The sequence below is a fragment of the Brevundimonas sp. FG128 genome, assembly GCF_057809775.1.
Map to the genome: position 1 here is coordinate 449780 of NZ_JBMDKP010000002.1, position 364756 is coordinate 814535.

The following is a 364756-nucleotide window of genomic DNA, read 5'->3' on the forward strand; positions in this document are numbered from 1 at the left end:
TCAGGATCGCCTCTTCCCTGGCGCGCACCAGCCGCGCGGCGAACCGTTCCGCCTCCATCCCGACCGAGGGCCGGGGATCGGGAATGGACAGGACGACGGCGCCGGCCGCCAGGCCGATGATCGTCATCACGACCATCAGCTCGACCAGGGTGAATCCGGCCCGGACGGCGGGCCTAGCCCTGCCAGTTTCCAAGGTCGGCGTCATTGTCCTCCCCTCCCTCCTTGCCGTCCGCCCCCAGCGAGAAGACGTCGAACTGCCCGCCATGGGCGCTCTGGCGCCGATACTGGTAGGCGTTGCCCCAGGGATCTTCCGGCAGACGGCGCACATAGCCGCCCTCGCGGTAGCGTTCGGGCTGGGTCAGGCCTGCGGGCGGCGCGACCAGGGCCTGCAGCCCCTGCTGGTCGGTGGGGAAGTTCAGATTGTCCAGGCGATAGGTCTCGATCGCCTGTTCCAGCACGGAGATGTCGGCCTTGGCCTTGCCGACCATGGCGCGGTCCTGGCTGGGCAAGACGTTGATGGCCACGACCGTCGCCAGCAGGCCGATGATCACGATGACCACCATCAGCTCCACCAGGGTGAAGCCTTCGCGCTTGCGGCGGGTCCGGTGTTTGGTCTTGGTCATGAGAAGTCCTTTCATCCCATCGCCAGGGTGTTGATCTGAAGGATCGGCAGCAGGATCGACAGCACGATCAGGGCGACCACGCCGCCCATGACGACGATGATGGCCGGCTCCAACAGGCTCAGCATCACGGCCGTGAAGGTCGAGAACTCGCGTTCCAGATAGTCGGCGGCGCGCTCCAGCATCGGCTCCAGCCGTCCGCTGCTCTCGCCCGAGGCGGTCATGTAAACCAGGATCGGCGGAAAGACGTCGGCGCGGCGCATGGCGGCCGACAGCCCGCCGCCCTCGCGCACGGCGTCGGCCATCGCCTCGGTCGCCTGGCGAAGCGCCCGGTTGGACACCGTGCGCGCCGTGATCGTCAGACCCTCCAGCACCGGCAGGCCTGCGGCGATCATTGTCGACAGCGTCCGCGCCATCTTCGCCCCGTGCAGGTCGCGCGTCAGCCGTCCGACCAGCGGCAGGCGCAGCACCGCGCGGTCCATCGTCATTCGGATGTCCGGTCTGCGACGCGCCACGACGCCCGCCGCCGCCATGACGGCCAGAACGACCAGCACCAGCCAACCCCAGTTCCGCATCAGGTCCGATACGCCGATCACCAGCCGCGTCAGCAGCGGCAGCGTCTGGTTCATGCTGTCGAACTGATCCACCACCTTGGGCACGACGAAGGTCATCAGGGCGCCGATGACGCCCAGCGCCACGACCGCCAACACGCAGGGATAGACCAGCGCCGTGATCACCTTGCCGCGCACCTGCTGGTCGCGCTCCAGCCCGTCGGCCAGCCGCTCCAGGATCGGTTGCAGTGCCCCCGACTGTTCGCCGGCCGAGACCATGGCCCGATAGAGCGGCGGAAAGGCCTGGCCCTGGCGGCTCATGGCGTCGGACAGGCGACGCCCCTCCATCACCCCGGCGTGGACGCCTTCCAGCACCCGGCGAACGGCGACGCGGTCGGCCTGAAGCGCCAGGGTCCGCAGGGCCTCCTCGATCGGGGCCACGGAAATCAGGGTCGCCAGTTGCCGCGTGGTCAGGGCCAGGGTCTTGGCGTTCAGCTTGCCGCCCGGCCGCGCGGCGGTCTCGGCCCGGCCGACGACGCGTGCAGGCGTGATCTCCAGCAAGGCCAGCCGACGACGCGACAACAGGCTTCGCGCCGCAACCTCGTCCGCTGCGGTCAGGGCGCCGGACACCGTGCGTCCGGCCGCGTCGACGGCGACATAGTCGAACGCCGCCATCAGCCCGCCTCGCCCGAGCTGTCGCCGTCCAGATCGACGGCGGTTTCCTGACGCGAGACCCGCACCGCCTCCTCGATGGAGGTCACGCCTTGCAGGACCATGTCGCGCGCGCGGTCCGCCAATGTCCCGCCCTGTGCGAACGCTGCGGCGCTCAGCGCGTCGCCATCGGCCTCGGCGGCGATCACGCGACGGACGCGGTCGTCGATCTTCAGCACCTCATACAGCCCGACCCGGCCGACATAGCCGGTGTTGGCGCAGTGAGCGCAGCCGTGCGGACGCCAGACGCGCACCCCGGCCTTGGCGCCGATCAGACGGGCGGTCGTCTTGTCGGCGATCTCGGGCGTCCGGCACTCGCCGCACAGCCGTCGCACCAGCCGCTGGGCCACGACGAGACGCAGGGTCGAGGCCAGCAGGAAGGGCTCCACCCCCATGTCGCGCAACCGCGTCACCGCCCCGACCGCATCGTTGGTATGGACGGTCGACAGCACCAGATGCCCGGTCAGCGAGGCCTGAACGGCGATGCCCGCCGTCTCCACGTCGCGGATCTCGCCCACCATCACCACGTCCGGATCCTGGCGCAGGATGGCGCGCAGCCCGGCGGCGAAGGTCATGCCGACCTTGGTGTTGACCTGGGTCTGGCCCACGCCGTCGATGGCGTATTCGACCGGGTCCTCGACCGTCAGGATGTTGCGCGTCTGGTCGTTCAGAAGCGACAGCCCGGCGTACAGGCTGGTGGTCTTGCCCGAACCCGTCGGCCCCGTGACCAGGATGATCCCGTTCGGCTCGGCCAGCGCGCCCTTGAAGGCGGCGAAGGCGTCGGTATCCATGCCCAGCCGGTCCAGCGTCATGCCCGCCTGATCCTTGTCCAGGATCCGCAGCACCACCCGTTCGCCGCCCCGCGACGGCAGGGTGGAGACCCGCACGTCCAGCGTCTTGCCGCCAAGCGCCAGCGGAATCCGCCCGTCCTGCGGCACGCGTTTCTCCGCGATGTCCAGCCGCGCCATGACCTTGATGCGCGACACCAGCAGGGGCGCGATGCGCGGGTTCAGGCTCAGGACTTCGCGCAGGACTCCGTCGATCCGCATACGGACCAACAGCGCCGTCTCGTAGGTTTCCAGGTGAATGTCCGAGGCGCCGGCCCGCACGGCCTCGGCGATCACCCCGTTGATCAGCCGGATGACCGGGGCGTCGTCGGCGGTGTCCAGCAGGTCCGCCGCCGCCGGAATGTCGTCGATCAGGCTTTCCAGCCCCGCCGGCATGTCCAGATCGTCGCCGTCACCGCCCGTCAGATGGTCGCCCGCGTAGATTTCCGACAGCTGCCGGTCGAACGCCGCCTGGGTCAGGGGCTCGACCGCCAGCGGCCGACCCAGCGCACGCCGCGTCTCGATCAGGGCCATCGGGTCCGCGCCCTGCCGCAGCCCCACCCGCGCCACGTCATCGATGTCCAGCAACAGCACGCCGTGCCGCTTGGCGAACCCATAGGGCAGGCTGGGGCTGACCAGCGTGATCACGGATCAGCTCCCCGCAGGCGGCAGGGGCGCGACGTCGACCGGCGCGATGGGGGCGGTCGGCGCAATCACCATCGGCTCGCCCACGGCGGGCGCCGCCGGCGGCTGGGTGCGCATATAGTCCCGCACCAGGGCGTCCAGGCTGGGCTCGCGATCCGGCTGAACCGCCTGCTGCTGGGCGCGCATATAGCCCCAGCGGTCGGCCGCCAGGCCTTGCGCCTCGGCCGGGGTGCGGATGATGGTGGGGCGCAGGAAGACCATCAGATTGGTCCGCCCCCGCTGTCGGCTGGTCGAGCGGAACAGCACGCCGACGCCGGGAATGTCGCCCAGCCCCGGCACCTTGTCGGTGGCCAGCCGGTCGTTCTGGTCCAGCAGACCGCCCGCGACGGCGATGTCGCCGTCATCCACCACCAGCGTTGTCTCCAGCTCGCGCTTGTCCAGCACCAGGTCCGACGCGCCGTTGGTCAGCACGCCGTTGATGGCCGACACCTCCTGGCGCAGGGTCAGGGTGATGGAGCCGCCCGCGTTGATCTGCGGCTTGACCGTCAACCGCACGCCGATGTCCTTGCGGTCGGTCGTGGTGAAGGGGTTGGAGTTTCCGTCCAGCAGGGTCTGGCCCGTCGTGATCGGCACCTCCTGCCCGACCAGGAAGGTCGCCTCCTCATTGTCCAGCGTCATGATCGACGGCGTCTGGAGCAGGTTGGAGCCTTCGTCGGTCTTGGCCGCATTGATAATGAAGCCGAACAGGCCGTTGCCGATCTTGCCGCCGCCCCCGCCGACGAAACCGTTGGCGCCCAGCAGGCTGTTCAGCGCCAGGCTCTGAAGCTGTTCACGCAACGGATCGTCTGGATCGAGCTGGCCCGCCGCAGCGCCGCCGGCCAGCGGGACCAGGGGCGAGGCGCGGTTGGAATAGTTGGTCAGGCCCACGCCGTTCTCGCCGCCGTACAGCCACTGGACGCCCAGCTCGCGCACCGCATTGTCGCTCAGCTCGACCACGATGGCCTCGATCAGCACCTGCTGGCGGCGCACGTCCAGGCGACGGATCACATCGGCCAGTGTCCGCTGCATGTCCGCCGGCCCCGAGATCACCAGGGCGTTGGCGCCGGGGAAACGGGCGATGGTGGCGCGCTGGCCCGTCGCCGTGACCGTCGAAGAGCCGATGGCCCCGGTGTCGGCGTCCGCGCCCCCCAGGCTGGACGCCGTGCGCGACAGACCGCCGGAGCCTCCGTTCGTCGTGCCCGTCGGCGGGGTCCGCAGCCGTTGCGTCCCCTCCGTCGATGCGCTGACGGGCTGCCCGACCACCTGTTGCAGCACCGGCAACAGCTGCTCGGCGCTGGCGTGTTCCAGGAAGATGACATTGACGTCCTGGCTGGCGCGTGACCGGCCGTCCAGATCGTGGATCAGCCCCCGCACGCGGGTCAGCGCCTGGCCGTCGCCGCGCAGGACGATGGAGTTGGAGCTCTCGACCGGGGTGACCGTGACCATCCCCTGCCCGCCTGCGCCCGGCGCCGACATCACCTGTTGCAGCACGCCTGCGATCTCGCGCGCCGATGCGTTCTCCAGCGACACGACCTCATAGCTGGATCGATCCACGTCGATCCGCGAGATCAGCGACCGGACCCGCGCCAGGTTGTCGGCGAAATCCGCCACCACCACGCTGTTGGCGCCGGGATTGGCCAGTACCTGCCCCTGGCCCCCGACCAGGGGCCGGATGGTTTCGGCCGCCGAGGCCGCGTCGATGTTGCGAAGCTGGAACACCTCGGTCGAGAACCGCTCCACTCCCACGGTGGACGGCCCTTGCGCCGCGCCCTGGGCCGGGCTGATGCGATAGGCGCCCGATTGGGTCGGCGTGACGACCAGGCCGTTGGCCCGCAGGGTCGACAGGAAGACCTCGAACAGCTGCGTGCGGCCCAGCGGGCGGTCGCTGGTCACCGTCACCGTGCCGGTCACGGCCGGATCGACGATGAAGGTGCGCCCTGTCGTGCGGGCCACGTCCTGGATGAAGGCGCGAATGTCGGCGCCCTGGACGTTCAGCGTCTGGCGCGCCTCCTGGGCGGCGACCGGCACGGCCGACAGCGGGCCTTGCAGAACCAGCACGGCGGCGAGCGCGCCGACGCCGGATCGCATCAGGCGGTTGCGCAGAGAGGCGGTCATGGACGCGTCCTTATGGTGGTGGTGCGCGTCTCTCCGGCGCGCTCGTACTGGATTTCGGCGGCGGGCGCGCTGGCCAGCTGGCCGCGCAGGGCGCCGATGGCCTGCGGGCTGTTCAGCGCTACCCCGTTGACCGACAGGATGACGTCGCCGGACTGGAGCCCCGCGCTGCGCAGCTCGGACGCATTGCCGGCCGAGGATACGGTGAAGCCGTTGACGCCCAGACCCTGGATGCGGGGACGCAGCGACGCCTGGGCCATCAACCGCTGGGGATCGACGATCGCGCCCTGGGCCGAGGCCGGCGCAGGGCTGGGCGGCGCCACGACCTGGGGCGTCGAGGGCGGCGGCGGCGGCGCTGCGGCGCCGACGGGTGTTTCGGTGAATTCGAGGCGGCTGAGCGACTGGCCGCGCGCCAGGGTGACGAAGTCGGGGCCGACCGCCTGGAGCACCAGCCCCGGCTCCACCTCCTCGCCGACGCCGACGGAGACCTGGCGTCCATCCGCCAGACCGATGATGGCCGACCCGCCGCCCACGCCGCCTGACCGCACCCCGAACAGCCGCATCTGGCTGGCGTCCGTCCCCGACGCCCCGGCCAGCGCGCCCTGTCCGCCCGTGCGGAAGAAGGCGTCGAAACGCGACAGAATGGTCATGTCCACGGGCCGATCGGGCGCCGCAGCGGCCGTCGGCTCGGTCTTGGGATGCGGCGCGACGAACACCCAGACCAGACGCCCCGCCTGGATCAGCAGCAGCAGGATCAGGACCGCCTCGACGATGCGACGCAGCGGCAGGCGACGGGCCGTCTCGGCCGCCGACGTCAGGCTGAAGTTGCGGAAAGCAGCGATCACGACGCCATGCTCGTCACGGCCCCCGACGGCCGTGTCGCGACTTAGACTAATCGTCCGTATGCGGGCCGCACCGGAGTGTGAAGACACCAAGAACATCTCGTGACAGTCACGGTCCATACGGATGATCCTGAAACGAAAACGACCGGGAAGCCGAAGCCTCCCGGTCGCAAGGTCGCAGCCTGTTTCTGGATCAGAAGCGGGCGGTCAGGCTGACCGAGGCGCTCTGACCCAGGTCGTAGTTGTTGACCCGGATCTTGTTCCCAAGCTCCTGATATTCGTCGAACTCGGTCCCCAGCAGGTTCCGCAGTTCCAGGGCGAAGCCCATGTCGCGGGCCATGACGGTGAAGTCCTTGCGATAGACGAAGTCCAGGAAGACGCCGGGCTCCTGGATGAAGTCCGGTTCACGGCCGCTGCCGACGCCTGCGCCACGCGCGGTGATGCGATCGCTGACGTAGTTGACGATGATCGTCGCCTGCGACCGGGCGGTGTCGTCTTCCCAGCCCAGTTGCAGGTTGGCGACGTGTTCCGACTGGCCCTGGAGACGGCTGCCGTCCTGGATGAAGAAGGACGCCTGCTCCGGCGTGCCGGCCCCGCCCAGCGTCAGGACGGTGTCGTCCTCGCCGACCTTAACCTCGGAGTCCGAATAGGTGTAGTTGGCCTGCACCAGCCAGCGCTTGTTGGCGATGAAGGACATGCCCTGGTCGGGGAACTCGAAATACTTCTTCACCTCGACCTCGGCGCCCATGATGGTGGCCTTGGGCGCGTTGAGGAAGGATTGCTGACGCTGGTTGCCGACATCGACGATGACGGATTCAACCGGCTTATCCAGGTCCTTGTAGAAGACGCCGGCCGTGATGAACTGCTGGCGGGCGAAATACCATTCGTACCGCGCATCCAGGTTCAGCAGTTCGGTGTCCACCAGATAGGGGTTGCCGATGAAGATGCGGTCGCTTTCCGGGTCGGTATAGGCCTGGGGCGCCAGTTCGCGGAACTGCGGACGACCGATCGTCTTGGAGGCGCCGAAACGCAGTTGCTGATCCTCGGCGAAGTTCCAGGTCGCCGTGAACGACGGCAGCCAATACTGCTCGTCGATCTCGGTGGCCTCGAAGGTCGAGGCGCCGCCGAACAGATCGCGCGGCGTCACGCTCTGCTGACCGTCCTCGAAGCGAACGCCGACCGTGGTGCGGACCAGCGGAATGATTTCCGCATCGACCATGGCGTAGGCGGCGTTGACCTGCAGCTCGGCGTCATAGGCGCTGGCGCCGTTGCTGCCGGCGATCTCACGCAGCTGCAGGGTGTTCGGGTTGATGTTGTAGTCCGAGAAGAGATAGTCGATCCGCGAGTGACGCTGATCGTCCGTCAAACCGTTGACCGCCTCGAACTGAAGGTCGTGACGCGAGGCTTCGCGGTTGTTGTCCAGTGAGGCGACGCCGGCGCTGATAATGGCTTCACGCGCCGACGACAGCGGCAGGGTGTAGGCCACATCGACGCCGCCGGAGACGATGTCGTCGTCCAGTTCGCTGAACGAGATCAGATTGCCCTGGACGTTATGGATGAAAGCGCCGTCCGCATCGACGCCGTACTGGAAGCGCGATTCATAGGGAGCGTCGCGCGACGTCTTGGCGTAGGCCGCGCGCCAATCGACTTCCAGGGAGCCGTCCATGAAGTGGTGCTCGCCGGCCAGTTGGCTGCTGAACAGCTGGCGAACGAACCATTCGGTATAGTCGTTGCGGATCACGCCGCCGCCGGCGTCGAAGTCCGGTCCGGCGACCGTGCGAGCTTCCTTGGACGTGTTGCGGACGTAGAAGTTGGTCCACTTCACCTCATGGTCTTCGTTCGACAGCGACAGGCCGCCGAGGAAGTTCAGGCGGATGTCGTTCTGGTAGGATTCAACGGCATAGGTGGAGACCGGCACCAGCACGTCGCCCTGGAACTGGCCTTCTTCCTGGACGCCATTGCGGGCGCGCCAGCTGTTGTCATATCCCGCGACAGCCACGACGCCCAGGGTGCCCAGGCCGGTTTGCTGCGAGAAGCCGCCGGCCAGTTCCACGCCGCCGTCGATCGGCGTCTTTTCACGCTGCAACAGACGCAGGGGCGCGTTCACCAGCGACTGCCCCATGGTCTGGAGCTGGTCGGCCGAGAAGTTGGCGGTGTTGATCTGCTTGCCCTGGTCGAAAGCGATGCTGATCGCGCCGGGCACTTCGCGGGTGTCGTCGTCAAAGCCCGTGAAGTCGCTGCGCGAGCCGAAGTAGATCAGGTTTTCCTTGCCGGTCGACTCGGTGTTGCCGGCCAGCGAAAGCTTCATGTTGAAGAAGGGCTCGGTGGGCGCGTCGATGGTGTGCAGGTCGATGACGCCGCCGCCGAACTCGCCGGGGAAGTTGGGCGAATAGGTCTTCTGGACCGTCACGCCCGCCAGGATGCTGGAGGGGAACAGGTCCAGCGGCACGACGCGTTGCAGTGGTTCGGGGCTGGGCAGCGGCGAACCGTTCAGCAGGGCGGAGGAGTAACGCTCGCCCAGGCCGCGCACATAGATGAAGCGCCCTTCGACGATCGACAGGCCCGTGACGCGGGTCAGGGCGGCGGCGGCGTTGCTGTCGCCGGTCCGTTCCAGATCCTCGGACGTCAGAAAGGCCGCGACCTCGGAGCTTTCGCGGTTGAGTTCGGGAATGTAGCGTCCCAGGACGACGATCTCGCCGACGTCGGTCGCCTGTTCCTGGACCTGTTGGGCCGGGGTCTGCGCGGTCGGGGTCGTCGCGGGGGCGGTTTGGGCGAACGCCAGGCCAGGCGCGATCAGCGCACTGCTGGCGAGAAGGACCCCGCTCAGGGTCAGAGTAAGTCTATTCATGGTCTGCGCCTTGAAGGGGTCGGGAAACGCGAAGAACCGGCGGCGACCCCATGGTCGCCGCCGGCGCTGTCATCGTCAGCAGGTGGAGCCGGCAGTCAGGCCGCAGGTCCAGCCCTGCCACCAGGTGTCGGACGCGTTCTGGACGGCGCCGATGTAGGTGGTGGTGTCGAAGAAGGCGTAAACCGTCTTCGCGTCGACCGGCGTGACGCCGTTCTCGTTGGCCCCGTTGATGAAGGCCAGGTTCTGGTTCGAGATGGTCGTGCCCGAGGTCGGGGCGGTCAGGGTCGACGTGCCAGCAGCGGTCACATTGGTGTTGCGGGCGTTGGTGAACACGGCCGTCGAGCGCGCCACGTTCGCCGGACGGTAGGAGACCGCGCAGGACATGTAGATCGAACGCAGCGACGGCGTCGTACCGCCGTCGAAGCTGGTCTGCGTGTCGGCGTCTGCAATGTCGAAGCAGCCGGCGACCGAACCCGCCGTCGAGGTGGCGACGATGTTGATCAGGTTCGGGTTGGTGCCGGTGTCGAAGTGCATGACCGTGTGGGCGTCGATCGGCGCGTTGCGGCCGACCAGGGTCCAGTTGGCGATCTTCGGCTGCGACAGGTAACGCGAGGCGTAGGCCGTCGAAGCCGGGGCGGACGAGAACTCGAAGCCGGCCGAACGGCTGGTCGAGTTCGGCGCACGCTGGGTCACGATGCCGAACTGGGCGCCGCCGCGCCAGCCGGTGTCGGTGTCCAGGCCGTCGTCGTCGGCGCCGTTGATGACGATGTGCTTCAGGTTGGCGAAGCCGCCGAAGATTTCGATGCCGTCGTCAGAGCTGTTGTACGACTGGATGTATTCCAGGGTCGTGCCCGAGCCGACGCCGGCCAGGGTCAGAGCCTGAAGTTCATTGCCGGTCGAGATTTCGAAGCCCGAATATTTGATCTGGACGTAACGCAGGCGGCCCGAGTTGTCGGCGGGCGTGTTGCCGCCGTAGAAGGCGTTGGTGCCCTCGACCTGGCCGGTGCAGGTGACGGGCGCCGTCAGTTGGCAGTTGGCCTGCGGCGCACGACCGGCGAGGACGATGCCGCCCCACTGACCTTGCGACGTCGCGGTGGTCGAACCCTCGATGTTCTGACGGCTGGTGAAGACGATGGGGTTGGTCGCGGTGCCTTCGGCGAAGATCTGCGAGCCGCGGTTGACGAGCAGATAGTCGCCGCCGCCCGACGCGAAGACCTTGACGCCCGGCTCGATCGTCAGGACGCCCTGCGTGCCGGTCGGCGCCGCCGGGTCAAGTCCGCGATCGGTGCCGACTTCGGTGCGGCCGGTGATCGAATAGATGGTGCCGGCGCGCACGGCGAGGGTCAGATTGCCCAGAACCTGTTGCGGCAGTTGGCAAACGCGCAGGCTGTTGTTGGCGATGGTGCCGACGTTCGACAGGCCCGTCGGGCAATCCGCCGCAGGCGTGCCCGGCGCGGGCGTTCCGCCACCACCACCACCGCCGCCACCGCCGCCGCCGTTTCCGTAATCGCCTTCTCCAGGCGAGGCCACTTCGGCGGAACCGCAGGCGGCGAGCGCGAGGGCGCTGCACGCCGTCACAAGCAGGGTTTTCATCTGAAGGCCGGTCATCGTCAGTCCACCGTGTGTCTGGTCAAAGAGCTACGGCAGGGGACGTCCGAGCTTATGCCCGGCCGCAACGACGTGATCGCCCCTCCTGCCCGGCTACAGTCATTAGGGTCTGGTTGTGACGGCGCATGCGCTGGATCATGAAGGTTCGACGGAGGTTTTGAGGATGATCGACGGCGCTTTTACGAAAACCGATCCGGTCGCCGACGATAAAGACGATCGCCTCCTAGCAGGCGCCTCTCCGGCTCAGGACGGCCGGGATCGTCCGGGCCAGGATCATAAGATAGACGCGGAGGGACGCGTTCCTGACCAGCCAGACATCCATGGCCACGCGACGGGCATAGGCCACGTCGTTACGGCCGGAAATCTGCCACAGGCCGGTCAGACCGGGCCGCACCGCGCAATAGGCTTGCAGACGTCGTCCATAAAGTTTCGCCTCGTCCAGCACGATCGGGCGCGGCCCGACCAGGGACATCTCCCCCCTCAGGACGTTGATCAGTTGGGGCAGCTCATCCAGGCTGGACAGCCGCAGCACGCGCCCCAGCCGGGTCACGCGGGCGTCGCGCCTGAACTTGCGCGCCGCCGCCCATTCTTCATTCATCATATCGGGCAAGCGGGCCTCGGCGTCGACGGCCATCGACCTGAACTTCAGGCAGTCGAACAGTTCCCCGCCCCGCCCCAGCCGCGCCTGTCGAAACAAGGCCGACCCGCCGTCCTGCCCCCGGATCGCCAGGGCCGTCAGAGCCATCAGCGGAAGAAAGAACAGGAGCGCGGCCAGCGAAACGACGACGTCGAGCGCGCGGATCCACCGCGCCTGATCGCCCCCGCGTCGAGACGTGTTCGGACGCACCCGCGCCTGCCGCCGCCCAGCGGCCTCCGCCATCGCCATCTGTCCACCCTCCCCGGCGGACTATTTCTCAAGGTTGCAATCTTGGCAACTCGTCATGCGTTTACGTCCTGAACACGCAAGACCACACTTCTTGACCGGCGACGTTTTCGCCATCATAGGTTGCATCGTGTCCGCCAAACCCTCCCGCCCGTCGCGCCGTCTCGCCTCTCCGGCGGACGTGCGCCTGAAGCGATCCTCCACAGAGCCCCGCTGGTCGGGAAAACGCTCCGTCGGCCTGCTGGTGGGGCTCAGCCTTCTGCTGTGGGCCGCGATCGCCGGCGGGGTCTATCTGCTGGTCCGCCTGGCGCTCTGATCAGTCGCCGCCCCATCGGCTCAGGCTGACGGCCATGCGTCGTCCCTCCACCGTCACCGTCCCGGTCAGGACGGGCGTCTGGTCCCCCAGGTTTCGCCGCGCCGTGGCCAGCGCGCCCTGGTCGAGACGCGCCTGAAACTGGACCACTCCGCCGTCAGGCGTCGCGCCCCTCATCTGCACCGCATCGTCGGTGACGACATAGGCCTCGGGCGTGATCCGCGCCTCCCCGTCCGGCCCGGTCAGCGTCAGCAGCAGCGGCGGCGCCGTGCGATCTCCCGCCTCCCACCTGACGAAGGCCGCCGCCTGCCCGATGAACAGCGACGTCGTTCCGCCCTCCGCATCGGGCGCCGAGCGATATTCTCCGGAGACGTCCCCGCTCAGCCGATGACTGAACGCCGCGGCCGCAGGGGGCGGGCTTGCCGGTACGGGCGCCCTCGCCTCCCGCCTTTCACACGCCCCCAGCGCCAGCACGCAGAGCGACAGCGCCGCCGCCAGCCGACGCATCACCGGTCCATCGCCCTGTCCAGCGCCTCGTCCAGTGCCCGGAACCCGGCGATGGCGATCTCGGTCGCGCTGGTGAAGACGGCCGGGGTGATCCGCTCGAAGTCGTCGCTCGGGCGGTGATAGTCGGGGTGATAGTCCACGCCCATATAGAGGAACGGCACGCCCGCCTCGTGGAAGGCGCCGTGGTCGGACGCATCGACCCAGTTGTTCTCGCCCGTATCCTGCGGCGTGTCCTTGCCGAAGGCGAACGAGACCGGCCCCTGCGGCGCGACGGCCTCCAGAATGGGGCGCAGTTGCGGCTGCTGATAGGTCCCTGTGACCCACAGATGACCGTCCGTCTCGGCCCGCGCCGTCATGTCGAAGTTCAGGTTCAGGCTGATGGACGACAGCGGCACCGGCGGCGCCCGCACGAACTCGCGCGCCCCCAGCAGCCCCCGCTCCTCGCCGTCCAGGGCGACGATCAGCACGCTGTGTTCGGGCGGGTTCGCCTTCAGCCGCGTCGCCATCTCCAGCATCGTCGACACGCCCGAGGCGTTGTCGTCCGCGCCGTTGTAGATCTGGCCGCCGCTGACGCCGACGTGATCATAGTGCGCCGTCACGACGATATAGCGATCCGGAACCCGCGTACCCGGTATCAGCCCGACGATATTGACCCCGCTGAAGGCCTTCACCCCCTCGGCCGTGCGACCCGAGGCCTGGAACGGCTGCAGCCGTCCGAACGGTGGCGCCTGCACCCCGATCGCCTCCAGCCGAGACACGATATAGGCCCGCGCCCGCTCGCCGCCCGGCGATCCGGTGTCGCGCCCCTCCATGTCGTTCGCCGACAGGATGCGAACGTCCTCCAGCAACTGGCTCGGGCCCGTCTCCACCGCTGCGGCGGGCGTCGGCGCGACCGGAGCGGCGGGCGCGGCGACACACCCGCTCAGCACCAGGGCGGCGGTCAGGAAGATAGGAAAAGGCGATCGATTCATGCAGGCTCCGAGGCTGGGTCGTCAGCCTAGCGTCCCTTCCCCCGGCCGTCAGCATACGGTTCTGTCATGCAGGCGCCGCCGCAGATGATAAGACGATCCTCATGGCCCCGACGATTCCCTCACCCGTTTCCATCGACGCCCTGACGCCGGACGCGGCGGCCGAGGAGCTTGCCTGGCTGGCCGACGAAATGGCCCGCCACGACGCCCTCTACGCCGAGGCGGCGCCCGAGATTTCCGACGCCAACTACGACGCCCTGCGCGCCCGCAACCTGGCGATCGAGACCGCCTTCCCCGACCTGATCCGCCCGGATTCCCCGTCCAACAAGGTCGGCGCCGCCGTCTCCACCCAGTTCGCCGAGGTCCGCCACGGCTTGCCCATGCTGTCGCTGGACAACGCCTTCGACGAGGGCGAGGTGCGCGACTTCGTCGCCCGCATCGCCCGTTTCCTGAAACTGCCCGCCGACGAGCCCATCGCCTTCGTCGCTGAGCCCAAGATCGACGGCCTGTCCGCCAACCTCCTCTACGTGGACGGCCGACTGACCATCGGCGCCACACGAGGGGACGGCCGCACCGGCGAGGACGTCACCGCCAATCTGAACACCATCGCCGATGTGAAACAGACGTTAGCCGGCGACGACTGGCCCGACCGGATCGAAATCCGGGGCGAGGTCTACGCCCCCACCGACGCCTTCGCCGCCTTCAACGCCGCAGCCGAGGCCGAGGGCCGCCGCACCTACGCCAACCCGCGCAACTTCGCCGCCGGCTCCCTGCGCCAGAAGGACGCCCGGATCACCGGCAAACGTCCGCTGAACTTCTTCGCCTACGCCTGGGGCGAACACTCCAGCGACTTCGCCGAGACCCAGTGGGAGGCCCTGCAAAAGCTCAAGGCCTGGGGCTTCCCCGTCAACGCCCGCTCGCGCCGGGTCGAGGGCGCCCAGGGCCTGATCGCGGTCTATCGCGAACTGGAACGCGACCGCGCGACCCTGGGCTATGATATCGATGGCGTGGTCTACAAGGTGGACCGCCTGGACTGGCAGCGCCGTCTCGGCTTCGTCGCCCGAAGCCCCAGATGGGCCATCGCCCACAAATTCCCCGCGCAACAGGCGACCACGGTGCTGGAAGGCATCGACATCCAGGTCGGCCGCACCGGCTCCCTGACCCCAGTCGCTCGCCTGCATCCGGTCACCGTCGGCGGCGTCGTGGTCAGGAACGCCACCCTGCACAATGAAGACGAGATCGAACGTCTGGACGTCCGCATCGGCGACACCGTCCGCCTGCAACGCGCCGGGGATGTCATTCCCCAGATTCTGGGCGTCGTCCCGGACCTGCGTCCCGCCGAAGCCGTCCCCTATGTCTTCCCCGACAAATGCCCGGTCTGCGGCTCCGAGGCGGTGCGTGAGGGCGACGAGGTCAAGCGCCGCTGCACCGGCGGCCTGATCTGCGACGCCCAGATCGTCGAACGGCTCAAACATTTCGTCGGCCGCCGCGCCTTCGACATCGAAGGCCTCGGCGAGAAACAGCTGGTCGCCTTCAATGCGCGCGGCTGGATCAAGGAGCCCGCCGACATCTTCCGCCTGGCCCGCGACGAAGCGCGGCTGAAGGAGCTGGAACGCGAAGACGGCTATGGCGAGACCAGCATCCGCAACCTGGTCGCCGGAATCGACGCCCGCCGCGTCATCTCGCTGGACCGGTTCCTGTTCGGCCTGGGCATACGCGACATCGGCGAACAGACCTCCATCGTCCTGGCCCGCGCCTTCGAGAGCTGGCCCGCGCTGAAGGCCGCCTGCCTCCAAGCCGCCTCGGGCGTGCCCTCTGACGCCTGGACCACACTTGCCGCCGCCCACGCCATATCGCCGCGCGTCCTGACCCTGATGGCCGAGGCGACGCCCCCCGCCGCCGATCCCTGGCCCGACGCCACGATGGATATGAAGATCAGCCAGGCCTTCCCCGGCATGGCCGCCCCCGCCCGGCGCTCGCTGGCCACGATGGTCGACGACTGGTCCGGCCTGGTCGAACTGGCCCGTGTGGCGCGCGAGGAAGGCCCGTCCGAAATCCTGAACCAGATCGCCGGCGTCACCGGCGTCGGCCCCGTCGCCGCCCTGGCCCTGGCCCACTTCTTCCACGAGCCGCACAATCTTCAGGTCGTCGCCGCGCTCGAGGCCGAACTGACCGAAATCCTCGACGCCGAACGGCCCAAGTCCGACACCCCGGTTGCAGGCAAGACCGTCGTCTTCACCGGCGCCCTGGAACGCTTCACCCGCGACGAGGCCAAGGCCCGCGCGGAAAGCCTGGGCGCCAAGGTCTCGGGCTCCGTCTCGAAAAAGACCGACTACCTCGTCGCCGGCCCCGGCGCCGGCTCCAAGCTGAAGGACGCCGAAAAACACGGCGTCCAGGTCCTGACCGAAGACGAATGGCTGGCCCTGATCGGCTGAAACGGCGGGGAAAGCGCCAGCCATCCTATTTCGGCTTAAAAACCGTCGCGGGATCAGCGGCTTGAAGATTTATCACGCCGCAAACCCAGCAGGCCCTCGAACGGGCTTATAATCTCGTCCAGGTCTTTGACATCGCCGCCGGACATCCCTGACGCACCGGCCTCGGACGCCGAAAAGTGCACGAAAGTGCACTGCTTTTTTATTGTGGCGGCATCGTGCACATTTCATCATGACGCCCGCTCCAAACCTTCCCTAAGGTCCGGTTTTCATTGCGATAAGGTGATCGGTTCAGCCTTGTTTTGAACCGAAACCCGGACCACCCTGCATCTCAACGGGTCGGCGAACCGATCCGAGCAAAGGGAACGACCATGAAGACCAAGATCCTGCTGGCCGCCGCCGCCCTGGCGACCGCCCTCGCCTCTCCCGCCCTGGCCGGCGACCCGACCGGACTGTGGCAGACCCCCACCAACGGCGGCCAGGTCCGCATCGCCCGCTGCGGCCAGGCGCTGTGCGGCACGCTGGTGACCTCGGACCACATCCGGGCCGACGCCAACGCCCGCGACCAGCACAACCGCAACGCCGACCTGCGCGGCCGCACCCTGCGCAACCTGCCCATGCTGACCGGCTTCACCGGCGGCCCCACGGAATGGCGCAACGGCTCGGTCTACAACCCCGCCGACGGCGGCACCTATCGCGGCACCATCACCATGACCAACGACAACAGCCTGCGTCTGCGCGGCTGTATCATCGCTCCCCTGTGCAAGACCCAGACCTGGACCCGCATCCAGTAGGCCACGCGCCCTAACGGACAGAGGCCCGGTCGGATCGCTCCGGCCGGGCCTCTTCATGGACGCCGTCGTCGTCTCAGCGGTTCAGGGCCGCCCGCGCCGCCTCGGCGTAGCGGTGGCCGACCGCCGCCCCCTTGGGGAAGACCGCCTCGATGCGCGACAGGTCTTCCGGGCTCAGGGCGATGTCTGCGGCGGCGACATTCTGCTCCAGCGTGGCGACCCTTCGGGTGCCGGGGATGGGAACCAGATCCTCGCCCTGCGCCAGCACCCAGGCCAGCGCCAACTGGGCGGCGGTGACGCCCTTGTCTGCGGCGATCGCCTTCACCGCCTCGACCAGATCCAGGTTCTTCTGGAAGTTCTCGCCCATGAAGCGGGGATTGCTGCGGCGGAAGTCGTCAGGCGCCAGATCGTCGATGGACCTGATGTCCCCCGACAGGAAGCCGCGGCCCAGCGGGCTATAGGGCACGAAGCCGACGCCCAGCTCGCGCACGACCGAGAACAGCTCTTCCTCCGGCTCGCGGCTCCAAAGCGAGTATTCGGTCTGGAGCGCCGTGATCGGATGGGTCGCATGGGCCTTGCGCAGGGTCTCGGGCGCAGCCTCCGACAGGCCCAGGAACCTCACCTTGCCCTCGGTCACCAGCTCGGCCATGGCCCCGACCGTCTCCTCGATCGGCGTGTCCGGATCGACCCGGTGCAGGTAGTAGAGATCGACGTGATCGACGCCCAGGCGCTGCAGGCTGCCTTCGATGGCGCGGCGGACGTTCGCGGGGCTGCCGTCGATCATCAGCTTGGAGCGGTCGGCGTTGTAGTTGATGCCGAACTTGGTGGCGATGAAGGCTTCGTCGCGCCGATCCTTCAGCGCCTTGCCGACCAGCACCTCATTGGTGTGCGGGCCATACATCTCGGCCGTGTCGAACAGGGTGACGCCCAGATCCAGCGCGCGGTGGATGACCGAGATCGACTGGGCCTCGTCGCCGCCGCCGTAGAAGGCGCTCATGCCCATACAGCCCAGCCCGATGGCCGAAACCTCGGGTCCGTTCGGACCCAGTGTGCGCGTCTTCATGTGGCGCTCTCCTGTCGATGTAGGGGATCGGCGAACCTGCCGACTATCAGGAGATGGTCGCGGCGGCGGCGGGCTTCAAGCCCGTCCGCCCTTTGCGATGGTACCGCCTCTCAGGCTTGAACTGAGGACCTCCGGTTCCACAAACCGGCGCTCTAACCAACTGAGCTAAGGCGGCCCGCGCATCGCGAGGGGCGTTCTCTACCGGTCCTGAGACGGGCGATCAAGCAGCTTGATGACATTTCGTCATGAGATATCGACCGACCCCACCGCAAACGAAAAACGCCCCGGAGATTGCTCTCCGGGGCGTCTGTTCTGATCGCCTTTCGGCTCACCCGAGGGTGAAGGGCACCCGGACGCGGAAGGTCGCGTCCTGGGCGGCGCCGTCGACGGTCCGCGGGGACAGTTGTCCACGCTGAACCACCCGAATGGCGGCGCGGCCGAAGCCCATACCCGCAGGCTCTTCCGACACCACGCGGCAGTTCGCCGGGGAACCGTTGGAGCGCGCGGTGCACTCGACAGTAGCCGATCCGCTGATCTCGCGTTCCAGGGCTCGCGACGGGAAGTCGTTTGCGGTCGGACGCGGCTGGCGCGCCCACTGGACGTTCGTGATCGTGGACGGACGCGGCGGAGCCGGAGGCGCGGGCGGCGGCGGCGGTCCCGGGATGTTCACGGGCGGACCCGTGTATTCAACCCGATCTTCCTTCTTCGTCGGCGTAATGTTCACCGGCGGGGGCGGAGTCACGTTCGGAACCGGAGCCGGCACACGCACCTGAAGCTTCGGCGGCGGCGGCGTATCGGTCGGCGGAGGCGGGGGCGGCGGAGGCGGCGGAGGCGGCGGAACCGGCTCGACCAACTCAACCTCGACCGACTCGTCGACGTAGTTGAATTCCTTCAGCTTGAACTTCGACTGTTGCAGGAAGAACAGCAGAAGCGCGAACAGGATGGTGACGACCAGAAGGCAGACCAGCAGCACAGGGGTCGGAACCCCCATGAAGCCCTTCTTCTTCGGCGCGTCATAACGACTGCGGTGATAAGTGACGTCTGTCATTGCACCTCGCCCTACTGCGTAGACTGGTCTTCGCCGACCAAGGCGACGCTGTAGAAACCGTTGTCCTGGAGGGCGTTCATGACCTGCATGAAGTCGCCGTACCGGGTGTTCTGGTCGCCACGAATGAAGATGCGCTCATCGGCCGGATTACGGCTTCCGATCTGCTCCTTCAGGTCTTCGCCCAACGTGGAGGTGCTGGAGCGGAAGTCCCCGACGAAGACGTCGCCATCGTTCTGGATCGAAATATAAACCGGCTTGGGCGGATTGGGCGCCGGCTTGGCGACTGCAGAAGGAAGTTCCACCGGCACCGACACGGAGGCCAGAGGCGCGGCCACCATGAAGATGATCAGGAGAACCAACATGATATCAACGAAAGGCGTAACGTTGATATCGCTGTTGGCCTCGATCTGGTACTTCCCACCGCCGCCTGATGAAAGCTTGGCGGCCATCCGTCTTATGCTCCCTTGTCGAGTTGACGCGAGATGCCGTTGATCAGTTCAGCGTTGAAGCCGTCCGCACGCGTGCCGTAGGCCGAGATGCGGGTGTTGAAGTAGTTGTAGAAGATAACCGCGGGGATAGCGGCGAACAGGCCGATACCGGTGGCGAGCAGGGCTTCAGCGATACCCGGAGCAACGACGGCAAGGTTGGTCGTGTTGGATTCCGCGATGCCGATGAAGGAGTTCATGATGCCGTACACGGTGCCGAACAGACCGACGAACGGACCGGTCGAACCGACGGAGGCAAGGAACTGCTGGCCGCCCGACAGGCGCTTGGCCAGACCGGCTTGAACGGCCGAGACGGCGGCTTGAGCGCGGCCCAAGGCCGACTCTTGGTGATCACCGACAACCGAGAGGCCCGATTGACGCGACAGTTCGATTTCCTCGGTGGCCGCAGCGGCCATATCGGCCAGCGGGTTGCCGTCGAACTCTTCCGAGGTTGAAACGGCGCGCATGTCCGCGATGGTGCGGGCGCCGCGGAAGTTTTCGAGGAAGGCGTCCGTCTTGCGGTTCAGAGCGCCGAACTCGAACAGCTTGATGAGCAGCAGGGTCCACGAGAAGATCGAGGCCAGCAGCAGGCCGGCCATGACGACCTTAACGACGACCGTGGCTTCCATGAACATGGAGATCGGGGTGATGCCGCCGCTGTGACCGCCGCCGACGGCTTCACCGACGGATGCGGGATCGGCTTCCGGGGTCGCCGGAGCGGCAGGGGCCATAGCCGCAGATGCGGCGGCCGGAGTTGGCTCGGTCGGCTCTTGAGCCAGAACCGGCGAGCTCGCCATCAGCGCGGCGGCGCCGGCCATAGCGAGAAGGATGTTCGTCTTTTTGCTGTTCAGCATAATTCGCCAGTTCCTGCTTGGTCTGACTCGTGGAACCAAAGGTGCGGCCATAGTCAGCGACCGCCCCCCAACCTGAAATGTTTCCTTCACCAGGCCCCGCCTTCTTCAAAGAACGCAGCCCGCTGAATACGTGTGGCGTGCGATCCGGTTGCCCGGTCGATCACCGTGGTGAACAGATCGTCGGAGTTATTGTCCTCGGACCCGATCAGAACGCCCTCTGGGAGGGCGTCCCAACCCTTTGACGAACCCTTACCGGAGCGTCAAGGGCGAAGCGGCTGATTTCGCCCCATCAGCGAAGATGGGGGCGAACTCTTGCTCTGACAGTCATCAAAACGGCCAAACGCGACATTTTAGTGATGGTGGGGTGCGGGGCGACGCAATCTTGTTTCGAAGATGGTGCCTGGAGGCGGGTTCGAACCACCGACACGCGGATTTTCAATCCGCTGCTCTACCAGCTGAGCTATCCAGGCGCCGACGCGGCGTCGCGAGAGCGGGGTCTATAGGCGAGCCGGTTTTATGTGTCCAGCGTCGTTTCAGTCGTTTTCGACATCATCTTCCGCGCCCTCGTCGAGGGCGGCCGGTATGGCGTAGGCGCCGGTGAACCAGCGCTGCAGATCGACCTCCGAACAGCGGCGCGAGCAGAACGGCTTGTACTTGGGATCGGCGTCGGCCTTGCGACAAATCGGGCATGTGGCCATGGGGGCTCTCTCTTATTGTTCAGGTCGGACGCCGTCCGCCTGAAGCACGGCGCGGGGTCCGAGGCGGGCGGCCAGCGGCGCGGCGACCGCCGCTTCATCGGGACTGCAACGCACGACGACGCGAGGCGACGCGGTGTCGGCCAGCATGTCCCGGCGCAGCCGCCGGACCAAGGCCAGGGCGCGCGTCTCCAGCGTCGGGCGGCCGGCGGCGTTCAGCAGCACCTCGTCGATCGGCTTGTAGCGCCAGGGCAGCGCAATCTGAAGCAGGCCGAACCGGCTGACCGGCGCGAACACCGCCTGGCGTTCGTGGGCGAAGGCGGCGCGCGCAGCCTTCATCTGCGCGTCGGCCTCCTGTCCGTCGCCCACGAGATCGACGACCACCAGTCCCGCCCAGTTCTTCAAGCCCACCAGACGGGCGGCCTCGCGCAGCCCTTCTCGATTCGCCGCCGCCCTGCCCTGTTTGGCGTCGCGCCCCGCGGTCGGAGCGTAGTCCATATCTATGGCGATCAGGGCGCGCGTACGCTCGATCGAAAGATCGACGCCTTGGGGCGCGAAGACATGATTCCGGGCCAGAGCCTCTTCTTCAGCCTCCAGCACGACGTCGATGGCCGTGGTTCCGGTCTGTGATTCCACGCCAGGCGCGAGGCTGCGCAACTGGTCCGCGACATCGAGACCCGGCTGCAGCAGACGCGGCGCGCCCTCCCCCGGCCCGAGGCGACGAACGGCCGCACCCTTTCCGGCGCGCGGTTCGGCGGTGACCACCACCTCCAACCGCTCGCCCTGCGTCAGACGGTCGCTGCGATTGAACGACAGGAAGGCCGGGGTGGCGCTTCCCATATCGACGAAGGCCCCGCGCAAGCCGGGATTGACCTCGACCACCCGACCGATCGACCGGGCGCCCAGCCGATCTTGCGGCGTATCGCTTTCGCGCTGGATCAGCAGGTGGGTGTAACGGCCGTCTCGCAGGACCGCGCCGCGCGTCTCGCCCGGCGTCTCGTCGAGGAAGACCTCGACCTCGCCGGTCATGGACGCCAGCCGACGCCGTTCAGCAACTGGACGGCCTCGTAGACCGGCAGGCCCATAACCGATGGATGGCTGCCGACGATTCGCTGGACGAAGGCCCCCGCCGGGCCCTGGATGCCGTAGCCGCCAGCCTTGCCGCGCCAGTCGCCGGTGGCGACATAGGTCGCGATCTCATGATCCGACAGCGGCTTGAAGGTGACGCGCGTCTCGTTGACACGCGACGAGAGCTTGCCGCCGCGCACGACGGCCACGCCGGTGAAGACCCGGTGATTGCGGCCGGACAGCAGTTTCAGAAATCGTGTCGCCTCGGCCTCATCCGCCGCCTTCTCGAGAAAGCGCCGCCCCACCGCCACGACCGTATCGGCGGCGATGACAACCGCCTCGGGACAACGGGCCGCCACGACCTGGGCCTTGGACGTCGCCAAACGTTCGGCGAGACGCGGCGGCGTCTCGCCCTTCAGCGGCGTCTCGTCGATGTCGGCGGGGTCGATATGGTCGGGCGTGATCCCGACCTGCGCCAGCAGCTCGATGCGGCGCGGACTGGACGAGGCCAGCACCAGCTCAGGCCGGCTCATGCGAGCCGCCCCTTACTTGAAGCGATAGGTGATGCGACCCTTGGTCAGGTCGTAGGGCGTCATTTCCACCAGAACCTTGTCGCCGGCCAGCACGCGGATGCGGTTCTTGCGCATCTTGCCCGCCGTGTGGGCGATGATTTCGTGGTCGTTCTCGAGCGTCACGCGGAAGGTGGCGTTCGGCAGCAGTTCGCTGACGGTGCCGGGAAACTCGAGCAGTTCTTCCTTAGCCATGCGGCCTCTCACGCCCGTTGAATATGCGTTCGACCCCACGCCGGGCGGGCGCGAGGGGCGGAATGGACGGGCCTAATGCCCCAAAACACAGAGATAGTCGAGGTCAGCCGCGACGGTAGAGGGCGCAGAGCAGCGTAAACAGCCGCCGCGCGGTCTCATGATCGACCACGATCTTGCCGTCCAGCCGCGTCTTGAGCTGATCGGCGCCCTCGTTGTGCAGGCCGCGCCGACCCATATCGACCGATTCGATCTGGCTGGCCGACGACCCGCGCAGCGCCTCGTAATAGCTGTCGCAGATCAGCAGATAGTCTTTGATCACCCCCTTCAGCGGCGTCAGGCTGATGGCGTAGGTCCGATTGAACTCAGTCCCCGTGATGTCGAACACCAGACGGTTGTCCTGCAACGACAGTTTCAGCTGATACGGCCCGCCTTCGGCACCCACCGGCTCGAAGCTGTTCTTTTCAACGAGGTCGAAGATGGCGACCCGGCGTTCGTGTTCGATCTCTGCTGTCGCGGCCGGCAGGGTCGCGGCGTCCAGTTCGACCGAAGCGAGTTTGTGCGCCCCGCTCATTCCGGCCGCCCGTCGTCCAGGGGCACGGCGTCCAGATGGGTCGGCGCGACGCGGGCCGGCCAGCGCTCGGAGATGTCCGTGACCACGGCGTCGAGGCATTCGACATCGACCCGCAGATCCCCGCCGCCCGCGAACATCAGTATGACCTTGCCGCCCGGCGCGTCCGTTGGCACGAAGTCGAGCGCCAGCAGCTCCAGCGAGGCGTCAGGATTGCGCGGCAGGCGACGGCTCTTGACCGCCTCCACGTCGCCGAACTGCATGGCGCACATGACACGCGTCCCCCCGCACTCCCAGCAGAACCGGCTGAAGGCGATGGTAAGGGTGCGGGCCTGCTTTTCCCAGACGATGTCGACGGGCCGCAGGATCGCGTCCTGCAGGGCGGCGGAGATGATCTGAAGATCGTCGGCGTCCTCGGCCAGCAGACGCAGCGGCTCGACCGGCGCGTTGGGCACAGGCGGAACGCCGTCGATGTCAGTGCTCATCACCCGTTCCTTTAATCCGCCGAATATCCGCGCCGCAGGCGCCGAGCTTCTCTTCCAGCCGCTCGAAACCGCGATCCAGATGATAGACGCGGCCGACCGTGGTCTCACCTTCTGCGACAAGACCCGCGATGACCAGACACATCGACGCGCGAAGATCGGTCGCCATCACCTGGGCGCCATGCAAAGCCTCGACCCCATGCACCTGAGCCTCGCCCGCTTGGACCGAAATCTCGGCCCCCAGCCGCGCCAGTTCCGGCACGTGCATGAACCGGTTCTCGAAAATGGTCTCGCGCACCGTGCTGACGCCGTCAGCCGTGGTCATCAGCGCCATGAACTGGGCCTGCAGATCGGTGGCGAAGCCCGGATAGATGGCGGTCTCGACGTCGACGGCCTTCAGCCGCTGTTTCGGGTCGCGCTTGATCAGCACGCCTTCGATGGTGGGCGACACCTCGACGCCGGCCGCGATCATCTTGTCGGTCAACGCGCCGATCAGCTCGGGCCGCGCCTTGGTCAGACGGACCTCGCCGCCCGCCATCGCGGCGGCGACGGCGTAGGAGCCCATCTCGATTCGGTCGGGAATCACCGACCAGGTCGTGCCGCTCAACGAAGAGACGCCGGTGATGGTCAGCACATCGGTGTCGACGCCCTCGATCCTGGCGCCCATTGCGATCAGGCAGCGCGCCAGATCACCGATCTCGGGCTCGCGCGCCGCACGGCGCAGCACGGTCGTGCCCTGCGCCAGAACGGCGGCCAGCAGGGCGTGTTCGGTCGCGCCGACGGAAACGAACGGGAACTCGATCTCCGCGCCCTTCAGCCCCTTGGGCGCCTTGGCGGTGACGTAGCCTTCGTCCAGCTCGATCTCGGCGCCCAAGGCGGTCAGGGCCTGCAGGTGCAGATCCACCGGCCGCGCACCGATGGTGCAGCCGCCCGGCAGCGAGACCTTGGCCTCGCCGGTCCGCGCCAGCAGCGGCCCCAGCACGTTGAACGAGGCCCGCATCTGGCGAACCAGATCATAGGGGGCGAAGGTCGAGGTCAGCGCCTTGGCGTGGAACAGGCTCTCCTGCCCGTCCGCCCCGTCGCGCTCGATGACGTCCACGCCGAACTGGCGCAGCAGCTGGCCCAGGAACCGGGTGTCCGCCAGACGCGGCATATTGGTCAGCAGCAGAGGCTGATCAGTCAGGATCGAGGCGGCCATCAGCTTGATGGCGGAGTTCTTGGCGCCGCTGACGGGGATGTCCCCGTGAAGCTGTGCGCCGCCCTGAATGGCTATGCTGTCCATGACGTCCTTAAGCGCGCCCGAAGGGAACGCCTCGGGGGGATCGTTCTCTAGCAAGTCGTCCGTCGCTTGCCAAAGGGCTGTGAGGCCCGAAACCGATGACTTTCAGTTGCTGTCTCTCGGCGCGGCCGGCGTGCGCTGCGGCGCCTTGCGCCGACGCAGGTTGGCGCGAAGGGCGGAGGCCAGCCGAATCGCCTTGTCCGCCTTGGCGCGCGCGATCTCGAACTCGGGACCCGATTCGACGGGCGGCGTCTGCGCGGCGGCTGCGGCAGGAGTATCGGCGTCGTGTGGGGGGCGTGTCATGCTGGAGATGATGCCGTGATCGCTGGCCATGTCCAAACTTTCTTTCAGATGACCAAAAAGCCGCTTCCCTCTCCGGATGGGTTTGGCTATACGGCCGCTTCCTCAGTCGGGGCCGCCGTAGCTCAGTGGTAGAGCGCATCCTTGGTAAGGCTGAGGTCGTGGGTTCGATTCCCCCCGGCGGCACCATCTGAGAACTGAAAAGGCCCGGCTATCGCCGGGCCTTTTTGCATCTCCAATCCAACCCAGAACCGCTCAGTCGTAGGCGGACAGGCCTCGACGGTAGGGATCGCGATCGTCGGTGTCGCCATCCTTGTTCCAGCTGAAGCCCATCGACAGCGACTTGGTCGTGGTGTCGCCGCCATAGCCTCGGCCGCGCCACCCGCCGCCATAGGGCGGGTAGAAGCCAGGACCGCGCAGACCGTATCCCCCGCCATAGCCATACCCCCAGGGTTCGTTGCGACCCTCGCGGTAGGCCAGGTCCAGGCGGCCGTTCTCGCCCACGGGCAGAGACACCGCCGCGCCATAGCTGCGATAGCCGCCGGTGCCGATTCCGGCCTCGACCATGCCGTGCATCTGGCGGTCGTCCTTGAGTCCGGCATCGACGGTTTCATCGAAGCTGGCGCCCGGCGTACGGGATTCGATCCACTGCTGGATCTGCTGCTCGGTCGTCATGCCGTGCGGCGCGGCGTCCTGGGCCGTCGGGGCCGCAGACGGAGCCTCAGGCACCGCAGCCATGGCCTGGGCCAAGGTGGGAGCGTTCGAGGGTGCGGTCGTGACCACGCCGTCGGGATCGCCGTCCGACGCGGTCAGAGCCATGGCGGCCAACAATCCTGCGATCAGCATGCGGCGTCTCCGTTCAACATCATCCTAGCACGGCGAATAAGGCCAAGGTCAGGCGTTTCCATCGCCCCGATGGAGCGGGTCCGGAAGGGCCTCGCCCTCGGCCACGAAGGTCAGGGCGACGGAGTTGATGCAATAGCGATTGCCTGTGGGCGGCGGACCGTCGGGGAAGACGTGTCCCTGGTGGCTGCCGCAGCGGGCGCACTGGGTTTCGATCCGCACCATGCCGTAGCTGGTGTCGCGAATCTCGTGGACGTGGCTGTCGTCCACCGGTTGGGTGAAGCTGGGCCATCCCGTGCCGCTCTCGAACTTGGTTCCGCTCTTGAACAGCGGCAGGCCGCATTCACGGCAGCAAAAGACGCCTGCCCGTTTCTCGCCCAGCAGGGTGCCGCAGAAGGGCGCCTCGGTGCCGTGGGACAGCAGAACGCGCTTTTCCTCGGCGTTCAGGTCCGCTTCCAGACGGGCGCGCTTTGCGTCGTCGGGGGGCGTCAGATCATAGCCGGAGGGCGAACGCAGGGTTTCGGAGGTTTGGGCGAGTTCGGTCATGGTCTGCAAATGGGAAGGGCCGGGCCGAGGTTCCACCCCCTGCCCGGCCCTTGATCCGTTCGCGCTGCGTTTTTACTGGAACAGCGTGCCGACCCAGGTGCGGACGGCCGCCTCGTCGGTCGCCGAGCCCGTGTAGGCCAGACCCTGCGCCGGGGTGAAGGGCGCGTCGTTGCCGCGCTGGCGCGTCGTCCAGGCCTTGTGGCCATAGCTCAGCTCGGCATAGTTCGACGGCAGGCGCAGCACGGTCGGCTCGATGAAGATCGAATCCTCGGCCGTGACCGATCCGGCCAGCCGCACGTTCGGCAGGCGCGTCAGCAGGTCCAGCGTGTCCAGGCAACCGCTGGTGCAGCCGCCGTCGACCAGAACAACCACCTGGCCGGCAACGGGGTTGGCCGCACCGGTGTCCGCCACGGACGCGCGGCCCGGCATGCTGAAGGTCGGCTGGTTCGCGGCGAGCGCCGCGTCGAAGGCGGCAACGATGGCCTGGGTCTGTTCGATCACCGGACCGGACTCGGCGACGAAGCGGGGATCGGCCTGCATCCGGCCCAGGGTGTCAGCGAACCACTGGCGGTTTGCCTGGGTGGCGCGATAGGTGATCGAACCGGCTTCCGGCTGGCGGCTGACAGTAAACTCCGGCGTCCAGATGCGGTTGGCTAGGCCATAGCCCTTGCCGGTCGCGTTCAGCGATGCGCCGTTGGCGCCCCGCAGATCGATGACCAGGCCTTGGGCGCCGCGAATGGCGGGCAGCTGGCCCTCGACGGCGGCGAAGAAGGAGTCCCATCCGGCGTCGTCCGCCAGGGTGTGGACGTGAATCCAGGGCCGGCCGTCGACCATTTCGACCGCCAGCGGATTGGCGCCCGGCATATAGACGGTGGCGCGATAGGCGGCTTCCAGGCTGGCGGCGTCGGCCGGCTGGGGCTGCATCTGGAAATCACGGTCGCGGCGACCGACCTTGAAGGTGCACAGCGAGGGCACGCCGCCGGTGAAGGGGTTGTTGCGGTTCCACAGCAGATAGGGCGCCGTGCGGACGCGACCGGCCTCGGTCGTCAGATCGCCTTCCCAGCGGTCCAGACGCTCGTCGGCCAGCTGAGCGGCGGTCTTGTCGCCGCACTTGACCAGGGTCGCGCCGACCGGCGGCACGTTGCGGACGCCCGGCTTCACATAGGAGACGACATACTGGTCGTTGCGCCAGGCCGTGGTCACACCCGGCCAGCTGGTTGCGAAGAACGGGCCGAGGCCTTCGTAGGTGGGGCGGATCGCGATGTTCGAATCGCGGAAACCGTTGGCGTAGTAGCGCATCAGATAGGCGTGGCTGTCGCCGCTGTTGACGCGCCCCACCTTGCCCATGGCGTCGGCCAGGCCTGCATCGACCCAGGTGCGAAAGGGCTCGCTGGGCGCGCCGGGGACGACGGCGGCGGGGTGGTTGGCGGCCAGGGCGTCGTGGGCGGTCTGAAGGTCTTGTTGCGCCAGGGCGCGGAAGTCCTGAGCGACCGCTGCGCCTGCGGCGACGGTCAAGGACAGGACGGCGGCCGAAGCGGCGGCGATCATGCGATTCATGGGGTCTCCTGCGGCCTGCTATTCAAGCTCGTGGCGGTCGTTAAACCTCATGCGTCCCACGCTTGCCAAGCCCGCCGGACAGGATTTCGCCCGATTGTCATACCAACTGCGGCGATGCGGCGCGCCTCATAGCGGGCCCGGAACCTCGACCGCCGCGCCGAAGATCGCGTCGAAGCTGGTCCGCAAGGCGCCGTCCGCCTCGTCCATCGTCGCCAGAACGCCCAGATCGACCAGACTGGTCACCCCATGCTCCTGAATGCCGCACGGCACGATGCCGCTGAAATGGTCCAGGTCGGGCTCCACGTTCAGACTGATCCCGTGAAAGCTGACCCATTTGCGCACCTTGACGCCGATGGCGGCGATCTTGTCCTCGCGCGACCAGCCCGCGCCCTTGCGCTCCACCCACACGCCGACGCGGCCGGGCCTGACGTCGGCGGCGACGCCGAAGTCGGCCAGGGCGCCAATCAACCAAAGCTCCAGCCCGCGCACGAAACAGCGCACGTCCTTTCCGCGCCGGTTCAGATCCAGCATCACATAGGCCACGCGCTGGCCCGGCCCATGATAGGTGAACTGCCCGCCCCGCCCCGTGCGGTGCACCGGGAATCGGCCAGCATCCAGCAGGTCCTCGTCCCTGGCCGAGACCCCTGCGGTGTAGAGCGGCGAATGCTCCAGCAGCCACACCATCTCCGCCGCCTCGCCCGCCGCAATGGCTGCGACCCGCGCCTCCATGAAAGCCTCAGCGGCGGCGTAGTCGACATAGCCTTTCGAAACCGCCCACTCGACCGGCCGGCCGTCGTCGAGACGCAGTTTCTGAAGGGACGGGCTTAACGGCTCAGCAAGCATGAAGCTTCAATGTGGACCCCAAGGCGTTTTCGCAAGAGGACGGCCTTAGAGTGATCGAGAGTTTCCGTGACCCAAATCAACGCCGTCGATGTCGAAATCTCCGTGGTTCTGGGTCGATCGGTGCTGCCGATGTCCCAGCTGCTGCGCATGGGCCGTGGCGCGGTGATTCCCCTGGACGCGGCCGAAGGCGACGAAGTCTGGATTCTGGCCAACAACTATCCGGTCGCGCGTGGCGAGATCGAGATTCGCGACGACCGCATCGCCATCACCGTCACCCGCCCGGCCGACGTCTACGACTTCATGGCCGGGTCCGCCTGACCCGGAAACGTCGCGACCCTTCACGCGTCGCCCGCCGTCGAATTCCCGCTTTCCTTTTCCGGCGGCTTCGTCTATTCGCCGCCGCTCCGATGCGAGCGGTCGTGGCGGAATTGGTAGACGCGCAGCGTTGAGGTCGCTGTGGGGCAACCCGTGGAAGTTCGAGTCTTCTCGACCGCACCATCTGGCTAAACAGGGCGATTCATCGGCTTACTACGGCTGGACATACCAAGGGAGGCGACCACGTGAACACCACGGACTCCGCCTTCGCTCCAGCCGAAGCGCCTGATAACGAAGACCACGCCGCCCTGGACGAGGACTACGTCCTCACCCCTCAATTCGTCGAGAAAGTCGTGGACGCCGCCGACGACGGCGACGGGATGCGACTGCGCTCGCTGCTGGAAGACCTGCACCCGGCCGACGTCGCCGACCTGATGGGCTTCCTGACGGCCGAACACCGCGCCGTCGTGGTGCTGTGGCTGCCGCCGGAACTGCTGGCCGAGACCCTGCCCGAGCTGGACGACGGCATCCGAGAAGAGGTGCTGGAGCGGGTGCCGCACGGCACCCTGGCGGAGGCCCTTCAGGAACTGGATTCCGACGACGCCGCCGCCGTGGTCGAGGACCTGGAGGACGACCAGCGCGAACGCGTCCTAGCCGCCATGCCCGACGTCGACCGCGCCGCGATCGAAAACAGCCTGGGCTACGACGAGGAGTCCGCCGGCCGCCTTATGCAGCGCGAGGTGATGGCCGCGCCCCAGTTCTGGAGCGTGGGCGACACCATCGACCACATCCGCAAACAGGGCGACGACCTGCCCGAGCTGTTCTTCGACATCTATGTGGTCGATCCGGTCAACCGGCCCGTCGGCGGCGTGCCCATCAGCGGCCTGCTGCGCGCGCCGCGCACCGCCGCCCTGTCTGATCTGATGGAACCGATCAATGTGATCGACGTCGGCCAGGATCAGGAAGAGGTCGCCTACATCTTCGAGAAATACCACCTGATCTCGGCGCCCGTCGTGGACGCGGCCGGCCGGCTGGTGGGCCAGATCACCGTCGATGACATCGTCAACATCATTCAGGAAGAGAACCGCGAGGATATCCTGCGTCTGGCCGGTGTTTCCGACGAGGACCGCGGCTCGTCCGTGTCCGAGATCGTGCGCGGTCGCGTGCCCTGGCTGGCCATCAACCTGGCGACGGCGGCCCTGGGCGCCAGCGTCATCGGCCTGTTCGAAGGCACGATCCAGCAGATCGTCGCCCTGGCCGTCCTGATGCCTATCGTTTCCGCCATCGGCGGCAATGCGGGCACCCAGGCGCTGACCGTGACCGTGCGCGCGCTGGCGACCCGCGAACTGAACAGCTCGAACGCCCCTCGCACCTTCTGGCGCGAGATGATGGTCGGCCTGGCCAACGGAATGATCCTGGCGCCCCTGATCGGCATCGCCGCCGGTTTCTGGTTCCGCGACGAAGACTGGAAGATCGGTCTGGTGATCGGCGCCGCCATGATCCTGAACCTGCTGATCGCCGCGAGCATCGGCGTTCTGACGCCCCTGACCCTGTCCAAGCTGAAGTTCGACCCGGCCGTGTCGTCCGCCGTGTTCGTCACGGCGACCACCGACTTCTTCGGCTTCCTGATCTTCCTTGGTCTGGCCACACTGGTGCTGCTCTAGACATCATCCACGCCGATCCGGCGCGGCCCTTGCTGATGACCGTGCGAGCGCCGCGCGCCTGTTTCCAATTGGGTCAACTGTGTCTGACGTCCTCCCCAAACCGACCAGAGTCTCCCGCGAGGGCGTCCTGCTGATCAAGAGCTTCGAAGGCTTCCGCCCTCGGGCCAGACAGCGCAGCGACGGCCAGTGGGTCATCGGCTACGGCCACACCCTGTCCGCGCGCGAGGGCCTGACGGTGTCTGAGGCGGACGCCGAATTGCTGATGCAATACGACCTGATCCCCGTCGTGAAGGCCGTGACCGAACAGGTCCGCGCCCCGCTGAACCAGCACCAGTTCGACGCCCTGGCCAGTTTCGCCTTCTCAATCGGCGCGGACCGGTTCGCAGCCTCTGACGTGGTCGAACAGCTCAACGCCGGCGCCGCGCACCACGCCGCAGCCTCCCTCAGCGAATGGGCCGACGAAGGCGCAGCCGAACGGCCCACACGCCGACGTTCGGCCGAACACGCCCTGTTCAATGCGGCGCCCGGCGCGCCCGTCACCCTGGCCGACCTGCTGGCTGCGCCGCTGCCGTCTCCTTTCGAGACGCCGCAACCGACCCTTGCCGCCGTGGACGGCGCGCTGGACGAAACGGTCGCCCCCTTCCCCGCTCAGGACGACGCCACGCCGGAGCCGGTCGCCGAACCCGTCGCGGTTCCGCCTGCCGCGGTCCAGGCCTCGGCCCGTCTCTATTCGCCCTACGCTGTAACGACCCTCGGCGTCGTTCCCGACCTGACGCCGCTCATCGACCAGACCAAAGAGACGGCCGTTTCGACCAGCGCGCCCCTCGTCGCCGCCAATGATCTTCAAGCTCCTGTCGAAGCGCAGCCCGCCGTCGCCGCGACGCCGGGTTTCGCGCCCGCCGAAAAGACCAGCGTCGTCCTGACGGCGCCCGGCCTGTCGGAACCCGAACCCGCCGCCGTCGAGGCGCAATCGCAACCGACCTTCGAGCCCGATCCGGCTACGGGCGATCAGACGCTGAACGTGCGCGAGGTCGTCTTGCGGGCGAAGCGCGCCCGCCGGGGCGAGACGATCACCTTCTGGGTCATGGGCGCCTTGGGGATGCTGTCTCTGGGCGTGGCCATGGCGGCCTTCCGTCGGGCCTCGGTGTCGAACAGCGACGATACGGCGACCGTCGCCTGGGTGCTGCTGCTGATCGCCGCAGCCTGCATCGGGGTGTCGGGCTACAACCTCTACCGTCGCTGGGGACGGGCTGACCGCGTCTGAGATCGCTTGGCGAATGGCCGTGCGCGATGCTAGGCCCTAGGGCATGAGCATTCCCTTCGCGCCCCAATCCATGGAATTCGGTCTCGGCGAAAACGCCGACGCCATCCGCGACACGACCGCCCGCTGGGCCGCCGACCGCCTGGCCCCCCTTGCGGCCGAGATCGACGAGCAGAACGCCTTCCGGCGCGAGCTGTGGCCTGAAATGGGCGAACTGGGTCTTCACGGAATCACCGTCGAGGAAGAGTTCGGCGGCCTGGGCCTGGGCTATCTCGAACACGTCGTTGCGATGGAAGAAGTGTCGCGCGCCTCGGCCTCGATCGGTTTGGCCTACGGGGCCCACTCCAATCTTTGCGTCAACCAGATCCGTCGCTGGGGCACGCCCGAGCAGAAGCAGAAGTATCTGCCCAAACTGATCAGCGGCGAACACGTCGGCGCCCTGGCGATGTCGGAGGCCGGCTCGGGTTCGGACGTCATGTCCATGCGCACCCGCGCCGACAAGAAGGGCGACCGCTATGTCCTGAACGGGACCAAGTTCTGGATCACCAACGCGCCCCACGCCGACACCCTGGTGGTCTACGCCAAGACCGATCCCGACGCCGGATCAAAGGGATGCACAGCCTTCCTGATTGAAAAGGGCATGAAAGGCTTCAGCGTCTCCAAGAAGCTGGACAAGATGGGCATGCGCGGTTCGGACACCGCCGAACTGGTGTTCGAGGACTGCGAAGTTCCCGAAGACAACATCATGGGTCCGCTGGGCGGCGGCGCGGGCGTGCTGATGAGCGGTCTGGATTATGAGCGCGCCGTCCTGTCGGCCGGTCCCCTCGGCATCATGCAGGCCGCGCTGGACGTCGTTCTGCCCTACATCCGCGACCGCAAGCAGTTCGGCAAACCCATCGGCTCGTTCCAACTGATGCAGGGCAAGGTGGCGGACATGTACGTCGCCCTGAACAGCGCCCGCGCCTATGTATACGCCGTCGCGCGCGCCTGCGACGCCGGCCTGACCACACGTTACGATGCGGCGGGCGCCATCCTGCTGGCCAGCGAGAACGCCGTGAAGGTCACCCTGGAGGCTGTCCAGGCCCTGGGCGGCGCCGGCTACACCAAGGAATGGCCCGTCGAGCGGCTGGTCCGCGACGCCAAACTTTACGACATCGGCGCGGGCACCAACGAGATTCGGCGCTTCCTGATCGGCCGGGAACTGCTGGGAAGCTGACGACTTCTTCAGGGCGGAAGGAGACATCCCATGCCCGCCAAATCCGCAGCCCAGCAAAAGGCCGCCGGCGCCGCCCTGTCGGCCAAGCGCGGCGACACGCCCAAATCCAAGCTGAAGGGCGCATCCAAGTCTATGGCCGAGTCCATGACTGAGAAGCAGTTGGAAGACTTCGCCGAAACCAAGCGCAAGGAAAAGCCCGAACACGTCGCGAAGAAATAGTGGCTTTTCGTGCGATTATTCCGGTCTGTTGCCGTTCTGTAAGTGGCGGGGAAACCGTTGCGCGCCTACATGGCTCGAACCCCCAGCCGAGCCCCTCACCCGATGCCCGCACCCGACAGTCAGAAAGACCTGAGACTGTTCTCTGACGTCATCGAGTCGCTTGGCGAAAGCGATGATCCCAAGCTGAAGCTTGAGGAGTTGGTTGCCGCCGTTGGTGAACGCGGCTTCGGCGCAATGATCCTGATCCTGTCGATGCTGGCCCTGCTGCCCTGGCCGCCCGGCGGCAAGGCTGTCTTCGCCGTACCGATCATATTGATGTCGCTTGAGCTGGCGTTCCAGCGCGACTCCATCTGGCTGCCCCGCTGGGCCCTGCGCGCCTCGATCAGTCGCCCCGCCTATCGGGCCGGCGTATCGCGGATCATGAAGGCGGTCCGCTACGTCGAGAACCTGACCCGCCCGCGGCTCCCGTTCCTGACCGGCGAAGTCGCCGACACCGTCACGGGGCTGATCTGCGTGGTCCTGGCTCTGGTCATGGCCTTGCCTATTCCGTTCGGAGACGCCCTGCCCGGCATCGCCCTGGTCTTCTTCGCCTTGGGCATGATGCAGAGGGACGGCGTCGCTATCCTGCTGGGCGCGCTCGCGACTGGCGGCTGCGGCCTGTATCTCTTCCTGATCTGGCGCACCGTGATCGAGGTGGCCCATCACGCCGCCAGTTGGCTGGCCCAGGCCTTCCACTGACGGCGAGCCGACCTTTCCATACAAAAAGGGCCGCCGCGTTTCCGCAGCGACCCTTCATTGCCTGACCGCAAACGGTCCAGCCGCAACTCAGCCTGAAAGGATCAGGCCCGGACCTCTCCGAGGACCAGGGTCGCGGCCGCCGCTCGCGATTGATGACAATGAGACACTGGATCACCTCCTTTCGACTGTTGAACAGGGAAGTGAAAGATAAGACCCCTCAACGCCTTGCGCCAAGAGGCTTCTCGTTTTTGTGAAGTCTGCGTCAGGCGGCCTGCTGTTGGCTCGCCAGGCCCTGCATCATCATGCGGTTGATATCGATCAGATCCTGGAAGGTTTCCTCGCCGCGCATCACCGCCGACGAATGGCGGTTGACGAACAGGCTCAGGGAAATGATCTGCGCGCGAACGGGGCTGGCCAGCGCATTGCCGGAGTCGCTGCAGTCGGTGGCCAAGGTCGACCAAAGCCGCCGGTTCCAGTCCAACGCATCGATGCGAGTGGCCAGATCGGAGGCGTCTACCGTCGATGCGTGAACCAATGCGCGCGTGACCTGACCGAACAGTCGGTATTCCAGGTCGCGCGGGGTTTCAGCTCTCGCCGTCGCCGCTGTGTACGCCTGAAGCGACATTCAGCACTCTCTCTTCGTATTCGACAATCTTACGCGCCGACATCAGGGCTTTGTAGTATTCGCGCGCCAGCACGTGACGCGAGGCCGATACGCATTCGGCCAAAATATCCGGATTCTGCGTCGCCCCCATGAACTCGGTGATCCGCAGCGCCAGTTCGTCATAGAACTTCGATGCCGACGTCTCGTCCAGATACATCATCATGATCGGGAAATAGATGCGCCGGCCGGGCGTGGTGACGTCCTCGGCCTGCATGATGTCCTTCTCGCGAAGCACGCTGGCGCGGTTCTGAAGGATCAGCACGCCGCGTCGGTCGCCGTTCTGGACCACGGCGCCGTTCAGGACGAACTTCTCGCCGGGTTTGAGCGACAGCTTCAGGGCCATGGAGGACCGAACTCCCAATAGGGTCGAGCCGATCGTCTCTGGACCGGCCCTGTTAAGGCGGACCTTACCGGGCGATGGGTTAACCATCCCTTGTCCGCACCGTCCGCTGGAACGCGTATCGTCGCCGCCGCGTTTGCTCCCTGCAGAGGAGAGCGCCATGCCGGACAACGATTATCAGGACGATCAGGAACAGTCGGAAACCTTCGACGAAACCCATCTGGACGACGAAGGCGACGGCGATCTGCTTCTGGACGAGGCGGACCAGGTTCTCGATGTGACCCAGGCCGACGGCGACGCCGACGAAGAGGACTTCGATCCCGACGCAGAAGTCGATCTGGACGACCAGCTGGCCTTGGACGGCATCGAACGCGAGGCGGACGCCCTGCTTGGCGTCGATGGCGAAACCCGCAACCAGTCCGATTCAGACGGCGACACGGCTTCGGGTCCCGATGAGGTCGAACTGGTCTACGCCGGCCTGATGGAAAATGAGCGCGGCGCCCAGGCCAGCGCAGCGCATTGGGAAGCCAAACGGCTTTCCGACGATGACATCGACGATCTCGGCTACGGCCCGGACGGCGATCAGGATCACCCGGCTCGATAAGGAGAAATCGATATGGAAGACGCCAAGACACGCAATCACGAATCCGCCGATACGCCTTACGCCAAGCGCGTGACGGGCGACGCTGAGGCCAACAAGCCGGATCAGTTGGACGAGGTCGACAAGAACGAGAGCCGCCAGGAAGCCCTTGTCGATGAAGGGCTGGAAGAGACCTTCCCCGCTAGCGATCCGGTCTCGGCCAAACACATCACCTGATCGCTGTTCAGGAAGATTGCGATCCGCTACCCACTCCCTGGAAACACGGAGTGGGTTTTTCTATGAGCCGTTTCGAAGGCACCGATCGCTACATCGCCACCAGCGACCTGAAGGTGGCGGTCAACGCCGCCGTCGCGCTGGAACGTCCGCTGCTGATCAAGGGCGAGCCCGGAACCGGCAAGACCGTCCTGGCCTATGAGATCGCCAAGGCCTTCGACGCCCCGTTGATCACCTGGCACGTCAAATCCACCACCAAGGCTCATAGCGGCCTTTACGAATATGACGCCGTCAGCCGCCTGCGCGACAGCCAACTGGGCGAGGAACGAGTCCACGACGTCCGCAACTATCTGAAGAAGGGCAAGCTGTGGGAGGCCTTCACCGCCCCTGCCCGCCCCGTCCTGCTGATCGACGAGATCGACAAGGCCGACATCGAGTTCCCGAACGACCTCCTGCAGGAGCTCGACCGGATGGAGTTTTATGTCCAGGAAACCGACGAAACGATCCGGGCCGAGGTCCGCCCCATCGTCATCATCACCTCCAACAACGAGAAGGAACTTCCTGACGCCTTCCTGCGTCGCTGCTTCTTCCACTTCATCCGCTTCCCGGACGCCGAGACCCTGTCGGCCATCGTCGATGTCCACTTCCCCGGCATAAAGCCGCGTCTCGTCGCCGAGGCCCTGAAGACCTTCTACGAGATCCGCGACACGCCAGGCTTGAAGAAGAAGCCGTCGACGTCGGAACTGCTGGACTGGCTGAAGCTGTTGCTGGTCGAGGACATCGACGCCGAGACCCTGCGCGAAAAGACGCCGAACAAGCTGATCCCGCCCCTGCACGGCGCCTTGCTGAAGAACGAGCAGGACGTGCATCTGTTCGAACGCCTGGCCTTTCTGAACCGCCGCGAAGGCTCGCGTCCGGGCGGGTGAGTCGGCGGTGATTACCGCGATTTCACTGGCGCCGCCGCCGCCGACGCGCAGAATGGAGCCCTTGAGAGGTTCGCCCATGCGTCACATTCTGCTTGCCTTGGCCCTTGCCGCCGGCGTCTCCGCCTGTGACGGCGAAAACTCGGTGCGGATCACCACCACGACGTCCAGCGACAGTCAGGGCCAGGGCGTCCTGAAGGTGGTCGACGCCCTGCAATGTCCCGACAGCGTCGGCGTCCTGACCCGCAAGGGCGTGGCCGCCACCGGCGGAACCAACTGCGTCTACGGCGGGCCGAAAGGCGCCGAAGCGGTGCTCTACCTGGTCCAGCTTGACGGGCGCTCCGCCGACGAGGTTCTGCGCGAGTTCGAACAGCGAGTCAGCACGGACCTGCCCCAAACGAGCGCCCGGCTGGCCCCCGGCCCTGACGCCCCTCCGGTCGTGCCCTTGGAGAGCGGGACCGACACCGCCTCGATCGAGGCGCTAGGCGTCAACATCCAGGCCCGGGGCGACGACGCCTCGGTACACCTGCCCGGCCTGCGGATCGAAACGCGGGGCGACAACGCCAGCGTTCGCATCGGCGGCATCAACATCCAGTCCAAGGACGGCGAGAACGTCCGCACGGAAACCACCAACGTCAGCGTCGATTCCAACGGCGACTCGGCGCGGGTCCGGACCCGGGCGCCCGGCGCGGCGACCCGCATGACCTACATCCTCGTCGACGATCAACCGTCCCTGGCGGGCTGGCGACAGGTTGGGTTCGAGGCGCGCGGCCCCGACGGAGGGCCGATCGTCATCGCCGTCGTCCGTTCCAAGGACCGTCAGGACAAGGACGTCTTCAACGACGCCAAGGAACTGGTGACGCTGAACGTCGGCAAATGACGCCGCACAGGTCTCCGGCTTGCCTCTCCCAGGGTTGGTTTTCCCGCACGCATTGACGCCACATGTCCCCTGCGGCTTGATCCCGGCGTCTCTTTGCGTCACCTGACCAACCCGTAAGCGATCAGGACACGCCCCTTGGCCGAGCGCACACCCAAGAAGAACGCCCCTCGTGCATGGCAGCGGATGCTGTCGGGCCGCCGCCTGGACCTGCTCGATCCCTCGCCCTTCGACATCGAGATCGAGGACATCGCCCACGGCCTGGCGCGCGTGGCGCGCTGGAACGGACAGACCATCGGCGAACACGCCTTCTCGGTCGCTCAGCACTCGTGCGTCGTCGAAGAGATCGCCGCCCACATCAAGCCGGGCCTGGACCCCAAATGGCGCCTGGCCGCCCTGCTGCACGACGCCTCCGAATATGTCATCGGCGACATGATCTCGCCGTTCAAGGCTGCCCTAGGTTCGGGGTACAAGGATTTCGAGGCCCGGCTGGAGGCCGCCATCCACCTACGCTACGGCCTGCCGCCCAAGACGCCCCAGACTATAAAGACCCTGATCAAGAAGGCCGACAAGGCCTGCGCCTTCTTCGAGGCGACGCAGTTGGCCGGCTTCACCGAAAAGGAATCGCTCGGCTTCTTCGGCAGCCCGCCCGAGGGTTACAGCCTGATCATCGAGCCCCAGCCCGCCCCGGTCGCCCAGGCCCGCTATCTGGAGCGCTATCGCGTGCTGGCCGGTGCGGTCGGCCTGATCCCCGCCGACGACGCCTGGCACACGGAATAACGCCATGACCCAGGGGGCGGAGGACGGCGTTCGCATCGGCCTTTCGGCGGTCGTCATGACCCTGAAGGCGCGCCAGGCCGTCGTCCTGACCACCCCGGCCGAGGATGGGGCCCGCGCCCTGCCCTTTGGCCCATTCGATCCCTTGCGCGACCGCACGTTCGAGCGCGCCCTGCGCGACTTCGTGACGGCCCAGACCGGCTTCCACCTGGGGTTCGTCGAACAGCTCTACACCTTCGGCGACGCAGGCCGCGCCTCGCCCCGCGCCACGCCGGGCCCCGGCCGCCACCGCGAGGTTTCCGTCGGCTATCTTGCCCTGACCCCCGACGCTGCGGAGGGCCAGACCCACGACGCCCGCTGGGACGCCGTCTTCGACTTCTTCCCCTGGGAGGACCGTCGCGGGCCCCACGTCGCCGCCCTGACCGACGGCCTGATCGCCTGGGCGGCCGACGACGAGCACCGCCTAGCCCGCGCCCGCGCCCTGTTCGCCCTGACCCCCGAACACCGCTGGAACGAGGAGCGGGTGCTGGAACGCTACGAACTTCTGTATGAGGCCCGTCTGGTCGCCGAGGCCTGGCGCGACGCCGCTCAGCCCCCGCCCCAGCCGATGCCCGGCCGCATCATGACCTCGGATCACCGACGCATCCTGGCGACCGCATTGGGCCGCCTGCGCAGCAAGCTGAAATACCGCCCCGTCCTGTTCGACCTGACGCCCGGCGTCTTCACCCTGTCCGAGCTCCAGGCCGGCGCCGAGGCCGTCTCGGGCCTCAGCCTGCACAAGCAGAACTTCCGTCGCGGGGTGGAGCGCACGGGCCTGGTCGAACCCACCGGACAGCTGTCCTCGACCACCGGTGGCCGCCCCGCCGAACTGTTTCGATTCAAGGGCGTGGACGCCCAAACCGGCTCCGCCCCGGGCCTGTCCCTGCCCGCCCAAAGATAGCGTCTGATTTCTTTCACAGACGGCTTGCAGAGCGCTGCCGCTCCGATTAGAGAAGCCCCTCGCTCGACCAAGCGATATCGGCGCCGCGGAGAGGTGGCAGAGTGGTCGAATGTACCGCACTCGAAATGCGGCGTGCCTGGAAGGGTACCGTGGGTTCGAATCCCACCCTCTCCGCCATCGTCCTGTTCGTTCCTGATGGTTCGAACTTTAGAAGATCAATAAAAAATCTTGCCAGCGCCGTACCGATGGCGCTGAACCACGCAGCTGGCGCCGACGGCGTTCCAGACGCGGAAACGGGCGGCCTTTCGACCGCCCATCCTGTTTTTCTGATCTGAAGATAATGGGCCGCCGCCGCGGCCCATCCGTGCGCCTCAGAACCGGTAGCGCGCCCCGACGAACACCTGCCGACCGGTGTGGTGATAGACGTAGGTGCTGTCGCGCGGCCCGTCGAGATCGCCGTGGTTCTGGCGATTCTCTTCGTCCGTGAGGTTCAGCCCCTCCAGCGTCACACTGAGGTTTTCGGTGAGGTTGTACGAGGCCGAGGCGTCGATCGTCGTCGTCTCGGTCTTGCCCTGATAAGGGATGCCGTTCGAGCCGCCGTTCGAGCCAGGCACGGACTGGTAGTAGGCGTCGCGATAGGCCGCCGACACCCGCGCATTGAACTTGCCGTCGTCATAGTAAAGCGTGGCGTTCCACGCGTTTGGCGACAGGTTGACCAGATCCTCGGTGACGAACACGGCGCAGGACGAGTTCGTGCAGTAGTCGATTTCCGATTCGACGTGGGTGTAGTTCAGCTGCGTCCCGAGGTTCGCGAACAGGCCCGGCAGGAAGGTGAAGGTCTGCTGATAGCTGATCTCGAAGCCCTTCAGGGGCCCGCCTGGCGTGTTGGTGGGGGTGCTGAACAGATATTCGTCTCCCACCGGACGGTTCGCCGCTGCGGGGAAGGCGATGGGGTTGAGGGCCGTCAGCTCGCCGTAGGTGAGCGTCTGCTGCGTCGTTTGCACATAGGTCGAGATGTCCTTGTAGAAGTAGGCGAAGGACAGCAGGGCCTCAGGCGCGAAATAGTATTCGACCGAAAGGTCGTAGGTCTTGGCGCGATACGGATCCAAATCCACATTGCCGAGGGACGCCGTGCGGTTGGCAGCGTCGAAGGCGCTGAGACCGAACACAGGGATCAGGCTGCCGACCGGCGGGCGAGCCATGACCTTGGCTGCGCCAAACCGGACGATCAGGTCCTCGAACGGCTCCAGCGACACGTTCAGCGAAGGCAGGGTGTCTTCGTATTCGTTCTCGCCTGTCGTCGGCGTCGCTACGCCGCCCACGTTGGAATACCCTAGGGCATTGACCTCCGTCTTGACCTGACGGACGCCGACGTTGCCGCGGAAGGGCATGGAGCCGATCGTCGTGTTCCAGTCGGCCTGGACATAGGCGCCGGTGTCTTCCTCGGACACATTACGCCAACCGCCGAACGTCGACGTATTCTCGTTGAGGCCCAACAGGCGGAAGTCGCCGCCGGGGACGCCAGTGTCGCAGTTGCAGCTGTAGTTCCAGACACCGTCGAGCGCGCCGAGATCCGGACGGACCCAGGACGTCGCCGAGCCTTCTGGCAGGTCCAGGTTGTTGCCGAAGTCCTCCAGCATATTGGTGACGTCGGCCAGGCTGACGCCGGCCGGCAGGTCCGGCGCGCCGTTGTTGAGACGCGCGAAGCTTCGGCTGCTGGATTCGAACTTCTTCCAGCTGGCGCCGGCCTTCAGGGTCAGCCAATCGTTCAGATCGTAGACGAAGTTCGCCTCGGCGGTCGAATAGACATTGTCCTGGAAGTTGGAGCTGGAACGGAGTTCAGAACGCGGCTGGGCGCCGGCCGGACCGACGATGGACCATTGCGCCGGATCGGTGACGTCGAAGCCGTAGCCGATCAGCGGCAGGTTCCGGTTGTTGCGGAAATCAATGGTGTAGCCATCGACATTCTGGCGATCGATGATGGCGCTGACCTGCGTCGGATTGCCGAACTGGGAGTCTGCGCGGCCGACCAGGCCGTTGAAGCGGAACTTGTCCGAGAACTCGTGCTCGACGCCGAACGTCAGCTGGGTGAACTCCGTCTCCAGGATATCGAAGCGTTGTTCGCTGCGGATGTCCATGTTGTTGAGCTCGGCGTAGATCATCTCGCCAGTGTTGGGGTCGATCTCATAATCGACGATTTCCACCTCGGGCTTGCCGCCTTGCGTCGCATTGCGGCTAAGCGACCAGGCCTGCAGGAAGTTCTCGCTGCGGGTCGAGTCCAGCTTCGAGTAGAGGGCGTCGAAGGTGAACAGGGTCGGTCCGTTGTCCGGACGCGCCTGGAAGGACAGGGTGGCGCCGAGGCGCTTTTGCCCGTGCTCCAACCGACCATAGCGCGGGATGCGGGGGTGATAGGTGCCCGTCGGATTGGGCAGAACACCCGTATTCAGGAAGCCGCTGTCGCCGCTGGCCGGACCCCACCGCACCGAGCTGAAGCCTTCTTCCAAGCTCTCCTTTTCGCTGTAGGCGATGGAGAACAGGGCGCCGAGTTGGCCGTCGGCCCAGGTGTTGGAGATCAGGCCGGCGAAGCGCGGGTCCCAGTTTTCGGACAAGTCGTTGTAGCCGTACTGACCCGAGATCGCGCCCTGGAAGCCCGGCTTGTCGAAGGGACGGCTGGTCTTCAGATCGACGGTTGCGCCCAGCGAGCCTTCCTCGACTTCGGCCGAGGCGGTCTTGCGGACCGTGATGTTGTTGAACAACTCGGAAGCGAAGACGTTGAAGTCGAAGCCACGGCCGCGGTTCACGCCGCCCGAGGAGTCGGTGGCGCTGGTGGTCGCCTGGGCCTCGATGCCGTTGATACGGGTGCGGGTGAACTCCGAGCTCAGGCCGCGCACCGTGATGGAACGCCCCTCGCCCGCATCCCGGTCGATGGAGACGCCGGGAATGCGCTGGATGGATTCCGCAAGATTGGTGTCGGGGAAGTCGGCGATGTCCTCGGCCGAAATGGCGTCGACGACGCCGGCTTCATTACGCTTGATGTTCAGGGCGTTGGCCAGGCTGGCGCGAAACCCTGTGACGACGATCTCGCCGACTTCGGTGGCGTTGTCGTCCTGCGGCGCGGCGGCAGCGTCGGCCGTCTGTGCGGCGGCGTCATGCGCCATCATGGCCAGGGCGAGAGCGCCCAGCGAAGCGGTGGCGACCAGCGTGTGGCGCGCGAATTTGTGGCGTTGAGTCATTTTTTGTCTCCTCCCAGGTCTGGCGTTTCGAGGATCGAAATGTCCTCGTTCAAGCCGCCCGCTGCTGGCGGGCGACACCGGTGTCAACGCTTGTTTGCCAAGTCGCTGCTACCGGTGTCATATGTGTTTTAGGCACAGTTGCTCGCGTGTGGCAACAACGTGACCGGCCCGATCTCAAATTTGTAATCTCCGGATACGGCAAGGATTGAGACGGGCTGAAAGATGATCAGGCGTGTCAGACGCCGGCGAGGGAGAACGAAATGCCGCAGGACAACAACGAGATGGGCGCCACGAAGTTGGGCAGGGAAGATTCGACGCGTCATTCGTTCTGCGGAGCTCCGCGATGATCACGCGACGCGCAGCGCTCGCCGCCGGCATGGCCGCCATCACCCTGCCCGTTTCGGCACGCGCCGATTCGCGGCCCCCTGCAGTCCACACGGCGGCTGGACCTGTCGTCGGGGCTAAACACGATGGAATCAGCGTGTTCAAAGGCCTGCGCTACGGCGCGCCGACCCGCAGGTTCCAGCCGCCCCAAAAGCCAGCCCCGTGGCGAGACCCCGTCCGCGCCGTGGCCTATGGCGCCGCCAGTCCGCAGCGGGGAGATGAGGCGAACCAGAGCGAGGACTGTCTGTTCCTGAACGTCTGGACGCCGGGAGCCGACGCGGGGCGGCGGCCGGTCATGGTCTATATTCACGGGGGCGCCTATTCGAGTGGATCCGGGTCGGATCCGCTGTATGACGGGACGCGGCTGGCGACCCGCGGCGACGTGGTGGTGGTGACGCTGAACCATCGGCTGAACGTCTTCGGCTACGCCTATCTGGCGCGGCTGGCGCCGGGGTTCGAGGATTCGGGCAACGTCGGTCAGCTGGACCTGATCCTGGCCCTGCAGTGGGTGAGGGACAATATCGCGGCCTTCGGCGGTGATCCGGATCGGGTCATGCTGTTCGGCCAGTCGGGCGGGGGCGCCAAGATCGCCACCCTGATGGCGACCCCGGCGGCGCAGGGCCTGTTCCATCGGGCCGCGACCATGAGCGGCCAGCAGGTGACGGCGTCCGGCCCGATCAACGCCACGACACGAGCCTCAGCATGGCTGGCCGCGCTGGGTCTGAAGCCGGATGGAGCGGCCGAGGCGGCGACCCTGCCGGTGGAGCGGCTGCTGGAGGCCCAGAGGACCGAAGATCCGATCCTGGGGTTCGGGGGCCTGTATTTCGGGCCGGTGCTGGATTTCCGCACCCTGCCCCGCCACCCCTTCTATCCTGACGCCGCGCCGCTGGGCCGGTTGATTCCGATGATCATCGGCAACACCCGCGAAGAGACGCTGGGCTTCATGGGCAATGATCCCAAGAATACCGGCCTGACGTGGGACACCCTGCCGGCCCGATTGACGCCCGGCGTCATGCGGATCGACATCACGCCCGAGGCGATCATCGCCGGCTATCGGGCGATGCATCCCGACTGGTCGCCCGACCAGGTGCTGATCGCCGCCACGACGGCGGGACGATCCTGGCGCGGCGCGGTGATCGAGGCGGAGGAACGGGCCAAGGCCGGGGCGCCGGCCTGGGTCTATCAGCTCGACTTCCCCGGCGAGATCGCGTCGGGCCGCAAGGGGGCGTTCCACACCGCCGACATCCCCCTGGTGTTCGACAATGTCGAGGCGGAGGGGTCGAGGACGCGGGGGCCGGGAGCGCAAGAGATGGCGGACCGGATGAGCGACGCCTTCATCGCCCTGGCGCGCGACGGCGACCCGAACCATGCGGGGCTGCCGCGCTGGGATCGCTACGAACTGCCGCGCCGCCAGACCATGCTGATGGACGTGCAGCCGCGCATGGCAGACGATCCACGCGGCGACGAGCGGGCCTTCTTCTCGGCCATCCCCTACATTCAGCCGGGGACATAGGCGGACTTGCACTGCACGTCGAAAAACGAGTCTAACGCGTGCAACTTCCTGATCCCCCGCCTCTGACGACCAAGGATTATAACCCTGCTGGGAGGCGTGTTAGGTCGATTGTCGATCGGGGCCGAAAACGCCTTACCTTTCAAAGGCCGTGGCGGCGGAAATAGGATGGCTGGCGCGAGACGATGCGTTGTGACGTCGCTTGATCGCCGGCTTGCGGCACGGGGTGCGCCGTTGCACTCCGTGCTGCGAAGTTAGACTCGCCGCTACAGGGCGAAGTCCAGACGCGCGGCCCAGGCGCGCACCAGATCCGGCCAGACCTGGGCGGGTCGTCCCTGGATCAGGCGAATGCCGAACCCATGACCACCTTCCTGGAACAGGTGGGCCTCGGTCGGAACGGCGGCGGCCTTCAACGCGCCGAGGAGTTGCAGGCTGTTCTCGACCGGCACGGAGGCATCGTCGATGGCGTGCAGCAGAAAGACAGGCGCGGCGCCGCGCCAATTCATCTGCTCCAGCGAATAGGCCTTGAGGCGTTCCGGCGACGGTGTTTCGCCCAGCAGATAGGTGCGCGATCCGGCGTGGACGTGGGGGTCCGCCATGGTCGCGACGGGATACATCAACACCGTCAGATCCGGGCGAAGGGACGCGGCGTCGGCGGCGTCGACGGCAGGGTAGGTCGCATCCGTGCGCGCGCTGGCCAGGCCCGCCAGATGTCCGCCGGCCGAGGCGCCCAGGACCGCGATCCTTTGCGGGTTCACGCCATAGTCGGCGGCGCGGCTGCGGATCAGGCGGATGGCGCGCTGGGCGTCCTGCAACGGGGCGTCGGCCCCTGCGGCCCAGCCGTCGGCCGGCAGGCGATAGCGCAGGACGAAACAGGTCGTGCCGCTGGCGGCGAAGACGCGGGCGACGTCATAGCCTTCCTTGTCCAGCACCGCCCAGCGATAGCCGCCGCCGGGGATCAGCAGCATGGCCGAACCGTTCGGACGCGCGGGCCGGAAGACGGTCAGGATGGGATCGGTCGTATATTGGGCGTAGCGGTCGTGGAAGGCGGGATCGGTCGAGCGTTCGGGCACGATCGGAGTCACCGTCACCCCCTCCCCGCCCGGCGCGCCGTCAGGCCACAGATGGATGATCTCGGTCGGGTCGGACGGCCCCGCGCGGCCCGCGTCCGCCAGCGTCTGCGCACGCGCACCGTGAGCGCCCATCGCCATGCCGGCCCCCGCCGCCAAGCCCAGAAGCGTCCTGCGTTCCATATCCATCGTCAGATCTCGCATGGTGAAAAAGACAACGGCCGGGCGATCGCTCGCCCGGCCGCAATCCTGGAGGACGTCAGGGGTGCAGCCCCCGCGTCGTCAGACCTTGGCCTGGGCGTATCTCGGCGACAGCAGGTGGATGACCAGCAGCGCGATCAGATAGGCGGAGGCGGCGACGACGAAGATGGGCGTATAGGTGCCGATCTGGTCCAGGACGTAGCCGGCGTATTTGGCCATGGCCATGCCGCCGATGGCGCCCAGCATGCCGCCGATGCCGACGACCGAACCCACGGCCGAGCGCGGGAAGACGTCGCCCGGCAGAGCATACAGATTGGCCGAGAAGCCCTGGTGAGCCGCCGTCGCCAGACCGATGATGCCCACCGCCACCCAAAGGTTTGAGGCCATGGCGGCGAAGGCCACGGGCACGGCGCACAGGGCGCAGATCAGCATGGTGATCTTGCGCGCCTTGTTGACGCTCATGCCCCGGTGCATCAGGCGCGACGACATCCAGCCGCCGCCGACCGAACCCACGTCGCTCAGCAGATAGATGGCCACCAGCGGCGGGCCGAAGGTCTTGAGGTCCAGGCCATAGGTCTTGCCCAGGAAATCGGGCAGCCAGAACAGGAACATCCACCAGATCGGGTCGATCAGGAACTTGCCCAGAGCGTAGGCCCAGGTTTCCTTGACCGTCAGCAGCTTGGTCCACTTGACCTTCTCGACCACGTCGGCCGGGTCCTGTTCGATATAGGCCAGTTCGGTCGCGGACAGGTTCTTCTGCTCGCGCGGACGGCGATAGACCAACAGCCAGATCGGCAGCCAGATCAGGCCCAGGGCGCCGGTGATGACGAAGGCCATCTGCCAGCCGAAGGCCAGGACCAGGCCCGGCACGATCAGGGGCGTGACGATGGCGCCGATGTTGGTGCCGGCGTTGAACAAGCCGGTGGCCAGGGCGCGTTCCTTCTTGGGGAACCACTCGGCGACCGCCTTGATGCCGCCGGGGAAGCCGCCGGCCTCGCCGACGCCCAGCACCATCCGCGCCATCATGAAGTGCGACAGATCACGCGCCGCGCCGTGCAGGATATGGCCGATCTGCCAGATGCCGAAGGCGACGCCCAGGCCCCAGCGGGCGCCGACCTTGTCCATGATCCGGCCCCACAACAGGTAGGCCACGGCGTAGGACGCCTGGAACCAGAAGACGATGTCGGCATAGTCGGTCTCGGACCAGCCGAACTCGGCCGACAGCGTCGGCTTGAGGAAGCCGATCATCTGACGATCGACGTAGTTGATGACCATGGCTGCGAACAGCAACCACATGATGACCCAGCGGTATTTGCCGGGGGACGGCGCCTTGATCTCGATCGGCGGCGCGACGGAAGCGTCTGACATGGTCGTAAAGCCCGTTCCTGTATTTTCCTGGCCGCGTCCCGTCTCTGACCGCCCTGACGGCGGACGGGTTGGCGTCCGGTTTGCGTTTTACTTGGGCTCGGCCCTCACGACCGAGCAATGAAGTTCTGCGATACCCTTGAAGATGCACACGGCCTCGTCGCCGGCGTGGACGCGATGAACGCCGGTGACGGCGCCGGTCGAGACCAGCGTGCCCGCCTTCAGCGGACGGCCCCAGCGCGCGCAATGCTCCAGCAGGAAGCGCACCGATTCCATCGCGCCGCCGGCCAGCGACAGCGAACCGCCCGTGCCGACGCTGGCGCCGTTGATCACGGTCTCGACCTCGATGCCGTCCAGACGCTCGCGCCAGTTCTCGACCTCGGGACCGATCATCAGGCCGCCGTTGTTGCCGAAGTCAGAGGCGACGACGGCGGAGCCGAGGTCGTTGATCGCGGACAGAGGGCTGCCGGCCAGTTCCACGCCGATGAAGACCTTGTCGACGGCGGCCGCGGCCTCTTCGACGGTCCAATCGGTCTTGGCGGGATCGGCGTCGGCGCCGATGCGGGCGATGAACTCCGATTCGACGGCGGCGAACCCGCCCTCGATCTCGGGCAGAGGCACGACGGTGTCGCCGGGCGCCGGCCAGACGTTGCCCGCGAAGATGGCGCCGGCCAGGCGGTGGACGCCCAGTTTCGGCTGCTGCTCTGGCGGCACGCCGCCCACCTTCCAGCCCACGACCTGATCGGGGAACAGGCCGATGGCGATGTCCTGGATGGCGTAGGATTCGGCCATCGTCTCGGGAATCGCACCGGGATAGTCGGGCGTGCAGCGCGCAGCCAGACGCGCCTGGACAAACTGCTCGGCGATCGCCGCAGCCGCCGTCCCGGGCGTGGAATCGTTAAGGGGCGTCGCGCTCATCGGGCGCCGCTCGCGGGGGGAAGGATCGAAATCAACAGGATCGCCTCGTGAATAAGCTTCGATAAGAGCGACGATGGAAACCGGTGTCAATGCGCTTTGCGACGCCCCATGGCGTCGGAGGCGACTCGCGGCTATGGCTTAGGTCAAGACACAGGGAAGGAGCCGGCCTTGGCTCAGGACGATCCGCGCTCCGGCAAACCGGGCAAGCGGGCCACGATCAACGATGTCGCACGCGAAGCCCAGGTCTCGAAGAAGACCGTCTCGCGGGTCATCAACCAGTCGCCGTTCGTGAAGGAAGACACGCGCGAGCGGGTCAACGCTGTCATCAAGGCGCTGGGCTTCACCCCCGACCCCCAGGCGCGGGGGCTGGCGTTCCGACGCTCGTTCCTAGTCGGCCTGATCTACGACAACCCCAGTCCGACCTATGTCGTGAACATGCAGCAGGGCGTTCTGGACGCGCTGAAGGGGTCCGGGCTGGAGTTGGTCGTCCACCCGTGCAACCGCAACTCCCCCACCCTGCTGGAAGATATTCGAGGCTTCGTCGAGCGCCAGCGTCTGTACGGCGTCATCATGCCGCCGTCGGTGTCGGAGGACGAACAGGTCATCGACCTGCTGCGTGAACTGGACTGCCCCTATGTCCGCATCGCCTCGGTGGCGCTGGACGAGCCGCAGGCCATGGTGGTCACCAACGACTGGATCGGCGCGGCCGAGGCGGCGGCGCATCTGGCCGACCTGGGGCACCGGCGAATCGGGATGGTGCGCGGCCCGGACTCGTTCAGGTCATCGGCGGTGCGGGGCAAGGGCTTCCTGGACGCCCTGGCCGAGCGTGGGATTCCGCTGGACCCTGTTTATGATTTCACGGGCGCCTATACGTTCGAATCGGGCGTCGAGGCCGGGCACGCCCTCTTGGCGCTGGATACACCGCCAACCGCCATCTTCACCCTGAACGACGACATGGCCATCGGCGTGATGCAGGCGGCGCGTGATCGCGGGCTGGAACTGCCGCGCGACCTGTCGGTCGTGGGCTTCGACGACCTGCCCATGGCGGCGCGGGTCTGGCCCAATCTGACGTCGGTGCGCCTGCCGATCCGCGACATGGGGCGGATGGCGGCCGAGAAGCTGCTGGCGCCGATGCGCGGCGTCGATCCAGCCAAGATGCAGCAGCCGGAAGTCCGCCCGGCCCTGGTGGTGCGCAAGTCCGCGATTCCTGCGGCTTGAAAAAGGTCGGTCGGCGCGCGGGATCGCGCGCCGACCTCTATGCCTTAAGCCGTTTCGAGAACGGGCTTGGCGGCGAGAACACCCTTCAGATAGTCGCGGATGCCTTCGTCGGTGGCGTTGGCGAAGAAGTAGTCCTGGAACCGCTCACCGGCGATGGCGGCCTTCAGCAGGTCTTGGTCCATCGTCTTCAGCACCGTCAGCATGTCGTGGCAGGTCACGGCCTTCAGATCGCTGAGCACGCCGCGGTTCTTGCGCATGATCTCGGCCCGCTCCTTGGGATAGCCCAGGCCACGCTCACCTTCGAACAGCTTGCGATAGACGTCCTGCAGGTTCAGTTCCGCCGCCCAGCCGAAGCCCTTGGCGTAGGGCATGGCGATGGCGTTGCCGTCATTGATCTGGCCGAACAGGAAGGCGTCGGTGGGGTCGATGATCAGACCGCAGAAGACGCCCGGCATGGCGTTGGCGGCCAGCATCGAGCCCGTGCCCGTGCCGCAGCCGGTGACGACGAAATCGGCTGCGCCCGAGTTCAGCAGGATGCCGGTCAGGACGCCGTTCATCACATAGGTCAGCGACGCCTTGTCCTCGGCCGCATACATTCCATAGTGGAAGACTTCGTGGCCCAAGGGCTCGGCGACGGCCGTCAGCGCGGCATGCACCGTCTCGCTTTTGGCGGCCTGGCTGTTTTCGATGATGAGAGCGATCTTCATGGGGGAATCCTCAAGACGGTGGCGAAGCGATGCCGAACGGATGTCGGCGATTATGGTCTAATCCATTGCATCATAATATGACACCGGTTACCTAGTCCACAGAAGGACGGACGCAAGATCCGTCACCGTGGCTCGCGCTGCGAGCTCCTAGGGAGACCCGCATGTACGACCCCATGTATGACAAAGTCTATCAGGCCACCCATCCCGACATGATGGACGGCGCCTCGAATCAGCAGCTGCGGGATCGCTACCTGATCGAGAACCTGTTCGTTCCGGGCAAGATCAGCCTGAACTATTCCCACCACGAGCGCATGATCATCGGCGGCGCGACCCCGGCCGGGACCGCCCTGAGCCTGCCCACCCATTCGGAGCCGCCGTCCCTGGCCGGCGCGCCGTTCCTTCAGGCCCGTGAACTGGGCGTGGTCAACATCGGCGGCGCCGGTTCGATCACTGTCGATGGCGAGACCATCGAACTGCGCTTCCGTGACGGCCTGTATGTACCGATGGGGTCGAGCGACGTCAGCTTCACCTCGAACAACCCCGCCGAGCCCGCAAAATTCTATCTGGTCGCCACCCCGGCCCACGCCCGCTACGACCTGACCAAGATCTCGATCGACGAGGCCGTGCCGCTGGAAATGGGCGCGCTGGAGACGTCGAACGAACGGACCATCTACCAGTATGTCGTGCCGGCGAAGGTGAAGTCCTGCCAGCTGCTGCTGGGCGTGACCGTGCTCAAGCCCGGCTCGGTGTGGAACACCATGCCGCCGCATATTCACGACCGCCGCTCGGAAGCCTACCTCTATTTCGGCCTCGGCGAGGACGACCGCGTCTTCCACTTCATGGGCGAACCGGACAAGTCGCGTCACATCGTCATCGCCGACGGCGAGGCCGTGATCTGCCCGCCGTGGTCGATCCATACGGGCGCAGGCACGTCGAACTACACCTTCATCTGGGGCATGGGCGGCGAGAATCTCGACTACACCGACATGTACAAACTCGACATCTGCCAGTTGAAGTAATCAGGACAAGAGGAAGAAAAGCATGAGCAATCCGTTCGACCTGACCGGCAAGGTCGCCCTGGTCACCGGCGGCAACGTGGGTCTGGGCCAAGGCATCGCCCTAGCCCTGGCCGAAGCCGGCGCCGACATCGTCTCGGTCGCCCTGTCGGATTCCGACGACACGGTCGCCAAGGTGCAGGCCCTGGGCCGTCGCGCCCACGCCATCAGCGCCGACCTGACCTCGATCGAGCCGGTCGAGCGCGTGGTGCAGGAAGCGCTCGCCGCCATGGGCCGCATCGACATCCTGGTGAACAACGCCGGCCTGATCCGTCGCGCCGACGCGGTCGATTTCACCGAGGCCGACTGGGACCTGGTGATGAACATCAATCTTAAGACGGTCTTCTTCATGAGCCAGGCGGTCGCCCGTCTGTTCATCAAGCAAGGCGACGGCGGCAAGATCATCAACATCGCCTCCATGCTGTCCTTCCAGGGCGGCATCCGCGTGCCCTCCTACACGGCCTCCAAGTCGGGCGTCGCCGGCCTGACCAAGCTGATGGCCAACGAATGGGCGCCGCACCGCATCACCGCCAACGCCATCGCCCCCGGCTATTTCGCCACGGCAAACACCCAGGCCCTGCGCGAGGATCCGGTGCGTTCGGCCGAGATCCTGGGGCGTATCCCCGCCGGTCGCTGGGGCGAGCCGTCTGATCTGGGCGGCGCAGCCGTCTTCCTGGCCAGCAAAGCCTCGGACTATGTCCAGGGGGCCATCCTGCCCGTCGATGGCGGCTGGCAGGCGCGCTAACGCCCATACCCTCCGTGATCCTCGGGCCTGTCCCGAGGATCCAGACTCCCGGTCTCAAGGCCGGCACACTCTGCGGACGCACCGGGAGTCTTGATCCTCGCCACAAGGGCGAGGATGACGGCGAAATATTGAAGGCGTTCGCCATCGCATCGCTTTCAGGCACAGTGCCGATCCGATTCCGCTGCGGTTAGTCTCATGTCCCAGAACGCCTCATCCAGACGCATCCTCTGCTTCGGCGAGATGCTGCTGCGGTTCTCGCCCAATCAGAACGAACTGCTGATGCAGTCCCCCGCCCTGACGATCCGTCCGGCGGGGGCCGAGGCGAACGTCGCCGTGTCCCTGGCCCGCTTCGGCGCGCCGACCGGCATGGCGACAGTCCTGGCCGACAATGCGCTTGGCCGGGGCGTTCGCGATGAGGTGCGCAAGCACGGCGTCGACACCTCACAGGTCGTGTTCAAGCCGGGCCGGATGGGCCTGTACTTTCTGACGCCCGGCGCCGTGCGTCGTCCATCGGAAGTTCTGTACGACCGCGCCGGTTCGGCCTTCGTAAAACATGTCGATACCGCCTTCGACTGGGATCAGCTGCTGGACGGGGTCGAATGGCTGCACGCTTCGGGCGTGACGCCGGCGACAGGGCCAAAGGGCTCGGCGGCCGCCGTGGCCATCATCGAGGCCGCCGTCCGCAAGGGCGTTAAGGTCAGCTACGACGGCAATTTCCGCGGCAAGCTGTGGGATCAGTGGGACGGCGATCCGCCCACCACCTTGGGCAAGATGCTGGCCGGGGCCACGGTCGCCTTCGCCGACGACCGCGACTTCGCCCTGGTGCTGAAGACCAAGTTTGATAACGCCGATCCGGCCGTTCGCCGCCGCGACGCCGCCAAGGCCGCCTTCGCCGCCTTCCCCCGCCTGCAACGCATCGCCTGCACCTTGCGCGTCCAGGAAAGCGTCGCCGACCAGGCCCTGTCCGCCGTCATGCTGACCCGTGACGGCGACGGCGTGATCGAAACAAACGCCGAGGCCATTCACATGACCGGCGTCGTGGACCGCGTCGGCGGCGGCGACGCCTTCGCTTCCGGCGTGCTGTTCGGTCTGTGGAGCGGGTGGTCGGACCAGGAGGCGCTGGACTTCGGCCTGGCCGCCGCCGGCCTGAAACATTCCGTGCCGGGCGACTTCAACCTGTTCACGGCCGACGAGGTTCGCGCGGCCATGGGCGACGGCGGGTTCGACATTCGGCGCTAACAAGGGCAGCCGTCGATCCCTGTCAAAACGGCCCGACTCCCCTAGGAAACCGGTGTCATCCATGCTTCAATACTGCGTCAAGCGGTCGCAGAACCGCATGTTCGAGGCACACCCCAGGAGTTTTCATGCCCATCTCGTCGATGAATCGCCGCGCCCTGCTGGCCGCCGGCGCCGCCGCTACGTTCGTTGCGGCCTCCGCCCCTGCCCTGGCTCAGTCGTCTACGGCCCGCGCTCCTGACGCCAACGCCGTAAAGGCCGCCATGAAGAAGGCCAGCCGGTTCATGGTCGACGACGTCGCAGTCGGCGGCGGCTATGTCTGGAACGTCCTTCCGGATCGGTCGCGGCGTTGGGGCGAACTGGAGGCCAATCCCACGATGATCTGGGTCCAGCCGCCCGGAACGGCGACGATGGGCCACCTTTTCCTGGACGCCTATGAGGCGACGGGCGACGAGTTCTACTACGACGCGGCAGCGGCTGCCGCGCAGGCCCTGGCGCGGGGTCAGCATTCGACCGGCGGCTGGAACTATGTGATCGACACGGCCGGCGAGGAGTCGCTGAAGCGCTGGTACGAGACGGTTGGAAAGAACGCCTGGCGGCTGGAGGAATTCCAGCACTACTACGGCAATGCGACCTTCGACGACGCGGGAACAGCCGAAGCCAGCCAGTTGATGCTGCGCATCTTCATGAAGAAGCGCGACGCGCGCTTCCGGGCCCCGCTGGACAAGGCGATCGCCTTCGTCCTGGACAGCCAATACGCGAACGGCGGCTGGCCCCAGCGGTATCCGCACATCCCGAACGGCGGACTGCACGGACACCAGGATTATACGCCCTACATCACCTTCAACGACGACGTGGCGGGCGAGAACCTGGAGTTCCTGATCTACAGCTATCAGGCGCTGGGCGAAGAGCGGCTGCTGGATCCGATTCGTCGCGGCATGGACATCTTCGTGGCCACGCAACAGCCGGCGCCGCAGGCGGGATGGGGCCTGCAGCACTTCCCCGACACGCTGAAACCGGCCGGAGCGCGCACGTATGAGCCCGAGGCCTTCGCCACCCACACCACCGGCGGGAACGTTCGCGCGCTGATGAACTTCTATCGCCTGACCGGCGACCGGAAATATCTGGCCCGCATTCCCGAAGCGCTGGACTGGCTCGACTCGGTCGCCTCGCCCCCCGCTCTGCGCAGCGCCGGTCGAACCCATCCGACCTTCGTGCTGGTCGGCGCCAATACGCCGATCTACATCCATCGCCGGGGATCGAACATCGTCAACGGCGAATACTACGCCAACGACAATCCCGACCGGGTGATCGGCCACTATGGGTCGTTCCGCAACGTCGACACCGCCGCGCTGCGGGCCGAATATCAGGAACTGGCGGCCATGACGCCGGAACAGGCCAGCGCCGGGTCGCCGCTGAAGGCCAAGCCGGGAGCCCTGTCGTTGCCCCGCTTCTATACGCTGAAGGACGTCAACGCTTGGGACCTGGGCAAGGATGGGCGGAAGGAGACGCCGACGGCGCCCGGCGGCGCGGCGCAGATCGTCGCCACGCTGAACGCCGAGGGCTATTGGCCCACGCCGCTGACCACGACCAGCAACCCCTTCATCGGCGACGGCCCCGCGACGCCTACGCCGGGCGAGTATCAGAGCACCAATGTCGGGGACATCTACGACACCTCGCCGTGGCACACCGACTATCCGGTCGAGGGCATATCGACGGCCGCCTTCATCCGGAACATGGGCGTGCTGATCGAAACCCTGGCCGGTTGAACCAACGGGATCAGCCCGCGATCATCGCGCGGCTGATCCCCGCCACCGACCTGGCCCCCGTCAGGGTCATGGCAACGCGCATCTCCTTCTCGAACAGGTCGATCAGGTTGGCGACACCGGCCTGCCTCCCTGCCGCCAGGGCATAGACGAAGGCGCGGCCCAGCATCACCGCATCGGCGCCCAGGGCGATGGCGCGGACCACGTCCAGACCGTTGCGAATGCCGGAATCGACCAGAATCTTCAGATCGCCCTTCACCGCCTCGGCGATGGCAGGCAGGGCGCGCGCCGACGACAGCACGCCGTCCAGCTGACGCCCGCCGTGGTTCGACACCACGATGCCGTCGGCGCCGAAGCTGACGGCGTCACGAGCGTCCTGAGCGTCCAGAATGCCCTTGATGATCATCGGCCCGTCCCAGAAGTCGCGGATCCATTGCAGATCCTTCCACGAGATCGACGGATCAAAATTGTTTGCCAGCCAGCCGATATAGTCGGCCAGGCCCGTCGGCTTGCCCAGATAGGCCGACACATTGCCCAGGTCGTGGGGCCGGCCGTTCAGCCCCACGTCCCAAGCCCAGGCCGGATGGGTAATGGCCTGGACCATGCGTCGGATTTCGGCATTGGGGCCGCTCATGCCCGAATGGGCGTCGCGGTAACGGGCGCCGGGGGTCGGCATGTCGACGGTGAAGACCAGGGTCTTTACGCCCGCCGCCTTGGCCCGCTCCAGCGCATTTCTCATGAAGCCCCGGTCACGCAGCACATAGAGCTGGAACCACATGGGCCGGTCGATGGCCGGCGCCACCTCCTCGATCGGACAGACAGAGACGGTGGACAGGGTGAAGGGCACGCCGCGCGACGCCGCCGCCTTGGCCGCCTGGACCTCGCCGCGCCGGGCATACATGCCGGTCAGACCGACGGGCGCCAGGATGATCGGCAGGCTCAGGGTCTCGTCGAACAGTCGGGTTTCCAGGCTGAGGCTGGTCATGTCCTGCAGCACGCGCTGGCGCAGGGCGATGGCCTGCCAGTCCTCGACGTTGCGGCGCAGGGTCTGTTCGGCGTAGGCGCCGCCGTCGATATAGTGGAACAGGAAGGGCGGCAGCTTGCGCCGCGCCGCCTCTCGGTAATCGCCCGGCGACGAGATGATCACGGCCCCGTCCTACTGGAAGTTGGCGAAGGCGCCGCCGTCGACCAGCAGGGCCGCGCCGGACATGTAGCCGGCCATGTCCGAGGCCAGGAAGGCGACGACCGAGGCGATGTCCTCGGGCTTGCCCAGGCGGCCCAGCGGGATGCGGCCTTCCATATATTCGCGCTTGGCCGGGTCCGCGAGATCGTCCTTGTTGATGTCGGTGGCGATGGTGCCCGGCAGGACGGAGTTGCAGCGGATGCCGTGACGCCCAAGGGCAACGGCGCAGGACTGCATCAGGCTGTGCACCCCCGCCTTGGTCGGGGTGTAGTGGGTCTGCATCCCGCCGCCGACCAGGGCCGAGATCGAGCTGATGGCGACAATGGAACCACCCTGCCCTTGCTTGACCATCTGGTTCGCTGCGGCCTGGGTCATGAAATAGGCCCCGTGGAGATTGACCTCCATCGTGCGGCGCAAGGTCTCGACCGGCATGTCGAGGAAGGCGTGGAAGGGGCAGATGCCGGCGTTGGAGACGAAGACGTCCACGCGCCCGAACGCCTCGACCGCTGCATTCACGAAGGTCGTCGCGCTGTCCGGCAGGGCCACATCGGCGTCGACGACTATGGCCTTGCGACCCAGAGCCTCGATCTCGGCGACGACCTCGGCGGCGACGGCCTCGTCCTTGTAGGTGTTGATGGCGACATTGGCGCCCTGGCGTGCGGCTTCTATCGCCGTCGCCCGTCCGATACCCCGCGATGCGCCCGTGATCAGGACGACCTTGTTCTCAAGCAGCATGCGGGCTCCGGCGTTTCACTGTGTTCAGGGTTTCGGCAGCCAACCGAGGTCGGCGCTGATGGCGTTGGCGGCGTCGGTGACGGTCTTGGTCAGTTCCGTCATCCGGGCGTCGGACATGTATTGGGCGGCGGAGGAGACGCTGAGCGCGGCGACGATATGGCCGTCCACCGAACGGATTGGCGCGGCGACGCAGCGAATCTGGTCCTCGTTCTCTTCCAGATCGAAGGCGTAGCCCTTCTGGGCATAGCCGTGCATCCGCTCCAACCAGACGGCGCGGGCCGACGAATCATAAGGCGCACCCTCCGGCGCATAGAAGTCGATCCAGTCCGGCTCGGACTTGTCGAGAATCAGGGCCTTGCCCAGGCCGGTCGAAGCGATGGGATGCCGTTCGCCCAGGCGCGAGCCGATGTTGATGCGGCGGCGACCGGCGACCTTGTCGAGATAGAGGGCGTGGCGGCCGTCGAGGACACCCAGGTGAACCGTATCATCGGTCTGGGCCGACAGTTGCTCCAGCCAGGGCCGGGCGACGCGCGGCAGATGCATCTGCTGGCTGGCGGCATGGCCCAGCTCCAGCAGTTTCGGGCCGAGAGAATAGCCCTCGCGCGGGCGGAACGACAGCAGGCGACGATCAACCAGAGCCGAGGCCAGGCGGTGGGTCGTGCTGCGGGTCAGGTCCAGCTTCTCTGACAACTCGGCCAGAGGCAGAGAGCCGTCCATCAGGGCGTCGATCACGTCCAGGCCGCGCAGCAGGGTCTGACTGCCGGACGCCTTGGCGCCGACCTCTTCTTCCCCATCGACCTGTGCGGTCTTGATTGACGCCACTCGTCCCATTTCGTAATCCTCATTCTCAGAATGTAGCAAAACGCGCAAGCCGCTCCACTCACGGGTGGCGACTTTGACGCGGCGCACGGAGGAATGCCAGTGAAATCCCGTATGATGGGAGCAAATCACCAAATACTGGTGATCGCTTGATGAGCCGCCTGCCGAAGATCAAACATGTCCGCGCCTTCGTCGTGAAGAACGACGGAACAGGTGGCGGCGCCGACTATCACGACCAGGGCGAAGGTCACTGGATCGACGACCATATCGCCACGCCGATGGCCAAATATCCCGAGTATCGCCAGAGCCGCCGCAGCTTCGGCATCAATGTGCTGGGCACCCTGGTGGTCGAGATCGAAGCCGAGAACGGCGTGGTCGGGTTCGCGGTAACGACCGGCGGCGAACCCGCCGCCTATATCGTCGAGAAACACCTGGCCCGCTTCCTGGAGGGGCGCGATCCGTCCGAGGTCGAGAAGATCTGGGACCAGATGTATTTCTCGACCCAGTATTATGGCCGCAAGGGCCTGGTGGTGAACGCCATCTCCGGCGTCGATCTGGCCCTGTGGGATCTGCTGGGTCGTCTGCGCCAGGAGCCGGTCTTCGCCATGCTGGGCGGCCCTGTCCGCGACGAGCTTACCTTCTACGCCACCGGCGCGCGTCCCGATAAGGCGAAGGAGCTAGGCTTCATCGGCGGCAAGATGCCCCTGCACCACGGCCCCGCAGAGGGCGAGGAGGGTCTGCACAAGAACCTCGCCGAGCTCGAAGCCATGCGGAACGCCTGTGGCGACGACTTCTGGCTGATGTTCGACTGCTGGATGGCGCTGGATCTCAACTACGCCACCCGTCTGGCGCATGAGGCGCACAAGCTGGGCCTGAAGTGGATCGAGGAGGCCCTCAGCCCCGACGACTACTGGGGCTATCAGGCGCTAAAGAAGGCCGCGCCCAAGGGGATGCTGGTCACCACCGGCGAGCATGAGGCCACCCGCTGGGGCTTCCGCATGCTGCTGGAAATGGAGTGCTGCGACATCATCCAGCCGGACGTGGGCTGGTGCGGCGGCGTGACCGAGCTGATCAAGATTTCCGCGATGGCCGACGCCAAGGGCGTGCTGATGATCCCGCACGGATCGTCAGTTTATTCCTACCACTTCGTCGTGACCCGCCATAACAGCCCGTTCGCGGAGTTCCTGATGATGGCCCCCGGCGCCGACGAGGTCGTGCCCATGTTCCATCCGCAACTGATCGGCGAGCCGGTTCCGGTGAACGGCAAACTGAAGGTGCCAGACACTCCCGGCTTCGGCGTCGAGTTGAACCGCGACATCGCCCTGCACCGCCCCTACGCGCGCTAAGACGAAAGACACTCCCCGATATGAAACTGCTGCGTTACGGCCCCAAGGGCCAGGAAAAGCCGGGCACGCTGGATGCCGAAGGGCGAATCCGCGACCTGTCGGGCGTGGTCGCCGACATCACGCCCAACGAATTGCACGGCGACGGACTTTCGGCGCTGAAGGCGATCGATCCGACGAGCCTGCCGCTGGTCGAGGGCGAGCAACGCTATGGCGTGCCGGTTAACGGCGCTCGCAAGTTCATCGCCATCGGCCTGAACTTCGCCGATCACGCCGCGGAGTCCAACCTGCCGGAGCCGTCCGAGCCGGTGGTCTTCATGAAGGCCATCTCTTGTCTGACGGGCCCGAACGACACCGTTGTCATTCCCCGTGGTTCCGAAAAGACCGATTGGGAAGTCGAGCTGGGCATCGTCATCGGCAAGCCCGCGTCCTACGTCGAACAGGCGGACGCCCTGGATCACGTCGCGGGCTATGTGCTGATCAACGACGTCTCCGAGCGCGCTTTCCAGACGGAGCGCGGCGGCACCTGGGACAAGGGCAAGGGTTGCGACACGTTCGGTCCCGTCGGCCCCTGGATCGTCACGACCGACGAGGTCGGCGATGTCCAGGGCCTGGACATGTGGCTGGACCTGAACGGCAAGCGGATGCAGACCGGCAATACGAAGACGATGATCTTCGGCGTGGCCGAGATCGTGTCTTACGTCAGCCAGTTCATGACGCTGGAACCGGGCGACCTGATCACCACCGGCACCCCGCCCGGCGTCGGCCTGGGCCAGAAGCCGGAGCCCTTCTACCTGAAGGCCGGCGACGTGATGGAGCTGGGCATCGACAAACTGGGCAGCCAGCGCCAAGCGGTCGTCGCCTGGTCCAGGGAAGCCGTCGCATGAGCGCCTATCAGGGACGGTTCACCGGCCGCACCGCCGTCGTGACCGGCGGCGCCTCGGGCCTGGGCAAGGCCTCGGCCGCGCGCATCATAGCCGAGGGCGGCCAGGTCTCGCTGTGGGACCTGAACGCAGACGCCTTGGCCGCCGCAGCCGTCGAGATCGGCGCGCAACATTTCGTGGCGCTGGACGTGTCGGACGCCGATGCGGTCGCCGCCGCCGCCGCCGAGGCGAACCAGACGCTGGGCGGGATCGACATCCTGATCGCTTCGGCCGGCATCACCGGAGCCACCGTGCCCGTGCATGAATTTCCGATCGACAGTTGGAAACGGGTCGTGGACATCAACCTGAACGGCGTCTTCTATTGCTCGCGCGCGATCGTGCCCTTGATGCTGGAGAACGGCTATGGCCGGATCGTCAACGTCGCCTCGGTGGCCGGCAAGGAAGGCAATCCCAACGCCAGCGCCTATTCGGCGTCAAAGGCCGGCGTCATCGGCTTCACCAAGTCGCTGGGCAAGGAACTGGCCGGCAAGGGCGTCATCGCCAACAGCCTTACCCCCGCCACCTTCGAAAGCCCGATCCTGGCGCAACTGCCCCAGAGCCAGGTCGACTACATGCGCTCCAAGATCCCGATGGGCCGCCTGGGCGAGGTCGAGGAAAGCGCCGCCATGGTCTGTTTCATGGCGTCCGAGGAATGCAGCTTCACCACCGCCTCGACGTTCGATACGTCGGGCGGCCGCACCACCTACTAGGCGCGCAGGGGTGGCGTCTGACCTTCGCATCGTTGATAGCCACGTCCACCTGTGGGACCTGTCGCGTGCGCGCTATGGCTGGCTTCAGGACGATCCCCTGCCGAACAATCCGGCGGGGGGGATGTCGCCCATCGCGCACAAGAACTATCTTCTGAAGGACTACCTCGCCGACACCGCCGGCTGGCGCGTGGACAAGATCGTCCACGTCGAGGCCGGCCAGCCCATCGGCCGGCAACTGGCCGAAACCGACTGGCTCCAGTCGCTGGCGGATGACTACGGCTATCCGCACGCCATCGTCGCCGGCGTCGATCTGCTCGACCCCGACCTCGACGCCCTGCTGGAGGCCCACGCGGCCGGGCCGAACGTGCGCGGCGTGCGCCAGATCGTCTGCTGGCACGAGGATCCGCTGAAGACCTATACTGATCGCGACCTGTTGCGCGATCCGCAGTGGGTCGCGGGGCTGGCCAAGCTGGCGCGGCATGGCCTGTCGTTCGACCTGCAGCTGTATCCGTCGCAGATGGCCACCGCCTCAATCATCGCCGCGCGCCATCCCGACATCCCCATGATCGTCAACCACGCCGGCCTGCCCACCGACCGGAACGAAATCGGCATGGAACGCTGGCGGATGGGATTGCGCCTGCTGGCCGCCCAGCCCCAGGTCTCGATCAAAATCTCCGGCCTGGGCATCACCGACCGGGCCTGGACGCCTGAAACCATCCGCCCGATCATCCTGGAATGCATCGACGCCTTCGGGACCGAGCGCGCCATGTTCGCCTCCGACTTCCCTGTCGAAAGCGTCCACGGGACGTTCGACGCCTTCTACTCCGCCTTCGACGCGATCACCGCCGACTTCTCGGCTGATGAGCGCGACCGCCTGTTCGCCGCCAACGCCGAGGCGATCTACCGCATCTAACCCCTTTCGCCGAAGCCGCATCAAGACGGCCAGGCCCCAGAGAAACCCCAGGAGACTGATCATGGTCATCGAGACCGATGCGGCCCACACCCCCGGAGGGCTGGCCAAGCCCGCCGGTTCGCTGAGGGGCCCGCTGGCCTTCGCCATCGCCTGTTTCCTGATCTGGGGCCTGGCCTACGGTCTGCTGGACGTGCTGAACAAGCATTTCCAGGAGACGCTGAGCATCAGCCAGGCCGACAGCGCCTGGCTGCAGATCGCCTATTTCGGGGCCTATCTGCTGCTGTCGATTCCGGCAGGCATGCTGCTGAATGCGCGGGGCTACAAGTTCGGCATCGTATCTGGGCTGGCGGTGACCGCCATCGGCGCCCTGTTGTTCATTCCAGCGGCGGGCGCGGGCGCCTTCCTGCCCTTCGTCGGTTCCATGTTCGTGCTCGCCGCAGGCCTGTGCATCCTGGAGACCAGCGCCGACACCTACGTCAACGTCCTGGGCGATCCGGCCAAGGCCTCGCAGCGGCTGAACCTGGCCCAGTCGTTCAACGCCCTGGGCGTCTTCTTCGGCCCGCTGATCGGCGGCGCCGTCTTCTTCAGCCCGACGACGACCGAAGCCCTGGGCGGCGCGACCCGCTCGATCCAGATCGTCTATGGCCTGATCGCCGTCGGCGTGGTCCTGTTCGCCCTCGCCGTATGGCGCGCCCGCCTGCCGGAAACCGGCCTGTCGGACCACGGTAACGCCGTGGAGGGCGACGCCCCGGCCCTGCCTCTGTCCAAACAGCCGCACTTCATCGCCGGCGTCATCACCCAGGCGCTCTACATCGGCGCCCAGGTGGGCATCGGCGCCTATTTCATCAATCTGGTGACCCACAACTGGCAGGGCCTGACGTCGCAGCAAGGCGCCTTCATGCTGTCGCTGGCGGCCATCGGCTATCTGGTCGGCCGCTTCTTCGCCACCGCCCTGCTGCTGAAGGTCAAGCCCCGCGTGCTGCTGACCACCTACGGCGTGATCAATGTGGTCCTGACCCTGGTCGTGGCCGCAGGGATCAACATCGTCTCGCCGATCGCCCTGATCGCCGTCTTCTTCTTCATGTCCACCATGTTCGCCACCATCTTCGCCCTGGGCACCACCGGCCTTGGCGCCGGCACCAAGAAGGCGTCCTCGCTGATGGTCATGGCCATCGGCGGGGGCGTGCTGCTGCCCTGGCCCATGGGCAAGATCGCCGACCTGTACGGCGCCAATGTCGCCTTCCTGCTGCCCGCCGTCTGCTTCGCCGTCGTCGCCTGGTACGGATGGAAGGGCGCTGGCCTTGGACTGAAGAAGGATGCCGCCTGATGCGTCTTCGCACCGCCCTGCTCGCCTTCACCCTGCTGGCCGGTCCTACGGCCTGCGCCCAGACTGTCGCGCCCGCCTCTCAAGTGGTCGCCCCCGCCGCGCCGATCGACCGCCACGCCCTGGTCACGCGCCACAACGTCAACCTGACGGCCATCGACCGCCATGCCCCGATCATGCTGGGCAACGGCGACCTGGGCTTCACCGCCGACATCACCGGCTTGCAGACCTTCCCGGAACAGTATTCGGAACTAGCGCCCCTGCTGACCATGGCCCAGTGGGCCTGGCACAGCTTTCCCAACCCGAACGGCTATACCGAACAGGACGGCCTGATCGACGTGCCTGTGCCGGGTCGGGGCGAGCAGCCCTATGCCTGGATGAAATCATGGGACGTGGCGGAAACCCAGCCCGCCTACACCTGGCTGCGGGCCAATCCGCATCGGTTCTCGCTCAGCCGCATCGGCCTGACCTTCGCCGACGACCAGCCGCTGGACTTCGCCAAGGTCGCCGACACGCGCCAGACGCTGGACCTGTGGTCCGGCGCCCTGACCAGCCGCTTCACCTATGACGGCCAGCCGGTCGAGGTCGTGACCCGCGTCCACCCGACGCTGGACATGGTCATGGTCGAGATCGCATCGCCCCTGGTCGCCGCCCAGGGGCTGGGCGTTCAGGTCCGCTATCCCGGCGTGAACCCCGCCATCAATCCCAATCCGACGACGTTCGAAGATTCGGGCGCGCAAGGCCTGAGCGTCGTCGCCCACGACACGGGCGATGTCCGCATTCGCCGCACCCTGGACGACACCACCTATTATTCCGGCATCACCGCTTCCGGTAAGATCGAACAGAGCGGCGCCGACGCGTTCCGCGTGGCCGCCGCTGGTCGCGACCGGCTGACCGTCATGGTCCGCTTCGATCAACAGGCGCAGGGGCCGGCGGCCCCCGCCTACAGCGCCGGCGTCCAGGCGACGACCGCCCACTGGAACGGCTTCTGGACCCAGGGCGGCGCCGTCGATTTCACGGGGTCCACCGACCCGCGCGCGGCCGAGCTGGAACGTCGCGTTGTCCTGTCACAGTATCTGTCGGTCGTGAACGGCGCCGGCGAGCTGCCGCCGCAGGAAGAGGGCCTGTTCTCCAACAGCTGGTACGGCAAGTTCCACCTGGAAATGCACCCCTGGCACGCCGGCTGGCAGGCCATGTGGGGCCATCCCGACATGCTGGAGCGCAGCCTGCCCTGGTATGTCGGCAATCTGGACAACGCCCGCGCCGAGGCCGCCCGTCACCACGTCAAGGGCGCCTGGTGGCCCAAGATGGTCGGGCCCGAGGGCCGCAACAGCCCCAGCCTGGTCTCGCCCTTCATCATGTGGCAGCAGCCGCATCCGATCCTGCTGGCCGAACTTGTCTGGCGCGCCGAGAAGGATCCGGCGGTGCTGGATCGATACGGCGAAGTCGTCGAGGCGACAGCCGATCTGTTGGCATCCTGGCCAATCGAACACGACGGCCGGCTAAATCTGGGCGCGCCGATGATCCCGGCGCAGGAGAACTACGATCCCCTGACCACGATGAACCCGACCTTCGAGGTCGAGTATTTCCGCTGGGCGCTGGAAACTGCGCAGCATTGGCGCGAACGCAAGGGCCAGGCCCGTCGCGCAGATTGGGATCAGGCCTTGGCCAGGATCGCCCCACCCCCGATGAAGGACGGCTTGTACCTGCCGATCGAGAACCTCCCGGATTTCTGGGAGACGGCCATGTCCGACGCCTGCCGCAAGCACGCGGCGGCGGCCCAGTGCAAGAACCGCGACCATCCCTCCTTCCTGATGGCCTATGGCTTCATCCCTGGCGCGCGGATCGACCCGGAGGCCATGCGGCGGACGTTTGCTGCGGTCGAGGCGAACTGGGACGTACGGCAGACCTGGGGGTGGGACTTTCCCATGATGGCCATGACCGCCGCCCGGCTGGGCGAGCCGGACAAGGCCGTCGACTGGCTGTTTGCCGACCTGAAAAACAATCAGTGGGGCGTCACCGGCATGACCCCGCGTGTTCACCTGGACGAGCACGCGGACGAACTCGTCCCCGTCTCGGCCGGAGCCGGCGGCGTCGAGATGGCGGTCAATCCCGACGGTCCCGGCTATCGCCGCGCCGCCGAGACCTATTTCCCGTCCAATGGCTCGCTGCTGATGGCCGTCGGCCTGATGGCGGCGGGCTGGGACGGATCGAGCGGCCACGCCCCCGGCTTTCCCAAGGACGGCTGGACCGTCCGGGTCGAAGGCCTGACCCCCGCGCCGTAATCCAGAAAAAAACCGAGAGGAACGCCCATGACGACCTCCAGACGCACCGCCCTGAAGGCCCTGTTCGCGGCCCCCGCCGTCGGCGCCTTGGCCACCACGACCGTCCAGGCCCAGCAGGCCACCGTAACCCCGCCTGCGCCGGGCCAGACCCCCGTCTGGCCCGCACCCAACACCGCCCCGCCCTCGATCCAGGAAACGCCGGTCGAGCGGCCGCAGTGGGACGGCCCCGTGCCGACCGAGTGGGTCGATCCAAAGACCGGCCACCGCATCCGCCGCGTCTCGCCAGACGGCGGCGGCGGAAAGCCCTATTTCTACAAGAACATGTTCCTGCCGCCCAAGGCCGGCGCGCCCGACCTGATGGTCATCTCGACGCCCCAGGGCATCTCGACCGTCGATCTGGCGACCTGGGCTGTCAGCGTCCTGGTTCCCGACCACGACGCCGACCTGATGTTCACAGGCCGCAAGGGCCGCAACGTCTATTATTCGATGACCGCGCCCGGCGACGAGCAGTTGATGGACCGCGCCAAAACCCTGTTCGTCATCGATGCCGACACGAAACAGAATCGCGAGATCGGCCGGATTCCGAACGGTCAGATCAACTCGGTCAACGCCGACGAGACCCTGCTGCTGGGCTTCGTCGCCTATGACAGCCAGCCGCTTCAGCCGACCGTGCCCGATCCCCGCAATCGCCGCTTCGACCAGGCCGAATACGAAGCCAATGGACCGGACGGAAAGCCGCTGAACTTCGCTCGCGCCAAGGGCGTGCGGATGCTCCAGCGCTGGGCCGCCGGCTATCCGATGGAGATCTTCGTCATAGACCTGGCGACGGGCGAACGGCGCGTGATCCACAAGACCAACGAATGGATCGGCCACACCCAGTTCTCGCCCACCGATCCGCAGCAGATCATCTTCTGCCACGAAGGCCCCTGGCACCGGGTGGACCGGATGTGGGCCATGCGCGCCGACGGCACGGGCCTGAGGAAAACCCACCAGCGGACGATGAACTTCGAGATCTTCGGCCACGAATGGTTCAGCCCGGACGGCAAACAGGTGCTGTATGACCTCCAGACCCCGCGCGGTCAGGTCTTCTGGGTCGCCTCGGTCGATCTGGAAACGGGCCGCCGCGTCTATCGCCGGGTCGAGCAGAACGACTGGTCGGTCCACTACAACGTCTCGCCGGACGGAACCCTGTTCGCCGGCGACGGCGGCGACGGCGACATGGTCGCCCATGCGCCCGACGGCAAATGGCTCGTCCTGCTGCGCCCCGAACCGATCGTCGACGCCGATCCGTCCAGCGACAAGGACGACCAGATTTTCGTCGAGTATATGCGCTCTGAACGGCTGGTGGACCTGTCGAACCACGACTACCGGCTGGAGCCGAATCTGACCTTCACGCCGGACGCCAAATGGATCGTCTTCGTGTCGAACATGCACGGCGCCAATCACGTCTACGCCGTCGAAGTCGCGCGTCGCGCCTAGAGACATCGACAATTTGTCGATGCCGAAAGGCTGAATTGTCGATGTTTTGTCGAGAATTTTCGACGGATCGTCGCGGTCGAAACATCGGCATGTTGCAAAATGCGGGAAGCTGTTGCAATAAACGGCACGTCGCCAATCCGAACTATGCGCGACAGCATACCAAAAAATGACACCGGTGCCAGATGGCCGCCGGGATGGGGAGAGAACGAATGCGACGGACCAACACCCGGACTCTGTGCGCCGTTGGCGTGTCCCTGGCGGCCTTGATGGGTGCCGTGCCGGCGATGGCGCAGACCGCCCCCGCCGCCGAACCCGTGACTGAAGAAGCCCCCCAGGACGACGCGACCGTGGTCGACGAGATCGTCGTCACCGGCTTCCGCTCCAGCCTGCAGCAGGCGCTGAACATCAAGCGCAGCGAAGCCGGCGCCGTGGACGCCATCCTGGCCGAAGACATCGCCGACTTCCCCGATCAGAACCTGGCCGAGGCCATCCAGCGCCTGCCCGGCGTCACCATCGACCGGGTCAACGGACAGGGCACCACCATTTCCGTCCGCGGCCTGGGTTCCGACTTCACCCGCACGCGGATCAACGGGCTTGAGGCCCAGGCGGCGTCCGGCGGCAACCGCAATCGCAGCTTCGACTTCTCGATGTTCGCTTCGGAACTGTTCAACAGCATCAAGGTCCGCAAGACCCAGTCGGCCGAGATCGAGGAGGGTTCGCTGGGCTCGACCGTCGATCTTCAGACCGGCCGTCCGCTGGACTTCGGCGGCAGCGGCGTGAACGCCGCGCTCTCGGTCCAGGCGTCCTACAATGACCTTTCCGAAAAGACCGTCCCCCGCACGGCCGCCCTGCTGAGCTGGTCCAACGAGAACAGGACCTTCGGCGCCCTGGTGTCGGTCGCCTATTCCGAGCGCTCGCCGATCCTCGAGAGCTTCAACACCACGCGCTGGCAGGCGGGCAATCCGAACCCCACGCTGCCCGCAGGCATGGAGCCGGCGGACTATCCGAACTATCCTTACGGGATCGGCCAGAACTTCGGCGGCTGCATCCCCTGCACCACCACAGCCGAGCGTGACGCGCTGTTGAGCGCCTACTATCCTCGCATCCCCCGCTACACCTTCGGCAACACCCAGGAAGATCGCCTGGGCATGACCGGGTCGCTGCAATGGCGTCCGAGTGACCGGACCGAGGTTGTGCTGGACCTGCTGTGGTCGCGGTTCAACTCCGAGCTGGAAAGCCCGAACCTGGAGGCCTGGTCCTTCAGCCGCGCGGCCGTCAACAACGTCGTCGTGCGCGATTACGAGATCGACGCCGACAAGAACGCCCTGTCCTACGGCGTGTTCGACAACGTCCTGGTCCGGTCGGAAAACGGCTTCACGCGCAATGAAAGCGACTTCTACCAGGCGTCGATGAACGTCCGGCACGACTTCACCGATCGCCTCCACGGCAATCTGAAGGTCGGCGCCAACCGATCGGAGGCCCGCACGCCCCTGAACGTCGCCTACGCTTTTGAGGCGAGCGGAGTGAACGGCTACACCATCGATTTCCGCGAGAACGACCGCCTGCCGTTGATCAACTACGGCTTCGACGTCACCTCGGGCGATCGCTTCACCCTGGTGCAGGCGACACGCAGCAGCGCGGGCGGCAATTTCGAGAACAACGTCGGGGCGGGCTCTCTGGCGTATGACTGGACGCCTTCGTTGACATTCAAGGTCGGCGGCGAATACCGCACCTACGGCTTCGAAACCTTTGGCCTGGCGCGGGCGCAGACCAGCCCGTCCGGCGCAGACCGTCTGACCGGCGTCGATTCCATCGGCAAGATCGTCAGCATCGACGGCGGGATCGGCGTGCCCGATGGCTCCAGCCTGAACTACATCGTCCCCGACATCGGCAAGATCGCCGACTTCCTCAGCATCTACGACGACCCGCTCGTCGCCAACCGCAGCGAGCGCGAGGTGGACGAGACGGACAAGGGCGTCTTCTTCCAGACCGACTTCAACACCGACGTGGCGGGCATGACGCTGCGGGGGAACGTCGGCATCCGCTACGCCCAGACCGAGGTGGAATCCAAGGGCTGGCAAACTGTGACGGGCGAGGATGGCCCCAGCTACAGCTATGTCACGGCCAACAACGACTATGATGACGTGTTGCCGTCATTCAACCTGGCGTTCGAGCCGCGCGAGGACCTGGTCATCCGCCTGGGCGCCGCCAAGGTCATGTCGCGTCCGTCGCTGGGCGATCTGACTCCCGGCGGCGGCGTGTCGCCGACGACGCGCACGGTCTCCTACGGCAATCCGCTGCTCGATCCGTTCCGCGCCACCAACTACGACTTCTCGGTGGAATGGTATTTCCAGAACGAAGGTCTTCTGGCCGCCGCAGTCTTCTACAAGGACATCGACAGCTTCATCACCTCGGTCACGGAATCCATCGTGTGGAGCGACCTGGGACTGCCGGACGAGTTGTTGCAGGACGCCGCACGGCCGACCGACGTCTTCCAGGTCACGCGCAAGCTCAATGGCCAGGGCGGCTCGCTGCACGGGCTGGAGATCCAGTACCAGCAGCCGTTCACCTTCCTGCCGGGCTTCTGGTCGAACTTCGGCTTCATCGGCAACGTCACCTACGTCGATTCCGAGGTCGACTATGGCGCATCCGGCAAGAACCGCCTGACGGGCCAGTCGAAGAACACCGCCAATGCGACGCTGTACTATGAGACCGGCCCCTTCCAGGCCCGCGTCTCGGCCGCCTATCGCAGCCAGTATCTGATGTCCTTCCCGGCCGGCAACGGCAACTCGGAAGAAGGCATGAACGCCACGACCTATGTAGACGCCTCCATGTCCTACGACATCAGGGACAACCTGACCTTCTCGCTGGAAGGCATCAACCTGACCGACGAGTACAACGACCGCTACGTCGACGAGACGAACCGCATCTCGGACTACCGTCACACCGGCCGCGAGATCGCCATCGGATTGCGCTGGAAGTACTGACCTTCCCTCCCTGAAAACTTTCAGTGCGATAAACTGGCCCGGAGCATGGCTCCGGGCCTTCTTTTATGGGCGATGCGCGGCGACGAGCGAACCGCGCCACGATGGGCGCGGCCCCTCGCCGCCTAACAACTGTGCAGTGAAGTGGTCAGGCGCGGTCGCGCAGACCCGTCACGCCTCTGGACTCCGTCACGCGCGGCGCCTTGCCGTCCAAGGTGTCGATGTTGCAGTCGTTGAAACGCCAGTTTTCAGCGTTGGCGATGGTTCCGGCGTCCTGGACGTCCCAGTCCAGGCGCTCGAACACGAAGTTCTTCAGCGGCGCCTCGGGATAGGCGGCGGCTTCGAAGCCGACCTTGCCGCCCACGGCCTTGATGTCGGATAGGCGAACGTCGTGGATGCGAGGAATGCCCTGTTCGCGCGGCACCGGCGTCGCCAGGGCGCGCCAGTAGTCGGGGATGTCTGTGATCCCCGCCGGGATCTGGGCGTAGCTGTAGTTCGGATACCAGTTCAGATTGACGCGGAACAGCGTACGCACGTCCTGAAGGTGGATGTCGTGCAGACGGATGTTCGAGATCACGCCGCCGCGCGTGTGACCCGACTTGAAGAAGATGCCTAGCGGCACCGGATAGTCGATCCGCAAACCCGAGACCTCAATATCCTCGAACCCGCCGGACGTCTCGCTGCCAAACGTCATGCCGGCCAGGGCGTCGCGCACGACGCAGTCCCTGATCCGAACCGACCGGCATGGACGCGCCACCCGCAGGCCGTCCGAATCCCGACCGGCCTTGATGCACAGCGCGTCGTCATTGACCGCAATGTCGCAACGCTCGACCAGAACCCGCTCGCAGGAATCGATATCAACCCCGTCGGTGGACGGCCCCCGCCCGCCGATGTTGTTGCGGATGATCAGGTCCGAAACCTTCACGTCGCGCGAATAGCAGACATGCACGCTCCAGAACCCCGAGCGCGCCAGGTTCAGGCCCGAGACCTCGGCCTGGTCGGAATCATAGACATGGATCAGGCGCGGACGGCGGCAGTCATAGTCGGCCGCCCAACGCAGGTCGCGCGGATCATAGTCGCGCCGCATGGCCCAGTAGCTGTCCCAGAAGACCTTGCCGTCGCCGTCGACCACACCCTCGCCGGTGATCTTGGCGTTCTGCTGCTGATAGATGTTCAGCAGACCGGCGGGCCAGTCCATCTCGATGCCTGCGACGCGGGTGCGGACCATCGGATAGGCGGCGATGTCCTGGAGACCTCGGATGGTCGCCCCGCGCCCGATCATCAGGGTCACGCCCGACTTCACGAACAGGGAGCCAGACAGATAGAGACCGGGTTTGAGCACCACGGTTCCCCCGCCCTGTCCCGCCGCCGCGTCGATGGCGGCCTGGATCTGGCGCGTGTTGACCGTTTCGCCGTCGCCCACGGCGCCGAAATCGGCTGCGTCGAAAATCTTGCCTGACGACTGCGCCAAGACAGGCGTGGATGAGGCCAGAACGCCGGTCAGGCCGAGTTGCAGAAGGGATCGTCGATGCATGAGCGCGCTTCCTGGCAGCGGAGACATTGCGTCTCACATTTTGCGTTATCGTCCCACGATAGCGAACGGCGGCGGAGGCGCAAGCGTGCGGGTGTCGCAGCGCCTAGAGATAGGCCCCCACCTGCCAAGGCACGAACTCGTTGTCGCCGACGCCCAGGACCTCGGACTTGGACGGTTCGCCCGAGGCGACGTCCAGCATCTTCTGGAAGATGACGGCCCCGACCTCGGCTAAACTGGTCCCGGTCAGGACGGGCGAGGCGTCGATATCCATGTCCTCGTCCATCCAGTTGGCCAGTTTGGCGTTGGAGGCGACCTTGATCGATGGGGCTGGTTTGGCGCCGAAGACCGAGCCCCGGCCCGTGGTGAAGACGATCAGATTGGCGCCCGAGGCGATCTGGCCCGTGGCCGAGCACGGATCGTAGCCAGGGCTGTCCATGAAGCTGAGGCCCTTGGCCTGAAGCGGTTCGGCATAGCCGATTACGTCGTTCAGCGGCGTGGAGCCCGACTTGGCCACCGCGCCCAGAGACTTCTCCAGGATGGTGGTCAAGCCGCCCTTTAGATTGCCCGGCGACGGATTGTTGTTCAGTTCCATCTGGTGCCGCTCGGCATAGTCGCGCCACCAGGCCAGGCGCGCGTTCAGCTTGTTCGCCACATCCTGCGACGCCGCACGCCGCAGCAGCAGGTGTTCGGCGCCCCAGATCTCGGGCGTTTCCGACAGCATGGCCGAGCCGCCGTGGGCGACCAGCAGGTCCACCGCCGCGCCCAACGCCGGATTGGCGGTGACTCCGGACCAGCCGTCCGAACCGCCGCACTGAAGGCCGACCGTCAGGTGGGATGCGGAGACAGGCTGGCGTTCGACCTTCGCCGCCTCGGCGACCAGGTCGCGGACGACCGCGATCCCGGCCTCAATGGCGCGGGCGGTGCCGCCAGCTTCCTGGATGGTCAGGGCCCGAAGGTGCGGACCGGATTTCAGGCCTTCGTTGGCCAGCCAGGCGGGGATTTGGTTGGCTTCACAGCCCAGGCCGACGATCAGGATGGAGTGGAAGTTCGGATGTCGGGCATAGCCGGCCAAAGTCCGCTGCAGCAGGGTCACGTCGCTGCTGAGCGAAGAGCCGCCGCACCCGCCCTGGTGGGTGAAGGCGACGACGCCGTCCATACCCTTGGGCAGGCTGGAGTCCGGAAAGGCGTCGGCGATGCGGCGCGCGACGGTGGCCGAACAGTTCACGCTGGTCAGGACGCCGATATAGTTGCGCGTGCCGATGCGACCGTCTGCACGGACGATGCCGTTGAAGGTCGCGCCCGACAGTGGCGCGGGCGGGCGAAGGTCGGCGCCGACCTCGGCCTCGCGCCCGTCCTCGGCCATGGCCAGGTTGTGGACGTGGACGTGGTCCCCGGCGGCGATGGCCGCCTTTGCGCGGCCGATGACCTGGCCATAGCGGCGAACCAGTCCGCCCTCTTCCACCGCATGACGCGCGATCTTGTGCCCGGTGGCGATGTCGGCGCGCGCCGGCGCGTCCAGACCGTCGGGCGTGTCGCCGGTCGCGATGTCGTCCAGGGCGATGGCGACGTCGTCGGCGGGGTTCAGAATCAGGACGCGGGACATGGTCTAACCTCGTGTGTTCCTTCTCCCCTCGGGGGAGAAGGTGGCTCGCGGAGCGAGACGGATGAGGGGGCTGCCAGATGCAGGCCCGCTCTTGCCGCCAGAGGGGCGGAGAGAGCCCCCTCATCCGAGCGCTTCGGGCCCACCTTCTCCCCCGAGGGGAGAAGGAAGAAAATGGCGCGCTCATCCATCATTCTAGCCCACGACCAGACGCGCGGCCTCGACCGCGCCGTTCCGGCTGAGCGACAGATAGGCGCCCGTGACCGCGACCGCGAACCGATCGTCGACGGCGAGCGCGGGTGGGAAGACGGCGGACAGGCTCAGCAGAGCCGAAACCCGCGCCTGGTCGTCAGCAGCGCCGGCTAGCAGTTCTGCGGTCTTGGCCGCCAGAGGGTCGTCGACGACGACGGTCTCGCCGCCTTCGGTCACGCCCGACTGCCATTTCATCCAGGCGGCGACGCCCAGGGCCATGGCGTCGATACCCTGCCCGGCCGCCAGACGTTCGGCGGCGCCGGCCAGCAGGCGCTGGGGCAGTTTCTGCGAGCCGTCCATGGCGATCTGGCGGGTGCGGTGCATAAGGGCTGCGTTGGAAAAGCGAGCCATCAGCGCGTCGCGATAGGCGGGGATATCCAGACCCGGCGGCGGGTTCAGCGTGGTCTGCGCCTCGTCCCACAGGGTCTCGACATAGGCGCGGAAGGCGGGGACGGCGACGGCCTCGTGGACATGCTCATGCCCCGACAGGGCGCCCAGATAGGCTATGGCCGAGTGGGCGCCGTTCAGCAGACGCAGCTTGGCGTCCTCCCACGGCTCGACCGCGTCGGTCAGTTGCACGCCCAGAGATGCGAAGTCCGGGCGCTCGCCGGCGAACCGGTCCTCGATCACCCATTGGGTGAAGGGTTCGGCCTTGACCATGCCCTGGTCCTCGACGCCGAGACGGGCGGCCAGGCGAGCGATGTCGTCGGGGATGGTCGCCGGGACGATCCGGTCGATCATGGTCTGGGGAAAGGCGCCCTCGGCCTCGATCCAGTCGGCCAGAGCCGGTTCGATCCGGCGGGCCATGGCGATGACCCCGGCGCGGATGCGTCTGCCGTTGTGCGGAAGGTTATCGCAACTGATGACGGTGAAAGGCTTGAGGCCCGCAGCCTTCCTCGCCCGCAGCGCCGCAACGATGAAGCCGGGCGCCGTGCGAGGCGAAGCGATATCGGCCAGATCGGCCGCCACGTCCGCGTCGTCCAGCAGCAGGTCGCCCGTCGCCGGGTCGAGGCGATAGCCCTTCTCGGTTACGGTCAGGGTGACGATGTGGACATCGGCGTCGGCCATGGCCGCGACCAGGGCGGCGGGGTCTTCCGGCCCGACCAGCACACCGCGACCGGCGCCGATAATGCGCAGATGCTCGTCGGCTCCGTCACGCACGACCAGGGTGTAGAGGCCATCCTGCGGGTTCAACTGGTCACGCACGCCGGGCGACCGCAGCGAGGCGCCCAGCACGCCCCAGCGCAGGTCGCCGCTCGCCAGCGCGTCGTCGAACACGACCGCCTGGTGGGCGCGGTGAAAGGCGCCGATGCCCAAATGGACCACGCCGGTCTTCACCTGGACGCGGTCGTAATCGGGAACGAAGACCTCGGCGGGCAGGCCGGCAAGGGCCGCATCATTCAGACGGGTCACAGCTTGTAGGCCGCCTTGACCAGACCATAGGTCAGGGCGTGGGCCAGTTCGTGGGCCTCGTCCTCCTCCATCCGGTGTTCGACCACTAGCTTGGCCAGGAAGCCGCAGTCCATCCGCCGCGCCACGTCGTGACGGGCCGGAATCGACAGGAAGGCGCGGGTGTCGTCGTTGAAGCCGACGGTGTTGTAGAAGCCGGCCGTCTCGGTGACCTGTTCGCGGAAGCGACGCATGCCCTCGGGGCTGTCGTGGAACCACCAGCTGGGGCCCAACTTCAGCGCCGGATAGTGACCGGCCAGGGGCGCCAGTTCGCGGCTGTAGCTGGTCTCGTCCAGGGTGAAGAGGATCAGCGACAGGCGGGTGTCCGAACCGAACCGGTCCAGCAGCGGCTTCAGCGCCCGGACGTAATCCGTCTGGGTCGGGATGTCGCAACCCTTGTCGCGGCCGAAGCGATTGAAGACGGTGGCGGAGTGGTTGCGGAACGATCCGGGGTGCAACTGCATCACCAGACCATCCTCGACCGACATGGCCGCCATTTCGGTCAGCATCTGGCCCCGGAACAGTTCGGCGTCTTCCGCCGACGCCGGGGCGGTCGAAACGCGGCGGAACAGGGCCTCCGCGTCAGACTTCGACAGGTCGGCGGTGAAGGCGGTCGGGTGGCCGTGATCAGTCGAGGTGGCGCCCATCTCGATGAAGACCGCGCGACGGTCGCGCAGGGCTTGCAGATAGCCTTCCCAGCTCAGCGTATCGCGGCCCGTCTGGTCCGCCAGGATCTTCAGATTGTCACGGAAGCCCTCGTAGTCGGGATCCAACACCGGGTCGGGGCGATAGGCGGTCAGCACCCTGCCCTTCCAGCCCGAGGCCGTAATGGCCTTATGGTGCTCAAGTGTGTCGAGCGGGCTCTCGGTCGTGGTCAGGACCTCGATATTATAGCGGTCGAACAGGGCGCGGGGCCTGAAGGCGTCGGTCTTCAACGCGGCGTCGATGACGTCGTAGTAGTGGTCCGCCGTGTCGGCCGACAGGCGCACGTCGATGCCGAAGGCCTCGGCATAGACCCAGTCGTGCCACATGCGCGACGGCGTGCCGCGGAACAGGTGATAGTTCTCGGCGAACCGACGCCAGATCACACGCGGATCGGTTTCGACCGGGCCGCCGTCGGCGCGAGGGACGCCCAGGTCCTCCATCGCCATCCCCTGCGAGTGCAGCATGCGGAAGACATAGTGGTCAGGCGTGATCAGCAGTTCGGCCGGATTGGCGAAGTTCTCATTGCCGGCGAACCAGCTGGGGTCCGTATGGCCGTGCGGGCTGATGATCGGCAGGCCCTTGATCTCTGCGTACAGACGGCGGGCCACGGCGCGGGTATCCGCGTCGGCCGGAAACAGGCGGTCGGGATGAAGGTTGAGCGGGTGGGCCATTTCACGTTTCCTCGGCATGGAGGCGTTGATCGCCTCCCCGGCTTTCAGACAGTTGTCGACCATGACGGATACATTGTCGCGGCAAAAAAGACACCGGTTACCTTGGCGACCGGTCAAGTCCATTTTATGGTATCCGTCAGCAAATAATGGAAGACGCGAACCTGTCGCGTCTCGGAGGACGTTCATGACCCCGCGCCGTTCCAGCCGCTTCGGCCTGATTTTGACCGCCGCCTTGATGGCGGGCACGGCTTTGTCATCGCCTGTTTTCGCACAGAGCGCCGCCCTTTCGCCTGGCGTGGAAGCCGAGTGGCTGACCGCTCGGCCGCGCCCGGCGCTGAATGTCGATCCTGACACGTTGCCGTCGCGCGAAGCTGCCATGGCCGCCGTGGAATACGTCGCTTCCTCCCAGATCGCGGCGATGGCGAACGAACCGCTGGCCCTCTCGACCGGCAGCAACCTGAGCCAGATGTCGTCGAACTGGGTCGCCGCCACCTTTTATGTCGGGGCAGCGCGTCTGGCTCGCGTTTCGGACGATCCGGAAACCCTGCGCTTCCTGACCGCCGTGGCCGAACACTATAACTACAGCGTGCGCGGCGGCCGCTCGGGCCCCACCATGCTGAACGCCGACGACATCGCCATCGGCGACCTGTACGAGGAACTGTACGCTCGCCGAGGTCAGGACGGCGTCCTGATGCCGCTGCGCCAGCGGCTCGACTGGCAGGTCCCGCACCTGAACCGGGCAGAGGACACGCCCGCCCTGGTCTGGTGGTGGGCCGACGCCCTCTATATGGCGCCGCCCGTGCTGGCGCGGATGTCGGCCATCACCGGGGACCCCAAGTATCTGGCCGCCGCCGACCGGGAGTGGCGCCGCACGGCCGCACGGCTGTGGGTTCCGCAAGATGGGCTGTTCCTGCGCGACGAACGCTTCAAGGATCGCGTCAGCGAGAACGGCAAGCCCATCTATTGGTCGCGGGCCAACGGCTGGGTCATGGGCGGACTGGCCCGTTGGCTTGAATCGGCGCCCGCCGATTTGCAGGATCGCGCCTTCTACGTCGACATCTTCCAGAAGATGGCCCGTCGCATCGCGCAGCTTCAGCAGGACGACGGCCTGTGGCGCGCCAGCCTGCTGGACCCCGAGGCCTATCCACAGGCGGAGACCTCGGGCTCTGTCTTCTACGTCTATGCCCTGGCGTGGGGAATCAATCATGGACTGCTGGACCGGGCCGACTATCTGCCGGCCGTTCAGAAAGGCTGGGCTGCGCTGAACCGCCATGTCCTGCCCAACGGCCTGATCGGCGCGACGCAGAAGACCGGCGACATGCCGGTGGCGACCGATCCCGGCGAGGTGGGCCTGTACACGACCGGAACCTATATCCTGGCCGGGCTGGAGATCGCCGACCTGAATGGTCCGGCCCAGTCCCTGCCCGAGGCCGAGCCCGCGCGCGACAGCGCCGAGGTCATCGCCGCCACCACGCCTGCGCCGCCCGCGCCCGTCACCGTGGTCGGCCCCGAAGAGACACGCCGACGTCAGGAGGAGATGGCCGCGACCCGCGCCCTGGCCTACGATCCCGCAGCCACGGGGCGCCCATCGACTATCGCCCCGCTGACGCCGCCGACGGCGGCCGAGCAGCGGCCGCGCGCCGTGGCCCGTTTCGCGCCGGATCGCCTTGACGACCTGCTGTGGGAAAACGATCGCGTCGCCCACCGAATCTACGGCCCGGCGCTGGAGGCGCGCGAAGCGCCGTCCGGTTCGGGCATCGACGTCTGGGCCAAGCGGGTCCGCTATCCCTTCATGGACCGTCAGCTGAAGTTCCCGAACTACCACACCGATCGCGGCGAGGGGCTGGACTACTATGACGTGGGTCGCGGTCGCGGGGCCGGCGGCCTGGGCGTCTGGTACGACAACAAACTGTGGACCAGCCGCAACTTCTCGACCTATCGAATCGAGGAGACGGGCGGCGACGAGGCGCGTTTCAGCGTCGACTATCGTCCCTGGCCGGTCGATGTGGCGCGTCGCGTATGGGAAACCCGGGAGTTCTCCCTGCCGATGGGGTCCAACTTCACCCGCATGACCTCAACGCTGAATTCGGACACGACCGAGCCGCTGATCGTCGGCATCGGGATTTCCAAGCGTGCGAACGACAACGGGTCGGGCTTCGTCACCCGTGACGCCGAACACGGCCGGCTGACGTTCTGGGAGCCGGAAAATCCGGAACACGGCAGCATCGGCATCGCCATTCTGGTCGATCCAGCCATGGTCGAAGGCTTCATTCAGGACGCGGACAACTATCTGATCCTGGTGCGCGTCACTCCCGGACAGCCCTTCACCTACTATATGGGCTCCGCGTGGGACGGCGGGCTGGATTTCAAGACGCGACAAGCCTGGGAAAGCTTCGTCGCCGCCTACTCGCCGCCCGAGCCCTGGCGCTGACGGCGGCGATTTGTCCCCTGCTGGAGCCAAGGGCGGCTTGCGTCGCGGCTCCGGCCTAGACATAAGGTCCGAATTCCGCACGCGCGGAGCCGGTTTAGCTCAGTTGGTAGAGCGCCAGTTTTGTAAACTGGATGTCGCGGGTTCGATTCCTGCAACCGGCACCATTCACTCTCGACCATTGGGGACATGGCCGACACAACCAACAAGCTGGGTCACAAGATCGGCGCACGCGGGGGTCGCACCCGCCAGGCGATCCTTGACGCGACCCGACGTCTGTTGAACGGGCGGCACTACGGCGAAATTCGCGTCGCCGACCTGGCCTCGGCGGCCGGCGTGTCGCCCTCGAATTTCTATACATATTTCAAGACGGTCGAAGAGCCGGTTCTGGCGCTCTGCGACGTCGCGGCGAACGACTTCCAGGGCTTGGCCACACATTTTCAGGCCGACTGGCCCGGCGACAAGGCCTTCACCATCGCCCGCGCCTTCATCCTGGATGTTATGGCCATCTGGCGCAGCCACGGACAGGTGCTGCGGGTCGAACACATGCTGGCTGATAACGGCGAGGTCGCCTTCGTGGAAAGCCGCGTGCGTCGTCTGCGTCGCCTTCACCTGGCCATCGAACGCCGCGTCGCCCAGGCCCACGCCAGCGGCCTGCATCCCAAGGACTACAATCCGCGCCTGGCTTCATACCAGATCGCCTCGATCGCCGAATCGACGGCGGCCAGTTTCGATCTGTTGCGTCGCGCCGACACGCCAGAGGCCATTCTGGACACTGCGGCCATCATCATCGTCAAGCTGACGACGGGGCGTTAGAGCCCCAGCGGACCGTAGAGCCAGGTCAACCAGATGCCGACGGCCAGGAAGACACCGAACGGCAACCGCTCGGCCCCGCTGATCGAACGGCGCACCACCAGCATGCCAAACACCAGGCTGAGCCCCGCCGCCGACGCCCATAGAAGGACGCTCGGCAGCCCGATCCATCCGACCCAGGCTCCGGCGCCGGCGAACAGGAATGGATCCCCACCGCCCAGCCCGTCTCGCCGCCGCACGACGCGGTAAAGCCAGCCGACCAGCCAGAGTCCGACGAACCCCGCGCCCATGCCGATCAGATGCGAAAGGCCGTTGGCCCAACCACCGAACAGCGGGAGACAGGCAAACGCCAGGCCGCTGATCGCCAACGGCCAGGTCAAAATGTCCGGAAGCCAGAAATGCTCGCCGTCGATGATGGCGATCAGCAGCAGTTGCCATCCAAGCACGGCGGTCGCCGTGACCATCAACCACGACGCGCCGTAAAGGCCCGCCCACACGCCTATGACGGCGGCGCCCAGTTCAATCAGCGGATAGCGGCGCGAGATCGGCGTCTCACAACGCGCGCACCGTCCCTTCAGCGCCAGCCAACTGAAGACAGGAACCAGTTCCCAAGGCCGCAGCGGGCGTTTGCACGCCATGCAGTGCGACCTTGCGACCACGATGTCCTCATCGCGCGGCAGGCGTATGCTGACCGCGGCCAGGAAGCTGCCGACCAGCAGGCCCAGCAGCCCGGTCACGACGGCGGCGATCACAGGGGTCATGAAGGGGATCCAGAGGGCGTGTGCCGCCCCGCCTGAGCCGCCCCCGAGCGCCACCGCCACATGATAGGTGGCGAACGACGCCAGATAAGCCAGACCGAACATGTAGCCGATCATCACCCAGGTCCATTTCCACGAGTTGGTCTCGCGCTTCACCACGCCCAGGGTCGCCACGCACTGGGGCGCGAAGATGTACCAGGCCAGGAAGGACAAGGCCGTCGCCAACGACCATTGGGCCGACAGGGTGGAGGCCAGAAGGCCCGTTGCATTCTCGGCGTCGGCGATGGCGTAGGTGGTGCCCAGCGCCGCGACCGCAACCTCGCGCGCCGCCATGCCCGGGATCAGGGCGATGACCATCTGCCAGTTGAAGCCGATGGGGGCGAAGATCGGCTCCAGCGCCCGGCCGATCATGCCGGCGAACGAATAGTCGATGTCCGGCAGGGTCGCGTTCGCGGGCGGATAGGGGAAGGTCGCCAGCACCCAGAGCAGGATGACCAGCGGCAGAATGATCCGGCCCGCCCGGTTCAGGAAGATCTTGGCCCGGAGCCACAGGTTGAACAGGACGCTGCGCAGATCCGGCGTCTTGTAGGCCGGCAACTCCATCATGAAGGGCTCGACCGCACCGCGCCAGAATACCTTGCGGATCAGCCAGGAGACGACCAGGGCGCTGACGATGCCGGCGGCGTAGAGGCCGAACATCACCAGCCCCTGCAGATTGGCGAAGCCCCAGACGGTCTCGTTCGGGATGAAGGCGGCGATGATCAGCGTATAGACCGGGATCCGCGCCGAGCAGGTCATCAGCGGCGCGACCAGGATGGTGGTCAGACGGTCGCGCTTGGAATCGATCACCCGCGCCGCCATCACGCCGGGAATGGCGCAGGCGAAACTGGACAGCAGCGGAATGAAGGCGCGGCCGTGCAGCCCCGCCCCGCCCATAATCTTGTCCATCAGGAAGGCCGCGCGGGCCATATAGCCGAAGTCTTCCAAGGCGATGATGAACAGGAACAGGATCAGGATCTGCGGCAGGAAGACCAGCACGCTGCCGACGCCCGAGATGATCCCGTCCACGATCAGGCTCCGGAGCAGGCCTTCCGGCAGAACGGCGGCGACCAGACCGCCCAGCCAGCCGATCCCACCCTCGATGCCGTCCATCAGGGGCGCCGCCCAGCTGAACACGGCCTGGAACATGACGAACAGGATCGCCGTCAGGATGATCATCCCGCCGACCGGATGCAGCAGCACGGAATCGATCCGGCCGGTCAGGGTGTCCGGCCGCTCGGGCGGGCGCACGCAGATCTTCATGATCCGCTCGGCTTCGCGCGCGGCGGTGCGCAGCTCGGCGGCGTCGGGGCTATGCCAGCTGTTCTCGCCCTGGGCGGCCGCCTCGACCTGCGTCTCGACGGCGGCGATCAGATCGTCGATGCCGCGCTTGCGCGTCGCGACCGTGGTGATGATCGGCACGCCCAGTTCGGCGCGCAATTGCTCCAGATCGATCCTCAAGCCCTGGCGCTGAGCGATGTCGTACATGTTCAGCGCCAGAACCATCGGCCGCCCGACCGCCTTCAGCTCCAGGATCAGCCGCAGAACGAGACGCAGATTGGTGGCGTCGGCGACGCAGACCACGACGTCCGGCTGCGCTTCACCCGCCAACCGCCCCAGAACGGCGTCGCGGGTCACTTCCTCGTCCGGACTGCGGGCGCGTAGGGAATAGGTGCCGGGCAGGTCCAGCACCGACATCGTCCGGCCGGAAGAGGCGCGGATCAGCCCCTCCTTCCGCTCCACCGTGACGCCGGCGTAGTTGGCGACCTTCTGATGGGCGCCGGTCAGGGCGTTGAACAGGGCCGTCTTGCCGCTGTTCGGATTGCCGACCAGGGCGACGCGGGCGGTCTTCAGGGCCATGTCCATCAGGCGGCGCCCGACTTGCCAGAGTCCAGCCTGCCAGACTCCAGTCTGATGGTCAGGCTGGCGGCCTCGTGGCGGCGGAGGGCCACGCGCATGTCGTCAACCTTCATGGCAATGGGATCGCGGCCGAACAGGCCCTCGTGCAGCAGTTCGATCTGCGCGCCCTCGACGAAGCCCAGTTCCAGCAGCCGGCGTTCCAGCTCGACCTCCGGGTTCTGGTGATGGCAATGGGCGCCCACCTGCACGATGACGCCGCGATCGCCGCGTCGGGCCTGGCTCAGCTTGATGGTGTCGGTCAAAATTTACGCTCGCACGGGCGGGTCGCCCCCCTCGGCGGCTCCGCGTTTCCTTGACAGTGATTATCAGGTGCGAACCCCCCGCGTCTAGTTGGACAGCTTGACCAATTGCCGTGCGACCGCATTGGGGTATCAGGGGATCAGACAGGAACCGCCATGACCCGTTTCGCCGCCCTCGCGCTCGCCCCCTTCATCCTCGTTTCAGCCTGCAGCCAGGGCGGCGGCGAGACGGCGTCCGCGCCGCCGAAGCCGGCGCGCGTCCTGACGGAAGCGGAAAAGGCGACGCTGCTGGCCTCATTGCCCGCCCCCTATAATCAGGGTGATCTCGAGAACGGGCGACGGGCCTTCGCGCGCTGCCGGTCCTGCCACACCATCGGCGAGGGCGGGCCGGACATGACGGGGCCGAACCTGTACGGCGTGTTCGGCCGCAAGGTCGGCGAACGGCCGCGCTACAGCTATTCCAACGCCCTGCGCCAAGCCGACTTCACCTGGGACGCCGAGAAGCTGGACCACTGGCTCGAAAACCCCCGCACCTTCCTGCCCGGCAACAAGATGACCTTCCCCGGCCTGCCCGACGCCACGGACCGGCGCGACGTCATCGCCTTCCTGAAGACCGAAACAGGCTACCAGCCGCCGGCGACGCCGGCGGCCTGATCAGCCTTCCGGCAGTTCCTTGGGTCCGCCCTCACGCATTTCCTGGGCTTCCCATTCCTCGATCTTGCGAGCGGTCCACTCGGGCGACTTGGTGAAGCGGGCGAGGACGCCGTAGATCACCGGCACCACGAACAGGGTCAGGACGGTGGCGAAGATGGCGCCGGTGAAGATCACCACGCCGATCGTCTGGCGGCTGCCCGCGCCCGCGCCTTGCCACAGCACCAGCGGCAGGGCGCCGAATGCGGTGGCGATCGAGGTCATGATGATGGGCCGCAGGCGCAGGCTGGACGATTCGATGATCGCCTCGCGGATGGACCGCCCCTGATCACGCAGCTGATTGGCGAACTCGACGATCAGAATACCGTTCTTGGCCGCCACCCCGATCAGGATGATCAGGCCGATCTGACTGTAGATATTCAGGCTGGACCCCGCCATCAGCAGGCCGAACAGACCGCCCGCCGCCGCCAAGGGCACCGTCAGCATGATGACCGCCGGAGTGATCCAGCTTTCGAACTGGGCCGCCAGAACCAGGAAGACCAGCAGAAGCGCCAGGCCGAAGGCCGCCAGCACTGCGCCGCCCGCCTCCTGCTGATCGCGGGCCGCGCCGCCCCACTGGACGACCACCCCGCCCTGGGGCTGTTTCGCCGCCTCGTCACGCAGGAACTGAACGGCGTCGTCGATGGTCATGCCGGGGTTCAGGTCGGCCTGGAGCGAGATCGCCCGCTGGCGGTCCAGGCGGCGCCGGTCGGGCGTGTCGCCGGAGGTCTTGGTCGTCACGACCGCCGAAAGCGGCACCAACTGCCCGCCGCCGGTGGCGACGTACAGCGCCTCGAGGTCGGCGACCTCGCGTCGATTGTCGCGCTCGGTCTGCAGGATGACGTCATATTCCTGGCCGCCCTTGATGTAGGTCGTGGCCCGGCGCGATCCGAACATGGTCTCCAACGTGCGGCCGATCGACTGCGACGAGACGCCCAGCGCGGCCGCCTTCTGCGGATCGACATCCACCAGCAGGCGCGGCGAGTTCGGCTCATAGTTCAGGCGGGGGCGTGAGAAGCCCGGATTGGCCTGGGCCGCCGCCAGCATGGGCTGCAGCCAGTTGTAGATCTCCTGGTAGTCGGTGCCGGTGGCGATCAGTTCGATCGAGTTGGAATTGCCGCCCCCACGCTGGAAGGCGCCGGGCGTGGACGCGTTCACCTGGGCGTCCGTCTGGCCGCGCAGCTTGCCGTTCAGCTCCTGGGCGATCTCGGCCGCCGAGCGATCGCGTTTGGACCAGTCCGAGAGCACCAGCACGCCGTTGCCGGAATTGAAGCTGCCGCCGCCGAAGCCCGGTGCGGAAATCAGGAAGCTGTCAGCCTCGCCGCTGGTCTTGTATTCGGCCAGCAGCGGTTCAAGGCCCATCATGATCTTGCGCGTATAGTCGAAGCCTGCGCCTTCCGGGCCGGCGACACGGACGGAAACCCGTCCCCGATCCTCGTCCGGCACCAGTTCGTTGGGCAGGACCAGGAAGATGCCCCCTGCCCCGGCCGCGATCAGGGCGATCAGGGCGCCGACGCCGATCACGGCGATGCGCCGCCCCAGCAGCAGGTCCAGCGACCGTCCATAGGAGGTCTTCAACCGGTCCATGCCCCAGTCGACACGGCGCGCGACCCAGCCGCCGCCATGGGCGGGGCGAAGGATCTTGGACGCCAGCATGGGCGACAGGCTCAGCGCCAGGAAGGCCGAGAAGGCCACCGACGCGGCGATGGCCGCAGCCAGCTCGACGAACAGACGACCGACATAGCCCGGCAGGAACAGAAGGGGCGCAAACACCGACAACAGCACGATCGTGGTCGCCACAACGGCGAAGAAGACCTGACGCGCGCCGCGTTCGGCCGCCACCAGCGGCGGCTCGCCGTGATCCAGGCGACGCTGGATGTTCTCCACCACCACAATGGCGTCATCGACGACCAGGCCGATGGCCAGCACCAGCGCCAGCAGCGTCAGCAGGTTCAGCGAGAAGCCCAGCGGCGCCAAGACGATGAAAGTGGCCAGCAGGCAGATCGGCGCCACGATGGAGGGAATCAGGGCGGCGCGCAGGCTGCCCAGGAAAATGAAGTTGACCAGGGCGACCAGGGCCATCGAGATGCCGATGGTGATCCAGACCTCGTCGATGGCGTGCGAGGTAAAGACCGAGTTGTCGGACCCGACCTCCAGCGTCACGCCCGGCGGCAGGCTGGGCCTGATCTCGTCGATCATCTTCTGCACGCCTTCGGAGATGGCGAGGTCGTTCGACTGGGCCTGACGGGTCACGGCCAGACCGATCTGGTCCATGCCGTTGCCGCGGAACAGGCGACGGTCCTCTTCCGGCGCCTCCTCGACGCGCGCGACATCGCCCAGGCGGGTGACATAGGTCGGCTGGCCCTGGATGATGGCGGCCGAGCCGCTGCCCGAGCCGGTCGCCACCGCTGCGGACGCCGAGGCCGAGCCGCGGGTGCCGATGGGAAGTTGGCGGAAATCCTCGGGCCGCGAATAGGTGCGCGCCACCCGGACGGTGTAGTCCTTGTCTGTCGATTCCAGCGAACCCGCCGGCAGTTCGACATTCTGGTTGGTCAGCGCCGTCTCGACGTCGGTGACCGTCAGACCGCGCGCGGCGAGCGCGGCGGAATCCAGCCATATCCGCATCGAATAGCGCTGCTCGCCATAGATGTTGACCTGGGCCACGCCCGGTACGGTCGCCATCCGGTCCACCAGATAGCGGTCGGCGTAGTCGGTCAGTTGTAGCCGATCCATGCTGGTCGAGCGCAGGAACACGATGATGATCGGCTGACTGTCGGAATCGGCCTTGGCCACCTCAGGCGGATCGGCCTGGTCGGGCAGGTTTCCGACCACTCGGCTGACGCGGTCGCGCACATCGTTGGCGGCGTCGTCGATGTTGCGGTCCAGCGAGAACTCGATGTTCACGTTCGAGCGGCCGTCGCGGCTGGTCGAGTTGATCCGCTCGACGCCCTGAATGCCGGCGATCTGCTGTTCGACCGGCTCGGTGATCCGGCTCTCGATCACCTCGGCCGAAGCCCCGGCGTAGGAGGTGTTCACAGACACGATGGGCGGATCGACGTCCGGCAGTTCGCGCACCGGCAGGAAGAAGAAGGCGGCGGCGCCGATCACGCACAGCACGATCGCGGCGACGGCCGCGAAGACGGGCCGCCGGACCGAAACATCGGAAAGCATCATTTGGCGGCGCCCTGCTTGCGCTGCGCGCCTGCGACGCTGATCGGCGCTCCCGGCTGGATGCGGTTCAGGCCCGACCCCACGATGTGATCGCCCGTCTGGACCCCCGACAGGATTTCGACGAAGCCGTTTTCGACCGCGCCGGTCTCGACCTCCACCCGCTGGGCGGTCGATCCGTTCTGGCCAGGCGCGATGCGATAGACGAAGGCGCCCGCGCCCTCATATTGCACGGCGGACTCCGGCGCAGCCGCCCCCTGCCGCTGGCCCTGCTGCACGACGACGCGCAACAGCATGCCGGGACGGATGCGACCACCGGGATTGGGGAACTCCGCGCGCGCTGTGGCGGCCCGTGTCGCCTCGTTAACGCGCGTGTCGATCAGGGCGATCCGCCCCTGGAAGGGCTCATCGCCATAGGCGTCCGCCGTCGCGGTCAAGGCGGCGCCCGGACGCAGCACATTCAGGTAGCGCTCAGGCAGGGGGAAATCGACGCGGATGGTCGAGGTGTCGTCCAGCGTCGCGATCACCGCGCCCGGATTGATCAGCGTGCCCGCCGTCACCGTCGTCAGGCCCAGCGTGCCGGCGAAGGGTGCGCGGATGACGCGATCCCCGCGACGCGCCTGGGCGGCGTCCAGCGAGGCCCGCGCCGTCTCCAGCCCGGTCTCGGCCTGTTCCAGCATCACCTGGGGCGCGACGCCCCGATCGGCCAAAGCCTTGTAACGATCATACTCGCGCTGGGCTTGATTGACGTTGGCGCGCGCCTCGATGATGGCGGCGTCTTCCTCACGCGCCTGAAGCTCGACCAACGGCGCGCCCGCCGAAACCCGCTGACCGTCGGCGAACAGGACGCGGGTGATCAGTTCCGTGGTCGAAGAGGTGATGTTGACCGATCGCTGGCCGCGCGCGACGCCCAAGACACGGATTTGATCGGAAAAGGGACGCTCGCCAACGATCGCCTGGGAGACCTGCTGTCCGCCGCGTCGCGCGCCGCTCGGCGCGCCGGGCGCCCCGGCGGCTTCGTCGCCGCCGACAACGATCTTCAGCACGGCGGCGAGAACCATCAGCCCCAGCAGAACGGCTGCTGCGGCAAGGAAGAAGTGACGTTTGATCACGCGGGAGTCTCTCGATCGGGGGGACGCCGCATGCATTACCGTCTAACGGGCTGCGCGCAACGTTACGTATCAGTAACGCGCCATATCACGATTTCCGTCGCGGCAATCCGCGTCAAAAACGACGCCAGATTCCGATCACCGGCCCATGCGCGATCGCCGCCTCGCGCCCCGCGACGGTTTGCCTCCAGCCAGCCTGGACGCTCCAGTCGCCGAAATCGCGCACCACCGAGGCTTCGAGCGACAGCCAGCGCGCACCGCCGTCCGCCGCACCGCCGAACGCCTGGCCCAGCACCATCCAGTCGGGTCCGATCCGCCCGCCGACGGTGGCGTCCAGCCGCGTCTCGTCCGGCAAACCGTCTCGCAGGCGACGCGCCGCCTGAACCTCCACGAACGAATGCTCCATCCCCCAACGCGCACCGACATCGCCCAGCGAACGACCGACAGACAGACGCGCCTCCCAATCATGCTCGCCGACGCCCGGCGCCGCATAGCCGGCGTTGCGACCCTCTCCGGCCCAGGTGTACCCGCCATACAGGCTGACGGCGTTGTGATCGTTGCGCCAGACCTGCCAGGTCGCGCCGATCTCGATCGGTCCCCGGCCTTCGTAATCCACGAAGGCGTCCTCGCCATCCTGCCAGTCGGCCTTCAACTGCAGGGTCAGCCGATCCGACACGCCGTATTCGGCGAACAGGCCCAGCGCCGCGTCACGCCTCTCGGCCGTCAGGTCCGTTTCATCTCCCTCGGGGTCGAAGGCCGTATCCGCGCTCAGGGTCTCGTATTTGACGATGACCTGACCCTGCCCCTTTGGCTGGGTCCAGGCGCCGGCGAAGGCCTGGGCGGGCGCCAGCGCAGCCAGCGCAAGCGCCGCAGCGCCTGCAAGACCTAGGCGTCGTAGCCCGGCGACTTGCGATCCAGCTGACGCAGGGCGCCCGGCCAGGCCAGGGCCGAAATGAAGCCGATGCCCCGCCCCTGCTCCTTTGTTTCCGCCTGCGCCTCGTCGGGGGCCAGCAGTATGTGCTGACGCCCGCCCGACAGGGCCGCAACCTGCTGCGCGCAGGCCCTCTCCAGAAAGAAGATGCCGATCCATGCCTGAGCCGCCGTTTCCCCGACCGCCAGAGTGCCGTGGTTTCGCAGCAACATCAGCGGTTTGTCCCCCAGGTCGGCCACCAGACGGTCGCGTTCGTCATGGTTCAAGGCCAACCCCTCGTACCCATGATACGCAACCTGATGCTGTAGTAAACACGCGTTCTGGCTGATCGGCAGCAAACCTTCGGCCTGAGCCGCCACGCCGACGCCGTTCACCGTATGCAGATGGATGACGAACTTGGCGTCGTCGCGTGCGGCGTGGACGGCGGAATGGATGGTGAAGCCCGCCGGATTGATGAAGTTGTTCGTGTCCTGGACGATGTTTCCCTCCAGATCGACCCTCACCAGCGACGAGGCGGTGATCTCGTCGAAATAGAAGCCGTAGGGATTGATCAGGAAATGATGCTCCGGCCCCGGCACGCGCGCCGAAATATGGGTGAAGATCATGTCGTCCCAGCCGTGCAGGGCGACGAGACGATACAGCGCCGCCAGTTCGACGCGGACCTGCCATTCGGCCTCGGACACGCGAGATTTGATCGAAGGGCTCGTTCCGTCAGCCATGGTTTCCTCCTGCCTCCGGATGGGCTTTGGCCGACCGTCTCCCCGCACGCGGCCTCCGTCAAGCCGACAGTGCTCAAGCTGACGCAACGTTATCCCCGCTGCTTCAGATTTCATTAACCCTGTCTTCACGACCCGCAGACCATGATGTCGCATCCGTCGTCGGTTCGGGGAGCCGCTGTGTCAGTCGTCGTTCAACTGGAGACGCCCGGCGAAACCTGGGACGATCGCACGGTCACGAATCTTCTGGATCTGGCCCGCAGTCGATCCCCTGACGATCGTCACCGGCTGCTGCTAAAGGTCACCTCGCTCTGTGAATCGAAGCCGCCCCCCGCAGGCGTCGCGCCCGTACTCAGCGACATCTTCCTGACCTTGGCCGCACAGGCCGAGCGGGACATACGCGTGGCCTTGTCCGAGCGGATCGCGGGCTTCGACTGGGCGCCCGCCGCCCTGATCAACATGCTGGCGCTGGACGAGATCGAGATCGCCCGGCCGGTCATCACCGCCAGCCCTCTGCTCAAGGACGCCGACCTGATCCGCCTGCTGGTGGAGGCGACGCTGGAGCATCAGATCGCCGTCGCGCGACGGCCCCATCTGTCGCGGCCTGTTGTGGACACGATCATCGACCGGGGCGAGGCCGTAACCATGACGGCCCTGGCGTCCAATCGCACGGCGGACGTGAGTGAAGAGGCGATGCGTCGTCTGGTGGCTCAGTCGCAACGCATCGCCGGCCTGCGCGCGCCCCTCACCCGTCACCCGAGGCTTAACGAGCAACTGGCCCAGCAGCTCTATCAATGGGTCGGTCAGGCGCTGCGCCAGTCCATCGGCGAACGGTTCAAGATCGACGACGCCCAGTTGAACGCTGCAGTCCAGCAGGCCGCGACCTTGGCTTCCGGCGGCCAGCAGTGGCGCGAAGTCACCGCCAGCCACAGGCTGGTCGAGAGCCGCAAACGCTCCGAGATGGAACGGCGGCTGGTGGACAAGCTGCAAGCCGCCGGCCAACTGCGCCCCGGCCTTCTGGTCCGCGCCCTGCGCGAGCAGCGGTTCGAACTGTTCGAACAGGCCCTCGCCGCCCTGGGCCAGTTCAGCATTCGCGAAATCCACAGCGCCATGCGCGCGCCGACCGCCGAGCCGCTTTATCTGGCCTGTATCGCCGTTGGGGTGGACAAGGCGGTCTTCGCCTCCCTGCTGGCCGAGGTCCGCAAGCTGAACGGCGGCCTGCCGGCCGATGGCGGCTGGTCTGCAACGCCGATGAACGCACATTCCGCCGCGCGCGCCTTTCGCCAGATGATGGAAAAGCCCGCGATCATTTGACTTCGCAATCAAGCTCGGTTCACGTCCCGCCGTGACCCAGTCCAGCCCCTCCCTCTCCCTCGCCTTCGTCGCCAGCGACCGCCCGGAAGCCCAGGCGGCGCGGGCGGCGCTGATCGCCCGCTATGGCGCGGTGCCGGAAGGCGAAGCCGACGTCATCGTCGCCCTGGGCGGTGACGGCCAGATGCTGGAGACGCTGCACGGCAATTTGCGCGAACGCACGCCTGTCTATGGAATGAACCGGGGCTCGGTCGGCTTCCTGATGAACGACTATGAGGAAGAGGGCCTGCTGGAGCGGATCGCCGCCGCCGAACGCACCGTCATCCATCCGCTGCAGATGGACGCCTGGACGGAGAGTGGAGAGGTCCACACCGGCCTTGCCATCAACGAGGTGTCCCTGCTGCGTCAGACGCGTCAGAGCGCAAAGCTGCGGATCACGGTCGACGACCGCGTGCGGCTGGACGAACTGTCCTGCGATGGGTGCATGGTGGCAACGCCGGCGGGGTCGACCGCCTACAATCTGTCGGCGCATGGCCCGATCATCCCGCTGGACGCCCGTATCCTGGCCCTGACGCCGATCAGCGCCTTTCGCCCCCGTCGCTGGCGCGGCGCCCTGCTGTCGCACGAGGCCAAGGTGCGGTTCGAGGTGCTGGAGCCCGACAAGCGCCCCGTCTCGGCAACGGCCGACAATTTCGAAGTCCGGCGCGTCGCCCGGGTGGAGGTGCGTGAGCGTCGGGACGTCACCCTGACCATGCTGTTCGACGCCGGACGCTCGTTCGACGAACGAGTCATGGCCGAGCAGTTCACCAACTGATCCGGTCACGGCTTCTTAAGCCAACCCGCCTAGTCTCCGCCCCAAGTTCAATGGAGCCCGCCATGAGCAATCCGGCGCAAGTCATCAGTCCCCCCAACACCCTGCGCCTGAAGGTCGGCGGCGGCTTCGGCATCAATGCAGACGCCATCGCCAAGGCCGAAGAGGCCCTGAAGGCCATGTCGGCCCAGTTCAGCCAGTGGCTGGACGACGAGATCGTCAAGCTGGACAAGGCACAGGCCGACATTCGCGAACAGGGTTACAACCCGGCCACCGCCGAGGCCCTGTATTTCCGGGCCCATGACCTGAAGGGACTGGGCACGACTTACGAATATCCGCTGGTGACACGTATCGCCGGTTCGCTGTGCAAGATGCTGGACGACGCCGACAAGCGCATGACGGCGCCCGTCGCCCTGCTGGACGCCCACATCGACGCCATCCGCGCCGTGGTCCGCGATCAGATCAAGACCGACGAACACCCCACCGGCCGCGACCTTGCCGAAGCCCTGGAAGCCCGCGTCACGGAGCATCTGGCGCGCTGACACCCGCAGACAGCCCCTGCGATGAAAGGCCCGCGCCAGCGGGCCTTTTTCTTGTCAGGCGGCGACCGACGACAACTGGTGCGACGGCGCCTGGTCCAGCCGTTCCATCAGATAGGCCAGGTCGTCACGCAGGACATTCGGACGCTGGGTCAGGAACCGCTCCAGCATCTGCTCGCGGAAGAACTCGCTTGAGGTGTCCGTCCCCTCGGCCGCCAGGGCGCGCCAGGTATCGACGCCTGCTCGGAAGGCCTGGAACAGACGCGGCGGCAGCCCCGCGCGATCATAGATAGCCTTCAGTCCCAGCGGCCCGGCGTCGTGGACCATCAGCCAGGCTCGCTGATGAGGCGTATTCGCCAGTTCGGCCAGCCCGTATTCGAACATCGCCATCTGACCGCGCGCCAGGCCGCGCAGCAGGAGAGAGGCGTTCAAGGCGCGGCGGCTGTTCAACTGGGCCATGAAGGCGGCTAAGTCGGCACTGGCGGCGGCCTGGTCCACCAGATCGATGGTCGCCCGCTCGCGCGTGTATTGGGCAAGTCGGATCGCCGTCTCGGGCGCGACGGCGTGGCGGCTGATCAGGTGTTCGCGCACGGTCTCGCTGGCCAGAGCGATCAGGCGTTCGGTGACGTGCAGCGGCAGAACCTGACGATAGGCCACCGCCGTCAGCACTTCTGGCGCATCGGGGAAGCGATCGACCACGGCCGACAGCGACGTTTCCGAAAGGTCAGCGTTGTCGTTGGCCGCCAGGACGCGCACGGCCTGCTCACAGCCCTCTTCGGCCAGAACCGTGGCGACGTCGCGCGACACACGCGGGCGGCCCGCCACTGCGACCTGACGCACGACCGACCCGGCGCGCACGATCTCGATCAGATCCTCGTCGCTGAAGGCCGGCGACGCGGCGATGATCGGCAGGGCGATGCTGTCCAGATCGCCCGCCAGCTTGCGCGCCACATCGTGGGGGATCAGGTCCGACGCCTTCAGCGTCACGGCCATGGCGCGGCGCACCAGTTCCGCTGTGTCATTGGCCAGCAGCCGCAGGATCTTCTGCGCCGCCGCCCGGTCGTCCTCGCCCAGGTCGGCGCGTTCCATGTTGCGGCACAGTTTGTGGGCGGCCTCCGCCCGCTCGTCGTCGTCCGTCGCCTTGATGAGGCGATGAATGTCCACTTCTGTCAGGCGTGCGCGATAGGCGGTCATGGACGGCTCGTGAGGGAATCGGACGTTGATCCCACGATGAACCTGCCATGCTTAACGGGCGGTTTACCATCGGTCGCCGCGCGACGACTCAGGTCGATTGTTTCCCGGTCGGAGAAAAGGCCCCGCCGAAACCGTTGCTGGACGATCCTTCCTGGCCCAACAGCAGGGCCAGCAGCCCCTGATCCTGCTTCAGCCGGTCCAGACGCGCCGCCAGCATCTGATCCTTGTCGCTGAGGTTCGGGGTCGCATATTTCGTCTCGCCCGCCCCCGCCGCCGGAGCGCCCTGGCCTGCGGTCCGTTGCAGATTGGCGTGGACCTCGGCGATCGTCGCGGGGCGGCCGTCACGGTAAAAGATGGTGCGATTGGCCCTGGCGGCCTGGGGGAACATGGCCGCCGCACTGGCGCCGGGGTTGCGGTCCATCGCCTCCATCAGGCCCGCCGCGCCTGCCGGACCCAGGAAATGGGCCGCGTAGAGATCGCCGGCTCCCGGCTCCTTGCCCGTCCGTCCCCTCAGATAGGCGGCGTTTGACGCGGTCAGCTCCGCCGCCATGGTCGAGGCCGCGTGAGGGTCGAACCTCAGGTCCAGCACCACATTGCGCGCCGAGCCCTCCACCCGCCAGCGGCCGTCGTTGCCTCGGTGAATCAGGTCGGCGTACTGGCCATAGCCGTGCTGGGCGCCGTGCTGTTTGACCGTGCCCAGCCAGGTCTGTTCGATGAACTGGAACAGTCCCGCCGCCGAGGATGTCGGCGCCTTGGCCGACGGGTTCATTGCGCTTTCGCGCCGCGCCGTCTTGACCAGGAAGTCGTAGTCGACGCCCACGGCGTTGGAGGCGCGCCGAATGGCCGCCTCTACGCCGCCCGAAGATGGAATCGCTCCGATGCCCATAGCGGGATGCTCGGCGAACGTAGTTAACCAATCCCTAATTCTTAATGCGGTCATTAACACATCGACGTTAGTCCAAGACGCAACCTCTGCCGCAAAGCCGCCACAACCCGCGCGCCCACTTCGTCTCACGGGCGCTGCGGGGGCGGTGAACGAGGGAGTGACGTCATGATGATCCGCGCCGCCGGAGGACCCGGCTTGATCAGCCCCATCGACTTCGGGGAACGCAAGAAACCCATCCCACGCTGGATGTGGGGGGCCATAGGCCTGTCGGTCGCCCTGCATGTCGGTGCGGGCGTGGTCCTTTATAACCAGCGCTTCAGTCTGGCCGAGCCAGAACCCGCGCCGGCCACGCCGACCACGATCGTCACCCTCAGCCAACCCCGGCCGCCCAAGCCGATCGATCCACAGGTTCAGCCCAGAACGCCGCCTGCGCCGCCCACGCCGATCCACAAGCCTGACGCCATCTTCCCGACCGAAGTTCTGTCGCCCTTCACAGCGCCTGAAACCCCGGTCACGGGCGATCCCGGCGCGACGGTCGTCGTCAGCACCGCGCCCAAGGGCGTCGAAGGCGGAACTGGGACAACGCCCAGCGAGCCCGTCCGCGCTTCGGTCATCAACAATCCGACATGGGCAAGCCGCCCATCGGCGGCGCAGATGGCCCGCGCCTATCCTCAGCGGGCGATCGAGCGAGGCCTATCCGGCGCGGCCAGCCTGAGCTGCGTGGTTCGGTTGGACGGCGGGCTGACCGCGTGCCGCGTGGCCGACGAAACCCCGAACGGCCTGGGCTTCGGACGGGCGGCCATGGGCCTGGCGCGCGACTTTCGCATGAACCCACGCACCGTCGACGGCCAGGCCGTGGGCGGGGCGACGGTCAACTTCACGGTCCGGTTCGCCGTGGACTAGAAGCGGCCGGGATCGAGGGCGCGGGCTTGCGGCGACGGAGCCCGTCCCTCGATCGCATCTGCGACGACAGCGGCCGCCAGCGGGCCCAAAAGCCAGCCGTTGCGACGCGGCGCCAGGGCCACGAACACCCCCTCCCCGCCAGGGGCGGCGCCGGCCAGCGGCAGGCCGTCGGTCGTCGCGCCGCGCACGCCGACGCGCCATTCGATGTCCAGCGGCTCAGGTTTTTCGCCCAGGACGCGCCACGCCGCCTCGGTCAGCCGCCGGGCCGTGGCGGCATCCGGCGCGACGTCGCGCCGCCCCGTCTCCATCGTGGCGCCGATCACCGCGCCGGTCCCCATCGGAGCGACATAGGCCCCCGGTCCACGAACGACGTGATCGGCCAAGCCGCGCTTTGCGACGCCGATCTGGCCCCGGATCGGCTGGATCGCCCCGATCGCTTCACGCACGGCGGCGGGCAGGCCGGCGATCGCTCCCTCCGCGCCGGTCGCCAGCACCAGGGCCTGCGCCTCCAGCGCCCCGGTCTCCGTTTCCAGACGCCAACCCGTCGCGACCCGCTGAACGGCCATGACCCGTCCGGTCACGACGGCGGCCCCCAGCGCGCGTCTCAGCGCGGCCAGCGCCCGCTGGGGTTCGACCTGATAGTCGTCGTCGGTCGCGACGCCGAGCGTCGTTCGCCGGGTTTCGAAACCCTTGGCCTGCAGCCGCGCCTCCATCGCCTCTACGTCCCCGTCTCGCCATTCGGCAGGTCGGCGAGCCAACTCAATCCCAGACGCGCGCGCGAATTCCGGCCAGATGTCGCGCCCGGCCCGAAACAGCACGGCTTGCTCCAGCGGCGCATCGTCGATCGCCGCCTCCATGGCCGGCGCGATCATGCCGGCGGCCACCTGCGAGGCGTTCGTCTTGCCGGGATCGATCACCACGACCGCCTGGCCGCGTCGATGCAGTTCGAACGCCGTGCATAGCCCCAGAACGCCGGCGCCGATGATCGCAATGGGAGGAGAGGACGTCACAGGCCGTGTGATCGGCCCGCAGCGCCCTTATTGCAAGACGTCCTCGCCGCCCTATTCCGCCGCCAGGGATGCGGCGTCGGTCTGCTGCAGCCGCGCGACAAGGGCCCTGTGCTGCGCCCACAGCGCCTCGGGCAGGTGATTGCCGAACTGCCGGTAGAAGTCGGGAATCAAAGCGGCCTCCTCCGTCCAGACTGCGGCGTCCACCTCCAGCAGGGTCGAGAGCTGCGCCTCGGTCAGGCCCAGTCCCGCCACGTCCAGCGAGGCGGCCGACGGCACCCGACCGACCGCCGTGTCCACCGCCTCGGCCTCGCCGTCGATGCGTTCGCTAATCCACTTCAGCACGCGCGCATTGTCACCGAATCCGGGCCAAACGAACCGCCCGTCCTGATCCTTCCTGAACCAGTTGACGAAGAAGATGCGCGGCAGTTTCGACGCGTCGCGCCCCTGCCCCATCTTCAGCCAGTGGGCGAAATAGTCACCCATGTTGTAGCCGCAGAAGGGCAGCATGGCGAAGGGATCGCGGCGCAGTTCCCCGACCTTGTTCTCGGCCGCCGCCGTGCCTTCGGACGCCACGGTCGAGCCCATGAAGACGCCGTGTTCCCAATCGAACGCCTCGGTCACCAAAGGCACGGCGCTGGCCCGACGACCGCCGAACAGGATGGCGTCGATCGGCACGCCCCTGGGGTCTTCCCATTCCGGCGCGATGGCGGGGCATTGGCTGGCGGGCGCGGCGAAGCGGGCGTTTGGGTGCGCCGCCGGTTCGCCGGACGCCGGATCGTGCGGACGCCCCTTCCAGTTCGTCAGGCCCTGCGGAGCCTCCTTGGTCAGCCCCTCCCACCACACGTCACCGTCCGCCGTCAGGGCCGTGTTGGTGAAGATGGTATTGGTCGCCAGGGTCTCCAGCGCATTGTGGTTGGTGTTGCGGCTGGTGCCGGGCGCGACGCCGAAGAAGCCGGCTTCGGGGTTCACGGCATACAGCCGTCCGTCCTCGCCAAACCGCATCCATGCGATGTCGTCGCCGATGGTCTCGGCCTTCCAGCCCGGCAGGCTGGGTTGCAGCATGGCCAGGTTCGTCTTGCCGCACGCGCTCGGGAAGGCGGCGGCGACATATTTCGCGCGTCCCTTCGGATCGGTCAACTTCAGGATCAGCATATGCTCGGCCAGCCACCCCTCGTCGCGGGCCATGATCGAGGCGATGCGCAGGGCGTAGCATTTCTTGCCCAGCAGAGCGTTGCCGCCATAGCCCGAGCCATAGGACCAGATCTCCCGCGTCTCCGGGAAATGCACGATCCACTTGTCGTCGTTGCACGGCCACGGCGCGTCGGCCTGCCCTGCGGCCAGCGGCGCGCCCAGCGTATGAACGGCCGGCACGAACACACCCTTGTCGCCTAGCTGATCCAGGGCCGGTTTGCCCATGCGGGTCATTACGCCCATCGACAGGGCGACATAGCCGCTGTCGGTGATCTCGACGCCCGGGGCGCTGATGGCCGATCCCAGCGGCCCCATGCAGAAAGGCACGACATACATCGTCCGCCCCGCCATGCAGCCCTCAAACAGCCCGTCCAGACGATCGCGCATCTCGATCGGATCGGCCCAGTTGTTGGTAGGGCCGGCATCGGCCTCGTCGTCCGAACAGATGAAGGTCCGGCTCTCGACCCGCGCCACGTCGCGGGGATCGGACGCGGCGTAATAGCAGCCCGGCCGCTTGTCCTGATCCAGCGCCCTCAGCGTGCCCTTGGTCAGCAGGTCGGCGGTGATGGCCTGTTTCTCGGCCTCGGACCCGTCGCACCAGTGGACGCGCGCGGGCCTGGTCAGGGCGGCAATCTGCTCGACCCAGGCGACGAGGCCGGCATGGGTGGTCGGCGCCGGATGGAGTCCGGGCGTGGCGGAAATGGGCAAGGGCGTCTCCTGAGCGAACAGGCCCGACGATCTGACGCCGTCGTGACCTTCAGCACGCGACGATCACGCACTGTTACAGGCGAGATGCGCCGGTCTTTCCACCTCGTCAAACTGTGCAAGAAAGCGGCGATGTCTACCGGTGTCTTGGGCAAAAGATCGCAGGTGCCAGCGGCGGTCGCTGGCGCTAGAAGGGCGTGTGCAAACACTGGATTCCCTCTCCGCCCTGCCTGACGGCGCCCTCAGCTCGCCCGCTGCGCGTCGCAATGCGGAGGCGATTCTAAAGGCCCTGCGCGCCCATCTGCCGGCGCGCGGATCGGTGCTGGAGATCGCCTCGGGATCGGGCGAACACGCCGCCGCCTTCGCCGCTGCACTACCCGGCCTGCACTGGACGCCCAGCGACCCCAGCGAACAGGCGCGCGACAGCATCGCCGCCTGGACGCGCCAGTTGGCGCTGGCGAACCTGAACCCGCCGCTGTCGCTCGATGCGGCTGACCAATCCACCTGGCCCAATGGCCCGTTCGACGCCCTGTATTGCGCGAACATGACGCACATCAGCCCCTGGTCGGCGACCGAGGGGCTGATGGACCTGGCCGGTCGCGTCCTGCGACGCCCCGGCGGTCTGCTGGCGCTCTACGGCCCCTATCGTGAGGCCGGCGTTGCGCTGGCGGCGTCGAACGCCGCCTTCGACGACAGTCTGAAGGCGCGAAACGTTGAATGGGGTCTGCGGGACCGTGAACCGGTCGAGGCCCTGGCCCGCTCGCATGGCCTTGCGGCCACGCTGCGAGTTCAGATGCCGGCGAACAACCTCATCCTGCTGTTCCGCGCCGTCTGATCAGCCGATCGCGCCGACGACCTTGGACAGTTCGGCCCGGTCGTTCAGCAGGGTTACGGCGCCGTCCTTGAACACCGCGCCGTCGGCCTCGGCCGACACGCCAAAGCTTTCCGCCGCCAAAGCCACGCCGTCGGCGAAGGCGATCACGGTCAGGGCGTTGGCGCGCGCCAGGTCGAGTAGCGACCGCACGGCCGCCAGCGACGCCTCGTCCGTCGAACCGCCCGGAACGACCAGACCCTTCAGCCGACCTTCGACGATGTCCTTGGCCGTGGCGGTGGCCAGAACGGTCACGCCGCCGGTGATCAGGCTGGCGTCGCCTGTCGACATCGGGGCCAAGCCCACGCCTTCGGCCCGCAACGCACCCTCCACGTCGCCCAGCGCGCCGAACTCCATGTCACGCCGCATCACCAGCCCCATGCGCAGACGGGTCGGGACTGGACGGTTGTAACCGGTGCGACGGGGGCCTGCGGAAGATTTGTTTTGAGCGTACAAGACGTCTCCTTCGAGTGTTTTCAATAATGATAGAGGATCGGCGACCGCAGCCGTCGATCCGGCGACACGAATGACCAGAAAGATAAAAATCAACGGGTCCGACGGTCGTCGTCCCGCACTCTGGCTCATTTGTGGAATGTGGGCAGATATAGTGTGAATCTCGTCAGGATCAACCGTCGCGATCCCCGCTCACGGCCCTTGTGATCCTGAACCGGTGGTCCGGCTTGCTCGCGGCGCCGGCTGGCCCTAGAGAGCGACATCGACTGGACGGAACCCGATGGCCTTCACCCGCACCTATGATGGCGACGAACCCGTTCGCGTGAACAAGTGGCTGGGCCAGACCGGCGTCTGTTCCCGGCGCGAGGCCGACACCCTGATCGCCAACGGCCTGGTCTCCATCGATGGCGAGACCATCAGCGATGCAGGTCGCAAGATTCAGCCGGGCGAGACCCTGACCTTGAACGACACCGCCCAGGCGGCCCTGGCGTCGGGCATGACCCTAGTGCTGCACAAGCCGGTCGGTTACGTCTCGGGCCAGCCCGATCCCGGCAAGATACCCGCCGTGCGCCTGCTGACGAAGCCCAACCGTATCGGCGAGGGCGAGATTCCCGCTCGCGACGCCTCCCTGCCCCCCATCGGCCGGCTGGACGAGGATTCGCGCGGCCTGCTGCTGCTGTCGTCCGACGGCGTGGTCGCCAAGGCGGTGATCGGCCCGGCGTCGGAACTGGACAAGGAGTATCTGGTCGTCGTCGAAGGCTTGATCACCGAGGGCAAACTCAGCCGCCTGCGGCACGGCATGGAACTGAACGACAAGCCGCTCAAGCCCGCTCGCGTGACCCAGATTGGGCCGCAGCGAATGCGGTTCATCCTGGACGAGGGCAAATACCGTCAAATCCGCCGCATGTGCGAACTGGTCGGGCTGGAGGTCGTGGACCTGTACCGTACACGCATCGGCCCGCTGGAACTCGGCGACCTGCCCGAGGGCCGCTGGCGTCACCTGACGAACGAAGAGCGCGCGATGCTCATCGCCCACTCAGCATCCTGAGTTCTGCGCCTAATCCAGGGCCCTGAACCACTGATCCAGCAGCTGCGCCTCGGCGCGGCGCGCTTCGGTGCGTCCGGCGGCTTCGGCGTCAACACCCCACTGGTCTTCCTGAAACAGCTCGTCGATCCGCGACAGATCGAACGCCGCGCCGCCGTCCAGCGCGCCCCGCTCCACCGCCAAAGCCAGCACCGCCGACCCCAGCAACGGCACGGCCGTCGCCAGCCCCGTCAGGCGGAATTCATCCAGCGACAGGGCATGCGCCTTGACCCGCGCGATGGCGCCCGGCGACTGGGGCTGGTGGACGATGCCGGCCACCGGCGTCAGAACCACGCCCATCTCGCGCGCGGCCCAGTCTCGCCAAGGCCCCCATTCCCGCGCCTGGCGCTCGACCAGCGGCGTCGGATGTTCGGCCAGGTAACAGACCACGTCCGACCCGGCGTAGGCGGCGATCTCGTCCGCCACCGGCTCGCGCGCCTGACCGATCCGGTCGATGGCGGTCGAGGCCAGCCGCGTCGCCGGCATGGTCGAGGGATCCAGAAACTTGCCCTGCGCCGCCCATTCGTCGGCGACCAGCTGGGCTGCGGCCTGCGTCGGCAGGACCAGCGCCGCCTTGTCCGGCGTCTTGGGCGTGCGCCCGTCCAGCAGCACGGCCCAGCCGCCGTCTGCATGCGGACCGACGACCGCCTCCTTCCAGAAACGTGAGATCCGATCCGGCGACTGTTCGACGAAACGCGGGCGATGCGGTGCGGGCTTGTCGGTCATGGAAGGGTCCGTAAAATCAGATGTTGAGCGTCCGCCGTCACCGGATTCGTTTCACGCCCAGGAAGGGATCGTCCTCCGCCTCGTCCTCGGAGAAGCCGAAGTGGGCGAAGCCGGCCTTCATCTCGGGGCTGAGCGGCGCCGTGACCTTCAGCGTTCCGCCGCGCGGGTGGTCCAGCTCGATGCTGCGGGCATGCAGTTGCAGCTTCAGCGGCCCGGACAACTCCCTGGATTTCTCATCGCCGTATTTCGGATCGCCCAGGATCGGGTGACCGATCCCCGCCATATGCGCGCGCAACTGGTGCGTCCGCCCGGTGAAGGGCCGCAGGGCCATCCACGACGCCCGGTGCGAAGCGCGGCTGACGGTGCTGAACGCGGTCTCGGCCGGTTCGGCCTTGGGGTCCTTGCGTTCGGCCGGGCGCATCATCTCGAAGTCGTTGATGCCGGTCTTCTTCAACGGCATGTCGATCTGGCCCGAATAGGGTTTCGGGTTGCCGATGACGATCGCCCAATAGGTCTTCTTGGCTTGGCGCCGCGCAAAGGCGCCGGCCAACCGCTTGGCCGCCTCCGGCCCCTTGCCCAGCAGCAGGACGCCCGATGTGTCGCGGTCCAGACGGTGGACCAGGCGCGGCCGGTTGACCCCCTCGCCCCAGGCCGACAACAGACGGTCGACGTGGCGGCTGGTCTTGGTTCCACCCTGAACCGCCAGGCCGTGCGGCTTGTTGATCGCAATGACCATGTCGTCCTCATAGAGGACCAGCGACTTGACGAAACGAATGTCTTGTTCGGACAGGGTGTGCATGTCCCCGGCCTGGCGTGAGGTGTCATCCGGGATCGGGGGCACGCGTACGGCGGCCCCGGCGGTCAGACGGCCTTCGGGCTTGATGCGGGCGCCGTCCACGCGGATCTGGCCGCTGCGGGCCATCTTCTGCACCTGGATGTTCGACAGGTGCGGCCATCGTCGGCGGAACCAGCGGTCCAGGCGAATGCCGTCCTCATCCTCGGCGACGTAGATGGTCAGGACTTCGCGCTTGGGCGCGTCCTGCGCAGGTTCAGGGGCGGGCGAGTGATCGGTCAAACAGCGGCTCCGAAGGCGCGGCGCGCAACCACCAGCCCGATGAACAGGGCGACGACGGCTGCGATCACCGAGCCGACGACATAGGCCGCCCCCAGGGCGTAGTCACGCCGCTCGATCATCAGCACCGCCTCAAGCGAATAGGAGGAAAAGGTGGTGAAACCGCCCAGCACGCCCACGGCGGCGAACAGGCGAATGGTTTCCTGATGCGCCCCGCCCTTGAAGGCCAACCAGCCGACCAGAAAACCCATGGCCAGACCGCCCAGCACATTGGCCGCGAAGGTGCCCAGTGGCCATCCGGAGCCAGGCGCCAGGCGCATGGCGGCCAGCCCCAGCCCGTACCGCGCCATGGCTCCCAGGCCGCCGCCAGCCGCGACAAGAAAGAAACGTGTAATCATCGGCGGCTTATACGACACTCCGGCCGCGCCGCCAGCCGGTCAGTGATCAGCGCGGAATGGAGGCCAGCACTTCGCTTGCGCTATAGGCGTTCGGGCGGTCGGGCTTCTGCCCCCGGCCCAGGACGATCTCCAGCGAGGTCGAGGTCGGCTGAGGGCCGGTGAAGTTCAGGCCAACGCCAACGCCGACGCCCGAGGCGGAATAGCCGCCGTAACGGCTGGTCCCCCCGCCGATGGAGACGCTGGGGCGAACGCCGCCAGCCCCGCCCGGACGGCCGTCGGTCCAGCTCTGCGTCACCTCGAACCAGTCAGCGCCCTGATCCGCCGTCAGTTCGGCGGCCCGCAGCAGGGCGAAATCGGCCACACGCCGGGCGTCGCCGACGCCGTTATAAGTGACGCGGTAGCGGTTGGACTCGATCCGCTGTTCCGAGAACCCCTGCCCGCCGGGCGCGCCCTGGGCCCCATAGGGAGCCAGGCTGGCGCAGGCCGTCAGAGCCAGGGCGGAGAGGCCGGTCAGGGCCATGACGAGAGGCTTCATTTCAGCAATCCTTTCGACGACATAGCGCCGCAAACCGCGCCGCGTTCCCTGATACGGCTAAAGCCCAAGCGCGGACCTCAGTGTGGCGAAGTCGGGCGGCGGCGGCGCCTCCACCGTGGTCATTCCGCCCTCGGGATGAGGAAAGCTGAGCTTGGCGGCATGCAGCATCAGGCGCGGCGCCGGCCCGACCGGCGTGGTCAGGGCGCCGCCGTATCGCACGTCGCCGATCAGCGGCCGACCGATATGCGCCATATGCACCCGCAACTGGTGCATCCGCCCGGTCAGCGGCTCCAGTTCGACCACCGCCCCCTCCGGCCCCGAGGCTAGAGTGCGGTATTTACTCTGCGAGCCCTGCGCGCCCGGCGCATCAAAGGCGACGACCCGCATATAGCTCTCTCGCCCGATTTCCTCGCGCCGCAGCGGGACGTCGATGGTCGCGGACGCCGGTTCCGGCGCAGCCGACAGCAGGGCCAGATACTGTTTGCGAAACCGCCGCATCTGCAGCGCCTTACCCAGAAAGCTCGCCGCCGGCTTGGTCTTGGCCGCCAGGATCACGCCCGAAGTGTCGCGGTCCAGCCGATGCACCAGCTCCGGCCGCTTGCCGTTCGACCGGGCGAAGGCCCACAGCAGGTCGTCCAGCGTATGGGCCTTTATCCGTCCGCCCTGGCTGGACAAGCCCGGCGGCTTGGAGAAGGCGATGACATGGGCGTCCTCATGGATCACCCACGAGCGGACGGCGGCGATCTCATCCTCGGACAGGGCGACGGGTTGGCGGTCGGTCATTCGGGGCTTCTAGCGGCGCCCGCCGTCGCGGTCAGCGGAAATCAGCGCAGCACGCCGCGTCTGGTCATCCACCAGGCGTATCCGATCAGCAGGATGCAGATCGCGGTGATGACCGCGCTCATCGCCTCGTTGCCGCTCATCACCTCGGCGCCGTCGGGCGAGACGACATAGGTGTAGAAGAGGCTGGCCAGCATGCCGATGAACGAGGCCACGAAGGCCCACAGCGCCCAGGGTCGTTTCAGCACCAGAAGGATCGCGCCGACCAGGCCGCCCCAGGTCCCGAGGATCCACGCCCCATACATCCAAGCGGGAAAGCCGTGGAAATAGGCCAGTTGCGCCTCGGTCATGCCCATGGACCGCAGATACGGATCGCCGACCGTCAGGCTCATGATGGAATCGAAGCCCCCGAACCCGTTCCACAGCAGGGCCAGGGCCGCCACCAGCCAGAAATGCCAAGGCGTCTTTACGGTCTCGATCATCGTCCCCTCCCCAGGTTGCGATGGGGACAAAATACGCCGCTAAAGCCGGCACGACAATGAACGCCGTTCAGTCAGACACGCCGTCGTCTCGCTGAGCCTTCGCCCGCATCTCGGCCCAGCGCTCCAGCCGCGCCTTGACCTTCTCCTCGTGGCCTTCGCCCTTGGGTTTGTAGAAGGTGCGGCGCTCCATCTCGTCGGGGAAGAAGTCGGCGCCCGAGAAGCCCTCGGGCGTGTCCGGGTCGTATTGGTAGCCCTTGCCGTAGCCCAGCGACTTCATCAGCTTGGTCGGGGCGTTACGGATATGGGCCGGCGGCATCAGCGAGCCCGTCTCATAGGCCGCCTTCTTGGCCGCCTTGAAGGCTTCGTACACGCCCACCGACTTGGGCGCGGTCGCCAAATGGACCACGGCCTGGGCCAGAGCCAGTTCACCCTCGGGGCTGCCCAGAAAGTCGTAGGTGTCCTTGGCCGCATTGGCGACCAGGATCGAAAGCGGGTCTGCCTCGCCGATGTCCTCGACCGCCATCCGCACGATCCGCCGCGCCAGATACAGCGGATCCTCGCCCCCGTTCAGCATCCGCGCCAGCCAGTACAGCGCCGCGTCCGGGTCCGACCCCCGCACCGATTTATGCAGGGCGGATATGAGGTTGTAATGTTCTTCTCTCGACTTGTCATAGGCTGGCGCCCGGCGTTGCAGCACGCTGGCCAGCCCCTGCACGTCCAGCATCTCGCCCTCCGGCAAGTCGAACAGGACCTCGGACATTGTCAGCAGGTAGCGGCCGTCGCCGTCCGCGAGAGCCAACATCGCCTGCCGCGCCTCAGGCGACAGCGGCAGGGTCCGCTCCATATGCGCCTCGGCCCGGCTCAGCAGTTGATCCAGCGCCACATCGTCCAGCCGCTTCAGCACATAGACCTGGCTGCGCGACAGCAACGCCCCGTTCAACTCGAAGCTGGGGTTCTCGGTCGTGGCCCCCACTAGCGTCACCACGCCCGCTTCGACGAAGGGCAGGAAACCGTCCTGCTGGGCGCGATTGAAACGGTGGATTTCATCGACGAAGAGCAAGGTGCTCTGTCCCACCGCCCGCCGCATTCGCGCCGCCTCGAACGCCTTCTTCAGATCGGCGACGCCTGAGAAGACCGCGCTGATCGCCTGATATTCATAGCCCGCCGCCTGGGCCAGCAGCCGGGCGATGGTGGTCTTGCCGGTGCCGGGCGGCCCCCACAGGATCATCGAGCCCAGGCGCCCGGCCTCGATCATGCGCCGGATCGGCCCGCCCGGTCCCAGCAGATGATCCTGGCCCACCACCTCGTCCAGCGTGCGCGGGCGCAGGCGGTCGGCCAGGGGGGCGTCGGGGGGCAGGATGCCGGAGGCTTCGAACAGGTCGCTCATGAGTGCGACCTATGTAGTCGTTCGCCAAAGGCTTTTCACGCGTTAGTATGGCGACCTGCCACGGAGACCGCCTTCATGACCGACGCCAATCCGAACCAGGGTCCGACCTCGGGCCTGACGCCCCATCTGACGATCCCGTCGCGCGGCGCCTCGGCGGCGGTCGATTTCTACATCATCGCCTTCGGGGCCGAGGTTCTGGACCGCCGGCTGGCGGAAGACGGCGAGCGACTGATGCACGCCCACCTGAAGATCAACGGCGGCAGCGTCATGCTGAACGACGAGTTCCCGGAACACAGCGGCGTCCAGGACGTGCGCCCCGCCGGCGTCACCCTTCACCTCCAGGTCGCCGATCCCGACGCCTGGTGGACCCGCGCCCTGGTCGTCGGCGGCGCCGAACCCGTCATGGACATGGCTGACCAGTTCTGGGGCGACCGCTACGGCGTCCTGCGCGACCCCTTCGGCCACACCTGGTCCATCGGCGGGCCGACGAAGGGTTGAGGCCTTCACGCTCGGCGGACTTGGGTCAAGGCCCAGCTGACAGGCAGACCGATGACGGCCATGACCGCGACCAAGCCGAATTGACCGCCCCACTCGGCCGGAAAATGATCGCGCCTCAAAACGAAGATGGCAGCCATGCACAGGCCCAAAGCAAAGGCTTGGGAGCGAGGCACGACCAAAGTCTCGCCGCAGCCGGCGCAGGCGAACGTCCGACCATAGCCGAACTGGGTCTTGAGGAAGGGAACGCGCATCTGGCACTCGGGACAGGTCGGCCCGAGCTTCATCAGTTGCACACCACGGTGTTCGACCGCGCGATGTGTTGGCGCCGGAGCGCGCGGCGGCGTCCCTCGCTCAGCCATTCGCCGCGCCGGTCGGTCAGGTATTCGACGACGGTATCCGGCAAGCAGGATTTCGCCATGGTTTCCTCGACGAGCCAGGCCTTGGTGTCGGCGTCGAAATCCGCCCAGGCGCCGTCCAGCCTCTCGACCGCCGTCGACCCGGCTTCTCGATAAAGCAGCCAGCCGGGATTGACCTTGTTGCGCGCCATGAACGCGGCTTGCCGTGCGGCGATCTCGTCCAGATCAACCTGTCCATCGACCATGGCGTTGGCGGACGCCTGGGTTCGCGAAATCAGGCTGGGATCGACGCCGCCGTGGACCACGATCACCGCACCCGGCTCGACGATCAGGCGTCCCCCCAGCGGCAGGAAATAGTTGGCGCAGGACGAGTTGCACTCGCCCTTGACCCGCATGGTGAGACGCCGGCCCTCGAACCGTTCGGCGATCCGCATCGCCTGGTCCGCCGAACCGCCGCGACTGGTCAGCACCAGCTCGACGGTGGTCGGAGCGAAGCTGTGCTCGACACAGGCCGTCATGGCGGCTTCGATGGAACCCGACAGGATGAAGGTTTCAGGCGTGGCCTGACGGCACAGGTCGTCGCGCGCAGCCGCCTTGGCCGACCCCACGCCCGACAACGACAAAACCAGCCCCGCGCAGGCCAACCAGACCGCCTGTTTCATGCCGCTCAACCCCACCTAGCCTCACGACGATCTACGCGAGTAGACCGTCAATCGAAGGTAGTGGCTCAACGGTAGAGGGCAAGACTGTTTAGCGTAGCACGCCGCGAATTTGTCGGCCGCCCCGGTTTATGACGACCTCCCATGGGCCGCGACCTGCGCCGGCGGCCTCAATGTCGCGCGCCGAGGCGATGGCGCGACCGTTGATGCTGACGATCAGGTCGTTCTGGCGGAAGCCGGCGCGGGCGGCGTAGCCTCGACCCGAGACGCCGGTGACGATAACGCCGGTGGCGAAGGGATCGCCGCCCAGACGGTCGGCCAGGGCGGGGTTCAGGGCCACGACCTCGGCGCCGGCGAAGGGGCCGGACTGGATGGTGACGCCCTGATCCGGATCGGCGTCTCCCGGCAGGGTCTGGACGCGGACGGTCAGGGTCTGGGGCCGGCCGTCGCGCAGGATGGCGATCTGGACCTGATCGTTCGGATTGCGCGAGCCGACGCGGTAGTTCAGCCCGCCCTGATCGTTGATCTCCTGCCCGTCCACGGCCGTGATGACGTCGCCCTGGCGCACGCCGGCGCGGGCGGCGGGGCCGTTGGCGTAGACGTCGGTGACGACCAGGCCCTGCGGCCGGGTCAGGCCCAGGCTGCCGGCGATGTCGGCGGTGACGGTGTCGCCCTTCACGCCCAGCCAGGGCCGGACCACCGTCTTGGCGCCGCCCAGGGCGCTGTCGACGACCCGCTTGACCATGGCCGCAGGCACGGCGAACCCGACCCCGGCCGAGGAGCCCGAGCGCGAGAAGATGGCGGTGTTGATGCCGATCAGATCGCCGTCCATATCCACCAGAGCCCCACCCGAGTTGCCGGGATTGATGGCCGCGTCGGTCTGGATGAAGGAGCCGCTGTCGGAAATGCCGGTTTCAGTCCGGTTCAGGGCCGAGATGATGCCGTTGGTCACCGTCTGGCCCACGCCGAACGGATTGCCGATGGCCAGGACCAGATCGCCGACCTGCTGTTCTTCCTGATCGTCGATGGCCAGGACCGGCAGGCGGTCGCTGACGTTTTCCAGCCTCAGCACGGCGATGTCGCTGCGTTCGTCGGCCAGGATGACGGTGGCGGGAAACTCGCGCCGGTCGTTCAGCACGACCTTGATCTGCTGGGCGCCGTCGATGACATGGTTGTTGGTGACGACGATGCCGTCCGAGCGGACGATGACGCCCGAACCGACCGATTCCGCCACGCGCGCCTGGGGAATGCCGCCGCCGAAGAACTGGAAGAAGGGATCGGCCTGAACCCTTTGCACGCTACGCGCCGAAATATTGACCACGGCAGGCGCGGCCGAGCGGACCACGGGCGCAAAGCTGGACTTCATACCCGCCGCGTCGGACGGGGCGGTGCGCGTCGGCTGGGCGAACTCGCCCTCCTGCGCCTTCGAAGTTTCGGGATTGCCGCAGGCGGATAGGGCCAGGGCGGCGGCGAGCACGATCGATCGGGTCTGCATAATCATCCGAGGAGAACAGGCTTCAAGCCAAACCATACCGCACCGCGTTTCTGGCCGGATCAAGGCGTCGGCGTGATATGAACGGACAAGCTTGAGGGCTGTTCCGCAAAGACAAGCGGAAGCGCTCCCTGCCTTTCCGGGCGGAGGTATGGAGGGCTGGGCGGAGCGCCGGGCCTTCGCCCGGAGTTCTGTTGTGGTGTTACCGTTTCGACGAAGGATATGACGCTCCGCGCGAAGGGTTGGCCGCAGGCAGGGGGCTTTTAAGCGGCGGTTCTTACGCCTCCCCCCCAATGCCGACGACGGGCAGGTCGGGGCTGCGCGCCCCGATCCCTGGTCCGGCCGTGGTTCCCACCCCGACCCTCGTTACGACGCTTCAGACACCGGGCGGACCCGACCGATAAGACGCCGAACTCGCACAGGCCGTCTCAGACCCGCTCCCGTTCTCTCCGCTCTCGCCGCCGCAAGGTCGCAGGCCAGGCGAGCCCTCCATGCGACGAGACGGGATCAGAATACGCGCGTTTGGAAGGGGGATGGGAGATGGGGGACATAATTCGCCAAGCGGCTGGAATCGTTGGGAAGGGACCAGCGTCATTGTGCGGGTTGGAGCCTCGTCTCCTCCCTATCGCGCAGCGATGGGGAGGTGGATCGACGGCGAAGCCGGCGAGACGGAGGGGCTCCTTTGGATCATCACAGGCGTCGGTGGGACGTCAAGAGCCCCTCCACCACGCTACGCGCGGTCCCCCTCCCCGCGAAGCGGGGAGGAGACGATGGGGTAGGCGCCCTAGCCTGCCCAGTTGGGTTTGCGCTTTTCGAGGAAGGCGAGGACGCCTTCGCGGCCTTCGGGGGAGACGCGGGCGCGGGCAATGCGTTTGGCGGTCTCGTCCAGAAGACCCGAGTCGATCTTGTGGTGGGCGATGTCGTTGACGAGGCGCTTGGCCTCGCCCATCGCGCCCGGCGCATTGCCGATCAGGCTGTCGGTCAGCATGGAGATGAACTCGTCCACCGAACCTTCAGGCAGGACCAGATCGATCAGGCCGGCGTGGGCGGCGTAGTCGGCGTCGAAGCTGTTTCCGGTCAGGAACAGCTGGCGGGCGCGGCGGGCGCCGATGGCCTCGACGACATAGGGGGCGATGGTCGCTGGGATCAGGCCCAGCTTGACCTCGGAGAAGGCGAAACGCGCCCCCTCGACCGCCACGGCCATGTCGCAGGCGGCGACGATGCCCGCGCCCCCTCCCATGGCGTTCCCCTCGACCAGGGCGATGGTCAGGGCGGGCACGTCGTGCAGGGCCTTGAGCATCTTCGCCAGGCCCATGGCGTCGTCGCGATTGTCGCTTTCGGACCAGCCGGCGGCGTCGCGCATCCAGTTCAGGTCGGCGCCGGCGCTGAAGGTGCCGCCCGCGCCGCGAATGAAGACGGCGCGCACGCGGTCGGCGCCGTGCAGGGTCTCGAACGCCTCGTGCAGGGCGGCGATGGTGGCGGCGTCGAAGGCGTTCTTCTTGTGCGGCCGGTTGATGGTGACGAAGACGACGCCGTCGGCCGTGGAATCGATCTGGACCAGATCATCGTTCGCGTCCGGCGCCGGGTCCGGGACCAGGGGCTGGGCGATGCTGTTGATCTCGGCTTCTTCGGCGTCGGTGACGTCCAGGGCGTTGAGGTCGGCTTCGGTGGGTTTGTCGGCCATGGTCGTCTCCAAACTGAGGGTCCGCTTCCAACGAGGGGCGGAGGTATAGGTTACATCCGGAACAGGCCGAACGTCGTCTCCGGGATCGGGGCGTTCAGGCTGGCGCTGATCGCCAGGCCCAGGACGTCGCGCGTCTGGGCCGGGTCGATGACGCCGTCGTCCCACAGGCGGGCGGTGGCGTAGTAGGGGTTGCCCTCGTCTTCGTACTTCTGACGGATCGGGGCCTTGAAGGCCTCGGCGTCGTCCGCGCTCCAGGTCTCGGCGTCGCGGTGGACGGTGGCCAGGACCGAAGCCGCCTGTTCACCGCCCATGACGCCGATCCGGCTGTTGGGCCAGGTGAAGAGGAAGCGCGGGGAATAGGCGCGGCCGCACATGCCGTAGTTTCCGGCCCCGAAACTGCCGCCGATCAGGACGGTGAACTTGGGCACCTCGGCGCTGGCGACGGCGGTGACCAGCTTGGCGCCGTCCTTGGCGATGCCGCCCGCCTCGTATTTGCCGCCGACCATGAAGCCCGAGATGTTCTGCAGGAACAGCAGCGGGATCTTTCGCTTGCAGGCCAGTTCGATGAAGTGGGCGCCCTTCTGGGCGCTCTCGGAAAAGATGACGCCGTTGTTGGCCAGGATGGCGACCGGATAGCCCCAGATGCGGGCGAAGCCGCAGACCAGGGTCGAGCCGTACAACGTCTTGAACTCGTCGAACTCGGACCCGTCCACCAAGCGGGCGATGACCTCGCGCACATCATAGGGGGCGCGGACGTCGTCGGGGATCAGGCCGTAAAGCTCTTCGGCCGCGAAGGCCGGCGCGCGGGGTTCGCGCACATCCATATCCACGGTCTTGGTGGTGTTCAGATTGGCGACGATGGACCGCACGATCTCCAGCGCATGTTCGTCGTTCTCGGCCACATGATCGACCACGCCCGAGCGGCGGCCGTGGGTCTCGGCCCCGCCCAGTTCCTCGGCCGAGATCACCTCGCCCGTGGCGGCCTTCACCAGGGGCGGCCCGGCCAGGAAGATGGCGCCCTGGTTGCGCACGATGATCGTCTCGTCCGACATGGCCGGCACATAGGCGCCGCCGGCGGTGGACAGGCCCATGACGCAGGCGATCTGGGCGATGCCCTTGGCGCTCATCCGGGCCTGGTTGAAGAAGATGCGGCCGAAATGGTCGCGGTCGGGAAACACCTCGGCCTGGTGAGGCAGGTTGGCCCCGCCTGAGTCCACCAGATAAACGCATGGCAGGCGGTTCTGCTCGGCGATCTCCTGGGCGCGCAGGTGTTTCTTCACCGTCATGGGGAAATAGGCGCCGCCCTTCACCGTCGGATCGTTGCAGACGATAATGACCTCGCGGCCCGACACCCGGCCGATTCCGGCGATGACGCCGGCGGCGGGGGCCTCGCCGTCATACATGCCGTGGGCGGCCAGCTGACCGACCTCCAGGAAGGGCGAGCCGGGGTCCAGCAGCCGCTCGACCCGGTCGCGCGGCAACAGCTTGCCGCGGGCCACTTGCCGCTCGCGCGACTTGTCGGACCCGCCGCGCGCGGCCTTGGCCACATGGTCGCGCAACTCGGCGACCAGGGCGCTGTTGTGCGCGTGCAGGGACTTGTATTTGGGGCTTTGCGGATCGACCGCTGACGTCAGCTTCGGCATGGAGGTGGTTTAGGCGGGGTCGCGGGGCGTCACAAGCGCCTGCCGCCATCCTTGCCTCCCCGCCCCTTTTCCCCTATAGGCCCCGCCTTTCCAGGGCTTCGGTCCTGTCGCGGACCACCAAAGGGTTGGACGTTCGGTCCGGCCGCCGCGCCAGGAGCCATCGTGGGGATCGACTTACCCGGTCGTTTCCACGCCGACGCCCACAAGGGAGAATACCGCATGGCTCTTTACGAGCACACGGTCATGTCGCGCCAGGATATCTCGGCGCAACAGGCCGAAGCGCTGAACGACACCATCAAGGGCTTGATCGAACAAGGCGGCGGTTCCGTCGCCAAGATCGAGTACTGGGGTCTGCGCAACCTGACGTACCGCGTGAAGAAGAACCGCAAGGCTCACTATTCGCTGCTGGCCGTCGATTGCCCCCCGGCCGCCATGGCCGAGGTCGAGCGTCAGCTGTCGATCAACGAAGACGTGCTGCGTTGGCTGACCGTCCGCGTCGAGGAACTCGACCTGGAACTGTCGCCGCTGCTGGCCCGCCGCGAGCGTGAACGCGAGCGTGAGCGCGAGCGTACCCCGCGCGACGACGCCGCTTCCGACGCCGCCGAATAAGGAATCCGGAACATGACCGATACCACCGCCCCGACCCCGGGCGCACCGGCGGGCTCCGGCGCCGCCGGCCGCCGCCCCTTCTATCGCCGCCGCAAGGTCTGCCCGTTCTCGGGCGCCAATGCGCCGAAGATCGACTACAAGGACGTGAAGCTGCTGCAGCGTTACGTTTCCGAACGCGGCAAGATCGTGCCCTCGCGCATCACCGCCGTCTCCCAGAAGAAGCAACGCGAACTGGCCAAGGCCATCAAGCGCGCTCGCTATCTGGCCCTCCTGCCTTACGTGGTGAAGTGAGATGAAGGTCGTTCTGCTTGAACGCGTCGAGAATCTCGGCGCCATCGGCGACGTCGTGTCCGTCAAGGACGGCTTCGCCCGTAACTTCCTTCTGCCGCGCGACAAGGCCCGTCGGGCCACCGCCGCGAACCTGAAGGCGTTCGAACTCGACCGCGCCGCCATCGAGCAGCGCAACGAGAAGAACAAGGCCGATGCACAGAAGGTCGCCGACAAGATCGACGGCCAGACCTACATCATGATCCGTCAGGCCGGTGAAACCGGTCACCTGTACGGTTCGGTCGCCGGCCGCGACGTCGCCGAGGCCATCCAGGCCGAAGGCGGCAAGGTCGAGCGTTCGCAAGTCGTCCTGAACACGGCGATCAAGAACCTGGGCGTCCACGAAGTGCCGGTCCGCCTGCACGCCGAGGTCCGCGCCACGGTCAAGATCAACATCGCCCGTTCGATGGACGAAGCCGAGCGTCAGGCCAAGGGCGAGGACGTGATCCGCAGCCAGTTCGACGATGAGCGCCAGGCCGCCGAGCAATCGGCCCAGGAACTGATCGAAGGCGGCGCCGGTCAACAAGAAGGCTTCGGCGACGAAGCCTGATCGACCCCGGCCTTCGGGCCGGATCGCCAAGACATCGAGGGCGTGTTCCGCAAGGGACGCGCCCTTTTTGCTGCCTCAGCTCGCCCGCAGGAAGAATGCGATCGCCCGCGCACTCTATGACAAGTTTGCAACAAGCAAAGACCTTCGGTCTCTCAGAGGCCGAAATAGACAATAAGCTTGCTTGACGCCGCTCGTTTGGGGTCACAGCCTCCAATCACGACTGATTTCGACCTGCCGGGCGAAAGATTATTGCCCCGAGGACGAGCCGGCCGAGGGGCGACGGCATGGCGGCCTGTCGAACGCCCGCGCACATGGCCGTCTCGCTTTCCGCCGGGGATATTCAATGCAAATCGGACACGGCCGTCGGGCCCTGCTGGCCTTCGCCTCCACCAGCGCGCTTTTCATCGCATCGTCAGCCTTCGCTCAAACGACACCGCCCCCGATCGACGACACGACGGAAGTGGGAGAGATCGTCGTCACAGGCACCCGCACGGTGGGACGCACTCGCCTGGACACCATCGCCCCAGTCGATGTCATCACCGGCGAAACCCTGACCCGCTCCGGCACCGGCACGGAGACCGCTGCGGCGCTGGCGGCGGCGGCGCCCTCGATCAACTTTCCTCGCCCCTCGATCTCTGACGGTTCGGACCACGTTCGGCCGGCCACCCTGCGCGGCCTGGCGCCGGATCAAGCCCTGGTGCTGATCAACGGACAGCGCGGCCATGTCAGCGCCCTCGTGAACGTCAACGGCAACCTGGGCCGGGGATCGACCGCGTTCGACCTGAACACGATCCCATCGGTCACGCTGGGTTCGGTCGAGGTTCTGCGCGACGGCGCCTCCGCCCAATATGGTTCAGACGCCATCGCGGGCGTGATCAATCTGCGTCTGCGCGAGGCGCGCGAAGGCGGCGGCCTGACCCTGAACTACGGTCGATACGACACCAGTTTCGACACCGCGCGGGGGTCCCAAGACCGACAGGATGGAACCCAGAAATCGGTCGCCGGATGGGTGGGGCTGCCCTTGGGCGAAGAGGGTTTCGTGACCGTGTCAGGCGAGTTGCAGAGCCGCGACCCGACCAATCGCGCCGACTATGCCGCACCTTCCGCCGTGGCGGACGGTTCGGCCGATACGGTGCTTGGCCGCTATGGCGATCCGGGCGTGCAAGCGCAGTCGATCTGGTTCAACGCCGGCCATCCGGTCGGCGGGGCCTGGGAGGCCTACGCCTTTGGCGGCATTCAGCACAAGGAAACGGATTCGGCGGCGACCGCGCGCGCCTTCAACAATCCCAACAATGTGGTGGGCATTTATCCCAACGGCTTCCTGCCCAAGATCGGCACGGAGATCGTCGATTATAATTTGTATGGGGGCGTCAAGGGCGAGGCTGGCGGAATCCTCTGGGACTTCTCGGCGGGTTATGGACGAAACACGATCGACTATCGCGTGTTCGACAGCATCAACGCCTCTTACGGCGATCAGGGCGACGCGACGCAACGTGAGTTCGACGCCGGTGGTCTGGAATACGACCAACTGACGGTCGGGGTGGATGGGGTGAAGCCGCTCGAAGTCGGCCTGTTCGAGCCGGTCAACCTTGCCTTCGGGTTCGAATATCGCGCCGAGAGCTTCGGCCAGACGGCGGGCGAACCCAAGTCCTACGACAAACTGGCCGGCAGTTCGCAGGGCGGCGGCGCTCAGGGCTTTCCCGGCTTCTCGCCCGCCAATGTCGTCGACGTGGATCGCCACAACTGGAGCGCCTACATCGACCTGGAGGGCAAGCTGACCGAAGCGCTGTCGGTCGGCCTGGCCGGTCGATACGAGGACTATTCGGACTTCGGCGACCAGGTGACTGGCAAGCTGTCGGCACGCTACGACTTCTCGCCCAGCTTCGCCCTGCGCGGCGCGGTTTCCAGCGGATTCCACGCCCCGGCGCTGCAGCAGCAGTATTTCAGCTATGTGGCCACCAATCTGGTGACCACCGGCTCCCCTCCGGTGACGAACCTGATCCAGTCGGGCACTTTCCGCGTGGACGACCCGGTCTCGATCGCCCTGGGCGCCAAGCCGCTAGAGGCCGAGACCTCAACCAACTATTCGTTGGGCGCGGTCTTCCGAACGGGCGGGTTCGAATTGACGATCGACGCCTATCAGATCGCCCTAGAAAACCGCATCATCCTGTCGGAGAATTTGGGCCCGTCACGCCCCAGCCAGTCGGCGGACACGACCAACGCCGTCCTGGCGATCATTCAGCCGCTGGGCGTCTCGTCCGCCCGTTTCTGGACCAACGGCCTGGACACCACCACCCAGGGGATCGACGTCGTCGGCCGTTACCGCATGCCCACGGACACCATGGGACGGTTTGATTTCACACTGGCCGGCAATTACAACGAGACCACCGTCGATAAACTGCCCGACATTCCGACCGGCTTGGCGATCCCGGTCTCGCCGAACTTCCTGTTCGACCGCGCCAACATCCTGTCGTTCGAGGAAGGCACGCCGAAATACAAGGTCGTGGGTAGTGCGGACTGGACTTACGGCGGCTTCGGCGTGACGGCCAAGGCGACCTATTACGACACCGTTCTGGTCCCCAACAACACGGCCTCCAACGACTACTGGACCGGGGCGGCGACGCTGCTGGATCTGGAAGGGCGCTATGCCTTCCCCATGGGCGTCTCGGTGGCGATCGGGGTCAACAATCTAACTGACGAATACCCGAACTACACCCCTGCTGCTCTGAACGCCGCTACGGGATCGGTCGGCTTCCCGCAGTATTCGCCCTATGGTTTCAACGGGCGGTTCTTCTACGGGCGGCTGAGCTACAGTTTCTGAGCCGAAGCGCAGGTTGGCGGAAGGGCGCTCTTCGGAGCGCCCTTTTTCGTGAACTCGACGACCACCGCATAGTCCACAGCCTATCCCCGTTCATCTTCGGCTTGATGATGAATCCGTCCGCATTCGACGCAGGGCGAGGTTAGAACGGCAGGCCATGAACGCCTTCGCCCCCCTGCCCTTCTCCGCCTCGCCGACCGATCAGGGCGGGATTTCGTCGATGCCTCACAATCTGGAGGCGGAGCAGGCGCTGCTGGGTTCGCTGATGTTCGACAACGCCGTGTTCGAGCGGCTGAGCGACAGGCTGCGGGGGTCGCACTTCTACGAGCCTTTCCACCAGCGGCTTTACGAGGCGATCGAGGATCACATCCGCCAGGGGATGCTGGCCGAGCCGACCATCCTGATGGAGCGGTTCAAGCAGGACCCGGCGTTCCAGGAGTTCGGCGGTCTGCGTTACCTCGCCGATCTGGTGGACCGGGCGCCGCCGGCGGCCAATGCGCCCGACTATGCGCGGGTGGTCTATGATCTGGCGCTGCGGCGCGACCTGATCCGCATCGGCGGCGAGATCATCAAGGAGGCGCCCAATCCCGAGACGCCCGCCGACGAACAGATCGAACAGGCCGAGCAGACCCTGTATTCCCTGGCCGAGACCGGCAAGCCGTCGTCGGGTTTCGTCAGCTTTTCCAACGCCCTGTCGGGCGCGGTTCAGATGGCGGCCGAGGCGTATCAGCGCGACGGAAAGCTGGCGGGCCTGGCGACGCAGTTGAACGATCTGGACCAGAAGCTGGGGGGCCTGCACCCCTCCGACCTGCTGATCCTGGCGGGGCGTCCGTCGATGGGCAAGACGGCGCTGGCGACCAACATCGCCTTCAATGTGGCCCGAAGCTATCAGTGGGAGCCGACGCCGGAAGGGCGCAAGACCGTCAACGGCGGCGTGGTCGCCTTCTATTCGCTGGAAATGAGCGCCGAACAGCTGGCCATGCGTATTCTGGCCGATGCGTCGGGCGTGTCGTCGGACAAGCTGCGCAAGGGCGAGATCAATGCGTCCGACTTCGGCAAGATCCGCGACGCGGCGGTCGAGATCGGCGAGAGCCCGTTGTACATCGACGCCACCGGCGGCCTGTCCATCTCAAAGCTGGCGGCGCGCGCGCGGCGGCTGAAGCGGATGGAGCACGGGCTGGACCTGATCATCGTCGACTATCTTCAACTGGTGACCACCGGCGAGAACAGCCAGAAGAACCGGGTGCAGGAGGTGTCGGAGATCACCGGCGGGCTGAAGGCCCTGGCCAAGGAGCTGTCGGTGCCGATCATCGCCCTGTCGCAGTTGTCGCGTCAGGTGGAGCAGCGCGAGGACAAGCGGCCGCAACTATCGGACCTGCGTGAATCGGGCTCGATCGAACAGGACGCCGACTGCGTGATGTTCGTCTATCGGGAAAGCTACTACCTGGGCCGGGCCGAACCGCGCGAGGGCACCGAGGAACACCTGCAATGGCAGCAGGACATGGACCGGCTGCAGCACCAGGCCGAAGTGGTCATCGGCAAACAGCGCCACGGCCCCATCGGCATCGTCAAACTGTCGTTCGACGCCGACACGACCAAGTTCGGCAACCTAGCGCACGACGGCCGCTATGAAGAGCCGAACTACGAGTAGCGGCTGTTCCATCCGGCGAAAGTTGGAGCATAAGGAGGCCATGTCCGCCCCTGCCCCCGCCGTGCTTTCCGTCGATCTGAGCGCCCTGGCGCGCAACTACCACACGCTGGGGGCCGTCAGCGGCCAACCGGTGCATCCGGTGGTCAAGGCGGACGGCTATGGGCTGGGGGCGCAGGCGGTGGCGACGCGGCTGATGGCCGAGGGGGCGCGGACCTTCTTCGTGGCGCGGGCGGCCGAGGGGGTGCGGCTGCGGGCGGCGCTGGGCGGCGCACAGGCGGGCGGGCCGGTGATCTATGTGCTGGACGGATGTCATGGCGAGGATGCGCCGGCGCTGAAGGCGGCGGACCTGCGGCCGGTGCTGAACCATCCTGCGCAGATGCAGGCCTGGGCCGCAGCGGGCGGCGGGACCTGCGGGCTTCAGATCGACACCGGCATGAACCGGCTGGGCGTCCGGCCCGAGGATGCGCCGGAGGCCTTCGAAGGGCTGGCGCTGGTGCTGACACACCTGGCCTGCGCCGATGATCCGACCAATCCGATGAACCGGCGTCAGCGCGACGCCTTTGCGGGCGTGGTGGAGCGCTATCCGGGCGTGATCCGGTCGTTCGCCAACTCCAGCGGGTGCTTCCTGGGGCCGGAGTTCGCCTTCGACGCCGTGCGGCCGGGCATCTGCCTTTACGGCGGCGGGCCGGAGGGGCGGCCTGATCCCCGGATCGCGCCCGTGGCTGCGCTTACGGCCCAGGTGCTTCAGGTGCGCGACGTGCCGGCGGGCGAGAGCGTCGGCTATTCACGCGGCTTCATCGCCGAACGCCCGATGCGGGTGGCGACGGTGGCGGCGGGCTATGCGGATGGATTGCTGCGGTCCTACTCGCCCCAGGGCGCTGTCTGGATTGCGGGCGAGACCCGGCCGTTGCTGGGCCGGGTCTCGATGGATGTCTGCGCCGTGGACATCACCGGCCTGGATGTCGCAGTCGGCGATCCGGTCGAACTGTTCGGCGCCAACCGCTTGCTGGACGACGCGGCGGCGGCGGCGGGGACCATCAGCTACGAGCTGCTGACGTCGATCACCACGCGCGTGCCGCGTCGCTACATGGATTAGCCAAGCACACGACGGACCGGAACGGAGAAAGCGATCAGAGGCCGGCGAGACCGCTCATGGCGGCGGTGCTGGCGACGAACATCATGCTGATGCTGCCGACGATGGCGCTGATGATGAAATAGACCACGATGCTGAGAATGACCGTGACGATGAAGTAGCCGACCTTCTTGTCGTCGGGCGTCTTCATCAGAATCGGCAGGCCGACGAACAGCAGATAGAAGCTGTACAGACCCAGGATCGCCAGGATGCCCAGCATCGGGATCAGGCCAAACACGCCGACCAGCCAGGCGGCCGTCCAGGAATAGACGGCGACCTTCATCGCCTGGACCTTGTTGGGGACCGAGCCGAAGCTGGGGGCCAGGGCGTTGATGATGAGACCCAGCAGGAAGACGCCCAACAGCGACATCAGATAGCTGACGACGGCGACGACCAGGGCGCCGGTGATCGGCATGCGCATGCCGAAGATCGGCAGCAACTGTCCGCCCAGCAGGCTGCAGATCGGGCCGATGGCGGCCAGGATCATCGCATAGCGGGTGAACAGGCTCTTGGTCGTGGCGAACTCGCCGTCGATGATGCGCCATTCGGACAGGGGCTGAAGCAGGATGCCCTTGACGCGCGCGATCAGGGCCGGATCGACGGCGGGTTGCGAAGGGGTCGTCGGATCGGTCATGGCGCGCCTCGGCGTTTGAGAGAACGTCAGTTTGACGTTGCGCCGCCCACATAAGCAAGGGCGATGCGACAGACTCTCAATCTTATACAGCAAAGGTCGCCCTACGACCGGACCTGTCGTGGGCGTCGTGCAATCGGAATGCGAACAGGCGGCCCAAACCGTCCGATCTGCTAAGGAAGCTCATGGCTCGCGATTCCGCTCTCTACGTCTGTCAGTCCTGCGGCACGGTCCACGGCAAATGGTCGGGGCAGTGCAGTTCCTGCGGCCAGTGGAACACGCTGAGCGAGGAGAGCCGTTCGGCCCCGCCCGGGGCGATCAAACCCTCGGCTGCGACCTCGGCCCGGTCGCGCGGCATTCAGTTCGAGACCCTGCAATCCGATACGCCCGAACCGGCGCGCATCACGACGGGCGTGGCCGAGTTCGACCGCGTCTGCGGCGGCGGCGTGGTGCCGGGATCCGCCATATTGCTGAGCGGCGACCCTGGCGTGGGCAAGTCCACGCTGTTGCTGGAGGTTGCGGCCAAGGCGGCGCTGCGCGGATCGCGCGTGGCCTATATCTCCGGCGAAGAAGCCGTGGAGCAGATCCGGGCGCGGGCCAAGCGGATGGGTCTGGCCGACGCGCCGGTCAATCTGGCGGCGGCGACCGCGCTGCGTGAAATCCTGGGCACGCTGAAGCGCGAGCATTTCGACATCGTCATCGTCGACTCGATTCAGACCCTGTGGTCCGACGTGCATGAAAGCGGCCCCGGCTCGATCACCCAGGTCCGGGCCTGCGCCGGCGAAATGGTGCGTCTGGCCAAGTCGCAGGGCGTGGCGGTCGTGCTGGTCGGTCACGTCACCAAGGACGGTCAGGTCGCCGGCCCCCGCGTGGTCGAACACCTGGTCGACGCGGTCATGACCTTCGAGGGCGAGCGCGGCTATCCGTTCCGCATCCTGCGCGCGGGCAAGAACCGCTTCGGCGCCACCGACGAAATCGGCGTGTTCGAAATGGGCGACAGCGGTCTGCGCGAGGTCGCCAATCCGTCCGCCCTCTTCCTGGGCGAGGGCAAGGAACGGGCGCCCGGCGCCGCCGTCTTCGCCGGTATCGAAGGCTCGCGCCCCGTGCTGGTCGAGATGCAGGCCCTGGTGTCCAAATCCGCCTATGGCACCCCGCGGCGGGCCGTGATCGGCTGGGAGACCGGGCGCCTGGCCATGGTGCTGGCCGTACTGGAGGCCCGCTGCGGTTTCGGCTTCGGCGATCAGGACGTCTATCTGAATGTGGCGGGCGGCTTGCGCATCAACGAACCCGCTGCGGATCTCGCGGCGGCGGCGGCCCTGATCAGCTCGGCGACCGGCATCTCCCTGCCCCAGGGCTGCGTCGTCTTCGGCGAGATCGGCCTGTCGGGCGAGGTCCGCAGCGTCGGCCGCGCCGAGGCCCGCCTGCGCGAGGCGCAAAAGCTGGGCTTCGATCAGGTGCTGAGCCCGACCCTGACGGCCAAGACCAAGGGGGTGAAGGTGACATCGGTGACGCGTCTGACGGATGTGGTCGAACGAATCTCGCAGAACCGCTATTAGAGGATAGACGGTCGCGCTTTCTTTCGGTTCGTCATCCTCGCCCTTGTGGCGAGAATCCATAAACTCCGAGGCCGGGAGTCCCCGGCGCCACCGGGCGTATGGATCCTAGGGACAAGCCCTAGGATGACGGGATTGGGGACGGTGGGGCTCTTTGGAGAGCAAGTGACTTAAGTGACCGGATACGACGTCTTCGCCATTGTGGTGATCCTGTTTTCCGTCGCCGCCGGCTGGGTGCGCGGCGGTGTGCGCGAGATCATCACCCTGCTCAGCGCGACCCTGGCCGCCCTGGTGGCGCTGATCAGCCTGCCGTGGACCGCCGGCCTCGGCCGATCGCTGGTCGATCCCGAATGGGCGGGCTCGGTTCTGGCGGCGGTGGTGACCTTCTTCATCGTCTATTTCGGCCTGCGGATCGCCGGGTCGATGATCTCCAAGGGCGCCAAGGACCATCCGCAACTGGGCGGCGTGGACCGGGTGTTCGGCCTGCTGATCGGCGGGGTTCGGGCCCTGGTCCTGATCGGGGCGGTGCATCTGGTCGTGGTCGCCGCCCTGCCCGGCGAGCGGACGCCGCGCTTCCTGACCAACGCCGCCCTCTATCCCGTCAGCGCGATAGGCGCACGGGCGATCCAGATCGTCCTGCCCAGCCTGGGGCGCGGCGCGGACGCCATCACGCCGGTGGTCGATTCATCCGTGCGCAGGGGGTTTTCCGACGACGAAGCCTTGCCCCCGACGCATTCACAGACTAACTCGCGCCGCGAAGCCGCCCCTTAAGTTTCCCCCGGTCATCGGAGCCCCACGATGCGCCACCATATCGCCGATCCTGTCGTTCACCGCGAGCACTGGCGCGAGCCGGAGGATGACCAGCTGCGGCTGGAGTGCGGCGTCTGCGGCGTCTGGGGCGCGGACGAGGACGAAGGGTCGGCCATCGTCGCCCTGGGCCTGCATGCCTTGCAACACCGCGGCCAGGAAGCCTGCGGCATCGCCAGCGTCAAGGACGAGCGTTTCCACACCGAACGCCACCAGGGTCTGGTGGGCGAGGCCTTCGGCGGCGCCGACCTGATGACGCGGATGCCGGGCCGTGCGGCCGTGGGCCACACGCGTTATTCGACGGCGGGCGGCAGTTTCCTGCGCAACATCCAGCCGATGTTCGCCGATCTGGACCAGGGCGGCATCGCCCTGGCGCACAACGGCAACCTGACGAACTTCAAATTCCTGCACAGCCAGCTGGTCGGCGAAGGCGCCATCTTCCAGTCGACGTCGGATTCGGAGGTCATCCTCCACCTGATCGCCCGCAGCCGTAAGGCCAAGATCGTCGACCGCTTCATCGACGCCCTGGCCCGGATCGAGGGCGGCTACGCCCTGGTCGCCCAGACGCGGCACAAGATGATCGGCGCCCGCGACCCGCTGGGCATCCGCCCGCTGGTTCTGGGCAAGGTGGGCGAGGCCTGGGTGCTGGCGTCCGAAACCTGCGCCCTTGACATGATCGGCGCGACCTTCGAACGCGACGTCGAGCACGGCGAGGTCGTGGTCATCGACGAGAACGGCCTGCGTTCGCTGAAGCCCTTCCCTGCCCGCGCCGCCCGGCCCTGCCTGTTCGAATACGTCTATTTCTCGCGCCCGGATTCGGTCGTGAACGGCCGCTCCGTCTATGAGGTCCGCAAGGAGATGGGCCGAGGCCTGGCCCGCGAGCTGGGCGTCGAGGCCGACATCGTGGTGCCGGTGCCCGACTCGGGCGTACCGGCGGCCCTGGGCTATGCCCAGGAAAGCGGCATTCCCTACGAAATGGGCATCATCCGCAGCCACTATCTGGGCCGCACCTTCATCCAGCCCAGCCAGGGCGCCCGACAGAAGGGCGTGCGCATGAAGCACAGCCCCAACAAGTCGGCCCTGGCCGGCAAGCGCGTCGTGCTGATCGACGATTCCATCGTGCGCGGCACCACCTCGCTGAAGCTGGTCCGCGCGGTGCGGGCGGCGGGCGCGACCGAGGTCCACCTGCGTTCGGCCAGCCCGCAGATCCTGTTCCCCGACTTCTACGGCATCGACATGCCGGAGCGGGCCCAACTGCTGGCCGCCAACAAGACGCTGGAAGAGATGCGCGACATGCTGGAGGTCGATTCGCTGGGCTTCCTGTCCATCGACGGCCTGTATCGCGCCATGGGCGAGGCCGGGCGCAACAACGCCCACCCCCAGTTCACGGACCACTATTTCACCGGCGACTATCCCACCCGCCTGCTGGATCGCGAGATCGAGGAAGGCGGCCGGGAGTTCGGCGGCAAGCAGATGTCATTGCTGGTCAGCGCCTGATCACGCTCAGTCCCGGTTCTGGGCGGTGTGAAACAGGCGGATGATTTGGACCTGGCCGTCGTCAGCGCCGTCGGTCAGGGCGTAGACGATCAGGTATGGCGCGCCCGTGATCAGCTTTTCATACGTCCCCGGCTGCTTGCCCGGCCGCCCGATGGGGCGCTGGGTTAGCTTTTCCGTCGTCTCGAGGATACGCGCTTCGATCCGTTGAGCGGCGGGAAGATTCCGTTGAGCCAGATAGTCGATGGCGTGGGTCAGCTCGAGCAGGGCACGCTGCGACCAGGCAACCGTGCGCATCAGGCCTCGTATTTGGCGATGGTCTCACGAATCCGACGCATGGCTTCCTCATGCGGGACGACGTTGCCCGTGCGAAAGTCCTCAAGGCCTTCCTCGACGGCGATCATCATTTCGAGTTCACGTTCGACGTAGCCCGCGATGGCCCGTTCGGCGAGAAAGGACTGCGTGCGCTGGGTCTTTTCGGCCAGAAGGCCGAGGCGCTCTTTCAAGCTTTCGCTAACTCGGACCGTGACTGTGGTGCTGGCGGCCATGCGGATGCTCCTGTGCACATCTGCTTACAGCTTAACACATTGACCCGTCGCGCCGCCACTCCTACCACCCCAGCATGACTGACGCCCTGCCCCTGAACGACCGTATCGCCCTCGTCGTCGGCGCCTCGCGCGGCATCGGCTATGAGAGCGCGCTGGCGCTGGCCAAGGCGGGGGCGCACGTCGTGGCGACGGCGCGGACGCAGGGCGGGCTGGAAGAACTGGACGACGCCATCTTCGCCGCCACGGGCAAGCACGCAACGCTGGTTCCGTTCGATCTGGTGGACGGCGGGGCCATCGACCGGCTGGGCGGCGCCATCTTCGAACGCTTCAAGAAGCTGGACATCTGGGTCCATGCCGCGGCCACAATGGGGCCGTCGGGCCTGACGCCGGTGTCCCACGCCGACCCGCGCGAGTTCGCCAAGATCGAGAAGACCAACTTCACCGCCGTCTATCGCCTGATCCGCTCGCTGGAGCCGCTGCTGCGCGCCTCGGACGCCGGGCGGGCCATCCACCTGACGACCAGCGTGGCGACGGCGCCCAAGGCCTTCTGGGGCATGTATGCGGCCACCAAGGCGGGCGCCGAGGCCCTGGTGAAGGCCTGGGCCGACGAGATCGAGAGCACGCCGGTGCGCGTCAGCATCGTCGATCCCGGCCGGATGCGCACCGCCATGCGCGCCCAGGCCTATCCGGGCGAAGACCCGTCCGGCCTGCCTCACCCGTCCGAAATCGGTCCCTTGGTGGTGGAGCTGGCGCGGGGCGAGCTGACGCCGCCGCTGACGATCCGGTTCCAGGACTGGAAGGCCGGGCCGTCGGCGGAAGCGCTGATCTGACGATCAGTTCCAGGCGGTGTCGAGCGCCGGTTCCTTGCGGAAGGCGAAGGTTCCGTCGGTCGAGGCCGACAGGTCGCGCCAGACGTTCAGTTCGCCCAGAAGACCTGCGGCCTTGCCCTCGACCACGGCGATGGCGTCCGTGCCCGCCGACCAGCGGACCGGCGGGTTTTCCGCCTTCGCCAAGGTCACCAGGGCCTGCCCCAGCTTGACCGGATCGCCGGCCTGGTTCTGGTTGCGCGCCTCGTAGAAGGCGCGGATGGCGGCCGAGGCCTCGGCATAGTCGGCGATGGGATTGTCGCCGTAGCGGACCGAGCTCGCATCCAGGAAGTCGGTGCGGAAGAAGCCGGGCTGGACGATGGTCATGCGGATGCCGAACGGCTTGACCTCGGCGGCGACGGATTCGGTGAAGCCTTCGACGGCGAACTTGGAGGCGCAATAGATGGAACCGCTCTCGCCGCCCATCAGGCCGCCGATCGACGAGACGTTGAACACATGGCCCGAGCGTTGGGCGCGCATGACCGGCAGGACGGCGCGGGTCATGTCGAACAGGCCGAAGACATTGGTGTCGAACTGGGTGCGGGCGTCCTGGGGCCGGGTCTCCTCGAACAGGCCGAGGTGGCCATAGCCGGCGTTGTTGACCAGCACGTCGATGCGACCGAAACGGGCGACCGCCGCATCGACGGCGGAAGCGATGGCGGCGGGGTCGGTGACGTCGAGCGCCAGGGACAGGACGGCGTCGCTGTCCGGGCCGAAGGCCTCGACCAGGGCGTTTCGATTGCGGCCGGCGGCGACGACCCGGTCGCCGGCGTTCAGGGCGGCGCGGGCGATGGCGGCGCCCAGGCCCCGGGCGGCGCCGGTGACGAACCAGGTCTTCTGGGATGGGGTGGTCATGAGACATCTCCTCTGTCTGACGGGACGGAGAAGACGCCCATTCGCCTCGCAGGCGTTAGGGCGATCGGGGCGAAGTCTTGCACGATCCTGTCAAACTCCGTCCGGCCGCTTGCGCGGGCGCGAAGACAGGCGTTGGATGCGAACATGAGCCTCTTGCCCGAAATGAGCGACGTCGTCGCACGCCATGCGCCGCCCGACCTGTCGCGCTCGGCCGTGCCGGGCCTGCGCCTGTATGGCAGCGAAGCGCGGACGCGGATGGTGTCGGTGAGCTACGACCCCATGCTGTGCCTGGTTGTCTCGGGCGGCAAACAGACAATCCTGGGCGAGACCGTCTATTCCTATCGGGCGGGCGACTGCCTGGTGGTGTCCGCCGAACTGCCGGTCTGCGGCAGCATCACGGAGGCGCCGTATCGCGCGCTCAGCTTCGACCTGAGCCCGGCGACCATCGCCGGCCTGATGCTGGAGATCGACGCCCCCGCCGCCTCGGATCAGCCGCCGCCGACCGGCATCCAGGTAACCCGGCTGGAGGACGAACTGCTGGAGCCCATGGCACGCCTGCTGCGCCTTCTGGACCGGCCGGGCGAGATCGGCGTCATGACGCCGATGATCGAGCGCGAACTGGTCTGGCGCCTGCTCCACAGCCGGCACGCCGCCACCGTCCGTCAGATCGGCTCGGCCGAAAGCCGGCTGTCGGGCGTCAACCGCGCCATCAGTTGGATCCGCGCCCACTACGCCGAGCCGATGCGGCTGGAGGCCCTGTCGAACCTGGCGGGGATGAGCCTGTCGACCTTCCACCGGCATTTCCGCACGGTGACGACCATGAGCCCGCTGCAGTTCCACAAACAGGTGCGGCTGCAGGAAGCCCGCGCGCGCCTGCTGCGCGGCGGCGACGGGGCGGCCGAGACCGGTTTCGCCGTCGGCTACGACAGCCCGTCCCAGTTCAGCAGAGAATACGCCCGCCTGTTCGGCCTGCCGCCCGCCCGGGACGCGGCGCGGATGCGCGAAAGCCTGATGGTCGGCTGAGCCCCTTAGGGCAGCCGCGCCAGAACCCGCAGCCAGCCCTCGGCTTGAGCCAGGTCGATGGCTTCGAACAGCGGGATCGCCAGCAGGAAGACCAGGCCGTCGCGGATGGTGGTCAGGAAGAAGGAGGGACGCACCGACAGCTCCGCCTCGTCGCGCCACAGGGCGAAATTGGGCAGGAAGCGCGGGGTGCGGGCCTTGTAGGCTTCGTAGTCGGCGCCGAAGGTCGCGCCCAGCCAGGCCTCTTCGCGGCGGACGGTCAGGTAGAAGACCGCCAGGGACGCCAGGGTGAACAGCACCGCCAGCGTCAGGCTGCCGCTCTGGGCGCCGATGCCGAAGGCGCCGAAGAAGCTGAAGATGTAGAGGGGATTGCGGCTGATCGAATAGGGGCCGCGCGAGACGATCTCGGCCTTCTTTCGCCCGCCGATATAGAGCGAGCACCAGGCGCGCCCGACGATGGCGAAGACGATGGCGGCCAGACCCACGGCCTCGACGCCCTCATGCAGCGGGCTGTCCAGGCCGGATGCGGACTGAGACACCATGGTCAGCCCCACCAGAGCCAGCAGGGCGACGAGGACGGCGCCCTTGCGGATCTTTTGAACCGCCTGAAGATCGAAAACCTGGCTCGTGGTCATGACGTGCTCCGATTGATCCAAAACCCAAGCGCCGCTTTAACCAGTGGATCAAGCGGTATGTTTGCGAGCGAAAATCGGTCTCGAAAAAAGACGCCTGAACCCCGTTCAGCCGCAGCGGAGAGCGGGATCAGTCTTCGTAGGAAAGCTCTTCGGATGCAGGCCGCTTAGGTTCGGGGAGTATCGGAGGGGTCGAGTCGGCATAGGTGAGATAGTCGCGCCATACGACATGGGTGCGCTCGCGCGTCATCTGGATGCGACGCTCCAGGGCCATGACCGTGCGGATCGTGCCGCCGCTCCAGTTGTTGTAGACGCCGTCGCAGACGATGTCGGCATAAGCGGCCCACGCCGACTGGGCGTTGTCCAGATAGGCGCGTTGCGACGACGCCGCCCCTGTTCCGGCGGACTCCTCGTCTCGCGTCGCCGCCTGTCGGCGCGCCGCCGACAGATAGGTTTCCATCCTTTCGGTCTCCGCCGCCAGACGCTGGGCCGCGCAGGCGTTGACCTGCGGCGTCGTCATGGCCTGGGCGCAATCCGCAGGCGCATCGGCAGCCTGGGTCAGCAGGACGGCGGCGATCAGGGCGAGCATGGCGAACCTCCTAAACGGAACAACACCCTAGCCTTGATCGACCCCCTTCGCCATCTGCGTCAGGCGCTCCAGAATGTCCGCCAATTCTTCCGGCCAGATCGTCTCGGTCGAGGCGCGGATCTGGTTGAGGCTCCACCAGCGGTGTTCGGCCAGGACGCGCTTTTCCTCTTCGGTCCATCCGGTGGAGGACAGGTCGAAGGCTTCAGTGCGCAGCAGGAAGAAGCGCTGATCGACATCGGCCATGCGGCCGTCGGGCAGGCGGAAGCTGACGCGGACGCGGGCGACCTGGGGGCCGGGATCGGCGACGACCAGACCCGTCTCTTCGAACAGTTCGCGGCGGGCGGCGTCCTCATAGGTCTCGCCCGGATCGCAGCCGCCGCCGGGCGTGGCCCAGAACTCCGATCCGGCGAGGGGCCCGTCGGCGAAGGCGAAGCGGAACAGCAGCACCCGCCCCTGCCCGTCCAGGATCAGCCACCGCGAGGTCGGCCGGTCGGGAAGGACGGGCGCGACCTCGCTCATGAGGTCACTTCTTGGCGCCGCCCTTCTGGCCGGTGCGGATGCGGCCGGAGCGCGAGACCTGGCGAGCGCCGCCGCGGGCGCCCTTCTGGACCGCCACCGAGGAGCCGGCCTTCTTGGACGCGCTGGACTTCAGGCCGCCCAGAACCTTGGGCTGGGCCTTGCGAGTCTTCTTCTGCTCCAGCGCCTTGCCGGGCAGTTTGGACAGGGCCTCTTCCTTCTCGGCCTTCTTGACGCGGCGCGGCGCGGTCTTGGCGTCACCCTTGTAACGTTCCGGCCCCGACTTGGCGCCGCCCTCGGCATAGGGGTTCACACCGCTGGACTTGACGTTCAGACGGATCGGCGTGCCCGGCAGATCGAAGCTCTCGCGGATCGAGTTAACCAGATAGCGCTTGTAATGCTCCGGCATCGACTCGGCGCGGTTGGCCATCAGCACGAAGGTGGGCGGACGGGCCTTGGTCTGGGCGATGTATTTCGGCTTGATGCGCTTGCCGTCCACGGCGGGGGGCGGGTGCCGCTGCGTGGCCATGGACAGCCAGGTGTTCAGGTCCTTGGTCTTCACCTTGACCGACCAGGTGTCATAGGCCTGAAGCACGGCCGGCATCAGGCGTTCGACGCCGCGCCCGCTGTGCGAGGACAGAACCACGAAGGGCGACCCCTTCAGCTGGGGCAGCTTGTCCTCGGCCATGCCCTTCAGCTTGGCCATGCGGGCCTGGGGCTCTTCTTCCAGGTCCCATTTGGACGCGACATAGACCAGGGCGCGCCCCTCGCGCTCGACCAGGTCGGCCAGTTGCAGGTCCTGGGTGTCGAAGGCGTCGTCCTTGTCCATCATCAGGATGACGACTTCGGCGAAGGTGATGGCGCGGATGGTGTCGGCGACCGACAGCTTTTCCAGCTTTTCCTGCACCCGCGCCTTGCGGCGCATGCCGGCCGTATCGACCAGGCGGATGTTCTTGCCCTCGAACACCCAGTCGACCGAGATGGAGTCGCGGGTGATCCCCGCTTCCGGCCCGGTCAGCAGGCGGTCGTCGCCGATCAGGCGATTGATCAGGGTCGATTTGCCAGCGTTCGGACGGCCGATGACGGCGATGCGGATCGGCTTGTCCGGCTCGTCGATCTCTTCGATGAAGATGTCTTCGGACGCCGCGCGGATGGCCTTATAGAGGTCGGCCATGCCCTCGCCGTGCTCGGCCGAGATGGCGACGGGTTCGCCAAAGCCCAGGGCGTGCGCCTCGCCGACGCCGCCGCCGCTTTCGCGGCTCTCGGACTTGTTGGCCAGCAGGATGATCGGCTTGTGCACCTTGCGCAGGCGCTCGGCGAAGATCCGGTCCAGCGACGTCACGCCCTCGCGGGCGTCCATCATGAACATGACCAGCTCGGCGTCGTCCAGCGCGGCCTCGGTCTGCTCGCGCATCCGGGCTTCCAGGCTGTCGTCGGTGACGTCCTCGTAACCCGCCGTGTCGATCAGCGTCAGATCCATGTCGCCGATATTGCCGTCGGCATAGCGCCGGTCACGGGTCACGCCGGGGCGATCGTCGACCAGCGCGAGGCGCTTGCCGACGAGGCGGTTGAACAGTGTCGATTTGCCCACATTGGGGCGGCCGACGATGGCGACCTTCAGAGCCATGTCGGCTTTCTAGCTTAGTTCGGGCTGAAAATCAGCGGATGCAGATCAGCTGGCCGGTGTCGGTCAGCACATAAAGGGCGCCGTTGTAGGCGGCCGGCGCGATATAGGCAGGCGCGCCCAGCTTCAGAGTCGTCTGGGCTGCGCCGGTCTTGGGATCGAAGGCCACGGCCTCGCCGAACGAGTTGACCATCACCAGGCGGTTGGAGGCCAGCAGCGGCCCCGACCATTGCGGCGTCAGTTCGCGGTCGAAGAAGCCGAAGACGCCGCCTTCCTTGCGCACGCGGCCTTCGTTCAACTCGCGCGTCCAGTAGATCTGGCCCGTGTCGCGGTTGACGGTGATCAGCTCGCCGGACTTGGACACCACATAGACGACGTCGCCGACCGGCAGGGGCGCGTTCACGCCCGCCACCGGCAACTGCCACTTCGACTGGCCCGAACGCAGGTCCAGGGCCGTCAGAAGGCCCGAATGGCTGACGCCATAGACCATGCCGCGGCTGATGACCGGACGGCCCGCGACGTCGCGCACCTCGGACAGGGCGCTGGTGCGGCTGGTGCGCGAGAGGGTCTCTTCCCAGACGGATTGGCCGTTCAGAGCGCTGAGCGCCACCAGCTGACCCGAGGCGAAGGGCGCGATCACGGTGGCGCCGCTGACGGCCGGGCTGGAGGCGCGCATGACGCGGGCCGGCTCGGCGATGCCGCGATAGGTCCAGTCCTGGGCGCCGGTGTTGGCGTCGAAGGCGAACAGCTGGCTGTCCACATCGACCACGAAGACGCGACTGCCCGACACCGTCGGGGCGCCGTGGATCGGGGCGTCGACCTGCTGGGTCCAGACGACCGCGCCGGTGTTGGCGTCCAGGGCCGACATGGAACGATAGCCCGACGACACGAAGACCTTGCCGCCACCGACGGCGACGCCGCCGCCGAAGCCGCCGTTGCGGTCACGCTCGTCGTTCTTGACGTTGGCCTTCCACAGGATTTCGCCGGTGCCGGCGGACACGGCCGAGACGGTCGATTCGCCGTCCAGCACGAAGATCTTGCCGTCGGCCGCCACGATGGGGGCCATGACGTTGCCGACGCGGGCCGAGCCGGAACCGACGTCGCGCTTCCAGGCGATCTGGAAGTTCGGGGCGGCGATGACGTGTTCGACCAGGTTTTCGGACGTGCCGCCCGGCTGGGTCCAGGCGGTTATCGCTTGGGGTCCCGGCAGGAAGAAGTCACGGCCCGACAGGGCGGCCGAGGGCGCCAGCTGCTGTTCGTATTCCAGCACCGAGATGCGCTGGCCCTCCGATGCGGTCGCCTGCGGCTCGTCGGTGCGGCCCAGGCCGAAGGGCAGGTTGCGGCGAACGGTGCCGCACGACGCCACGGTCGCGGCGACACCGCAGATCAGCGCGACTTTCAGAACTCGGTTCATCGGGGGCGTCCTGTAAGGGGTCGTCACTGTTGGGCCGGCGCGGCGGCGGGCGCGGCGGGCTCAGCCGGAGAAGTCTGGGTCGGAGGATTCTGGGCCGAAGGGGTCATCGCATTGGCGGCGCCGGGGGCCGGGGGCGTGGCCTTGGCCGCGGCGTCGATGATGGGCTTCAGCGCGCCGACAGTGCCGGCGTCGATGGCCTCCACCGCGATCTGGGCGCGTTGACGCACCGAATCCGGCACGTCCTGCCCCAGTTGCAGCAGAACGAAGGCGGCGCGGGCCTCCTTGGTCTTGCCGTGTTGCAGGCGGGCCAGGGCCAGGGCTTCCTGGGCGAAGGCGTGCAGCGGACGGTCGTCCTCGGCCAGCGGGGTCAGGCGGGCCTCGACGTCGGCCAGGGGCGCGGTGTCCATGATCAGGAAGGCGGCCTTGAGCGCAGGCGGGTCCGACAGGATCGGATCGCGCGACGCCTTGGACGCCTCGTCGAACAGGCGAACGGCGTCGGGGAATTTGTTGGCGCTGACGGCGAGACCCGCCTGCTGTTGCAGGGCCAGGACCTTGTAGGCGCCGTTGCCTTCCTTGACCGCTTCCTCGAAGGCGGCGCGGGCGTCCATCGGCTTGTCGGCGCGCAGGGCCTCCATGCCGCGGTCATAGGCCTCGGCGGCCTTGCCGGCCTTGTTGGAGTTCAGGCTGTCCCAGCCCCACCAGCCCAGGGCGCCGATCAGCGCGACGACCAGAACCACCCCGAAGACGGGCAGCCATGTGCGGGCCAGGCGCTTCAACTTGTCGGAGCGAAGCTCCTCCTCGACCTGCTCGAAGACATCAACCACTGAAACGTCGCCCCAAAATCGCTAAAAGCAAACCGGCGCGGACCCTAGAAGGTCGGCTCCCCGCCCGCAACGTCGTCCGTTACTGCGAAGCCGGCTTTTTCGAGAAGTAGGTCTCGACTTCGGCAGGAAAACGGCGGGTTTTCACATCATTGGCGAAAGCGGCGGCGGCGCGGTCGATCTCTGTGCGCAGATCGGCGTATTTGCGCACGAACTTCGGCGTCCAGTCGAACATGCCCAGCATGTCGTTGATCACCAGCACCTGGCCGTCGCAGGCGGGCGAGGCGCCGATGCCGATGGTGGGCTTGTCGATGGTCTCGGTGATCTCGCGCGCCAGGGATTCGGCCACGCCCTCGATGACGATGCAGAAGGCGCCGGCCTCGGCGACAGCCCTAGCCTCGGCCAGCACACGCTCGCGCTCGCCGTCGGTCCTGCCCTTGGCCTTGAACCCGCCCTCGGCCAGGATCGCCTGGGGGCGCAGGCCGACGTGGCCCATGACGGGAATGCCGCGCTGAACCAGGAAGGCGACGATCTCGGCCAGTTCGATGCTGGTTTCCAGCTTCACCGCCTGGGCGCCGGTCTCCTTCATCACCCGCACGCAGTTGGCGTAGGCGACCTCCTTGCCGCCCTCGTAGGAGCCGAACGGCATGTCCACGACCACCATGGCCCGTTTGGCGCCCCGCATGACCGCCTGCCCGTGCAGGATCATCATCTCCAGGGTGACGCCCACCGTATTGGGCAGGCCGTGAACCGCCATGCCCAGACTGTCGCCGACCAGCAGCACATCGCAATGCGGATCCAGCAGGGCCGCCATAGGGGCGTCATAGGCGGTCAGGCAGACGATCGGCTCACCGCCCTTGCGACCGGCGATATCGGGCACGGAGATCCGCTTCACGGTCTCCTGCGTTTGAATGGACATCCGGTGGGCCTCCTGTCTGAACGCGGTTCAGATAGGCCCGCCGGCGAGGGAAGTCATCCCTCAGACGTCCTGTGACAGTCGCGCTGCGCCCGCCGCCAAAAGGGCGATCATTGCGCCTGCGACGATCCAGAAGGCCAGCATGCCCGTGCCGCTGGACATATCGAACGACCCGACGCCCAGGCCGTCCAGCCCCGATTGAACCCCGCCCTGCGCCATGGCGACGGCCGTGCGCAGACCCTGGCCCAGCGTCGTCTGGCTGTCCGAGGCGAAGTTGACGTTCAGGCCCTCGCGGATCGCGAGGCCGCCGCCGACCAGGCCCGCCGCCGTCAGGGCCGCCGTGCGCCAGCGCGACCTTTTCTCCATCCGCGCCTGAAGCAAGGCCAGGAACAGGGCCTCGTCGGCCAGTCGCGGGTTTTGCGCGAACATTCGCTCGATCGCGGGATCGAATTCGTCAGCCGACATGGATCGACCTCCCGTCGCCATGCGCCGGCTGAAGCCGCGCGCGGAGTTTATCCAGACCACGTTTGACATGGGATTTCACCGTTCCGAGCGGCAAATTCATGGCCGCCGCGATTTCGGGATGGGACATCCCCGCGCCGTGGCACAGGGACACGCACACCCGCTCGGTTTCGTTGAGCGTCTTCAGCGCCTCGTCCAGATCCATCAGCCCCCCGCGATCGACCCCGACACCCGCCTGGTCCGTCTCCACTTCGGCGACATAGCGGGCCTCGCGGGCGACGCGCTTCAGATAGAGGCGCGCGGCGATCTTCTTGATCCAGCCCGCAAAGGTCCCCTGCCCCCGAAACTCCGGGCAACGCTGGAACCCTTGCAGAAAGGCGTCCTGCGCCACGTCGTCGGCCAGCGACGGCGAGGCCCCCATCCGGCGCAGCAGGCCCCGGACCGCCGTGCTGTGCCGACGGACCAGTTCGCCATACTCGCGCCGCCCGCCGGCCGCCGCCTGGGCGGCCAGCTCGACATCGTGAAGATCGCGCAGAGATTTGCCCATGACGGCCCCCTCCCGGCCGATCTCAAGCCTTGTTCGGGTTGAAGAAGCCCAGAATGATGAAGGCGATCCCGATCGCGGCCGGAATGCAGGCAATGCCTAGCAAGGCGCCGTCTCCGTTGCTCCCCCAATCGCGCGTCGAATCCTGCACAGCGAAGGCGAAGCCCGCGATTCCTGCCCCGGCCGCCAGGCTGAGCACCCCCTTGCGGATGTCCTTGGTCCGCGAAGCCAGCCCCTTCTCCACATCTTTGGTCATGACATCAATGAGTTCGGCAGGCAGTTGCTGCCCCTTGTCCACCGCGTGGCGGACGGTCTCCTGCATGTCGCGCTTTTCGCGGTACTTCAGCAGCTGAGGACCGAAGACGATGGCGGTGATCGAGCCGAAGACGGCGAAGATGGCGAAGATCGGAATGAAGTCTTCCATGACGGGTATCCCTTGAACCGTTGCAGCAGCCTGATGCGGCGGCCTTCTGATCACAAGAGGCTGCGCGGCGCCTCCACGGATGCGCTGGCTTATGTGAAATCTTCGTAAGGTCCCCCGATCAAGATTTCCGGAGGTCGCCCGACACCGCTGGACAAGCTGGGCCTTTAGGCAGACCGTCGCGATCGGTTCGCTGGCGTATGTGGTTCAATCCCGTTCACGCGAGGTCGCGATGCTGCTTCCCCAACTCTCCGCCCTGGGCTGGTTTCACACCTTAGGCAGCCTGCCCGCCGTGCCGTTGGCCCTCTACCTCCTCATCCGATACGGCCGCATCCCGCCCGAGAAGATGATCTCCAAGATCTTCCTCGGCTTCATGTTCATCGGAGCCTTGTCCGGCGTGCTGGTGATCAAGAGCCCGCCGGGCGTGGCGATTTCGATCCTCAGCCTGGGTTCGCTCGTGGTCGGCTCGACCATCGGCTTCATCAAGCCCTTGGCCCGGCATCGCTGGTGGATCCAGACGGTGGCGCTGAGCGTGGCGGTGTTCACCCTGTTCCTGCCCAGCGTGACCGAGGTCATGACGCGTCTGCCGGCGGGCCATCCCATCGCCGACAGTCCCGAGGACCCGCTGGTCGTGGCCTCCCAGCTGTCGCTGGTGATCATCCTGATCGTAGGGGTCACGCTGCAACTGCTGTTCCTGCGGCGGCCGGTTCGGGCTACGGTCGTCGCCTGACCTTCAACGGAGACTTCCATGGCCCACGTCACCTATCGCATCGTCGAACACGACGGCGGCTGGGCCTATCAGTCCAGCGGCACCTATTCCGAGACCTTCGCCACCCATGACGCCGCCAAGGCCGCCGCCGTCCGCGCCGCGCGCGAGCAGCGGGTGCCCGACGAGACCGCCGCCATCGAATACGAGACCGCCGACGGCAAATGGGTGACCGAGAGCGCCGACGGTCACGACCGCCCGGTCACCGACGTCGAGGACTGATCGGGCAGCCGCCTGATCGAGGTCAGGCGAAGGCGGCGGCGTAGGCCTCGGGCTTGAAGCCGACCAGCCGCCGGTCGCCCAGGTCCAGCACCGGACGTTTGATCATCGACGGCTGGGCCAACGTCAGGGCGATGGCCTTGTCGCGATCGACGCCCGTCTTGTCGGCGTCGGGCAGCGTCTTGAAGGTCGTCCCTGCCCGGTTCAGCACGGTCTCCCAGCCGTGCTCGTCAATCCACTGGCCCAGCCGGTCCGCATCGGCGCCGGCCTTCTTGTAGTCATGGAAGACATAGTCGACGCCGTGCTGGTCCAGCCAGACGCGGGCCTTCTTGACGGTGTCGCAGTTCGGGATTCCGTAGAGGACGACGGGCATGGCGAGCCTTTCCAGTGAGGCGGCCGCTGTGGCGCCTGAGGATCATACTGACAAGGCTAGAACCGCTTCGTCAGTCCCACGCTGACCACCCGCCCGCGCGGATCGGCCACGACCGGGTCGTAGCCGAGCGCGAACTGGGCCAGGGGCGGCGCCTTGTCGGCGACATTGACTACGCCCAGCGACAGGTCGAGACCCACGCCCACCGCCCGACTGTAAAGCAGGTCCACCGTCGTCTGGCTGGCGATGGTCGTGTCGGTGATGCCGCTGCGGTCGTTGGCGTAGCCGCTGGTGTAGTGGACCAGGGCGGTGACGGCGTGCGGTCCGCCGCTCCAGCCCAGGGCGAACTCGCCCCGATCACGCGGCAGCGACCGGCCGATATTGTTCAGATTGGTCGAGCCGACCCCCGACACCTCTGCCGCCGAGGCGTTCAGGCGGATGTCGTAGCGGTCCACATAGGTCCAGGTCGCCGAAGCCGTCGCCCGGCCGCCCAGCACGTCGCGGCTGTAGCGCGCGGACAGGTCCAGCCCCTGGGTCTCAATGGACGAGGCGTTGAGGAAATACAGTTGCACGAAGGTCAGGGCGCCGTTCGAGGCCCGGGTGATGCGGCCTTGCGCGTCCGTGCCTGTCAGGCCCGCCGCATCGTCGGCGGCCGCCTGGTCGATGACCGCCTGGGCCGATTCCTTGACGACCTGATCCGTGTAGTCGAAGCGCCAGGCGTCGAGCCCCAGTTCCAGCCCTTCGACAGGCCGCCACAGGGCGCCGAAGGTCAGGCTTTCCGACCGTTCGGGCTTCAGGTCCGCATCGCCCGAGGTCAGGGTGTTGACGAAGACGAAGGCGCCCCGGTCGAACACGGACGGCTGCGAGGCCTGGGCGCCGGCCTGGGCGTAGACGGACGGGGCGCGGAACCCCTGCCCCCATGAGCCGCGCAGGGCGAAGGCGTCGGACACGTCCCAGCGGACGGCGATCTTGGGACTGAAACGGCCTTCGCCGCCGTCGTAGGTCTCGTACCGACCCGCCAGTTGCGCCTCGATCCGGTCGCCCAGATGCACGCGGGCCTCGGCGAAGGCGGCCAGGGCCTGCTGGTCGCCGTCGAAGTCCGGGGAATAGCCGGCGGTCAGCAGGTCGCCGGCGTTGACCAGGTCGCTCCAGTCGTGGCGGAAGGTCGAGCGGCGATATTGCGCGCCCACGGCGACGTCGATCGCCCCGCCGGTCCACGCAAAGGCCTGGCCGCTGGTGGACGCATCGACCGTCGTCAGGCCGGCCGCGCCGCGCAGGCCGACGTCGCCGATCAGGCTGTCGATCAGGTCCGGACCGTTCGCCGTTCCGGTCCCCAGATAGGCGCTGCCGAAGGGGTTGAAATACTGGCAGGCGCCGACGCCCGGCGCGCCGGTCGCCGCATCGCAGCCGGTGCCGCCCAGACCGTTCAGGGCGTTCTGAAGCGCGCTGCCGATCACGTCGGCCTTGTCATAGGCGACATGCTGGCGGCTGGCCGTTGCGGACAGGCCCCAGGTCCAGCCATTGGCGAAATCGCCGTCCAGCCCGGCGGCCAGGCGCCAGGTGTCGTAGTCGAACCGGGACTCCAGCGCGCCGCTCTCGGCGCCCAGCAGGCGGCCGCGGAACAGCACGTCCTCGCCGAACGGATTGTCGGGATGAGAGGCCGGAACCGTCAGGGCCTGCGCCAGGATCGGCAAGGACGGGGTCAGCCGCGCCTGGGTCCAGGTCGAGGAATAGGCGGCCTGCAGCGACAGGGTCATGTCGCCGATCGGGCGGCGATAGTCGGCGAACACCTGGGTCCGCGTCTCTTCCGGCGTCAGGTCGAAGAAGTCGGAATAGTCGAGCCGGCAGAAGGCGTCGGTCGGGCCGTTGCGATAGGCGGCGCCGAAGGCGGGATCGTCGCAGTCGGGGTCCGGCGCATAGGCGCCCGTGCTGGGCCGGAAGTAGGATCCGGGCTGGCCATAGCTGGTCACGGCGGTCCAGGCGGCGCGGCCATAGCGTTCGGCCTGGGTGAAGTCGCGCTCGTCCGACCCCAGGGCCGAGCGGTGGAAATGCGAGGCGGCCAGGGTCAGGTCGCCGCCCAGCAGTTCGAAGCCGCCGATGGCCTCGATCACGCTCTCTTCCGAGCCGTCGGCGACGGCGTATTTCGCGCGGATTTCCGGCCGGCCGACGTCATGACGGGTGATGAAGTTGACCACGCCGGCCACCGCGTCCGAGCCATAGACGGCCGAGGCGCCGTCCTTGACCACCTCGACCCGCTCGAGAGCGATCATGGGGACCAGCGAATTGATATCGACAAAGGCCGATCCGTCGGTCGCCACCACGGCGCTGGACGTCCAGCGCTGGCCGTCGACCAGGACCAGGGTCGAGCCCAGGCCGAGATTGCGCAGGTTGAACTGGGCCGTGCCGGAGCTCTGGGGCTGGTTCAGCTGGTCCACCTGGGCTTCCGAGCCCGAGTTGGCGGTCACCAGGCGGACCAGTTGCGACGCGTCGGCGATCCCGGCGGCGGCGATCGCCTGTCGTTCCACCGTTTCGACCGGCGCGATCCGGTCGCCGCCCGCTATCCGCGAGCCGGTGACGACGATGTCGTCCACTTGGGTTTCGGCCCGGGCCCCGACCTGGGCATGGGCCGCTGCAGCCGCCGCCAGCCAGGCGACCGACGCCGTCGCCATCAGGATTGAACGCTTCGCCATTTCGATGCTCCCCGCAATTGGTGGCGGGCTTCTATCCAGCGTCGCCGTTTTGCGAAAGCTAATTTTCGCAACTTTGCAAACTAGACGGTGGATTGACACACCGACGCAGCGGATGGACGGTTAGATAAAATAACCAGTCAGGATGACGTCAGATGAAGCTCTACGCCCACCCCTTCTCCTCCTACTGCCAGAAGGCCCTGATCGCATTATACGAGACCGACACCGCGTTCGAATATCGTCACCTGGAAGAGCCGGGCGCCATGGCCGAGTTGGCGGCGCTGTGGCCGCTGAAGCGGTTTCCGATCCTGACGGACGGCGAGACCACCGTCGTCGAGGCGACCAGCGTCGTCGAATATGTGGACGCCCGGCACGGCGAAGGCCGGTTGATCCCTCGTGACCCGATCGCCGCCGTCGAGGTGCGGATGATGGACCGGGTGTTCGACAACTACATCAACACGCCCCAGCAGAAGTTCGTCTTCGACATCCTGCGCCCCGAGGCCGACCGGGACCCTTATGGCGTCGAGGAGGCCAGACAGATGCTGGACGCCGCCTACGCCTGGCTGGACCAGAGGCTGGCCGGCCGGGAATGGGCGACCGATCACGGCTTCACCCTGGCCGATTGCGCGGCGGCGCCGGCCCTGTTCTACGCCGACTGGACGCACGCCATCCCCGAGCGGTTCGAGGTGCTGAGGGCTTACCGCGCCCGGCTGCTGGCGCGGCCGTCCTTCGCCCGCTGCGTGGAGGAGGCGCGGAAGTATCGCCACTATTTCCCGCTGGGCGCGCCGGACCAGGATTGATCGCGGCTGAGACGTCTCGCGCCATTGATCCGCCGATGTAACCGGTTACGGTGCGCCAAAAGAAAAGCGGCTCAGGGAAACAGGAAGCATGGCGAACGTCCGTCTGGTCGACGTGAAGAAGGCGTTCGGCGCCGTCGAGGTGCTGAAGGGCGTCGATCTGGAGATCGCCGACGGCGAGTTCATCGTCTTCGTCGGCCCGTCGGGCTGCGGCAAGTCCACCCTGCTGCGCACCATCGCCGGTCTGGAAGAGGCGGCGACGGGCCAGGTTTCCATCGGCGGCCGCGTCGTTGACGACCTGTCGCCGTCGGACAGAGGCATCGCCATGGTGTTCCAGTCCTATGCGCTTTATCCGCACATGACGGCCTATGAGAACATGGCCTTCGGCCTGAAGCTGGCCAGGACGGACAAGGGCGAGATCGACCTCCGCGTCCGCGCCGCCGCCGAAGCGCTCAGCATCACCGACTATCTGGACCGCAAACCCAAGGCCATGTCGGGCGGTCAGCGGCAGCGCGTCGCCATCGGCCGCGCCATCGTGCGCGAACCCGAGGTCTTTCTGTTCGACGAGCCTTTGTCCAACCTGGACGCCGCCCTGCGGGTGCGGATGCGCTACGAGTTCGCGCGGCTGCACGCCGAACTGAAGACCACCATGATCTACGTCACCCACGACCAGGTCGAGGCCATGACCCTGGCCGACCGGATCGTGGTGCTGAATGGCGGACGGATCGAACAGGTCGGGGCCCCGATGGACCTGTACGACCACCCCGCCAACCTGTTCGTCGCCAGCTTCATCGGCAGCCCGAAGATGAACCTGCTGGCGGCTGAAATCGTCGAGGCTTCGGCGACTGCCGCGACGGTGAAGACCACCGCCGGCGAGACGATCCACGTCGCCGTGGACGCCGCGACCGCCAAGCCCGGCGACGCCGTGACCCTGGGCATCCGCCCCGAACACCTGACCACGACCGGCGACGGCGATGCATTGAACGCCGAGGTCATGTTCGTGGAAACCCTGGGCGCGACGACCATGGCCCACCTGAAGCATCCGGCGTCGCAAGACACCCTGACCGTTCAGTTGGCGGGAGAACTCCGGGCCAAGGCCGGCGAGCGATTGATGCTGCACGTCCCCGCCCGACAGGCGCACCTGTTCGACGCGAGCGGCAAGGCCTTCAAGCGCCTATAGACCCTTCTCCCCTCGGGGGAGAAGGTGGCTCGCGGAGCGAGACGGATGAGGGGGTTGCTTCCGCAGCTTCGCTCTTGCCATTTCGAGGCGGATAAACACCCCTCATCCGAGGCCTTCGGCCCCACCTTCTACCCCAAGGGGAGAAGGGTCAGCGCAACTCCACCTGCCGCGCCCCTGCTGGAATAACCAACTCGTCGCCTGCCCACGTCGCCGCACGGCCGTCGATCCGCACCCGTTCCGGCCGCCCCTGCCCCGCAGGCCATTGCAGAACGAACCCGCCCGGCGGCGTCGCCCCGCCGCCCAGGGTCAGCACATAGGCCGCCCCCTGTTTGCGATAGGCGTAGGTCAGCGACCCATAGGCGGTGCGCAGGTCCTTCACCCCCACGCCCTCCTTCGTATCCAGCCAGGTCTCAGGCACGCCCGCCGCCAGCACCAGGGCGTGGTCGCGGTCCCGCTCATAGGCGAACAGGTCCAGGGCCGAACGGATATAGTCCGAGCTGATCCAGGCGTGGGGCATGTCGCCGATGAAGCGCGGCTCGCGCTTCTCGCGCCCCACGACTTCGGCCCAGCCGTTCCAGGCCTCGGGCCGACGGTCGGCCATCAGGAAGTCCAGCACCGCCAGGGCCCGGTCCTTCTGACCCAGCCGCACATAGGCGCCGACCAGCCGCCATTCGTAGGGGGTGTAGTCCTTCCACGCCGTGCGATTGGTCAGCCGGTTCTGGAAGTTTTCCCAATAACGGTCAAAGGTCCGCGCCATCAGCTCGGGCGGAAGATTATCCTGCTCGCCCGACGGCGACAGGGCGATCGTGGTCGAGGTGGCGTCGAAATCGCCACGGTCGGCGGCGCCCGCGATCCAGTCGATGTCGTGATGTTCGGCCGTCGCGGCGATGGAGGCGCGGATGTCGGCGGCGAACTGATCCCGCGCGGCGGCGTAGCGAGCGGCGGCCTCGGCGTCGCCCAGGGTCTGCGCGATGAAGACCGCGTCCTTGTAGCCCAGCAGGCCCCAGAAATCGTCCCAGTAGGAATAGGCCGCTTTGTCCGAATAGCCTTCGTGGCTGATCGTCGGGGGCAGCAGGCCGTACAGGTGGCGCTGGTCCGGCGTCTGGAAAGCGGCGGTGCGGGTGGAGGCGCGCAGGTCGTCCATATAGGCGATGGCCTTCTGCACCTGGGGCCAGACCTGCCGCAGCAGGGCCTCGTCGCCGGTGTAGCGATAGGTCTCGGCGGCCAGGAAGACGAACTCGCCGTGGCTGTCGTTCTCGGGCACCGGATCGGCGCCGCGCGCATCGACGCAGCAGGGGACCTTGCCGTTGTCGAACACATAGGGGGCGTACCAGCGCAGATAGTCGGCGGAGTGCTCGGCCATGCCCAGCCGGTTCAACCCCTCGGCCATCATGGCCCCGTCGCGGATCCAGGAGCGGTTGTAGCTGCGGGTGCCGGGCTGGAGGATCGGCCCCTGACGCGACATCAGCATATGGGCCAGCGACGACTTCAGCGCGTCCTCGATCCGCTGGGCGGCGGGCGGCAGGGTCAGGTCCACCCGGTCCAGCTTCTCGCGCCATTCCGCCGCCAGCGCCTGTTCGGCCTGATCCAGCGCGGCGACGCCCTGCCCCGCCTGCGGCTGCGGCGCCTCACCCGCCAGCGGCGACAAGAAGCCGAAGGTGCGCGTCTCGCCGGGTTGAAGCGTCACCTCATACAGCAGGGCGCCGGCCGGCAGGTCTGTAGCGTCGGACACCACGACTGGCGTGTCGGCCGGGCGTCGCGCTGACGGCAACATCAATGATTGAGGATCAGCCCCTGTGTCGAAGCTCGAAGCCGCCACGGCGTCCGGCGCGCCCAGGGCCTGGACCCGGACATCGTCGTTCAGCGTCAGGGTGCCGCCGTCCCAGGCGATCCGTTCGACCGGCGCCACGCCGCCCGGAATGGCCAGGAACTGCACGGGTCCATTCACCTGGAACGGCCGCGCCATCAGGGCCAGGGTCAAGCGACGCGGCCGGTTGGAGGTATTGGTCAGGTCATAGCGGCCCCACAGACGCGCCTGGCCCGGCGCGCCGTCGGCGAAGCTGGTGATCTTCAGCGTCCAGTCGTCGGCGGTCCAGGTGACCGAGGGAATCGGCAGGTCGTCGTCCCTCAGCCCCTGTTCAATATTGACGTCGGCCCAGGTGATCAGTCGCCCGTTGTCCACGACGAAGGGTTCGATGCTGGGGCCGGCGCGGCGCAGTTCGATGGCGCCGTCCTCGCCGATCAGACCGCTCTCGCCGCCGCCGTCCACGCCGACCAGGGTCCAGTAAGGCTGTTCCCCGAAGAAGCCGCGCGGATAGAGGCCGCGCCGGTTCTCCTTGGCCACCGCCTCCACGAAGGCTGTGGCGTCTTCGCCGAAGGCCAGGGGTTCGACCTCGATCTCGTTCAACGCATAGGTGGTCGCCTGCCCTGCCCCCAGCCGCTGACCGGCGCCGGAGGATCCGACCACGTCCGAGGCGGGGACCGGCTTCAGCGGCTCCAGCCGCAGCCAGCGGGCGGTCGTCTCGGGCGTGCGCAGCCAGTCGACGCCGCCGTTGCCGCCCTGCACGGATGTCAGCTCACGCCAGTCACGTCCGTCGGTGGAGGCCGAAATCCGATAGTCCGCCGCCGCGCCGCGCTCGCTCCACCGCAGGGTCAGGCCGCCGAACTCGCGCTCATAGCCCAGGTCCAGCGTCAGCGCCGACGCCTCGCCCACAGGCGGGGTCCAGGCGGTCTTCAGGTCCAGATCGACGGCGTTGGCGGCGGTCGTCTGCGCCCGTCCATCGGCGGCGACCGGCTGCGGCGGCACCGCCGGATCGACCGGCAGGGCGCGCAAGGCGAGTTGGTCGATCTCGACCGCCCCCTTGCCGCCGTCGGCCGCGACCACGACAAACTCGACCCGCTCGGCGCGGCGCAGCACCGTCTCCGGGCTGGGCCCCCAGGCCTTGGACACTTGGCGGCGCTTGATCACGAACTTCGTCCAGCCGTCGGGGAAGTCGTACCGAGCCGTCTGTTTCCACCAGACGTTCTCGGCCGAGGCGTCGGTCAGCTTGACCTCGAAGGTGTTGATCGGCCCGGCGCCGCGCACCCAGAAGCTGATCTCGTAATTGTCGGGCAGGTCGAACGGCAGCGGCCGGCTGAGCACCGCATAACCGGCCTTGCCGTCGAAATCGTAGTCGAGCCGGACCGCCCGTCCGTCATGCCCCGCCACGGCGGAGACGGCGGCGTGAACGTCGGTCGAGGCGCTGGCCTCCCACCGCGCCGCGTCGTCCATGCTGTCGAGCACGCGCGTGTCCTGGGCGACGGCGGGGGCGGCCATCAGGGCGGCGCTGAGCGCGAGGGCGGATGTCAGGATACGCATTCGGATTACTCCAATGAGCCCCCTCGTCGTCATCCTAGGCCTTGTGCCTAGGATCCAGAGACTCCGTCGAAACCGGGGACGCACGTCCGCCACCGGGAGTCTGGATCCTCGCCACAAGGGCGAGGATGACGATTATTGAGGGGTGGGTCGTTTCAGGTTCACCCCTTCACGCTGCCCGCGAGCATGCCGCGGATGTAGTAGCGTTGCAGGGCGAGGAAGAGGATCAGCACGGGCGCCACCGTGACGACGGCGCCGGCCATCATCAGTTCGATGTCCTGCACATGTTCGCGCGACAGGGCCGCCAGGGCGACCGGCAGGGTATAGTTCGACTGATCCGTCAGGACGATCAGCGGCCACAGGAAGTCGTTCCAGCTGCCCAGGAAGACGAACAGACCCAGGGTGACGATGATCGGCTGCAGCGTCGGCAGGACGATGCGGCGGAAGATCTGGCCTTCGCTGGCGCCATCGATCCGGGCGGCCTCCAGCATCTCGTCGGGAATGCTCAGCGCATACTGGCGCACCAGGAACAGGCCGAAGATCGAGGCCAGCCAGGGCACCAGCGCCCCGGCATAGGTGTTCACCAGCCCCATCCCCTTCAGCATCAGGAACAGCGGCAGGGTGCCGATCTGGGCCGGCACCACCAGGGCGGCGACCAGGAATTGGAACAGCCGCTCGCGCCCGGCGAACTTCAGCTTGGCGAAGGCGTAGCCGGCCGGAACGGTGAAGCTGAGCGCCAGGATCGTCGCCAGGGTCGCCAGGGCGAAACTGTTCCACAGATAGCGGCCCATGCCCTGGTTCAGGAACAGGTCCTGATAGTGCTCCAGCGTCCAGCGCGACGGGACCAATGGCGGCGGGAAGGTCGCCGCCTCGCCGGTGGGCATGAAGCTGACGGACGTCATCCAGACCAGAGGGAACAGGACGATGAGCGCGATGAGGGCGACGGCGAGGTTGAGGAAGATGGAGCGGATTTTCACTGGTACGCCCCCACCCGCTTGGCGACGGCCAACTGGACCAGGGTGATGGCCAGGATGCACAGGAACAGGACGAACGCGACCGCGCTGGCGGAGCCCAGGTTCCACCATTTGAAGCCTTCCTCGTACATGAAGTAGAGCACCGTCACCGTGCTCTGGGCCGGCCCCCCTTGCGTCATCACATAGGGTTCGGCGAACAGCTGGAAGAAGCTGGCGACGGAAATGATCGAGACAAGCAGCATGGTCGGCGCGATGGCCGGCAGGGTGACATGGCGGAACTGTTTCCACGGCCCGGCGCCGTCGATGCGGGCGGCCTCGTACAGGTCGTCCGGCACGGTCTGCAGCACGGCCAGGAAGATCAGCATATTGTAGCCGAAGATCTTCCAGACCACGAACATCAGGATGGCGGGGATCGAGGTCGAGGGCTGGCCCAGCCAGTCCACCGCCGGCAGGCCGATGCTCTCCAGCCCCCAGTTCATGACGCCGTAGCGGGTGTGCAGCAGATAGCGCCACACCACGGCCGTCGCGACCAGGGTGGTGACATAGGGGGCGAAGAACATGACCCGCCAGATCGGCCGCCACTTCACCACCCGCGCATTCAGGATCACCGCCGCCGCCAGCGAGGCCGCAATGGACAGGGGCACGCCCAGGACCGCGAAGGTCAGGGTGTTCTTCATCGCCCCCCAGAACAGCGGATTGGTCATCAGCCGCTCGTAGTTCTGCAGGCCGACGAAACGCAGATTGTCCAGGTTCGCCAGGGCGTAGATGTCGAAGTCGGTCAGGCTGAGCAACAGGGCCGCGATCACCGGAATGGCGAAGAACAGACCGATGGCGATCATCGCCGGGGCGACGAAGGCCCAGGCCGCGCGTTCGCGTGCGCCGCGTCCGCGGGAGGGTTTGACCTTGGCTAATGTCGGATCGGCGACGGTCATACGGCCCTGCCCTGTTCCATCATCCAGCGGCGTTTCTCAAGCAGCCGGTCGGCGCGGCGGTCGATCTCGGCGGCCGCAGTCTCCGGCGTATATTCACCGCGCACCATCCGTTCGGCGACGATCTGCATCTCGGTGACGATCCGCTCCCACTCCGGCACCTTGGGCACGGCCTTGGCCCGCTCCAGCTGGCCCCGGAAGGGCGCCAGCATCGGGTCGCGCTCGACCTGGGCGATGTCCCAGGCGCTCTGGCGCGCCGGCAGGTCGCCGACGATGGTGTTGAACCGGGCCTGGACGGCTGGTTCGGACAGATAGCGAACCAGGGCCCAGGCGGCCTCCTGGTGCGGCGAAGACTTGAACACCGCCAGGCTGGACCCGCCCGGCGCCGAGGCGCCCAGGCCGTTCGGTCCCGGCACCCCGGCCGTGGCCCAGTTCGGCTGGAACGACGCCGGCAGGCGCGAACGGAAATCGCCGACGCTCCACGGGCCGGAGAAATAGAAGCTGAAATAGCCGCGCGCGAACTCGGTCCAGACGTTGGATATCTGGGCCGCCGAGGCCAGGGGGGCCAACCCCTCGGCGAACAGGCTGCGATAAAAGGCCAGGGCCGCGACGAAGCCGGGGTTGGAGAAGTTGCCCCGCGTATTGCGGTCGCGCAGCAGCGGCTCTTCGGTCTGCAATCCAAAGGTCAGCAGTTGCTCGAACTCGTTCAGCGGCAGCAGGATGGCGAAGTTATCGCCGCCCGCCACGCGCTTGATCCCGTGCATGGCCCGCTTCCATTCGGCCCAGTCCTGCGGCGGCGCCCCAAAGCCCGCGCGGGCCAACAGGTCGGTGCGGTAAAACAGCAGGCGCGTGTCCACATACCAGGGCGTGGTCATGGCCTGGCCGGCGACTTGATTGGTCTCCAGCACCGCCGCGAACTGGTCGGTCAGCAGGTCGGCGGCGGCGGGCGGTGTCGGCGACAGGGCGCCGATGGCGGTCAGTTCCGCCACCCAGGTGTTGCCGATCTGGCTGACGTCCGGCAACGACGCCCCGGCATAGGCGGTCAGCAGCTTTTCGTGCGCCGCCGTCCACGGCAGGGGCTGGACCGCGACACGGACGCCGGGATTGCGCCGCTCGAACTCGGGCATCAGTTCGCCGACCGTCCCGCCCTCGTTTCCCATGGCCCAAAAGCGCAGCACGGTTTCGCCGTCCCGGCGCGGCGTACAGGCCGCCGCCGCGCCGCCCGCCAGCAGCGCCAAGGCCCCGCGCCTGTGCGGGCCAGAGGTCATGCGTCCAGCCAGCCGCCCGTGAAGCCCGCCGTCTCCAGCGCCTTACGGATGTGCGGCTCACCGCGCATATAGCGCCAGATAAAGTCCGAGCGGTGGTTCTCGGTCATGCCGACGATGGGCCCCTGGTCGATGCCCAGATAGTCGCCGTCCACCCAGCCCACGCCGTCCACGAGCTTGCCGTGCTGCAACGGCCCGTCGCGCTGGGTCAGGGTCGGGTTGAAACTGTCGAGGAAGCCCCACTCAGTATAGATGCCCGCCCCAAACCGGCTCTTCATCGCCTTGATGCAGGGCACGACGATCTCGGGCGCAAAGGCGATGGAGCTGGCCGCCGCCGTCGGCGCGATGGTGCCGTCGTCGCGCTCGCCCGGGCCACGCGCCGAATAGCTGAAGAACTCGCGTTCGACGCCGTTGATCGTCTGTTTGAAATCGCCCGGCCCGTCGCAGGCCGTCAGCCCCCAGGTCTCGGACGAATAGCCGGCCCACTGGCCCGGATTGTCGTGCCCGTATTTCTGCTGGGCGTAGACCGCGCGGCGGCTGTTTTCGAAATAGTCCAGATATTCGCCCAGTTGCGCCGTCTGCCCCCGCATCCAGGCGTCCTGGATGCCGCGGAAATCGACGAACATATGGCTGTACTGATGGCCGAAGATCGGCGCGAAATTCAGCTGCCAGCTGCCCCAGCGGTCGGTCCAGCTCTCATCATAACTGGCGGCCCATTCGTGCCAGACATTGACCGAGACGGGATGCGTCGGGCTGCCTATGGCCAGCAGCAGGATCAGCATGCCCTCGTTATAGACGTTCCAGTCCGAGGGAATGAAGCCGCTCTCGGGATGCCAGCCCATGGTGATGCGGTTGTCGCGCACCACGGCCCAGGGCCATTCGATCCGCTCATAGAGGGCCTGGGCCCGGCTGCGAATCTCGACCTCGTCAGGATGGTCGCCGTCGAAATAGCGGGCGGCGAACAGCATGCCCGCGATCAGCAGGGCGGTATCGACGGTGGAGAGTTCGTTGGTCCGATACCGAAGCCCCGTCTCCATATCCAGGAAATGATAGAAGAAGCCCTTGTGCCCCGCCGTGCCGCTGGCCTCCGGCCCCTGCGGCAGGCTGTGGAAATAGCGGATGGTGGTCAGGGTGCGCTCGCGCGCCTCGTCGCGGCTCATCCAGCGCCGCTCGACGCCGATGGGCCAGCAGGTCAGGGCGAACCCGACCGCCGCCACCGAACAGAAGGACGGCGTGGGCCAACGATCCGGCGTCAGGCCGGTGCGTCGATCCGTGACCTTCTCGAACCAGCGGAAGGTGCGCTCCTGAAGCTCGTCGATCTCGCGATCCAGCCGCAAGGGCCGCCGCTGCGTGCCGTTCACCGCGCCTGTCCCCTGCTGAGCCGCCACCGCTTCCTGCGCCATCGCCCCCGCCGGAAAGCCGACAGCCAAGGCCGCCGCTCCAGCCGTCGTTCGCATCAGGAAGTTTCGACGGTTCATGGGCACGCTCACACTTGCAGGTCGAAAAAGAAAGGCCGCCGTCACGCATGGCGACGGCGGCCCAAGCTCAGAGGGATTTAGAAGGAATAGCGCATGCCGACCTGGAAGCTGCGGGTCGGCAAGTACTGGGATGTCGGAGCGCCGAAGCGGGCGTTGTTGTAGCCCCCCTCGAACCCGTTGTAGTTCTTGAAGTTGAAGATGTTGATCGCATCGACGATGAACTCGACGCGCTGGCCGCCGAAGACATCGAAGCCCTTGGTCAGGCGCAGATCAACCTGGCGGAAGGCGAAGTTCAGACCCGGGAAGAAGGCCCGCTTTTCGGGACGGCCGCCGTTCCAGCAGATCGCCGGGCCATAGGGTGACGCGTCCGGGCAATCGAAGACATTGTACGGCAGGCCCGAGCCCAGGGTGACGATGCCCGACAGCAGGAAGTCCGCCGGCAGGCCGAGGGTGCCGGACGCCACCAGACGGTGACGCTCGTCCGTCGCCGAGGGGAATTCGGGCGAATAGCCGGGTGTCGGATAGTCGAAGTCGAACGCCACCGTGCCGTTGTCGCGGCTGCCGTTCTGGGTCGCGTCCATATAGGTGTACGCGATGTTGAGACCCCAGTTGTCGTCGGCGTTATACGGCTTGTCGGCTGTGAAATAGATCGCCTTGAAGTCACGCTCCTTGTCCTGGTTCTGGAAGAAGACCGTGTCGTTGTACTGGGGGAAGCCGACCGAGGTCGGGGTCGGGCCGATGTTGGCGTTGACGTCGGGGTTCAGGACGTTGGCCTTGTACCATCCGGACTCGTTTTCCGTATGGCCCAGGGCGAAGGTCAGCGAGGTCTGGAACACGCCGACCTTCTGGCGGACGCCGAAGTTGAACTGATCGGTACGGGGCGGTTCAGCCTCGTTATTGATGAGGAAGATTTCACCCCTGCCCTGCGAAGCGGCCAGCAGCGGATCCAGGCCAGCCGGCGTCAGGTACGACGGATCCCAGGCGATGCTCGGCGCCGTGATCGGTGAACCGTCCGGATTGGTGCCGGTCCGGACCGGGGCGCCGTCCTCCGAGAAGTAGATGGTGCGGTTGAACTGATTGGGCTTGAACCGCTCGTCCACGGCGAAGTTGAAGCCGAGACGATCGTAGTACCGGCCGGCGCCGCCGAAGATCACCGTGCGCTCGTCGCCGTAGACGTCGTACGAGAAACCGATCCGAGGCTGGAAGGCGCCCTTGAAGGCCTCGCGGTCGCCGTCGGAGATATAGTCAGCCGGGTTGAAATAAGCCGGGAAGTCATAGCCAGGCGAGTTTTCCAGCGCCGCGAGCATGTCGCGGATTTCCTGCGGCGTCTCATAATCGTTGTTGAACGCGTTGCTCTCGTAATCCCAACGAATGCCGAGGTTCAGTTCCAGCTTGTCGGTGATCTGCCAGTCGTCCTGGATATACAGGCCGATGACGTCGTTATCGACATCGACGGACGGCAGGGGCGAACCCAGGTTCACCAGGACTGGAATATCGGTACTGCCGTTGATTTCCGGGCGGCCGTCCACGTCGAAGACGAACTGGGGATTGCGACCGAAGAAGCGATCCAGACGATAGTTCTGCATCGAATATTTGGCGCCCATCTTGACCGTGTGCAGGCCCATCCAGTTCAGGTCGGTGAACGTCAGGTCGTCGCGGAAGGTGTAGCTGGTCTGCTGGTTGAACTGGCTGTCGCCGCGACCGCCGGTGTTGAAGACGGTCGAGTCGCGATTGTTAACACTATATTGGAAGCCGTCCGTGTCCGGATCCTCGTCGCGGAAGATCACATATTCGCGGCCGTAGGAATCGAAGTTCTCGGCGGTGTTGGTGTAGCTGAACTGGAAGAAGTCGAAGCTGGCCTCGTTCAGGAAGCTGCCGCCCTGGAACTGGTGGCGAGCATTGATCGAGGTCGTCTCGCCCTGGATCGACGTGGCGCGGTCCGGTCCGTTCTGGCCGCCGACGTCGCGGATGTCCTCCTCGGTCCGGTACTGGCCGCTGATCTCCAGCCGCTGCCGGTCGTCGATCTGCCACGACAGCTTGCCGAAGTAGAGGTCTTCCTCGAACGGCGTCGAAAAGGTGCCCAAGTCGTCCTGGAACAGGTTCTCGTACTCGGTCCGGTTCAGGAAGGTCTGGGCCGCGCGGGTCTCGTCCTTGCGCTCGTAAGAGCCGAAGAAGTGCAGCCGATCCTTGATGATGGGGCCGCCCAGCGACACGCCGTACTGCAGCCGCTCAAGGTCGGGCTTCTCGTCGCCGCGACGCTCCGAGAACACGTCCTGGGCGATCCAGTCCTGGTTCTGATAGCTGCCGAACACCTCGCCGTGGAATTCGTTGGTGCCCGAGCGGGTCACGGCGGTGATGATGGCCGATCCCGCCTGTTCGTACTCGGCCTTGAAGTTCTGGCTGATGACGCGGAACTCCTGCACCGCCGCCTGCGGGAAGGGGTTGCCGCGGCTATCGTCCTGGCCGGCCGCGCCGCCATCGATGATGGTGGACTTCTGGTTCTGGCCGTCGATGAAGATATTGATCGCCTGGGCGCTCTGGCCGCCGGCGGAGATGGTGCGCTCGGTGTCGCCCTCGGTGACCCGCAGGCCGGGCGCCAGAGCGGCGAAGTTCAGGAAGTTGCGGTTGATCTGCGGAAGGTTGTTGATCTGCTGCTGGGTGACGTTGGTGGCCACTTCCGGCGTGCGGACTTCAAACACGCGGCGCCCGGTCACGACGATGTCGCCCAGTTCGGCGACGCCTTCGCCGCCCGACGCGCCTGTGGCTGCAGTTGCGACATCCAGATCCAGCGTGCCGACCTGGCCCAGGCCCAGCGTCACGGTGTCTTCAGCCGCCTGACCATCCGCAGTCGAGACTTGAACGCGATAGGTGCCGGGTCGAAGCCCGGCGAACACGTAGCGACCGTCCGCGCCGACGGCGGCGCGCACGACATAGCCGGTCGAGACCTCCGTAGCGGTCACCGTCGCACCGGACTCCACCGTCGCCCCATCATAGACCGCGCCCCGCAGGGTCGTGGTGGCGTTCTGCGCCTGAGCCGCGCCCGTAAAGGCCATGCCCAGCGCGATGGCCGAAGCAGCGGCCAGCGCGGCCTTACGCGTGTTGAACTGGTTCATCCTGAGCTCTCCCCTCCTGATGGGATTGGCTGGCAGCGACATGGCTGGTCCTCACCCGTTGTTGGACGCGACGGCTGCAGCCGTCGCGGTTGATTGGCGTTCGACCAGGATCGGGCGAACGATTTCGCAAGCGGTGTTCGGGGCCTCGGCGCCGTGGCCGGCCTGGACCAGGCCGATCAGGCGTTCGACGCCTCGACGGCCGATTTCCGCAATATTGACGCGCATCGTGGTCAGCGCCGGCCGCACCAGGGCGGCGATCGGCACGTCGTCGAAGCCCACGACGGCGATGTCTTCGGGACAGCGGACGCCCGCCTCCTGGAAGGCCAGCAGAGCGCCGACGGCCATCATGTCGTTGGCGGCGAACACCGCATCGGGCCGCTCGTCCAGCGCCAGCAGCTGCGTCGCCGCCCGGTGTCCGGAGGCCTGGGAGAAGTCGCCCTCGACGATGATCGGCGCATGACCGTCCAGCGCGGCGGCATAGCCTGCGGCGCGCGTGTCGGCCTCGACGTTGCCGCCCGCACCGCGAATGTGGGCGATGCGGCGGCGTCCGGTGGCGATCAGATGTTCGACCGCCGCGACCGCGCCGCCGTGGTTATCGACGACGATGGCCGCGCGGCCTTCCTCGGCCGTGCCGCTGTTCATCAGCAGCACCGGCATGCGCCCGGCGAACTCGGCCGCCAGGTTGGCCGCGCCGACGTGGGGGGACAGCACGATCATCCCATCCACCCGCCCGCGCATCGAGCGAACCGCAGCCAGAGTGTCCTCGGCGTCGTCGTGCGAACTGGACACGATCAGATGTTTGCCGTGCGCCCGCGCCGCCAGGTCCATGCCCCGGATCAACTCCGAGAAAAACTCCCCGAACAGGTCGGGCAGGATGACGCCGATGGTGTCGTTCTTGCTGGTCGACAGGCTGCGGGCGCCGAAATGCGGCACGTAGCGAAGCTGTTCGACGGCGTCGAGGACGCGCTGGCGGGTCGCGTCCGACGTGACGCCCAGGCCGTTCAGCACGCGCGACACCGACGCCACCGACACCTGCGCCCGCTCTGCCACGTCGCGCATGGTGGCGGCCCTGGCGAGAGGCGCAGCCTCATGCCGGATCGACGGCGCGGCGGTGGGCGCAGCCATGTCCAAGTCATCGTCTCCCTGAGCCGAACCGTCCCGGCCCTCTTCTCGAAGGTCCGTCGATACACTGATGTAAGCGGTTACATGACATAGGTGCAATGTTCCCCGCAAGCGTCAGTGCGCCATCTTTCGCCAGAATTCATCGCATGGCCAAGCGTTGCCGGAGTGCGTCCCCAGCCCATGATCGGTCGACAACGCGTTGAATTTGCTGATCACCATCGCCGCACAGCCCTGTCGGGGACGGGCGAGGCAGAGTGGCGGAAATGCGACATTGTCGCACCGCCGCGCCCTATCGAGAATCAGCAGGCGAAGGACGTCAGCCGGCGTCCAGCTCCGCCAATCGCCCGCGCAGCATCTGCAGCATGGCCGAGAAATCGCGCCCGCCATGACCCAGTCCGTCGAACAGGGCGTACATCGCCTCGGCCTGGGCGCCCAGGGGCGTCGAGGCGCCGGACTTAGACGCCGCGTCCTGGGCCAGCTTCAGGTCCTTCAGCATCATGGCCGTGGCGAAACCGCCTTGGTAGTCGCGGTTGGACGGCGCCGTCGGCACGGGCCCAGGCCAGGGATAGTAGCTGGTCACGCTCCAGCACTGGCCCGACGACTTGGACGCGATCTCGAAGAAGCGCTCGGGGTCCAGACCCAGTTTCTCGGCCAAGGCGATGGCTTCGCACGTGCCCAGCATCGACACGCCCAGCAGCATGTTGTTGCATATCTTGGCCGCCTGCCCCGCGCCGTGGTCCCCGGCGCGGATGGTGATGCGGCTCATGGGCTCAAGCGCCGCTTCGACGCGCGCGAAGTCGCCCTCGTCACAGCCGACCATGAAGGCCAGCGTCCCGGCTTCGGCCGCCGCCGTCCCGCCCGACACGGGCGCGTCGGCGAAGGCGTAGCCCGCGCCCTTGGCCAGGCCCGCCACCTTGCGCGCCGTCTCCACGTCGATGGTCGAACAGTCCAGCAGAAGCGCGCTGGACGGCGCCGCACCGATGATCTGCTCCGAATAGACCTTCAGCACATGCGGTCCGGCGGGCAGCATGGTGATGACGACCTCGGCGTCCTTGACGGCCTCCGCGACCGATGCGGCCGCAACGCAGCCGGCCGCGCTGGCCCGCTCCAGCGCCTGCGCCGACAGGTCGAAGGCGGCGACCTCATGGCCCGCCTTGGCCTGGTTGGCGGCCATGCCGCCGCCCATGTTTCCCAGGCCGATGAAGGCGATCTTGGTCATGGTCTCTCTCCCTATGTCGGCGTCGCGGTCAGGCCAGCGGCGTCCATTTTTCATTGTCCGGCAGCGGCGCAAACAGCGCGTCCAGCGTCGCATCCGTAACGCCCGACAGGTCCGCCGGGGACCATTTCGGGGCATTGTCCTTGTCCACGATCACGGCCCGCACGCCTTCCTGGAAGTCGTGGGTCCGCACGACCCGGCCGCCCAGCGCATACTCCATCGCCATGTTGTCGGCGAAGCTGTTCAGCGTCGCCCCAGTCCGCAACTGGCGCAGCGTGACCTTCAGCGACTGCGGCGACTTGGTCTTCAGCGTCGCCAGCTGCGCCATCGCCCAATCCGACCCGTCGGCTTCCAGCGCCGCAAAGATTTCCTCGACCGTGTCGAAAGCGAACAGCCGGTCGATGGCCTCGCGATGGGCGTCCAGCGGCGCCGTCCCCGCATCGCCGGACACGCGGTCGGCGACCGCTTCCGGATCAGCCGGTGCCGCCAGCAGTTCGCCGGTCAGGGCGCCAATCGCCCCGCTGTCGATGAAATGGGTATGGATGCCCAGCGCCACCGTATCCGCCGCCTTCAGCCGCGCCCCGGTCAGCGCCAGCCACACGCCGGTCTGCCCCGGCAGGCGCGGCAGGAACCATCCGCCGCCCACATCGGGGAACAGGCCGATGCCCGTCTCCGGCATCGCATAGGTCGTCCCCTCGGTCGCGATTCGCACCCTGGCCGGCTCCGAAATCCCAACCCCGCCGCCCATGACGATCCCGTCCACGATGGCCGTGATCGGCTTGGGATATTCGAACATCAGATGGTTCAGCCGGTACTCGGCCAGGAAGAAGGCCTTTGCCTCCGAGGCGTCCCCCGCCCCGCTCTCGGCGATCATGCGGATGTCGCCCCCGGCGCAGAAACCCCGCTCGCCGGCGTGATCGATCAGCACCGACTTCACGGCCTCGTCTTCGCGCCAGGCCAGCAGCGCCTCGGTCATGATCTCGCACATCGACCGGTTCAGCGCATGGATCGCCCTGGGCCGGTTCAGCGTGATCCGTCCGACGCCGTTCTCGATCCGTGTGAGGACTTCGGGTTCGGTCATTGGGGAACGGCTTTCTCTTGCGCGACGGCTAGATAGGTGCGCGCAGCGACATACATCGCCACCCCAAAAGCCAGAAATTCTAGATAGGGCGGAAGATAGATCCAGGTGATCTCGCCAAGATCAGATCCGCCCCAGGACAAATAGATAAAAGCCTTCCAGCCAGCCAAAGCCAGTATCGCAACGCTCGGTCCGGCGAACAAAAAATGGCGTGGAGCGCCGCCTGCAAGACGACTGATCCACCAACCCACACTCAGCAATGGGATGCCGATAGCTCCAGTCGCAATCGCCAGAAAGGCGAAATCCATGAGGCGAGGCGACTTCAGCGCGAGCAGATCCCCGTCCATGCCGGTCCTGAACTGATAGGCCCACAAAACACCGGCGGCGCTCAGCAACCCGAACGGCAGGGCTGCCGCAACGAGCCCCGCCCAAGACCAACGAAGACGCGCCGCGCAAATCATCGCCGCGCCATCTCCCGCGCGATGATCACCCGCATGATCTCGTTCGTCCCCTCCAGGATGCGATGGACCCGCAGGTCGCGCACGATCCGTTCCAGCGGATAGTCCTTCAGATAACCGTATCCGCCGTGCAGTTGCAGGGCCTCATCGGCGATCTGGAAACAGGCGTCGGTGGCCAGCCGCTTGGCCATGGCGCACCATTTGGTCTTTTCGGGATGGTCGGTGTCGATGGCCCAGGCGCCGCGCAGCACCATCAGCCGCGCCGCCTCCAGATCCGTCGCCATGTCGGCCAGGCGGAACTGCAGCGCCTGGAACTCGCCGATCGGACGACCGAACTGTTTGCGGGTGGCCACGTAGTCCTGGGCCGTCTCCAGCGCCAGCCGCGCCCCGCCCAGCGAACAGGCGGCGATGTTCAGCCGCCCGCCGTCCAGCCCGGCCATCGCATAGCGGAACCCCGCCCCCTCTTCGCCCAGCAGATTGGCGACCGGCACGCGGCAGTCGTCGAACTGGACTATGGCGGTCGGCTGGGCGTTCCAGCCCATCTTCTTCTCCTGCGCGCCGAACGACAGGCCCGGCGTCCCCGCCTCGACGACGATGGCGGACACCCCCTTTGCGCCCTCCCCGCCCGTGCGAACCATGACGACATAGAGGTCGCTGGTCCCCGCGCCCGAGATGAAGGCCTTGGACCCGTTCAGCACATAGTGGTCGCCGTCGCGCACCGCTGTCGTCCGCAGCGCCGCCGCATCCGAGCCGGAGCCCGGCTCGGTCAGGCAGTAGGAGGCGATCTTCTCCATGCCGACCAGATCCGGCACGAACCGCGCGCGCAGATCGTCCGAGCCGAACCGGTCGATCATCCACGTCGCCATATTGTGGATCGAGATGAAGGCCGCCGTCGCCACGTCGCCGCGCGAAAGCTCCTCGAAGATCACCGCCGCCTCGACCCGGCCCAGGGCCATGCCGCCGTGCTCCTCGCCCGTATAGATGCCGCAGAAACCCATCTCGGCCGCCTGCTTCATCACATCGACCGGGAAATGCTTCTCCTCGTCCCAACGGGCGGAATGGGGCGCCAGTTCGGCGTCGGCGAAGGCGCGGGCCGCGTCCTGGATGGCGCGCTGGTCGTCGGTAAGGGCGAAGTTCATGGCGACCTCAGCGCATCGTCGGAATGACGAACGAACTGTCCGAATGCTCCAGCGCCGAATCCGGCCAGCGGGCGGTCACGGTCTTGGTCTTGGTCCAGAAGCGGACGCCCTCCATGCCGTGCTGGTTGATGTCGCCGAAGGCCGACCGCTTCCAGCCGCCGAAGGTATGATAGGCGACCGGCACCGGGATCGGCACATTGATCCCGACCATGCCGACATTGACGCGGGCGGCGAAGTCGCGGGCGGCGCGGCCGTTCTGGGTGAAGATGGCGACGCCGTTGCCGTACTGATGGTTCGACGGCAGGGCCAGGGCCTCTTCGAAGGTCTCGGCGCGGACGATCTGCAGCACGGGCCCGAAGATCTCCTCCTGATAGGACGACATCTCGGGCTTCACATGGTCGAACAGCGACGGGCCGATGAAATAGCCCTTCTCGTGGCCCTGCAGGCTGAAGTCGCGGCCATCGACGACCAGTTCGGCGCCTTCCTGCACGCCCTTCTCGATCCAGCCGGCGACACGGTCGCGGTGCTGGGCCGTGACGACCGGACCGTAATGGGCGCCCGCGTCGGTCGAGACGCCGACCCGCATCGACGGGATTTCCGCCACCATCCGTTCGCGCAGTTCGTCCGCCGTCTTCTTGCCGACAGGCACGACGACCGGCAGGGCCATGCAGCGCTCGCCGGCCGAGCCATAGGCCGCGCCCGACAGGTCCTTGATCACCTGGTCCATGTCCGCATCAGGCAGGACGATGCCGTGGTTCTTGGCCCCGCCCATGGCCTGGACCCGCTTATGGTTGGCGGCGCCGGTCTGGTAGACATAGTGGGCGATGTCGGACGAGCCGACGAAGCTGACGGCGTGGACCAGCGGATGAGTCAGGATGGCGTCGACCGCCGTCTTGTCACCATGCACCACGTTCAGCACGCCGTTGGGCGCCCCGGCCTCCAGCATCAGCTCGGCCAAGCGCACCGGCAGGGACGGATCCCGCTCCGACGGCTTCAGCACGAAGGTGTTGCCGACCGCGATGGCCACGCCGAACATCCACATCGGGATCATGCCGGGGAAGTTGAACGGGGTGATGCCCGCCACCACGCCCAGCGGCTGGCGCATCGAATAGACGTCGATGCCGGGGCCGGCGCCTTGCGTATATTCGCCCTTCAGAGCGTGGGGGATGCCGCAAGCGAACTCGATCACCTCTAGCCCGCGCTGGATGTCGCCCTTGGAGTCGGCGATGACCTTGCCGTGCTCGGAAGACAGCAGCTCGGCCAGCTCATCCATCCGCGCCTCGACCAGGCGCTTGAAGTCGAACATGACGCGGGCCCGGCGCTGGGGATTGGTGCTGGCCCAGCCGTCGAAGGCGTTCTGCGCCGCCTGGACCGCGCGATCAACCTCGCCCGTTGTGGCCAGTTGCACGCGCGCCTGAACCTCGCCCGTATTGGGATCGAACACGTCGCCGAACCGGCCGGACGCGCCGTCGAAGGCCGCGCCGTCGATGAAGTGTCGGATGTCGCGCATGGCGTATCTCCCTGATGGTTCTTTTTGTCTGCCTCTGGCCTAGCACCGCACAAAGCGGTCGGATAATGCAAAGATGCAGGAAGGTTTCTGCATTAATGCACGAAGGCGGCCGCCATGTTCGACTGGGACGATGTGCGCATCTTCATCGCCGCCGCACGGGCGGGGTCTCTGGGCGGGGCGGCCCAGCGACTGGGCATCGACGCCGCCACCGTGGGCCGGCGCGTCGCGCGGTTGGAAAGCACGCTGAAATCGACCCTTGTGGTGCGATCGACCACCGGCCTGCAACTGACGGCGGCGGGCGCCCAGTTGCTGGACATCGGGCTGGAGGCCGAAAGCGCGATGGAGGCCGCCGCCCGGGTCACCCGTCCCGACACGCTCGCCGGCGTGGTCCGGGTCAGCGCATCGGAAGGGTTCGGCGTCACCCTCATGGCCCCCGCCCTGCCGGAGCTCCGGCTGGCCAGCCCCGGCCTGCGCATCGAACTGGCGGCGACCTCGGGCTTCCTGTCGCCCACCCGGCGCGAGGTGGACATGGCGATCACCCTGGCCGCGCCGGACGCCGCCCGCCTGATCGTCGAGCCGCTGACGCCCTATCAGCTCGCCCTCTACGCCTCGCCCGCCTATCTGGCCCGACGCGGCGCGCCCGGGACGGTGGACGACCTGCCCGGCTTCGACATCGTCGGCTATATCGACGACCTGATCTATGCGCCCGAGCTGCGCTACTTGGACGAGGTCCGGCCCGACCTGACGCCCCACCTCGGCTCCTCCTCCATCCGCGCCCAGAGAGAGATCATCGCCTCGGGCGGCGGCGTCGGCGTCCTGCCCTGTTTCCTCGCCGAGGGGCTGGAGCGCGTCCTGCCCTCCATCCTGATCGAGCGCCGCTTCTGGCTGAGCACCCACCGCGAGGTCCACGACACGGCGCGACTGCGCGCCGTGCGCGCCTGGCTGAAATCGCTGTGCGCCGCACGCCAGTCCAGCCTCAGACCCTTTGCATAGGTGCCCCCTCAAGTCCTGGGCCCGCAATACCGACCCGTCTTTCGGCCGAACTTTACTTGCCTCGCCCGTGTCGGTTACGTCTCGCTTCTCGCCGAAAGACGCATCATGGCCGCCCCGGACCTCAAAGCCTCCGCCGCCGCCCGACCGCGCCTGATCCGCAACGCCTATGACGTTCTCGTCGTCGGCGCCGGATTCGCAGGCGCGGTCATGGCCGAACGGCTCGCGTCCGATGGCGCCAAGCGCGTCCTGGTCGTCGACCGACGCCCTCACATCGGGGGCAACGCCTATGACGCGCTGGACGCCTCCGGCCTGCTGATCCACCGCTATGGCCCGCACATCTTCCATACCAACTCGGCCGAGGTGTTCGACTATCTGTCGCGCTTCACGCGCTGGCGACCTTACGAGCACCGCGTCCTGGCCCAGGTCGGCGATCAGCAGGTCCCGATCCCGATCAACCGCACGACCCTGAACCAACTCTACGGTCTGGCGCTGAACACGGACGCGGAGGCGGCGGCCTGGCTTGAGGCGCGCGCCGAGCCGGTTTCACCGATCAGGACCTCCGAGGACGTCGTGGTCTCCGCCGTCGGCCGCGAACTCTACGAGACCTTCTTCCGCGGCTATACACGCAAACAATGGGGCCTCGACCCGTCCGAACTGGACCGGTCCATCACGGCGCGCGTGCCGACCCGCACCAACACCGACGACCGCTATTTCACAGACGCCTTCCAGGCCATGCCGCTGGACGGTTACACGCGCCTGTTCGAACGCCTGCTGGACCATCCGAACATCGAGGTACGCACCGGTGTCGACTATCGCGAGGTCGCCGATCAGGTGGATGTCGAACACCTGGTCTTCACCGGCCCGATCGACGAATTCTTCGACCACCGCTACGGTCGCCTGCCCTATCGCTCGCTGCGGTTCGAACACATCACCCTGGACCAGCCCCAGGCCCAGGCCGTCGCCACGATCAACTACCCCGACGAGGCCACGCCCCAGACCCGCGTCACCGAATACAAGCACCTGACCGGCCAGACCCATCCGAAGACCAGCCTCACCTACGAATATCCCTCGGCCGAGGGCGATCCCTACTACACCGTGCCCCGCCCCGAAAACCAGGCGCTCTACAAACGCTACGAGGCGCTGGCCCTGGCCCGGCCGGACGTCAGTTTCGTCGGACGGCTAGCGACCTATCGCTACTACAATATGGACCAGGTGGTGGGTCAGGCCCTGGCGACTTACCGACGGCTTGCTACGCAACTTGGCAGAACACCGACCACACGGGTCGGAACGGCAGCCGCAGAGCCGACGGGATAGACGCGCAGTAGTCTTTCAGATCAGTCCCGCCAAAGGCGACGACGGGTCCGCGTACAGCCGTTTCGGCATCCGGCCCGCCAGATAGGCGTCGCGGCCGGCGATGACGGCGTGTTTCATGGCGCGGGCCATGCGGATTGGGTCCTTGGCGCCGGCGATGGCGGTGTTCATCAGGACGGCGTCGCAGCCCAGTTCCATCGCCAAAGTCGCATCCGAAGCCGTGCCGACGCCCGCATCGACCAGGACCGGCACCTTGGCCTGTTCGACGATCAGGCGGACGTTGATGGGGTTCTGGATGCCCAGACCTGAGCCGATCGGCGCGGCGGCCGGCATGATGGCGGCGGCGCCGGCGTCTTCCAGGCGTTTGGCCATAACGACGTCGTCGGTGCAGTAGACCATGACGTCGAACCCGTCCTTGATCAGCAGGTCCAGCGCCCGCAGCGTCTCGATCATGTCGGGATACAGGTGGGCGGTGTTGGACAGCACCTCCAGCTTGACCAGGCTCCAGCCGCCGGCTTCGCGCGCCAGGCGCAGGGTGCGCACCGCGTCCTCGCCGGTGAAACAGCCGGCGGTGTTGGGCAGGAAGGTGAAGCGGTCGGGCTTCACATAGTCGACCAGCATCGGCTGGTTCGGATCGGTCAGGTTCACCCGGCGCACGGCCACGGTGACGATCTCGGCGCCCGCAGCCTCGGCGGCGGCGGCGTTCTGGGCGTAGTCTGCGTATTTGCCCGTGCCCACGATCAGGCGCGAGTTGAAGGTGCGGCCGGCGACGGACCAGGTTTCGGAGACTGTATCGGTCATGGGTGGTGACCTAAGCCTCTGGCGGACGATGTCAAAGGCTGGATCGATCACGCCGCGTTGCGAGAGTGCGTCGGATGGACTAAACTAAGTGGACTAAGTTCACAGGAGCGGCGTCATGGAAACGGTCAACATCCACCAGGCCAAGACCCACCTGTCCCGCTTGATCGAACGCGCGGCGAACGGCGAAACCATCACCATCGCCAAGGCGGGCAAGCCGATGGCCAGGATCGTGCCGCTGGAGGAGATACAGCCGGTCGTCGACACCTCGCGCCGCTTCGGCTTCATGAAAGGCCAGATTCAGGTGCCCGACGACTTCGACACCATGGGTCAGGCCGAGATCGAAGCCATGTTCTATGGCGAAGGGGTCAACGAAGAGCCCGACGGCGGCTTCAGCCGATGAGATTGCTGATCGACACCCACCTGCTGCTTTGGGCATCGGAAGATTTGGAGCGGCTTCCTGCGAAGGCGGCTCAGGTGATGGCTGATCCTGCCAGCAGTCTGATCTTCAGTGCTGTCAACATCTGGGAAATCGTCGTCAAACGGAACCTGCAGCGCCCAGATTTCAACATCGACCCGACCACGTTTCGGCATCGCCTTCTGGGGGCAGGCTATGAGGAAATCGACGTGACCAGCCTGCACACACTGGCGCTGGCGGACCTGCCCTCAATCCATCGCGATCCGTTTGACCGCCTGTTGCTGGCCCAGGCCATCGTCGAGGGCGCAAGCCTAGTGACCGCAGACGCGACGCTCGCTCGCTATCCCGGCCCCATCCTCAAGGTCTGATCAACCGCCGCCGACGAACTGGACCAGTTCGATGCGGTCGCCTTGGGCGACGGGGGTGGCGGCGTGCAGGGACTTGGGCACGATCTCGAGATTGCGCTCGACCGCCACCTTGCGGGGGTCCAGCGACAGTTCCTCGACGAGGGCCAGGATGGTGGTGGCCTGGACCTGGCGGGGTTCGCCGTTGAGATGGATCTGGTGCATGGGTCGGAGATAACGATTGGCGGGCGGCTTCGCCAGACCGTCGGCCCTCAGCCCGCCTCGAACAGAAAGGCGCCGACGGCGACCGCTATGGCTGCGAAGGTCGCCATGACCGTTCGAACCACCAATTTCACGTCCTGGCGCATCCTCCGCGCTCCTGTGCCCCGTCCCGCTGGGGGACGAATGGGGTCGGGACTGCGAAATGCGCGCCATCGCACAGTGACCCAGGGTAAGGTTCGATGCGGCGACCGTTTGACCCGCGCCCCGCGTCGGCTAAAAGGCCCCTCTTGTGCTGCGAAGCGGCGCCCGATTCCGGAAGCCATGTCCGAAACACCCGTCATTCACGTGCTGAACGGCCCCAATCTGAACCTGCTCGGGGTTCGGGAGCCGGACATCTATGGCCGCGACACCCTGGCGGACATCGAACAGCGCTGCGTGACTGCGGCTGAGGGCGCGACCGTCGTGTTTCGTCAGACCAACCATGAAGGCGTTCTGGTGGACTGGATCCAGGAGGCGCGCGCAGGCGTGGACGCCCTGATCATCAATCCGGCGGCCTATGGGCATACGTCGGTGGCGCTGCACGATGCGCTGAAGACGCTGTCGATCCCGGTGATCGAACTGCATCTGTCCAACCCGGCGGCGCGCGAGGCGTTTCGCCATCACTCCTATGTGTCGTCAGCGGCGACCGGCGTCATCGCCGGCTTCGGCGCGGTCGGCTATGAACTGGCCGTCCAGGCGGCCCTCACCAAGGTTCGGGAACGCGGCTGAGGCCCGACCCGTTCGCACTACACACGAAAGACAAGGCGCACTCCAATGGCCGATGACAAGAAACACGCCGAGATCGACGCGAACCTGGTTCGCCAGCTGGCCGACATCCTGAACGAGACCGACCTGACGGAGGTCGAGGTCGAGCGCGGCGATCTGCGCATCCGCGTGGCGCGCGAGATCACCGTCAACGCCGCCCCGGTGCAATACGCCGCCGCCCCGGCCCCAGTTGCTGCTCCCGCCGCTGCTGCTGCTCCGGTCTCCATGCCGTCCGACCCCGCCACCATCGTCGCCCGCGCCGGCGAAGAGGTGAAGTCGCCGATGGTCGGCACCGCCTATCTGCAGGCCTCGCCGGAAGCGGCGCCCTTCGTCCAGGCGGGCGACAAGGTCAAGAAGGGCCAGACCCTGCTGATCGTCGAGGCCATGAAGACGATGAACCCGATCCAGGCCCCGCGCGACGGCGTGGTGGCGGACATTCTGGTCGGCGACGCCCAGCCGGTCGAGTTCGGCGAACCCCTCGTCCTGCTCGAGGCGTAAGCCATGTTTACGAAGGTTCTGATCGCCAACCGGGGCGAGATCGCGCTGCGCATCCACCGGGCGTGCAAGGAGATGGGTATTTCCACCGTCGCCGTGCACTCCGAAGCCGACCGCGGCGCCATGTGGGTGCGTCTGGCCGACGAAAGCGTCTGCATCGGCCCCGCCTCGGCGGCCAAGTCGTATCTGAACATCCCGTCGATCATCGCGGCGGCCGAGATCACCGGCGCCCAGGCGATCCACCCCGGCTACGGCTTCCTGTCCGAGAACGCCCGCTTCGCCGAGATCGTCGAAGCCCACGGCATGACCTTCATCGGTCCCAAGCCCGAGCATATCCGGGTCATGGGCGACAAGATTAGCGCCAAACAGACCGTCATGGACGCCGGCATCCCCGTCGTCCCCGGTTCCAAGGGCGAGGTAGAGACCGTCGAGGAAGCCATCGAGGCGTCGAAGACCATCGGCTTCCCCCTGATCGTCAAGGCGGCGGCGGGCGGCGGCGGACGAGGCATGAAGGTCGCCCTGACGGCTGACGACCTGGTCGAGGCGGTTCAGACCGCCCAGTCCGAGGCCAAGGCCGCCTTCGGCAACGGCGCCGTCTATATGGAGCGCTACCTCCAGAAGCCGCGCCACATCGAGATCCAGGTCATCGCCGACAGCCACGGCAATGTCGTCCACCTGGGCGAACGCGACTGCTCGCTGCAGCGTCGTCACCAGAAGGTGCTGGAAGAGGCCCCCTCGCCCGCCCTGTCGGCCGAGGGTCGCAAGCAGATCGGCGAGACGGTCAACAAGGCCATCGCCGCCATCGGCTATCTGGGCGTCGGCACCATCGAGTTCCTGTGGGAGGACGGCGAGTTCTTCTTCATCGAGATGAACACCCGTCTGCAAGTCGAGCATCCGGTTACGGAAATGATCACGGGCGTCGATCTGGTCCGCGAACAGGTCCGCATCGCCGCCGGCCTGCCGCTGTCGTTCACGCAAGACGACATCGAGTTCAAAGGCCACGCCATCGAGGTGCGGATCAACGCCGAGAACCCGGAGACCTTCACCCCGTCGCCGGGCAAGATCACCGACTTCCACGCGCCGGGCGGCCTGGGCGTGCGTCTGGATAGCGCCATCTACGCCGGCTATTCGATCCCGCCCTATTACGACAGCCTGATCGGCAAGCTGATCGTCCACGGCCGCGACCGCGAGGAGGCCATCGCGCGCCTGAAGCGGTCGCTGAACGAGATCGTCATCGACGGCGTCGACACCACCATCCCCCTGTTCCAGAAACTGTTGCAGGAGCCCGACATCCTGTCCGGCGATTATGACATCCACTGGCTGGAGAAGTGGGCGGCCCGCCAGAAGGGCGACGCCTGACAGACCCCAATTTCAGCGCCAGCGGGCCTTTCGGCGGCTTCGGCCCCGAGGACCTGCTGGCCTGTTACGCCCGGGGCGTGTTTCCGATGGCCGAGGCGCGCGACGATCCGCGCGTCTTCATCATCGAGCCGGAACAGCGCGGCGTCCTGCCGCTGGACGCCTTTCACATTCCCTCGCGCCTGCGTCGCACTGTGCGCGGCGAGCCGTTTGAGGTGCGGGTCGACACCGCGTTCGAGGCGGTGCTGGACGGCTGTGCGGCGGCGCAGGGGCCGGATCGCGAGGACACCTGGATCAACGGCCCGATCCGGCGGCTGTATGCGGCCCTGTTCGCCATGGGGTTCGTCCACTCCATCGAATGCTGGAGGGACGAACGGCTGATCGGAGGACTGTATGGGGTGTCGCTGGGCGGGGCCTTCTTCGGCGAGAGCATGTTCAGCCGCGAGCGGGATGCGTCCAAGGTGGCGCTGGTCCATCTGGTCGCGCGGTTGCGAAAGGGCGGCTGGACCCTGTTGGACGCGCAGTTTCTGACCGAGCACCTCAGCCAGTTCGGCGCGGTGGAGACGCCGCAGGCGGCCTATCTGGACATGCTGTCCCCCGCCCTGTCGGTCAGGCCGGACCAGGCGGCGTTGTGTGCGCGCCTGACCGGCGCCGAGGCGGTGGCTCTGGCCACGGCGTAATGGGCTCCGCCTGATCTGTCCGGACACGATTTTGGGCCTGTCCCGACAGGTTCGGATTGGCGTCGGCGGCGGGTCTGGCGGTCAATGGCGGCATGACCCAGCCCCATCCAAGCCGAAGTCCCCGCCCCGTTCGACCGTCCTGCGCGAAGGGCGAGAGATCGCCGTGACGCTGGCCGTCGCCCTGATCCTGGCGACGGCGCTCCGCATCCTGCTGTTCCAACCCTTCACCATTCCCTCGTCGTCGATGGAGCCGGGACTGGTGACGGGCGACTATATCGTCGTGTCCAAATACGCCTACGGATGGAGCACGGCGTCGCTGCCGTTTTCGCCGCCGATCTTGCCGGGGCGGGTGATGGGACGCGAGCCTCGGCGCGGGGACGTGGTGGTGTTCCGCCTGCCGCACGATCCGAAACAGACCTGGATCAAGCGTGTCGTGGGCCTGCCCGGCGACACGGTTCAGGTGCGCGGCGGCGTGGTCTTCGTCAACGGCGACGCGGTGCGCCAAACCCGGCTGGATGTCGTCGCCGACCATGACGCGCCCCAGCGCCGGGTGCAGCCGGTGCGCGAGACCCTGGCCGACGGGCGATCCTACGTCACCTATGACGGCGGGCCGGGCCTGCCGGGCGACGACACGCCCCTGCGCCGCGTACTGCCGGGTCGGTATCTGATGATGGGCGACAATCGCGACGACTCGCTGGACAGCCGATGGCCGCCCGAGGTCGGGGTCGGCCTGCTGCCCGCCGAGAACATCGTCGGCCGGGCCGAGATCGTGATGGCGTCCTGGAAGCCGGGCGCGAGCCTGTTCAAGCCCTGGACCTGGCTGAACCTTCAGTGGGACCGGTTTTTGGTCCGCATCCGTTAGCGTGCGCGGTATTCGTCGAAGCTGACAACGCCGTCGTGGTTGCGGTCCATCCGGTCGAAGGCGGCGCGGCTGGGCGGCGAAGACTGGGCCAGGGAGGGCGCGGCGACGGCGCCGAGGGCCAGGCCGGCGACGGCGGCGGCCAGCAGCGGACGCCAGCCCAGGCGGGGCTGGCGACGCGTCGCCGACGTCTGGCTCAGTTCGGCGTCGATGAAGCGGCGGATGGCGTCGCTGGCGGTGCGGCCCTCGGCACGGCAGCGGGCCATGAAGGCGGACTTGGTCGCGTGGGGCAGTCGGATTTCGACCGTTTCGCTTTTCTTGAGCGGCTTATCGCGATCCATCCTCAGCCTCCTCACGGCGTGAAAGGTCAGTTCTTACAGCCCACGACCCAGGCGTCGTAATAGGGGTTCTGGATGCCGCTAACGGCGGGCGACGAGGCGAACATCCAGCCACGGAAGATCTGGCGCGGCGAGGCCTGCTGGCCGCGCGGCTGCAGCGACACGTCGATATAGGCGATGGCGTCCTCGGTCAGCTCGTCCGGGGTCGTCACCTCGCAGGCGCGGGCGGCGAAGATCAGGTTGCGGTTGAAGCGCACGGGGCGACCGCCGACCTCGACCTCGAACTTCATCGTCTCGGCCGTGACCTTGTCGATGGCCTGGATGACCGCGAACTTGCGCCGCTGGCGCCGGGCGGGGGTGTCGGGCTGGTCGATGGCCTTCACGGCGACCGGGGCCTCGGTCTTCTCTTCTTCCTCGGCCTTTTCCTCGACGGCGGCGTCCTCGGCGATGATGATCTGAGGCGGCGGGGTCACGGCGACGGGCGAGCGCGGGGCCGGCGCGCCCGCAGGCGGCGTCTCGGTCGGCACCGACGGCTGGGCCGGCGTATTGCGCAGGATGTCGCCGATCGGATCCTGGACGGGGCGGGCGTCGCGCGGGGCGTCCTGAAGCACGCTGGCGGTCACCGCCCCGGCGCTCAGCACGCCGACCAGCGCCGCCCCGCCCAGCAGGAGCCGACGCGCTCTCACTCCGGCGTCCAGGCCTGATAGTCGCCGGTCGCGGCCGGGCGCTTGGCCTCATTGGCCAGCGAGCCGGGCGGACGCCAGGCCAGCGGCGTGCCGGTCATATTGGGCAGGTGATCCTTTTCCCACACGCGACGCGGCAGCGGCTGCTCGGTCGGGGGCAGGTCGAAGGTGTAGTGCAGCCAGCCGTGCCAGTCGGGCGTCACCTTGGACGCCTCGGCATAGCCGTCATAGATGACCCAGCGACGCTTGCGGCCGTCGTAGCTGACGTTGTCGCGGCTCTCGAAATAGCGATTGCCGTTCTCGTCCTGGCCGACGAAGCGACCGCGCTTGGCGATGGTGAAGCGGGTGCCGATCGTGGCGCCCTCCCACCAGCCGAAAATCTTGCTCAACACGTCGTGGAATCCAACCGTAAGGGGTCGCCGAAAAGGGAGGCGGCGTCTGGCTTGGATCATAGAAAGCCGCGCCCCCTTCGTCCAGCGTTCAGAAGGGTCAGGTCGAATCGATATCTTGTGGGCAATACGGCCTGAGCACACCAGATGTATTGGCGAACGGGCGCGCGACCGCCTAGGCTGGCCCGAACCTTTCGGAGAGACGCCGCCATGCGCTTTCAATCCGGCTTCGCCGTTCGCGCCGAACGAGTCGCGATGGAGACCCGCGCCATCGAGCGCCCGGCCAACGTGCAGCCCGTGCTGGTGCCCGCCGGCTGGTCCGACTCTCAGATCGAGGCCTGGCTGGACTGGGTCGAGGCGGCAGGATTCGCGACGCCGATGTCGGGCGACTGGCTGAACGGCGGCGTGGACGCCTGGGCCGAGCGGTTGGCCGCGACCGGCGTCACGGAGGGCGTGTTCGACCGGGCCGAGGCCGCTGTGTTCGCCGCCGAATTGTCGGGCGCGTTCAAGCTGGGCCTGGCGGCGCCGGCGGGATCGGAGCCGGTTGCAGCCGGCGTCGTCGATCTGAACGATCCCGGCGCGGGCGCGAATCTGAGGACGCACAGCGGCAAGCGGGCCGCCGCAAGACTGGGCGCCCAGGCGGCGCAGGCCCTGGCCGAGGCTCTGGCGGGGGTGGCCGATGCGGTGGACCGGTGCGAAGGACCCCGCGGCGACTGCGGCGACCCCTCGCGCAATCCGGCCTTGGGCCGGGCGGCGGCGCTGGCGCGACGGTGCGGGGCGAGCGACGCCGACATCCTGAGAGCCGTCGACGGCGAACGGCCGGCCATGGCGCTGGAGCCGACGGTCGAGGGCGCGCCCCTGGTCGCCCTGGCGGATCGAACGCAGATCGCAGCGGGCGCGCCGGAGGCCCTGCTGGCGGCCGAAGCGACGCTGGACGGCGGGCTGATCGTGGCCTTCGATCCGCGCGATGCGGAGACCGCGACGGCGGCGGCAGGTCGAGCCGTCATCGACCTGGGCGCCGTGCTGGCGCTGGGGGGCGACGCGGCGACCGATCTGGCGAGCCTGACGCGGCTGTTGACGGTGGCGCTGGACCTTCAGGCGGCGTCGCCGGGCGTGATCGCCCTGGGGCTGGACGGGTTGCTGGAGGCCCTGGCGGCGGTCAATGATCTAACGACTCGGGCGCAGGCATTCGCGGGACTGGTCGCGGCGACGGCGGCGCAGACCTCGGCCGAGTTGGCGAGCGTGCGCGGTCTATGCCCCGACTGGGACGATCTGAAGGGCGCCGCCGCCGAGACTGAAGGGACGCGGCGCGATCTGCTGAAGGGGCTGGCCAACCCCATCGCCGCAGTCGCGTCTAAGGCCCTGCCGGTCGCGCCCAAGGCGCGGCGGCACTCGGCCATCGGCCTGTTCGTCGAGGATGCCGAGGCGCGGCTGCGGCTGGGCCTGGGCCGGATCGCGGCGGTCGATGTGTTCCAGACGGCGGACGGCGAGATCGGTCGCCGGCTGAACCCCGCCCTGGCGGCGGCGATCTCGGCGGCGGGCGGCGACGTCGAGGCGGCGGAGCGGTGGACGTTCGGGCGGCGCACCCTGGTCGAGGCGCCGGGCATCGACCATGCGTCGCTGCGCGCGCTGGGCTTCACCGACATCGAGCTGGCCGCCATCGAGAACGCCCTGGCCTGGGCTGAGGATTTCGACACGGTCTTCGCCGCCCCGGTGCTGGACCCCGGCTTCATCCGCGACGTGCTGGGCGTCGAGGACGGCGACGGCCTGCTATTGACCCTGCTGGGCGTGTGCGAAGAGGCCGAGACGGCGGCGACGCGCTGGGTTTTCGGTCATGGCGACCTGAGCGATTGGCCCGAGGCACCGGCGTCCGTCGCCGCCCTGCTGGCCGATCCAGCGGGGGTCGCAGCGGACCTGCGGCGCGCCATCGAACCGTTCAGCGACTTAGCCGACATCGCGGTCGAACCGATGGACTGGCGCGCCACTTCGGCCCAGGCCGCGCGTCTGCTGAGCCAGGGCGCGCTGGACGGTCGTCGCGCCATCCGCCTGGCCCGCGCCGCGCCGGCGGCCGGTCCGCTGCTGTCCTTGCCGAACATCGAGACGGCGCGGGCCGAGCCTGTGCGCGAAGCCCCCCGCCCCGCCCCGACCGAACGGGTTGTCGAGCGCGTGGTCGAGCGGGAACGGGCGCGCCGCAAGCTGCCCGACCGGCGCAAGGGCTATATCCAGAAGGCCGCCGTGGGGGGGCACAAGGTCTATATTCACACCGGCGAATACGAAGACGGCGAGCTGGGCGAAATCTTCATCGACATGCACAAGGAAGGCGCCGCCTTCCGCAGCCTGATGAACAACTTCGCCATCGCCATCTCCATCGGCCTGCAATACGGCGTGCCGCTGGACGAGTTCGTGGACGCCTTCGTCTTCACCCGGTTCGAGCCGGCCGGGCGCGTCACCGGCAACGACTCCATCAAGTCCGCGACCTCGATCCTGGACTACATCTTCCGCGAGTTGGGCGTCTCCTATCTGGACCGCGACGAACTGGCCAATGCGGGAACGGACGACCTGAACGCGGATGGGCTGGGCGACGGAAAGCCCGACGCCAACGCGGCCGTGCCCGCCGCCCGGTTCATCTCCAAGGGATTCGCGCGCGGATCGGCGCCCGACAATCTGGTCGTCCTGCCCTTCGGCAAGAAGGCCGAGCCCGAGCCGCGTCACGTCGCCAATAGCGAAGCCGTCGCCTGCCCCGCCTGCGGCGACTTCAGTCTGCAGCAGCGCGGGGCCGCCTGGGTCTGTGACACCTGCGGGGCCGCGCCGGCGCTGAAGGGCGGCGATCAGGGGTAGGTTAAGGGTTATGGCCTAGGGTTTGCTGCAAGACGATCAAACGTCGGAGCCCGGTCCATGAAACGCACACTTTCCCTCGGCCTGATCGCCGCCCTGCTGGCCGTCGCCGCGCCCGCCCTGGCCCAGAATGCGGGCCAGATCGCCAGCGTGAAGCGCGGGTCGTCCTGCGCCGGATGCAACCTGTTCCAGGGCGACTTCTCGGGGCTGGAGGCGCGGGGCCTGAACCTGTCGGGCGCACGGCTGCGTCAGGCGGACCTGAGCCTCAGCGTCATGAACCGCACGCGTTTTTCCAATACCGACATGCGCGACGTGGAAGCCTATGGCGGCGTCTTCTCGGGTTCCAACTTCTCGCGCGCAAACCTGACCAACGCCAGTTTCGTCGGCGCCTATCTGGAGGGCGCCAGCTTTGCGGGAGCGACGCTGTCGGGCCTGAACCTGTCGGGCGCCCAGCTGACGCGGGCCACCGGCCTGACCCAGGGCCAGTTGAACCAGGCCTGCGGCGACGACTCCACCGTCCTGCCGCGGGGCCTGCGCATTCCCGCCTGCTGAGGGCCGCCGACCTTGCCTCGATTTAACGAAATTACCTCGATTTAAGTAGGTCTGACAGGGGTTTCGGGGCATGCAGGTCTCGTGAAACAGATCGCAAGACATATCCCCTCACGAACCCCATTGGCGCTGCTGGCGCTGGGTGCGGCGCTTGGCGTCGCCCTGGCCGCCTCCCCCGCGACGGCGGGGGTCGAGATGCTGATTCAGGACCGCGACGTGGCCCGTTCGGTGTCGCTGGGCGGATCGTGCAACCGGTGCGAACTGTCGGGCCGCAACCTGACCGGCGCCACCTTCACCGGCGCCTCCTTCATGAACGCCACCCTGGTCGGCGCGAACCTGCGCGGGGCCGAGATGGTCGGGTCCAACTTCACGGGCAGCGATTTCAGCCGCGCCAATCTGTCGGGCGTCGAGATCGTCGGCGCCAACTTCTCCTCGACCAACTTCACCGGCGCGGTCCTGAGCGGCGCCGAGGCGCAAGGGGCGTCCTTCGTGCGGGCCAATCTGAGCCGGGCCGATGTGTCCGGCGCTGAGCTGCACGGCGTCAACTTCAACGGCGCCACCCTGTCGGGCGCCAACTTTTCAGACAGCGAGATGTTCGGCTCGACCCTGGCCAATGTCCGGGCGGGGGGCGCCAACTTCAATGACGCCGAGATCACGGCCTCGAACCTGTCGAACGGCGACTTCTCCGGCGCCTCCTTCCGCGACGCCAATCTGGACGGTGCGCGGCTGAGCGGGGGAAACTTCGCCCGCACGGATTTTGGCGACGCCTCGCTGCGCCGGGCAGACATCCGGGGCGCGGACCTGTCCAGCGCGCGCGGCCTGACCCAGTCCCAGATCAGCGAGGCCTGCGGCGACGGCTCGACCCGCCTGCCCGGCCGACTGTCGCCCCAGGCCTGTCGCGGCACGATCCGCGTGATCCGCACCCCGCCGGCGCCGCCGGTTCCGCCCCGCGTGCGCAACATCGTCATCGCCAGCGGCCGCTGACGCAGCAAAAAGGGGACGCCTCGCAGCGTCCCCTTGTTCGTGTCGGCTAGCTTTCGCCCATCACACCTTGATCGGCAGGGCCGTGCGGATGTGGACGTCCTTCAACTGACGCTCTTCCGCCTCGGTCGGCGCGTTCATCAACAGGTCTTCGCCCTGCTGGTTCAGCGGGAAGGCGATGACCTCGCGGATGGCCGTCTCGCCCGCCAGAAGCATGACGATGCGGTCGATGCCGGGGGCAAGGCCGCCGTGCGGCGGCGCGCCATAGCGGAAGGCGTTCAGCATGCCGCCGAACTGTTCCTCGACCACCGAGGCGTCGTAACCGGCGATCTCGAAGGCCTTGAGCATGATCTCGGCCTTGTGGTTCCGGATCGCGCCCGAGCACAGCTCATAGCCGTTGCAAACGATGTCATACTGATAGGCGCGGATGGTCAGCGGATCCTGGGTCTCCAGGGCCTCCAGCCCGCCCTGCGGCATCGAGAAGGGGTTGTGGCTGAAATCGACCTTCTTCTCTTCTTCCGACCATTCGAACATGGGGAAGTCGACGATCCAGCAGAATTTGAACTGGTTCTCGTCGATCAGCTTCAGCTCCGTGCCCACGCGGGTGCGGGCCAGACCGGCGAACTTGGCGAAGACCGACGGCAGGCCGGCGGTGAAGAAGGCGGCGTCGCCCTTGCCCAGGCCCAGCGAGGCCATCAGGGTCTCGGTCGGCTCCTGGCCCAGGTTCTTGGCGATGGGACCGCCCCAGGCGCCCTGGTCGTCCGACCAGAAGATATAGCCCAGGCCTGGCTGGCCCTCACCCTGCGCCCAGCTGTTCATGCGGTCGCAGAAGGCGCGGGAGCCGCCGGTCGGGGCCGGAATCGCCCAGACGGCGTTCTTCTCGTCCGCGCCCAGAATCTTGGCGAACAGGCCGAAACCGCCGTCGCGGAAGTGGTCGGAGACGACCTGCATCTTGATCGGGTTGCGCAGGTCCGGCTTGTCCGAACCATACCAGGCCATCGACTGGGCGTAGGTCAGGCGCTCGAAACCCTTGTGCTCGAACGTCTCGCCGAAGTCGTTGGTGAAGACATGGGCGCCGTCGATGGGCGACACCGGCTTGCCCTCGCCGAACTCCTCGAACACGCCGTGCATCAGCGGCTCGATGGCGGCGAAGACGTCTTCCTGGGTCACGAAGCTCATCTCGACGTCGAGCTGGTAGAATTCCAGCGACCGGTCGGCGCGCAGGTCTTCGTCACGGAAGCAGGGGGCGATCTGGAAATAGCGGTCGAAGCCCGAAACCATCAGCAGCTGCTTGAACTGCTGCGGCGCCTGCGGCAGGGCGTAGAACTTGCCGGGGTGCAGGCGCGACGGCACCAGGAAGTCGCGTGCGCCTTCCGGCGACGACGCCGTCAGGATCGGGGTCTGATATTCCAGGAAGCCCTGGGCGACCATGCGCTGGCGTATCGAGGAGATGACCCTGGAGCGCAGGACGATGTTCTTGTGCAGCCGCTCACGACGCAGGTCGAGGAAGCGGTTGCCCAGGCGGATATCCTCCGGATACTCCTGATCGCCGAAGACCGGCATCGGCAGTTCGGCGGCTTCCGACAAGACCTCGACGCCTTGCACGCGCACCTCGACCTCGCCGGTCGGCAGGTTGGGGTTCACGACCCCCGCCTCGCGCGCGATGACTTCGCCGTCGATCTTGATCACGCTCTCGGCGCGCAGACGTTCGACCGCTGCGAAGCCCGGCGTCTCAGGGTGCAGCACCAGCTGCGTCAGGCCGTAGTGGTCGCGCAGATCGATGAACAGCAGGCCGCCATGATCGCGCTTCCTGTGCACCCAGCCAGACAGGCGGACGGCGGAACCGGCGTCGGAGGCGCGCAGGGCGCCGCAGGTATGGGAGCGGTAGGCGTGCATGAGAATCGTCTGGACTGGACCGCGCGCGCGGCGAAAATCGGAAGCGGCGTAGGGCGCATCATCACCCCCGAAAGTCAAGGTTTCAGGCGTTGCAAAGCCTGCTGCGGCGGGCGATAGCCTGCGACATCAACCTGGAAAGCCACCCATGTTCATCGTCACCATCACCTACACCCAGCCGATCGAAGCCATCGAAGCCAAGACGGTCGAGCATCGCGAGTGGTTGGACACCCATGTCGCCAGCGGCCTGATCATCGCCGCCGGGCCGATGGTTCCGCGCACCGGCGGCATTCTGGTGGTGCGCAGCGGCGGAACGAAAGAAGAGCTCGAGACCCTGCTTAAGGCCGACCCGTTCCAGGTTCACGGCCTGGCAGACTATGTCGTGACCGAGTTCAAGGCGGGCAAGCTGAACCCGGCCCTGGCGCCGTTCGCCTGAATTCCATCCACAGGGTCAGGCTTCCCTCCCCGGAACCAACAGGGCGGGATCGGCGCGGTTGAGGCCGGCGTCTGCTATGACCCTGCCATGCCCGCGCCCAGCGCCCTGATCAAATCGCCCGTTGAGCAGCTGCGTCTGCCGTTGGAGCGGCATGGCGAGACGACCGCCTTCGTGACCTCGGACAGCAACGCCGAGGCCGTTCGCACCCTGTCCCGCTGGCCGGACGGGGTCGGCGCGGTGCTGGCCCTGCATGGCCCGGCCGGATCGGGCAAGAGCCGCCTGGCCGCCGAATGGGCCGAGCGCGTGGGCGCCCTGCCCCTGCACGGCGCGGAGGCCGGCCTGATGGACCCGCTGGAGCTGGAAGGCCGCGCCGTCCTGCTGGACCGCGCCCCCGATGCGGACGACGAGACCCTGTTTCACCTGATCAATCTGGCCAACGCCGGCGGGGGCGCCCTGCTGCTGGTGTCGCGTTCGGCCCCGCGGTCGTGGAGCGTGGCCCTGCCCGATCTGCGCTCGCGGCTGGACGCGGTGAGGACCGTGGCCGTCGAGGCGCCCGACGACGACGTCCTGTCGGCCATCCTGCGCGCCCGCTTCGCCGAACGCAGCATCGCCCCTGCGGATGAGGTGATCGACTATCTGGTGCGGCGGCTGGATCGTTCGGCCGAGGCGGCCGCGACGGCGGTGGATCGGCTGGACGCCCTGCATCGGCCGGTGACGCGGGTTCTGGCGCGTCAGGTGCTGGACGATCTGGAGACCCTGGCGGATCGCTGAGCGACGATCCGTCTCGGCCCCGCCGGACGAAAATCGCTTATGCCGCTTGCGGCCGTCACAGACGCGCGCGAGAACCGGGTCATGACCGACGCCGCCATCCACGACGACACCCGAGGCGAGGAGGTTCCCGCCTCGCGCGCCCCCCAGCTCGCGCTGAACGAAGACCTGATGGCCTCGCCCGCCCGCTTCTTCAATCGGGAGATCTCGTGGCTGGCGTTCAACGAACGCGTGCTGGAAGAGGCGGCCAACCCCAACCATCCGTTGCTGGAGCGGCTGCGGTTCCTGTCGATCTCGGCCAATAATCTGGACGAGTTCTTCATGACCCGCGTCGCCGGCCTGAAGGGCCAGTTGCGCGAGCGGCTGCGGGTCCTGTCCGCCGACGGCCTGACGCCGGGCGAACAGCTGGACCAGATCAACGTCGCCGCCGGCGAGCTGATGGCCGAGCAGCAGTTGCGCTGGCGTCAGCTGAAGAAGGAACTGACCACCGCAGGCATCGAGGTCGTCGATCGCCAGCGCATCACCAAGACCGAGCGGGACCGGCTGGAGCCCGAGTTCCTGAACCAACTGTTCGCCGTCCTGACGCCCCTGGCCATCGACCCGGCGCACCCCTTCCCCTTCCTGCCCAACCTGGGCTTCTCCCTGGCGCTGAAGCTGCGGCGCAAGGGCGAAAGCCGCACCTTCTACGCCCTGGTGCCCGTCCCGACCCAGGTGCGCCGCTTCTGGCAACTGCCCACCGACGGCCGCTCCACGCCCGGGCACAAGCGGTTCATCACGCTGGAAAACGTGCTGCTGCTGTTCATCGACCACCTGTTCCCCGGCTGCGAGGTTCTGGAAAAGGGCGTGCTGCGGCTGATCCGCGACAGCGACATCGAGATCGAGGAAGAGGCCGAGGACCTGGTGCTGGAGTTCGAGGAGGCGCTGAAACAGCGTCGCCTCGGCCTGGTCGTGCGGGTCAAGATCGAGGCGTCCATGCCCGCCGACCTGCGCGACTTCATTGTCGGCGAGCTGGAGGCGGCGCCGCAAGACGTGGTTCTGGTGGACGGCATGCTGGGGCTGGCCCAGCTGTCGGACCTTATCCCCGGCGGCCACCCGGACCTGAAGTTCAAGGGCTATGAACCCCGCTATCCCGAGCGGGTGCGCGACAACGGCGGCGACATCTTCGCGGCGGTCCGCGAGAAGGACATGCTGATCCACCATCCGTTCGAAAGCTTCGACGTGGTGGTGCAGTTCCTGCGTCAGGCCGCGCGTGATCCCAACGTCATCGCCATCAAACAGACGCTGTATCGCACCTCCAAGGACAGTCCCATCGTCGCGGCGCTGATCGAGGCGGCCGAGAACGGCAAGAACGTCACCGCCCTGGTCGAGCTGAAAGCCCGGTTCGACGAGGAGGCCAATCTGCGCTGGGCGCGGGCGATGGAGCGGGCCGGGGTCCACGTCGTCTTCGGCTTCGTCGAGTACAAGACCCACGCCAAGCTGAGCGTGGTCGTGCGGCGCGAGGGCGACGGGCTGAAGACCTATTGCCACTTCGGCACCGGCAACTATCACCCGGTGACGGCCAAGGTTTACACCGACCTGTCGCTGTTCAGCTGCGACCCCGTGCTGGGGCGCGATGCGACCAAGGTGTTCAACTACATCACGGGCTATGCAACGCCGGACCATCTGGAAGCGCTGATCGTGTCGCCGCTGAACATGAAGTCCACGCTGGTCGAACTGATCGGCAAGGAGATGTCGGCCGCCGCCATGGGCAAGCCCGCGGCCATCTGGGTCAAGCTGAACTCGCTGGTGGACCCCGAGATCATCGACGCCCTGTACCGCGCCAGCCAATGGGGCGTACGCATCGACCTGGTGGTGCGCGGCATCTGCTGCCTGCGCCCCGGCGTGCCGGGCCTGTCCGAGAACATCCGCGTCAAGTCGATCGTCGGCCGGTTCCTGGAGCACAGCCGCATTGTCTGTTTCGCCAACGGCAAGGACCTGCCGCACGACAAGGCCAAGGTCTTCATCTCCTCGGCCGATTGGATGACGCGCAATCTGGACCGCCGGGTCGAGCTGATGACGCCCATCCGCAACGCCACCGTCCACGACCAGGTGCTGGACCAGATCATGGTCGCCAACCTGAAGGACGACGCACAAAGCTGGGTGCTGGACGCCGAAGGGCGCTATACACGCGTCACCCCTGCGGACCCGGAGCGGCCCTTCTCGGCCCACAAATACTTCATGACCAATCCCAGCCTGTCGGGGCGCGGCCGCAAGGCCAAGAGCCTGCCTGCCGTCCTGCGCTATGAGCGTCCCGGCCGCTGATGCCCGAAAACCCGCTTACCGACCGCGACATCGCCGCGATCGACATCGGCTCCAACTCGGTGCGCCTGGTGCTGTACCGGCTGGAAGGCCGGGCGATCTGGACTGTCTATAACGAGAAGGTGCTGGCCGGCCTGGGCCGCGACCTGCCGACGACGCGCAAGCTGTCGCCCGAAGGGGTGGTGATGGCCATGACGGCGCTGCGCCGCTTCGCCGCCGTGCTGGAAGGCGTGCGGCCCGATGCGACCCTGATCGCCGCCACCGCCGCCGTGCGCGAGGCCCTCGACGGGCCCGAATTCTGCGAGCGGGTGGCGGCCGAGACCGGCCTGAACATCCGTGTCCTGTCCGGTGAGGAAGAGGCGAAATACGCCGCCATGGGCGTGCTGGCCGGCGCGCCCCTGGCGCACGGCGTGTCAGCCGACATGGGCGGCGCCAGCCTGGAGCTGACCCGCCTGAACGGAGACGGCGTCGAGCATGGCCTGACCCTGCCGCTGGGGCCCTTCGCCCTGGCCGACGGCAAGGCCTTCGACGCCGACCGCATCAGGGCCCGCATCGACCAGACGCTGAAACCCGTCGCGGCCCAGTTCCAGAGCGAGCGCCTCTATGCCGTCGGCGGCGCCTGGCGCACCCTGGCCCAGGTGCAGATGGCCCTGAAATCCTATCCGCTGAAGGTCGTTCACCAGTATCAGATGTCGGCCGAGGATGCGCTGGAGACGGCGCGTCTGGTGGCTCAGCAGTCGGCGGCCGGCCTGGCGAAACTACCCGGCGTGTCCAAGAAGCGGGCCGAGACCCTGCCCTACGCCGGGCTGGTGCTGGAGGGGCTGATCCAGCACCTGGGCCTGAAACAGATCGAGATGTCGGCCTGGGGCGTGCGCGAGGGCCTGTTGTTCGAGACGCTGGACGAGGCGACGCGCACGGCCGATCCGCTGATGGCGGGGTGTGCGGCCCTGGGCGGACGTCAGGGCGTCGCCCCCGCCCTTCCCGGCGCCCTGAACGGCTGGATTTCCGACATCGTCGCGGCCCTGCCCTCGGCCTTCGGAGAAGAGCGCGACGCCGTCCTGGTCGCGGCAACCTGCCACCTGGCCGACCTGGGCGCCCGGCTGCACCCCGACCACCGGCTGGAACTGGTGTTCGACCAGGTGCTGCGCGCGCCGGTGGCGGGCATCAGCCACGTCGAACGCGCCTTCCTGGCCAGCGCCATGAACGCCCGCTACGGCGGCGGCCCCGCCACGCCCCAGCCCGAGATCATCGATCGCCTGCTGAACGGCGACGCCGCCAAACGCGCCCGCGCCATCGGCCTGGCCATCCGCCTCGCCTGCGACCTGTCCGGCCGCTCGCCGCAACTGCTGGCCAATGCGACGGCCAAGGTGAAGGGCGGCGACCTGCGCCTGACGGCGACCGAAGGCTATGCCGACGTCCTGTTGGGCGAACAGACCAAGAAGCGCGCCAAGGCCTTGGCGGAGGCGATGGACCTGGGATTGAAGATATAAGGCAACCCGTCTCCTCCCCATGAAATGGGGAGGTGGCGCGGCGCGTCTTCAGCGCCGTGACGGAGGGGCTCTTCGCCGCATAACAGGCGCCGGTGGGGCTTCAAGAGCCCCTCCACCGCTTCGCGGTCCCCCTCCCCGCTTCGCAGGGAGGAGACGGTTGGTCAGCCCTCTATCTCGACGACCTCGACGCGGGCGCCGTTCAGGACCAGGGCGATCTCGCCGCGTTTCAGCTTGAGCGCATCCTCGCCGAACAGTTCGCGGCGCCAGCCCTTCAGAGCGTCCACATCGGCATCGTCGGCGACGGCGATCTTTTCCAGGTCCGACACGGTGGCGATCAGCTTGGAGGCCACGCCGGCGTTGTCGCTCTTGGCCTTCAGCAGCACCTTCAGCAGCTCGACCACCGAGGGCGGGGCCGGCTGGCGGTGGGCGGGGCGTTCCATGTCGGGGGCGTGCGATTCGGGATCGGCCAGGACGCGCTTGAGCTCTTCAGCCAGTTCCAGCCCCAGGCGCGAGCCGCCGAAGCCCTTGGGCACCGAGCGCAGGCGGTTGAAGGCCTCGACGTCCGTCGGGGTCTGCTGGGCGATCTCGTCGATGCCCTCGTCCTTCAGGATGCGGCCGCGCGGCTGGTCCCGCTCCTGCGCCGCCCGCTCTCGCCAGACGGCGACGGCCTTGAAGGCGGCGAGGTATTTGGCCGAGAACTTCTTGGGTTTCAGCCGCTTCCAGGCGTTTTCGGGATTGGTGTCATAGATGGCCGGATCGGTCAGGGCCGCCATTTCCGACATCACCCAGTCCAGACGGCCTTCCTTGCTCAGCCGATCGCGCAGCTTGGGATAGAGCGCCGCCAGATGGGTCACGTCGCCGAGCGCATAGACCAGTTGGCTTTCCGACAGCGGCCGGCGGGCCCAGTCGGTGAAACGGCTGCCCTTGTCCACCTCGATGCGCAGCATCTGCCGGACCAGCGAATCATAAGCGACCTGTTCGCCGAACCCGGCGGCCATGGCCGCGACCTGGGTGTCGAACATCGGCTTGGGCATGGCCCCCAGGCGCACGAAGATTTCCACGTCCTGTCGGCAGGCGTGGAAGACCTTGACGATCTTCTCGTCGCGCAACAGGTCCAGGAACGGCTCCAGATCCAGCCCTTCCGCCATCGGATCGATGATGGCGGCGTGTTCGGCCGAGGCCGCCTGGATCAGGCACAGCCTGGGCCAGTAGGTCGTTTCCCGCATGAATTCGGTATCGACCGTGATGAAGGGGGCTGTGGCTACGCGGGCGCAGAATTCGGCCAGCGCCTCGGTGGTGGTGATCGGCGTCATTCCGATGCTATAGCCCCCCGCATCCTACCTGTGGCAAGAGCCGCGCTGCATTTCCGCCCCGATTCAGGCCCGAGATCTCATGAGCGACACCCAAAAGCCTCTCGAAAACGGCCTGACCTACGCCGATGCGGGCGTGGACATCGATGCGGGCGAGATGCTGGTCGAACACATCAAGCCCCTGGCCAAGTCCACGGCGCGCCCCGGATCGGAGCCCTCGCTGGGCGGTTTCGGCGCCCTGTTCGACCTGAAGGCCGCCGGCTTCGAGGATCCGCTGATCGTCACCACCACCGACGGCGTGGGCACCAAGCTGAAGATCGCCATCGAGACCGGCCGCCATGACGGCGTCGGCGTCGACCTGGTCGCCATGTGCGTCAACGACCTGCTGGCGCAAGGCGCCGAGCCCCTGCTGTTCCTCGACTATTACGCCACCGGCCATCTGGAGATCGACGCCGCCCGCCGCGTCGTCGCCGGCATCGCCGAGGGCTGTCGCCAGGCCGGCTGCGCCCTGGTCGGCGGCGAGACCGCCGAAATGCCCGGCATGTACACCGACGGCGACTATGACCTGGCAGGGTTCAGCCTGGGCGCCGTCGAGCGCGGCCACGCCCTGCCCTATCTGGATCGCCAGGCGGCCGGCGACATCATCATCGGCCTGGCCTCCACCGGCCCGCACTCGAACGGCTATTCGCTGGTGCGCAAGGTGGTCGAGAAGTCTGGCCTGGCCTGGGGCGACGACGCCCCCTTCGCCAAGGACCGCTCGCTGGCCCAGGCCCTGATGGAGCCGACCCGCATCTATGTGAAGCCGGTCCTGCCGCTGATGAAGGCGGGCCTGGTCAAGGGCGCGGCCCACATCACCGGCGGCGGCCTGATCGAAAACCCGCCCCGCTGCATCGCCGAGGGCCTGCAGGCGTCGTTCGACTGGGACGCCTGGCCCATGCCCGCCGTCTTCCAGTGGCTGGCCGAGGCCGGCGGCATCAGCGACCACGAGATGCGCCGCACCTTCAACTGCGGCGTCGGCTTCATCCTGATCGTCGCGCCCGAAAACGCCGAGCCGGTCCTCGCCGCCCTGCTCAACGCGGGCGAGGTCGCCTTCGTCTGCGGACAGCTGGAAGCGGCCTGATCCCCATGCGCACCGCCCTGCTCGCCTCCGTCGCCGTTTTCACCCTGGCCCTGACGACGGGGGCGGCGCAGGCGCAGACGCCCGCCGCTGTTGAGCAACCGTTGCTGCACGGGGTCGCCGCCGACATCCAGCCGGACAGGATGCGCGCCGACATTGAGGCCCTGGTCGGCTTCGGAACGCGCCACACCCTGTCGGAGACCCAATCCGACACGCGCGGCATCGGCGCCGCCCGCCGCTGGACCGAACGCCAGTTCCGCACCATCGGCGCCGAATGCGGCGACTGCCTGACCATCGCCCTGCCCGCCGACACCGTCACCGGCGGGCGCGTGCCGACCCCGACCGAGGTGATGGACGTCCTGGCCATCCAGCGCGGCACGACCGATCCCGACCGAGTGATCGTCATCTCGGGCCACATCGACAACCGCGTCACCGACGTGATGGACTTCACCTCCGACGCGCCCGGCGCCAACGACGACGCCTCGGGAGTTGCGGCTGTGCTGGAAGCCGCGCGCGTCCTGTCAAAGCACAAGTTCGCGGCCACCCTGGTCTACGCCGTCCTGTCGGGCGAGGAGCAGGGGCTGCTGGGCGGCAAGATCCTGGCCGACTACGCCGCCGCCCAGGGCTGGAAGGTCGAGGCCAATCTGAACAACGACATCGTCGGCAACTCCGAAGGCCAGAACGGGGTGCGCGACACAACCCGCGTCCGCGTCTTCTCCGAAGGCACCAAGACGGTCGAGACCCCGGAACAGGCCGAACGTCGTCGCTACAACGGCGGCGAAGTCGATTCCTCCTCGCGCAACCTGGCTCGATTCGTGGACGGGATCGCCGACCGCTATCTGGCGAACTTCGACGTCGAGATGATCTATCGCACCGACCGCTACGGCCGCGGCGGCGACCAGGTCGAGATGCTGAAGGCCGGCTTCCCCGCCGTGCGCATCAGCGAGGGCGCCGAGAACTACGACCGCCAGCACCAGGACCTGCGGGTCGAGAACGGCGTCCACTACGGCGACACCATCGACGGCGTGGACTTCGGCTATCTGGGTCAGGTCGCGCGGCTGAACACCGTCGCCATGGCGGCCCTGGCCTCGGCCCCCGCCGCCCCCACCGGCGTCGCCATCGAAGGCGCGGTCAAGCCGGACACCACCGTCAGCTGGAAGACCGTACCCGGCGCCGTCGGCTATCGCGTCTGGTGGCGTTCGACCACCGCGCCCCAGTGGACCTACAGCCGCGCCGCGCCCGCCGACGCCACCACCCTGGTCCTGCCCAATATCGTCATCGACGACTGGTTCTTCGGCGTCTCCGCCCTGTCGGCGGACGGCTATGAAAGCCCCGTGGTCTTCCCCGGCGCGCCCGGTTCGTTCGAGGCGCCCACGTCGCCGCCTGCCGAGTGATGTCCGGCTCAAAGACCCGCGTCGCCGTCCTGATCTCAGGGGCCGGCTCCAACATGGCCGCCCTTATCGACGCCGGTTCGGCGGCCGACAGCGGCTATGAGGTCGTTCTGGTCCTGTCGAACGTCGAGGGGGCCGGCGGTCTGGCCGTTGCGGCGGCCAAGGGCGTCGAGACCGCGACCGTGGCGCACAAACCCTTCGGCAAGGACCGCGAGGCGCATGAACGGGCGGTGGACGACCGCTTGCGCACCGCGGGCGTCGAGGTGATCGCCCTGGCCGGCTATATGCGCGTTCTGACGCCCTGGCTGGTCGGCGGCTGGCGCGGCCGGATGCTGAACATCCACCCCAGCCTGCTGCCCCTCTATCCCGGCCTCGACACCCACGCCCGCGCCGTCGCCGCCGGCGACGCCGAGGCCGGCTGCACCGTCCATCTGGTCACCGAGGGCGTGGACGAAGGCCCGATCCTGGGCCAGGCGCGCGTGCCGATCGTCGAAGGCGATACGCCCGAAAGCCTGGCCGAACGGGTCAAAACGGCCGAGCACACGCTCTATCCGCAATTGCTGAGTGCTTTCTGCCGGGGCTTGGGGCGGGGCTAAGGCCCCTCCCCCGTTCGTCATCCTAGGCCTTGTGCCTAGGATCCAGAATCCCGGTAGGTCGGCAGAGTGCTCGGTCTTCGAACACCGAGCGTATGGATTCTAGGCACAAGGCCTAGGATGACGGCTTTAGCGAAGTGTGGACGTCCCGCCCCAACACGCCAGCCCCGCAAAGATTACAAAAACGTCATGCGACAGACCGCCGCACCGGCGCAATGGTGCGGCCGACCAAAATTGGGAATGTCTCTTTTCATGAATCGCATCCGTCTGATGGCCGCCTGCTCGGCCTGTATCGTCGTCGCCCTGACCGGCGGCGCGGCTTCGGCTCAGGAGGCGCCCGGCGCCTCGGGCGTCCACAGGATCGGCGAATGGGGCTTCGACCTCGCCGGGCGCGACACCAGCGTGAAGCCGGGCGACGACTTCAACGAATACGCCAACGGAACCTATCTGCGCACGACCGAGATCCCGGCTGACAAGACCCGGTTCGGCCCCTTCGACGTCCTGTATGAGAACGCCCAGGCCCAGTTGCGCTCCATCATCGAGACCAGCGCCGCCAACCCCGTCAACGCCAACGCCCAGAAGGTCGGCGCCCTGTACGCCAGCTTCATGGACGAGGCCAAGATCGAACAGCTGGGCGCGACCCCGCTCGCGGCCGACCTCGCCGCCGTCAAGGCCGTCACCGACCATGCCGGCATGGCGCGGTTGATGGGTGAAAGCCACTCCGGCTTCGGCGCCTCGGTGTTCGGCATCGACGTGTTCGAGGATCTGCAAAAGCCCGACATGAACTCGGCCTATCTGGGCCAGGGCTCGCTCGGCCTGCCGGACCGCGACTATTATCTGAAGCCCGACTTCGCCGCCCAGCGCGAAGCCTATCTGGCCTATCTGACCACCACCCTGACCGCCATCGGCTGGACCGAGCCGGCCAAGGCCGCCGCCGACATCCTGGCCTTCGAGACCAAGGTGGCCGAAAAGCAGTGGTCGAACGTCGAGCGTCGCCAGATCGACAAGCTCTACAACCCCACCAAGGTCGCGGACCTGGCCGCCCTGGCGCCGGGCTTCGACTGGACCGGCTTCCTGGCCGGCGCCCAGGTGTCGGACGTCGACACCCTGGTCCTGATGGAAAACACCGCGATCCCCGGCATCGCCCAGGAGTTCGCCGACACCCCCATCGAGACGCTGAAGGCCTGGCAAGCGTTCAACGTCGTCGATCAGGCCAGCCCCTATCTGTCCAAGGCCTTCGTCGACGCCCGCTTCGACTTCCGCGGCAAGGCCCTGCGCGGCCAGCCCGAAAACCGGCCGCGCTGGAACCGGGGCGTCGCCCTGGTCGACGGCCAGCTGGGCGAGGTGCTGGGCCAGGAATACGTCCGCCTGCACTTCCCCGCCACGTCCAAGGCCCAGATGGAGGCGCTGGTCGGCAATATCCGCGCGGCCATGACCGAGCGTCTGAAGCATGTCGACTGGATGAGCGAGCCGACTCGCGAACAGGCCCTCTACAAGATGTCCAAGTTCGGCGTGAAGATCGGCTATCCCGACAAGTGGCGCAGCTATGACGGTCTGGAGCTGACCGCCGACGACCTGTACGGCAACGTCGAACGCTCCTCGGCCTTCGAATGGGCCTACAAGCGCGCCAAAATCGGCCAGCCGGTCGATCCGCTGGAATGGGGCATGACGCCCCAGACGATCAACGCCTACTACAACCCGCCCCGCAACGAGATCGTCTTCCCGGCCGCCATCCTGCAGGCGCCCTTCTTCGATCCGAACGCTGACCCGGCGATCAACTATGGCGGCATCGGCGCGGTCATCGGTCACGAGATCACCCACGGCTTCGACGACCAGGGCCGCAAGTCCGACGGCGACGGCGTGCTGCGCGACTGGTGGACGCCCGAGGACGCCGCCCGGTTCGAGGCGCGCGCCAAGGTGCTGGGCGACATCTACGACAGCCTGGAGCCCATCCCCGGCGTCCACGTCAACGGCGACCTGACCATGGGCGAGAACATCGCCGATCTGGGCGGCCTGCTGCTGGCGCTGGACGCCTATCACCGCAGCCTGAACGGCCAGCCGGCCCCGGTCATCGACGGCCTGTCGGGCGACCAGCGCGTCTTCCTGGGCTGGGCCCAGGTCTGGCGCGAGAAGTCGCGCGCCGAGGCGTTGAAGGAACAGCTGACCACCGATCCGCACTCGCCGGGCCCGGTGCGCGCCGCCACCTCGCCGCGCAACATCGACGCCTGGTATGCGGCCTTCGGCGTCTCGCCCGACCAGAAGGAATATATCGCACCCGAGGCCCGCGCCCGCATCTGGTAAGCGATCACACTCCAGACGCAGAAAAGGCCCGGAGCGCACGCTCCGGGCCTTTTCCTTGTCCGGGGTTTAAGCCGGATTTAGCGAGGCGTGGTGGCCGCACCGGCGACGGCGCCGATCGCAGCGCCGGCCACGGTCGAACCCGTGTTGCCGCCGACGGCCTGGCCGGCGACGGCGCCGCCCAGAGCGCCGGTCGCAGCGCGTTGTTCCATGGTCTGGCCACAGGCGGCCAGCAGGGCCACGGCGCCGATGACGGGGGTCAGTTTCAGAATGGTCTTCATGAGAATTCTCCTAGGGAGGCGAGACGATGAAGACCAAACGACAAGGCCCGCGTCCGGTTCCGGACGCGGGCCTTTATACTGACGCTACGCTCGGGACGCGGTCCCTTGCGCTTGAGCGCCTTAGCCGACGATCTGGTCGTCGGTGAAGAACTGGGCGATCTCGATCTTGGCGTTGTCCTGGCTGTCCGAGCCGTGGACCGAGTTCTCGCCGATCGACAGGGCGAACTGCTTGCGGATGGTGCCGTCGGCGGCGTCCTTCGGGTTGGTGGCGCCCATGACTTCACGATAGGCGGCGACGGCGTTGTCGCCTTCCAGCACCTGCACGACGACCGGCTCGGCGGTCATCTGCTCGACCAGCTCGCCGTAAAACGGGCGTTCGGCGTGGACTTCGTAGAACTTCTTGGCCTGGTCGGTCGACAGCTTGACGCGGCGCTGAGCCACGATGCGCAGGCCGGCGCCTTCGATCACGGCGTTGATCGCGCCGGTCAGGTTGCGGCGGGTCGCGTCGGGCTTGATGATCGAGAAGGTGCGTTCGGTCATGGGAATTGACTTCTTGTTAGGGAGATTGACGGTCGCGGGCTTATAGCGACGCCCCGCCCCCGCGCCAAGCCGTCTTTCAGCAGGCGACGGCGCGCACATGCCCCGCGGCGGCGTAGTCGAGAATGGCGCGGTCGCGGGTGATCAAAGTCAAATCATAGGCCCGCGCCGTGGCGATCAACATCCGATCGGCAGGATCTCGATGGAGAGGCGGCGGAAGATGCGCCACATCCAAGAGGATGTCCGGCGCCAGGTCTTTGATGCGCGCATGAGCCGTATTGACGGCTTCCCAGAACCAGGTGCGGACATCGCGTCGTAAAATCTGGACCAACTCTGGCTTGCTGGCCAGATAGCCCATTTCCCAGGCCGACGCAGCCGAGACAAACAGTTCGCCCTGCACCGCCGCCGCACTGATCATTTCGACAGCCGCCGGCCGAAGTGCGGCCCCCCCGACAATCCAGATCAGAGCGTGGGTGTCCAGCAACACCCCGTCACTCACGCCTCGTGACTTTCAAGGCCGAGATCAATCTCATCCAACCCCATGTCGGCTTCGACCGTCGTGCCGAAAACCTGTTCGTAGATCGGCTTGTCCAGGTCGATGCTAGGATCGATGACAATCGATCCCTTCATCGCGCCGAACATGCTCATGGGGTTCCAGGGCGCTTCGCTGTCCATGGTCGGCGACGCCAGAACCGCCACCTCCTTGCCGCGCTTGGTCACTCGAACCCTACGGATCTCGCCCGAGTTCACGCGATCCAGCAGGTCCAGGCACTTGGCCTTGAACTCCGTGGCCGTTATGACGACCTCGCCGCTTACAAGATCATACGTCATGACTGGTCATATAGAGATGACCGGTCAGAAAGTCCATTGCGCCTCCCATGCTCCAGATCACCGACCTGACCTTCAACGCCTGGGGCCGCAAATTCCTCGTGGACGCCTCCGTCAGCCTGCCGCCTGGCGCCAAGGTCGGCCTGGTCGGCCGCAACGGCATCGGCAAGTCCACCCTGTTCAAGCTGATCCTGGGCGAGCTTCATGCCGCCGGCGACGAGATCAGCCTGCCCAAGACCGCCCGCATCGGCTCGGTCGATCAGGAACACCCGGCGACGCCGGTCAGCGTCATCGACACCATTCTTGAAGCCGACGTCGAACGCCACACCCTGCTGGGCCGGCTGGAAACGGCGCCCCCCGAGGAGATGGGCGAGATCTGGGCCCGCCTGATCGAGATCGACGCCGACGCCGCCCCTGCGCGCGCCGCCGAAATTCTGGTCGGTCTGGGCTTCGACCAGGAGAACCAGGCCCGGCCGATGTCCGAGTTCTCGGGCGGCTGGCGCATGCGCGTGGCCCTGGCGGCGGCCCTGTTCGCCGAGCCGGACATGCTGCTGCTCGACGAACCGACCAACTATCTCGACCTGGAAGGCGCCCTGTGGCTGGAGGCGCGGCTGAAGAAATACCCGCACACCGCCCTGATCATCTCCCACGACCGCGAGATGCTGAACGAGGTCTGCACCCATATCCTGCACCTCGCGAACCACACCCTGACCCTCTACACCGGCAACTACGACGCCTTCGAAAAGGCCCGCGCCGAGAAGGCCCGTCTGCAACTGTCGGCCAAGGCCAAGCAGGACGCCGAACGCGCCCACCTCCAGTCCTTCGTGGACCGGTTCAAAGCCAAGGCGTCGAAGGCCGCCCAGGCCCAGTCGCGCATGAAGCGGCTGGAGAAGATGCAGCCCGTCGCCACCACGATCGAGGAACGCGTCGCCCCCTTCACCCTGCCCTCGCCGCCGCGTCCGCTGGCCCCGCCGCTGATCCGGCTCGAACGGGCCAATGTGGGTTACGACACCGGCAAGCCGATCCTGCGCAATCTGAACCTGCGGATGGATCTGGATGACCGGATCGGCCTCTTGGGCGTCAACGGCGCGGGCAAGTCCACCTTCGCCAAGATGATCGCCGGCGCCCTCAATGTGTCCGAGGGCGAGTTGCACCGCGACAAGAAGATGCGCGTGGGCTGGTTCCACCAGCACCAGATCGAGGCGATGGACCCCACCGACACGCCGCTGGAAATCATCCGCCGCGCCATGCCGGATGCGCCCGAAAGCGCCCGCCGTTCCAAATTGGCCCAATTCGGCCTTGGCTATGAAAAGCAGGAGACCACGGTCGACAGCCTGTCGGGCGGCGAACGCGCCCGCCTGCTGCTGAACATGGTCGCGATGGATGCGCCCCATGTCCTGATCCTCGACGAACCGACCAACCACCTGGACATCGACAGCCGCCGCGCCCTGCTGGACGCGCTGAACGACTACACCGGCGCCGTCATCCTGATCACCCACGACCGGTCGCTGATGGAGATGGTCGCGGACCGTCTGTGGCTGGCCGCCGACGGCACGGTGAAGCCTTACGACGGCGACATGGAGGATTACGCCAAATTCGTCCTCGACCGCGCCAAGGCCGCCATATCCAAGCCCAGCCAGATCAAGAAGGAAGAGGCCGCCGCCTCTCCCGCCGCTCAGAACAACAAGGGCAAGAAGAACGACCGCAAATCAGGCCCCTCCCCCTCGACGCTGCGTCACGCGGTCAAGAAGGCCGAAGAGACCATGGCCCGCCTGACCGCCGAGATCGCCCGTATCGACGACGACATGGCCACCGCCTCGGTCAACAACCCCAAGGCTCTGGAAGGCCTGACCCGCGCCCGCGCCAAGACCGAATCCGATCTCGCCACGGCCGAAGCCGCCTGGGTCGCGGCGGAGGAAGCCCTCGCGGAGGTGGCTTGATGGCCCAGCGAATCGAACTCTCGCCCGACGAACACGCCGCCGCGACCGGCAAGCTGCGCGCCTATTTCCGCGACGAACTCGACCACGACCTGGGTCAGCTGCCCGCCGATATGCTGCTGGACTTTATCGGCGCCGAAATCTGCGGCGTCTTCTACAATCGCGGCGTCCACGACGCCCAGCAGATGGTCAAGCAGAAGGCCGAGGACATCGTCGAGGCCCTCTACGGCCTGGAACGCGCGACGCCGACGCGCTGATCGCCCTCAACGCCTGGGCTTCGCCAGAAGACGACCGATGCGGTGGAGGCGGTGCGCTGGCGGCGCGGCGTGGGCGAGATACGCCTCGTCGGCGGCCTGACGGCGCCGGTCAGCCGGACCCATGGTCCTGTGCTGAAAGCGGCGGGCTGGCTCTAAAGGTCCAGCCGCCGGTCGTGCCGTGATCGCCCCGCGTCGGTCGAGGCCGGGCGATCACGTCTTGGGACGAACGCTATTCCGGCAGGTCTTCGGCCAGGATCGCCATTTCGAACATGAACGAGCCCTCCTCGTCCTCGTCCTCAAAGACGATGCCGATGAACTCGTCGCCGACATAGACTTCGGCCGAGTCGTTCTGCTTGGGGCGGGCCTTCACGATGATGCCGCCGGTGTTGAAGGTGCGCTTGAGGTGGGCCTCGATGCGCTTCAGGTCGGTGTCTTTCACGGGGGCCTCATGGTCTGAACGTTGGCCGCGGACCCTAGAGACATCGGCCGTTCAGGGAAACCCGTCAGATCACGAAGTCGTAGACCACGTCCGCCAGCGTATGATCCATCGTCCGCGCCGGTTCGGCCCCGGTCGGGCAGTTGACCAGCCGCGCCGGCACCCCTGCGACGGTGCAGCCCGACGGCACGGCCTTCAGCACCACCGAGCCGGACGCCACCTTGGCGTAGTCGCCGACGTGGATATTGCCCAGCACCTTGGCCCCGGCGCCCAGCAGGACGCCCTTGCCGATCTTGGGATGGCGGTCGCCGCGCTCGGCCCCCGTGCCGCCCAGGGTCACGCCGTGCAGCATGGAGACGTCATCGCCCACCACAGCCGTCTCACCGATGACGATGCCGGTGCCGTGGTCCAGGAACAGCCCCTTGCCCAGTTGCGCCGCCGGATGGATGTCCAGCTGGAACAGTTCGGAAATCCGGCTCTGGAAATGGAAGGCCAAGGTCTCGCGCCCCTGCCCCCACAGCCAGTGGGCCACGCGCCAGCTTTGCAGGGCCTGGAAGCCTTTGAAATACAGGAAGGGCTGCAACAGGTTGCGGATCGCCGGGTCGCGCTCGGCCACCGCCTGCAAATCCGCCTCCGCCGCCTCGACGATCGACGCATCGGCGCCGAAGGCCGACAGGCAGACCTCGCGCACCGACATGGCGGTCATCTCGCCATCGGCCAGCTTGCGCGCGATCTGGAAGCTGAGCGCCCCCGCCAGGTCGTCGTGCGACAGGACCACGGCGTTCATCTGCGAGCCCAGTTGCGGCTCCTCGCGCGCCGCAGCCTCGGCCGAGGCGCGCAGCTGTCGCCACACGCTGTCGGTTTCCGCGACGATTTCCAGCTTGGCCATGACCGGCTCCTTCGGCGACATCATAGCCGCCCCAGCAAGGCGCGCGCCAGCGCCTCGGGCAGCTCTCCGTTCTGGGCCATATGGTAGGCCCGGTAGGCGGTCGCCACCGTCAGCGAGTCCCGCACCGTCCCTCGCCCGATCTCGGCCAGCAGATCGACGAAGGGCGCGCGCACCACGGCGATGACCTCGGTCGGGTCCGGCGCGGTCGGCACGGGGCTCAGCCCCCAGGCGATCCAGGTGTGGGCTACCTCCGTCGTCACCGAGTTGGACAGCTCCATCGTCAGGGCCGGCGCCCAGTGTGCGGCCTCCAGTCCCGCCTCCTCGGCCAGTTCGCGCCGCACCCCGTCGAACGGATCCTCGTCCAGCGGCGCCCCGCCTTCGGGCATTTCCCAGGAATAGTTCCCCAGGGCGAGCCGCTGCTGGCCCACCAGGGTCACGGTCCCGTCGTCATGGACCGGCAGCACGCCCGTCGCCACATTGCGGGGCCGCATCACCGCATAATCGGCGACATGGCCGGTGGGCGCGACAGCCCGGTGCCGGGTCAGGACCAGCCATGGGCTTTCGAACAGCGTCTCCTGGCTTTCGCTGCGCCAGGCCGGCGGCTTGACCAGCCCCCTGGCCCATCCGGGTTCGTCGGTGTCGCTCATCGCGAAACTATGGCGGAAGCGATGTCGAAAGCCTAGCTAGACGACATGACCCAGATGCCCGTCTTCGACCTGAACGCCCCCCTGCCCGCGCCCGTCGCGTCGCCGCAGATGCGCGAGCGGCTGGCCCTGCGCCGTTCCGCCCCGGCCCAGGCCCTGGTCGCCCCCGGCCCGACCGAGGCCGAGCTGGACGACATCCTGACCCTGGGTGCCCGCACGCCCGACCACGGCAAGCTGTTCCCGTGGCGGTTCGTGGTGCTGGGCCCGCAGTCGCGCGCCGAGATCGCCGAGCGGCTGGCGGTGCTTGCCGAACTGAAAAATCGCCCGGCCAAGGATCAGGCGGTGCTGGCCAAGCTGACCGCCGCGCCGGTCACCATCCTCGTCGTCTCGACCCCCGTCCCGAACGCCAAGCCGGTGTGGGAGCAACAGCTGTCGGCCGGCGCCGTCTGCATGAACCTGGAGCACGCGGCCGGCGCCTTCGGCTACTCCACCAGCTGGATCACCGACTGGTACAGCTATGACGCCCAGGGCGCGGCCCTGTTCGGCGTTACCGAGGGCGAGACCGTCGCCGGCTTCATCCACATCGGAACCCTGGGCGAGCCCGCCCTGGAACGCCCCCGCCCCGACATGGCCGCCAAGGTGACCCGCCTGCCTTAAGCGGAGCCGTGCCGAACCTTAATCTTTAGTCCCTAATGTCAGACGCTTAACAGGAGAAGCGTCAGTCAATGTCCTGCGTGGGTTGTAAAGACGGGGCCGGGTTCGACCTGCCCATCACCATGGCGTTCCAGCCCATCGCCGATGTCGCGAACCAGACCGTCTTCGCCTACGAGGCCCTGGTGCGGGGCAAGGACGGTCAGGGCGCCGGCCAGGTCCTGTCTCAGGTTTCGGCCGAGAACCGCTACGCCTTCGACCAGCTGTGCCGCACCACCGCCATCGACCTGGCGGCCGGGCTCGACATGGCCGCCGACGGCGCGCACCTGTCGATCAACTTCCTGCCCAATGCGGTCTATGAGCCGCGCGCCTGCATCCGCGCCACCCTGGCGGCGGCGATGCGCACCAACTTCCCGCTGAACCGGATCATCTTCGAGTTCACCGAGAGCGAGGCGATGGACGCCGATCACATCCTGAACATCCTGCGGTCTTATCGGGCCATGGGGTTCAAGACGGCCATCGACGACTTCGGCGCCGGCTATGCGGGCCTGGGCCTGCTGGTCCTGTTCCAGCCGGACATCGTCAAGCTGGACATGGCCCTGATCCGCGATATCGACACCGACCCGGTCAAGCGCACCATCGTGCGCAACACCCTGAACATGCTGCGCGACCTGGGCGTCGAGCCGGTCTGCGAAGGCGTCGAGACCCTGGCCGAACACGACGTCCTGCGCGATCTGGGCGTCACCCTGATGCAGGGCTATCTGCTGGCCAAGCCTGCGGTCGAGGCCCTGACGCCGGTCTCATGGCCCCGCGACGCCGCTTCACTAGCCCGCACGGCCTAACCCTCTCCTTTCGTCATCCTCCGGCAAGCCGCGCCTTCGCGGCGCAGACCGGGGGACCCAGCGGCGCCGAAGGCGAAATCTATCCGCCGCATGATGGCTGAAGCCGAGTCCGCGACAGGTTCGCGCTCTCGCGCGCCGCTGGGTCCCCCGGTCTCGCTACGCTCGCCGGAGGATGACGAAAGTAAAGAAGGCTACGCTCCCTCTTCCTCCGGCCGGTGGACCAGCGACACCAGCACCACGGATATGATCATCAGCAGGAACCAGCTGCCCAGCTTGGCCAGGGACACCATCTCCCACCCCGCCTCCTGCCCCGGATAGACCCAGGCCCGCCCCAGCGTGCCCAGGTTCTCGGCGAACCAGATGAACGTCGCAACCAGCCCGTATCCCAGCAGCAGCGGCATCGACCGCCTGCGCCTATCTGCCGTGAACCAAAACCACCCCCGCCCGAACAGCAGCACGGTCGCCGCGAACAGCGCGATCCGAACGTCCGGCAGCCAGTGATGGGCGAAGAAGTTGACGTAGATGGCCGCCGCCAGCACCCAGGTCGTCCACAGCGGCGGATACCCCATCACCCGGATGTGGAAGATCCGCTGCACCCGCGCGATATAGCTGCCCACCGCCGCATACATGAAGCCCGAGAACAGCGGCACCGCCCCGATCCGCAGCAGACTGTCCTCGGGATAGATCCACGACCCGTGCGCGGTCTTGAACAGCTCCATGATCGTCCCCGCCACATGGAACAGGAAGATCACCCGCGCCTCCTCCCAGCTCTCCAGCCGGAAGATCAGCATCGCCGCCTGGATCAACACCGCCCCTACCGCCAGAAAGTCGTAGCGCGACACCGGCGCCCCTTCCGGCCAGAACAGGAAGGTCGCCAGGATCAAGCCCAGCATCAGTCCCCCGAACAGACACGCCCACCCCTGCTTCAGTCCGAACCACAGGAACTCGTAGGCGTAGCGACGCAGGCGCGACTGGTCAGCCCAGGTTTCGGCGCGCGTGAGGAGGCGTCGGCCCCAGGCTTCGATGGGAAGGCGACGGGTCATCGGCAACTCGACTGATTCTCGGTCCGCCAGCCTAGCGTTCTACGGACAGAAAGAATTCGCTGAAGAAAGCCACGACCTCATTGTTGAACGTCGCCTTGAACGCGGCACGATCAAAGCCTGGCGGCGACGTGCAAAGCACCGGCAACTCAAGGGTCATTTCGAGCGTGCAGGGGCTTAGAAAGTCATAGTGTCCCGCGTTTTCGACATGGTGATAGTCCGGTGCGCGTCCCAGGCGATCACGGATCGGCTCCACGTTGTATGGGGCGGGCAGTATCTCGTCATCGCTTGCCTGCCATAGCTGTACAGGGATCGAGACCGACGCCAGACTTTCTGTGGTGAAGGATTGGCCAAAGGCCGGGGCGGCGATCACGGCTGCGCCAACACGGACATCGCGTGTCTCCGGCCGCCACTCGCCCAGGTCAAACCGGTGGGCGGCAAGCAGGCGGCATGCAAAGATGTTCGGATGAGCCCTGCAATGACCCAGTATGGCTTGCGCATCTGAAACCCCACCCACGATAGATGTCACGGTGAACCCGCCAGCGGAAAAACCGAAGGCTCCGATCCGTTCAGGGTCGATAGCGACCGGGCCGCTCCAAACCCCGGTCATATAATCGATCAGGGCGCTGAGCTGGGGTGCGCGGCCGGTCAGTTGCACGGCCCGACTTTGGTCACGGAAATTGTCGCCGGGGTGGGTCAAGGCCGCGACGACAAAGCCGGCGTCCGCCAAAGCCTCGGCGGTGTCGTAGTGCCCCCGATACCAACCACTGTTGCCGTGAGAGATGACCACGAGCGGCCGAGCGGAAGCATCACCGTCCGGTAACCAGACTCCACCCTCTATCGTCTCTCCTTGGCGGTCGGTGAACCGGATCATCTGATCGGGCGCCTGAGCCTGAGCCGCGGCGGTGACGGACAGGACGGCGAGCAAAGCGTGAAGAAAGCGCCAAGAACGAAACAACATGAAGACCTCTGTGACTGGTCCGTCATCTGCGCGGCCACCGTTCGTCGGCGCCAGCCGGGTTTCGTGAACGGGCGAACGGTTACGCGACAGGGCGAACGGTTCCGCTTCGAGCCGTCGTCGCTATAGTCGCCTTATGAACAATGCGGTTAGCGACACGCTGAACACGCCTCGCGCCTGGGCGATCGAGCTTGCAGCCGGCGCAGTCGCCGGCGTCGTCATGGGAATCACCGGACCTTTCGGAAGCTTCTTCAACGACAGCCTGCCCGTTCGTCTGGCCTACTGGATAATGGTCTGCCTGCTCAGCGCCTTGGCGGTCGGGGCGGCGGTTCGGCTGGCTTGGCCGCCGGCCCGACGCCTAGGCGTTGCGACTTGGATCTGGGTTCCGGTCGTCTCTCTGTTGGTCAGCCTGCCCTTGGCGGTCGTGACACGCCTCATCGCCATTGGTTTCTGGCCAGACATCCGCGACGCCGTCGGCTGGGTTGAATGGTATGGTCAGACGGCGCTGGTCGCCTTCGTCTACATGTCACTCTACGTCGCCGCCTATGCTCGGATGCCGGCTGGGACCAAGACCCCATCGGCTGACGCATCGCGCATCCTGGACCGTCTGCCGCATCGTTTGGGGCGCGACCTGCTGTGCTTCCAGATGGAGGACCACTATGTCCGACTACATACGCCTCAAGGATCGGTCCTGATCCTGTCGTCGCTGGGTCGCGCCATCGAACAAGTAAGGGGGTATCGAAGGCATGCGCGTCCACCGATCCTGGTGGGTGGCGCGCCACGCCGTTCAAGGCGTCGTACACGACGGAAGACGGTTGCGCCTAGCCCTGACCTCTGGGCTGGAAGCGCCGGTCTCGCGCGCCAAGGTGGCCGAACTCAAAGCCGCCGGCTGGCTGAGCGCGAACTTAAACCGATAGCGGACTTTCACCCCCGCCCGCGATAGGTCGGCACGCCCTGGTCCGGCAGCCACAGCCCCTCCGGCGCCACGCCCGTCTGCCAGAAGACGTCGATGGGGATGCCGCCGCGCGGGTACCAGTAGCCGCCGATGCGCAGCCATTTGGGGGCCAGCAGATCGGCCAGCTTCTTGCCGATTGCGACGGTGCAGTCCTCGTGGAAGGCGCCGTGGTTGCGGAAGCTGGTCAGGTACAGTTTCAGGCTTTTGGACTCGACCAGCCAGTCGCCCGGCGCATAGTCGATGACGATATGGGCGAAGTCCGGCTGGCCCGTCACCGGGCACAGGCTGGTGAACTCGGGCGCCGTGAACCGGGCCAGATACAGCGTGTCCGCATGCGGGTTCGGCACCCGTTCCAGCACGGCCGTCTCGGGACTGGTCGGGGCGGCGGTCTGGGCGCCGAGCTGGCTGAGGCCTTCGGTGTAATGGGTCATGGGGCGCATTTAGGCGCTTGCGACCGGATTGAAAATCCTCCCCCATCGCACTTCCCTCTTCGGCGGTAGAGGGCTTGCGGACGAGAGCATCAGCGATCCCTCTGTAGAAGGAGAAAAAGCCGCGATATCCCCCCTCAGCGCAGCAGGTTGAGCAGCGAGCTGTTCTTCAGCGAGTTGATGATTTGCGCCGACGCCTCGATCGAGACCTGGGCGAGCTGCAGATCCGTGATCGCCTGGGCAGGGTCATAGCCGGACTTGTCCTGCATCATCTTCTCGAGCGCGTTCTTCTGGCCTTCCTGCGCATCCAGGGCCGATCCGACGTGGTTCTCCATCAGGCCATTCTTGGCGTTCTGGTTGGTCAGGCCCTCGTTGGCCTTGTCCAGTTCGCCCATCTGCGCGGTAAGGAAGGCGGAGATGTTTGCGTCAGGCTGGCCCGTCAGCGTGCCGGGGCCGGTTGGGGTATAGGTCACGCCATTGACCGTCACCGGCGTGCCGTTCTGGAAAGCCTGCATATTGCGAAAGACGTCGGTCAAAGGCCCGCCCAGCTCATTGGCCAGGAAACCGGTCTCGACGGTCGTCTTCTCGTCGATCCGCGACTTCTGCTTCAGCGTGTCGTTAGCGAAGGTCGAGGCGGTCGAGGGGGCGGCCGCAAGGTCTGCCATGGTCGCGGCCGTCGCAGGCGCCACGTCGCTTTGACCGCCCGCGAACAGATAGACCCCCTGATGCTGGGCGTTCAGGCCGCCCTGAACGGTCTGATATTGCAGACCGAGCTCGGTCATCAGATTGTCGATCCGTCCCGCCGCCAGGCTTTCGGCGATCGCCTCGCGTGCGCCGGTCCCGCCCTCTGCGATACGGCTCATGGCCAGGTCCTGCGCGCTCAATCGCGCGGCCACGGTCTCGCCCGTGGCGATGAAACCGTCCAGCCGCGCCTGGGTCGAGGTCAGACTGGTCAGTTGCTCGGCGCCTCGGCCATAGCCGGACATGTCGGTGGCGATCTTCTCGCTGTCGATCCGCTCCTGCGCCTGCTGCGCCCGGCTTTGGGCGTTCATCAGGCTCAGAAGGGCGGACTGGTAGTTCGCATTGGTCGCGACGCGCGTCATTGCAGGATTCCGATCAGAACGTCGTACATATCCTTGCTCGCCTGGATCAGGCGGGCCGAGGCGTTATAGGCTTGCTGGAAAGTGGTCATATTGACCAGCTCCTCGTCCATATTGACGCCCTCGGCGGAGGTGCGGCGGCTGTCCGCCTCCTTGGCCAGAGCGGTGGCGGTCTCGCTGCGGGTCTTGGCCGCCGCCGCCTTGCCGCCGATCTCGCCGGCGAAGTCGGACGCATAGGCCGACAGGGTCTTGGTTCCGCCGGAGGAGCCGCCGGCTGCGCCGAAGGCGACGTTGCGCTTGCCGACGTCGCCCAGCAGCAGCCCGCCGCGCCCGTCGTTCTTGCTCAGCGCGGGCGTTCCGGCCGCAGCCGACAGGTTCAGTTGCGCCAAGGCCAGTTTGCCGGGATCCTGCTGGATGTCGCTGCGGACCGAATAGGCCCCCGCGCGGGTGGCGCCAATTCCGCCCAAGCCGAAAATCTGGGACATCGACAGTCCCGACGGGTCCTGGGTCGTGCCGTCAGTGACCACGCTCATCGTCGTAGATGCGGGATTGTAAGCCTTGAAGGCCAGCGTACCCGAGGCGTCGAGGCTGAACGACCCGTATCGGCCCACGCCCATCACCGGATCGTTCAGGGCCGACAGCATTTCGCCCATCGTGCCTGTCCCCGCAGGCACCGCCACGGTGATGTCCCGCTCGCGAGACCCCGAGCTTCCGGAGAAGCGGAACGTCATGCTCTCGCCTGCATCGAAGCCGTGCTGCGACGCCAGGGTCAGCCCCGTCTCGTAGAAGGTCGGCGTCGTGGTCGTGACCAGATCGTTCAGGCCGAACCAGTGCGAGAAACCGCGTCCGCCCTTGTCGCTGGGCGTCGTTGCGTCGTCGGCGATCGCGATTCCGTTCCCGCCCGCGCCGGACAGCTGAAGCTGGCCGCCGGCGAAGCTCGCCGTCGCGGTTCCGCCCAGCTCGGTGTTGAGTACGCCAAGGAAGGTTGTCGGGTCGGCCGCCGTGCCGTTGATCGTCATCGTCGCGCCAGAGAAGACGATCTCTGCGGAGGCCTGAACCACGCCTGCGGCGTCGACCGTCGTGATGGTGGTTCTGCCGGTGAAGCCCGTCAGGGCGTTTTCCAGCGACTGTCCCGTGTTGCGCCCGGTCAGCGTCGTCGGCGCAGGCACGCTGCTGTTGGCGTTATGGGCGCGGTTCAGCTCGTCCGCCTGCTTCGCCGTCAGTTCGCCCAATCGGGCGGCGGCCGCAGGAGCGTCGATATCGCGCAGTTCGACCAGGCCGCGGATTTCGCCTGAAGACACGCCGTCCAGCAGCGGCCAGCGCGTGCCGTTTGGCTCGGTGATCATGATGTCGGAGAAGGCGGTGGTCGCATCGACCGTCCCGGCGGACTTGTACGACAGGGTCGCATGACCCTCGCCCACGAGGCTCATTCCCGTCGTCGTCTTCAAGGTCACGCCGCCGTTGGAGCGCTGTTCGACCTTCACATCCATATATTGCGACAGCTCATTGATCAGGCTGAGCTGCGTATTCTGGGCGCCGGTGACGTCCTGATTGGTCACGGATCCCGCAGCGATCGTCTTGTTCAGCTTGTCGATCTGTTCCAGCAGCGGGTTGACGGTCTCGATCGCATTCAGCAACCGTCCGTCGGCCTCCTGACGCGCGGCCTGGATCTGGCTGGCGATCCCCGCCGCCTCGTTGAACATCGACTGGGTCTTGTGGATCGTGTCCTGACGTGCGGCGGAAGAGGTAGGGCTCTCCGCAAGCGTCGCATAGCTGGCGAACAGCTTGTCGACCTGGGCGAAGAAGTTGCTGTCGCTGCTGGGGTCGCCGAACTGGTTCTGGATCTGGTCATATAGTTCATAGCGCACGCCCTGGCGCGCCGCATCCGCGCCCGCGCTCCACCCGGCCGCCTGCAGGAACCGGTCGGTCGCCAACCGCACCCGCGTCACATCTACGCCGGCGCCGTATCCGCCCGTGACGGCGGCCGACTGGTCGGCGATCTTGCGGACGTAGCCGGGCGTATCGACGTTGGCGATATTGTCGGCGGTGATGCGCAACTGGGCCTGCGCAGTCTGCAGGCCCGACGTCGCGATGTTCATGATCGAGTTCAGCGACATGGACGCGTCTCCCCTGCCTCACCCGGCAAGCCCTGCACCATCAGGCGCAATTCTTGCCCAGCCACGCGCCGTCCGCGCTCATGCAGAGCATTGTTTTCAAAAGAAATCACGGATCGGACGGGCGTCATGATCAGAAAGATGCGCAAGGGCCGGGCCAACTGCGTCACAGCACTCGTCATCCCGGACCGAGGTGCGCGTTGCGCGCCGGAGGCCGCCAGCCGCCCAGCCGGGCAAAAAGTGGCGATGGCGCGGCAATAAACGACCATCGCCCCATTTCCGGTTCAACAGGGAACGGCGCTTTCTATTGTTTTTGCTGAATTTATTCCATGGCCCGACCCTTGCGTCGGAGAGGGCGAACCCTTTGGCGCAGCAGGCGCCGCCGTCTCCGATACGAAAGCCTCCTGCGCTTCATGCCGACCGCCTCCGCCCTTTTCGCGCCTGCCGCCCCGGTTTCGACCGGGACGCCCTCGGCTGCTCCGGGTGCGACACAGGCGGACGCCGGCCTGTTCTCAAGCAAGATCGCCGGCGTGCTGGACGCGGCTCTGGGCATTGAGCAAAACACCGCGCCTCCCGCCGGTCGCCTGACGTCGCCCCTATCGCTGGGCGCCCTGCTGGTCCAGGCGAACGCCGACAAGACCGATGCTCCCGTTGCCGATCCGGACGCGGAGACTGCTGTGACGCCTGAGACCGCCGTCGCCGCGCCCGGCGTCTCGCAAGACGATGCATCCGCTGAGGATGTCGTCATCGACGAGGACGCAACGCCTGTCGATACCGAGGCCCAGGTCGCCTCGACGGACACTCCGACGACGCCGGTCATACCTCTGATCACGCACCCCGCTGCGCCCCTGACCACAACGACTCCGCCGATCTCGCCGTCTCAAGCCTCCGAGATCGCGTTGGGGGCGGTCGATCCCGCTTCGGACAAGGCGACAGAGGCCGCGGCTATGGTCGCCTCTGCTGAGGCCGCCTCCCCTGAGGCCGCCGTCCTGGTGACGTCTGCGTTGCAGGAGGAAGTGGCCGCTGCGCCTGTCCAGTCCGCCGTACCCGCCAAGACGCAGCCAAACTCTAAACCGGACGGGAAGGAAGAAGGCGGCGTCACAGGCAAGGTCTCGGATTTCGTCAGCGACGACGCGCCTCCACAGGCCGCTACCTCAGCGCCGGCCGAGCCGAAGCCCCCCGTGACCGCTAAGGCCGCACCGACGCCCGATACGGCGAAGACCGAACCGGCCGCACAGCCTGTTTCGGTCTCGAAACGTTCGGCCCCCGCAACGCCGGGTGAACCGCCGGTCAGTTCGACGGTGGAGGCCAAGCCTGCAGCAACGCCGCCCACGCCGCTTCCGGCGCCCGCAGCCCCCGCTGAAAAAGCCGATGCTCGACCTGTTCGGTCAGATGCGGCAGCCGCCGCTCCGTCTCAGCTCGCCCAGGCCCTGACGGCCACACAGATTCCCACGGCGCAGGTTCAGGTTCAGGTTTCGGTCACAGCGCCTGCGCCCAAGGTTGTCCAGCCTGTCGCTGTCGATCTGGCCGTCGCGGCGATCGCCGCACAGGAGGCGTCCGCTGACGCCGAACCGGCCGTCTCGCCCGATGACGTCGCCAAGGCCGATGACGATGCGCCCGAACCGGCGAAATCACAGACGCTCTCGCCCGCGACTCCACAACCGGCGCCGATCCGCCCTGCGCGGCACGAGTTGGCGCATCGGGCGGGCGAAGGCCTGGCCCCAACGCATTCCGGCAAGGGCGAGACGGCGGCCCCTGCCGCGCAGTCGATGGCCGACGCAGGCGCGTCCGCCGCCCAGCTGGCGGTCCAGCCGGCGGCCGCATCCGCCCCTGCGGTCGCCTCGGCGCCCGCTCCCGTCTCTGCCCTACCCACCGCTGCACCGCCGAGCAGCGCCGTTCCCGCCGAGGCGCAACCGATCCAGCAGGCCGTGGCGTCAGAGCGCGATCTGGGTCTCTCGACCCTATCGCGCGCCACGGTGGAGACCACCGCCCACCTCGCCGCCCAGATCGCGCGCAAGCTGGACGGCCGCTCGACCCGGTTCGACATGGTGCTGACGCCTGAAGATCTGGGCCGCGTCGATGTCAGCCTGGAGATCGGCAAGGACGGCCAGCTCTCGGCTCGCCTCGCCTTCGACAATCCCGCAGCCGCCGCGGACCTGCGCGGCCGGGCCGACGAATTGCGTCGTCAGCTTCAGGATGCCGGCTTCCAGGTGGCGGGCGATGCGCTCGACTTCTCGCAGCGCGATCCGTCTTCGGGCGGCGGCGCATTCGAGCGCCAACAGCAACGCAACGCCCTATTCGCCGGCGGCTCTCGCCTGGCGGCCCAGGCCGACACTCCCATCGTCCCGGCGCCTGGCGCCTGGATCAACCACTCACAGACGCCCGAGCGCGTCGATCTGAAGGTCTGACCCCATGGTCGACGCCGTCACCAACACCGCAGACGCCACTGGTCGTCTGAACAACAGCACCACCATGCTGGCCTCGAACTTCGAGACCTTCCTGACGCTGCTGACCACGCAGATGAAGAACCAGGATCCGCTGTCGCCGCTCGATTCCAACGAGTTCACGGCCCAGTTGACTCAAATGGCCGGCGTCGAACAGCAACTGCTGACCAACGACCTGCTGACCAGCCTGCTGGCCGCCCAGGCGGGCGGCGGTCTGGACAACGCCTCCAACTACATCGGCCGCGACGTGACGGCCGCCTGGACCGCCACCGAGTTCAAGGACGGCAAGGCCACCTGGGCCTACGAACTGGGCGACGACGCCGAGGACGTGAACCTGCAGGTCGTCGACAGCAAGGGTTCGGTGGTGTGGGAAGGCCCCGCCCCCGACAAGACCTCCGGCATCCATTCCTTCACCTGGGAAGGCCAGCTGAAGGGCGGCGATGTCGCCGACGAGGACGGCGTCTACACTCTGAAGGTCTCCGCCAGCGACGAGAACGGCGCGGAGGTCGCCAGCCAGGCGCTGATCCAGGGTCGCGTCACCGGCGTCGAGATGTACGACGGCGCGCCGTACCTGGTGATCGGCGATTCCATCCTTCCGCTTTCGACCGTGATCTCGCTGAACGAGATCAAGGCGCAGGCCGATAACGACACCGACGATACGGAGAATCCGGACGTCCCGACCGAGGAGGCGGCCGCATGATGCGCTCCGCCGCCTTCCCGATGATTTCCATTTAAGGAGCGTTCTCCATGAGCCTCAACAGCGCCATGCTGGCCGGCGTGTCCGGTCTCGCCGCCAACTCCGCCGCCCTGGCGGCGATTTCCCAGAACATCGCCAACGTCAACACCGTGGGCTACAAGCGCACGCAGGGTGAGTTCCAGACCCTCGTCAACAGCCAGAGCAAAGCCGGAGGCGGCTATTCCGCCGGCGGCGTCGTGGCCAATGCGCGGTCCTTCATCAGCCAGGAAGGGCAACTTCAACGCACGACGGAAAGCACCGACCTCGCCGTCAGCGGCCAGGGCTTCTTCGTGACCACGACCCAGGCTGAAGGCGTCGCAGCGACGGACAGCCGCCTGTTCACCCGCGCCGGCGCATTCCGCGTGGACAAGCTGGGCTATCTGAAGAACAGCGCAGGTCTGTACCTCCAGGGCTGGCCCGTCGATTCCAACGGCGAAATCTCGACCGACCCGTCCGATCTGTCGCGTCTTCGCTCGATCAACATCGGCTCGGTCGGCGGCACGGCGGAACCGACCACACGCGTTCAGATCAACGCCAACCTGCGCTCCACTCAGGAAGTCTCCAGCGCGGCCGGCGCCCAGGTCTATAAGGGGGTCGAGGACACGACGGCGCCGACGCCCGGCACTCATGATGTCTCGGTCTCCTACGCCCGCACCGGCGCCAATACCTATGAGGTGACGATCAAGACCGGCATCACCAAGATCACCGGCACCGCCACTTACGCGGCCGGCGCCCTGACCGGCTTCGTTCCCTCGGCGGGCACCAATGGCTCAGCCACCGCAACGGCGACCGACATCACCATCACGCCTACCAGCGGCACACCGCCGGTGGCGGGAGCGCCATACACCTTGGACTTCGCCGACCTGGGCCTGACCACGGACGGCATCGCCAAGACCAAGTACGATCCTTCGGTCAACTCGATGGCGATGTATGACGCCGACGACGACAATCCTGTCGGGGTTAAGCCCGACTTCAAGATGAATATCCCGGTCTCGGACTCCAAGGGCGGTCAACGCAACCTGGAAATCCGCTTCCTGAAGAGCGACCAGCCGAACCAGTGGTATGCCGAAGTCGTGGCGGTTCCCGCAGACGACGTCGTCACAGGCGCCCCCTACTCCAACGGTCAGATCAAGACCGGGCTGATCGCCTTCACGCCGTCCGGCCGACTCGATGTGGACACGATGAAGTCCTGGCCGGCCGGCACCGGCCTGTTCGACGATCCCGAGAACGCCACCCTGTCCTTCCTAGAATCGGATCCCGACAACACCATCGATCCGAACGATCCGCTGGACGACGGCAAGATCAAATGGGCCGACGGCCTGGGCATCGCCGCCCAGACCGTGACGCTCGACCTTAACACTTCGGCTGGCGGTCTCAGCCAGTTGAACACGGCTTCGGTGGTGCAGTCGACGGTCACCAACGGCACCGCCTTCGGCAATCTGAGCGAGATCACCATCGACGAGAGCGGCTTCGTGACGGCGGTCTTCGACAACGGCGTGATGCGCCGCATCGCCCAGGTCGCCATCGCCACCTTCCCCAGCCCCGATAGCCTGAAAGAGGTTTCCGGCAACGCCTACAGCGTCAGCCTGCAATCCGGCACCTTTAACCTCAAGGCCGCAGGCACAGGGGGCGCGGGCACCATCGCGGCCCAACAGCTGGAGTCCTCGACCGTCGATCTGTCGGCCGAATTCACCGGCCTGATCACCACCCAGCGGGCCTATTCCGCCTCGTCCAAGATCATCACCACGGCCGACGAAATGCTGGCCGAGCTGATCAACATCAAACGCTGATCGGCGAGTAAGTAAGCGTTAGTCTCGATGAATCGTCGCGCAATCAAGGTTTACAGAGTCGTGCGGGCAGGGATGGATTTTATCCGTTCCTTCACCACGACGCTTAAACGGACCTTAGTCGGGGACGCCTACCTTCATGACACTACGGTGTTGGTGAAAGAGGCATAAGCCCATGTTGCAAGAGCGACGCCTGAATAGCAAAGGCGAACAATACGTGGTCGGACCGACTGGCACGCCCCTGACCCTGAACGATCTGCCGCCGTCCAATACGGACCGGTGGGTGATCCGCCGCAAGGCCGAGGTCGTCGCCGCCGTGCGCGGCGGCCTGCTCAGCCTTGACGACGCCCTGGCGAAGTATCGCCTGACGGCGGAAGAATTCCTCGCCTGGCAGAAGGCCATCGACAAATGGGGCATGCAGGGTCTGCGCACGACGCGGATCCAGAGCTACCGCTCCTAAGGGTTTCCCCGAAGACGACGAAGGGCCGCATCCGGCGACGGGTGCGGCCCTTTTCGTTACAGGCCTCGAAATCGCGCGGGTTCCGCACTAAATGGCCGCAATGACCCTGGTCGAAGACTTTTGCCCCGTTCCAAATATCGTCCGCACCGACATGGATGCGGCGGTCGAGAGCGCGCGGGCGGCGGTCGGCCTGCCGGTCGGGGCCCGCGTCGTCGCGGCCATGTCGGGCGGGGTGGACTCCACCGTCGTCGCCGCCCTGCTGCACAAGGCCGGCTATGACGTGGTGGGGGTAACGCTTCAACTCTACGACCACGGCGCGGCGCTGAAGAAGAAGGGCGCCTGCTGCGCGGGCCAGGACATCCACGACGCCCGCCTGGCCGCTGAGATGATCGGCATCCCCCACTATGTCCTGGACTACGAAAGCCGGTTCAAGGACGCGGTGATCGACCAGTTCGCCGACTCCTATCTGAAGGGCCAGACCCCGGTCCCCTGCATCCGCTGCAATCAGACGGTCAAGTTCCGCGACCTGCTGGACGTCGCCCGCGACCTGGGCGCCGAGGCCATGGCGACGGGCCACTACGTCCGCCGCGCCGTCGACGGCAATCGCTCGCAGATGCGCAAGGCGATCGACCACTCGCGCGACCAGTCCTACTTCCTGTTTGCCACGACGCAGGACCAGCTCGACTATCTGCGCTTCCCCCTGGCCGATCTGGAAAAGCCCCAGGTGCGCGGCGTCGCCGCCGAACTGGGGCTCAAGATCGCCGCCAAGCCGGACAGTCAGGACATCTGTTTCGTCCCGTCCGGCGACTATCGCACCCTGATCGACCGCCTGCGTCCGCAGGGCCGCGAGGCCGGCGAGATTGTCCATATGGACGGCCGGGTGCTGGGCGCCCACGCGGGCATCACCGACTACACGATCGGCCAGCGTCGCGGCCTGAACGTCGCCGTGGGCGAGCCCCTGTTCGTGACGAAGCTGGAGCCCGAGACGCGCCGCGTCATCGTCGGCCCGCGCGAAGCCCTGCTGACCGCCAGCCTGACGCTGGAAGAAACCAACTGGCTGGGCGACGAAGCCACCATTTCCGAGGCGGCCGAGGCGAATATCCCGGTCCTGGCCCGCGTCCGCTCGACGCGTCAGCCCTCCCCTGCCCGCCTGAGCATGATCGACGGCGCCGTCTCCATCGTCTTCGATCAGGGCGAGGAAGGCGTGGCGCCCGGTCAGGCCTGCGCGCTGTACGACCCCGGCGATCCCGACCGCGTCCTGGGCGGCGGCTTCATCTCGGACACCACGGCCGTTGTCTGACCCCTCCGGCGATCCGCTGCACCTGCACGCGCGCGCCGGCCTGCCCGACGACATGCGTGTGCTTCTGGCCGACTATCCCAAGGACCGCTGGGGCGAGCCGACACTGGCAGAAATGGCGCGCTTCTGGCTGGGGGTCCACGAGAACTTCCGACGCCAGCACGCCCATATGGTCGCCGTCGCCGACCACTGGCGCGCAGGCCACACGGACCTGCCCGGTCTGCACGGCCGTCTGATCCCCGCGGTGCAGCAGTTCCTGCAGCATCTGGACATGCACCACCGCATCGAAAGCGGTCAGTATTTCCCGACCTTCCGCCGGGTCGAGCCCCGCATCGCCCACGGGATCGACCTGCTCGACCGCGACCATGACGTCGTCCACAAAGACATCGACCGTCTGTTCCAGGCCGCCGTCGCCTTCCACCAGGACCTCAAGGCCGGCGCCCCCGCGGTAACAGACCGCGCCAGCGTTCTGGCGGACGTCATCGCAACGATGGGCCCCCACGTGCTGCGCCACCTGCGCGATGAGGAAGAGATCGTCATTCCCCTGATCGCCACGCGGGGCGACGAGATCGCCTGAACCACATCAGGCGATGCCCTTCTCGGGTCAGGCCGCCACGGCATAGACCCGCAGCCGGTGACCGTCAGGGTCGCCCGCCACGAAGCTGCGGCCCGGCTCAGTGTCGATCGGCGGAGTCAGGATGCGCGCGCCGCGGTCCCACCAGTCGATGTGGGCTTGGTCTACGGCGGCTGCGCCATCCAGCGGAAAATCCACCTCGCACACCTCGCCCCGATCGCCCGCCCGCCGCAACAGGCCCAGCGCCCGGCCTGAACTGAGCACGAACAGCGCCCGATCCGGCCCCGCCATCACCGGCCGACAACCCAGCAGGCCCGCATAGAATCGCGCGCTGGTCTCGGGATCCGCGACAGCCAGAAGAATGTCTTCGATATCGGTCATCAGCCCAGGCCTCGCTTCAACACGACGGAGCCTAGACCAGCCTGCTGCCAGTTTCCGTCAGCAGGCTTGAGACGGGTTCGCCTTTTCGTGCGCTTCGCGCCAGGTCTTCATCAGGACCTGCCGACGGGCGGGATAGCGGGCCTCCATCACCTCGGCTTCGACGATGCGGTCGGTGCGGAAGCTACGGAAGTCGCCGCGCAGTTCGCACCAGGCGATCAGCAGCCGAACCCGGTCGAAGAAGGCCAGGGCGAAGGGCCAGACCACGCGTTCTAACGCCGCACCCGCCTCGTCACGATAGCACAGCCTCAACCGCCGCTCGGTGCGGATCGCCTTCCTCAGCAGGCCCGGATCGACCGGGTCCGCCGGGAACGGCGCCCCCGGCACGACCAGCAGGGCGGACGTCTCCATCTCATCTCTCAGATCGGGCGGCAACACCGCCGAAATCCGCCCCAGGGCCGCCAGCGCCGCATCCCGCATGCGCGGATCGGCCCGGTCCGCCACCCAGCGCGAGCCCAGCACCAGGGCCTCGATCTCTTCCGGCGTGAACATCAGCGGCGGCAGCAGGAAGCCCGGCTTCAGCACATAGCCCACCCCCGCCTCCCCCTCGATCGTCGCGCCCTGCGCCTGCAGGCTGGCGATATCGCGATAGAGGGTGCGCAGGCTGACGCCCATCTGATCCGCCAACACCTGCCCGCTCACCGGCCGACGATGCCGCCGCATGACGTTCAGCAGATCAAGAAGGCGTTCGGACCGGGACACCGCACGACCTTAGCAGACTTGCTGCCAGAAAACGGCAGCAGGAATCGAGCCTAGGCGGCTTCCTTCGGCATCACATCGCCCACCGTCGGCCGGTTCTCGGCGCGGGTCAGCAGGATGTCCCTGGGTTTGACGATCTCGTTGCAGCAGCCGCAGGCGATGCGCGGCGTCAGGGTGTGTCCGCAGGTCTTGTGGACCATGTCGATGCCGCTGTCGGCGTCGCCATAGACGTGTTTGGCGCCCCAGCCGTGCAGGGTCACCAGCACGCCGTACAGATCCTTGCCTTTGGCGGTCAGGACATATTCGTTGCGCGGGGGGCGTTCGGAGTAAAGCTGCGGCTCCAGCACCCCGTGCTGGACCAGGCTTTTCAGGCGCGCGGCCAGGACGTTGCGCGCCACGCCCAGATTGTCCTGCCACTGTTCGAACCGGCTGACCCCTTTGAAGGCGTCGCGGATGATCAGCAAGGTCCAGGGATCGCCGATCACCTCGAGCGTGGCGGCGATAGAGCAGCTTTGGCGGCTGTAGTCGGCGGTGCGTCCCATGGGCCGAAAGTGACCTCGCGTCAGCCGTTTGGCAAGGGTTGCAAATCCGAACGGGCCAAGTCAGTCTTGTTTGGCAACGGATAGGCGAGCTTCCGGTTCGCCGCCCTTGTTCCTTTGACTGGCGGAGGGTCCTGCGCTCAAGTCGCAACGTGTAGCGCGACTGGAACATGGGCCTTCCGCCCCTTCTTCGCCTGACACAGGATCGCGCCATGACCGACGCCATCTCCCTCGACGCCGCCTTGGCCTTCCACACCCTGGACGACGGGGCGCTGTCGGCCCCCGTGCCGGGTCATTTCTCCAATGGCCCGCGCGGCATGGCGCCCGAGAAGGGGTTTCCGTTCGGCGGCCTGCTGGCGGCCCTGTGCGCCCGGTCGATGCGCCAGGGGCTTTCCCTGACCGCACCGCTGCGCACCCTTTCGGTCCAGTATTTGTCTGCCGCCAAGTTCGGGGATCAGGTCGCCTTTCGTCCTCGCCTGCTGCGAGGCGGCCGCAACGTGGTCTATGCGGCGGTCGAGGCCGAACAGGACGGCCGCATGACCCATCACGCCACCGGAACCTACGGACTGGACGGCGAGACACCGCCTTTGACCCCGCTGCGTCTGCCGCCACCGCCTTTGGAGAGCCTGGACCCCGCCGCCACCATCCACGGACCGATGGCGCCCCATTTCGCGCGGCACGTCGAATACCGGTTCGACGGCGGCCCCAACATCCTGGGCGGCAACATCGGCAAGCCGGCGGTGGAGCGCACCTGGATGCGAATGGCGGATCGGCGGCCGCTTGACGAGGTCGGCTTGTGCTACCTGCTCGACGCCCTCTACCCGCCCGCCTGGACGATGTCGCCGACGCCTGCGCCCATGACAACCGTGGACCTGCGCATCGACATCCTGACCGACCCGACGCCGCAGACAGCCCCCGACGGCTGGGCCTTCTTCGAGTTCAGGATGCTGGACCTGGGCCTGGGCTGGACAGTCGACGAGGCCCTCGCCTGGGGCGTGGACGGAACGCCGTTGGCGATGTCACGGCAACGGCGCAAACTGCTGCCGCAAAGAAACGCCTGAAGTCAGCCGCCATTCACCCTTATAGGCGACTATTCCAAGTCTCCGGAGTCGTGCTCATGCGTCGTCGAAATCGCCTTTTCGCCGTATCTCAAATCGTCGTCGTTCTTGGGGGCTGTCTGATGCTCCAAGGCTGCCTTGTCGGCGCCGTCGTCGGGGGGACCGCCGCCGTCGTGGGCGGCACAGCCAAGGCCACTGGCGCGGTGGTCGGCGCCGGCTTCGACGCCGTCACGACGTCCGACGAGGAAACCAAACTGCGCCGCGAGCGCGAACAGCGCGACTACGAACGCGACCAGCGCCGCTGCGCAGAACGCCAGCGCCAGGGCAAGCGCTGCTGACTAAAGGCTCAGCACGCACCGCTCGTTGATCGTGGGCCGCGCCACCTGCACCCGGCAAAGCCCCGGCCAGTCTGGCTTGAGCGTCTTCACGAACCACAGACACAGGTTCTCCAGGCTGGGCAGCTCCAGCCCCTCGTGCTCGTTCAGCATGCCGTGGTCCAGTTGGTCCGCCGCCGCCTTCAGCGCCCGGTCCAGCGCGCCCAGGTCCGCGACCCAGCCGTGTTCGGCGTCCAGAACCTCCGACCGCACCGTCGCCTCGACCGTGAAGGAATGGCCATGGACGCGGCGATAGATGCTGCCCTCGGGTTCGTTGGGGAAGTGGTGGGCGGCGTCGAAGGTCGCCTGTTTGGTGATTTCGAAGACGGGCATTAGCGGACGCCGATGTATTTGTGGGTCTGGACGCTCAGGCGCCACTGAGGATGGGTAAGGCAGTATTCGATGGCGGCGGCGGTATTGGCCGCCTGATCAGGGCCGTCCATGGGCTGGAGCCAGAACCGCTCGAAATCGAGGTGTTCGAACCGGTCCGGCAAGGCCTTGGGCTGCGGATAGACCAGCTTCAGTTCCTGCCCCTTGATCTGGACCACGGCCGCGTCCGCCTTGGGACTGATGCAGATCCAGTCGATCCCGTCCGGCGCCGCCAGGGTGCCGTTGGATTCGATGGCGATCTCGAAACCGCGCGCGTGCAGTGCTGCGATCAGCGGCGCGTCCAGTTGCAGCAAGGGCTCGCCCCCGGTGCAGACCACCAGCTTCGAGTCCCCTTCCCGGCCCCGCCACATCGCCGCGACATGATCAGCCAACAGGTCCGCCGTGGCGAACTTGCCCCCGCCATCCCCGTCCACGCCGACGAAGTCCGTATCGCAGAAGCTACAGACGGCGCTCGCCCGGTCCTGCTCGCGCCCGCTCCACAGATTGCAGCCGGCGAAGCGCAGGAAGACAGCAGGCCGCCCCGCCTGCCCGCCTTCGCCCTGCACCGTCAGAAAGACTTCCTTGGCCGAATAGGTCACCGGCTCGCCACCCATTCCGCATGACCCGCAGCCCGCAGTTCGCAAGCCGGGCATTCGCCGCAGCCATAGCCCCAGGCGTGCCGATGGGCCCGGTCGCCCCGGTAACAGGTGTGGCTATCCTCGACGATCAGCTCGACGAGTTTCGCCCCGCCCAGCGTATCGGCCAGCTCCCACGTCTGGGCCTTGGTCAGCCACATCAGCGGCGTGTCGATCACCACCGGCTTGTCCAGCCCCAGCGACAGCGCCCGCGCCATGGCCTCCATCGTCTCGTGGCGGCAATCCGGGTAACCCGAAAAATCCGTCTCGCACATGCCGCCGACCAGCACCTCCAGTCCCCGTCGATCCGCCAGCGCCGCCGCAGCGACCAGGAAGATCAGGTTCCGCCCCGGTACGAAGGTGGTCGGCAGGCCGCGCGCGTCCATCTCGATCTTGCGGTCGGCGGTCAGGGCGCTCTCGGCGATCCGGCCATAGCCGGTCAGGTCCACCACATGGTCGTCGCCCAGCCGGTCGGCCCATTGCGGCAGGGCCGTCTTCATCCCAGCGCGCACGGCCTGGCGCGCCTCCATCTCGACCAGATGGCGCTGGCCATAGTCGAAGCCAACCGTCTCCACCCGCTCGAACCGCTCCAGCGCCCAGGCCAGACAGGTCGCGCTGTCCTGCCCGCCGGAGAACAGAACCAGGGCCGATGTGGGAGACTTTTCCAGGATGACGCTCATGACGAATCTGCGGTCGGCCGGTCGGCCGCGCGCATGCACAAAGGGATGAGGACCCCAGATGGGTCGGGCGGGCCTTCTACACCAGCCCTGCGAGGACGCAAAGGGCGCCACCGGTGTCGATTCGACTCGCCACGGCGGCGCTTAACCAATCTGCAAGCGATTTCTGGCCTATGGTCCGCTGAGTATGGAGTTCGAGGCAGTATGCCGACCATCGAGACCCTTTGTGAGCGTCCCAAGCCGATCGCCCCAACGACACTGGGCTGCGAGGTGCTTGCACGCTTCGAGCGCGAGCCCGACACGCTGGTCATCCCCGTGGTAGATGGTGATCGTCCGGTCGGCCTGGTCGAACGGACCGCCTTCCTGCAGAAGATCGCCGCCCGTTTCGGCCACGCGCTGTACGACGGCCGCCCCATCACCTTCGCCATGGATCCAGAGCCGGCGGTGGTCGAGGCCGGGGTGCGCATCGACGCCTTCTGCGACATCATGCTGAAGGGTGGCCCGGCCGCCCTGCTGCGCGGTTTCATTGTCACCCGCAACGGCGTCTATCACGGCGTGGGCACCGCAGCGACGCTGCTTCAGGCCGTCAACGGCCGCCAGCGCGAACAGAACGAACAACTGGCGGAACAGGCCGCCGTCCTCAACGACACCCGCGCCCAGGCCATCGCCGCCGCCCGCGCCAAGAGCCAGTTCCTGGCGATCATGAGCCATGAGCTGCGCACGCCGATGAACGGCGTGCTGGCCGTCGCCGAACTGCTGCGCCGCCAGCCCCTGACCACGGCCGCCCAGGCGCACGTCCAGACCATCGTCGATTCTTCCGAGGCCCTGCTGCGCATCCTTCAGGACGCCGTGGACCTGTCCAAGGCCGAAGCCGGCGAGCTCGAGCTGAACAGCACCCCGACCGCCCTGCGCGCCGTCATGGACGACATCCAGTCGATGTGGGAGCCGCGCGCGTCACAGGACGGCGTGACCCTGCTGATCGGCTACGAAGGCGACACCGAACTTGCCGCCGTCATTGACGGCATGCGGCTGAAGCAAGTGTTCAACAACCTGATCGGCAACGCCCTGAAGTTCGCGCGCAACGGCGTGGTCGAAGCCGGTCTCAAGGCCTGGGTCGAGGGCGACCGCATCCAGATGGAAGCCCGCATCCGTGACGACGGGCCGGGCGTCGACGCCGACCGGGTCGATTCCATCTTCGAACCCTTCGTTCATGGATCGGGCCCCGACGGCGCGGGCCTGGGCCTGTCGATCTGCCGCCAGGTGATCGATCGGATGGGCGGTCGCATCTGGGCCGAGAACAACAAGGGCCGGGGCGCGACCTTCGCCTTCGACCTGGCCGCGCCGCGCGCCGCCATCGAGGCGGACGCCCAATCCAATGTGTCGGACCTGTCCGGCCTGGACCTGATGTCCGCGCCCCACGTCCTGATCGTCGACGACAACGCCACCAACCGCGTTGTGGCCCAGGCGCTGTGCGAGATGTTTGGGTGCAGTTCCGAACTGGCCGAGGACGGGCTGGAAGCCCTTCGCGCCGTTCAGGAAAGCCGTTACGATCTGGTCTTGATGGACATCAAGATGCCCCGCATGGACGGCGTCCAGGCGACGCAAGCGATCCGCGCCCTGCCCGGCGCCGCCGGCCGGGTGCCCATCGTCGCCCTGACCGCCAACGCCGACCCGGAGGACGCCAAACGCTATCTGGCCATAGGCATGGCCGCCGTGGTCGAAAAGCCCATCAAGCCGGAGCGGCTGCGCATGGCGATGAACGCCGCTCTGGCTGTCGCCGAGTCGGAAACGCGCGACGAAACCGCCCCCGTCGAGACCTCAGACGGCGCCCGTTCGGTCGCCTGATCCTCAGTCGGGGCGGACGTCTAGCGCCTCCTCGTCCTCTTCGTCGTAGCCGACGAGGCGGAGCGCCCGCGCCTTCTGGCCGTTGATCTCGGCCCAGCGCAGCAGCCCCTCCTCCCGCCCGTGCGTGATCCAGATTTCCTCTGGCTTCAGCTCGGTGAAGGTCGCCGTCAGTTCGTTCCAGTCGGCATGATCCGACACGACGAGGGGAAGTTCCACGCCCCTCTGCCTCGCCCGCGCCCTGACGCCCATCCAGCCCGATGCGAAGGCCGTAACCGGATCGGCGAACCGCCGCGCCCAGCGATCCTGAATGGCTGAGGGCGGCGCAATGGCGACCTCTCCCCCCAAGGCGTTTTTCGGCAGATCGCGCGTCGGCAGGATCGGTCCCAGATCGACACCCTCGGCTTCATAGAGGGCGTTCAATCGCTCCATCGCGCCGTGGACGTAGATCGGCCGATCCCAGCCCGCCTCACGCAATAGACGGATGATCCGCTGCGCCTTGCCCAGCGCATAGGCGCCGACCAGATGCGCACGCTCCGGAAACTGCCCCAGCGATCGCACCAGCCGCCCGACCTCCTCCTCCGCCGACGGATGGCTGAAGACCGGAAGCCCGAACGTCGCCTCGGAGATGAAGACGTGGCAAGGCAAAGGCTCGAACGGCTCGCAGGTCGGATCGCGGCGACGTTTGTAGTCGCCTGACACCACCATCGTCAGCCCCTTCCACCGCACTTCCACCTGCGCCGAGCCCAGGACGTGACCAGCCGGGACCAGACGCAGGTCCACGCCATTGATCGCCGCCCCTTCTCCATAGGCGACGGCCTGTTCCCGCCCCGTAAAGTCCACGCCATAGCGTTCCGCCATGATCGCCAGGGTCTGTCGGGTGGCCAGAACCGCGCCATGGCCGGCGCGGGCGTGGTCGGAATGGCCGTGGGTGATGACCGCCCGATCCACCGGCCGCACCGGATCGATGTAGAAATCCCCAGGCGGGCAATAGAGGCCGGCGGGCGTGGGATGCAGCAGGTCTTCAGGGCGGATCATGATGCGGTAACGCTCTCGACGCCGTCAGGTCGCCGCCCCATACAGGATGGTCGATAAATCGTCCCTGAAAGTCCGCCGCTCGATGCACGAGAGCTTCCTCACCACCATCCTGCCGCAACTGGCGGCCGGCGCCGCCCACACCAGCGCCTTGGGGTTCGCCTTCGACGGTCTGCACGATGGCGAGCCGCGCATCCGCGTGCCGTGGCGCGAAGATCTGGTGGGCGATTCTGACAGCGGCGTCTTCGCCGGCGGCCTAGTCACCACCCTGCTCGATCATATCGGCGGCCTGGCGGTCTGGACGGCGCTCGACACCTTCCAGCCGGTCGCCACCCTGGACCTTCGGGTGGACTATATGCGGGCCGCCCGGCCGCGTCAGGACCTGCTGGCCCAGGGGCGTTGCTACCGCCTGACGCCGACCATCGCCTTCGTCCGCGCCTGGGCGTTCGAGGACGATCCGTCCGACCCTGTCGCGGCCGCCCAGTCGGCCTATGTCCTGAACCAGCCCCGGGACCGCACCCGTTCGACGGAAGCCGCCGCGTGACCGACATTCTGGATCGCATGCCCTACGCTCGTTTCCTGGGCTTGAAGACCCTGGTCAGCGGCGACGAAATCACCGTCATCCTGCCGTTTGCGGACAAGTTGATCGGCAATCCCATGCTGCCGGCCCTGCACGGCGGATCGACCGCCGCCCTTCTGGAAATGACCGCCATGGCGCAGGTGGCGCTGGGCTTCCCCAGTTCGCGCCTGCCCCGGCCCATCAACGTGACGGTCGCCTATCTGCGTACGGGACGGCCGATCGACGTGTTCGCCCGCGCCCGCATAAACCGGGCCGGCCGTCGCGTCGCTCACGTCCAGGCCGAGGCTTGGCAGGAAGAACATGCACAGCCAATCGCGTCGCTGACCGCTCACTTCCTGCTGGACAACCAGGACTAGGCATTCCGGTTTACTCGCCGATTCGTCCGTGACCCCCGCAATCGTTGACCGCCCCGCCATCCCTTGTGGCGGCGCTTCAACGCGTGATTGCCCCAAACATGAAGATCGCCCTACCAAACAAGGTTAAGACGTGCTAACCATACATCTTCCGTAAACCTTGTTTGAGGGACTGCAATGGACCGTACTGAAGTCGTCACCAGCGTTGCTGGCGATCTGCACGCTACCGAACTCGCGATCGACGCCGCGATCACCCAGGCGACGACGCTGGTTCAATCCTTCATCGGCGCCCGCGCCGCGCTCTCGCTGTCCCCGGTCGCTGCGACGGAGTCGCAGGCTAAGGCTATGGAAACCATCGCCGCCCTCTCGGCTGCACGGGAATCCATCGTGGCCTGCCACGCTGAGCTGAAGAAGGATCACCGTCGTCTCGGTTACGGCGCCTACGCCGCCGGCCCGCTGGCCAAGCCCAACGATTGGCTCGACCCCAAGGCTTCGCTCACGCCGACGCACCTGCACCGCGTCGCGTGAATTCTTGGTAAGCTTGGCTTACCGAGATTTCAGTCTGAGCTGAATTCAGCCATTATCGCCCTCGCGCATTCCGGCGCGGGGGCGATTTGTCATGTTCAACATCGTTTACGCGATCGTTGGCGCGGTCTTTATGGTCGGCATGGCGCTGTTCGCCTTCCTGAAAGGCGGCCCCTCCGAAAAGTTAGGAGCAGGCGTGTATCTCTTCGCTTGGTTCGCCTCCCTGATGCTTCAGGAAAACGACGGCTTCCGTGGGGTGCCGGTTGGCTTGCTGCTGATCGACCTCGCTCTCCTGGCCGTTTTCGCAGGCATCGCGTGGCGGTATCGTCAATCGTGGCCGGTGTGGGCCAGCGGCCTGCAGTTGATCGCCGTCATGTCCCACATCATGCGACTGACCGGGCAGCACGTGATGATGGGCTCACTCTACACAGTGACGAACCTGACCAGCTACCTGATCATCGGCTGCATAATCGTGGGCACCTTTTTCGCGTGGCAGGAGCGTCGGGCCGCGACATTGAATAGGTAGAAATTCCTACACCACCCCTCTAAGCTTCGAGCGAATCGTTCGCCGGGGCGCCATGCCGCTATCGCACGCCAAATTGTGGAAGGCCGTCGACAATCTGGCGCGGCGCGAGGGGCTGACACCGTCGGGTCTTGCCCGCCGGGCGGGACTGGACGCCACCAGCTTCAACCCGTCGAAGCGTTTCGGCGCCGGCGATCCGCCGCGACCGCGCTGGCCATCGACCGAAAGCGTGACCCTGGTGCTCCAAGCGACCGGCGTCTCCCTCGCCGATTTCGCCGCCTTGGCTGATGACGCGCCTGCGACGCTCGCCACCGTGCCGTTGCTGGGTCTGGCCAAGGCGGGCCAGGACGGGTTCTTCGACGATGCGGGCCTGCCGGTCGGCGACGGCTGGGACCAGACCGAACTGCCGCGCGCCAAAGACACCCTGTTCAGCCTGAAGATCACGGGGGATTCCATGGCTCCGCTCTACCGAGAGGGCGACCGGGTCATCGTCGATCAGGAGGCGACCCGCGTGCGGCGCGGCGACCGTGTCGTGGCCCGCCTGACCACGGGCGAGACCGTGGCCAAGGAAGTGGCGGCGCTGAACAGCCGCGCGGTCACCCTGTCGTCGATCAATCCCGACTATCCGCCACGGGTCGTTCCCCGGCGAGAGATCGAATGGATGGCGCGCATCCTGTGGGTCAGCCAGTAGGTCGGATCGCAAAAAAGCCCCGTCCGTTGATCCGGACGGGGCTTCCGACGGGCATCGTGAAGATTAGTTGGCGGTCACGTAGTGGGCGTTCACCCAGCCGCCGCCGGCGATCTGAACCCACTCGCCTTGCGACCCAATAGCGGTGAAGGGCTGACCGGCCGACAGGCTGCCAGCTTGGCGATAGTTGGTGCCGGGGCCGCTGCGGATACGCAGGTTGGACGAGGCGCGATATTGCGAGCCGTTCGAGGTCGTGGCCGCACGGGCGCGTTGCTGGTTACAACCGATATACGAACCCGCCGCCGCGCCGGCGCCAGCGCCGACGATGGTGCCGGCGGTGCGCTCGTTGCGGGCAAGATTGGAGCCGACCACGCCGCCGACAACGGCGCCGATCAGGGCGCCTGCGCGCTGACGACCGCCGGGGGCGTCGCAGTTGGTCACGCCGTTGGCCTGGGCCGAGGCGCTCATCGGGGCGGCGGTTATGAGGGCGGCCAGAGCCGCTGCCGTGGCCAGACCCGTATTCATGAACTTGTTCGACATGGCTGTTCTCCTGTCATCGCGTTGTCGATGAAGGTCACAATGCACTGCCCAACCTGAAGGCTCCCGGAGCTTCGCCGTTATTTTCGGTTCATCTTCGGATAGGCCCGCGCGTCGCCCGTCGTCGTTCGATCAATCTCCGCGCCGCCTCCACATCGCGAACGACCAGGTGTTTTCGCCGCACGAACTGGAAGTCCATCACCTTGGCCCACAGGTGCAGCAAGGAGTCGTGGGTCACGAACACCGTCACCGCCTCGACCTTGGGCGGCGGCCCCCAGGCGGCCGACAACTGCGCCAGATGATGGGTCGTGGCGTCATCAGGTAGAGGCTCGCCCTCGGCGATCCAGTCCCAACCACACAGCTCGGGTCGCGCCTTAATCAGCGTAAGGGTCGTCGCCAGCACATTGTCGGCAGACCCGGCGGAGACCATGTCGAACCACAGAATCTGGGCATCTTCTTCGATCTCGTAACGCAACACCGCCTCCGTGGGACGCCGAGATTCAAGACTGACTTCGTTAAGAAGTCTTCCCCTGGGTCAACCTTGCGCCAGCTCGCCCGCCGCTCCCGCCTCGATCAGGGCTATGGTCTGCGGCAGCCCGTAGATGGCCGCGAACGAACCGAAGCGCGGCCCCTGACTGGCGCCCAGCAGCACCTCGTACAGCGCCCCGAACCAGGCCCGCAGCGGCTCGAACTCATGCGCCTTACCGACTGCATAGACCTCGCTCTGGATCAGCTCGCCGTCAGTCGTGTCCGCCGGCAGGGCCTTCAGCCGTTCCGCTAGGTCCAGCAGCGCCGCCTTCTCCTTGTCGTCGGGCAGGCGATACGACTTCGAGGGCTTCACGAAGTCCTCGTAGTAGTTCAGCGCTGACCCCATCAGCCGGTCCAGCAGCGGCTCGTTCTGCGGCGTCGCCTCGGGCAGGTATTGGGCGAAATAGGCCCACAGCTGCTCCTTGGTCGAGGCGTTGGCTACACCGACCAAATTCAGCAACAGGGCGAACGACACCGGCGAGGTGTGGGTCGGCGGATCGCCCGCATGGATCGACCAGACGGCGTTGTCGATCCGCTTGGCCGGCTCCTGGGTCTTATAGCTTTCGATGAAGGCCAGATAGTCGTCGATGGCGCGCGGGATGACGTTGAAGTGCAGGCTCTTGGCCGACTTCGGCGACTGGAACATGTACCAGCTCAGGCTCTCGGGCGTGCCGTAGCGCAGCCATTCGTCCATCGTCAGACCATTTCCCTTGGACTTGGAGATCTTCTTGCCCTCGATGTCGAGGAAGAGCTCGTAGTTGAAGCCCTCCGGCGGCGTGCCGCCCAGAGCGCGACACAGTTTCGACGACTCGCGCACGCTCTCGATCAGGTCCTTGCCCGACATCTCGTAATCGACGTCCAGCGCGACCCAGCGCATGGCCCAGTCGGGCTTCCATTGCAGCTTCACATGGCCGCCGGTGACCGGAACCTCGGTGCGGTTGCCCGGCTCGCCGGCCGGATCCTCGAAGGTGATGGTTCCCTTCTCGACGTCGCGCGCCAGGGTCGGCACCTGCAGCACATGGCCGGTGATGGGGCTGACCGGCAGGAAGGGCGAATAGGTCGCGCGCCGCTCCTCGCCCAGGGTCGGCAGCATGATGGCCATGACGGCGTCGAACCGCTCCAGCAGGGTCAGCAGCGTCGCGTCGAACCGGCCGGACTTGTAGGTCTCGGTCGAGCTCATGAACTCGTAGTCGAAGCCGAACGAATCCAGGAAGGCCTGCAGCCGCGCATTGTTGTGCGCCCCGAAACTGTCGTGCGTGCCGAACGGATCGCGCACGCGTGTCAGCGACAGGTGCAGGTCTTCGCGCAGCATTTCCGGGTTCGGGATGCCCTCGGGCACCTTACGCAGGCCGTCCATGTCGTCGCTGAAGGCGATCAGGCGTGTCGGCCAGTGATCGCCGGTCAGGGCGCGGAAGGCGTTGCGCACCATGGTCGTGCGCGCCACCTCGCCGAAGGTGCCCATGTGCGGCAGGCCCGACGGGCCATAGCCGGTCTCAAGGATCACCGGCCGTTGCAGCGCCGGGAAGGTCGCCAGCGCCTCTTCCGCCTTGCCCGCGTCGATCAACAGTTTCGCCGCGTCCCGCTCGGCGTCGGTCAGGCGCTTTTTCAGCACATGGGCCAGCAGATTGCGGGCTTGTTCGAACGGCCAGGACTTGGCCTCGCGGGCGAGGGTTTCGAGGTTCTGCAACATGTCGGCGGTTTGCAGTCTGCATACCGCCCGGTCAACCGCTTAGCCGCCGCGATCAGCCCTTGGCGGCCCCAGTTGCAGCAATGACGATCACTTCCACCAGATACTCCGGCGACGCCAGCCGGCTCTCGCCCGTGGCGCGGGCGGGCGGATTGGCGGTATCCACCCAGGCGTCCCACACGCTGTTCATCGCGTCGAAATCGCCGATGTCGGCCAGCCATATCTGGGCCATCAGGATTCTGGACTTGTTGCTGCCGGCCTCGGTCAGCAAGGCCTCGACCTCTGCCAAGGCCGTCTTCGTCTGGGCGATGACGTCGTCGCCGGGCTCTCCGAGCTGGCCGGCCAGATAGATGGTGTCGCCGTGGATGACGGCTTCGCTCATGCGGGCGCCGGGCTGGATGCGGGTGATCATGGCGGTATCCTTTTTCGATAGCCCCTGCACCTATCGCCCCCGGGCCACGCCTGTCGAGACCTGGCGCCCCAGCGTCAGCGACGGCCGCGTCCAAGCCGCGCGACCGTCAGCCCCACCACCGCCGCGCCGGCGGCGACGATCAGCGCGTCCTCGATCAGGCCGCTGCGGGTCTGGCCGATCCTGGCCATAGCCTGCTTGCGCCCCGCCAGGGTGGCGTAGGCGAGCGGCACGGCGGTCGCCACGGCGAGGCCCGCGCCCAGTCTCTCGCGCCCACGCGGCACCAGGGCCGAACCCGCGATGCCCGCGCTCATCACGCGCGCCAGCAGACCCAGGAACACCGTCCGGTCCGGTGCCAACTTCATCTTGTCGCCGAACAATTCGCCCACGCCCATCGCCAGGGCGCCGAACTTGAACAGCGGGCGGTTCAGCAGGAAGACCCGCCCCGGGGGCTGTCGGTGGAGCAACTCGGCCCCCGCTATCGCCGCCATGGGCGTCATGGAACGGGCGCTGGCGACGGCGCCGATGAGGATGGAAGGCAGCAGGGCGGTGATCTTCATGCCGTCTGAACACCGCAAGACGACGAGGGTTCAGCCGCGCGCCGCCAGAACGTTTCGGATCGCCAGGCTGGAGTGGATGCGCGCCACCCCCGGCAGGCGCGACAGCACGTCCTTGTGGATCACCTCATAGGCGGCGATGTCCGCCGCCACGGCCCTGACGATATAGTCCGCCTCGCCCGCCATCAGATAGCAGTCGCGGATTTCCGGGTGGTTGCGCACCGCCGCCTCGAACCGGCGCATGTGGTCGTCGGTCTGCTTTTCGAGGGTGATCTCGACATAGGCCACGACACCCGCCTCGGCGTCGCTGGCCAGGACCGCCGCATAGCCCCGGATCACGCCCCTTTCCTCCAGCCGGCGCACGCGGCGCAGACACGCCGACGGCGACAGGCCGACCGCCGCCGCCAGGTCCGCATTGCTGATCCGCCCATCGGCGCGGAGCCGTTGCAGGATACGCTGGTCCACCGGATCAAACAGGGTCACACGTTTCCACCTTTCAGCCGAAGATAATTGCTTCGTCTATCTCACACCTGTCGAATATTGCGCAAACAGGCAGGATCGACGACGCGACCCCGTCTAACTTGCGCCGAAACAAAGGGTTTGCGGCGGCACATGCGGGTTCTGGTTCTCGGTTCGGGCGTCATCGGCGTCACCACCGCCTGGTATCTGAGCCAGGCGGGCCACGAGGTCGTCGTCGTCGATCGCCGCAAGGGTCCGGCGCTGGAAACCAGTTTCGCCAACGCCGGTCAGGTTTCGCCCGGCTATTCCGCCCCCTGGGCCGCGCCGTCGATCCCGGTCAAGGCGATGAAATGGCTGCTGATGCGCCACGCCCCGCTGATCCTGCGCCCCCAGCTCGACATGGCCATGGTGCGCTGGACCGCCGCCATGCTGCGAAACTGCACCCACGCCCGCTATGCATTGAACAAGGGCCGTATGGTGCGTCTGGCCGAATACAGCCGCGACCAGCTGGGTCTGCTGCGACGCGACACCAGCATCGCCTATGACGGCCGCCAGCAGGGTACGCTGCAACTGTTCCGCACTGAAAAACAGCTGGCCGACGTGCACAAGGACGTAGACGTGCTGAAGGCCCAGGGCGTGCCGTGCGAGGTGCTGGATCGGGCAGGCTGCATCGCCGCCGAGCCCGGGCTGGCGGCCTCCGACGTCGATTTCGTGGGCGGCCTTCGTTTGCCGCATGACGAGACAGGCGACTGTTTCGCCTTCACCAACGCCCTGGCGGCGAAGGCGGCCGAACGCGGCGTGCAGTTCCTTTACGACACCGACATCCAGTCCCTGCAGACCCAGGGCGGCCGCGTCACGGGCGTCCAGACGCGGGCCGGCCTGCTGACGGCGGAGGCCGTGGTGGTGGCCCTGGGCTCGCATTCGCCGGCCCTGGTCGCGCCGCTCGGCCTGCGTCTGCCGGTCTATCCGGTGAAGGGCTATTCGATCACGGCGGCCATTCTGGATCCGGCCCGCGCGCCCGTATCGACCGTGATGGACGAAAGCTACAAGGTCGCCATCACCCGTCTGGGCGACCGTATCCGCGTGGGCGGCATGGCCGAGCTTTCAGGCTACAACAACGCGCTGCCCGCCCCGCGGCGCGCCACCCTGGTCCATTCGGTGGGCAGCCTGTTTCCCGGCGGCGGCGATCTGGAAGGGGCCAGCTACTGGTCCGGTCTGCGCCCGATGACGCCGGACGGAACGCCCGTCATCGGCGCGACGTCGCTGGACGGCCTGTATCTGAACACCGGTCACGGCACCCTGGGCTGGACCATGGCCTGCGGCTCGGCCCGCGTCCTGACCGATCTGATCGACGGCGCAAGGCCCCAGATCGACGTCCACGACCTGTCGCTGAACCGCTACGGGGTGTGGGCGGGCGCGTTCGCGCCGGGTTACGCTTGACCCTGTCGCGCCCCTGCGGTCTTTGCGCCGTCTGATGAAGACCGCCGATTTCGATTTCGACCTGCCCGAAGACCGGATCGCCCTGCGTCCGGCCGATCCGCGCGATTCCGCCCGACTGCTGGTCGTGAAGGGCGGCGCGCTGCAGGATCGGGTCATCCGCGAACTGCCCGACTTCCTGCGTCCCGGCGACGCCCTGGTGTTCAACGACACACGTGTCATCCCCGCCCGTCTGTCGGGCGTGCGTCAGCGGATCGGGGCCGAAGGCGAAACCCTGACGGTCGAGGTGGAGGCGACGCTGCATCACCGCGACGCGCCCGACGTCTGGTCCGCCTTCATGAAGCCGGGCAAGCGCATCAAACCGGGCGACCGCATAAGGTTCGGAAACGAGAGCGACGCCGCTTGCGACTTGGGCCGCCTCGATGCGACGGTGACGGCCAAGGGCGACGACGGTCTGATCACCCTGACGTTCGACCTGTCCGGCCCGGCGCTGGACCACGCCATTCGCGACGTGGGGGTCATGCCCCTGCCGCCCTATATCGCCGCCAACCGGCCCGAGGACGACCGCGACCGTTCTGACTATCAGACGGTCTTCGCCGAGCATGACGGGTCGGTCGCCGCCCCGACCGCCGGCCTGCATTTCACCCCGGCCCTGCTCGACGCCATCCGCGCCAAGGGCGTCTCGACCCACGCCGTGACGCTGCACGTCGGCGCCGGCACCTTCCTGCCGGTCAAGGCCGACGACCTGGCGGACCACAAGATGCACAGCGAATGGGGCGAGGTTTCACCTGAGACCGCCGCCGCCCTGAACGCCGTCCATGCGAATGGAGGCCGCATCGTCTGCGTCGGCACCACCAGCTTGCGCCTGCTGGAAAGCGCCACGGCCGAGGACGGCGAGATCAAGCCCTTCCACGGCGACACGGCCATCTTCATCACGCCCGGCTATCGGTTCCGGGCGGTCGATGTGCTGATGACCAACTTCCACCTGCCGAAGTCGACGCTGTTCATGCTGGTCAGCGCCTTTGCGGGCAGCGCGACGATGAAGGCGGCCTACGCCCACGCCATCGCCGACGGCTATCGCTTCTATTCCTACGGCGACGGGTCGCTGCTGTTCCGCGACTGATCGCGGGTCAGGGCCACAGGCGGCCCGACCGCCACGCCTCGGCGTCGCGCTCGAACCGCAGCCGGTCATGCAGGCGGAACGGCCGGTCGCGCCAGAACTCGACCGATTGCGGCGCCACCCGCCAGCCGGTCCAATGCGCGGGACGGGGCACGTCCTGGCCATCGAACCGCGCGGTTTCGCGGCCCACCGCCTCTTCCAGCACCGTGCGATCCGAAAGGGGCCGAGACTGGTCCGAGGCCCAGGCGCCGATCCGGCTTTCGCGGGCGCGGCTGGCGAAATAGGCGTCGGCCTCTGCGGGCGTGACCGGCTCGACCGCGCCGCGCACCCGCACCTGACGCCGCAGCGATTTCCAGTGGAAGGTCAGGGCGGCGGCGGCGCAGGCCGCCAGTTCCACGCCCTTGGCGCTCTCGCTGTTGGAATAGAAGGTGAAGCCGCGCGCATCGACGTCTTTCAGCAGCACGATCCGCGCATCCGGCAGGCCATCCGCATCGACGGTGGACAGGGTCATGGCGTTGGGATCGTTCGGCTCATGCGCCCGCGCATCGGCCAGCCACTCGACGAAAAGTCCGATGGGTTCGGCGCGCGCGAAGATGGTCTCGTCGCCGTTGGCGGCCAGGGCGGCGGCATAGTCGCGGGCATATTCCTCACGCGACGGGCTGGGGGGGATCACGGATGCGGTCATGACCGATCATCTAAACCCTGCGGGCTGTGCGGGAAATGATCGAGGTCAAAAAACGGTCGCTGCCGCATCACGGTTAACCGCCCATTGACCCTATCCGGCGAACGGTGACGTCATGAGCGCACACCGTCCCCAATCCGACGTTTCCGGCGTCCGCGAGGCCCTGACCACGCTGGGCCTGACAGGCGACGTCGATGCGTCCGCGCTGAAGGCCGCCTTCCGCGCGGCGGTGAAGGCGGCGCGGCCCGATCACGCAGGCGGGGACGCCGAACGGTTTCGGCATGTGATCGCTGCCTACCGCTTGATCCAGGCGCACCAGCCTGCGCGCCCCGCCCTCTCCGCGCCGAAATCCCGCCCCGCGCCCGCGCCGGTGGTGGTGCTCAGCCCGATGCAAGCCATCGCCGGCGCTCAGGTCGAAGTGAAGCTTGGCGACCGCCTGGTGCGGGTCAAGGCGCCGGCGGGCCTGAGAAGCGGCGATCATTTGCGACTGCGGCGCGGGGCGACGGACGGCGGCGACCTCTATCTGTCCGTGCTGATCCGGCCCGAGGACGGGCTGTCGGTGCTTGGCGACGACATCTTCATGACCTGGCCCACGGAACAGCGCCTGATGGCTGACGGCGGCCGGGTCGAGATCGAGACCTACGCCGGCGCTCGCTCGGCCTGGATCACGGCGGATATGACAGCGCCCGTGCGCGTGCGACTGACGGGCCTGGGCCTGCCGGCGCGCGGATCGCGCGAGGCCGGGCATCTGTTCGTGACGCTGATCCCGTCATCCGACGTGCCGTCGGCAGCGGAGGACCTGTTACTCCGGTTCACGCGGGTCTGGACGCAGGAGCGTCTGGCGGCATAAGTCACCGCATGTCGCACAATACCTTCGGCCGTCTGTTTCGCGTGACCACCTGGGGCGAGAGCCACGGGCCGGCCATCGGCTGCGTCGTGGACGGATGCCCGCCGATGATCCCGCTGACCGAGGCGGACATCCAGCCGTGGCTGGACCAGCGCAAGCCCGGCGGCAGCCGCTTCGTCACGCAACGCAAGGAAAGCGACACGGCGCGCATCCTGTCGGGCGTCTTCGACGACGGCGACGGCCCCGTCACCACCGGCACGCCGATCTCGATCATGATCGAGAACGAGGACCAGCGGTCCAAGGACTATGGCGAGATCGCCCGCGCCTATCGGCCGGGCCACGCCGACTACGCCTATCAGGCCAAATACGGCGTGCGTGACCACAGGGGGGGCGGCCGGTCGTCCGCGCGCGAGACCGCCAGCCGCGTGGCGGCCGGCGCCGTGGCGCGCAAGGTGCTGGGCGAAGGCGTCAAGATTCGTGCAGGCGTGGTGCAGATCGGGCCCCACCGGATCACCACGGATCAGGTCGATTTCGACGCCGTTTCCGGCAATCCGCTGTTCGCAGCATCCGCCGAGGTCGTGCCTGCCTGGGAGGCCTATCTGGACGACATTCGCAAGGCCGGCTCGTCGGTCGGCGCCGTCGTCGCTCTGGAGGTCACGGGCGTTCCGGCCGGTTGGGGCGCGCCGATCTATGGCAAGCTGGATTCCGAACTGGCGGCGGCCCTGATTTCTATCAACGCCGCCAAAGGGGTCGAGATCGGCGCCGGCTTCGAGGCCGCCGAACTGACGGGCGAAGAGAACGCCGACGAGATGCGGCTGGATCTGAACAAACAGCCGGTCTTCCTGTCGAACAAGGCGGGCGGCGTGCTGGGCGGGATTTCGACGGGTCAGCCGGTGACGGCGCGGGTGGCGTTCAAGCCGACATCCTCGATCCTGACCCTGCGCCAGACCGTTACGCGCGACGGCGAGGAGACGGACCTGCGCACCAAGGGACGCCATGACCCCTGCGTCGCGCTGCGGGCCGTGCCGGTGGTGGAAGCCATGGCCGCCTGCGTCCTGGCCGACGCCTTCCTGAGGCACCGCGCCCAGGTCGGCTGAGGCCTATCGCCTCGGTCTGCGCGCCGAAACGATGGATTGAAGGCTTTGCGGGTGGCCGGCTTGAGGTCTGGGCGGCGGTTCGGCCGCGCGCTCCTCCTGCCGCATCAGGGCGACGAGGCCCGACAATCCCGTCGTCATCACGATCATCGCCGACTCCTGCAACTGCGAACCGTTTGCAGGTTTGCGCATGTTCAGGCGTCGTGCAAGAGGGATCGGTCGGTGGCGTCGAACTGAGGAGATCAACCGTGCGTGAAGACGGAAAGCTGGACTATCTCGAACTGCCCGCTGCAGACCTGCCCGCGACCAAGGAATTCTACAGCCAGGCGTTCGGCTGGACCTTCGTGGACTACGGCCCGACCTATGCGGCCTTCGACCAAGGGCTGGACGGCGGGTTCGACGCCGATCAGGCCGAACGGACCAGGACGCCCCTGCCCGTTCTGTACGCCCATGACCTGGAAGCCATGCTGGCAAAGGTCGAGGCGGCCGGCGGCCAAATCCTGAAGCCGATCTACGCCTTCCCCGGCGGTCGCCGGTTCCACTTCGCTGATCCGGCCGGGACCGAAATGGCGGTCTGGTCCGAGGGCTGACGGCTTAGCGGACGTCGATGGACTGGCCGATCCGTTCGGCCAGATCCCGGTCGGCGCCGGTGATGCTGGTGATCCAGACGTGGATTTCCTTGGGGACGGTCGGTCGCTGGAACAGATGCTCCATGGCCAGGCGTCGCCCGCCCTCCGTCACCACCACCGAGGCGCGGCCGCCGGCGCGCACCATCTCGCCGTCATAGATCGGAAACTGCGATGACGGTCCGGCATAGATCATCAGCAAGGTCTGATCGCCGCGCTGGACGCGGTAGATGCTGGCGTCTGCGCCCGCCCTCGCCGGGGTCAGCGTCAGGCCGGCCGGCAGTTCGATTCCGAACGGAAGGGCGGCGATGGCTGCGGAGTCGAGGGCGGCCGGGGCCGGGGTCGGAGCGGCGGGGGCTGATGTCGTCGGCGTCGCGGCGGGGGTTGCGGGCTGGGCTTGAGGTGCGCCGCCGATCGGCGGCAGGGTCGATGTCGAGGGCGCCGGACGCGGCGCAGCGGGGGTCGCGCGCGGTATTTGAGGCCCGCCTCCAATCGGCGGCAGCGTCGATGTGGAGGGCGCCGGGCGCGGCGTGGAAGCCGGGCTTTGCGAAGCGGCGGGAGACGCCGGCGTCACACTCGGCGTTTGGGCCGGCCGGCCGGTTGAAGACGTCGGCGCAGGGTTAGGCGTGGTCGAGACAGCCGGTCTTTGCGTGGCGGCAGCCGGCGTCTGCGCGCGAGCCGGAACCTGGGCTGGCGCTGGATTCGCTGACGATGGCGGCGTCACGGCCGATGGCGGCGCGCTGTTCAGATCGCGCGTCAGGTCGGAGGCCGAGCGCGACGACGACGGCGGCGTCGCCTGTCCGGAAATCAGAAGAGCGGCGGCGAGAGCGATCATGGGCATGGCCGGACATTCGCGCGGCGAGGTCGGGATCGCAAGCGCGACGTCAGGCCAGGGGCAGTTCCAGCCAGAAGGTTGCGCCCTCGCCCGGGGCCGAGATCACCCCGATGGCCCCGCCCTGCAACTCCACCAGCCGCTTGGCCAGCGCCAGACCCACGCCATGGCCCTCGACCGTCGTTCGCTCCAGACCCAGACGGTTGAAGGGTTCGAACAGTTGCGCCTGCTTCTCCAGCGACAGTCCGGGGCCGAAGTCGCTGACCTCGATCCGTACATTGTCGTCGGCCCGCAAGGCGCGAAGAATAACCCGTCCGCCCGAATTACCGTACTTCAGGGCGTTGATCGTCAGATTCGAAACAACCTGAGCCAGACGCTGGGAATCGGCCACGGCGATCAGACCATCGCCCTCGCATACGACCTGGATCGCGACCTTGTCAGCGTCCGGCCGCAACAGGCAGGTGCGACGCACATCTTCCAGCAGGCCGGGAATGTCGGTGGGACGCAGTTCCACTCTTACCGCCCCGGATTCGGCGCGCGCGACGTCCAGCAGGTCATGGGCCAGGGTTTCCACCTGGCGCGCGGTGGCCACCAGCATGTCGGACATCTCCGCCTGCTGCGGCGTAATCGGACCCAGTTGGCCTTGCCGCCACAGATCGCCGATGCCGATGATGCCGGCGACGGGGCTCTTGATCTCGTGGGCGACGTTGGCGAGCAGGCGCGACTTGGCCTCTGACGCCTTCTCCGCCCGCTCCCGGCCCAGGCGCGCACGCTCCGCCAGACGGTCTCGCTCTTCCAGCAAGGCCGCCACAAGCAGGAACGGCATATAGCCGATCAGGACAAGCATCTGCGCCATCATCACCTGTTCGGGACGGCTCCCTTGCGTAAAGGGACCATGCCCCATCATGGCGCCGCCGACCGAAGCGACGGTGACCAGCACCAGGCTGAACGCCGTGCCGGCCACGCCCAGGCGCACGGCGATCGCCATCAGCAGGGGCAGCATGATGAAGCCGATCGTCATCTCGCCGGTGAACCCGACGTAGTAGAAGGCCAGGACGCAGGCGACCAACACACCGGCCTCGGCCAGTTTCGCCGGCTGCGCCATGCGGACCATCGTGACCCGCGTCAGCGACAGACCTAGGGAGCCCAGCACGGCGATACCCAGGGCATGCCCGATCCACCACGTCTGGAAGCCTTCCCAGATTTCGTTTTGCCCCAACTGCGCAAGCACCAGCGTGCTGAACAGGGCCGCAGGAATCGGCGCAAGGACGGCGGCGAAGAACAGGAAACTGGCGGCGCCGTTCAGGCTGGACAGGTTCAGCGTCGGTGCGAACCGTCGCGCCAACAGGACCGCGCCCCCGATCTCGATCATGTTGGCCAGGGTGAAAAGCAGCGCCAGGGCCGGCTTGTTGCCCGCGATGATTTCGCCGATCAGGATGCCGACCGTCAGGACGCCGGCGAACGTCATGTCGCTGCTGCGACCCCGGCTGGTGCGCAGCCACACCGCCACGGCCACGCCGCCCGCGCCCCACAGGCCCGCCACCAGTCCTGCGGATCGACCATAGCCGATGGCCACGGCGACCAGGATCGCGACGACGACACCGGTCAGAACGGGGGCCAGAGGATGGGAAATCTGGCCGATGTCGCCGATCTCGGCCGACGAATCGACAGCCGCCGACGCCTTCGAAGACGAAGCCGGTTGATCGTCGACGTCGAGCGCGCGGCTCAGGATCATGAAAGGGTCTCGGCCGAATAAAGTCCGGCTATAAGATCATGGGGTTCCTAATATCCCCTGAAGTCAGAACTTCAACTTTTGGTTGAACGCTTCAACCGCAGCAGCTGCGCCTTGGCTGTAACCCCAGACGCCGCTGCTGACAGCGACGAAATCGGCCCCCGCCCTGGCCAGTTCGGCGGCGTTATCGACGGTGACGCCGCCGATGGCGACGCAAGGTGTCTCCACCGTCTCCTGCCACACGGTCAGGATGTCCAGCGGCGGTCGATGAATCGTTTCCTTGGTCTCGGTGGGATAGAAGGCGCCGAAGGCCACATAGTCGGCGCCGCCCTCGGCCGCTTCCCAGGCCAGGTCGCGGTCGTCGTGACAGGTGACGCCGATCATGGCGTCCGGCCCCATGATGCGTCGCGCCTCGGCCAGAGAGCCGTCCTGCTGGCCGATGTGGACCCCGTCGCAGCCGGTGGCGCGCGCCAGGTCCGGGCGATCGTTCAAGATCACCGCCACCCCGTGTCGGAGTGTGACCGGCGCCAGGGCTTCGACCGCCGCGCATATCGTTGCGTCGTTTGCAGGCTTCAGCCGTATCTGCAGGGCGGCGACGTCTCCGGCGGACAGCGCCTGGTCTAGCGTCGCAGCGAAGGCTTGCAGGTCGGGAATGGCGGGCGGCGTGATCAGGTACAGCCGGCAGGGCGGGCGGTCGGGAGCGGTAGGAATTCTGGCCATACGGTCCCTTCCCTCTCCGCCGCCGGTTCGTCAACGGCCGAGACCGTTCACCCCCATGCAAACGACTTGCAATCGCCGTTGCAGGTGCTATAGCGAGCCATTCTCAGTCGGTGGATGCGTCTTTTCTCGTGTACGTCTGTAACTGCAACGGTCTTCGCCAACGCGATGTCGCCCAAGCCATCGAGGCTGGCGCCTGTCGCCCGCGCGACATCTTCGCCCGCAACCAGTGCCAGGCCCAGTGCGCCAAATGCGTCTGCGAGATGCGTCAGATGATCCACGACAGCCGCGAAGCGTTCGCACTCGCAGCCGAGTAGTCTGCGCCGCTCATCGCGGCCGAAAATCACTCGCACTATCAATGTCGTGATAAAAACTCGCAAATAAACAACGTGAGTTTTACTGTGGTATCGCTTCGCTCGACAGACGGCGACCGCGCCGTGGCGAGACCAAGGACCATGGCCATGAAGGGCGACCCCGCAATCCTGCGCACGCTGAACGCAGTGCTGACCAACGAACTGACGGCGGTGAACCAGTATTTCCTGCATGCCCGCATGTTTGAAAGCTGGGGCCTGGCTCACCTGGGGAACGTGATCTACGAAGAATCGATCGGCGAGATGAAGCACGCCGACATGCTGATCAAACGCATCCTCTTCCTCGACGGCCTGCCTAATCTGCAGGATCTGCACAAGCTGAAGGTCGGCGAGCACCCGATCGAATGCCTGGGTGCCGACCTGCAGCTGGAACTGGACAGCCGCGCCACGACCGCCGCCGCCGTGACCCAGTGCGAGGAGACCCGCGACTACGTCAGCCGCGACCTGCTGATGAATATCCTGGCGGATACCGAGGAGCACATCGATTTCTTGGAAAACCAGCTCAAGCTGATCGAACTGATGGGCGCGCAGAACTATCTGCAGTCGGCCATGAAAGAAATCGTCACTGACAGCGCCGCCACGGGCGGCTGACGGAACTTGGGTCCGCGCCGGCCATTAGATTTCGACGGGCAAGCTGGAGCGGACCATGACTGATATCGACGACGCCATCGACGACGTGCGGGACGCCGCCGTGGGCTTGCTGAACAGCGAGGGCCGCAGCGCGGGCCATGTCGCTATCGGCGTCGCCCTGACGGCCGGGTTCGTCCTGTTGGCGACGGGTATTGCGTCGGGCGCGTTGAAGCCGAAGCGGACACTGAAGCATGTCCGCAAGGGAGACATGCCGATCACCGAGCGGCCGCGAGGCGCCTTCAGCTTGATCCTGCCGGCCATGTTTTCGGCCACCACACTGTCGGCGGTGCGGGTGTGGAACGCGCCGTCGCGTCCAGAGCGCACACGCGCCATGGGGCTGTGGCTGGCGGCCCAGACCGTGAACGCCGTGTGGCTCGGCCTGCGGCCCTCGTCGATGTGGCGGCAGGTTGCGGCGGCCATGTCGTCGGCCGGGCTGGCGGCCGCCTTCGCCCACGAGGCGCGCAAGCTGGACGAAGGGGCGGGCAAGATGGCGGCGCCCACAGGCGGAGGCGTGCGGATGGGCAACTTCCTTCACCGCAAGGTGGACCAGGCGTCTGGTGAACGCACCCTGCATTAGGGCCGCCTTGCCCTTTGGCGGGGCTTACTCTAGGGATCGCGCCCTATTCGCCACGCCCCAACCGGGCGCGTGGGCGCAACCCCATTCCCGATGTGACCCCATGAAGATCAACGGCAACACCATCAAGCCCGGCATGGTCCTGCAAGTGAACAACGGCCTGTGGGTCGTCACCAAGGCCAGCCACGTCAAGCCCGGCAAGGGCGGCGCCTTCGCCAACGTCGAGGCCAAGAACCTCGAAACCGGCAACAAGCTGAACGAACGCTTCCGGTCGGAAGACAAGGTCGAGCGCGTGACGCTGGAGCAGAAGGACTTCTCCTACCTGTTCGACAACGGCGACAGCCTGGTCTTCATGGACGACGGCACCTACGAGCAGATCGAACTGCAAAAGGACTGGGTCGGCGAAGACCGCATCCCCTATCTGCAAGAAGGCATGAAGGTCGTCATCGAGATGCACGAAGAGCGTCCGATCGGTCTGTCGCTGCCGGATCAGGTCGTGCTGGAAGTCGCCGAGACCGAGCCGACCGTGAAGGGCCAGACCGCTTCCTCCTCCTACAAGCCCGCCATGGCGTCGAACGGCGTCCGCATCATGATCCCGCCCTATATGTCGGCTGGAGAGCGCATCATCGTCGATACCGCGACCGGCGAATACGTCCGCCGCGCGGACTGACACCCACGACCGGCCTCATTCGGGGCCGTCCCTTTCTTGAACTTCTCCGCATCTCCGGGCCAACCAGCGCCTTTTCAGGATATGCGGACCAGGAGATCCGCCGATGGCCCTCGCTTCCGCCCTGCTCCAAGTCATGCTCGACGCGGTGCGCAAGACCGCCCGCCCAATGCTCCGCGACTTCGGCGAGGTCTCGCAGTTGCAGGTCTCGCGCAAGGGCCCCGGCGACTTCGTCACGGCCGCCGACCTGAAGGCCGAGGACACCCTCTACGAACTGCTGATGAAGGCCCGCCCCGGCTACGGCTTCCTGGGCGAGGAGCGCGGCATGATGGAGGGAACGGACAAGTCCCACACCTGGATCGTCGATCCGATCGACGGCACCACCAACTTCATGCACGCCATGCCCCACTTCGCCATCACGGTGGGGCTGGAGCGCCGCGCGCCGGACGGTTCGTCCGAGATCGTCGCCGGCGTGACCTACAACCCCGTCATGAATGAGCTGTTCTGGGCCGAAAAAGGCAAGGGGTGTTATCTGAACGACCACCGCATCCGCGTCGCCGGCCGTCGCGACCTGTCGGAAAGCCTGGTCGCCACCGGCCTGCCCTTCATCGGCAAATCGGGCCACGCCCAGGCCATCAAGGATATCCACGCCGTGGGCCAGCGCGTCGCCGGCATGCGCCGTCTGGGCTCGGCCGCTCTGGACTTCGCCTGGGTCGCGGCCGGTCGCTATGACGCCTTCTATGAGCGTAACCTGAAGCCCTGGGACGTGGCGGCAGGCATCCTGTTCGTCACCGAGGCCGGCGGCAAGGTGACGACCATCGAGAACGACGGCGATCCCAAGACGGGCGTGTCCATCCTGGCGAGCAACAGCGAACTGCATCCGCAGCTGCGCAAGGTGCTGCAGGGCTGAGGCTCGCTTCCGTCTCTTCCCCGCTTGCGGGGAAGTGGCGCGGCGCTTCTTGGGCGCCGTGACGATGGGGCTCTTGCCGCATCACAAGCGGCCGGTGAGGCGTCAAGAACCCCTCCACCGCTTCGCGGTCCCCCTCCCCACTGCGTGGAGAGGATACAGTCATGGTGCTGTCGCGCGGCGATCCTATCCAAGGGGTATGATCCGCGCCATCGTCACCGCCGTCGCCCTCCTTGTCGGAACCCCCGCCTTGGCCCAGCCCCTGATCATCGCCCACCGCGGCGCGTCCGGCGAACGGCCGGAGCATACGCGTGCAGCCTATGAATTGGCGGTCAAACAGGGCGCGGACGTGATCGAGCCCGATCTGGTGCTGACCAGGGACGGCGTCTTCGTGGATCGGCACGAGAACGAGATCGGAGGCACGACGGACGTCGGCGACCGGCCCGAGTTCGCGGATCGCAAGACGACCAAGACCATCGACGGCGTCCAGACCACCGGCTGGTTCACCGAAGACTTCACCCTGGCGGAACTGAAGACGCTGCGGACCAGGGAGCGGTTGCCGGCGTTTCGACCGGGCAGCGCCGCCTATGATGGACGAGAGCCGATCCTGACCTTCGACGAGGTGGTCGCCATCGCCCGCGCGGCTTCAACCCGCACAGGACGGACCATCGCCGTCGCGCCGGAGCTGAAGCACCCGACCTATTTCGCCGGGATCGGCCTGCCGATGGAGGACGCCTTCGTCGCCGAGCTGGAGCGACTGGGCCTGACCGGCGCGGGCGCACCCGTAATCATCCAGTGTTTCGAGGTCGGGCCGCTGGAGCGGCTGGCGGCGCGCATCGACGCCCCTCTGGCCCAGTTGGTCGCAGGCGTGGGTGGACCGGCGGACCGACCGGACATGACCTATGCCCAGATGATCACACCCGAAGGCTTGCACGCCATGGCCGCCTATGCCGCATGGGTTGCGCCGGAGATGACCCTGGTCCTGCCGCGCGACGCGGAGGGCCGCACGACCGCGCCCAGCGCGCTGGTCACGGACGCCCATACGGCGGGGCTGAAAGTGGTGGTCTGGACGCTGCGAGCTGAGAACGCCTTCCTGCCGGCCGAACGGCGGCAGGGCGAAGGCCTGGCCGAGCATGGCGACATGACCGGCTATGCCGCCGCCTTCGCCGAGGCGGGGGTGGACGCGATCTTCAGCGACTTCCCGGCGCTGGCGCGCGCAGGCCTTTAGTCCAAGCGCAGGCTTAGCCCGCCCGGAACTGCAGTTCGGCCAGACGCGCATAAAGGCCGCCCTTGGCCACCAGTTGATCGTGCGTGCCCTCTTCCACCACGCGGCCGTCGTCCATGACGACGATGCGGTCGGCGCGCAGCACCGTCGCCAGGCGGTGGGCGATGACGATGGTGGTGCGCTCCTCCATGGCCTGGTCGAGGGCGACCTGGACCAGGCGCTCGCTTTCAGCGTCCAGTGCGCTGGTGGCCTCGTCCAGCAACAGGATAGGAGCGTCGCGGACCAGGGCGCGGGCGATGGCCAGGCGCTGGCGCTGGCCGCCGGACAGGCTCTTGCCGCGTTCGCCCAGCGGGGTGTCGAAGCCTTCCGGCAGGGCGTCGATGAAGCCCAGGGCCTGGGCCTTGTCGGCGACGGCTCGGGCTTCGTCCAGGGTCGTGTTCTCGCGGCCGAACCGGATGTTCTCGAGCGCCGAGCCCGAGAACAGCGGGGTCTCCTGAGACACCCAGGCGAAACGGTCGCGCACGGCGACGGGATCGGCCTGACGCACATCGACGCCGTCGATCGAGACCATGCCGGTCTGGGGGTCGTAGAAACGCAGCAGCAGGCGGAAGACGGTGGACTTGCCCGCGCCGGACGGACCGACCAGGGCGACGGTCTCGCCCGGCCGCACGGTCAGGCTGAAGCCCTTCAGCGCCGGCAGGTCGGGACGACCGGGATAGGAGAAGCCGACGGCCGACATCGACACCTCGCCGCGCGGCGGCTGAGGCAGGGCCGTGGCGTGGGCCGGCGGGGCGATGTCGGGGACGGCCCGCATCAACTCCTCGATCCGCTCCATGGCGCCGGCGGCCTTTTGCACGTCGCCCCAGCTTTCGCCCAAGGCGCCCACGGCCCCGGCGGCGAAGACCGACAACAGGACGAACTGAAGCAATGCGCCGGGAGACATGACGCCGGCGACCACGTCCTGGGCGCCCAGCCAAAGCACCAGAGTCACCCCGCCGAACATGACGACGATGATCAGGGCGGTCATCCAGGCCCGCGCCTTCATGCGGGTCAGGGACGCGCCGAAAGCGTCCTCCACCGCCGCGCCGAAGCGGGCGATGGCGCTCTGTTCCCGGCCGAAGGCCTGGACCGTCTCAATGGCGTCCACGCTCTCGCCGGCGAAGCCGACGGCGTTGGCGAACCGATCCTGAGACGTGACGGTCAGCTTTCTGACCTTGCGCCCGAAGATGAAGATCGGTCCCAACAGGAAGGGCACGATCAGCAGGACGAAACCGGTCAGCTTGGGGCTGACGAAGAACAGCAGGGCCACGCCGCCGATCAGGGTCAGGAAGTTGCGCAGCGCATAGGAGATGGAGGTCGTCATCAGCGTCTCGACCAGGGCGATGTCCGTGGTCAGGCGCGACAGCACCTCGCCCGTGCGCATATGAGCGTAGAAGGAGGGGTCCAGGGTCAGGATGCGGCCAAACAGGCCCTTGCGGACATCAGCGATGACGCGCTCGCCCGTGCGAGTGACGAAATAGTAGCGGGCGGCGGTCGCCAGCCCCAGGAACAGGGCGTTGGCGCCCAGCAGCAGGAACCAGATGTTCAGATTGGCCCCGCCGGCCTCGAACCCATGGTCGATGGCCCCGCGCGCCAGGGCGGTCAGCCCCAGGGAGGCGGCGGTGGACAGCAACAGCCAGAAGACCGCCATCAGGGCGTGGCCCTTGTGGCGCAGGGCGAAGGGGATCAGACGGGCCAACGGGCGGATGTCGCGGCGCTTGGCGCGCTTGGCGCCCGCCTCGGACATCTGGTCGGCCAGCAGGGCGCCGGCGCTGGGTCGGCCATCCAGCGAGGCCACACCTGGCGCGGGGCCCGAAACGCGGTTGGCGGAAGGGGCGGCGGCGTTGGATTGGTCGGTCATTGCGCCCGCCTCTTGCCCCGGAACGCCCCCCGGTGTAAACGCCGCCCCTCATTCCCGCCGGATTTCTGGCGGGTTTCTCATTTCACGCGCACAGACGGTCGGCATCGTCATCGCGCAGAGACCGGACGACGACCATGAAAGCGGACACGCACCCCGACTATCACTTCATCAATGTTGTGATGACCGACGGCACTTCCTACCAGACCCGTTCGACCTACGGTAAGGAAGGCGGCACGCTGAACCTGGACATCGATCCGCTGACCCACCCGGCCTGGACCGGCGGCAACGCCCACCTGCTGGACCGCGGCGGCCGCGTATCGCGCTTCAACAACAAGTTCGCCGGCTTCATCAAGAAGTAAGGCTGAACGCTGCGACACAGTGCAGCAAACAGGTCACGAAAAGCGTCGGTCGCAGGGCCGGCGCTTTTTGTTTGGCCGGAACACCGATAATGTGACGGCGTTCGGGTATCAGGGGCGACGGCCACGCTGGCCGAGTCGATGGAAGAAGCGGGTGACATGAATAGACGGCAACTGGGTCTGGGCGTCGCCACTGCGGCGGTCGCCCTTGGTTCCAGCGCGCGCGCGCAGCAGGTCTTCGTGCAGCGCAGCCCTGAAGCGACCGCCTTCTACAACAGCTTCAACGACCAGATTTCGCGCCTGCCCGAAACGCAGCAGGCGGACGTGCGCGCCTTTTACGAACTGAACGGCTGGCGGCCGGTGTGGAACGCCGACCGGGTGCGGGCCCTGAACGCCGTCGCCGCCCGGGCTGATCGCCACGGCCTGTCGGCTGCGGACTATTTCGACTTCGTGGGACTGGCGGCGGATCCGGCCAGTTCGGACCTGCGCACCACGGCGGCGGCGATGGCCTACGCCCGCGTCCTGGCCGAGGGCAAGGTGCGGCCTGAGACGGTCGAAGACCTGTGGGAGATGCAGAAGAACCGCGTGGACCTGCCGCGCGGCCTGAGCGACGCGCTGAGCCGCAATCTGCTGCCGAACTGGTACGACGGCCTGGCGCCGACGGATATCGGCTATCAGAACCTGTCCGCGGGCTACGTGCGCTATCGTCGCCTGGCGGCGCAGGGCGGATGGCCCGCTTTCGCCGCCGGCGGGACGATCGAACCCGGCATGAGCGACCGCCGCATCCCGGCCCTGATCGACCGGCTGACGGCCGAGGGCGACCTTTCGACCTCAGACGGCGCGCGACTGAAGTCGCAGGGCCTGACCTATAACGCCGAACTGCAGCGCGCCGTCGAGGGATTCCAGACTCGTCACGGCCTGGGCGCCGACGGCCGTATCGGCGCGGGAACCCAGCGTTCGCTGTCGGCCTCGGCCGAGGATCGCGCACGCCAGATCGCGCTGAACCTGGAACGCCGTCGCTGGCTGAAGCGCGACGTGGCGCCCGAGCGGATCGAGGTGAACACCGCCGCCGCCATCATGGTCTATTGGAAGGACGCCAAGCCCGTTCACTCCAACCGCGTCGTGGTCGGGTCAGCCGAAAACCAGACCCCCAGCCTGGAAAAGCCCTTCGCCTCGGTCGTGGCCAATCCGCCCTGGTATGTGCCGGCCGGCATCGCCCGGCGCGAGATCCTGCCCAAGGGGCCGGGCTATCTGGCGGCCAACGACATGTATGTGAAGGACGGCATGGTCATCCAGCGCGCCGGACCGCACTCGGCCCTGGGCTATGTGAAGTTCGAACTGCGCGACAGCTACGCCATCTTCCTGCACGACACGCCGTCAAAGGCCGCTTTCAACCTGTCCACGCGTCAACGCAGCCACGGCTGCGTTCGGGTGCAGGGGGCGGTCGAGTTCGCGCGCCTGCTGCTGTCGCCCGATCCGGCCAAGCTGGGCCAGTTCGACGCCGCCCAAGACAGCCGCGAGACCACCCGCGTCACCACCGGCCGCGAGATTTCGGTGCGCCTGCTCTACTGGACCGCCTTCGTGGACGGTCAGGGGCGGGTGGCGTTCCGCGAGGACATCTATGGGCGCGACGACAAGCTGGCCGAGGCCTTGGGCATCCGGGTCGATCTGCCCAAGCCGATCGACGACGGCCGGGCCGACGCCAACGACGTCGGGCCGTAAGGGGCCTCAGCCCCGAAAGGCGGCTTCCAGCAGGCCCATCTGGCTAAGCACGGCGTTTTCGGGCGCCGTCTCCTGGCTGTCCGCATACATGCGGCGGTCCAGATACAGGGTGCGGTCGAACAGCTTTTCGGACCGGACCAGATATTCGATCAGGGCGATGGGCAGTTCGGCGTGGCTGGGCTCGCTCTCGATGCGACGGTCGTTCAGGCGATAGCGCGGCTCGCAGGCGGTTTCCGGGGTCATGTCGTCCTCGCGGACGGCCCGCTGGACCAGCAGCCACGAGGCGATCTGCATCAGGCGCGTGGTCAGCTTCATGCTCTCGGCCGCATAGGCCAGGGCGGCGGCGCGCGACAGCATCTTGGAATCGCGCCGGCCCTCGCCGTCCAGATAGGCGGCGGTTTCCTCGACCAGTTCCATGCCCTCGCGGAAGGTGCGGTCGAACAGCTCGGAACGGGCGAAGTCGCGCACCGTGCGGCTGCGATCAGCGGAGGGCTGGGCGAGGGTCATTTCAGCTTTCATGGGGGATATGCGAGTCCGTCCTGCAATCGACTCCTGACGGAACCTTACGCCCCCAAGATGCAACAGTCATGCCATGCCGACGGATCATTCGCGATCAGGATCGGAAGCTGAACAGGGCGTCGGCGGCGTTTTTCTTGGAGCGTTTGGCCTCGATCGCGCCGCGCGCGCGGCCGACCTCGTCTTCCAGCGCGGCGATACGTTCTTCCAGATCCTCGATGGAATAGACGTCCAGATCTTCGCGCGACAATGCGCGCAGGGGTTCGCCGCGTTGCGGGCGGGGTTCAATATCTTCGAACATCGTCGTCGCCTTTCCGCGCTGTCATGGCCAAGGCGGCCCAGGACCCTTATCTGAACGCCCGGATACGGACGAATGCAAGGGAAGTGCGATGCGCGCAGTCGAGATCGAAGGCGGTTCAGGCCCGGCGGAAGCCCTGAAGATCGTCGAACGCCCTGATCCGGTCGCCGGGCCGGGGCAGGTCTTGATCCGGGTGCGGGCGGCGGGCGTGAACCGGCCCGACCTGCTGCAGCGCAACGGCGGATACCCCCCTCCTCCCGGCGCATCCGACATCTTGGGGCTGGAGGTGGCGGGCGAGATCGCGGGCGTCGGCGAAGGCGTGACGCGCTGGCGGATCGGCGACCGGGTCTGCGCCCTGCTGGGCGGCGGGGGTTATGCGGAACTGACGGCGGTTGACGCACGGCACGTGCTGGCCATCCCAGAGGGTCTCGATTTCGTCCAGGCGGCGGTGCTGCCGGAGACCGTCTTCACCGTCTTCGCCAATGTGTTCGAGGCCGGCGGGCTGAAGATCGGCGAAACCCTGCTGATCCACGGCGCGACCAGCGGCATCGGCGTCACGGCGATCCAGATGGCCAAGGCGGCCGGAGCCAAGGTGATCGCCACGTCGCGCGGAGCTGAAAAGACCGCAGCCGCCAAGGCCTTGGGCGCCGACGTCAGCCTGGACGCCCGGACCGACGACCTGGCCGTCGCCATCGCCGAGGCCGGCGGCGCCGACGTGCTGCTGGACATGGTGGGGCGGGACTATGCCGAGTTGAACCTGAAGGCGTTGAACGCCGGCGGGCGATGGGTGGTGATCGCCTCGCTGTCGGGATCGACCGTCGAGATCGACCTGATGCGGATCATGCTGAAGCGGCTGGTGCTGACGGGTTCGACCCTGCGCAGCCGGTCGGCGGACGAGAAAGCCCGGTTGACCGCCGCGGTGGAGGCGACGGTCTGGCCGTGGGTCGTGTCAGGCGCGGTCAAGCCGCCGGTTCAGGCGGTCTTTCCTCTGGAACAGGCCGCCGATGCGCACGCCGAGCTGGAAGCCGGCGGGCACATCGGCAAGATCGTATTGACCGTATAAGGCCTTAGTAACGCCCGCCGCCGCGCACCGGGCGCACCGACGAGATGCTGTCGTTGAAGCCGCCGTTCAAATTGCGGACGTCGCCTTCGATGATGCGGCAGCGGCCCCGGAACTCGGCGTCGGTGCAGATTTCCCAACGGCCTTGGACGCGGATCGAGCTGATCCGGTCGTTGAAGGGCGTGCGGCCCAGGTTCCGGTCCTCCTCGGTAAACTGGCGTGAGGCGCCGCGGAAGTTCGCATTCTCATAGACGGTGATCGAGGACCGACCCCAGCCGGGACCGCCGTTGCCGCCGCCCCAGCCCGGACCACCGTTGCCGGGGCCGCCAGGGCGACCGGGTTGGTTGCCCTCGTAGTCCCCGCGGAAGCGTCCGCAGACCAGCAGGCCGTTGTCGTTGTTGATCTCTTGATTACCGCAGCGCGCCAGCTCGATCGAGGTGCCGCGCATCTGGCCGCGCACGTCGCGGCAATCGGCGTAGAGCCGACCCCGGTTCACATAGGCTTCGGTACAGCTCTGGGCGTAGCCGCCGCGCGGCGCGACACGCTGCTGTTGCGGCTCGACCGGCGACGACATGGCGGCCGTGAGGGCCGCAGCAAGCAAGATGGACATGGTGATTTCTCCTCTCCCAAAGGCGAAAGCCTTCATTACCGCGAAGGTTGCAGCATCGCACATGAACCTTGGCTGTATGCGATTGTCGGGCGGCGTTTTCTTTTCGCCCGAATAGGCCTATATCGACCTCATAAGCGCCCGGTCGAAAGGCCGGGCGCCGTCGTATCCAACGCCAGCCGAACCCTCATTCGGCGGCTCCACAACACCGGGACGAACGCCCCATGAGCGACATTCTGATGCCGAAGGCCACTGCGGTCTGGCTGGTCGACAATACCTCTCTCAGCTTCGAGCAGATCGCCGACTTCTGCGGCCTGCACCCGCTGGAAGTCCGCGGCATCGCCGACGGCGACGTGGCCCGCGACATCCGCGGCGTCGATCCCGTCACCGGGGGTCAACTGACGCGCGAAGAACTGGACAAGGCCCAGGCCGACGAGAACTATCGCCTGAAGGCCATCGTCAGCCGTCACGCCGAACTGATGAAGTCGGCAAAGCCGGCGCCGAAATACACGCCGGTCTCGCGCCGCCAGGACCGCCCGGACGCCATCGCCTGGTTCGTGCGCAACCACCCCGAGGTGACCGACGCCCAGATCGCCAAGATGCTGGGCACCACCAAGTCCACCATCGAGAGCGTGCGCAACCGCACCCACTGGAACAGCGCCAACATCAAGCCGGTCGATCCCGTGACCCTGGGCCTGGTCGGCCAGCTGGCCCTGGACGAGATCGTCAAGAAGGCGGCCGACAAGAAGACCAAGGACGACCTGAAGAAGGGCGGCGGCACCATCCAGCCGGTGGAAGAAGTCGAGGCCGAGCCCGAGTTCGTGCCGGAAGCCCGCCAGCGGCCCGGCGCCGAGCCGACGGCGGAGTCGGTGTTCGGGACCAAGGACTGATCTTCGCTTCACGAACGAAAACGACCCCGGAGAGCGATCTCCGGGGCCGTCGTCATTTTCAGGCGGTGGGACGCTAGTGCGCCCGCGCCTCAAGACTGGTGATTTCTTCCTTCAGCCGAAGCTTCTTCTGCTTCAGCGCCCTGACCTGCAACGGATCCGTGGACGGACGGGTAAGTTCCTTCTGGATGGTCTCATCCAGACTGCGATGACGATTACCCAGTTCGCGAATACGAGCCTCGATGGTCATGGCTTGCGCCTCCTCAGGTTAGGGACCAGTAGAGTGAGCGCCCGGTTTGGCAGGCTGTGGAATCACTTTCCAGTGACAGCCGGTCTCGCCGGACCCCACGGAGGCTGACCCCTAAAATGGTCGATGATGTGAACGGAGCCATACGCAAGCCTCCCTATCGAATGGTCGTCGGAATTTCAGGGGCTTCCGGAGCGATCTACGGCGCGCGGGTGCTGGACGCGCTGAAGGACCTGGGGGTCGAGAGCCATCTGGTGGTGACGAAGGCCGCCCTGCTCACATTGTCGCAGGAGACGGATCTGTCGCCCGACGACCTGACGGCGAAGGCCTCGGTCGTGCACAAGCTGGCGGACGTGGGGGCGACCATCGCCTCTGGATCCTTCCGCACCCTGGGCATGATCGTGGCGCCCTGTTCGGTCAAGACGATGAGCGAGATCGCCACCGGCGTGACCTCCACCCTGCTGACGCGCGCGGCGGACGTGACGCTGAAGGAGCGGCGGCCGTTGGTGCTGATGGTGCGCGAGACGCCGTTTCACCTGGGCCATCTGCGGACCATGACGGCCCTGACCGAGATGGGCGCCATCATCGCCCCGCCCCTGCCCGCCTTCTACGCCAAGCCGGCCTCCATCGCCGAACTGGTCGATCAATCCGTCGGCCGGGCGCTGGACCTGTTCGGCCTGGACTGGAGCGCGGTGCGGCGCTGGGAAGGCCTGAAGTAATGCGGCTGTGGGACTGGGCGGTCGCCGCCTTTGGCGCGCCGGGGGTCGGCGAGGCCTGTCTGGCGTTGCAGGACAGCCATGAGCAGAACGTGCCGGTGCTGCTGTGGTCCGCCTGGGTCGCCGCGACCGGACGCAAACCGGACGCCGACACGATCGAGGCCGCCTGCGACACCGCCCGGGCCTGGGACAGCGTCGTGGTCGCACCCCTGCGTTCGGTTCGCCGCACCCTGAAGGCGCCCGTTCCCGACATCGACGACGGCCCGCGCGAGGCCGTCCGCAACCGCATCAAGGCGCTGGAACTGGAGGCGGAAAAGCACCTGCTAGAGGCGTTGGAAGCCCTGGCGCCCGAACCCGCCGGCCCGCCGCGCCCCGCCATCGACGCCCTGGTCGCCACGGCGCGGGTCTGGGCGCAGGTCACGCCCCGACCGGCGCTGATCCGCCTCGCCGAGGCTCTTCCGGCCTGATGGCCGGATGTCTATAGAGGGTTCGGGGATCACGCGATGAACGACGACGTTCCAGACCTGAGCGAAGAGGAAGCGGCGCTGCACGCCCGCGTCAAACTGCTGCGCCAAGAGCACGCCGACCTCGACGCGTCCATCGACGCCCTGGGCCAGGCGGCCATCCCGGACCAGCTGATGATCGCCCGGCTGAAGCGCAAGAAGCTGGCCCTCAAGGACGAGATCGTGAAGATCGAAGACCGGATGCTGCCTGACATCATCGCCTGACCGGCCTGAAGCGGGCGGTTCCATGCTGCGACCATCCGCCGCCCCGCCTTGGTCCAAAAGTCGCCCCAGCCGCTGGGCATAAGCCGGCCTCCCACAGGGAACGCGGTCTGCGCCGAGCGCCGCAGCGTCCCTTTATTCCAGAGCGTAGAGACGCTGGAGACGCCGCCAAATGCGACGCCTGCTGACCAACGCGCCGATCGCGCGCTGCAAGACCCTTTTGATCCATTCCGGCCAGACGGCCGCGTTTGCCGCCGTGGCCGTCTTCGCCGCCGCTGCGGCCCCCAATGCGGCGCGTGACGCCGAACCGCCGCCGCCCGAACCGATCTCCGCCCCCGTCGCCCCGCCGGTGAAGGCCGAGGTCGAGGCGGCCGGTCCGGTGATGCGCCAGATCGCCTTTTCCGCGCCCGTTCGCGGCTATGCAGTCAACTCGCCCTTCGGCCTGCGCAAGCTGGCCATCGAGGCCAAGGCCCGCGCGCACAAGGGCGTCGACATCGCCGCCCCCAAGGGCACGACCGTCTTCACCGCCGCCGAGGGTCGCGTCGTCTGTACCGGCTATGACGCCAAGGGCTATGGCAACTTCATCGAGGTGCGCCATCCAAACGGCATGAGCACCCTTTACGGCCACCTCAGCCGCATCGACGTGGCCAGCGGCGACGCCCTCGCGCCAGGCCAACGGATCGGCCTGGTCGGCTCGACCGGTTATTCCACAGGCCCGCATCTGCATTTCGAAGTCCGCCGCAGCGGCGCACAGGTCAATCCGACCAAGGTCGTTGATCGCCATTTCGAGGTGGCGGTGAAGGCTAAGGCCTGAGGCTGCCCGCGACATTGCGACACGGGGCGAAATCGGCCTAACGTCTCTCCGTTTTTTGGAGGGATTGGGAATGAACAGATTCGTCGCAGCGGTCGTCGCGGGCATATTGGCGGCCACGCCGGTCGCCGCCGCCGCTCAGGATTACGGCCGCTACAGCGACGCCGCCGCCCAGACTGAGCTATCGCGCATCGCCGACGTACAGATGGCGGTCATGGTGCCGATGCGCGACGGCGTGGGCCTGGCCACCAATGTCTATCGCCCCAAGAACGCCGAGGGGCCGCTGCCCACCGTCTTCGTCAGGACGCCGTACAACGAGTTGGCCTACAGCGCCCGCACCACCCGTTCAGCCCTGAGCTGGGTCAGCCAGGGCTACGCTTTCGTGATCCAGAACGAGCGAGGCCGCTACTTCTCGGGCGGCGACTATCAGATCCTCGGCTACCCCCAGACCGACGGATATGACGCCCTGACCTGGATCGCCGAACAGCCCTGGTCGAACGGCAAGGTCGGCACCCTGGGCTGCTCGTCGTCGGCGGAATGGCAGCTGGCCCTGGCGGCGCAGAACCACCCCGCCCACGCCGCCATGGTGCCCCAGGCCTCTGGCGCCGGCATCGGCAAGGTCGGCCGGTTCCAGGAGCAAGGCAACTGGTACACCGGCGGCGTGCCGCGCAACCTGTTCTTCGTCTGGCTTTACGGCGTGGACAATCCGCAGCGCGCGCAGATTCCGATGGATGTCGACCAGGAAACCCGCGCGCGCATCGTCCGCTACAACGACCTCGACGCCAAGAAGCCCGAGGTGAACTGGCCCAGCCAGATCCGCCATCTGCCCGTCAACGAGATGCTGAAGGATTTGGGCGAGCCGGCCGGCACGTTCGAGGAACTGATCGCCCGCACCCCCGCCGATCCGGCCTGGCGCCAGGGCGGCCTGTATCATGACGACATGGGCTGGGGCGTGCCGTCGCTATGGTTCAACAGCTGGTACGACGTCTCCATCGGCCCGAACATGGAGCTGTTCAACCACGCCGGTTCGACGGCCGGGGACCGCGAGGCGGCCGAAAACCAGTATGTCGTGGTCGGTCCGAACAACCACTGCGCCTTCGGCGGGCTGGGGCCGAACTACAAGTCGGGCGATCGGCCGCTGGGCGACGCCAGCCTGGACAGCGACGCCATGGTCCACGCCTGGTTCGACCGCTGGCTGAAGGGCGAACGCCGCGCCTTCCCCGAAAGCACGCCGCATGTCCGCTATTTCAACATGGGCGAGAACGAATGGCGCACCGCCGCCCAATGGCCGCCGGCCGGGGTCAAGACCGTGCGGATGTATCTGCGCTCGGGCGGGGCGGCCAACAGCCTGAATGGCGACGGCCTGCTGAGCCTGGAGGCGCCGCCAGCGGGCGAACAGGCGGACCGCTATCGCTATGACCCGATGAACCCGGTCCAGACCATCGGCGGCGGCGACTGCTGCAACGGCGGTCTGGTCACGGCCGGCGCCTTCGACCAGCGGTCGATCGAGGCGCGCAACGACGTCTTAGTCTATACGTCTGAACCGCTGAGCGAACCGATGCAGGTCACCGGCTTCATCGACACGGTGCTGAAGGTGTCATCCTCGGCGCCGGACACGGACTTCGCGGTCAAGCTGGTGGATGTGGCGCCGGACGGCATGGCCTATATCCTGGGCGACACCATCATGCGCGCAAGGTATCGCGAGGGCTACGACCGCCCCACGCCGTTGACGCCAGGCCAGGTGGCGACGGTCCAGCCCACGCCGATGACGATCAGCAACACCTTCGAACCCGGGCATCGCATCCGGGTCGAGGTGACCAGCTCCAACTTCCCCAAATTCGTCCGCAACCTGAACACGGGCGGGCCGAACGAGACGGAAAGCCAGGGCGTCACAGCCGACAACGCCATCCACCACGCAGGCGACGACGCCTCCTACATTGATCTGCCGGTGTTGAAGTAGGCGGCGCGACGCCGAAGCCGCTGGCGTCCCCTGCCGTCCCCTTCTAGGCTGACGGCAGGGACAAGGGAGGCGACATGGCGGCGTTGACGCTGGACGGGGTGAGCAAGCGGTACGGCGATTTCGACGCCGTGCGCGATCTGAGCTTTCAGGTCGAGAAGGGCTCGATCTGCGGGTTTCTGGGGCCGAACGGGGCAGGCAAGACCTCAACCCTGCGCATGATCCTGGGCCTGCAGCCCGTGACCTCGGGACGGATCGAAATCCTGGGCGCGAGCGACGGGCGCCAGGTGCGCGACCGGATCGGCTTCCTGCCCGAGGAGCGCGGCCTCTACAAGAAGATGACGCCGGTCGAGGCCATCGCCTTCTTCGGCGCGCTGAAGGGCCTGCCGATCGCCGAGGGCAAGAAGCGGGCGAAGGTCATGCTGGAGCAGCAGGGCCTGGGCGCGGCCCAGCGCAAGAAGATGAAGGAACTGTCCAAGGGGATGGCGCAGAAGGTGCAGTTGATCGCCTCGGTCGTGCATCAGCCCGAGTTCGTGATCCTGGACGAGCCCTTCTCGGGTCTGGACCCGATGAACCAGCAGGGGCTGGAGGCGATGATCCGCGACCTGGCCGCCAATGGCGCGACGGTGCTGTTCTCGACCCATGTAATGCAGCACGCCGAACGGCTGTGCGACAAGGTCGTGCTGCTGGCGCGCGGACGCAAGGCGTTCGAGGGCACGGTGGATCAGGCCAAATCCACCTCGCCGCGCTTCCTTGAGCTGGACGGGGCCATCACGCCCGAGGCGGCGGCGACCCTGCCGGGCGTGGCCGGGGTGGACGTCATCTCCCATGACGGCGAGGCGCGACGGCTGAAGATCGCCCTGGCGCAGGGCGCGGGCGGGCAGGAGACGCTGAAGGCCGCCTTCCTGGGCGGGCTGGACGTGCGCGGCTTTGCGCTGAAGGAACCGACGCTGCACGACGCCTTCATCGGCCTGACGGGCGACAATCCGGATCAGCCGGCGATCAAGGAGACGGTCCGATGAAGCGCATCCTGTTGATCGCACGACGCGAATATGTGGCCTACGCCAAGACCGTGGGCTTCTGGCTGTCGCTCTTGGCCTTTCCGTTGTTCGCGGTGCTGGGCGGCGGCATACCGTTGCTGATCCGCTCAGCCGAACCGATCAAGGCCGTGGCGGTGATCGAGGAAGGCCCGGCCGCCACCGGCCTGGCCGCCTCCGTGCGTGAGGCCCTGCAAGCCGACCGGGAGCGTCAGGACGAGCTGGTGCAGGAGGCCGCAGCCAAGGGGCAGGCCGCCGCCGGCCGCGCCGCCGCGTCCCTGAGCGGCCCCAAGATCCGCCTGGTGCAGGCGCCGCCCGCGATCGCGGCGTCCGCGCCCGGCGTGACGCGCGACGCGGCCATCCGCGACGTGCTGGACAAGCAGGCGCCCAAGGAAAGCCGCCTGGACGCCGTGGTCTTCCTGAACCGCGTCGACGGCAAGCCCGCCGCCCAGGTCTGGACCGGTCGCGCCAACGACAACGACGTGGCGGACTTCGTGCGCGACGCCCTGCGGACCGGTTATCGCGACCAGGCCCTGACGGCCGCCGGCGTGGCGCCGGCCCTGGTCGAACAGATCGAGGCCTTCAAGCCGGACGTCAAAGCCTTCTCGCCCAATGCAGCCAGCGGCGGCGAGGTGTCGATGCGCGATCGCCTGCCCTCCTTCATCGGCCTGGGCGCCGGCTTCCTGCTGTGGTCGCTGGTCATCACCGGCGCCTCCATCCTGCTGAACAGCGTGATGGAGGAGAAGTCGAACAAGATCCTGGAGGTGCTGCTGTCCTCAGCCTCGGCGACCGAAATCCTGACCGGCAAGGTGCTGGGGGTGGCGATGCTGACCCTGACGGTGCTGGCGGTTTGGGGCGGGATCGGGACGTTCGGCCTGCTGACGGCCGCGCCTCAGGCTGCGGTCGATGTCGGGCAGGTGCTGCTGCACGACGGCCTGGTCTTCTACTTCATCGCATACATGGTCGGCGGATACCTGATGTACGCCGTGCTGTTCGCGGCCATCGGCGCCTTCTGCGAGACGCCGCGCGACGCCCAGACCCTGATGGGGCCGATCATGATGATCCTGGTCGTGCCGATCCTGGTCATGCAGATGGCCCTGACCAGCCCGGACGCGCCGGTGGTGAAGGTGCTGTCGTGGATTCCGCTGTTCACCCCCTTCCTGATGAGCGCGCGCGCGCCCAGCGATCCGCCGCTGATCGAGATCGTCCTGACCCTGATCGGCATGTTCGCCACCGCCGCCTTCATGGTCTGGATCGCAGGCCGGGCGTTCCGAGCGGGCGCACTGTCGGACGTGAAGCTGAGCTGGAAGACGTTCGGCCGGGCGATCACCGGGCGGGCGTAGTCGGTTCACGGTCATCTCCTCCCTGTCGCGCAGCGATGGGGAGGTGGCGCGGCGCATCTTTGCGCCGTGACGGAGGGGTTGTTCGACGCATCGCAAGCGTCCGTCGGACGTCAAGAGCCCCTCCACCCCGCTACGCGCGGCCCCTTCCCCGCTCCGCAGGAGGAGACAAGAAAAAGGCCGCTTCCAGAAGGAAGCGGCCTCAAATCTTTTGGCTTACGCCAGAGCCTTACCGGCTGCCGCCACCGGCGCCAGCGCCGGGAACGCGCGGCTTCGGCGCGGGCAGAAGGCCCTCGCGCTGCATGCGTTTGCGGGCCAGCTTGCGAGCGCGACGGATCGCCTCGGCCTTTTGACGGGCGCGCTTTTCCGACGGCTTTTCGTAATGCACGTGGCGCTTCATTTCACGGAAGCTGCCTTCGCGTTGCATCTTCTTCTTCAGGGCTTTGAGCGCTTGATCGACGTTATTATCGCGAACGAAAATCTGTACCAGGTTGAACTCTCCTTTGGCCGCCCGCCGCGTCCTGTGAGGGAGACGGGCGAACAAAATAAAATCGTCTTCCGAAAGTCGGGCTCTCGGATGAAGGCGCGCTAGTACACCAGCCGCCCGCACCTGTCCAGATCGTCGCGACCATTCTTGAAGGCTCGAAACCCCCGCGCGACCGGCGTATGGTCAGGCCATGACAGAGATCACCGACTGGGCCGACCGGACAGAACAGGCCGTGCTGGACGCCGCGATCGCCCGCGCGCCCGCCCTAGGCTGGAACGCGCGCCTAGTGCGCGAGGCCTGCGAGGCGTGCGGCCTGTCGCGCGGCGACGAGGAACTGCTGCTGCCCAATGGCGCGCGCGATCTGGCCGCCCTGCTGTCGCGCCGCCACGATGCGCGCGCGCTGGAGGCCCTGGCGCAGATCGACGCCAAATCCCTGAAGATTCGCGAGCGAATCGCCCGCGCCATGTCCGAGCGGATGGAGGCCGGCGCCGCCGACCTGGAGGCCACGCGCCGCTGCGCCGCCTTCCTGGCCCTGCCGACCAACGCCGACCTGGGGCTGAAACTGGCCTGGGAGAGCGCGGACCACCTGTGGCGTTGGGCCGGGGACGAGGCGACGGACTGGAACCACTATTCCAAGCGCACCATCCTGTCGGGCATTCTGATCCCCGCCCTGACCATGCGCTGGTTCGATGGCCGCGAGGCGGCGGAAGCCTTCGTCGCGCGGCGAATCGAGAATGTCATGGCGTTCGAGAAGTGGAAGGCGGGCAAGGACTTCGATGCGCCGTTCAGGAAGGTCAGCGATGCGCTGAGTCGTATACGGTATGGGGCGCGGGGGTAGTTCTCTCTTGTTTCGTCATCCTCCGACGAGCGCAGCGAGATCGGGGGACCCAGCGGCGCGCGTGAGCGCGAACCTGTCGCGGACAGGGTGGGCAAACAGGACGCGGCGGACGCATCGCCTGCGGCGCCGCTGGGTCCCCCGGTCTGCGCCGCGAAGACGCGGCTTGCCGGAGGATGACGAAAGAAGAAGTTAGACCGCGCCCAACACCCGATTCACGTGCGCCATCTTGCGGCCCGGCCGCGCTTCAGCCTTGCCGTAGAGGTGCAGGCGTTCGTCGGACTTAGCCGAGAGCTTGCGCCAGTCCTCGACCTCTTCGCCCAGCAGGTTGGTCATTTCGATGCGGGCGTGGGCCGTCGTCGGGCCCAGCGGCCAGCCGGTCACCGCGCGGATATGCTGTTCGAACTGGTCGCAGACGCAGCCGTCCTGGGTCCAGTGGCCGGTGTTGTGGACGCGCGGGGCGATCTCGTTGACCAGCAGGACGTCGTCTCCCAGGTCGAACAGTTCGACGCCCACCACGCCGACATAGTCCAGCCCGTCCAAAATCGCCTCGGCGATGGCGCGCGCGCGGACTTGAGTCTTTTCGTCCACGGCGGCGGGGGCCAGGGTGGTGCGAAGGACGCCGCCTTCGTGCCGGTTCTCGCCCAGCGGATAGACCGCCATATGGCCGTCCCAGTCGCGGGCGGCGATGACCGACAGTTCGCGCACGAAGGTCGCCTTGGCCTCAAGGATGGCCGGACGGCCGCCCAGGCTTTCAAGGGCGGCGGGCGCGTCCTCGATGGCGTGGATCCAGACCTGGCCCTTGCCGTCATAGCCCTCACGGCGGGTCTTCAAGAGGGCCGGCACGCCCAGGGTCGTCAGGCCGACGACCAAATCGTCGAGCGTATCGATCACGGCGAAGGCGACCGTCGGGGCGCCCACGGCGTTGAGGAAGGTCTTCTCGTCCACTCGGTCCTGCGACACGCGCAGCGCGGTCGGCCCCGGCGCGACCAGGGCGCCGGCCTCGGCCAGCCGCTCGATGGAATCGGCAGGCACGTTCTCGAACTCGAAGGTCACGACGTCGGCGGCCCGGCCCAACGCGGTCAGGGCCTCGGGATCGTCATAGGCGGCGACGATCTGGCCGGCGGAGACTCGGCCGGCCGGGCTGTCGGGCTCCGGGTCTAGGATGACGACGTCGAAGCCGAGACGCGAGGCGGCCTGGCTTAGCATCCGGCCCAGCTGGCCTCCGCCGAGGATGCCAAGGGTGGAACCGGGGGGAAGCGGCAGATCGGGCACTCAGTCCTCGACGGTTTCGGCGACGGATTCGGTCAGGGCGGCGCGGAAGGCGGTCAGGCGTTGCGCCAGCCCTTCGTCCGACAGGGCCAGGATCTGGGCGGCCAGAATGCCGGCGTTGGCGGCGCCCGCCTCGCCGATGGCCAGGGTGGCTACGGGCACGCCGGCCGGCATCTGCACGATGGACAACAGACTATCCATGCCCTTCAGGGCCTTGGACTGGACCGGCACGCCCAGCACCGGCAGTTCGGTCATCGAGGCGGCCATGCCCGGCAGGTGGGCGGCGCCCCCGGCCCCGGCGATGATGATCTTGTATCCTGCGGCCTTGGCGCCGGTCGAGAACTCGACCAGGCGCTGGGGCGTGCGGTGCGCGCTGACGACCTTGGCCGTCCAGGCGACGCCCAGTTGATCCAGACGATCGGCGGCCAGCTTCATGGTCGGCCAGTCGGACCGGCTGCCCATGATGATCGCCACCGGCGTTGCGGAAGTCGCCATGTCTTCGAGGCCCCTCGCGGAAAGGCGCCCGTTACAGCACGCGACGCACGCCCGCAACCGAACAGGCCCGGTTTAGAGCCGGTTTCGATACGGCTCAGCCTTCAATGTCGGGCGATCAGCCTCTAACATCCCCCTATTGCGCGTCCGGTTGAGTCGCGCCGCCGGAGCCTGCCTGCGCGTGACCGACGTGGCCGAACACGACCTGACCGCCGAGATCGAGCGCCTGCGCGTCGAGCTGGAGGCGTGGAAGACGCGCGCCGCCGCCGCCGAGGCGGCCGCCGACCACGATGTGCTGACGCCCGCCCTGAACCGGCGCGGCTTCGTCGCCGCCCTGCATCGGACCATGGCCTATTGCCAGCGGCACCGGGTGCCGGCGGTGCTGCTGTATCTGGACATGGACGGGTTCAAGAGCGTCAACGACCGGCTGGGCCATGCGGCCGGCGACGCGGCCCTGGTGGCGGTGGCCAAGCTGTTCCTGGCCAATCTGCGCGAGTCGGACGCCGTGGGTCGGCTGGGCGGCGACGAGTTCGCCCTGCTGATGCTGCACGCGGGCTACGAAGAGGGTCGGGCCAAGGCTCGCCAGTTGTCTGAGGCCTTGAAGAACGAAGGCTTCGTCTGGGAGGGCGAGAAGACCGAACTGGGCGGCTCGTTCGGCGTGCGCGCCTGGGACGGCCATACCGATGCCGAGGTCTGGCTGACCGAGGCCGACGCCGCCATGTGGGTGCGCAAGAAGGGGCGTTAGAACACGCGTCCCTCTCCCTTTGGGAGAGGGCTTAAGCGCACGACGGCCCAGCCGTCGTTCTGGCGCGACCCGAAGGGCGGCGCGAAGCCGCCAAAGGGTGAGGGTCGGGCGGTGCGACCTAGCCTAGCGCCCGACCCTCATCCGGCCCTTCGGGCCACCTTTTCCCAACGGGAGAAGGAAGGATTTAGAGCGGCAGCTTCAGCTGGATGCTGCCCATATGACTGTCGGCGTGGTCACCGAAGCGGCCGCGATAGCCCACCGTCACCTTGACCGGTCCCACCGAACCCTCAACGCCCGCAGACGCCAGGAACTGACCGCCGAACGGATCTTCGATCTCGCGCGACAGCACCTGGGCGGGGTTGTTGTAAATGCCCACGCGCACCGGATCGGAACTGTCGTCCAGGGCGTCACGATAGCCGCCCTCGGCGAACACGCCGAACCGGCCCATTTCGGCCTCGGCACGAAGGGCGACCTCGCCGGTCAGGGCCTTCACCGTGCGGTCGCCATACTGATACTGGGCCGCGACGCCCTGCTCATAATAGCCGTCCACGTCGCTGGAGACATAGGCCAGGGCCGCGCGGGGCGACAGGGCGACGCCGCCCATGTCGAACCACATGCCGCCCTGCAGCCGCGCGCCGGTGCTGAACGCCCGCGTCTCGGCCGTGTGGACGATAGGCGCCAAGCTGGTCAGGCGTTCGATGTCGTCGATATTGTCGCGCGCCACGCCGACGGCCGCATTGACGAAGACGTCGCCCGAGCGCCACCCGCCATAGACGTCCAGGCCGAAGCTTTCGACGTTGAAGTTCAAAGCCTGGCTCTCGACGTCGGTATTGCGGGCCGTACCGGCCAGGCCGAAACGCCAGTTCGCCGAAGGCCCTGCCTCCAGCGCGATCCGCCCGCCCCAGCCGTCGCTGGACGATTCGGTAACCGAGCCGCGCGCGTCGGTATCGACGCTGTCGATCAGGGCCGCCGTGGTGATCGACACCCCAGCCTCCCAGGCCTCGCGGCCTGACAGGGCCTCGCCGGCGGCGTCCAGGGCATCCTCGCGGTGACGATAGGTCGTCTCGCCCTGCAGCGTCGATTGGGCTCCGATATCGCCGTAGTAGAGGTAGTCGGTCGCCAGTTGGGCGAGGATTCGATGCCCTGTCGCCGTGGGGTGGACTCCGTCAAAGTAGAAATAGCTGTCGGGGTTGGCGCAGACCGTGACGCCATTGAAGCAGGCCTGGGTGACATTGGTCACGCCGAACTGACCCGGGTTGGCGGCCAGGGTGTCGCTGACCTTGAACAGGTCCATCAGAATGATGTTGCTGCCAGGACGCGCACCAGCAGTGGTCATCAGGCCGGTCTGCAAGGCCGTGTTGAATGTCGTGACGGCATAGTCGGCCAGAGGCGCGGCCGGCGTACTGCGGAACTGTGGCGTCAGGCTGAGCTTGGGCAGGTTGGTGACCAGGATGGTCCCCGCCCCGGCGCCGGCGACGCTGTTGACCAGGCTGTTGACGTTGGCGGCGGCCGTGGTCGCGACCGGCGTGATGGCGGCGACCGGGCTGGCCGAGGCGCCGGCGGCGGGCAGACCCTGGAAGATGTCGTTGGCGCCGCCCAGGACGCTGACCAGATCGGTCGAGCTGAATGTGCCGCCGGAGGCGGTGTAGCGCGCCAGCTGGTTCAGCATGCCGAACGGCACACCGGCCGTGGCGTCGGTGCGAGACCCGCCGAAGGCGTAGTTGATGCTGCCGGCCACCGAGCCATTGAAGTTGGCGGCGTTGAAGCCGAGCAGTTCGGTGAACACCGGCCCGCTGGAGAACCGGCCCTGGAAATATGGCGGCGAGGGCGGCTGGGTCCCGCCAGAGATCAGGAACAGGTTGCCGTTGTCGCTGAGGCTGTCGCCGAAGACGACAAGGCGGTTGTAGGTCTGGGCCGAGGCCGAGCCTGCAAAGGCGCAGGCGGCGAGCGCCAGAGCGGCGACGGCGCCGCCGGTGAGATAGCGTGACATATGAATCCTCCCGCAGCCGTCATGGTTCGCGGCCGTTGGAGGAGAGGATGCGCCAGTTGGCGCAGAGCGCAAGATGCCGCAACGTCAGCCTTCGGAGGAAAATCGAACGCCTACTGCAAAGTGCGGAACTTCAACGTGCCCGGCACGGTCTTGAGTTCGCGCAAGGCTTCCGGATCGTAATCGCGGTCCACGTCGGTGATGACATAGCCGGTGCGCTCGTCCGTCTTCAGGTGCTGGCCCAGAATATTCAGGCCCGCCGACGCCAGCGCCCGGTTCAGTTCGGCCAGGACGCCCGGCTGGTTCCTGTGGATGTGCAAGATACGGTGCGTGCCGGACACCTCGGCCAACTGCACGTTCGGCAGGTTCACGCTGAAGGTGGTGTCGCCGCGATTCAGATAGCCCAGCAGCCGCTCGGCCGCGAACTCGGCGATGGCCTCCTGCGCCTCCTCGGTCGAGCCGCCGATGTGGGGCGTCAGGATCATGTTGGGCAGGCCCTGCAATGGGCTTTCGAACGGATCCGCATTGGTGCGGGGTTCTTCCGGGAAGACGTCGACGGCGGCCCCGGCGATGCGGCCCGAGCCCATGGCCTGGGACAGGGCGCCGACGTCCAACACATGGCCGCGCGACAGGTTCAGGAACAGCGCGCCCTCCTTCATCCTGGCGAACTGGGCCGCGCCGAAGATGTTGGCGTTATCCTTGCGACCATCGACATGCAGAGTGACCACGTCGCTTTCGCCCAGCAGGGCGTCCAGCGAACGCATCCGCCGCGCATTGCCCAGAGCCAGCCGTTCTGACAGGTCATAGAACAGCACCCGCATGCCCAGGTTTTCGGCCAGGACCGACAACTGGCTGCCGATGGCGCCATAGCCGACGATGCCCAGGGTCTTGCCGCGTAACTCCTTGGAGCCCGTCGCGGACTTGTTCCACTTGCCGACATGCATGGCCGCCGACTTGTCCGCGACATCGCGCATCAGGACGATCATTAGGCCGATCGCCAGTTCGACGACCGAGCGCGTGTTCGAATAGGGGGCGTTGAACACCGCCACGCCGTGATCCGACGCGGCGTCCAGATCGATCTGATTGGTGCCGATGCAGAAGGCGGCGACGGCCATCAGCCGATCTGCTTCTTCCAGCACCCGGCGGCTGACCGTGGTCTTGGAGCGGATGCCCAGCACATGGACACCCTTGATGGCGGCGATCAGGTCGTCTTCGTCCAGGGCGCCCTTGACCGTCTCGACCGAATAGCCCGCCTCCTCCAGCCGCTCGACGGCGGCGGGGTGGATGTTTTCCAGCAGCAGCATCTTCATGCGGCTGCGCGGGAAGGACCAGCGACCGACCAGGCCCTCAGCGTGCAGCACCTCGTCCAGGGAGGCGGCCTCGGCGTCGGCGACCTGAACCACCGGCGCGCGGCGCACGACTTCGGTGAAGGCGTAGAAGGCGTCGGCGGCCCCCGCGATCTTGACCTCGGCGTCGTTCCAGCCGTCGCCGATCATGACGACGCGCCCCGACAGGTTCAGGGCGTGGATGGCGGCCGGCTTGCCGTTGGCGTGCGACAAGGGATTGGCGTCATCCACCCCAATGACGCGGTCTTCGGCGTCATAGATCAGGTCGTTGCACAGCACGCGGTCAGGGGACACGCCCAGCTCCTCGGCGACCGGCGCGATCACCTCGCGGAACCCGCCGGACAGGATGATGACCTCGCCCCCGTTCTGCTGGAAAAATGTCAGGTTGCGGCGAACGGATGCGGTCAGATGCTCCGGCGCCTTCGCCGCCAGGGCCGTGACATGGGCGCGGGTCAGGGGCAGCAGGGCCAGACGACGACGCAGGGCCTCGCCGAACTCCAGCTCGCCCGCCATGGCCTGATCCGTCAGGGTCGCGATCTGAGCGCGCGTATCAGCCGCGCCCGGCGCATCGGCCAAGGCGATGTCGGCCAGAGCCTCAAGGGTCTCTAAGTCGACCAGCGTCGAATCGAAGTCGAAGATAAGGGTGGGGCGCGCGCTCATGGCCGCGTCTTAGCGGCCTTCGCGCCTGCGGCAAAGCCGAGCCTTGCTGATGCAAGGGCTCAGCTGCGCTTAAACCTTGCCGCCCGCCACGCCTTTCGACTGGCGGGCGGCAAGAAAATATCAGAAGCGAACGATACGGCGCACGTGGCTGTCGGGCCGGCGGCTTTCCAGCACGGCCGCGCCGATGGCGGCGGCGATGGTGGCGACGGCCAGGATGGCGCCGCCCTCACGGGCGTGGTCGCGGGCGTAGTCGCCCACGTCTTCGGCGTGACGACGGGCGGATTTGCGCCCCTTCTTCAGCGCCTTCTTGGAACTTTTCCGAGCCGAACGGAACCAGTCATCGGCGTGGTCGCGGGCGTCGTAGGCGACATCGGCTGCGCGATGGCGGGCGTCACGTGAGAACTGTCCGGCCCGCCCGCCCACATCTTCGGCCCGATGACGGAAGGCGTCGACCGCGTCGTGGAAGCGATCGCGCAGTTCCTCGGTGTCCACCCACCCGCGCGGATCGATGCGGGTTTTGATGCGCTGATAGCGGGTCGGCCCGCTGCGCTGCGTCAGATAAAGCACCGCCGCCGCGCCGGCGGCGATCGCGACCAAGCTGCCTGCGGTGACGCCGGGATGTTTGCGAATCTCTTCGATCGGATCGATATCGCGGATCATCGGCAGAACCTCTTCAGTGATTGGCGTGGTGATGGGCGGAGCGACGGCTCCGCTTGAGCCAGAAGAGCGAACCGCGCTGCAAACGGTTCCGTCGTCGGGGCGAAGCTGAAGAAATCACAGCGCAGACCGCACCCCGCTTCGGAACAGATCAACCCCTTATCATCGGGCCTGCGGGCGCCTACATAGCCGCGATCCCGAAATGACGTCGCCAAAGGACCTCGCCGTGACCGATCACGCGCCTCACACCCCCATTTCCGACGATCTGGCCGCCGCCTTCCAGATCGAGGGCTGGCCCGTGCGCGGACGCCTGGTCCGCCTGGGCGCGACGATCGACAAGATTCTGGCCGCCCACGCCTATCCCGAGCCGGTCGCCGCCCTGCTGGGCGAGGCCTGCGCCCTGGCGGCGCTTATCGGCTCCAGCCTCAAGTTCGAAGGCCGGCTGATGGTTCAGGCCCAGGGGGACGGACCGGTGCGCTACGTCGTGGCCGATTACGGCACGGACGGCACGCTGCGCGGCTATTGCCGCTATGACGAGGCCGAGGTGGCTGAGGCGTCGAACGGCTTCGCCCGTCCCGGCGCCAAGACCCTGCTGGGCAAGGGGGTGTTCGTCATGACCCTGGATCGCGGCCCCGACTTCGAGCGCACCCAAGGCATCACCCCCATCGAGGGCGAAAGCCTGTCGCTGTGCGCCGAACACTATTTCCAGCAGTCCGAACAGGTGCCGACCAAGGTCCGCCTGGCGGTCGGCGAGGTTCTGACCGAGGCTGGTTCGCAATGGCGGGCGGGCGGCGCCATGATCCAGATCATCGCCGGCGACGAAGCGCGCGGCTCGACGGAAGAGGTGTGGGACCGCACCCGCGCCCTGTTCGGCACCCTGGGCGACGACGAACTGATCGACCCCACCATCTCGCCCGAAACCTTGCTGTTCCGCCTGTTCCACGAGGACGGGGTGCGGTTGGAGGGCGCGCGCGCCCTGAGCGCCGTCTGCCGCTGCTCACGCGAGCGTATCGCCTCGGTCCTGGCCTCGTTCGACCCGGCCGAGCGCGCCGACATGCTGGAGGACGACGGCAAGATCCGCGTCACCTGCGAATACTGCGCCACGGTCTATGCGCTGGACCCCGACGAAGTGGTGGCCGAGCAGATCTGATGCGGTGGCGGCGTGGCCGGTTTCATGAGAGGATCGTCCCATGTCTGCCACCCGCAAGATCACCGTCGAACTGCCCGAAGAAACGGCGCGCGAGATCGACGCCAAGGTCGCCCTGGGATTTTCCGAGACCGCCGAAGCCTATGTGGTGGAGAGCGTCGAGAACTACCTGTTCGGTCAGAACCCCGACATCGCGACCTGGGTCCGCGAGGAGGTGAGGCCCGCCTATGACGCGTGGAAGTCAGGCGACGAGCCAGGGATTCCGGCCGACGAGGCCTTTGCCGGGGTACAGGCCCGCCATCTCGCCCGAAAGACCGCCGTTTGAAGCGTTGGCGCCTGGTCTTTTCGCGTCGCGCACTTACCGACCTCGACGCCATCTACGACTGGGTCGCTGAAAACGCAGGGTGGAAGACCGCCGGCCGTTACGCAGAAAGACTTCGGTCGTTCAGCCTTCGCCTGACGCACTATCCAATGTGTGCGGAAGTCCAGGACGATATCTTGCCCGGCGTGCGTCTGATCGGCTTCGAGAAAAGCGTGACCCTGGTGTTTGTCGTTGATGAAGACAAAGGCGAGTTTCGTATTTTGCGCCTGCTCTATCGCGGACAGCAGATCGAAATCTGACAGATCAGCCTTCCAGATCCAGCGAATAGCCCGCCGAGCGGACCGTGCGGATCGGGTTGGCGCTTTCGTCGGCGATGGCCAGGGCCTTGCGAAGGCGACCGACGTGGACGTCGACGGTGCGGGCTTCGACATAGACGTCCGAGCCCCAGACGGCGTCGAGCAGCTGTTCGCGGCTGAACACCCGGCCGGGGTGCTGCATGAAGTGGTCCAGCAGGCGGAACTCGGTCGGGCCCAGGTGCACTTCCTGGCCCGAACGCTTCACACGGTGCGAAACGCGGTCGATGATGATGTCGCCGTGGTTCAGGCGGTCGTCGGCCAGGCCGGGACGGATGCGACGCAGGACGGCGCGGATGCGCGCGATCAGCTCGACCATCGAAAAGGGCTTGGTCAGATAGTCGTCGGCGCCGGTGTCCAGGCCCCGAACCCGGTCGCTCTCCTCGCCGCGCGCCGTCAACATGATGATCGGCAGGTTGCGGGTCTCGGCCTTGCCCCGGATGCGTCGGCAGACCTCGATGCCCGACAGTTTGGGCAGCATCCAGTCGAGCAGGACCAGGTCGGGCAGACGCTCATCGATCTGGAGCATGCCTTCCTCGCCGTCGGCGGCGACGGCGACGTCGTAGCCTTCCTTTTCAAGGTTGTACTGAAGAAGGGTCGCCAGCGCGTCCTCGTCTTCCATCACAAGGATACAGGGCTGCACGTCGTGTCTCCGGTCTCGGCTCAGTGCGTCGGAAGGTGGGGCGTCGAAAGGTTCGGCGTCGGATCGGAGTCCTCGGCCGTGGGCTGGGCGCGCGGGCGTTCGCCCAAGATTTCCTCGCCCGTGATCTCGTAATGGACAGTCTCAGCGATATTGGTCGCGTGATCGCCGATCCGTTCCAGGTTCTTGGCCATGAACAGCAGATGGGTGCAGGCGCCGATCGTGCGCGGATCGCCCATCATGTAGGTCAGCAGTTCGCGGAACAGGGCGTTGTAGTGCTCGTCCACCTCGTCGTCGGTCTGCCAGACGGCGACCGCGCGATCCAGTTCGGAGGCGGTGTAGGCGTCCAGCACGTCGCGCAGGCGGGTCGAGACCAGCCGCCCCATCCGCTCGATCGAGCGGGTCAGGGGCTGCATCGGTTCACCCTCGGCCAGGATCAGGGCGCGTTTGGCGATGTTCTTGGCCAGGTCGCCGGTGCGCTCCAGATCGGTGGCGATCTTCATGGCGCCCAGGGTGCGGCGCAGGTCGCTGGCGACCGGCTGGCGCAGGGCGATCAGGCGGATGGCCTTCTTCTCGATGTCCCGGTGCAGGGCGTCGAGCTTCAGGTCACGCTCGACCACGGCGCGCGCCAGGGCGATGTCGCGCCGGGCGACGGAATCGATGGCGTCCGCGACCTGGGCCTCTGCGAGACCGCCCATGCGGGCGACCTCGGCCGTGATCTGGTTCAGTTCGTCGCCATAGGCCTTGACGGTGTGCTGGTTCATCGGATTAGCCGAAGCGTCCCGTGATATAGTCGAGGGTGCGCCGCTCGCGCGGATTCTGGAAGATGTCTTCCGTGTCGCCGGTCTCGACCAGGCGGCCCATGTGGAAGAAGGCGGTGCGTTGAGACACCCGCGCGGCCTGGGCCATCGAGTGGGTGACGATGACGATGCAGAACCGCTCGCGCAGTTCGTCGATCAGTTCCTCGATCCGCGCGGTGGCGATGGGGTCCAGGGCCGAGCAGGGCTCGTCCATCAGGATCACTTCGGGGTTCACGGCGATGGCGCGCGCGATAACCAGACGCTGCTGCTGACCGCCCGACAGGCCCATGGCGGACGACTGCAGGCGGTCGGCGACCTCCTCCCACAGTCCGGCGCGCTTCAGCGCCTTTTCGACCACATCGTCCATCTCGGCCTTGGACGAGACCAGGCCGTGGATTTTCGGGCCGTAGGCGACGTTTTCGTAGATCGACTTCGGGAAGGGGTTCGGGCGCTGGAACACCATGCCGACGCGGGCGCGCAGCAGCACCGGGTCGATGGAACGGTCGTTGATGTCCTCGTCGTCCATCGCGATCCGACCGGTGACCTTGGCCCCGGCGATGGTGTCGTTCATGCGGTTCATCGTCCGCAGGAAGGTCGACTTGCCGCAACCCGACGGACCGATCAGGGCCGTGACGGTCTTGTCCGGGATGTCCAGCGAGACGTCGTAAAGCGCCTGCTTGCCTTCATAGAAGACCGAGACGTCGCGCGCGGCGATCTTGATCGGCCCCACGGGAGGGCTGTCGATCACGGTCGGACCAGGCAGGGCCGATGAATCATAGTCGCGCGGCGCCACGACGGCGTCCGCCTTGGGCGCCGCAGCTTCGGGCAGGACCTGGCCGCCCATGCGCGGGGTCTCGGTCGGATCGACCGGGCCAGCGCCTGTCTGGTCTTCGGCGGAGCGGAAAATACGGAATTTCATTCTCTTACCACCGACGCTCGAAGCGCCGCCTCAGGATGATGGCCGCCGCGTTCATGATGATCATGAAGACCAGCAGGACGATAATCGCCGCGGCGGTGCGTTCGTGGAACGCCCGCTCCGAGGCGTTCTCCCAGATGTAGATCAGCGACGGCAGCGCCCCGACCGGCTGGTCGATGGCGTGCGGCACGCCCGGCACGAAGCTGACCATGCCGATCAGCAGCAGCGGCGCGGTCTCGCCCAGGGCGTGGGCCATGGAGATGATGGCGCCGGTCATGACGCCGGGCATGGCCAACGGCAGGACGTGGCTGAAGACCGTCTGGGTCTTGGACGCGCCCATGGCTAGGGCCGCCTCGCGGATCGACGGCGGCACCGCCTTAAGGGCCGAGCGGGTGGCGATGACCAGGGTCGGGAGCGCCATCAGCGCCAGCACCAAACCACCCACGATCGGACTGGCGCGCGGCAGGTGCATCCAGTTGATGAACAGGGCCAGACCCAGCAGGCCGTAGACGATCGACGGCACGGCCGCGAGGTTGTTGATGTTGATCTCGATGATGTCGGTCAGCTTGTTCTTGGGCGCGAACTCTTCCAGCCAGATGGCGGCGCCGACGCCCAGCGGAATGGCGATCAGGGCGGTGACCAGCAGCATCAGGGCCGAGCCGACCACGGCGCCGAGCACCCCCGCCAGTTCGGGCTGGGTGGAGTCGCCATTGGTGAACAGGGCGGTGTTGAAGTGCGAGCCGATGACACCCTCGGTCTGCATCCGGTCCAGCCAGGCGATCTGCTGGTCGGTCAGGCGGCGCTGGGCCTCAGGCGTGTCCTTCGAGATTTCGCCCTTCAGATACAGGTCGGCGTCGTCGGATAGGGGCACGGCCAGGGGCACGGTCTCGCCGATAACTTCGCTGCGCTTGGCGACCAGGTCGGCGGCGACGAACTTCAGTTCCGAAGAGAACAGCCGCTTCATTTCGGCGGCCCTGGTCCCGGCCGCGTCGTCCGCGATACCCATGCGCGCCAGCTGTTGCTCGGCGGCCATCTGCTCGAAGTTGGAGCCTTGCGGATAGGCGCGATCGACCCGCGCCGGGTCCATATAGACCGGCACCGTCACCGTATGGGTGTAGAAGGCCGTGTGGCCCTGCTCGACAATACGGACCAGCAGGATGGCCAGGAACAGCATGGCCGCGGCGATCGCCAAGCGGCCGTACCATTTGAAACGGGTTTCCTTGGCGTGGCGGTGCTTGAGCCCCGCGCGCAGACGATCTAGCCGCCCTTTCGCGGACACGCCGTCGATCCGATCGGGGGTCGCGTCAGTCATATTGTTCCCGGTAGGTCTGGACGATCCGGTGGGCGATGATGTTCAGCACCAGCGTCGCCAGGAACAGGGTCAGGCCCAGGCCAAAAGCCGACAGGGTCTTCGCGCTGTTGAACTCCTGGTCGCCAGTCAACAGGGTCACGATCTGCACCGTGACGGTCGTCACCGTATCCAGCGGATTGAAGGTCAGGTTGGCGGCCAGGCCGGCGGCCATGGTCACGATCATGGTCTCGCCTATGGCGCGCGACACGGCCAGCAGAAGGGCGCCGGCGATGCCCGGCAGGGCGGCGGGCAGCAGGACCCGCTTCACCGTCTCGGACTTGGTCGCCCCCATGGCGAAGGAGCCGTCGCGCAGCGACTGGGGCACCGCGTTCAGGATGTCGTCGGACAGCGAAGACACGAACGGGATCAGCATGATGCCCATGACGGCGCCGGCGGTCAGCGCCATCTGGTTCTGAACCAGCGCCAGATAATGGCCCAGCCCATCAAACGGACCGCCGATCAGGAACAGACCGATCTCGTTGAAGAAGACCCGAAGGATCGGTCCCACCGTCAGGGCGGCGAAGAAGCCGTAGACCACCGTCGGTACGCCGGCGAGAATCTCGAGCAAGGGCTTGATCACGGCGCGGGTGGTGCGTCCCGCATACTCTGAAAGATAGATGGCCGACAGCAGGCCGATGGGCGCTGCGACGCACATGGCGATCATCATGATCAGCAGGGTGCCGACGAACAGGGGCACGGCCCCGAAGGCGCCGGTCGAACCGACCTGGTCGGCGCGGATGGCGATCTGCGGACTCCACTGGGTTCCGAACAGGAAGTCCAGGACCGGCACCGTCTGGAAGAAGCGGAAGCTGTCGAACGCCAGGGAAGCGATGATGCCCAGGGTCGTCAGGACGGCGATGGCCGAGCAGACGAACAGGGCGCCGTAGACCCAGCCCTCAACCCGGTTGCGAGCGCGGGTTTGAGGCTTGATCTGGGTCAGGGCGAACAGCCCGCCCAGGATGGCGGCCAGGATGGCCGCGAGTCCGCCGCCCCAGGACAGGGTGCGTTCGATGCGGACCATGCGGCGCGCCTCGACCGGAAGCTGCTCGGCCAGCGGGCGCTCCCAGATCTGCAGGGCGGGCTCGCCCCGACCGACGCGGTGGGCGTCGGCGAAGAAGGCGTCGCGGCGGAAATGGTCAAGGGCGGCCACGGCGTCAGGCGTGCCCACGGCGGTCAGTTGGCGCTGCAGCGGCGTTGCAAAGACGGAGGCCAGGATCAGCACCAGCAGGGCGGGCGCAGCGACCCAGATCAGGGCGTAGGCGCCGTGCTGCCCCGGCCGCGAATGGGGTTTGGCGCCGATCGCGCGACGACGCGCCAACTCGCGCCCGCCGATGAAGGCGGCCGCGCTCAGCGCGATAAGGATCAACAGGTAAATCCAGATCATTCGAGGTCCGAAGGCGACAGGCGCGAATCGGCGAAGGTCCAGACCATCGGGACCGACGCGGCGCGACTACTGCCCGTTAATGGTCAGCGGATTAAGACGGCTCGATGACAGTTCGATGACGGCGGCGGTCCGCAGCGCTCAGACTGCCGAACGCGTGTCGCGCCGCTCCGCCGCCATCGGGAACCAGGCGGTGAAGGCCGCGCCCATGCCAGGCGCGCTTTCGACCACCAGGCCGCCCTGGTGCCGGTTGATGATGTGTTTGACGATCGCCAGCCCCAGGCCCGTGCCCTGACGCTCCCCGCTTTTTTGCCCCTCGACGCGATAGAATCGTTCGGTCAGCCGGGGCAGATGTTCACGCGCCATGCCCGGACCATGATCCCGCACCGTCACGGCGGCGTAGAGGGTTCCGGTCGCGCGGTCGGGGGTGACCAGCGGCAGTCGCGTCGCGCCCGGCATGCGCGACGCCCAGGCCTCCTCGAAGGACAGGTCGGAAAGGACCGAAATCTCGACGGTCCCGCCCCTGGAGGAATATTTCACGGCGTTGTCGAGCAGGTTCTGGACGACCTGAAGGATTTCGTCGCGGTCTCCGCTGATCGACGCCCTCGCCTCGCCCTGATCCAGGGCGACGACGATCTCCTTCTCTCGCGTCAGGACGCTGACCGCATCCACAACGTCGGAGGCCGCGCGGTCCAGATCGACTCGGCCCGATGGCGGGATGTGCTCGTTTAGCTCGATGCGGCTGAGCGACAGCAGGTCGGCGACCAGCCGGCCCATCCTGTCCGCCTGGGCCGACATGATGTCCAGGAACCGGTCGCGGGCGGCGACGTCGTCGCGCGCATGGCCTTTCAGCGTCTCGATAAAGCCGCTCAACGAGGCCAGCGGCGTGCGCAGTTCGTGGCTGGCGTTGGCCAGGAAATCGACGCGCATCATTTCCGTACGCCTGGCGTCGGTCTCGTCGCGCAGGATCAGCAGAGCCAGTTCCGCCCCCGGACGCAGCGAGGTCTCAGCGGATAGCGGCCGCGTCCAAGCCCGCCAACGCCGGTCCCTCTGGCCGCCTGTCGTATAGTCGGTCGTGCGGGCCGTGCCGCCGAACAGGGCTTCGTCGACCGCCTCCAGCACGCCGGGCTCGCGGATCACCTGGACCAGCAACGCGCCCTGGCGCTGGATCCGCAGCAGGTCGCGCGCGGCGCCGTTCGCCATCACGATGCGCCGACCGGCGATGTCGTCCGGCTCTCCGCCGCTGATCACCAGCACAGGATCGTCCAGCGCCTCGAACACCCGATCCAGCAGGTCGCCGGTTTCAGGAGCGGCCGGTTGTTCGGCCGGGTCGCCGTCGAGGGCGGGCGGATGGTTTGGCGAAGACTCCGACATGTTCAGCAGCCAGGCCGAGGCCGCCACCAGTATGGCGCCGCCAATCAGCCAGTTGGCCAGGACGGGATGAAGGATCGCCAGCACGATCAAAACCATGATGGCGATGCCGATGCTGGCGCCGACCGTCCAGAGCCGCGACGTCGAGACCGGCGCGACAGGCGAGGGCGAAACTTCGTAGGGCATGGCCTGGGGGCGACCTCGTGAGGGACGGCGATTTCCGATCCTTGCACGGATTCTGTGACGGCGCTCAGACAGCCTGTGCCGAAAGCAAGCTTCGCCGCACGCTTTCTTTAGGACTTTTCGTCATGGTGTCCCCAACGGAGGCCTCGTGGACCGCATCATCTTCTGTATTGCGCGCGATCACGACTGGCGGGTCACTCTGCTGGCGGCTTTGATCTGTCTGATCGGCATGGCCGTTTCGATCCACCTGGTGGACCGCATGGGAAGACGTGACCCCCAGCGTCGTCGCAGGCTGGCGGCGTCTTCGGCCGTCACTGCGGCCCTGGTTATCTGGGCCACCCACTTCATCGCCCAACAGGGTTTCGTCGCCGGCGTGCCCGTTAGTTACGATCCCCTGCTGACGCTGGCCTCCATGGTCGCTGCCCTGGCGATTATCGGCGTGGCGATCGGTTCGACCTTGTTGGTCAGGGGAAGGACCTGGCGCCTTCTCGGCGCGATGATCGCCGTCGCCGGCGTCGCCGCCACACACTATCTCGGCATGGCCGCAATCCAGGTCCCGGCCCAGATCACCTGGAACGCCGGACTGGTTGCCGCCTCCATTGGCGCAGCGATGGTCCTGGCGGGTCTGACGGTCTTCTTCTACCGACGCGGCGGGTTTGTGCGGCTGGCGTTCGGAGCCGCAGGGGCGACCCTCACGGTGTTGACCGTTCATTTCGTCGGCATGGCGGCCGTCACCGTCACGCCAGACCCCGCCGCCGCCTTCCACCAGGGCCTGTCGCCCGCCGCGATGCAGATTCTGGTCATCGTCGTTCTGGCGACGCTCGCCGGAACGGCCGTCGCCCTCGGGCTGATGGCCTATAGTTCGCGGGCCACCGCGCTGCGTCGCATCCGTGAAGCGGTGGACGCCATGCCCGACGGCCTGGGCTTCTTCGACGCCCGGGACCGGCTGGTGCTGTGGAACGCGCGCTACGCCGAGGTGAACCCGGAGCTGGAACCCCATCTGGCCGTCGGCCTGTCCTTCAGCGCCGCGCTTCGGATCGGCATCAGGGAGGGCCAGTATCCCGAGGCCGTGGGGCGTGAAGAGGAATGGATCAACGATCGCCTTCTGGCGCGCCGCAAACTGTCGTCCAACAGCGAGCAGCAACTTGCCGGCGGCCGCTGGCTCAGGATTCAGGATCGCCGCACCTCCGAAGGCGGCACGGTCACCGTCTGCAACGACATAACCGACTTGAAACGCAACGCCGAAGCCCTGGCGGAAGCGCGCGACGCCGCTGAGGCGGCAAATGTCGCCAAGAGCCAGTTCCTGGCCAATATGAGCCACGAAATCCGCACGCCGTTGAACGGCGTGATCGGCCTTTCGCAGGCCCTGGCCAAGACCGACCTGACGGCCGAGCAACGCGAGATGCTGGACCTGATGCAGGCCTCGGGAAAGACGCTGCAGACCCTGCTCAGCGATATCCTCGATCTGGCGCGCGTCGAATCGGGCAAGCTGGAGCTGACCGAAGACGCCTTCGAACTGGCGACGGTGGTGCGCGAGGCGGCCCAGCTCTACGCCGAGAACGCCCGCGAGAAACACCTCGACTTCCACGTGGACATCGATCTCGAGGATGGGGTCTGGGTCATGGGCGACGCGGTTCGCCTGAAGCAGGTGCTGACCAACCTGATCTCGAACGCCGTCAAATTCACCCATCAGGGGTTCGTCGGGCTGACGGTGCAACGGGGCGTCGGCTCCGACGGCGGGGCGGTTCTGCGCTTCACCGTCGAAGACAGCGGCATCGGCTTCGATTCGGCGACCCGCAGCCGCCTGTTCGGCCGGTTCGAACAGGCCGACGGCGGCATCACACGCAAGTTCGGAGGCTCGGGCCTGGGCCTGTCCATCTGTCGCCAGCTGGCCCAGATGATGGGCGGAGAACTGGATTGCGAAAGCGAGCCGGGCGGCGGCGCCGCCTTCATCCTGACGCTACCGCTGGTCCCGTGCGAGACGCCGGCCTTCAAGGAGGCGCATTCCGTCCAGCCCGACCCCGCCGACGGCCAGCGCGTGATCCGGGTGCTGGTCGCGGACGATCATCCCACCAACCGCCGCGTCATCGAACTGATTCTCGCCCAGACCTCCGCCCACATCGTCGTCGCCGAGAACGGCGCCCAGGCGCTGGAGGCCTTCCGGGCCGACACGTTCGACCTGGTGCTCATGGACATGCAGATGCCGGTCATGGACGGGCTGACGGCGACGCAGGAGATTCGCCTGCACGAGACGACGATGGGCAGCGCGCGCACGCCGATCGTCATGCTGACCGCCAACGCCATGCCCGAACATGTCGCCGCCGGACGCGCCGCCGGGGCCGACCACCATCTGGCCAAGCCCTTCAACGCCGCTGAACTGCTGGACATCGTCGCGGCGCCGGCCGCATTGCTGAAAGATCAGGCTCAGGCGGCCTGAGCGGAGCCTTTCACGGTTGCGCCGCCTGTCCGATGCGTGTAATAGCCCGCGCTCTTGAATTCGAGGGTTCATGACCCCGCCGCGCGGGCCCAGGGTTGGCGCGGTGTTTCCGTTGTTGTTGAGGCGAGCCAGATGGCCGAGATCATTCTGAACGTGGACGTCCGCGATGGCGTCGGCACCGGTGGCGCCCGCGCCGCCCGTCGCGCCGGTTTCGTGCCGGGCGTCCTGTACGGCGGCGAGCAAGCCCCCGTCTCCATTTCGGTGAACGAGAAGGACTTCCGCAAGTCGCTCTACACCGGCAAGCTGCTGGGCCACCTGGTGACGCTGAAGTACGGCGAAGAGACCCAGCCGGTCATCGCCAAGGACGTGCAGTTCGACCCGGTGTCGGACCGCCCCCTGCACTTCGACCTGATGCGCGTCGATGCGAAGGCCCCGGTGAAGATCGAAGTGCCGGTTCACTTCGCCAACGCCGACGAGGCTCCGTTCTCGCGTCAGGGCGGTTCGCTGGAAGTCGTGCGTCACGCCGTCGAGATCCTGGTCCGCGCCGACCAGATCCCGGAAGAACTGGTCGTCGACCTGGCCAAGTCGCAAATGGGCGACACCATCCGCATGTCGGACATCAAGCTGCCCAAGGGCGCTTCGGCCACCATCACCGACCGTGACTTCGTGATCGCCACCATCAAGGTGTCGTCCGCCGCCCAATCGGCAGCCGCCGATGAAGCCGCCGACGCTGCTGCGGCGGATCCGGTCGAACCTACCGAAGACTAAGCCTTACGGCCTTCGACAAGATCACGCCCCGCCCGGTTCGCCGCGGCGGGGCTTTTCTTTGGCCGACGCACGCGGCATGAGGACGCCATGATCATCATCGCCGGGCTCGGCAATCCGGGCGCCAAATACGAGAAGAACCGCCACAACATCGGCTTCATGGCCGCCGACGAGATCGCGCGTCGCTGGCGCTTCGGGCCGGAGCGGGCCAAGTTCCAGTCGATCGTCAGCGAGGGCCAGGTCGATACCGCCGACGGGCCGGTCAAGGTGCTGCTGATGAAGCCCCAGACCTATATGAACGAGAGCGGCCGGGCGGTCGGCGAGGCCGCGCGCTTCTACAAGATCAAGCCGTCAGAGATCATCGTCTTCCATGACGAGATCGACTTGGCGCCGGGTCGGTTCCGCATGAAGACGGGCGGCGGCGCGGCGGGCCAGAACGGCGTCCGCAGCCTGATCAGCCACCTGGGCGCCGATTTCCGCCGCGCGCGCATGGGGATCGGCCATCCGGGCGAGAAGGAACTGGTCATGCCCCACGTCCTGGGCGACTTCCACAAGGCCGAGCAGCCGTGGCTGGACGCGATGCTCCAGGCCTGCGCGGACGCCCTGCCCTTCGCCGCCGCTGGCGACGACGAACGCTATCAGGGCGAGGTCATGCGTCTGGCCCCCGCGCCCAAGTTCAGCCCCCGTCAGGCGGCGCGCGGCGAACTCTAGGGCGAAACGCCGCCTTTCTTTGCTTAGCGAAAGGCCGTAGACGCGGGCCGTGACCCGCAGCCACGCCGACAACTGGTCGATCGCCAAATCGCTCGCCTTCCTGGCGGCGGTGTTCGCGCTGGCGCTCGGCACGCTGCTGCCGTTCGCGGCCATGGCGGCGGCGCGGCCGGGCCATCCCATCGTCATCTGCTCGGCGGAAGGTCCCCAGACCATCCAGACCGGGGGCGTGGACGGCCCAATCAAGAAGCATGTCGGCGTCAAATGCGCCGCCTGCGTCATGCCCCTGGCCGCCGCCCTGCCCGCGCCGCCGGTCCCGACGCCGGTCCGTCTGGTCCGATCGGTGGAGACGGTCGCCTATACGCCCCTGAGCGTCAGCCCCCCGCCGCCTGCCCGCGCGCCGCCGCGTCCGCCCTCCACCGCGCCACCCCTCGCCTGAATCCAGACCTTCGAACCCGCGCGCCGGCTCGTAAGCCGTGCGCCGACCGTTTCTGCATTCAGGAAATCTCATGTCATTGAAGACTTCTGCGGCGCCGTGCGCGCTGCTGCTCGCCGCCCTGGCGGCGCCCTGTCCCGTTCTCGCCCACGCCAGCACACAGGCCCAACCGACGGTGCTGGACAGCGTCATCGTCACCGCTGACCGCGACGAGAACGATCCGCCGGTCGTCGCCGACGCCCGGGCCCGGCTGAGCCGCACGCCCGGCGCCGTGGCCGTGATCTCGGCCGAATCCTACGCCGACCGCTACGCCGCCAACCTGGCCGATGTCCTACGCGACGCGCCCGGCGTCTATGCCCAAAAGAAGTGGGGCGGCGACATCCGTCTGTCGATCCGGGGATCGGGCATCGGCAACCCCAACCACAATCGGGGCACGCTGCTGGCCCAGGACGGCGTGCCGTTCAATGACGCGGACGGCTATGGCGACTTCCAGCTGATCGACCCGCTGATCGCCCGCTATACCGAGGTGTACAAGGGCGGCAACGCCGTGCGGTTCGGGGGCGCCCTACTGGGCGGGGCGATCAATCTGGTCACCCCGACCGGCCGCACGGCGGCGTCGAACCTCAGTCTGCGGCTCGACGGCGGTTCCTACGGCACGGCCCGCATTCATGGCGAAGCCGCCGGCGTGCGTGGCGACTGGGACGGGTTCGCCGCCGTCACCGGCCAGACGGCGGACGGCTGGCGTCAGCAGAGCGAAGGCAAGGCGCTGAACCTGTCGGCCAACCTCGGCCGCAGCTTCGGCCAGGACCGCGAGGTGCGGCTGCAGGTCTCCGGCGGCGACATCCATCAGGAAATCCCGGGCAGCGTCGGCCGGGACGACGCCCTGACCCGGCCCGAGGCGGCCAACCCCGGCAACATCACCCTGAACTACCAGCGCAACATGCGATCGTTGCGCACCACGCTTCAGACGCGCTGGCGGCTGGACGACGCCACCGTGTTCGAGGGGGCGGTCTATGGAACCTGGAAGGACCTGGACCACCCGATCTTCCAGGTCATCGATCAGCAGAGCCGGAACTACGGCGCCTTCGGCCGCTTCGACTGGCAGGGCCGGCTCGCAGGGATGCGCGCCGACGCCTTCTACGGCGCCTGGTATCGCCAGGGCGATCTGGACGCCAAACAGTGGGTCAATGTGGGCGGCGAACACGGCGACCTGCGGGCACGCAGCTTCCAGAACGCCAAGGGGCTGGACGTCTTCGGCGAAGGGCGGCTGTTCGTCACCGACCGGCTGGCGCTGGTTGCGGGCGGAACCTGGGGCCGCGCCGAGCGCGATTATCAGGGCTATGCCGTTCCCGGCGCCGCGGGTGCCTTCGACCTGACGGCCGGCAAGACCTATGACTGGTTCGCGCCCCGCGCGGGCCTGCTGTGGGAGGCGGAGGACGGGGCGCAGGTGTTCGCCAACATCACCCGCTCGATTGAGCCGCCGAACTTCTCGTCCCTGTCGCCCAACGCCGACGGCTTCCAGCCCCTGGTCCCGCAGGAGGCCGTGACCTGGGAGGTGGGCACGCGGGGACGCCGCGCCGCCTTCACCTGGGATCTGACCGCCTATCGCGCCGAGTTGAAACACGAACTGCTGAACTTCGCGGTGCGGCCCGACCTGGGGATCCCATCGGCCACGTTCAACGCCGATCCGACCGTTCACCAGGGGATCGAGGCGGGGCTGGACTGGCGGATCGCGCCGCAATGGCGCCTGCGCCAGACCTACGCCTGGTCGGACTTCTTCTTCGAAGGCGACAAGGTCTATGGCGACAACGCCCTGCCGGTCGTGCCGCCGCACCTGTATCGGGCCGAGCTGCGTTACGATCATCCTTCAGGCTGGTTCGTCGCGCCGAGCGTGGAATGGTCGATGTCGGAGACCTGGGTCGATTACGCCAACACGCTGAAGGCGCCCGCCTATGCGATCGCTAATCTGAACCTTGGGTGGGAGGTCAAACCGGGCGTGACGGTCTTCGCCGATGCGCGCAACCTGTTCGACGAGCGCTACATCTCGAACTTCAGCGCCGTGACCGACGCGACGATGGCCTCCACCGCCGTCTTCTATCCCGGAGAGGGCCGTTCGGCCTTCGTGGGCCTGCGCCTGTCGTATTAAGCTTGGGCGGGACGGCGCATGCGTCGTCCCCTCCTCTTCGGAGACTGTGAATGTCCAAGACTGAAATCGACGGCGAACCGGCTCTTTCCGGCGCCTATCGCGTCGTCTGGCGATGGCACTTCTATGCGGGCGTGTTCGTCATGCCCTTCCTGCTGCTGCTGACCCTGACGGGAGGGCTGTACCTTTTCAAGGACGAGATCGACCACGCGATCTATCGCCCGATGATCCAGGTGTCGGATGCCCCCGGCTTAACCTCGCCGGACGCCTGGCTGCCGGTCGCGGCCCAGGCCGGCGGGGGCCGCGTGGTCAACGTCTTGGTTCCGGCCCGCAGCGACGAGGCGGTGCGGATTCGCGTGGATCGCCCGGACGGTTCGCGCAGGACCGTCTTCGTCGATCCGCACACCGCGCGCATCACCGGCGTCACGGGCTATGGCGGGGTGATGGAGACGATCAAAACGATCCATTCCATGAGCCTGTTCGGCACGGCGATGAACCTGGTGGTCGAGATCGTCGCGGGCTGGGCCATCATCCTGTTCGCCACGGGCCTGTATCTGTGGTGGCCGAGAGGGCGGAAGGTCGCGACCTTCGCCCTGGAACCCACCGACGCCCGACGTCGGCCCTTCTGGCGCGACGTCCACGCCCTGACCGGTTTCTACGTCGGCGGGGTGGTGCTGTTCCTGGCGGTGACCGGCATGCCCTGGTCGGCTGTCTGGGGCGACCGGTTCATGACCGTGGTGCGCGAGACCGGCCTGGGCCGCCCTCCAGCGCCCGCCGCCGCCAGCGTCTGGGGCCACGCCGCCCACCACGACGATCCCTCGGGCGTCGGCTGGACGATGGAGCATGCTGTTCTCTATGGCCAGACGGCCCACGACCCCAGCCTGGCGCGGGTCATGGCGGTCGCGGACGGGCAGGCCATGCCTCGACCTTACCTGATCAATATTCCCCAGACCGCCAACCTGGCCTGGAACGTGGCCCGCCAGACGAGACGGGCGGAGGACGCCCGCAGCCTGTATGTCGACGGCCAGACCGGCGCGGTGAAGGCCGATGTGCGTTGGAGCCAGTTCGGCGTCGGCGCCAAGGCGTTCGAATGGGGAATCGCCGTCCACCAGGGCATGCAGTACGGCTGGATCAACCGCATCATCATGCTGGCGGGCTGCATCGGCGTCTGGCTGCTGGCGATCAGCGGCCTGATGATTTGGTGGAAACGCCGTCCGCCCGATCCGGCCCGCCTTCGCCTAGGCGCCCCGCCCGCGCCGCCCGGCGCGCGCCTGCGCACCGCCGTGCTGGCCATCGTCCTGCCCCTCGCCATCCTTTATCCCTTGACCGGCCTCAGCCTGCTGGCCGCCCTGCTCGTCGATCGTGTCGTGCAGTTGGCGGTTGGGCGACGGCCCGCCCTTTCCTGACGGAGTTTTCGACCATGAAACGCTTGCTCGCCCCCGCCGCCCTGCTTGTCCTGGCGGCCTGCAGCCAACCGGCCGACGACGCCAAGGTCGCCAGCGTCGCCGTGACCGACGCCTGGTGCCGAACCTCGCCCAACGGGGCCAAGGCCGGCGGCTGTTTCGCCACCATCCTGGCCTCGACCGATGACCGGCTGGTCGGAGGATCAAGCCCGCGCGCCGCAGAGGTGCAGGTTCACGAGATGACCACCACCGACGGCATGATGAAGATGGGCCAGATAAAGGACGGCCTGCCCCTGCCCGCCGGTGAAACCGTCGGTCTGGCGCCCGGCGGAAACCACCTGATGCTGATCGGGCTGGACCGGCCCATGGCGGAGGGGGAGACCGTGCCCCTGACCCTGCGTTTCGCCTCGGCGCCGGAGGTGACGGTCCAGGCCCAGGTCCGCACCCCGCCGGTCGGCGGCATGGCCGGAATGGCGCACGGCGGCCACTGACGACCTCTTTTGAAGCGCGAGCCTGACAAACGGATCGTAACCCGCTAAAGGCTCGCGCCTTCTCCGAGGAATACCATGGCTCTTAAAGTCGCGATCGTCGGCCTGCCCAATGTCGGCAAGTCCACCCTGTTCAACGCCCTGACCAAGACGGCGGCGGCCCAGGCGGCCAACTATCCGTTCTGCACCATCGAGCCGAACACCGGCGACGTGGCTGTGCCGGAGCCGCGTCTGGACGCCTTGGCCGAGATCGCCGGGTCCAAGGAGATCATCCCTTCGCGCATCACCTTCGTGGACATCGCCGGCCTGGTGCGCGGCGCGTCCAAGGGTGAGGGCCTGGGCAACCAGTTCCTGGCCAACATCCGCGACTGCGACGCCGTGGCCTTCGTGGCCCGTTGCTTCGTCGATGACGACATCACCCACGTCGAGGACCGCATCGATCCGATCGCCGATCTGGAGATCATCGAGACCGAACTTATGCTGGCCGACATGGAAAGCCTGGAGCGCCGTCGGCCCCAGCTCGAAAAACGCGCCAAGGGCGGTGACAAGGAATCCGGCCTGACGCTGAAGCTGGTCGATCTGGCCCTGGCCCAGCTGAACGCCGGCAAGCCCGCCCGCACCGCCGAAGTGTCCAAGGAGGACGCCAAGGCCTGGCACATGCTGCAACTGCTGACCGCCCTGCCCGCCCTCTACGTCTCCAACGTCGAGGAAGGTTCGGCCGACAAGGGCAACGACCTGTCCGACAGGGTCGCCGCGCGCGCCGCCCAGGACAACGCCAACTCGGTCGTCATCTCGGCCCAGATCGAATCCGAGATCGCCGTGCTGGATGACGAGGAGCAGAAGGAGTTTCTCGAGACCCTGGGTCTGGAAGAACCCGGCCTGAACCGCCTGATCCGCGAGGCCTACAAGCTCCTGGGCTTGCAGACCTATTTCACGGTCGGCCCGAAGGAAGCCCGCGCCTGGACCATCCCCGTCGGCGCCACCGGCCCGCAGGCGGCCGGCGTGATCCACACCGACTTCGAGAAGGGCTTCATCCGCGCCGAAACCATCGCCTACGAGGACTTCGTCGCCCTGCGCGGCGAGGCCAAGGCGCGCGAGGCCGGCAAGCTGCGCGCCGAGGGTAAGGCCTATGTCGTCAAGGACGGCGACGTGATGAACTTCCTGTTCAGCTAGGCGGGACGGCGGGGGCGGCCGTCCCCTGCCCCTTCATCATCTTCTCCAGCGGATTGGCCGGATCCGGCGCCCGAGGCGAACCGGGGCACCGCGCCAGTTTGACCGTCGTCCGGCTCCGGTCGAGGTAGGTCAGGTTCATCAGCTCGCCGCTGGTCGCCATATGCACCCGCTCGGTGCGGGCCTGGCCCTCGCCGACGCAGGACAGGGTGGCCAGATAGCCGGAGCCGGTCTCCTGAATGGCGGTGATGTCGCAGCTGTTCTCATAGCCTGCGAACCGCAGGGGTGTAATCGTGATGGGTCGACGGTCGCCCTGAGGCGCGGCGCACCAGGCCGGGTTCGCCGCCCACACGCCGACGAAGCTGCGCGGCCCGCGCGACGCCAGCGAAGTGGGTCCGGGCGCCTCCACCGGCTGCATCGCTTCGGGCGTCCTGACCGGCTGGGCCGGCTCGTCCGGCGGATTGACGCGCCGATCGCCGCAAGCCGAGAGCAGAAGGACGGCGACGATCGGGAACAGTGAAGGTTTCATCCGCCCACAACGCGGCGTGCAAGCCTCCGGTTGCCCGGTCAGTTCAGGATGATGCGGCCGCCTTCGCGCCTGAACCCGACGCCGGTTCGCTGAAACAGGCGGGCGACGACGGCGGCGGGATCGGTCGCGCCCCGATCCAGAAGCCCCGAGATGTCGTTGGCGAGCGTCGGATCGCGCGAAACCCGCGTCAGGGCGTTCAGCCACTCGGCACGGGTCAGCACCCCGTCCTGACGATTGGCCGCCAGAAGAGGCCTCAGAAAGTCGAACCAGTCCCCGCCGCTCCGCTGGTTCTGCGCGCCCTCGGCCGCCATGGCGAACACGGCCCCGCAGGCATAGTAGGCGCGGTGTTCGCCACGCTCCGCCGCCGTCACGACCGCCCGACCGGCCGACAGGTCGATACAGTCGTCGACCTCCTTCTGCAGTTCGGCGCGCGCGTCATAGGTCGGGTCCAACGCCTTCAGCGCCCGCACCGCCATCAGGTCGGCCCCGCCCTCGGTGATCCACATGTCGCGGGCGTATTCGTAGCGGACGGTCTGGCCCAGCCAGAAATGCGCGCTCTCATGGCCGATGAACCAGCGCGACCGCTCCAGCATCTCCTGGTTCGGCCGCATCACGCCGACGCCTTCGAACTGCATGACGATCAGGCCGGGCAGGACGCTGCCGCCCATGCTCGACATCCGCTCGGTCGGGCCGTTCCAGCTGACCATGACGGTCGAGGTCTCGCTGCCGACGCCGGGATCGCCCAGGCGGTTGCGGTAATAGTCGCCGACGTGGGGCGCAAAGCCTCGGATCTCCTCCCCGATCCAGGACGGCAGATTGGGGTCCATGACGGTGGTCAGTCCGTCGCCGGGGGTGACCCGCGCCTGGCCCAGCAGCACATAGCTGCGCTCGTCCGTCGTGGTCAGGTTGGGGCGGCGCTTGCCGTTGAACAGCACAGGCCCTGCCGTATCGCGCCAGGTCACCCGCGACGGGCCCGCCGCGAGGTCGACGCCGTTCAAATCCGCCGGCATGGCCTGCGCCGCTGCGACCGACGGCAAGGGGAAGACATCGAACTGGCGCGTCGGCAGGGCGACCGCGCCATCGGAAAACGTCAGGGTGCCATACTGCGCTTCCAGATCGACGGCCCTGGGGCGGATCGAGAAGCGCACGCGACGCGGCACGGGACCGCCGTCCAGGCTGCGAAGGATGTCGTAGGCGCCTCGGCGCTCCATCACCACGCCCGGCGTCTCGACCGTCCACTGGGACTGTCGCCAGGGCTGGCGAACCTCGGTGATCAGGGCTGAATCCATGAAGGCCCAGACCGGCGCATCCCGGTCGAAGACGTAGTCCGCCGTCCAGTCGTCGCCGTCGCGGGTCACCGTGACCGCAGGCTCGGCCTGCTGCGCGAAGACGCCCTGGGCGGGGGCGGCCGTGGCGCAGGCGCCCAGCAGGGCCGCCGTCAGGGCGGTGGAAACGGCAAAGGCTTTCAGGCGCAAGAAGCAGGCTCCAGACAGATCGGCTGAGCATAAACGCGGCGCGGCCTGCGTCAGCTTACCGTTCCGTCATGCTTTGGCCCGCTCAAGAGCGCGCCCGGCGGCGGCGAGTTCCCCGGCCATGACCGCCTTCAGCCGTTCGGGCGCCAGGATCACGGCCTGTTCGCCCCAGGTGAACAGGTGCCAGGCCAGTTCACGCATGCCCGAGGCCCGGAAGCGCACGATGACGGCCCCGTCCACCTGGTCCTCGAACGACTGGGTCGGGTGCCAGCGCCAGCTCTTGGCCTCGGCCGCGCCTGCGGGAGCGATACGCAGGACCACCTCCTCGATCTCGTCCTGATAGATGCCGAACGACTGGCTGGCGAAGACGCCCAGGTCGAAGTCGGCGGGCGGGACCGCCACCCCGTCCTGCGGCGCGACGCTGCTCATCCGGTCCAGGCGGAAGGTCTGGATGCGGCCGGTCTCGCGGTCGGCGGCGACCAGATAGTTGGCGCGGCCAAACATGACGCCGCAGGGGGCGACGCTGCGTCGGCGGGGCTCGGCGCCCGGCCGGGAGTAGGTGAAGCCCAGCGGCTGTTGCGCCAGCACCGCCCCGCGAATGGCGGTCAGCAAGCCTTCATCCGCCGACGGACGCGGGCCGGCCTGGACGGCGATGGTCTCTGCCCGGACGAGTGCCTCCAGATCCGGGGCCATCCGGTTCAAGGTGGTGGACCGCATCGCCGCCTTCAGTTTCCGCTCCAGCCCCTCCAGCGCCGCCGCCCGCGCCGGTTCGCCCGCTGCGCGCAGGGCGGTCGCCGCCTTGGACAGCTCCAGCATCTCGGTCGAGGTCGGGGCCTGTTCGAAGGCGGACAGGCCGCCGCGAATGCGCCAGCGTTTCGACGGCGGGTCCGACACCTCCTCCACCGTCGGGAACAGCATGAAGACGGCGTCGCGCATCCGCTCTGCCGTGCGACGGCTGACGCGCATGTCGCGCGCCATCTCGTCCAGGGTCAGGCCCTCGGCGCTGGCGGCCAGCCGCCGCGCCAAGTCGATCACCATGGCCGCCTTGTCGTGTCTCACCGTCGCTCCTGAACGATACGTCCGTTTCTGACGCATCAGTGCGCCATAACACCATCATCGACAAGAGGCCTACCGCTTCAGGAGATCATCAAATGGCCCGTTTCCAACCCAATGCCGCCGTCAACGCCAACCGCTATCTGATCGTGCCGTGCGAGGCCGACGGATCGTCGGACCTCGCCGTCATCTGGGATCGGTTGGAGGAACAGGTGGTGGACGTCATCTCCGCCGCCGCCATCGCCCGCTATTCGGACGAGGACGCCCTGTGGGACGAGGCCCGGTCGGACCCGGCGGAAACGCCCTGGCTGATGGCGGCCTGAGGTCAGGCGGCTTTCGGCTTGGTCCAGCGGTCGATCATCCGCTGCGCAGGCTGTTCGACCAGTCTGTGAGCGACGACCGCCACGGCCACGATGAAGCCGAACATGGCGACAGCGAACAGGTCGTTCAGCCAGACCGAGCCGAAATCGATGCGTCGCACCGGCACCCAGCCCAGCTTCCGAGCCACGATCATCATCACGGTCAGGATGAACATGTGGACCATGTAGATGGCGAACGACCATCGCCCCAGGGTGACCAGCGCCGGACGATCCAGCACGCGGGACAGGGCGCCGTCCTCGCCCGCGAAGACCCAGATCAGGACCACGAAGACCAGGGTGACGGCCACGGTGATCGGCCCCTGGGCATAGCCGATGAAGACGCAGGCCACGACGATGGCCGCGACCTCCAGCACCGTTGCGGCGGCGCCCTTAAGCCGAGGAATGCGCGTCCACAGCCCCTGCAGCAGACAGCCCAGGAAGAAGCCATAGACCGCGCGCGGCACGGCCAAGTCATAGGTCGTGTTCATCCAGCGCCGGGCGTAACTGACCACCAGCACGCCCCCGATGATCGCCAGAACCAGACCGATCCAGCGGAAGCGCTTGGGCGCAATCAGCACCATGCCGGCGAAGATCAGATAGCAGGCCCATTCGGCGCTCAGGGTCCAGGCCGGTCCGTTCCAGGTCAGATAGGGATGCACATGCCAGGCCTGGATCAGCGCCAGGTTGGTGAAGATCGCCTCGATCGACCGGTCCCGCGTGAACGGCGGCGCGCTATCGAACTGGAACGCCAGCCGCGCCAGCTCCAGCCCGACGAAGGCGGCCAGCATCAGCAGATGCAGCGGCCAGATCCGCCCGAACCGCCGCACCATGAACCGTCCGGCGTCCCGCCCTGACTTGAGCCGGTCCGCATAGGCATGGGCGATAACGAAGCCCGACAGCACGAAGAAATAATCGACGAAAAGATAGGAATGTTGAATGAAACCCCAATCACGCCAGTGGCTTGCCACCGGCATGTGGAACATCACCACAAGGATGGCGCACACCCCGCGCAGGGAGTCCAAGGCTTCAAATCGTTGGTGTCCGGAGGTCTTCACGAGCGCGTGATAACGGGTCTAGAAGCGCTGCGATAGTGGGCTGATGCAAGGCTCTAGGCGCCCCTTCGACCCAACCTATGGCGCGTCCGCCACCGTCTCTACGATACGCCACTCGCCGTCGCGAAAATGGAAGCGCGCATAGCCTCTCCACGGAATCTTCGACAACGGGTGGGTTGTCGATCCGCCGCCGACGGCTTCGTAGACGCCATCCGGTCGCAGGGACGCGGCAGGCGTCAAGACCGAGAAGCCGAGAGGCGTTTGGCCATAGACGACGTAGCGCAACATCACGCATCGGCCCCTCGGCTGCGATGGACCAGAGAGGCGCCGCTGCGTCGTTGGCCTCATAGACGGTCAGTTCATTGACGCAGGCCTTTCGCCCATCGTCGAACGTCACCTCGGGGCGGTCGAGGCCGCCTGCCAGTGTGAAGGTCATCATCGCCGAACACGCCGACAGGCCCACGAGACCGGACAGGCCGACGAGCAAAGCAAAACGCGGCGTCACAGCCCCTTCACGATCCCCTCGACCATCTTCTTGGCGTCGGCGAACAGCATCATGGTGTTGTCGCGGAAGAACAGCTCGTTCTCAACGCCGGCATAGCCCGAGCCCATGCCGCGCTTGATGAACAGGACGGTGCCGGCCTTTTCCACATCAAGAATTGGCATCCCGTAGATGGCGCTGGTGGGGTCGGTCTTGGCCGCCGGGTTGGTCACGTCGTTGGCGCCGATGACGAAGGCGACGTCGGCGGTGGCGAACTCGGCGTTGATGTCCTCCAGCTCGAACACCTCGTCATAGGGGACGTTGGCCTCGGCCAGCAGGACGTTCATGTGGCCCGGCATCCGGCCGGCGACGGGGTGGATGGCGTATTTCACCTCGACGCCCTCTTCCTTCAGCTTGTCGGCCATCTCGCGAAGGGCGTGCTGGGCCTGGGCCACGGCCATGCCGTAGCCGGGCACGATAATGACCTTGGACGCATTCTTCATGATGAAGGCGGCGTCCTCGGCCGAGCCCTGTTTGACCGGGCGCGTCTCTTTTGCCCCCGCCGGGCCGGCCGCCGCATCGCCGCCGCCGAACCCGCCCAGGATGACGCTGATGAAGCTGCGGTTCATGCCCTTGCACATGATGTAGCTCAGGATCGCGCCCGACGACCCGACCAAGGCGCCGGTGATGATCAGGGCGATGTTCTCCAGCGTGAAGCCCAGGGCCGCCGCCGCCCAGCCGGAATAGGAGTTCAGCATCGAGACGACGACCGGCATGTCGGCCCCGCCGATGGGAATAATCAGGGTCGCGCCCAGGATCAGGGCGATCAGGAAGACGCCCCAGAAGGCCCAGGTCGCGGCGCCGTTGGTGCCGATCAGGATGCCGATCAAAAAGACCAGGCCCAGGGCCAGGCCGACATTGATCAGGTGCCGCGCCGGCAGGATGATCGGCGCGCCGCTCATATTGCCGTTCAGCTTGGCGAAGGCGATGACCGAGCCGGTGAAGGTGATGGCCCCGATGGCGACGCCGAGCGACAGTTCGATGATCGACAGGGTCTTGATGCCCGTCCCGTCGTCCGAAAGGATGCCGAAGGCCTCGGGTGCATAGACGGCGCCGATGGCGACCAGGCAGGCGGCCATGCCGACCAGGCTGTGGAAGGCGGCGACCAGTTGCGGCATGTCGGTCATGGCGACGCGCTTGGCGATCAGGGCGCCGGTCCCGCCGCCAACGATGACGCCGCCCGCGATCAGGGCCAGGGTCACGGTGTCCAACGCGCCCGTCGTGCCGAGCGTCAGCAGGGTCACGCCTATGGCCAGGGCCATGCCGATCATGCCGAAGGTGTTGCCCTGGCGGCTGGTCTCGGGGCTGGACAGCCCGCGCAGCGACAGGATGAACAGGACGCCCGAAACCAGATAGGCCAGTGCAGCCAGCGATGCGTTCATCACGCCCCTCCCCTCAAGACGTGCGCGCCAGCCGCCACAGGGCGGCGGCGATGAACAGCGGACCGATGAAGAACAGGGCCCATTCGAAGACGCCCAGCGGCCGGTCCTGGGTCACGACGCGAACCAGAATGGCCGAGAAAACCAGGGCGATGCCGCAGTCGTGTAGCCGCTGGCGCTTGATCGGGACCTTTGTGCCGAACCAGCCGTACAGCCACAGGCCGAAGCCGATGCCGGTGGCGACCCAGGAGCCGGTGATGGCGATCTGAGCGGCATCCGTCACGAAGACGCCTCGGGAGCGGGCTTAGGCGCCGGCCGCTCCTTCTTCTTGTACATGGCCAGCATCCGCCGTGTGACCATGAAGCCGCCGAAGATGTTGACGCTGGCCAGGGTCACGGCCAGCACGCCTGCCCCCTTGGCGATCCAGGCGCTGGGGCCGGTCGCGTCACCCGACACGGCGGCCGCTGCGATCAGGCCGCCGACGATGATGACGCTGGAAATGGCGTTGGTCACGGCCATCAACGGCGTATGCAGGGCCGGCGTCACGCTCCAGACGACGTAATAGCCGACGAAGATGGCCAGAACGAAGATGGCCAGGCGAAAGACGGTGGGATCGACGTGTTCCATGACCTATGTCCTGCTCTCGTCTCGTCCAAGCTCGCCAATGCGCTGCCGGCCCTCCAGCGCCTCAACCCGCTTGGCGAGTTGTATGTTGGACCGCACCAACGCCGCCAGAATGACGAACGGCACCACGATCAGCGCCATTTTTGCGTCTGCGTCGGGGTACCAAATCGTTAGACCGGCGAGAACGAGGGTCATTCCTACGCAAAGACCAAGATAGACTTTGAGCTCGGTTATCATCCCCTAACCCCCTCATGCACAACGGCCCCGGCGTTGGTGATCACAGCCGCCTTCAGGATTTCGTCCTCCAGATCCACCGCCAACGCCCCGTCCTTGATCAGCAGCCCGACGAAGGCCGACAGGTTGCGAGCGTACAGGGCGCTGGCGTCGGCGGCGATGCGGCCGGGCAGGTTGGACCAGCCGACGATGGTGACGCCGTTGGCCGTGGTCACGACCTCGTTCAGTTTCGAGCCCTCGACATTGCCGCCCGCCTCGACCGCCAGGTCGATGATGACCGAGCCGGGCTTCATCGACGCGACATGGGCCGCCGTCAGCAGCACCGGCGCGGCGCGGCCGGGGATCAGGGCGGTGGTGATGACGATGTCCTGTTTGACCACATGGCTGGCGGTCAGTTCGGCCTGTTTGGCCTGATACTCGGCCGACATGGGCTTGGCGTAGCCGCCGGCGGTCTGGGCGTTCTTGAACTCCTCGTCCTCGACGGCCAGGAATTTGGCGCCCAGGCTCTCGACCTGTTCCTTGGTGGCGGGGCGGACGTCGGTGGCGGTGACGACGGCGCCCAGACGCCGCGCCGTGGCGATGGCCTGAAGTCCGGCGACGCCGACGCCCATGACGAAACATTTGGCCGGGGCGACCGTGCCGGCCGCCGTCATCATCATCGGGAACCCCTTGCCGAAGGCGTAGGCCGCCTCGATCACCGCGCGGTATCCGGCCAGGTTCGCCTGGGACGACAGCACGTCCATGACCTGGGCGCGGGTGATGCGGGGCACGAATTCCATGGCGAAGGCGGTAGCGCCGGCGCCGGTCAGGGCCTCGACCGTGGCCTTGTCGCGCCAGGCGTCCAGCATGGCGATGACGATGGCGCCGGGCTTGAGCGCGCTGGTCTCCTGGGCCGTGGGGCCACGCACCTTCAGCACGATGTCGGCGCCGTCCAGCACCGCGTGGGTGTCCAGCTTCACCGTCGCACCGGCGGCCGTGTAATCGGCGTCGGGAATGGACGAGCCCAGGCCCGTCCCGGCCTCGACCGTGACGGTCGCGCCCAGGGCGATCAGCTTCTTGACGGTTTCGGGCGTGACGGCGCAGCGCGTCTCGCCTTCGCGACGTTCACGGGTGACGGCGATAGCGACGGCCAAGCGAATCCCCTCGTTCTTCTCGTTGAACGAAGGTTAGGCCGTTCCGGCGCGAGCCGTCAAAGCACGGTTATGCCAAAGCTTGGCGGGGCGGCGCGATTTCAGACCGCCGAAGCGGCCAAAGGCGCAGCCGAGGACGCGGTCAGTGCGCGGCGCCGGGCTTGGACTTCAGCGCCACGAAGCCGACGACGCCCAGAACGACGGCGCCGATCACGGCGGCCATGAAGTTGCCGCCCGGGTGGAACCACAGGGTCAGGAACAGCAACAGCACCGCGATGGCCAGGCTGCCCCACTTGGCCAGGTCCAGGAACAGGCGATAGGTCGAAACCTGCTCGTGCACTTCCATATGGCCGTGCAGATAGGCTTGCGCATCGGCGTCGGCAGGTGCGTTGGCGGTGTCGTGCAGGTCGGCCATGCGTGAAAATCCCCTCGTCGTTATCGCGGACTTACACCGAGGCGCCCGCCCCGCTCAAGCCCGCAGTCATTCGTTCATCAGGCCAGCGCCTCGAACTGATCCACCAGACGCTCCAGCCTTTGGCAGCCCACGCTCCAGAAGGCCGGGTCGCGCGGGTCCAGACCGAACGGCTTCAACGCCTCGACATAGGTGCGCGATCCGCCGCCGGCCAACAGCTCGCGGTACAGAGGCGTGAAGCCCGCAGGATCCTTGCGCCGCGCCTCCATCAGGGCCGCCACCAGCAGGTCGCCGAAGGCGTAGGCGTAGACGTAGAAGGGCGAATGGACGAAGTGGCTGACGTAGGCCCACCAGTGTTCATAGCCGGGATTCAACTTGACCGACGGCCCTAGCGAGGCGGCCATCTCCTCCAGCCAGAGCTGGTTGATGCGCTGTTGCGACACCTCGCCCTGCAGGCGTTCGTCGTGGAAACGGGTCTCGAACCGGTGGAAGGCGATCTGGCGCACGACCGTGTTCAGCCCGTCCTCGATCCGGCCGGCCAGCAGACCGCGCTGTTCCGACTTGGGCGCCGTCGCCAGCAGACGGTCGAAGGTCAGACCCTCCGCGAATATCGACGCCGTCTCGGCCAGGGTCAGGGGAGTGTCGGCCAGAAGCGTGCCCTGGTCCGCCGCCAGGGTCTGGTGGACGCCGTGCCCCAGTTCGTGCGCCAGGGTCAGGACGTCGCGCCGCTCGCCCATCCAGTTCAGGAAGACATAGGGGTGGCGGTCGGCGGTGACGGGGTGGGCGTAGGCGCCCGACTGCTTGCCCGCCCGCGCTCGGCCGTCGATCCACGGCTTGTCGAAGAAGCCGCCCGCCCGGTCGGCGAAGTCGCCGCCCAGGTCAGAGAAACTGTCCAGCACGATCTCGCGCCCCTGCGTCCAGGTGAAGGCGCGCGGCGCAGTGGTCTCGATGGGGGCGTTGCGGTCCCAGTGGTCCAGCCGCGCCTTGCCCATGGCCTTGGCCTTCAACGCATAATAGCGATGCGACAGGCGCGGATAGGCGGCGGCGACGGCCTCGGCCATGGCGTCCACGGCCTCGCCGTCCACCTCATTGCCCAGGTGGCGGCTGTCGGCGGGACGTTTGAAACCGCGCCAGCGATCTTCCATCGCCTTGTCGGCGGCGACCGTGTTCAGCACCAGGGCCAGGGTCGGGGCGCGGGCGGCCAGGGCTTCCGACAGGCCTTCGGCGGCGGCCTTGCGGCGCGCGGGCTTGGCGTCCGACAGACGGTTCAGCGCCTCGGCCAGGGTCAGGCTCTCGCTGCCCGCTTTCGCGCGCAGGGCGGCCAGTTGCTCGTCGAACAGGCGCGGCCATTGGGCGGTGATCGGGCCGCGCTCGGCGATGAAGGTCTCCAACTCGGCCGACAGTTCGTGCGGCTTCATCGCCCGCACACGCCGCAGCCACGACCGCCAGCGCGCCGCGCCGGCGTGGGCGGTCAGGGCCGCCTCCAGCGCCGCGTCATCGATCTGGTTGATCTCCAACGTCAGCCAGACGGTGGGGGTGGCGATGGCGGTGATCTTCTCGCGCACGTCCGCCTCGAACCCCTGCGCGCCCGCATCGTCGCGCGCGGTCGAGGCCGACAGGAAGGCGTAGGCGCCCAGCGCGCCCAGCACGTCCGACGCCTGCTCATACAGATGGATGGCCCGGTCCAGCACGGCGCCCAGGCCGGCGGCGTCCTGTTCGGCGGCCAGTTTTCCCTTCAGGCCGTTCAGCGAATCCACCAGACCCCGCGCCCTCTCCAGGTCGGCGGCGACCTTGGCGTCGTCGCGCGAGGCGTAGAGGTCGGTCAGGTCCCACAGCGGGGCGTCGGTGCTGGGCGTCTTGAAAGGAGCGTTCATGACCACTGTTCTGGGGATGTCGGACGACAGTCGCAACCTTCCGTCACGCTTTCTCGACGGCGCCGGGCGTGCGATCCTGCATTTTGGAGACACATGAATGACCGAGACGACGCATCAAGACACCGGCCGCACAGGCCTGGGCGGGGCGTCCGGCCTGTTCGCTATTCGGTTGGCGACCGGCCTGTTTCAGGGACTGGCGCTGTATCTGCTGTATCTGGCGGCGGACAGTCATGCCTGGCCCGCGACCCAGCCTGCCCTGTTCGGCGCCCTGGCCCTGGCGACGGGTTACGGCCCTGCGGTCATTTTGGCGGGGGCGGGGCGGATCAAGCCGTCGGCCCTGGCCCTGTGGACAGGCGCAGCCGCCGTGATCCTGGCCTTGCTGGGCGCGCACGACGTGGCGCGTCAGGTGCTGGCGCCGCACGATGAACCGCCCTTCCTCAGCTTCCCGGTGATGGCGTTCGGCGCGGCGGCTCTGTTCATCGCCCATCACCTGATCGTTCCGGCGATCCGCGAACGGCGCTGGATCGTCGATTACCCCGAATATTTCGACGTGGCCTGGAAGGCCGGGGTGCAACTGGCTCTTTCGCTGGGATTCACCGGCGCCTTCTGGGTGCTGCTGCATCTGGGCGCGGCCCTGTTCAAGATGATCGGCCTCAGCTTCCTGCAGGACATCCTGCGCGAAGCCTGGTTTTCCATTCCCGTCACGGTCCTGATCTTCGCCACGGCGGTCCAGCTGACGGACGTGCGCGACGGCCTGATCCGGGGCGTGCGGACCGTGGCCCTGATGCTGCTGTCCTGGCTGTTGCTGGTGATCACCGTGCTGGTCGGCGGTTTCCTGGCGGCCCTGCCCTTCACCGGACTGGACGGCCTGTGGGAGACGCGCAGCGCCACAGCCCTGGTCCTTTCGGCCGCCGCCGCCCTGATCGTGCTGATCAACACGGCCTATCAGGACGGGCGGCCCGACAATCTGCCGCCGGTGGTGCTGAAATACGGCGTGCGTGTCGCTTCAGTCCTGATTGCGCCCCTGGTCATCCTGGCCCTGTGGGGACTGGGCCTGCGGATCGGCCAGCATGGCCTGACGCCCGACCGGATCATCGCCGCAGCCTGCGCCCTGGTGGGGGCGGTCTATGGCGTGGGCTATCTGCTGGCGGCGGCGAAGCCTGGCGGCTGGATGAAGCCGCTGGAGCGGACCAATGTCGTCGCCGCCGTCCTGTCGGTCCTGGTCATCCTGGCCCTGTTCAGCCCTCTCGCCGATCCCGCGCGGATGTCGGTGAAGGACCAGATCGCGCGGCTGGAACGCGGCGCGGTCACGGCTCGGGACTTCGACTATGATTTCCTGAGATTCGAGAGCGGCAAGGTCGGGATGGCCGCGCTGGATGTGCTGACACGATCCAGCGATGCCGAGACCGCGCGCCTGGCCCGCGCCGCCAAGGCCCGTGACTATCGTTCGGGCTCCACGCCACGCGATCGCCGCGACCGCGCGACGGCCATTCGGCTCCAGCCCGCGCTCGGCCAGACCATCCCCGCCAGCTTCACCGAGCAACTCGAACGCCAGGTCGATCAGCTGTTCAACTGCACGAGCGACAGTCCGTGCACCGTGCGGACGCTGGATCTGGACGGCGACGGCCGAGAAGATGTGCTGGTGGCGATGGCGCGGACGGTCCTTGCCTATGATCAGGACGCCGAAGGGCAATGGCGCCTCGCCGCCCGCTATGAAGTTTCGTGCAGCCGCAACGCCGAGGCCCTGGAATCGGCTCTGAGCACCGGCGTGACCACGGCTCCGGCCGCTCTGCCGGACCTGATCGTCGGGGACCAGAAACTGCAGGCGTCTCCCGAGATTCGGTGCGACGATACTCGCCGTCGTTAACGCGGCGGACACCATGCCCCATCACTCGATTTTCACCTCGACTTCCTAGAAATCGTCCCGAAACGATCCATCCGCGACGGGGGTGGGCGACAGCACAAGGGGCTTTCATGGCCAAGACCATTCTGGTCGTTGACGACGATCCGACCCAGCGCCGGCTGATCCAGGCCGTGCTGGAGCGGGACGGCAACGCCGTGGTCCATGCCGCCAGCGGCGGCGAGGCCATCGACCGGATGGTGCGCGGCGGCGGGGCCGACCTGATTCTGCTGGACATGATCATGCCCGAGATGTCGGGGCTTGAATGCCTGGCCGAACTGCGCAGCGCCGGGATCAACGAGCCGGTCATCGTGCTGACGGCAAACGGCGGCATCGACATGGTGGTCAAGGCCATGCAGGCCGGGGCCCAGGACTTCTTCGTCAAGCCGGTCGGGCCCGAGCGGTTGCTGGTCGGCGTGCGCAACGCCATGCAGATGAAGCGCCTGACAGCCGAGGTCGGACGCCTGACCAAGCGTGTCCAGGGCCGCACCAGTTTCGACGACATCGTGGGCGACAGCGCGCCGATGCGGATGGTCAAGGCGCTGGGCGCCCGGGCCGCCAAATCCTCGATCCCCGTCCTGATCACCGGCGAGAGCGGCGTCGGCAAGGAGGTCATCGCCCGCGCCCTGCACGGCGCCAGCGACCGGGCCGGCAAGCCCTTCATCGCCGTCAACTGCGGCGCCCTGCCCGCCAATCTGATCGAGTCCATCCTGTTCGGGCACGAGAAGGGCGCCTTCACCGGCGCCGTCGACAAGACACTGGGCAAGTTCCGCGAGGCGGACGGCGGCACCCTGTTCCTGGACGAGATCGGCGAACTGCCGCTGGACATGCAGGTCAAGCTGCTGCGCGCCCTGCAGGAAGGCGAGATCGACCCCGTCGGCGGCAAGCGGCCGGTCAAGATTGATGTGCGCATCGTCTCGGCCACCAATCGCGACCCCGCCCAGCAGGTCAAGGACGGCGCCTTCCGCGAGGACCTGTTCTATCGCCTGAACGTGTTTCCGATCGAGGCCCCGTCCCTGCGCGATCGGCGCGAGGACATCGCGCCCCTGGTCGATCATTTCATCGCCCGCTTCAACGCCGAGGAAGGCAAGCGGATCGCCGGCTGCGCGCCCGAGACCTTGGCCCTGCTGCAAGGCTTCGACTGGCCCGGCAATGTGCGACAGCTGGAGAATGCCGTGTTCCGCGCAATCGTCCTGGCCGATGCGCCCTTCCTGCAGCCGCACGATTTCCCCGCCGTCTCGGGCGTCGCCGCCCCCATGCCGGACGCCCAGCCCCTGTATGCCGCCACGGCCGCCAGCGCCCAGGCCGATCACGCCAGCCAGGCGGACCAGCCGATTCGCATTCTGGACGACCGAGGGCATCTGCGGACGCTGGAAGACATCGAGCGCGACCTGATCCAGCACGCCATCGAGGTCTATGCCGGCCATATGAGCGAGATCGCCCGCCGCCTGGGGATCGGCCGCTCGACCCTGTATCGCAAGGTCCGCGAGCAGGGCCTGGAAGGTCAGCTGAAGGAAGCGGGCTGATCTGATCGTCTCCTCCCCACATCGTGGGGAGGTGGCGCGACGCGGCTTCTCGTCGTGACGGAGGGGTTCTCCCCGCATCACCGTCGCCTGTGGACTTCAAGAGCCCCCTCCACCGCTACGCGGTCCCCCTCCCCACGATGTGGGGAGGAGACGGTCATTCCGATGGCTTCGGCTTCCTGCCCCACCGCCGTTTCGGCTCCTCGCCGTTGGCCTTGGCGGTGATTTCCTTGAGCTTGCGGCCCTGCATGGCCGACAGGGCCTGGCCGGGCGCGCCCTTTTCGGGGTCGGCGAAGGCGCGGCCGTGGGTCTTCACGCGCTCGCTGACCGAATCGATGAACTCGCCCTCCCATTCGGACAGCGAAACGCCCGCCTTCTCTGCCGAGCGGCGGGCGCGTTTCAAAGCGTTCAGCGCGGCGCGTTTGGCCGCCTCGCGTTGTTGTTCGAAGGGGCTAGGCGCGGGCTTTTTTGAAGCGCTACCGCCCTTCGGGCTGCTTGAGCGCAGCTTGGATGCGCCGTCGCCCTTGATGCCGCCTGATGGCGACAGCCCGCCTCCCGGCTTGAAAGGGGTGCGCTTCAAGCCGGGTCAGCCTCAGATCTCGCCCAGCGCCGACATGTAGAGGTCCAGGATGGCGTCCTCTTCCTGGCGCTTGGCCTTGTCCTGCTTTCTGATGCGGATGACCTTGCGCAGGATCTTGACGTCGTAGCCCTCGCCCTTGGCCTCGGCGAAGACCTCCTTCATGTCGGCCATGACGGCCTGCTTGTCCTCTTCGAGACGCTCGAGGCGTTCGATGATCGTGCGCAGGCGGCCCTGGGCCGTGGAGGTGAGAACGTCGGGACCACCGTCGAAGGACGCGTCGTCAGCCATGGGGAGTACTCCAGAAATCAGGCGCGGACGCTAACCATGCCGAGACGCATGGCTCAACCGCGAACACGAAAAAGGCCGCGGACAACCATCCGCAGCCTGTGGATCGTAAGCTTTTCTAAGCGCGCTATCGCCCTTTGGGCTGCTTGAGCGCGACCCAGCGTGCGCACGCCGCCGAGGCGGCGCGCAGCAAACGCTGCTTAGCCCTGCTTCGCCTTGAAGCGCGGGTCGGTCTTGTTGATGACGAAGACGACGCCCTTGCGACGCACGACCTTGCAGTCGCGGTGGCGGGTCTTCAGGGACTTGAGCGAGCTACGGACCTTCATGGTCGGACGTCCTGAGAGAAACCAATAAGAAAGCCGCTGACCCGGTCGGATCGCGGCGGAGGCGGTCGTATAGAGAGAGGGGTTCCGAAGGTCAACCCGCCAAAGCCCGAAACCGCAGAAAACCCAGCGTCCGCCTGCTTGAACGCCGAACGCCCACCACGTGCTCAAGTAGCCCGAAGGGCGATAGCACGCTCAAAAACCTGGAGGCCTGACCTCCGAGTCGAACGGAGGGTTTACGGGGTTGCACGCCCGTCGCGTCGCCACTCCGCCATCAGGCCGTCAGAGGACATGCGCTAATACGCCGCAGCGCCCTAATGGATCGACCAAAATCGAGGTTAATGACGATAACAGGGGAGAGAAAGGGCAACGCTTTCCCCTGGCAGGCGCTTTATGACCCCTGAAGGGCATTCGCGGGGATGTCATTTCACCTCTGACCTCGAGGGCTGTAGCCTGAATCTCATGCGCTTTTCCTATCGCCTTCTCCTCATCGGCTGCGTCTCGGCCTGCGCCCCCATGCTGCCGGAGCCGCACGTCGCGCTGCCGACGCCCCAACCCCAGCCGCAGCCGGGCGCGATCGCGCCGATTCCGACGCCTGCGCCCCAGACGCCGCCCCTGGCCGCCTATGACCAGCAGGGCTTCGAGGGCTGGAAACAGGGGTTCCTGGCGCGCAAGGGCGGCGCCCGCCGCGCCGACTACGCCCGCGAACTGGACGGACTGACGCCCGATCCCACCGTCGTGCGGCTGGACCGGAATCAGCCGGAATTCTCCAAGCCGGCCGGCGCCTATATCCAGAACGCCGTGACCTCGGTGCGAATCGCACAGGCCAAGCAGCGAATCGATCGGGTGCCGTGGTCGGTGGTGCAGCGGTTCGGCGTGCCGAGCGAAATCCTGGTCGGGGTCTGGGCGCAGGAGAGCGCCTTCGGCCAGGTCCAGGGCGATTATGACGTCATCCGCTCGCTGGCGACCCTGGCCTATGACGGCCGCCGCCGCGAATGGGCCGAAGCCCAGTTGAAGGACGCGCTGGACATCGTCGTGGACGGGCGGCGGGAACGCGCCGGGTTGAAGGGCAGCTGGGCGGGGGCCATGGGCCAGACCCAGTTCATGCCCGACAACTATCTGCGTCTTGGCGTCGATCAGGACGGCGACGGCAAGGTGGACATCTGGGCCGACGACGCCGACGCTCTGGCGTCCGCCGCCAATCTGCTGGCCCAGGCCGGGTGGAAGCGTGGCCAGGGCTGGGGTTACGAAGTCACCCTGCCGACGGGCTTCGACTACGCCGAGGCGGAAGGGCCGAAGCACAACTGGGCCTATTGGGCGGCCAAGGGCGTTCGTCTGGCGCAAGGCGGCACGCCGAACGGCGCGGAGGCCCTGGAAGAGGCGACCATCCTGTTGCCGCAAGGGGCGAACGGGCCGGCCTTCCTGGCCCTGCCCAACCACTATGTGATCCGCCGTTACAACAACTCGGTCAGCTACGCCCTGGCCATCGGCCTGACGGCGGACGGCATCATGGGCAAGCCGGCCCTGAGCAAGGCCTGGCCCAACGACGCCTCCATGTCGCGCGATCAGCGGATCGGGGCGCAAAGGGCGCTGACGCAACTGGGTTACGACACGCAAGGGATCGACGGGGTGATCGGCTCCAACACCCGCGCGGCCCTGCGGCGCTGGCAGATGGCGACAGGCCGGATCGCGGACGGCTATCTGACGGCCGATCTGGCCGATGAGTTGATCCGCCGGGCCGGCTGAGGGCTGATGTTCAGGCATGGTTCGGCGCTCCTGCCTTTCCGGGCGGAGGGGATGGAGGGCTGGGCGGAGCGCCGGGCCTTCGCCCGGAGTTCTGTTGTGGTGTTACCGTTTCGACGAAGGATATGACGCTCCGCGCGAAGGGTTGGCCGCAGGCAGGGGGCTTTTAAGCGGCGGTTCTTACGCCTCCCCCCCAATGCCGACGACGGGCAGGTCGGGGCTGCGCGCCCCGATCCCTGGTCCGGCCGTGGTTCCCACCCCGACCCTCGTTACGACGCTTCAGACACCGGGCGGACCCGACCGATAAGACGCCGAACTCGCACGGGCCGTCTCAGACCCGCCCCCGTTCCCTCCGCTCCCGCCGCCGCAAGGTCGCAGGCCAGGCGAGCCCTCCATGCGACGAGACGGGTCTAGAATACGCGCGTTTGGGAGGGGGGATGGGAGATGGAGGACATAATTCGCCAAGCGGTTGGAATCGTTGGGAAGGGACCAGCGTCATTGTGCGGGTTGGGGGCGGCTGAGCCCTACAGCCGCCCGCGCCGCCAAGCACTTGCGGGTCTTCGACAGCTTTCGCCATACGCGTCCTTCTCCCCTTGGGGGAGAAGGTGGGGCCGAAGGCCTCGGATGAGGGGGTCTTGTCCGCCTCGAGACGGGTGGGAGCGAGGCTGCGGAAACAACCCCCTCATCCGTCTCGCTGCGCGAGCCACCTTCTCCCCCGAGGGGAGAAGGAATTGGGTCAGCTCTTCATCCGCCAGGTGGCGCCGTCGGGGCCGTCCATGACGACGACGTTCAGGGCGTTCAGGCGGTCGCGGATGCGGTCGGCCTCGGGCCAGTCCTTGGCGGCGCGGGCGCTAGCGCGTTGTTCCAGCAAAGCCTCGACCTCAGCCTTCAGGGCGGGATCGCCGCCTTCGAACCAGGCGTCCGGCGTCAGCGACAGCACGCCGAGCAGGCCGGCGGCTTCTGCAAGGCTCCAGCGCGCCATGGCGACGTCGTTTATGTCCGCCTCGGCGTCGTTCAGCAGATCGCGAAGGGCGTTTCCCAGCCCGAACAGCTGGGCGATGGCGCCCGGCGTGTTGAGATCGTCCTCCAGCGCGTCCAGCACCGGATCCAGGGCGTTCTCGGCCAGCTCCATCTCGGCCTCGTCCAGCGTGGCGAAGTCGAAATCGGCCAGGGCCGCGTCGGCGTCGCGCAGAACGCCATAAAGACGATCCAGGTTCTTTCGGCTCTGCTCCAGCAAGCCCTGGTTCCAGTCCAGCGGCTGGCGATAGTGGGCGCTCAGAAGCGCCCAGCGGACGACCTCGCCGGGCATGGCCTGGACCAGGTCGTGCAGCAGCAGGACGTTGCCGACGGACTTGGACATCTTCTCGGCGTCCATGGTCAGGAAGCCGTTGTGCATCCAGTAGCGGGCGTATTCGTCGTGGGCCTGATCGTCATGGGCGTGACCATGGGCGCAGACGCCCTGGGCGATCTCGTTCTCGTGGTGGGGGAAGACCAGGTCGATGCCGCCGCCGTGGATGTCGATGGGCAGGCCCAGGGTCTGTTCGATCATGGCCGAGCATTCGATGTGCCAGCCGGGACGCCCCTGCCCCCACGGCGACGGCCAGGACGGCTCGTCGGTCTTGGACGGTTTCCACAGGACGAAGTCGTGGGGGTTCTTCTTGTACGGCGCGACCTCGACGCGGGCGCCGGCGATCATGTCGTCCAGGTTCCGGCCCGACAGGGCGCCGTATGACGTGTAGGACGAGACGTCGAACAGGACGTGCCCTTCCGCCGCATAGGCGCAGCCGGCGTCGACGATGGCCTGGATCTGGGCGACGATGGCGGGGATATAGTCGGTGACGTGGGGGGCCAGGTCAGGCGGGGACACGTTCAGCAGGCCCATGTCGGCCAGATAGGCGGCCTCGTAGCGGGCGGTGACCTCGCCGATCGGCACGCCTTCGCGGGCGGCCTTCTGATTGATCTTGTCGTCCACGTCGGTGACGTTGCGGGCGTAAACGACCTTGTCCACGCCGTAGGTCCGGCGCAGCAAGCGCACCAGGACGTCGAACACCACCGGCGGGCGCGCATTGCCGATATGGGCGTAGTCATAGACGGTCGGGCCGCAGACATAGAGGGTCACCCGGTTCGGATCGCGCGGTTCGAACAGGCGCTTTTCACGGCGCAGGGTGTCGTGGATGTGCAGCGGCATGGATAAGTCTTCAGCGGGTTTTCTTGCGGGACGGAGGGTCCGTCCCATATAGCGGCCTGATATACAGTCCCGACGGATTGTAGAAGGTAAACCGGGCGCACCCGCCCGCCCCGGCCGGAAAATCGAGTTCATGAGCGTCATCCCCGCCAAGCCCGTCCTCGTCAGCGACGAAACCGTGCAGCGCCCCAGCCGCGAACAGGCGCTGGAGGCCGTGCGGACCCTGATCGCCTGGGCGGGCGACAATCCGAGCCGTCCCGGCCTGATCGACACGCCCAAGCGGGTGGTGGACGCTTACGGGGAATGGTTCGACGGCTATGACGCCGATGCGGCCAAGGAGCTGAGCCGCACCTTCGAGGACGTGACCGGATACGACGACATGGTCATCCTGCGCGAGATCGAGGTGGAGAGCCACTGCGAGCACCACCTGGCCCCCTTCCTGGGCAAGGCCTATGTCGCCTATCTGCCCGGCGAGAAGGTGGTCGGCATCTCCAAGCTGGCGCGGGTGGTCGAGATCTTCGCCCGGCGCCTGCAGAACCAGGAAACCCTGACCAACGACATCATCGAGGCCATCGAATCGCACCTGCAGCCCAAGGGCGTCGCGGTGATGATCGACGCCGCCCACCAGTGCATGACCACCCGCGGGGTGCATCATCGGCATGTTTCGACCGTCACCACCCGCTTCACCGGCGCCTTCAAGGACGATCCTGCCCTGATGGACCGTTTTCTGAAGCTGGCGAAGGCCTGAACGCTCGCCTTACGGTCGTAATTGACGCTCGGGAACGTCTGATCGTTTAGAAGCGCTTTACAAGCTCGCATCGGGACGCCAAGAACCGAACAAGCTTTCGGGCGACCTATAGGGCCACGCCGCCGCATCACCGCGCCGGCCAGAAACGGAGACGCAGCATGGCTGCCAAACTGAGCGGAGCCGGCGGCGACGGCGGCAAGACCATCGAACAGAATGCGGACATCAACGTCACGCCTTTCGTCGACATCATGCTGGTGCTGCTGATCATCTTCATGGTCGCCGCGCCGATGGCCACCGTGTCGATCCGCCTCGACCTGCCGCCCGCACAGCCGCCCACCAATCCCACCGAGGAAAAGGAACCGGTGTACATCACCATCCAGGAAAGCGGTCAGCTGTTCATCGCTGAAAACGAGACCTCGCTGGACACCCTGTCGGCCGACGTCTGCGCCGCCCTGGGCGGCGGCTCTTGCCAGGAAGAGCGCGTCTTCGTCCGCGCCCAGCCGGAAGTGAAATACTCGCAGTTCATGGAAGTCATGAACAAGATGCAGGAGAACGGCTTCTTCAAGGTCGGCCTGCTGAACGAAGACATCGAATAGGATCTTTCGATCCGACGCAGATCAGGGCCGCGTTCCGAGAGGACGCGGCCTTTTTCTTTGGCCGAAATCGGGCTTTGATAGGCCATGACCCACGACGAAGTTCGCGCCCTGCTGTTCTCGTTTCCCGGCGTGGAGGATGGCGTGTCCTATGGGGAGCCGTCGTTCAAGGTGGCGGGCAAGTTCTTCACCTGGCTGCGGCCACAGTTGGACGACAGCATCGTGGTGCATCTGAACACGCTGGATGAGCGCGAGATGCTGATCGAGATGGACCCGGCGACGTTTCATTTCACAGACCACTACCGCGACTATCCGATCGTGCTGGCGCGGCTGGGTTCGGTCGATCCGGTGTGGCTGAGGGCGGCGCTGGAGAAGCGGTGGCGCAAGGTGGCGCCGAAACGGATGGTCAAGGCGTTCGACGCCGGCTGAGCCGGCGCTTGCGGCCAGGAAATCGTCGGCTGAACGAACCGCGACCTTTCGCAAGGCCGCCGCGACACCTACCTAGGCCATCCCTCAAGCGACGCGAAGGAGCGCCTCATGGCCTATGGCGACCAGCCCACAATCACCGTCGATGACATCGAAATCCCCCTGCTCGGTTTCGGGACCTGGCAGCTGGAGCCGGACGACGCGCGTCGCATGGTCGCCGAGGCGCTGCGGATCGGATACCGCCACATCGACACGGCCTGGATCTACAAGAACGAGAAGGCGGTCGGCGAAGGCATCCGCGATTCCGGCGTGGCGCGCGAGGACATCTTCCTGACGACCAAGATCTGGGTCGAGCATTTCACCCACGACGCCCTGCTGAAACAGGCCAGGGAGTCGGCCGACAGCCTGGGCACGACGCCGGACCTGCTGCTGCTGCACTGGCCCAAGACGACGCCGTCGTTCGAAGAGACGCTGGGCGCGCTGAACGAAGCCAAGGACCAGGGCCTGACGCGCGCCATCGGCCTGTCCAACTTCCCGTCCAAGGAATTCCGCCAGGCGCAAGGTCTGTCCAAGGCCCGGCTGGTCACAGATCAGGTCGAACACCACCCCTATCTCGGAATCGACAAACTGGTCGCGACGGCGGCCGAGCTGGGATCGTCGATCACCGCCTGGTCGCCGCTGGCCCAGGGCAAGATCGCCGAGGACGCCACGATTTCCGAACTTGCCGCCGCGCACGGCAAGACCAACGGCCAGGTCACCTTGCGCTGGCTGATTCAGAACCGCATCATCGCCATTCCTCGCACCACCAAGGAAAGCCGGGCGCGCGAGAACTTCGACGTCTTCGATTTCGAGCTGTCGAGCGAGGAGATGCAGCGGATGAACGCTCTGGACCGGGGCGAGCGGCTGGGCGACTGGCTGGACCCGACGTTCGAATGGGACAAGACTGACGCCTGATCGAACGGAGACGACGTCATGGTGCGCGAGCGGGATCGACCACGGCTGTGGCGCGCGACCTTTGCGGTGATCGGTTGGGCCACGCTGCTGCTGCAGTACATCCTGATGGTCGGCCCCAGCCAGGGCTGGGGCGTGGTGGAGCGGACGGTCAACTACTTCAGCTTCTTCACCATCCTGACCAACATCCTGGTCGCCCTGGCCTTCACCGGCCCGCTGCTGAACGGCGAGCGCCGCATCGCGCGATGGAGCGCCAGCGAAGGGGTGCGGGCGGCGGTGACGATGTACATCGTCGTCGTCGGCTTCGTGTACCACTTCATGCTGGCCCCCTACTGGAAGCCCGAGGGTCTGCTGGCCGGCGTCAATCTGGTGCTGCACTACGTGATGCCGGCCGCCTTTCTGCTGGACTGGCTTTGGTTCACGCCCAAGGGCAGGCTGCGGTGGATCGATCCGGTGAAATGGCTGGCGTTTCCGCTCATTTACGGCGGCTGGACCCTGATCCACGGGTTGGCGACGCATTGGTGGCCCTATGGCTTCGTCAATGTGGACCAGTTGGGGCTGGGTCGGGTCGTCGCGATCTTCGCGGGGCTGCTGGTCTTCTTCCTGCTGGTCGGCCTGGCGCTGGTGGGGCTGGATCGCAGCTTCGGTCGCGCGACGCGTGACAGAGGCCCCACTCCCGCCTAAGCCTCGCCGCATGGCCTACAAATCCCTGCGTGACTTCATCGACCAGCTGGAAGCCAAGGGCGAGCTGGTGCGGGTGTCCGAACCCGTCTCCACCGTGCTGGAGATGACCGAGATCCAGACCCGGCTGCTGAGGAACGGCGGGCCGGCGGTGCTGTTCGAAAAGCCGGTCATGCCGGACGGCACGATCAGCCCCATCCCCTGCCTGGCCAATCTGTTCGGCACGGTGAAGCGGGTCGCCATGGGTGTGACGCTGGAGGGCAAGGACCGGACGACGGCGGGCGAACTGCGCGAAGTCGGCGAACTGCTGGCCTTCCTGAGAAACCCGACGCCGCCGCGCGGCCTGGGCGACGCGATGGAGATGCTGCCGCTGATGCAGACCGTCATGTCGATGCGCCCCAAGGTGGTGAAGAAGGCGCCGGTGCAGGAGGTGGTGCTGAAGGGCGACCAGATCGACCTGACCGCCCTGCCCGTTCAGTCGTGCTGGCCCGGCGAGCCGGCGCCCCTGATCACCTGGGGCCTGGTCGTGACCAAGGGGCCGAGCGAGGACCGCGAGGACGACTTCAACCTGGGCATCTATCGGATGCAGGTGCTGGGCAAGGACAAGGCCATCATGCGCTGGCTGGCCCACCGGGGCGGGGCGCAACACTATGCCCGGCACAAGAAGGCGCGGCCCAAGGAGCCTCTGCCCTGCGCCGTGGTGCTGGGTGCCGATCCGGGGACCATCCTGGCGGCGGTGACGCCGGTGCCGGACACCCTGTCGGAATATCAGTTCGCCGGCCTGATGCGGGGCGCCAAGGCCGAGCTGGTCGCCTGCAAGACCGTGCCGCTGATGGTGCCGGCCCAGGCCGAGATCGTTCTGGAAGGCCACGTCCTGCTCGATGAGTTCGAGGACGAGGGTCCGTACGGCGACCACACCGGCTATTACAACTCGGTCGAGAAGTTCCCGGTGTTCCAGGTCAGCGCGATCACCATGCGCAAGGATCCCATCTATCTGACCACCTTCACCGGCCGTCCGCCGGACGAGCCGAGCGTGCTGGGCGAGGCGCTGAACGAGGTCTTCATTCCCCTGCTGCGCCAACAGTTCCCCGAGATCGTCGACTTCTGGCTGCCGCCCGAGGGATGCAGTTACCGGATCGCCGTGGTGTCGATGAAGAAGGCCTATCCGGGCCACGCCAAGCGGGTGATGCTGGGCGTCTGGAGCTATCTGCGCCAGTTCATGTACACCAAATGGGTCATCGTGGTGGACGACGACATCGACGCCCGCGACTGGAAGGACGTCATGTGGGCCATCTCGACCAAGATGGACCCGGCGCGCGACATCACCGTGATCGAGTCCACCCCCATCGACTATCTGGACTTCGCCAGTCCCGAGAGCGGCCTGGGCTCCAAGATCGGCCTGGACGCCACCGACAAATGGCCGCCCGAGACCAAGCGCGAATGGGGCGAGGAGATCCGCATGGATGAGGCGGTCGTTGAGCGCGTCAACGACCTGTGGGACCGTCTCGGCCTGCCGGGTGACGGAACGCCGATCTGGAAATAGACGCGGGTGCATGTTATTACTTCGTTAGAACGGAGTGCGATGATGTCGTCGGCCATACGCAAGATCGGGAACTCAGCGGGCGTGATCCTGCCCAAGCCCGTGCTGGAACAGCTTGGCGCCAAGCTGGGTGACCGGATCGATTTCGTCGCCGAGAACGGTCGTGTGTTCCTGTCGCCCGCTGTCGTCGATCCCCGCGCAGGTTGGGAGGAAGATTCCAAGCGACTGGGCGCATTGGGTTTGTCCGATGAGGATCGGGAATGGCTCGAAGCGCCGCTCAATACCGAAGCCGAGAAGGACTGGGAGTGGTAAAACGCGGCGAGGTCTGGCTGACCCGTCTCGACCCGACGGAGGGCAGCGAAATTCAGAAGACGCGACCTTGCCTGATTGTCTCGCCGGATCGCCTCAGTCACCACGACATCTTCATCGTCGCCCCGCTGAGTTCCGGCGACCGTGCCGCGCGTTTCCGGGTCGAGGTCGTCTTTCAAGGCAGACGGGGAAGGGTTCTGCCGGACCAGATCCGAACGGTCGCCCGTAGCCGATTGATCCGGCGCCTGGACAGGCTGGAAGATCACTACGTTACCGAGGTGCTCGGCATCCTGAGACTGATGTTCGAGGATTGACCGTCAGCGCCGGGTCAAGTTGCGAGACATAATGAAGATGATGTCCGGGGGGACGATGTGAGCGCATTTGAATTCTTCTTCAGCTTTTACGGCCTGCTGTTGGGCCTTTCGGTCGCCGAACTGGTGGGCGGGTTCGCGCGGGTGCTGCATGAGAAGCAGCGGATCCGGTTCGGCTGGCTGACGCCGATGCTGGCCCTGTTCGTGGCGATCGACATCGCCACCTTCTGGAACCAAGCCTGGGTCATCTTCCGGGGTGCGCCGTTCAACACCTTCGTGCTGCTGATCTCGCTGGCCATCGCCGCGACCTTCTATGTCGCCGCCAGCGTGACCTTTCCGCGCGTGTCGGCCGAGGGCGGCGACGAGCGGATCGACCTGGACGATCATTTCTGGGGCCACCGACGGCTGGTGTTCGGCTGTATTCTGGCCGCCAACCTGATCGTGGCCGTGATCGTGATCATCCTGGCCCAGCTCAATCCCGACTTCGCCCGGATCGCCAGTTCGGTGCGCCTGTGGGTCGGCGTCGCTATCTTCGTAATGGGCACGGCGACGGCGGCGCTCGCGCCATGGCGCAGGGTCGCGGTGGGCGCTCTGGTGGTCGTGCTGCTCTACAGCCTGTGGGGCCTGGCGAACTCGGCGGCCCTGCTGGTCAAGGCCGGCGGGTGGGCGCCTGCGCTGGGCGGGGGCGGTTGAAACCTGGCCCGGCCGTTTGGCCCCTTCTTGTCAGGGCGAACCAATCGGCTCACGAAAGGCCATGCAGTCCCCTCTTCTGGTTTCGGCCTTCCTTGCCGCCCTTGCCTGTAGCGTGAGCCCCGCCATGTCCCAGACGATCCCCAACACCGCCCCCTGGGACCAGGCCTTCCTGCCGCCCGCGCCGGCCTGGGACGGAGCGTCCAAGGCCCTGTTGCGCGACGCGAGCGATCCGTGGGTCACGGCGTTTGAGGCCGATCCGACGCATGATTTCAGCCCTGACTATGCCGACACCCGCGCCTGGTTCGACCGTCTGGATCAGGCCAGCGACCTGATCCGCATCGAACAGTTCGGCGTCTCGCCCGAGGGACGACCGATCTATGCGGTGATCGCGTCAAAAGATGGCGCTGCGTTCGATCCGGCCAAGCCCGTGCTGATGATCCAGGCCGGCATCCATCCCGGCGAGATCGACGGCAAGGACGCGGGCATGATGGTGCTGCGCGACATCGCCTTCTACGGCAAGGACGCCCTGCTGGACCGGGTCAATCTGATCCTGATCCCGATCCTGAGCGTGGACGGGCACGAGCGGGCCAGCGCCTATTCCCGCCCCAACCAGCGCGGGCCGAGTATCCAGGGCTGGCGCAATACGGCGACCAACCAGAACCTGAACCGCGACTATCTGAAGCTGGACCAGCCCGAAATGCGGGCGGTTCGCGGCCTGATCCTGAAATACCGACCGGACCTGTATGTGGACGTCCACGTCACCGACGGCATGGATTACCAGTACGACGTCACCTACGGCTTCAACGGCGAGGACGGGTCGTTCAGCCGCTCGCCGAACGGCTCGGCCTGGCTGGATTCGATCTTCAAGCCCGCGATGAACGCGGCACTGGAGCGCGAGGGTCACATCCCCGGCGAGCTGGTGTTCGGCATCGACGACGACGAGCCGAAGAAGGGCCTGTCGGACGGCGGGCTGGGCGAGCGGTTCTCCAACGGCTGGGGTTCGGCGGCCCATGTGCCTACGATCCTGATCGAGAACCACAGCCTGAAACCGCATGAGCAGCGGGTGCTGGGCACCTATGTCTTCATCGAGGAGGCGATGCGGTTGCTGGCCGATCAGGGCGCGGGTCTGAGGGCCGCGACCAAGCAGGACAAGGCCCTGCGCCCGGCGCAGATCCCCGCCAACTTCGAGGCCGAGGAGACGCCGTCATCCACCCGGCCGTTCAAGGGCATCCTGTACGAGATGTACGACAGCGCCGCCTCGGGCCGTGAGGAGATTCGCTGGCTGGGCCGGCCCGATCCCGAGCTGTGGCAGATGCCTTTCTATGGCTCCAGGCCGACCCTGACCCTGACGCGGCCGACCGCCTATTGGGTGCCAGGCTATCGCACCGACATCATCGAACGGCTGAAGACGCACGGCATCGAGATGGAGACGGTCGAGGCTACGCGCACCGTGAATCTGTCGATGCTGCGGCTGGTCGAGCCGAAGCTGGCGACCCGGACCAACGAGGGTCACGTCCAGGCCTCGGTCAAGACGGTGGAGGTCGAGAAGCGCGACTGGACATATCCCGTCGGGTCGGTGCGCGTGCCGACCGATCAGCCGCTGGGCGACATCGTTGTCCTGCTGCTGGAGCCGCAGTCCAGCGAGAGCTTCTTCGCCTGGGGCATGTTCCCCGAGGTCATGAGCCGGGTCGAATATATCGAGGCCTACGCCATCGCGCCGCTGGCGGACAAGATGATGGCGGCGGACCCTGCGTTGAAGGCCGAGTTCAACGCCAAGGTGGCGGCCGATGCGGCCTTCGCGGCCGATCCGCAGGCGCGTCTGGCCTGGTTCTACGAACGCACGCCCTTCTATGACGACCACTATCTGCTCTACCCCGTCGGGCGCGAGGACTGATCCATGACCACACCCCTGATGTACGCCGTCCAGGCCGCCGCCCTGTGGAGCGGCCTGCTGATCCTGATGATGCTGGTGCTGTCGGGCATCGTGGTCAGCGGACGACGCAAGCACATGGTGTCGTTCGGCGACGGCGGGAACCCGGACCTGATGGCCGCCAGCCGGGCCTTCGGCAATCTGGTGGAATATGCAACGCCGGGCATGATCGCCATGCTGCTGCTGGCCGCCGTGGGCGCGCCCGCCTGGATGGTGCACGGGGTGGGTGCGACCCTGCTGGTCGGACGGGTCGTTCACGCCCTGGGCCTGTTGTTCCAGACTGGGCCGTCGCTGGGACGGGTGATCGGCATGTTGCTGACCTGGGTGGCGCTGCTGAGCGCCGCCGTGGGCCTGATCGCCTTCGCCGTCGTTTGACGCGGTTGCGGTGCAGCAAGCCGTCCGCCATATCGGGGCATGACTGAAACCCTGGCTGTGCCCGTTTCCACCGATCTTCTCAACGACATCGTCAAGGCGGCCTTGAGGGCCGGCGCCGACGCCGCCGAGGCGGTCAGCGCCGACCGCCGCGCCCTTTCGGTCGGGGTGCGCAACGGAAAGCTGGAAGACGTCGAACGTGAGGAATCGCGCGACCTGGGCCTGAGAGTCTTCGTGGGCCAGCGCCAGGCGTCGGTCTCGGCCTCGGACCTTTCGCCCGCGACACAGGCGCGGCTGGTCGAGCGGGCCGTGGCCATGGCGCGGCTGGCGCCGGAAGACCCCCACGCCGGTTTCGCGCCCGAGGATCGGCTGGCGCGCGGACCGTTCGTCGATCTGGACCTGTTCGATCCAACCGAGCGTAGCGCCGAAGTCCTGGAACAGGTCTCGGCAGAGGCGGAAGCCGCAGCCCTGGCGGTGACGGGCGTCGCCCGGTCGGAAGGCGGACATGCCGGCTGGTCGTCGACCCGCTGGCGGCTGGTGACCTCGCACGGGTTCGAGGGCGCCTATGAGGGTTCGGCCTTCTCGCTGGGCGTCGGCGTCATTGCGGAAAAGGACGGGGCGATGGAGCGCGGCGGCGAGAGCCGTTCGATGCGCCACCTGTCCGACCTGCCGGGCGCCGAATTGATCGGACGCACGGCCGGCGAACGCGCGGTCGCCCGCACCGGCGCGCGCAAGATCGCCTCGACCACCGCCCCCGTCATCTTCGACAACCGGATGGCGGGTCAGATCGTGTCGCCGGCCATCGGCGCCATTTCCGGCCCGTCGATCGCGCGCGGCACCTCCTTCCTGAAGGAACGGCTGGGCCAGCGGGTGTTCGCCGAGGGCGTCACCCTGATCGACGACCCGTTCCGCCCGCGCGGCATGGGCTCGACCCCGTTCGACGACGAAGGGGTAGCGGTCGAGAAGCGGGCCCTGTTCGACGACGGCGTCCTGACCACCTGGTTGTTGAACAGCGCCGCCGCCCGGCAACTGGGTCTGGAATCGACCGGCCATGCGTCGCGGGGCCTGGCGGGGCCGTCCGGCGTCTCGACCCACAACTTGCATATGGAGCCGGGCGAGCGGGATCTGGCGGGCCTGATGGCAGACGCCGGGACCGGCCTGCTGGTCACCTCAATGTTCGGACCGTCGCTGAATGGAAACACCGGCGACTGGTCCGCCGGGGTGTCGGGCTTCTGGTTCGAAAACGGCGTGATCGCCTATCCCGTCAACGAGGTCACGGTGGCCGGCAAGCTGACCGACCTGTATCTGCGCCTCCAGCGGGGGTCGGACCTGGAGTTCCGGGGCGGGTTCAACGTGCCCAGCCTGATGTTCGACGCGGTGGCCATCGCCGGAAAATGATCGACCTGCACGCTGACCTCGACCTGATCCGCCAGGCGGCCATCGACGCCGGGGCGCTGGCCATCGCCGAACGCGAGGCCGGGCTCAAGATCGAATCCAAGGTCGGCGGCTCGCCCGTCACCAGCGGCGACCTGAAGGTCGACGCCATGCTGAAAGACCGGCTGCTGTCGGCGCGGCCCGACTACGGCTGGCTGTCGGAAGAGACGGCGGACTCGACCGAGCGGCTGTCGAAGCGGCGCATCTTCATCGTCGATCCCATCGACGGCACCGTCGCCTATATGAAGCGGACGCCGTGGTGGTGCGTGCCCATCGCCGTGGTCGAGGACGGCGAGGTCGTCGCCGCCGTCATCCATGCGCCCGAAGTCGATGAGACCTATGTGGCTGTGCGCGGCGGCGGGGCGCGACGTAACGGCCGAGCGATCAGGGCCTCGGACGTAGATACGCTGGAGGACGCCTCGATCCTGGGCGATGCGCGACTGATCGAAGCGCCCTATTTCGACGACGAGCCGTGGCCGCCGATGCGGTTCGAAAAGCGCAACGCCCTGGCCTATCGGATGGCGATGGTCGCCGCCGGAGCCTTCGACGCCGCCCTGGCCCTGACGCCGAAATGGGACTGGGACGTCGCCGCCGGCTGGCTGATCGCCCAGGAGGCCGGCGCCAAGGTCAGCGATCACCACGGGCGGCCATGGGCGTTCAACCGGGCCGATCCGCGTCAGGCCAGCCTGGTCTGCGCGGCCCCGCTGATCCAGCCGATGATCGTGCGGCGCTGTAAAAACGTGCCTTTATCGACCTAAGCCGGGGGCGGAAAAACCCCGTCCCACATTGATCCGGGGGCGTTCTCGGCCTATGCCGCGCGCAAAGCCCTCCCCCAGCCTTCTGGCCCAGCCTTCAGGATTTCCGATGACCGATCAGAACGCCGTCCCGCCCCAGCTGCTCCACCTCGTCATCGGCGGCGAGCTGCGCCACCTGGGCGAGCCGACGTTCCGCGATCTGTCGCAGGTCGAGTTCGTCGGCGCCTTCGGCAACTACGAAGACGCCAAGAAGGCCTGGAAGGCCCGCGCCCAGGCGACCGTGGACAACGCCCACATGCGCTATTTCATCCTGCACGCCCACAAGCTGATAGACCCGCGCGGCGACGTCGCCTGAGTGCGACATCGGGGAGCCGAACCGGCTCTCCGATCCGGCGTTAAAGTCTGGATGCGAGGACGAGAATGAACCTGGAACCGCAACAGATCTTTCAACTGGTCAGCCTGCTGGCGGTGCTGGCGCTGTTCAGCTTCTCGCTGCGCGGGCACATCAACTACGCTCGCTGGTTCAAGACGTGGGAAGCCGAGCGCAAGGCCCGCCGCGACGCTGAACTGGCGGCGGAAGCGCGCGCGAACGGCGAAGGCGGCGAAGCGCCGAAGACCGGCCCCTGGGGCTGAGGCCCCTTTCCCATTCTTCCGTCATCCTCGCCCTTGTGGCGGGGATCCAGAATCACAGGTCTTTGGCGTGATCCTCTGTCGATGACGCGCATGTACCCAGCGAAGCGCATGTACCCAGCGAACCGGCTGTCGCCGGGAGTCTGGATCCTCGCCACAAGGGCGAGGATGACGAAGTGATAGGTGGTGCGCCTCCCTACTCCCGCCGCAGCAGTTTGTCGGTCAGCAGCGTGCCCCACCAGCCGGCCTTGAACTCGGTGCGGATCGCCCTGGGGTCGTAATCGGGGCTGTCGACCCAGTCGATGAAGCTGATGCCGCGCGGTTCGATCTCGGCGACGTATTTCTCCAGCGTATAGTCAAGCACGCCAGTCAGCCCTTCGCGCGAGTGCAGGTATTTCTTGGACAGCTGGTTCATGGCGACCGAGATCGGTTCGCCCAGATGGAAGTGGCGATAGAAGACCGCCATCATCCCCGCCCGGTCCGCGCCGGACTTGCAGTGGATCAGGACCGGATATTCGATGGTCCTGAACAGGTCGCGGGCGCGGTGGATGCGGTCCGTCTGAGGCGGATCGCGCGAATCGAGCGGGGCGTCGATCAGGGTCAGGCCCAGCCGTTCGCAGGCCTCGCGCTCCAGCCAGTAATAGCCCTCGTCGCGCTGGCCCCGCAGGTTGATGACCGTCTTGACGCCCTTCTTCTTCCAATAGGCCAGCTGGCGCGGCGAGGGCTGGTTGGTGCGCACCAGGTCGGGGCCCAGCCAGTGGGCGTTGGAAAACGCCACGCGCAGAAACGCGTGGTCGGCCCAGAAATAATGCCAATGCGCCCGGAAACGGCCCATCGCGGTCGAGAGATCGAAGCGCGCCATCCCCGCCAGATAGCGAGCCGGAGCCGCCGCGTCACCTGTCCCGGCTTGACTTGAACCGCCAGCCGTCCGACCGAGGACCGATGACCGCCGCCGCTTCCGACACCATGCCTCTGCGCGCCCTGCTGGCGCGAATCTGGCTCGACTATCTGTCCAATCACAAGGGATCGCTGATCCTGTCGGTGCTGTGCGCAGCGGTGACCGGCCTGCTGACGGCGGCCTTGTTGAAGCTGCTGGAGCCCGCGATCAACGGGCTGTTCCTGGGCGGGACGGAGCCCATCAGCATCTTCGGCGTGTTCAGCTTCCCAGCGGACAAGGCCGTGATCTGGATTCCGATCGCCATTCTGGCCGTGGCCGTTGCGCGCACCCTGGCGGCGCTGGGCCAGGCGGCCCTGGTCAACCGGCTGGGCCACACCATCGTCGGCGACATCCAGATCCGCCTGTTCGGGGCCATGATCCGCGCCGACCTGGCGCGGCTGCGTAGCCAGCACTCGGGCGGCTTCGTCTCTTCCGTTCTGTTCGACGCCAACATGGTGCGCGAGGCCTTCACCTCGGGCGTGGTCAACTACACCCAGAACCTGCTGACCCTGATCGCGGTGCTGATCTACATGGGGTTCATCGACTGGCAGCTCACCATGGTGGTGCTGCTGGGGGTGCCGCTGGTGGCGCTGGTGCTGCGCCGGTTCGGGCGCAAGACCCGCAAGGCCGCGCAGGGGGCCATGGCCGAGACCGAGAACCTGTCCACCGCCCTGATGGAAAATCTGGACGGGGTTCGCCTGATCAAGATCGAGAACCGCGAGGCGGCCGAGCAGGACCGCGTCGCCGAGGTGGTGGCCCGTCGCCAGCGCCACGTCATCAAGGGCGCCAACGCCCGCGCCTTCGCCGGCCCGTCCAGCGATCTGGTCGCCTATATCGTCGTCGCCGCCGTCATGGCCTATGCTGGATGGCGCGCGCAGTCGGGCGAGATGACGGTGGGCGGGTTCGCCGCCTTCATCGGCATGTTGCTGGCCGCAGGGCAAGCCCTGCGCCAGGTGACCAATCTGGCGACGGTGATGGCGGAGGGCTTCACCGCCGCGCGTCGCCTGTTCGGCGCCCTGGACATCGAGGCCGAGATTCGCGAGGCGCCCGACGCCGCGCCCCTGCCGACCGGTCCGGTCGAGGTGGTGCTGGACCAGGTGTCGTTCGCCTACGCCCCCGGCGGGGCGCCGACGCTGAACGATGTCTCGCTGCGGGTCGCGCCGGGCGAGACGGTGGCCCTGGTCGGGCCGTCGGGCGGGGGCAAGAGCACGATCCTGAGCCTGTTGCCGCGCTTCTACGACGTGACGGGCGGGGCGGTGACGATCAACGGCGCCGATGTGCGGAGCCTGCGCATCCACGACCTGCGCGACCATATCGCCCTGGTGACGCAGGAGCCCTTCCTGTTCGACGACACCATCGCCGCCAACATCGCCTACGGCCGGCCGGGCGCGACACAAGCGCAGATCGAGGACGCCGCGCGGTCCGCCGCCGCCCACGACTTCATCAACGCCTTGCCGCAAGGCTATGACACCCGCGCGGGCGAGGCGGGCCTGCGTTTGTCCGGCGGCCAGCGCCAGCGGATCGCCATCGCCCGCGCCTTCGTCAAGGACGCGCCGATCCTGCTTCTGGACGAGGCGACCAGCGCCCTGGATACCGAGAGCGAGGCCCTGGTCCAGGCGGCGCTGGAGCGGCTGATGGAGGGCCGCGCCACCCTGATGATCGCCCACCGTCTGTCGACCGTCAGGAACGCCGACCGCATCTATGTGATCGAGGCCGGCCGGGTGGTCGAGGAAGGCTCGCACGACGCCCTGGTCGCCAAGGGCGGCCTCTATTCCCGCCTGGCGCGCCAGCAGTCGCTGGACGGCGCCCCGCCCACGGTCGAGACCGTCGCGTGAGACCGTTTCGAAATCCCGTCGTCCAGTCCGCCCTGGCCTGGACCCTGGCGCAGTGGATGCGGTTCTGCATCAGGACCATCCGCTGGACCCACGAGAATCAGCCGATCGCGGAAAAGGTGTGGGACCAGGGCGGCGGCGTTCTGTGCGTGTTCTGGCATTCGCGCATCGGTCTGGCGCCCGCGTGCTGGCCCCTGGGTCGGGCGCAACCGGCCAAGGCCTTGATCTCCCTGTCCGCAGACGGCGAGTTCATCGCCAAGGCCGTGGCCCGTCAGGGTTTCCCCGCCGTGCGCGGATCGTCCGCCAACAAAGACAAGGCCGCCGCGGCCAAGGGTGGATCTCAGGCCCTGCGTGACGGGCTGAAACAGCTGAAGGTTGGCGCCCTGGCGATCACGCCCGATGGGCCGCGCGGCCCCGTGAACGTCATGGCCGAGGGCCTGCCGCTGATGGCGAAACTGTCCAAGGCGCCGGCGCTGTTCATCGGCATGTCGTGCAGTCCGGCGATCCGGCTGAAGAGCTGGGATCGGGCTTTGCTGCCTCTCCCGTTCGGCAAGGGCGCCGTCGTCTGGGACCGCGCGGACTTCCCCGCCGACACTGACATGGCCGATGTCGTCGCTGACTGGACCGCGCGACTGAACGCCGTCGAGGCGCGGGCCGATGCGATCACGGGCCTGAAACCGTGACGCCCCTGCCGTTGATGGCCTATCGACTGGCGACCCGCGCGCTGGAGCCTCTGGCGCCGCGCCTGCTGGATGCGCGCGCGCGGCGGGGCAAGGAAGACCCCGTGAGGGTCGATGAACGCATGGGATTCACTCGCACCACGCGCCCGGATGGCGATCTGGTCTGGCTGCACGGCGTCAGCGTGGGCGAGAGCCTGTCGCTGCTGCCCGTGGTCGAGCGGTTCGTGAAGGCGCGGCCGGACCTGACGGTGCTGGTGACGTCCAGCACAGTGACGTCGGCTCAGATCCTGGCTCAGCGACTGCCCGAAGGCGTGATCCATCAGTATGCGCCGGTCGATGCGCCGGGCGTGATCGAACGGTTCCTGGATCACTGGCGGCCGGGTCTCGCGGTGTTCGTCGAGAGCGAAATCTGGCCCAATCTGTTGCTGGAGGCGAAGCGGCGCGGCGTGAAACTGGCCCTGGTCAGCGCGCGGATCACCGAGAAGACGGTCGAGGGCTGGGCGCGGTTTCCGGCCTCAGCGCGGGCGCTGACCGGCGTGTTCGACCTGGTCCTGCCGCAGGACGCGGTCTCGGCCCAGCGGCTGGAGAGCCTGGGGGCGCGGATCGACGGCCTGGTGAACCTGAAACTGTCGGGCGAGCCTTTGCCGCATGACCCGGCGGCCTTCAGCCGCCTGTCCGCCACCATCGGCGACCGGCCGGTGATCGTGGCCGCCAGCACCCATGAGGGCGAGGAAGTCGCCATCGTGCGGGCGCTGGACAGGCTGGGCGACCGCGTCTGCCTGATCCTGGCGCCGCGCCATCCCGAGCGCGGACCGCACATCGCCCAGGCCCTGCAGCGCGAGGGTTACGCCTTCGCCATGCGCTCGCGCGGCGAGGTGATCGGGCCGGACACCGACATCTATCTGGCCGATACGCTGAACGAGATGGGCCTGTTCCTGCGGCTGGCGGATGTGGTGGTGATGGGCGGCTCGTTCGCACCCGCGATCGGCCTGCCGCCGGTCGGGGGGCACAATCCGCTGGAGCCGGCGCGTCTGGGCAAGCCGACGATCACGGGGCCGGATGCGTCCAACTGGGCGCCGGTGACCTCCGCGCTCGCAGAGGCGGGCGGGCTGGTTCTGGTTCAGGCGCCGTCGGACCTGCCGGGCGTGATCGAGCCGCTGCTGGCGGATCTGAACGCGGCCAAGGCCATGGGCGAGCGCGGACGCCGCGCGGCGATCGAGGCCGGGGGCGGGCTGGAGCGGCTGTGGGCGATGCTGGCCCCACTGACGCCACAGAGGCGGACCCGGCGATGAAGCTGAATACGCCGCGCTGGTGGTATGTGCGCGACAGCAACCATGCGCGTGTGACGCGCACCGTGCTGAAGCCGCTGGGCTGGATCTGGGCCGCCGTGACCGCACGGCGAATCGCGCGCACGCAAGGCGTCGATCCCGGCTGTGCGGTGATCTCGGTCGGCAATCTGACGGTGGGCGGATCGGGCAAGACGCCAGTGGCGCGCGAGACCCTGCGACTGCTGCGGGCGGCGGGGGTGGAGGCGCAAGGCCTGTCGCGCGGCTATGGCGGGCGGCTGGAAGGCCCCGTGCGGGTCGATCCCCAGGTCCACACGGCCGAGGATGTCGGCGACGAGCCGCTGATGCTGGCGCAGGGGTCCCCGGCCTGGATCGCGCGGGACCGTGTCGCGGGCGCCAGGTCTGCGGTCGAGGGCGGGGCGCAGGCCCTGGTGCTGGACGACGGCCATCAGAACCCGGCGCTGAAGAAGACCGTCAGCCTGATCGTCGTGGACGGCGAGACGCGCGGCGATGAATGGCCGTTCGGGGACGGATCGGTCTTTCCCTCCGGCCCGATGCGCGAGCCGTTGAAGGCGGGGCTGGCGCGCGCGGACGCCGTGGTGGTCATGCTGCCGACCGATGTCGAGGACGCCGATCCCGAACTTCTGGCGGTGTTCGGCGCCCTGCCCGTCTTCGTCGCGCGCCTGACGCCAGAAGGGCCGCCGCCGTCGGGGCCTCAGGTCGGGTTCGCCGGCATCGCCAAGCCGTGGAAGGTCGAGCGGTCGCTGAAGGCGGCGGGGTGCGACCTGGCGGACTTCGTCCCCTTCCCGGATCATGCGGCCTATAGCGCCGAGACTATGGCGTTCCTGATGGATCGGGCGGCGGTGTTCGACGCTGGGCTGGTGACCACCGAAAAGGACTGGGTCCGGCTGACGCCCGGCCAGCGCGCGCATGTCACGGCCTGGCCGGTCGTCGCCCGGTTCGAGGATGAGGCGGCTTTCGCCGCCTTCCTGACCTCCAGGATTCAGTCGGCGCGGTAGACCACGCCGGACTTCATCACGAACCTCATCCGCTCCAATTCGGTCACATCGGACAGAGGATCGCCCGACACGGCGACGATGTCGGCGGGCATGCCCGGCGCGATCTTTCCGGCCTCGTTGGAAATCCGAAGATGTTCGGCGGCGCCGACGGTGGCGGCCTGGATGGCCTCCAGCGGGGTCAGGCCGGCGCGGACCAAAAGCGCGAACTCCTGGGCGTTGTCGCCGTGGGCCGAGACGCCCGAGTCGGTGCCGAAGGCGATCTTGACCCCGCCCTCATGTGCGCGCCACGCCATGTCCAGCATCTTGGGACCGGCCTCCAGCGCCTTGGCCGTCTGGGCGGGGGTGAAGAAGTTGTCGGGTCCCGACGCGATGCGCGCCACGAAATCCCCGGCCAGCAGGGTCGGGATCAGCCAGGCGCCGTTCGACTTGAACAGGCGGATCGACTGATCGTCCAGATAGGTGCCGTGTTCGATGGAATCGCCGCCGGCCCGCAGGAAGGCGTTGATGCCGTCCACCCCGTGGGCGTGCGCTGTCACCTGGCGGCCCATGCGATGGGCGCTGCCGACGATGGCGGACAGTTCATCGTCGCTGAACTGCTGGTTCAGGCCGGCGGTGGTATTGGACAGCACGCCGCCCGTCGCAGTGATCTTGATGATGTCGGCGCCCGCGCGCACCTGGGTGCGCACGGCCCGCATGCAGTCTTCAGGGCCAGAACAGATGCTCTCGGACGACAGCAGGTGCATGACGTCCTCACGATAGCCGTTGATGTCGCCATGCCCGCCGTGGATCGACACCGACGACCCCGCCGCGATGATGCGCGGCCCCGGCACGTCGCCGTTCTTCACGGCGCTCCGCAGGGCGAAGATGGCTTGGTTCGAGGCGCCCAAATCCGCCACCGTCGTAAAGCCGGCCATCAGGGTGCGACGCGCATAGCGGGCCCCGACCATCGCCTGGTCCGCGTCAGAAAGCGTCACCTCTTCGAGGCGTGCATTCGGGTTCTGCTGGCTCGTCAAATGGACGTGGCTGTCGATCAGACCGGGCAGGACGAAGGCTTGGCGCAGGTCCACGACCTTGCCCTGAGACGCGTCGCCGACGAAGCCGTCGCGCACTTCGACAACCTGGTTCCCTCTGATCACGAGAGTTTTATCGCGCTGCACAACGCCGTTCGCCGGATCAGCCAGCAACCTTCCGGCTTCAACGAACGTTGTGTTGGGTTGCGTCGAAACGCCAGTGGCCACGGGGGTTTGCTGCGCATGAGCGCTCGCCGCCGACGCCATCAGCGCCGCCAGCGCGATTCCGAAACGTTTCATCGATCTCTCCCCGCGACGCATCGGCCGCAAAAATGCCCCACAAGGCTCAGGTTGCCTCGCCCGTAACCAACTGAAACAAACACGCCTCAAGACCAACCGCAACGAGGGCGTCGCATGCGGCTATCGAGACGAGGACTTATTCTGGGCGGATCGGCCATGCTGGCGGGATGCGCCAGCGCGAGCGCTACGGCGCCGCTGACGACGGCTCAGAACGGAACTCCGATCGCCATGCCGCAGGTCGGTCTGCCCACGGTCCAGACCTCCGCCCTGACGCCTCCGCCGCTAGATCCGCGCGGTCACGTTCGCAAGGAATTGATGGAGCGCGCCATGACCGCGCTGGACACCCATCATCACCGCCTGCCTCTGCGTGACCGGATGTATCTGGTCGATTTCCAGAAGTTCTCGGGCGAGGAGCGGCTCTATGAGGTCGACCTGATCGCGGGTGAAGTGAAGGTGCTGCGCACCTGCCACGGTCGGGGATCGGACCCCAGCCATACCGGTTATGCCCAGCGCTTTTCCAACACGCCGGATTCCAACATGTCCTCGATCGGCGCCTATGCGACGGCGGGCGCCAACTGGGGCGCGCAGCAGGGGCCGAACGTGCTGCTGGACGGGTTGGAATACTCCAACAACAAGGCGCGCGAGCGGGCCATCATCATCCACGGCGCCGACTACGCCGATCCCGACTTCTTGGCGCGCGAAGGCAAGCTGGGTCGCAGCTACGGCTGTTTCTCAGTCGCCCACACTGACCTGCCGGCCTTGCGTGAACGCATGGGCGAGGGCCGACTGCTGTTCGCAGCGGCTTAGGCCTCAACCCCGCTCCAGCGCCCGCCAGCCTATGTCGGAGCGGTTGAAGCCGCCCGGCCAGTCGATCTTCTTGATGGCGGCATAGGCGCGTTCGCGGGCCTGGGCGATGTCGTCGCCCTCGGCGCAGACGTTCAGGACGCGCCCGCCCGAGGCGGCCAGCAAGCCGTCGTCGCGGCGCTTGGTCCCGGCATGGAAGACCTGGACATGGGGGCCGAAGTCCTGATCGGCGCCGCGGATGATCGAGCCTTCCAGAGGGCTGTCGGGATAGCCCTTGGCGGCCATGACCACGCAGATCACCGTCTGAGGCTTGAAGGCGGGCGAAGCCAGGCCCGAGACATCGCCGCGCGCGCAGCCCAGCAGATAGGGGACGATGTCGCCAGCCATCCGCATCATCAGCACCTGACATTCCGGGTCGCCGAAGCGGGCGTTGAACTCGACCACCTTAGGACCATCGTCGGTCGCCATCAGGCCGGCGTAGAGGACGCCGCGATAGGGCGCGCCTTCCTCCGCCATCTTGCGGATCGTCGGCTGGACGATCAGCGCATCGGCCTGCTGCACAAGCTCGGGCGTGAAGACGGGCGCGGGCGAATAGGCGCCCATGCCGCCGGTGTTGGGGCCAAGGTCGCCGTCGAAGGCGCGCTTGTGGTCCTGGGCGCCGCCAAACAGCAGGGCGCGTTGACCGTCGCACAGGGCGAACAGCGAGCCTTCCTCGCCGTCCATGAACTCCTCGATCACGACGCGGGCGCCGGCCGCGCCGAACCGACCGCCCAGCATGCGCTCGATTTCGGCCTCGGCGTCGGGGCGGTCGGGGCTGATGGCCACGCCCTTGCCGGCGGCCAGGCCGTCAGCCTTGATCACATAGGGCGGCCGGAACACGTCCAGCGCCGCCTTGGCGTCCTTGACCGTGTCATAGACGCCGTAACCAGCGGTGGGGATCTCGTGACGTTCGAGGAAGCCCTTTGAAAAGGCCTTGGAGGTTTCCAGCTGCGCCGCCTTGGCGGTCGGCCCGAAGCAGGGAATGCCGGCTGAGGCCAGACGGTCGGCGAGACCAGCGGCCAACGCCACCTCGGGCCCCACAACGACCAGATCGGCCTTGATCTCTCTGGCCAGGGCGGCCAGGCCGTCGGCGTCGTCCGCCTTGACGGCGCGCAGCTCGCACAGCTTCTCGATGCCGGGGTTGCCCGGCGCGGCGACCAGGCGCGTGACCAGAGGCGACTGGGCGATCTTCCAGGCCAGGGCGTGTTCGCGGCCGCCCGATCCGACGAGAAGAATGTTCATGAGATCGGGCAATGACCGGCCGGCGCCGGCCGGTCAAGCGCCCGTCAGACTTAACGCGGCATTCAGAGTGCAATCAGCGCGTTGGCGGGGTCCAGGCCGGCAGGGCCTGAAGCTGGCCAGGCGTCAGATCGGTGACCAGATCCCGGTCGCCGTTGCGGTCGATCGGCGACACGTCATCGACCGGCACAAGCACCTTCATGTCGCCTGGCCCCTCCAACTCGACCACCAGATGGGTCAGGGCGCCGGATGCGTCCAGCACCAGGGTTTCGACGTCGCCCAGATCGACGTTGGCGCGGGAGTAGACGTCCGCATCCTCAAGCTGGTCGCGTGTCATGCCGAAAGCGAGAGCCGCATTGGTCGCCGCCGTATCGGCCTGCTGGTCCGGCAGGGCGACGGGCGCCGCGCCCGGCGCGGGCGGCTGGACGACATCGTCGTCGCGATCCGAACAGGCGGCGACGGCGCCGGTCAGGCAAAGGACGGCGGCGAGCGGGACAAGACGGTTCATGGTTTTCCTGATTTCAGAACAGGGCCGAGACGACATAGACGCCCAGTCCCAACAGAATGATGCAGCCGACGATCAGCCACGGGCTCATGGCCCCGCCGCCTCCGGCACGGCGCGCAAGGTCGCGTTCGCGCGGTGCGCGGTCGGAGGGATCGGTTCCTTGCGGGTCGGCGGCCATGAAAGTCGAACGGCGGGACGCGTCCGCCGTTCCCGCGCGGATCGCCGCAGGGTAAGCTGAGGCCATGAGCGACGACTCCTATGTGTTCGAAGGCCCGGCCGAGGCCCCTGCCCCGCGCGACAACAATCCGCCGCTGTCGATCTCGGAGCTGTCCTTTGCGCTGAAGCGCACGCTGGAGGATCGGTTCGGTCATGTGCGGCTGAGGGGCGAAATCTCCAAGGTCAATCGCCACGCCTCGGGCCACATCTATCTGACGCTGAAGGACGACAAGTCCGCCATCGACGGCGTGGTGTGGAAGGGATCGGCGCGGGGTCTGGGCGTGCAGCCCGAGGCCGGGCTGGAAGTCATCGTCACCGGCAAGATCACCTCCTATCCGGCGCGGTCGTCCTATCAGATCGTAATTGAGAGCATGGAGGCGGCGGGGGCCGGCGCCCTGCTGGCCCAGTTGGAGCGGCTGAAGGTTCGGCTGCGCGAGGAAGGCTTGTTCGAACCGGGCCGCAAGAAGGCCCTGCCCGCCTTCCCCGCCGTCATCGGCGTGATCACCAGCCCGACCGGCGCGGTGATCCGCGACGTGCTGCACCGGATCGCCGAACGCTGGCCATGCCGCGTCATCGTCTGGCCTGTGGTGGTTCAGGGCGAGGCGGCGTGTGGCCAGGTGTCGAACGCCATTCGCGGGTTCGACACCCTGACGGCGGACGGGCCGATCCCGCGCCCCGACCTGCTGATCGTCGCGCGCGGCGGCGGGTCGGTCGAGGACCTGTGGTGCTTCAACGACGAAGGCCTGGCGCGCACGGTGGCGGCGGCGCGCATCCCCATCATCTCGGCCGTGGGGCACGAGACGGATACGACCCTGATCGACTTCGTGTCGGATCGTCGCGCCCCGACACCGACCGGCGCGGCGGAGATGGCGACGCCGGTGCTGGCGGACCTGCGCTACGCCGTGGCAGACATGGACCGGCGCATGGTCCAGGCCGGCGGGCGGCTGATCGAGGATCGGCGCACGCGGCTGCGGGCCGTGGCGCGCGGCCTGCCGGCGCGGCCGGAGGATCTGCTGGCCCTGGCGCAGCAGCGACTGGATCATGCGGCCAGCCGCCTCGGATCTGGCCTGCAACGCAACGTCGCCCTGCACGAACGGCATCTGGCGGTGACGGGCGGCAAGCTGAGCCCGGCCCTGCTGCGCACACGGATCGAACGGGGTCAGGATCGGTTGCGCGGCGCGGGCGACCGGCTGGGTGCAGCCCTTCAGGCGGGCGTGGCGCGGGGCGAGCGGCGGCTGTTGCAGGTCTCGGCCCGCCTGTCGCCCGAACCGCTGCACCGACGACTGGATCAGCGCGAAGCCCGACTTCAGGCCGTCGGCGCGCGGCTGGACGGCGTCATGCCGCGTCGGCTGGAGCGGGACGCCGACCGTCTGGCGGCCCTGTCGCGGGCGCTGACGACGCTGGACCCCGGCCGCCCCAAACCCGGCTTCGCGCGGGTCGAGGATACCGACGGCGGCTGGGTCACCTCGGCCAAGGCGCTGGAGGCCGGTCAGGCGGTCAGGCTGGTGTTCGGCGACGGCGCGCGCCCCGCCACGATCGACGGCGGCGAACCCCGCCCGGCGTCGCCGCGTCCGATCCAGAAGGCCAAACCGCCGACCGCCAACCAGGGCGACCTGTTCTGATGCGCCGTTTTCCGCTTCGCCCCCGCGCCGCTTCCTGCTAACCGCCGCCGTATGAAGATCACTCGCCTCGCCCTGACCGCCTACGCCTTCGCGCTCCTGATCATCGTGCTGGACCAGTTGACCAAGGCCTGGATCATCAGCGGCGTCTCCCTGCAGGAGGTCGGGCGCATCCCCGTCCTGCCGCCGATCCTGAACTTCAGCTGGGTGGAGAACACCGGCGTCAGCTTTGGCCTGTTCGGCGGCGGCGAGGCGCGCTGGGGTCTGACGATCTTCTCCCTGGTCGTTTCGGGGGGTCTGGCCTGGTGGGCGACCCAGTCGGACCGTCGCCTGCTGATCACCGCCATCGGCTTCGTCATGGGCGGGGCGCTTGGCAATGTCATCGACCGCGTGCGGTTCGGCTATGTGGTCGATTTCATCGACTTCTCGGGCACCGGCGTCTTCCCCTGGGTCTTCAACATCGCCGACAGCGCCATCACCATCGGCGTGGTGCTGCTGATTCTGGACAGTCTGGTGTCGGACCGACCCGCCAAGGTTGGCGTAGCCCCTGAAAAGTCGTAATCACCCCGTCTTCACTATGCCAACGGCGCCCTCGCGGCGCTTCGTGCATCAGCCGACCAGAGCCTGAAACCATGCGTATCCGCAGTGTCGCCGTCCTGACCCTCGTCGCCTCCTCCGCCCTTGCCGTCTCGGCCTGCGGCGGACTGAAGCAAGGCATCGGCCTGACCAAGGTCGTGCCGGACGAGTTCGTCACCGTCTCCACCGCCCCGCTCAGCATCCCGCCCGAGTACGGCCTGCGCCCGCCGGCGCCGGGCCAGCCGCGCCCGCAGGAACTGGCCCCCGAAAGCGCCGCCCGTCAGATCCTGCTGGGTCAGCGCCAGGCCGTCACCCGCACGCCGGGCGAGCAGGTCCTGGTGGCCCAGGCCGGCGGCGACCAGGCCGATCCCCTGGCCCGCTACGTCATCGACGACGAGTTCGGCGACCTGGCGCACAAGGACGAGAGCTTCGCCAACCGCCTGATGTTCTGGCGCAAGGACGACCCCTCGACCCAGGCGCCCACGGTCCGTCAGACCGCCGAAGGCCAGCAGACCATAGACGCCTCGACCGAGGCCGCGCGTCTTCAGGCCCTGACCGGCGGCCAGGAAGCGATCACCATCCAGCCGCGCCGCAGCGGCGGCTTCAAGCTGCCGGGTCTTTAAGACCCCACGGCGGACGCTTGCCACGGCGGCGTCCGTCCTTATTGTGAACGGACCTGAGCCGGAGCCGTTCGCATGACCCAAGCCCTCGACATCGCCGCCCTGTCCGGGGTCGAGCAGCTGCGTCTGGGCATGACAGACGGGCTCATCGCGCCGATCGCCAGGACCGTGGGTTTCGACCTGACCGAGGTCGAGGAAGGCCGCGTCGTGTTCGAGGCCGTGCCGACCACCGCCGTCTACAACCCTCTGGGCACGGTGCACGGCGGCTGGATCGCGACCGTGCTGGATTCCGCCTGCGGCTGTGCGGTCCATTCGACGCTGCGGCCGGGCCAGACCTATACGACGCTTGAGCTGAAGACCGTCTTCCACAAGGCGCTGAGCGCGGGCGTGCCCGTCAGGGCCGAGGGGCGGATCGTCCAGGCCGGTCGCCGCGCCGCCTTCTCCGAAGCCGATCTGCGCGGGCTTGACGGCAAGCTGTATGCCACCGCGACCTCGACCTGTCTGGTGATGGAGCGCTGACGGCAGCGAGGGTTTGCCGCGCCTCGCTTTAGCCGCTATCAGCGGCGAGCGTTGATGATCGGCCGCGATCATCGTGCGCCCTCTTTCGCTGTCGGAAAAATAAGCTGATGCGTCGCGTCCTCACCGCCCTGGCCGCCCTCTCGATGGCGGCCTCCGTCCTGCCCGCCGCCGCCCAGGCCCAGACCTCCCAGCGTCAGCGCGGCGGTCAGGGCCAGCAGGCCGACGGTTCGGCGCAGGACGCGCCCGCCCGCGCGCCGCGCCTGGCGCCGCTGCGTCGTCGCGCCAACGCCGGTCCCTGCCCCTATGTGAAAATCCTCTACGACGCCGCCCGCTACGTCGAACTGGAAGGCGATCGGGCCGCCATCGCCAACGTCGGCTATACCGGCGAGATCGAAGGCGTCACCTCGGACTGCGAATACCGCGAAGCCGATCCGATCCGCGTGGACATCGGCATGCTGTTCCAACTGGGCCGCGGCGCCCAGGCGACCAGCGATCAGCGCACCTATCGCTACTGGATCGCGGTGACCGAACGGAACAGCGCCATCCTGACCAAGGAATATTTCGACCTGCCGGTGAACTTCGATGGTCAGCGCACGGCCTCGGTCGCCGAGGAACGCACCATCGTCATCCCGCGCGCCAGCGTGGACACCAGCGGCGGCAATTTCGAGATCCTGGTCGGTTTCGACGTGACCCCGGAAATGGCCGAGTTCAACCGTTCGGGCAGCCGCTTCCGAATCAACGCCGGCGCGACGCCCGCCGCGCCTGCCGCCGCGCCGAGCGAATAAATGGCTGATCTGAAGACCGTCCTCAGCGAAGCGGTCGCCGCCGCCTTCGCCGCCGAAGGCGTGGATAGGGCCCTGGCCCGCGTCACCCCGTCCGACCGCCCAGACCTGGCCGACTTCCAGTCGAACGGCGCCCTGGCCGCCGCCAAGGCGCTGAAGGCCAATCCGCGCGAACTGGCGACACGGATCGCCGAGCGCCTGACCGCCGATCCGCGCTTTTCCTCGGTCGAGGTGGCGGGGCCGGGCTTCATCAATCTAAAGCTCTCTGACGCGCTTCTGTCCGAACGCGCCGCCGAGGTCGCGGCCGACGCCGAGCACGCCGGCGCCGCCGTCGTGGCCGAACCGCGCAAGGTGGTGATCGACTTCGGCGGTCCCAACGTCGCCAAGCCGATGCACGTCGGCCACCTGCGCAGCGCCATCATCGGCGAAAGTCTGAAACGTCTGTTCCGCTTCCGCGGCGACCACGTCACGGGCGACGCCCATTTCGGCGACTGGGGCTTCCAGATGGGCCTGCTGATCGTGGCCTGTGGCGACGAGGGCCTGGCGAACGCCTTTATGGCCGAGGGCGACGGCCCCTTCCCGGCCGATAGCCCCGTGACCCTGGCCGATCTGGACCGGCTGTATCCGCTGGCCGCCGGCAAGGCCAAGGAAGACCCCGCCTTTCGCGACCGCGCGCGCAAGGCGACGGCGGAACTGCAGAACGGTCGGCCCGGATATCGCGCCCTGTGGGCCCATTTCGTGGCGGTCAGCCGCGAGGCGCTGAAGCGTGAATACGGCGATCTGTCGGTCGATTTCGACCTGTGGAACGGTGAGAGCGACGCCGATCCCCAGATGCCCGAAATGCTGGCGCATCTGAAAGAGACCGGACTGCTGGTCGAGGACGACGGCGCCCAGGTGGTCCACGTCGCCAAGCCGGGCGAGACCCGCAAGAAGAAGCTGGCCGACGGCTCGGTGATCGAGGCGCCCTCGCCCCCGCCCCTGCTGGTGATCAGCTCGGAAGGCTCGGCCATGTACGGCACGACCGACCTGGCCACCATCCTGGACCGCAAGAAGGCGCTGTCGCCGGATCTGGCCCTGTATGTCGTCGACGAGCGTCAGGCCGAGCATTTCGAACAGGTCTTCCGCGCCGCCTATCTGGCCGGCTACGCTGAACAGGGCGCGCTGGAGCATCTGGGCTTCGGCACCATGAACGGCGAGGACGGCAAGCCGTTCAAGACCCGCGCGGGCGGGGTGCTGAAGCTGCGCGACCTGATCGATCAGGCGACGGACAAGGCGCGTGAGCGGCTGCACGAGGCCAAGCTGGGCGACGACCTGTCGCCGGAGGAGTTCGAGGCCATCGCGCACAAGGTGGCCATCGCGGCGCTCAAGTTCTCCGACCTGTCGAACGCGCGGACCACCAGCTACGTCTTCGACCTAGACCGGTTCATGAGCTTCGAGGGCAAGACCGGACCGTATCTGCTGTACCAGTCGGTCCGCATCAAATCCCTGCTGCGCAAGGGCGCCGAACAGGGACTGACGCCCGGCGCCATCGTCATCGCCGAGCCGGCCGAGCGCGACCTGGCCCTGACGCTGGACGCCTTCAGCACCGCCGTGTCCGACGCCTATGAGAAGCGGATGCCGCATCTGGTGGCCGAACACGCCTATCGCGTGGCGCAGTCGTTCTCGAAATTCTACGCCGCCTGCCCCGTCCTGATCGCGCCCGACGAGGCGACCAAACGGTCTCGCCTCGCCCTGTCAGCGGCGGCGCTCAGCCAGCTGGAAATTGCGCTGAACCTCCTGGGGATCGACACGCCGGAGCGGATGTAGGTTAGACTGGGCGATGTCCTCCCGGAGATCGCCCATGTCGCTCGACACCTATATCGCCGGCCTACCCAAGGCTGAACTGCACCTGCACATCGAAGGCAGCCTTGAGCCGGAACTGATGTTCGAGCTGGCGCAGCGGAACGGGGTCTCGATCCCCTATGACAGCGTCGAGGCGGTGCGGGCCGCCTATGATTTCTCCAACCTGCAGGACTTCCTGGACATCTATTACGCTGGGGCCGCCGTGCTGCTGACCCGTAAGGATTTCGAGGATCTGGCCTTCGCCTATTTCCAGCGCGCGGCCGCCGACAATGTGCGCCACGCCGAAATCTTCTTCGATCCCCAGACCCATACCGACCGGGGCGTGGCCTTCGGCGTGGTGGTCGAGGGGCTGATCGCGGGCATGGACCGGGCCAAGGCGGAACTGGGCGTCAGCTCAGGCCTGATCCTCAGCTTCCTGCGCCACCTGACCGAGGACGAGGCCTTTGCGACGCTGGAGGCGGCCAAGCCCTATCTGCATCACTTCATCGGCGTCGGGCTGGATTCATCGGAGGTCGGCCATCCGCCGTCCAAGTTCCAGCGCGTCTTCGCCGCCGCCCGCGACCTGGGCCTGAAACTGTGCGCCCACGCCGGGGAGGAAGGCCCGCCGGCCTATGTCCACGAGGCGCTGGACCTGCTGCACATCGACCGGATGGACCACGGCAATCGCTCGATGGAGGACGAGGCCCTGGTCGAGCGGCTGGCGCGCGAACAGATGACCCTGACCGTCTGTCCCTTGTCGAACCTGAAACTGTGCGTCGTCGACGACCTGAAGGACCACCCCGTGCCCGAGATGCTGCGCCGGGGCCTGCACGTCACCCTGAACTCGGACGACCCGTCCTATTTCGGCGGCTATGTGAACGAAAATTACAGCCGGCTGGCGGCGGCGGTGGGGCTGACGCGTGAGGAGGTCACGCTGCTGGCGCGCAACAGCTTCGAAGGGTCGTTTCTGGGCGAGGCTGAGAAGGCCGCGCGAATCGCGGAGTTGGACGCCTACGCCGCCGCGAACTGATCGATCTCGTTCTTCGAACCCAGGGCGACCGGGATGCGCTGGTGCAGATGTTCGGGCTGGACGTCCAGGATTGGCTGCACCCCGTCCGTCGTCGCCTTGCCCCCGGCCTGTTCGACCAGGAAGGCCATCGGATTGCCCTCGTACATCAGGCGCAGCTTGCCCGGCTTGTTCGGCTCGCGCCTGTCCCACGGATAGAGGAAGACGCCGCCGCGCATCAGGATGCGGTGGACGTCGGCGACCATGGCCGCGACCCAGCGCATGTTGAAATTCTTGCCGCGCGGCCCGTCCTCGCCTTTAAGCAGGTCGCCGACATAGGTCTGCACCGGCTCGGCCCAGTGGCGCAGGTTCGACATGTTGATGGCGAACTCCTTGGTGTCCGACGAAATGGCGATGTCGTCGTGGGTCAGTATCCAGTCGCCGTCGTTCGACAGGGTGAAGCCCTTGACCCCGGCGCCGGTCGTCAGGACCAGCATGGTCTGGGGGCCGTACAGGGCATAGAGAGCGGCGACCTGGCTGCGGCCCGGCTGCATGAAGTCGGCCTCGGTCGGCGTGGGCGTAGCGGACTTGAGCACCGAGACGATGGTGCCGACCATGGCGTTGATGTCGATGTTGGACGAACCGTCCAGCGGGTCAAACAGGACCAGATAGTCGCCGGTGGAATGGGACGCCGGCTGGACCTCGTCCATTTCCTCGGATGCGACGCCGGCGACGACGGGGCTGGCCAGCAAGGCGTCGGTCAGCATGTCGTTGGTCATGACGTCGAGCTTCTTCTGCTCCTCGTCCTGGACATTGATCTGGCCCGAGACGCCCAGCGCACCGGCCAGAGCGCCGCCCGCGACCACATCGCTGATCTGGGCGCAGGTGGCGGCGACGACGGTCAGAACGGTCTTCAGGCCCTCCGGCGCATCCAGGGCGGCGATATGGGCGTCGAGGCTTGTGCGGGTCATGGGGTCGGTCCGGGGCGGCTGGGAGCGTCGCCTGTTCTTGGCGAGCGAGCGACGTGACCGCAAGAGAAACCCTCTCAACCTCCGCCCCCCGTCATCCCAGGCCTTGTGCCTGGGATCCATACGCTCCGTCGAAGACGCGGCGAACCGGCGAGCACCGGGAGTATGGACCCTCGCCACAAGGGCGAGGGTGACGGGATGGTGTGGGGATCAGATCGGCAGGATCGCCGTGCCGAAGGCCCGCTTCAGTTCATGCGCGGCGAAGGTCTGGGCGGCCATGGCGTCCGGCACGACCATGGCCATGCCGAAGAACTCGTGCGTCGAGCCGTGGAAGGTCTTCTGGCGCACATCGACGCCCGCCTGTTCCAGCTTCTCGGCCAGCAGTTCGCCCTCAGAACGCAGCGGGTCGATCTCGGCGCAGATAACGGTCGAGGACGGCAGGCCGGCCAGGTTCGCCTTTTCGACGATATTGATGCGCGGATCCTGGGCGTCGGCCTCGTTGGCGAAGATGTGCTTCACAAACCACTTCATCATCGGCTTGTTCAGTGGTTTGGCGTCGGCGTTCTCGACGTAGGACTCATTGTCCATGTCCACCCCGGCGACCGGATAGACCAGCACCTGGTGCTTGGGCGCAGGCAGGCCGGCGTCGCGCGCCATCATGGACACGCCGATGGCCAGGTTGCCGCCGGCGCTCTCGCCCATCACCGCCACCTTCTGCGGGTCGCCGTTGAAGCTCTGGGCGTTGTCCAGCACCCAGCGATAGGCGGCCAGGGCGTCGTCGTGGGCGGCGGGGAAATGGTGTTCCGGCGCCTGGCGATAGTGGACCGAGACCACGATCACATCGGCCATCTTGGACACGCCGCGCGGGCCGCCGTCATAGACATCCAGATCGGCGATCACGAAGCCGCCGCCGTGGAAATAGACCACCACCGGATGCAGCTTGTCCTCGGAATGGTCATGCGGCTTGTAGATACGGGCCTGGATCGGGCCTTCGGCGCCGGGAATGGATATGTCGGTGATCTTGACGCCCAAGTCGTCGGCCTTCGGATCCTTGCCAGCCTTGCGCAGCAGGGAGTGGACCGCGTCGGTCGGAGTCGGCTGCTGGCGGGCCTCGGCCGGCGACAGGCTCTCGATCGGCTTGGGATTTAGCGACGCCAGTTCGTCCAGCACCTTCTGCATGGGGCCATCGGGCTTGGCGGGGCTGGTGCGTTGCTTGTCGTCGTCGCCGAACAGCTTGTCTATAATGGACATTTTGGTCTTCCTGGGTTTCGAGTGGGGGCTCCCCACGACAATCCACGACACGCAGGCTTGTTCCCCTCCCGCTTGACTTGGGGCCGGAGTCGATGCCTTAGGTCGAGCGCTCTCGCGGGAGAGTTCGAGACTGAGGAATCAGCCTCGACGCCGAAGGCGCAACCGCCCCGGAAACGCTCAGGCAAACGGACCGCGACAGCATACGGACGCTGGAAAGTCGCTCTTCAAGGGCGCGCCGACGGAGCAAGGCGACATGATTTGGTCGCCGGAATCTCTCAGGCTTCAGGACAGCGGGGGCGCGAGGACGGCGGAGCTCCGCCACAACACGCGACCGTGAAAGCCTGAACCATGACCGACCAGACCCTGAAGACGACCGCTCTGAACGCCGCGCACCGCGCCCTGGGGGCTCGCATGGTGGGCTTCGGCGGCTATGACATGCCGGTTCAGTATGAGGGCGTCCTGGCCGAGCACCGCTGGACCCGCGAACACGCCGGCCTGTTCGACGTGTCGCACATGGGCCAGTGCAAGATCACCGGCGCCGACGCCACCACCCAGTTCGAGCGGTTCGTGCCCGGCGACTATGAAATCCTGAAGGCCGGCAAGCAGAAATATTCGCTGCTGCTGAACAAGGACGGCGGCATCATCGACGACCTGATGGCCGGCCGCCCGGACCATGACGGACTGTTCGTCGTCGTCAACGCCGGCAACAAGGACGAGGATTTCGCCTTCTGGGAAGCCAATCTGGAAGGCGACGCCAAGCTGACGGTTCTGGACCGCGCGCTGATCGCCATCCAGGGGCCGGAAGCCGCCGAGGTCATGGCGGCGCATGAGCCGATCCTGGCCGAGATGGGCTTCATGGAATGCGCGCGGCTGATGCTGTTCGGCGTCGACTGCTATGTCTCGCGTTCGGGCTATACCGGCGAGGACGGCTATGAGATCTCGGTCCCGGCGGACCAGGCCGAACGGGTATGGAACACCATCCTGGAAGACGCCCGCGTCAAGCCGATCGGCCTGGGCGCCCGCGATTCCTTACGTCTGGAAGCCGGCCTGCCGCTGCACGGCCATGACATCGACCCGACGACCTCGCCGGTCGAAGGCGCGCTGACCTTCGCCCTGTCCAAGTCGCGCAAGGAACGCGCGGACTTCAACGGCGCCGACCGCATCCTGAAGGAACTGGCCGACGGCCCCACGCGCGTCCGCGTCGGTCTGATCGTCAAGGAAGGCGCCCCGGCCCGCGAAGGCGCCGAGATCGCCGACGCCGACGGAAACGTCATCGGCAAGGTCACCTCGGGCGGCCCCTCCCCTACCCTGGGCCAGAACATCGCCATGGGCTTTGTGCCCCCCGCGTTTTCCGCGCTGGGTGCGGACCTGAAGGTCATCGTGCGCGGCAAGACCGCCGCCGCCGAAGTCGTCGCCATGCCCTTCGTGGCGCAACGCTATTACCGGAAGCCGAAGGCGTAACGCCCTCTTCTTTCGTCACCCTGGGCCTTGTGCCCAGGGTCCATAAACACCGACGCCCGCCGTCGGATCACGGCTTCCGACACCGGGAGTCTGGATCCTAGGCACAAGGCCTAGGATGACGAGTTTAAACATCGGACCGCTTGCGGGCGGGTCTTGCGAGGACAGACAAATGAAGTTCACCAAGGATCACGAGTGGGTCAGCCTGGACGGCGACATCGCCACCGTCGGCATCTCCAAACACGCCGCCGACGCCTTGGGCGACGTGGTGTTCGTCGAGGTGCCTGAGGTCGGCAAGACCGTGGCCAAGGGCGACAGCTTCGCCGTGGTCGAGAGCGTCAAGGCCGCCTCGGACGTCTACGCCCCCGTCTCGGGCGAAGTGGTCGAGGCCAACGACGCCCTGTCGACCGCCCCGGAAACCGTCAACTCGGCCGCCGAAGCCGACGGCTGGTTCGCCAAGATCAAGGTCTCGGACGCTGCTGAACTGGACGCCCTGATGGACCAGGCCGCCTACGACGCCTTCCTCGCCGCCCTTTAAGTCTTGTCATCCCGGCCGAAGCGAAGCGGAGAGCCGGGACGACCACGCAATACCTATTTCCCGTCCCGGAGAGCGCAGCTCATCCGGGACAAGGATTGACCACCCCGCCCGTGTTCCGGTTCAGCCCGATGGGCCGACCGGAACGAAACTTTCAAGGCCCATCCCGTCCCGGCTCTCCGCTTCGCTTCGGCCGGGATGACAAGGTGAAATGAACATGCGTTATCTCCCCCTGACGCCCGACGACCGCACGGCGATGCTCGCCGCCATCGGCGCGAAATCGATCGACGACCTGTTCGTGGACGTGCCCCAGTCGGCGCAGCTTGACGGCCCCGTGGACCTGCCGCGCGTGGCGGGCGAGCTGGAGGTCGAGCGCGCCCTGTCCGCCATGGCCGCCAAGAACGCCTCGGCCGGCGCCGTGCCCTTCTTCTGCGGAGCGGGGGCCTACAAGCACCACGTTCCGGCGACGGTGGATCACGTGATCCAACGGTCCGAGTTCCTGACCAGCTACACCCCCTATCAGCCGGAAATCGCCCAAGGGACCCTGCAGTACCTTTACGAGTTCCAGACCCAGGTCGCGAACCTGACCGGCATGCCGGTGGCCAACGCCAGCCTCTATGACGGCTCGACCGCCATGGCCGAGGGCGTGCTGATGGCGACCCGCGTGACCCGCCGCAACAAGGCGGTGATCTCGGGCGGCGTCCATCCCCACTACGTCAAGGCGACCGAGACCGTGGTTCACGCCGTCGGCGTCGAGACCCTGGCCCTGCCCGCAGCCGTCGACGCCGAGGCCGCCGTGATCGACCAGATCGGTCCCGACACGGCCTGCGTCGTTGTCCAGACCCCCAACGTCTTCGGCACGGCGACGGATGTCACCAAGATCGCCGAGGCCGCCCACGCCGCTGGCGCCCTGCTGATCGTCGTGGTGACGGAAGCCGTGTCCATGGGCCTGCTGAAATCGCCCGGCGAGATGGGCGCCGACATCGTCGCGGCCGAGGGCCAGTCGATCGGCAACGCCCTGAACTTCGGCGGCCCCTATGTCGGCCTGTTCGCTACGCGCGAGAAGCTGATCCGCCAGATGCCCGGTCGCCTGACCGGCGAGACCGTCGACGCCGACGGTGAGCGCGGCTTCGTCCTGACCCTGTCTACGCGGGAACAACATATCCGCCGTGACAAGGCGACGTCGAACATCTGCACCAACTCGGGCCTCTGCACCCTGGCCTTCACCATCCACATGAGCCTGCTGGGCGAGACGGGCCTGCGCAAACTGGCCCTGCTGAACCACGAGAAGGCCGTCGCCACGCGCGACGCCCTAGCGGCCATCCCCGGCGTCGAAATCCTGACCTCGCGGTTCTTCAACGAGTTCGCGGTGCGCCTGCCCAGGAACGCGGCCGAGGTCGTGGACGCCCTGGCCGGCCATCACATCCTGGCCGGCGTGCCTTACAGCCGCCTGGCCCCCGACGCTGGTATGGACGATGTCCTGCTGGTCGCCGCGACCGAGACGACGCTGGATGCCGACATCCAGATCCTCGCCAAGTCGCTCTCCAAAGTCCTCGGCGCGTAAGGGATAACGACCATGAGCACCATGAACACCGTCGGCCGCCCGACCGCCCCGAACCAGGTCCAGACCAAGCCCGCCACCCTGACCGGCGGCCGCGGCCTGTTGCAGAACGAAGCCCTGATCTTCGAGGGCGACGGCTGGGGCAAGACGGGCGTCGATCTGCCGGAACCCAAGACCGATGGCTCGGACCTTGGCGACCTGGTCCGCAAGGATCCGATCGGCCTGCCCGGCCTGTCGGAGCCGGAAACCATGCGCCACTATGTGCGCCTGAGCCAAAAGAACCACGCCATCGATCTGGCCATCTATCCGCTGGGCTCGTGCACGATGAAGCACAACCCGCGCCTGAACGAGAAGATGGCGCGCCTGGCCGGATTCTCGGACATCCACCCGCTGCAACCGATCTCGACGGTGCAGGGCGCGCTGGAGCTGATGGACACCCTGGCCCACTGGCTGAAGACCCTGACCGGCATGCCCGCCGTCGCCCTGTCGCCCAAGGCGGGCGCGCACGGCGAACTGTGCGGCCTGATGGCCATCCGCGCCGCGCACGAGGCCTCGGGCCAGCATGAGAAGCGTCGCAAGGTCCTGGTCCCCACCAGCGCCCACGGCACCAACCCGGCCACGGCCGCCTTCGTCGGCTATACCGTCGTCGAGGTCGCCCAGACCGAGGACGGCCGCGTGGACGTGGCCGACCTGGCGTCCAAGCTGGGCGACGATGTCGCCGCCATCATGGTGACCAATCCCAACACCTGCGGCCTGTTCGAGCGCGACATTCTGGAGATCAGCCGCCTGACGCACGAAGCCGGCGCCTACTTCTACTGCGACGGCGCCAACTTCAACGCCATCGTCGGCCGGGTGCGTCCGGGCGACCTGGGCGTCGACGCCATGCACATCAACCTGCACAAGACCTTCTCGACGCCCCACGGCGGCGGCGGTCCGGGCGCGGGTCCGGTGGTGCTGTCCGAAGCCCTGGCGCCCTTCGCCCCGGCGCCCTGGGTCGTGCATGACGACAATGGCTATCGTCTGATCGAGCGCGAGGAAGACGAAGCCGTTCAGGCCTTCGGTCGCCTGTGCGCCTTCCAGGGCCAGATGGGCATGTATGTGCGCGCCCTGTCCTACATGATGTCGCACGGCGCCGACGGCCTGCGTCAAGTCGCCGAGGACGCGGTGCTGAACGCCAACTACATCAAGGCCCGGCTCGGTGATTTGATGTCGGCGGCCTTCCCCGACGGCCCCTGCATGCACGAGGCCCTGTTCGACGACGAATGGCTGAAGGGCACGGACATCACCACGCTCGACTTCGCCAAGGCGATGATCGACGAGGGCTTCCACCCGATGACCATGTATTTCCCCCTGGTCGTCCACGGCGCCATGCTGATCGAGCCGACGGAGACGGAGTCCAAGGCCGAACTGGACCGCTTCATCCACGCCATGCGTCTGCTGGCCGAAGCGGCGAAAGCCGGCGACGTCGACCGCTTCAAGGGCGCCCCCTTCCACGCCCCGTTGAAGCGCCTCGACGAAACCCGCGCCGCCCGCTCGCCGGTCCTGCGCTGGTCCGCCCCGGCAGGGTCGAACCAGGCGGCCTGAGCCGACGCCCCTAAGTCCCGTCATCCTAGGGCTTGTCCCTGGGATTCAGACTCCCGGTGTTCGATGGGTGCGCATACTGCGGACGCGCCGGGAGTATGGATCCTCGCCACAAGGACGAGGATGAAGGCCGATGGGAAGAATGATGGGGCTTTTGTAGCTCTCGATCTCTAACCCGCAGCCCGTCTCAGCGCCGCGAAGGCCGCGCGCCCGAACGTCTCGGGCGGCGCGTCGGGGTGGGCCAGCCACGCGTCCAACGACAGCTTCATGATGCTGACCGCCGTCCCGGCGACGACGCGGCAGGCGATGTCGTCGGACGCCAGGCCCTTGCGCGCCGCCAGGGCCTCGGCCAGCAGCCGCTCGACCTGTTCGTACTTCGCCTGGTCTCCCGCCCTCAGCGAGGGTGTGCCGTGGATCAGGACGGCCAACGCCTTGGTCTCTTCGGACTGAGGTTCCTGGGCCAGATCGATCAGGGCGTTCTCCACCATGTCCAGCAGGGATTCGTCCGCCGGCCGCGCGGCGATGGCGTCCGCGACCATTTGCGGAAACCCAGCCTTGGCCGAAAAGACGATCTCCTCCTTGGAGCCGAAATAGTTCAGCAGGGTTCGTCGCGACACGTCCGCCGCCTGCGCCACATCGTCCAGGGTCGTCGCCTCGAACCCCCTGTCGAGAAACAGGCGCGTGCCCTCGGCCTGGATACGGGCATGCGTCTCCAGCCGTTTGCGCTCACGCAGTCCCTGATCCTTGGCGGAAATCTTTTCTTGCACTTCTTGCATATTTGCACCGGATGCAGATACGCAAGCCGGAACCCTTAGAGACACCATGTTTCAGCGACAGGATAGCGAAATGACGACCTGGACCACAGCCGATATTCCCGACGAGAGCGGCAAGCTGGTCATCATCACCGGTGCGACCGGCGGTCTGGGCCTGGAAACCGCGCTTGTGCTGGCCGCAAAGGGCGCCGAGGTGGTGCTGGCCGCCCGCAATCCGACCAAGGGCGCCGAGGCCGAACGGCTGATCCGCGCGCGACATCCCGACGCCGACGTGCGGTTCGACCTTCTGGACCTGGGCGATCTGGCGTCCGTGGCCGCCTTCGCCGATCGTTATCTGACGGCGGGACGGCCCATCGACATCCTGATCAACAACGCGGGCGTCATGGCCCTGCCGAAACGCCAGACCACGGCCGATGGCTTCGAGATGCAGTTCGGAACCAACTACCTGTCCCATTTCGCCCTGACCGGACGGCTGATGCCTCTGCTGAGCGCAACCGATTCCCGGCCAGAAGGGGCTCGGGTGGTGCAGCTGTCCAGCATCGCCCACAGGGGCGGGCGCATCCGCCTCGACGACCTGAACTACGACGCCGGCTACCGTCCCTTCCCGGTCTATCAGCAGTCCAAACTGGCCATGCTGATGTTCGCCATCGAGCTGCAACGCCGCAGCGACGCCAACGACTGGGGGCTGAGCAGCGTCGCCGCCCACCCGGGTGTCGCGCGGACCGATCTGGTCGCCAATGGTCAGGGTGACGGCGGGGGACTGTCGGCATGGGCGACCGGCGTCTTTATCGGCCTGTTCGCCCAGTCGTCGGTGGCCGGCGCCCTGCCCAGCCTGATGGCCGCCACTTCGCCGCATGTCGCACCAGGCGGCTATTACGGCCCCCAAGGCTTTCAGGAGCTATCGGGCGCGCCCGGACGCGCAAAGATCGAACCCCAGGCGCTGGAGGCTACGGCAGCGCGTCGCCTGTGGGCCGTGTCAGAAAGCCTGACCGGGGTCGCGTTCGGCTAATCGTGACCCGCGCGCCACAGCCTGTGTGTTCCGTCGCTTCATGACCAAAGCTTCATCCGTCGGACACGCATCGGCCATCGAAGCAGAGGCTTGGTGGCGTTGTGGCAACGTCGTCACGGTCGCCTTTTCCTTTCCCGACGAGGGATCGCGCGACCGGGGCGTTCGTTGTCATCGGGCCTCCTCCTCCCCATCTGGCGCATCAGTGACCTACGCACCCGCTCTCTTCGTCCCGCCCTCCAAGCCACGCAGCCGCCTGCTGCGTGTGTTGAAGCGCTGGGCCCTGATGATCGGCGGACTGGTCGTCGTGCTGTTGGGGATCCTGATCGCGCCCCTGCCCGGCCCCGGCGGCATTCCGGTCATCGCCGTCGGCCTGATGCTGATCCTGAAAAGCTCGTTCTGGGCCAAGCGGCAGTTCATCCGCGCCCAGTATGCGCGGCCCAAATGGGTCTATCCATTCAGGCGTCTGATGCGCAGAAAGCCCGAGATCGCGCCGGTCTTCTGGCAGCAAGCCCTGCGCGCCGAAAAGGTCGTGCTGAACCGCAAGGGTCGCCGGCTAGTGCGCGCCCGCAAACAGATGCGTCGCTATTTCCGCAAGATCTTCCGCTAGTTGGCGACGATTGTTGCGGTTGCGTTGCTGCAACCGCTAACCACGGGATCGTGAACTCCAGCCCTCCCGGACAGGCGTATCCTGTTCCTGCGTTATCAGAGAACCACTCATGCGTTGGGAGGCGCTAAGGTCATGATGTCACGCGTACAAAAGGGCCTGATCGCTGGATTGGCGGCGACCGTGGCTGTTTCCTTGCTTGAAATACCCAATCTTTTCCTAAACTGGTTCGACCCCTTCCAGGGGGTCATCGCCTCGATGATCGGCATGCCGGGCAATCTTGCCGTCGGCTGGGTGGTGCATGTGATCAGCGGCGTGCTGATCCTGGGGCCGCTCTTCGCGGTCCTCTGCCCGCGACTGCCCACCGATACGCCCGAAACCAAGGGCATCGTCTTCGCCGTCGGGGCCTGGGTGGTGATGATGGCGGCCATCGTGATGTTCGGCAACTACCGGACCTTCACGGCCGGCGCCGGCTTCGGCACCATCGCCTGGCTTCTGATCACCCACGCCGTGTTCGGCATCGTCCTGGGCAATGTCTACGCCCGGCTGGTGGCGCGCGATCGGCGCCAGAACGCGGCCTTCATCGGGGGCGCCCACGCGCACTGAGCCAGGCCTTAGCCTCATGGAAAAGGCCCCCGACGGCGACGTCGGGGGCCTTTTTTCGTTGGGCGCTGAGCCCTGGGATCAGTTCAGGCGATCGCCGATCTGGGCGATGGCGCCGTCCAGCAGCGGGTCCTTGGCGCCGCCGGCGAGGCGGGCGGCCAGAACCTGTTCGGCGGTCTTGGCGGCCAGGTCCGCGGCGGCGGCCTTGACCTCGGCCGAGGCCTGGGCCTCGGCCTGGGCGATGCGGGTCTCGGCCATCTTCTGACGACGGGCCAGGGTCTCTTCCAGCTTGGCCTTGGTCTCGATCTCGAGGCGACGGGCGTCGGCTTCCGCCTGGGCCATCATCTCGGCGGCCTGGGCCTCGGCCTCGGCCTTCTCTTTGCGGATCTGGGCCAGCAGGGCCTCGGCCTCGGCGCGCAGGCGCGCGGCCTCGTCAAGGTCCGCCTGGATCTTGGCGCCCTTGGCGTCCAGCTGGGCGGCGGCCATCTTGGGCACGCCCACGGCGATCAGGATGCCGAAGAAGATCAGCAGGCCGATACCGACCCAGATCTCCGCATTGGCGAAGCTCCAGATGCCGTGTTCGAAAATCAGGTTCATCAGACGGCTCCCTTGGCCGCAGCCAGCTCGGCAGGGGTCGCGGCCTTGCCGGTCAGACGCTCGACCATGGCGGCGGTCGTGTCGGAGGCGATGGCGGCGACATTGGCCATGGCGGCGTCGCGTGTCTTGCCGATAGCAGTCTCGGCCTCGGCGATGCGGGCGTTGACGACGGCTTCTTCCGCAGCCTGGCGGGCATTGGCGTCTTCCGTCACGCGGGCCTTGGCGGCGGCGGCCATGGATCGGGCGTCGGCGCGCGCCTTGGCGACCTCGGCCTGAGCCTGGGCGGCCTGTTCGGCGGCCTCGGCCTGGACCTGACGCGCGGTGGCGACGGCGGTGGAAATGGTGTCGGCCCGTTCGTCCATCACCTTGCGAAGGCGCGGGGCGAAGACCTTGGAGACCAGCAGATACAGGACGACGAACAGGATCAGCAAATAGCCGATCTGGCCCGCCCAATGTTCGAACTGGAATTGCGGCAGGCCGCCGGCGCCGTGCTCGCCGGGCGTCGCCGTCTCGGCGTGCAGGTCCCTTTCGACCGAAGTCGGAAGCGCGTCGTTGGTTTGGATGCTGGCCATGAACCGTCTATTGCAGGATCAGATGAAGCGGCGCGCGGGCGAACCCCGCGCGCCGTGATCGACTGATATCAGCCGAAGATCATCAGGATGCCCAGCACGAAGGCCAGGATGCCCAGGGCTTCGGCCAGAGCGGCGCCCACGAACAGGTTGCCGACTTGGCCGGCGGCGGCCGACGGATTGCGCAGGGCGCCGGCCAGGAACTGGCCGAAGATGTTGCCCACGCCCAGGGCCGAACCGATCATGCCCAGAGTGGCGAGACCAGCGCCGATGTACTTCGCGGCTTCAGCGTCCATGATTGTATTCCTAGATTAAGTCGTTGGTGGTTGGGGTGAAGAGACTGGTCCGGCCCTTAGTGGGCGTGGTCCAGGTTGACCACATCATTCAGATAGATGCAGGCCAGAACGGCGAAAACGAAGGCCTGAAGGAAGGCCACGAGGAACTCCAGCGCGGTCAGCGCCACGACCATGCCCAGCGACAGGGCCGCCACCGGGAAGGCCAGCAGGCCGATGCCGCCGCCCAGGCCCAGCAGGCCCAGCGACACCACGAAGCCAGCGAAGATCTTCAGCGCGACGTGGCCGCCCAGCATGTTGCCGAACAGACGAAGCGCCAAGGTGACCGGGCGGAGCAGGAAGGAGACGAACTCGATCAGGCCGACCACCGGGCGCAGCGCCAGCGGCGCGCCCATGGGCCAGAACAGCTTGAAGAAGCCCAGGCCGTTCTTGGCGAAGCCGACGACCAGCACCAGACCGAAGGTGATCAGGGCGAAGGTGACGGTGATGGCCAGTTGCGACGTCGCCGTGAAGGTCAGGAACAGACCCAGGATGTTCATGCCCAGGATCAGGGTGAACAGGGTGAAGACGAACGGGAAATACTTGCGGCCTTCGTGACCGATGATGGAATCGGCCAGGTTGTCGATGAGGCCGAACATGCTCTCGCCCGCAGACTGCAGGCGGCCCGGCACGACCTTGGCGTTCGACGTCACGGCCGCCAGGAAGGCGACGATCACGACGAAGGCGGCCGTCATGGCGATGTGCGAATTGGTGATCGCCAGATCGACCACGCCCACCACAGGCAGGGTCACGTCAGGAAGGTCGATGACCTTCTGAATCTGAAACTGATGAATCGGATCGGCCATGAAGCCCTATCGTTCCCCGTCTTCGTCGGCCTCGACGTAGGGGTCGGCCGGAGCCGACGTTCCCAACGCCTTGGCCTGCGCCATCAGCCGGTTGGCTGTGCGACGCGCCATGTAAATCGACAAGGCGAAGCCCGCGAGGACCCCGCCGATCAAACCCCACGGGCGGGTCCCAAGGACCCAGTCCGCGATGAACCCAAGCGCCAGCCCCACGAAGACGCCGCCGAGAAGTTCGGCGATGATCTTGTAGGCCTGACCCGACACCTGATGGCCGGTCAGCTCGGCGGATTTCTCCGCCGTCGTCCGCGCCTCCAATGCGGATGCGCTGTCTTGGAGGCGTTTGATCGCCTCTTCGCGCGATTCCGACATAGGGGATAGGACCTGTGCGCTCAGCGTCCGGACGGTGCGTCCGAACGGGTCTGAATTCGGCGCGGAAACTAATCGTGAGCGGCCACAAGGTCAAGGCGTCGTGATCGCGCTCTAAACCTTTGTAGAACTTCGACTTTCGCCGCCTGTGGACAAGCCGTGACGATGCGCCGCTGTTGATGGCGACAGAATCCCGCGCCTCCCGACGCGGGTTCGATGGCGATCAGCGCCGCAAACGACTAGGTTCGCCCCATGAACGCCCATGTTCCTCCCCCCGCTGCTCCGCTTCGTCCGATTTCGGTGAGGCTGGCGACGCCGCGCGGTTTCTGCGCCGGGGTGGACCGGGCGATCCAGATCGTCGAGCGCGCCATCGAGAAGTTCGGCGCCCCCGTCTATGTCCGCCATGAGATCGTCCATAACCGCCACGTCGTCGAACGGCTGAAGGCCATGGGCGCCATCTTCGTCAAGGAACTGGACGAATGCCCCGACGACCGCCCGGTCGTCTTCTCGGCCCACGGCGTGCCCAAGTCGGTGCCCGCAAACGCCCAGGCGCGCCAGCTGCTGTTCCTGGACGCCACCTGCCCCCTGGTGTCCAAGGTCCATGTCGAGGCCGAGCGCCATCACGCCGCCGGTCGCCACATCATCCTGATCGGCCACGCCGGCCATCCGGAGGTGATCGGCACCATGGGCCAGCTGCCCGACGGCGCCATCAGCCTGGTCGAGACCGAGGCCGACGCCGAATCGTTCATCCGTCCCGGCGACGCCCCCTTGGCCTACGCCACCCAGACCACCCTGTCGGTCGATGACACGGCGGGCATATTGAAGGTGCTGAAGCGCCGCTTCCCCGAACTGCCCGACCCGCACAAGGAAGACATCTGCTACGCCACAACCAACCGCCAGGACGCGGTCAAGGTGCTGGGCGAGGGCTGCGAACTGGTGCTGGTGGTCGGGTCAAAGAACTCGTCCAACTCGGCCCGGCTGGTCGAGGTGGCGATGCGGGCCGGCGCGCGCGCATCCTATCTGGTGGATGATGCGTCGCAGGTGGACTGGAGCTGGTTCGACGGGGTGCAGACGGTCGGCGTCACCGCCGGCGCCTCGGCGCCTGAACCGCTGATCGAGGCCCTGGTCGACGCCATCGCCGCCCGTTTCGACGCCACCGTCACCGAGGACGGCGGCGCCCGCGAGACCGTGACCTTCAAACTGCCGCGCCTGCTGACGGTCTAGGCAGGCTTCAGCGGCAGGGTGACGCGGAAGATGCTGCCCATGCCTGGCACGGTCTTCACCTCGATCTTGCCGCCCATCAGGGTCGCCAGTCCATGGGCCGCCGTCAGCCCCAGGCCCAGGCCGTCCGCCGTGCGGGTGCTGCTCTCGTCGCCCTGGGTGAAGGACTCGAACAGACGCGTCGCCTCGGCGGGTTCCATGCCGGGGCCGGTGTCCTCGACCTCCAGCACCAGACCGTCGCCGGCCAGCGCGCGCAGGGTCACGTCGCCCTTTCGGGTAAAACGGACGGCGTTGTCGGTCAGGGCGGCCATCAGCTTTTCGACATGGACCGGGTCGCCCAGCCATTCGCCCTTCGCCGCCTCCACCTTGATCTTCAGCCCCTTGGCCTGGGCCACGCTACGGAAGTCGTGGGCCACGCGGCGCAGCAGGTTGTCAGGCCGGAACGGCCGCGTCTCCAGCGTCACCGCCCCATCGCGCAGCCGCACGACGTCCAGCAGTTCCTCGATTAGCCGCAACTGCTGACGACCCGAGGCCTTGAGCACTTCCAGACGGTCGCGCTGTTGCGGCGTGACCAGGTCTGCGCCGATCACCTCGGCCATGCCCAGCACCCCGTTCAGGGGCGTGCGCAGCTCGTGGCTGACGTTCGACAGGAAGCGGCTCTTGGCCTCATTGGCCGCCTCCGCCCGCTGCAACGCCGACGACAGGGCGATTTCGGACGCACGCAGCCGTCGCACGTCGGCCGCCGTGTTCCACAACAGCGAGCCGGTCCCCAGCACCAGGACGGCGAACAGCAACAGCAGAAGCGGCCCCGCCTGCGCCAAAATCTGAGAGCCGGGTCGTTCCGGCGCCCAGACCACCCGCCCCAGCAGCACACCGGCCTGATCGTGCACATCGACGCCGACCATGCCGCGCGGCGGCGCGACGTCGCCGGGCTGAAACCGCACCCCCTTCAGCGCCAGCCGCGTCCGCAGCGGCTCCAGCTCGCCCAGGAAGGGCTTGAAGGAGACCACCACCGGATCGGCGGGCGGGGTCGGTCCGGTCGGCGTGTGGCGAACCACGGTCGAGGCGCCCAGCACATAGATTTCGTCGCCCACCTGCAAGAAGACGGACTTAAGCGTGACGGCCGCCCGAGCGTGGGCGGTGCGATTGCGGCCCGCCGCCTGGGCGCGCAGCTGATCGACGACAGGCTGGGCGCTGTGGGCGAAGGGGTCTGCGGCGTCGGCGCCCGCCGGCTCGCCCTCCCGGCTCATGCGGAACAGCCGTCCGCTCGTATCATAGCCCAGGGTGATGCGGTGTTTGTGCAGGGTCGTGTAGAACTTGCCCAGGGACTGATCGTACCAAGCCACGTCGCCGGCCATCATATGTTCGACCGCTTCGTCCCAGACCGAGGCGGTGGTCAGATTTTCGCCGATCGTCTCAAGCGATCGCCTCAGCCGCATTTCGACCAGGGCTTCTTCCTTGCGGGCCTGGTGGGCGTCGATGCCCTGGCTGACGATGGCCAGCACCCCCGCCATGCCGATGATGGACGACAGCATCAGGATCACCGCGATCCTGAACGTACTCCACGCCCGCCAACCTGTTTTCGATGCGACGCCACTCATGTCTGCATGATTAGCCAAGCTTGACTAAAACTGCGTGAATGCGCCGTGGGCTCAGCGTTCCTCGCTTACGAAGTCTTGGGCGAACTCGGGCGTATCGTCGTCGAGAGGCAGACTGCCGTCCTCGTCGTCGGCCTCGGAGGCGCGGCTCGGGTCCGGCACCTCGAAGCCCACGGGCAGCGACAGGTCCAAGAGGCCCGCCGCCTTCATCTCCTGCACGCCCGGCAGGTCATACAGGGTCGCCAGGCCGAAATGCTCCAGGAACCTGTCCGTGGTCGCATAAGTCACGGGCCGGCCCGGCGTGCGCCTGCGCCCCCGCAACCGCACGAATCCCATCTCCAGCAGCAGGTCCAGCGTGCCCTTGGAGATGGTCACGCCGCGCACGCTCTCGATCTCGGCGCGGGTGACGGGCTGGTGGTAGGCGATGATGGCCAGGGTCTCCAGCGCGGCCTTGGACAGGCGGCGCGGCTCCTCGCGCTCCTGCGTCATTATGAAGGCCAGGTCCGGCGCGGTGCGGAACCGCCAGCGGTCGGCGACACACTCCAGCTCCACCCCCCGCCCCTCATAACGGGCGCGCAGACCCGATATGGCGCGCGCCACATTGCAGTTCTCGGGCAGCCGCGCGGCGATCTCGGCGGCCGTCAGCGGCCCGGCGGCCGCGAACAGCAGGGCCTCGACCCGCCGCTCGATCTCGGCCTCGTCGGGCTGGAAGGACAGGTCAGACATGGGCAACGGCCCTTAAAGCCACTTCGCGGTCCTCGCCCCACACTCCGTCATCCTCGCCCTTGTGGCGAGGATCCAGACTCCCGGTCTTTCCGAGAGTGCGATCATGCCGAACACCGGGAGTCTGGATCCTAGGGACAGGCCCTAGGATGACGATTCGAGAAGAATGGAAAAGCGAGCCCATCACCCCATCAGCTCCAGCGGCTGCCCCTGCCCGCGCCGTTTCAGGAACAGCTCCGCGAACGCCTGCGTCTGTCGAATGTCCATCGCCCCCTCCTTCACCAGCTCCAGACTGGCCGACAGGGTCGAGGCCGTAAAGCTGGCCTGGCTGGGGCCTTCCTCGCCCTCGCGATGCGGCGCCACCTGGTCCAGCGGGGTCCAATCGGCCAGTTTCGGCATGATCTCGCGCAGCCAGTCGCGCGCGGCCTCCAACGCAAAGGCCTCGACCCGCTGGCCGGGCGCATAGCGCCTGCTCTCCTCGCGCCGACGCTGCACCACATAGGCGCTCATCAGCTCGTACAGGCTGGCGTCGATCCGGTCCGACGGCACGATCACCGTCGCCTCGGGGTCGCCGCGCGTGAAGACGTCGCGCTTCAGCTGGGGTCGCGCCATCAGCTGTTCGACCGAGCGCCGCATGGCCTCCAGCTTCTGCAGGCGGAAGGCCAGGGCTGCGGCCATCTGCTCGGCCGGCGGCTCCTCGCCCTTGTCTTTCTCGGTGCGCGGCAGCAGCAGCCGCGACTTCAGATAGGCCAGCCAAGACGCCATCACGAGGTAGTCCGCCGCCAGGGCGAAGTTGCGCCGCCGCGCCTCATGCACGAAGGCCAGATACTGTTCCGCCAACTGGGTGATGGACAGCTTCAGCAGATCGACCTTCTGGTTCCGCGCCAGGGCCAGCAGGACATGCAGCGGCCCCTCATAGCCGTCCAGATCGACCACGAACGCCTCGCGCTCCTCGACCTCGGCGACGGGGGTGAAATCCAGATTGGGCTGAAACGCTTCCGACATCTCCCTTGGCCTACCGCGCTTCGCGCGGCTTGAGGCCGGGACGGTCCAGGCGGCTCATGCCTGCGCCTCCCCCACGTCCGGCCCCGTAGCCGCGTCCAGCCGACCGCCCATCGCGCGGAAGAAGCGGTCGTGCCCTGCCACGGCATCGAGCGGCTCGGGCGTCCGCACGATCCGCGCCAGGGCCGCCTCAGCCCTTCGGCGCGCGCCGCCCTTCAGCGGCCCGACGCCCTCGGCGACCTGACGCATTTCGTCCATGTCGCCGTTCCAGTGCACGACGACGTCGCATCCTGCCTTCAAAGCCTTGTGCGCCCTCTGGGTCAACGAGCCCGAAAGCGCGTTCATCACCAGATCGTCGGACAGCAGCAGCCCCCCAAACCCGAGGCGCTCGCGGATCATGCGAATGGCCTTCTTGGACTGGGTCGCCGGATGTTTGCGGTCGATCGCCGTGAAGACGATGTGCGCCGTCATGCCGATCGGCATGTCCGACAGGGCCTTGAACGGCGCAAAGTCCCAGGCGTCCAGGGTGTCCAGATCGGCGTGAACGGTCGGCAGGTCCTTATGCGTGTCCGCAAAGGCCCGGCCATGCCCCGGCATATGTTTGATGCAGGGCAGGACCCCGCCCGCAAGCAGCCCTTCCGCGGCCGCCCGTCCCAGCAAAGCCACTGTCTCGGGATCGGCGCCATAGGCCCGATCGCCGATGATGTCGTGCGCGCCAGACACCGGCACGTCCAGCACCGGCAGCAAATCGACGGTCACGCCGACCTCACGCAGGTCGTGCGCCATCAGGCGCGCGCCCAGCCGCGTCAGCTCACGCGCCTGCGCCAGATCGTTAGTCGCCTTCAGATAGGCGTTTCCCGGCGGATATTTGGGCCAGTGCGGCGGCCCCATCCGCTGGACCCGGCCGCCCTCCTGGTCGATCAGGATCGGCGCGTCAGGGTCGCCGATGGCGGCCCGCAGCTCGTCGGTCAGAGCCCGCACCTGCTCGGGCGTGTCGATATTGCGCCGGAACAGGATGAAGCCCCACGGCCGAACCTCGGCGAAGAAGGCGCGCTCGTCCTCCGTCAGCCGATTACCGGCGCAGCCGTAGATGGAGGCGGACGTCACCGAACGATGCAGTCCCGCCCGGCGGCCTTCAGCGCATTGCAGAAGGCGACCGCCCGTTCGCGCGACAGGCCCGAGAAGGCGGTGCGGTACAGGGTCGAGCCGTTGGAGGTGGTGACTTCGCTCACCCGCTTCTGGGCGCCCGACGCATACTGGCCAAATCGGCCGGCGACGGCTGCGTATTCGCGATCCGCGATCTCGGTCGAGGAGAAGGCGCCGATCTGGACCGAGGCCGAGCCTGTCGCCGCAGTCGAAGCCGCCGGGGCCGGGGTCGTGGCCGGCGCAGCCGTCGTCGGGCGCGGCGCCGGCGCGGCGGGCGTCGCGGCCTTGGCGGGCGGCAGGCCCTGGCCGGTCGGGGCGGCGGTCGGCGGCGCGGCCGGACGCGGCTGGGGCGCTTCCGGCGGCGGGGTGAAGGTCACGGGGGCGTCGGCGGTCTCGGTCTCGTCGCGATAGACGCGAACGCCGGCGGCCGGATCGACCGGCTGGGCGTCGATGGGCGGCGCGGTCTTCATCTCGCCCACGGGCTGGCCCACGGCGGGCGGCGCATCGGTCGAGGCGCGCATGCCCGAGCGATAGAAGAAGATCACGGCGACGATCAGCAGCAGCAGGACCACCGCGCTGACGATCAGCGTCACCGGCGGCGCCTTGCCCCCGCCCGCGCCCGAACCGACGTTGCGGCCGCTGCGCGGATCATAGGAGTTGCGGCGGAACGGAAGATCGTCGTCGGTCGGGGGCGTATAGGCGCCCCGGCCCGGTCGGTTGTCGTCATCGAAAGACATGGTCGCGCTCCGCCGTATGTCGGTCGCGCGAATCGGCGCGCCGAACGATCACTCTACGCCCCCGCCGCCTTCTTTCGAATCACAGATCGAGCGCGAGGTCGAGGCTGAACAGTTTCTGGTGCACTTCTATGGCGTAACGGTCGGTCATCCCGGCGATATAGTCGCACACCGCCCGCGCTCTCTGGGTCCGATCTTCGGTCAGGGCGGGCATGCCCCATTCCGGCGGCATCACCTCCGGCTCGGCCATGAACAGCTCGAACAGTTGCGACAGCACCCGTCGCGCCTGGCTGCGCGTGCGATTGACGCGGTAGTGGCGATACATCCGCTCGAACAGGAACTTCCTCAGCACCGCCAGGTCCGCGTGCATCTCTGAGGAAAAATCGACCATCGTCCGCCTGGCCAGACGCACGTCCTCGGTCGTGACGATCCGGTCGTCTTTCAGCCGCCGCGCCGTCTCGGCCAGCACGTCCTCCACCATGACGCCGATCATCCGCCGCACGGCCTCGATCCGCAGCATCCGGTCGTCGATGCCCGGATAGTCGCGACGCACCTGCGCCAGCATCGGCCCGATCAGCGGCACCTGATCCAGGTCCTGCAGGGTGATCAACCCCGCCTGCACCCCGTCGTCCACATCGTGGTTGTTATAGGCGATGTCGTCGGCGACGGCCGCGCACTGGGCCTCCAGCGAGGCGAAGGTCCCCAGCCGCAGGTCCCAGCCCGCCTCCCCGCCCGTCCTGTAGGGCCGCACCACCGACCAGGCCGGCTCGTCCAGCCGGTGCGACACCGGGCCATTGTGCTTGATGACCCCCTCAACGGTCTCCCAGCTCAGGTTCAGCCCGTCGAACTGCGGATAGCGGTTCTCCAGCTCGGTCACGACCCGGAAGCTCTGGACGTTGTGGTCGAACCCGCCGTGCCCGGCCATCTGCACCACCAGCTCGTCCTCGCCGGCGTGGGCGAAAGGCGGGTGGCCCAGGTCGTGGGCCAGGGCGATGGTCTCGGCCAGATCATCGTCCAGCCTCAGCGCGTGGGCCAGCGACCGCGCGATCTGCGCCACCTCCAGCGAATGGGTCAGGCGGGTGCGGTAATGATCGCCTTCATGCGCCACGAAGACCTGGGTCTTCTCCTTCAGCCGCCGAAACGCCGTCGCATGGATGATCCGGTCGCGGTCGCGCGCAAAGGCCGTCCGCGTGCGGCTGGCCGGCTCGGGAACGCGACGCCCCAGGGTCAGGTCGGCGCGTTCGGCATAGGTCGCGAGTTCGGTCTGGCTCAAGTCGTCAACTTTGAAGCTGCTTTGATGCGGGAGGCCCTTTGCGAACGCCCCTGCGCGCCTCATATAGACAGCCGTGAGCACCGTCCAATCCACAGAACCGTCCACACCCGCCTTCAGCGTCGCCACGCGCGCGCCGGAAGGCATCGTCCTGGCCGCCAGCGCCGCCAAGCGCCTGGCCAAACTGGGCGCGGCCGAGGGCAAGAGCCTGATGCTGCGCGTCGCGGTGGACGGCGGCGGCTGTTCGGGCTTCCAGTACCGGTTCGAACTGGTCGAAACGGCCGAGGACGACGACCTGCGCATCCAGGCCGACGGCCAGGCCGCCCTGATCGACCCCGTCTCGATCCCCTTCCTGAAGAACTCCGAGATCGCCTACGTCGACGAACTGGCCGGGGCCCAGTTCGTGGTCAGGAACCCCAACGCCGCCTCCAGCTGCGGCTGCGGCGTCAGCTTCTCGATCTGACGCCGATCACCGTCGGCGTCGGATCAGGGCCCAGACGGTCACGACCACGGTCGAGGCCAGCAGGGCCGAGAACACCCCGTCCCACATCCCTTCTTCCAGCAGCGCGCCGATCAGGCCCGTCAGGCTGAGCGCGAACACCAGGATCGGCGCCCCGAAGATGGCCCACAGGCTGAGATCCTTGCGGCTCACGACTTCCGCCTGCCCTTGGCCAGCCAAAGGTAGAGGCCGGAGATCAGGATGACGATGGTGGCGATGTCCAGCAGCGCCCACAGGATCTTCAGCGCCAGCCCGCCATAGTCGCCGAAGTGCAGGGGCTGGGATAACGACAGCGCCTTCACATACCAGGGCGTCGGGGCCACGGCCGCCAGTTCTCCCGTCCGGGCGTCGATCAGGGCCGGCGTGGTCAGATGGGTCGTCAGCGGCGTGTCGCCGTGGAAGAAGACGGCATAGTGGTGATCGGTCGAATAGTCGGTCCCCGGAAACGCCACGAACTGCAGCTTCATGCCCGGCAGCGCCTGTTTCGCCCGCGCCACCGCCGCATCCAGCGAGGCCCGCTCGCCCGTCGGGGCCGGGGCGTCATAGGCCACGGTCAGGTCCTTCAGCGCCGTATTCTTCCAATAGGCCAGGATCGGCGTGGCCAGGGTGTTGACCACCCCCGTCGCCCCGACCACCAGCACCCACCCGGCCGTCACCACGCCCAGCAGGTTGTGATAGTCCAGCCAGCGGGTCCGCGCGGCCTTCGTGGCCCGCACCGTGCCGAACGGCAGCCGGCGCATGAACGGCGCATACAGCACCACCCCCGACACCACCGCCGCAATCAGCATCAGGCCCATCAGGCCCAGGAACAGCATGCCCGGCAGACCCAGGAACATGTCGGTGTGGAGCTGAAGCAGGAACTCCATCACCGGATGGCCGGCGACCGGCGGCGCCACCTCGCCGCTGGTCCGGTCGATAGGTTCGAAGCTGTATTTCCCCGCCGGCCCGTTCGGATCGACGCTGGTGACGTTCACCACCGGCCGGTCCTCGTCGAAGCTCATGAAGGCCGGAACCTCGCCCGGATGCAGGGCCAGCCCCGCCGCCAGCACCTGGTCCAGGCTCAGCGGCGGCCCCTCCGGGTTCGCCGGGGTCCACGCCTGCGGCAGCAGCACCTCTTCGATCTCATGCGTGAACACCAGCGGCAGGCCGGTCACGCACAGCATCAGCAGGAACAGGGTCGAGACCAGGCTCGACCACTTGTGCACCCAAGTCCAGGCGCGGATGGTCCGCGTCTTCATCCGGCTCAGAACTCGGCCGAGACCGACAGGCGGAACGTGCGCGGCGCGCCCAGCGTCAGATAGTTTGAACCGGGATAGCCGCCGACCGCCACCCACTGATCCTCATCGGCGACGTTCTCGACCCGCGCACGAACGGTCAGCGGCTTGCCGCCGGCGGCAAATGCGTAACGGAGTCCGGCGTCGAGGCGGGTCCAACTGTCTAGTTCAAGCGTGTTGGTCGCATTGGCCGGCTGTGCGCCGGTATGGACCGCGCGGCCCTCCAGCGTCAGACCGGTGAGCATCGGCACATCCCACTCGACATTGGCGTTGATTTGGAACTCCGGCACGCCGATGGCCGACTTACCCTCGTTGGCGGCGCTCAGCGAGCGCTTGATCTCCGCATCCATCCAGGTCGCCCCGCCGACGAGGCGCAGGCCGGCCACCGGCTCACCGAAGACAGTCAGTTCGACGCCCTGGTTTTCCTGTTCGCCGCCGTCTGTGTAAACGCCCGTCGGCAGGACGTCCGTCTCCGGGTCGCCGTTGGAGGTGATCGAGACCAGCGCGCTGGGGAGGGTCGTGCGGAAGACGCTCAACATGCCGCCGAACGAACCGCCGTCATACTTCACGCCGACTTCAGCCTGTTTGGCGCGGAAAGGCTCCAGCACTTCGCCGCCGTTCGTGACTGTGACGGGGACGGCGGCGTCGCCCCATCCCTCTACGACGGCGTTGGCCAACGTGGGGGCTGTCGTCCCGGGAACCAACGCCTCGGCGTAGTTGGCGTAAAGCGAGATCGTCTCGCTGGGTTTGTAGACCAGCGCAAAGGCCGGGGTGGTCGCATCGCTGGAATAGCCCGAGCCGAAGGCTCCGTCGGCATAGGCGTACGACTTGGTTTCGATCTCCTGGTAGCGGATGCCCACGGTGGCCAGCAGGCGACCATTCAGCAAGGACAGCATGTCGGCGACAGCGAAGCTGGTGTTCTTGACGCGCTCGGTCACGCTCGGGTCGCTCATGTCGCCCGACGGGATGGACGCCGCCGGCGGCGTTACGAAGACCGGGTCGGTCAGAGTGCCCATCGGGAAGCCGCCGAAGTCCGAGGCCGCCCAGGCGTTCTTCGATTTCGACTGAACCTGCGACGCCGAGGCCACTAGGCGATGCTCGATCGGGCCGGTCGTCAGATCGACGCGTACGCCGATATCACCCGACCAGACGGTGTCCTCGCGGACGTTGTCGAAGCGATAACCGCTGAGGGCCCCGGAGGCGTCAGAGCTTGGGTTGGCCAGGCTGTTGTCTTCCTTGCCTTGACGACCGCCAAAGGCCGCCCAGGTCGTCACGCCTTCGGTGACATCGAACTCACCGCGCACCGCGCCGAACAGTTGCTCTTCGTCGGTGTAGGTCCAGGGCTGGGCGAAGTTCCTGTCAGCCGAGGGAGTCTCGGGAATGACGGTTCCCGGAGTCACGCTGGGACGCGGGCCGTCGATGCGGTGATCCTGCCAGCCCAGGTCGGCCGACAAGCGGGCGTGGTCGCCACGGCGATCGACGCCGAACCCGACGACCCGAAGTTGGCCGTCTTCGCCCTCGACCGAACTTTCGCCGTCGCGGCTGACCAGGTTGAGGCGCGCGCCCCAGGCGTCGTCCTGACCGAACCGGCGGGCGATGTCGGCGGCCGCGTAGATCTCGTCATTGCCCGACACCCCGGCGGTCAAACGCGTCAGCGGCTCCGATCCCGCGCGCTTGGGCACCAGGTTGAAGGCGCCGCCCACGCCCGTCCCGCCCGGCGCAGCGCCGTTCAGAAAGGCGTTAGCGCCGCGAAACACCTCGACCCGCTCGACCAGTTCGGCCGCCACGAACTGTCGCGGCAGCACGCCGTAGAGCCCGTTGTAGGTCATGTCGTCCGAATAGACCGGGAAGCCACGAACCACATACAGCTCCTGGAAGTTGCCGAACCCCTTGGACACCCGCACCGTCGGGTCATTCTGCAGCACATCACCGATGCTGCGCGACTGCTGATCGCGGATCAGTTCCTCGGTGTAGCTGCTCGACGAGAACGGCGTGTCCATCACATCCATGCTGCCGAACAGACCGACACGGCCGCCCGTGGCCACTTGGCCGCCGGCGGCGGGCGGTGGCAGGCGCACCTGCGATCCGGTCACCACGATCTCGCCTAGTTCCGCCACGCCCGGCTGGTCCTGCTGCGCCAGGGCGGGCGTGGCGGCGGCCAGGGCCAGAACACTGACGGCGCAGGCGAAACGGGACGAACGGATCATGGATTGCAACGCATTCTCAACGAGGGGAGGAGGGCGCTCCTTACGCCCTGTTGCGACTGGCTTGCAATGGCGAAGGCCAAGGTTGCGACATTTTGCGGTGGGTGCGGGCTTGCAATTAGCGATCTTCCTAATTAGTCATTCGACTATGAATACCCTGTTCAAGGCCCTGTCTCACCCCGTGCGTCGTCGCATCATCGCCATGCTGCGCGCCGGCCCGCTGGCGTCCGGCGACATCGCCGCCGCCTTCGACATGAGCTGGCCCACCATCACCGGCCATCTCAACGCCCTGAAGGAAGCAGGCCTGGTCAGCCCGGAGCGTGAGGGCCAGACCATCCGCTATCGGCTGGAAATCTCGGCGGTCGAGGAAGCCATGGCCTTCCTGATGGACATCGTCGGAACCGGCGAAGCCACAGATCCCCTGCCCCACGCGCAAAAGGAGCCCCGTCCATGAAGGACCGCCTGTCGCTGCTGGACTATCTGACCGTCGCCGTCTTCGGCGTGCAGGCGGCGTTCGCCCTGTATATCGGCTTCAAAGGCCCGACCACGCCGATGCCGATGCACTGGAACGCGAGTTGGCAGGTCGATCGCTGGGGCGACCGCGTCGAGTTCGCGACCTTCTTGGGCGGCATGACGATCATCGGCTTCATCGCCGCCACGGGCCTGGGCCTGGCCGCCCTGCGCGCCGAGGCCCTGGGCGACGCCTCGCGTCGTCGTTCGATGCGGATCGGCCAGGGCCTCACCCTGTTCCTTTTCGCCGCCATCGGCCTGACCCTCGCCTGGGCCAGCCTGAGACATGCGACGGCGGACAGCGGCCCGGTCGTCATGACCGGCGGCCTGTCGCTGATCCTGCTGATCACCGGCGCCTTCCTCGGCCGGGTCTCGCCCAATCCCCTGATCGGGGTCCGCACGCCCTGGAGCTACAAGAGCCGCCTGGCCTGGGACCGCTCCAACCGACTGGCCGGTCGGCTGTTCTGCCTGGTCGGGCTCGGGGGCCTGATCGCCGCGCCCCTCGCGCCCCAGCCTTATGGCGTCACGGCCCTGACCGCCGCCGTCCTGATCGTCGCCGCCGTCTCGGCCTTCGAAAGCTGGCGCGTCTGGCGCGCCGATCCCGACCGCCAACCCTTCTGAAGGAGACCGCCATGCTGATGCTGACCCCCGCCCTTGTCGCCGCCAGCCTGCTCGCCGGCCCGGTCTCGACCGAGATCGCCCTGCCCGCCCAGCCCGCGCCGCTTCACGGAACCCTGCTGAGGCCTGACAGCGCGAGCGCCGTCGCCGTCATCCTGCCCGGCTCCGGCCCGACGGATCGGGATGGGAACAGCCCGCTGGGCGTCGCCGCCTCGACCTATCGGCTGCTGGCCGAGGGCCTGGCGGAACAGGGCATCGCCACCGTCCGCATCGACAAGCGCGGCATCGCGGCCAGCATGGCGGCGGGACCGGCCGAGGCCGATCTGCGCTTCGACGCCTATGCCGCCGACGCCCGCGCCTGGGCGACGGAGGCCGCCGACCGCGCGGGCCTGCCCTGCGCCTGGCTGATCGGCCACAGCGAGGGCGCCCTGGTCGCCCTGAAGGCAGCCGAAAACGACGACAAGATTTGCGGCCTGATCCTGCTGTCCGGCGCCGGCCGCCCGGCGGGCGTGGTGATCCGCGAACAGCTGGCCACTCTGCCCGAGCCGATGAAGACCCAGGCCTTCGCCGCCCTGACCGAGCTTGAGGCCGGCCGCACCGTCGCCGACACGCCGCCCGCGCTGGCGGCCCTGTTCCGCCCCTCGGTCCAGCCCTATCTGATCTCGTGGCTGCCGCTGGACCCCGCCGCCCTGCTCGCCGCCTACGACGGCCCGGTCTTCATCGGCCAAGGGACCACCGACCTCCAGATCGACGTCGCGGACGCCCAGGCCCTGGCCGCCGCCGCCCCCACGGCCACGCTGAAACTCTGGGACGGCGTCAATCACCTCCTCAAGACCGCCCCCGCCGACCGCGCCGCCAATATGGCGACCTACGCCGATCCGACTTTGCCGCTCGCGCCGGGCGTGGCGGAGGATGTGGGGGCGTTCATTCGGGCGAATGGGAGACGGTAGTTTCGCTTCAGAACTGACCTTCGCAGCGACGCTTATGGGTGGAAAGCAGACATAGTCGACGGTGACGCCTAGCCGCCCGACAGCGCTTTAAAGCTGGACGCCCAAACGCGGTGCGATCCATGTCATCGCGAGATAGAGCACTACCGTCAGCGCGCAGCCAGCCGCGAGGGCGATCCAGAACCCGACCCCGTGCTTGAGCATCGCCGGAATAAGCAGAAACATGGGCAGTGACGGCAGGACATACCAGAAGGTGGCACCAGCGTGGGCCGCCATGTTCGCGGTGTCTGGACGGTCGCGCCATAGCCAGACCATACCCAAGACCGACACGAGTGGGAGCGACGCGACCAGCGCTCCCACCCCGGGATACCGCTTCGCTAGGGTCGAAACCAAGGCGATCAATACGCCAGAGATGGCCGCTTTGAGGATGAAGTATAGCATAAGGTCCAACTGCCAGTCGGCTTGTCTGTCCGCAATGGCTCTGGAGTGTCGCGACTGAACGGCAGCCGCATCAGAGACTGCGGTCGGAAAGGTGAGGTCGCCTATCGCCGGAACAAGAGCCACCCGGCGATGGCCGCACCCGTCAGCACGAGCGTGACGGCGTATCGGCTTTTCCAAAACCACACCGCTGCGAAGGCACCCAGGAAGATCGCTATCGCGATAGGAACTGAAGGAACGCGCTGGAGCGTCGCCCAACCCAACTGGATGCTTGTCGCCGCGATAATCCCAACGACTGCGGCGGCGACACCTGACAGGACACGATGCAGTCGTTCGTCGCCGACGACGGCTTCCAGACGCTCATAGAAGATCATCGAGAACGCGAACGCTGGAAGGAACACGCCCACCGTCATCGCGAGCGCGCCGACCCATCCGCCGACCACGAAGCCGACGAAGGTGCAAAAGATCACGAGGGGGGCGGGAATGATGCCGGCGAAGGCGATCCCATCGAGAAACTCTCCGTCACTGATTTGTCCGCGACCCACCGTGTCAGCCCGGACGTAAGGTATCGCCGTATAAGCGCCCCCGAACGTCAGCAGACCCGCCTTCAAGCCGGTCCAAAGCATCGGCAGCGCGCCGGTCGAGGAGACAAACTCAACGTTCCCCGTGGAGAAATGTCGCCCTTGGAGATGCAGACCGAGCGCGAGGATCAGGGCCGCGATGGAGACGACAGCGGCCAGGCCATGGCGGCCTGCCTTCACCAAGGCGTAGGCCGCGCCACCCCCCATGAGGACGATCCAGAAGGCGACGCCGAGCAGCGTCGCTCCAAAACCAAGGATGGCAACTACCCAAAGCCATCGGTCTTCCAGAATGTGCGAGCCGATTTTATGAACGGCCCGGACGATCACGGCCACGACTGCGGCCTGAACGCCTAGGAACGCTCCGATCAGGAGGCTCATAACAGGCGAAAGGGTGACGTAGACCCAGCCGATCCCGAGCATGATCACGAAGCCGGGAAGCATGAAACCAAGGCCGGCGAGCAAGCCGCCGATACGACCCCGCGCTCTCATGCCGAGGTGGACGCAAAGTTCATGTGCTTCCGGTCCGGGCAGGACCTGAAGAACGGCCAGAAGCCGGTTGAAGTGCGCGTTCGAAATCCACCGCTCTTCATCGACAAGTTCGCGCCGGATCATGGCGATCTGCGCGACCGGACCTCCAAAAGCGAGCAGGCCGAAGCGAAGGAAGCGCGTGAAAAGCGCCTGAAGCGAAAGGGAGGGAGGGGTCGCGTCGGCTTCGAGGATCGTCACAAGTATAGCTCCGGTTCCTGCGCGGGTGGCGCAGAGAGAGGAGCGGAGCTTGGACGGCAAACCGTCTGGTCGGGCGTCCGCGTGTGCCCGCTGGACGATGCTACTGCGGTAACGCTCGACTGCCAAGCGCGAACAACTTCCGCTTTGGGTCGATTTCAGGCTTGGGCTTCGCCGCCGAAAGCGGACGTTCGCCTAACCCTTCCCCGCCGTCCCCCGCGCCTCATCCGCCAGAGCGAAGAACCGCTCCCGCACCTCGGCCGCGAAGGGGTTGTCGCGTTCGATGGCGCGGAAGACGGCGGGGCTGTCGTGGCGGACCATGTCGACGGCCTGCATCAGCCGGTCGAAGCTGGCGGTGGTCATGCGCGTCGGCAGGGGCTCCATGGCCATCAGGACGCGGGCGATCAGGTGGGTCAGGCCCTGGACCGTGGCGGCCTCGCGGTCGTGATCCTCGGGACTGACTGAAAAGACCTTCAGCCCCAGCGCCCGGCGGCAGAAGGCGGCGACGCGGCGGGCGTCCTTTTCGCCGCGCACCTCGCATATGGCGATGCGCAGGCCCGCGATGCCGTCCTTGCCGCTTTGCGGGCCGAACAGCGGGTGGGTGCCGACGATCCGCACGCCGGGCGGCAGCAGGGCGTCCATCGCCTGCGCCGGCTTCACCTTCACCGAGCCCACGTCGATGACCAGGGCGTCGGGGGCCAGATGCGGCCCGATGGCGATCAGCGTCGCCTCCAGCGCCTCGACCGGCACGGCCAGCACCACCGTCGGACAGGCGGCGGCGGTCGCCAGGTCGGTCAGGATCGCGACGCCCTCGCCGCCCCCGAATCCAGGCGTCGCCGCCGGATCATGGGCCAGGATGTCGAACCAGGGCGACAGATGCCGAGCCGTCAGCCGCCCGAAGGCGCCGAAGCCGATCAGGCCGAGCTTTTCCCTCACCACCGTCACACCCACCGCCTTCCCACCAACCTCCGTCATCCTCGGGCTTGACCCGAGGACCGGGTGCGGATCGGGCTGTGCGCTCGCAGCCGACGCAATGCGGCGGACCCTCCGGTCCTCGGGTCAAGCCCGAGGATGACGGATTGGGGATAGATGGCGGGGGTAAACGCCCTCACAACGTCTCCATGAACCGCACCGGCCGCCCGTGCGCCGATCCGATCAGTTCGCCGTCCTGCATCACCACCCGACCGCGCACGATGGTCGCCATCGGCCAGCCGGTCGCCTCGACGCCGTCGAACGGGGTCCAGCCGCAGCGCGTGGCCTGCTGGTCGTGAGTGATGGTCTTCGTCGCCTTCAGATCGACGATGGTCAGGTCGGCGTCATAGCTGACGGCCATCCGCCCCTTGTTGGCCGTGCCGAACACCCGCTGGGCGCCGGCCGAGGTCAGGTCGATGAACCGCTCCAGGCTCAGCCGCCCATTCGCGACATGCGTCAGCATCAGCGGCACCAGCGTCTGCACCCCCGGCATCCCCGACGGCGAGGCCGGATAGGGTTTGGCCTTCTCCTCTTTTGTATGCGGCGCGTGATCGGACCCCAGCACGTCGGCGACGCCCTGCTGCATGCCCCACAGCCACAGGGCGTCCACATGCTCCTGCGACCGGATCGGCGGGTTCATCTGGGCGTAGCTGCCCAGCCGCTGATAGGCCTCGGGCGCGACCAGGGTCAGGTGCTGGGGCGTGATCTCGACGGTGGCGACATCCTTGTGGAAGCGCAGATATTCCATCTCGTCCCGGGTCGTGACGTGCAGCACGTGGATGCGCGCCCCCGTTTCCTTGGCCAGGCCGACCAGGCGCCGCGTCGAGCGGATGGCGCTTTCGGCGTCGCGGACCTCGGGGTGGCTGGTCCAGTCGCCGGTGCGGGCCAGGCCGCGACGTTCGACCAGCCGGTATTCGTCCTCGGAGTGGAAGGTGGCGCGGCGGCGCACGTTCGACAGAACCTTGCGCACCCCGTCATCGTCGGCGATCAGCAGGTCGCCGGTCGAGGCGCCCATGAAGACCTTGACCCCGCAACAACCCGGCAGTCGCTCCAACTCGCCCAGATAGTCCGCGTTCTCGTGCGTGCCCCCGACATAGAAGGCGTGGTCCGTCCACATCCGGTCCTTCGCCCGCACCAGCTTGTCGGCCATGGTGTCCGGGTCGGTGGTGTTGGGATTGGTGTTCGGCATCTCGAACACGGCGACGACCCCGCCCAGGGCCGCCGCGCGCGAGCCGGTCTCAAGATCTTCCTTCCACTCCAACCCCGGCTCGCGGAAGTGAACCTGGGTGTCGATCACGCCGGGCAGGACGGTCAGGCCCGTGGCGTCGAAGGTCTCGCCGGCCGAAGCCTGGGACAGGTCGCCGATGAAGGCGATCTTGCCGTCAATCACGCCGACGTCGGCCAGGCCGCGCCCCGCGTGATTGGCCACCTCGCCGCCACGGACGATCAGGTCATAGGTCTGGGTCATGGGGCGGGCTCCTGCAGATGTTTCTCGGTTCTAGCGGAAGCAGCGTCCTTCGCGAAAGCGGCTAAAGCTTCTCCCTCCCCGTTCGGGGAGGGGGGTCGAGCCGCAGGCGAGACCGGGTGGGGAGGGCCAGGCAATACGGCACAGGCCTGTCGCAGGATCACCGGGCCGCCCCCACCCGGCCGCTTCGCGGCCACCCTCCCCGGACGGGGAGGGAGATTGGGTCAGACCCGCGCCTTCAACATCCGCGTCGCCGCCTTCAGCACCCGTTCCCACGGCAGATCCATCATATGCTGGATCGCCTGGTTCAGGCGCGGATCCAGCGTCTTGAACTCTTCATAGCTGCGCGGCCCGCGCACGGCCTCGCCCTTCCACGGCCCGCGCGTCGTCTCGTCCGACGGCCCGAACACCGCCACCACCGGCGCGCCCGAGGCCGTCGCCAGATGGGTCCAGATCGAGTCCGCTCCCACGTACAGCACCGACTTCGACAAAGCCGCGACCGTCTGCAACCGCGTCAACTTGCCCTGCAGCTCGATCACCCGCGCGCGCGGCACGGCGTAGCGGATGGTGTGCGCCGCCTCGCGGTCGATCTCCTCGCCCACGATCATCAGCCGCCCGCCCGCCAGCGGCCCGTCGTCGGCCAGCAGCTTGGCCGCCACCTTGGCGTAACGTTCGGCCGGCCAGCGCTTGCCCATCCATTCCACGCCCGGCCCGACCGCCAGGATCGGCCCATCACCGCCTGTCGCCGGGATCAGCGCCTCGACCTGCGCCCGCGTCTCGTCCGACACATACAGCCTCGGCCCCGGAACCTCCTCCGGCTCCAGCTTCAGCACCGCCGCCGCCGCCTCGACCGCATGAAGGCCCGGCGCATCCTTGCCCCGCACCGCCCGCTTGTGCCGCCTCAGCTTGCCCGACAGGTCCGAGCCGCGCATGTCCACGACCAGGCCCCATTTGGTCCCGCGCACCTGGTTCCACAGGGCGATCCATTCGAAATGGCCCTCGCGCTCCAGCACGATCAGCTTGGTCAGGCGCGGCGTGTCGGCGAACAGCGGCGCGCTGGCGGCCGATCCGACGATGGTGAAGGTCGCATCCGGCAGGCTCTCGACCAGATGCGCCAGCACGCCCGAGGACAGCACGGCGTCCTCGGCGTCCGCCTCGGCGATATACAGGATGGGAAACCGCCCGATCATCCGTTGACGGATACAGGGATTCTATCGGCGGTTCAGCGTCAAACCAGTGTTTCCACAGGCGGACGTCCTGCGTTACAGCGACGCGCATGAGCCCGACCCCCGATCCCGCCGCCACAGCCGCCCTCGAACGCTTCAAGGCCCAGCGCGTCACGGCCATCTATCGGCTGGACCTGATCGCCAAGGGCGCGACCATTTCCTACGAGGACGGCACGCCCATCGACATGGCGTCCGAAAAGACCCGGCTGGAAGCCGTCGTCGCCGACATGGACCGCCGCATCGCCCAGCTTGAACGTTCCTTGGGGTGAGCCTTCCCCTCCTCCCCGGCCGGACCTGCGGCGGCTGCGTCGAATGCTGCCGGGTCATTCCCCTGGACCTGCCGGAGCTGGCCAAGCCGACCGGCGAACTGTGCGCCTATTGCGTCGATGGCGCGGGCTGTTCGGTCCATGCGATCCGACCGAACACCTGCCGCATCTGGTTCTGCCTGTGGCGCGTGGTCGAGCTGTCGGACGACTGGCGGCCGGACCACAGCGGCGTCATCGTCCGCCCCGACGGGGTAGAGGACGGGATCATCACCCTGTACGTCCTGCACCGCTCGGACTTCCTGGCCTCGCCGGAGTTCTTCACCACCGTCGCCGGCTGGATCGCCGAGGGGATCGAGGTCGCGCTCAGCATCCCCGGCCCGGTCGGGACCTATCCCGCCCGCGCCGTCGTCACCGACTGGCTGCGTCCGGCGATCGAGGACGGCGATCCGGCCGCCTTCCTGGCCCGCGTCCTGCGCTCTCTGGACACTTTGGCAGAGCATGAATTCCAGCCTGACGGCGTCGTCGCCCGATACGCCGTCGCCGCCCGACCGGGGGCGTGACTTAGCGTAAGCTTAAGGTCATGGCGCCAGAAGGGATCCCAGGTTCGTCCAAACTCGGGAAACGCCTTTCATATGCACGCCTGGGACGCGCTTCGTCGCCCGATCTGGATGTTCGATCCCGTCGCCCTGCGCGGCGTGTACGCCAACGCCTCGGCGCTTGAATTGTGGGGCGCGGAGACGCTGGAAGCTCTCCTGGCCCGCGACTTCAGCCAGTTGTCGCCGGCGGTCCTGGCCCGCACCGAACGCCTGGCGCGCGCCACCGCCCACGGCGAGTTCATAACCGAACAGTGGACCTTCTATCCCGGCGGCAATCCCGTCACGGTGATGGCGGTGATCTCGACCTATCGACTTGAGGACGGCACGCCGGTCCTGCTGTTCGAGGCCGCCCCGATCGAGGTCGAAAGCGGAGAACGCCGCGCGGTCGAGGCCCTGCGCCACACCTCCACCCTGATCAGCCTGTTCGACGGCGAAGGTCGCCCGCTGTTCGCCAATCCGGCCGCCTTCGCCGCCTATGGATCGACCGCCCATCCGTTCGAGGCCCGCTTCGCCGAGCCCGAACGCGCCCAGCCCATGCTCGCCGCCGCCCTGAGCGGCGTGACCGCCAGCGAGGTGTGCGAGATCATCACTCGCCAGGGCCGCCGCTGGCACCATCTCGACGCCCGCCCCGTGACCGACCCCGCCACGGGCCAGCCGGGCATCCTGTTGAACGAACGCGACGTGACCGAACGGGTCGAGGCGTCGCAGGCCCGGGCGGCGGCCGAACAGAAGGCCGCCATGGCCGAGGCGCGCCAGCAGTTCCTCACCGACATGTCGCACGAACTGCGCACCCCTCTGAATGCGGTGATCGGCTTCTCGGACCTGCTGTCCGTCGCGACGCTGGACGCCGAACAGGCCGCCCATGTCGGCCGCATCAATGTCGCCGGCCAGCGCCTGTTGTCGGTCGTCAACGAGATGATCGACCTGTCCACCGGCGACGAGCCAGCCATCGGCGCGACGCCGGACCGGTCCGTCGAGACGCCGCAGACGATTCCTGCCATCGACGCGGCCGCCATGGACGGCGCCCGTTCGCCTGGCGCGCCCCGCGTCCTGTATGTCGATGATCACGACAACAACCGCGCCCTGGTCGTCGCCGTCCTGGGCGCCCAGGGCATCGCCTGCGCCACCGCCGAGGACGGCGCCCAGGGGTTCGAGGCCGCCCGCGACGACGACTGGGACCTGATCCTGATGGACATCCAGATGCCGGTGATGGACGGGATCGCCGCCACCCGCGCCATCCGCGCCTTGCCCGGTTCGCGCGGCGACACGCCGATCATCGCCCTGACCGCCAACACCCTGTCGGAACAGCAGGCCGAATACGCCGCGGCCGGCATGGACGACTGTATGGCCAAGCCGGTGGACATCAGCGAACTGACCCGGATGGTCCTGACCTGGTCCGCCAGCGGCCGGCCGACCTCGACCCGAGTCCTTGCCCAGGAACCGCTCGCCGCGATGGCGTAAGGCGCGTCCGTCGCCTTTCGGCGCCTCGGCCCTTCTTGCAGCAGGGCCGAGGCCCTATCTTGGCCCCATGCCCATCGCCCGTCTCGCCAGCCGCGCCCTGATCTCCGTCACGGGGCAGGACGCGAAACCCTTCCTGCACAATCTGCTGACCCAAGACGTGGAGACGCTGGCCTACGGCGAACTGCGCTTCGGCGCCCTGCTCTCGCCCCCCGGCCGGCTGCTGTTCGACCTGTTCATCCTGGGCGAAACTGACGGGGTCCTGCTGGACGCCGCCGCCGACCGGCGCGACGCCCTGTTGCAGCGGCTGTCGATGTACAGGCTCCGCGCCAAGGTCGATGTGTCGGCCGACGATCGCCCCGTCTTCGCCGCATGGCCCGATCCCGCGCCCGGCTTCATCCCCGACCCCCGCACCGCGTTGATCGGCGGCCGTCTTTATGGCGAGGCCACGCCCGACGCCGACGAAGCCGACTACGACGCCCACCGCCTGTCCATCGGCCTGCCCGACCCCGCCGCCGACGCCCCCCAGGACAAGACCTATCCCATCGAGGCCGACTTCGACTTGCTGAATGGGATCGACTTCCAGAAGGGCTGTTTCGTCGGTCAGGAAACGACCTCGCGCATGAAGCGCCGGGGGGCGATCAAGAACCGGATGCTGCCGCTCGACTTCGACGGCCCGCCCCCCGCCTTCGGCGCCGAGGTGCTGAAAGGCGAACTGCGCGCCGGGGAGGTGCTGTCGGGCCGCGACGGTTCCGTCATGGCCCTGCTGCGTGTGGACCGCATCGACGGCGACCTGACCGTGGACGGCCGCCCCGTGCGCTTGCGCAGACCCGCCTGGATGAGCCAGGACGTGCTTCCCTCCTCCAAAGGTTGAGTTCCCCCATGAAGATCGCCGACCAGATCGTCCTCGTCACCGGCGGCGCGCGCGGCGTCGGCGCCGCCGCCGTCCGCGCCTTCGCCCGCGAAGGCGCCCGCGTGATCATCAACTGGCGCGCCAGCGACCAGGCGGCGCTGGCCCTGGCGGCCGAGATCGGCGACCGCGCCGTCGCGCTCCAGGCCGACGTGACCGACCGCGCCGCCGTGGACGCCATGGTCGCGGCCGCGCAAGGTCATTTCGGCGGCCCCGTCACCACCGTGGTCAACAACGCCCTGGACTACAGCTTCAACGGCGACGCCCGTTCCCAGATGACCGCCATCGGCTGGGACGAGATGGAGCGCCAGTTCTCGACGGTCGTGCGCGGCGCCCTGAACGTCATCCAGGCGACCGCGCCGGGCATGGCGGCAGGCCGGTTCGGCCGCGTCGTCAACATCGGCACCAACCTGTTCCAGAACCCGGTCGTGCCCTATCACGACTACACCGCCGCCAAGGCCGCCCTGCTGTCGCTGACCCGCACCGCCGCCGGCGACCTCGGCCCCGACGGGATCACTGTCAACATGGTCTCGGGCGGACTGCTGCGCACCACCGACGCCAGCGCCGCCACGCCCGAGGCCGTCTTCGACCTGATCGCCGGCATGACGCCTCTGCGGTCGGTGACCACCCCCGAAGAATTCGCCGACGCCGTCCTCTTCTTCGCCTCCCCCTGGAGCCGCGCCGTCACCGGCCAGAACCTGGTCGTGGACGGCGGACTGGTGCGCGACTGAGGTCGCCCGTCCTCTCTTTCGTCATCCTCCGGCAAGCCGCTTGCGGCGCAGACCGGGGGAGCCCTCGTCATCCCTGGCCAAGCGAAGCTTGGACCAGGGGAGGCGCCGAAGGCGATGCGTCCGCCGCATCTCTGCGAAGGCTCCCCGTAACAGGTTCGCGCTCTCGCGCGCCGCTGGGTCCCCCGGTCTCGCTGCGCTCGCCGGAGGATGACGAAAGAGGGGCCTCCGTCGCCAACCATCATATCTTCCGAAAATTTTCGTCCTGATCTCAGCGACTTGACGCCGACCAGCGTCATTCCACCATCACCCCTTCAAACGCCCTTACAATGCGCGGTTTCGGCAGAGGAGGCGCAAAGTTTGGACGATTCAGACTGTATTTTTCACTGTCTCAATCCGCCGCAGACGTTGCACTTTCTTGCACCTTGCACTGTTGTCGACGGTGCAGTGCAACGCCGCCCCGGCCCCGATTCTGCACTATTGAGACTCTCTTTTTCCCGTCCGAGTCTGAAATCCGCAACGACCGACACGCGTAATCCTCCGCCCTTCCCCTCGGCGGAACGTAATGGCAACCTCCAGCCATGACCGACTCACTCGCCCCTGAGGCTATCGGCGGCCGGTGCGGCTGGTGCGGGACCGATCCGCTCTATGTCGCCTATCACGACACCGAATGGGGCGTGCCCGAACGCGACCCCCGCGCCCTGTGGGAGAAGCTGGTGCTCGACGGCTTCCAGGCCGGCCTCGCCTGGATCACCATCCTGCGCAAACGCGAGGGCATTCGCGACGCCTTCGACGGTTTCGACCCCGAGATCGTCGCCCGCTATGGCGAGGACGACATCCAGCGTCTGTTGGGTGACGCACGCATCATCCGCTCGCGCGCCAAGATCAACGCCGCCATCCGGGGCGCCCAGATCTGGCTGGAGATGCGCGATAACGACGAAGACTTCTCAGAATGGCTCTGGTCCTTCGTCGACGGCGAACCGATCCAGACCCCCTACGCCGACTTCCGCCAGGCCCCGACCCAGACCGAACAGTCCGTCGCCATGGCCAAGGCCCTGAAGAAGCGCGGCTTCAACTTCTGCGGCCCGGTGATCGTCTATGCCTTCATGCAGGCCGTCGGCATGGTCAACGATCACCAGACAACCTGCTTCCGTCACGCCCAGGTTCGTGCGATGGCGGGCCATGGCTAGAGTCCCCGCAAACCCCAAGGCCTTCCCGACCCTCGCGCTGGAGACCGTGCTGATCCAGCGCGTCAACGGTCACGTCTGCGGCGTGGACGAGGCCGGGCGCGGTCCTTGGGCCGGACCTGTCTCGGCCGGGGCCGTCATCCTGAACCCGGACGACCTGCCCCCCGGCATCGACGATTCTAAGGCCCTGACGGCCGCCCGGCGCGAGGCGCTGGAGGTCGAGATCAAGGCCCGCGCCGTCGCCTGGGGCGTCGGCTTCGCCTCGGTGGAGGAGATCGAGGATCTGAACATCCTGCAAGCCACCGGCCTGGCCATGTGCCGCGCCATCGAGGCGCTGCAGGTCCAGCCGGTCGCGGCCCTGGTGGACGGCAACTACCGCTTCAAGCTACCGTGCGAAATCCAGACCGTGGTGGGCGGAGACGGCCTGTCCCTGTCGATCGCAGCGGCCTCGATCCTGGCCAAGACGGCGCGGGATCGGCTGATGATCGATCTGGACGCCCAATATCCCGGCTACGGCTTCGCCAGCCACAAGGGCTATAACGCCCCGGTCCACCAGTCCGCCTTGAAGACGCTGGGCCCCTGTCCCGCCCATCGTCGCAGCTGGTCGCCGATCCGCGCCCTGTTGGAGCAGGCCTGATCTCAGATGTGCATGAAGCCGCCCAGCAGCGCGCCCATCAGGGCGGCCACCGCTGCGCCGGCGATCGCCATCATCCAGCGCGGCGGCGCGGTCAGTTCCGGCTCCACGTCGGCGTGTTCCACCGGCGCGGCGGCCTCGGCCGGGCGGGCGTAACGCGCAGCGTTGTGGGTGAAGGTCTTGCGGGTCTCGACCCGAGGGGCATCCCACGCCCAGTCCGCCTGCTCCACGCGCGGCGCCCACGACCGCGCCTCCGCCGGCTCGACACGATAATCGTCGGCGCGGGAGGGGGTGGCGAGAGTGTGAGGCTGCGGTTGCATAGTCCCACAACGGCACGCTGCGATTCGCGTTCCGCCCTCGCTCACCTTGTTTTTCAACGATTAGGCGGCGACGGGCAGTTCCAGCGGCCGGTCCGTGACCACGAACAGGTGTTCGACGTTCCTCAGCCGCCCCACCTGACCGACCTTCTCGCCCTTGGGATTATGGATGCCGATGCGGGCTCCGACATAACGCGGGTGGGCGATTTCGATCACCTGAACATGCCCGCGCGCCGACAGCATCTCCACCAGATCGAGCCGGCTCAGATAGCCTTCGTCATTGAAGCTGACGATCAGATTGGGCGCTTTGACTCGTTCGATCACGGTCCTCAGCGCCGGCCCGATGCCCGGCCGGCTGTTGAAGGCGCTCTTGCGCGTCCTGACGTCCACCCGCTTGTTGGCGATCCCATAGGTCTCGGGCCGGTCCCATAGCACAAGGCTCTCCCAGCAGTGGTAGTTGGCCAGATAGGAGTGCTGATTGTAGGGCGGGTCCAGATACACAAGGTCCGCCTCGACCTGTTCCGCGATCTCGACCGCATCGCCTTTCGTCGCCCGGCACGGCCCGCCGTCCACCGCCGCAACCAGGTCCGGCGTGCGCAGCTCCAGCGGCTTCAGCGCCCTCGGCGCCCACTGTTTCATATAGGCCATCTGGACCCCGGCGGTGGAATCCACCCGGTCCGCCGCCTCCATCAGGCTGACCAGCACGATGGCCTTCAGCTCCGGCTCCAGCCCCATGGCCTCGATCCGGTCGCGCATGGCGTCGATGCGCGCGCCGTTGTCGGGATGGAAATAGCGGGCGTCCTGGCAGAAGGCCTGGGTGAACCATCCCGCCTGCGGCGTCACCGTGCGCAGCTCGGCCAGAACCGTCTCCACCCTGTCGGCCCAGCGCTCGTGGTCCGCCTGGACATAGGCGGTCGCCAGGGTGTGGGCGTAGGCGTTGTGGTCGTTCGACCAGACCTGAAACCCCTGTTTCTTCAGCGCATGACCGACCCGGGCCGTCCCCGAAAACAGATCGCAGACCCGCCCCCCCTGCGGCAGCACCCCCGCCACCGCACCGGTCACATGCCCCAGCAAGGCGCGCTTGGAGCCGATGTATTTGATCATGACGCAGCCCGACTCATCCCCACACCATAGCCTCTCCCGGCCGAAGGGCGACAGCGGCTTAGCCCCGTCCACTTTTGCGGACGACGATCAGTTTCGCCCGGGCAGGCTGACGCTGCGGCTCAGGCCGTCAATCCTGTCGCCGCCACTCCAGGAATCTCATGGACAGAGCCTCCGGAAGGGCGTCGAGATCGAAGATTGTGACCAAGGCTTCATGGCCGGACGCAGCCTGATAGGCGCCGGTCAGGACCCGCACGGTCAATACCCCGAGCGGGTTGAGATTGACGAAATCCTTGGCCGGATTATCTCCGACGTAGACCATGTTGCGTTAGGCGCAGCCGGTCTCGGCCCCGATGCAGTTGATCAGCGAGGGTCTAGAGAGCCCCCGCATCCGCCCTGTTCGTCCATGGCGCTGTCGTACATGCCGACACGCCCGCTCTTGCAGGATCGGTTCACGGTCGGGAAAGGCCGCATTAACTCTGTTTTGCGAATGTGCGCCGAACGAGGTGGTTTTGGTGGCTCAGCTCAAAGATTCCGCCGCACGGCGGCGACCGGCTCTGGGGGAGCCAAAGGGCAATACGGCGTTGCCCGGCGCGCTCGCTCTACCCGTGAAAGCCGACAAGCCCGCCCGCAGCGGCGGGGCCAAGCCTTCGCCAAAGGCTCAGGCGAAACAGGCCAATACGCTGCGCCAGTTGAGAACCGGTCTTCAGGCCATGGCGCGGCAAGACTACGTCACCGCCTCGACCAACCTCCAGAGGGCGCTCGAAACGGACGATCGCAATCCCTTGGCCTGGCGAATGCTGGCGATCGCGCTCGAAAAGCAGGGCGAGTTCGCCAAGGCGTTCACGGCCTATGGCGCCGCCGCGCGGTTGGCCCCCGATGACGTCGCCTTGTTGCGCGACGTGGGTCGGCTGGCCCAGCGTCTGGGCAAGCTCGAGATCGCCGAAAAGCTGTTCGTACGCTTCCTGACCAGCGACCCGGGCAATGAAGAGGTCACCAACAACCTGGCCTGCGTCCTTCGCGATCAGAACCGATATGACGATGCGATCGCGCTGCTGCGCGACGTGATCAACATCGATCCCGAACGCCCGATGCTCTGGAACACCTTGGGCACGGTGTTGAGCGACAGCGGCGACACCGCCGGTTCGATGGTGTTTTACGACGAGGCGCTTCGACTGGCCCCCGACTTCCACAAGGCGCGCCACAACCGGGCCTACTGCCTGACCATTCTGGGCGAGCACGAGAAGGCGCTGGAGGAGATGGACATCGCGTCTCAAGGCGTGAGCGATGCCCACGACATCGCCAGCATCCGCCTCGCCAAGGCCTTCACCCAGATGCTTACCGGCGACCTGGTCGGAGGGTTCGAGGGCTATGAAGCCCGGTTCGACGCCAGCGCGGAAGGCGCAGTCCGCTTCACCGAATTCGGCAAGCGCTGGACGCTCGACGATGACCTGCGGGGAAAGAGCCTGCTGATCTACGGCGAGCAGGGCCTCGGCGACGAAGTTCTCTTCGCCAATGTCGTGAACGACACGCTGGACGCCATAGGCCCCGACGGCCGTCTCTTCATCGCTGTCGAGAAACGGTTGGTGGCGCTGTTCCAGCGCAGCTTCCCGCGCGCGGTCGTTCTGGCGCACAAGAGCGTCCGTCGGTTCGACACCCTCTTCCGCACCGTCGATCTGGGCGACCCGCGTCCGGCGATCGACTTCTGGACGCCCCTGGGCAGTCTCTTCCGACGCTTCCGAACCACCCTCGCCTCATTCCCTAAGGATGCCGGGTTTCTCGTTCCCGATCCGCACCGCGTGGCGCACTGGCGTCGGGCCCTAGATGAAAGCGGGCCTGGCCCCCATGTGGGCGTGCTGTGGAAGAGCATGAATATGGGCGGGTCGCGCCAGCGCCACTATTCGCCGTTCACGCTGTGGAACCCCGTTTTCGAAACGCCGGGCATCCGGTTCGTCAATCTCCAGTATGCAAACGCCGAGGAAGATCTGGCGGAGGCCAAGGCGCGCGGGATCGACATCTGGACGCCGCCCGGCATCGATCTGAAGATGGACCTTGATGACCTGGCCGCGCTCTGCGCCGCGCTCGACGTGGTCATGGGGCCGTCCACGGCGACAACCAATATCGCGGCCGCAGTAGGCGCACGGGTGTTTCTCAGCGCCGGCCCGGGCTGGTGGACCGGCTTCGGTTCGGATCAGGCGCCCTGCTATCCTTCCGCCCGCGTCTTCCACGCCGGACAGTTCGATCAGTGGGAATCGGTGATGCAGCAGATGGCCGAAGCCCTGAGCGAGGAGCTTTTATCGGATCGATCCAACGGACTGTAGTCTAAAGACGCCTGCCTCCTACTATCGGCCGACTGGGGTCCCAATCGAACGTCTTGGTCTCCAGGGCGTTGAGCCTGCCATGACCGACAAAGAGCCCCGCAAGACCCCCAT

Annotated in this window: 370 protein-coding genes, 7 tRNA genes, 1 pseudogene and 2 riboswitches (1 of these 380 only partly in view); of the genes and pseudogenes, 184 read left to right on the top strand and 194 right to left on the bottom strand. The window is 67.1% G+C overall.

Annotated features, from left to right (window positions below):
* The 9 genes from ACODSC_RS06600 to ACODSC_RS06640 form a co-directional block, all read right to left on the bottom strand.
* A protein-coding gene (locus ACODSC_RS06600) for a GspH/FimT family pseudopilin (protein ID WP_488812940.1) crosses the window boundary here: on the bottom strand, window positions 1-205 show its start. It extends 254 nt beyond the left edge of the window; only the first 205 of its 459 coding nucleotides appear in the window; its start codon is at window positions 203-205; its stop codon lies off the left edge, out of view.
* Entirely contained in the window at window positions 174-623 is a 450-nt protein-coding gene (gene gspG, locus ACODSC_RS06605) for a type II secretion system major pseudopilin GspG (RefSeq protein WP_488812942.1), read from the bottom strand. Before gspG ends, ACODSC_RS06600 begins: the two co-directional genes overlap by 32 nt.
* Before the next feature lie 11 nt (window positions 624-634).
* The gene (gene gspF, locus ACODSC_RS06610; RefSeq protein WP_488812944.1) at window positions 635-1846 is read right to left on the bottom strand and encodes a type II secretion system inner membrane protein GspF; all 1212 of its coding nucleotides are present in this window, start codon (window positions 1844-1846) and stop codon (window positions 635-637) included.
* Window positions 1846-3357, bottom strand: a complete 1512-nt coding sequence (gspE, locus tag ACODSC_RS06615) for a type II secretion system ATPase GspE (protein WP_488812946.1) — start codon at window positions 3355-3357, stop codon at window positions 1846-1848. The genes gspF and gspE overlap by 1 nt, the downstream gene beginning before the upstream one ends.
* Window positions 3358-3360: 3 nt before the next feature.
* Window positions 3361-5508 (bottom strand): type II secretion system secretin GspD, encoded by a 2148-nt coding sequence (gene gspD / locus ACODSC_RS06620; protein WP_488812948.1) that lies wholly within the window; start codon window positions 5506-5508, stop codon window positions 3361-3363.
* Window positions 5505-6350, bottom strand: coding sequence for a type II secretion system protein N (locus ACODSC_RS06625; RefSeq protein WP_488812950.1), 846 nt, complete (start codon window positions 6348-6350; stop codon window positions 5505-5507). The genes gspD and ACODSC_RS06625 overlap by 4 nt, the downstream gene beginning before the upstream one ends.
* Before the next feature lie 190 nt (window positions 6351-6540).
* Window positions 6541-9195 carry a TonB-dependent receptor domain-containing protein gene (locus ACODSC_RS06630; protein WP_488812952.1) on the bottom strand — a complete coding sequence of 885 codons (2655 nt, stop codon included), beginning with the start codon at window positions 9193-9195 and terminating at the stop codon, window positions 6541-6543.
* Window positions 9196-9270: 75 nt separating this feature from the next.
* The gene (locus ACODSC_RS06635; RefSeq protein ID WP_488812954.1) at window positions 9271-10788 is read right to left on the bottom strand and encodes a hypothetical protein; all 1518 of its coding nucleotides are present in this window, start codon (window positions 10786-10788) and stop codon (window positions 9271-9273) included.
* Between the two features lie 238 nt (window positions 10789-11026).
* Window positions 11027-11683 (bottom strand): sugar transferase, encoded by a 657-nt coding sequence (locus tag ACODSC_RS06640; protein ID WP_488812956.1) that lies wholly within the window; start codon window positions 11681-11683, stop codon window positions 11027-11029.
* 97 nt (window positions 11684-11780) lie between these two features.
* On the opposite strand from ACODSC_RS06640, the gene ACODSC_RS06645 reads away from it, so the two are divergent.
* Window positions 11781-12002, top strand: coding sequence for a hypothetical protein (locus tag ACODSC_RS06645; RefSeq protein WP_488812958.1), 222 nt, complete (start codon window positions 11781-11783; stop codon window positions 12000-12002).
* On the opposite strand, the gene ACODSC_RS06650 is transcribed toward ACODSC_RS06645, so the two are convergent.
* Both ACODSC_RS06650 and ACODSC_RS06655 read right to left on the bottom strand, forming a co-directional pair.
* Complete coding sequence (locus tag ACODSC_RS06650; protein WP_488812960.1) at window positions 12003-12506, bottom strand: hypothetical protein; 504 nt, start codon at window positions 12504-12506, stop codon at window positions 12003-12005.
* Entirely contained in the window at window positions 12506-13477 is a 972-nt protein-coding gene (locus tag ACODSC_RS06655; RefSeq protein WP_488812962.1) for a M28 family peptidase, read from the bottom strand. The genes ACODSC_RS06650 and ACODSC_RS06655 overlap by 1 nt, the downstream gene beginning before the upstream one ends.
* A gap of 101 nt (window positions 13478-13578) precedes the next feature.
* Here ACODSC_RS06655 and ligA point away from each other — a divergent pair, with 101 nt between their 5' ends.
* Together ligA and ACODSC_RS06665 are read left to right on the top strand one after the other, a co-directional pair.
* On the top strand, window positions 13579-15909 hold the full coding sequence (gene ligA / locus ACODSC_RS06660) for an NAD-dependent DNA ligase LigA (RefSeq protein ID WP_488812964.1): 2331 nt from the start codon (window positions 13579-13581) through the stop codon (window positions 15907-15909).
* Window positions 15910-16277: 368 nt separating this feature from the next.
* The gene (locus ACODSC_RS06665) at window positions 16278-16700 is read left to right on the top strand and encodes a DUF2147 domain-containing protein (RefSeq protein WP_488812966.1); all 423 of its coding nucleotides are present in this window, start codon (window positions 16278-16280) and stop codon (window positions 16698-16700) included.
* A 73-nt stretch (window positions 16701-16773) separates the two neighbouring features.
* Here ACODSC_RS06665 and ACODSC_RS06670 read toward each other — a convergent pair whose 3' ends face one another.
* The 14 genes from ACODSC_RS06670 to ACODSC_RS06735 all read right to left on the bottom strand — a co-directional run bounded on the left by ACODSC_RS06670 (window position 16774) and on the right by ACODSC_RS06735 (window position 25336).
* A complete protein-coding gene (locus ACODSC_RS06670; RefSeq protein WP_488812968.1) occupies window positions 16774-17760 on the bottom strand; it encodes an aldo/keto reductase in 987 nt (328 codons plus the stop codon).
* Window positions 17761-17858: 98 nt separating this feature from the next.
* Window positions 17859-17935, bottom strand: a tRNA-His gene (locus tag ACODSC_RS06675).
* A 153-nt stretch (window positions 17936-18088) separates the two neighbouring features.
* Entirely contained in the window at window positions 18089-18808 is a 720-nt protein-coding gene (locus tag ACODSC_RS06680; RefSeq protein WP_488812970.1) for an energy transducer TonB, read from the bottom strand.
* 11 nt (window positions 18809-18819) lie between these two features.
* Window positions 18820-19257, bottom strand: coding sequence for an ExbD/TolR family protein (locus tag ACODSC_RS06685; protein ID WP_488812972.1), 438 nt, complete (start codon window positions 19255-19257; stop codon window positions 18820-18822).
* Between the two features lie 5 nt (window positions 19258-19262).
* Complete coding sequence (locus ACODSC_RS06690) at window positions 19263-20147, bottom strand: MotA/TolQ/ExbB proton channel family protein (RefSeq protein WP_488813456.1); 885 nt, start codon at window positions 20145-20147, stop codon at window positions 19263-19265.
* A gap of 394 nt (window positions 20148-20541) precedes the next feature.
* Window positions 20542-20617: transfer RNA gene (locus ACODSC_RS06695), tRNA-Phe, on the bottom strand.
* 63 nt (window positions 20618-20680) lie between these two features.
* Window positions 20681-20845 (bottom strand): DNA gyrase inhibitor YacG, encoded by a 165-nt coding sequence (locus tag ACODSC_RS06700; protein ID WP_488812974.1) that lies wholly within the window; start codon window positions 20843-20845, stop codon window positions 20681-20683.
* A 12-nt stretch (window positions 20846-20857) separates the two neighbouring features.
* Window positions 20858-21871: a ribonuclease E/G gene (locus ACODSC_RS06705; protein WP_488812976.1), complete on the bottom strand. Its 1014-nt coding sequence runs from the start codon at window positions 21869-21871 to the stop codon at window positions 20858-20860.
* Window positions 21868-22443 carry a Maf family protein gene (locus tag ACODSC_RS06710; RefSeq protein WP_488812978.1) on the bottom strand — a complete coding sequence of 192 codons (576 nt, stop codon included), beginning with the start codon at window positions 22441-22443 and terminating at the stop codon, window positions 21868-21870. Before ACODSC_RS06710 ends, ACODSC_RS06705 begins: the two co-directional genes overlap by 4 nt.
* 12 nt (window positions 22444-22455) lie before the next feature.
* Window positions 22456-22674 (bottom strand): translation initiation factor IF-1, encoded by a 219-nt coding sequence (infA, locus tag ACODSC_RS06715; protein WP_008261544.1) that lies wholly within the window; start codon window positions 22672-22674, stop codon window positions 22456-22458.
* Window positions 22675-22777: 103 nt separating this feature from the next.
* On the bottom strand, window positions 22778-23245 hold the full coding sequence (locus ACODSC_RS06720) for a UPF0262 family protein (protein WP_488812980.1): 468 nt from the start codon (window positions 23243-23245) through the stop codon (window positions 22778-22780).
* A complete protein-coding gene (locus ACODSC_RS06725; protein WP_488812982.1) occupies window positions 23242-23727 on the bottom strand; it encodes a DUF2948 family protein in 486 nt (161 codons plus the stop codon). The genes ACODSC_RS06720 and ACODSC_RS06725 overlap by 4 nt, the downstream gene beginning before the upstream one ends.
* On the bottom strand, window positions 23717-25006 hold the full coding sequence (gene murA, locus ACODSC_RS06730) for a UDP-N-acetylglucosamine 1-carboxyvinyltransferase (RefSeq protein ID WP_488812984.1): 1290 nt from the start codon (window positions 25004-25006) through the stop codon (window positions 23717-23719). Before murA ends, ACODSC_RS06725 begins: the two co-directional genes overlap by 11 nt.
* 102 nt (window positions 25007-25108) lie before the next feature.
* Window positions 25109-25336, bottom strand: coding sequence for a hypothetical protein (locus tag ACODSC_RS06735; protein WP_488812986.1), 228 nt, complete (start codon window positions 25334-25336; stop codon window positions 25109-25111).
* 81 nt (window positions 25337-25417) lie between these two features.
* On the opposite strand from ACODSC_RS06735, the gene ACODSC_RS06740 reads away from it, so the two are divergent.
* Window positions 25418-25492: transfer RNA gene (locus ACODSC_RS06740), tRNA-Thr, on the top strand.
* A 66-nt stretch (window positions 25493-25558) separates the two neighbouring features.
* On the opposite strand, the gene ACODSC_RS06745 is transcribed toward ACODSC_RS06740, so the two are convergent.
* The 4 genes from ACODSC_RS06745 to lipB form a co-directional block, all read right to left on the bottom strand.
* A complete protein-coding gene (locus tag ACODSC_RS06745; RefSeq protein WP_488812988.1) occupies window positions 25559-26149 on the bottom strand; it encodes a hypothetical protein in 591 nt (196 codons plus the stop codon).
* 48 nt (window positions 26150-26197) lie between these two features.
* Window positions 26198-26692, bottom strand: coding sequence for a peptide-methionine (R)-S-oxide reductase MsrB (gene msrB / locus ACODSC_RS06750; protein WP_488812990.1), 495 nt, complete (start codon window positions 26690-26692; stop codon window positions 26198-26200).
* Between the two features lie 72 nt (window positions 26693-26764).
* Window positions 26765-28249, bottom strand: coding sequence for a hypothetical protein (locus ACODSC_RS06755; protein ID WP_488812992.1), 1485 nt, complete (start codon window positions 28247-28249; stop codon window positions 26765-26767).
* A gap of 126 nt (window positions 28250-28375) precedes the next feature.
* Complete coding sequence (lipB, locus tag ACODSC_RS06760; RefSeq protein WP_488812994.1) at window positions 28376-29092, bottom strand: lipoyl(octanoyl) transferase LipB; 717 nt, start codon at window positions 29090-29092, stop codon at window positions 28376-28378.
* A 66-nt stretch (window positions 29093-29158) separates the two neighbouring features.
* Here lipB and ACODSC_RS06765 point away from each other — a divergent pair, with 66 nt between their 5' ends.
* The 7 genes from ACODSC_RS06765 (at window position 29159) to ACODSC_RS06795 (ending at window position 34505) form a co-directional block, all read left to right on the top strand.
* On the top strand, window positions 29159-29410 hold the full coding sequence (locus ACODSC_RS06765; RefSeq protein ID WP_488812996.1) for a FliM/FliN family flagellar motor switch protein: 252 nt from the start codon (window positions 29159-29161) through the stop codon (window positions 29408-29410).
* Between the two features lie 95 nt (window positions 29411-29505).
* Window positions 29506-29590 (top strand) — tRNA-Leu (locus ACODSC_RS06770).
* A gap of 62 nt (window positions 29591-29652) precedes the next feature.
* Window positions 29653-31071 (top strand): magnesium transporter, encoded by a 1419-nt coding sequence (gene mgtE / locus ACODSC_RS06775; RefSeq protein WP_488812998.1) that lies wholly within the window; start codon window positions 29653-29655, stop codon window positions 31069-31071.
* Window positions 31072-31150: 79 nt separating this feature from the next.
* Entirely contained in the window at window positions 31151-32335 is a 1185-nt protein-coding gene (locus ACODSC_RS06780; protein WP_488813000.1) for a lysozyme, read from the top strand.
* 43 nt (window positions 32336-32378) lie between these two features.
* Window positions 32379-33548: an isovaleryl-CoA dehydrogenase gene (locus tag ACODSC_RS06785; protein ID WP_488813002.1), complete on the top strand. Its 1170-nt coding sequence runs from the start codon at window positions 32379-32381 to the stop codon at window positions 33546-33548.
* A 30-nt stretch (window positions 33549-33578) separates the two neighbouring features.
* Window positions 33579-33767 carry a DUF3008 family protein gene (locus ACODSC_RS06790; RefSeq protein WP_488813004.1) on the top strand — a complete coding sequence of 63 codons (189 nt, stop codon included), beginning with the start codon at window positions 33579-33581 and terminating at the stop codon, window positions 33765-33767.
* A gap of 102 nt (window positions 33768-33869) precedes the next feature.
* A complete protein-coding gene (locus tag ACODSC_RS06795) occupies window positions 33870-34505 on the top strand; it encodes an exopolysaccharide biosynthesis protein (protein WP_488813006.1) in 636 nt (211 codons plus the stop codon).
* A 262-nt stretch (window positions 34506-34767) separates the two neighbouring features.
* On the opposite strand, the gene flaF is transcribed toward ACODSC_RS06795, so the two are convergent.
* Both flaF and flbT read right to left on the bottom strand, forming a co-directional pair.
* Window positions 34768-35130: a flagellar biosynthesis regulator FlaF gene (gene flaF / locus ACODSC_RS06800; protein WP_488813008.1), complete on the bottom strand. Its 363-nt coding sequence runs from the start codon at window positions 35128-35130 to the stop codon at window positions 34768-34770.
* Window positions 35090-35512, bottom strand: coding sequence for a flagellar biosynthesis repressor FlbT (flbT, locus tag ACODSC_RS06805; RefSeq protein ID WP_488813010.1), 423 nt, complete (start codon window positions 35510-35512; stop codon window positions 35090-35092). The genes flaF and flbT overlap by 41 nt, the downstream gene beginning before the upstream one ends.
* 157 nt (window positions 35513-35669) lie before the next feature.
* On the opposite strand from flbT, the gene ACODSC_RS06810 reads away from it, so the two are divergent.
* The 8 genes from ACODSC_RS06810 to ACODSC_RS06845 all read left to right on the top strand — a co-directional run bounded on the left by ACODSC_RS06810 (window position 35670) and on the right by ACODSC_RS06845 (window position 40175).
* The gene (locus ACODSC_RS06810; protein WP_488813012.1) at window positions 35670-36113 is read left to right on the top strand and encodes a hypothetical protein; all 444 of its coding nucleotides are present in this window, start codon (window positions 35670-35672) and stop codon (window positions 36111-36113) included.
* A gap of 12 nt (window positions 36114-36125) precedes the next feature.
* Window positions 36126-36326: a hypothetical protein gene (locus ACODSC_RS06815; protein WP_488813014.1), complete on the top strand. Its 201-nt coding sequence runs from the start codon at window positions 36126-36128 to the stop codon at window positions 36324-36326.
* A gap of 62 nt (window positions 36327-36388) precedes the next feature.
* Window positions 36389-37249 (top strand): AAA family ATPase, encoded by an 861-nt coding sequence (locus tag ACODSC_RS06820; RefSeq protein ID WP_488813016.1) that lies wholly within the window; start codon window positions 36389-36391, stop codon window positions 37247-37249.
* A 76-nt stretch (window positions 37250-37325) separates the two neighbouring features.
* Window positions 37326-38126 carry a methyltransferase type 11 gene (locus ACODSC_RS06825; protein WP_488813018.1) on the top strand — a complete coding sequence of 267 codons (801 nt, stop codon included), beginning with the start codon at window positions 37326-37328 and terminating at the stop codon, window positions 38124-38126.
* 135 nt (window positions 38127-38261) lie between these two features.
* Window positions 38262-38903 (top strand): YfbR-like 5'-deoxynucleotidase, encoded by a 642-nt coding sequence (locus ACODSC_RS06830; protein WP_426023021.1) that lies wholly within the window; start codon window positions 38262-38264, stop codon window positions 38901-38903.
* Window positions 38904-38907: 4 nt separating this feature from the next.
* The gene (locus ACODSC_RS06835; RefSeq protein WP_488813021.1) at window positions 38908-39840 is read left to right on the top strand and encodes an NUDIX hydrolase; all 933 of its coding nucleotides are present in this window, start codon (window positions 38908-38910) and stop codon (window positions 39838-39840) included.
* 87 nt (window positions 39841-39927) lie between these two features.
* Window positions 39928-40017, top strand: a tRNA-Ser gene (locus tag ACODSC_RS06840).
* Entirely contained in the window at window positions 39990-40175 is a 186-nt protein-coding gene (locus ACODSC_RS06845) for a hypothetical protein (protein WP_488813023.1), read from the top strand. The genes ACODSC_RS06840 and ACODSC_RS06845 overlap by 28 nt, the downstream gene beginning before the upstream one ends.
* Window positions 40176-40211: 36 nt before the next feature.
* Here the strand turns inward: ACODSC_RS06845 and ACODSC_RS06850 are convergent, their stop codons facing one another.
* Complete coding sequence (locus ACODSC_RS06850; RefSeq protein WP_488813025.1) at window positions 40212-43073, bottom strand: TonB-dependent receptor; 2862 nt, start codon at window positions 43071-43073, stop codon at window positions 40212-40214.
* 343 nt (window positions 43074-43416) lie between these two features.
* Here ACODSC_RS06850 and ACODSC_RS06855 point away from each other — a divergent pair, with 343 nt between their 5' ends.
* Window positions 43417-44970, top strand: coding sequence for a carboxylesterase/lipase family protein (locus ACODSC_RS06855; RefSeq protein WP_488813027.1), 1554 nt, complete (start codon window positions 43417-43419; stop codon window positions 44968-44970).
* Window positions 44971-45233: 263 nt separating this feature from the next.
* Here the strand turns inward: ACODSC_RS06855 and ACODSC_RS06860 are convergent, their stop codons facing one another.
* The 3 genes from ACODSC_RS06860 to ACODSC_RS06870 form a co-directional block, all read right to left on the bottom strand.
* On the bottom strand, window positions 45234-46226 hold the full coding sequence (locus tag ACODSC_RS06860; protein ID WP_488813029.1) for an alpha/beta hydrolase: 993 nt from the start codon (window positions 46224-46226) through the stop codon (window positions 45234-45236).
* Window positions 46227-46319: 93 nt separating this feature from the next.
* Window positions 46320-47606, bottom strand: coding sequence for an MFS transporter (locus ACODSC_RS06865; RefSeq protein WP_488813031.1), 1287 nt, complete (start codon window positions 47604-47606; stop codon window positions 46320-46322).
* A gap of 87 nt (window positions 47607-47693) precedes the next feature.
* A complete protein-coding gene (locus tag ACODSC_RS06870; protein ID WP_488813033.1) occupies window positions 47694-48521 on the bottom strand; it encodes a 2-keto-4-pentenoate hydratase in 828 nt (275 codons plus the stop codon).
* 168 nt (window positions 48522-48689) lie between these two features.
* Here ACODSC_RS06870 and ACODSC_RS06875 point away from each other — a divergent pair, with 168 nt between their 5' ends.
* Complete coding sequence (locus ACODSC_RS06875) at window positions 48690-49739, top strand: LacI family DNA-binding transcriptional regulator (RefSeq protein ID WP_488813035.1); 1050 nt, start codon at window positions 48690-48692, stop codon at window positions 49737-49739.
* A 44-nt stretch (window positions 49740-49783) separates the two neighbouring features.
* Here ACODSC_RS06875 and ACODSC_RS06880 read toward each other — a convergent pair whose 3' ends face one another.
* Window positions 49784-50446 (bottom strand): RpiB/LacA/LacB family sugar-phosphate isomerase, encoded by a 663-nt coding sequence (locus ACODSC_RS06880; protein ID WP_135195709.1) that lies wholly within the window; start codon window positions 50444-50446, stop codon window positions 49784-49786.
* Window positions 50447-50619: 173 nt separating this feature from the next.
* Between ACODSC_RS06880 and kduI the strand changes: the two genes are divergently transcribed.
* The 4 genes from kduI to ACODSC_RS06900 all read left to right on the top strand — a co-directional run bounded on the left by kduI (window position 50620) and on the right by ACODSC_RS06900 (window position 55251).
* Window positions 50620-51465 carry a 5-dehydro-4-deoxy-D-glucuronate isomerase gene (gene kduI, locus ACODSC_RS06885; RefSeq protein ID WP_488813457.1) on the top strand — a complete coding sequence of 282 codons (846 nt, stop codon included), beginning with the start codon at window positions 50620-50622 and terminating at the stop codon, window positions 51463-51465.
* 22 nt (window positions 51466-51487) lie between these two features.
* Window positions 51488-52246, top strand: a complete 759-nt coding sequence (kduD, locus tag ACODSC_RS06890; protein WP_488813037.1) for a 2-dehydro-3-deoxy-D-gluconate 5-dehydrogenase KduD — start codon at window positions 51488-51490, stop codon at window positions 52244-52246.
* A 195-nt stretch (window positions 52247-52441) separates the two neighbouring features.
* Window positions 52442-53485: a PfkB family carbohydrate kinase gene (locus ACODSC_RS06895; RefSeq protein WP_488813039.1), complete on the top strand. Its 1044-nt coding sequence runs from the start codon at window positions 52442-52444 to the stop codon at window positions 53483-53485.
* Window positions 53486-53610: 125 nt separating this feature from the next.
* Entirely contained in the window at window positions 53611-55251 is a 1641-nt protein-coding gene (locus ACODSC_RS06900) for a pectate lyase (protein WP_488813041.1), read from the top strand.
* A 10-nt stretch (window positions 55252-55261) separates the two neighbouring features.
* On the opposite strand, the gene lldD is transcribed toward ACODSC_RS06900, so the two are convergent.
* From lldD to ACODSC_RS06915, 3 genes are read right to left on the bottom strand one after another with little or no spacing between them, the layout of a single operon-like run.
* On the bottom strand, window positions 55262-56395 hold the full coding sequence (lldD, locus tag ACODSC_RS06905; RefSeq protein WP_488813043.1) for an FMN-dependent L-lactate dehydrogenase LldD: 1134 nt from the start codon (window positions 56393-56395) through the stop codon (window positions 55262-55264).
* 9 nt (window positions 56396-56404) lie between these two features.
* Window positions 56405-57166, bottom strand: a complete 762-nt coding sequence (gene lra1 / locus ACODSC_RS06910; protein WP_488813045.1) for an L-rhamnose 1-dehydrogenase Lra1 — start codon at window positions 57164-57166, stop codon at window positions 56405-56407.
* Between the two features lie 24 nt (window positions 57167-57190).
* The gene (locus ACODSC_RS06915) at window positions 57191-57988 is read right to left on the bottom strand and encodes an IclR family transcriptional regulator (RefSeq protein WP_488813047.1); all 798 of its coding nucleotides are present in this window, start codon (window positions 57986-57988) and stop codon (window positions 57191-57193) included.
* Window positions 57989-58137: 149 nt separating this feature from the next.
* Here ACODSC_RS06915 and rhmD point away from each other — a divergent pair, with 149 nt between their 5' ends.
* The 8 genes from rhmD (at window position 58138) to ACODSC_RS06955 (ending at window position 69949) form a co-directional block, all read left to right on the top strand.
* Window positions 58138-59331, top strand: coding sequence for an L-rhamnonate dehydratase (gene rhmD / locus ACODSC_RS06920; protein ID WP_488813049.1), 1194 nt, complete (start codon window positions 58138-58140; stop codon window positions 59329-59331).
* 20 nt (window positions 59332-59351) lie between these two features.
* Entirely contained in the window at window positions 59352-60215 is an 864-nt protein-coding gene (locus tag ACODSC_RS06925) for a 2,4-didehydro-3-deoxy-L-rhamnonate hydrolase (RefSeq protein ID WP_488813051.1), read from the top strand.
* A complete protein-coding gene (locus tag ACODSC_RS06930) occupies window positions 60212-60961 on the top strand; it encodes an SDR family NAD(P)-dependent oxidoreductase (protein ID WP_488813053.1) in 750 nt (249 codons plus the stop codon). Before ACODSC_RS06925 ends, ACODSC_RS06930 begins: the two co-directional genes overlap by 4 nt.
* Before the next feature lie 10 nt (window positions 60962-60971).
* The gene (locus ACODSC_RS06935) at window positions 60972-61874 is read left to right on the top strand and encodes an amidohydrolase family protein (protein ID WP_488813055.1); all 903 of its coding nucleotides are present in this window, start codon (window positions 60972-60974) and stop codon (window positions 61872-61874) included.
* Window positions 61875-61935: 61 nt separating this feature from the next.
* Window positions 61936-63201: a sugar MFS transporter gene (locus ACODSC_RS06940; RefSeq protein ID WP_488813057.1), complete on the top strand. Its 1266-nt coding sequence runs from the start codon at window positions 61936-61938 to the stop codon at window positions 63199-63201.
* On the top strand, window positions 63201-65483 hold the full coding sequence (locus ACODSC_RS06945; protein ID WP_488813059.1) for a hypothetical protein: 2283 nt from the start codon (window positions 63201-63203) through the stop codon (window positions 65481-65483). Before ACODSC_RS06940 ends, ACODSC_RS06945 begins: the two co-directional genes overlap by 1 nt.
* A gap of 27 nt (window positions 65484-65510) precedes the next feature.
* The gene (locus ACODSC_RS06950) at window positions 65511-66962 is read left to right on the top strand and encodes an oligogalacturonate lyase family protein (RefSeq protein WP_488813061.1); all 1452 of its coding nucleotides are present in this window, start codon (window positions 65511-65513) and stop codon (window positions 66960-66962) included.
* A 209-nt stretch (window positions 66963-67171) separates the two neighbouring features.
* Complete coding sequence (locus ACODSC_RS06955) at window positions 67172-69949, top strand: TonB-dependent receptor (RefSeq protein ID WP_488813063.1); 2778 nt, start codon at window positions 67172-67174, stop codon at window positions 69947-69949.
* 145 nt (window positions 69950-70094) lie between these two features.
* Here ACODSC_RS06955 and ACODSC_RS06960 read toward each other — a convergent pair whose 3' ends face one another.
* The 4 genes from ACODSC_RS06960 to uxaC all read right to left on the bottom strand — a co-directional run bounded on the left by ACODSC_RS06960 (window position 70095) and on the right by uxaC (window position 76157).
* On the bottom strand, window positions 70095-71480 hold the full coding sequence (locus ACODSC_RS06960; protein WP_488813065.1) for a glycoside hydrolase family 28 protein: 1386 nt from the start codon (window positions 71478-71480) through the stop codon (window positions 70095-70097).
* A gap of 103 nt (window positions 71481-71583) precedes the next feature.
* Window positions 71584-73083: a UxaA family hydrolase gene (locus ACODSC_RS06965; RefSeq protein ID WP_488813067.1), complete on the bottom strand. Its 1500-nt coding sequence runs from the start codon at window positions 73081-73083 to the stop codon at window positions 71584-71586.
* Between the two features lie 192 nt (window positions 73084-73275).
* Entirely contained in the window at window positions 73276-74745 is a 1470-nt protein-coding gene (locus tag ACODSC_RS06970; protein ID WP_488813069.1) for a mannitol dehydrogenase family protein, read from the bottom strand.
* On the bottom strand, window positions 74742-76157 hold the full coding sequence (gene uxaC / locus ACODSC_RS06975; RefSeq protein WP_488813071.1) for a glucuronate isomerase: 1416 nt from the start codon (window positions 76155-76157) through the stop codon (window positions 74742-74744). Before uxaC ends, ACODSC_RS06970 begins: the two co-directional genes overlap by 4 nt.
* A 184-nt stretch (window positions 76158-76341) precedes the next feature.
* On the opposite strand from uxaC, the gene ACODSC_RS06980 reads away from it, so the two are divergent.
* The 3 genes from ACODSC_RS06980 (at window position 76342) to ACODSC_RS06990 (ending at window position 79401) form a co-directional block, all read left to right on the top strand.
* Window positions 76342-78588 carry a glycoside hydrolase family 88 protein gene (locus ACODSC_RS06980; RefSeq protein WP_488813073.1) on the top strand — a complete coding sequence of 749 codons (2247 nt, stop codon included), beginning with the start codon at window positions 76342-76344 and terminating at the stop codon, window positions 78586-78588.
* 88 nt (window positions 78589-78676) lie between these two features.
* Window positions 78677-78752 (top strand) — tRNA-Thr (locus tag ACODSC_RS06985).
* A 22-nt stretch (window positions 78753-78774) separates the two neighbouring features.
* Entirely contained in the window at window positions 78775-79401 is a 627-nt protein-coding gene (locus ACODSC_RS06990; protein ID WP_488813075.1) for a TetR/AcrR family transcriptional regulator, read from the top strand.
* Here the strand turns inward: ACODSC_RS06990 and ACODSC_RS06995 are convergent.
* From ACODSC_RS06995 to ACODSC_RS07005, 3 genes and pseudogenes are all read right to left on the bottom strand, one after another.
* On the bottom strand, window positions 79398-80159 hold the full coding sequence (locus tag ACODSC_RS06995) for a prepilin peptidase (protein ID WP_488813458.1): 762 nt from the start codon (window positions 80157-80159) through the stop codon (window positions 79398-79400). The genes ACODSC_RS06990 and ACODSC_RS06995 overlap by 4 nt on opposite strands.
* Before the next feature lie 36 nt (window positions 80160-80195).
* Window positions 80196-82061: pseudogene (gene feoB, locus ACODSC_RS07000) on the bottom strand (ferrous iron transporter B); the annotation flags it as partial.
* A complete protein-coding gene (locus ACODSC_RS07005; RefSeq protein WP_488813077.1) occupies window positions 82061-82357 on the bottom strand; it encodes a FeoA family protein in 297 nt (98 codons plus the stop codon). The pseudogene feoB and the gene ACODSC_RS07005, both read right to left, overlap by 1 nt.
* A gap of 153 nt (window positions 82358-82510) precedes the next feature.
* Here ACODSC_RS07005 and ACODSC_RS07010 point away from each other — a divergent pair, with 153 nt between their 5' ends.
* Entirely contained in the window at window positions 82511-83008 is a 498-nt protein-coding gene (locus ACODSC_RS07010) for a c-type cytochrome (RefSeq protein ID WP_488813079.1), read from the top strand.
* Here ACODSC_RS07010 and ACODSC_RS07015 read toward each other — a convergent pair whose 3' ends face one another.
* The 4 genes from ACODSC_RS07015 to ACODSC_RS07030 form a co-directional block, all read right to left on the bottom strand.
* Window positions 83009-86215, bottom strand: a complete 3207-nt coding sequence (locus ACODSC_RS07015; RefSeq protein ID WP_488813459.1) for an efflux RND transporter permease subunit — start codon at window positions 86213-86215, stop codon at window positions 83009-83011.
* Window positions 86215-87324: an efflux RND transporter periplasmic adaptor subunit gene (locus ACODSC_RS07020; RefSeq protein ID WP_488813081.1), complete on the bottom strand. Its 1110-nt coding sequence runs from the start codon at window positions 87322-87324 to the stop codon at window positions 86215-86217. The genes ACODSC_RS07015 and ACODSC_RS07020 overlap by 1 nt, the downstream gene beginning before the upstream one ends.
* Window positions 87325-87436: 112 nt before the next feature.
* The gene (locus tag ACODSC_RS07025; protein ID WP_488813460.1) at window positions 87437-88261 is read right to left on the bottom strand and encodes an outer membrane beta-barrel protein; all 825 of its coding nucleotides are present in this window, start codon (window positions 88259-88261) and stop codon (window positions 87437-87439) included.
* Entirely contained in the window at window positions 88207-88971 is a 765-nt protein-coding gene (locus tag ACODSC_RS07030) for a class II aldolase/adducin family protein (protein WP_488813083.1), read from the bottom strand. The genes ACODSC_RS07025 and ACODSC_RS07030 overlap by 55 nt, the downstream gene beginning before the upstream one ends.
* A 177-nt stretch (window positions 88972-89148) precedes the next feature.
* On the opposite strand from ACODSC_RS07030, the gene ACODSC_RS07035 reads away from it, so the two are divergent.
* The 3 genes from ACODSC_RS07035 (at window position 89149) to ACODSC_RS07045 (ending at window position 91632) form a co-directional block, all read left to right on the top strand.
* On the top strand, window positions 89149-90282 hold the full coding sequence (locus ACODSC_RS07035; RefSeq protein ID WP_488813085.1) for a DUF2336 domain-containing protein: 1134 nt from the start codon (window positions 89149-89151) through the stop codon (window positions 90280-90282).
* Window positions 90283-90313: 31 nt separating this feature from the next.
* The gene (locus ACODSC_RS07040) at window positions 90314-91093 is read left to right on the top strand and encodes an NAD kinase (protein WP_488813087.1); all 780 of its coding nucleotides are present in this window, start codon (window positions 90314-90316) and stop codon (window positions 91091-91093) included.
* 62 nt (window positions 91094-91155) lie between these two features.
* Entirely contained in the window at window positions 91156-91632 is a 477-nt protein-coding gene (locus ACODSC_RS07045) for an Hpt domain-containing protein (RefSeq protein ID WP_488813089.1), read from the top strand.
* A gap of 54 nt (window positions 91633-91686) precedes the next feature.
* Here ACODSC_RS07045 and spbR read toward each other — a convergent pair whose 3' ends face one another.
* Entirely contained in the window at window positions 91687-92823 is a 1137-nt protein-coding gene (gene spbR / locus ACODSC_RS07050; protein WP_488813091.1) for a SpbR family protein, read from the bottom strand.
* 88 nt (window positions 92824-92911) lie between these two features.
* Window positions 92912-93709: a transglycosylase SLT domain-containing protein gene (locus ACODSC_RS07055; RefSeq protein ID WP_488813093.1), complete on the bottom strand. Its 798-nt coding sequence runs from the start codon at window positions 93707-93709 to the stop codon at window positions 92912-92914.
* Between the two features lie 165 nt (window positions 93710-93874).
* Here ACODSC_RS07055 and ACODSC_RS07060 point away from each other — a divergent pair, with 165 nt between their 5' ends.
* Window positions 93875-94612, top strand: a complete 738-nt coding sequence (locus ACODSC_RS07060; protein ID WP_488813095.1) for a TonB family protein — start codon at window positions 93875-93877, stop codon at window positions 94610-94612.
* Here ACODSC_RS07060 and ACODSC_RS07065 read toward each other — a convergent pair.
* Together ACODSC_RS07065 and ACODSC_RS07070 are read right to left on the bottom strand one after the other, a co-directional pair.
* Window positions 94609-95622: an NAD(P)/FAD-dependent oxidoreductase gene (locus ACODSC_RS07065; protein ID WP_488813097.1), complete on the bottom strand. Its 1014-nt coding sequence runs from the start codon at window positions 95620-95622 to the stop codon at window positions 94609-94611. The two genes, ACODSC_RS07060 and ACODSC_RS07065, sit on opposite strands and share 4 nt — an antisense overlap.
* A 51-nt stretch (window positions 95623-95673) precedes the next feature.
* A complete protein-coding gene (locus ACODSC_RS07070; protein WP_488813099.1) occupies window positions 95674-97521 on the bottom strand; it encodes a phosphoenolpyruvate carboxykinase (GTP) in 1848 nt (615 codons plus the stop codon).
* 196 nt (window positions 97522-97717) lie between these two features.
* Between ACODSC_RS07070 and ACODSC_RS07075 the strand changes: the two genes are divergently transcribed.
* Window positions 97718-98353, top strand: a complete 636-nt coding sequence (locus ACODSC_RS07075) for a DUF938 domain-containing protein (protein WP_488813101.1) — start codon at window positions 97718-97720, stop codon at window positions 98351-98353.
* Here the strand turns inward: ACODSC_RS07075 and ACODSC_RS07080 are convergent, their stop codons facing one another.
* Window positions 98354-98845 carry a hypothetical protein gene (locus tag ACODSC_RS07080; RefSeq protein WP_488813103.1) on the bottom strand — a complete coding sequence of 164 codons (492 nt, stop codon included), beginning with the start codon at window positions 98843-98845 and terminating at the stop codon, window positions 98354-98356. It lies immediately after the preceding gene.
* A 277-nt stretch (window positions 98846-99122) separates the two neighbouring features.
* Between ACODSC_RS07080 and ACODSC_RS07085 the strand changes: the two genes are divergently transcribed.
* Window positions 99123-99890 carry a pseudouridine synthase gene (locus ACODSC_RS07085; RefSeq protein ID WP_346497480.1) on the top strand — a complete coding sequence of 256 codons (768 nt, stop codon included), beginning with the start codon at window positions 99123-99125 and terminating at the stop codon, window positions 99888-99890.
* A 9-nt stretch (window positions 99891-99899) separates the two neighbouring features.
* Here ACODSC_RS07085 and ACODSC_RS07090 read toward each other — a convergent pair whose 3' ends face one another.
* The 7 genes from ACODSC_RS07090 to ACODSC_RS07120 form a co-directional block, all read right to left on the bottom strand.
* Complete coding sequence (locus tag ACODSC_RS07090; protein WP_488813105.1) at window positions 99900-100652, bottom strand: ATP12 family chaperone protein; 753 nt, start codon at window positions 100650-100652, stop codon at window positions 99900-99902.
* 37 nt (window positions 100653-100689) lie between these two features.
* Window positions 100690-101727, bottom strand: a complete 1038-nt coding sequence (locus ACODSC_RS07095) for an RluA family pseudouridine synthase (protein ID WP_488813107.1) — start codon at window positions 101725-101727, stop codon at window positions 100690-100692.
* The gene (crcB, locus tag ACODSC_RS07100; protein WP_488813461.1) at window positions 101724-102119 is read right to left on the bottom strand and encodes a fluoride efflux transporter CrcB; all 396 of its coding nucleotides are present in this window, start codon (window positions 102117-102119) and stop codon (window positions 101724-101726) included. The genes ACODSC_RS07095 and crcB overlap by 4 nt, the downstream gene beginning before the upstream one ends.
* A 49-nt stretch (window positions 102120-102168) precedes the next feature.
* Window positions 102169-102657, bottom strand: coding sequence for a CC0125/CC1285 family lipoprotein (locus ACODSC_RS07105; protein WP_488813109.1), 489 nt, complete (start codon window positions 102655-102657; stop codon window positions 102169-102171).
* Between the two features lie 57 nt (window positions 102658-102714).
* The gene (locus tag ACODSC_RS07110) at window positions 102715-103440 is read right to left on the bottom strand and encodes an RluA family pseudouridine synthase (protein ID WP_488813111.1); all 726 of its coding nucleotides are present in this window, start codon (window positions 103438-103440) and stop codon (window positions 102715-102717) included.
* A gap of 41 nt (window positions 103441-103481) precedes the next feature.
* Window positions 103482-103919 carry a hypothetical protein gene (locus ACODSC_RS07115; RefSeq protein WP_488813113.1) on the bottom strand — a complete coding sequence of 146 codons (438 nt, stop codon included), beginning with the start codon at window positions 103917-103919 and terminating at the stop codon, window positions 103482-103484.
* 67 nt (window positions 103920-103986) lie between these two features.
* Window positions 103987-105306, bottom strand: a complete 1320-nt coding sequence (locus tag ACODSC_RS07120; RefSeq protein WP_488813115.1) for a replication-associated recombination protein A — start codon at window positions 105304-105306, stop codon at window positions 103987-103989.
* Window positions 105307-105381: 75 nt separating this feature from the next.
* Between ACODSC_RS07120 and ACODSC_RS07125 the strand changes: the two genes are divergently transcribed.
* Window positions 105382-105804 (top strand): VOC family protein, encoded by a 423-nt coding sequence (locus ACODSC_RS07125; RefSeq protein WP_488813117.1) that lies wholly within the window; start codon window positions 105382-105384, stop codon window positions 105802-105804.
* Between the two features lie 5 nt (window positions 105805-105809).
* Here ACODSC_RS07125 and ACODSC_RS07130 read toward each other — a convergent pair whose 3' ends face one another.
* From ACODSC_RS07130 to ACODSC_RS07150, 5 genes are all read right to left on the bottom strand, one after another.
* Window positions 105810-106097, bottom strand: coding sequence for a hypothetical protein (locus ACODSC_RS07130; protein ID WP_488813119.1), 288 nt, complete (start codon window positions 106095-106097; stop codon window positions 105810-105812).
* Entirely contained in the window at window positions 106088-106831 is a 744-nt protein-coding gene (locus ACODSC_RS07135; RefSeq protein WP_488813121.1) for a hypothetical protein, read from the bottom strand. The genes ACODSC_RS07130 and ACODSC_RS07135 overlap by 10 nt, the downstream gene beginning before the upstream one ends.
* 79 nt (window positions 106832-106910) lie before the next feature.
* On the bottom strand, window positions 106911-108314 hold the full coding sequence (locus ACODSC_RS07140; RefSeq protein ID WP_488813123.1) for a Do family serine endopeptidase: 1404 nt from the start codon (window positions 108312-108314) through the stop codon (window positions 106911-106913).
* Window positions 108315-109095: 781 nt separating this feature from the next.
* The gene (locus ACODSC_RS07145) at window positions 109096-109995 is read right to left on the bottom strand and encodes an enoyl-CoA hydratase-related protein (RefSeq protein WP_488813125.1); all 900 of its coding nucleotides are present in this window, start codon (window positions 109993-109995) and stop codon (window positions 109096-109098) included.
* Window positions 109996-110045: 50 nt separating this feature from the next.
* Window positions 110046-111638, bottom strand: a complete 1593-nt coding sequence (locus ACODSC_RS07150) for a carboxyl transferase domain-containing protein (protein WP_488813127.1) — start codon at window positions 111636-111638, stop codon at window positions 110046-110048.
* Window positions 111639-111857: 219 nt separating this feature from the next.
* Between ACODSC_RS07150 and rpsF the strand changes: the two genes are divergently transcribed.
* From rpsF to alr, 6 genes are all read left to right on the top strand, one after another.
* Window positions 111858-112247 carry a 30S ribosomal protein S6 gene (rpsF, locus tag ACODSC_RS07155; protein WP_159851741.1) on the top strand — a complete coding sequence of 130 codons (390 nt, stop codon included), beginning with the start codon at window positions 111858-111860 and terminating at the stop codon, window positions 112245-112247.
* A gap of 12 nt (window positions 112248-112259) precedes the next feature.
* Entirely contained in the window at window positions 112260-112538 is a 279-nt protein-coding gene (gene rpsR / locus ACODSC_RS07160; protein ID WP_008259463.1) for a 30S ribosomal protein S18, read from the top strand.
* Window position 112539: 1 nt separating this feature from the next.
* The gene (gene rplI / locus ACODSC_RS07165; RefSeq protein WP_395943517.1) at window positions 112540-113124 is read left to right on the top strand and encodes a 50S ribosomal protein L9; all 585 of its coding nucleotides are present in this window, start codon (window positions 112540-112542) and stop codon (window positions 113122-113124) included.
* Window positions 113125-113467: 343 nt separating this feature from the next.
* Window positions 113468-115945, top strand: a complete 2478-nt coding sequence (locus ACODSC_RS07170; protein ID WP_488813130.1) for a TonB-dependent receptor plug domain-containing protein — start codon at window positions 113468-113470, stop codon at window positions 115943-115945.
* A 154-nt stretch (window positions 115946-116099) separates the two neighbouring features.
* Entirely contained in the window at window positions 116100-117593 is a 1494-nt protein-coding gene (locus ACODSC_RS07175) for a replicative DNA helicase (protein ID WP_488813132.1), read from the top strand.
* A gap of 40 nt (window positions 117594-117633) precedes the next feature.
* Window positions 117634-118689 (top strand): alanine racemase, encoded by a 1056-nt coding sequence (gene alr, locus ACODSC_RS07180; protein WP_488813134.1) that lies wholly within the window; start codon window positions 117634-117636, stop codon window positions 118687-118689.
* Between the two features lie 34 nt (window positions 118690-118723).
* Here alr and ACODSC_RS07185 read toward each other — a convergent pair whose 3' ends face one another.
* The gene (locus ACODSC_RS07185) at window positions 118724-119359 is read right to left on the bottom strand and encodes a Yip1 family protein (protein ID WP_488813136.1); all 636 of its coding nucleotides are present in this window, start codon (window positions 119357-119359) and stop codon (window positions 118724-118726) included.
* A 182-nt stretch (window positions 119360-119541) separates the two neighbouring features.
* On the opposite strand from ACODSC_RS07185, the gene radA reads away from it, so the two are divergent.
* The 3 genes from radA to purF all read left to right on the top strand — a co-directional run bounded on the left by radA (window position 119542) and on the right by purF (window position 123213).
* Window positions 119542-120912, top strand: a complete 1371-nt coding sequence (gene radA, locus ACODSC_RS07190; protein WP_488813138.1) for a DNA repair protein RadA — start codon at window positions 119542-119544, stop codon at window positions 120910-120912.
* 171 nt (window positions 120913-121083) lie between these two features.
* On the top strand, window positions 121084-121680 hold the full coding sequence (locus ACODSC_RS07195) for a CvpA family protein (RefSeq protein ID WP_488813140.1): 597 nt from the start codon (window positions 121084-121086) through the stop codon (window positions 121678-121680).
* 27 nt (window positions 121681-121707) lie between these two features.
* Window positions 121708-123213: an amidophosphoribosyltransferase gene (gene purF, locus ACODSC_RS07200; RefSeq protein ID WP_488813142.1), complete on the top strand. Its 1506-nt coding sequence runs from the start codon at window positions 121708-121710 to the stop codon at window positions 123211-123213.
* 6 nt (window positions 123214-123219) lie between these two features.
* On the opposite strand, the gene ACODSC_RS07205 is transcribed toward purF, so the two are convergent.
* A complete protein-coding gene (locus ACODSC_RS07205) occupies window positions 123220-123507 on the bottom strand; it encodes a type II toxin-antitoxin system RelE/ParE family toxin (protein ID WP_488813144.1) in 288 nt (95 codons plus the stop codon).
* Entirely contained in the window at window positions 123507-123758 is a 252-nt protein-coding gene (locus ACODSC_RS07210; RefSeq protein WP_488813146.1) for a CopG family ribbon-helix-helix protein, read from the bottom strand. Before ACODSC_RS07210 ends, ACODSC_RS07205 begins: the two co-directional genes overlap by 1 nt.
* Before the next feature lie 74 nt (window positions 123759-123832).
* On the opposite strand from ACODSC_RS07210, the gene ACODSC_RS07215 reads away from it, so the two are divergent.
* Window positions 123833-124588, top strand: coding sequence for an SDR family NAD(P)-dependent oxidoreductase (locus tag ACODSC_RS07215; protein WP_488813148.1), 756 nt, complete (start codon window positions 123833-123835; stop codon window positions 124586-124588).
* A 3-nt stretch (window positions 124589-124591) separates the two neighbouring features.
* On the opposite strand, the gene ACODSC_RS07220 is transcribed toward ACODSC_RS07215, so the two are convergent.
* Window positions 124592-125479, bottom strand: coding sequence for an oxidoreductase (locus ACODSC_RS07220; RefSeq protein ID WP_488813150.1), 888 nt, complete (start codon window positions 125477-125479; stop codon window positions 124592-124594).
* A 144-nt stretch (window positions 125480-125623) separates the two neighbouring features.
* Between ACODSC_RS07220 and ACODSC_RS07225 the strand changes: the two genes are divergently transcribed.
* Window positions 125624-126502 carry an AraC family transcriptional regulator gene (locus ACODSC_RS07225; RefSeq protein ID WP_488813152.1) on the top strand — a complete coding sequence of 293 codons (879 nt, stop codon included), beginning with the start codon at window positions 125624-125626 and terminating at the stop codon, window positions 126500-126502.
* Between the two features lie 5 nt (window positions 126503-126507).
* Here the strand turns inward: ACODSC_RS07225 and ACODSC_RS07230 are convergent, their stop codons facing one another.
* The 10 genes from ACODSC_RS07230 to ACODSC_RS07275 form a co-directional block, all read right to left on the bottom strand.
* Entirely contained in the window at window positions 126508-127134 is a 627-nt protein-coding gene (locus ACODSC_RS07230; RefSeq protein ID WP_488813154.1) for a methyltransferase family protein, read from the bottom strand.
* Window positions 127135-127261: 127 nt separating this feature from the next.
* Window positions 127262-127720, bottom strand: coding sequence for a lysozyme inhibitor LprI family protein (locus ACODSC_RS07235; RefSeq protein WP_488813156.1), 459 nt, complete (start codon window positions 127718-127720; stop codon window positions 127262-127264).
* A 27-nt stretch (window positions 127721-127747) separates the two neighbouring features.
* Complete coding sequence (locus ACODSC_RS07240; RefSeq protein ID WP_488813158.1) at window positions 127748-128239, bottom strand: NUDIX hydrolase; 492 nt, start codon at window positions 128237-128239, stop codon at window positions 127748-127750.
* A 4-nt stretch (window positions 128240-128243) separates the two neighbouring features.
* Window positions 128244-129863 carry a ribosome biogenesis GTPase Der gene (gene der / locus ACODSC_RS07245; protein ID WP_488813160.1) on the bottom strand — a complete coding sequence of 540 codons (1620 nt, stop codon included), beginning with the start codon at window positions 129861-129863 and terminating at the stop codon, window positions 128244-128246.
* A gap of 31 nt (window positions 129864-129894) precedes the next feature.
* Entirely contained in the window at window positions 129895-131274 is a 1380-nt protein-coding gene (locus ACODSC_RS07250) for a PQQ-binding-like beta-propeller repeat protein (RefSeq protein ID WP_488813162.1), read from the bottom strand.
* 23 nt (window positions 131275-131297) lie between these two features.
* Window positions 131298-132098: a tetratricopeptide repeat protein gene (locus ACODSC_RS07255; protein ID WP_488813164.1), complete on the bottom strand. Its 801-nt coding sequence runs from the start codon at window positions 132096-132098 to the stop codon at window positions 131298-131300.
* Window positions 132099-132177: 79 nt separating this feature from the next.
* On the bottom strand, window positions 132178-133014 hold the full coding sequence (panB, locus tag ACODSC_RS07260) for a 3-methyl-2-oxobutanoate hydroxymethyltransferase (RefSeq protein ID WP_488813166.1): 837 nt from the start codon (window positions 133012-133014) through the stop codon (window positions 132178-132180).
* A gap of 60 nt (window positions 133015-133074) precedes the next feature.
* Window positions 133075-133476, bottom strand: a complete 402-nt coding sequence (locus ACODSC_RS07265) for a hypothetical protein (protein ID WP_488813168.1) — start codon at window positions 133474-133476, stop codon at window positions 133075-133077.
* A complete protein-coding gene (locus ACODSC_RS07270; protein ID WP_488813170.1) occupies window positions 133466-134020 on the bottom strand; it encodes an RNA polymerase sigma factor in 555 nt (184 codons plus the stop codon). The genes ACODSC_RS07265 and ACODSC_RS07270 overlap by 11 nt, the downstream gene beginning before the upstream one ends.
* A 22-nt stretch (window positions 134021-134042) precedes the next feature.
* Entirely contained in the window at window positions 134043-134441 is a 399-nt protein-coding gene (locus ACODSC_RS07275; protein ID WP_488813172.1) for a DUF6249 domain-containing protein, read from the bottom strand.
* Window positions 134442-134670: 229 nt separating this feature from the next.
* On the opposite strand from ACODSC_RS07275, the gene ACODSC_RS07280 reads away from it, so the two are divergent.
* Window positions 134671-135168, top strand: a complete 498-nt coding sequence (locus ACODSC_RS07280) for a hypothetical protein (protein WP_488813174.1) — start codon at window positions 134671-134673, stop codon at window positions 135166-135168.
* An 18-nt stretch (window positions 135169-135186) separates the two neighbouring features.
* The gene (locus ACODSC_RS07285; protein ID WP_488813176.1) at window positions 135187-135426 is read left to right on the top strand and encodes a DUF2188 domain-containing protein; all 240 of its coding nucleotides are present in this window, start codon (window positions 135187-135189) and stop codon (window positions 135424-135426) included.
* Window positions 135427-135448: 22 nt separating this feature from the next.
* Here ACODSC_RS07285 and ACODSC_RS07290 read toward each other — a convergent pair whose 3' ends face one another.
* Complete coding sequence (locus ACODSC_RS07290; protein ID WP_488813178.1) at window positions 135449-135796, bottom strand: arsenate reductase; 348 nt, start codon at window positions 135794-135796, stop codon at window positions 135449-135451.
* A 56-nt stretch (window positions 135797-135852) separates the two neighbouring features.
* Window positions 135853-138483: a TonB-dependent receptor domain-containing protein gene (locus ACODSC_RS07295; RefSeq protein ID WP_488813179.1), complete on the bottom strand. Its 2631-nt coding sequence runs from the start codon at window positions 138481-138483 to the stop codon at window positions 135853-135855.
* Window positions 138484-138635: 152 nt separating this feature from the next.
* Here ACODSC_RS07295 and ACODSC_RS07300 point away from each other — a divergent pair, with 152 nt between their 5' ends.
* The gene (locus tag ACODSC_RS07300) at window positions 138636-139280 is read left to right on the top strand and encodes a glutathione S-transferase family protein (protein WP_488813181.1); all 645 of its coding nucleotides are present in this window, start codon (window positions 138636-138638) and stop codon (window positions 139278-139280) included.
* A gap of 88 nt (window positions 139281-139368) precedes the next feature.
* Complete coding sequence (locus tag ACODSC_RS07305; protein WP_488813182.1) at window positions 139369-140457, top strand: ABC transporter ATP-binding protein; 1089 nt, start codon at window positions 139369-139371, stop codon at window positions 140455-140457.
* Between the two features lie 148 nt (window positions 140458-140605).
* Here the strand turns inward: ACODSC_RS07305 and ACODSC_RS07310 are convergent, their stop codons facing one another.
* From ACODSC_RS07310 to ACODSC_RS07365, 12 genes are all read right to left on the bottom strand, one after another.
* Window positions 140606-143815, bottom strand: coding sequence for a discoidin domain-containing protein (locus ACODSC_RS07310; protein ID WP_488813183.1), 3210 nt, complete (start codon window positions 143813-143815; stop codon window positions 140606-140608).
* A 158-nt stretch (window positions 143816-143973) separates the two neighbouring features.
* Complete coding sequence (locus ACODSC_RS07315) at window positions 143974-144789, bottom strand: carbohydrate ABC transporter permease (protein WP_488813184.1); 816 nt, start codon at window positions 144787-144789, stop codon at window positions 143974-143976.
* Window positions 144786-145718 (bottom strand): carbohydrate ABC transporter permease, encoded by a 933-nt coding sequence (locus ACODSC_RS07320; RefSeq protein ID WP_488813185.1) that lies wholly within the window; start codon window positions 145716-145718, stop codon window positions 144786-144788. Before ACODSC_RS07320 ends, ACODSC_RS07315 begins: the two co-directional genes overlap by 4 nt.
* A complete protein-coding gene (locus ACODSC_RS07325) occupies window positions 145715-146983 on the bottom strand; it encodes a sugar ABC transporter substrate-binding protein (protein ID WP_488813186.1) in 1269 nt (422 codons plus the stop codon). Before ACODSC_RS07325 ends, ACODSC_RS07320 begins: the two co-directional genes overlap by 4 nt.
* Window positions 146980-148458 carry a glucoamylase family protein gene (locus ACODSC_RS07330; protein ID WP_488813187.1) on the bottom strand — a complete coding sequence of 493 codons (1479 nt, stop codon included), beginning with the start codon at window positions 148456-148458 and terminating at the stop codon, window positions 146980-146982. The genes ACODSC_RS07325 and ACODSC_RS07330 overlap by 4 nt, the downstream gene beginning before the upstream one ends.
* Window positions 148459-148535: 77 nt before the next feature.
* The gene (locus ACODSC_RS07335; protein WP_488813188.1) at window positions 148536-151571 is read right to left on the bottom strand and encodes a TonB-dependent receptor; all 3036 of its coding nucleotides are present in this window, start codon (window positions 151569-151571) and stop codon (window positions 148536-148538) included.
* Window positions 151572-151622: 51 nt separating this feature from the next.
* Window positions 151623-152696: a LacI family DNA-binding transcriptional regulator gene (locus tag ACODSC_RS07340; RefSeq protein ID WP_488813189.1), complete on the bottom strand. Its 1074-nt coding sequence runs from the start codon at window positions 152694-152696 to the stop codon at window positions 151623-151625.
* 313 nt (window positions 152697-153009) lie between these two features.
* The gene (gene mmsB / locus ACODSC_RS07345) at window positions 153010-153966 is read right to left on the bottom strand and encodes a 3-hydroxyisobutyrate dehydrogenase (protein ID WP_488813190.1); all 957 of its coding nucleotides are present in this window, start codon (window positions 153964-153966) and stop codon (window positions 153010-153012) included.
* Entirely contained in the window at window positions 153941-154990 is a 1050-nt protein-coding gene (locus ACODSC_RS07350) for an enoyl-CoA hydratase/isomerase family protein (RefSeq protein ID WP_488813191.1), read from the bottom strand. Before ACODSC_RS07350 ends, mmsB begins: the two co-directional genes overlap by 26 nt.
* Window positions 154987-155334, bottom strand: coding sequence for a hypothetical protein (locus ACODSC_RS07355; RefSeq protein WP_488813192.1), 348 nt, complete (start codon window positions 155332-155334; stop codon window positions 154987-154989). The genes ACODSC_RS07350 and ACODSC_RS07355 overlap by 4 nt, the downstream gene beginning before the upstream one ends.
* A 110-nt stretch (window positions 155335-155444) precedes the next feature.
* Entirely contained in the window at window positions 155445-156584 is a 1140-nt protein-coding gene (locus ACODSC_RS07360) for an isobutyryl-CoA dehydrogenase (RefSeq protein WP_488813193.1), read from the bottom strand.
* A 7-nt stretch (window positions 156585-156591) separates the two neighbouring features.
* Window positions 156592-158094: a CoA-acylating methylmalonate-semialdehyde dehydrogenase gene (locus ACODSC_RS07365; protein ID WP_488813194.1), complete on the bottom strand. Its 1503-nt coding sequence runs from the start codon at window positions 158092-158094 to the stop codon at window positions 156592-156594.
* Between the two features lie 114 nt (window positions 158095-158208).
* On the opposite strand from ACODSC_RS07365, the gene ACODSC_RS07370 reads away from it, so the two are divergent.
* Together ACODSC_RS07370 and glf are read left to right on the top strand one after the other, a co-directional pair.
* Window positions 158209-159087, top strand: coding sequence for a LysR family transcriptional regulator (locus tag ACODSC_RS07370; RefSeq protein WP_488813195.1), 879 nt, complete (start codon window positions 158209-158211; stop codon window positions 159085-159087).
* Window positions 159088-159192: 105 nt separating this feature from the next.
* On the top strand, window positions 159193-160401 hold the full coding sequence (gene glf, locus ACODSC_RS07375) for a UDP-galactopyranose mutase (RefSeq protein WP_488813197.1): 1209 nt from the start codon (window positions 159193-159195) through the stop codon (window positions 160399-160401).
* A 15-nt stretch (window positions 160402-160416) separates the two neighbouring features.
* Here glf and ACODSC_RS07380 read toward each other — a convergent pair whose 3' ends face one another.
* Entirely contained in the window at window positions 160417-161199 is a 783-nt protein-coding gene (locus tag ACODSC_RS07380) for a thiazole synthase (RefSeq protein ID WP_488813199.1), read from the bottom strand.
* Window positions 161200-161314: 115 nt separating this feature from the next.
* Between ACODSC_RS07380 and ACODSC_RS07385 the strand changes: the two genes are divergently transcribed.
* Both ACODSC_RS07385 and ACODSC_RS07390 read left to right on the top strand, forming a co-directional pair.
* Complete coding sequence (locus ACODSC_RS07385; RefSeq protein WP_488813201.1) at window positions 161315-161599, top strand: type II toxin-antitoxin system Phd/YefM family antitoxin; 285 nt, start codon at window positions 161315-161317, stop codon at window positions 161597-161599.
* A 2-nt stretch (window positions 161600-161601) separates the two neighbouring features.
* Window positions 161602-161982 (top strand): type II toxin-antitoxin system VapC family toxin, encoded by a 381-nt coding sequence (locus ACODSC_RS07390; RefSeq protein WP_488813203.1) that lies wholly within the window; start codon window positions 161602-161604, stop codon window positions 161980-161982.
* On the opposite strand, the gene thiS is transcribed toward ACODSC_RS07390, so the two are convergent.
* A complete protein-coding gene (thiS, locus tag ACODSC_RS07395; RefSeq protein ID WP_488813205.1) occupies window positions 161983-162183 on the bottom strand; it encodes a sulfur carrier protein ThiS in 201 nt (66 codons plus the stop codon).
* 318 nt (window positions 162184-162501) lie between these two features.
* Between thiS and aroQ the strand changes: the two genes are divergently transcribed.
* The 5 genes from aroQ to lepB all read left to right on the top strand — a co-directional run bounded on the left by aroQ (window position 162502) and on the right by lepB (window position 166377).
* On the top strand, window positions 162502-162948 hold the full coding sequence (gene aroQ, locus ACODSC_RS07400; protein WP_488813207.1) for a type II 3-dehydroquinate dehydratase: 447 nt from the start codon (window positions 162502-162504) through the stop codon (window positions 162946-162948).
* 45 nt (window positions 162949-162993) lie between these two features.
* Window positions 162994-163482, top strand: coding sequence for an acetyl-CoA carboxylase biotin carboxyl carrier protein (gene accB / locus ACODSC_RS07405; protein ID WP_488813209.1), 489 nt, complete (start codon window positions 162994-162996; stop codon window positions 163480-163482).
* Between the two features lie 3 nt (window positions 163483-163485).
* A complete protein-coding gene (gene accC / locus ACODSC_RS07410) occupies window positions 163486-164838 on the top strand; it encodes an acetyl-CoA carboxylase biotin carboxylase subunit (protein ID WP_488813211.1) in 1353 nt (450 codons plus the stop codon).
* The gene (gene aat / locus ACODSC_RS07415) at window positions 164835-165515 is read left to right on the top strand and encodes a leucyl/phenylalanyl-tRNA--protein transferase (RefSeq protein WP_488813462.1); all 681 of its coding nucleotides are present in this window, start codon (window positions 164835-164837) and stop codon (window positions 165513-165515) included. Before accC ends, aat begins: the two co-directional genes overlap by 4 nt.
* 157 nt (window positions 165516-165672) lie before the next feature.
* Window positions 165673-166377, top strand: a complete 705-nt coding sequence (gene lepB, locus ACODSC_RS07420; protein ID WP_488813463.1) for a signal peptidase I — start codon at window positions 165673-165675, stop codon at window positions 166375-166377.
* Here lepB and ACODSC_RS07425 read toward each other — a convergent pair.
* Genes ACODSC_RS07425 through ACODSC_RS07435 form a run of 3 tightly spaced genes read right to left on the bottom strand, consistent with a single transcriptional unit; the run spans window position 166374 to window position 167787 of the window.
* Window positions 166374-166715, bottom strand: a complete 342-nt coding sequence (locus ACODSC_RS07425; RefSeq protein ID WP_488813213.1) for an EF-hand domain-containing protein — start codon at window positions 166713-166715, stop codon at window positions 166374-166376. The genes lepB and ACODSC_RS07425 overlap by 4 nt on opposite strands.
* A 26-nt stretch (window positions 166716-166741) precedes the next feature.
* Window positions 166742-167398, bottom strand: a complete 657-nt coding sequence (locus ACODSC_RS07430) for a DUF2155 domain-containing protein (RefSeq protein ID WP_488813215.1) — start codon at window positions 167396-167398, stop codon at window positions 166742-166744.
* Entirely contained in the window at window positions 167395-167787 is a 393-nt protein-coding gene (locus ACODSC_RS07435; protein ID WP_159850705.1) for an NADH:ubiquinone oxidoreductase subunit NDUFA12, read from the bottom strand. Before ACODSC_RS07435 ends, ACODSC_RS07430 begins: the two co-directional genes overlap by 4 nt.
* Window positions 167788-167994: 207 nt before the next feature.
* Here ACODSC_RS07435 and ACODSC_RS07440 point away from each other — a divergent pair, with 207 nt between their 5' ends.
* The 3 genes from ACODSC_RS07440 (at window position 167995) to ACODSC_RS07450 (ending at window position 172152) form a co-directional block, all read left to right on the top strand.
* On the top strand, window positions 167995-170622 hold the full coding sequence (locus ACODSC_RS07440; RefSeq protein ID WP_488813218.1) for a TSCPD domain-containing protein: 2628 nt from the start codon (window positions 167995-167997) through the stop codon (window positions 170620-170622).
* A 57-nt stretch (window positions 170623-170679) separates the two neighbouring features.
* Window positions 170680-171171, top strand: coding sequence for a pentapeptide repeat-containing protein (locus tag ACODSC_RS07445; protein WP_488813220.1), 492 nt, complete (start codon window positions 170680-170682; stop codon window positions 171169-171171).
* Window positions 171172-171291: 120 nt separating this feature from the next.
* Window positions 171292-172152 carry a pentapeptide repeat-containing protein gene (locus ACODSC_RS07450; protein WP_488813222.1) on the top strand — a complete coding sequence of 287 codons (861 nt, stop codon included), beginning with the start codon at window positions 171292-171294 and terminating at the stop codon, window positions 172150-172152.
* 60 nt (window positions 172153-172212) lie between these two features.
* Here ACODSC_RS07450 and aspS read toward each other — a convergent pair whose 3' ends face one another.
* Window positions 172213-174045, bottom strand: coding sequence for an aspartate--tRNA ligase (gene aspS / locus ACODSC_RS07455; RefSeq protein WP_488813224.1), 1833 nt, complete (start codon window positions 174043-174045; stop codon window positions 172213-172215).
* Between the two features lie 145 nt (window positions 174046-174190).
* Here aspS and ACODSC_RS07460 point away from each other — a divergent pair, with 145 nt between their 5' ends.
* From ACODSC_RS07460 to ACODSC_RS07475, 4 genes are all read left to right on the top strand, one after another.
* Window positions 174191-174478: a YciI family protein gene (locus ACODSC_RS07460; protein ID WP_488813226.1), complete on the top strand. Its 288-nt coding sequence runs from the start codon at window positions 174191-174193 to the stop codon at window positions 174476-174478.
* An 87-nt stretch (window positions 174479-174565) separates the two neighbouring features.
* Window positions 174566-175249 (top strand): P-loop NTPase family protein, encoded by a 684-nt coding sequence (locus tag ACODSC_RS07465; protein ID WP_488813228.1) that lies wholly within the window; start codon window positions 174566-174568, stop codon window positions 175247-175249.
* Window positions 175250-175330: 81 nt separating this feature from the next.
* A complete protein-coding gene (locus ACODSC_RS07470; protein WP_488813230.1) occupies window positions 175331-177547 on the top strand; it encodes an RNA degradosome polyphosphate kinase in 2217 nt (738 codons plus the stop codon).
* Entirely contained in the window at window positions 177547-179034 is a 1488-nt protein-coding gene (locus tag ACODSC_RS07475; protein ID WP_488813232.1) for a Ppx/GppA phosphatase family protein, read from the top strand. The genes ACODSC_RS07470 and ACODSC_RS07475 overlap by 1 nt, the downstream gene beginning before the upstream one ends.
* 161 nt (window positions 179035-179195) lie before the next feature.
* Here ACODSC_RS07475 and rnd read toward each other — a convergent pair whose 3' ends face one another.
* A complete protein-coding gene (rnd, locus tag ACODSC_RS07480) occupies window positions 179196-180347 on the bottom strand; it encodes a ribonuclease D (protein WP_488813234.1) in 1152 nt (383 codons plus the stop codon).
* A gap of 79 nt (window positions 180348-180426) precedes the next feature.
* Between rnd and purM the strand changes: the two genes are divergently transcribed.
* The 4 genes from purM to ACODSC_RS07500 all read left to right on the top strand — a co-directional run bounded on the left by purM (window position 180427) and on the right by ACODSC_RS07500 (window position 185746).
* Window positions 180427-181464: a phosphoribosylformylglycinamidine cyclo-ligase gene (gene purM, locus ACODSC_RS07485; protein WP_488813236.1), complete on the top strand. Its 1038-nt coding sequence runs from the start codon at window positions 180427-180429 to the stop codon at window positions 181462-181464.
* 5 nt (window positions 181465-181469) lie between these two features.
* Window positions 181470-182855, top strand: coding sequence for a M20/M25/M40 family metallo-hydrolase (locus ACODSC_RS07490; RefSeq protein WP_488813238.1), 1386 nt, complete (start codon window positions 181470-181472; stop codon window positions 182853-182855).
* Window positions 182855-183448, top strand: a complete 594-nt coding sequence (gene purN / locus ACODSC_RS07495; RefSeq protein ID WP_488813240.1) for a phosphoribosylglycinamide formyltransferase — start codon at window positions 182855-182857, stop codon at window positions 183446-183448. The genes ACODSC_RS07490 and purN overlap by 1 nt, the downstream gene beginning before the upstream one ends.
* 249 nt (window positions 183449-183697) lie before the next feature.
* Entirely contained in the window at window positions 183698-185746 is a 2049-nt protein-coding gene (locus tag ACODSC_RS07500) for a M13 family metallopeptidase (protein ID WP_488813242.1), read from the top strand.
* 77 nt (window positions 185747-185823) lie between these two features.
* Here the strand turns inward: ACODSC_RS07500 and ACODSC_RS07505 are convergent, their stop codons facing one another.
* The 4 genes from ACODSC_RS07505 to ACODSC_RS07520 all read right to left on the bottom strand — a co-directional run bounded on the left by ACODSC_RS07505 (window position 185824) and on the right by ACODSC_RS07520 (window position 187392).
* Window positions 185824-186024, bottom strand: coding sequence for a YMGG-like glycine zipper-containing protein (locus tag ACODSC_RS07505; RefSeq protein ID WP_488813244.1), 201 nt, complete (start codon window positions 186022-186024; stop codon window positions 185824-185826).
* Window positions 186025-186144: 120 nt separating this feature from the next.
* Complete coding sequence (gene ndk, locus ACODSC_RS07510) at window positions 186145-186564, bottom strand: nucleoside-diphosphate kinase (protein ID WP_488813246.1); 420 nt, start codon at window positions 186562-186564, stop codon at window positions 186145-186147.
* A 76-nt stretch (window positions 186565-186640) separates the two neighbouring features.
* A complete protein-coding gene (locus tag ACODSC_RS07515) occupies window positions 186641-187045 on the bottom strand; it encodes a type II toxin-antitoxin system VapC family toxin (protein WP_488813248.1) in 405 nt (134 codons plus the stop codon).
* Window positions 187046-187056: 11 nt separating this feature from the next.
* Window positions 187057-187392, bottom strand: a complete 336-nt coding sequence (locus ACODSC_RS07520; protein ID WP_488813250.1) for a type II toxin-antitoxin system Phd/YefM family antitoxin — start codon at window positions 187390-187392, stop codon at window positions 187057-187059.
* 47 nt (window positions 187393-187439) lie between these two features.
* On the opposite strand from ACODSC_RS07520, the gene abc-f reads away from it, so the two are divergent.
* Window positions 187440-189329 carry a ribosomal protection-like ABC-F family protein gene (abc-f, locus tag ACODSC_RS07525; protein ID WP_488813252.1) on the top strand — a complete coding sequence of 630 codons (1890 nt, stop codon included), beginning with the start codon at window positions 187440-187442 and terminating at the stop codon, window positions 189327-189329.
* Window positions 189329-189583, top strand: a complete 255-nt coding sequence (locus ACODSC_RS07530) for a DUF2164 domain-containing protein (RefSeq protein ID WP_488813254.1) — start codon at window positions 189329-189331, stop codon at window positions 189581-189583. The genes abc-f and ACODSC_RS07530 overlap by 1 nt, the downstream gene beginning before the upstream one ends.
* Window positions 189584-189812: 229 nt before the next feature.
* Here the strand turns inward: ACODSC_RS07530 and ACODSC_RS07535 are convergent, their stop codons facing one another.
* From ACODSC_RS07535 to ACODSC_RS07545, 3 genes are all read right to left on the bottom strand, one after another.
* Complete coding sequence (locus ACODSC_RS07535) at window positions 189813-190022, bottom strand: DUF3126 family protein (protein WP_008261149.1); 210 nt, start codon at window positions 190020-190022, stop codon at window positions 189813-189815.
* A 64-nt stretch (window positions 190023-190086) separates the two neighbouring features.
* Entirely contained in the window at window positions 190087-190908 is an 822-nt protein-coding gene (gene cysE / locus ACODSC_RS07540) for a serine O-acetyltransferase (RefSeq protein ID WP_488813257.1), read from the bottom strand.
* Between the two features lie 20 nt (window positions 190909-190928).
* Complete coding sequence (locus ACODSC_RS07545; protein WP_488813259.1) at window positions 190929-191555, bottom strand: NUDIX domain-containing protein; 627 nt, start codon at window positions 191553-191555, stop codon at window positions 190929-190931.
* Between the two features lie 45 nt (window positions 191556-191600).
* Between ACODSC_RS07545 and ACODSC_RS07550 the strand changes: the two genes are divergently transcribed.
* Window positions 191601-192209, top strand: coding sequence for a nitroreductase family protein (locus ACODSC_RS07550; RefSeq protein ID WP_488813261.1), 609 nt, complete (start codon window positions 191601-191603; stop codon window positions 192207-192209).
* A 68-nt stretch (window positions 192210-192277) separates the two neighbouring features.
* On the top strand, window positions 192278-193045 hold the full coding sequence (locus ACODSC_RS07555; RefSeq protein WP_488813263.1) for an EAL domain-containing protein: 768 nt from the start codon (window positions 192278-192280) through the stop codon (window positions 193043-193045).
* Window positions 193046-193236: 191 nt separating this feature from the next.
* Here the strand turns inward: ACODSC_RS07555 and ACODSC_RS07560 are convergent, their stop codons facing one another.
* A complete protein-coding gene (locus ACODSC_RS07560) occupies window positions 193237-194088 on the bottom strand; it encodes a DUF817 domain-containing protein (RefSeq protein WP_488813265.1) in 852 nt (283 codons plus the stop codon).
* Between the two features lie 31 nt (window positions 194089-194119).
* Window positions 194120-195046, bottom strand: coding sequence for an alpha/beta hydrolase family protein (locus ACODSC_RS07565; RefSeq protein WP_488813267.1), 927 nt, complete (start codon window positions 195044-195046; stop codon window positions 194120-194122).
* Between the two features lie 133 nt (window positions 195047-195179).
* Between ACODSC_RS07565 and ACODSC_RS07570 the strand changes: the two genes are divergently transcribed.
* Window positions 195180-195986: a hypothetical protein gene (locus tag ACODSC_RS07570; RefSeq protein WP_488813269.1), complete on the top strand. Its 807-nt coding sequence runs from the start codon at window positions 195180-195182 to the stop codon at window positions 195984-195986.
* Here ACODSC_RS07570 and queF read toward each other — a convergent pair.
* The 3 genes from queF to flgK all read right to left on the bottom strand — a co-directional run bounded on the left by queF (window position 195968) and on the right by flgK (window position 199643).
* Entirely contained in the window at window positions 195968-196429 is a 462-nt protein-coding gene (gene queF, locus ACODSC_RS07575; RefSeq protein WP_488813271.1) for a preQ(1) synthase, read from the bottom strand. The two genes, ACODSC_RS07570 and queF, sit on opposite strands and share 19 nt — an antisense overlap.
* Before the next feature lie 134 nt (window positions 196430-196563).
* Entirely contained in the window at window positions 196564-197529 is a 966-nt protein-coding gene (locus tag ACODSC_RS07580) for a flagellin (RefSeq protein WP_488813273.1), read from the bottom strand.
* On the bottom strand, window positions 197526-199643 hold the full coding sequence (gene flgK, locus ACODSC_RS07585) for a flagellar hook-associated protein FlgK (protein WP_488813275.1): 2118 nt from the start codon (window positions 199641-199643) through the stop codon (window positions 197526-197528). The genes ACODSC_RS07580 and flgK overlap by 4 nt, the downstream gene beginning before the upstream one ends.
* A gap of 410 nt (window positions 199644-200053) precedes the next feature.
* On the opposite strand from flgK, the gene ACODSC_RS07590 reads away from it, so the two are divergent.
* From ACODSC_RS07590 to ACODSC_RS07615, 6 genes are all read left to right on the top strand, one after another.
* Window positions 200054-202048: a flagellar hook-length control protein FliK gene (locus ACODSC_RS07590; RefSeq protein ID WP_488813276.1), complete on the top strand. Its 1995-nt coding sequence runs from the start codon at window positions 200054-200056 to the stop codon at window positions 202046-202048.
* A 4-nt stretch (window positions 202049-202052) separates the two neighbouring features.
* Window positions 202053-202784, top strand: coding sequence for a flagellar hook assembly protein FlgD (locus ACODSC_RS07595; protein WP_488813277.1), 732 nt, complete (start codon window positions 202053-202055; stop codon window positions 202782-202784).
* Window positions 202785-202831: 47 nt separating this feature from the next.
* Entirely contained in the window at window positions 202832-204610 is a 1779-nt protein-coding gene (flgE, locus tag ACODSC_RS07600) for a flagellar hook protein FlgE (RefSeq protein ID WP_488813278.1), read from the top strand.
* Between the two features lie 172 nt (window positions 204611-204782).
* Entirely contained in the window at window positions 204783-205067 is a 285-nt protein-coding gene (gene sciP / locus ACODSC_RS07605; RefSeq protein WP_026108337.1) for a CtrA inhibitor SciP, read from the top strand.
* Between the two features lie 91 nt (window positions 205068-205158).
* Window positions 205159-206367, top strand: a complete 1209-nt coding sequence (gene mnmA, locus ACODSC_RS07610; RefSeq protein WP_488813279.1) for a tRNA 2-thiouridine(34) synthase MnmA — start codon at window positions 205159-205161, stop codon at window positions 206365-206367.
* A complete protein-coding gene (locus tag ACODSC_RS07615; RefSeq protein WP_488813280.1) occupies window positions 206360-206941 on the top strand; it encodes a hemerythrin domain-containing protein in 582 nt (193 codons plus the stop codon). Before mnmA ends, ACODSC_RS07615 begins: the two co-directional genes overlap by 8 nt.
* A 27-nt stretch (window positions 206942-206968) precedes the next feature.
* Here ACODSC_RS07615 and ACODSC_RS07620 read toward each other — a convergent pair whose 3' ends face one another.
* Genes ACODSC_RS07620 through ACODSC_RS07630 form a run of 3 tightly spaced genes read right to left on the bottom strand, consistent with a single transcriptional unit; the run spans window position 206969 to window position 208617 of the window.
* Window positions 206969-207319 (bottom strand): VOC family protein, encoded by a 351-nt coding sequence (locus ACODSC_RS07620; RefSeq protein ID WP_488813281.1) that lies wholly within the window; start codon window positions 207317-207319, stop codon window positions 206969-206971.
* Window positions 207320-207376: 57 nt separating this feature from the next.
* Window positions 207377-208078 (bottom strand): helix-turn-helix transcriptional regulator, encoded by a 702-nt coding sequence (locus ACODSC_RS07625; RefSeq protein WP_488813282.1) that lies wholly within the window; start codon window positions 208076-208078, stop codon window positions 207377-207379.
* A gap of 50 nt (window positions 208079-208128) precedes the next feature.
* Window positions 208129-208617, bottom strand: a complete 489-nt coding sequence (locus ACODSC_RS07630; protein WP_488813283.1) for a winged helix-turn-helix transcriptional regulator — start codon at window positions 208615-208617, stop codon at window positions 208129-208131.
* 209 nt (window positions 208618-208826) lie between these two features.
* On the opposite strand from ACODSC_RS07630, the gene ACODSC_RS07635 reads away from it, so the two are divergent.
* Together ACODSC_RS07635 and ACODSC_RS07640 are read left to right on the top strand one after the other, a co-directional pair.
* Window positions 208827-209675: an acyl-CoA thioesterase gene (locus ACODSC_RS07635; RefSeq protein WP_488813284.1), complete on the top strand. Its 849-nt coding sequence runs from the start codon at window positions 208827-208829 to the stop codon at window positions 209673-209675.
* A 119-nt stretch (window positions 209676-209794) separates the two neighbouring features.
* Window positions 209795-210010 carry a hypothetical protein gene (locus ACODSC_RS07640; protein WP_488813285.1) on the top strand — a complete coding sequence of 72 codons (216 nt, stop codon included), beginning with the start codon at window positions 209795-209797 and terminating at the stop codon, window positions 210008-210010.
* Here the strand turns inward: ACODSC_RS07640 and ACODSC_RS07645 are convergent, their stop codons facing one another.
* The 3 genes from ACODSC_RS07645 to queC are packed head-to-tail and all read right to left on the bottom strand — an operon-like array spanning window position 210011 to window position 211730.
* Entirely contained in the window at window positions 210011-210379 is a 369-nt protein-coding gene (locus ACODSC_RS07645; protein ID WP_346496524.1) for a 6-pyruvoyl trahydropterin synthase family protein, read from the bottom strand.
* Window positions 210379-211014, bottom strand: a complete 636-nt coding sequence (gene queE, locus ACODSC_RS07650; protein WP_488813286.1) for a 7-carboxy-7-deazaguanine synthase — start codon at window positions 211012-211014, stop codon at window positions 210379-210381. The genes ACODSC_RS07645 and queE overlap by 1 nt, the downstream gene beginning before the upstream one ends.
* Complete coding sequence (queC, locus tag ACODSC_RS07655; RefSeq protein WP_488813287.1) at window positions 211011-211730, bottom strand: 7-cyano-7-deazaguanine synthase QueC; 720 nt, start codon at window positions 211728-211730, stop codon at window positions 211011-211013. Before queC ends, queE begins: the two co-directional genes overlap by 4 nt.
* A gap of 201 nt (window positions 211731-211931) precedes the next feature.
* Here queC and ACODSC_RS07660 point away from each other — a divergent pair, with 201 nt between their 5' ends.
* Window positions 211932-213572 (top strand): response regulator, encoded by a 1641-nt coding sequence (locus tag ACODSC_RS07660; RefSeq protein ID WP_488813288.1) that lies wholly within the window; start codon window positions 211932-211934, stop codon window positions 213570-213572.
* Between the two features lie 3 nt (window positions 213573-213575).
* Here the strand turns inward: ACODSC_RS07660 and ACODSC_RS07665 are convergent, their stop codons facing one another.
* Window positions 213576-214607: a ligase-associated DNA damage response exonuclease gene (locus ACODSC_RS07665; protein ID WP_488813289.1), complete on the bottom strand. Its 1032-nt coding sequence runs from the start codon at window positions 214605-214607 to the stop codon at window positions 213576-213578.
* 46 nt (window positions 214608-214653) lie between these two features.
* Here ACODSC_RS07665 and ACODSC_RS07670 point away from each other — a divergent pair, with 46 nt between their 5' ends.
* The 5 genes from ACODSC_RS07670 (at window position 214654) to ACODSC_RS07690 (ending at window position 217276) form a co-directional block, all read left to right on the top strand.
* A complete protein-coding gene (locus ACODSC_RS07670; RefSeq protein ID WP_488813290.1) occupies window positions 214654-215148 on the top strand; it encodes a PaaI family thioesterase in 495 nt (164 codons plus the stop codon).
* Between the two features lie 17 nt (window positions 215149-215165).
* Window positions 215166-215540 carry a PaaI family thioesterase gene (locus ACODSC_RS07675; protein ID WP_488813464.1) on the top strand — a complete coding sequence of 125 codons (375 nt, stop codon included), beginning with the start codon at window positions 215166-215168 and terminating at the stop codon, window positions 215538-215540.
* 174 nt (window positions 215541-215714) lie between these two features.
* Window positions 215715-216065 (top strand): hypothetical protein, encoded by a 351-nt coding sequence (locus ACODSC_RS07680; protein ID WP_488813291.1) that lies wholly within the window; start codon window positions 215715-215717, stop codon window positions 216063-216065.
* A gap of 91 nt (window positions 216066-216156) precedes the next feature.
* Complete coding sequence (locus tag ACODSC_RS07685; RefSeq protein WP_488813292.1) at window positions 216157-216588, top strand: hypothetical protein; 432 nt, start codon at window positions 216157-216159, stop codon at window positions 216586-216588.
* Between the two features lie 52 nt (window positions 216589-216640).
* Complete coding sequence (locus tag ACODSC_RS07690) at window positions 216641-217276, top strand: S24 family peptidase (protein WP_488813293.1); 636 nt, start codon at window positions 216641-216643, stop codon at window positions 217274-217276.
* 63 nt (window positions 217277-217339) lie between these two features.
* Here the strand turns inward: ACODSC_RS07690 and ACODSC_RS07695 are convergent, their stop codons facing one another.
* From ACODSC_RS07695 to ACODSC_RS07720, 6 genes are all read right to left on the bottom strand, one after another.
* Window positions 217340-217813, bottom strand: coding sequence for an SH3 domain-containing protein (locus tag ACODSC_RS07695; protein ID WP_488813294.1), 474 nt, complete (start codon window positions 217811-217813; stop codon window positions 217340-217342).
* An 88-nt stretch (window positions 217814-217901) separates the two neighbouring features.
* Window positions 217902-218285: a hypothetical protein gene (locus ACODSC_RS07700; RefSeq protein WP_488813295.1), complete on the bottom strand. Its 384-nt coding sequence runs from the start codon at window positions 218283-218285 to the stop codon at window positions 217902-217904.
* 60 nt (window positions 218286-218345) lie between these two features.
* Complete coding sequence (locus ACODSC_RS07705; RefSeq protein ID WP_488813296.1) at window positions 218346-220028, bottom strand: lysine--tRNA ligase; 1683 nt, start codon at window positions 220026-220028, stop codon at window positions 218346-218348.
* 52 nt (window positions 220029-220080) lie between these two features.
* On the bottom strand, window positions 220081-220437 hold the full coding sequence (locus ACODSC_RS07710; protein WP_488813297.1) for a RidA family protein: 357 nt from the start codon (window positions 220435-220437) through the stop codon (window positions 220081-220083).
* Window positions 220438-220511: 74 nt separating this feature from the next.
* Window positions 220512-220994 (bottom strand): hypothetical protein, encoded by a 483-nt coding sequence (locus ACODSC_RS07715; RefSeq protein WP_488813298.1) that lies wholly within the window; start codon window positions 220992-220994, stop codon window positions 220512-220514.
* A gap of 30 nt (window positions 220995-221024) precedes the next feature.
* Window positions 221025-221474: an Lrp/AsnC family transcriptional regulator gene (locus ACODSC_RS07720; protein WP_488813299.1), complete on the bottom strand. Its 450-nt coding sequence runs from the start codon at window positions 221472-221474 to the stop codon at window positions 221025-221027.
* Window positions 221475-221603: 129 nt separating this feature from the next.
* Here ACODSC_RS07720 and ACODSC_RS07725 point away from each other — a divergent pair, with 129 nt between their 5' ends.
* Together ACODSC_RS07725 and queA are read left to right on the top strand one after the other, a co-directional pair.
* Window positions 221604-222890, top strand: a complete 1287-nt coding sequence (locus ACODSC_RS07725) for a D-amino acid dehydrogenase (protein ID WP_488813300.1) — start codon at window positions 221604-221606, stop codon at window positions 222888-222890.
* A gap of 34 nt (window positions 222891-222924) precedes the next feature.
* Complete coding sequence (gene queA / locus ACODSC_RS07730) at window positions 222925-224010, top strand: tRNA preQ1(34) S-adenosylmethionine ribosyltransferase-isomerase QueA (protein ID WP_488813301.1); 1086 nt, start codon at window positions 222925-222927, stop codon at window positions 224008-224010.
* Window positions 224011-224017: 7 nt separating this feature from the next.
* Here the strand turns inward: queA and pdxH are convergent, their stop codons facing one another.
* Window positions 224018-224692, bottom strand: a complete 675-nt coding sequence (gene pdxH / locus ACODSC_RS07735) for a pyridoxamine 5'-phosphate oxidase (RefSeq protein ID WP_488813302.1) — start codon at window positions 224690-224692, stop codon at window positions 224018-224020.
* Between the two features lie 112 nt (window positions 224693-224804).
* Here pdxH and ACODSC_RS07740 point away from each other — a divergent pair, with 112 nt between their 5' ends.
* The 3 genes from ACODSC_RS07740 to ACODSC_RS07750 all read left to right on the top strand — a co-directional run bounded on the left by ACODSC_RS07740 (window position 224805) and on the right by ACODSC_RS07750 (window position 227220).
* Window positions 224805-225539, top strand: coding sequence for a DnaJ C-terminal domain-containing protein (locus tag ACODSC_RS07740; RefSeq protein WP_488813303.1), 735 nt, complete (start codon window positions 224805-224807; stop codon window positions 225537-225539).
* Window positions 225540-225547: 8 nt separating this feature from the next.
* Entirely contained in the window at window positions 225548-226633 is a 1086-nt protein-coding gene (gene aroC / locus ACODSC_RS07745) for a chorismate synthase (protein WP_488813304.1), read from the top strand.
* 245 nt (window positions 226634-226878) lie between these two features.
* Window positions 226879-227220 (top strand): VOC family protein, encoded by a 342-nt coding sequence (locus ACODSC_RS07750; protein ID WP_488813305.1) that lies wholly within the window; start codon window positions 226879-226881, stop codon window positions 227218-227220.
* Window positions 227221-227224: 4 nt separating this feature from the next.
* Here ACODSC_RS07750 and ACODSC_RS07755 read toward each other — a convergent pair whose 3' ends face one another.
* From ACODSC_RS07755 to thiE, 3 genes are all read right to left on the bottom strand, one after another.
* Window positions 227225-228097: a hypothetical protein gene (locus ACODSC_RS07755; RefSeq protein ID WP_488813306.1), complete on the bottom strand. Its 873-nt coding sequence runs from the start codon at window positions 228095-228097 to the stop codon at window positions 227225-227227.
* Between the two features lie 43 nt (window positions 228098-228140).
* Entirely contained in the window at window positions 228141-229823 is a 1683-nt protein-coding gene (locus ACODSC_RS07760; RefSeq protein WP_488813307.1) for a sensor histidine kinase, read from the bottom strand.
* 63 nt (window positions 229824-229886) lie between these two features.
* On the bottom strand, window positions 229887-230540 hold the full coding sequence (thiE, locus tag ACODSC_RS07765; protein ID WP_488813308.1) for a thiamine phosphate synthase: 654 nt from the start codon (window positions 230538-230540) through the stop codon (window positions 229887-229889).
* A gap of 128 nt (window positions 230541-230668) precedes the next feature.
* Between thiE and ACODSC_RS07770 the strand changes: the two genes are divergently transcribed.
* From ACODSC_RS07770 to ACODSC_RS07795, 6 genes are all read left to right on the top strand, one after another.
* Window positions 230669-230854 (top strand): (2Fe-2S)-binding protein, encoded by a 186-nt coding sequence (locus ACODSC_RS07770; protein ID WP_488813309.1) that lies wholly within the window; start codon window positions 230669-230671, stop codon window positions 230852-230854.
* Between the two features lie 144 nt (window positions 230855-230998).
* The gene (gene bfr / locus ACODSC_RS07775) at window positions 230999-231499 is read left to right on the top strand and encodes a bacterioferritin (protein WP_488813310.1); all 501 of its coding nucleotides are present in this window, start codon (window positions 230999-231001) and stop codon (window positions 231497-231499) included.
* A gap of 55 nt (window positions 231500-231554) precedes the next feature.
* On the top strand, window positions 231555-232115 hold the full coding sequence (locus ACODSC_RS07780) for a tryptophan-rich sensory protein (RefSeq protein WP_488813311.1): 561 nt from the start codon (window positions 231555-231557) through the stop codon (window positions 232113-232115).
* Between the two features lie 100 nt (window positions 232116-232215).
* Window positions 232216-232782: an elongation factor P gene (gene efp / locus ACODSC_RS07785; RefSeq protein ID WP_346496470.1), complete on the top strand. Its 567-nt coding sequence runs from the start codon at window positions 232216-232218 to the stop codon at window positions 232780-232782.
* A 103-nt stretch (window positions 232783-232885) separates the two neighbouring features.
* Entirely contained in the window at window positions 232886-233689 is an 804-nt protein-coding gene (locus ACODSC_RS07790) for an inositol monophosphatase family protein (RefSeq protein ID WP_488813312.1), read from the top strand.
* Between the two features lie 196 nt (window positions 233690-233885).
* On the top strand, window positions 233886-234914 hold the full coding sequence (locus ACODSC_RS07795; protein ID WP_488813313.1) for a glycerophosphodiester phosphodiesterase: 1029 nt from the start codon (window positions 233886-233888) through the stop codon (window positions 234912-234914).
* Window positions 234915-234927: 13 nt separating this feature from the next.
* Here ACODSC_RS07795 and ACODSC_RS07800 read toward each other — a convergent pair whose 3' ends face one another.
* Window positions 234928-236811: an ABC transporter transmembrane domain-containing protein gene (locus ACODSC_RS07800; protein WP_488813314.1), complete on the bottom strand. Its 1884-nt coding sequence runs from the start codon at window positions 236809-236811 to the stop codon at window positions 234928-234930.
* A gap of 134 nt (window positions 236812-236945) precedes the next feature.
* Here ACODSC_RS07800 and rpmE point away from each other — a divergent pair, with 134 nt between their 5' ends.
* Together rpmE and ACODSC_RS07810 are read left to right on the top strand one after the other, a co-directional pair.
* Window positions 236946-237170: a 50S ribosomal protein L31 gene (gene rpmE, locus ACODSC_RS07805; protein WP_488813315.1), complete on the top strand. Its 225-nt coding sequence runs from the start codon at window positions 236946-236948 to the stop codon at window positions 237168-237170.
* 156 nt (window positions 237171-237326) lie between these two features.
* Window positions 237327-238889: a L,D-transpeptidase family protein gene (locus ACODSC_RS07810; RefSeq protein WP_488813316.1), complete on the top strand. Its 1563-nt coding sequence runs from the start codon at window positions 237327-237329 to the stop codon at window positions 238887-238889.
* Between the two features lie 6 nt (window positions 238890-238895).
* Here ACODSC_RS07810 and rcdA read toward each other — a convergent pair whose 3' ends face one another.
* Entirely contained in the window at window positions 238896-239396 is a 501-nt protein-coding gene (rcdA, locus tag ACODSC_RS07815; protein WP_488813317.1) for a protease adaptor protein RcdA, read from the bottom strand.
* 106 nt (window positions 239397-239502) lie between these two features.
* On the bottom strand, window positions 239503-239706 hold the full coding sequence (locus ACODSC_RS07820; RefSeq protein ID WP_488813318.1) for a DUF1192 domain-containing protein: 204 nt from the start codon (window positions 239704-239706) through the stop codon (window positions 239503-239505).
* Window positions 239707-239794: 88 nt separating this feature from the next.
* On the opposite strand from ACODSC_RS07820, the gene ACODSC_RS07825 reads away from it, so the two are divergent.
* Complete coding sequence (locus ACODSC_RS07825; protein WP_488813319.1) at window positions 239795-240766, top strand: NAD(P)H-quinone oxidoreductase; 972 nt, start codon at window positions 239795-239797, stop codon at window positions 240764-240766.
* Window positions 240767-240770: 4 nt separating this feature from the next.
* Here ACODSC_RS07825 and ACODSC_RS07830 read toward each other — a convergent pair whose 3' ends face one another.
* The gene (locus tag ACODSC_RS07830) at window positions 240771-241373 is read right to left on the bottom strand and encodes a beta/gamma crystallin-related protein (RefSeq protein ID WP_488813320.1); all 603 of its coding nucleotides are present in this window, start codon (window positions 241371-241373) and stop codon (window positions 240771-240773) included.
* Window positions 241374-241594: 221 nt separating this feature from the next.
* Between ACODSC_RS07830 and ACODSC_RS07835 the strand changes: the two genes are divergently transcribed.
* Complete coding sequence (locus ACODSC_RS07835; RefSeq protein ID WP_488813321.1) at window positions 241595-242260, top strand: DUF1013 domain-containing protein; 666 nt, start codon at window positions 241595-241597, stop codon at window positions 242258-242260.
* 73 nt (window positions 242261-242333) lie between these two features.
* On the opposite strand, the gene ACODSC_RS07840 is transcribed toward ACODSC_RS07835, so the two are convergent.
* A complete protein-coding gene (locus ACODSC_RS07840; RefSeq protein WP_159845273.1) occupies window positions 242334-242507 on the bottom strand; it encodes a YdcH family protein in 174 nt (57 codons plus the stop codon).
* Window positions 242508-242623: 116 nt separating this feature from the next.
* Between ACODSC_RS07840 and ACODSC_RS07845 the strand changes: the two genes are divergently transcribed.
* The 7 genes from ACODSC_RS07845 (at window position 242624) to ACODSC_RS07875 (ending at window position 249093) form a co-directional block, all read left to right on the top strand.
* On the top strand, window positions 242624-243223 hold the full coding sequence (locus tag ACODSC_RS07845; RefSeq protein WP_488813322.1) for a UbiX family flavin prenyltransferase: 600 nt from the start codon (window positions 242624-242626) through the stop codon (window positions 243221-243223).
* Window positions 243223-243687: a TIGR02444 family protein gene (locus tag ACODSC_RS07850; protein ID WP_488813323.1), complete on the top strand. Its 465-nt coding sequence runs from the start codon at window positions 243223-243225 to the stop codon at window positions 243685-243687. The genes ACODSC_RS07845 and ACODSC_RS07850 overlap by 1 nt, the downstream gene beginning before the upstream one ends.
* Before the next feature lie 36 nt (window positions 243688-243723).
* Complete coding sequence (locus ACODSC_RS07855; RefSeq protein WP_488813324.1) at window positions 243724-243948, top strand: YdcH family protein; 225 nt, start codon at window positions 243724-243726, stop codon at window positions 243946-243948.
* Window positions 243949-244117: 169 nt separating this feature from the next.
* Window positions 244118-244759 carry a M23 family metallopeptidase gene (locus ACODSC_RS07860; RefSeq protein WP_488813325.1) on the top strand — a complete coding sequence of 214 codons (642 nt, stop codon included), beginning with the start codon at window positions 244118-244120 and terminating at the stop codon, window positions 244757-244759.
* A gap of 70 nt (window positions 244760-244829) precedes the next feature.
* Window positions 244830-246716 carry a CocE/NonD family hydrolase gene (locus ACODSC_RS07865; RefSeq protein ID WP_488813326.1) on the top strand — a complete coding sequence of 629 codons (1887 nt, stop codon included), beginning with the start codon at window positions 244830-244832 and terminating at the stop codon, window positions 246714-246716.
* A gap of 74 nt (window positions 246717-246790) precedes the next feature.
* Window positions 246791-247735, top strand: a complete 945-nt coding sequence (locus ACODSC_RS07870; protein WP_488813327.1) for an ABC transporter ATP-binding protein — start codon at window positions 246791-246793, stop codon at window positions 247733-247735.
* Window positions 247732-249093 carry an ABC transporter permease gene (locus ACODSC_RS07875; RefSeq protein ID WP_488813328.1) on the top strand — a complete coding sequence of 454 codons (1362 nt, stop codon included), beginning with the start codon at window positions 247732-247734 and terminating at the stop codon, window positions 249091-249093. Before ACODSC_RS07870 ends, ACODSC_RS07875 begins: the two co-directional genes overlap by 4 nt.
* Window positions 249094-249319: 226 nt before the next feature.
* Here the strand turns inward: ACODSC_RS07875 and rpsU are convergent, their stop codons facing one another.
* Window positions 249320-249580, bottom strand: coding sequence for a 30S ribosomal protein S21 (gene rpsU / locus ACODSC_RS07880; protein ID WP_135195633.1), 261 nt, complete (start codon window positions 249578-249580; stop codon window positions 249320-249322).
* A 187-nt stretch (window positions 249581-249767) separates the two neighbouring features.
* Between rpsU and ACODSC_RS07885 the strand changes: the two genes are divergently transcribed.
* Window positions 249768-250415: a COQ9 family protein gene (locus tag ACODSC_RS07885; RefSeq protein WP_488813329.1), complete on the top strand. Its 648-nt coding sequence runs from the start codon at window positions 249768-249770 to the stop codon at window positions 250413-250415.
* A gap of 189 nt (window positions 250416-250604) precedes the next feature.
* Here ACODSC_RS07885 and ACODSC_RS07890 read toward each other — a convergent pair whose 3' ends face one another.
* Together ACODSC_RS07890 and purE are read right to left on the bottom strand one after the other, a co-directional pair.
* Entirely contained in the window at window positions 250605-251687 is a 1083-nt protein-coding gene (locus ACODSC_RS07890; protein WP_488813330.1) for a 5-(carboxyamino)imidazole ribonucleotide synthase, read from the bottom strand.
* Window positions 251688-252179, bottom strand: coding sequence for a 5-(carboxyamino)imidazole ribonucleotide mutase (gene purE / locus ACODSC_RS07895; protein WP_488813331.1), 492 nt, complete (start codon window positions 252177-252179; stop codon window positions 251688-251690). It lies immediately after the preceding gene.
* 178 nt (window positions 252180-252357) lie between these two features.
* On the opposite strand from purE, the gene ACODSC_RS07900 reads away from it, so the two are divergent.
* Window positions 252358-252921, top strand: coding sequence for a GGDEF domain-containing protein (locus ACODSC_RS07900; RefSeq protein WP_488813332.1), 564 nt, complete (start codon window positions 252358-252360; stop codon window positions 252919-252921).
* Between the two features lie 184 nt (window positions 252922-253105).
* Here the strand turns inward: ACODSC_RS07900 and ACODSC_RS07905 are convergent, their stop codons facing one another.
* The 3 genes from ACODSC_RS07905 to ACODSC_RS07915 all read right to left on the bottom strand — a co-directional run bounded on the left by ACODSC_RS07905 (window position 253106) and on the right by ACODSC_RS07915 (window position 257574).
* The gene (locus ACODSC_RS07905; RefSeq protein WP_488813333.1) at window positions 253106-254911 is read right to left on the bottom strand and encodes an autotransporter domain-containing protein; all 1806 of its coding nucleotides are present in this window, start codon (window positions 254909-254911) and stop codon (window positions 253106-253108) included.
* Window positions 254912-255021: 110 nt separating this feature from the next.
* The gene (gene serA, locus ACODSC_RS07910) at window positions 255022-256914 is read right to left on the bottom strand and encodes a phosphoglycerate dehydrogenase (RefSeq protein ID WP_488813334.1); all 1893 of its coding nucleotides are present in this window, start codon (window positions 256912-256914) and stop codon (window positions 255022-255024) included.
* Window positions 256915-257034: 120 nt separating this feature from the next.
* Complete coding sequence (locus ACODSC_RS07915) at window positions 257035-257574, bottom strand: hypothetical protein (protein WP_488813335.1); 540 nt, start codon at window positions 257572-257574, stop codon at window positions 257035-257037.
* Between the two features lie 223 nt (window positions 257575-257797).
* Between ACODSC_RS07915 and ACODSC_RS07920 the strand changes: the two genes are divergently transcribed.
* From ACODSC_RS07920 to ACODSC_RS07930, 3 genes are read left to right on the top strand one after another with little or no spacing between them, the layout of a single operon-like run.
* Window positions 257798-258721 (top strand): Hsp33 family molecular chaperone, encoded by a 924-nt coding sequence (locus ACODSC_RS07920; RefSeq protein ID WP_488813336.1) that lies wholly within the window; start codon window positions 257798-257800, stop codon window positions 258719-258721.
* A gap of 40 nt (window positions 258722-258761) precedes the next feature.
* Window positions 258762-259043, top strand: a complete 282-nt coding sequence (locus ACODSC_RS07925) for a hypothetical protein (RefSeq protein ID WP_488813337.1) — start codon at window positions 258762-258764, stop codon at window positions 259041-259043.
* Complete coding sequence (locus tag ACODSC_RS07930) at window positions 259040-259339, top strand: type II toxin-antitoxin system RelE/ParE family toxin (protein WP_488813338.1); 300 nt, start codon at window positions 259040-259042, stop codon at window positions 259337-259339. The genes ACODSC_RS07925 and ACODSC_RS07930 overlap by 4 nt, the downstream gene beginning before the upstream one ends.
* Window positions 259340-259343: 4 nt before the next feature.
* Here ACODSC_RS07930 and phoB read toward each other — a convergent pair whose 3' ends face one another.
* The 6 genes from phoB to ACODSC_RS07960 all read right to left on the bottom strand — a co-directional run bounded on the left by phoB (window position 259344) and on the right by ACODSC_RS07960 (window position 266038).
* Window positions 259344-260036, bottom strand: coding sequence for a phosphate regulon transcriptional regulator PhoB (gene phoB, locus ACODSC_RS07935; RefSeq protein WP_488813339.1), 693 nt, complete (start codon window positions 260034-260036; stop codon window positions 259344-259346).
* A 20-nt stretch (window positions 260037-260056) separates the two neighbouring features.
* A complete protein-coding gene (phoU, locus tag ACODSC_RS07940; protein ID WP_488813340.1) occupies window positions 260057-260797 on the bottom strand; it encodes a phosphate signaling complex protein PhoU in 741 nt (246 codons plus the stop codon).
* Between the two features lie 4 nt (window positions 260798-260801).
* Window positions 260802-261752, bottom strand: a complete 951-nt coding sequence (gene pstB / locus ACODSC_RS07945) for a phosphate ABC transporter ATP-binding protein PstB (protein ID WP_488813341.1) — start codon at window positions 261750-261752, stop codon at window positions 260802-260804.
* Window positions 261753-261756: 4 nt separating this feature from the next.
* Window positions 261757-263061, bottom strand: a complete 1305-nt coding sequence (gene pstA, locus ACODSC_RS07950; protein ID WP_488813342.1) for a phosphate ABC transporter permease PstA — start codon at window positions 263059-263061, stop codon at window positions 261757-261759.
* The gene (gene pstC / locus ACODSC_RS07955; RefSeq protein WP_488813343.1) at window positions 263054-264484 is read right to left on the bottom strand and encodes a phosphate ABC transporter permease subunit PstC; all 1431 of its coding nucleotides are present in this window, start codon (window positions 264482-264484) and stop codon (window positions 263054-263056) included. The genes pstA and pstC overlap by 8 nt, the downstream gene beginning before the upstream one ends.
* 138 nt (window positions 264485-264622) lie before the next feature.
* The gene (locus ACODSC_RS07960) at window positions 264623-266038 is read right to left on the bottom strand and encodes a sensor histidine kinase (protein WP_488813344.1); all 1416 of its coding nucleotides are present in this window, start codon (window positions 266036-266038) and stop codon (window positions 264623-264625) included.
* 145 nt (window positions 266039-266183) lie between these two features.
* Here ACODSC_RS07960 and ACODSC_RS07965 point away from each other — a divergent pair, with 145 nt between their 5' ends.
* From ACODSC_RS07965 to ychF, 8 genes are all read left to right on the top strand, one after another.
* Window positions 266184-268472 (top strand): ATP-binding protein, encoded by a 2289-nt coding sequence (locus ACODSC_RS07965; protein ID WP_488813345.1) that lies wholly within the window; start codon window positions 266184-266186, stop codon window positions 268470-268472.
* Window positions 268473-268604: 132 nt separating this feature from the next.
* Window positions 268605-269240, top strand: a complete 636-nt coding sequence (locus ACODSC_RS07970; protein ID WP_488813346.1) for a 50S ribosomal protein L25/general stress protein Ctc — start codon at window positions 268605-268607, stop codon at window positions 269238-269240.
* Between the two features lie 87 nt (window positions 269241-269327).
* On the top strand, window positions 269328-269948 hold the full coding sequence (gene pth, locus ACODSC_RS07975) for an aminoacyl-tRNA hydrolase (RefSeq protein ID WP_488813347.1): 621 nt from the start codon (window positions 269328-269330) through the stop codon (window positions 269946-269948).
* Window positions 269949-269997: 49 nt separating this feature from the next.
* A complete protein-coding gene (locus tag ACODSC_RS07980; protein WP_488813348.1) occupies window positions 269998-270384 on the top strand; it encodes a hypothetical protein in 387 nt (128 codons plus the stop codon).
* A 70-nt stretch (window positions 270385-270454) separates the two neighbouring features.
* Entirely contained in the window at window positions 270455-272527 is a 2073-nt protein-coding gene (locus tag ACODSC_RS07985; protein ID WP_488813349.1) for a TonB-dependent receptor family protein, read from the top strand.
* Window positions 272528-272577: 50 nt separating this feature from the next.
* Entirely contained in the window at window positions 272578-273930 is a 1353-nt protein-coding gene (locus tag ACODSC_RS07990; RefSeq protein ID WP_488813350.1) for a PepSY-associated TM helix domain-containing protein, read from the top strand.
* 14 nt (window positions 273931-273944) lie between these two features.
* Window positions 273945-274418 carry a copper chaperone PCu(A)C gene (locus tag ACODSC_RS07995; protein ID WP_488813351.1) on the top strand — a complete coding sequence of 158 codons (474 nt, stop codon included), beginning with the start codon at window positions 273945-273947 and terminating at the stop codon, window positions 274416-274418.
* A 75-nt stretch (window positions 274419-274493) separates the two neighbouring features.
* Entirely contained in the window at window positions 274494-275588 is a 1095-nt protein-coding gene (gene ychF / locus ACODSC_RS08000; protein WP_488813352.1) for a redox-regulated ATPase YchF, read from the top strand.
* On the opposite strand, the gene ACODSC_RS08005 is transcribed toward ychF, so the two are convergent.
* From ACODSC_RS08005 to ACODSC_RS08015, 3 genes are all read right to left on the bottom strand, one after another.
* Window positions 275581-276114, bottom strand: coding sequence for a hypothetical protein (locus tag ACODSC_RS08005; RefSeq protein WP_488813353.1), 534 nt, complete (start codon window positions 276112-276114; stop codon window positions 275581-275583). The two genes, ychF and ACODSC_RS08005, sit on opposite strands and share 8 nt — an antisense overlap.
* Window positions 276115-276152: 38 nt before the next feature.
* Window positions 276153-277589, bottom strand: coding sequence for a hypothetical protein (locus ACODSC_RS08010; protein ID WP_488813354.1), 1437 nt, complete (start codon window positions 277587-277589; stop codon window positions 276153-276155).
* Between the two features lie 66 nt (window positions 277590-277655).
* Entirely contained in the window at window positions 277656-278645 is a 990-nt protein-coding gene (locus ACODSC_RS08015) for a helix-turn-helix transcriptional regulator (RefSeq protein WP_488813355.1), read from the bottom strand.
* A gap of 92 nt (window positions 278646-278737) precedes the next feature.
* Between ACODSC_RS08015 and ACODSC_RS08020 the strand changes: the two genes are divergently transcribed.
* Window positions 278738-278962, top strand: coding sequence for a hypothetical protein (locus ACODSC_RS08020; protein WP_488813356.1), 225 nt, complete (start codon window positions 278738-278740; stop codon window positions 278960-278962).
* Between the two features lie 2 nt (window positions 278963-278964).
* Here ACODSC_RS08020 and ACODSC_RS08025 read toward each other — a convergent pair whose 3' ends face one another.
* From ACODSC_RS08025 to ACODSC_RS08060, 8 genes are all read right to left on the bottom strand, one after another.
* Window positions 278965-280020, bottom strand: a complete 1056-nt coding sequence (locus tag ACODSC_RS08025) for an acyltransferase family protein (RefSeq protein ID WP_488813357.1) — start codon at window positions 280018-280020, stop codon at window positions 278965-278967.
* Between the two features lie 531 nt (window positions 280021-280551).
* On the bottom strand, window positions 280552-281973 hold the full coding sequence (locus ACODSC_RS08030; RefSeq protein WP_159850076.1) for an NAD(P)(+) transhydrogenase (Re/Si-specific) subunit beta: 1422 nt from the start codon (window positions 281971-281973) through the stop codon (window positions 280552-280554).
* Window positions 281974-281986: 13 nt separating this feature from the next.
* Window positions 281987-282253 carry a hypothetical protein gene (locus tag ACODSC_RS08035; RefSeq protein ID WP_488813358.1) on the bottom strand — a complete coding sequence of 89 codons (267 nt, stop codon included), beginning with the start codon at window positions 282251-282253 and terminating at the stop codon, window positions 281987-281989.
* On the bottom strand, window positions 282250-282597 hold the full coding sequence (locus tag ACODSC_RS08040; protein WP_488813359.1) for an NAD(P) transhydrogenase subunit alpha part 2: 348 nt from the start codon (window positions 282595-282597) through the stop codon (window positions 282250-282252). The genes ACODSC_RS08035 and ACODSC_RS08040 overlap by 4 nt, the downstream gene beginning before the upstream one ends.
* A gap of 3 nt (window positions 282598-282600) precedes the next feature.
* Window positions 282601-282735 carry a hypothetical protein gene (locus ACODSC_RS08045; protein ID WP_488813360.1) on the bottom strand — a complete coding sequence of 45 codons (135 nt, stop codon included), beginning with the start codon at window positions 282733-282735 and terminating at the stop codon, window positions 282601-282603.
* 92 nt (window positions 282736-282827) lie between these two features.
* On the bottom strand, window positions 282828-283961 hold the full coding sequence (locus ACODSC_RS08050) for a Re/Si-specific NAD(P)(+) transhydrogenase subunit alpha (protein ID WP_488813361.1): 1134 nt from the start codon (window positions 283959-283961) through the stop codon (window positions 282828-282830).
* Window positions 283962-284100: 139 nt separating this feature from the next.
* Complete coding sequence (locus tag ACODSC_RS08055) at window positions 284101-284373, bottom strand: aa3-type cytochrome c oxidase subunit IV (RefSeq protein WP_488813362.1); 273 nt, start codon at window positions 284371-284373, stop codon at window positions 284101-284103.
* A gap of 77 nt (window positions 284374-284450) precedes the next feature.
* On the bottom strand, window positions 284451-286244 hold the full coding sequence (locus ACODSC_RS08060; RefSeq protein ID WP_488813363.1) for a M3 family oligoendopeptidase: 1794 nt from the start codon (window positions 286242-286244) through the stop codon (window positions 284451-284453).
* 97 nt (window positions 286245-286341) lie between these two features.
* Here ACODSC_RS08060 and ACODSC_RS08065 point away from each other — a divergent pair, with 97 nt between their 5' ends.
* Window positions 286342-288111, top strand: coding sequence for an FG-GAP repeat domain-containing protein (locus ACODSC_RS08065; protein WP_488813364.1), 1770 nt, complete (start codon window positions 286342-286344; stop codon window positions 288109-288111).
* A 107-nt stretch (window positions 288112-288218) separates the two neighbouring features.
* The gene (locus tag ACODSC_RS08070) at window positions 288219-289670 is read left to right on the top strand and encodes a sigma-54-dependent transcriptional regulator (protein ID WP_135195125.1); all 1452 of its coding nucleotides are present in this window, start codon (window positions 288219-288221) and stop codon (window positions 289668-289670) included.
* A 154-nt stretch (window positions 289671-289824) separates the two neighbouring features.
* Here the strand turns inward: ACODSC_RS08070 and ACODSC_RS08075 are convergent, their stop codons facing one another.
* From ACODSC_RS08075 to ACODSC_RS08090, 4 genes are all read right to left on the bottom strand, one after another.
* A complete protein-coding gene (locus ACODSC_RS08075; RefSeq protein WP_488813465.1) occupies window positions 289825-290079 on the bottom strand; it encodes a hypothetical protein in 255 nt (84 codons plus the stop codon).
* 180 nt (window positions 290080-290259) lie between these two features.
* Window positions 290260-290535: a nucleoid-associated protein GapR gene (gene gapR, locus ACODSC_RS08080; RefSeq protein ID WP_488813365.1), complete on the bottom strand. Its 276-nt coding sequence runs from the start codon at window positions 290533-290535 to the stop codon at window positions 290260-290262.
* Window positions 290536-290732: 197 nt separating this feature from the next.
* Entirely contained in the window at window positions 290733-290858 is a 126-nt protein-coding gene (gene ykgO, locus ACODSC_RS08085; protein WP_008263184.1) for a type B 50S ribosomal protein L36, read from the bottom strand.
* Window positions 290859-291059: 201 nt separating this feature from the next.
* Window positions 291060-291136: transfer RNA gene (locus tag ACODSC_RS08090), tRNA-Ala, on the bottom strand.
* A gap of 181 nt (window positions 291137-291317) precedes the next feature.
* Between ACODSC_RS08090 and ACODSC_RS08095 the strand changes: the two genes are divergently transcribed.
* The gene (locus ACODSC_RS08095) at window positions 291318-292601 is read left to right on the top strand and encodes a lytic murein transglycosylase (RefSeq protein WP_488813366.1); all 1284 of its coding nucleotides are present in this window, start codon (window positions 291318-291320) and stop codon (window positions 292599-292601) included.
* A gap of 733 nt (window positions 292602-293334) precedes the next feature.
* Here the strand turns inward: ACODSC_RS08095 and cysS are convergent.
* Window positions 293335-294786, bottom strand: coding sequence for a cysteine--tRNA ligase (gene cysS / locus ACODSC_RS08100; RefSeq protein WP_488813367.1), 1452 nt, complete (start codon window positions 294784-294786; stop codon window positions 293335-293337).
* 130 nt (window positions 294787-294916) lie between these two features.
* Here cysS and folE point away from each other — a divergent pair, with 130 nt between their 5' ends.
* The 15 genes from folE to ACODSC_RS08175 all read left to right on the top strand — a co-directional run bounded on the left by folE (window position 294917) and on the right by ACODSC_RS08175 (window position 306159).
* Window positions 294917-295531, top strand: a complete 615-nt coding sequence (gene folE / locus ACODSC_RS08105) for a GTP cyclohydrolase I FolE (protein ID WP_488813368.1) — start codon at window positions 294917-294919, stop codon at window positions 295529-295531.
* 158 nt (window positions 295532-295689) lie between these two features.
* Window positions 295690-296127 (top strand): biopolymer transporter ExbD, encoded by a 438-nt coding sequence (locus tag ACODSC_RS08110; protein ID WP_488813369.1) that lies wholly within the window; start codon window positions 295690-295692, stop codon window positions 296125-296127.
* 84 nt (window positions 296128-296211) lie between these two features.
* The gene (locus ACODSC_RS08115) at window positions 296212-296553 is read left to right on the top strand and encodes an MmcQ/YjbR family DNA-binding protein (protein ID WP_488813370.1); all 342 of its coding nucleotides are present in this window, start codon (window positions 296212-296214) and stop codon (window positions 296551-296553) included.
* A 108-nt stretch (window positions 296554-296661) separates the two neighbouring features.
* Entirely contained in the window at window positions 296662-297504 is an 843-nt protein-coding gene (locus ACODSC_RS08120; protein ID WP_488813371.1) for an aldo/keto reductase, read from the top strand.
* 18 nt (window positions 297505-297522) lie between these two features.
* Window positions 297523-298185 (top strand): Pr6Pr family membrane protein, encoded by a 663-nt coding sequence (locus ACODSC_RS08125; RefSeq protein WP_488813372.1) that lies wholly within the window; start codon window positions 297523-297525, stop codon window positions 298183-298185.
* Between the two features lie 10 nt (window positions 298186-298195).
* The gene (locus ACODSC_RS08130) at window positions 298196-299725 is read left to right on the top strand and encodes a UbiD family decarboxylase (RefSeq protein WP_488813373.1); all 1530 of its coding nucleotides are present in this window, start codon (window positions 298196-298198) and stop codon (window positions 299723-299725) included.
* Between the two features lie 42 nt (window positions 299726-299767).
* Window positions 299768-300034, top strand: a complete 267-nt coding sequence (locus ACODSC_RS08135; RefSeq protein WP_488813466.1) for an AbrB/MazE/SpoVT family DNA-binding domain-containing protein — start codon at window positions 299768-299770, stop codon at window positions 300032-300034.
* Window positions 300028-300345, top strand: a complete 318-nt coding sequence (locus ACODSC_RS08140) for a type II toxin-antitoxin system PemK/MazF family toxin (protein WP_488813374.1) — start codon at window positions 300028-300030, stop codon at window positions 300343-300345. Before ACODSC_RS08135 ends, ACODSC_RS08140 begins: the two co-directional genes overlap by 7 nt.
* Window positions 300346-300402: 57 nt before the next feature.
* Window positions 300403-301035 carry a hypothetical protein gene (locus ACODSC_RS08145; protein WP_488813375.1) on the top strand — a complete coding sequence of 211 codons (633 nt, stop codon included), beginning with the start codon at window positions 300403-300405 and terminating at the stop codon, window positions 301033-301035.
* A 124-nt stretch (window positions 301036-301159) separates the two neighbouring features.
* Entirely contained in the window at window positions 301160-302929 is a 1770-nt protein-coding gene (locus tag ACODSC_RS08150; RefSeq protein ID WP_488813376.1) for a M14 family metallopeptidase, read from the top strand.
* A gap of 3 nt (window positions 302930-302932) precedes the next feature.
* Complete coding sequence (locus tag ACODSC_RS08155) at window positions 302933-303340, top strand: MAPEG family protein (RefSeq protein WP_135195108.1); 408 nt, start codon at window positions 302933-302935, stop codon at window positions 303338-303340.
* A 39-nt stretch (window positions 303341-303379) separates the two neighbouring features.
* Window positions 303380-304735 carry a TldD/PmbA family protein gene (locus tag ACODSC_RS08160; RefSeq protein WP_488813377.1) on the top strand — a complete coding sequence of 452 codons (1356 nt, stop codon included), beginning with the start codon at window positions 303380-303382 and terminating at the stop codon, window positions 304733-304735.
* Complete coding sequence (locus ACODSC_RS08165; protein ID WP_488813378.1) at window positions 304732-305529, top strand: 3'(2'),5'-bisphosphate nucleotidase CysQ; 798 nt, start codon at window positions 304732-304734, stop codon at window positions 305527-305529. Before ACODSC_RS08160 ends, ACODSC_RS08165 begins: the two co-directional genes overlap by 4 nt.
* Before the next feature lie 106 nt (window positions 305530-305635).
* Entirely contained in the window at window positions 305636-305881 is a 246-nt protein-coding gene (locus tag ACODSC_RS08170; protein ID WP_488813379.1) for a DUF4170 domain-containing protein, read from the top strand.
* Between the two features lie 65 nt (window positions 305882-305946).
* A complete protein-coding gene (locus ACODSC_RS08175; protein WP_488813380.1) occupies window positions 305947-306159 on the top strand; it encodes a hypothetical protein in 213 nt (70 codons plus the stop codon).
* Window positions 306160-306352: 193 nt separating this feature from the next.
* Here the strand turns inward: ACODSC_RS08175 and ACODSC_RS08180 are convergent, their stop codons facing one another.
* Complete coding sequence (locus ACODSC_RS08180; protein ID WP_488813381.1) at window positions 306353-307018, bottom strand: protein tyrosine phosphatase family protein; 666 nt, start codon at window positions 307016-307018, stop codon at window positions 306353-306355.
* Window positions 307019-307098: 80 nt separating this feature from the next.
* Between ACODSC_RS08180 and ACODSC_RS08185 the strand changes: the two genes are divergently transcribed.
* From ACODSC_RS08185 to lpxK, 4 genes are read left to right on the top strand one after another with little or no spacing between them, the layout of a single operon-like run.
* Complete coding sequence (locus ACODSC_RS08185; RefSeq protein WP_488813382.1) at window positions 307099-308928, top strand: ABC transporter ATP-binding protein; 1830 nt, start codon at window positions 307099-307101, stop codon at window positions 308926-308928.
* Entirely contained in the window at window positions 308925-309608 is a 684-nt protein-coding gene (locus tag ACODSC_RS08190; RefSeq protein ID WP_488813383.1) for a lysophospholipid acyltransferase family protein, read from the top strand. The genes ACODSC_RS08185 and ACODSC_RS08190 overlap by 4 nt, the downstream gene beginning before the upstream one ends.
* Entirely contained in the window at window positions 309605-310897 is a 1293-nt protein-coding gene (locus ACODSC_RS08195) for a 3-deoxy-D-manno-octulosonic acid transferase (RefSeq protein WP_488813384.1), read from the top strand. The genes ACODSC_RS08190 and ACODSC_RS08195 overlap by 4 nt, the downstream gene beginning before the upstream one ends.
* Window positions 310894-311910 (top strand): tetraacyldisaccharide 4'-kinase, encoded by a 1017-nt coding sequence (lpxK, locus tag ACODSC_RS08200; protein ID WP_488813385.1) that lies wholly within the window; start codon window positions 310894-310896, stop codon window positions 311908-311910. Before ACODSC_RS08195 ends, lpxK begins: the two co-directional genes overlap by 4 nt.
* Here the strand turns inward: lpxK and ACODSC_RS08205 are convergent.
* A complete protein-coding gene (locus ACODSC_RS08205; RefSeq protein ID WP_488813386.1) occupies window positions 311895-313220 on the bottom strand; it encodes a metal-dependent hydrolase family protein in 1326 nt (441 codons plus the stop codon). The genes lpxK and ACODSC_RS08205 overlap by 16 nt on opposite strands.
* Window positions 313221-313334: 114 nt before the next feature.
* Between ACODSC_RS08205 and ACODSC_RS08210 the strand changes: the two genes are divergently transcribed.
* Window positions 313335-314027 carry a murein L,D-transpeptidase catalytic domain family protein gene (locus tag ACODSC_RS08210; RefSeq protein WP_488813387.1) on the top strand — a complete coding sequence of 231 codons (693 nt, stop codon included), beginning with the start codon at window positions 313335-313337 and terminating at the stop codon, window positions 314025-314027.
* 3 nt (window positions 314028-314030) lie between these two features.
* On the opposite strand, the gene purD is transcribed toward ACODSC_RS08210, so the two are convergent.
* From purD to ACODSC_RS08225, 3 genes are all read right to left on the bottom strand, one after another.
* Window positions 314031-315305 (bottom strand): phosphoribosylamine--glycine ligase, encoded by a 1275-nt coding sequence (gene purD, locus ACODSC_RS08215; protein ID WP_488813388.1) that lies wholly within the window; start codon window positions 315303-315305, stop codon window positions 314031-314033.
* A 73-nt stretch (window positions 315306-315378) separates the two neighbouring features.
* Complete coding sequence (locus ACODSC_RS08220) at window positions 315379-315810, bottom strand: PRC-barrel domain-containing protein (protein ID WP_488813389.1); 432 nt, start codon at window positions 315808-315810, stop codon at window positions 315379-315381.
* Between the two features lie 13 nt (window positions 315811-315823).
* On the bottom strand, window positions 315824-316051 hold the full coding sequence (locus ACODSC_RS08225) for a hypothetical protein (protein ID WP_488813390.1): 228 nt from the start codon (window positions 316049-316051) through the stop codon (window positions 315824-315826).
* Between ACODSC_RS08225 and xseA the strand changes: the two genes are divergently transcribed.
* The 7 genes from xseA (at window position 316050) to ACODSC_RS08260 (ending at window position 322990) form a co-directional block, all read left to right on the top strand.
* Complete coding sequence (gene xseA / locus ACODSC_RS08230; RefSeq protein WP_488813391.1) at window positions 316050-317645, top strand: exodeoxyribonuclease VII large subunit; 1596 nt, start codon at window positions 316050-316052, stop codon at window positions 317643-317645. The two genes, ACODSC_RS08225 and xseA, sit on opposite strands and share 2 nt — an antisense overlap.
* Window positions 317646-317696: 51 nt before the next feature.
* Entirely contained in the window at window positions 317697-318203 is a 507-nt protein-coding gene (gene lspA / locus ACODSC_RS08235; protein ID WP_488813392.1) for a signal peptidase II, read from the top strand.
* A gap of 71 nt (window positions 318204-318274) precedes the next feature.
* The gene (locus tag ACODSC_RS08240) at window positions 318275-318841 is read left to right on the top strand and encodes a DUF3035 domain-containing protein (RefSeq protein ID WP_488813393.1); all 567 of its coding nucleotides are present in this window, start codon (window positions 318275-318277) and stop codon (window positions 318839-318841) included.
* 72 nt (window positions 318842-318913) lie between these two features.
* Window positions 318914-319357: a PaaI family thioesterase gene (locus ACODSC_RS08245; protein ID WP_488813394.1), complete on the top strand. Its 444-nt coding sequence runs from the start codon at window positions 318914-318916 to the stop codon at window positions 319355-319357.
* A 107-nt stretch (window positions 319358-319464) separates the two neighbouring features.
* The gene (locus ACODSC_RS08250; protein WP_488813395.1) at window positions 319465-320142 is read left to right on the top strand and encodes a Tat pathway signal sequence domain protein; all 678 of its coding nucleotides are present in this window, start codon (window positions 319465-319467) and stop codon (window positions 320140-320142) included.
* Window positions 320143-321945, top strand: a complete 1803-nt coding sequence (gene argS / locus ACODSC_RS08255; protein ID WP_488813396.1) for an arginine--tRNA ligase — start codon at window positions 320143-320145, stop codon at window positions 321943-321945.
* Window positions 321946-321958: 13 nt separating this feature from the next.
* Window positions 321959-322990 (top strand): adenosine deaminase, encoded by a 1032-nt coding sequence (locus tag ACODSC_RS08260; protein WP_488813397.1) that lies wholly within the window; start codon window positions 321959-321961, stop codon window positions 322988-322990.
* On the opposite strand, the gene ACODSC_RS08265 is transcribed toward ACODSC_RS08260, so the two are convergent.
* Window positions 322972-323937, bottom strand: coding sequence for a class 1 fructose-bisphosphatase (locus ACODSC_RS08265; protein ID WP_488813398.1), 966 nt, complete (start codon window positions 323935-323937; stop codon window positions 322972-322974). The two genes, ACODSC_RS08260 and ACODSC_RS08265, sit on opposite strands and share 19 nt — an antisense overlap.
* 207 nt (window positions 323938-324144) lie before the next feature.
* Window positions 324145-325185 (bottom strand): alpha/beta hydrolase, encoded by a 1041-nt coding sequence (locus ACODSC_RS08270; RefSeq protein WP_488813399.1) that lies wholly within the window; start codon window positions 325183-325185, stop codon window positions 324145-324147.
* A 105-nt stretch (window positions 325186-325290) separates the two neighbouring features.
* A riboswitch (glycine riboswitch) is annotated at window positions 325291-325388 on the top strand.
* A 4-nt stretch (window positions 325389-325392) separates the two neighbouring features.
* Window positions 325393-325478: riboswitch (glycine riboswitch) on the top strand.
* A gap of 55 nt (window positions 325479-325533) precedes the next feature.
* On the opposite strand from ACODSC_RS08270, the gene gcvT reads away from it, so the two are divergent.
* The 4 genes from gcvT (at window position 325534) to gcvPB (ending at window position 330323) form a co-directional block, all read left to right on the top strand.
* Complete coding sequence (gene gcvT, locus ACODSC_RS08275) at window positions 325534-326646, top strand: glycine cleavage system aminomethyltransferase GcvT (protein WP_488813400.1); 1113 nt, start codon at window positions 325534-325536, stop codon at window positions 326644-326646.
* A gap of 169 nt (window positions 326647-326815) precedes the next feature.
* Window positions 326816-327181: a glycine cleavage system protein GcvH gene (gcvH, locus tag ACODSC_RS08280; RefSeq protein WP_488813401.1), complete on the top strand. Its 366-nt coding sequence runs from the start codon at window positions 326816-326818 to the stop codon at window positions 327179-327181.
* Between the two features lie 214 nt (window positions 327182-327395).
* A complete protein-coding gene (gene gcvPA, locus ACODSC_RS08285; RefSeq protein WP_488813402.1) occupies window positions 327396-328742 on the top strand; it encodes an aminomethyl-transferring glycine dehydrogenase subunit GcvPA in 1347 nt (448 codons plus the stop codon).
* 12 nt (window positions 328743-328754) lie between these two features.
* Window positions 328755-330323: an aminomethyl-transferring glycine dehydrogenase subunit GcvPB gene (gene gcvPB, locus ACODSC_RS08290; RefSeq protein ID WP_488813403.1), complete on the top strand. Its 1569-nt coding sequence runs from the start codon at window positions 328755-328757 to the stop codon at window positions 330321-330323.
* A 167-nt stretch (window positions 330324-330490) separates the two neighbouring features.
* On the opposite strand, the gene ACODSC_RS08295 is transcribed toward gcvPB, so the two are convergent.
* Window positions 330491-331096 carry an acyl-CoA-like ligand-binding transcription factor gene (locus ACODSC_RS08295; protein WP_488813404.1) on the bottom strand — a complete coding sequence of 202 codons (606 nt, stop codon included), beginning with the start codon at window positions 331094-331096 and terminating at the stop codon, window positions 330491-330493.
* A gap of 70 nt (window positions 331097-331166) precedes the next feature.
* On the opposite strand from ACODSC_RS08295, the gene ACODSC_RS08300 reads away from it, so the two are divergent.
* The 3 genes from ACODSC_RS08300 (at window position 331167) to ACODSC_RS08310 (ending at window position 333312) form a co-directional block, all read left to right on the top strand.
* Complete coding sequence (locus ACODSC_RS08300; protein ID WP_488813405.1) at window positions 331167-332102, top strand: SDR family oxidoreductase; 936 nt, start codon at window positions 331167-331169, stop codon at window positions 332100-332102.
* A 202-nt stretch (window positions 332103-332304) separates the two neighbouring features.
* Window positions 332305-332709: a hypothetical protein gene (locus ACODSC_RS08305; RefSeq protein WP_488813406.1), complete on the top strand. Its 405-nt coding sequence runs from the start codon at window positions 332305-332307 to the stop codon at window positions 332707-332709.
* Between the two features lie 132 nt (window positions 332710-332841).
* Window positions 332842-333312, top strand: a complete 471-nt coding sequence (locus tag ACODSC_RS08310) for a DUF6789 family protein (protein WP_488813407.1) — start codon at window positions 332842-332844, stop codon at window positions 333310-333312.
* A gap of 78 nt (window positions 333313-333390) precedes the next feature.
* Here ACODSC_RS08310 and ACODSC_RS08315 read toward each other — a convergent pair whose 3' ends face one another.
* The 5 genes from ACODSC_RS08315 to ACODSC_RS08335 form a co-directional block, all read right to left on the bottom strand.
* Window positions 333391-333906 carry a F0F1 ATP synthase subunit B gene (locus ACODSC_RS08315; RefSeq protein WP_488813408.1) on the bottom strand — a complete coding sequence of 172 codons (516 nt, stop codon included), beginning with the start codon at window positions 333904-333906 and terminating at the stop codon, window positions 333391-333393.
* Complete coding sequence (locus ACODSC_RS08320; RefSeq protein ID WP_488813409.1) at window positions 333906-334478, bottom strand: F0F1 ATP synthase subunit B family protein; 573 nt, start codon at window positions 334476-334478, stop codon at window positions 333906-333908. The genes ACODSC_RS08315 and ACODSC_RS08320 overlap by 1 nt, the downstream gene beginning before the upstream one ends.
* A gap of 68 nt (window positions 334479-334546) precedes the next feature.
* Window positions 334547-334771, bottom strand: a complete 225-nt coding sequence (locus ACODSC_RS08325) for a F0F1 ATP synthase subunit C (protein ID WP_008261286.1) — start codon at window positions 334769-334771, stop codon at window positions 334547-334549.
* A gap of 56 nt (window positions 334772-334827) precedes the next feature.
* Window positions 334828-335613, bottom strand: coding sequence for a F0F1 ATP synthase subunit A (locus ACODSC_RS08330; protein ID WP_488813410.1), 786 nt, complete (start codon window positions 335611-335613; stop codon window positions 334828-334830).
* A 6-nt stretch (window positions 335614-335619) separates the two neighbouring features.
* On the bottom strand, window positions 335620-335979 hold the full coding sequence (locus tag ACODSC_RS08335; protein ID WP_488813411.1) for an AtpZ/AtpI family protein: 360 nt from the start codon (window positions 335977-335979) through the stop codon (window positions 335620-335622).
* A 249-nt stretch (window positions 335980-336228) separates the two neighbouring features.
* Between ACODSC_RS08335 and ispH the strand changes: the two genes are divergently transcribed.
* Complete coding sequence (gene ispH / locus ACODSC_RS08340) at window positions 336229-337200, top strand: 4-hydroxy-3-methylbut-2-enyl diphosphate reductase (RefSeq protein WP_488813412.1); 972 nt, start codon at window positions 336229-336231, stop codon at window positions 337198-337200.
* On the opposite strand, the gene ACODSC_RS08345 is transcribed toward ispH, so the two are convergent.
* From ACODSC_RS08345 to ACODSC_RS08370, 6 genes are all read right to left on the bottom strand, one after another.
* Window positions 337197-338732, bottom strand: coding sequence for a sensor histidine kinase (locus tag ACODSC_RS08345; RefSeq protein ID WP_488813467.1), 1536 nt, complete (start codon window positions 338730-338732; stop codon window positions 337197-337199). The genes ispH and ACODSC_RS08345 overlap by 4 nt on opposite strands.
* 117 nt (window positions 338733-338849) lie before the next feature.
* Window positions 338850-339521 (bottom strand): SMC-Scp complex subunit ScpB, encoded by a 672-nt coding sequence (gene scpB / locus ACODSC_RS08350; RefSeq protein WP_488813413.1) that lies wholly within the window; start codon window positions 339519-339521, stop codon window positions 338850-338852.
* Window positions 339522-339701: 180 nt separating this feature from the next.
* Window positions 339702-340523, bottom strand: coding sequence for a segregation and condensation protein A (locus ACODSC_RS08355; RefSeq protein WP_488813414.1), 822 nt, complete (start codon window positions 340521-340523; stop codon window positions 339702-339704).
* A gap of 54 nt (window positions 340524-340577) precedes the next feature.
* Window positions 340578-341627, bottom strand: a complete 1050-nt coding sequence (nagZ, locus tag ACODSC_RS08360; protein WP_488813415.1) for a beta-N-acetylhexosaminidase — start codon at window positions 341625-341627, stop codon at window positions 340578-340580.
* On the bottom strand, window positions 341624-342403 hold the full coding sequence (locus ACODSC_RS08365; protein WP_488813416.1) for an SPOR domain-containing protein: 780 nt from the start codon (window positions 342401-342403) through the stop codon (window positions 341624-341626). The genes nagZ and ACODSC_RS08365 overlap by 4 nt, the downstream gene beginning before the upstream one ends.
* A gap of 79 nt (window positions 342404-342482) precedes the next feature.
* On the bottom strand, window positions 342483-343673 hold the full coding sequence (locus tag ACODSC_RS08370; RefSeq protein WP_488813417.1) for a deoxyguanosinetriphosphate triphosphohydrolase: 1191 nt from the start codon (window positions 343671-343673) through the stop codon (window positions 342483-342485).
* Between the two features lie 142 nt (window positions 343674-343815).
* On the opposite strand from ACODSC_RS08370, the gene erpA reads away from it, so the two are divergent.
* Window positions 343816-344133: an iron-sulfur cluster insertion protein ErpA gene (erpA, locus tag ACODSC_RS08375; protein WP_488813468.1), complete on the top strand. Its 318-nt coding sequence runs from the start codon at window positions 343816-343818 to the stop codon at window positions 344131-344133.
* A gap of 6 nt (window positions 344134-344139) precedes the next feature.
* Here erpA and ACODSC_RS08380 read toward each other — a convergent pair whose 3' ends face one another.
* From ACODSC_RS08380 to ACODSC_RS08390, 3 genes are read right to left on the bottom strand one after another with little or no spacing between them, the layout of a single operon-like run.
* Window positions 344140-344322 (bottom strand): hypothetical protein, encoded by a 183-nt coding sequence (locus ACODSC_RS08380; protein ID WP_425984987.1) that lies wholly within the window; start codon window positions 344320-344322, stop codon window positions 344140-344142.
* Window positions 344319-345503 (bottom strand): PepSY-associated TM helix domain-containing protein, encoded by a 1185-nt coding sequence (locus ACODSC_RS08385; RefSeq protein WP_488813418.1) that lies wholly within the window; start codon window positions 345501-345503, stop codon window positions 344319-344321. The genes ACODSC_RS08380 and ACODSC_RS08385 overlap by 4 nt, the downstream gene beginning before the upstream one ends.
* Window positions 345413-347650: a TonB-dependent receptor gene (locus tag ACODSC_RS08390; protein WP_488813419.1), complete on the bottom strand. Its 2238-nt coding sequence runs from the start codon at window positions 347648-347650 to the stop codon at window positions 345413-345415. Before ACODSC_RS08390 ends, ACODSC_RS08385 begins: the two co-directional genes overlap by 91 nt.
* A gap of 145 nt (window positions 347651-347795) precedes the next feature.
* On the opposite strand from ACODSC_RS08390, the gene ACODSC_RS08395 reads away from it, so the two are divergent.
* From ACODSC_RS08395 to ACODSC_RS08405, 3 genes are read left to right on the top strand one after another with little or no spacing between them, the layout of a single operon-like run.
* Window positions 347796-348101, top strand: a complete 306-nt coding sequence (locus ACODSC_RS08395) for a metalloregulator ArsR/SmtB family transcription factor (protein ID WP_488813420.1) — start codon at window positions 347796-347798, stop codon at window positions 348099-348101.
* On the top strand, window positions 348098-348778 hold the full coding sequence (locus tag ACODSC_RS08400) for an SdpI family protein (RefSeq protein WP_488813421.1): 681 nt from the start codon (window positions 348098-348100) through the stop codon (window positions 348776-348778). Before ACODSC_RS08395 ends, ACODSC_RS08400 begins: the two co-directional genes overlap by 4 nt.
* Window positions 348779-348789: 11 nt before the next feature.
* The gene (locus ACODSC_RS08405) at window positions 348790-349725 is read left to right on the top strand and encodes an alpha/beta fold hydrolase (RefSeq protein WP_488813422.1); all 936 of its coding nucleotides are present in this window, start codon (window positions 348790-348792) and stop codon (window positions 349723-349725) included.
* An 87-nt stretch (window positions 349726-349812) separates the two neighbouring features.
* On the opposite strand, the gene ACODSC_RS08410 is transcribed toward ACODSC_RS08405, so the two are convergent.
* From ACODSC_RS08410 to ACODSC_RS08430, 5 genes are all read right to left on the bottom strand, one after another.
* Window positions 349813-350163: a DUF3147 family protein gene (locus ACODSC_RS08410; protein ID WP_488813423.1), complete on the bottom strand. Its 351-nt coding sequence runs from the start codon at window positions 350161-350163 to the stop codon at window positions 349813-349815.
* A 101-nt stretch (window positions 350164-350264) separates the two neighbouring features.
* Window positions 350265-351467, bottom strand: a complete 1203-nt coding sequence (gene chrA / locus ACODSC_RS08415; RefSeq protein ID WP_488813424.1) for a chromate efflux transporter — start codon at window positions 351465-351467, stop codon at window positions 350265-350267.
* A gap of 192 nt (window positions 351468-351659) precedes the next feature.
* Window positions 351660-352439, bottom strand: a complete 780-nt coding sequence (locus ACODSC_RS08420) for a prephenate dehydrogenase/arogenate dehydrogenase family protein (protein ID WP_488813425.1) — start codon at window positions 352437-352439, stop codon at window positions 351660-351662.
* A gap of 133 nt (window positions 352440-352572) precedes the next feature.
* A complete protein-coding gene (locus tag ACODSC_RS08425) occupies window positions 352573-353904 on the bottom strand; it encodes a dihydroorotase (RefSeq protein ID WP_488813426.1) in 1332 nt (443 codons plus the stop codon).
* A 221-nt stretch (window positions 353905-354125) separates the two neighbouring features.
* Window positions 354126-355091 (bottom strand): glycosyltransferase family 9 protein, encoded by a 966-nt coding sequence (locus ACODSC_RS08430; RefSeq protein ID WP_488813427.1) that lies wholly within the window; start codon window positions 355089-355091, stop codon window positions 354126-354128.
* 86 nt (window positions 355092-355177) lie between these two features.
* On the opposite strand from ACODSC_RS08430, the gene ACODSC_RS08435 reads away from it, so the two are divergent.
* The 7 genes from ACODSC_RS08435 to rnhB all read left to right on the top strand — a co-directional run bounded on the left by ACODSC_RS08435 (window position 355178) and on the right by rnhB (window position 360909).
* The gene (locus ACODSC_RS08435) at window positions 355178-355396 is read left to right on the top strand and encodes a hypothetical protein (RefSeq protein WP_488813428.1); all 219 of its coding nucleotides are present in this window, start codon (window positions 355178-355180) and stop codon (window positions 355394-355396) included.
* Window positions 355393-355953, top strand: coding sequence for a hypothetical protein (locus tag ACODSC_RS08440; protein ID WP_488813429.1), 561 nt, complete (start codon window positions 355393-355395; stop codon window positions 355951-355953). Before ACODSC_RS08435 ends, ACODSC_RS08440 begins: the two co-directional genes overlap by 4 nt.
* Window positions 355954-356025: 72 nt before the next feature.
* Window positions 356026-357450, top strand: coding sequence for a hybrid sensor histidine kinase/response regulator (locus tag ACODSC_RS08445; protein WP_488813430.1), 1425 nt, complete (start codon window positions 356026-356028; stop codon window positions 357448-357450).
* Between the two features lie 67 nt (window positions 357451-357517).
* Entirely contained in the window at window positions 357518-358321 is an 804-nt protein-coding gene (gene ygfZ, locus ACODSC_RS08450; protein WP_488813431.1) for a CAF17-like 4Fe-4S cluster assembly/insertion protein YgfZ, read from the top strand.
* Window positions 358322-358329: 8 nt separating this feature from the next.
* Window positions 358330-359088 carry a 3-oxoacyl-ACP reductase gene (locus ACODSC_RS08455; protein ID WP_488813432.1) on the top strand — a complete coding sequence of 253 codons (759 nt, stop codon included), beginning with the start codon at window positions 358330-358332 and terminating at the stop codon, window positions 359086-359088.
* A gap of 578 nt (window positions 359089-359666) precedes the next feature.
* The gene (locus ACODSC_RS08460; RefSeq protein WP_488813433.1) at window positions 359667-360275 is read left to right on the top strand and encodes a DNA-3-methyladenine glycosylase I; all 609 of its coding nucleotides are present in this window, start codon (window positions 359667-359669) and stop codon (window positions 360273-360275) included.
* Window positions 360268-360909: a ribonuclease HII gene (gene rnhB / locus ACODSC_RS08465; RefSeq protein WP_488813434.1), complete on the top strand. Its 642-nt coding sequence runs from the start codon at window positions 360268-360270 to the stop codon at window positions 360907-360909. Before ACODSC_RS08460 ends, rnhB begins: the two co-directional genes overlap by 8 nt.
* A 2-nt stretch (window positions 360910-360911) precedes the next feature.
* On the opposite strand, the gene ACODSC_RS08470 is transcribed toward rnhB, so the two are convergent.
* The 3 genes from ACODSC_RS08470 to ACODSC_RS08480 form a co-directional block, all read right to left on the bottom strand.
* A complete protein-coding gene (locus ACODSC_RS08470; protein ID WP_488813435.1) occupies window positions 360912-361226 on the bottom strand; it encodes a hypothetical protein in 315 nt (104 codons plus the stop codon).
* 60 nt (window positions 361227-361286) lie between these two features.
* Window positions 361287-362327 carry a DNA adenine methylase gene (locus ACODSC_RS08475; protein ID WP_488813436.1) on the bottom strand — a complete coding sequence of 347 codons (1041 nt, stop codon included), beginning with the start codon at window positions 362325-362327 and terminating at the stop codon, window positions 361287-361289.
* 127 nt (window positions 362328-362454) lie between these two features.
* Window positions 362455-362646, bottom strand: coding sequence for a hypothetical protein (locus tag ACODSC_RS08480; protein WP_488813437.1), 192 nt, complete (start codon window positions 362644-362646; stop codon window positions 362455-362457).
* 286 nt (window positions 362647-362932) lie between these two features.
* Between ACODSC_RS08480 and ACODSC_RS08485 the strand changes: the two genes are divergently transcribed.
* Window positions 362933-364645: a tetratricopeptide repeat protein gene (locus ACODSC_RS08485; RefSeq protein WP_488813438.1), complete on the top strand. Its 1713-nt coding sequence runs from the start codon at window positions 362933-362935 to the stop codon at window positions 364643-364645.
* The last annotated feature ends 111 nt before the right edge of the window (window positions 364646-364756 follow it).

Excerpts from the sequence above, each read along its gene's own strand:
- bfr (WP_488813310.1), top strand. The coding sequence starts at position 230,999 with ATGAAGGGCGACCCCGCAATCCTGCGCACGCTGAACGCAGTGCTGACC.
- ACODSC_RS07320 (WP_488813185.1), bottom strand. The coding sequence starts at position 145,718 with ATGACCGTCGCCGATCCGACATTAGCCAAGGTCAAACCCTCCCGCGGA.
- ACODSC_RS08400 (WP_488813421.1), top strand. The coding sequence starts at position 348,098 with ATGAAGGACCGCCTGTCGCTGCTGGACTATCTGACCGTCGCCGTCTTC.
- ACODSC_RS07105 (WP_488813109.1), bottom strand. The coding sequence starts at position 102,657 with ATGAAGCCTCTCGTCATGGCCCTGACCGGCCTCTCCGCCCTGGCTCTG.
- thiS (WP_488813205.1), bottom strand. The coding sequence starts at position 162,183 with ATGCACCAGATCCATCTCAACGGCGAACCCCGCCAGGTCCAGGCCACC.
- ACODSC_RS07690 (WP_488813293.1), top strand. The coding sequence starts at position 216,641 with ATGCCGCTATCGCACGCCAAATTGTGGAAGGCCGTCGACAATCTGGCG.
- ACODSC_RS08325 (WP_008261286.1), bottom strand. The coding sequence starts at position 334,771 with ATGGACGCTGAAGCCGCGAAGTACATCGGCGCTGGTCTCGCCACTCTG.
- ACODSC_RS07840 (WP_159845273.1), bottom strand. The coding sequence starts at position 242,507 with ATGACCATCGAGGCTCGTATTCGCGAACTGGGTAATCGTCATCGCAGT.
- alr (WP_488813134.1), top strand. The coding sequence starts at position 117,634 with ATGTCCGCCCCTGCCCCCGCCGTGCTTTCCGTCGATCTGAGCGCCCTG.
- ACODSC_RS07560 (WP_488813265.1), bottom strand. The coding sequence starts at position 194,088 with ATGACCCGTCGCCTTCCCATCGAAGCCTGGGGCCGACGCCTCCTCACG.
- ACODSC_RS08365 (WP_488813416.1), bottom strand. The coding sequence starts at position 342,403 with ATGTCTTTCGATGACGACAACCGACCGGGCCGGGGCGCCTATACGCCC.
- ACODSC_RS08300 (WP_488813405.1), top strand. The coding sequence starts at position 331,167 with ATGACGACCTGGACCACAGCCGATATTCCCGACGAGAGCGGCAAGCTG.
- ACODSC_RS08295 (WP_488813404.1), bottom strand. The coding sequence starts at position 331,096 with ATGCAAGAAGTGCAAGAAAAGATTTCCGCCAAGGATCAGGGACTGCGT.
- ygfZ (WP_488813431.1), top strand. The coding sequence starts at position 357,518 with ATGCCCATCGCCCGTCTCGCCAGCCGCGCCCTGATCTCCGTCACGGGG.
- pstA (WP_488813342.1), bottom strand. The coding sequence starts at position 263,061 with ATGACTGACGCGACCCCCGATCGGATCGACGGCGTGTCCGCGAAAGGG.
- flgE (WP_488813278.1), top strand. The coding sequence starts at position 202,832 with ATGAGCCTCAACAGCGCCATGCTGGCCGGCGTGTCCGGTCTCGCCGCC.
- pdxH (WP_488813302.1), bottom strand. The coding sequence starts at position 224,692 with ATGACCGCATCCGTGATCCCCCCCAGCCCGTCGCGTGAGGAATATGCC.
- pstB (WP_488813341.1), bottom strand. The coding sequence starts at position 261,752 with ATGAAATTCCGTATTTTCCGCTCCGCCGAAGACCAGACAGGCGCTGGC.
- ACODSC_RS06680 (WP_488812970.1), bottom strand. The coding sequence starts at position 18,808 with ATGACAGACGTCACTTATCACCGCAGTCGTTATGACGCGCCGAAGAAG.
- rpmE (WP_488813315.1), top strand. The coding sequence starts at position 236,946 with ATGAAAGCGGACACGCACCCCGACTATCACTTCATCAATGTTGTGATG.
- ACODSC_RS06735 (WP_488812986.1), bottom strand. The coding sequence starts at position 25,336 with ATGGCCAGCGATCACGGCATCATCTCCAGCATGACACGCCCCCCACAC.
- queC (WP_488813287.1), bottom strand. The coding sequence starts at position 211,730 with ATGAGCGTCATCCTGGAAAAGTCTCCCACATCGGCCCTGGTTCTGTTC.
- ACODSC_RS07960 (WP_488813344.1), bottom strand. The coding sequence starts at position 266,038 with ATGCCCTACGAAGTTTCGCCCTCGCCTGTCGCGCCGGTCTCGACGTCG.
- ACODSC_RS07990 (WP_488813350.1), top strand. The coding sequence starts at position 272,578 with ATGTCCAAGACTGAAATCGACGGCGAACCGGCTCTTTCCGGCGCCTAT.
- ACODSC_RS08070 (WP_135195125.1), top strand. The coding sequence starts at position 288,219 with ATGGCCAAGACCATTCTGGTCGTTGACGACGATCCGACCCAGCGCCGG.
- rnhB (WP_488813434.1), top strand. The coding sequence starts at position 360,268 with ATGGCTAGAGTCCCCGCAAACCCCAAGGCCTTCCCGACCCTCGCGCTG.
- phoU (WP_488813340.1), bottom strand. The coding sequence starts at position 260,797 with ATGAACCAGCACACCGTCAAGGCCTATGGCGACGAACTGAACCAGATC.
- accC (WP_488813211.1), top strand. The coding sequence starts at position 163,486 with ATGTTTACGAAGGTTCTGATCGCCAACCGGGGCGAGATCGCGCTGCGC.
- ACODSC_RS07635 (WP_488813284.1), top strand. The coding sequence starts at position 208,827 with ATGACCGACGCCATCTCCCTCGACGCCGCCTTGGCCTTCCACACCCTG.
- ACODSC_RS07780 (WP_488813311.1), top strand. The coding sequence starts at position 231,555 with ATGACTGATATCGACGACGCCATCGACGACGTGCGGGACGCCGCCGTG.
- ACODSC_RS08460 (WP_488813433.1), top strand. The coding sequence starts at position 359,667 with ATGACCGACTCACTCGCCCCTGAGGCTATCGGCGGCCGGTGCGGCTGG.
- ACODSC_RS07350 (WP_488813191.1), bottom strand. The coding sequence starts at position 154,990 with ATGACCGAACCCGAAGTCCTCACACGGATCGAGAACGGCGTCGGACGG.
- ACODSC_RS08110 (WP_488813369.1), top strand. The coding sequence starts at position 295,690 with ATGGCTGCCAAACTGAGCGGAGCCGGCGGCGACGGCGGCAAGACCATC.
- ACODSC_RS06835 (WP_488813021.1), top strand. The coding sequence starts at position 38,908 with ATGACCCAGGGGGCGGAGGACGGCGTTCGCATCGGCCTTTCGGCGGTC.
- ACODSC_RS08005 (WP_488813353.1), bottom strand. The coding sequence starts at position 276,114 with ATGAAACCTTCACTGTTCCCGATCGTCGCCGTCCTTCTGCTCTCGGCT.
- msrB (WP_488812990.1), bottom strand. The coding sequence starts at position 26,692 with ATGACCGAACTCGCCCAAACCTCCGAAACCCTGCGTTCGCCCTCCGGC.
- ACODSC_RS07265 (WP_488813168.1), bottom strand. The coding sequence starts at position 133,476 with ATGTCGGCTGACGAATTCGATCCCGCGATCGAGCGAATGTTCGCGCAA.
- serA (WP_488813334.1), bottom strand. The coding sequence starts at position 256,914 with ATGAGCGCGCGCCCCACCCTTATCTTCGACTTCGATTCGACGCTGGTC.
- ACODSC_RS06670 (WP_488812968.1), bottom strand. The coding sequence starts at position 17,760 with ATGAAGACGCGCACACTGGGTCCGAACGGACCCGAGGTTTCGGCCATC.
- ACODSC_RS07060 (WP_488813095.1), top strand. The coding sequence starts at position 93,875 with ATGATGATCCGCGCCGCCGGAGGACCCGGCTTGATCAGCCCCATCGAC.
- ACODSC_RS07270 (WP_488813170.1), bottom strand. The coding sequence starts at position 134,020 with ATGGGCAAATCTCTGCGCGATCTTCACGATGTCGAGCTGGCCGCCCAG.
- ACODSC_RS06655 (WP_488812962.1), bottom strand. The coding sequence starts at position 13,477 with ATGAATCGATCGCCTTTTCCTATCTTCCTGACCGCCGCCCTGGTGCTG.
- ACODSC_RS07885 (WP_488813329.1), top strand. The coding sequence starts at position 249,768 with ATGACAGAGATCACCGACTGGGCCGACCGGACAGAACAGGCCGTGCTG.
- ACODSC_RS06810 (WP_488813012.1), top strand. The coding sequence starts at position 35,670 with ATGCCGGACAACGATTATCAGGACGATCAGGAACAGTCGGAAACCTTC.
- ACODSC_RS07545 (WP_488813259.1), bottom strand. The coding sequence starts at position 191,555 with ATGAGCGACACCGACGAACCCGGATGGGCCAGGGGGCTGGTCAAGCCG.
- ACODSC_RS07120 (WP_488813115.1), bottom strand. The coding sequence starts at position 105,306 with ATGAGCGACCTGTTCGAAGCCTCCGGCATCCTGCCCCCCGACGCCCCC.
- glf (WP_488813197.1), top strand. The coding sequence starts at position 159,193 with ATGGCCGCCCCGGACCTCAAAGCCTCCGCCGCCGCCCGACCGCGCCTG.
- purD (WP_488813388.1), bottom strand. The coding sequence starts at position 315,305 with ATGAACATTCTTCTCGTCGGATCGGGCGGCCGCGAACACGCCCTGGCC.
- ACODSC_RS06755 (WP_488812992.1), bottom strand. The coding sequence starts at position 28,249 with ATGAATCGCATGATCGCCGCCGCTTCGGCCGCCGTCCTGTCCTTGACC.
- ACODSC_RS07505 (WP_488813244.1), bottom strand. The coding sequence starts at position 186,024 with ATGAAGACCATTCTGAAACTGACCCCCGTCATCGGCGCCGTGGCCCTG.
- ACODSC_RS06640 (WP_488812956.1), bottom strand. The coding sequence starts at position 11,683 with ATGGCGGAGGCCGCTGGGCGGCGGCAGGCGCGGGTGCGTCCGAACACG.
- ACODSC_RS08030 (WP_159850076.1), bottom strand. The coding sequence starts at position 281,973 with ATGAACGCATCGCTGGCTGCACTGGCCTATCTGGTTTCGGGCGTCCTG.
- ACODSC_RS08165 (WP_488813378.1), top strand. The coding sequence starts at position 304,732 with ATGATCGACCTGCACGCTGACCTCGACCTGATCCGCCAGGCGGCCATC.
- ACODSC_RS08155 (WP_135195108.1), top strand. The coding sequence starts at position 302,933 with ATGACCACACCCCTGATGTACGCCGTCCAGGCCGCCGCCCTGTGGAGC.
- argS (WP_488813396.1), top strand. The coding sequence starts at position 320,143 with ATGGCTGATCTGAAGACCGTCCTCAGCGAAGCGGTCGCCGCCGCCTTC.
- rpsR (WP_008259463.1), top strand. The coding sequence starts at position 112,260 with ATGACCGATACCACCGCCCCGACCCCGGGCGCACCGGCGGGCTCCGGC.
- ACODSC_RS06965 (WP_488813067.1), bottom strand. The coding sequence starts at position 73,083 with ATGTCCCGCGTCCTGATTCTGAACCCCGCCGACGACGTCGCCATCGCC.
- ACODSC_RS07555 (WP_488813263.1), top strand. The coding sequence starts at position 192,278 with ATGTCCTGCGTGGGTTGTAAAGACGGGGCCGGGTTCGACCTGCCCATC.
- ACODSC_RS07240 (WP_488813158.1), bottom strand. The coding sequence starts at position 128,239 with ATGAGCGAGGTCGCGCCCGTCCTTCCCGACCGGCCGACCTCGCGGTGG.
- ACODSC_RS07570 (WP_488813269.1), top strand. The coding sequence starts at position 195,180 with ATGAACAATGCGGTTAGCGACACGCTGAACACGCCTCGCGCCTGGGCG.
- ACODSC_RS07865 (WP_488813326.1), top strand. The coding sequence starts at position 244,830 with ATGAACAGATTCGTCGCAGCGGTCGTCGCGGGCATATTGGCGGCCACG.
- ACODSC_RS07030 (WP_488813083.1), bottom strand. The coding sequence starts at position 88,971 with ATGGCTGACGGAACGAGCCCTTCGATCAAATCTCGCGTGTCCGAGGCC.
- gcvT (WP_488813400.1), top strand. The coding sequence starts at position 325,534 with ATGACCGACCAGACCCTGAAGACGACCGCTCTGAACGCCGCGCACCGC.
- ACODSC_RS08270 (WP_488813399.1), bottom strand. The coding sequence starts at position 325,185 with ATGTCCATTATAGACAAGCTGTTCGGCGACGACGACAAGCAACGCACC.
- pstC (WP_488813343.1), bottom strand. The coding sequence starts at position 264,484 with ATGATCTGGATTTACCTGTTGATCCTTATCGCGCTGAGCGCGGCCGCC.
- flgK (WP_488813275.1), bottom strand. The coding sequence starts at position 199,643 with ATGTCGCTGAACTCGATCATGAACATCGCGACGTCGGGCCTGCAGACT.
- ACODSC_RS08315 (WP_488813408.1), bottom strand. The coding sequence starts at position 333,906 with ATGAACCTGATTTTCGAACACGGCATCTGGAGCTTCGCCAATGCGGAG.
- ACODSC_RS08265 (WP_488813398.1), bottom strand. The coding sequence starts at position 323,937 with ATGACCCGCACAAGCCTCGACGCCCATATCGCCGCCCTGGATGCGCCG.
- infA (WP_008261544.1), bottom strand. The coding sequence starts at position 22,674 with ATGGCTAAGGAAGAACTGCTCGAGTTTCCCGGCACCGTCAGCGAACTG.
- ACODSC_RS07665 (WP_488813289.1), bottom strand. The coding sequence starts at position 214,607 with ATGATCCGCCCTGAAGACCTGCTGCATCCCACGCCCGCCGGCCTCTAT.
- ACODSC_RS07085 (WP_346497480.1), top strand. The coding sequence starts at position 99,123 with ATGGCCTTCACCCGCACCTATGATGGCGACGAACCCGTTCGCGTGAAC.
- ACODSC_RS07250 (WP_488813162.1), bottom strand. The coding sequence starts at position 131,274 with ATGAACCGAGTTCTGAAAGTCGCGCTGATCTGCGGTGTCGCCGCGACC.
- ACODSC_RS08130 (WP_488813373.1), top strand. The coding sequence starts at position 298,196 with ATGGCCTACAAATCCCTGCGTGACTTCATCGACCAGCTGGAAGCCAAG.
- ACODSC_RS07210 (WP_488813146.1), bottom strand. The coding sequence starts at position 123,758 with ATGGCCGCCAGCACCACAGTCACGGTCCGAGTTAGCGAAAGCTTGAAA.
- ACODSC_RS07530 (WP_488813254.1), top strand. The coding sequence starts at position 189,329 with ATGGCCCAGCGAATCGAACTCTCGCCCGACGAACACGCCGCCGCGACC.
- gcvPA (WP_488813402.1), top strand. The coding sequence starts at position 327,396 with ATGCGTTATCTCCCCCTGACGCCCGACGACCGCACGGCGATGCTCGCC.
- ACODSC_RS08160 (WP_488813377.1), top strand. The coding sequence starts at position 303,380 with ATGACTGAAACCCTGGCTGTGCCCGTTTCCACCGATCTTCTCAACGAC.
- ACODSC_RS06635 (WP_488812954.1), bottom strand. The coding sequence starts at position 10,788 with ATGAAAACCCTGCTTGTGACGGCGTGCAGCGCCCTCGCGCTCGCCGCC.
- ACODSC_RS08135 (WP_488813466.1), top strand. The coding sequence starts at position 299,768 with ATGTCGTCGGCCATACGCAAGATCGGGAACTCAGCGGGCGTGATCCTG.
- ykgO (WP_008263184.1), bottom strand. The coding sequence starts at position 290,858 with ATGAAGGTCCGTAGCTCGCTCAAGTCCCTGAAGACCCGCCACCGCGAC.
- gspF (WP_488812944.1), bottom strand. The coding sequence starts at position 1,846 with ATGGCGGCGTTCGACTATGTCGCCGTCGACGCGGCCGGACGCACGGTG.
- rplI (WP_395943517.1), top strand. The coding sequence starts at position 112,540 with ATGAAGGTCGTTCTGCTTGAACGCGTCGAGAATCTCGGCGCCATCGGC.
- ACODSC_RS07280 (WP_488813174.1), top strand. The coding sequence starts at position 134,671 with ATGCTGCTTCCCCAACTCTCCGCCCTGGGCTGGTTTCACACCTTAGGC.
- lipB (WP_488812994.1), bottom strand. The coding sequence starts at position 29,092 with ATGCTTGCTGAGCCGTTAAGCCCGTCCCTTCAGAAACTGCGTCTCGAC.
- ACODSC_RS08175 (WP_488813380.1), top strand. The coding sequence starts at position 305,947 with ATGAACCTGGAACCGCAACAGATCTTTCAACTGGTCAGCCTGCTGGCG.
- ACODSC_RS07855 (WP_488813324.1), top strand. The coding sequence starts at position 243,724 with ATGAACGACGACGTTCCAGACCTGAGCGAAGAGGAAGCGGCGCTGCAC.
- ACODSC_RS06785 (WP_488813002.1), top strand. The coding sequence starts at position 32,379 with ATGAGCATTCCCTTCGCGCCCCAATCCATGGAATTCGGTCTCGGCGAA.
- ACODSC_RS07385 (WP_488813201.1), top strand. The coding sequence starts at position 161,315 with ATGGAAACGGTCAACATCCACCAGGCCAAGACCCACCTGTCCCGCTTG.
- cysS (WP_488813367.1), bottom strand. The coding sequence starts at position 294,786 with ATGCCGCTGCACATCCACGACACCCTGCGCCGTGAAAAGCGCCTGTTC.
- mmsB (WP_488813190.1), bottom strand. The coding sequence starts at position 153,966 with ATGAAAAATGGACGCCGCTGGCCTGACCGCGACGCCGACATAGGGAGA.
- ACODSC_RS06650 (WP_488812960.1), bottom strand. The coding sequence starts at position 12,506 with ATGCGTCGGCTGGCGGCGGCGCTGTCGCTCTGCGTGCTGGCGCTGGGG.
- ACODSC_RS07710 (WP_488813297.1), bottom strand. The coding sequence starts at position 220,437 with ATGATCACCCGCATCCAGCCCGGCGCCCGCATGAGCGAAGCCGTCATC.
- ACODSC_RS07850 (WP_488813323.1), top strand. The coding sequence starts at position 243,223 with ATGCGGCTGTGGGACTGGGCGGTCGCCGCCTTTGGCGCGCCGGGGGTC.
- ACODSC_RS07010 (WP_488813079.1), top strand. The coding sequence starts at position 82,511 with ATGACCCGTTTCGCCGCCCTCGCGCTCGCCCCCTTCATCCTCGTTTCA.
- ACODSC_RS07175 (WP_488813132.1), top strand. The coding sequence starts at position 116,100 with ATGAACGCCTTCGCCCCCCTGCCCTTCTCCGCCTCGCCGACCGATCAG.
- ACODSC_RS07660 (WP_488813288.1), top strand. The coding sequence starts at position 211,932 with ATGCCGACCATCGAGACCCTTTGTGAGCGTCCCAAGCCGATCGCCCCA.
- ACODSC_RS07580 (WP_488813273.1), bottom strand. The coding sequence starts at position 197,529 with ATGACGCGCGTCGCGACCAATGCGAACTACCAGTCCGCCCTTCTGAGC.
- ACODSC_RS07425 (WP_488813213.1), bottom strand. The coding sequence starts at position 166,715 with ATGGATCGCGATAAGCCGCTCAAGAAAAGCGAAACGGTCGAAATCCGA.
- ACODSC_RS08425 (WP_488813426.1), bottom strand. The coding sequence starts at position 353,904 with ATGACCCAGACCTATGACCTGATCGTCCGTGGCGGCGAGGTGGCCAAT.
- gspD (WP_488812948.1), bottom strand. The coding sequence starts at position 5,508 with ATGACCGCCTCTCTGCGCAACCGCCTGATGCGATCCGGCGTCGGCGCG.
- ACODSC_RS06870 (WP_488813033.1), bottom strand. The coding sequence starts at position 48,521 with ATGAGCGCGACGCCCCTTAACGATTCCACGCCCGGGACGGCGGCTGCG.
- ACODSC_RS07860 (WP_488813325.1), top strand. The coding sequence starts at position 244,118 with ATGCGACGCCTGCTGACCAACGCGCCGATCGCGCGCTGCAAGACCCTT.
- ACODSC_RS07645 (WP_346496524.1), bottom strand. The coding sequence starts at position 210,379 with ATGCCCGTCTTCGAAATCACCAAACAGGCGACCTTCGACGCCGCCCAC.
- lra1 (WP_488813045.1), bottom strand. The coding sequence starts at position 57,166 with ATGCTGCTTGAGAACAAGGTCGTCCTGATCACGGGCGCATCGCGGGGT.
- ACODSC_RS07810 (WP_488813316.1), top strand. The coding sequence starts at position 237,327 with ATGAATAGACGGCAACTGGGTCTGGGCGTCGCCACTGCGGCGGTCGCC.
- ACODSC_RS06945 (WP_488813059.1), top strand. The coding sequence starts at position 63,201 with ATGCGTCTTCGCACCGCCCTGCTCGCCTTCACCCTGCTGGCCGGTCCT.
- ACODSC_RS07305 (WP_488813182.1), top strand. The coding sequence starts at position 139,369 with ATGGCGAACGTCCGTCTGGTCGACGTGAAGAAGGCGTTCGGCGCCGTC.
- purE (WP_488813331.1), bottom strand. The coding sequence starts at position 252,179 with ATGGCGACTTCCGCAACGCCGGTGGCGATCATCATGGGCAGCCGGTCC.
- ACODSC_RS07465 (WP_488813228.1), top strand. The coding sequence starts at position 174,566 with ATGCCCGCGCCCAGCGCCCTGATCAAATCGCCCGTTGAGCAGCTGCGT.
- ACODSC_RS08470 (WP_488813435.1), bottom strand. The coding sequence starts at position 361,226 with ATGCAACCGCAGCCTCACACTCTCGCCACCCCCTCCCGCGCCGACGAT.
- ACODSC_RS07205 (WP_488813144.1), bottom strand. The coding sequence starts at position 123,507 with ATGCGCACGGTTGCCTGGTCGCAGCGTGCCCTGCTCGAGCTGACCCAC.
- ACODSC_RS08240 (WP_488813393.1), top strand. The coding sequence starts at position 318,275 with ATGCGTATCCGCAGTGTCGCCGTCCTGACCCTCGTCGCCTCCTCCGCC.
- ACODSC_RS07440 (WP_488813218.1), top strand. The coding sequence starts at position 167,995 with ATGCGCTTTCAATCCGGCTTCGCCGTTCGCGCCGAACGAGTCGCGATG.
- ACODSC_RS07230 (WP_488813154.1), bottom strand. The coding sequence starts at position 127,134 with ATGACCACGAGCCAGGTTTTCGATCTTCAGGCGGTTCAAAAGATCCGC.
- aspS (WP_488813224.1), bottom strand. The coding sequence starts at position 174,045 with ATGCACGCCTACCGCTCCCATACCTGCGGCGCCCTGCGCGCCTCCGAC.
- cysE (WP_488813257.1), bottom strand. The coding sequence starts at position 190,908 with ATGGCCAAGCTGGAAATCGTCGCGGAAACCGACAGCGTGTGGCGACAG.
- gcvH (WP_488813401.1), top strand. The coding sequence starts at position 326,816 with ATGAAGTTCACCAAGGATCACGAGTGGGTCAGCCTGGACGGCGACATC.
- ACODSC_RS07695 (WP_488813294.1), bottom strand. The coding sequence starts at position 217,813 with ATGTCGAACAAGTTCATGAATACGGGTCTGGCCACGGCAGCGGCTCTG.
- rnd (WP_488813234.1), bottom strand. The coding sequence starts at position 180,347 with ATGACGCCGATCACCACCACCGAGGCGCTGGCCGAATTCTGCGCCCGC.
- ACODSC_RS07330 (WP_488813187.1), bottom strand. The coding sequence starts at position 148,458 with ATGAACCGTCGAAACTTCCTGATGCGAACGACGGCTGGAGCGGCGGCC.
- flaF (WP_488813008.1), bottom strand. The coding sequence starts at position 35,130 with ATGTCGCTTCAGGCGTACACAGCGGCGACGGCGAGAGCTGAAACCCCG.
- ACODSC_RS06865 (WP_488813031.1), bottom strand. The coding sequence starts at position 47,606 with ATGTCAGACGCTTCCGTCGCGCCGCCGATCGAGATCAAGGCGCCGTCC.
- ACODSC_RS07670 (WP_488813290.1), top strand. The coding sequence starts at position 214,654 with ATGGTCGATAAATCGTCCCTGAAAGTCCGCCGCTCGATGCACGAGAGC.
- ACODSC_RS07875 (WP_488813328.1), top strand. The coding sequence starts at position 247,732 with ATGAAGCGCATCCTGTTGATCGCACGACGCGAATATGTGGCCTACGCC.
- ndk (WP_488813246.1), bottom strand. The coding sequence starts at position 186,564 with ATGACCGAACGCACCTTCTCGATCATCAAGCCCGACGCGACCCGCCGC.
- ACODSC_RS08060 (WP_488813363.1), bottom strand. The coding sequence starts at position 286,244 with ATGAACGCTCCTTTCAAGACGCCCAGCACCGACGCCCCGCTGTGGGAC.
- ACODSC_RS07355 (WP_488813192.1), bottom strand. The coding sequence starts at position 155,334 with ATGGACGGGGATCTGCTCGCGCTGAAGTCGCCTCGCCTCATGGATTTC.
- ACODSC_RS07295 (WP_488813179.1), bottom strand. The coding sequence starts at position 138,483 with ATGGCGAAGCGTTCAATCCTGATGGCGACGGCGTCGGTCGCCTGGCTG.
- flbT (WP_488813010.1), bottom strand. The coding sequence starts at position 35,512 with ATGGCCCTGAAGCTGTCGCTCAAACCCGGCGAGAAGTTCGTCCTGAAC.
- ACODSC_RS06955 (WP_488813063.1), top strand. The coding sequence starts at position 67,172 with ATGCGACGGACCAACACCCGGACTCTGTGCGCCGTTGGCGTGTCCCTG.
- abc-f (WP_488813252.1), top strand. The coding sequence starts at position 187,440 with ATGCTCCAGATCACCGACCTGACCTTCAACGCCTGGGGCCGCAAATTC.
- ACODSC_RS07335 (WP_488813188.1), bottom strand. The coding sequence starts at position 151,571 with ATGAACCAGTTCAACACGCGTAAGGCCGCGCTGGCCGCTGCTTCGGCC.
- ACODSC_RS07290 (WP_488813178.1), bottom strand. The coding sequence starts at position 135,796 with ATGCCCGTCGTCCTCTACGGAATCCCGAACTGCGACACCGTCAAGAAG.
- ACODSC_RS07680 (WP_488813291.1), top strand. The coding sequence starts at position 215,715 with ATGGACCGTACTGAAGTCGTCACCAGCGTTGCTGGCGATCTGCACGCT.
- rpsF (WP_159851741.1), top strand. The coding sequence starts at position 111,858 with ATGGCTCTTTACGAGCACACGGTCATGTCGCGCCAGGATATCTCGGCG.
- ACODSC_RS08180 (WP_488813381.1), bottom strand. The coding sequence starts at position 307,018 with ATGGCGCGCTTCGATCTCTCGACCGCGATGGGCCGTTTCCGGGCGCAT.
- scpB (WP_488813413.1), bottom strand. The coding sequence starts at position 339,521 with ATGTCTGACCTGTCCTTCCAGCCCGACGAGGCCGAGATCGAGCGGCGG.
- ACODSC_RS07630 (WP_488813283.1), bottom strand. The coding sequence starts at position 208,617 with ATGGGACGCACCGCCGACTACAGCCGCCAAAGCTGCTCTATCGCCGCC.
- ACODSC_RS06630 (WP_488812952.1), bottom strand. The coding sequence starts at position 9,195 with ATGAATAGACTTACTCTGACCCTGAGCGGGGTCCTTCTCGCCAGCAGT.
- ACODSC_RS07705 (WP_488813296.1), bottom strand. The coding sequence starts at position 220,028 with ATGTTGCAGAACCTCGAAACCCTCGCCCGCGAGGCCAAGTCCTGGCCG.
- ACODSC_RS08020 (WP_488813356.1), top strand. The coding sequence starts at position 278,738 with ATGGCCCGTTTCCAACCCAATGCCGCCGTCAACGCCAACCGCTATCTG.
- ACODSC_RS07275 (WP_488813172.1), bottom strand. The coding sequence starts at position 134,441 with ATGGAAGACTTCATTCCGATCTTCGCCATCTTCGCCGTCTTCGGCTCG.
- queF (WP_488813271.1), bottom strand. The coding sequence starts at position 196,429 with ATGACCCATTACACCGAAGGCCTCAGCCAGCTCGGCGCCCAGACCGCC.
- rcdA (WP_488813317.1), bottom strand. The coding sequence starts at position 239,396 with ATGACCCTCGCCCAGCCCTCCGCTGATCGCAGCCGCACGGTGCGCGAC.
- ACODSC_RS07835 (WP_488813321.1), top strand. The coding sequence starts at position 241,595 with ATGAGCGACATTCTGATGCCGAAGGCCACTGCGGTCTGGCTGGTCGAC.
- ACODSC_RS08320 (WP_488813409.1), bottom strand. The coding sequence starts at position 334,478 with ATGGCCAGCATCCAAACCAACGACGCGCTTCCGACTTCGGTCGAAAGG.
- ACODSC_RS06795 (WP_488813006.1), top strand. The coding sequence starts at position 33,870 with ATGCCCGCACCCGACAGTCAGAAAGACCTGAGACTGTTCTCTGACGTC.
- ACODSC_RS07445 (WP_488813220.1), top strand. The coding sequence starts at position 170,680 with ATGAAACGCACACTTTCCCTCGGCCTGATCGCCGCCCTGCTGGCCGTC.
- ACODSC_RS07520 (WP_488813250.1), bottom strand. The coding sequence starts at position 187,392 with ATGACGTATGATCTTGTAAGCGGCGAGGTCGTCATAACGGCCACGGAG.
- ACODSC_RS07310 (WP_488813183.1), bottom strand. The coding sequence starts at position 143,815 with ATGCGTATCCTGACATCCGCCCTCGCGCTCAGCGCCGCCCTGATGGCC.
- ACODSC_RS08040 (WP_488813359.1), bottom strand. The coding sequence starts at position 282,597 with ATGGAACACGTCGATCCCACCGTCTTTCGCCTGGCCATCTTCGTTCTG.
- ACODSC_RS07015 (WP_488813459.1), bottom strand. The coding sequence starts at position 86,215 with ATGCTTTCCGATGTTTCGGTCCGGCGGCCCGTCTTCGCGGCCGTCGCC.
- ACODSC_RS06880 (WP_135195709.1), bottom strand. The coding sequence starts at position 50,446 with ATGAAGATCGCTCTCATCATCGAAAACAGCCAGGCCGCCAAAAGCGAG.
- ACODSC_RS06950 (WP_488813061.1), top strand. The coding sequence starts at position 65,511 with ATGACGACCTCCAGACGCACCGCCCTGAAGGCCCTGTTCGCGGCCCCC.
- gapR (WP_488813365.1), bottom strand. The coding sequence starts at position 290,535 with ATGGCTGACGACGCGTCCTTCGACGGTGGTCCCGACGTTCTCACCTCC.
- ACODSC_RS08445 (WP_488813430.1), top strand. The coding sequence starts at position 356,026 with ATGCACGCCTGGGACGCGCTTCGTCGCCCGATCTGGATGTTCGATCCC.
- lspA (WP_488813392.1), top strand. The coding sequence starts at position 317,697 with ATGAAGATCACTCGCCTCGCCCTGACCGCCTACGCCTTCGCGCTCCTG.
- ACODSC_RS07170 (WP_488813130.1), top strand. The coding sequence starts at position 113,468 with ATGCAAATCGGACACGGCCGTCGGGCCCTGCTGGCCTTCGCCTCCACC.
- ACODSC_RS08435 (WP_488813428.1), top strand. The coding sequence starts at position 355,178 with ATGAGCCCGACCCCCGATCCCGCCGCCACAGCCGCCCTCGAACGCTTC.
- ACODSC_RS08475 (WP_488813436.1), bottom strand. The coding sequence starts at position 362,327 with ATGATCAAATACATCGGCTCCAAGCGCGCCTTGCTGGGGCATGTGACC.
- ACODSC_RS07110 (WP_488813111.1), bottom strand. The coding sequence starts at position 103,440 with ATGACCGACCGCCAACCCGTCGCCCTGTCCGAGGATGAGATCGCCGCC.
- ACODSC_RS07565 (WP_488813267.1), bottom strand. The coding sequence starts at position 195,046 with ATGTTGTTTCGTTCTTGGCGCTTTCTTCACGCTTTGCTCGCCGTCCTG.
- ACODSC_RS08150 (WP_488813376.1), top strand. The coding sequence starts at position 301,160 with ATGTCCCAGACGATCCCCAACACCGCCCCCTGGGACCAGGCCTTCCTG.
- ACODSC_RS07300 (WP_488813181.1), top strand. The coding sequence starts at position 138,636 with ATGAAGCTCTACGCCCACCCCTTCTCCTCCTACTGCCAGAAGGCCCTG.
- ACODSC_RS07915 (WP_488813335.1), bottom strand. The coding sequence starts at position 257,574 with ATGATCCGCGATATCGATCCGATCGAAGAGATTCGCAAACATCCCGGC.
- uxaC (WP_488813071.1), bottom strand. The coding sequence starts at position 76,157 with ATGGCCCACCCGCTCAACCTTCATCCCGACCGCCTGTTTCCGGCCGAC.
- ACODSC_RS07055 (WP_488813093.1), bottom strand. The coding sequence starts at position 93,709 with ATGGGCATCGGAGCGATTCCATCTTCGGGCGGCGTAGAGGCGGCCATT.
- ACODSC_RS06815 (WP_488813014.1), top strand. The coding sequence starts at position 36,126 with ATGGAAGACGCCAAGACACGCAATCACGAATCCGCCGATACGCCTTAC.
- ACODSC_RS08220 (WP_488813389.1), bottom strand. The coding sequence starts at position 315,810 with ATGAACCGTCTTGTCCCGCTCGCCGCCGTCCTTTGCCTGACCGGCGCC.
- ACODSC_RS08250 (WP_488813395.1), top strand. The coding sequence starts at position 319,465 with ATGCGTCGCGTCCTCACCGCCCTGGCCGCCCTCTCGATGGCGGCCTCC.
- aroC (WP_488813304.1), top strand. The coding sequence starts at position 225,548 with ATGTCGCACAATACCTTCGGCCGTCTGTTTCGCGTGACCACCTGGGGC.
- radA (WP_488813138.1), top strand. The coding sequence starts at position 119,542 with ATGGCTCGCGATTCCGCTCTCTACGTCTGTCAGTCCTGCGGCACGGTC.
- ACODSC_RS07685 (WP_488813292.1), top strand. The coding sequence starts at position 216,157 with ATGTTCAACATCGTTTACGCGATCGTTGGCGCGGTCTTTATGGTCGGC.
- ACODSC_RS08345 (WP_488813467.1), bottom strand. The coding sequence starts at position 338,732 with ATGCTGTCGTCCATCATCGGCATGGCGGGGGTGCTGGCCATCGTCAGC.
- ACODSC_RS08330 (WP_488813410.1), bottom strand. The coding sequence starts at position 335,613 with ATGGCCGATCCGATTCATCAGTTTCAGATTCAGAAGGTCATCGACCTT.
- ACODSC_RS06700 (WP_488812974.1), bottom strand. The coding sequence starts at position 20,845 with ATGGCCACATGCCCGATTTGTCGCAAGGCCGACGCCGATCCCAAGTAC.
- ACODSC_RS07905 (WP_488813333.1), bottom strand. The coding sequence starts at position 254,911 with ATGTCACGCTATCTCACCGGCGGCGCCGTCGCCGCTCTGGCGCTCGCC.
- purF (WP_488813142.1), top strand. The coding sequence starts at position 121,708 with ATGCGCCACCATATCGCCGATCCTGTCGTTCACCGCGAGCACTGGCGC.
- ACODSC_RS07985 (WP_488813349.1), top strand. The coding sequence starts at position 270,455 with ATGTCATTGAAGACTTCTGCGGCGCCGTGCGCGCTGCTGCTCGCCGCC.
- ACODSC_RS06860 (WP_488813029.1), bottom strand. The coding sequence starts at position 46,226 with ATGGATATGGAACGCAGGACGCTTCTGGGCTTGGCGGCGGGGGCCGGC.
- ACODSC_RS07550 (WP_488813261.1), top strand. The coding sequence starts at position 191,601 with ATGACCCAGATGCCCGTCTTCGACCTGAACGCCCCCCTGCCCGCGCCC.
- thiE (WP_488813308.1), bottom strand. The coding sequence starts at position 230,540 with ATGGCCAGAATTCCTACCGCTCCCGACCGCCCGCCCTGCCGGCTGTAC.
- ACODSC_RS06725 (WP_488812982.1), bottom strand. The coding sequence starts at position 23,727 with ATGAGCACTGACATCGACGGCGTTCCGCCTGTGCCCAACGCGCCGGTC.
- purM (WP_488813236.1), top strand. The coding sequence starts at position 180,427 with ATGAGCGACACCCAAAAGCCTCTCGAAAACGGCCTGACCTACGCCGAT.
- ACODSC_RS07800 (WP_488813314.1), bottom strand. The coding sequence starts at position 236,811 with ATGACCGACCAATCCAACGCCGCCGCCCCTTCCGCCAACCGCGTTTCG.
- ACODSC_RS08210 (WP_488813387.1), top strand. The coding sequence starts at position 313,335 with ATGCGGCTATCGAGACGAGGACTTATTCTGGGCGGATCGGCCATGCTG.
- ACODSC_RS06940 (WP_488813057.1), top strand. The coding sequence starts at position 61,936 with ATGGTCATCGAGACCGATGCGGCCCACACCCCCGGAGGGCTGGCCAAG.
- ACODSC_RS07870 (WP_488813327.1), top strand. The coding sequence starts at position 246,791 with ATGGCGGCGTTGACGCTGGACGGGGTGAGCAAGCGGTACGGCGATTTC.
- ACODSC_RS06790 (WP_488813004.1), top strand. The coding sequence starts at position 33,579 with ATGCCCGCCAAATCCGCAGCCCAGCAAAAGGCCGCCGGCGCCGCCCTG.
- ACODSC_RS07925 (WP_488813337.1), top strand. The coding sequence starts at position 258,762 with ATGTCTGCCACCCGCAAGATCACCGTCGAACTGCCCGAAGAAACGGCG.
- ACODSC_RS07725 (WP_488813300.1), top strand. The coding sequence starts at position 221,604 with ATGCGGGTTCTGGTTCTCGGTTCGGGCGTCATCGGCGTCACCACCGCC.
- ACODSC_RS07620 (WP_488813281.1), bottom strand. The coding sequence starts at position 207,319 with ATGACCGATATCGAAGACATTCTTCTGGCTGTCGCGGATCCCGAGACC.
- ACODSC_RS08055 (WP_488813362.1), bottom strand. The coding sequence starts at position 284,373 with ATGGCCGACCTGCACGACACCGCCAACGCACCTGCCGACGCCGATGCG.
- ACODSC_RS07740 (WP_488813303.1), top strand. The coding sequence starts at position 224,805 with ATGAGCGCACACCGTCCCCAATCCGACGTTTCCGGCGTCCGCGAGGCC.
- ACODSC_RS08115 (WP_488813370.1), top strand. The coding sequence starts at position 296,212 with ATGACCCACGACGAAGTTCGCGCCCTGCTGTTCTCGTTTCCCGGCGTG.
- ACODSC_RS08430 (WP_488813427.1), bottom strand. The coding sequence starts at position 355,091 with ATGATCGGGCGGTTTCCCATCCTGTATATCGCCGAGGCGGACGCCGAG.
- ACODSC_RS06705 (WP_488812976.1), bottom strand. The coding sequence starts at position 21,871 with ATGACCGGCGAGGTCGAGGTCTTCCTCGACGAGACGCCGGGCGAGACG.
- ACODSC_RS08120 (WP_488813371.1), top strand. The coding sequence starts at position 296,662 with ATGGCCTATGGCGACCAGCCCACAATCACCGTCGATGACATCGAAATC.
- ACODSC_RS07995 (WP_488813351.1), top strand. The coding sequence starts at position 273,945 with ATGAAACGCTTGCTCGCCCCCGCCGCCCTGCTTGTCCTGGCGGCCTGC.
- ligA (WP_488812964.1), top strand. The coding sequence starts at position 13,579 with ATGGCCCCGACGATTCCCTCACCCGTTTCCATCGACGCCCTGACGCCG.
- pth (WP_488813347.1), top strand. The coding sequence starts at position 269,328 with ATGATCATCATCGCCGGGCTCGGCAATCCGGGCGCCAAATACGAGAAG.
- ACODSC_RS07490 (WP_488813238.1), top strand. The coding sequence starts at position 181,470 with ATGCGCACCGCCCTGCTCGCCTCCGTCGCCGTTTTCACCCTGGCCCTG.
- ACODSC_RS07590 (WP_488813276.1), top strand. The coding sequence starts at position 200,054 with ATGCCGACCGCCTCCGCCCTTTTCGCGCCTGCCGCCCCGGTTTCGACC.
- xseA (WP_488813391.1), top strand. The coding sequence starts at position 316,050 with ATGAGCGACGACTCCTATGTGTTCGAAGGCCCGGCCGAGGCCCCTGCC.
- lpxK (WP_488813385.1), top strand. The coding sequence starts at position 310,894 with ATGAAGCTGAATACGCCGCGCTGGTGGTATGTGCGCGACAGCAACCAT.
- ACODSC_RS07675 (WP_488813464.1), top strand. The coding sequence starts at position 215,166 with ATGCCCTACGCTCGTTTCCTGGGCTTGAAGACCCTGGTCAGCGGCGAC.
- ACODSC_RS08185 (WP_488813382.1), top strand. The coding sequence starts at position 307,099 with ATGACCGCCGCCGCTTCCGACACCATGCCTCTGCGCGCCCTGCTGGCG.
- ACODSC_RS06930 (WP_488813053.1), top strand. The coding sequence starts at position 60,212 with ATGAGCGCCTATCAGGGACGGTTCACCGGCCGCACCGCCGTCGTGACC.
- ACODSC_RS07090 (WP_488813105.1), bottom strand. The coding sequence starts at position 100,652 with ATGACCGACAAGCCCGCACCGCATCGCCCGCGTTTCGTCGAACAGTCG.
- ACODSC_RS08335 (WP_488813411.1), bottom strand. The coding sequence starts at position 335,979 with ATGTCGGAATCGCGCGAAGAGGCGATCAAACGCCTCCAAGACAGCGCA.
- ACODSC_RS07760 (WP_488813307.1), bottom strand. The coding sequence starts at position 229,823 with ATGATCCTGAGCCGCGCGCTCGACGTCGACGATCAACCGGCTTCGTCT.
- ACODSC_RS06665 (WP_488812966.1), top strand. The coding sequence starts at position 16,278 with ATGAAGACCAAGATCCTGCTGGCCGCCGCCGCCCTGGCGACCGCCCTC.
- ACODSC_RS07795 (WP_488813313.1), top strand. The coding sequence starts at position 233,886 with ATGATCCGCGCCATCGTCACCGCCGTCGCCCTCCTTGTCGGAACCCCC.
- ACODSC_RS08455 (WP_488813432.1), top strand. The coding sequence starts at position 358,330 with ATGAAGATCGCCGACCAGATCGTCCTCGTCACCGGCGGCGCGCGCGGC.
- ACODSC_RS07360 (WP_488813193.1), bottom strand. The coding sequence starts at position 156,584 with ATGAACTTCGCCCTTACCGACGACCAGCGCGCCATCCAGGACGCGGCC.
- purN (WP_488813240.1), top strand. The coding sequence starts at position 182,855 with ATGTCCGGCTCAAAGACCCGCGTCGCCGTCCTGATCTCAGGGGCCGGC.
- gspG (WP_488812942.1), bottom strand. The coding sequence starts at position 623 with ATGACCAAGACCAAACACCGGACCCGCCGCAAGCGCGAAGGCTTCACC.
- efp (WP_346496470.1), top strand. The coding sequence starts at position 232,216 with ATGAAGATCAACGGCAACACCATCAAGCCCGGCATGGTCCTGCAAGTG.
- ACODSC_RS06825 (WP_488813018.1), top strand. The coding sequence starts at position 37,326 with ATGCGTCACATTCTGCTTGCCTTGGCCCTTGCCGCCGGCGTCTCCGCC.
- ACODSC_RS07715 (WP_488813298.1), bottom strand. The coding sequence starts at position 220,994 with ATGAAGATCACCGCCCTGCTGCCTTCCATCCTCATCGGCGCCGTCGCC.
- ACODSC_RS07365 (WP_488813194.1), bottom strand. The coding sequence starts at position 158,094 with ATGCGCGACATCCGACACTTCATCGACGGCGCGGCCTTCGACGGCGCG.
- ACODSC_RS07970 (WP_488813346.1), top strand. The coding sequence starts at position 268,605 with ATGGCCGAGATCATTCTGAACGTGGACGTCCGCGATGGCGTCGGCACC.
- ACODSC_RS08405 (WP_488813422.1), top strand. The coding sequence starts at position 348,790 with ATGCTGATGCTGACCCCCGCCCTTGTCGCCGCCAGCCTGCTCGCCGGC.
- ACODSC_RS08095 (WP_488813366.1), top strand. The coding sequence starts at position 291,318 with ATGCGCTTTTCCTATCGCCTTCTCCTCATCGGCTGCGTCTCGGCCTGC.
- folE (WP_488813368.1), top strand. The coding sequence starts at position 294,917 with ATGAGCGTCATCCCCGCCAAGCCCGTCCTCGTCAGCGACGAAACCGTG.
- ACODSC_RS07285 (WP_488813176.1), top strand. The coding sequence starts at position 135,187 with ATGGCCCACGTCACCTATCGCATCGTCGAACACGACGGCGGCTGGGCC.
- ACODSC_RS06685 (WP_488812972.1), bottom strand. The coding sequence starts at position 19,257 with ATGGCCGCCAAGCTTTCATCAGGCGGCGGTGGGAAGTACCAGATCGAG.
- ACODSC_RS07325 (WP_488813186.1), bottom strand. The coding sequence starts at position 146,983 with ATGACCTCTGGCCCGCACAGGCGCGGGGCCTTGGCGCTGCTGGCGGGC.
- spbR (WP_488813091.1), bottom strand. The coding sequence starts at position 92,823 with ATGACCGCCTATCGCGCACGCCTGACAGAAGTGGACATTCATCGCCTC.
- ACODSC_RS06745 (WP_488812988.1), bottom strand. The coding sequence starts at position 26,149 with ATGCTGATCGCAGGATTGTTGGCCGCCATGGCTCTGACCGCGTCGGAC.
- ACODSC_RS08125 (WP_488813372.1), top strand. The coding sequence starts at position 297,523 with ATGGTGCGCGAGCGGGATCGACCACGGCTGTGGCGCGCGACCTTTGCG.
- murA (WP_488812984.1), bottom strand. The coding sequence starts at position 25,006 with ATGGACAGCATAGCCATTCAGGGCGGCGCACAGCTTCACGGGGACATC.
- accB (WP_488813209.1), top strand. The coding sequence starts at position 162,994 with ATGGCCGATGACAAGAAACACGCCGAGATCGACGCGAACCTGGTTCGC.
- ACODSC_RS06960 (WP_488813065.1), bottom strand. The coding sequence starts at position 71,480 with ATGCATCGACGATCCCTTCTGCAACTCGGCCTGACCGGCGTTCTGGCC.
- ACODSC_RS07845 (WP_488813322.1), top strand. The coding sequence starts at position 242,624 with ATGGTCGATGATGTGAACGGAGCCATACGCAAGCCTCCCTATCGAATG.
- ACODSC_RS06820 (WP_488813016.1), top strand. The coding sequence starts at position 36,389 with ATGAGCCGTTTCGAAGGCACCGATCGCTACATCGCCACCAGCGACCTG.
- ACODSC_RS07475 (WP_488813232.1), top strand. The coding sequence starts at position 177,547 with ATGCCCGAAAACCCGCTTACCGACCGCGACATCGCCGCGATCGACATC.
- ACODSC_RS07150 (WP_488813127.1), bottom strand. The coding sequence starts at position 111,638 with ATGCCGAAGCTGACGTCAGCGGTCGATCCGCAAAGCCCCAAATACAAG.
- ACODSC_RS08395 (WP_488813420.1), top strand. The coding sequence starts at position 347,796 with ATGAATACCCTGTTCAAGGCCCTGTCTCACCCCGTGCGTCGTCGCATC.
- ACODSC_RS07370 (WP_488813195.1), top strand. The coding sequence starts at position 158,209 with ATGTTCGACTGGGACGATGTGCGCATCTTCATCGCCGCCGCACGGGCG.
- ACODSC_RS07595 (WP_488813277.1), top strand. The coding sequence starts at position 202,053 with ATGGTCGACGCCGTCACCAACACCGCAGACGCCACTGGTCGTCTGAAC.
- ACODSC_RS07125 (WP_488813117.1), top strand. The coding sequence starts at position 105,382 with ATGACCGACGCCAATCCGAACCAGGGTCCGACCTCGGGCCTGACGCCC.
- ACODSC_RS08410 (WP_488813423.1), bottom strand. The coding sequence starts at position 350,163 with ATGCTATACTTCATCCTCAAAGCGGCCATCTCTGGCGTATTGATCGCC.
- ACODSC_RS08045 (WP_488813360.1), bottom strand. The coding sequence starts at position 282,735 with ATGGCGCTGATCGTGGTGCCGTTCGTCATTCTGGCGGCGTTGGTGCGG.
- ACODSC_RS06925 (WP_488813051.1), top strand. The coding sequence starts at position 59,352 with ATGAAACTGCTGCGTTACGGCCCCAAGGGCCAGGAAAAGCCGGGCACG.
- ACODSC_RS08225 (WP_488813390.1), bottom strand. The coding sequence starts at position 316,051 with ATGGCCTCAGCTTACCCTGCGGCGATCCGCGCGGGAACGGCGGACGCG.
- ACODSC_RS08065 (WP_488813364.1), top strand. The coding sequence starts at position 286,342 with ATGACCGAGACGACGCATCAAGACACCGGCCGCACAGGCCTGGGCGGG.
- kduD (WP_488813037.1), top strand. The coding sequence starts at position 51,488 with ATGAGCAATCCGTTCGACCTGACCGGCAAGGTCGCCCTGGTCACCGGC.
- ACODSC_RS08170 (WP_488813379.1), top strand. The coding sequence starts at position 305,636 with ATGACCGATCAGAACGCCGTCCCGCCCCAGCTGCTCCACCTCGTCATC.
- ACODSC_RS07460 (WP_488813226.1), top strand. The coding sequence starts at position 174,191 with ATGTTCATCGTCACCATCACCTACACCCAGCCGATCGAAGCCATCGAA.
- ACODSC_RS07340 (WP_488813189.1), bottom strand. The coding sequence starts at position 152,696 with ATGGCTGCGCCCACCGCCGCGCCGTCGATCCGGCATGAGGCTGCGCCT.
- ACODSC_RS08245 (WP_488813394.1), top strand. The coding sequence starts at position 318,914 with ATGACCCAAGCCCTCGACATCGCCGCCCTGTCCGGGGTCGAGCAGCTG.
- kduI (WP_488813457.1), top strand. The coding sequence starts at position 50,620 with ATGTATGACAAAGTCTATCAGGCCACCCATCCCGACATGATGGACGGC.
- ACODSC_RS07820 (WP_488813318.1), bottom strand. The coding sequence starts at position 239,706 with ATGTTCGAAGATATTGAACCCCGCCCGCAACGCGGCGAACCCCTGCGC.
- ACODSC_RS07045 (WP_488813089.1), top strand. The coding sequence starts at position 91,156 with ATGAGCAATCCGGCGCAAGTCATCAGTCCCCCCAACACCCTGCGCCTG.
- ACODSC_RS06720 (WP_488812980.1), bottom strand. The coding sequence starts at position 23,245 with ATGAGCGGGGCGCACAAACTCGCTTCGGTCGAACTGGACGCCGCGACC.
- ACODSC_RS08355 (WP_488813414.1), bottom strand. The coding sequence starts at position 340,523 with ATGTCGGAAGCGTTTCAGCCCAATCTGGATTTCACCCCCGTCGCCGAG.
- ACODSC_RS06995 (WP_488813458.1), bottom strand. The coding sequence starts at position 80,159 with ATGACCCCTGTGATCGCCGCCGTCGTGACCGGGCTGCTGGGCCTGCTG.
- ACODSC_RS08310 (WP_488813407.1), top strand. The coding sequence starts at position 332,842 with ATGATGTCACGCGTACAAAAGGGCCTGATCGCTGGATTGGCGGCGACC.
- ACODSC_RS07470 (WP_488813230.1), top strand. The coding sequence starts at position 175,331 with ATGACCGACGCCGCCATCCACGACGACACCCGAGGCGAGGAGGTTCCC.
- ACODSC_RS08420 (WP_488813425.1), bottom strand. The coding sequence starts at position 352,439 with ATGACGGAGGTTGGTGGGAAGGCGGTGGGTGTGACGGTGGTGAGGGAA.
- ACODSC_RS06850 (WP_488813025.1), bottom strand. The coding sequence starts at position 43,073 with ATGACTCAACGCCACAAATTCGCGCGCCACACGCTGGTCGCCACCGCT.
- der (WP_488813160.1), bottom strand. The coding sequence starts at position 129,863 with ATGGCTCTGAAGGTCGCCATCGTCGGCCGCCCCAATGTGGGCAAATCG.
- ACODSC_RS07215 (WP_488813148.1), top strand. The coding sequence starts at position 123,833 with ATGACTGACGCCCTGCCCCTGAACGACCGTATCGCCCTCGTCGTCGGC.
- ACODSC_RS07755 (WP_488813306.1), bottom strand. The coding sequence starts at position 228,097 with ATGCCCATGATCGCTCTCGCCGCCGCTCTTCTGATTTCCGGACAGGCG.
- gcvPB (WP_488813403.1), top strand. The coding sequence starts at position 328,755 with ATGAGCACCATGAACACCGTCGGCCGCCCGACCGCCCCGAACCAGGTC.
- ACODSC_RS06710 (WP_488812978.1), bottom strand. The coding sequence starts at position 22,443 with ATGAGCCGGCCTGAGCTGGTGCTGGCCTCGTCCAGTCCGCGCCGCATC.
- ACODSC_RS06900 (WP_488813041.1), top strand. The coding sequence starts at position 53,611 with ATGCCCATCTCGTCGATGAATCGCCGCGCCCTGCTGGCCGCCGGCGCC.
- ACODSC_RS06855 (WP_488813027.1), top strand. The coding sequence starts at position 43,417 with ATGATCACGCGACGCGCAGCGCTCGCCGCCGGCATGGCCGCCATCACC.
- ACODSC_RS07380 (WP_488813199.1), bottom strand. The coding sequence starts at position 161,199 with ATGACCGATACAGTCTCCGAAACCTGGTCCGTCGCCGGCCGCACCTTC.
- ispH (WP_488813412.1), top strand. The coding sequence starts at position 336,229 with ATGAACGCCCATGTTCCTCCCCCCGCTGCTCCGCTTCGTCCGATTTCG.
- ACODSC_RS07830 (WP_488813320.1), bottom strand. The coding sequence starts at position 241,373 with ATGTCCATCTTGCTTGCTGCGGCCCTCACGGCCGCCATGTCGTCGCCG.
- ACODSC_RS08205 (WP_488813386.1), bottom strand. The coding sequence starts at position 313,220 with ATGAAACGTTTCGGAATCGCGCTGGCGGCGCTGATGGCGTCGGCGGCG.
- queA (WP_488813301.1), top strand. The coding sequence starts at position 222,925 with ATGAAGACCGCCGATTTCGATTTCGACCTGCCCGAAGACCGGATCGCC.
- ACODSC_RS07145 (WP_488813125.1), bottom strand. The coding sequence starts at position 109,995 with ATGGCCGACAAACCCACCGAAGCCGACCTCAACGCCCTGGACGTCACC.
- ACODSC_RS08260 (WP_488813397.1), top strand. The coding sequence starts at position 321,959 with ATGTCCTCCCGGAGATCGCCCATGTCGCTCGACACCTATATCGCCGGC.
- rhmD (WP_488813049.1), top strand. The coding sequence starts at position 58,138 with ATGAGCCGCCTGCCGAAGATCAAACATGTCCGCGCCTTCGTCGTGAAG.
- sciP (WP_026108337.1), top strand. The coding sequence starts at position 204,783 with ATGTTGCAAGAGCGACGCCTGAATAGCAAAGGCGAACAATACGTGGTC.
- ACODSC_RS07235 (WP_488813156.1), bottom strand. The coding sequence starts at position 127,720 with ATGCTCGCCCTGATCGCCGCCGTCCTGCTGACCCAGGCTGCCGATGCG.
- aroQ (WP_488813207.1), top strand. The coding sequence starts at position 162,502 with ATGTCCGAAACACCCGTCATTCACGTGCTGAACGGCCCCAATCTGAAC.
- ACODSC_RS06895 (WP_488813039.1), top strand. The coding sequence starts at position 52,442 with ATGTCCCAGAACGCCTCATCCAGACGCATCCTCTGCTTCGGCGAGATG.
- panB (WP_488813166.1), bottom strand. The coding sequence starts at position 133,014 with ATGTCCATTCAAACGCAGGAGACCGTGAAGCGGATCTCCGTGCCCGAT.
- mnmA (WP_488813279.1), top strand. The coding sequence starts at position 205,159 with ATGGCCGCAATGACCCTGGTCGAAGACTTTTGCCCCGTTCCAAATATC.
- ACODSC_RS07640 (WP_488813285.1), top strand. The coding sequence starts at position 209,795 with ATGCTCCAAGGCTGCCTTGTCGGCGCCGTCGTCGGGGGGACCGCCGCC.
- ACODSC_RS07140 (WP_488813123.1), bottom strand. The coding sequence starts at position 108,314 with ATGCAGACCCGATCGATCGTGCTCGCCGCCGCCCTGGCCCTATCCGCC.
- ACODSC_RS07500 (WP_488813242.1), top strand. The coding sequence starts at position 183,698 with ATGAATCGCATCCGTCTGATGGCCGCCTGCTCGGCCTGTATCGTCGTC.
- ychF (WP_488813352.1), top strand. The coding sequence starts at position 274,494 with ATGGCTCTTAAAGTCGCGATCGTCGGCCTGCCCAATGTCGGCAAGTCC.
- ACODSC_RS08390 (WP_488813419.1), bottom strand. The coding sequence starts at position 347,650 with ATGATCCGTTCGTCCCGTTTCGCCTGCGCCGTCAGTGTTCTGGCCCTG.
- ACODSC_RS06980 (WP_488813073.1), top strand. The coding sequence starts at position 76,342 with ATGACCCCGCGCCGTTCCAGCCGCTTCGGCCTGATTTTGACCGCCGCC.
- ACODSC_RS08480 (WP_488813437.1), bottom strand. The coding sequence starts at position 362,646 with ATGGTCTACGTCGGAGATAATCCGGCCAAGGATTTCGTCAATCTCAAC.
- ACODSC_RS06690 (WP_488813456.1), bottom strand. The coding sequence starts at position 20,147 with ATGCTGAACAGCAAAAAGACGAACATCCTTCTCGCTATGGCCGGCGCC.
- ACODSC_RS07115 (WP_488813113.1), bottom strand. The coding sequence starts at position 103,919 with ATGATCGAGACCGTAAAGACGCCTTGGCATTTCTGGCTGGTGGCGGCC.
- ACODSC_RS07220 (WP_488813150.1), bottom strand. The coding sequence starts at position 125,479 with ATGACCACCCCATCCCAGAAGACCTGGTTCGTCACCGGCGCCGCCCGG.
- ACODSC_RS07790 (WP_488813312.1), top strand. The coding sequence starts at position 232,886 with ATGGCCCTCGCTTCCGCCCTGCTCCAAGTCATGCTCGACGCGGTGCGC.
- ACODSC_RS07225 (WP_488813152.1), top strand. The coding sequence starts at position 125,624 with ATGAGCCTCTTGCCCGAAATGAGCGACGTCGTCGCACGCCATGCGCCG.
- ACODSC_RS07825 (WP_488813319.1), top strand. The coding sequence starts at position 239,795 with ATGCGCGCAGTCGAGATCGAAGGCGGTTCAGGCCCGGCGGAAGCCCTG.
- ACODSC_RS06990 (WP_488813075.1), top strand. The coding sequence starts at position 78,775 with ATGGCCGACACAACCAACAAGCTGGGTCACAAGATCGGCGCACGCGGG.
- ACODSC_RS07185 (WP_488813136.1), bottom strand. The coding sequence starts at position 119,359 with ATGACCGATCCGACGACCCCTTCGCAACCCGCCGTCGATCCGGCCCTG.